Genomic DNA, 456656 nt, shown 5'->3' on the forward strand with positions numbered 1-456656 from the left:
AAGGCTAAATTCGAGCGTAACAAGCCGCACTGCAACATTGGCACGATCGGCCACGTTGACCACGGCAAGACGTCGCTGACGGCGGCGATCACGAAGGTTCTGGCGGAGACGGGCGGTGCGACGTTCACGGCCTATGACCAGATCGACAAGGCGCCGGAGGAGCGCGCGCGCGGGATCACGATCTCGACGGCGCATGTCGAGTACGAGACGACGAACCGGCACTACGCGCATGTGGACTGCCCGGGCCATGCCGACTACGTGAAGAACATGATCACGGGTGCGGCGCAGATGGATGGCGCCATCCTGGTGGTTTCGGCGGCCGACGGCCCGATGCCGCAGACCCGCGAGCACATCCTGCTGGCGCGCCAGGTCGGCGTTCCGGCGCTGGTTGTGTTCATGAACAAGTGCGACATGGTGGACGACGCGGAGCTGCTCGACCTGGTCGAGCTGGAAGTGCGCGAGTTGCTGTCGAAGTACGAATTCCCGGGCGACACCATTCCGATCGTCCGTGGTTCGGCCTTGTGCGCGCTGGAAGACAAGAGCCCGGAACTGGGCAAGGAAGCGATCCTGAAGCTGATGGCGGCGGTTGACGAATACATCCCGCAGCCGGAGCGTCCGAAGGATCGTCCGTTCCTGATGCCGATCGAGGACGTGTTCTCGATCTCGGGCCGCGGCACCGTGGTGACCGGCCGTGTCGAGCGCGGCATCGTGAAGGTGGGCGAGGAAGTCGAGATCGTCGGCCTGCGCCCGACGCAGAAGACCACGGTGACGGGTGTGGAAATGTTCCGCAAGCTGCTGGACAGCGGCGAGGCGGGCGACAATATCGGCGCGCTGCTGCGCGGCACCAAGCGCGAGGAAGTGGAGCGCGGCCAGGTGCTGGCGAAGCCGGGTTCGATCACGCCGCACACCAAGTTCAAGGCCGAGGCCTACATCCTGACCAAGGAAGAGGGCGGCCGCCACACGCCGTTCTTCTCGAACTACCGGCCGCAGTTCTACTTCCGCACGACCGACGTGACGGGCACGGTGGAACTGCCGGAGGGCACCGAGATGGTGATGCCGGGCGACAACATCGCCATGACGGTGAACCTGATCGCGCCCATCGCCATGGATGAGGGCCTGCGCTTCGCCATCCGCGAAGGCGGCCGCACCGTCGGCGCCGGCGTCGTCGCCAAGATCGTCGAGTAAGAGGCGAAAGGCCTAAAGGAATCCAGAAAATGGAAAGCCAGAACATCCGCATCCGCCTCAAGGCGTTCGATCATCGTGTGCTCGACCAGTCGACCAACGAGATCGTCTCCACGGCGAAGCGCACCGGCGCCCAGGTCCGCGGTCCCATTCCGCTGCCGACGCGCATCGAGCGCTTCACCGTCAACCGCTCGCCGCACATCGACAAGAAGAGCCGCGAGCAGTTCGAGATCCGCACCCACAAGCGGTTGCTCGATATCGTCGATCCGACCCCGCAGACGGTGGACGCGCTGATGAAGCTCGACCTCGCCGCCGGCGTGGACGTCGAGATCAAGTTGAAGAACTAAGAGGAGGGGCACCTATGCGAACCGGCCTCATCGCCCAGAAGCTGGGCATGACCCGAGTCTTCGCCGAAGATGGCGCGCACGTGCCCGTGACCTTGCTGAAGGTCGCTGGTTGCCAGGTCATCGCGGTCCGAACCGAGGAAGCCAACGGCTACAACGCCGTGCAGCTTGGTCTCGACAAGGCGAAGGTGAAGAACGTCTCGAAGGCCCAGCGCGGCCACTTCGCGAAGGCGAAGGTCGAGCCGAAGAAGAAGATCGCGGAATTCCGCGTCGCCAAGGACGCGCTGCTCGAAGTGGGGGCCGAACTGACGGCCGACCATTTCGTCGCCGGCCAGTTCGTCGACGTCACCGGCACCACGATCGGCAAGGGCTTCGCGGGTTCCATGAAGCGCTGGAATTTCGGCGGCCTGCGCGCCAGCCACGGCGTCTCGGTCTCGCACCGCAGCCATGGTTCGACCGGTAACCGCCAGGATCCGGGCCGTACCTTCCCGGGCAAGAAGATGGCGGGCCATCTCGGCACCGAGCGGGTGACCACCCAGAACCTGAAGGTCGTCGCCACCGATCCGGCGCTCGGCATCGTCATGGTGAAGGGCGCCGTCCCGGGCCACGAGGGCTCCTATGTCCTCATCAAGGACGCCAAGAAGCGGCCGCTGCCGAAGGAGGCGCCGTTCCCGGCCGCCCTCAAGGCCAAGGCCGAAGCGGCGGAGTGAGCGAGGAAATCATGAAGCTCAAGGTCATCGACATCAACAACAAGCCGCAGGGCGAGATCGAGCTGGACGACACCACGTTCAACGACATCTTCGGCCGACCGGTGCGCAAGGACATCCTGGCCCGCGTGGTCAACTGGCAGCTGGCCAAGCGCCGTGCCGGCACCCACAAGACCAAGGAAATCGGCGACGTCTCCGGCACCACCAAGAAGCCGTATTCCCAGAAGGGAACCGGCCGCGCCCGCCAGGGCTCGCTGCGCTCGCCGCAGTTCCGTGGCGGTGCGACCATTTTCGGCCCCGTCGTGCGCAGCCATGCCCACGACCTGCCGAAGAAGGTCCGCACCCTCGGCCTCAAGACCGCCCTCTCGGCCAAGGCCAAGGAAGGCAAGCTGGTGGTCCTCGACGGCGTCGGCCCGGACGCCAAGACCAAGGACGTGGCGAAGAAGTTCGCCGCCCTCGGCTGGAAGTCGGTCCTGCTGATCGAAGGCAAGGCGGTGACCGAGGGCTTCGCCCGCGCCGCCCGCAACATCCCGCATGTGGATGTGCTGCCGCAGCAGGGCGCCAACGTCTATGACATCCTGCGCCGCGACACCCTGGTCCTGACCCGGGACGCCGTGCAGCACCTGGTGGAGCGCCTGAAATGAGCCGCGCACGTAAGATGGAAAAGCCGGTGGTGACCCTCTCCGACGCTGCCAAGCTGGAGATCATCCGCCGCCCCCATGTGACCGAGAAGGCCACCATGGGGTCCGAGCACAACCAGGTCACCTTCCGCGTGCCGCTCGAGGCCAGCAAGCCGGAGATCAAGGCTGCGGTCGAGAGCGTGTTCAAGGTCAAGGTGACGGCCGTCAACACGATCCGTGTCGAGGGCAAGAGCAAGCTGTGGCGCGGCCGTCCGGGCAAGCGTCCTGATTTCAAGAAAGCGATCGTGACCCTCGCCGAGGGTTCCAAGATCGATGTGACGACGGGGATCTAAGCCATGGCGTTGAAGACATTCAAGCCGACCTCCGCCGGTCGCCGCCAGCTGGTGATCGTCGATCGCGCCGAGCTGCACAAGGGCGATCCGGTGAAGGCCCTGACCGAGGGCCTGAAGAAGTCCGGCGGCCGCAACAATTACGGCCGCATCACCGCGTTCCGCACCGGCGGCGGCCACAAGCGCCGCTACCGCGTGGTGGACTTCAAGCGCCGCAAGTTCGACGTGCCGGCGACGGTCGAGCGCCTCGAATACGACCCGAACCGCACCGCCTTCATCGCCCTCATCCGCTACGAGGACGGCGAACTGGCCTACATCCTGGCACCGCAGCGCCTGAAGGCCGGCGACCAGGTGGTCTCGGGCGAGCGCGTCGACGTGAAGCCCGGCAATGCCATGCCGCTGAAGGCGATCCCGGTCGGCACCATCATCCACAATGTCGAGCTGAAGCCCGGCAAGGGTGGCCAGATGGCGCGTTCCGCCGGCACCTTCCTGCAGCTGGTCGGCCGCGACCAGGGCAACGCCCTGCTGCGCATGCCCTCCGGTGAAGTGCGCATGGTCAAGGCCGAGTGCATGGCGACCATCGGCGCCGTCTCGAACCCGGACCAGCAGAACGTCTCGATCGGCAAGGCCGGTCGTGCCCGCCACATGGGCTACCGCCCGACCACGCGCGGTATCTCGATGAACCCGGTCGACCACCCGCATGGCGGTCGCACCAATGGCGGCCGCGCCTGGGTCACCCCCTGGGGCAAGCCGACCAAGGGCAAGAAGACTCGTCACAACAAGAAGACGGATGGCCTGATCGTGCGCCGCCGTCACGCAGCGAAGAAGTAAGGAGGGCGACGGATAATGGCTCGCTCCGTTTGGAAAGGTCCGTTCATCGACGGTTTTCTGCTGAAGAAGGCAGAGGCCGCCCGGGCGTCCGGCCGCAACGAGGTGATCAAGACCTGGTCGCGTCGTTCGACCATCCTGCCGCAATTCGTCGGCCTCACCTTCGGCGTCTATAACGGCCAGAAGTTCCTGCCGGTCCTCGTCACCGAGAACATGATCGGCCACAAGTTCGGCGAGTTCTCGCCGACCCGGAACTTCCCCGGCCATGCCGCCGACAAGAAGGCGAAGAGGGGCTGACGATGAGCAAGCAGAAGAAAGCCCGCACGCTGGGCGACAACGAGGCGAAGGCGATGCAGTCGGTGGTGCAGACCACCCCGCGCAAGCTGAACCTCGTCGCCCAGATGATCCGCGGCCTCGACGCCCAGCCGGCGCTGGCGGCACTCACCTTCTCGAAGAAGCGCGCCGCCCAGGACGTCAAGAAGGTGCTGCAGGCGGCGATCGCCAATGCCGAGAACAACCATTCGCTCGACGTGGACCGGCTGTTCGTGGCCGAGGCCTTCGTCGGCAACAGCTTCCGCCTGAAGCGCTTCCATGCCCGCGCCCGCGGCCGTGGCGTGCGCGTGGTGAAGCTGTGGAGCAACCTGACCGTAATCGTGCGCGAACGCGCCGAAGCAGCCGAGGAGGCAAAGTAAATGGGTCAGAAAGTCAATCCGATCGGGCTGCGCGTCGGTATCAACCGCACCTGGGATTCGCGCTGGTTCGCGGACAGGGACTATGCCCAGCTCCTCCACGAGGACCTGAAGCTGAAGAAGTACCTGACCGAGCGCCTCAACCAGGCGGGCGTCGCCCGCGTGGTGATCGAGCGCCCGGCCAAGAAGGCGCGCGTCACCATTCACACCGCGCGCCCGGGTGTCGTCATCGGCAAGAAGGGCGCCGATATCGAGAAGCTGCGCGGCGACCTCTCCAAGATGACCGGCTCGGAAGTGAGCCTCAACATCGTCGAGATCCGCAAGCCCGAGATCGATGCCAAGCTGATCGCCGACAACATCGCGCAGCAGCTCGAGCGCCGCGTCGCCTTCCGCCGCGCCATGAAGCGCGCCGTGCAGTCGGCCATGCGCCTTGGCGCGCTCGGTATCCGCATCAACTGCTCGGGCCGCCTCGGCGGCGCCGAAATCGCGCGCATGGAATGGTACCGCGAGGGCCGCGTGCCGCTGCATACGCTGCGCGCCGAGATCGATTTCGGCGAGGGTACCGCGAAGACCACCTATGGCACCTGCGGTGTCAAGGTGTGGGTGTTCAAGGGCGAGATCATGGCCCACGACCCGATGGCCATGGACAAGCGTGCCGTGGAGCATCAGGCCGGCGGCCATCCGGGTGGCGGCGCCGAGCGCCGCGCCTGATTGAGCGATAGGGAACAGTAACATGCTTTCTCCGAAGCGGACAAAGTTCAGGAAGGCCCACAAGGGCCGTGTCAAGGGCGTGGCCAAGGGTGGCTTCACGCTCGATTTCGGCGCCTTCGGCATGAAGGCGATGGAGCCCGGCCGCATCACCGCGCGCCAGATCGAGGCGGCCCGCCGTGCCATCACGCGCCACATGAAGCGCGTCGGCAAGGTGTGGATCCGCGTCTTTCCGGACGTGCCGGTCAGCCGCAAGCCGGCCGAAGTGCGCATGGGCTCGGGCAAGGGCAGCCCGGAATACTGGGTGTGCCGCGTGAAGCCCGGCCGCATCATGTTCGAGATCGACGGCGTGCAGAAGCCGCTGGCCGAAGAGGCGTTCCGCCTGGCCGCAGCCAAGCTGCCGATCAAGACGCGTCTGGTGACGCGTATCGGCGACGAGTAAGGACGAGGAGCCCGCAGTCATGAAGGCGAAGGACATCGCACTGAAGACCGAGGACCAGCTCAAGGCGGACCTCGTCAATTTGAAGAAAGAGGCTTTCAACCTGCGCTTCCAGCGCGCGTCGGGCCAGCTCGAGAACACCGCGCGCGTGCGCACCGTTCGCCGCGACATCGCCCGCATCGAGACTTCCCTGCGCCAGAAGGCGCTGGTGAAGGCCTCGGCGTAACCGGCGGCAAGAGGAGACAAGAGATATGCCGAGGCGCGTCCTGCAAGGCACCGTGGTCAGCGACAAGACCGACAAGACCGTCACCGTCCTGGTTGAGCGTCGCGTCATGCACCCGCTGTACAAGAAGATCATTCGCCGCTCCAAGCGCTATGCTGCGCATGACGAGGCGAACAAGCACAAGGTTGGCGACGTCGTATTCATCCGTGAATGCGCGCCGATCTCCAAGACCAAGCGCTGGGAAGTGGTCGACGCTGCCACTGCCCAGGCGTAACCGACCATAACCAGCGCATTTTGTAACGAGAAGGATCTCGAACCATGATCCAGATGCAGACGAACCTGGATGTCGCCGATAATTCCGGCGCGCGCAGGGTGCAGTGCATCAAGGTGCTGGGCGGCTCGAAGCGCCGCACGGCCGAGGTCGGCGACGTTATCGTCGTGTCGATCAAGGAAGCCATTCCGCGCGGCAAGGTGAAGAAGGGCGACGTCCATCGCGCCGTCATCGTGCGCACCGCCAAGGAAATCCGCCGCGGCGACGGCTCCGCCATCCGCTTCGACCGCAATGCCGCGGTGCTCATCAACAAGCAGGGCGAGCCGATCGGCACCCGCATCTTCGGCCCGGTGACTCGCGAGCTGCGCGGCAAGAAGTTCATGAAGATCATCTCGCTCGCTCCCGAAGTGTTGTGAGCGCGAGAGGCAAGGTGCTGAAAATGGCAACGAAGCTGAAAGTCAAGAAGGGCGACAAGGTGGTTGTGATCACCGGTCGCGACAAGGGCAAGACCGGCGAGATCATCGAGGTCCAGCCGGCGCTCAACCGCGTCAAGGTTCGCGGCGTCAACATGGTCAAGCGTCACCAGAAGCAGACCATGCAGACCCAGGGCGGCATCATCGAGAAGGAGGCGGCGATCCACGTCTCCAACATCGCCCATATCGACCCCAAGACGCAGAAGCCCACCCGCATCGGCTACCGGATGGAAGGCGAGAACAAGGTTCGTTTCGCCCGCGCCTCCGGCGAGAAGATTGATTGAGGGAGCGAGAGACAATGGCACGCACCCGTTTGCATGATCACTACGAGACGGTCGTCCGACCGGCGCTGATGAAGGAGTTCTCCTACAAGAACTCCATGGAAGTGCCGAAGATCGAGAAGATCGTCATCAACATGGGCGTCGGCGAGGCGACCGCGGACAGCAAGAAGATCAATGTCGCGGTTGAGGAACTGACCGCCATCTCCGGCCAGAAGCCGGTGGTGACCAAGGCGAGGAAGTCGATCGCGACCTACAAGCTGCGCGAGGGCATGTCGATCGGCGCCAAGGTGACCCTGCGCCGCGAACGCATGTACGAATTCCTCGACCGCCTGATCACCATCGCCCTGCCGCGCGTCCGCGACTTCCGCGGCGTCAACGGCAAGAGCTTCGACGGCCGCGGCAATTACGCGCTCGGCCTCAAGGAGCAGCTGGTGTTCCCGGAAATCGACTACGACAAGGTCGACAAGGTCCGCGGCATGGACATCATCATCGTTACAACCGCCAAGACCGATGCTGAGGCCAAGGCGCTGCTGAAGGGCTTCCAGATGCCCTTCATCAATTGAGCCGGCCGGAGGATATGACACATGGCTAAGACAAGCTCCGTCGAGAAGAACAAGAAGCGCGAGAAGATGGCGAAGCAGTACGCTGCCCGCCGCGCCCGCCTGAAGGCCGTCGCCGACAACGAGGCGCTGCCGATGGAAGAGCGGTTCGCCGCGCGCCTGAAGCTCGCCGAACTGCCGCGCAACTCGTCGAAGGTGCGCATCCGCAACCGCTGCGAACTCACCGGCCGCCCCCGCGCGACCTATCGCAAATTCAAGCTGTCGCGCATCGCGTTGCGCGAGCTTGCCTCGACCGGCCAGATCCCTGGCATGGTCAAGTCGAGCTGGTAAGGAGCAAGAGATCATGGCAATGAACGATCCCTTGGGCGATCTCCTGACCCGCATCCGCAACGGCCAGAAGGCCCGGATGACCGCGGTCACCAGCCCAGCCTCCAGGCTCCGCGCCAACGTGCTCGAAGTGCTGAAGCGCGAGGGCTACATCCGCAACTACACCGTCGACCAGTCGACCCCGGGCGGCGAGATCACCGTCGAGCTCAAGTATCACGAGGGTCAGCCCGTGATTCAGGAGATCGCGCGCGTCTCGAAGCCGGGCCGCCGGGTCTATTCCAAGATCGCCGACCTGCCGCGCTACTATAACGGCCTCGGTATCTCCATCCTGTCGACGCCCCGCGGCGTCCTCTCGGACAGCGAAGCGCGCACCCAGAACGTGGGTGGCGAAGTGCTGTGCCGGGTATTCTAAGCGAGGAGGACCGAAGTCATGTCTCGCGTTGGTAAGAACCCCGTCGCCCTGCCCCAGGGCGTCAGCATCGACCTCGCCGGCGGCCTGGCCACGGTGAAGGGCAAGCTGGGCGCCCTCAAGCTGCCGATCTCCAAGGAGGTCGAAGTGAAGGTGGACGGCGACAAGGTCTGGGTAAAGCCGCTTTCGGAATCGAAGCAGGCACGCATGAGCTGGGGTGCCACCAGGGCCAACCTCAGGAACATGGTCGAGGGCGTCTCCAAGGGCTTCACCAAGACCCTGGAGATCAACGGCACGGGCTACCGTGCCGCCGTCCAGGGCAAGAACCTGCAGCTCAACCTCGGCTTCAGCCATGATGTCTCCTATCCGATCCCGGAAGGCATTACGGTGAAGTGCGAAAAGCCGACCACGATCGCCATCACCGGCATCGACAAGCAGATCGTCGGCCAGGTCGCCGCCGAGATCCGCGGCTATCGTCCGCCCGAACCCTACAAGGGCAAGGGCATCAAGTACGACACCGAGACCATCCTGCGTAAGGAAGGCAAGAAGAAGTAAGGGCTGGACATGTCGAAAGCGAAAGAACTTTTCGAGCGCCGCAAGGCGCGGGTCCGGACCCAGATCCGGAAAAAGGTTGTCGGACGGCCGCGCCTGTCGGTGTTCCGTTCGAGCCTGCACATCTATGCGCAGATCATCGATGACGTTAACGGCACGACGATCGCAGCCGCCTCGACGGTCGACAAGGACCTCAAGGGCAAGCTGAAGACCGGCGCCAATGTCGACGCCGCCAAGGCGGTCGGCAAGCTGATCGCCGAGCGCGCCGTCTCCAAGGGCGTCAAGGAAGTCGTCTTCGATCGCGGCGGCTACATTTATCACGGTCGGGTCAAGGCCCTGGCCGACGCGGCCCGTGAAGGCGGGCTGTCGTTCTAAGGAAGGGATCTGACAATGGCTAAACCAGCGAAGAGCGAGCGCCGTGACCGCGAGCGCCGTGAGCGTGAGGCCGAGCCGGAGCTGATCGAGAAGCTCGTCGGCATCAACCGCGTCGCCAAGGTGGTGAAGGGCGGCAAGCGCTTCGGTTTCGCGGCGATCGTCGTGGTGGGCGACGGCAAGGGCCGCGTCGGCCACGGCGCCGGCAAGGCGCGCGAGGTCCCGGAAGCGATCCGCAAGGCGACCGAGCATGCCAAGCGCGGCATGATCCGCGTGCCGCTGCGCGAGGGCCGCACGCTGCATCATGACGTCACCGGCCATTTCGGCGCCGGCCGCGTCGTGCTGCGCGCCGCCGATCCCGGTACCGGCATCATCGCCGGCGGTCCGGTCCGTGCCATCTTCGAGGCGCTCGGCGTCAATGACGTCGTCGCCAAGTCGGTCGGCACCTCCAACCCGCACAACATGATCCGCGCCGCGTTCGATGCGCTCAATCACTGCTCCTCGCCCCGCTCCGTGGCCTCGCGCCGCGGCAAGAAGGTGAGCGACGTGATCGGCCGCAAGGACGCCGCCGCCGAAGCCCGCGAATAACGGGCTGGAGGGAGAGAGAACATGGCTGGCAAAGTCAAGATCACCCAGACCGGCAGCCCTATCGGCCGCCCCGCCGAGCAGCGGGCGACGCTGAAGGCGCTGGGTCTCGACAAGATGAACCGTTCGAACGTGGTCGAGGACACGCCGTCGATCCGCGGCATGCTGCGCAAGGTGCAGCACCTCATCGCCATCGAACCGGCGAAGTAAGGATTAGAAACCATGAAGCTGCACCAGCTTTCCGATAATCCGGGTGCGCGCAAGAAGCGCATCCGCGTCGGCCGCGGCATCGGCTCGACCAAGGGCAAGACCGCCGGCGTCGGCGGCAAGGGCCAGCACGGTCGTTCCGGCGTCGCCATCAACGGCTTCGAGGGCGGCCAGATGCCGCTCTACCGCCGCCTGCCGAAGCGCGGTTTCAACAACATCTTCCGTCTCGACTTCTCGGAGGTGAACCTGGGTGCGCTGCAGGCCGCGATCGAGGCCAAGCGCCTCGATGCCTCGAAGCCGATCAACGGCAAGGTGCTGAAGGCCGCCGGCCTGATCGGCCGCGTGCGCGACGGCGTGCGCCTGCTGGGCAAGGGCGAACTGAAGAGCAAGATCGACATCACCGTGGTCGGCGCTACCAAATCGGCGATCGCCGCGGTCGAGAAGGCCGGTGGCAAGGTGACCGTGAAGGCGCCGAAGAAGGTCAAGCCCGAGGGCGAAGCCGCCCAGGCCTGAGCCGGTATCGACAAAATCAGGCCCCGGATGCTCTCCGGGGCCTGAAATGTTGAGAGGCGCTAACCATATTACCGCGTACTGCCGATTTCCCGGCGATCTGGCCCGAAGGGTGAACGATGGCCTCAGCTGCTGAACAACTCGCCGCCAATATCAATTTCGGCGCCTTCGCCAAGGCCGAGGAACTGAAAGCGCGCATCTGGTTCACGCTGGGTGCCCTCATCGTCGCCCGCATCGGCACCTACATCCCGCTGCCCGGCATCGACGCCGCCGCCTTCGCCCAGATCTTCGCCCAGCATTCCGGCGGCGTCCTCGGCATGGTCGACATGTTCAACGGCGGCGCCATCAGCCGCATGACCGTGTTCGCGCTGGGCATCATGCCCTACATCTCGGCCTCGATCATCATGCAGTTGCTGACCTCGGTCTCGCCGCATCTCGAGGCGCTGAAGAAGGAAGGCGACGCGGGCCGCAAGAAGATCAACCAGTACACCCGCTACGGCGCCGTGGTCCTTGCCATGGTCCAGGCCTTCGGCATGGCCAACGGCCTGCAGAGCATGAGCGGCCCCTCGGGCAGCGCCGTGATCGATCCAGGCATCTTCTTCGTCATCACCACCGTGGTGACGCTGACCGGCGGCACCATGTTCCTGATGTGGCTGGGCGAGCAGATCACCGCCCGCGGCATCGGCAACGGCATCTCGCTGATCATCTTTGCCGGCATCGTCGCCCTGCTGCCCTCGGCCTGCGGCCAGCTCCTGGCGCAGCTCTGGGAGGGCACCGTCTCCGGCTTCAAGGTGACGCTCATCGCCGTCCTCGCCGTGGTCGTCATCACCGGCATCGTCTTCTTCGAGCGCGCACAGCGCCGCCTGATCGTGCAATACCCCAAGCGTCAGGTCGGCAACCGCATGTTCGGCGGCGAATCCTCGCACCTGCCGCTGAAGCTGAACGCTTCCGGCGTGATCCCGCCGATCTTCGCCTCGTCGCTGCTGCTCCTGCCGCTCACCGTCGCCGGCTTCTACGGCACAAATGCCGACACGCCTGGCTGGCTCCAGGGCGTCATGGCGCATTTCGGCCATGGCCAGCCGATCTACATCGTCGCCTATATCGGCCTCATCGTCTTTTTCGCCTTCTTCTATACGGCGATCGTCTTCAACCCGGACGATACCGCCGAGAACCTGAAGAAGCATGGCGGCTTCCTGCCCGGCATCCGCCCCGGCAAGAACACCGCTGAATATCTCGACTACGTGCTGACCCGCCTCACCGTGATCGGCGCCGCCTATCTGGCGGTGGTCTGCGCCATGCCGGAAATCCTCATCGCCAATTACGCGCTGCCCTTCTATTTCGGCGGCACCAGCCTGCTGATCGTGGTCTCGGTCACCATGGATACGGTCGCCCAGATCCATTCGCATCTGCTGGCCCACCAGTATGAGGGCCTGCTCAAGAAATCAAAGCTGAAGGGGCGGCGTTGATGAAGCTTATCCTGCTGGGCCCGCCGGGGGCGGGGAAGGGGACCCAGGCCAAGCGCCTGACCGACAATCACGGCCTGGTTCAGCTCTCAACCGGCGACATGCTGCGGGCGGAAGTGGCCTCGGGCTCGGCGCTGGGGCAACAGGCGAAGAAGGTCATGGAGGCCGGCCAGCTGATGCCGGACGACATCATCGTCGGCATGATCGAGAGCCGCATGGCGCAGCCGGATTGCAAGGGCGGCTTCGTGCTGGACGGCTTTCCGCGCACCGAAGGCCAGGCGGCGGCGCTGGACGCCATGCTGCGCCGGCACGGCGCGGCGATCGACGCCGTGATCGAACTGGCGGTGGACGAGGCGGCGCTGGTCGAGCGCATTTCCGGGCGCTATGCCTGCGCCAAATGCGGCGCCGGCTATCACGACACCTTCCAGAAGCCCAAGGTTCCGGGCGTGTGCGATTCCTGCGGTGGCACCGAGTTCACCCGGCGCAAGGATGACAATGCCGAAACGGTCAAGGCACGGCTGGTTGCCTATCGCGAGCAGACTGCCCCGATTCTGCCCTTCTATCGGGGCAAGGGGCTGCTGCACCAGGTGGACGGCATGGCCGATCTTGATGAAGTCACCACGGCGATCGAGCAGGTGTTGCGTGTGGTCAAGGCCAAGGCATTGACCTGAAAGGATAAAACGAATCGCCGCAGAGTCGGAAAAGTGGCGGTTCGGTGGTTGACGGGCGGGCGATTCGCCATATAATGCGCGCCTTCCCGGAACCCGGCGGTTTCCGGCGTTTTTACTTGCGCCAATCCTTGGGCCCTGTGGCCCGCGGCCTGGCAGCGATCGCAAGATTTTAAGGAGAGCCATCGTGGCGCGTATTGCTGGCGTGAACATCCCGACCCAGAAGCGGGTGATCATTGCATTGACCTACATCACCGGCATCGGCCCCAAGAAGGCCTCGGAGATTTGCGAGAAGGTTGGCATCCCGGCCGAGCGCCGCGTGCACCAGCTGACCGACGCCGAAGTGGCGCGGATCCGCGAGACCATCGACCAGGGCTACACGGTCGAGGGCGACCTGCGACGCCAGACCGCCATCAACATCAAGCGTCTGATGGATCTCGGCTGCTATCGCGGCCTGCGCCACCGCAAGGGCCTGCCGGTCCGCGGCCAGCGCACCCACACCAATGCCCGCACCCGCAAGGGCAAGGCGGTTGCGATCGCCGGCAAGAAGCAGGCGACGCGCTAAACCAGGTTTGGCGGCGGGATCCAACCGCCGCCCCATGCTAAGGAACGGACGAAAATGGCGAAAGCTGCTGCTGCTGGCCAACGTGTGCGCAAGCGCGAGCGTAAGAACATCACCTCGGGCATCGCCCATGTGAATGCGAGCTTCAACAACACCATGATCACCATCACGGACGATCAGGGCAACACGGTGGCCTGGGCTTCGTCCGGCGCGCAGGGCTTCAAGGGCTCGCGCAAGTCGACCCCCTATGCCGCGCAGGTCGCCGCCGACGTTGCCGCCAAGAAGGCGATGGAACATGGCGTGAAGACCCTCGAGGTCGAGGTGAAGGGCCCGGGTTCCGGCCGCGAGAGTGCGCTCCGCGCGCTGCAGGCCGCCGGCTTCACCATCACCTCGATCCGCGACGTGACGCCGATTCCGCATAACGGCTGCCGCCCGCCGAAGCGCCGCCGCGTCTGAGAATACGTCCGGCCGGCCAAACGTGCCGGCTCGAAGAGCGACGCGCGCGGGAAGGTCTGCTTCCCGCCGCAGTCGTTTCTGGACCAAGCATTCACTCGGATCACCGGACCGCAACGACAGAATGGTTGCCGGCCGGTTTTGAGAAAGGAACGACCCCTGTGATTCAGAAGAACTGGACCGAGCTGATCAAGCCGAACAAGAAGTTCGACGCCGCCGGCGACGCCAAGCGCGCGGGCACCCTGGTGATGGAGCCGCTCGAGCGCGGCTTCGGCCTCACCCTCGGCAATGCGCTGCGGCGCGTGCTCCTGTCCTCGCTGCAGGGTGCCGCCGTCACCGCGATCCATGTCGATGGCGTGCTGCACGAATTCTCCTCGATCCCGGGCGTGCGCGAGGACGTGACCGACCTCGTCCTCAATGTGAAGCAGATCGCGCTGCGCATGGGTGGCGACGGGCCGAAGCGCATGCGCCTGAAGGCGCAGGGGCCGGGCGAAGTGAAGGCCGGCCAGATCGAGGCGGGCCACGACATCGAGATCCTCAACCCGGATCTGGTGCTGTGCACCCTCGACCAGGGCGCCAACCTCTCCATGGAATTCACCGTCAATGCCGGCAAGGGCTATGTCCCGGCCGCCAACAACCGTCCCGAAGACGCGCCGATCGGTCTCATCCCGGTCGATGCTATCTTCTCACCGGTGAAGAAGGTGGCCTACAAGATCGACAACAGCCGCGTCGGCCAGGTGACCGATTACGACAAGCTGTCGCTCTCGATCGAGACCAACGGCGCCGTCACCCCGGAGGACGCGCTGGCGATCGCCGCTCGCATCCTGCAGGACCAGCTGCAGCTGTTCATCAATTTCGAGGAGCCGACCGCGGCCGTGGCCGAAGTCGCCGCCGCCGAGCCGCCCTTCAACCGCAATCTGCTCAGGAAGGTCGACGAGCTCGAGCTTTCGGTGCGTTCCGCCAACTGCCTCAAGAACGACAACATCGTATATATCGGCGATCTGGTGCAGAAGACCGAGGCGGAGATGCTGCGCACGCCGAATTTCGGCCGCAAGTCGCTCAACGAGATCAAGGAAGTCCTCGCCCAGATGGGTCTCCATCTCGGCATGGAAATCCCCAACTGGCCGCCCGAGAACATCGAGGATCTGGCGCGCCGCCTCGACGAGCCGTATTGAGGTTCTGAATTGGCGCTGCGCCGCTGACGGTGCAGCGTCGGGGTCATGGTGACCCGTCCCGGTCGTGCCTGGAGGAATTTCTCCGCGGCGAGCCGGGGGTGCAATCGGATCTGCCGACGCCGCCGAGCCATGCTCGCCGGCAACCGACGGCAGGCCAGACGTGAAGGAGTGAGATCATGCGACACGGTATGAACGGCCGTAAGCTCAACCGGACCAGCAGCCACCGGAAGGCCCTGTTCAAGAACCTGGCCCAGGCCCTGGTCAAGCACGAGCAGATCAAGACCACCCTGCCCAAGGCGAAGGACCTGCGTCCGATCGTCGAGCGCATGGTCACCACCGGCAAGAAGGGCGGCCTCGCCAATCGCCGCCTGCTGATCGCCCAGCTGGGCGACGAAAAGCTGGTCGAGAAGCTCCTCACCACCCTGGCCGACCGCTACAAGAACCGCGCCGGCGGCTATACCCGCGTGCTCAAGGCCGGCTTCCGTCATGGCGACATGGCGCCGATGGCCGTGATCGAGTTCGTCGATCGCGATGTCAGCGCCAAGGGCCAGGATTCCGGCCCCAAGCAGAACGCCGAGGCCGAGGAAGCCGCCGCCTGAACCGGCTGACGGCACGGATGCTCACGGAAAGGGCGGCCTTGCAGGCCGCCCTTTTTGCTATCATGTGATGGTCTGCACGCCTGCTTCTTCCGTCAGCATGCCCGGGCCCCGCCCAGGCATGACGTGGCAGGTCCGGACCAGCCATCGCCAGGGATTCTAGACCGCGCCATGAACAGCCGCATCGCCACGCTTCTCGCCAGTCTGCTGATCGTCGGAGCACTGCCGCTGGCCGCCACCGCCCAGCAGGCGGTGCCGACCTCGCCGCAGCAGATCGACCTAACTTTCGCACCGCTGGTGAAATCGGCGGCCCCGGCGGTGGTCAACATCTACACCCGGACCAAGGTCAAGGAACGGCGCGTCGCGCCCTTCTTCGACGACCCCTTCTTCCAGCAATTCTTCGGCGACCAGTTCAAGTTCAGCCAGCCCAAGGAGCGGGTGCAGAGTTCGCTGGGCTCGGGCGTCATCGTGCGGGCCGACGGTCTCATCGTTACCAACAACCACGTCATCGAGGGTGCCGACCAGATCCGTGTCGTGCTGGCCGACAAGCGGGAATACGAGGCCAGGATTCTCGCCGCCGAGGAGCGGCTCGACCTCGCCCTCCTCAAGATCGACACGGCCGGCGAGCAATTGCCGGTCCTGCCGCTGCGCGATTCCGACGAGCTGGAGGTGGGTGATCTGGTGCTGGCCATCGGCAATCCCTTCGGCGTCGGTCAGACCGTCACCTCCGGTATCGTTTCCGGCGTCGCCCGCACCAATACCGGCATCGGCGATTACGGCTATTTCATCCAGACCGACGCCGCCATCAATCCCGGCAATTCCGGCGGCGCCCTGATCGGCACCGACGGGCGTCTGGTCGGCATCCCGACCGCGATCTTCTCCAAGACCGGCGGATCGGTCGGCATCGGCTTCGCCATTCCCGCCAACATGGTGGCAGCGGTGATCAAGGCGGAAGGCCAGGGCGGCAAGTTCGTGCGGCCCTGGGTGGGGGCGGCGGGCGAGACCGTGACGGCGGATATCGCCAAGAGCCTGGGCCTCGCGCGGCCCGGCGGTGTGGTCGTGCAGGAGCTCTATCCGGAGGGGCCGGCGGCGCGGGCCGGTATCAGGCCGGGCGACGTCATCCTTGGCGTCAACGGCCGGCCGGTCGAGGATCCGGAGGGGCTGCGTTTTCGCCTCGCCACCCTGCCGGTGGGCGCACAGGCGACCATCAATGCCTTGCGCAAGGGCGAAAAACTCGACCTCGCGGTTGACCTCATACCGCCCCCGGACAAGCCGGCCGCCGACGAGATTCTGCTCGACGGCCGCCAGCCGCTGGCAGGGGCTCTCGTCGTCAATCTGTCGCCCGCCGCCGCGGAAGAGCTCAATATCGGCGCGTGGTCGGGGGTCGCCATCGCCAAGATCCGCCGCGGCAGCATCGCCGACCGCGCCGGTTTCGAGCCGGGCGACGTGATCGTGAAGCTGAACGAGCAGACAGTGGCATCGACCCGCGATCTCGCCGCCGCCCTCGAGGGCACGCGTGCCCCCTGGTCGGTCGCCGTCGACCGCGGCGGCACCGTCCGCACCTTCCGCCTGGATTGAGGCGGCGGGGGTGAGCGGCCTCTTCGAAGCCCAGGCGCCGCGACCGCTGGCCGACCGGCTGCGCCCGCAGAAGATCGCCGACATCGTCGGCCAGGACCATCTGATCGGCGCCAACGGTCCGATCGCCCGCATGCTGGCGGCGGGCCAAGTCTCCTCGATGATCCTCTGGGGCCCGCCCGGCTGCGGCAAGACCACGCTGGCCAAACTGCTGGCCGACGGCGTCGATCTGCATTTCGAACTGCTCTCGGCGGTCTTCTCGGGTGTGGCCGATCTCAGGAAAGTGTTCGAGGCGGCGCGCGAGCGGCGGCGGATGGGCCAGGGCACGCTGCTGTTCATCGACGAGATCCACCGCTTCAACCGCGCCCAGCAGGACGGCTTCCTGCCCTATGTCGAGGATGGCACCATCGTGCTGGTGGGGGCCACCACCGAGAATCCGTCCTTCGAGCTCAATGCCGCCCTCCTGTCCCGCGCCCAGGTCTTCGTGCTTAACCGCCTCGACGAGGCGGCGATGGCGCAGTTGCTCGGCCGCGCCGAGGCGCTGATGGGCTATCGCCTGCCGCTGGATGCGGCGGCACGCGCCGCCCTCTTCGAGATGGCCGATGGCGACGGGCGCTATCTCCTCAACCTCGCCGAGGAACTTTTTCGCCTGCCGCCCGAGGTGACGCTGGACCCGGCCGGCCTTGCCAAGGCGGTGCAGCGCCGCGCCCCGCTCTACGACAAGGCGCAGGAGGGGCATTACAACCTTATCTCGGCGCTGCACAAATCGCTGCGCGGCTCCGACACCGATGCCGCCCTCTACTGGTTCGGCCGCATGCTGGATGGCGGCGAGGACCCGCTCTATGTCGCCCGCCGCCTGGTGCGCTTCGCGGTCGAGGATATCGGCCTCGCCGACCCCAACGCCCTTGTGCAGGCGCTGGCCGGCTGGGATACCTACAAGCGCCTCGGCTCGCCGGAGGGCGAACTGGCGCTCGCCCAGGTGGTGATCTATCTCGGCACCGCGCCCAAATCGAATGCCGCCTACAAGGCCTACAATGCCGCGCGGCGAACGGCGAAACAGCATGGTTCGCTGATGCCGCCCAAGCACATTCTCAATGCGCCGACCAAGTTGATGAAGGAACTCGGCTATGCGGCGGGCTATGCCTATGACCACGATGCCGAGGACGGCTTTTCAGGTCAGAACTATTTCCCCGACGGCATGCGGCGCGAACGATTCTACCATCCGGTCGAACGCGGCTTCGAACGCGACCTCGCGAAGCGGCAGGAATACTGGGACAAGCTGCGCCAGAAGCGCCAGTCGGCAGAACGCCAGGCGGCGCGGCGGGACCAGGATGACAGGGATCAGGACAGCTAGCGCATCACCCAGTATTTCGATGTGAATTTCCCATCCGCGCCGCGCCAGATGTTAACGCGTAAGGCCGCGGCACGATCGCGCAAGGGGCCCGTTTCCGACCCCTGTTTTCCGAAAAATGCAAGCGCCTAGGTTTGCATGGATGGCGGTTTCGCCATGCAAGATGATGGGCTTGCCCGTCTTCCACCGCTTGTTTACCGTCCGACGCCAATGGCAGGGGAAATCCCGGCGCATCGACGATCGGTCCCGGTATAGGTCCAGATCGCCGTCGACACGGGATGCTGTTACGCAGATCCAGGGGTGGACGGCGGCCAATCCGCCGGAGAGAAGGCGAGCTTTCAGAATGCAGGATTACCTGTCGCCGGAGCGCGACCGTTTAGCCCTCGTCACGATCGACGCGCAACGCGATTTCATCTTGCCCGGCAGCCCGGTTGCCGTCGCCGGCGCCGTCGCCACGGTGCCCTACATGCAGCGCCTGACCCAGGCCTTTCGCCAGGCACAGATGCCGATCGTGCATATGGTGCGGCTCTATCGCTGCAACGGCTCCAATGTCGATCTGTGTCATCGCGCCCAGATCGAATCCGGCCAGCGCATCGTCATGCCCGGCACCATGGGTTGCGAGATCATCGACGAACTGAAGCGCGATCCCGCCCAGCGCATCGAGCCGGAACTGCTGCTCGACGGCAAGCTGCAGGAGGTGGGCGAGAGGGAATGGATCTGCTACAAGCCGCGCCTTTCGGCCTTCTTCCAGACCCCGGTCGAGGAACATCTGAAGGCGCTGGGTGTCTCCACCCTGGTCATCTGCGGCACCGATTTCTCGACCTCGCCGCGTTCCTCGGTCTATGCCGCCGCCAATCGCGACTTCCGCATGGTGCTGGCGACCGATGCCATCTCCGGCGCCACCGATGCCGGCCTCAATGAACTGGCCCAGATCGGCGTCTATCTGATGGCGACCGACCGGCTGCTCGACTGGCTGTCGCGCAACCGGCAAGCCGCCTGATGTCGGCCCCCTCCGCCGAGCCGAAACCGGCGCCAAAAGCGGGCGGCGTCCGCCAGGTCACGGTCAAACAGGCCGATGCCGACCAGCGCCTCGACCGCTGGTTCAAGAAGCATTTCCCGCATCTCACCCATGGCCGCCTCGAGAAGCTGCTGCGCACCGGGCAGATCCGCATCGACGGCAAGCGCGCCAAGGCCGCCGACCGGCTGGAAGCCGGCCAGGTCGTGCGCGTCCCGCCGCTGGGCGATGCCGCCCAGCCGCGCCCGGATGAACAGCCGGGTGAACCGAAACCGGTCAGCGCCAGGGACGCCGAGGCGCTGCGAAAGGCGGTGCTCTACAAGGACGACGACGTCATCGTTCTCAACAAGCCGGCGGGGCTTGCCGTACAGGGCGGTAGCGGCCTCGATCGCAATATCGACGCGATGCTGGAGGCCCTGCAATTCGAGGCGCCCGAACGGCCGCGCCTAGTGCATCGCCTCGACCGCGACACTTCCGGCTGTCTCGTCCTCGCCCGCAACCAGGCGGCGGCACGGAAACTGACCGAGGCCTTCCGCGACAAGACCACACGCAAGATCTATTGGGCGGTCACCGTGGGCGCCCCGAAGATGAACGAAGGCAGGATCGACGCGCCGCTGGCCAAGCAGAGTGTCGCCGCCGTCGGCCGGCGCGCGGCCGAGCGCGTGCAGATCGACGAGGAAGAAGGCAAGAACGCCGTCACCTATTACGCGGTGGTGGAGCGGGCCCACAACAAGGCGGCCTGGCTGGCGCTGATGCCGCTGACCGGCCGCACCCACCAGCTGCGCGCGCATTGCGTGGCACTGGGCACGCCGATCCTCGGCGACGGCAAATATGCCGGTGCCAAGGCCTATTTCGCGCGCGAGGCGCTTTCCAACCAGTTGCATCTGCATGCCCGCCAGATTCGCGTGCCGCATCCGACCAGGCGCGGCTTCATCGACGTGACGGCGCCGCTGCCACCGCATATGCAGAAGACCTGGGATTTCTTCGAATTCGCCGACAAGCCCCAGGGTGACCCCTTCGCCGGGCTCGAAATCTGACGCCGTGCAAGTGCTTGCCCCCTATCGCCTCGTGATCTTCGATTGCGACGGTACCCTGGTCGACAGCCAGGCGAACATCGTCGCGGCGATGCGGCGGGCTTTTGCGGCCCATGGCCACGCGGCACCGTCGGCGGCCGATATCCGCCGCCAGGTAGGCCTCACCCTGGAGATTCTGGTCGCGCGCCTTTCCCCCGGCATCGCCCCGGCGACGGCCCACGAGATCGCCGAGACCTATCGCGGCATCATCCGGGGCCAGCGCAGCGACGGCAGCCTGTCGGAGCCGCTTTTCGACGGCATCCATGACCTGATCCGCGATCTTGATCATCCGGCACTGTTCCTCGGCGTCGCCACGGGCAAGAACATGGTGGGGCTGGAGCATACGCTGGCCCATCACGGCCTCAGGAACCGCTTCCACACGCTGCAGACCGCCGACCGCGCCATCAGCAAGCCGCATCCCGACATGGTGCTGAAAGCGATGGCCGCATGCGGCTGCGACCCGCACGAGACGGTGGTCATCGGCGATACCAGTTTCGACATGGAAATGGCCCGCGCTGCCGGTGTCACCGCCATCGGCGTCGCCTGGGGCTATCACCCGCCCGCGGATTTGCTGGCGACCGGGGCGGCCGCCGTGATCGACCATCCCAGGGATTTCATCCCCCGTTTGCAAAGCCTTTCCTCCAGCCGCTAAAATCCGGCTCCAGCTAGGGGAGGAATGAGGCGACATGCGCATCAAGACCATTCTGGCCGGCCTGGCGATGTTGCTGGTGGCACTGTTCGCGACGGTGCTTGCCATCGTCAACTCGACCGATTTCAACGCGTACAGGGACTGGGTCGCGGCCCAGGTGAAGGCGGCGACGGGTCGCGATCTTGTCCTGGCCGGCAATGTCGAGGTCGGGCTGTCGCTCACCCCCCGGGTCACCGTCAGCGACGTCACCTTCCGCAACGCGGATTGGGGCAGCGAACCCGCCATGCTGCGTTTCGGCAAGTTGACCGCCGAGATTGAGCTCTGGCCGCTGCTCTCGGATCAGATCGTCATCCGGCGCCTGGTCCTGAGCGATGCCGACATCCTGCTCGAGACCAATGCCGAGGATGTCGGCAATTGGGTGTTCGGATCGGGCGGTGGATCGACCGCCCCGCTGCCACATGTCGGCGAGGTCGAAATCCAGCGTCTGGCCTTCCGCTTCAGGAACGGCGTCACCGGCCAGGCGGCGCGCCTCGACATCGACCAGTTGACGGCCCAGACCGACGGGCCCGGCGGCGCCATCAGCCTGGCGATGAAGGCGGCAGCGGACGGACAGATACTGCAGATCGACGGCAGCCTTGGCGCGCTGGCGCAATTCACCACCGGTCCGCTGCCGGTCGACCTCAAGGGCAGCCTCGGCGATCTGACCTTTGCCGTAGGCGGCCGCATCGACAACCCGGCGGCGGTGGACGGCATCAATCTCGACCTGACGCTGGCGGCGCCGAAGCCCGTCACCATCGCCGGCTTCAGCCTGCCGGGCCAGGGGCCCTATCGCCTGGCCGGGCAGCTGACCGGGGCGGATGGCGCCTTTACCCTGGGAGCGGCCAGCGGACGCGTCGGTGACAGCGATTTTGCCGGCGAACTGGTCTATCGCATCGGTGCCGAGCGCCCCTATCTCGGTCTGCGCCTCGCCTCGACCAAGCTGAATTCCGGGGATTTCGGGCTTGCGCCGGTGCTCTCCGGCCCGGACAAGGGACCCAGCGATGGCCGCGCCTTCTCGGCCGAGCCCTGGGACGTACCGCAACTCGACTTCCTCGATGCCGACATCGCCTGGACCGCGCAGGAATTCAACCACGGCCCCTATCCGCTGAAGAATGCCAGCATCGCCTTCACCCTGGCGGCGGGCAAGCTGACCCTCAGCTCGGTCACCGGCAATCTGGTCGACGGCCGTTTTTCGGCTGCCGGCTCGCTGGATTCGATGCAATCACCGGCACCGCTCGCGGTTCGGCTGCGGGCCGACGATGTGGCAGCGGGGCCGCTGCTGGAGACCATGGGCCTCGCTTCCGTGCTGAGCAGCCGCCAGGCCAATCTCGAGGTCGAGATCGCCGGCCCGGCGCAATCGCTGCGCAGCCTGATGGCCGGGGCCAACGGCTTCGTCACCTTCGAGGCCGGACGCGGGCAATTGCAGAACCGCTTCGCAAGACTGCTTTTTGCCGACCTGTTCCAGCTGATTTCCTTCGGCGGCAGCGATGACGCCGCGCTGGTCAATTGCCTGGTGACGCGTTTCCGCATCGAGAACGGCATCGCGCGGGCGCGCGGCCTGGTGCTGGATACGCCGGGCGCCACGGTGGTGGGTTCCGGCCAGATCGACCTGCGGGAGGAACGTCTCGGTCTCCATCTCGACACGCAGTCGAAACAGGTCAACCTCGCCAATCTCGCCGTGCCGATGAATGTCGGCGGCACGCTCAGCAGCCCCAGCGTCACGCCGGATGCGCTGGGCGCCGTCGGCAATACTGCGGAATTCGCCACGCGGGCGGCGGATCTGGCGACACTCGGCGTTCTCTCATCCCTGACCGGGCTGGGCGAATCCAAGGATCTCGGCCCCGATCCCTGCCGCACGGCGCTGGATGAAGGGGCAAAGGCCGGGCAGGGATCGACGACCAGCCCCGGCCAGAAGATCCAGCAGGGTGCCGGGCAGGTGATCGAGGGCATCGGCGAGGGTGCCAAGGCGGTCGGCGAGGAAACCGGCAAGGCGCTGGAGTCGATCGGCGAGGGCATTGGCGAAGGCCTCAACAACCTGTTCGGGAACTGAACCTCATGTCGCAACCGGCGCTGCGGCGCTTCTACAAGCAGGCCACTTCCGTCCCCTGCGGCCAGGGCCACCGCATCGAGCTCGACGGCAAGGCGTTGCACTCGCCGGCCAAGCACGAGCTGATCCTGCCGGGCCGGGCACTGGCCGCGGCGATCGCCGAGGAATGGGCGCGGCAGGGCGAGAAACTGGCGCCCCACACCATGTCGCTGATGCAGCTGGCGGCGACCGCAATCGACCGCGTCGCCCCGGAGCGGCCGCGGGTGGTGGACGAGGTGGTCGGCTATGCCGGCACGGATCTGGTCTGCTACCGCGCTGCCGAGCCGCCGGCCCTGGCCGTGCGCCAGGCACAAGCCTGGGACCCGCTGATCGACTGGCTGCGGCGACGCTATGATGTCAGCCTCGTCGCCACCACCGGAATCGTCGCCGTGGCGCAGCCGGAAGCGACGCTGGAGGCGCTCCGGCGCGTTGTTGCCGGCATGGACCATTTCACCCTTGCCGCCCTCGCCAGCATGACCGGTGCGGCTGGATCGCTGGTGATCGCGCTGGCGCTCGCCGGCGGCGAGATCACGCCGGAGGAGGCGGCCCACGCTGCCCAGCTCGACGAATTGTTCCAGGCAGAGCGCTGGGGCGAGGACAAGGAAGCGATCGACCGACGGGTGGCGCAACTGGGCGATCTGGTCGCTGCCAAAAGGTTCCTGGACCTGCTGGCGGCGGGCTGAACCGGGCGCCGGCCCGGCGGGACTTCGCCCCGCGGCTTGAGCGGGTATCGGCCCCGTGCTATCCAGAACCGCCTTCGCACCTGCGGAAAAACCCGGGGCGGCAAACAGGGCGCCTCCGACCGCGACGCTGACGGACGGTCGGAGGAGAACGGCTAGGGTGGGGAACGCGCCAGATGCAGGAAATCCTGAAACAGCTTGAGGAAAAGCGCGCGGCTGCCCGCGCCGGCGGTGGCCAAAGGCGCGTCGATGCGCAGCATTCCAAGGGGCGCCTGACTGCCCGCGAGCGCATCGAATTGCTGCTCGATCCCGGTTCCTTCGAGGAATGGGACATGTTCGTCGAGCATCGCTGCCACGATTTCGGCATGGGTTCGCAACGGGTCCCCGGCGACGGCGTCGTCACCGGCTATGGCACCATCAACGGCCGCCTCGTTTTCGTCTTCAGCCAGGATTTCACCGTCTTCGGCGGCTCGCTCTCCGAAGCCCATGCCGAGAAGATCAGCAAGGTGATGGACCAGGCGATCCGCGTCGGCGCGCCGGTGATTGGCCTCAACGATTCCGGCGGCGCCCGCATCCAGGAGGGTGTCGCGTCATTGGCCGGCTATGCCGAGGTGTTCCAGCGCAACATCATGGCCTCCGGCGTCGTGCCGCAGATCAGTGTCGTCATGGGTCCCTGCGCCGGTGGCGCCGTCTATTCCCCTGCCATGACCGATTTCATCTTCATGGTGAAGGACAGTTCCTACATGTTCGTCACCGGACCTGACGTGGTGAAGACCGTGACCCACGAAACGGTGACCTTCGAGCAATTGGGCGGCGCGCTCACCCATTCCCAGAAATCCGGTGTCGCCGATCTGGCCTTCGAGAACGATGTCGAGGCGCTCCTTGAAGTGCGCCGTTTCGTCGACATGCTGCCGGCGTCCAACCGCGAAAAGGCGCCGGCGCGTCCCTCGCCCGACCCGATCGACCGGGACGAGATGTCGCTGGATACGCTGATCCCGGCCAACCCGAACAAGCCCTACGACATGAAGGAACTCATTCAGAAAGTCGTCGACGAGGGCGAGTTCTTCGAACTGCAGCCGAACCATGCCGGCAACATCCTCACCGGGTTTGCGCGCATGGGCGGCGAGACGGTCGGCATCGTCGCCAACCAGCCGATGGTGCTGGCCGGCTGTCTCGATATCGATTCGTCCCGCAAGGCGGCGCGTTTCGTGCGCTTCTGCGACTGCTTCGAGATTCCGATCGTCACCTTCGTGGATGTGCCAGGTTTTCTTCCTGGCACCAGCCAAGAACACGGCGCCATCATCAAGCACGGCGCCAAGCTGCTCTTCGCCTATGGCGAGGCGACCGTGCCGAAGGTCACGGTGATCACAAGGAAGGCCTATGGCGGCGCCTATGACGTGATGAGTTCGAAGCATCTCCGGGGTGACGTCAATTTCGCCTGGCCCACGGCCGAGATTGCCGTGATGGGCCCGAAGGGAGCGGTCGAGATCATCTTCCGCGCCGATATCGGCGACCCACAGAAGATCGCCGAGCGGACCGAGGAGTACCGCCAGAAATTCGCCACACCTTTTGTGGCCGGGGCGCGCGGCTTCATCGACGACGTGATCATGCCGCATTCCACCCGCAAGCGCATCTGCCGCTCGCTCGCCATGCTCAGGGACAAGAAGGTCGAGAATCCCTGGAAGAAGCACGACAACATTCCGCTTTAAGGCCGCGGCGAGGAAACGCAAGATGTTCAAGAAAATCCTGATTGCCAATCGTGGCGAAATCGCCTGCCGCGTCATCAAGACCGCCAGGGCCATGGGCATCAAGACGGTGGCGGTCTATTCCGAGGCCGATGCCGACGCGCTCCATGTACGCATGGCCGACGAGGCGGTCGCCATCGGCCCGGCTGCGGCGCGCGAATCCTATCTCGTCATCGAGAAGATCGTCGATGCCTGCAAGCAGACCGGCGCCGAGGCGGTGCATCCCGGCTACGGCTTCCTTTCCGAGAACATGAAGTTTGCCGAGGTCCTGAAGGCAGCCGGCATCACCTTCATCGGCCCGGACGTGCATGCGATCTTCGCCATGGGCGACAAGATCGAATCGAAGAAGCTGGCCAAGGAAGCCGGCGTCAACATGGTCCCCGGCTTCCTCGACGTCATCAAGGATGCCGACCACGCCGTGAAGATCGCGCGCGAGATCGGCTATCCGGTCATGATCAAGGCCTCGGCCGGCGGCGGCGGCAAGGGCATGCGCGTCGCCTATAACGATGCCGAGGCAAGGGACGGCTTCCGCTCGGCGACGGCCGAGGCGAAATCCTCCTTTGCGGACGACCGCGTCTTCATCGAGAAGTTCATCGAGGAGCCGCGCCATATCGAGATCCAGGTGCTGGCCGACGGGCATGGCAATTGTCTCTATCTGGGCGAGCGCGAATGTTCGATCCAGCGCCGCCACCAGAAGGTGATCGAGGAAGCGCCATCGCCCTTCCTCGACGAGAAGACCCGCGCCGCCATGGGCGAGCAGGCGGTGGCGCTGGCGAAGGCTGTGCAATACAAATCGGCCGGCACGGTCGAGTTCATCGTCGACGGCAAGCGCAACTTCTATTTCCTCGAGATGAACACGCGCCTCCAGGTCGAGCATCCGGTGACCGAACTGGTGACGGGGCTCGACCTCGTCGAGCAGATGATTCGTGTCGCCGCCGGCGAGAAGCTGAAACTGAAGCAGAGCGACATCAGGCTGAAGGGCTGGGCAATCGAGGCGCGGGTCTATGCCGAGGACCCGTTGCGCAACTTCCTGCCCTCGATCGGCCGCCTGGTGCGCTATCGCGAGCCGAAGGCGGGGCCGCAGGTGAGGGTCGATTCCGGCGTCTATGAAGGTGCCGAAATCAGCATGTTCTACGACCCGATGATCGCCAAGCTGGTTACCTATGGCGCCGACCGGCGCGAGGCGACCCAGGCCATGCGCGAGGCGCTGGATGCGTTCCACATCCGCGGCCTCAACCACAATATCCCCTTCCTGGCGGCACTGGTCGCTCATGAGCGCTTCGTCGCCGGGCGCCTCACCACCGGCTTCATCGCCGAGGAATTCCCCGACGGCTTCCATGGTGTGCAACTGGCCGAAGATGATCTGGCCGACCTCGTCGCGGTCGCGGCCTGCGTCCATCACCAGTACGAATTGCGCGCCCATGGCCGCAGCCCCCGCTTTCACAGCAACGGTTCGGCCGTCAGCGGGGAATGGGTGGTCAAGCTGGGCGAGGCCAAGCACCGGGTGACGCTGGCGGAAACCGCAGCGGGCTTTGCGGTGATCGATGGGCGCAAGAGCCGCGAACTGGTAAGCGACTGGAAGCTGGGAGAGGTGCTGTGGCGCGGTCGCATCGACGGCCGCTCGGTCACATTGCAGGTGGACCGGATCGGCATCGGCTATCGCCTGACCTATGCTGGCGCCCAGGCCAATCTCCTGGTGCTGACCGCCCGCGCGGCGGAACTTGATGCGCATATGCTGGTGAAGCAGCCGCCGGATCTCTCGAAATACCTGCTCTCGCCGATGCCGGGCCTGCTGGTCTCGCTGGCGGTTGCCGAGGCGCAGGAGGTGAAGGCGGGCGAGGAGCTCTGCGTGGTCGAGGCCATGAAGATGATGAACATCCTGCGCGCCGAGCGCGACGGCAAGGTGGCGAAGATCCATGCCAGCATCGGCGACAGCCTGGCGGTCGACCAGGTGATCGTCGAGTTCGCCTGATGGCCGGCATTGCGCGGCGCTGCGTCATCAGCGGCAAGGTTCAGGGGGTCTGGTTCCGCGCCTGGACCGTGCAGGAGGCCACCAAGCTGGGCCTCAGGGGCTGGGTGCGCAACCGGGCCGACGGTTCGGTCGAGGCGCTCCTTGCCGGGCCGGCGGAGAGGGTGGAGGCGATGATCGCGCTCTGCCATGAGGGTCCGCGCGCGGCCCGCGTCAGCAGCGTCACGGCCAGCGATTTCTCCGGCGAGGTGCCGGCCGACTTCCGCCAGATCGACGACGCCTAGGAGGGACGATGAATCTCGGCATCGACGGCAAGCGCGCTTTGGTCCTGGGTGCCTCACAGGGTCTGGGCGCCGCATCGGCGGCGGCCCTGGCGGCGGAGGGCGTCGCGGTGACGTTGCTGGCACGCAACGCAGCGAAAATGCAGGCGCTGGTCGCGACAATGGGCGGCCAGGCCGGCTATATCGTCGCCGATCTCTTCGATCGCGGGGCGCTCGAGCCTGTCCTTGCCGATCCGCGCGGCTACGACATCCTCGTCCTCAATGCGCCGCCGCCGCCGCCGGTGACGGCACAGGCCTTCGACCGCGCCCAGTGGCGCCGGCAATTCGACGCCATGTTCCTCAACCAGATCGAACTCGCCGCCCATCTCGGCGCCGGCATGGCCAGCCGTGGCTGGGGCCGCATCGTCTCGATCGCGTCCACCAGCGTGCAGGAGCCGATCCCCGGCCTGGTCTATTCGAACGCGCTGCGCGCGGCGCTGCAGAACTGGCTGCGCTCGCTGGCGGATGAAGTGGCGGGGCAGGGCGTCACGGTGAATACGGTGGCACCCGGCGCCTTTGCGACCGAGCGCACGGCGAGCCTCGATACCGCCGCCGCGGCGCGCAGCGGCAAATCGCTGGAGGCGATTCAGGCCGAAGGCGCGGCGGAGATCCCGGCCGGCCGCTATGGCGAGGCGGCCGAGTTCGGCGCCATGGTCGCCTTCCTCTGCGGCCAATCCTCTGCCTATACCACCGGCGGCTATTTCCGCCTCGATGGCGGCTCGAGCCGCGGCGCTATCTGAGGCCGGGCTTCGGCTGCAGCGCGGATTGCAGCATATCGGCATTCGGGCAGAAACCCTGCCACGCATCACGCCGCCGCCACCCATCGGCAATCCAGTGGGCGCAGGTGTCATGGGTCGGACAGGCGAGGCAACGCTGCATGGCGGTTTGCAGCCGATCCGTGCCGCATTGCTGCTGAACGGTTTCGGGCCTGAGGTCGAGCAGGATTAGCATGGCGCCGAGCGAGGCGCCGGATTCGGCGCGACCCGGGGCGATTTCTTCCGGATTCATGATACGTCTCCATCCACTGCGTTCCCCTCTTTGCTCGCGGGGGATCGGCGAATTAGGGACCCGGACATCACCCCGCGCCAATGTGGCGAATTGTGCCGCGACCAAGGGTCGCGCCAGGATGGTCGGCAAGTCAGCCGCCGGGTCAACTGCCGGGTCAGCTGCCGAATACCTCGTCGAAGGCACCCCGGAGCGCCATGTCGAGTTCGGGCATCGAGATGAGGATGCCGAGTTTCACCAGCGAGGTGACGCCAAAGGGCGTCGCTTCGCTTTCCGCGATGCCGCAGGGCACGATGCCGGCGAAATGCGCGAGATCGGGTTCGAGGTTGAGCGAGATGCCGTGATAGCTGACGCCATGCCGCACGCGCACGCCGATGGCGGCGATCTTGTCCTCGCGCCTGCCCTCTGCCACCCAGATGCCGACGCGCCCCGCGCGCCGCTCGCCCTTCACGTTGAAGCGGGCGAGGGTGCGGATCAACCATTCCTCGAGATCGTGGACGAAGCCGCGCACGTCGCCGCCGCGGGCGCGCAGGTCCAGCATGACATAACCGATGCGCTGGCCAGGGCCGTGATAGGTGAACTGGCCGCCGCGTCCGGCCTGATAGATGGGGAAGCGGTCGGGCTGCAGCAAATCGGCGGGGCGGGCGCTGGTACCGGCGGTGTAGAGCGGCGGGTGCTCCAGCAGCCAGACGGTTTCCGGCGCCGTCCCGGCCCTGATCGCGGCAACGCGGTTCTCCATGAAAGCGAGGGCTTCCGGGTAGTCGACCAGCCGATCTTCCGCCAGCCACGTCAGATGCTGCAATTCACTCACGGCAACCCCTTTGAAACATTGATGTTTTTGTTTGCTTGATCGGCGCCAGCCGATTTGCTATTCCCCGGCGCGCTGTCTGGCAAGGGTCATGTGACCCTTGGGGGCGCGGTCGTGGCGGAATTGGTAGACGCGCAGCGTTGAGGTCGCTGTGGGGCAACCCGTGGAAGTTCGAGTCTTCTCGACCGCACCAACCTGACAGCCTTCTTTCCGAGCCGCTCCGTTGGCTCGTCTATCTCCCTGAATCGACAGAAAATTCCCGCCAGCGCGCATGTCGCCGCGCTGGCATCCCTTGGCCCTGCCGCTATAATCCGCGCCAATTGCCGGCAGTGGAGGATGGGGCGACATGGCGGACGACAACCTGCGGGAAGGCGCGCTGGAATATCACCGGCGGCCGAAGCCCGGCAAAATCGCCATCACCGCTACCAAGCCGCTCGCCAACCAGCGCGATCTGGCTCTGGCCTATTCGCCGGGTGTTGCCGCCGCGTCCGAGGCGATTGCCGCCGACCCCGCGACCGCTGCCGAATTCACCAGCCGCAGCAACCTCATCGCCGTGGTCAGCAACGGCACCGCCGTGCTGGGCCTCGGCGCCATCGGCCCGCTGGCGGCAAAGCCGGTGATGGAGGGGAAGGCCGTCCTCTTCAAGAAGTTCGCCGATATCGACGTCTTCGACATCGAGGTTGACGCGACCGATCCCGACAAGTTCGTCGAGATCGTGGCGGCCCTCGAGCCCACCTTCGGCGGCATCAATCTCGAGGACATCAAGGCACCGGAATGTTTCGAGATCGAGGCGAAGCTGAAATCGCGCGTCAAGATCCCGGTGATGCATGACGACCAGCACGGCACCGCGATCGTCGTCGCGGCGGCGCTGATGAACGCACTGGAAGTGGTCGGCAAGAACCTTGCCGACGTGAAGCTGGTGACCTCCGGCGCTGGTGCGGCGGCCCTGGCCTGCCTTGATCTTCTCGTCGCGCTGGGCCTGCCGGTTGCCAATGTCACGGTCACCGACATCGTCGGCGTCGCCTTTGCGGGCCGCACCGAGCTGATGGACCCCAGGAAGGCGAAATATGCCCGCCGCACCGATGCGCGCACCCTGGGCGATGCCATCCGCGACGCCGACGTGTTCCTCGGTCTCTCGGCGCCGCGCGTGCTCACCCAGGAGATGGTGGGCCGGATGGGGCAGAGGCCGATCATCTTCGCGCTGGCCAATCCGACCCCGGAGATCCTGCCCGAGGAGGTGAAGGCGGTGCGGCCCGACGCCATCATCGCCACCGGGCGCTCGGACTATCCCAACCAGGTCAACAACGTCCTCTGCTTCCCTTTCATTTTCCGCGGCGCCCTCGATGTCGGTGCGACCGAGATCAACGAGGCGATGAAGGTCGCCTGCGTCCATGCCATCGCCAAGCTGGCGCGGGCCGAATCCTCCGACGTCGTCGCCTCGGCCTATGGCGGACAGGAATTGCAGTTCGGCCCGGAATTCCTGATCCCCAAGCCGTTCGATCCGCGCCTCATCGTCGAGGTGGCGCCGGCGGTGGCGAAGGCCGCGATGGAGAGCGGCGTCGCCACGCGGCCGATCGCCGATTGGGACGCCTACCGGACCGGGCTGGAGCAATTCGTGTTTCGCTCTGGCCTCGTCATGAAGCCGATCTTCGAGCGGGCGCGCGCCGACCAGCGTCGCATCGCCTATGCCGAGGGCGAGGACGAGCGCGTATTGCGCGCCGTGCAGTCGGTGGTCGACGAGCGCCTGGCGCGACCGATCCTGATCGGGCGGCGCGGCGTGGTCGAGCGCCGCATCCAGAAGATCGGCCTGCGCCTGGCCGAGGGGCGCGATTTCGAATTGTGCGATCCCGAGGGTGATCCCCGCTACAACGAATACTGGTCGCTCTATCACAGCTTGACCGAGCGCAAGGGAGTGACACCGGATTCGGCGCGGACCCTGGTGCGCACCCGCAACACGCTGATTGCCGCGCTGATGGTCCGGCGCGGCGAGGCCGATGCCCTGATCTGCGGCACGGTCGGTCGCTTCGAGCGCCATCTCGGTTATGTACACGAGGTGATCGGCCGCAAGCCGGGCCTCAAGGCCTATTCCACGGTCACCGCCGTCCTGCTTTCCTCGGGAACCTTCTTTATCACCGACACCGAGGTGACAGCCGAACCCACCGATGACGAGATCGCGGAAAGCGCGGTGCTGTCGGCGGAATGGCTGCGCCGCTTCGGCATCGCGCCCAAGGTGGCACTGTTGTCGCATTCTAATTTCGGCTCCTCCGACACGGCTTCCGCGCGCCGGATGCGCCGGGCGCTCGGCCTCATCCTGCAGCGCGATCCGGAGCTCGAGGTCGAGGGCGAGATGAAGGGCGATTCGGCGGTATCCGAGGCAATCCGGGAGCGGCTGTTCCCGTCCTCCCGCCTCAGGGGCCGCGCCAATCTGCTGGTGATGCCCAATCTCGACGCCGCCAACATCACGCTCAACCTGCTGCGCCTGCTGGGCGAGGGGCTCTCCATCGGCCCGATCCTGCTCGGCACCAATCTGCCGGCGCATATCGTCTCGCCGGCAATCTCGGTGCGCGGCCTCATCAACATGACGGCGATCGCCGCGGTCGAGGCGCAGGACCGGCAGCCCGAGCGCAGGAAGGCTGCCGATGGCCGGAACGGCTGACGATCCGCGCGAGGAGAAGGAGGAGCGCACCACCCTCGTCGAGACGGTGGACGAGGAGGAGCTCTACGGTCCCTCCGAGGAATTGCTGGAGAACGTCTCCTCCGCCCTCGCCGCGGGCGATGTCGCCCTGGTCGAAAGCCTGATCGAGCCGCTGCACCCGGCCGATGTCGCCGACCTCATCGAGCATCTGGAACCCGAGCAGCTGCAGCTGTTCCTCGACATCACCCGGCACGCATTGGAGCCGGAGACGATCTCGCATCTGGACGAGACCCTGCGCGAGGAAGTGGTCGAGCAGATGGCGCCCGCCGAACTCGCCCGGGTCGTCACCGAGCTCGATTCCGACGATGCCGTCGACCTGCTGGAGGATCTCGACGACGAGACCCAGCGCCAGGTGCTGGAAAACCTGCCGGCGGAAGAACGCGGCTTTATCGAGCAGGGCCTGACCTATCCGGAGGACAGCGCCGGGCGCCTGATGCAGCGCGAGCTGGTGGCGGTGCCGGCGAGCTGGGATGTCGGCCAGACCATCGACCACCTGCGCGGCAGCGCCGACCTGCCGGATGATTTCTACGACCTTTTCGTGGTCGATGCGGCGGGCAAGCCGGTCGGCTCCGTGCCGCTTTCCCGGGTGCTGCGCTCGAAGCGCGGAACCGGCCTCAACCGGATCATGGACGAGGAACTGCGCCTCGTCCCCGCCGATACCGACCAGGAGGCGGTGGCCTATCTCTTCCGGCAATATGCGCTGATGTCCGCCCCCGTGGTGGATGCGGCCGGTCGCCTCATCGGCGTCATCACGGTCGACGACGTCGTGCGCGTGATCGACGAGGAAGCGGAGGAAGACCTCCTCAACATCGTCGGCGTCGGCGATACCGACTTTCACGCGCCCGTTCATGTGACGGCCTTCCAGCGCGTCCGCTGGCTGGTGGTGACGCTGGTCAACACCCTCATCGCCGCCTTCGTCATCTCGCGCTTCGAGGATACGATCGGGCATTACCCGGCCCTCGCCGTGCTCATGCCGATCACGGCCGCGATGGGCGGCAATGCCGGCGTCCAGGTCATCACCGTGACGGTGCGGGCACTTGCCACCCGCGACATCACCCCCAATTCCAATGTCGGACGCATCGTCATGAAGGAACTGGCGGTGGGCTTCATGAATGCCCTGGTCTTCGCCGCGATCCTCGGCACACTGGGCGGGTTCTGGTTCGGCAATCTGGCTCTCGGCTTCGTGCTGGGCGCCGCCATGATCTTCAACATGGTCTGGGCCGGCTTTGCCGGCACCACCATCCCGATCGTCATGGAAAAGCTGGGCTTCGACCCGGCAACCGGTGCAGGCCCCTTCCTCACCACCACCACCGATTGCCTCGGCTTCTTCGCCTTCCTCGGCCTCGCCACCCTCTTCCTCACCTGAGGAGAGCGCATGGCGGATATCCGCTTCGCGGTCTTGTGGGTGGCCGCCGCGGCTGGCAGGATGCCGCCTCGCGTGAAGCATGGAGGGGAATGGCATGGCTCTCGAAATGCGCGGCACCTGCGAGAAATGCGCGCGGATTCTCCCTGAGGATTCGGCCGACGCCCTCATCTGCTCCTATGAATGCACCTGGTGCTCCTCCTGTGCCCAGGCCATGAGCCACATCTGTCCCAATTGCGGCGGCGACCTGCAGCGCCGCCCCGCCCGCCAGAAAAAGGAAAGCCGCGCATCATGACCCGTCGCCTGATCTCCTCCGGTTCCGCCTTCGAAAAGACCGCCGGCTATTCCCGTGCCGTGGTGGATGGCGACTGGATCTTCGTTTCCGGCACCACCGGCTTCGACTATGCCAAGATGAGCATCTCTGACGACGTGGTGGAACAGACCCACCAGACCTTCCGCAATATCCAGGCGGCGCTGGAACAGGCCGGCTCGGGCCTCAAGGACGTGGTGCGAGCCCGCTACATCATCGTCGACCCCGCCGACTGGCCCAGGGTGGCGCCGGTCTTCGGCCAGTATTTCGGCGAGATCCGCCCGGCCTCGACCGCGATCATCTCCGGCCTGGTCGACCCGAAGATGAAGATCGAGATCGAGGTCACCGCCAAGAAACAGGGGTAGCCCATGCCGACCATCCTCATCACCGGCGCCAATCGCGGCATCGGCCTGGAACTCGCCAAACGCTATGCCGCCGCGGGCTGGGTCGTCATCGCCTGCTGCCGCAAGCCGAAGGAGGCGAGGGCGCTTGCCGCCATCAGGGGCGAGGTCGAGATCCGCACCCTCGATGTCGCCAAGCCGGCCTCGATCGCAAGGTTGAAGGCTGCCCTCGGCAAGCGCCCGATCGACCTGCTGCTCAACAATGCTGGAGTCTATGGCCAGCGCGGCGGTTTCGGCAGGACCGATCCCAAGGATTTCCTGGCGACCATTCAGGTGAATTCCCTGGCGCCGCTGCTGCTTGCCGAGGCCTTGCTGCCCAATCTCATGAAGGGCGGCATGAAGAAGATCGCCTCGATCACCAGCAAGATGGGTTCGATCGGCGACGGTCCGGGTGGCGGCGGCTATGCCTATCGCGCCTCCAAGACGGCGCTCAACATGGTGATGGCGAACGCAGCTGCCGAGTTGAAGGGCAAGGGGATCTCGGTCGTCGTGCTGCATCCCGGCTGGGTGCAGACCGACATGGGCGGTCGCAACGCACCGGTGAAGGTGGGTGACAGTGCCGCCGGCATCATGCGCGTGATAGACGGCCTGACGCCGGCACAGAGTGGCCGCTTCTTCAATTACGATGGCAGCACCATCCCGTGGTGAAGGCGCCGGTCGAGTTCTATTTCGACTTTTCCTCGCCCTATGGCTATCTCGCCGCGCACCGGGTCGAGGCGCTGGGCGCGGAACTGGGTCGCGACATTCTCTGGCGGCCGATCCTGCTGGGCGTTGCCTTCAAGGCGACCGGGCAGTCGCCCCTCATCGCCCAGCCCCTGCGCGGACCCTATCACCTCCACGACCTGAAGCGCACGGCAAGGCGCCTCGGCCTGCCGTTCCAACTGCCGGAGGGATTTCCGCTCCCCACCATGGCGGCGGCGCGGGCCTTCTACTGGGCGGAGGCGCAATCGCCGGCCGCGGCGAAGAAACTGGCCCTGGCCCTGTATGACGCCTGCTTCGCCGAGGGCATCAACATCACCAAGGGCGAAACGGTGGCCGAGATCGCCGGCAAGGCCGGATTCGATGCCGATGCCATCCTCGCTGCCATCGCCGATCCCGCCATCAAGGAAAGGCTGCGGGCCGAGACCGATGGCGCCGTCGCCAGGGGCGTCTTTGGCTCGCCCTTCTTCATCGTCGACGGCGAACCCTTCTGGGGCAATGACCGCCTTGCCGATTTGCGGGACTGGATCAAGAGCGGCGGCTGGTGACAGGAAGAAGTGGCCTCTTTAGAGTGGCTGGCAGCATTCCAACTCTCGATCCAGGTGCCGCCCATGCTCGACCAAGCCCTTGCCCGTGACATCATCGCCGCCGTCGATGCCGGTTTCGACGAACAGGTCCGAGAGACCGCGGCGCTGACCGCGATCCCGTCGCTGCGCGGCCAGGAGGCGAGCGCCCAGGATTTCATGGCGGCGCAATACCGTCGGCGCGGCCTCTCGGTCGACCATTGGAAGATCGAGGTGGCGGACATCCAGCACCTGCCCGGCTTTTCGCCGGTCGCGATCTCCTATGACAATGCCTATAACGTGGTCGGCACGCATCGGCCGCGCGAGAAGAAGGGCCGTTCGCTCATCCTCAACGGCCATATCGACGTGGTGCCGACCGGCCCCGCCGATCTCTGGACCCGGCCGCCCTTCGATGTCTACGAGAAGGAGGGCTGGCTCTATGGCCGCGGCGGTGGCGACATGAAGGCCGGGCTCTATGCCAACCTGGCCGCCTTCGATGCGCTGGCGCGCCTCGGCCTGCAGCCGGCGGCGGAGGTCTACCAGCAATCGGTGGTCGAGGAGGAATGCACCGGCAATGGTGCCCTTGCCTGCCTGCAGCGCGGCTATCGCGGCGAGGCGGCGATCATCCCGGAACCGATGGGCGATTGCGTGCTCTCAGGCCAGCTCGGCGTCATGTGGTTCCAGGTCAAGGTGCGCGGCAAGCCAGTCCATGTCGCCTATGCCGGCACCGGGTCGAATGCGATCGAGGCGGCCTGGCCGGTCATCCAGGCACTGCATGAGCTGGAGGAAAGCTGGAACGCCGCCCGCCACGAGATGTGGCAGGAGCACAGGCACCCGATCAATTTCGTGGTTTCCAAGATCGCCGGCGGCGACTGGACGTCAAGCGTTCCCGCCTGGTGCACCTTCGACATGCGCATTTCGTTCTTTCCCGGCATGGAACTGGAGAGGGTGCGCCGCGAAGTGGAGGAGACGGTCAGGAAGGCATCGGCCAAGCACAGCTTCCTCGCCAACAACCCGCCGGAGGTGGTCTATCACGGTTTCCAGGCGGAGCCCTATGTGGTGAAGGATGCCGATGCGGCCTTGGCCTGCCTCGAGGGCGCGCATCGTCTGGCTTTCAATGCCGAATTGTCGCGCGTCGCCACCACCGCGACGACCGATGCGCGCTTCTTCGGCCTCTATGCCGACACGCCGGCCCTGGTCTATGGCCCCTTGGCCGAGGACATCCACGGCTTCGACGAGCGCGTCAATCTCGACTCGCTCAGGAAGATCACCCAGGGCATCGCCCTCTTCATGGCCGATTGGTGCGGGGTCGAGAAGAGGCACTGAAGCCGGTTTTTTCCCGACTGACCGGGCAGTAAAGAGCTTCAGGCGGCTTGCCGAGGCATGCCCTGCTGCCGCGCCCGCGCCACATAATGGCGGACAAAGGCTTCCGTCGCGGCCGAGGCGGTAGCCGGGCCGCCGTCGCGTCCCGGCACATGGATGTGTTGCTCGAACAAGGCGCGCCGGTCCTCGCTGCTGCCGGTCGGCAGCTTCTCGCCGCGGGCAGCTCGGGTCAGCAGGTCGGCGAAAGCCTCCGGCGAATCGGCAAAGGTCACCACGCGCCGGGTCAGCGGGTCGTTGTAGTCCAGCAGCACATCGCGGCGCGGCGGCCGCGTCTCGCCCCAGCAGGGCACCACGACCGGCGCGTCGGTCAGCATCGCCTCGACCAGGGCCAGCGAATTGTAGCCGATGACGATGCGCGAGCGCGGATAGAGTTCGAAGAGGGGCGTGTCGTACTGGAAATCGAGCGGCGAGCCTTCCAGCGCGCCGATCTTCTGCAGCGTCCGCTTGCGGTCGCCGCGCTTCTTGCACTTCACCAGCCAGGTGAGGCCGTCGCGATGTTCGGCCCGCGCCACCTTGTCGAAGATGGCGGCGACATCGAGGAAGGTGTTGGTGGCCATGTAACCTGGATCGCTGAAGGTGATCAGCGAGATGGCGTTCTTGGCGCTTTCCGGCAGTGGCTCCAGATGCATCCAGCGGTCATAGCGCGGGGCGCCGGTGATCCAGATATCGTCCGCATTGTCGAAGCCGGGGGCGAAGGCGTCCTTGGTGGCCTGACTGAAGACGGCGAGGCCCTGGCCCTCGAAGCGGAATCCCGACTTCGCCAGGTGATCGTGCATCCAGGGCACGGTCCAGGGAATCGTGTAGTTCTCGCGGCACAGCACCAGGAAGGGAATGCCGAGGCGCCGGCAGCCGAGTTTCAGCGCTTCGTCCTGCCAATAGTCGATATTGGCGGCAGCGACCGCGTCTACCGGCATGACCTTCTGCGCCTCGCGCAGCAGGCCGATGCCGAAGCGCTCGAGGATGGGGCGCAGATGGGCGCAGCGCTTTTCCTTCAGCCAGACCGAAAAATAGCCCTGCTCGCGGTCGGCCTCGGGGACCCACAATTCCTGGCGCAGCTTGACCCGGGTCGAGCTCAGCGTCACCCAGTTCATGTCGGTCAGGCGGCGCAGTTCCTCGATGTCCTTGATGAACTGGCTCCGCTCCAGACAGAGCACGGTGATTCGCCCGGGCGTGGCGCTTTCCCAATCGATCCGGCGGGCCAGCTTGGCACCGGCCGTCTCGGGGCGTTCCACCCAGCGCATCCAGGCGCGCCTAGCCGCCTCCATCATGATGACTACTTTCTTAACGTGTTGATATAATTCAATTTCACCGCAATCGAGCCAGAGTGTGACGTGGATCAGGGCGGTGATCAAGGGGCGGCACCCGGCGCCCAGTCCGGCGGCAGCTTGACCCTGGGCGGGTGCCGGTATACTCGCCAGAGCCAGCGCGGCCAAGATGCCGTCAATTCCGACTTCCCGAGCGACGGCGAGCAGCGATGACCCAACCCCGAATCCTGACCGAGCGGCTGGCTGCCAATCCCCTGCATTGCATCGATGTGGGCGCACGCGGCGGCATGCAGGATCATTGGCGGCCCTATGCCGGGCTGATGCAGATCGATCTGTTCGAGCCGGACGAGGCGGCCTGCGCGCTGCAGGCGCGCCAGGCACCGGCCAACGAATCCTGGTTTCCGGTGGCCCTCGGCGGCACCACCGGCACCGGCCGGCTCCACGTCCTGCAGAAGCCTTCCGGCTCGTCGCTCTATCCGCCCAATCCGGATTTGATGTTCCGCTTCGGCCCGACCAGCTATGGCACGCTAGCCAAGGTGATCGAGGTGCCCCTGCTGACGCTCTCCGACTTCATCGACCGCCACCAGCGACCGCTGCCGAACCTCGTCAAGCTCGATGTCCAGGGCGCCGAACTCGACATCTTCAAGGGCACGCGCGACGAACATCTGGCCGAGGTTCTCGCCATCCAGACCGAGGTGGAATTCGCCGAGCTCTATCGGGGCCAGCCGCTGTTCACCGATCTCGACGCGCATCTCCAGGCGCGCGGCTTCGTGCTGTTCGACATCCTGCCGGTGCGCAGCTATCGCTTCGTCGGCAACCGCTCGCATGCCTATCTGCGGCGCCACCTCAACATCCTGAAGAACCGGCGCGACATCTCCTGCCGCCTCATCGCCGGCGACGCCCTCTATCTGCGCGATCCCGAGGCCGTGCTGGCCGGCGGCGATGTGACGGCGGCACTCAAGCTCTTCGTCATCCTGCTGCTCTACCGCTTCCTCGACGAGGCGCTGTGGCTGGCCGAGGCCGGGCGCGATCAGGGACGCTGGTCGGCTGCCGAGGCCGATGCCCTCATCGCCCTGGTGAAAGCGGCGGCGCCCCGCCCCGGCCTGCTGCAGCGCGCCGACTGGCTCGGCAAGCTGGCGCGCAAGCTCAGCCGCGTCACCGGCATCGGCCATGGCCGCAAGGCCGATTACTGGCTCGACAGATCCTGGGATTTCTAGCGCGGGCGCTGCCGGCCTCCGCCGCCCGCGCACCGGTTGTCGGTCAATAGCCCCAGAGATGCTGCAGGGCAACGGCCCCGGCAGGGCTGGTGGTGACGATCTGGCAGGCGAGATCGGCATCGCCCGATTGCACCAGCAGGGCGCCGTTGCCGCTGGTGCCGAGATGGTCGGCCAGTCCCGGCAGCAACTCGTCGAGCCAGATCATCTGCGCGGTGAAGGAGGGGATGGTGACGCTGCCGGAAAGGCGCTTGCCGGCATTGTTGACGGCAATGAACTCGGTGCGCGCCCGGTTGCGATAGCCGAGGCGGCCGGAACCGTGCACCGCCATGACGGCGGTGCGCAGGCCGCGATCGCAGCGTACCCGGCCGAAGACATTGGTGCGGCCGACGATGGCCAGCTGGTCCGAGAGCCAGTGCGGGAATCCCGGCACGGCAGCGCCCAGATTGCGCCAGCAGGACTGGAACTCGGTGAAATCGCGGTCGCCGCTGCGCCGGTCGCGCACCACCAGATTGGCCATCGCCTTGAAGCCCTTGTAGCGCAGGCCGGCGCGGGCGAAATCATGGATGATGAAGGCAAGGTGCGCCGCGTCCCGCTTCGGGTCGTCCCAGCCGGCCAGGATGTCGCCGGCGAAGAGCGGCCCCGGCGCGGACTTGACAATTTCCTGGTGGCCGAGATGACTGCCAGCCGCGTCGAAGAAGTCGATGCGCAGATGGCGATGGCTCGGGTTGGCGGCATCCGCCTCGAAGCCAAACTCCAGATTGCCGGGCAGGCGCAGCGGCACGCCATAGGGCTCGACCAGATAGCCCTGCGCCAGCACCTCGGCAAACCGGGCAATCTCCGCCGGGCTGGCGGCGAAATCCGGGCGATCCTCGATCGGGCAGGAGACATGGTGATTGCCGGCGATGCTGTTGCGAAGCCCTGTGCCGTCCTGTGCCAGGGAATCCAGCGCGAACCAGTTCGATCCGCCATAGCCGCGATAGCGCCAGCCCATGAAGCTGCCATCGGCACTGCCGTCGCGCGGCAGATTGGCCTGCTGCAGATAGCTGCCGGTATCGCGCAGCTGCTGGCCGGGCCGGCCGCCCCGGGATGTCTCGATCGGCATTGCCGCATCGGCATTGTGCTCGAAATTGGGGATGGTGAGCGCGACTTCGCCTTGCCGCACCAGCCAGGCCGGGGCGCGGAACTCGACCTTGTGACTCGGGCTGCGGCCGAATTCATGGGCGGAGTGCAGTGTCGTGAAGGAGCCGCGCCAGAACACGTCGGCGCACAGCCTGAGGCGATAGTGCCGCTCGCGCGTCAGGATCGGGTGCTCGACAAAGGCGGCAAGCGAAGTGGGATGTTGCCGCTGCGGGAAATACGCGCCAAGGCGCAGTACCAGTGACTGGTTCGGCTCCAGGATGCGATAGAACCGCTTTACCTCGGGTCCGTGATAGACCTCGATGCGGAACTGCAGCGGATCCTTGACGCCGAAGAATTCCTGGAAGTGGTTGAAGAGCAGCCCCTCGACCTCGTCGGCCTCGAGCGGCGCCGAAAGCGAGCCGCCGCAGAACTCGAATCCCTCGCCGACCCAGAGCACCGGCCGCGTCGCGTCGCCGGCCAGCATCAGGCGCAGGGATTGGCGATAGCGGGCGGCAAGATCGCTGCCGGCGCAGATGGCGGCGTCAAAGCCCGACCAGTCGAGATCCTCCGCCAACTGGGCCCCCGCCCCGACCTCGGCCAGCGCGTGGCTGATCCAGGTGATGTCGCGGCCGGGCAGGCTGGCCCTGGCCGCGGCGAGGGCGGCGGCGTCGCCATGGACGAGGACGCGTCTGGCGCCGATTTCGGCCAGTCGCGATGCTGCCGTTTCCCAGCCGCTTGCGATTTTGATGCTGGCGCTGTCCTTCTTCGGCGCGCCGGGAGCGCGCGTCCGGGCGTCCTTCTGTTTCGGTTTTTTGCGCGCAAAAAGGTTGTCGAGCAGCATCGGCGTCAATTCGATCGGGTTGTCGGCACGGCCCCGCTTTGCCACGGGAAATCGAGCCGATACTAGTGGATGGTTGCGCCCATTGCCAGCTACCCGGAATGTCGCAGCCGGCTGCTGATTGGGCTTGACCGGGCGTCCGTCGCCTTGTTGGGTGGCTGCCGGCGGCAGGGCGCCTTGCCGGCCCGCGCCGGATCATATGGGGAGTGAACATTTCATGGGTGTGCGTCTTGGCCGTTCCGAGCTGATGGTGTCCAGGCTCTGCTTCGGCGGCAATGTCTTCGGCTGGACGGCGGACGAGGCGATGTCGCACCGCCTGCTCGATGGCCTGGTCGATGCCGGCCTCAATTTCATCGACACAGCCGATGTCTATTCCAAATGGGCCCCGGGCAATCAGGGGGGCGAATCCGAGGTGATTATCGGTCGCTGGCTGAAAGCGCGCGGCAACCGCGGCCGGATCGTGATCGCGACCAAGGTCGGTTCCGAGATGGGGCCGGGCATGAAGGGGCTTTCCCGGGCCTATATCGTGCAGGCGGTCGAGAATTCGCTGCGCCGGCTGCAGACGGACTATATTGATCTTTATCAGTCGCATTGGGACGATCCGGAAACGCCGGTCGAGGAAACGCTCGCCGCCTACCAGCAGCTCATCGCGGCCGGCAAGGTGCGCGTCATCGGCTGCTCCAATTTCAGCGTGGCGCGCCTGCAGGCTTCACTCGACGCCCATCGCCGCGACGGCCTGCCGCGCTACGAATGCCTGCAGCCGGAATATAATCTTTGCGAACGTGCGGGCTTCGAGGCAGGCCTCGCCGACCTTTGTCAAAGGGAAGGAATCGGCGTCATTACCTATTTCTCCCTCGCTGGCGGATTCCTGACCGGCAAATATCGCAATGAACAGGATCTTGCGAAGAGTCCGCGCGGCGAGGATGTCGCCAAATATCTCGATGCGCGCGGCCGGCGCATCCTGGCCGCACTTGACGATATCGCTGCCGAGACGGCCTCCACGCCGACCCGCGTGGCATTGGCCTGGCTGATGGCGCAGCCGGCAGTGACGGCGCCGATCGCCAGTGCCACGTCGCCGGCGCAGTTGCAGGAGCTGGTAGCGGCGACCGAGCTGCGCCTCGATCAATCCGCGCTGGCGCGGCTCGACCGGGCCAGCGCATATTCCTGAAAGGGGTGGAGAACGGCGAGGTGGGCATGGAGAACTGGCGCGAGACATGTCATCCCGACGTTCTCGCCGTGTTGCGCTACTGGGAAGAGAAACGCGGCGACCGGGCGATGCCGGCGCGCGGCGATATCGATCCGGCGGAGATCAGGCGCTATCTGCCGCACATCACCCTCGTCGATGTGGTCGACGATCCGCGCCGCTACGTCTATCGGCTGGTCGGCACCCAGGAAGTCGAACTGCGCGGCTATGACCCGACCGGCCGCGCCGTGGGCGATGCCTATTTCGCTTCCTCGGCCGAGGCGGCGCTGGCCAATTACGATGAGGTCTGCCGAATCCGGGCGCCGCTTTATGTCGCCGATCCCTTCCAGGTGGTCGACCGCTATGTCGGCGAGGAGGATCTGTTCCTGCCGCTCTCCAGTGATGGCGAGCGTGTCACCATGATCCTGGTCTTCTCGATCGCAACCGACCTGCACCAGGCCCCGCCCTTCGGCATGTGAGTCGGGCGGCTTCAGCCGGCGGCAAATTCGTGCAACACGCCGGCCAGCAGGTCGAATTCCGCGCTCCTCGGCGTGGTCTTGCGCCAGACCAGCGCGATGCCGCGCGCCGGCGTGGTGTCGGCGAGGTCGCGGGTGATGAGGCCGGTCCCGGCCAGCAGGCCGGCATCCACCGCCATTTTCGGCAGCAGGGTGACGCCCAGCTGGTTCGCCACCATCTGGACCAGGGTAGGGAGGCTGGTGGCGCGGAAATCGTCGCGGTGATGCGAGGGTTCCAGGCGGCAGGCGGCCAGGGCATGTTCGCGCAGGCAATGCCCCTCATCCAGCAGCAGCAGCCGCTCCTCCGGCAGGTGCTCCAGTTCCGGTGCTTTCGCCTTGGCCAGCGGATCGTCGCTGCGGCAGGCCAGCAGGAACGGATCCGCCCCCAGCCGCCGAACTTCCAGCTCATCGGTCGGGAAGGGCAGGGCGATAAGCGCCACGTCAATCTCGCCGTCATGGAGTGCATCAAGCAGGCGCGCCGTCATGTCCTCGCGCAGATAGAGCCGCAAATTGGGATAGCGCTGGCGCAGGGGCGGCAGCACGCGCGGCAGCAGATAGGGGCCGATGGTCGGAATGACGCCAAGGCGCAAGGGTCCCGATAGCGGGTCCTTCGAGGCATGGGCGAGTTCGGCCAGATCCTCGGCCTCGCGCAGCACGATGCGGGCGCGCGCCACCACGGCCTCGCCCAGCGGCGTCAGCATGACGCGCCGCTTGGAGCGCTCGACCAGCTTTACGTCGAGTAGGTTCTCCAGTTCCTGCAGCCCGGCCGACAGGGTGGATTGCGTGGCGAAGCAGGCCTCGGCCGCCCGGCCGAAATGGCGATGGTCGGCGATGGCCACCAGATAGCGCAGCTGGCGAAGGGTAGGCAGCGTCCTCATGAATCGATCCTGTCGATTAATATTTAATAATTAATGCGACGGATCGATTTATCAAGGCGGGATTTATCAGATGGGACCGACTCAGGGGCCGGCGATCATTCCGTCTTCAGGCTGCCGCCCCGCGCGTTCGACCAGCCTTCGGGATCGTCCAGGAACGCCTTGATCTTGGCAGTCTCGCCGGCATCGAGCCGGCCGGTGTCGCGCGCCGCTTCCAGCACGTCCCACCAGGTGGCAAGGCCATGCAGCTTGACGCCGAGATCGCCCAGCGTGGTCAGCGATTGCGGGAAGATGCCGTAATGGAACACGACAAGTGCATGGGCGACCTGGCATTCCGCCTGGCGGATGGCGTTGATGAAATTAACCTTCGAGCCGCCATCGGTGGCGAGATCCTCGACCAGCAGGACGCGGGCGCCCGGCGCCATGTCACCCTCGATCTGGGCGCCGCGGCCGAAGCCTTTCGGCTTCTTGCGGATATAGGCCATGGGCAGGCCGAGGCGGTCGGCCAGCCAGGCGGCATAGGGAATGCCGGCGGTCTCGCCGCCCGCCACCACGTCCAGGCTCTCGAAGCCGATTTCGCGCTCGACCAGCTCGGCGGCCAGCTGGATCACCTTCGTCCGGGCGCGGGGGAAGGCGATGATCTTGCGGCAATCGATATAGACCGGGCTCTTGCGTCCCGAGGTCAGAGTGAAGGGCTCGTCGGGGCGGAAATGCACCGCCGCGATTTCAAGGAGGATGCGCGCGACAATCGGGCCGCTGGAAAGGGTCATGCCAGGGGTCATCAGAGCGGACTCCGCTGCTTCGGGACAAAGTTGAGGCGGTTGTAGCAGAGCGGCGGGGGGGCGCAAGAGGGCGGCCAGGAGGACGACCAGGGCGACGATCAGCGCGACGAGGTGATGATCAGCGCGGGCGGCGGGGGCCGGCGCTCTTCCCCTTGCCGGGGTCCTTGCCGGGGCCCTTGCCACCCGGCCGTTTCCCGGCCTTCTGCCCCGGCCTGCGATCCTGCGGCGCCAAAGCAGGCCGGGGACCGGTGGCCTGGCCCGGTGTCGCACCAACCATCTGGTAGACCTGCACCCCGTCGCCGAGATGGGGGTTGTTGGCCTGGCGGATGGCCGCCGCTGCCTCGTCATAGAGGAACGGCAGATACGCATAACGCTGGCCGCGCGTCACCGGCAGCGCCTCGTGCAGCAGCGAGCAGGAGAAGACCACGGCGCCGCCGGTCGGCGCGCGATAGGCGGCGCGGCCGAATTCCGGGAACATCAGGTCACCCCCGCTATAATCCTCGGCATTCAGGTTGACTGTCACGGCGAAGCGGCGATGCGCCGTGCCTTTGGTGGTGTTGTCGCGATGCGGCCGGAAATAGCCGCCGCTCTCGTCATAGCAGGCGACGATGTGCCGTTCCATCCGCGTCACCTTGAAGGCAAAGGCGCGGGCGATCTCGGGGACCAGCCGCCGGCGGATGCGCTCCTGTGCCGCCTCGATCAGCTCGCGGTCGTTGATGATCCAGTCGCTGCGCCGCTTGTGCCGATGATCGCTCGCGCGCACGGTCTTGCCGTCGCGCTCCACCATGAAGCCGGATTCGCTGCCGCCATGCGTCCGGTAGCCCTCGACCAGGCGGCGGCAGAGATCGCGCTCGAAGACATGCGGCACGACCAGCACCGGCGCCTGCAGCAGCGCCGGGCGCGGCGGGCCCAGGCGCGGCAGGCGCCTCAAAACCTGGAGCACGGAATCGGCCTGCAGCCGGCCGTCATTGGTGGCGAAGATGCCGACGATGCGCATGCCGAGGTCGAGCAGGAAGGTTACCGGCTGCGCGATGGAACCCCCGCCGGCCGGAACGAGGCGAAAGCGGGCCGCAACCTCGCCCGTGGCATCCCAGAAGATGTCCATGCCGGGCGGCAGGTGCTGCAGTTCTTCCGGTGCGATGTCGGGTGATTCGCCACAGACGCCGAAGAAATAGAAATCGGGCTCGGCAAAGGTCTGCGCCGCCTGACGGAATGCCTCGAACAGCGGGCGCCCGACGGTATGCGCGCTCGAACCCAGGAAACTCAGCACGATATAGCGGCCCGCGGCGGTCGAGAAATCGAAGGCCGGGTTGACATTGCTGCGGCAGACGAACATCGGCGCCGGGTCGCCCACCAACAGGCGCTGGTCCGGTGCCTTGGCCGGTGCTGCCGGGGCGAGGCTGAGCGTGGTCTTGGACTGGTTCATGGCGATGGGCCGGATGCCGTTATGCTGCTGCAATCTGTCGTTTCAGGCTGGCGCCAAGATGCGGCAAATGCCGGCCAGCGGCAAGTGCGGCCGGCTGCGGCTGGCACCCGTGCGGTGCTGCTGGCAAACATCGTCCGCTCGGCTAGATTGGCGGCCGGTAACAGACTTGGCATCGGGAAGACGACCATGACCATTTTCGTCGAGAGCCGCCGCGACGGAGCGGTGGCGATCCTTCGGCTCAATCGGCCGGACAAGATGAACGCCCTCAACCTCGCCATGTGGCAGGCGCTTGCCGAGGCGCTGGCGGCGATCGCCGCGGATGACAGTGTCAGATGCGTGGTCCTGGAGGGCAGCGGCGGGAACTTCGCGGCCGGTGCCGATCTGGCGGAATTTGCCGCGATGCGCGCGACGCCCGCGGCGGCCGAGGCCTATGGCGCCAGGATGCTGCAGGCGCTCTGGGCGCTGCGCGACCTGCCGCAGCCGACCATCGCCGCCATCGCCGGCAACTGCCTCGGCGCCGGGCTGGAACTGGCTGCCATGTGCGATCTCCGGATCGCTGCGTCGGACGCCAGGTTCGGCGTCCCGATCCAGCGAGTCGGCATTGCCATGCCCTATCCGGAACTGGCGGCACTGACGCAATTGCTGGGACCGGCGACGATGCTGGAACTCCTGTTGGAGGGGCGCATCAACGACGCCGCCTGGGCGCGCGAACGGGGCCTCATCACCCGAATCGCCCCGCTCGACACTCTGGCTGCCGATGTCGCCGACAGTGCGGCCCGGATCGTCGCCGGGTCGCCGTCCAGCCATCGACATCACAAGAAATTCATCCGCCGCAGCCTCGATCCGCGCCCGGTCTCGCCGGCCGAACTGGCCGAGAGCTATGCCGCCGTCGACAGCGACGACTACCGCGAGGGGATTGCCGCCTTTCTGGCAAAGAGAAAGCCCGCTTTTACCGGCCGCTGACCCCTGTACCGCCACGATGCAACCCGGTGTGCTGCCGGTCGGAACTGGTTTCTCGCTTTGCCGCGGCTCCGGGCAATCCCGGCCACCGGGCGATACCCGGTTTAGGGCGAATCCTGGTTTGGGGGGAATCGACGTTAGACACTTGTCAGAATTCGGCGTTACTATTCCCCTCAAGGGATGATGCGCCTGCAACCGGGGTGACGGGCAGGCGGGTGACGCGGTGCGGTCGCATCGCGTGCGGACGGGAGGGACCGATGGTAAAGGCGGATAATGGCGGCCGGATGGCCGGGGCACGACCCAGATTGACCTTTGCGCAATTCTGGCGGCTCTATCTCGATGCGCATCGGCATCCCGCGACCCGTGGCATGCATTATGGCGCAACCGCGCTGGGGGCCGCCACGGCCGCCCTGTCGATTGCGCTGGAGGAAGCCGCCTTCGTCCTCACCGGTATCCCGCTTGCCGTCATGATGGCGGTCGGGTCGCACTGGTGGATCGAGCGCAACCAGCCACTCATCAAGGTGAATGCCTTCTATGGAGCCCTGGCCGACATGCGCATGTGTTGGCTGGCATCAACCGGCGGCCTTGCGCGGGAATACGAGCGGCTGGGGCTCGGCGTACCGGCACCCCAGATCCATCGCGCGCCTGCCGAATAGGCAGCCCGGCCAAGGCATCGCACCCGGGCGATCGCATTCGGCCGGTCGCCGTCAGGCAATTGCATTGCCGGCCGGCTTCTCCAGGAAGCGATAGGTGGCGTCGCATTTCGCGACCAGCGCACCGGCCTCGTTGAACACCTCGCCGGCGGCGAAGGCGATGGTGCGGCCGCCGCCGACGCGCCGGCCGATGCCGGTCAGCGACTCGCCCAGCCGGGCCTGGCCGATGAATTGCACGTTCATGGAGACGGTCACGGCCCGCAGGACCTTGTCCGGTCCGTCGGCAAAGGCGACGGCGAAGCCGGTGGCGGAATCGAGCAGCGTTGCCAGCACGCCGCCATGCGGCACCTGCATGCGGTTGAGGTGCTGCGGCCCGACCAGCAGCCGCAGCCGCGCAAAATCGCGGGCCTTCTCAACCAGTTCGTAGCCGATCAATTCGGCATATCCGCTATAGGGTCTTTCCATCACCGGGACAGGCTCCCACAGTTTGACATCAAAGTGCCATCTGCGGCCGCTAAAGAGGCGCCCGGCGGCTAGCATGCGTGACACTTGCGCGACACAGTAAATGCCGCGACATTAGCCGCAAGCCTCAATTTGCCGGCGCCCTTCCGCCGGTCGGGATGAATGGCGCTGGGGATGACGCAACACTTTCCGGTCCGGGTGGCGGGATGATCGACCTCTATTCCTGGACGACGCCCAACGGGCACAAGATCCACATCATGCTGGAAGAGACCGGGCTGCCCTATCGGCCGCACAAGGTCGATATCGGCAGTGGCGCCCAGTTCAAGCCCGACTTCGTCGCGATCAATCCCAACAGCAAGATACCGGCCATCGTCGACCGGGACGGTCCGGACGGGCGGCCGATCACGGTTTTCGAATCCGGCGCCATCCTGATCTATCTTGCCGAGAAGAGCGGCATGTTCATGCCGGCGGTGCCGCGCCGGCGCTATGACGTGCTGCAATGGCTGATGTTCCAGATGGCCAGCATCGGCCCGATGTTCGGCCAGGCCTGGCACTTCCGCAGTGCCGCGCCGGAGCGCGTGCCCTATGCCATCGACCGCTACACCAACGAGGTGACGCGCCTTCTCAAGGTGATGGATCTGCGCCTCAGGGACAGCGCCTATCTGGGCGACGCGGAATATTCGATCGCCGACATCGCCGCCTGGCCCTGGGTCAGGAACAGCGAGAAGATCGGCCAGGACATGCGCAGCTTCCCACATGTGCAGCGCTGGATCCACGACATCGCCGCAAGACCAGGCGTAATGCGCGGCCTCGCCGCGCTGGACAAGGCGTGACCGGACAGGAAACCCGCATGGCAGCGATCGAACTCTATACCTGGCCGACCCCCAACGGGCACAAGATCCATATCATGCTGGAGGAACTGGGCCTCGCCTATAACGTCCATGCGGTCGACATCGGCGCCGGCGACCAGTTCAAGCCGGCCTTCCTGAAGATCAGCCCCAACAACAAGATCCCCGCCATGGTCGATCCGGACGGCCCCGACGGCCAGCCGATCGCCCTCATGGAATCCGGGGCGATGCTGGTCTATCTCGCCGAGAAGACCGGCCGCTTCATGCCGGCAGATCGCCGCGGCCGCACCGAGGTGATGAGCTGGCTGATGTTCCAGATGGCCGGGGTGGGGCCGATGCTGGGCCAGGTGCATCACTTCCGCCATTACGCGCCCGAGCCCTTGCCCTATGCCATCGAGCGATACACCAACGAGGCGACCCGGCTCTATCGCGTGCTGGACCAGCGCCTGGCGACCAGCGCCTATCTCGGCGGCGGCGAATACGGCATCGCCGACATTGCCACCTTCCCCTGGATCCGCTCGTGGGAAAAACAGGGCCAGGACCTCGCCGCGCATCCCCATCTGCAGCGCTGGTTCGAGGCGATCGCCGCCCGGCCGGCGGTCGAGCGGGGGCTCCGGGTGCTCTCCGATCGCAGCCGCAGCCAGCCGATCACGGCGCAGGAGCGGGACATCCTGTTCGGCGCCAGGCAACGCGACCGCGGCCGCTGAGGTATCGTTAACCCATTGAAAAACGGCCATACCGCCCGGCAGCACAGCCACCCGTCCGGCTGGTTTGACTTTCCCTTGGTCCGCCGTTAGTAAAGGCCCCGCATACGTCGTGAAAACGCGCCACTCGACAGGTTTCGAAGCGCGGAGGGGTGGCCGAGTGGCTGAAGGCGGCGGTTTGCTAAACCGTTATACGGGTAACACCGTATCGTGGGTTCGAATCCCATCCCCTCCGCCAATTTCCCCGCAGAATCCATTTATCCTGTAACTCAACCGCGGCGCCGTTCGAGCCTGCGCCTGAATGGGCAGCGATAGTCATCCGGCTAGGCGCCGCCGGCTGCGTCCATCCGCTGCGGCAGGCGCACTGGCTTTCCGGCCGCTTGATCCTCCCCCGGGAAGACGAGATGCGCCCGCGTGCCGCTGCCTGGCGCGCTCTCGAGTCTGAATTCCCCGCCATGCAATTCGACCAGGCGGCGGGTGATGGAAAGGCCGATGCCGGTGCCGCCCTTGCTCTTCACATAGATCTCTTGCCCGCTGGCAAAGGGGTCGGTGATGGTGGCAAGCAACTCGGGCCGGATGCCGATGCCGCCGTCGCTGACGGTGATGGTGATCCGCCGGTCGTCGTCGCGTGCGGCCGAAATCCGGATCCAGCGCCCGCTCGGCGTGAACTTGATCGCGTTGGATAGCAGGTTGATCAGCATCTGCTTGAGCGCACGCCGGTCGGCATGAAGGCAAAGGTCACCGTCGATCTCGAGGTCGAGCGACAGCCTGGCCTCTTCCAGCAGCGGCTTCAGCATCGCCCGCACCTCGCCGGCGACTTCCGCCACCACCACGCCCTCCTTGTCCAGGCGATACTGATTGGCATCGAGGCGCGAGAGGTCGAGCACGTCGTTGACGATTTCGAGCAGGTGTCTCCCGCTCTGGCGGATGATGGCGCCGTATTCCTTGTAGCTGGCCTGGGCGTGCGGTCCGTGGATCTCCTCGGCGATCAGATCGGCAAAGCCGATGATGCCGTTGAGCGGGGTCCGCAACTCGTGACTCATGTTGGCGAGAAAGGTCTTCTTCGCCTCGCTCGCGGCATTGGCGGCGGAAAGCGCCTGGCGCATTTCCCGCTCATGCGCCTGCTGGTGCGTGATATCGCGGAAGAATCCGACCAGATGCTGCCGGTTGTCGATGATCACCGGCGCCGCGGTGATCTCCACCGGCACGATGCGGCCGTCGGCGGTCTTGATCAGGCCGTCGGGCACCAGGACCCGGCCTTCCTCGACGTGCTGGCGAAAGGTGTCGCGGAACTTCTCCCTGGTCTCCTCCGGGTGCAGTTCGGTCTGATGAAGGTCGATCAGTTCCCGGCGCGAGCAGCCGAACAGCCTGGCAGCCGCGACATTGGCATCGGTCAGGCGTCCGGTCGCGGCATCGGCAATCAGGATCGCCTCCGGCGAGCACTCCAGAATGGCCCGATACTTTGCCTCCGACGCGCGCAATGCCTGTTCCCGGTTCCGCTGCTCGGTGATGTCGCGGATGATGGCAAAGAATACCGTCGCGCCGCGCAACCGGCCGTGCACGATCGTGGCCTCGGCCGGAAATTCGCTGCCATCCCTGCGTTGCGCCGAGATCGTCGTGCGCTCATGCATGATGAGGGCGTGCGACCCTGAATCCCGGAAGCGCGTGACATGACCGCGATGCGCCGCCCGCAGCGCCGGGGGAATCAGCAGGTCCAGCTTCTGCCCGGCGATTTCACCGAGCGCATAGCCGAAGGCCCGCTCGGCGGCCGGATTGAAATAGACGATCCGCTGGTCGGTATCGATGCCGACCACCGCCTCCGGCATATAGGCAAGCAGGTCATCCGTTGCATGGCTCATCACTCGGGGTATCCGCGCGTCGTTCGGTTGGCGTTGTCACGGCGTCACAAGCTGCGGACGGTCCGCAGGAAGCTCTCCACCTCGTTGCGCAGGCGGGTGCCGTTGCTGGCCAGCTCATCGGCAGCGGACAGTACCTGGCTTGCGCCAGCGCTGGTCTGCTGCGACGCCTGTGTCACGCCGACAATGTTGCTGGTAACCTCGGCCGTGCCGGTCGAGGTCTGCTGGACATTGCGCGAGATCTCCTGGGTGGCGGCGCTCTGTTCCTCGACGGCCGAGGCGATCGTGGTCGAGATCTCGTTGACCCGATTGATGGTCTGGCCGATCTCGACGATTGCCCGCGCCGATCCCTCGGTCGATTCCTGGATGGCGCGGACCTGGGCCGCGATCTCGTCGGTCGCCCGCGAGGTCTGCGACGCCAGGTTCTTTACTTCCGAGGCGACCACCGCGAAGCCCTTGCCCGCCTCGCCGGCACGCGCAGCCTCGATGGTGGCATTGAGGGCAAGCAGGTTGGTCTGGGCGGCGATCTCGTTGATCAGCGTCACCACGTCGCCGATCTTCTGCGCGGCCTCGGCCAGCTGCCCGACCTTGCCGTTGGTGTCGGCCGCCTGTTCGACGGCACCAGACACGATGCGGCTCGATTCGTTGACCTGGGCGCCGATCTCGCCGATCGACGCAGCCAGTTCTTCGGTCGCCGAGGCGACGGTCTGGACGTTCTGCGTCATCTGTTCCGAGGCGGCGGCGACGGCATTGGATTGCTGCGAGGTTTCCTCCGCGGTCGCCGACAGCGATTGCGCGGTCGACTGCAACTGCGTGGCGGCGGAACTGACCGCGCCGATCACTTCGGTGATCATGCGGTCGAAATCGCCAATCGCGGCTTCCATCTTCTGTCCCCGCTCGACCTGGCGCATCTGCTCGGCCTGCTGTTCCCCACGCAGCCGCTCCGCCTCGACCAGGCCGTCCTTGAAGACGCCGACCGCCTTCGCGACGCTGCCTACCTCGTCGCGCCGCTCTTGCCCGGCGACCGCGACGGCGAGATTGCCCTTGGTCAACTCCTCCATGACACCGATGATCCGGCCCAGCGGCCGCGTGATCGAACGGGCGATGACGAATGCCAGGATGGCACCGAAAACCATGGCGACCAGGACGACGCCTACCAGCAGATAGACCTCCGTCTCGAATACCTCGTTGGCGCGCTGATACTCCTCGCCCGCGACCCTGGCCTGCAGTTTGGCAAGCTCGTCAAGGCCGTTGGAAAGGGTGGCAAATGTCTCGGCGCCCCGGCTGAGGGCGAAGTCGCGTGCGCCATCGCGGTTGCCGGCGGTCAATCGGGCGAAGACTTCCGGCCAGACGGCATCGTAGGCCTCGCGCGCGGCGCCGGTGCGCTCGCCAAGCGCCGCCTCCTCCGGGGTCAGGCTGGTCGACATGAAAGCTTGCCAGAGCGCGTCGTGCGTACTCTTTCGGGCTTGAATTTCGGCCAGTTTCTCGGCCACGACCTTGGGGTCGTCACTGTTGAGGCCGGCCAGCACCGCCAGCCTTGTCTCGTAATAGCCGTGCACCAGTTGCTGTGTCTGGCTCAGCGGGATCGTGCGATCTTCATAAACCGTGCGCAGGTTTTCGCGGATCGATGCGGCACCATAGATGCCGAGCGCGCCGAGTATGCCCATCAGCAGGATGTTGCACAGCAACAGCATGCCGAGGCGGTAGATGATTCTGGTATGTGTCAACACGGTGCCGTCTCCCCCTAGCTTCCGATCATGGCTTGCGACCTTGGCGTGGGGCGGATGCGCCGTGACCGATCTCCCAATCGGTCCCGCTGCCGGGATTTCCTGTGGCGCGGCCCGTGCTTCGGGCCGTCTGTCCGGCGCAGCGTCAAGGAGCAAGATGACGGCCGATGCGTCTTGCACCGGCGCGGACGACACTGCGTTTCATTTTCTAAAAAAGACTTAAATTTGAGACGAGTGCGGCAGGTTTCCGCATACATATGTTTGACAACGATCAAATAGGTTGGGTGGTCGGGCCATGACCGTCGGATCGACCGCGGCAACTCCGCCCGCGCCCGCCCGCATGACGTCATGTCATGGCCCGGGCGATTATTGCCGGGATGGCCTTGTCCGCCGACAGCGGCAATGATCGCGTCATGCCGCGAGAATCACTGCAGCGAGGTTGACCGTGACCGGATCGGGGCTTCCCCGCAGCCTATGGGCTGCCACTGCTTGTGCGGCACCTCCCTATGCCGAAATCCGGAACCGGCTGCCGGCTGGTTCGCCGACGAGCGCCGATGTGGTGGTGATCGGCGGCGGCTATACCGGGCTCAGCACGGCATTGCATCTGGCGCTGGCCGGGCGCAGTGTCATCCTGGCAGAGGCAGCGGAGCCCGGCTGGGGCGCCTCGGGGCGCAATGGCGGCCAGGTAATCGCCGGGCTGAAGACACCGCTGCGCGAACTGGCCGCCATTTTCGGCGACGACCGCGCCTGCGCTATCACCGTCAATATGGGGGGCTCGGCCGATCTCGTCTTCGCGCTGATCGAGCGCTACCGCATGGATTGCCAGGCTGGGCGCGGCGGCTGGCTGCAGGCGGCCCATGGTCCGAAGCCCTATCGCGACATCGTCCTCCCCCGCTACGAGCAATGGCGCGGCCTCGGCGTCGCCGCCCGGTTGCTCGACCGCGACCAGATGGCGGCGGCCATCGGCAGTTCGGCGCCGGCCTATCACGGCGCCTGGCACGATCCGCGGGGCGGCGTGCTGCAGCCCTTGAGCTATGCCAGGGAATTGGCGCGCGCGGCCATCGCGGAAGGCGCCGTCATCCATGCGCAGATGCCCGTCCGGGCGCTGCGGCGCCAGGGAGAGACGTGGCAGGTGACGACGGATGCCGGTGTCCTGCGCGCCAATCAGGTGGTGCTGGCGACCAATGCCTATGGTGGCGTAGGCCGGGCCGAGTTGTGGCCGGGTCTGGCCCGCGCCGTCATTCCGGTCACCAGCTTCCAGATGGCGACGCAGCCGCTGCCGGCGGCGTTCGACCACATCCTGCCGGCTGGCATGGGTGTGACGGATTCGCGGCGCCTGCTGCTCTATTTCCGGCGCGATCATACCGGGCGCCTGGTCATGGGCGGTCGCTCGCCGGTCGAGGACGATCCGGCACTTGCCGATGCGCTGCCCCTGCAGCGCGCGATTCGTCGGCTGTTTCCGGAGCTTGGCTTGCCATCCCCGGAATTCGTCTGGAGCGGCAAGGTCGCCATCACCCGCGATCGCCTGCCGCATATCCATATGCCGGCCGAGGGGCTCTGGGTATTTCAGGGTTGCAACGGGCGCGGCGTTGCCATGTGCACCATGATGGGCCGCATGCTGGCTGATCTCGCGGCGGGCATGGCGCCGGGCGAGGTGCCCTTTCCGGTGACGGCGCCCGACGCCTTTCCCCTTCACGGCCTGCGGCGGCTCGGCGTCTTCGCCCTCAGCCAGTATTACCGCCTGCTCGACCGGCTGGAATCCTGGGGCAGCACCTAGAAGGCGGCGCTGCCCTGGAACTCGCGCATCGCGGCCCCGAAAAGTGCCGCCCAGCGCTTGATGCCCGCATCGTCGGCCACCTCGTCCTGGCGGAACTCGACCTGGAGATAAGGGAGATTGCGCGCCAGCGCATGGACCGGCGTGCTGTAATCCTCGGCCGGATCCATGTTGTAGGGCTGGTTGTCGCCGACGGTTATCCCTGCGTTGCGGCGCAGGATCGCCAGCATCCGGTCGGTGGCATCGCGGGCTTCGTTCGACGACAGGGCGATCTGCCAGGGTCGGAAGGTGCCGCCCGCCATCTGCGCCGTCATGGAATGGACCGAGAGAATGAGCGGCCGCTGCCCAGCCTGGAGCCGTGCCCCGATCACCGCCTCGATCGCGTCGTGATAGGGGGTGAAATAGGCATCGACCCGCGCCTGCCGCGCTGCGGCGTCCAGAATTTGGTTGCCGGGAACGATGATGCCGTCGCTCACCGCCGGCATCGCCTTCGGATCATGCGGATGCCGGTTGCAATCGATGACGAGGCGCGACGTGCCGCACAGGACGGCCGGGCTGTCGAGATCGTCCGCCAGGATGCGGGCGATACCGGCAGCGCCGATGTCCCAGGCGATGTGCTGCTGCAATTCGTGGCGGCCGAGTCCCAAGTCATTGAGATGTGGCGGCACCAGGTTGCTGGCGTGGTCGCAGATGATCACGATCGCGGCGGCGCCGGCCTGGTTGAGCAGGGTGAAGGGCGAATGGGCCATGAGAGCCGCCCGTCAGCGCACGGATTCGCGCCGGGGCACGATGCCCTGGGGCAGGAAGAAGAGGACCAGGATGACCAGCGTCAGGCTGATCGCATCGCGATAGGCCAGCATCCCGTCCGGCAGATAGGCGCGCAAGGATACCTCGATGATGCCGAGGATGAAGCCGCCGATGACGGCGCCCGTGAGGCTGCCCAAGCCACCCAGCACCACCGCGATGAAGGCCTTCAAGACCGGCAGGAAGCCCATCATCGGATCGACCGAGCCGCGCTGGAAGAGCCACAGCACGCCGGCAATGCCGGCGAGGATGCCGGAGATGGCAAAGGCGGTCGAGATCACCATGTTGGCATTTACGCCCATCAGCCGTGCCACGTTGAAATCCTCGGCCGCCGCGCGCATGGCGATGCCGAGCAGCGATTTTTTCAGGAACAAGGTCAGGCCGAGCAGCGAAACAGCGGTGATGGCAATCGAGAGCAGCTGGATGATGCCGATCTGCATGCTGCCCACGGAGACGGCGCCAATGATCGCATCCGGCACCGGGATCGCCTTGGGCCGGGCCGAGATCAGGTTCTGGAAGAGGATGTGCAGGATCGTGCTGACGGCGAAACTGGTCAGCAGCATGGTGGTGGGACTGGCGTTGCGCACGGGGCGGAAGGCGATGCGCTCCATCAGCACGGCGGCCAAGGCCGCGATCAGCACGCCTGCCAGCAGCGCCAGGGGATAGGGTACGCCCATCAGCAGGGTGTAGAAAATGCCGTATCCGGTCAGCGTCATCAGTTCGCCATGGGCGAAATTTATGAGGCCGAGGACCGAAAAAACCACGGCGAGGCCGAGGCCCAGCAGGGCGTAGGTGCCGCCGAGGGCAAGCGCGTTGAGGCCCTGCTGCAGGAAATATTCCATGGCTCAGTGGGCCCCCAGATAGACGCGTTCCAGCCCGGAGGCACGCAATTCGCCGGGCGTGCCGGACAGCACGATGCGGCCGCCGGCCAGCACATAGCCGCGATCGGCGATGTCGAGGGCCAGTTCCGCGTTCTGCTCCACCAGCAGGATGGTGACCCCGCGCGCACGCAGGGCGGCGATGATGTCGAAGATCTGGTCGACAATGTTGGGGGCAAGGCCCAGCGACGGCTCGTCCAGCAGCAGCAGCTTCGGATTGGACATCAGCGAGCGGGCGATCGCCAGCATCTGCTGCTCGCCGCCCGAAAGCGTGCCGGCCAGTTGCTTCTGGCGTTCGTGGAGGCGCGGGAAGAGATCGTACATCTCGGTGCGCCTTGCCGCTGTTTCGCGGCGGAGCTGCGGCGAGGCGGCGGCGCCGATGGCGAGGTTGTCGGCGACCGAGAGGCCGGGAAAGACCCGGCGCCCTTCCGGCGTCAGCGTCATCCCGCGCCGCACGACATGCTCGGTGCGGGTGCCGGAGATGCGCTGGCCGTCGAAATGGACCTGGCCCCCGGCGAGGGGGACCAGGCCCATGCAGGCATTGAGCAGCGAGGATTTTCCGGCGCCATTGGCGCCCAGCAATGTCACGATCTCGCCCGCCGCCACCGCCAGCTCGGCATTCTCGACCGCCTGGATGGCGCCATAGCGCACCGCCACCTTCTGGACCGACAACAATGTCACCGGCACAATCCCCTCCGCTGCCGTTTCGTGATCACTGCGCCGGCGGCACGTCGGCGCCGTTCGGCGTCACGTTGGCGACATGCACCTTCTGGCCTCCCTGGACCTTGTTGAGCGCCACCACCCGCAGCGGCACGCGGTTCATGCCCTTGTAGGTGATGCTGCCGGTGGCTACGGCGACGTTTTCCAGGTTGTCGATGGCGTCGCGCAGCGCCGGGCCTTCCAGGTTGCCGCCGGTCGCCTTCACCGCGGCTTCCACCACCTTGATCACGTCATAGCCGGTGGCGGTGAAGATGGCGCTGGGTTCCTCGCCGAAATGCGCCTTGAAATCGGCGTTGAATTTCTCCAGCGCGCTGCCCGGCGTCGGATAGCCGGCATTGGAGAAGACGACGCCTTCCGCCACTTCGCCGAGTTCCAGCGTGGTCGGCGAATCGATGCCGTCGGAGCCCAGCACCGGCGCGGTGATGCCGGCCGAGCGCAGCTGGCGGATGAAGGCCGGGAAATCCGGCTCATAGGCCGCGGTCATGACGACATCGGGTGCCGGCGACAATTCCTTGATCTTGGTTACCTCGGCCGAGAAATCCTGCTGGCCCATCTTGAATTCCAGCGTCGCCGCCACGGTGCCACCCTTCTTCTCGAACACGGTCGCGAAATAGCGCGGCAGCATCTCGGTATAGGGCGTATCGCGGGAGAGCAGGACCAGGGCATTCTTGTAGCCCTGCTCCAGCGCATAATCGGCCAGCGCCGTCGCCTGCAGGTTGTCGGCGGTATAGTTGGCGAACATGTAGTCGCCCACCATGCCAGGCAGGATCGGGGTCGAGGCGCAGGCGGCGATGGTCGGGATCTGGGCCGCCTGCGTGATCTGGCCGGTGGCGACGGCCGGGTCCACGTCGCAGGGGGCGATCATCACCTGCACGCCCTGGTCCACCACTTCCTGCGCCGTCACAGCGGCCTGGGCGGTGTCGGAGCGCATGTCGCGGCTGATCAGCTCGATCTGCTTGCCGTCGATGCCGCCGGCTTTGTTGATCTGCTCGACCGCCAGCTCGATGCCCTGCAGCGTCGGCTGGTCATAGGGGGCGAGATAGCCGGTGAAGCCGCCGACGAAACCGATCTTGATCGCATCCTGCGCCTGCGCGGCACAGAACGGCGCCACTGCCATGATGGTTGCTAGAAGTGCGCCGTACTTTCCGATGTTCTTGGCCATTCCCTGTTTCCTTTCCTCGTTGGTTGGTTCGGTGATGATAGGATCCTCGTCGCCGCTCAGGTGATCACTTCCGCGTGGCGGCGGCCGAGATAGGCCTCGCGCACGGCCCGGCTTGCCTGCACCTCGGCGGCCGAGCCCAGGGCGATCAGCTGGCCCTTGTTGAGCACGGCGATGCGGTCGCACAGGCGCATGATCAGTTGCATGTCATGATCGACCACCAGCAGGCCGAGGCCGCGATCCTTGACCAGCCAGCCCAGGATGCCGAGGAGGTCGGCGGTCTCGCTCTCGTTCATGCCGGCCGCCGGCTCGTCCAGCAGCAGGAAGCGCGGCTCCAGCGCCAGCGCCCGGGCGATCTCCAGCCGGCGCTGCTGGCCATAGGCAAGGGTGCCGGCCTCGCGCTCGGCCAGATCGGCGATCTTCAGTTCGTCGAGCAGGTGACGGCTTCGCCGCACCAGTTCCGCGTGGCCGAGTTGCGGCCAGCGCTGGGTCAGCGCCGCCATCACGTTTTCGGCGGCGGTCATGTGGGCAAACAGGCGGATGTTCTGGAAGGTGCGGCCGATGCCCTGGCGCGCCACTTCATGGGCCGGGTGGCCGGTGATGTCGATGTCATCGATGCGGACCCGGCCGCCGCTCGGCGCATGCGTCCCGGCGATGCAGCCGAGCAGGGTGGTCTTGCCGGAACCATTCGGGCCGATCAGGCCCAGCACCTCGCCGACCCTGAGCTCAAGATCTACCTCGGCCACGGCGAGGAGGCCGCCATAGGCCTTGCTCACCTTCTCGAGGGTGAGCGTACCGGTTGGCCTTGCCTGTGTTGGCGCCGCCGCTTCCGTCGCCAATTCCTCCCGCTTGCGCAGGAAGGGCAGGAAGCGGTCGATCTCGGCAAAGCCCATCAGGCCTTCGCGCCTCGTATAGAGGATGGCGAGGACGATGAGGCAGAGGCCGATCTGGGTCAGGCCGAAAATCTGCGGCACCTGGAACAGGCCGAAATCGATGCCGTTCTCCAGGCGCCGCAGCATTTCGATGGCGGCGGTCACCAGCACGGCGCCGGCCACCGAGCCGGCGACGCTGGAAAGCCCGCCCACCACCTGCATGACGATGATCGCGAAGGCGAGGTCGAAATAGAATTGCTTGGCCGAGAAGACGGTGAGGAAATGTGCCAGCAGCGCGCCGGCGAGCGCCGAAAGCATGGCGGAGGCCACCCAGGCCACCTGGCGCTGCGCCGGAATGTCGATACCGATCGACTGCGCGGCGGCGTGGTTCTCGCGCGCGGCGCGCAGCAGCAGGCCGACGCGGCTGTCGCGATAAAGCCGTGCGATGACAATGGTGCCGATGGCGAAGGCGAGGGCGACCGGCCAGGTGGCCAGCTTCGGGATGCCATAGACCGCCTGGTTGCCGCGGGTGAAGCCCTGGGCTGCCACGATCAGGCTCTCGACGATGATGAGCAGGCCCAACGTCGCGATGGTGGCCGATGAACCATTCAGGCGGCAGATGGCAAGCCCGATCAGATAGGCAATCAGGCCGACGATGAGCACGCTGGCGAGGAGTGCCATCACCAGGCCGAACTGGCTCTGCAGGATGGGATCGGCCAGCAGCGGAAAGGCGGTCTTTTTGAGGGCGGGCGGGATGGTGAGGGTGGCCGAGATCTGCGCCCCCAGCGCCATGAAGGCGCAATGGCCGAAACTTAATATGCCGCTGTTGCCGGAAAAGAGCCCGAGGGCGCTGACCGCGATCAGCATGATCAGGAAATTGGTGACGGTCGTGATCATCGGGTTGCTGCCGAACAGGCCGATGAGCGCACAGGGCACGGCCAGCGCCAGTGCCATCACGATGGCACTGCGTGTCGCCTGCGGCACGATATAGGCGGAAATCGCCACCTGGTGCTCCCAACCTCTCCGGTTCGCCGACCCTGCTTCCTTGCCGGCGTCCGGTTGCCTGCCTCGACCCGCCACCCTTGTGCCGCCATCTGGCCTGCCGGGCAGCTGTTGCCACGAAGCTAAGCGTCGGGTGCCGGGACCGTCAACTCATTTATTACAGATTTTGCCATTCGAACGATTTCTGTAATAAATGGAACTTCCGCCATTGCGGCCGACGTGATAGCAATGACGCCAGGATGCGGGGCTGGCGATCTTGCGGTGGATGCCGCGGAAGAAGAGCCGGCCCGGCCAGAAACTTTCCAGGGAGTTATCCGGGGTGAAGCTTGCCGACATGACCGTGGCCGACCGGATCCGCCAGATTGCCGCCGACATGACGCCGGCCGAGCAGAAGGTCTCGCGCATTCTTTTCGCCAGCGCCATGGTGGCGGGGCTCGACACGGTGGCGAGTCTTGCCGAGCGCGCCGGGGTGAGCGGCCCGACCGTGATCCGCCTCACCGCCAAGCTGGGCTTCGACAGCTATCTCGATTTCCAGCGCGTACTCCGCGACGAGATGGAGGAGCGGCGTAATTCCCCACTTTCGCTCTATCCGCGCAGCCGCGAGGTGCTGAAGGGCGATCTGCTGGCGAAGTCGCGCGACATCTTCGCCGCCGGCATGAAGCAGAGCTTCGAGCGCATTTCGCCCGGGGAATACAATGCCGTGGTGGATGCCGTCTGCGATCTGAAGAAGACCATTCATCTGGCGGGCGGCCGGTTCTCGCAGCTGGTGGCGCAGATGATGTATCTGCACCTCTATCAGATGCGTCCCAATGTCCGCATGATCCAGGCGGGCCTGCAATCGCGCGACGACCAGCTGCTGGATCTCGGGCCGAAAAGCGTCCTGATGATCTTCGATTTCCGCCGCTACCAGTCGGATTCGGTGTCACTGGCAAAGGCCGCACACAGGCTCGGCGCGCAGATCCTGCTGGTGACGGATCCCTGGGAATCGCCCATTGCCGAATTCGCCAACCACGTGCTCTCGGTCGAGGTTGGCTCGCCCTCGCCCTATGATTCCATGGTGCCGGCCTTCGCCCTGGCCGAGGCGCTGATCGCCGGCATGGTGCCGCGCCTCGGCAAGGAGGCGTTGAAGCGGATCGAGAATCTGGAGGCGCTGCGCACCGGTTTCGAGTGGCGCGAGGATGGCAAGTCCGGCCCGCCGGCCGGGCCTAGGCGCGCTGCCAGGAAAACCAAGAAACACAACTAGACGGAAAAGACAGAGAGGGAAGATGCAAGCGGGTGACGTCGCCTATCTGGCCTGGAGCGATTATGTCGGCATGCTGCGCTGTCGCGGCGTGCCGCTTTCGGAAATCAAGAGCCGCATGGCCCACGGTCTCGGCTGGGCGGTGGCCGGCCAGGCGCTGACGCCCTTCGACGATATCGCGCCCAATCCCTGGGGGCCGATGCTGGAGGTGCGCCAGGTGCCGGTGCCGGAGACCGAGACCCGCCTTGCCATCTGGGCCGATACGCCGCCGCTCCATTTCTTCCTGTGCAATTCGCTGCTGGCCGACGGCTCGCCCTGGGATTGCTGCACCCGCAGTTTCATGACCCATGCGCTGGCCGATTTCGAGCAGGAGACCGGCCTGCGCTTCATGGCCGCCTTCGAGCACGAGTTCCTGCTGCGGGGCGAGACTCTCAAGCCGACGACGCCCTTCTCGATGACCGCGATGCGCCTGGTGCCGCAATTCATTGCGGACCTTGCCAATGCACTGACACAGGCAGGTGTGCAGCCGGAAACGATCGAGCCCGAATACGGCATCGGCCAGTATGAAATCTCGACCGCACCCGCGGTCGGCGCCATGGCGGGCGATCGCTGCATCATCACGCGCGAGGTGATCCGCGAGGTGGCGCGCCATCACGGCCTGCAGGCCAGCTTCACCCCGAAACCGGCTCCGGACGCGGTCGGCAATGGCGCCCATGTCCATTTCAGCTTCGTTGACAAGGCTGGCGGCAACGGCTCCTACGACCCGAAGGGAACTGGGGGGGCGGCTGCGGTAGCGCAGAAATTCATCGCCGGTGTGGTTCGCTACATGCCGGCGATATGCGCCCTGGTGGCGCCCAGCCCGGTATCCTATTTCCGCCTTGGCCCGCATCACTGGTCCTGCGGCTATGCCAGTTTCGGCATCCAGAACCGCGAGGCGGCGGTGCGCATCTGCCCCTCGCCGGAACGCGACCCGGCGAAGCAGGGCAAGGCCTTCAACATGGAATTGCGCGCACCTGACGCCACCGCCAGCCCCTATATGGTGATCGGTGCCCTGGTACGCGCGGGCCTCGAAGGCATTCGACAGAACCTGCCGCTGCCGGCGGCCATCGACCGCGATCCGTCGGAACTCAGCGACTCTGAGCGGGCGCAACTCGGCATCAAACCGCTGCCGGGATCTCTTGGCGAGGCGCTCGATCTCCTCGATGCCGAGCCCGCCGTCAAGGGCTGGATGTCGCCGACCTTCTACGATTCCTATGTCGCCGTAAAGCGCAAGGAGATCGAGATGTTCGCTGGCACCGACCCTCGTGATATCTGCCGGAGATACCAGGATGCTTACTGACAAGGACGTCGCCGGCCCGCTGGTCGACCATCACTGCCATGGCGTGTCGCCGGCCGAGCTCGATTTCGCCGGCTTCCAGGCGCTGTTCTCGGAAAGCTATCGCCCGGCACCGAAGGGCACGACCGAATTCCAGAAGCCCCTGGGCCTTGCCATCCGCCGCTGGTGTGCGCCGGTACTCGACCTTGAGCCCTCCTGCGCCCCCGAGGCCTATGTCGAGCGGCGCCTGGTGCTGGGTGCCGCCGAGGTCAACCGCCGCTTCCTGCGCGGGAGCGGCCTTGACGAATTGCTGGTCGATACCGGCCACCGGAGCTCCGCCATCGCCGGCATTGCCGAGATGGCCGAGATCGCCGGCCGGCCGACACGGGAAATTGCCCGCATCGAGGCGATCGCCGAGGAGGCGGCACGCGGCTGCTCGTCCGCGGCCGGCTTCGCGCAGGCCTTTGCCGATCTCCTCGAAGCGCGGGCCAGACAATCGGTCGGCCTCAAGACCATCGTCGCCTATCGCTGCACCTTCAGGATCGACCAGACGGCACCCGACAAGGCTTCGGTCGATGCTGCGGCTGACCGCTGGTTCCGGCACGCCGCCGAAATCGGCAAGTTCCGCCTCGAAGACCCCATTATCGTCCGGCATGGCTTGTGGCTGGGGGCCGAGATCTGCCGCCAGCGCAAATTGCCGATGCAGGTCCATGTCGGTTTCGGCGATCCGGACGTCTACATGCATGCCTGCGATCCCACCCATTTCACCGATTTCATCGCGGCGATGGAGAAGTGGGAGGTGCCGATCACGCTCCTCCACAACTATCCCTTCCAGCGCGAGGCGGCCTGGCTCTCCGAGATCTTCCAGAATGTCTATTACGATGTCGGCGTGATCCTGAACTACGCCGCTCCCATGGCGACCGACATCCTCGGCGAGGCGATGGAAATGGGGAAATATTCGAAGCTGCTCTACAGTTCCGACGCCTTCGGCCTGAGCGAGCTCTATTACCTTGGCGCGCTGCTGTTCCGCCGCTCGCTGATGAAGGTTCTGAACCGCTGGCTCGCCGAGGATGCCTGTTCGGTGGCTGATGCCGAGGAGATCATTCGCATGGTGGCGCAGGAGAACGCGCGGCGGATCTATCCGATCAACTGAGTCCGGCGAAACGGGGAGGGGCGGCATGGCCGAATCCGGTACCAATCAGACGGCAGCCGAAAGGGCACTCGACCGCGAGGCGGCGGCGATCGGCCGGGTCATGAAGATCCGCCTCTATCCCTTCGTGCCGGCTGCGGCCGAAGGCGTCACCATTACCGATGTCGATGGCCGCAGCTATCTCGACTTCATCGCCGCCGCCGCCGTGGTGCAAACCGGCTATCGGCATCCGCGCATCCGCCAGGCGATCCACGACGCCATGGACGGCGTCTGGACGGCCATGCATTGCTGCCATCCCAACACCCATACGATCGATCTTGCCGAGCGTCTGGCGGCGATGCTGCCAGGCGATTTCCCGAAGAAGGTCTGGTTCGGCACCACCGGTTCGGATGCCAATGACTGCCTGTCGCGCCTGCTGCCGCGGGCGACCGGTCGGCGCCGTCTCATCAGCTTCATCGGCGCCTATCACGGCCAGACGACGGGCTCGGCCCTGCTCTCCGGCCACCAGACGCAGGCCGATGTGATCGGCCTCGGCAATGTCACCAAGGTGCCCTATCCGGACCCCTATCGCTGCGCCCACGGCCCCTGCAGCCGCGATGGCTGTTCGCTGAAATGCCTGGAACAGATCAAGTATACGCTTGCGAGCGTTTCGCCGGCGGCGGATACGGCGGCGATCATCCTGGAGGCGGTGCAATCCGATGGCGGCGACATCGTGCCGCCGGAGAATTTCATACCGGCCCTGCGCCGGCTGTGCGACGAGACCGGCATCTGGCTGGTGTTCGACGAGGTGAAGACGGGCCTGGGCCGGACCGGCAGATGGTTCGCCTTCGAACATGCCGGGGTGATCGCCGACGCCATCAGCCTCGGGAAACCCCTGGGCGGCGGCCTGCCGCTTTCCGCCGTGGTGGGACGGCACGAACTCCTTGACGTCGACACCTACAATCTCTTCACGCTCGGCGGCTCGCCGGCGCCGGCGGCGGCGGGCCTCGCCGTGATCGACGTGGTGTCGGACGAGAACCTCAAGGAAAATGCTGCCCGCATGGGCGAGCTGCTGCAGGACGGGTTGCGGCACTTGGCGAGGAAGTATCCCATCATCGGCGATGTACGCGGGCGCGGCCTCATGGTGGGCGTCGAACTGGTGCGGGACCGCGCGACGCGCGAGCCGGCCGGGCGCGAGGCGGCGCGGCTTGCCTATCGCTGCTTCGAACTGGGGCTCCTGGTCATCTATTGCGGCCTCTACGGCAATGTGATCGAGCTGACGCCGCCTTTGACCATCACGGCGCAGGACGTGGAGAAGGCGCTGGCCATCTTCGACGAAGCCCTTTCCGACATCGCGGCCGGGCGCTTCGATGATGCAAAACTCGTCCCCTATAGCGGTTGGTAAGTCCCCATGAGCGAAATTCTGAGCCGGGATGTCCCGGTCATTCCCAAGCAGACGGCACTTCTCTTCATCGACGTGCAGAACTTCGCCGCCAAACGCGACGGTGCCGAGTTCAGGCATCTCGACGAAACCACCTTCCAGGCCAAATATGGCTGGTTCTTCGGCGAGCTTGAATCCAGCGTCGTTCCCAACATGCAGCGCCTGCAGAAGGCCTGCCGGGACAGGCGCATCGAGGTCATGTATACCACCATCGAGAGCCTGACCAGGGACGGGCGCGACCGTTCCCTCGACTACAAGATCACCGGCTTCAACGTGCCCAGGGGCTCGTGGGATGGTCGCGTCATCAACGAGCTGGCGCCCGGCGATGACGAGATCTGGCTGCCGAAATCCTCCAGCAGCGTCTTCGTCTCGACCCATATCGACTACATCCTCCGGAATCTCGGTGTGAAGCAGCTGATCGTCAGCGGCATCATCACCGATCAATGCGTCGAATCGGCGATCCGCGATGCCTGCGATCTCGGCTATCTGGTGACCCAGGTCACCGATGCCTGCGCCACCTATTCGCGCGAGCGGCACGAAAACTCGCTGCGCGCCATCAAGGGCTATTGCCGCCAGGTGACAACGGTGCAACTGCTCGAGGAACTGGCGGCGGCCTGAAGCCGTATGTTCCCCCGAAAGCTACAGGAGGTGTCGCGATGAAAAGCTTTGACGTGATCGTGGTCGGCGCCGGAATTGCCGGCGCATCGGCTGCCTTCTTTCTGGCGGGAGCGGGCCACAAGGTGGCACTGGTCGAGAAGAGTCGCCCGGCCAGCGGCCCCACCGGCCGCTCCTCGGCCGTAACCCACGCCTTCTATTTGCAGCCCGAACTCTCGCAACTCGCCATCCGCGGCGTCGACATCCTGCGCCGCATTCCGGAATTGACCGGCGAGGCGAAGATGCATCACGAGATCGGCATGCTCTGGGCCTGCGGACCCGACGCCGCCGCCGATTGGCGCGCTGCTTCGGCGCGCATTCGTGGCGAAGGGTCAACGATCGAGGATCTCTCGCCTGCGGACATGGCCAAGCTCGCGCCCGGTCTCAATCTCGACGGCATCGCGCTCGGACTGTGGGAGCCCGATTACGGCTACGCTGATGCCCATGGCGCCTGCAACGCCATCGCCAAGGGGGCAAAGGATCGTGGCTGTCACATGTTCCTCGACACCGAAGTCGTGCGGCTGGTGGTCGACAATGGCCGCATCGAGGGTGTCGAGACACACAATCATGGCCGCCTTGCTGCCTCTCGCGTCATTGTCGCCGCCGGTGTGTGGACCAAGCCGCTTCTGGCGGCGATCGGCTGCAATCTTCCGATCCATGTGGAACGCCACGAAATGGCTGTGCTGGAAGGTTCCGGTCGTGCAAAGCAATACCTGCCATTCGCCTGGTGCGACGACACGATGTGTTCCTATGCCAGGCCCGACGGCGACCGGGTGATCCTGGCCGGGACCTGGGCGGGCGGCGGCACCGGCATCCGCAACCAGGCCCTGAAGCGCCCGGAGGCGATCCAGACCCCCGATACCTACAAGGAGGGCGTCGAGGAATCCGAGTCAATCGACATTCTGGGCCACCTTTTCCCGCGCCTGCCGGCCCTCCAGGAACTGGGCCTCAGGCCGGGCTATGCCGGCCTCTACGATATGAGCCCCGACGACAACCCGATCATCGATCAGGTGCCGGGTGTCGAGGGCCTGGTCGTGGTCTGCGGATCCAGTGGCCATGGGTTCAAGATCGGTCCGGCGGTCGGCGAGCAGGCGGCGCGGCTCGCCATGACCGGTGCCGCGCCATTGGTGCAGCCGTTTTCGCTGAATCGTTTCGCAGCCTGAATTCTTGCTTCTGCGCCAAAGCAGACGATAAGCTCAGTGGCCGGCAAACGACCGCGTGACAAGGGCGGGCCGGCAGGGAGAGCGCAAGCGCCATGCTGATCGAGACCAAGCTGCGGCCGCCGCATCTGCGTGCGGGGTTGATTGCCCGACCCCGGCTGATCCGCCAGCTTGACGGGGCACTGTCGGCGCGCCTTGCCGTGGTTTCGGCGCCGCCCGGTTTCGGCAAGAGCACGCTGCTCGGGCAATGGATCGCGGCCCTCAAGGGCCGCGACGCGGCGGTTGGCTGGCTGGCGCTGGACGGCGACGACAACGAGATCGGCCGGTTCCTGACCTATCTGGTGGCGGCAATCCAGCGCGCCGATCCGGCGATTGCCCGGCAGGTGCCGGTGATGATGCAGTCAAGCCCGCTGCTCCCGGTCGATTTCGTCCTGACATCGATCGTCAACGACCTTGCCCAGCGTTCCGGCCCGCTTTTCCTGGTGCTGGACGATTGCCAGTTCCTGGAAGCACCCGAGATCTGCCGCTTCCTCGACGCGCTGCTGACCTATGCGCCGGCCTGCCTGCATCTGGTGGTGGCGACGCGCGGTCCCTTGCCCTTCGGCCTCGCCAACATGCGGGTGAAGGGCCAGCTCATCAATCTCGACGACATGCAGCTGCGCTTCTCGCTGGACGAGACGGAGAGTCTGCTCAACGAGGCCCAGGCCATGGATCTGCCGATGGCTGATCTGGTCACCCTGCAGCATCGCACCGAGGGCTGGGTCGCCGGCCTGCAGCTGGCCTCGCTCTCGCTCGAACAGCGCGCCGCGCGCGCCGATTTCATCCGCCATTTTTCGGGCAGCCAGCGCGAAATCGCCGAATTCCTGGCCGGGGACGTGCTGGATCGCCAGCCGCCGGAGATCTTCGCCTTCCTGGTGGAAAGCGCCATCCTCGATCGCCTCTCGGCGCCGCTCGCCGATGCCGTCCTGGGACGGCGCGACAGTGCCACCCTGCTGCGCGCGATCGAGGCGGCGAACCTGTTCCTGATCCCGCTCGATGCCGAGCGGCACTGGTTCCGCTATCACCATCTGTTCGCCGATTTCCTGCGCTCGCGCCTGGCAGCGACGCGCGATCCGGCGGCGATCGCAGCGCTCCATGCCCGCGCCGCCGACTGGCTCTCGGCCAACGGCTTCACCTCCGAGGCGGTGGCCCATGCCCTGGCGGCGGGGGAGGCCGACCGCGCCGCGGCCCTGGTCGAGGATTGCGCCATGCCGCTCATCATGGCGAGCCATCTCAACACGGTGCGCGCCTGGCTGGCGCGCCTACCGCGCGATCTCATCGCCCGCCGGCCGAAACTGCAGCTGGCCGAGGTCTGGATTCAGTTCCACATGAGCCGCCCGCAAGAGGGTGCGCGCACGCTGCGGGCCGCCAAGCGCAATATCCGCGCCGCCATCGCGCAAGGCAGCCTTGCCGGTGCCGAGGCCGAAGCGATGCTGGCCGAATTGCGCACGCTCACTGCCGGCGTGATCTCGGCGGCAGACCGCTCCCGCTCGGCCCAGGCCTTCATCCGCCAGTGGCAGGACCAGGTGCCGGAAAGCCAGCCCTTCTTCAAGGGCACCATCGGCAATATCCTCGGCTTCTGCTCGCTTTCGCTGGGCGACCTCGACGGCGCGCGTCTGGCCAGTCTCAGGGCGCGCGACACCCATGCGGCGGCGCAGTCGGTCTTCGGCGTGGTCTATTCCGACCTCATCCTGGGCCTCGCCGAAAAGGCGGCCGGCAATCTCCAGGGTGCCGCCGAGCTTTTCGCGCGGGCGACCCAGCAGGCCCGAGCCGAACTCGGCGCCGGCTCCTATGCCGAGGCGATGGTGGCGATCTTCGAGGTCGAGCTGCTCTATGAATGGAACGATCTGGGGGCGGCCGAGCGCCTGCTGCACCAGCATCGGCAGGTGATCGAGGAATGCGGCCTCGTCGTTCATGAAATGGCCTGCAAGCTGCACCTGGCGCGCCTCGCCGCCGCGCGCGGCCGCCATGACGAGGCAATGGCGGTGCTGGAACGGGCCGAGCGCCTCGGCATCGAAAAGCGCTATCACCGCCTCACCGCCGCCGCCCTCAACGAGCGCGTGCGCCTGCTGCTGAAGCGCGGCGATGTGGGGGCCGCACGCTATGCACTGCTGGCCCGCGGCATTGATCCGGAGGCACGCCGGCCAGAGACGCGCCGGCCGGGCGCCGATCTGTCGCCTTCGACCGAGCCTGAATATCTGGCGCTCGCCCGGCTGCAGATCGCCGAAGCCAGGCCGCAGGCGGCACAGCGACTGCTCGATCAGGTTGCCGAAAAGATGCGTGCCGATGGGCGGTTGCGGCGCCTGGCCCAGGTGCGGGCGCTGTCCGCCATCGCCGCCTATCGCGCCGGCGATGCCCTGTCCGCGCTGGCGGCGGCGGTCGATGCGGTCGCGATCTGCGCGCCGCAGCGCGCCATGCGTACGCTCATCGACGAGGGGTCGGCGATGCGCGAGGTGATAGATTTTGCGCGCGGCCGCATGCCGAGCTGGTCCGGCGATACGCCAGCCGGCAGCTATATCGAGGAATTGGGCCAGTTCTGCGAACGCGCCGAGCGCGCGCCGGCGCCGCGCGGCGGCCGCAGGGCGGATCCCGATTTCAGCCAGCGCGAGACCGAGGTCCTCCGCCTGCTCTCGGCCGGCCACAGCAACCGCGACATGGCGCGTGCCCTCGGCATGGCGCCCGACACCGTGAAATGGCACCTCAAGAACATCTTCGGCAAGCTCGGCGTCGCCAACCGCACCCAGGCGGTCTTGCGCCTGCAGCAGATCGGCCTTGGCGGGGAAGCAGCCAGGGGGTGATCGCGGCCACCACCCGTTCGGGTGGGTTCTTTTTGCCACCCGTTACCCGTCCGGGGCGGGACAGTCGGCGCTTCTTCGGCCAGTCTCGTGACAATTCGACCGGCAGCAAGCCGGCGGAGCATCACGGAGGCAAGATCGATGGCGACGGGTTTCGTCTTCCACGAACTTTACATGTGGCACAACACCTGGAACTGGGCGCAGGTCTTTGCCCCCAGCCTCACCATCCAGCCCGGCGAGCATGCCGAGAATCCGGAGACCAAGCGGCGCCTGCGCAACCTCCTCGAGGTCAGCGGCCTGCTCGATCAACTGGTGCCGGTGAAGGCGCGCTACGCCAGCGAGGACGAGATCGCGCGCTTCCATACCCGCCCCTATATCGCGCGCATCAAGAAACTGTCCGCCGAGAACGGTGGCGAGGCCAGCCCGCTCACCCCATTCGGCCGGGGCAGCTTCGAGATCGGCCAGCTTTCGGCCGGCGGCACCATGGCGGCCTTCGACGCCGTGATCGAGGGAAGGGTGAAGAACGCCTATGCCCTGGTGCGCCCGCCCGGACACCATGCCGAAGCCGATCTCGGCATGGGCTTCTGCCTGTTCGGCAATGTCGTCATCGCCATCCTGCATGCGCAGGCAACCCACGGCCTGAAGCGCATCGCCACGGTCGATTGGGACGTACATCACGGCAACGGCACCCAATCGGCCTTCTACGATCGCAAGGACGTGCTCACCATCTCGCTGCACCAGGACAATCTCTACCCCGCCAATTCCGGCGGCATCGAGGAGAACGGCACGGGCGAGGGTGCGGGCTACAACATCAACCTGCCGCTGCCGCCGGGCTGTGGTGACGGCGCCTATATCACCGCCTTCGAGCGCGTGGTGATTCCGGCCCTGCGCAGGTTCAAGCCGGAACTGATCGCGGTGCCTTCCGGCTTCGACGCTTCCGGCGTCGATCCGCTGGGCCGCATGATGGTGACGGCCGAGGGCTACCGCCGCATGACGCGCCTTCTTATGCAGGCTGCCGACGAGCTTTGCGGCGGCCGCCTCGTCATGTCGCATGAGGGCGGCTATTCGCCGATGTATGTGCCCTATTGCGGCCTTGCTGTGCTGGAGGAGCTCTCCGGCATCAGGACCCATGTCGAGGATCCCTGGGCCGGGCCGATGTCGAGCTGGGGCCAGCAGGATCTGCAGCCTCACCAGCTGGCCGCGATCGAGAGATCGGAGCAGCTCCTCGCCAATATCCGCTAGACTGCGTCCATTGCAAGGTTCGCGCCGGATCAGCCGCGCCGGCAGCAGCCCGATCAAGCTTCACCGCGGCTGTCCGAGGGAGATGCCAAGATGTCCGAGACGATCAAGAAGCCCAATATCATCCCCAGCCGCCGCGTGTTCCTCAAGGGTGCAGCCGCCATGGGCACCGGTGCCGCCGTGCTGGCCGGCATCAATGACGGCGCCCGCGCTTCCGGCGACCCCATCCCGGTGGGCCAGGCGGCGCCGCTCACCGATTTCGCGGCGGCCGACGGGGTCGAGTTCAAGAACGGCCTCGAGCTTGCCTGCGAGGAAATCAACGCGCTGGGCGGCATCCTCGGGCGCCCGCTCGAACCCTATTTCGAAGACACCAAGCAGATGGGCGATCCGACCAATGTCCAGGCGGTGCAGCGCCTGATCGACCGCCATGCGGTGCATGCCGTCATCAACGGCTACAATATCGGCTCCGGTGCCGCCGTGCAGGACGTGATCGCCGATGCCGGCATCATCTATGTCCATTACGACACCACGATCGGGCACAACAACCTCATCAAATCCGACCCGGCGCGCTATTTCGGCTCGTTCCAGGGCGATCCGGCCGAATTCTGGTACGGCCCAGGCTTCCTCAAATTCGTGCAGGGCCTGGAGGAGCGCGGCGAATACAAGCGCACCAACAACAAGATGGCGGTGGTACTCTCGGCCGGTGTCTATGCCGCCAACATCGCCAATGCGATCAAGGAAACCGGTGCCGATTACGGCTGGGAGATCAGCCTGTTCGAGACCGTGAACGTGCCCATCTCGGAATGGGGTCCGACGCTCGCCAAGATCCGCCAGGACCCGCCATCGGTCATTGCCATCACCCATTTCCTGCCGGCCGATCTGGCCCAGTTCATGGTGCAGTTCGCCGCCAACCCGACCCCCAGCCTCGTCTACATGCAATACGGCCCGTCGATTCCGGCCTTCCGCGAGATCGCCAAGGAGGCCTCGGTCGGCGTCGTCTATGCCACCCTGGTGGGGGCACTCCAGGACGAGATCGGCACCGCCTTCGAGACCCGCTACAAGGAGAAGTTCGGCGCCAATGCCGGCCACAATTCCGGCGCCCAGCCCTATGACGGCTGTTATGTCTGGGCGACGGCGGCGGCATTGGCCGGCGGCACCGGCGAACCCGGCAATGAGGAGCAGAACCGCAAGGTTGCCGCGCGCATGAACGCGCTCATCTATCGCGGCGTCACCGGCGTCACGCGCTTCGTGCCGAACGAGAATGCGGCCTATTCCTACCCGACCCAGGTCGCCGATTCCTCGCTTGGCATGCCGCACCAGTTCCTGCAGATTCAGGACCAGACCAAGAGCGGTGGCCTGATCGCGCCGCCGCCCTATGCGACGACCAGCTTCCAACTGCCGCCCTGGATCAAGGGCTGACGCGGCCGGACTGACAGCGGGACCTGACACGCATGGAGACTGCCGCCGGGGATGACCAGATGGAGGAGCCGTTGCTGACCTGCCGCAACGTCTCCAAGCATTTCGGTGCCCTGGCGGCGGTCAACAATCTGAGTGTCAAGGTGAAAGCCGGCGAGGTGCTGGGTATCGGCGGGCCCAACGGCGCCGGCAAGACCACCCTCTTCGAGGCCATCAGCGGCCTCAATCCGGCGAGTTCGGGCGAGATCATCTTTCAGGGCCGCGATATCACGCGCCTGCCGCCGGACGCCGTCTGCCATGCCGGCATTGCCCGTACCTATCAGCTCAATGCCGGCTTCGATTCCATGAGTGTGCGCGACAATGTCCGCGTCGCCGCCTATTTCGGCCGGCGCAACCGCCGCATCCCGGGCTTCCGCTTCGGCAGCGATAGCGACGCCCAGGTGCGTGAAGCGCTCGAACTGGTGGGCCTCGCCGACAAGGGAGACGAACTGACCGGCCGGCTGCCGGTGGTCGACCGCAAGCTGCTGATGCTGGCCGGTGCCCTCGCCAGCAACCCGAAGCTGCTGCTGATGGACGAGCCGGTGGGCGGATTGAACCCGAAGGAGATCGACCTCGTCATGGAGGTGACGCGCCGCATCGTCGGGCGCGGCATCACCATCATCCTGATCGAGCATGTGATGCGCTTCCTGGTCCAGCTCTCCGACCGGGTTCTCATCATGCATCACGGCGAGAAGATCTATGAAGGCTCGCCACAGGGTCTGGTGCACGACCGCAATGTGGTCGATGTCTATCTGGGCGAAGGCGCCTCGCAGCGCCTTGGCGCCCTGATGCAGCAGGTATCGGCATGACCGCACTGCTGCAACTTGACGGCATCAGTGCCGGGTATGGCAACCAGACGGTCCTGCGCGAGGTCTCGCTTGCCGTCGCCGATGGCGGCATGACCGCGATCATCGGCCCCAACGGTCATGGCAAGACGACGCTGCTGCGGGCCATTTCCGGCCTCATGCCCTTGAAGGCCGGGCGCATAGTCTTCGACGGTCATGATATCGGCGGCCGCCGTCCCGACGAGATTGTCGCCGCCGGCATCATCCATGTGCCCCAGGGCGACATGCTGTTCCCGGAACTGACCGTGCTCGAGAACCTGCTGATGGGTGCCTATCTGCCGCAGGCCGCCGCCGAAAGCGGCCGGCGTCTCGAGGAGGTCTTTGCGCTGCTGCCCAAATTGCGCGACCGCCGCGCCCAGATCGCCAGCACGCTCTCGGGAGGCGAGCGGCGCATGGTCGGCATCGGGCGCGGTCTGATGGCAGGCGGGCGCCTCCTCATGCTGGACGAGCCGTCGCTGGGTCTTGCCCCCATCGTCATCGATCAGATCTACGAGGTGGTTGATGAGCTCGCCCGCTCGGGCCGCGCTGTCCTGGTGGTCGAGGAAAATGCCGCCCGCGTCGCCGACAAGGCGGTCCTGATGGCCCTGCTCGACAATGGCCGCCTGGTCTGGAGCGGCGCCGGCGCCGAATTGATGGCGCGGCCCGAAATCCTCGCAACCTATCTCGGCGCCTGAGGTCAGCCCATGGATGTCATTGTCCAGATCATCGCCTCCGGCCTCACCATGGGGGCCATGTATGCGATCTCCACCATCGGCCTCGCTTTGGTCTATGGCTCGCTCAACATGCTGAATATGGCGCATGGCGCGCTGCTGGCGCTGGGTGGCTATGTTTGCTATTTCGCCATGGCGCATCTGGGGTTGCATCCGCTGATTGGACTCCTCGGCGCCATGGTCGTCTGCGGCGTGGCCGGCCTCGCCATCTTCCTGGTGGCGGCACGACCGATGCTGCGGGCCGAGAATTTCGAGACGCGCATCTTCATCGCCACCATCGGCATCGGCGCCATCATCGAGAACATCGTGCTGCGCCTGTTCGGTCCGCAGCCGACGCCGCAGCCCTTCAACCTCTCCGGTGCCATCGTGATCGGCCAGGTCCATGTGCCCAACCAGAACCTGCTGATCCTGGGCCTCGCCCTCCTGCTCATGGCGGGACTGGCCTTGCTGCTGCAGCGGACGCGTTTGGGCCGCGCCATCCGCGCCACCGCCCAGAACCGCGAGGCAGCACAGCTGATGGGTGTCCGCGTTTCCTTTGTCTATGCCCAGGTGCTGGCACTCTCCGGCGGCCTCGCCGCGATCTCGGGGGTGATGATTTCGTCGCTCTCCAGCCTGCTGCCCAATATGGGCGGCGATCCGATGCTGAAGGCCTTCATCATCTGCGTGGTGGCCGGTCTCGGCAATGTCTATGGCGCGGTCGCGGCGGCGATCGTGCTCGGCCTCCTCGAGGCGATGGCGCAATATGTGCTGGGGGTCCAGTACAGCTTCGCCATCCTGTTGTTGCTGGTGATCCTGGTACTGATCTGGCGGCCCTTCGGGCTGTTCGGCCGCCGCCAGGTGGTGCGCCTCTGATGCCGACCCGTCGCGACCTTCTCATCCTCGCCGTGCTGGTGGCCCTCGCCGCGCTCATCCCGCTTGTCACCGGCATGCGCTACATCGTCACCCAGGCGACGCTGTTCTTCATCTGGGCGATCGTGGTGACGCAATGGAACCTGGTGCTGGGTGTTGGCGGCATCTTCTCGCTGGCGCAGATGGCGCTCTTCGCCGTCGGCGCCTATTCGACCGCCATGCTCGGCTACTATTTCGAGCTGCCGATGCTGCTCGCCATGCCGATTGCGGCACTCGTCACCGTGCTCGTCTCGACCCTGGTCGGGGCGGCCTGCCTCCGGCTCAAGGGGCCCTATGTGGCGCTGCTGACGCTCGCGGTGGCGCAGATGCTCTATCTGCTCATCACCAACGACACCGCCTGCTTCACCAACCCGCCCTCGGGCTGCATGCCCTTCTTCGGCGGCGTGCGCGGCTTCACCCGTTTCGGTGATCTCGGCTTCCGCGAGCTGCTCGGCGGCAAGTGGTATGTGGCGCATTTTTATGTCGGCCTCTTCCTGCTGGCGCTCGCCGTGCTGTTCTCGCTCGCCATCATCCGGGGGCCGATGGGCCTCGCCTTCCAGGCCTTGCGCGACAATCCCGGCTGCGCCATGTCGCGCGGCGTCTCCAAGTTCAAGTATCAGCTCTGGCTGTTCGCCCTTTCGGCCTTCTTCACCGGCCTCGCCGGCTCGTTCTATGCCATCAATTTCGCGGCGATCGGGCCCACGGTCTTCTCGATCTCGCTGCTGCTCTTCCTCATGTCGATGATCGTCGTGGGCGGCATCGGCACAATCTGGGGGCCGCTTCTGGGCGCCCTCATCCTGATGCTGACCGACGAGGCGATGCGCGAATTCGGCGATTGGCGCGATATCGGCCTCGGGCTGATCCTGGCCGGCTTCGTCATCTTCCTGCCGCGCGGCCTGATGGGCCTCCCTGTCGCCAGGCTGCCCCGATTGTCCGGCCGCCGCCGCGCCGACTAGCCACGCCCGACGAAGGGCATCTGGGTCGCCATCACCGTCATGGTCAGCACGTTGGCATCGAGCGGCAGGCTCGCCATGTAGACGACCGCATCGGCGACATGCTTCGGGTCCATGGTCGCCTCGGCGGCGACGCTGCCATTGGCCTGCAACACGCCGGTCGCCATCTTTGCCGTCATCGGCGTCGCCGCATTGCCGATGTCGATCTGGCCGCAGGCGATGTTGAAGGGCCGCCCGTCAAGGGCGGTCGATTTGGTGAGGCCGGTGATGGCATGCTTGGTGGCGGTATAGGGCGCCGAATGCGGCCTCGGCGTCGTCGCCGAGATCGAGCCGTTGTTGATGATGCGTCCGCCCTGCGGCGATTGCGCCTTCATCATCCGGATGGCCTGCTGGGTGCAGAAGAAGGCGCCGGTGAGGTTCGCCGCGACCACGTCGTTCCACTGCTTCGGCGTCAAGTCCTCCATCGGGATGGCCGGCGCGCCCATGCCGGCATTGTTGACCAGCAGATCGAGCCGGCCCCATTTTTCCTTCACGGCGGCGAACAGCCTGGCGACGGCATCATGGTCGCCGATATCGGCCGGAAGGACCAGCGATCGCGCGGCCCCGGGATCGATCTCCCGCGCGGCGGCTTCCAGCAATTCGCGGCGTCGGCCCACCAGGGCGACCATGAATCCGGCACCGACCAGGCCGCCGGCGATGGCCTTGCCGACGCCGGTGCCGGCGCCGGTGATGATGGCTGTCTTGTCGGTCACGGCAAATCTCCTGATGTCGATCCCTGTTGGGCGAGCTGCGCTTCGATTTCGCGCCAATCCCCGGCCGGCGCGACGCCGGCCGGAAAGTGCACATCGCGCGACCAGCCATAGAGGCAGAGGAAGGGCACCGCCTCGACCCGCGTTGCATGGAGCGCGAAGGGCGGGTTCCAGACCGGCTCGCCGGCCTCGCGCTTCTGCCAGCTGTCCTCCAGGCCGAATCGCCACAGGCTCGGACCGGTCAGCGGCAGATAGAGTTCGGGGGCCTTGTGGCGATGATCGCGATAGAGCGTGAAGGGCGCGATCAGGAACAGGCCGAGGTCGAAATCGAGGGCGTATTCGGGGTCATACAGTGCCGACAGACTGGCAAATGCATGATGCGTCGGAAAACGCGGACCGATCTCTGCCAGCGGATAGGCGCCGTAGGTCACCCAGTTGAGCCATGGCAAAGCGGCGCGGATGGCGGCGGCCAGTTCCGCGCCCGATTGGCGCGCGACCAATTCCAGGATGGCGTCGAGATCGCCGATGGCCGGCCGCGACTGCCGTTCCGGCAGGTCGCGCGGGACGATCCGGCAGCGGAAGGCGGCAAGAGCCGCGCGTATCTCGGCAATGCCCGCTACCTCGCGGGTGCAGGACGAGAGATGGACGTCGATCGTCTCGACCAGATGGTGAAGGGCTGGCTGGCGGGGATGCATCGACCGCCCTCAGTCCGGCAGCATGACGTGGAGCAATGCCGCGCCGTCAGCGGCGGCAAGGTCGCAATCGGTACCGGCCGGAATCACAATGCTGTCGCCGTCCTTGAGGTGGTGGTCGCCATATAGCGGCGCGCGGAAGGTGGCGTCGCCCGCCAGAACGAACAGGAAGCGGAACTCGCCGCCATGGCGCAGCGAAGCGCCGGCCCGGCCGACCGGCCGGATGACCTCGACCCGGGCGAGACCTTGTGTTGCCTTGCCGATGCCGGTATCGCGCGCCTCGAAGCCCGGGGCCAGCCAGCCCTGCCAGGGCGTTTCCGCGGCAACGTGGCGGACGAAGCGCTGCCCGCCGAAATCGCGTTCCGGCAGGAGACGTCCGGTGGGCAGGGTCATGTTGTGGTCGGCGAAGGTCTCGTGCACCGCCGGGCAGCCGATCTCGACCACTTCCAGGTGATCGCGCGATTCGAGGACGCGGTGGCGGATCTCCGGCGGCTGCAATACGCAATCGCCGGCCTCCAGCCAGAACGGGTCGCCCTGGTCCTCATAGACCAGCTTGGCCGCCCCCTGTTTGCAGAAGATCATCTGGAAGCGGATCTTGTGGAAATGCACGTAGTCCGGCACCGGCCCGCTGCCCGGGATGCGGATATGCGAGGCAATGAAGCGCCCGCCGAGGCGCCCGGGGATTAGGTCGCGATACTGCATGCCGGCACGACCCGTGCCCCAGCCGGCAGGATCGTCGTTGCGGCTGAGGATAAAGGCCTGCTCGCCCGGCGGCACCACCATGGCCGGCTGCGCCTCGGCAAACCGGATGCGCGTGCCATCCGGGGCCGTGATCTCGGCTGCCGCCGGCTTACCGTCGCACAGCAAAAGCAGGGTCAGGGTTGAGGCGGGCGCACCTGCATCCTGCTCCAGGCGCAGGATCGTGCCATGCCCGGCAATCACCGCGACTGCCGGGGCGTCCGCCGGCACGATCATGCTGACGCGGAAACCCAGTTTTTCGGTGAAGAAGGCCAGCATCGCACCAAGGTCGCGGCAGGGCAGCACGGTCTGCGCGACGCGGATGGTCTCGGGACGGATTTCTTCCGGGCAGATTTTTTCCGGGCGGAAATTCTCCGAGCGGGCATTCCCCGTCCCAAAATTCTCTGGCGGCATCTGGCTGGATCTCGGACTGCTTGAACTGGTGCGCGAATTGCGCGTCAATATAGCCAAGGATGGCCGTCGACCAACAGCCTTTCGGTGCGCGGCGACCTCTCTGTCCAGGCGTGAGGATTGCTGGCGCCGGCGCCCGGTTTACACTGTCCCGCGCAAACTGTATACAGGTTGGGGATTGCAGCCGGCCCACTTCGCCGGCGGTCCTGGAATACGGAATTCCCAATGGCATCCCGAGAATGCCAGGTTCAATCAGAATCTCACCACGAGCGCATAAGCGCGACGAAGGTCCAAACAGGCAGGAGGGCAATATGTCCACGTTAAAGCTAGACCGGCGTTCGTTCCTGGCAACATCCGGCGCCATCGGTACCGCCGGCTTCTTCGGCCTGCCGCTATTCGCCGGCGAGGCGATGGCGCAGGTGAAGAAGTTGATCGTCCGTGTCGACAGCGACATCAATCTTCTCGACCCGGCCTATATGGTCGGCGGTTCCGAGATCGAGATCCAGAAGGCGGTGCTGCCGGCGCTGGTCGAGTTCGACGATGCCGACGGTTCCTATGGCTGGCGACCCTCGGCCTATGTCGAGAAGTTCGAGCAGCGCGACGACACCCATTTCGACTTCACCCTGAAATCCGGCTTCATGTGGACCGGCGGCAATGGCGAACTCACCGCCGAGGATGTGAAGTATTCCTACGAGCGCATGAAGACCGGCGACTGGAAGGGCAATTTCGAGCAGCTCGACCGGGTCGAGGTGACCGACAAGTACAGCGGCACCCTGGTTCTCTCCCAGCCCTTCGCCCCCTTCGTCATCATCGCGCTGGCCAGCGGCACCGGCGGCATTCTCAGCAAGGCGGCGATGGCCAAGGTCGAGGGCGAGAAATACACCACTGAAATCCCGGCGACCTGCGGCCCCTACCTGTTCGAATGGGTGCCGCAGCAGAAATTCGTGTTCAAGGCCAACCCCGACTGGACCGGGCCGAAGCCGGCCTTCGAGGAGGTCGAATGCCTGATCATCCAGGAAGGCTCCGCCGCGGAACTCGCCTTTGAAGCGGGCGAGGTGATGGCCACCAAGATTTCGGCCGCCACCCATGCGCGCTATCTCGAGACGCCGCCGGCGAACAGCACTGTCACCGTGGCGGGCGCGCTGCAATACATGTGGCTCGGCATGAACACCGAGAACGAGAAGCTGGCCGACATCAAGGTGCGCCAGGCGATCCAGCACGCGGTCGATGCCCAGCAGGTTATCGACGGCGCCTATTCCGGCACCACCGCGAAATCGAACGGCATCATCTGCCCCGGCCTGATCGGCCACCGCACCGCCACCAAGTATTCCTACGATCCGGCCAAGGCCCAGGCGCTCCTGGCCGAAGCCGGGGTCAGCGGGCTCGAGCTGGAACTGAAAACCCTCAATGTGCAGGAGCGCGTGCTGGCGGCGCAGATCATCCAGGCGCAACTCCAGGCGGTCGGCATCACGGTCAAGGTGATCCCGGTCGATGAGGGTCCGTTCTGGGAGATGGGCGACCAGGAGAAGGGCGATTACAAGAATCTGCAGCTCTGGCTGATGCGCTTCGGCACCAACACCGATCCCTACGAGGCCACGCAATGGTTCACCAGCGACCAGGTCGGCGTCTGGAACTGGGAGCGCTGGAAGGACGAGGAATTCGACCGCCTCTACAAGGAAGGTCAGGTCGAATCCGACGAGGCGAAGCGGGCCGAGATCTACCTGCGCATGCAGGAGATCATGGAGGATACCGGCGCCTATGTCTGGATCAACCACGAACCGGAGACCTTCGTGCACCGGGCTGATCTGAAGATCACGGTGATGCCGTCGGGCGAGATGATCTGGCGCGACTTCAAGTCCGCCTGATCGGGCCGGAGGAGAATGGATGTGCGGCGGCCGGCTGGCCGCCGCACTTACCATCTCTCGCACGCCAGCGCCCATGTGGTCCTATTTCGTCAAGCGACTGGGTCTTTCCGCTGTCATCGTGCTCTGCGCACTGCTGACGCTGTTCCTGCTGCTGCACCTTATTCCCGGCGACCCGGCGCGCATCGCGCTCGGGCCCCGTGCCACACCCGAGGTCATCGCTCGCTATGCCGAGAAGATGCGTCTTGGCGAGCCGATCCTCACGCAATTCTGGATCTACGTCACCAATGCCCTTACCGGGGACCTTGGCGCCGATGTTTTCTCCAACCGGCCGGTGCTGACCATCGTGCTGGAGGTCCTCCCCAATACGCTGGTCCTTGCCATCGTCGCGCTGGCCTGGGCGGCGCTGATCGGCATTCCCCTGGGCTGCCTCTCGGCGGTCCGGCCCAATTCCTGGTTCGACCGTGTCACCGGTTTGCTCTCGGTCGCCACCATCGCCATTCCCTCGTTCCTGGTCTCGATCTGGTCGCTGCTGGTTTTTGCCGTGATGCTGAAATGGCTGCCGGTGATCGGGGCCGGCGACCCGGGCGACTATCTCGATCAGGCGGTTCATCTCATCCTGCCGGCCTTCGCGGTCGGCCTCGGCTGGGTCGGCTATCTCGCCCGTATGGTCAGGGCCTCGATGCTGGAGGTGATGAGCGAGAACTATATCCGCGCCGCCCGCGCCTTCGGCCTGCGCGAGCGTACCGTCGTCTTCCGCTACGCCCTCAAGGTCGCCGTGTTGCCGACCATCACGCTTGTCGGCATCGGCTTCAGCGGCCTCCTCTCCGGTGCCGTCTTTGCCGAGATCGTTTTCACCCGCCCCGGTGCGGGCAAGCTGATCTATGACATGGTGGTCAATCGCAACTTCCCGGTCGTGCAGGGCGCCGTGCTGATCATCACCGCCCTCTATGTCCTCATCACGCTTGCGGCCGATCTGCTGGTCGCCTGGCTGGATCCCCGTGTCCGCGATTCCCTCTGACAGCGCGCCGGCGCGGCGCGAGGCCGAGGGCTGGATCAAGCTCCGGCGCCTGCTTGCCAACTGGCAGGGCATGACCGGCCTCGTCCTGGTCCTGCTGTTCTTCGCCAGCGCCATCTTCGCGCCGCTCGTTGCGACACATGATCCCTTCGCGCTCGACATCCCGGCGCGCCTCTCCGGCCCGACGCTGGAGCACTGGGCCGGGACCGACCAGCTGGGTCGCGACACCTATTCCCGCGTCATCTATGGCGGCCGCGTCGCCCTGCAGGTGGCCGCGATCGGCATCTCGGTCTCGCTGGTCTTCGGCCTGCTGCTCGGCATGCTGGCTGGCTTCGGGCCGCGCTGGCTCGACAATTTCTTGCTGCTGCTCTTCGACGTGGTACGGTCCTTCCCGACCATCGTCATGGCGCTGGCTGCCGTGGCACTGCTGGGGCCCAGCCTCAATCTGGTCCTCGCCATCGTTATCGTCACCACGATCCCCGGCTATGCGCGCCTGGTGCGCACCGCCACCCTGGCGCTCAAGAACACCGAGTTCATCCTGGCGGAGCGCGCGCTGGGGGTCGGCACCGCCCGCATCCTCTGGCGCCATGTGACGCCCAATGTCATCGGGCCGATGTTCATCCTGGCCGCCATGGATGTCCCCGTGGTGGTGACGGTGGAGGCCGGGCTTTCCTTCCTCGGCCTCGGCGTCCTGCCGCCGACGGCCAGCTGGGGCAGCATCCTCAACGAGGGCTATCTGCTCATCCGCGAGACGCCCTGGCCGGTGGTGGCCGCCGGCGTGCCCCTGGTCCTCACCACCTTGGGCTTCACCTTCCTCGGCGAGGCCTTGCGCGACATTTTCGACCCCCGCCTCGGGAAAGGCCGCTGATGATGGATGCGCCGCGCCCCGATCATCAGCTTGGCGACAATCTGGTCGAGATTCGCGACTTGAGCGTCACCTTTGAAACCGGGCGCGGGCCGGTCCGGGCCCTGCGCAACGTCAATCTGGATGTTCCGCGCGGCCGCATTCTCGGCATCGTTGGCGAAAGCGGCTCGGGCAAGAGCACCGTCATCTGGGCGATGCTGCGGCTCCTGGCCGAGAACGGCGCCGTCACCGGAGGTCGGATCGATTTCAACGGCCGCGATCTGCTGCAGCTCGATGCCGATGCCCTGCGCGCCTTCCGCGGTGCCCAGGCTGGTGTGGTGTTCCAGGACCCGATGACCTCGCAGATCCCGGTCAAATCCTATCTGCAGCAATTCCTCGACATCGCCTATCGCCAGAAGGCGAGCCGCGCCGAGAAGATCGCCCATGCCATCGCCATGATGCGCCGGGTCGGCATCCCGGACCCGGAGCAGCGCATCGCCCAGTTTCCGCACCAGTTTTCCGGTGGCATGCGCCAGCGCACCGGCATCGCCATGGCGCTCCTCATGCATCCCGATCTCGTCATCGCGGACGAGCCGACCACGGCCCTCGACGTCACCATGGAGGCCCAGGTCATCCACCTGCTGCGGGAATTACAGCGCGAGTTCCAGACCACGATGATGATCGTCTCGCACAATCTGGGGCTGGTGGCCGAGCTTTGCGACGAGATCGTCGTCATGTATGCGGGCGAGGTCGTCGAGCGCGGCGACATCCAGTCGGTCTTCGCCAACCCGTCGCATCCCTATACCAGGGCCCTGATCGATTGCGATCCGGCGCGGGTCCTCGAACGCACGCGCATCCTGCCGACGATTCCCGGGGAACTCCCCAATCTTCGTCACCCGCCGAGGGCCTGTGTCTTCGTTGACCGTTGTCCCCACGCCTTCGCGCGCTGCCGCGAAGAGAAGCCGCGCCTCAACAAGGCGGACGAGGGCCATGTCGCCGCCTGCCACCTGCTGGATGGCGTGCGTCCAGTCATGCATGCGGCAGCACCCGCACCTGCGCAGGACGAGGTGGTGCCGGCGATCGCCGGGGATGTTGCCCCGCTGGTCGCCGTGCGCAACCTCGCCGTCAGCTTTCAAGTGCGCGGTCCGGTGGCCGCCCTGTTGAATCCCGGCCTCAAGACCTCGATCGATATCCTCGTCGATGTCAGCCTGGATCTCAAACCCGGCGAAACACTGGGACTCGTCGGCGAAAGCGGTTCGGGCAAGACGACGCTCGGCCGTGCCATGCTGGGCCTGGTCAAGGCGCAGGCCGGTTCGGTCACCTTCAAGGGGCGCGAATTGATCGGCCTTGGCGAAGGCGAGCTTCGCCCGCTGCGCCAGAACATGGCGATGATGTTCCAGGACCCGATCGGTTCCCTGAGCCCGCGCCAGACGGTCAAGTCGCTGATCCTCGAACCTTTCGACGTGCACCGTCCTGCATCCGGCAACCGCGACGCACTGGCGGTAAGGCTCGCCGACATGGTCAACCTGCCGCGCGACCTGCTCGCGCGCTATCCGCATCAGTTGTCGGGCGGCCAGGCGCGCCGGGTCGGTGTCGCCCGCGCCCTGGCGCTGGAGCCCGACCTTATCATCGCCGACGAACCTACCGCCGGGCTCGATGTCTCGGTCCAGGGCGATGTGCTGAATTTGATGCGGCGGCTGCAGACCGAGCACGGCCTCACCTATCTCATCATCTCGCACAACCTGCCCGTCGTGCGGCATATCAGCGACCGGCTCGCCATCATGTATCTCGGGCGCATCATCGAGATGGGCGACGCCACGGCGATCTTTGCGCGGCCGGCGCATCCCTATACCAGGGCGCTGGTCGACGGCATCCCACGGCCCGATCCGACGCAGCGCCGCCGCCTGGTGTCGATCGAAGGCGAGGTGCCGAGCATCGCCAGGCGCCCGCAGGGCTGCGAGTTCAACGCGCGCTGCCCTCATGCCACCGATCTCTGCCGCGCCGAGATGCCAGCCCAGCAGACACTGGGCGATGGCCGCATGGTCCGCTGCCACTACCCGCTCATCGACTGACCGACCCGAAGCAAGGAGACCAATCGTGATTTACCGGAGCGACTTCCCGCACAAGATCAAGGTGATGCATCATGTCCAGATTCCGCTGAAGGACGGTGTGGTGCTTTCCGCCACGATCTGGCTGCCGGAAGATGCCGAGAAGAATCCGGTGCCGGCGATCCTGGAATATCTGCCCTATCGCAAGCGCGACGGCACGACCGAGCGCGATGCGCTCAACCATCCCTATTTCGCCGGCCACGGCTATGCCGGTGTCCGCGTCGACATCAGGGGGTCGGGCGAATCCGAAGGCGTGCTGAAGGGCGAATACCTGAAGCAGGAACAGGATGACTGCCTCGAGATCCTCGCCTGGCTCGAGCAGCAGAAATGGTGCACCGGCGATGTCGGCATGATCGGCATCTCCTGGGGCGGCTTCAACGGCCTTCAGGTGGCGGCGTGCCGGCCGAAGCAATTGAAGGCGGTCATCTCGCTCTGCTCGACCGACGACCGCTATGCCGATGACATCCATTTCATGGGCGGTTGCCTGCTGGTCGACAAGCTCAACTGGGGCTCGACCATGTTCGCCTATAACGCCGCCCCGCCCGACCCGGCGCTGGTCGGCGACAAATGGCGCGACATGTGGCGCCAGCGCCTGGAAGGCTCCGGTTTCTGGCTCGAGGAATGGCACCGCACCCAGCGCCGCGCCGATCTCTACAAGCACGGTTCGATCGCCGAGGATTACGCGGCGGTGGAATGTCCGGTCTATCTGGTGGGCGGCTGGGCCGACGGCTACACCAACCCGATCTTCCGCATGCTGGAAAACCTCTCCTGCCCGAAAAAGGGCCTGATCGGTCCCTGGGCGCACAAATATCCGAACTTCGCCTATCCGGGCCCGCGCATCGGTTTCCTGCAGGAATGCTTGCGCTGGTGGGACAAATGGCTGAAGGGCAAGGAAACCGGCATCATGGATGAACCCATGCTGCGAGTCTGGATGCAGGACACCGTGCCGCCCCAGCCGAAATATGACGAGCGGCCGGGCCGCTGGGTCGCCGAGGACGTCTGGCCGAGCGCGCGCATCAAGCCGACGCTCTATCCCCTGGCGAAGGGCGAGCTGGCGGCCCCCGGGTCCAAACCTGTGGTGGAACCGCTCGCCATCTGCTCGCCCCAGACGGTGGGGCTTGCCGCCGGGGCCTGGTGCCCCTATGGCCTCGCCCCCGACCAGGCGATCGACCAGCGCATCGAGGCCGGCGGCTCGCTGGTCTTCGATACCGAGGTGCTGAAGGAGCCGCTGGAATTCGTCGGCGCCCCGGTGATCCGCCTGAGGATCGCCGCCGACAAGCCTTCCGCCCTGGTTGCCGTCACCCTCTCCGAGGTGCTGCCCGACGGCCGCGCCACGCGCTTCTCCTACGGCCTCCTCAACCTTACCCACCGCAATGGGCATGAGAAGCTGGAGGCGCTGGAACCGGGCAAGGCCTATGACGTTGCCTTCAAGCTCAATGTCTGCGCGCAGAAGCTGGGGGTGGGCAGCCGCCTCCGTGTCGCCATCTCGTCTTCCTATTGGCCGATCGTCTGGCCCTCGCCGGAGAAGGTGACGCTGACGGTCTTTACCGGCGAAAGCGGTTTGGAACTGCCGATCCGACCGGCGCGGGCGGAGGATGCCAGGCTCCCCGCCTTCCAGCCGTCCGAGAACGGCGCCAAATTCGCCTCGGTCCAGGTGCGGCCCGATAACGAGCATGCCCGCGTCAGCCTCGACCACCATACCGGCATCGTCACGGTGGACGAACTGGATGGCGGCGGTCTCACCCGCATCCCCGATTACGACAACTGGGAATATGGTGCATCCACCCACAAGACCTACCAGATCAAGGCCGACGATCCCCTGTCGGCACGGGCGGATATCGTCTGGGACAAGGAATTCGGCCGCGGCGATTTCCGTGTCACCATCCATGCCGAGACCCATATGCGGGTCGAGAAGGACAACTTCCTTCTGACGGCGACTCTCGACGCCTATAAGGGCGGCGTGCGTGTCTTCTCGCGGGAATGGGATTGCCGGATTCCCCGCGACCACGTCTGATCCCGACAGGGCGGGCAGGGGCTACTTCCCTCCCGCCCTGAATCCCTCTAGTCTGCCGCCCCGCCACAGAGTGGAGAACGCATCCGTGAGCAAGCCGGCCGTCATCCGTTTCGATTCCCACGACACCCATCCCGACGATTTGCAGGCCTGGCCGGAGATTCCGGCTGCCGATCTCGAATCCGGCAGCCCGCGCCAGCGCGGGGTGGAGTATTTCGCCGATGCGAAACTGGGTCTCACCTCGGGCGTCTGGGATTGCACGCCGATGGTGACGCGGATGGGGCCCTATCCGGTCCATGAATTCATGATCGTGCTGGCGGGCGCGGTCACCATCCGCGATGCCAAGGGCCATGAAACCACGATCAAGGCGGGCGAGGCCTTCATCCTGCCCAAGGGTCTGGTCTGTCAGTGGCGGCAGAGCGAATACATGCGCAAGTTCTACGTCATTTTCGACGATCCGAGCGGCGCCCAGGCGCCCGATCCGGCCGCACTCAAGGTGCTGAAGATCGATGTCGATCACGATCTGCGCCCGAGCCCGCCGCCGGCCAAGGACATCCTGCTGAGCGATGTGCCGACGCAATACGGCCACAACTGGTTCGAGGACCCGACCGGGCAATGGACCACCGGAATCTGGGGCTCCACCCCCTATCGCCGCAAGGCGATGCCGTTTCCGCGCCATGAACTGATGCACCTGCTGGAAGGCGAGGTCACCCTGACCGACCCCGATCTCGGTGCGCAGCACTTCAAGGCCGGCGACACCTTCTTCGTGCCCATGGGCGCCAATGTCGAATGGCACAACCCGGTGCCGGTGAAGAAGTATTACAGCATCTTCATTCCGAAAGCCTGAGTGCCAGCGGATCTCGGCGCCATGACAGCCAGGCTGAAATCGCTGATCGAATCCCGCCGCTTCGAGCGGCTGATCACGCTGCTGATACTTGTGAACGCGGTGACGCTCGGCCTTGAAACGGTGCCCGAGGCGATGGCCTCCTTCGGCGACCTGCTCGGTATCGCCGACCGGCTGCTGCTCCTCGCCTTCACGGCGGAACTGGCCGCCCGCTTCGTGGTCTACCGGACGCGTTTTTTCCACGATCCCTGGCGCGTATTCGACCTGCTGGTGGTCGGCATCGCCTGGCTGCCGGCGACCGGCAATCTTTCAGTCCTGCGCGCGCTCCGCATCCTGCGCGTCTTCCGCATGGCCGGCATGATCCCGTCGCTCCGCCGCGTCGTCGGCGGGCTGGTGGCCGCCCTGCCGGGCATGGGCTCGATCATGCTGCTGCTGGTGCTGGTCTTCTACGTCTTCTCGGTCATGGCGACCAAGCTGTTCGGCCAGTCCTTTCCCGACTGGTTCGGCTCGATCCCGGACTCGGCCTACACCCTCTTCCAGGTGATGACGCTGGAAAGCTGGTCCATGGGCATCGTCCGACCGGTGATGGAAGTCTACCCCGTCGCCTGGGCCTTCTTCATTCCCTTCATCCTCTGCACCACCTTTACCGTGCTCAACCTTTTCATCGGTATCATCGTCTCGGCCATGCAGTCCGAGCACGATGCCAGTGCGACGGCCGAGCGCGAGGCGCTGCACAGCGACAATGCCGCCATCATGCAGGAATTGAAGGCGCTCAGGGCGGAACTCGCCGCCTTGCGGGACGCGGCGAAGCGGTAGCGACCCGAATCGGCATAGTTTTCGCCTATGCCGCGCGTCGATAAACGCTCATTTTTCTTGACGCCGTGCTTCGCCATACTCGCGGCCAGGCACCCGGCCGGGCCAATCTCGGCCGTTCCCCCATTCAAGACGAGCGCAACATGGCCCGCGATCCCCGCTACGACATCCTGTTCCAGCCCCTGAAGATCGGCCCGGTCACGGCGAAGAACCGTTTCTACCAGGTGCCGCATTGCAATGGCGGCGGCTATCGCGACCCGTCCGCGGCGGCCGCTATGCGCGGCATCAAATCCGAGGGCGGCTGGGGGGTCATCTTCACCGAGCAATGCGAGATGCACCACACCTCGGAGATCACCCCTTTCATCGAATTGCGCCTGTGGGAGGATGCCGACATTCCGGGCCTCGCCAAGATGGCGGCGGCGATGAAGCGCCATGGCGCGCTGGCCGGCATCCAGCTGGCCTATTCCGGCGTCAACGGCCCCAATCTCTACACCCGCGAGGTGCCGCGGGCCCCCACCGCGCTCCCCATCCGCACCTTCACCAATGATCCCATCCAGGCCCGCGCCATGGACCGCGAGGACATCCGCGACCTGCGGCGCTGGCACCGCAACGCCTTCCGCCGCGCCAAACAGGCGGGCTTCGACCTCGTCTGCCTCTACGGCGCCCATGGCTTCGGCATCATCCAGCATTTCCTCTCCCGCGCCACCAACCAGCGCTCGGACGAATATGGCGGCAGCCTCGAAAACCGCGCCCGCCTGATGCGCGAACTGATCGCGGAAGCGCGCGACGCGGTGGGCGATTCCTGCGGCATCACGCTGCGCCTGTCCTTGGACGAGATAGTGGGCGATCTCGGTTTCTCCAACGCGGAACTCCGCGACCTGATCGCGATGCATGCCGACCTCCCCGACCTCTGGGACCTCGCCCATGGCGCCTGGGAGGATTGCTCCGGCCCCTCCCGCTTCAAGGAGGAGGCAGCACAGGAAGACCTCGTCGCCGGCATCAAGCAGCTGACCCAGAAGCCCGTCGTCGGTGTCGGCCGCTTCACCTCGCCCGACGTGATGGTGCGCCAGATAAAGCAGGGCACGCTCGACTTCATCGGCTGTGCGCGACCCTCCATCGCCGATCCGTTCCTGCCCAGGAAGGTCGAGGAGGGCCGCATCGAGGACATCCGCGAATGCATCGGCTGCAACATCTGCATCACCGGCGACATGACCATGTCGATCTCGCGCTGCACGCAGAACCCGACCTTCATGGAGGAATGGCGCAAAGGCTGGCATCCCGAGAAGATCCAGGGCAAGGGCGACAGCGACAGCGTGCTCGTCGTGGGTGCCGGCCCCGCCGGATTGGAAGCGGCCCTCGCCCTCGGCCGGCGCGGCTATCGGGTGGCGCTGGCGGAATCCGGCACCGAGCTTGGCGGCCGCGTGGCGCGTGAATGCAAGCTGCCAGGCCTCTCGGCCTGGGGGCGCGTGCGCGACTATCGCGCCTTCCAGCTCGGGAAACTCGCCAATGTCGAAATCTATTTCGACAGCCATCTCGCGGCTGAGGACATCCTGGGCTTCGGCTTCCAGCATGTCGCCATCGCGACCGGGGCCGATTGGCGCCGCGACGGCGTCGCCCGCGCCCATGTGGTGCCGATGCCGATCGATGCCGCCATACCGCTGTTCACGCCCGACGACATCATGGCGGGCCGCTTGCCCGACGGCGGCCGTGTCGTGCTGTTCGACGACGACCACTATTACATGGGCGGCGTGACCGCCGAATTGCTGGCAGGCAAGGGCATGAAAGTCACCCTGGTCACCTCCTCGGCCTTTGTCTCGGACTGGAGCAGGAACACGCTGGAACAGGGCGCCATCCATCGCCGCCTTGCCGCCGCCGGAATCGAGATCGTGCTCAATCGTGTCGTGACACGGATCGGCGCCGACCATGTCGAGACTGCCTGCGCCTATACCGGTAATGCGGCGCCGATGGCGGCTGATGCGGTGGTGCTGGTGACGGCACGGATCGGGCGGGATGCCCTCTGGCATGACCTCGTGGCGCGTCGGGGGGATTGGGCCGAGGCCGGCATCCGATCGGTGAAGCGGATCGGCGATGCCGAGGCGCCGGGCCCCATTGCCTGGGCCACCTATGCGGGTCACCGCTATGCCCGGGAACTGGACGAACCGGATATCGGCGATGCCATGCCCTTCCGCCGCGAGGTGACGGCGCTGGCGGCGGATTGAGATCGGGTCGCCAATCGCGCTAGATTGCGCCCCGAATCTTCTGGGGAGACCATCCATGACATTACCGATCGAGCGCGTGCGCGCCGAATTTCCGGCCCTTGCCCTGACCGATCACGGCAGCGCGCGGACCTATCTCGACAACCCGGCGGGGACCCAGGTGCCCCGGCGTGTGGCCGATGCGGTCGCCAAATGCCTCCTCGAGACGAACGCCAATCTTGGCGGGCATTTCGCGACCACGTTGGCAGCGGGCCGGGTGGTCGAGGAGGCACACCAGGCCATGGCCGATTTCCTCGGCGCCCGCTCGGCGCGCGAGATCGTCATCGGGCCCAACATGACGACGCTGACCTTCCATCTCTCCCGCGCCATCGCCCGCGACTGGCAGCCCGGCGACGAGATCATCGTCACGCGCATGGATCACGAGGGCAATGTCTCACCCTGGCTTGCCATCGCCGAGGACAAGGGGCTCAAGGTCAAATTCCTGCCCTTCGACAAGGAGAGCTGGCAGATCGAGGTGCGCGATCTCGAAACCCTGCTCAGCGAGCGGACGCGCCTTGTCGCCCTCAACTATGCCAGCAACCTCACCGGCTCGATCAATGACGTGAAGACGCTGACGGCGCTCGCCCACAAGGCGGGGGCCCTGGTCTATGTCGATGCCGTCCAATTCGCCCCGCACCGCCTGGTCGATGTCCAGGCACTGGGCTGCGATTTCCTGGCCTGCTCGGCCTACAAATTCTTCGGCCCGCATATGGGCATCGTCTGGGGGCGCGAGGAGATCCTTGAGCGGTTGCAGGCCTATAAGTGCCGCTGCTCCGACAATGATCTGCCGCAGCGCTTCGAGACCGGCACGCCGCAGATCGAATTATTGGCCGGCCTTACCGCAACGGTCGATTATTTCGACTGGCTGGGCGGCGAGGTCGGGGCCACCGGTTCACGGCGCCAGCGCATCGCCGCCGCTTACCAGGCCTCGGTGGATCATGAGGAGCCGCTCGCCAATCGCCTGATCGCCGGCCTGCTGGAAATCGACGGCATCAGGATCGCCGGCATCACTAATGCCAACCGCGCCAATCATCGCGTGCCGACGGTGTCCTTCCGTCACGATCGCGTCGCACCCGTGACCATCGCCCGGGCGCTCGCGGCGGCCAATATCTTTGTCTGGGACGGTCACAACTATGCCTACGAGCTGGTGCAGCACTTGGGCATCCCCGTTGATGAGGGCGTGCTGCGCATCGGCATGGCGCATTACAACACGGCGACGGAAGTGGACCAGGTGCTTGCCGCGATCAAGGGGGCGATCGGCACCCGCACTTGAGGCCGGGGCCCGAGAGCGGAGGCCAGAGAGCGGAAGCCCGATAGCGGAAGCCCGAGACCATCCCGCACGCGACCGTCAGGCAGCCTCCTTCTGCCAGCCGCCGCCGAGCGCACGGTAGAGGGTGATCGCCGCCTGCATCTGCTGCAGGCGCAGCTGGCCGAGGCCATCCTGGGCGTCGAACAGCGTACGCTGGGCGTTCAGCAGCTCGATGAGGTCGACGGCGCCGGCTACATAGCGCGCATTGACGATATCGAAGGCAGTCTGCGCCTCGTTCACCTGCACCTGCTGCAGGCGAACCTGGTCGGCGCGCTGGCGCACCTCGCCCAGCGCTGCCTCGACGTCGCTGAAGGCGGCAAGGATCGCGGCGCGGTAGCTGGCGATGAGTTCCTCGCGGCGGGCGATGGCGAGGTCCTCCTCGGCAACCAGGCGGCCGCCATCAAAGATAGTCTGCGAGAGGGCGCCGGCGACGCTATAGGCGGCACCAGCCGGCCCGAACAGCGTCGAAAGCACAGCGGTTTCGAGGCTGAGCACACCGGAAAGATCGAGGCTGGGAAAGAAGGCAGCCCGTGCCGCCACCACATTGGCGTCGGCCGCGGCGAGGTCGGCCTCGGCCTTCGCAATGTCGGGCCGGCGCTGCAGCAGTTCCGAAGGCAGGCCGCCGGTCACCGGCGGCACCACGAGGTCGCCCAGCGAGCGTGCCGCGACCGAAATATCCTGCGGGTTGCGGCCAAGCAGGACGGCGAGCGTTGCCAGGGCCAGGCGCTCCTGTTGCAGGAGCGGGGCCAGCACGGCTTCCTGCGCCGCCACGATGCCGCGCTGCTGTGCAAGGTCGGCCGGCGAGACGGCGCCAAGGCGCGTGCGCGCCTCGACCACGGCCAGCACGTCGCTTGCATTGGCGAGATTGTTGTCGGCGATGGCGATCTGGTCGCGCAGGGAGAGGATGCTCAGATAGGTCGCCGCCACCTCGGTCGTGACCGTCAGGGCAACAGTCTGGCGGTCGAAGGTGCTGGCGCGCAGGCTCTCCAGTGCGGCCAAGCGGTTGGCGCGGTTGCGGCCCCAGAAATCAACCTCGTAGGAGGCCGCAAGCGAGAGGCCGTAGGACTCGGTGTCCAGATCGGTGCCGGCGGGCAGATTGTTCTCGCGGCGATAGGCGCCCTCGTCCAGCGGCCCGCGCCTGCCGGCATCGGCGCCCAGCGACATCTGCGGCCACAGTGCCGAGGAGGCGACGCGCGATTGCGCCTCGACCTGGGCGATGCGGGCGGTTGCGGCGGCGAGGTCGAGATTGTTCGCCTGCGCCTCGGCCATGAAGGCGTCAAGCTCGGCGCTGCCGATACGCTGCCACCAATCGGCACTGGGCCAGGAATCGGCGGCGATGGGTTCGGGGGCAATCCAGGCTTCGGGCGCCTCGATGGCAGGTCGCGTCGGCTCCGCCACCAGGTCGCAGGCAGCCAGCGATACCGGCAGCAGCAGCAAGGTGCGGGAGAAGATCGGAAGAGACCTGTGCTGGGGCATGGCTATTCGCTGGAAAGGGCGATGACGGGGTCGAGATGGGCTGCCTTGATGGCGGGGGCGAGGCCGAAGACCAGCCCGACCGCGGCGGCGCAGCCCAGCGACATCGCCATGACCGGGAGGGAAAGCTGGATCGGCAGGCCGACAGCCTGCACGACATAGGCGGCGGCGATTCCGGTCGCGACACCGATGATTCCGCCAAGGACCGAGACGATCACCGCCTCGACCAGGAATTGCTGCAGGATATTGCGGGTGCGGGCGCCCGTCGCCATGCGGATGCCGATTTCGCGCGTGCGTTCCGAGACGCTGACCAGCATGATGTTCATGACGCCGATGCCGCCCACCACCAGCGAGATGGCGGCGATCGAGCCGAGGAGGATCGTCATGGTGGTGCCGGTGGCCGAGGCCGCCTCGACGATGGAAGCCATGTTGCGGATCTGGAAATCCTCGATTCCATGGCGCTGGATCAGCAATTGCGTGATCGCGTCCTGGGTCTCGTCCATGCGCGTCGTGTCGGCCACCGCCACCGTGATGGCACGGATGTTGCGCTGGCCGAAGATGCGCAGGCTGGCCGTAGTCAGGGGCACGAAGACGTTGTCGTCCATGTCCTGGCCGAAGGCGGCGGCACCCTTTGCCGCCAGCACGCCGATGACGCGGAAGGGGGCGTTGCCGATAAGGACCATCTGGTCGATCGGGTCGCCGCCGTCGGGGAACAGGTTCTTCACCACGGTCTGGCCAAGCACCGCGACCGAGGCATAGGCCCGCACATCCGCGGCGGTGAAGAAGCTGCCGGAGGCCAGCGCCCAGTCGCGGATGATGGGCAGGCCTTCGGTCGTTCCGGTCACCTGGGTCTGGTAGTCGACATTGCCGAAGCGGAGCGTCGCCGAGGTGTTGCGCTCCGAAACCGCCGCCAGGACATTGGGGAGTGCTGCGATGGCGTCGGCATCGGCCGGGACCAGTGACGTAATGCCGGCGGTCGAGGACGGGCCGCGCTGGTTCGGCATGCCGGGCCGGATGACCAGCTGGTTGGTGCCCATGGCGGAGATGCGCGCCATTACGTCCTGCTTGGCGCCTTCGCCGACCGCCAGCATCGCGACGACCGAGCCCACGCCGATCACTATGCCGAGCAGCGTCAGGATGGTGCGGAAGATGTTGCGGTGCAGGGCACGCAGGGCCATTTTCGCTGCCTCTACCGTGTCGCCGAGGAAGCGCAGGCGCCCCGTCGGAACCTGGATCGCCGGTGGCGCAGCCAGTGCGCGCTCGGCCGGCAGATAGGCGCCGCTGTCGCTGGAAATGAGACCATCGGCAATCTGGATCAGGCGGTCGGCATGGGCGGCCACATCGTGGTCATGGGTTACCAGGATGATGGTGTGGCCGGCACACGCCAGCTCGCGCAGCAGCGCCATCACCTCGGCGCCCGCGCGGCTGTCGAGGGCGCCGGTCGGCTCGTCGGCAAGGATGATGCGGCCGCCATTCATCAGGGCGCGGGCGATGGAGACACGCTGCTGTTGGCCGCCCGACAACTGGTTGGGGCGGTGGTCGAGGCGGTCGGCGAGGCCGAGCTGGGCAAGCAGGCCGGCGGCACGATGCTCGCGCGCCTCCCGCGCCATGCCGGCATAAATGCCGGGCATCTCGACATTCTCCAGCGCCGTCGCTCCGGCGATCAGGTTGTAGCTCTGGAACACGAAGCCGAAGGCGTCGCGCCTGAGCTCGGCCAATTCGTCGCGCGAGAAGCCGGCAACGTCCTGGCCAGCGAAGAAATAGTGGCCGGAAGTAGGCCGGTCGAGGCAGCCGAGAATGTTCATCAGCGTCGATTTGCCGGAACCGGAGGCACCCATGATGGCGACGAACTCGCCCTGGTGAATCTCCAGCGAGATGCCGTGGAGCACTTCGACCGACAGGCCGCCGCCGGTCTCATAGGTTTTGCGGACGTCGCGCAGAGCAATCAGCGGCGGAGTCGCGCCCGGATTCCGGATCGGGCGGCGCGGGTCGGTCGTCACATTCATTGCGGGGTGGGTCGCCAGCTAGAAGAAGCCGCGGAGGCGCATGCCGCCGCTCTGGGTATCCCCGCTCTGCACCCCCACCACGACGCGCTCGCCGGCGGCAAGGCCGTAAGCGACCTCGACCTGGCTGCGGTTGCGGATGCCGATCTCGACCTTGCGTGCGGCCAGGTTGCCGAGATCGTCGGCCACCTGGACTTCCCAGCCACCACCGGCCGTCTTGCGCAGGGCGCTCACCGGCACGGTGACGACATCCTGTGCTGCGGCAACGATGAAACTTACCTGGGCGCTCATCTGCGTCATCAGGCGCCGGTCCGTGTTGGCAACGTCGAAGAGGGCATTATAGAGGATGACGCCGTTCACTTCTTCCGGCGTGGGCAGGATCTGGCGGAGCGTTCCGCTCCAACGCCGGTCCGGCTCGCCCAGCGTGGTGAAATGCGCCGCCATGCCGAGACGCAAGGAGGAGATGTCGGCTTCCGATACCTGGGCTTTCACCGTCATGGTGTCGAGATCGGCGATGCGCAGAATGATGGGCGCCGTCTGGTTGGCATTCAGCGTCTGGCCGAGGCGCGCATCCAGCGTCACCACCGTACCGCTCATCGGTGCATAGATCCGGGTATAACCAAGATTGGCGAGGTCGCCGTCGAGATTGGATTGGGTTTGCTCGATCGCGGCCCGGGTCGACGCGATCTGCGCCTCGGCCACGCGCAGATTGGCGGCCGCCGTGTCGAGGGCGCTCTGGCTGGTGGCGTTCAATGCCATCAGCCCCTGCTCGCGGGCATGTTCCTCGCGGGCCAGCTGATGCTGTGCCTGGCGCTCCTTCAGCTGTGCTGCGAGATTGCGCAGCTGTGCCTGATTGGCGGCGACCTGGGATTTGAGGACGCGGGCATCAAGCTCGGCCAGCAGCGCGCCTTTTTCCACCTCGTCGCCCAGCGCCACATGCAGCGCCTCGATCTGGCCGGAAACCTGGGCACCGACATCGACATAGTCGCGCGGTTCGATGAGGCCGACGGCGGCGACATTGTTCTCGATGTCGCCGCGTTGCGCCGTGGCGAAGACGTGGCGTGGCCCGGTCGCGGCGGTTGCCACGCTTCCGTACCAATAGGCCCCGGCCCCGGCCGCCGCGAGGAACAGAACCAGCAATGTCCAGGGCCAGAGCCGGCGGCGCCGACGGTGCGGCGGGGCATAGCCGGCAAGGCTGGCGGGGCGGGGAACTTCCTGTCGGTGGCGGGCGGCTTCCTCGGTCAGGATCATGCTCGGATTCGGTGCTGATGACGAAAACGCACCCCCCAAGGCCTTGATCCGGAACGAAAGAACGGAATCAATCCAAGGGTCCGGCGGCGGCTGGAACCGGGATGCCAGAGTTACACGGGCAGGGCGGCGGAACCCTGCGCCGCGGTGGCGATTAGTCGAGGCAGGACGCGATCCGGGACGCCCAGTTCCCGTCCGCCAGCCGGCGCTCGACCAGAGCGATGTCGGGTGCCAGGAAGCGGTCCGCATCATAGGCCGGGATTTCGGCCCGCAGGGTGCTATAGGCGGCCCGCGTGCCGCGGCCGGGGGCAAGGCCCGGATAGAATTCGAAGGCCTGGGCCGCCAGCAGGTATTCGATCGCCAGGATGCGCCGCGTATTGGCGATGATGTCGCCGCATTTGAGCGCCGACGGCGTGCCGAGGCTGATATGATCCTCCTGCTGGGCGGAGGTGATGAAATTGTCGGTCACCAGCGGCTGGGCGAGAAGCCGGTTCTCGGCGGCAAGCGAGGCTGCCGCGTATTGCGCGATCATCATGCCGGAATTGACCCCGGGCTCGGCCACCAGGAAGGGCGGCAGGGTCGAGGTCGCCGGATTGATCAGGCGGTCGAGGCGCCGTTCGGCGATGCCGCCCAGTTCCGCCATCGCCATGCCGAGGAGGTCCATGGCAAGCGCTAGGCTCTGGCCATGCGGATGGGCGTTGGAGATGACCCGGTAGGCTTCGGGCGAGCCCAGCACCAGCGGGTTGTCGGTGGCCGAGCCAAGTTCAATCTCGATCTGGCGGCGGACATGGTCGATCTGGTCGCGGGCGGCGCCATGGACCTGGGGGATGGCGCGGATCGAGAGCGCGTCCTGGGTGCGACAGCCCTGGTGCCTAGCGACGATCTCGCTGTCCTTCAGCAGCGCCCGCAACCGTGTACCCACACGCAGCAGGCCGGGATGCGGTTTCAGCGCTAGGAGATCCGGATCAAAGGCGGCGATCTGGCCCTTCAGCGCCTCGAAGCTCATGGCGGCGGTGACGTCGGCCCAATCGGCCAGCAACTCGGCCTCGGCCAAGGCGAGGGCGGCCAGCCCGGTCAGGCAGCGCGTGCCGTTGACGAGGCAGAGTCCGTCCTTGGCGCCAAGCGTTACCGGGGCGAGACCGGCGGCGGTGAGCGCGGTCGCCGCCGGCATGGTTTTTCCGTCGACGGCGGCATCGCCGATGCCGATGAGTGCCAGGCCGATATGGGCGCCATGGGTGATGTAGCCGACCGAACCCCGGCGCGGGACAACCGGTGTCACGCCGGTATTGAGCAGCGCCACCAATTGATCGACCACCGCCGGCGACACGCCGGAATGGCCGTGGGCGAGATCATTCACCAGGGACGCCATGATGGCGCGGGTGGCGGCGATGGGTAGGGCCTCGCCCACGCCGCAGGCATGGCTCATCAGCGTGTTGCGGGAAAGCTGCGCCTGCTGTGCGCCCGAGAGCACGATGTCGGAGAGCGCACCCAAACCGGTGCTGATGCCATAGGCGCGCTCGCCCTTGGCGATGATCCGCTCGACAATGGCGCGGCCGTTGCGCAGGCGGGCCTGGCTGGTGGCGTCCAGCGCGAGCTCGGCTTCGCCCCGGGCGATGGCGGCCAATTCGCGATAGGTCAATGCACCCTCACCCCGCGAGATCGTTGCCTTGTCGCCCATCCTTGCCATCCAATCTGATTACCTTTACCTGTATATACAGGTACTGACAGGCGAGCAAGCCGGGCTGGCATGAGCTTTTCGAAAGCCGCCGTGAGCATAGGGGCGGGGGTTTGCGCGGCGGGCACCGATTTGGCAGGGTTGCGGCGAACCTGATCGGAAATCGCCATGCAGATCACGCAACAGCAGATCGATTGCTACCGGGAAGACGGCGCCATCCTCCTCAGGGGCGTCTTTTCGGACTGGGTCGAGCGCCTGCGCGCCGGTGTCGCGCGCAACATGCAGGAGCCCGGCCCCCATGGGGCTGAAAATGTGCGGCCCGGCGATGGCGGCGGCCGGTTCTTCGACGATTACTGCAACTGGCAGCGGATTCCGGAATTCACCGATTTCGTGCTGAATTCCCCCGCCGCCGCGATCGCCGGTCGGCTGATGGCGAGTGATGCTGCGCAGATCTTCCACGACCATGTGCTGGTGAAGGAGCCGGGCACCCCGAAAAGAACGCCCTGGCACCAGGACATGCCCTATTACTGTGTCGACGGCATGCAGACCGGCAGCTACTGGATCCCGCTCGATGCGGTCACATCCGAAAACACCCTGCGCCTCGTCCTCGGTTCGCATCTCTGGCCGCGGCTGGTGCGGCCGAAACGCTGGGCGGGCGGCGAGGATTTCTACGCCGATGCAGCGCAGTTCATGGACATGCCGGATGTCGAGGGCGGCCACTATCGCATCCTGGAGCCGGCGCTGGAGCCCGGCGACGCGATCCTCTTCAACTTTCGCACCGTCCACGGCGCCAACGGCAATGCCGGGCCGGCGCGGCGGCGCGCCTTTTCCTGCCGCTTCCTCGGCGACGACGCGGTCTATGCCGAGCGGCCCGGCCGCACCTCGCCGCCCTATCCCGGCATCAACCAGCGGCGCGGCGAGCGTCTGCGCGAAGATTGGTTCCCGATTGTCTGGACCGCTGCCTGATCATGTGGCCGGCTTGCCATAGCCTGACAAAGCGGGCAGCCTCGCCGGAGGCCTCGGCAGCAATCGGGAGTTGGATTCTGCGCGGATCGATGCATGGCCTGATCCTGGGTCTTATCCTTGCGCTCGGCAGTCCGGCCGCGCTGGCGGAAGAACCCGTCCTGCATCTGGCCTATACCGACCAGGAATCGCCCTTCTTTGTCATGGGCAATGGCCGCGACATTCCTGCCATGCCCGGCATTGCCGTGGAAATCGCCAAATCCGCGGCCAAGACCTGCGGGGTCGCCTTGAGGCCGGAGCGTTTTCCCGGCGGGCGCCTGCTGGCGCTGCTTGAAAGCAATGCTGTGGATTCGGTGCTGATGCTGTCCTTCGCGCCTGAGCGCCAGCGCATCGCCGTCTATCCGATGGCGGGCGATGCGGCCGATCCGGCCTTGCAGCTGGCGACACTCAGCTATGCCTTCTACGTAAGAAAGGGGAGTGCCGTCAGTTGGGACGGCAGCGCGCTGAACGGCGCCTTGCGGCCGGTCGGCGCCAATCTCGGCTGGTCGATCGTGAACGATCTCAGAAATGCCGGCATTGCGGTCGAAACGGCGCAGGACACGCGCAACAATTTCAACAAGCTGTTGGGCGCGCGCATCGACGCCTTCGCCATCCAGAGCTCGATCGGCGACCCCTATCTCGAGCGCAACGGCATCGACGACCGAATCGCCCGCCTGGAGCCGCCGATTTCGTCAAAGCCCTATTTCCAGGTATTCAGTCACGCTTGGCACCAGGCCCATCCCGATGCGGCCGCCTGCCTGTGGCGCGAAGCTGCCGCGCTCCGCGAGCGCGACATGCCCGCCCTGCTGTCGCGCTATCATGATTCGATGTAGGCCCTGCCGGGGATCAATCGTGCAGCCGGTCGAGGTCGTCGTAGAGTGCTTGGGAATGGCGATAGAGCCGATCGAACACCGGCTGCATGCGCTGGTAGGTCTCGGCCCAGCGGGGATCGGGCAGCACCTCGCCGACATGCGTGACAAATGAACCGGCCGCCGCATCGATCCGGCTGAAGCGGCCGGTTGCGGTGGCGGCCATGGCGGCGCAGCCGATGATGCCGCATTCGGCCTCGCGCGGAATCACGATCGGGATGTTGTAGGCGCTGGCCTTGATCTTCAGCCAGAGCGGCGTCTTGGCGCCGCCGCCCGATGCGATGACCCGTTCGAGGCGGTGCCCGCAAGCCTGCTCCATGATGCGGATATGGCGCGTGACCGCCAGGGCCACCCCTTCCATCACCGCGCGGTGGAGATGCGCCAGCCCGTGCTCCGCCGTGATGCCGAAGAACTGGGCACGGGAATTGCGATGCTTGCCGAACCGTTCGCCGGTCAGATAAGGCAGGAAGAAGAGGCGCTCCGATCCGGCCGGTGCGTTTGCCGCCTGCTCGACGATGGCGGCGTAATCGAGGCTGCGTTCGTGAAAGGCGCGCCGCGCCCAGCGCATGGCGTCGCCGCCCGATTCCAGCAGCACGAAACCACCCCAGCCGCCTTCCACCGTGCCGATATTGGAAATCTCGGCATCCAGCAGCGGCCGGTCGGCATTCAAGGTAATGATGGCAGAGGTACCGGTGACATCGGAGCCGAGGCCGGGCCGCGTGACGCCGGAGCCCAGCAGGGCAACCGGGAAATCGCCGGCCCCCACCAGGACGGGCAGGCCCTGGGGCAGGCCGGTTTCGATGGCAGCGGCGGCGGTAACCGACCCCAGGATGTCGAGCGGCCGGCGGATCGGCGCCAGTTTCGCGCGGTCGAGTTGAAGGAGGTCGCACATCTTCTGCGACCACGTGCCGGTCCTGGGGTCCATCAGGAAGGAGCAGGCGGCCTCGGTCCGGTCCATGGCGATCTCGCCGGTCAGGCGGAAATTGATGAAATCCTTGGGCATCACCACGGAAGCTGCCGACCGATAGGCCGGCGCATCGTGATCGCGCAGCCATTGCAGCTTGAAGGCCGGCCAGGCCGGTGTCGGCGGATTGCCGCTGTCGGCAATATAATCGGCAACCCGGTATTGGGTCTCGAAGGCCCTTACCAGTTCGCTCGTGCGCTTGTCGTTCCAGAGCGGAATGTTGGGCCGCGTCAGCCGGCCGGTATCGTCCAGCAATACCGTGCCGTGCATCTGGCCGCAGGCACAAAGGGCGGCGATGCGCCCTTTCGCTTCCGGCGCTGCCGCCAGCACGTCGCGGATCGCCCGGACGACGCCCGTCCACCAATTCTCCGCCCTCTGCTCCGACCAGCCATATTGCGGCACGATCTGGTCGTGCTCATGGGCGGCGAGGTGTTGGATCCGGCCCGCCTCGTCGACCAGGGCGGCGCGAACGCTGCCGGTGCCGACATCGATGGTGAGATACAGATCGCCCGCCACGCCTGCCATTCCTTCGTCATGTTAGAAAAGTAACATAACTACAAAATTCTCCGCGTCAATCTCCGGAATTTTGAGATTCTTCGATGCAGCGCAACAAATGGAAGGTGATTTATTGACTCTCGGTTGCCAAAAATGTAGTAAAACTACAGAAAGTGAGGAAGCATGATCCCCGAACCGCGACTCTGCCAGGTCGATCTCAGCAGCGGCACGATGCAGGGTGCCACCGGGCGCTACCAGAAGAAGCTGAAGGACCTGGCCGGGCTCTATGCCGACGCGGCCGCTTTCGCCGCGCGCGTCGCGGAGGCGGGCGAGGACATCGTCTATGACGTGGCGGATTTCCACCCGGAAGGGAAAACCGGCGATCTCATTTTCGGAGTGACGCGCATGTCGCCGGGTCTTGTCGGCGACGAATTCTTCATGACGCGCGGCCATATCCATGGCCGGGCCGACCGGCCCGAGATCTATTTCGGCCAGAAGGGGCTGGGCCTTATGCTGCTAGAATCGCCCGATGGCGAGACGCGCGTGCTGCAGGTGGCGCCGCTGAGCATCTGCTACGTACCGCCCTTCTGGATCCATCGCTCGATCAATATCGGCACGGAAGACCTGGTCATGCTGTTCACCTATCCCGCCGATGCAGGCCAGGATTACGGCATCATTGAAAAATCCCATGGCATGCGCCACCGCGTGATGCGGGACGGCGCCAATGGTTGGCGCCTGGTGGAGAATCCCGCCTACCGCTCGCGTTCGCCGGAAACGATTGCCGCCCTGCTGCATTCGGCGGCCTGAGAGGAGATAGCCACCATGACCGCCCCCATCGAGATCATCCGCCGGACCGGCATCGTGCCCGTGATCGCCATCGAGCGCGCGCAGGATGCCGTGCCGCTGGCCGACGCGCTGCTCGAAGGCGGGCTGCCAGTGGCGGAGATCACCTTTCGCACGGCGGCGGCGGCCGATGTCATCGCCGCCATGCACGAGAAGCGGCCTGAGCTTTGCGTCGGTGCCGGCACGATCCTCGACCAGGCCTCGCTCGCTGCCGCGATCAAGGCGGGCGCCGCCTATGGCCTTGCCCCGGGCTTCGATGCCGCCATCGTCGCAGCGGCAAAGGCGGCGGGCTTTCCATTCGCGCCCGGCATCATGACGCCGAGCGACCTCACTGCGGCCGCCGCTGCCGGCTGCCGGCTAGTCAAGTTCTTCCCGGCTGGCCCCGCCGGCGGACCCGGCTTTCTGCAGGCGATCTCGGCGCCCTTTGCCCATCTCGGCATCTCGGTCATCCCGACCGGCGGTGTCACGGAGGAGAACCTGGCGGATTGGCTGAAACTGAAAGCGGTGGTTGCAGCGGGCGGCACCTGGGTCGCGCGCACCGAGGATATCACCGCCGGCAATTTCGCCGAGATCACGCGCCGCGCCAGATCGGCGGTCGCCGCAGTCGCGCGGGCGCGCGGAAACTGACATGGCCTACCAGCCGGCGACGCACCCGACCCTCTATTTCATCGGCGTCACCACGACGTCGTCCTCGATCATGAAAGTGTTTCCGGCCTGGGCGGCACATCTTGGCCTCGCCAATGCCGTACTGAATGGGATCGATTTTCCGATCCATGCCGACCCGGCCGCCTATCGAGAAGCGGTCGATTTCATCAAGCGCGATCCCTTGTCGCTGGGGGCCCTGGTCACGACCCACAAGATCGACCTGTTTGCCGCTGCCCGCGATCTCTTCGACGAGATCGACCCCTACGCGCAGTTGATGGGAGAGACCAGCTGCATCTCGAAGCGTGGCGACCGACTGATCGCCCATGCCAAGGACCCAATCTCCTCTGGCCTTGCCATCGAGAGCTTCCTGCCGGCGGATCACTTTGCGCGGATGGGCGCGGAAGTTTTCGCCATCGGGGCCGGCGGCTCCACCATCGCCATAACCTGGTATCTGATGCAGGCCGGGCGCGGTGCCAATCGTCCCCGCCGCATCATCGTCGCCGATCCTGACGCGCATCGGTTGGCGGAGATCCGCCGCATCCATGGCACGATCGGCAGCGACATCGCCGTCGACTACGTGGCCAGCAGCGGTGACGCCAATGACCGCATCCTGGCCGAGCTGAGGCCGGGCAGCCTTGTCATCAACGCAACCGGCCTCGGCAAGGATCGGCCCGGCTCACCGCTTTCCGATGCTGCCGTCTTCCCCGAAGGCGCCATTGCCTGGGACCTCAACTACCGCGGCGACCTGGTTTTTCTGCGGCAAGCGGCGGCACAGCAGGGGCGAGGGGTCACCCCGGTCGATGGCTGGACCTATTTCCTGCATGGCTGGACGCAGGTGATCGGCGAAGTCTTCGCCGTCGAGATACCGACCACCGGCAAGGAATTCGACGCGCTTTCCGATATCGCCATCCAGGCCGCGAAGGGATAGGGGCATGAGCGAGCAGGGCCGCCCGAGGATTCTGGTGACGCCGCGTTCCCTCACCATGGGCGCGCATCCGGATCTTGCCCCTTTGCGCATGGCCGGCTTCGAGATCGTGACCGCGACGCCCGGACAATTGCCGGGCGAGGCGGAACTTATGCGACTGCTGCCGGATTGCGTCGGCTGGCTGGCGGGGATCGAACCGGTTTCCGCGGCCGTGATCGCGGCGGCCAGCCGGTTGCAGGTGGTAAGTCGCAACGGTACGGGCATCGACAATTTGCCGGTGGAGGAAATGCGCCGGCGCGGCATCCGTATCGCCACCGCCGGAGCCGCGAATGCGCCGGGTGTGGCCGAACTGGCCCTGGCACTCATTCTCGCCGGCCTCCGCCATATACCCTTGGGCGATCGCGGCATCCGTGGTGGTGATTGGCCGCGGCGACGCGGGCGCGAATTGCGCGACCGCAGGGTGGCGGTAATCGGCTGCGGGGCCATCGGCGGCGAGGTGGCGCGCCTTCTGGTGGCACTCGGCGCAGAGGTGGTGGGCTTCGACCCGAAGCCGCGCGATCTCGGCCTCGCCCCGGATCACTTTCGCTGGGTGGAACTGGATGCGGCACTGGCGACCGCCGATATCATCACGCTGCATTGTCCGTTGCAGCCGGGCGGTGCGCCCCTGCTGGACGCACGGCGCCTCGCCGCGCTGCGGCCGCAGGCGATCATCGTCAATACGGCACGCGCCGGGCTGATCGACGAGGCAGCCATGCTGGATGCACTCGAACGCGGCGCCGTCGAGGCCTATGCGACCGACGTCTATGCCGAGGAACCGCCGCGCGACCTTGCCCTGGCCACGCACGAACGCGTCATCTCGACCAGCCATATCGGCGGCTTCACCGACGAAAGTGTCGCGCGTGCGACCAGGATCGCGGTCGACAATTTGCTGGCCGTGCTTGCGCCGAAGGTGGCTCATGCCGGCTAGGCTGGCAGCACACCCGCGAACCGCACCGCTCGGGGCCCATCTCGCGGCGGCTCCCGGAATGGATCTCTGCCTGCATTGGCTGGGGCAGGCGGGCTTCGTGATCGAGGGGGCGGGAAAGCGCCTGGTGATCGATCCCTATCTTTCGGATTCGCTCGCCCGGAAATATGCCGGCCGGCTCTATCCGCATCAACGCCTGATGGCCGCCCCGGTGGGTTCGCTGGAACTGGGGTCGGTCGACCTCGTGCTTTCCACCCATCAGCATACCGATCACATGGACCCGGATACGCTGGCCCCTCTGATGGCGCAGCAGCCGCACCTCAAGCTGGTGGCACCGCGCGCCGCGCGAGAGGAAGCGCTGCGCCGGGCACGGGTCGACGACACGCGCCTCCATCTCGTCGAAGCCGGCGAGCGCATTGTTCCCATCCCCGGCATCGCCGTCACCGCGACGCGCGCCGCCCATGAATCACTGGAGCGCGATGCCGACGGCAATCACAGATTCCTCGGTTATGTGATCGAGATCGCGGGCTGCCGCATCTGGCATGCCGGGGACACCGTGCCCTTTGACGGCATGGTCGCGGAAGTGGCGGCACTCAAGCCCGATATCGCGCTGCTGCCGGTCAACGGGCGCAGCGCCACCCTGCTGGCGAACGGCGTGCCGGGCAATCTGGCGCTGGACGAGGCGATTGCCGTCGGCCGCGATGTAGGGGCAGGGGCGATCATCGCCCATCACTTCGGCATGTTCGACTTCAATACCGCCGATCCCACGGCCATCGACCAGGCGGCGACGCAACTGGCGAAGTCGGGGGACGGACCGATGCTCTTTCGCGCCGCGCTTGAAACGGCCTATCGCCGGGAGCCCAACCCATGAGCGAGATCCACCCCAATAGTCAGAATGTGCTGGAGGCCATCCGCCGCCAGCTCGGCCAGCTGCGCAAGTCCGATCGCAAGGTGGCGGATGCAATCCTCGCCGATCCGCAACGCTTTCTCGCCGCGACCGTGGCCGACACCGCTCATACCGCCGGCGTCAGCCAGCCGACTGTTATCCGCTTCGCGACGGCGATCGGCTGCAACGGCTTCCAGGATTTCAAGCTGCGCCTGGCCCAGGCGCTGGCGCTGGGCACACCGGCAACGCATTCCGTCCTGCTGGAGACGGACGGGCCGGAAACCGTGTTCGAGAAAATATTCGACTATACGATCAGCAGCCTGGACTGGACCCGCAAGCGCATCGACACACTGGCGGTGGCGCGGGCGATCGACATCCTGACCACGGCCAGGGCGATCGATTTCTTCGGCTTCGGCGCCTCCGGCATCGTGGCGCAGGACGCGCAGCAGAAATTCCCACTCTTCGGCGTGCCTTGCGGGGCGCCGGCCGATCTCCACCAGCAGGTCATGGTGGCCTCGATGATGCAGCCGGGGCATGTCGCCGTCGTCATATCCAATACCGGCACGACGCCCTCGATGATCGATGTCGCGAGGCTGGCCCGCCAGAACGGGGCCCGCGTCATCGGTCTCATCGGCACCACGCCGGCGCCGCTCATCGCCCATTGCGACGTCGCCATCGTCATCGAAACCCTGGACAACACCAACGACTACACGCCCACCATCTCGCGCCTCGCGGCCCTAGCCGTGATCGACGTGCTGTCGACCGCGGTCGGGTTGCGGCGGGACCCCACCTACCGCAATCGGGTCGCCGTGATGAAGCGGCGCCTCCAGGCCTATCGCGGTTCCACGACGACGTGATGCCGTCACTGGCACAGAGGTGCCGGCAGCGGGACGTCGAATAGGGGCATCCGATTGGGCGAGCCGGACCAATCCCGCTCTGGCCTCAGCAAAAAAACACCCAATCCACTGGACAACCCATTCGCAAATGCGAATAATTCGCATTGCGTGTGCCGGCGCAGCATGGCTTTATGCAGCGCCGTCCGCAATCGCCGTTTGCAATCCCTGGCAGCAGCCAACTGGATGAATTAATGGGAAATTTCTCAATCTACTGGGGATGCGTCAGGGCTGCTCGCGGCGTGCGCTGCCTCCTGATGATACTGGTCGTGGCACTGGCCACCTTGCTCGATCCGGGGTCCAGCCAGGCCCAGCAAGCCGGGGAATCGGCAACCGCCATGGCGCCGGGCATCGATGGGGTGGGCGGTGCCGCCGAACCGGTAGGCGGCTATCTGCCGGGATCCGACGGGCGCCTGCTCCTGGGGCCGGATGGCCAGATGCTGGCAGCGGACGATCGCGGCCTGCCGCATGACCTGTCGCCCTGGGGCATGTTCCTGCAGGCCGATTGGGTGGTGAAGGCAGTGATGATCGGCCTGGCCCTCGCTTCGGTCGTCACCTGGACCGTGTGGCTGGTGACCAGCCTTGAGCTGATGGCCGCGCGCCGCCGCTCGGCCCATGCCCGCGCCACGCTTGCCGAGGCCGGCTCGCTGGCCGAAGCCGTCGCCCTGTTTGCCGGAAGCGATGCGCGCAGTCAGGCGGCGCGCGATCTGCGCGAGGGTGCTGCCCGCGATCTGGTCACTGCCACCGCCCATGAGGTCGGCATTTCCGCGGGCCTGCCGGCCGATGGGGTCAAGGAGCGCGTTGCCTCGCGCCTCGAGCGGATCGAGGCGGCGGCCCAGCGCCACGCCACGCGCGGCACCGGCATCCTCGCCACCATCGGTTCGACCGCTCCCTTCGTCGGCCTGTTCGGCACGGTCTGGGGCATCATGAACAGCTTCATCGGCATATCCCAGGCGCAGACCACCAATCTGGCCGTGGTGGCACCGGGTATCGCCGAGGCGTTGTTGGCGACGGCGCTTGGCCTTGTCGCCGCCATCCCGGCAGTGGTCATCTACAACAGGTTTGCCCGCAGCATCGCCGGCTACCGCGCCATCCTTGCCGATATCTCGGCGGAATTGCTGCGCCTCGTCAGCCGCGACCTCGACCAGCGCCGCGCCACCCTGCGCGAAGCAGCGGAATAGGGCGAGGGCCTAGCATGGCAATTCGCCTCAATCATGGTCCAGCGGGCGAGGATCTTGCCGAAACCCACGAGATCAACGTCACCCCCTTCATCGACGTGATCCTGGTCCTGCTGATCATCTTCATGGTGGCGGCACCCTTGTCGACGGTCGACGTGCCGGTCGATCTGCCGGCGGCCAGTGCGCAGCCACAGCCGCGCCCGGAGGCGCCGCTCTTCGTCACCATCGGGGCTGACCTTGCGCTCAGCCTCGGCAACGAACAAATTCCGCGCGACCTTCTGGGCGACGAGATTGCCGCCGCGACCGGGGAAGACAAGGAAACCCGCATCTTCCTGCGCGCCGACGAGAAGGTCGATTACGGCGAGGTGATGCAGGTCATGAACCTGCTGCGCCAGGCCGGCTATCTCAAGATCGCCCTGGTGGCGCTGGAGCAGACCGGCAGCGCCAGCCCGCAATTGCCGGCCGGCGCGGCGACGCCGCCATCGGCGGCGCAGTGAGGGCCGGACCGTGGCGAGCCTGCGCATGCGCTGCCCAGCCCTCTCGGTCGAACGGCGCCGTCATCGCCTCGGCCGCTGGCTGGGTGCCGCCGTCCTCATCTTCGGCATCCACGTCTCCGGTGCCGCTCTCGGCATGATGCAGTGGCGCGAACCAGCCGGCGTACCGGCGCCGCTTCCGGCAGCGATCATGATCGACCTCGCGCCCGTCGCTGCCACGCCGCCGCCACCACCCCCGACCGCATCACCCGACAGGGCCGCGCTTGTTGAAGAGCCTGACGCCATTCCACCGGAATCGGTCGAACTGCCGCCGCTCGCTGAATTGCTCGAACTGCCGCCGCCGCTCCCCGAAATCGAGCCAGAGGTGGCTGTGCCGGCCAAGACCGAGCATAAGAAGGAGCAGAAAAAGTCGGCCGAGAAGAAGGGCAAGCAGAAAGCCGACAAGCAATCGGCCGACAAGAACAGGACTGAAATAACGAAAATGGATCAGGCCGTCGCCGCGGCGAAGATCGCCGCCGATGAGGCGCAGGAGAAGGCCTTCAAGACCGCCGGCGAGGCCATGTCCGAGACCAGGGCCGAAGTGACCCAACCAGAACAGCAGGCCGGCCTGCCGGCCGGTTCCAGGTCAACTGCCCCGGGTGCTGCTGCCTCCGGTGCTGCTGACTCGGGCGCCGCCGATCTGGCGACAAGCCAGGCCGCGCAGGCATCCTGGGAAGGCCTTGTCCTTTCGCATATCGAGCGGTTCAAGAAATATCCCCGCGTCGCCAAGCGCCGCAACCAGGAAGGGATGCCGGTGGTCGCTTTCGTCATCGATCGCGCCGGCAATATCAAGAACGCCTATCTGGTGCAGAGTTCCGGCCACGATTCTCTTGACGAGGAAGCAATGGCCACCTTGCGCCGCGCCGAGCCGCTGCCCGCACTTCCCCCGGAAATGGCCGGTACCACGGTCACCCGCTCCGTGCCGATCCGCTTCAACCTGAAGGATTGAACTGAGGCCGCCGGCTCATCCGACGCTGATCGCCCGATAGGCGCCGATGCGCGGCGGCGCGGCGCAGAAATGCGCCATCGGGCCGGGTTCGTTCCGCCAATAGGCCGAAAAGATGGTGAAGCCGATGGGGTCGGCGGCGGATTGCCCGTCCCGCATCAGCGGCCGTTCGGCAAGGGCTGCCACGGCGCGGCCTTGCGCCAGCGCCGCATCGATGGCAGCGAGACGGTCGCGCGAAATCGGGCTGCCGCTCTCCGGTACTGCCTTCGGGTGGTTGGTGTGGCCATAGCGGGCGGGGTCGCCCGGTACCTGGCGCATGCCGCTGGCATCGCATTCATAACCAGCCCAGCCGGTTGCATCGGCGATGAGGTAGTGCAGGCCCGAAGCGTGGGTGACGGTGCGCAGGAAATTTTCGGCCTCGGCGCGCGATTTGCGCTCCATAACCCCACGCATGACGAAGAGGCAGGGCAGGCCATCCCGCGTCGGCGGCAATTGCAGCAGGGTGTTGCAGCAGATGGAAAGGCCATGGCTGTTGATCCCGGTCATGCCGATGGTCCCGGCCAGCGTGCCCATGACGGCCGTCCCGCCATCTACCAGCGGATAACGCAGCACCACCTGCAGGCCGTCCATCCAGGCGCTGATATCCAGATTCTGGCCTGACCACACGACACCATCATCGCCGCGAAAGGCGAAACTGGTGCAGGCCTCGGCATGTCGTGCGCTGTTGATCCACCATTGCTCGTCGGTCAGGTTGAGCAGCAGCACATGCGCGATCTCCTGGCCGGCTCCGGCGGCGATGCCCTGAAGCTCGGCCCAGGCGCCCGGCGTCCAGCGTTGCGCCGCCGCTGCGAAACCGGTCCCGGTCAGCATTCTATCCGCGAGGTCGCGCCAGGATCGCGTCGGCGTCGCGCTCGTCTCGCGCCACAATTCGATATGCCGGGCGATCATCCCGCGGCAGGCCTCGCCATGGGTAAGGCCCCGTTGATAGGGGGCACCGGTCAGGTCGAGGACCGGAAAGTCGATCATTTCCCGCCGGCCTTGTGCGCCCTGGCGCGCCGCTCGATATAGCTGGTGAAGGCCAGCAGGATGCCCGAGATGAGGACGAGAACGATGGCGGCCGCCGCGATCGCCGGGCTGATCGATTCGCGGACGCCGCTGAAGATCTGGCGCGGCAGGGTGCGGTGCTCGGTGCTGGTAATGAAGCTGGCGATCACCACCTCGTCGAACGAGACCAGGAAGGCGATCAGCGCACCGGTCAGGATGCCGGGCGCCACCAGCGGCACCAGGATGCGGCGGAAGCTCATGAGCGGCCCCGCGCCAAGCGAGGCGCCGGCCCGCATCAGGTTGCGGTCGAAGCCCTTCAGGCTGGCCAGCACCGTGGTGACGACGACCGGCGCGGCGAGGCCGGCATGGGCCAGGATCAGCGACAGTCGCGAGCCGATCAGCCCGACCGAGGCATAAAAGCTGAAACAGGCGACACCCAGAATGACGATCGGCAGCACCAGCGGCAGCGAGATGATGGCCAGCATGGTCTGCTGCCCCGGAAAGCGCCCCCAGCTGAGCCCGATCGCAGCCAGCGTGCCCAGCGCCGTCGCCAGCGCGGTCGCGGCCACGCCGACGATCAGCGAGTTCACCAGCGCAACGGTCCAGCGCGAATCGGTGAAGATCACCTCGTACCAATGCAGCGACCAGCCCGGCACGGGCAGGGTCAGCATCGTGCCGCTGGTGAGCGAGATCGGCACCATGATGACGAGCGGCGCCAGCAGGAAGGCGAGGATGACGAGCGTGTGCAGGAAGGCGAGGCGCCGCCGGAGATTGGGCCAGAAAAACATCAGCTTCGCCTCCCGAGACGGCGGAAGGCGGCCCAGCCGAGGCCGGCGATCAGCAGCAGTGCCATCAACTGCACGGCAAGTGCGCCGGCGAGGCCCCAATTCAGTGTCTTGTTGGTGAATTGCGCGACATAGGAACTCAGCATCTGGTCGCGCGGGCCACCGATCAGGGTGGGCGTGATGTAATAGCCGAGCGCGAAGACGAAGACGATCGCCGACCCGGTGAGGATGCCGGGCGAGAGCAGGGGCAGCAGCACCCGCCAATAGCCCTGCCACCAATTGGCCCCGAGCGATGTCGCTGCGCGCAACAATTCCTTCGGCAGTTTCAGGAGCACCGACAGGATAGAAAGAATCATGAGGGGGAGCAGCACCTGCACCATGGCGATGTAGAGCGAGCCCCGCGTGTAAACAAGGCGCAGCGGCTCTTCGATCAACCCCAGGAAAAGCAGCGTCGCGTTCACCGGTCCCTCGCCTTGCAGGATGATGATCCAGGACACCGTGCGCACCAGCAGCGAGGTCCACAGCGGGAACAGCACCAGGGCCAGCAGGATGCCGGACCAGGGCGGCCGGGCATTGGCCAGCACATGGGCGACCGGCAGCGACAGCAAGATGCAGATCAGCGTCACGTTGACACTGATGGCGATGGTGCGCCAGATGATATCGCGGAAAATGGCGCGGTCGGCCGGGACATTGACGATGGCACCCGCCTGGTCGCGCTCCAGATCGATCGATTGCAGCAGATAGAAATCGGTCCAGCGCGATTGCGCCGATTTCAGCAGCGACCACAACGGCACCTCGCCCAGGGCCGGGATCACCCGGGTGAGATCCTCCACCGTGACCGCGTCCGGCTCATCCACCAGCATGGCCGCCTTGATGAAGCCGTTGCGTACACCGGTGATCTGCTGGTTGAGCGCCTGCGCCACCTGGCCCAGCGTGCCGGCCTCGCGGGCATTGCGGATGTCGTGGGCCAGTGCCCGGAAGCTGGCCTCGCCCGGCACGCCCTGATCCGGCGACCAGTCAGCCAGGCTGGCGGCGGTGAGCTTCAGGTTCTCCGCCAGCAGGTCATTGTCGACGGCGCGATAGAGGAACTGCCCGACCGGAATCATCACGGTCACGACGACAAAGGCGAGCAATGGCAGGACCAGCAGGAACAGCCTCAAGTCGCGGTTCGCGCCAAGGCGCGAAAAGACCGAGCGCCGGTTGCCCGGCGCTCGGTTGCCCATTTCTCGCGACAAGATGCGGGTGGTCAACGACGCTTGAACCCGCGCAGGCTACTGGGCAAGCCAGGCCTGGAAGCGCTGTTCCAGGGCTTCCTTGTTCTCGGCCCAGTAATCGGTGTCATAGACTGCCGCATAGGGCAGGTTCTTGGCCGAGGTTGGCAGGCGCTCCAGCTGTTCGGCCGTCAGGTGCTTTTCCACATCCTTGTGGCCGACGCCATAGGCATAGAGCTTGGGGAACCCGGCCTGGTTCTCGGGCTTGGCGAAGAACTCGACGAACTTCACCGCGTTATCCCTATTGGGCGCGCCCTTGACGATCGCCCACATGTCGGTGCCATAGAAGAAGCCGGCTTCCCACACGATCACATAATTGGAGCCCTTCTCGTTCTCGGCGGTGACGCGGGCGTTGTAGAGGTCGGTCATCACCACTTCGCCGGCCGACAGATTCTGCAGCGCATTGGTCGAGCTTGTCCACCACACCACATGCGGCTTGATGCGGTCGAGGGCGGCGAAGGCGCGGTCGACGCCGCCTTCCGAGCGCAGCACGTCGTAGACCTCGCCGGGTGCCACGCCATCCGCCATCAGCGCGTTCTCCAGCGTGTACTGCGCCTGGCCCAGCATGCCGCGCTTGCCGGGAATTTTTTCGACGTCCCAGAAATCCGCCCAGCTCTTCGGCCCGTCCTTCAGCTTGGCGCCGTCATAGACCATGACGGTGGCCCAAGTGTCGGACGCCATGCCGCAAGGATGGATCGTGCCCGGGAGATAACTGTCCTTTTCGGCATAGACCGCGTCCGGAAGTTTCTCGAACAGCCCTTCGGCGCAGCCGATCTCGAGCGCCGGCGCCTCGACGCTGACGAAATCATAGACGATGGCGTTGCTTTCGATCTGGGTGCGCAGCTTGGCGATCTCGCCACCCCATTCGTCGAGATTGACCTTGATGCCGCTCTCGGCGGTGAAGGGCTGGAAAACGCCCTTGTCATAGGCCTCGTTCCACGAGCCGCCCCAGCCGACGGCGGTCATCGATTCTTCCGCCTGGGCGCTGGCCGTTGCGGCGATGAGCGCGAGGGCGGCGGCGGTCACGATACGCGATTTCATGCTTGGCCTCCTGTTTGAGAGATCGAGTGCTGTTCTTTTTTGGATTTGATCAAATCCTAGGAGCGTGTATTCTGGCTGTCAACGGGACAATTACTAACGCGGCGCATCGCTTCGCATGACGCCGCGGGATGGCGGGTGAGCGATGGGTGAAGGCGTCACGGCTGGACAGAATCTCGAACTCGATGCGGCGATCGCGGAAACGCGGGCGAAATACCAGCGCGCCAATGCGCAGAGCGCAGAGCGCCATGAAGGCGCCAAGCGCGCCTTGCCCGGCGGCAATACCCGCGCCGTCATGTTCTACGAACCCTTCCCGCTGACCCTCACCGGCGGCAGGGGCTGCACGGTCAGCGATCTCGACGGCCACACCTATGTCGATTTCGTCAGCGAATACACGGCCGGCCTTTACGGGCATTCCAATGCGAAGATCGCCGCCATGATCAAGCAGGTGGCCGATAGCGGCTGGGTCCTGGGCGGTCCCAATCCCTATGAGGGCCGCCTCGCCCAAGCGGTGGTCGACCGCTATCCGGCGATCGAGCGCGTGCGCTTCTGCAATTCGGGGACCGAGGCCAATCTGATGGCGCTCTCGACCGCGCGGGCCGTCACGGGGCGGGCGAAGATCCTGGCCTTCGAGGGCGGCTATCACGGCGGCATCCTGACCTTTGCCCATGGCGGTTCGCCGCTCAACGCGCCCTATCCCTTCATCTTCGGGCATTACAACGACATCGCCGGGGTGACCGCGCTCATCCGCGAACATGCCGGCGAGCTCGCGGCCGTGATCCTGGAGCCGATGATGGGCGGCGGCGGCTGCATTGCGGCGAAACCCGATTTCCTGGCGGCACTGCGCGCCGAAACGGCGAAGGCCGGCATCCTCCTCATCTTCGACGAAGTGATGGCGTCGCGCCTGTCCTATCGGGGCTATCACGGCAAGGTCGGCATCAAGCCGGATTTGGTGACGCTCGGCAAGTATATCGGCGGTGGCTGTTCCTTCGGCGCCTTCGGCGGCCGCGCCGACATCCTCGACCGGTTCGATCCCGCCAGCCCCAACGCCTTCGGCCATGGCGGCACCTTCAACAACAACATCTTTTCGATGGCGGCCGGATTCACCGGCTTCACCGAAGTGCTGACCGAAGAGGCGCTCGACCGCATGAACGGCCTCGGCGACGATCTGCGCAACGGCATGAATGCGCTTCTTGGCACGCGCAATGTCGCGGCCCAGGTGACGGGGGTCGGCTCGATCATGAACCTGCATTTCGTCGGCCATCCGGTGCGCTCGCCCGATGATGTCGAGCATGCCGACCCGCGCTGGCTGCATCTCTGGCAATTGGAGATGCTGCTGCGGGGGCAGTATGTGACGCCGCGCGGGATGATCGCGCTGTCGCTGCCCATGACACGCGCGGAAATCGTTGCATTTCTGGATGTGTTCGCCGATTTTCTCGACGGCTACCGCTCGATCCTGCCGCAGCAAATTTGAGGAAGGGGCCGGCAAGACCGGGCGAGTCCGACAGACCTACAGGATCATGGCGAAGAAAATCCAGGCGGAGAAGCAGCGGAAACCGGTCAAGGCGCAGCCCAGCCTCGCCAAGCGGGTTGGCCGCGCCCGCCGGGTGCCCCATGGCAGCACACATGAAGACGTTTATCTTCGCCTCAAGCACGCCATCATGTCGGCCCGTTTCGTGCCTGGCGAGCGCCTGGTCGTCTCCAAGCTGGCCAAGACCTTCGGCACCAGCCCCATGCCGATCCGCGAGGCACTGCGGCGTCTGGTGGCCGAGCAGGCGCTGGAGAACAGCCCCAATCGAGGGGTCCAGGTGCCGCTGATGACAGCGAACCGGCTTGCCGATCTGCGCCGCGTTCGCTGCCAGATCGAGGGCTTGGCGACGGAATGGGCCGCTGCCCATATCACGGTCGAGGAGCTGGACCAACTGCAGGCCATCCAGGACCGCATCAACAGCCTGGTGGCGGCGCATATCACCCAGGACTATCTCGACCTCAACATGCAGTTCCATTTCGCCATGTATCGCGCCGCACGCTCGCCGCTGCTGATGCCGATCATCGAAAGCCTGTGGCTGCAGGCGGGGCCCAGCCTCAACGCCATGCGCCAGACGCCCTATTTCGGCATCGGCATCGACCATCACGACGAGAATCTGAAGGCCCTGCGCAAGGGCGACGGCAAGGCCGCGCGCGCTGGGCTGGAACGCGAAATCACCGAGGCGGCGGACATCATCCTCGCCTCGCTCGCCGGCAATGACGGCAACGATCAGTAACAAACAGGACCAAGGGGAGGCAGACATGGCGGAAGCGGTGAAACCGGAAAAGAAGGCGGGGCGCCGCAAGGTCATCATCACCTGTGCCGTCACCGGCTCGGTGCATACCCCCACGATGACCCCCTATCTGCCGATCACGCCGGACGAGATCGCGCGAGAATCGATCGCCGCGGCCGAGGCCGGGGCTTCGGTCATCCACCTCCATGCGCGCGACCCGAAGGACGGCCGGCCGACGCCGAACCCCGACGTCTTCATGCAGTTCCTGCCGCGCATCAAGCAGAATTGCGACGCGGTCATCAACATCACCACCGGCGGCTCGCTCGGCATGTCGATGGACGATCGCCTGGCCGCCCCTCTGCGCGCCAAGCCCGAGCTTTGCTCGCTCAACATGGGCTCGATGAATTTCGGCATCTTCCATGCCGGCGAGAAGATCACCGAGTGGAAGCATGACTGGGAAAAGCCCTATGTGGAGAAGACCTATGACAACATCGTCAGCAATACCTTCGCCCAGATCGAGCGGGTGATCCGCGAGCTCGGCCATGGCTGCGGCACGCGCTTCGAATGCGAATGCTACGATGTCGGCCATCTCTACACATTGGCGCATTTCCTCGACCGCAAGCTGCTGGAGCCGCCCTTGTTCGTGCAGACCATCTTCGGCGTGCTGGGCGGCATCGGTCCGCATCCGGAGGATCTCGCCCATATGCGCCGCACCGCCGACCGCCTGTTCGGCGCGGATTACCAGTGGTCGATCCTCGCCGCCGGCCGCCACCAGATGGGCCTTGCCACCATGGGCGCCACCATGGGCGCCAATGTGCGCGTCGGGCTCGAGGACAGCGTCTATCTGGGGCCAGGGCAATTGGCGAAAAGCAATGCCGAGCAGGTCGCCAAGATCCGCCGCATCCTGGAGGAACTGTCGCTCGAGATCGCAAGCCCGGCCGAAGCGCGCGCCATGCTGAAGCTGAAGGGCGGCGACCAGGTCGCCTTCTGACCATGGCGCGGGAAACCCGCCCGATGCCGACCAGGCGGGCGGGTCGTTCGCCCTGGCTGCGCGAGGCGCTCGCGCTGGACGAGACGGATGCGCCCATCCTTGCCGGCGAGGCGCGCTGCGACATCTGCATCGTCGGTGGCGGGCTGGCCGGGCTCTGGACCGCCATCGAGTTGAAACACCGCGCGCCGCAGACCAGCATCGTCATCATCGAGGCCGATATCTGCGGCGGCGGCGCCTCCGGCCGCAATTCCGGCATGGTGCTGTCGCAATGGGCCAAATTCGCGGCCCTGACGAAATTCTGCGGGATGGAGGGCGCCATCCGCCTCGCCCAGGCCTTCGGCCGTTCGCCAGCCGAGATCGCCGCCTTCTGCGCCACCCATGGCATCGATGCCGAATACCACCCCGATGGCTGGATCTGGGGGGCTTCCTGCGCCGCCCATCTCGGTTCCTGGGCCGGTATCCTTGAAACTCTCGCGGCGGCAAACCGGTTTCCCTTCCGCGAGGTGACACGGGACGAGATCGCGGCATTGACCGGCACCGATGCCTTCCTCGCCGGGATCCACGATCCCACCGCCGGCACCATCCATCCCGGCAAGCTGGTGCGGGGCCTGCGCCGCGTGGCGCTCGGCCTCGGCGTCGTGATCCACGAGAACACGCCGATGACGCGGCTCCTCCGCCGGCCGCAGCCCGGCGTCGTGACGCCTCGGGGCATGGTGCGGGCTGAGCGGGTCATCCTCACTCTCAACGCCTGGTCGCTGGCAGTGCCCGAGCTGCGCTCGGCCATCCTGGTGATCGCCAGCGACGATGCGGTGACGGCGCCGGTGCCGGAGCGGCTCGCCCAGGCCGGCTACCGCCGCAAGCCGCTGATCAGCGATTCGCAAACCTTCGTCACAGGTTATCGCACGACCGGCGACGATCGCCTCAATGCCGGCGTCACCGGCGGGCGCCTCGGCTTCGGCAGCTTCCGGAGTCAGCGGTTCGAGGGCAGGTCAGCGCGCGAGGCAGCGATCCGGGCCGCCATTGCTCGCGGCCACCCGCAGCTTGCCGACATTCCGCTCGCCGAGAGCTGGTACGGCCCCATCGACCGTACCCGCAGCGGCCTGCCGCTGTTCGGCCGCCTGCCCGGATGCAGCGACATCTTCTATGGCTACGGCTTTTCGGGTAACGGCATTGCGACGACGCCCATCGGCGGCCGCATCCTGGCTTCACTGGCCCTCGACGTCGTGGACGAATGGTCGGGCTGCGGCCTGGTGCGGCCGCCGGAAGGTTGGCTGCCGCCGGAACCCATCCGCTATTTCGGCGCGCATCTGGTTCGCGCCGCCATCGACCGCGCCGACCGCCTGGCCCATCTCGATCGCCGGCCGGACTTCCTCACCCGCCGCCTCGTCGCCCTGGCGCCGGGTGGCATCACCACCTCGGACGCGACCTGACCCGGGAGGAACAAATGCGTGCTGTCGAACACTTTCCCTATCGCGACCTGCCGCTCATTCGCTGCGAGGTGCCGGGCGGCGCGACGCGCATCGCCCGGGTCGTCAATGCCAGCAACAGCCGGCACATGGGCGGCGGCATCGAGATGGCCGAGAATGTGCGCTACCAGTGGACCACGCTCTATGACGAGATCCTGTTCATCCACAAGGGCAGCATGCTGGTCCGCACGCAGGGCCGCGAACTGGAACTCGGCCCCGGCGACATCCTCTGGCTGCCGGAAGGGGCCGAACTCGATTACGACTTCACCGGCCGGGCTTGCGAATACTTCTATGCCCTCCATCCCTTCGATTGGGCGGCCAAGCATGGGATGAAAGAGCCGTAAGGCGGCACCAGCACCCCAAAAATCTAACAGCTTCCACGAGATTCCTGCCCGTTGTCCGATCCCATCGCCACTTGCTAGGCTGGCGCCGCAGCAGACAAGCCCCGGCGGACATGACCCGAACGACATCGCAGAAGCGCAGCCCAACCCGGGAACGTCGCCTCGCCCTCACCGCCGAATTAGTGGCCCATTGCGAACGCCCGGTGCCCGATCCCGGGCCCTGCGCCGGGACCACCTATTTTTCCGAGGCCGATTACGCCGCCTTTGCCGAGAGGCTTGCTGCCGAAAGCGGCGATGGTCCGGTCTGGGTCTTCGCCTATGGTTCCCTCATCTGGAATCCGGGGTTCACCTGGGAATCCTATCGCCGCGCCACGGTGCATGGCTGGCATCGCTGCTTCTCGATGAAGATGGAACGCTGGCGCGGGACGCCGGAGCAGCCCGGCCTGATGCTGGCCCTGGAGCGCGGCGGTTCCTGCGAGGGCATCGCCTATCGCCTGCCGCAGGGCGACCGGGTCGGCGAACTTGTCAATCTGCTGAAGCGCGAGATCGACGGCGCCGAGAATGCCGCCTACATCCGCTGGGTCCGGGCGCGAACCGATGACGAGCAGTTCCGGGCGCTGGTCTTCTATGCCCTGCCCAAGGGCGCCGATTTCCCGGAGCGTCCCAGCCTGGAGACGGCGGCACATATGCTGGCCCGCGCCTGCGGCCATGCGGGATCGGGTGCCGCCTATCTCCATCGCACGGTCGAAAAGCTGGCCGAGCACGACATCTATGATCGTAACCTGTGGCGGTTGCAGGAGATGGTGGCGGCGGAGATCCGGGCATTGCGGGGCTGAAGGGGCGCGCATTGTCACTCGACCCGGCATTGGCTAAGACTGGCGGAACAGCCGCCGGAGCCTGTCATGACGAGCCTGATGCCGACGCCAATCCAGCCACCTGATTCCTTTCCCTTTGTCGCGGTCAGCGGTGCGCCCCGTGAGCGGGGTCTGCAATACGGAAAGGCGGTGCCGGACCGCATCCGGCGCAGCATAGCGCTTTATGGCGGCACACTGGACGAACTTGGCCTCGATGCCGCGCACAGGCAGCGCCTGATCGGTGCCTTCGCCGACCATATCGCCAGATTCGGCGCGCATTATCTTGAGGAGATGCGGGGCATTGCCGAAGGCGCTGGGGTGCCGCTCGACGACATCATCCTCATCAATGCGCGCACCGAGGTGGTGGCCCAGGCGCGGCGCGAGACCAACCAGCCGGAAGCCGAGGATGATGTGGATGGCTGCACCGGCGCCGTCATCCTGCCCGAACGCAGCGCCAGCGGCCATTTGATCCACGGCCAGAACTGGGATTGGCGCGCCGAATGCGCCGAGACAGCGATCGTGCTGCGTGTCGCCCGCGATGACGGCCCCGATTTCGTGACCTTCGTCGAGGCGGGCGGGCTCGCACGCTGCGGCTTCAACCAGGCCGGCATCGCCATCACCGCCAATTACATCGAATCCGACCGCGACTATCGCGAGATCGGCGTGCCGCTGGTCCTCATCCGCCGCAAGGTGCTTGAGCAGAAGCATTTCGCTCTGGCGCTGCGAGTGGTGGCGGCGACGCCCAAGACCTGCTCCAACAACATGATGGTGAGCTCGGCCGAAGGCTATGCGATCGATTTCGAATGCGCCCCCGAGGAGGTCTTCCCGCTCTATCCGGAGGACGGCCTCCTGGTGCATGCCAATCACTGGGTAAGCCCGGTGGCGCTTGCCAAGCTGAAGGATGCCGGGCTGCTGGGGGATTCCTTCTACCGCGACAAGCGCGTGGCGCGCCTGCTCGACAAGCCCAAGCTGACGACCGAAGATCTGAAGGCCGCCTTCTTCGACGATTTCGCGGCACCCTTCGCGGTGTGCCGGCCGGTGCTGCCCAATTCCGCCGGCGATCTTTCGGCCACCGTTGCCATGATCGTGATGGATGCCAAAGCGGGCTACATGGATGTGGCGCCGCTGCCAGCCCATAACCGCGACTTCACCCGCTATTCCCTGCATGATGCGCCGGTTTCGCTGGCCCGGGCGGCGGAATAGATGGCGCGAAAGCCGGCGCCCTCCGGACCGCGGCTCCGGGTCGTGATCGAGCCCGAGGTGGCGATCGGCCCGGGCAAGGCGGATCTGCTGGAAGCCATCCGCGACACCGGCTCCATCTCGGCTGCCGGCCGCCGCCTCGGCATGAGCTATCGCCGCGCCTGGCTGCTGGTGGACGAACTCAACCGGCATCTCGGCGCCCCCGTGGTCGATGCCCAGACCGGCGGCGCCAAAGGCGGCGGCGCGGCGCTGACCGAAACCGGCGACGAGGTGCTGACCCGCTATCGCCGCATGGAACAGGCCTGCCGCCATGTGACCGAAGAGGACGTTGCCGCCCTCAAACGCCTGATCCAGCGCAACCAGCGTCGGAAATAGCCCGCTTTCGCCGCGCCGCTGCTGCGTCGGAATCGCATAAGTCGCTGCCGGTTATCGGGTTCTGGCGCGCCCGCCAGACATGCTAGTCTGAACGCCATGAATGACCTGCCGCTGATCCTTGAATTGCCTGCGCCAGCGCTCGATGTCGAGCGCTGGGCCAATGCCCTGCGGCCGCAGGGCGGCTTTGTTTTTTTCGACAGCGCGCTGCGGCACCAAAGCCTTGGCCGCTATTCCTTCCTGATGGCCGATCCGTTTCACCGGCTGAGCGCCAGCGGCAACCAGGTCGCGCTGGACGGCGTGGCGCAGGCGGCTGACCCCTTTGCCCTGCTCGATGATCTGCTGCGGCGCTACGCGCTGCCGCGCCTGCCCGGCCTGCCGCCGTTCCAGGGCGGCATCGCCGGCTCCTTCGGCTATGGCCTGCGCCATCACCTGGAGCGGCTGCCGCAGCACCGCCGGGACGGCCAGGCGATTCCCGATCTCCTAGCCGGCGCCTATGACCTTGTCGTCGCCATCGATCATCTGGCCGGGAAGGGCTGGCTGATCTCCAGCGGCTTTCCGGAAAGCGGCGGGGATGCGCGGCGCCGGCGCGCAGCGGCTCGTATTGCCGAGGCAATCGAGCGCTTCGACGCGGCCCCGGCGCAGGCGTTCGCCAGTGCCGATTGGGCCCTGGCGCCCCGTGCCGACCTTGCCGGCGACCAGTACAAGGCAATGATCCGCCGCACCATCGACTATATCGAGGCGGGCGACATCTATCAGGCCAACATCACCCAGCGCTTCCAGGTCAGCCTGCATGAGGGCATCGATCGCTTCGCCCTCTATCGCGCGCTCAGGCTGCGCAACCCCGCCACCTTCGCGGCCTTCCTCGAATTCGACGATGTCGCCATTCTTTCCTCGTCGCCGGAACGCTTTCTGAAACTGGCGGACGGCCGGGTCGAGACGCGGCCGATCAAGGGCACGCGCCCGCGCGGCCGCAATGCGGCCGAAGATGCGACACTGGCCGCCGAGCTTGCCGCCAGCGAGAAGGACCGCGCCGAGAACCTGATGATCGTCGACCTGCTGCGCAACGACCTCAGCCGCGTCTGCCGCATGGGCAGCGTCAAGGTGCCGGTGCTGTGGGGGCTTGAAACCTATGCGACCGTGCATCATCTCGTCTCGGTGGTGACGGGCGAGATGCTGGCGGGGAAGAATGCGGTGGATTTGTTGCGCGCGACCTTTCCCGGCGGCTCGGTGACGGGTGCGCCGAAGATCCGCGCCATGGAGATCATCGCCGAACTGGAACCTTCCCCTCGCGGCCCCTATTGCGGTGCCATCGGTTATCTCGGCTTCGACGGGTCGATGGACAGCAACATCGTCATCCGCACCTATTGCATCACCGGCGACCAGCTCACCTTCCAGGTGGGCGGCGGCATCGTCGCCGACAGCGATCCACAGGCGGAATTGGAGGAGAGTCTCACCAAGGCCAAGGCCCTGATCGAGACGCTGGCGCAAGGGGCGGTGGCCAAACAGCGCGGCGGGTCGGCGGCATGATCTGGCTGAACGGTCGCATTCTGGCGCCGGCGGAGGCGCGCATCGATCCCCGCGACCGCGGCTTCACGCTGGGCGACGGGCTGTTCGAGACCCTGGCGGCCGAGAATGGCCGGCCGCTGCACCTGGCCGCCCATCTCGAGCGCCTGCAGCGCGCCACCAAGGTACTGGAACTGCCGCTGCCGGTGGAGATGAGCGAGTTCCCGGGTGCCATTGCCGAACTGCTGGCGGCCAACGATCTTGTCGGTAGCGCCGCGGCCCTGCGCATCACGCTGTCGCGCGGGGTGGGTTCGCGCGGCCTGCTGATGCCGCTCGATGCGAAGCCCACCCTGGTCATCACTGCCGCCCATCATCCGCCGGTGCCGGATCACCTGGATGCCAGCATCGTCGCCATCCGCCGCAACGAGGGCTCGCCGCTCTCGCGCCTCAAATCGCTCAACTATCTCGACAACGTGTTGGCCCAGCAGGAGGCCGGGGCGCGCGGCGCGGATGAGGGATTGATGCTCAACAATGGCGGCCGTGTTGCCGGTTTCGCGCGCGGCAACGTTTTCCTGCTCAAAGGGCGGCGGCTGCTGACCCCGCCGCTGGCGGATGGCGTGCTCGATGGCATCGTGCGTCACCTCCTGCTGGCAAAGGGGGGCGGAATCGGTCTGGAAATACGCGAACATTCCCTCGGCCGCGCCGATCTGGATGCGGCCGACGGCCTCTTCATCACCAATTCGCTGTTGGGCTGTGTGCCCATCCGACGCCTGGACGGGCGCGACCTGCCGATTGCCGCCGATATAGGCAAGCAATTGATTTCGCTGACAAAAGACCCCGACTAAAATCGCTCCGGCGGATCTCCTGGCGATAATCGATCGACTGGCTCGATCAATGCGATTGGAACTACCCATTGGCATGCCCGGCTCCATCCCTATATTTTGATGTTAAGAATTATTCGCATTTCAAGGAGCGGGCCATGCTGCGTGACCTGATGAAGACCCTGAGCTTTGCCACCCTGCATTTCGGTGTCGGCTTCGGTGTCACCTATGCGCTGACCGGCTCGGTCGCCATTGCCACCGGCGTCGCGCTGATCGAGCCCACCGTCAATACCGTGGTGTTCTTCTTCCATGAGCGCGTCTGGGCGCGGTTTCCGGCCAAGGTCGAAATCCATGGCGGCCATGGCTATCGCCACGGCGTGGACCAGCCGCAGCGCCTCGCCCTGATCGATGACGTTCCCGGTCGTATGGGCCACGACCACCTGGGCCTCCTGCGCCGCTTCCTGCAGCAGGCCTGATCTGTTGCAAATCCTTGCCTGAGTGCCCAGCATGCCGCCCGCATCTCCCTTACGGAAGCGGGCGGTTTTGTCATGGGCGACATCATTGCGGCCTTGCGCCTGGAACTGGGTGCGGATCAGGTGCTGACCGGCGCCGAGATCGGCACGAGATACCGGGGCGACATGAGCGGCACGGGCACCACTCTGCCGCTCGCCCTCATTCGCCCGCGCGCGGTCGCCGAGATCGCGACGGCCCTGCGCCTCGCCAACGAGGCCGGCATCGCCATGGTGCCGCAAGGCGGGCTCACCGGTTTGGCCGGCGGCGCCAATCCCGGGGCGGGCGCGATCGCCCTCTCGCTCGAGCGCTGGAGCGGGGTGGAGGAGGTGGATGCCCAGGCCGGCACCATGACCGTGCGCGCCGGCACGCCGCTGGAAACCGCCCAGGAGGCGGCGGCATCGGCGGGTTTCCTCCTGCCGCTCGATCTGGGCAGCCGCGGCTCCGCCCAGGTGGGTGGCAATGTCGCCACCAATGCCGGCGGCAACCGGGTCATCCGCTATGGCATGGCCCGGGCGCTGGTGCTGGGGCTCGAAGTCGTGCTGGCCGATGGCACCGTTCTCACCAACCTCAACAAGATGCTGAAGAACAATGCCGGCTTCGACCTGAAGCAGCTCTTCATCGGCAGCGAGGGAACGCTTGGCATCATCACGCGCATCGTCTTCCGCCTGCGGCCGCTGCCGCGCTCGACCTCGACAGCCTTCTGCGCGGCGCCGGATTATCCCTCCATCCTGGAATTGCTGCGCCGTGCCGAGGGCGAACTTGGCGGGCCCTCGGCCTTCGAGGTGATGTGGCCGGATTTCTATCGCTTCGTGACAGCGCATCCCACCACCAAGTCGCAACCCTTGCCGCCCGATCACGGCCTCTATGTCCTCATTGAGCACCAGGGCAACGATGCCGCTGCCGATCCGGAGCGCTTCGAGACTTTCCTCGGCGGGGCGCTTGAGGACGGGCTCATCGCCGACGCGGTGATCGCCCGGAACGAGAAGGAGGTGCAGGATTTCTGGCGCGTGCGCGAGGGCCTTGCACTCGACACCCTGCCGCATCTGGTCAATTTCGACGTCTCGCTGCCGATGGGCCGGATCGACGATTTCGCCGCCGCCTGCCGCCAGAAGCTGCTGGCGCGCTGGCCGGCGGGGCCCGAGTCACACGCCGCCTTCTTCGGCCATATCGGCGACAGCAATCTCCATATCTGCGTCTCGGTGCCCTATCGTGCGGGCGAAGGCATGCATGACGTCGACGAACTGGTCTATGCGACGGTGCGCGATTTCGAAGGCTCGGTCTCGGCCGAACATGGCATCGGCACGCTGAAGCGGGACTATCTCGGCCATTCCCGCTCACCGGCCGAAATCGCGGTGATGCGGCGGTTGAAAGCGGCCCTCGATCCCAGGGGCATCCTCAACCCGGGCAAGGTGATCTAGGGTTTCTGACGGCGCTGGCCGAACAGGAATGCGTGATTTCACTTGTACCTATCATCTCCCGCGAAGGCGGGGGATCCACGTGTTTGCCTGCAGGCGGAAATGCACAACGGTGATGCCCCGGCCAAGCCGGGGCATGACATAAGGCGTGGAATCCAACTGATGGCTGAGAATTCTATAGCAGCGCCATGCTGAAGCGCGGCAGCAGGCGGCCGGCATGGCCGGTGGGTGCCGCGCCGATGCGCTGCGCTCCCATGGCGGCGTAGAAGCCGGCGGCCTGAGGGTCGGAATCGATTAGCATTTCGCTGGCGCCGAGGCCCCGCGCAATTTCGCAGGCCTTCTTGAACAGGGCGCGGCCCATACCGGTGCCCATATGCTCTGGCGCCACGAACATGAGGGCGAGGTCGGCCCGGGCGGCATCGAGGCGGTCGATCTGGGCTACGCCGCCGGGCTTGCCATCGGCGCCAAGCGCCACCCAGGCGCGGCCCTCGGCGATCGCGTCCGGCGTGACGCGGATCTGCTTGCGCACCGCCTCCATGAAGGCGCGGTCATAGCCCCAATGCGCCTTGGCGCGAAAGCAGATGTCGTCCAGTACGCCGCATTCGTCGAGGCGGGCGGGGCGCAGCACCGCAATCATGACGACATCCCGCGCCGTGCCATGGCGGCTGCCTTCCGGCATTTCCCGATCCGATCTGTTGCCATCGGCCACAATTCCCCGTCCGTCGTCAGGCCGTGCCGCGCGGCCCGCTGGCCGCTACGACAGTTATAATTCCTAGAATAGATAATTAATCCTAGTTCAGTCGCCTTTCTTTGGATGCCGTGTCCTTGGGTCCTATCAACGCGACTCTCAGTCCTGTCTGCTCGCAAAAATTGGACTGCGTTCCTGTTTTTCCTTTCATTTCTTCTCAACAAATCCAAGTCTCTAATGCAAATAGTGAACCTAGGTTGATTGCTTAATTCCCGGCTGCGGCACTGCAGCGGCCGGGCGCGAAATTAACCAACCAGGAGCCACGGATCATGGCGGGAGCAGGCGTACGGCCGACCGGAATTGAATGTCCATATGACGAGAACGAGCTGATCGTCAGCAAGACCGATCTCAAGGGGCGGATAACGTACGCCAATGACGTGTTCCTTCGCCTGGCAAAATATCCGCGATCCGAGGTCATCGGCGCGCCCCATAGCCTGATCCGGCATCCCGACATGCCGCGTTGCGTTTTCAAGCTGCTGTGGGACACCATCCAAACCAGGAAGGAATTGTTCGCCTATATCGTCAACATGGCTCGGGACGGCGATCATTACTGGGTCTTCGCCCATGTAACGCCGACCCTTGATGCCAATCGCAACATCGTCGGCTTCCATTCCAACCGCCGCAAGCCTGACCCGGCACCGCTGGAGAAAATCAAACCGATCTATGCCGAACTGCTGGCCGAAGAAAACCGCCATGACAGCCGCAAGGACGGGATGCTGCGCGGCTACGACATGCTCATGGGCAAACTCCAGGCGAAGGGGCTCGAATATGACGAATTTGTCTTCTCTCTCTAGGGCAACCATCGCTGTCGTCGGCCTTGTCGTCACGGTCGTGCTGGCATCGGCGCTGCATCTCGTGCTGGATGCGCAGTTCGGCAACTGGATCACGATCGCCGAGTTTGCGCTCGTCATCGCGCTGGCCGGGCTGGCCCTCTGGTGGATGCGCCGGGGCCAGGCCGGCGTGCGCGATGCGGCGCGCGTCTGCGAGAGCGCCTTCGCCGGCAATCTGGAGGCGCGCATCCTCGCGCCACGCGATGGCGGCGAGATCGGTACCTTGCAGGCAAGTACCGACAACATGCTCGATATCGTCGACGCCTTCGTGCGTGAATCGGCGGCTTCCATGGAATATGCAAGCCAGGGCAAGACCTTCCGCAAGGTGCTGACCCGAGGCCTGCCGGGTGCGTTCAGGAACGGCGCCGAGACGATCAATGCCGGCACCGAATCCCTGGACCAGCGGGTAAAGGACCTGGCGAAATTCGCGCAGAGCTTTGGTGCCAAGATGGACGAGGTGGTGCGCAGCCTCAGCAGGGCCGCCAACGAGCTGGGGGCTGACGCCCAGACCCTGTCGAGTGCCGCCGAGGAAACCAGCCAGCAATCGACGGCGGTCGCCGCAGCGTCGGAGCAGGCATCGGTCAATGTGCAGACCGTGGCAAGTGCCGCCGAGGAACTGTCCTCTTCGATCTCGGAGATCAGCCGCCAGGTGACACAATCGATGGCGATCACGAACCAGGGCGTCGAGGAAGCCAAGAGGACGAATCAGCAGATCCAGATGCTGTCCGATGCCGCGCAGCGGATCGGCGACGTGGTCAAGCTGATCAACGACATCGCCAACCAGACCAACCTGCTGGCCCTCAATGCCACCATCGAGGCGGCGCGCGCCGGCGAGGCCGGAAAGGGCTTCGCCGTGGTGGCGTCCGAGGTGAAGAACCTCGCCACGCAGACTGCCAAGGCGACCGAGGAGATCAGTTCGAACATCACCGAGATGCAGCGCGCGACCGACGAATCTGTTCAGGCCGTTCACCATATCGGCCAGACCATCAGCCAGATGAGCGAGATCTCGACCGGTATCGCCTCGGCCATGGAGGAACAGGGGGCGGCGACGCAGGAGATTGCCCGCAATGTCCAGCAGGCCTCGGCCGGCACCGCCGAGGTATCATCCAACATCGTCGGCATCACCGAGGCGGCGCTCGATACCGGCAAATCGGCAACGCGCGTCAAGGATGCGTCCGGCCAGATCAATATCCAGGTCGGGGTATTGCAGACCGAAGTGCAATCCTTCCTGAAGGCCATCAACGGATAGCCGGTGCGCCGCTGTCGACCGGGCGCGCGTTACACCATCTCCAGCGGACGCGATTCTCGGGGTGGCGGGAAGATGGCATCGATCTCGGCAAGATCCTGTTGGGTCAGGTTGAGATCGGCTGCCGCCGCATTCTCCCTGAGGCGGGCCGGGTTGCGGCTCTTCGGCACGGCGAAGACATGGGGCGTGCGGATCACCCAGGCCAGCATCACCTGGGCGACGGTTGCGTTGTGGCGCCGAGCGATGGGGACGAGGGCGTTCATCGCGGCCAAATCGCCCTGCGCTAGCGGACAATAGGACATGACGGGAATCTTGCGCGTGACCTGCAGCGGCAGGAGGTCGAACTCGATGCCGCGCGCCGTTACGTTGTAGAGGACCTGGTTGGTCTGGGTCGCCTCGGCGCCGGCCAGGGCCAGCCATTCCGCCATATCGCCAGGATCGAAATTGCTGACGCCGAAGCTGCCGATCTTTCCCTGGCGCTGCAGATCCAGGAAGGCGGCCAGCGTCTCGGCCAGGGGATGGCTGCCCCGCCAATGCAGCAGATAGAGATCGATCCGCTCGGTCTTGAGGCGCTTCAGGCTCTGCTCGCAGGCGCGGATGGTGCCGGTGCGGCTAGCGTTCTGTGGCAGCACCTTGCTGACCAGATAGACCTCGTCGCGGCGCCCGGCGATGGCGTCGCCGGTGACCGCCTCGGCTCCGCCATCGCCATACATTTCCGCCGTGTCGATAAGGGTGAGGCCCAGATCGAGCCCGGCCCGGAGGGCCGCCACCTCCGCCGCCCGTTCGCCCGCCCGCTCGCCCATCCGCCAGGTCCCCTGGCCGATCACGGGAATATTGCTGCCATCGGGCAGGACCAATCGTCGCATCGCGAAAACCCCTTTGTTTGAAGGCTTGCCGACAGTCTAGCGCCGGCCTTGCCGGCCCGCTATCATCCAGCCCATGGCAAACTTCATTCTCATCCTCCTCATCATCTTCATGGTGCTGGCCCTGGGCTCGCTCCTGGTCGGCGTCTTTGCCATGGGCAAGGGCGGCGATTTCAACAGGAAGAACAGCAACAAGCTGATGCGCTACCGCGTCCTGTTCCAGGGCTTGGCGGTTGCCTGTTTCGTGCTCTATCTGCTGGCGCGCTGACCGGTTCTCATGGTCCAGCTTACCCGCATCTACACCAAGGGCGGCGACAAGGGCTCGACCTCCTTGGGCTCCGGCAAGCGCGTGAAGAAGCACGATCTGCGCGTCGCTGCCTATGGCACGGTGGACGAGGCCAATGCCGCGATCGGCGTCGCCCGGCTGCATGTCCCGGGTGTTGATCCCACTGGCGACATCGACGCCATGCTGAACCGGATCCAGAACGACCTCTTCGACCTCGGCGCCGACCTGTGCCAGCCCGAGGATCCCAAGGACTATCCGCCGCTGCGCGTGGCGGAGGCCCAGGTCGAGCGCCTGGAGCGGGAGATCGACCGGCTCAACGCCGAATTGCAGCCCTTGAAAAGTTTTGTGCTGTCGGGCGGGACGCCGGCGGCCGCCCATCTCCATCTCGCCCGCACCGTCACCCGCCGGGCCGAGCGAGACATCACGCAGTTGATGGAGCAGGAGCCGGTCAACCCGGCGGCCCTGCGCTATATCAACCGCCTCTCCGACCTCCTCTTCGTCATGGCCCGATTCGTCAATGACAAGGGTGCGGCGGACGTGCTGTGGGTGCCGGGGAAGAATCGCTGAAGCCGGTGCCGGCCGGGCCGGGGCGCCTGCCCAGCCGAGAAACACCCGCTGCCCATTCCGGCGGCAATGCAGCGCGCCTGCGTTCGACAGCGCGCCCAGCTCCCGCGAAGTCATTGAAATTGCGCGCTTAAGCGCATGTCTGCCGTTCCTGGGCCAGAACCCTCCCGGCGTTGACACAAAGATGCCATGCCCCTATTTTGCGCATGCGAAATTGCTGCCGCGATAGCGGGGTGTCGCGCCAGGCGCCACCTGTACCTCCGACCGGAACCCGTTCCGACTGCGAGGACAGAATCAGCCAATCTGGCAACGGCCGTTGTAACCTTATGTCTCATCCGGGTTTATCAAGATGAAAGTGCTCGTCGCTGTTAAGCGGGTGATCGATGCCAACGTGAAGGTGCGCGTGAAAGCGGACGGCACGGGCGTCGAGACCCAGAACGTGAAGATGTCCATGAACCCCTTCTGCGAGATCGCGACCGAGGAAGCGGTGCGGTTGAAGGAAGCGGGCAAGGCGACCGAGATCGTCGCGGTATCGCTCGGCAATGCGCAATGCGCCGAGACCATCCGCACGGCACTCGCCATGGGTGCCGATCGCGGCATCCACGTGCAGACCGATGTCGAGTTGCAGCCGCTCGCCGTCGCCAAGCTGCTGAAGGCGGTGGTCGACAAGGAGCAGCCGGGCCTCGTCATCCTGGGCAAGCAGGCGATCGACGACGACGCCAACCAGACCGGCCAGATGCTCTCGGCCCTGCTCGGCTGGCCGCAGGCGACCTATGCGTCGAAGCTGGTCATCAACGACAACGGCACGGCGAACGTGACCCGCGAAGTCGATGGCGGCCTCGAGACGGTCGAGGTGAAGACGCCCTTCGTCATGACCACGGATCTCCGCCTCAACGAGCCGCGCTATGCCAGCCTTCCCAACATCATGAAGGCGAAGAAGAAGCCCATCGACGCGCTGACCCCCGAGCAGCTGGGTGTCGACCCGGCGCCGCGGCTGAAGACCCTCAAGGTAACCGAGCCGCCCAAGCGCCAGGCCGGCATCAAGGTGGGCTCCGTCGCCGAACTGGTCGACAAGCTGAAGAACGAAGCCAAAGTGATCTGATCCCGGGGAAACCGAAAAATGAGCATTCTCGTCCTTGCCGAGCATGACAACGCGTCGCTGAAAGCGGCGACATTGCATGCCGTCACCGCCGCCCAGAAGATCGGCGGCGAGATCCACATCCTCGTTGCCGGTTCCGGTGCCCAGGGCGCCGCCGACGCCGCCGCCAAGGTGGCGGGTGTCGCCAAGGTGCTGCTGGCCGACGACGCGGCCTATGCCCATGCGCTGGCCGAGAACGTGGCCAAGCTGATCGTCGGCCTCGCCGGCAGTTACAGCCATATCCTCAGTGCCGCGACCGTCAACGGCAAGAACATCCTGCCGCGTGCCGCAGCCCTCCTCGACGTGCAGCAGATCTCCGAGATCTCGGCGGTCGACAGTCCGGATACCTTCACCCGCCCGACCTATGCCGGCAACGCGCTGACCACGGTGCAGTCTTCGGACAAGATCAAGGTGATCACCGTCCGCGCGACCGCCTTCGACGCCGCTGCCGCCGAGGGCGGTTCGGCGGCCGTCGACAAGGTGGCGGGTGCCGGCGATGCCGGCCTCTCCAAGTTCCTGGGCCAGGAAGTGCAGAAGACCGAGCGCCCCGAGCTGACCTCGGCCCGGATCGTCGTTTCCGGCGGCCGCGGCATGCAATCGGGCGAGAATTTCAAGATGCTCGAGGAAGTGGCCGACAAGCTGGGTGCCGCGGTGGGCGCGTCGCGCGCCGCCGTCGACGCCGGTTTCGTGCCGAACGACTATCAGGTCGGGCAGACCGGCAAGATCGTGGCGCCCGAGCTTTATGTCGCGGTCGGCATTTCCGGCGCCATCCAGCACCTGGCCGGCATGAAGGACAGCAAGGTCATCGTCGCCATCAACAAGGACGAGGACGCGCCGATCTTCCAGGTGGCCGATTACGGCCTCGTCGCCGATTTGTTCCAGGCGGTGCCGGAGCTCAACAAGGAACTCGGCAAGTAAGTCCGAACAACCGGGGCGGCGATCGACAGGATTGCCGCCCCGCTTGCCAAACAGCAAAGAGGTTACATCGTGGCGATCGAAAAGGTGGGCATCATCGGTGCGGGGCAGATGGGCAACGGCATCGCCCATGTGAGCGCGCTCGCCAAGCTCGACGTCAGGATGGTGGATACCAATCCGGCGCAGCTCAACAAGGCGCTGGAGACGATTCGCAACAACATGAACCGCCAGGTGAAGCGCGGCCTCATCACCCAGGCGGACGAGGATGCGGCGGTCGCCCGCATCGCCGTTTCGCAGAACGTGGCCGACATCAGGGACTGCGACATCGTCATCGAGGCGGCGACCGAGAAGGAAGAGGTCAAGAAGGAGATTATGCGCGCGGTCAGCGCCGTGCTGAAGCCGGAGGCGCTGATCGCCTCCAACACCTCCTCGATCTCCATCACGCGCTTGGCCGCCGCCACCGACCGGCCGCAGAAATTCATCGGCATGCACTTCATGAATCCGGTGCCGCTGATGAAGCTGGTCGAGCTTATCCGCGGCCTCGCCACCGATGACGATACCTTCAACCAGGTGCGCGATCTGGCCGAGAAGCTCGGCAAGACCACCGCGACCTCGGAGGATTTCCCGGCCTTCATCGTCAACCGCATCCTGCTGCCCATGATCAACGAGGCGGTCTATACGCTCTATGAGGGTGTCGGCAATGTGGAAGCCATCGACACGGCGATGCGCCTCGGCGCCAACCACCCGATGGGACCGCTGGAACTGGCCGATTTCATCGGCCTCGATGTCTGCCTCGCCGTCATGCAGGTGCTCTACGAAGGCCTCGCCGACACCAAATACCGCCCCTGTCCGCTGCTGGTGAAGTATGTGGAGGCCGGCTGGTACGGCAAGAAGGCGGGCCGCGGCTTCTACGATTACAGCGGCGAGACGCCGATCCCGACGCGTTAGGCGGAAAAACGCTGGATAAGGAAAGGCGCCCAACGGGCGCCTTTTTTGTTTCACCCGGAAGGTTCCGTCGCCAGGTACCTTCGCAGCCTCGCCTTCACATGCTCGCCGTTCCAGTCAGTCGGGCCGATGAAGCTCTCGACCACGCGCCCGTCGCGGTCGAGGATGAAAGTGGTGGGAAGGACCGAGCCCTTCAGTTCCTGGAACAGCGCGCTGCGCTGGTCGGTATAGAGGGCGAGGTTCTTCACCCCAAGGCGGCGGAAGAAGGGGGCGGCCTTCTTGATGCCGGTGACGTCGATCGAGACGGCGATGACGCGGACGCCCTCCGCCCCCATCTCGCCCTGGAGCGCGTCCAGGGTCGGCATTTCGGCGATACAGGGGGCGCACCAGCTGGCCCAGAAGTTGAGCACTACAACCTCGCCCCGGAAATCGGCGAGGCCCAGCTTCTTGCCCAACTGGTCCTCGAAGCCCGCTTTGGGCGTTGGCAGGGGCGGATCGATCAGGCTAAATTCCCCGGCGGCCAGCGCCGGGCCGGGAAGGGCCGGGCCGAGCACCAGCAGCAGGGCCAGGAAAGCCCCGAAAAAACCGGATTTCTTCAGGATCATGAGCAGCAAATCGACCTCGAGCCAGCAGGATGCGGCGAACCAGATGTGGGGCGGGCGTTTTGCCGCCGGCCCTGCCGCGATCATGCAGCAGATTAATGCCTCCATCGGCGTCGACAAGCGCCTTTATGCCGAGGACATCCAGGGCTCGCTGGCCCATGCCGCCATGCTGGTCGCCCAGGGCATCATTTCCGAGACCGACGGTGCCGCCATCGCCAAGGGCCTCCACCAGGTGAAGGCCGAGATCGAGGCGGGCAACTTCGAGTTCAAGACGGCGCTCGAGGACATCCACATGAATGTGGAGCAGCGCCTCAAGGATCTGATCGGCGAGCCGGCTGGCCGCCTCCATACCGCGCGCTCGCGCAACGACCAGGTGGCGACCGATTTCAAGCTCTGGGTGCGCCGCGCCTGCGACGAGGTGGCGGGCGAGACGCGGGCCCTCGTCGCGGCCCTGATCGACCGGGCCGAGGCGGAAGCCGCGACCGTGATGCCGGGCTATACCCATCTGCAACCGGCGCAGCCCGTAACCTTCGGCCATCACCTCCTCGCCTATGTCGAGATGCTGGGCCGCGATCTCGGCCGCCTTGGCGACGCCCGCAAACGCCTCAACGAAAGCCCGCTCGGCTCGGCCGCACTCGCCGGCACCACCTTTCCGATCGACCGCCAGATGACGGCGCAGGCGCTCGGCTTCGACCGGCCGGCCGCCAATTCGCTGGACGCCGTCTCGGATCGCGATTTTGCGCTCGAATACCTCGCCGCCCTCTCGATCCTCGCGGTGCATCTCTCGCGCCTCGCCGAGGAGATCGTCATCTGGATGAGCGAGGGCTTCCGCTTCATCAGGCTGTCGGATGCCTTCACCACCGGCTCCTCGATCATGCCGCAGAAGAAGAACCCGGATGCCGCCGAGCTGGTCCGCGCCAAGGCGGGCGAGGTGATCGGGCTGATGGTGCAGCTGCTTATCATCCTGAAGGGTCTGGCGCTGACCTATGGCAAGGACATGCAGGACGACAAGGCGCCGACCTTCGCCGCCACCGATACCGTGCTGCTGTCACTGGCGGCCATGACCGGCATGGTGCGGGATCTGACGCCCAACCGCGAGCGTATGCGCGATGCCTGCGAGCGCGGCTTTCTGACTGCGACCGATCTTGCCGACTGGCTGGTGCGCGCGCTCGGCATGCCGTTCCGCGAGGCGCATCATGTCACGGGTTCGCTGGTGAAGCTGGCAGAGGATCAGGGCAAGGGACTGGCCGATCTCGGCCTCGCCCAGATGCAGGCCATCGAGCCGCGCATCACCGACGCGGTCTATGCCGTGCTGTCGATCGAGAATTCCGTGGCGGCGCGCAAATCCGAGGGTGGCACCGCGCCGGAACGCGTGCGCGAAGCCGCCGCCGCCGCCCGAGTGCGCTTTTTGGGAGACCGCTGACCATGCGCCGATCCATCGCTGCTTCGATCTTGCTGGCTGCGGCCGTATCGCTGGCCTTGTCGGTTGCCGCCTGCGGCCGCAAGGGTGACCCCTATCTGCCGAAGGACCAGCAGAACACCTTCCCGGACCAGTATCCGAAATCGACCCAGCCGCAGGGCGGCATCTTCAGCGGTTCGTGACGGATAGCGGCCAGTTCATGAGTCACTTTCATTATCGGGACGGCGCCTATCACGCCGAAGGGGTCGGGCTGGCGGAGATCGCCGCCGCCATCGGTACGCCCTTTTACTGCTACTCGACCGGCCAGCTGAGCGAAAATTTCGGCCGCTTCCAGGATGCGCTGGGTGGCCTCAACGCCAGGCTCTATTATTCCTGCAAGGCGAATTCCAACCAGGCCGTCATCAAGACGCTGGCGCAGTTGGGTGCCGGCGCCGACGTGGTCTCGGTGGGCGAGATGTACCGGGCGCTGGCCGCCGGCATCGCCGCCCATGACATCGTTTTTGCCGGCGTCGGCAAGACCCGGGACGAGATGTGGGCGGCGCTCGAAGCCGGCATCTACCAGTTCAACGTCGAATCAGTGGGCGAACTCAGGGCCCTCAACGAGGTGGCGTTGGCGCTTGGCAAGCGGGCGCCGGTCGCCCTGCGCATCAATCCCGATGTCGATGCCAAGACCCATGCCAAGATCTCGACCGGCAAGGCGGAGAACAAGTTCGGCATCGACATCGATCACGCCCCGGCGATCTATGCCGAGGCCGCGGCGCTGCCCGGCATCGCGGTCAAGGGGCTGGCCTGCCATATCGGCTCGCAGCTGATCGACATCGCCCCCTTCCGCGCCGCCTTCCAGAAGATGGCAGATCTGGTGAAGGCGCTGCGCGGCAAGGGCCTCGCCGTCGAGCGGGTCGATCTCGGTGGCGGCGTCGGCATCACCTATCGCGACGAGCAGACCATCAGCTTTGTCGACTATACCAATGCGGTGGCCGAGAATTTCGGCAATCTCGGCCTCAAGCTGGAGGCGGAGCCGGGCCGCGCCATCGTCGGCAATGCCGGCATCCTGGTCGCCCGCGTCATCAACGTGAAGGAAGGGGTTAGCCGCAATTTCGTCATCGTCGACGCGGCGATGAACGACCTCATCCGGCCGACGCTTTATGACGCCTATCATCAGATCGTGCCGGTCATCCAGCCCGCCGACGATGCCGCCGTTGCCAAGGTCGACGTCGTCGGGCCGATCTGCGAGACCGGCGATCTCTTTGCCGAGCAGCGGGCCCTGCCGCCGCTGGCGGTTGGCGATCTCGTCGTGTTCCGCGAGGCCGGCGCCTATGGCGCGGTCATGTCGTCGACCTACAACACCCGCCCCCTGGTCCCCGAGGTGCTGGTAAAAGGCGATAAGTTTGAAGTGGTTAGGCCGCGCCAAACTTATGACGCAATCATCGGCCAAGACATTCTGCCAAGCTGGCTGTAGCATCGCATCCGGAGGGTCTCCGGACGGCGCCTGTCCAGCCGGGGGCCCCAATCCATGCGGGAGGTCTGATGGCGGAGATCCCAGGTCGCGGGACACAGGCGGCGGAACAAGGCAGGGTGACCCGGCAGGCGCCGAAACAGGATTTCGCCGCCCCCCTGCCCATGCGCGTCACCCTGATGACCGATCTGGCCTGGGGCCTTTTGCTGCTGGAGCGGATCGCGGCCGCCCTGGCGCCGGCCGTTGTCGTCCTCGCCCTGTTTCTGGCCATGGCCTGGATGGGCCTGCCGCGTGCGCTCCCGGTTCCGCTTCATGTCGGCCTGCTGGTGCTTGCCGCGCTCGGCTTCCTCTATGCGCTCTATCGCGGCTGGCGCGGCTTCCGCTGGCCGCAGCGGCGCGACGCGCTGCGGCGCCTGGAACAGGATAGCGGCCTCGCCCACCGGCCGCTTACCCATATCGACGACCGGCCGGTGGGCGATCTCGGCGATCCCGGCACGGCCGGCCTGTGGCAGCGCCATCGCCAGCGCATCCTCGCCAGTATCGGGCGGCTGGAACTGGCCGGGCCGGATACCGGCCTGGTCCGGCGCGATCCGCTGGCGCTTCGCCATGCCGCTCTGCTCCTGGCCCTGGTCGGCCTCGTGGTCGCCGGTCCGTCCTGGCAGCGGCGGCTTGATCTTGCCCTGGTGCCGAATTTCGCCGGCATCGAGGCGGACGACGCCGTCGCCATCGAGGCCTGGATCACGCCGCCCGAATATACCGGCCTGCCGCCGCTGAGCCTCGCCGCCGAGGGTACGGTGGCGGACGGCCGCGTGCTCGATATTCCGATGGGGTCGCGTCTGCTGATCCAGGCCCAGGGCCTGCCGACCGACGGTCTTACCGGCGTGGCCAGCCTGGTCGCCAACGGCGCGGAGACGCCGTTCGAGGCCCTCGATTCGGTCACCCAGCGGGCCATGATCGATTTGACCGAGGGCGACGAAATCAGGGTCGAATCCGGCTTTTCCACGGTGGCTGTCTGGCCCATCCGCGTGGTGCCGGATCAGGCCCCGCAGCCGGCCTTTACCGGCGATCCTACCGTGACCGATCGCGGCGTGCTGCGCTTCACCTATCAGGCGGCGGATGATTATGGCGTCACCGACCTCTCGGTCGTGGTTGCCCGCGGGGCGGATAATTTCGAACTAAAGCTGCCGCTCGGCCGCTCCAGCGATGTGCCCGGCGGCGGCCGTGTCGCCCGCGGCTCCGGCTATCAGGACCTGACCGCGCATCCCTGGGCGGGGCTCGAGGTCGAGTTGCGGCTGGTGGCGCGCGACGCGCTCGGCCAGATCGGGGCATCGGCGCCGCTCGCGCTGACATTGCCGGAGCGCAAGTTCTTCCACCCGGTGGCGCGCGCCATCGCCGAAGCCCGCAAACGCCTTGCCGACGACTGGCAGCAGAACCACGACGTCGCCCGCGAATTGATGATCCTGAAGGCGCAGCCCGAAACCTATGACGGCAACATCGCCGCCTATCTTGGCATGGACATGGCCGCCCGGCGCCTCGGCCGCGAGCCTTTCGTGTCGGCGGATTTGCCGCCGATCCTGCAGTTGATGTGGGACACGGCCCTCGATATCGAGGATGGCGGCACCTCTATCGCGCTGCAGGAGTTCCGTCGTCTGCAACAGGAACTGATGGAGGCGCTGGAACGCGGCGCGCCGGATGAAGAGATCGAGCGGCTGATGAACCAGCTGCAGGAGGCGATGAATCGCTACATGCAGGACATGCTGCAGCAACTGCGCCGGGCCATGGAGCAAGGCGTGCCGCTGCAGCGCCTCTCGCCCAACGGGCTGCAACTTTCGCAGCGCGACCTCAACCAGATGCTGCAGGATGCGCGGCGCATGGCCCAGTCCGGCGCCAAGGATTCCGCCCGCGAGATGCTGGAACAGCTGCAGCGGATGATGGAGAATCTGCAGGCCGGCGTGCCGATGATGAGCCCCCAGGGGCAACAGGGCCAGCAATTGGCCAACGACCTTGCCCGGCTGATGCAGCGCCAGCAGGAACTGCTGCAGCAGAGCTTCGACGCCCAGCGCGGCCAGCAGCCGGGCCAGCAGGACGGATTGGGCGAGGGCGAGATGGGCCGCATGCCGGGCGAGGGAAGCGGCGGCGGCCAAGGCAGCGGAGCTCTGGGCCAGGAGCAGCTGCGCCGCGAACTGGGCGATCTGATGCGCCAGATGGGTCAGGCATTTGGCGATCTGCCGCAGGGAATGGGCGCTGCCGAACAGGCCATGCGGCGCGCCGTCGACGCGCTCAACCAGCCCAATTTCGGCGATGCGGCCGAGGCGCAGAACGAGGCGCTCAACCAGCTGCAGCAAGGCATGCGCTCGATGCAGCAGATGATGGATCAGCAGATGATGACCCGCCAGGGGCCCGGCCGACGCGACCAGATGGACCCGCTCGGCCGCACCGTCAAATCGCCGGAGGAAGGCGGCACCGGCAATGCCGTCGATACCAGCAGCGACGACCGCATCGAAACCTCCGGCGGTGCGCTCGAGCGGGCGCGGGAAATTTTTGATGAATTGCGTGACCGGCGCAATGACCCCAGCCGGCCCAAGCAGGAACGCGACTATCTCGACCGGCTGCTGAAGCAGTTCTGACGCGGTTTGTGAAACGATCCCTCGCGCCTGACCGTTGCGCCTCCTAGAGGGGCGAACCCGCGGAACCGGCCGTCAGGCGACCGTGCTGGAACTGCCCAGGGCGGAATCGACCGCGCTGCAGATCTGTTTCAGGCTGAACGGCTTGGTGATGATGTCGAGCGGCGCCTTGCCGCCGTTCTGGGTGACCCGGTCCCGCGCGGCGGCGAAGCCGGTCATCATCAGAATGGTCATCCTGGGATTGATGCGGCCAGCGGTCTCAGCCAGCGCCAACCCGTCCAGGCCCGGCATGACGATGTCGGTCAGCATCAGGTCGAAGGTCTGCCCCTCGAGCGCGCGGATCGCCGCCTCGCCGTCGCTGACCGCGACAACATGGTGGCCGCGATGCGTCAGCGCCCGGGTCACGAATGCGCGAACCGCCTCGTCGTCTTCCGCCAGAAGGATTGCCGCCACGTTCGCCTCAGCTCCGCCGAATTCGACATTGCGCGCATACGCCACGGACGACATTTCCATTCCGATCCCTTGCTGCCTCGTTCGGACGCATCTGAGCCTTGTACCTCGGTCCGGTGGCCAAACGCGATACCGGACAAATCGGTGCCGCAATCGCCAGCCATTCAACGATGGCCCCGGAAGTCAGTTCCTCCGCTTGAAGGCGGCGGCCGTGCGACCCGGCGGCCTGAGGTGATTCGCCGCCAACGTCCCGACCCAGACTAGGTCCCAAGGGTTAACAATTGGTTGGGCGATCACGCACCATAAGGCGTATTTTTGCCGTACAAAATGGCCAATTTGCGGCAGGAATTTGGTCTAGCCTGGATTTTGGCGACCCGGCTGGTGCCGGGGCTATTGCAGAAAGGTCACCTTCAGGCTTCTGGTACCTTTGGGCAGGTTCTCGAAAAAGGTCCTGAATGTAACGGTTTCACCCGGTTCGATGATCTCCTGCTCGAGCCGGAAAGCGTGCGAGGGCTCCAGCAGGACCTCGTTGCCGGCCTCGTCACGGCGGAGCGGAATGGCGACCAGATGCGGCAACTTCACCGGAAATTGCGACGGATTGAAAATGTCGCCCTGGATCGATATGGCGCTGCGCCCGTCGCTGTTGCGCCGGTCGAAGACCAGATTGCCGATTTCGAGATCCTGCGCCGGGTTGCTGGTCGAAATGCCCATCAGGCCATAGGCCATCTCGAAGGCCGGCACGGCGCGCGCGATCTCGCTGCGGAAGTAATAGGCGGCCGCGGCCAGGCCGATCAGCAGGCCGAGCAGCAGCAGCAGGACGGGGCCGAGGATGCTGCGGCGCTTCGGCATGACCGGCCGCAATTTGGGCGGCACCGTGATGGGGCCGGTCGGCCGCTGGGGCGAGCGCGGCCGTGGCGGGGCTGCGGGAATTTCGACGGCCGGCGGCTCGGCGGCGGCGTCCTGGGCGGCGGTGATGTCGGTTGCCTCGGCTTGGGGCGGGGCGGCTACCGGTTCTGCCGGGGCGCCCGCCGGTTCGGGCGCGATGGGCGTCCCTTCCGGGGCTTCTATCTTGGGCGGCAGCTGGCGCCATTTGTGGCTGCATTTGGCGCAGCGCACATTGCGACCCGCTTCGCCCAGAAGCGCTGCGTCAAGCGAGAACCGGGTGGCACAGGCTGGGCAGGAAACAATCACTGATTCGTCCACGAAATCGCTTTGCCACAATCCTTATAGGTCTACCGCCAGCGACGTACAAGACAGCGGATCAAGGCCGTAGATCGTGCCAGGAAAGGGGCGCCGATCCTTTACGAAGGCAAAGCGGCTATGCGATGGTAGCGGCCACTTTCCGCCCTTGGTCAGGAACGTGTCGGCCAGGAATGGATTGGCCAGGATCGGATTGGGATGATCCCGACCGGCAATGGCGGGATAGCAGCGTGGGTTGGCTCGTGGTTCTATTCGATCAGGTTTCGGTGCAGTATGGCGCCGGGCCGCAAATCTTGCGCGATATCTCCTTTACCCTGGCGCCCGGCTCGTTCCATTTCCTGGTCGGGCGCAGTGGCGCCGGCAAATCCTCGCTGCTCAAACTGATGTATCTGGGCTTGCGGCCAAGTTCCGGTACCGTCAGCCTGTTCGGGCGCGACGTCGCCAGCCTGTCGCGCCGCGATTTTCCGGCGATTCGCCGCCGTGTCGGCGTCGTGTTCCAGGATTTCCGCCTCATTCCGCATCTCTCCGCCCTCGACAATGTGGCGTTGCCGCTGCGCGTCGCCGGCGTGCGCGAGGCCGATATCCGGCGCCATTGCGGCGAGCTGCTGAGCTGGGTCGGTCTTGCCGATCATCTCGGCGCCTTGCCCGAAACCCTGTCCGGCGGCCAGCAGCAGCGCGTCGCCATCGCGCGGGCGGTGATCGCGCGGCCCAATCTGCTGCTGGCGGACGAACCTACCGGCAATGTCGACGACGTGATCGGCCTCCGGCTCATGTACCTGTTCGAGGAGCTTAACAAGCTCGGCACCACCGTGGTGGTGGCGACCCACAATGATTCGCTGGTCAGCCGCTTCACCCACCGCCAGCTGCGGCTTGAGCAGAATTCGCTCAGGGTGTTCGACCCGGCCCAGCCGGGCCGCAGCCGGCCCGCCGCAGCGGCATCGCCGTCGAGTCCGGGGCCGGCCTGATGCTGGGTCTGCGCTCCGACCTGCCGCTCGACCGCGACGCGGCTGCCCGCTTCCTGCCCTGGATCCTCGGATTCATGGTCTATCTCGCGGCGCTGGCCATTGGCGCGGCAATGGTGGTCGACCGCCTCGCTGATCGCTGGCAGGCAGGGCTGACCGGCAATCTGACCATCGAGGTGCCGTTCGATCCGGATCTCGGCGTCACCGAGAAGAGCATCGTCATCGACCGCATCGTCGATGTGCTGAGCGCCACACCCGGCATTGCCGGTACCACCTTGCTGGACGACCGCGAGATCGCGCGCCTGCTGGAGCCGTGGCTCGGCGTCTCGGCGACCGAACTGGACATTCCCTTGCCGGCACTCATTGCCGTCACCCTCAGGCCGGGTGTCGTAATCGACCGGGCGTCGCTGCAGGCCGGGCTGGCGGCAATCCATCCCGGCACCACGATTGACGACCACGGCGCCTGGATCGACGACGCACTGGCTTTCCTGCGCGGGCTCAACCTGCTGGCCGCGCTGCTGACGGGTCTGGTACTGGCGGCAACGACGCTCACCATCGTCTTCGTGACGCGTACCGGCCTCTCGATTCATCGCGGCGTGATCGAGATTGTGCATCTGATCGGCGCCACGGACAGCTATGTGGCACAGCAATTCCAGGCCCAGGCCCTGCGCCATGGCCTGGTCGGCGGTGCCTTCGGTACGCTGCTGGCGGCAGCGACCTTGCTCGGCATCGACCAGTTGCTGAAACAATCGGCCGCCCTCGCCGGTGCCCTGCCGGCGGCGCAACTCGACGGCCTCGACCTGGCGCCGGGAATGGGGCTCGATCTGCGGCTGCTGCCCTGGCAATGGGCGGTCCTCGCCCTGCTTCCCGTTGCCACTGCCTTCATCGCCATGCTGACCGCCAGATGGACCGTGCTGCGCTCGCTGGCGCGGCTGGTCTGAACCTGCTAGGAAGGGCCGGCCATGGGGGTTAATCGCATCAATTTCCGCGATCCGGCGGTGCAACGCGGCGGCCTGGGCCGCTTTGCCCTGCACGTCGCGCTGAGCCTCCTGTTTGCCTGGTTCCTGGGCCTCATGGCCTTCATCGCCGCCATTCCGCTCGTGGTCCGTGACGCGACGACCCGGACCGATGCCATCGTCGTGCTGACCGGCGGCCGCGACCGGCTGGCGGAGGCCTTCCGCCTGCTCGATGCGGGGCTGGCGCCGCGCCTGCTGATTACCGGCGTAGCGCCTGGCGTGACACTTGCCCAGGTGATCGAGGGCCTCGGTGAAAATCGCGATGCGGCACCCAGTGCCGCTCTGCAGGAATGCTGTATCACTCTTGGCTACGAGGCCGGCAATACGGTCGGCAATGCTGCCGAAGGGGCGGCCTGGGTCAGGGCCAATGACGTGCGCTCGGTGCGCCTGGTGACGGCGAATTACCACATCCAGCGCAGCCGGCTCGAGTTCCGCCGCACACTGCCCGACATCGATCTGGTTCTGCATCCGGTCTATCCGCCGGAAGTGCAGGACAATTGGTGGTTCGTGAAGCCGCAGATTCTCGCCCTGCTGATCGGCGAGTATCACAAATTCGTCGGTGCCTGGCTGCGGGCGAGCAGCGAGGGCATTGCCGGCTGGACCATGCATCACGGCGGGGAGGTCGGCGGTCTCTTTACCGGTTGGTCGTTGCCGGATTGGGTCGCTGACTGGAGCGGCTGGTTCGGGACGCAAGACGAATGATTGCCCTGCGCGCGCTGATCTTCAACATCCTCTATCTCGCCTGGACGGCGGCGATGCATATCGTCTGCCTGCCGCTGCTGCTGGCGCCGGCGCATGTCGTGCACGCCGCCGGCAAGGTGTGGATCGCGGGTTCCCTCCGGCTGCTCAAGTTCTGCGTCGGCCTCGGCGTGCGGGAAAATGGGGCAAAACACCTGCCGAAGCAGCCGGTGCTGTTCGCGGTAAAGCATCAATCGGCCTGGGAGACGCTCTATCTCTCCTGGCGCCTCAACCACCCGGCCTTCATCCTCAAGAAGGAATTGCTGCTGATCCCGCTCTTCGGCTGGTTCCTGAAACGCGCCGGCATGATCGCCATCGATCGCAGCGGCAAGGCAGCCGCCCTGAAGAAAATGGTAGCCGACGCGCGGGCGGTATTCGCCGAGGGCCGCCCTGTCATCATCTTTCCCGAAGGAACGCGTGTGGCGCCGGGGGCAAGCCGGCCCTACCAGCCCGGCATCGCCGCCCTTTATGCGCAATTGGGCGTTCCCGTGGTGCCGGTGGCCCTGAATTCCGGCCTCTATTGGGGCCGCAAGGCAATCCTGAAGAAGCCGGGCACCATCACCATCGAATATCTGGAGCCGATCCCGCCCGGCCTTGACCGCAAGACCTTCATGCGCGAGCTGGAAACACGGATCGAGACGGCGTCGACGCGCCTCGCCCATCGTGGGCCGAAAGCCTAGCGGGTCGAATACCTAGCGGGCCGGAGGCCTAGAAGCCGGCCAATGCCCGTTCCAGCGCCCCGAAGGGCAGCAGCACGCAATCTCGCCTTGCCTTCGCCTTGTGCACCGGCGTGAATATGGCAAGGTCCGAAAGGTCAGCGGCAGGTTCGGCGCCTTCCTTCATCAGGGCGCCGATGGCGGCGATCATGCGCCGCGCCTCGGCCGGCGTGGCACCGGCCAGATGCCGGGCGATGGTCGCGGCCGCAGCCTCGCAGAGCAGGCAGCCCTTCACCTCGTGGCCGATCGCCGCGATATGGCCGCCGGCCATCCTGAGATCAAGCGTCACCCGGTCGCCGCAGAGCGGATTGTCGAGCCGCGCGCTGGCATCATGGGGCTCCAGCCTGCCCTTGCCGGTGCCGCTTCGGGCACGCGCCACCAGGGCCTCGTGATAAAGCGCTTCGCTCATGCCGCACCTTCGCCTCGGGCGGCCCTTGCCGCCAGCATCGCCTGATAGGCCTCCGGCGTGTCGACATCGACGAAAATCTGGCCGGGATCGGCCGGTACTTCGGCCACGACCTCGCCATTGGCGGCGATGATATGCCGCGCGCCGATATCGCCCTCAAGGGCCAGCATCTCGGCGAAGAAGCGGCGGTCGAACAGGGCCGGATTGCCGCGCTTGCCGTCGGCCACCGGCAGGACGATGGCGCGGCCCTCCAGCGGGCTGTAGGCCGCGACGATGGCACGGATGAGGCCGGCGGAGACCTGCGGCATGTCGCCGAGCAGGATGAGCACCGCGTCGGCATCAGCCGGCAGCGCCTTCAGTCCGGCCTTCAGCGACGCCGCCATGCCGGTGGCGTAATCCCGCGCTTCGACAATACGCACCCCGGCATCGGCTAGTGCCGCCTTCACCTTGCCCGCCTGGTGGCCGGTGACGACGACAATATCTGCGATGCCGGCCGCCGCGGCCTCGGCCACCACATGGGCGACAATCGGTCGGCCGTCGAGGTCGAGCAGCAGCTTGTTGCTGCCCATGCGGCTGGATCGGCCGGCTGCCAGGACCAGGGCGACGATCCTGGCCCGGCCCGATGGCGCGCGGCCCTCGCGCGGTTGCGGGCGGCTCGGGATCTCGGCCAGCAACCCGCCGATGCCCATCGCCCTTATGTCGCTACCCGTGACCGGCAATCCCGCCAGCAGGCGCTGCATCACCCAGTCGCAGCCATTCAGCTTGGGCGTGCGTACGCAGCCCGGCAGGCCGAGCACCGGCACCCTGCCGATCCGCGCCAGCAGCAGCAGGTTGCCGGGGTCGACCGGCATGCCGAAATGCTCGATCTCGCCGCCCAGTGCCGTGATGGCAGCCGGAATGACATCGCGCCGGTCGCTGATCGCGGATGCGCCGACCAGCAGGATCATCTCCGCATTGCCGGCCAATGCGTCCGCCATGGCCTGCTGTAATGGCGCCACCTGGTGCGGGCAGCGCTGGTGCGCCGCCGCTGCCTGGCCCATGGCGGCGAGGCGCTCGGTCATTACCAGCTCGGTCTTTGTCAGGATGCCGGGCTTCAGGCTGCCGAGCTCGGTCTGGATAAGGGCGATGCGCCTTTGCTGGTAGGGGTGCACGGCAAGCAGCGGCCGGCCGATGCCGGAGACGACGGCAACCGCGCGCGCCAGCACGTCCTGCGGCACGGCGTAGGGAATGATCTTGATCGTCGCCACCATCTGCCCGGCCTTGACCGCGGCGAAACGGGGCAGGGTGGCAATGGTGATCGACTCGTCGACCGCATTCAGGGCGTCAATCGTGCCGGCGTCGAGATCCAGCACGCCGTCGGCGGTCGCCCGCAGATTGACCCGGCCGGTAAAGGGCGGGTCGCTCGCCAGCGCATATTGGGCTGCTTGCAGCAATGCCGCGATCGTCTGCGCCGCCTCGTCCTCGCGCACATCGCCCGCCTCGAGCCGTGCTACGGTGAGCTGCGTGACACCGGCGGCCGCCAGGCGGCGGATGTCGGCGTCATCCAGCACCCGGCCCTTGCGCAGCATGTCGGCGCCGGCGCGCTGGTTATGGGCCAGGATGGCACCCCGGCATTCCGCGAGCGGCCGTTCCGCGAAGATCATGGCTGTTTCTGTTTCGGCGGCAGATCGACGCCGCGCCGCCGCGCGGTCAACTCGGCAAGGACCGACACGGCGATCTCGGCGGGCGTTTTTGCGCCGATGGCGATTCCCGCCGGACCATGGATACGCGCCAGGGCGGCATCGTCGAACCCCTCCCGGCGCAACCGTCCGAGGCGGGCGGCATGGGTTTTTCGGCTGCCCAGCGCGCCGATATAGAAGGCATCCGACCGCAAGGCGGCAATGAGGGCGGGATCGTCCAGCTTGGGGTCGTGAGTGAGGGTGACGATGGCGGTACGGAAATCCGGCTTCAGCACGAGCAGCGCCTCGTCCGGCCAGTCGGTGCGAAGATGGACGTCGGGAAAGCGCTGGTCGGTGGCGAAGGCGCGGCGGGGATCGATCACGGTGACGTCATAACCGGCGAGGGCCGCCATCGGCGCCAGGCCCTGCGTGATGTGGACGGCGCCGACGATGAGGAGGCGCGGCGGCGGGTTGCGTACCAGCACGAAACATTTGCGCCCCTCGATCTCCATCTCGCCGCTGCGGTCGGCCTCGATCGCGGTGCGTATATCGGCCGGCGCATCGGCGCGGGTGAACAGCTGCTGCGCGCCGTCGGCCAGTTCGGTCACCAGCGCAACGCCCTGGCGATCGGCCAGCAGCGCCTGGATATGGTCGATGGTATCGAGTTTCATTCCACGCGCTCGACATAGACCTGCAGTTTGCCGCCGCAGGCGAGGCCCACTTCCCAGGCCTGTTCGTTGGTGATGCCGAAATCGAGCAGGCGCGGCCGGCCGTCGGCCATCACCTCCATCGCCTCGCGGATGACCGCCCCCTCGACGCAGCCGCCCGAGACCGAGCCCAGCATGTGTCCCTCGCCGTCGACGATCAGCTGGCTGCCGGCCTGGCGTGGCGACGAGCCCCAGGTGGCGATAACGGTGGCGATGGCGACATCCTGACCGTCCCGTTTCCAGGCGGCGGCGGTGGCGAGGAGATCGTCCTCGGCAGCTTCCTTCATGCGGCCCTCTTTTCCAGGCGGTGGCGACCGGTTGCCGACAGGGCCTCGGTCAGCGCCTGCATGCTGTCGAGATTATGGATCGCGCGGAAATCGTCAACGTGGCGAATCATCACCCGGGGGCCCTGGCTGATCGGCTGGTAGGCCTCGAAGCGCAGCAGCGGGTTGAGCCAGATCAGGCGCCGGCAGGATTTGTGCAGCCGCTCCATCTCTGCCTCCAGGATGTCGATGGAATCGCGGTCGAGCCCGTCGGTGATGAGAAGGACGACGGCACCCTGGCCGAGCACGCGCCGGCCCCAGCGCCGGTTGAACTCGGCCAGGCTCGGCCCGATCCGGGTGCCACCCGACCAGTCCTCGACGTGGCGCGCGACGCGGTCGAGCGAAACGTCGACATCTCGCTGCCTGAGGTCGCGGGTGATGTTGGTGAGGCGCGTCCCGAACAGGAAGGTGTGGACCCGGTCGCGGTCGCTGGTGACGGCGTGCAGGAAATGCAGGAAGAGGCGCGAATAGCGGCTCATCGAGCCCGAAATGTCGCACAGTACCACCAGCGGCGGATGGCGGCGCCGGCGCGCCTTGAACTTGAGCGGTATGGTGCCAGGGTTGCGCAGACTGGCGCGGAGCGTCGCCCGCAAATCCACCCGGCTGCCGCTGGCGGACGGGCGGTGGCGCCTGGTCGCCACCTCCATCATGTCGAGGCGGAAGCGGCGGATCAGCTGTTTGGCCTCGGCGATCTCGGCAGCACTCATGCGCTCGAAATCCTTGCCCTGCAGCAATTCGCGGTTGGACGTGGTCAGGCTGGCGTCAATGGTCACTTCGTCGGCATCGGGTGTCTCCGGCGCTTGGCGCGGTGTATCGCCCGCCAGCGCATCGGCGACGCGCGGTGCCAGGGCCACGTCGTCCGCCTTTACCTCCTCCTTGAACTGCGGCAGCAGCAGGCCCATGACGCGGTTGAGCAGCTTCGGGTTGCGCCAGAAGACGTGAAAGGCCTGGTCGAAGAGTTCGCGCTGCTCGCGGCGGGTGACGAAGACGGCGTGCAGCGTCCAGTAGAAATCCTCGCGTCCGCTGATCCCGGCGGCCTTCACCGCCGCGACCGCTTCCAGCACCTGGCCCGGGCCCAGCGGCAATCCGGCGCGTCGCAGCACACGGGCGAAGAGCAGGATATTTTCGTGCAGGCGGCTGTCCCGGCTCCCCATATCGTCGGGCCCCGCCATCGCGCCAATCCCCGCCATGGCGTCAGGCCTGCAGCACGGCTTGCAGCTTGGCGGCGTTCATCTCCTGCCGGATCTCTTCCAGGATCTGCGCCGCCTCGGTGCCGCGGATCTTGGCGATGTCGTCCTGGTATTTGAGGAGGGCACCGAGGGAATTGTCGACCATCTCGGGACTGAGGCTGGTCTGGTCGAGCTGGATCAGGGCGTCCGCCCAGTCGATCGTCTCGGCGACACCGGGCAGCTTGAAGAGGTCGCGCTTGCGCAGGCGCTGCACGAAGGCCACCACCTCCTGCGCCAGGTCGAGTGCCGCCGCCGGAACCTTCTTGTGCAGGATCTCCAGTTCGCGAGCGGCACTCGGATAATCGACCCAGTAGTAGTAGCAGCGCCGCTTGATGGCGTCGTGAATCTCGCGCGTGCGGTTGGAGGTAATGATGACGATGGGCGGTTCCGCGGCCTTCACCACGCCAAGTTCCGGGATCGTCGCCTGGAAATCCGACAGCACCTCGAGCAGGAAGGCCTCGAACGGCTCGTCGGTGCGGTCGAGCTCGTCGATCAGCAGCACTGGCGCGCCGCGTGGATTGGGTTCCAGCGCCTGCAGCAGCGGCCGCTTGATCAGGAAGCGTTCGCTGAAGATGTCGGCGGCCAGTTTCTCGCGGTCGGCACCCCGCGTCTCCGACTCGGCAAGGCGGATTTCCAGCATCTGCCGGGGATAGTTCCACTCATAGAGTGCTGCGGCAACGTCCAGGCCCTCATAGCATTGCAGGCGCAACAGGTCGCGGCCCAGCGTCGCGCTCAGCACCTTGGCGATCTCGGTCTTGCCGACGCCCGCTTCGCCTTCCAGAAACAGCGGCCGCTTCAGCTTCAGGGCCAGGAAAACCGCTGTTGCCAGGGCCCGGTCGGCGACATAGCGACCCTCGGCCAGCAGGGCCTGCGTCGCGTCGATCGACGTCGGCAGTTCCCGGTGCGTATTGCCGCTCACTTCTGCTTCCAGGCGCCGCTCGCGTCCATGTAGTACATGCCTGGGCGCAGCTTCTCGTTGATGATCTTTTCGGCGGTCAGGGCACCGATCTGCTCGATCGGCACGCCCTTCTCGGTGGCGATCTTCTGATAGGCCTCGCGGCGCTGGCGGTTGATGCTGTCGACCAGGGATTTGACGCTGGCTGGTGCGGAGGCATCGACGACCGCCACATAACCGTCCGGCCGTTCGCCGATCTGGCCGGCAGCGCGGGCGTCGTCGAGTGCGTCGGCGAAGGCTGCCGGGACTGCGGCGGCGAGGCCGCCGAAGACCAGCATGAGAGCAATCAAAGCGGAGAAAAGGCTGCGCATGGATGGTTCTTTCGCGTTCAGAACAGGGCCGGATTGGATTGCACCAGGTTCTCGACGTCCTTGTCGACCTTGACGCGGACCTCCTGCTCGATCTTGACGTTGAGGTTGATCACGATCGGCTTGTCCGGCGCCTCCACCTTGACCGTCGGGTTGCAGGCGGCGACGAGGCCGGCCAGGGCGGCGGTGGCGGCGATCGAGGCGCCGTGGCGGGTGCTGGCACCGCCTTTTCTCTGTGCTGGTTGGGGCACGTTGCTGCCTTTCATGCTGATATCCCGGCGCGCGGCCGCCGCGGGCGGTCAGGGCGACAGATTCTCCAATTGCTCCCGGATCATATCCGGCACCTGATAGCCGGCCAAGCCCTGGCGTAGCGCCTCGTCCAGGCGACCCTGGACGGTCAGGTTGAATTCCACCGGATAGCCGTCATAGAAGCTGGGATTGCTGCCGGATATATGCAATCCCAGATCGACGTCACCGGTCAATTCCCGGCTGAGACGCAGGATCAATTCTTTGTAATGGAAGTCGGAGAGGGCGAGCAGGGCCATGGCGACGGATTCCCCGGCCGATTGCAGCGCCAGGGGAGCCTGGGCGCGGTCATAGCGCAGCACGCCCGGTGCATCGGCCTTCAGCTCCGCCGCCGGTATGGCGATTCCGCCGGGAAAGAGCGATACCGGCACCGCGCCGGAAAGAGTGCCTTCGCCGGAAAGGCCGGCGATGCCGAGATTGGCGAAAAGCTCGTTCACGGAAATTTGCGTGACGGTCAGTTTCAGATTGTGCACCGGCGAATCGAAATTGATCGTGACCGGATCCATGCGCACTTCGCCGCCGCTCATCGTCAGGCGCGATTCCGCAAGGTCGAGGCGCTTGCCGTCACTGACCTTGAAGCGGAACAGGGCGCCGGTGAGCGGCAGGCCGATATCGGCGCGTTCGACCGCAACCGCCTGGTCGGGCCGGGTCGAGAGCGGCCAGGGGCGGTCGATCGCAATCACGCTGTTGACGTTGACGAGTTGTACCGGACCGACCTTGCCGGAGAATTTCTCGATGCCGAGCCTGAGATCGGAGGTGAGCCTTGTGCCGTCGAAGCGGACCGGCCCGCTGGCCTCGATGCGGCCCGAGATATCGGTGAGGTAGCTGCGCAGCGGTGGGAACAGGTTGTAGGGCTGCAGGCCGCCGATGGCGAAATCGATCGGCGCCAGAGCGAGCGTCACCTCGCCCCGCAAGCGGGCGAGATCGGCGCGACCCTTGAGGGCGAGGTCGATCGGCTGATCGACCCCGCGGAAGCGCAGATCGAAGCGCGCGTCACTGCCGGCAAGGTTCGCCTTCGCCTCGGCGCGGACCGGCACGAAGGCGCCGAGGCCGGTGACCGCGTCGCTGGTCAGCGACAATGTGTTCCGGCCGTCACTATGGCTGGCGGCGATGGCAATTCCCCCCAGCGCGATGCCACGCGTCGGCAGGACCGCCTGGGCACCCTGGGTCTTGAAATCGACGCGCAGGCCGGCCGCGCCCTCGGCCGGGGCAGAATCGTGGGTGAGCGTGAGGTCGGATCGCGGCATGGCGAGGATCAGTCGTTCGGCCGAGATGCCCGGTTCGACCGTCAGGCTCGTCTTGGCGAGCGGGGCCGTGACGGTCGACACAAGGTGGCCGGTTTTGTCGCGGCGCAGATGGAGCAACGGGACGTCGGCCGGCATCACCTGCAAGGTGGTGGCCTGGGGCAGGGTCGACTGGCCGCTACTCGTCAGCTTCCGCAGCGAGACGGTCGCCGGCTCGGCGAGGCGCAGCGTCAGCTCGGCGCCGCTTTCCGCTGTGGTGGCGCCAACCAGATCCACCATCAGTGCAATGGCTGGCTCGGTCAGGGTGATGTCGCCGGCGCCGAGCGGCGCCAGGGGCAGGGTGCCGCCCTGACCCTGGAGAGAGAGCCGGCCGGCGAGCTGCGGCTGGGTCGTCACCTCGCGCAGTTGCAAATCACCGGTGAATACGGTGCGCCAATCCGCGGCGGCGCCGCCGGCAAGGTCGCCGGCCAGGTCCCGGATGGCGAGGCTGTCCGCCTCAAGCCGCGTTCGCGCGGCAATGCTGCCGCTGAGCGGCGCCGGCAGCGCGGCAATCCGAAAATCCGTTGCGGTGGCGCGCCAATCCGCCTCGATTCCGCCGGCATGCTGCCAGTTCTGGTCGGCGCGGATCTGCGCGTCGAGCGCGAGCACGCCTTGTTGCGGCGGATTCAGGCCGACCAGGGGCCAGAGGGCGGAACCAGCCGTCAGCCGCATCCGCAATGTACCGCTGGGTGGCGCGCCGTCCTCGCGCAGGGAAAGCGCGAGGACGCCCTCGATCTCTGCGGCATCATGGGATTCCTGCAGCGACAGGCTGGCGACAACGGCCTGGTTGTCGAGGGTCGCCTCTCCGCTGCCGGTAATCGCGCCGATCGGCGAACGCAGATCGAGCGCCAAGGACTTGATGACGATGCGGGGTAGATCGGGGGGAAACCCGCTGCCGCTGCCCTCGCCCGCGGATGCCATCAACTGATCGATGGCGGGATCGAGATCGCCCAGGCTGAATCTCTCGCCCACCGCCGCGGCGATGGTGACCCGGTCGATCTCGATCGCGTTGAGCCGCATCTGCCAGGGATCGTAGGCGAGGCGGACACCATCCAGCACAACCGCCCGGTCGCCGCCGAGATCGAGCCGCGCGACATAGGTTTCGCGCCAGTCGAGGCCGTCCAGACGGAACGCCACCGGCGCGCCCAGCACGTCGGCGGCCAGGCCCGGGCCATAGCGGTTGACGAGGTCGAGGCGAAAGTGAAGCGCGACCGCAACGGCAAGGAACAGGAAGGCAAGGGCGCCAACCAGTCGCCGCAACGCGCCGCCGCGCCTGCGCGCAGCCGGTTGTTGCAGGGGTGTGGCGTCATTCGATGCCATCTGTGGCGGTTTCCTGACAATTCTGCTGACCGACAATGTAGCGGGCGCCATCCCGCATTTCCATCGGCGGTCTTCGCCGCTGCTATGTCGCACGTCACAAATGCCGTATTGCGCCGCTTCTGTGTGTGGCAGAGGATGTCAATCGCGGGTCCTGCCATGGGGTGGCGTCTGGCCGGCCGCATAGGTGGCAGACGGACAGTTGCACGGAAGCATGGATCAGGATCGGACAGGCGAACCGCCCGGGGCCAGCCGCGCACTGCAGACGGCGATGGCGAGCCTTGTGTCGCGCGCGGAGGTGCGGCCTGTCAACAAGGTCGTCGCCGGCCTCATCCTGCTGATGGCTGTCCTTGCCTGGTACCAGCAGGATGCGCCAATCTCGGGCGCATCCGGGGGCGGGCCGCACCTCGTCGCGACCGATTGCTGGTTCGAGCCGCCCGAGGGTTTTGTCGTCACCTGCCATCGCCTGCCTGTACCGGAAACGCGGCCGCTTTCTCTGCGCATCGCCGGCGCTCCGGCACCGCGCGACTTGCTGTTGCCGGTTGTCAGGGTACATGCCAGCACAGTCGCAGAAGGCGAGCCGAAGCCGGACCCGATCGTCTACCTGGCTGGCGGGCCGGGCGACGGCGCCTGGATCGACCCCGAGCGGATCGGCTGGTGGTGGATGCAGATCGCGGCAAATCCCTGGATGTCGCGCCGCGACCTCATCCTGTTCGACCAGCGGGGATCCGGCCTGGTACAGCCGCGCATGGATTGCCCCGACGCGACCGAATCGGCCTTGGCCCAGCTATCCATCGCCGACAGCGGCGAGGCGCAGCGCGCACAGCTCGACGAGGTCCGGCGCTGCAGCGACTTCGTGCTGGCCAGCGGTCACAACGCTGCTGCCTATACCAGTGTCGACAGTGCTGCCGACCTCCATGACCTGTTCGTGGCGCTCGACGTGCCGCGCTGGAATGTCTACGGCCTTTCCTACGGGACGCGCCTGGCGCTGGAATACATGCGGGCGTATCCGGACGACATCCGCAGCGTCATCCTGGATTCGGTGCTGCCGCCGCAGGCCCAGTTCTACGAGGATGATGCTGCCCATACCGACCGCGCGATCCGCTATCTGGTCGAGCAATGCGCCGCGAGCGCTGATTGCAGCCGGTCCTATCCCGAGCTCGGCCCGCGCCTGGAGAAGCTGGTCGAGCGACTGAACGGCGACCCGATCCTGGTGGCGCGGCCGCATCCCGGCGGCAAGGGCGATGTGATGGTGCGGATGGATGGCGAACGCTTCATCTTCCACCTGCATTCGATGCTCTACAGTCGCGACGATATCGAGTATCTGCCGCGCCTGATCGACGCCTATGAGCGCCGGCACTGGGTCGAGGTGAACGAGGATCTCGACTTCTATGTCCGCAGCGCCGGCGATCGCGCCGATTTCGGCGACGCCATGTTCGCATCCGTGAACTGTTTCGAAGAGGTGCCGTTCAATGACCTGGTGGCGGCTGATGCGGCCTATGCGCGGTATCGGCTTCTGCGCGGGCTGGAACGCGAGCGGGCATGGCAATCCTATGGCGAGAGCTGCGGCATCTGGCGTCGGGCTTTCGGTGTCGAGGAAGTGCGGCCAAGCGATTCAGCGGCGGTGGTGAGCGATCTGCCCAGCCTGATCCTGACCGGTACCTACGACCCGGTGACGCCGCCGGGCTATGGACGCCTTGCCGCCGCGACCCTGTCCAACAGCCATCTATTCGAGTTCGCCCATTACGGCCATGACGTGCTTGGCCATGATTCCTGCGCCAACGAAATCGCGGAAGCCTTCCTCGAGGCGCCGACGGCTGTCCCCGACAGCGCCTGCCTCGCCGATGGGCAGGCGCCGCGCTTTACCGGTCCGGCGCGATAGCGCGCGCCGCTGCCGCTCGGCGGTTGAACGTCCCGTCAGACCAGTTCCGCCCGGCCGCCGTGATTGTCGAGGTAGTTGACCAGGGCGGCGACGACGCGGCGGTCGAACGCCTTGCCGGAGCCCTTCAGCAGGTTTTCGATGGCATCGTCGATGCTGAGCGCCTGGCGGAAGGCGCGGTCGCTGATCATGCCGATGAAGGCATTAGCGACCGCGATGACGCGGGCCGTCACGATGATGGCGTCGCCGGCAAGCCCCGGTGGCTGGCCGGTGCCGTCCCAATTGGCCTGGGCCTGGCGCAATGTCTCGACCACGGGGCCGTCGAACTCGATCCCCTGCAGCAGGTCGGCACTGGTCTGGATCGAATTCTTGATCATGTCGCGTTCGGCCTCGGTCAGCTGCCCGGTCTTCGAGAGGACGTCCTCCGGAATCAGGATCTTGCCGAGATTGAGGAGGTTGCCGGCGATCTCGGCGGTCTCCACCTGGACCTCGGTCAGGGCCATTTCCTTGGCGACGGAGCGCGCCACCTTGGCGACACGCGAGGAATGCTGGGCGGCGAACGGGTCGCGCTTGTCGACCACGTCGACCAGCGTCTTGACCAGCTGGTTCTGGATGCGGGCGCGGCGTTCGCGTTCGGTCACCACATCGGTGATGTCGCGCTCGACGGTCAGAACACCCTCGCCATGGCCGGCCGCATCCTTCAGGGGAATGTGCTCGGATTGCACCACCTTGACCTTGCCGTCCTCTTCGCTGCGGGCGACGTTGGAGACCTCGTGCTTCAGCTCCAGGGCCTCGTGGCTCAGGGTCACATAGCGCTTGGCAGCGGCCGGTCCGAGGACATTGGCGATCGGCTTGCCGATCATCTCGGTGGTGGGGATGCCGGCCGCCTTGGCGGCCTGGCTGTTGGCGAACTGATAGCGGTCCTGCTTGTCGAGAATGAAAATCTGCGTCGGCTGGCTGTCGGTCACCAACTGCAGCAGGTTCTTCTGGTTCTCGAACTTGGTCGCCATCTGGGCGAATTGATGCGCGGCCTGGCTGGCGCGGCGCGAGGACCCGTGACGCCAGACGGCGATGATGATCACGGCCACCAGGGCGACGGCCAGCAGCAGATAGATGGTAAGGTTGCGGAAGCGCGCCTCGGCGGCACCCAGCGCCTCGTCGTAATCGATCGTGTAGACCAGCGACCATGGCACCAGGCTGAAGCTGCGGCCGGTCACCAGGACGCGCGTCCCGGCGGCGTTGCGCCGGTCCGTGGCAAAGGCGCCCGGCCGTTCCGCGGCAAAGGCCGTGTCGAGATTGGGGGTCGAGGAATCGAGTTCCACGGCCATCGGCTTGCCGTCGGCGTCGGGCGACAGATAGGTGATCTTGCCGTCCCTGGCGCGCACCAGGGTGGTCCTGGCGCTGACGCTGGCCTCGCCCGGCTGGCGCAGCAGCGGGAACAATTCGCCGGCCACTTCCTTCACCCCCAGGATGGTGCCGATCTGTGCCGCCTGGCCACCTTCGGATTGTGCCGCCACCAGCGGCACCAGGAAGGCCATGCTGGGATTGCCGCGGGCATTCAGCGACATGTCGCCGATGGCGCGCTGGCCCCTTGTCTGCGCACTGACAAAGGCGGCGAGTTCCCCGGCATAAGGCGGGGCACCGGGCGAGGCTGCGACCACATTGCCGTTGTTGTCGATGATCATCAGGCCGGCGGCACCGGTTTCGGCGACGTTGGCCGGCACAGCCCCGCCACTTTCCGGCAGCGTAAAGCCGGTGCGGTCGGCCGTCACGGTCAGCAGGTTGCGAAGATAGTCGCGCAGCGCGCCGACTTCCTCGGCCATGGTCGGATCGCCGGCCAGTTCGCTGATCTGGTCGGTATAGATCTGGACCGATTCGTTGCGCGCGAGGCCGCCCAGTTCCTCGAGCTGACGGTTGAGCCAGCGATCCACGTCGGAGAAGCGGCTGTCGGCGACGATCCCCATGCGCAGCTGCCATTGCGTCTCCTCGCGCTGGCGCTCCTGGTCGACGAAGAAATAGACGGCGATGATGCCGATGATGGCGATCAGCACCAGAATGATGGCGGGAAACAGGATCCTCAGGTCGAGGGCGCCCTTTTTGTTGTCTTCGGCGAGGACGGCAGGTGTCGGATCGGCCACGTCAAATCTCCTGGTCCCTGAGTCTGGGGGTCTGTCGAGGTTTTCGAATCAATAGGTTGGCAGAAAGTTCGTATTTGGTACATTAGCATGCAGTTGAAGGGCCGCCAATCGGGGCATTTGCCGTCCGCGGCACAGCGATCCGATGCCGTAACGGAACCGGGGGTTGGATGACGTGGACCGAACGAAGAGCGCGATGCCTTGCCGGGCGCCTGGCGATCTGGGCAGCCCTGCCGCTCGCTTGCCTTCTGCTCGTGGCACAGCCGGGAACAGCCGAGGCGCGGAAATACCCGAAGATCTTCGGCTCCGTCGAACTGCCCTCGAAGAACCTCAAGAAGTTTCCGAAATGGCTCGACATGGTGGGCCGCTGGAAGAACGGCCAGCCCTGCGAGTCCGATACCTGCACGGTCAAGGGCTGGCAGGGTCTGGTCGACAAGCTGAAGGGCATGGACCGGCTGTCCCAGATCAAGGAGGTCAACAGCCTGCTCAATTCCAAGAAATACATCATCGACATGAAGAACTGGGGGCTCGAGGATTACTGGGCGACGCCCTACCAATTCCTCAAGAAGAACGGCGATTGCGAAGATTACGCTATTGCCAAGTTCATGGTGCTGAAGGCCATCGGCGTTCCCATCGAGGATATGCGCATCGTGGCGCTGCAGGACCTCAATCTCGGCGTCGGCCATGCCGTGCTGGTGGTCTATGACGGCGACAATCCCCTGCTGCTGGACAACCAGATCAAGTCGGTCGTGCCGGCCAATACGGTGAAACATTACCAGCCGGTCTATTCGATCAACGAAAACGGCTGGTGGCTGCACCGCAAGTGACGCGCGCGCCGGTTTTCCCCGGCCCGTGCCATATCAGCCGCGACAGAATCGCCCAAGCCCGCTATGATTCATAGTTAAGGAAAGGTTTCCCAGCGGCCGTCCCGGCCGTGTTCTGGAAATGCTGGATATGGGTGTCGGGGGATGAGTGAACGGGGGCGCAAGGCCAGCGACGAAGAGATGCTGGTCGATTTCGTCGAGCGTTTGGAAAGACATAAAACCGGTCGCCGCGCCGTGCAGATTCATCTGTCGCAGCTGCGCCCCTATCACCTGCGTCCGCATCACCTGCGCATCGCGCGACAGGTCCTCGAACCCCTGGTGCACCGGTTCGAGGCGGCGATCTTCCAGCTGTGGAACAACGATCTCGTCGTGTTGACCAAGGGGGCAAGCGAGGATGATCTCGATGTCTCGATCAAGGACGTGAAGAACCTGTTCGCCCGGGATCCCCTGTTTTCGGCCCCGCCGGGCAGCAGCCGGTCGGCGCCCTTCTGCGATTGGTATGACGTCGAGGTAGACTGGCAGGCGCTGGTCGACCTGTGCCGCGGCCACAACGAGGCCCGGCGCAAGGCCGCTGCGCAGAGCAACAACAAGGCCGCCACCGAGGCCGCGATCGGCCCGGCCATCCTCGAAAAACTCGAGAACGCCATCGCCAAGGCGGATCTCGCCAACATTCTGCGGCGGCAGCAGGTCTTCGCCATCATCCCCGGCGCCAAGCCGGCCCCCATCCTGACCGAACTGTTCTTCTCGATGCCGTTCTTGGCCCAGACCGTGGCCCCGGGATACAACGTGACCGCCGACAAGGCGCTGTTCCAGCATTTGGCGCGGGTGCTCGATGCGCGCATGCTGGCGCTGATGCCGCGGCAGGATTACCTGCCGATGCTGAAGAACGCCAGCCTCAACCTGTCGCTGGCGACGGTGCTGTCGCAGGAATTCCTCGAATTCGACCGCGCCACCAACAACAAGGATCGGGGTCCGCTCGCCATCGAATTGCCGGCGGTGGATTACTTCAGCGATCCGGACGATTTCGTCTTCGCGCGCAACTTCCTGAAGGAGCGCGGCTACAAGATCATTCTCGACCAGGTGAAGCACGAATTGCTGCCGATGCTTGATCGCAACCGCCTCGACGTCGACCTCATCAAGGTCATCTGGTCGCAGGCCTTGTTCGACGATTGCAGTGGCGACCAGGCCGAGGAAATGCGCAGTGGCATCGACCGCTTTGGCCGCGAGCGCGTGATCCTGTGCCGGGTCGATGCGGAAGAGGGGGTCGAGATCGGCCAAAAGGTGGGGCTGACCCTGTTCCAGGGACGCCTGCTCGATGCGATGAGCCAGGGCAAGAGCTGACCGGCCGACGCCGGCACCGCACATGAAAATGGCCGCTTGCGCGGCCATTTTCGTTGGTCGGGTCCGGAAGCCCGCGGTGCGATTGCACCCGGTCTATTCCATCAGGCGGCGCCACCAGCCACGCTTCTTCGGCTGATCGTCCGCCTGCCCGCCGGCTGCTTCGGTCTGCAGTTCCGGTGTCGCTGGCGGCGCCGAAGATGCAGGCGCGGCGGCCAGCGCCGGTTCCGGTGTCGCCGCCACGGCCTCATCCGCCTCCGGCAGATCGGCTGTTTCTTCGCGCGGTCGGCGCGGCCGGCGGGTCCGGCGCGGCTTCTCGTCGGCGGCGGCAGTCGCCACCGCATCTTCGCCTTGGGTCACTGCCACACTCGGCGCAGTATCCGACGCGGCATCGGCCGCAACGCCATCGGTGGGTGTGCTGCGCCATTGCGGCGGCAGCGCCGCCGCATCCGCGGGCAGGTCGGGTTGTTCGCCATCGCCGGCGACCCGCGACGCAGCCGCCTCGCCATCAGCGCCGGCAGGTGCCTGGCCCTCGGCCGCCATCTCGTCCTGGCCGCGGCGCGACCGGCGCCGGCCGCCGCGGCGGCCGCGGCGGCGGCGGCGGCGGGTCTCTTCACCCTCCGTCGCGGCAGTATCCGCGCCATCGTCGTCGTCCTCGCCATCCTCGCTTTCGACCTCGGACTGGCCTTGCTCCGCTCGCTGGCTTCGGCCGCGGGGCGCTTCGCCCTCGGCCTCGCCCGAACCGGCGCGGGCATCGGCGTCGCTCTCCTCCTCGCCGCCATCCACCTCGCCGGTGGCTCCCGGCTGCTCGGTGAAATCGTCGGCTTGCAATCGCCCGCCGCGGCCGCGCCGCCGGCGCCGCCGCTTTCCGCGACCCTGGCCGCGATCGCTGCCTTCCTCCTCGCCGGACTCGGTCTCGTCCGCCGCTTCGGCCGCTGTGGCGTCGATTTCCTCCGCTTCCTCCAGGATCTCTTCGTCCGCATCGTCGTCGAAATCGACATCGATCACGGCCGGCAGCGGCGCCGGCGGCAGTTCTTCGCCGGGGGCCAGCTGCTTGATGCGCTCGAGGCGGTAATCCGGCGGCGTCAGGCTGTCATCGGCCGTGAGATAGATGCGGACACCGCGCCGGAGTTCCAGCTGCGCCAGGGCCTGGCGCTTCTGGTTCAGGATGAACAGAGCCACCGCCGCCGGCACATGCACCGTGACGCCCGGTGTCGGATGGCGGGTGATGTCTTCCTCGACCATGCGCAGCACATGTAGTGCCGTTGAATCGACCGAACGGACGCGGCCGCTGCCGTGGCAATGCTGGCAGATCTCGGTCGAGGCTTCCTGCAGGCTGGCATGCAGCCGCTGGCGCGACATTTCGAGAAGGCCGAAGGAGGAGATGCGGCCGATCTGGATGCGGGCGCGGTCGTTGCGCAGCGCGTCCTTCATGCGCCGCTCGACCGCCGCATTGTTGCGGCCCTCGTCCATGTCGATGAAGTCGATGACGATGAGGCCGGCAAGATCGCGCAGGCGCAACTGGCGGGCCACTTCGTCGGCAGCCTCCAGATTGGTGCGGAGCGCCGTCTCCTCGATATTGCGCTCGCGCGTGGCGCGGCCGGAATTGACGTCGACAGCGACCAGGGCCTCGGTCTGGTTGATGACGATGTAGCCGCCCGATCGCAGGGTCACGACCGGATGGTGGATCGCAGCGATCTGGCTTTCGATCTGGTAGCGCTGGAACAGCGGCAGCGACGGGTCGCGGTAGAACTGCACGCGCTTGGCATGGGCCGGGGCCAGCATGCGCATGAAGGAGCGCGCCGACTTGTAGGCCTCGACGCCGGCCACCATGATGTCGCCGATGTCCCGGGTATAGAGATCACGGATCGAGCGCTTGATCAGGCTGGCCTCTTCGTAGATGAGCGCCGGTGCGGTCGAACGCAGGGTCGTCTCGCGGATTTCGTCCCACAGGCGCAGCAGGTATTCGAAGTCGCGCTTGATCTCGCTGCGCTGGCGCTCCATGCCGGCCGTGCGGACAATGACCGCCATGCCTTCGGGCGGATCCAGATCGTCGACGATCGACTTCAGGCGCTTGCGGTCGGCCACCGAGGTGATGCGGCGGGAAATGCCGCCGCCGCGGTCGGTATTGGGCATCAGCACGCAATAGCGGCCGGCCAGCGACAGATAGGTGGTGAGGGCAGCGCCCTTGTTGCCGCGCTCCTCCTTGGTCACCTGGACGAGGAGTATCTGCCGGCGCTTGATGACTTCCTGGATCTTGTAGCGGCGCAGGTGACGTTGGCGGCGGCGGCGGGCGGAATCGTCATCTTCCTCGGCGTCGTCATCCTCTTCCTCGGCGGGCGGCGCCTCGCCACCCACGGTATCGATGACTTCCGGCGGCTGCGTCACCTCGACGATGTCGCCGCGCGCGACGGGCGGCAATTCGCCATCGCCGGCAAGGTCGGCCGGCGTTTCCGGCGCTTCTTCGGTATTGGTTTCGGATGCTACCGGCGCGCTCTGCAGGGTGTCGTGATGGACCGCAAGCGGCATCACGCTCGGCCCCTGTGCCGGCGCCCCGGCATCGGCATCCGCATCGGCCGCATCACCCGTGGCGACGGTTGCTTCGCCAGCCGCCGATTGCGTCGGGTAGGCAGCTGGCACCGCCGGATGCGCCGGCCAGGATTCCGCCGGCAGGACGGGCCAGGTTTCGGCGCTTGTCGCCTGGTCGGGTGCCACATCCGGCACCTCGTCGGATCCGGGAGCCGGCGCGGCCTCGGCATCGGTGCCGGGCTCGGAATCAGGATGGGAACCCGGATCGCGGGGCCATGGCTGGCCAGCATCCTCACCGTGATCCTTCCCGTCTTCGGGAACTTCCACATCCGGCGCTTCGGTCTCGACCTCTTCGGCCTCGGCCTCCTCGATCTCCTCGCGCAGGAGGGCTTCCCGGTCGGCGACCGGGATGCGGTAATAATCCGGATGGATTTCGCTGAAGGCGAGGAAGCCGTGCCGGTTGCCGCCATATTCAACGAAGGCGGCCTGCAGCGAGGGTTCGACCCTGGTTACCTTGGCGAGATAGATATTGCCCTTGAGGGGGTGCCGGCTGGCGACTTCAACATCAAATTCTTCGAGCTTGCGCCCGTCGACCACCGCGACTCGGGTTTCCTCCGGGTGGGTGGCGTCGATCAACATGGTTTTGGTCATGGATGAAAAGCTCCGTCACGCGCCCAGCGTCGACGGCAATGGCTGCGGTCGGCGGCGCGTAATTGGTTGGTGAATTGCAGGGTGGCGTCATGTCAACCTGTGGTCCCGGCGACAGCGCAACATTCGGCTCCGGCCCGTCAGGGGTGGGAGCGAGCTTGCTCTGTGCGAATGCGCTGCCCCAGTCCCGGCCGGTTCCCGAGGCATCCATTGCTGGATTGCCCGGCAGCCCGACCGACCCATGGGGGTCACGACCGATCACCGGCTCCGTCTTCAGGGAAGGCCTCCCGGCACATGCCTGAATCGTCGCCCGCGATCTCGGATCGTCACCATAGTGGGGCGGGAACGGCAACACAACTGCAATCGCTTGCCCCCGCCGGCGTGCCCCCGGTCCGGTCGGTTCCGATTGCGCGGTGGGTGCCTGACGGATTCTTGATTCGTGGGGCGTGCAATATCTTGTTGCTGTTCAGTGGGTTATGGGTTTAAATTGCAACAACATCACGCAATATGCCGGCAATATGCGGAAACTCAAGGCTTTTCGGTCGCAAGTGAGTAGACACGCCCGATTCGGTTTCCGAGTCGCCCGGCGCGCCCTTGAACGTGCCCTGGCCCCAAGGCTCGTTCTGGTTCCGAGTTTCGTCCTGATCCTGGCAACCATCCTGCTGCTGCCGGCGGCAGCCGTGGCCAAGCCCGCGGTGACCGATGCACGCCTTGGCATCGAGGCCGAGCGTACCCGCGTCGTCCTCGACCTGACGGCTACAACCGGGTTCCGCGTCTTCGCCCTAGGTGATCCGCATCGCGTGGTGATCGACCTCGACGAGGTCGATTGGCAGATACCGGCTGGCCGCGCCCTACAGGGACGCGGTCTGGTCACGGCCATGCGCTACGGCCTGTTCAAGGCAGGCACGTCGCGGGTGGTGCTCGATCTTGCCGCCCCGGCCGAGGTTGCCAATGTCGCCCTGCTGGCCGGCAATGCCGCCCAGCCGCCGCGCCTTTACATCGACCTCGTCGCGGCGCAGGACACCGCCTTCCGCGGCCAGATCGGTCGCACCCTGTTCGCCGGCGGCGCCGATTCCGTCCTCACGGCGCCGCTGCTGACCACCGTCGCGGCGGCGCCCGAACCGATTGCGATCCCGGCTGGATCGGCGGCGGGGGCCTCGGTCCCGACTGCCGTCATCCTGCCGCCCGTTGTCAATTCCACCCCCGCAACGGCAGCGCCGGTTGAACCGGTCGCTGCCAGGCTGCCCGATGCCGGGGCGCCGGTCGTCAGCGCGCCCGCCACCGGCTCGCTCGACCAGGCGGCGGCCATCCTCCTGCCCCTGCCCAAACCGGGCAGCGGCGAGGCTGCGCCCAAGACCGCGAGGGCCAAGCCACTGATCGTCATCGACCCCGGCCATGGCGGCATCGATCCCGGGGCGATCGGCAACGGCACGATGGAGAAAACCATTACGCTGGCGGTCGCCAATGCGCTCAAGAAGGAGCTGGAAGCGACCGGTCGCTTCCGTGCCATGCTGACCCGCGACAAGGATGTGTTCCTGCCGTTGCGGGACCGCTTCCGCATTGCTCGCGACAATGGCGCCGAACTGTTCATCTCGCTGCACGCCGATTCCCACGCCAATTCCAAGACCCGCGGCGCCTCGGTCTATACCCTTTCGGAAACCGCCTCCGACGCCGAGGCGGCGGCCCTTGCCGCCAAGGAGAACAAGTCCGACGTGATCGCCGGCGTCGACCTGACCCACGAAAGCAAGGTGGTTTCCGGCATCCTCATCGATCTCGCCCAGCGCGAGACGATCAACCTCTCCGCGCGCTTCGCCAAGCTGCTGGTGGGGGCGCTCAAGAAGGATACGCTGATGCTCGGCAACAGCCACAGATTTGCGGGCTTTGCCGTGCTGAAGGCCCCGGACGTGCCTTCGGTACTGCTGGAAATGGGCTACATTTCCTCCGACGAGGATCAGCAATTGTTGACCAGCAAGAAGCACCAGAAGAAGCTCGCCCAGGCGATCACCCGGGCGATTACCAGCTTCTTCGACTGGCACGACACGGTGCGCGGTTCCTGATCGCCGCCTTTCCGCAGCCAACACCTTGAAGAACGTCGCAAAATTGCCTTGATCTTGGGGCAATCCTGCTGCAAGGGAGCGACCGGCCGGAAATCGGCGGCGCGGTTCTGCGATTATCCGTTACCTCGCTCGCGCCCTGTCCTATATTTCGCGGTGATGCGGGTCCGCCCGGGACCAATCGGGCGGCAGCAATGTGAAAAGTTTGGTCATGAAACTCTTGTCGCGCATCCTGTCCTTTTTCGCCGGTCTCGCCGCCGTCTCCGCGGCCATCGGCGCGATCGGCGCCTGGCTGGTCTACGAGCATTACTCGCAAGGGCTGCCCGATTACTATCAGCTCGCGGCCTATGATCCGCCGGTAACCACCCGCATTTATGCCGGCGACGGGCGCCTGCTGGCGGAGTACGCCGTCGAGAACCGGGTTTTCGTGCCGATCTCGGCCATTCCGAAGCGCGTCATCAATGCCTTCCTCGCCGCCGAGGACAAGTCGTTCTACAGTCATTCCGGCATCGACATACCGGGCTTGATCAACGCCGTCTTCGTCAACATCAAGAACTACGGCACCGATCAGCGCATGGTCGGCGCCTCGACCATCACGCAGCAGGTGACCAAGAACTTCCTGCTCACCAACGAGCGCTCGATCGAGCGCAAGATCAAGGAAGCGATCCTGGCGCTGCGCATCGAGAAGGCCTTCTCGAAGAACCGCATCCTGGAACTCTATCTCAACCAGATCTATCTCGGCGCCGGCAATTACGGCGTCGCCGCGGCGGCACTCAATTATTTCAACAAGTCGCTGGACGAACTCAGCATCGCGGAGGCCGCCTATCTCGCCGCCCTGCCGAAGGCGCCCAACAACTATTCCATCACACGCTACCCCGAGGCCGCGAAGATCCGCCGCGACTGGGTCATCAGCCGCATGCTGGAGGATGGCCATATCACGCCGCAGGAGGCCGATGAGGCGCGGGCGACGGCGCTTGAGCAGCGCAAGAGGAGCCGCGAGGAACGCTTCGAAGCGGATTACTTCGCCGAGGAGGTGCGGCGCGAACTGGTGCAGCGCTTCGGCGAGGACGGGCTCTACAAGAAGGGTCTCACCGTAAAATCGACGATCGAGCCGAGGCTGCAGGAGATTGCCGATCGCATCCTGCACAAGCATCTCGTCTCCTATGACCGCACCCAGGGCTGGCGCGGGCCGCTCGCCCGTACCGACAATCTCGACGACTGGAAGAAACAGCTGGAGACGCTGGGTGCCATCCCCTGGCTCGATCAATGGCGCGCGGCCATGGTGCTGGAGGTATCGGCCGGCGAGGCCTTGATTGGTTTTGCCGACGGCAGCGAGGGCCTCATTCAGCTTGAGGACCTGGCCTGGGCGCGCAAGCGCGACAAGGAAGGCCGCCTGGGGCCGCAGGTGAAGAGCGTCGGCGATGTGCTGGAGGTCGGCAACGTCATCGCCGTCGAGGCCAAGGTCTCGGAAGAGGACAAGGCCGACCAGGTCGAGGAACTGACGACTGACGCGGCGATCGCCCCGCAGATGCAGGCGGCCGGTCGGCCGCTTTTCCTGCTGCGCCAGATCCCCGAGATTTCCGGCGCGCTCATCGCTATGGACCCGCATACCGGCCGCGTCCTCGCCATGAGCGGTGGCTGGTCCTACAAGCAGAGCGAATTCAACCGGGCGACCCAGGCGCAGCGCCAGCCGGGTTCCAGCTTCAAGCCGATCGTCTATCTGGCGGCGCTCGAGGCCGGCTACACGCCCTCCACCATCATTCTCGACGCACCCATCTCGATCAACCAGGGCCCCGGCCTGCCGCTGTGGGAGCCGGAGAATTTCGAGAAGAACTTCCTCGGCCCCGCCACCATGCGCCAGGGCCTGCAGAAATCCAGGAATCTGATGACCATCCGCATGGCGCAGACCATCGGCATGGCGAAAGTGGCCGAAGTGGCCGAGCGCCTCGGCGTGGTCGACCGGATGTACCAGACGCTGGCCATGTCGCTTGGCGCCCAGGAGACCACGGCGCTGCGCATGGTCCGCGCCTATGCCGAAATCGTCAACGGCGGCAAGAAGGTAACGCCGACCTTCATCGACCGCGTGCAGGACGCCCAGGGCTGGACCATCTATCGCCATGACGAGCGGCAATGCGACGGCTGCCAGTTGTCGAGCTATGACGGCTCGGCCCCGCCGCAACTGCCCGATACGCGCGAGCAGGTGCTGGATCCCGCCAATGCCTATCAGATGGTCTCGATGCTGGAAGGCGTCGTGCAGCGCGGCACGGCCAGTGCCGTCAAGCAGGTGGGCAAGCCCCTGGCCGGCAAGACCGGCACCACCAATGACGGCCGTGATGTCTGGTTCGTCGGTTTCTCGCCCGACCTCGTGGCCGGCGTCTATCTCGGCTTCGACCAGCCGCGCAGCCTGGGGCCGAAGGCAACGGGCGGCCGTTTGTCGGCGCCGATCTTCCGCGACTTCATGATCGAGGCACTGGCCGAGAAGCCGGCGACACCTTTCCGCGTGCCGCCGGGCGTTCGCCTCGTCAAGGTCAACGAGAAGACCGGCGAGCGCTGGCAGCCGGGCGACGAGGGCATCGCCATCTGGGAGGCATTCAAGCCCGGCACCGAGCCGACCGGCCAGCAGCAGATCATCGAAGGCTATGCCAATTACGGCCAGGACGCCGGCTATGGCAGCGTCATCCCGCTGGGCTACGGCAACAACATCTATGGCGGCTACAGCGATGGCGGGACGACGATCATCGATTCCACCGGCGTCTATCAGGGCGGCCAGCCGCAGCAGCCGGTCTTTGGCCAGCAGCCGCAATATCCGGTCCAGGGCCAGGCGCCGGTCCTGGTTGCACCCGGCCAAGCCGTGCCCGGCCAAGCCGTGCCCGGCCAAACGTTGCCTGGCGAGCAACTGGGCCAGCAACCGGGATTGCAGCCGGGCCAGCAGCAGGTCCCCGGCCAACCGCAACCCTATCCGGTTCAGCAGCAGGCGCCGGTCCTGATCCCGCCGCAGCCCAGTGGCGGGGGCGATTCGGGTCTGTATTAGGGGCGCAGCCTGACCGGCGTTTGGGTTGACGGCGCCAGCCTCAACCGGCATGTTCCGCCGCGAAAATCGCATCACGATACCGAGGTAAGATCATGCGCGCTGAAATCGAGGCGGCGGCGGGGGAGATCCGTTCTTCCCTGGCCCTGCTGAGGAGGCATCTTTGACTGGGACAACGCCCTGCGTCGTCTCGACGAACTGAACGCCCTCTCGGAAGACCCGACCCTCTGGGACAAGCCGGAAAAGGCCCAGAAGGTGATGCGCGAGCGCACCCATCTGCAGAACTCCATCGACGGCTACAAGGCGCTGGAGCGCGAGCTTGACGATGCGCTGACGCTGGCCGAACTGGGCGAGATGGAAGGCGACGAAGCCTCGATCGACGAGGCCGAGCGCAACATCAGGGATTTGAAGGCCAAGGCGGCGCAGCGCGAGCTGGAAAGCCTGCTGTCCGGCGAGGCCGACCAGAACGACTGCTATCTCGAAGTCCATGCCGGTGCCGGCGGCACCGAGGCGCAGGATTGGGCGCAGATCCTGCTGCGCATGTATACCCGCTGGGCCGAGCAGCACGGCTACAAGGTCGAGTGGCTGGAAGAAAGCCCGGGTGAAGAGGCGGGCCTGAAATCCGCCACCATCGAGATCAAGGGCCACAACGCCTATGGCTGGCTGAAATCGGAAAGCGGTGTCCACCGCCTGGTGCGCATCTCGCCCTTCGATTCCAATGCCAGGCGCCATACCTCGTTCAGCTCGGTCTGGGTCTATCCCGTGGTCGACGATAATATCGAGGTCGAGATTCTGGACAAGGATCTGCGCGTCGACACCTTCCGCGCCTCGGGTGCGGGCGGCCAGCACATCAACAAGACCGACAGCGCCATCCGCATCACCCATATCCCGACCGGAGTCGTCGTCTCCTGCCAGGTCGACCGCTCGCAGCACCGCAACCGCGCCATGGCGATGGACATGCTGAAAGCGCGCCTTTACGAGCTGGAACTCCGGAAGCGCGAGGAGGCGGCCCAGGCGGTCGAGGATTCCAAGACCGATATCGGCTGGGGCCACCAGATCCGCTCCTATGTCCTGCAGCCCTATCAGATGATCAAGGATCTGCGCACCGGCGCCGAGACCAGCGACAGCCAGGGTGTCCTCGACGGCGATATCGATCTCTTCCTCTCGGCCTCGCTCGCCGCCAAGATCCATGGCGGCAAGGCGGAAGGGAACTGACGCCATGGCCGCGGTGGTCGCCGTCGCCCGCGATGTCGGTCATCATTTCTCCAAGCAGCCGGCTTTCGAGATCCGGCTGGTCATGGGGAAGGGGGTGGCCGGCGATGCGCATATGGGCGAAACGGTGCAGCACCGCAGCCGGGTGGCCAAGGACCCGACCCAGCCCAATCTCCGCCAGGTGCACCTCATCCAGGCCGAGCTGTTCGACGAACTCCAGGCCAAGGGCTTCCGCGTGCAGCCCGGCGAGATGGGCGAGAACATCACGACGCGGGGCATCGACCTCCTCGCTTTGCCCGAGGCGACGCGAATTGGGATCGGCACCGAGGCGGTGATCGAGATCACCGGCCTGCGCAACCCCTGCGTCCAGATCGACCGATTCCAGCCGGGGCTGATGCAGGCGGTTCTCGACCGCGATCTCGACGGGAATCTCATCCGCAAGGCCGGCGTCATGGCCGTGGTGATCCGGGGCGGCGATGTCCGGCCGGGCGACGAAATCACGGTGACCTTGCCGGCGGGGCCGCACCGGGCGCTGGCGCCGGTCTAGTTCCATGGTCAGCTTGCAGTCGGCCTGAATGGCGGGCGCAAGAAATGCCAAGTCCGGCGATTTCCGTTTGCGGCAGGATGCCGGGCCACCTAACCTCGATGCAGCATGACCGCGACAACCATCTTCGAAACGGCGGATCTCCGGGTCGCCGAATTCCGGTGCCAGGCGGGCCCCGCCGATATTCCCTATACCGAGACGCATGGCAGCTTCTCGATGGCCTTCGTGCGCCAGGGCTCGTTTGGCTATCGCTATCGCGGCCGCCTGTTCGATTTGGTCGCCGGCTCGGTTCTGCTCGGCCAGCCCGGCGACGATTACATCTGCACCCACGAACATCATGAATGCGGCGATGCCTGCCTGATCTTCCGCCTCTCGCCCGCACTGGCCGAAATGGTGGGCGGCAGCGAGGCCGTCTGGCAGGCGGGTGCCCTGGCGCCGCAGAGCGGCATCATGGTGCTGGGCGCGCTGGCCGAGGCGGTGGCCGAGGGGAAGAGTGAACTTGGATTCGACGAGATCGGGCTGATGTTCACGGCCGCTATCGCGCGGCACATTTCGGGGAAGGCGCGGCCCGCCGTCACCGCCCGCGCCCAGGATCGCGCCCGCATCACGGAGGCCGCCGCCTGGATCGAGGCCCACGCGACGGAAGAAGTCGATCTCGCGCGCGTGGCCGAGGTTGCCCGCCTCAGTCCCTTCCATTTCCTGCGCCTGTTCGCGCGCATCGCCGGGGTGACGCCGCACCAATACCTGATCGGGGCGCGTCTGCGCGCTGCGGCCGGCCTGCTGGCGGGCAGCGACCGCGCCATCACCGACATCGCCTATGACGTCGGCTTCGGCGATCTCTCCAACTTCGTGCGCAGTTTCCATCGCGCGGCCAGAATCTCGCCCCGCCGCTTCCGCCAGCAGGCGCAGGGGCGCCTCGGTCGCAATGCGCGCAAGAACCTCCAAGATTCCCTGCCGCCCAGCTTTGTAGGGTGACGACCTCAGCATCCCGGAGGTCACCATGTACGATCATATCGGCATTCACGTGAAGGATCTGGCGGCGAGTGTCGCCTTCTACAGGGCCGTGCTGGCACCATTGGGCCATGTGGTCAATTCGCAGGATGACGACGGCGCCGGATTGGGGCCGCAGGGAGCCTCGTCGCTCTGGCTCTATCGCGGCAAGGGCGCCAAGGGTCCCGGCAGCCATATCGCGTTTGCCGCACCCGACCGCAAGGCGGTCGACCGCTTCCATGCGGCGGGCCTCAAGGCCGGTGGCAGGGACAATGGCGGTGCGGGACTCCGCCTCGATTACAGCCCGAGCTATTACGCCGCCTTCCTGATCGATCCCGACGGCAACAATGTCGAGGCGGTGTTTGCGGGCTGAGGCAATCTCCCGGGGCGTAAGCCGCCGGGCTTGACCCTGGAAACAGCTCCGGCAGGATGGCCCTGGACCATTCCGCCGGAGCGCCCGATGCCGATCACCAAGGGAATCAAGGAACTTCTCGCCGAAGCCGACGCCATGATTGAGACGGTGCCGGCGACGGATGCGGTGCAGCGTCTCGGCGATGCCGCCACGCTTTTCGTCGACCTGCGCGACCCGCGCGAATTGGCGCGGGAGGGCAAGATCCCCGGCGCCTTCCATTGTCCGCGCGGCATGCTGGAATTCTGGCTCGACCCCGAGAGCCCCTATCACAAGCCGGTCCTCGCCGAGGATCGGACCCTGCTTTTTTACTGTGCCAGTGGCTGGCGTTCGGCCTTGGCGGCGAAGACAGCGCGGGAGATGGGGCTCGACCGCGTCGCCCATATCGGCGGCGGCTTTACCGCCTGGCGCGAAGCCGGCGGCGCCGTGGAGGCGGTCGAAAAACCCGCCTGAGCCCCCGTTCAGGCGGCATCGCCGTCGGGCAGGGTATCCAGCAGAAAGTCGATGCTGGCCCGAACCGCCGGCAGCATCAGCCGGCGCGAGGTGAAGACCAGGTGCTTGATGCCGCTTCCGCCATGCCAGTCCGGCAGAACGCGGGTGAGGGTGCCGGCCCGCAGGGCGCCGCCGCAGACCTCGTCCGGCAGCAGGGCGATGCCGCTGCCGGCAATCGCCGCCGACAGGTTGACATGGAAATCCAGGCTGGCGAGGCGCGGCCTGAAATAATGCGTCGCCTCGCTGCCCTCCGGGCCGAACAGGCGCCAGCCCTGATCCCCCGGCTCCTCGCTATGGGCGATGGCCGGAAAGCGCGCGAGGTCGGCGATGATCGCTGGTTCGCCGAGATCGGCGAGGAGGCCGGGTGAGGCCACCAGCATCTGCGTCGAGCGGCCGAAGCTGCGCACGGTCAGGGTCTGGTCGCTGTCGAGGCTGGGGCGCACGCGGATGGCGATATCGATCCGCTCGGCCAGCAGGTCGACGCGCCGGTTGGTGGTGACGATCTGCAACTCGATCTTGGGGTGGCGGGCAAGGAAATCGGGCAGGTGCCGCGCCAGTGCCGCCGACATGCCGAGCGGCATGCTGATCCGAACCCGGCCGCGCGGTTCGCCCCGGCCGCGGGCCGCCACCTCGGACGCGGCCTCCGCCTCGGCCAGCATCGCCTCGCAATGGCCGAGATATTCGCGCCCCAGATCGGTCACCGTGAAACGCCGGGTCGAGCGCTCGATGAGGCGTAGGCCGAGCCGCGCCTCGAGTGCCGCCACATGCCGGCTGAGCTTCGATTTCGGCACCTTGAGGGCGCGGGCGGCGGCGGCGAACCCGCCATGGCGGGCCACGGCCGCGAATGAGGCGAGTTCGTTGAGATCCTGCATGGCCGCTTCCTTATTGTCCTGAAAATAGAACACTAAGTCGAAAAAATCGCAACTTTTCGCCGATTGGCACCGTTCCTACGTTGAAATCACCCGAACCGTTAATAACCGGATTTCAACAAGAGGACGGCTTCATCATGAAAATCCTGCACGTCGATTCCAGCATCCTGGGTGGCCATTCGGTGAGCCGCCGGCTATCGGCCGACATCGTCGCCCGCCTGAAGGCGGCCCATCCCGCTGCCGCCGTGACCTATCGCGACCTCGGCGCCGAGCCGCTGCCGCATCTGTCCGGCGCGGTGCTGGCGGCGGCACAGGGGCCCCAGGCGGTGAGCGACGAAGTGGCGGCGGATCTGAAGGCCGGTGCTGCGGTGCTGGAGGAGATCCTCGGCGCCGACGTCATCGTGCTCGGCGCACCGATGTATAATTTCGGGGTCAGCAGCCAGCTGAAGGCCTGGATCGACCGCATCGCCGTTGCCGGCAAGACCTTCCGTTACACCGCAAACGGCCCGGAAGGCCTGCTCAAGGGCAAGAAGGCCTTCGTCGCCCTGACCCGCGGCGGCTTCTATGGCCCCGATTCCGGCATGAATGCCTTCGAGCACCAGGAAAGCCATCTCCGCGCGGTGTTCACCTTCCTCGGCATCACGGAGGTGAATTTCGTGCTGGCCGAGGGCGTCAATATCAGCCCGGAACAGAAGGCGCAGTCGCTCGCCAAGGCCGCCGGCGAAATCGCCGCCCTCGCGGCGTGACGCCGGCCGCAGGCGCTCACCGCAGATAGAGCCTGACGGCACTTTCCTGATAGGTCGTCGCCTCGGCGAAGCGATAGCCGGTCTTCTCCGCGATGCGGATAGAGGCGGGGTGGTCGGGATCGATGATGCAGAAGGTCTGCGATCCGCCGAAATGCCGGTCGCCCCAGGCGGTGATCGCTTCCACCGCCTCGCTGGCATAGCCCTTGCCCTGGTGATCGGGTGCGATCACCCAGCCCGCCTCCGGCAGGGCGGCATGGGGCGAGGGGATGGCGCGGCGGAAATGGGCAAAGCCGGTTTCGCCGATAAAGGCGCCGTCCGCCTTCCGCGTTATCACCCAATAGCCGAAGCCGATCAGCGCCCAGAGCCCGGCATAGCGCAGCAGCCGCGCCCAGCATTCCTCCGGTGTGAAGGGCCGGCCGCTGATCCGCGCCGTCACGCGCGGGTCGCCCCACATCGCCGCACTCGCCGCAAAATCGTCACGCGTATGGCCGCGCAGGCGCAGCCGCGGCGTTTCCAGAATGGGGATCTCGGTCATCTGTGCATCCGTCTCGTGCCGGTGGCGAAAGGGCGGCAAGATAGCCGGTGCCGCCCTACGGCGACAGCGCCGCTTGACCTGTATACAGCTTCGCGACTAGGCTGTAGTGGCGAGATTTCCCGCCAGCGACGGAGCTTTTCCCATGCCGCACTTCCAGGGCAGCCAGGCCAGCATCTGGTACGAGCAGGTGGGGCAGGGGCCCGACATTGTCTGGGTGGGTGGCGGCGGCACGGCCGGCAAGGATTGGCACCGCTTCCAGACGCCGCATTTCGCAGACCGGTTCCGTAGCACGGTCTTTGACAATCGCGGCATCGGCGCCACCACCTGCACCCTGCCGATGCCCTGGACGATCGAGGATTTCGCGACCGACCTTGCCGATCTCATCCGCCATGCCTGCGGGGGCAGGCCGGTCGCGGTGGTGGGGAGTTCATTGGGCTCCGCCATCATCCAGCAGCTCTGCATCGATCATCCCGAATTGGTTCGCGTTGCCGTCCTCATGGGGACCGGCGCCTGGTCGACCGGCTGGGGCTGGGACTATCAGGAGGCCGAGATCGAGTTCCGCAAGGCGGGCGGCCGCCTCGACGGCATGATGGCCGTCGCCCATTACGCCGCCATGCTCTATCCGGCGCGGGCCCTCGGCGATCGCGAACTCTGGCCGAAGCTGAAAGCGCTGATGCTGGAGTGGATGGAGAGCGATGCCAACGAGGAATCACTCGTGCCGCAATGGGATGCATCCTTGCGCTTCGACCAGCGCGAGGCGCTGAAATCGGTCCGCGTGCCGGTGCATGTGCTGGCCTTCGAGGAGGATGTCGAGGCCCCGCCCCAGGATGGCGAGGAAGTCGCCCGCCTCATCCCCGGCGCCACGCTCCACAACCTCCCCGGCATGGGCCACGGCTCCTGGTACGGCCACAAGCATGTCGAGATCAACGCGCTGATCGAGAGGATTGTGGGGTAGGGGGCTTGGTTCTAGGTGAAACCACCAAATGTCTAAAAAATAGGCTGGTGATTATATTTTGATCATCGCTTCCTTGCCGCCTTAACAAAACCTCTTTTGAATCAATAAATCATACCTTTGGCACACCCCTTGCTCTCCTCACGCTGCTTTGCAGCAAATTGCAGCAGTTACTCAGGAGAGGCGCATGCGTACCACAGGGGGATCGGCCGAAAACGGTCGCGATTTCAAGATTTCCGGGCTTTCCAGCCTGTCGGGTTTCATCGGCTATGCCGGGGCGGGGCGCGCGGGGCTGTCATCCCTGCTGCGCGGGCTTTTCAGCCTGTTGGCCATGGCATTCGTGATGGTGCCGGGTCTCGCCCTGGCGCAGGACGAGGTGCCGACCCTGGATAAGGCCGACAATGTCTGGATGATGCTGGCAACCGCCCTCGTCCTCTTCATGACGGTGCCGGGCCTCGCCCTGTTCTATGGCGGCCTCGTGCGCAAGACCTTCACGCTGACCGTGGTGATGCAATCGGTCGCCTGCGCCTGCTTCATTACCGTGGTGTGGTTCGTGGTGGGCTATTCCATCGCCTTTGGCGAGGGCACGGCCTATTTCGGCGATTTCAGCAAGGTGTTCCTGTCCGGCCTTGAGGTGGGCACGCTGTCGGGCGCCATCCCGGAGAGCATCTTCATGCTGTTCCAGATGACCTTCGCCATCATCACTCCGGCACTCATCACCGGTGCCTTCGCCGACCGGGTCAAGTTCTCGACCGTGCTGGTCTTCGTCATCCTGTGGTCGATCCTGGTCTATTCGCCGCTCTGCCACATGGTCTGGGCCGGCACCGGCTGGATGTTCAATGCCGGCATCCTCGATTTCGCCGGCGGCACCGTGGTGCATATCGCCTCCGGCGTCTCGGGTCTCGTCATCGCCCTCATGATCGGCAAGCGCCGCGGTTATGGCAAGGTCGCCATGCCGCCGCACAACCTGATCTTCTCGGTGATCGGCGTCGGCTTCCTGTGGGTGGGCTGGTTCGGCTTCAACGCCGGCTCGGCGCTGGCCGCCAGCGCCAATGCCGCCATGGCCATGGTGGTGACGCAGATCGCCGCCGCTGCAGCCGGCGTGTCCTGGACCCTGGTCGAATGGATCGTGCACAAGAAGCCGTCGATCCTTGGCATCATCTCCGGCATCGTCGCCGGCCTCGTCGGCATCACGCCGGCCGCCGGTTTCGTCACCCCGGGTGCCGCCCTCATCATCGGCCTTGCCGCCGGTGTGGTCTGCTTCTTCGCCTCGACCACCATCAAGAAGGCGCTGGGCTATGACGATGCGCTCGACGTGTTCGGCATCCACGGTGTCGGCGGTGCGCTGGGTGCCATCCTCACGGGCATCTTCGCCACCAACCTCATCACCGGGGCGGAAGGTCCGGTCGGCGTACTGGACGGCAATGGCGGCCAGTTGATGCTGCAGTTGATGGGCGTCGGCTTCACCATCGTCTTCGTCGGCATCGGCACCGCGATCCTGTTCAAGGTCGCGTCGCTCGTCACCGGCGGCGCCCGTGTCTCGGAAGAGGCCGAGCGCGACGGCACCGATCTGGCCCTCCACGGCGAGGCGGTCCAGTAGCCAGCGCCAACCGACAGGGCCCGGCGGGTATCCAGCCCGCCGGGCCCTGACTATCGGACCCTGACTATCGGGTCCTGCCTATTTCGTCCCGGTTTCCGGGTTCCGCGCCGGACCACCTTTCCGCCGGCCCGGCCTTCCTGCTAAAGCATGCCACCTGTTGCTGGCGGCCGCGATGCCGCCCCCCGATTCCGCTCCGGATCGGGCGCCACCGGTGCAGTCATGCTCGAACGATCCAATCCGCCCTGGTTTCCCCTCTGGCTGCGTCAGGCGGCCGCCATCCGCCTGCGGGGCCCGGGTGCGCGCGGCTTTGCCGTGCTGGCCGGGGTCGAGGCGGTGATCCGCGGCATTCTGGTCACCGTGATGCCGCTTTCGATGTATCACGCCTTTCCCGATACCAGCCTGGTATCCGAGATCTATTTCGGCATCGGAGTCGTTTCGCTGCTGGCCGGGCTGATGGTGCCGGCACTCACCCGCATCGTGCCGCGGCGCTGGGCCTTCACCGCAGGGGCGCTGCTCTTCGTCGCCGGCAATATCCTCGCCATTCTCGGCGGGCCGCTGGTGGCCCTCGGCCTGCTCTGCAACACGGTGGCGACGGTCACCGTCTTCATCTGCCTCAACGCCTATCTGCTCGATTACATCGCCAAGGGCGAGCTGGTGCGGGCGGAATCGCTGCGCATGTTCTACAGCGCCATGGCCTGGACCCTCGGCCCGGTGGCGGGCGTCTGGATCATGGAGATCTGGCGCCCGGCGCCCTTCCTGGTGTCGCTCGTGGCAGCACTCATCCTCCTCGTCATCTTCTGGGTGATGCGCCTTGGCAATGGCAAGCTGATCGCGCCGGCGCGCGGCCCCGCACTCAATCCCTTGGCCTATCTCGGCCGCTTCTTCCGCCAGCCGCGCCTCATCGCTGGCTGGCTGTTCGCGGTGCTGAAATCCTGCGGCTGGTGGGTCTATGTCGTCTATCTGCCGATCTTCGCGGTGGAATCGGGTCTGGGCGACAAGGTGGCCGGCGCCATGCTCTCGCTCTCCAACGCGCTGCTCTTCGCCACCCCGATCATGCTGCGCTGGATGCAGCGCCGCGCCGTGCGCGCCGCGGTGCGCCTCGGCTTCCTGGCGGCAGGCGCTGCCTTCATCCTGGCGACCTTCGCCAGCCTGCTGCCGCCGCTGGCGCTGGTGCTGCTGTTCCTGGGTTCGGTCTTCCTGATCCTGCTCGACATCTCGGCCGGGCTCCCCTTCCTGCTGGCGGTCCGGCCGCTGCAGCGGACCGAGATGTCAGCGGTCTATTCCACCTTCCGCGACGTCTCCGGCATAGTGACGCCGGGTGTGGCCTGGCTGGTGCTGCTGGTCTCGCCGCTGGCCGGCGTCTTCGCGGCGGCGGGTCTCATGCTGCTGGGCGGCTGGGCCATGGCCGGGCAACTGCATCCCCAGCTCGGCATCGCCGCCGCGCGGCGCATCGCACAGCGCCGGTCGCCACTCCCCTGATCTGCCGGAGCATCATGGCGCCACAGCATATTCTCATTCTCGTCTTCTCGCAGATGCTGTGGGGAGCCAATTTCGCCGTCGTCAAATGGGGCCTCGCCGACTGGCCGCCCCTGTTCTTCGTGGCGCTGCGCATGCTGGCGGTGGCGGCGCTGATCGTGCCCTTCGTCGGATTGCCGAAGCGCGCCGACTGGCGCCGCCTGCTGATCCTCGGCCTGGTCCTGGGCGTGCTCCATTTCGCGCCGCTGTTCCACGGCATCCGGCTGGTCGATGCCGCCACCAGTTCGATCATCATCCAGATCCAGGTGCCGCTGGCGGCCCTGGCTGCCGCCCTGCTGTTCGGCGACCGCATCGGCTGGCGTCGCTGGTCGGGCATGGCCCTCGCCTTCGTCGGTATCGTCGTACTGGTCGGTCGGCCGGAATTCACCGGCGGCGGGCTGGGCACGACACTGATCTTTGCTGCCGCCCTCGCCTGGGTCGCCTCGAACCTCCTCATCAAGCAGGCCTCGGCCGATCTCGACGGCTGGCAGCTCAATGCATGGGTGGCGCTCTTTGCCGGGCCGATGATGCTGGCCCTCTCGCTGGCCACCGAGACCGGCCAGGTCGAGGCCATCGCCGGGGCGGGTCTCGCCGGCTGGGGCTCCATGGCCTATCAGGTGTTGATCGTCACCGCCCTGTGCTATGGCATCTGGTACGCGATGATGCGCCGCTACCCGGTAAGCTCGGTCATGCCCTTCACCCTGCTGGAACCCATCTTCGGTGCCACCACCGCCGTCCTTCTCCTCGGCGAGGGCTGGGACTGGCGCATGGTGGCCGGCGCCGCCCTCACCATGGCCGGGCTCGCCATCATCATCCTGCGACGCCCGCAGGCGGTGGCGCAGCCGGCGGGATCAGGCGCATGAAGCCGCAGCATTTCGCGCTGATGCTGCTGGTGCAACTGATCTGGGGGGTCAATTTCGTCGCCGCCAAGATCGGCCTTGCCCATTTCGAATCGCTCTTTTTCCTGGCGCTCCGCTTTTCGCTGGTGGCGCTGCTGCTGCTGCCTTTCGTCGGCCTGCCGCGGCGGAAATTGAAGCAGCTCATACCCCTCTCGATGACCATGGGGGCGATGCATTTCGGCCTCATCTTCCTCGGCATGCGCTATCTCGATGCCGCCACCTCCTCGATCGCGGTGCAGCTCCAGGTGCCGTTCGCCGCGATCCTCGCCGCCTTCTTCTTCGGCGAGACGCTGGGCTGGCGGCGCATCCTCGGCATGATCGTGGCCTTTGCCGGCGTCGTGCTGATCGCCGGCGAGCCGCGCTTCGCCGATGGCAATCTCTGGCCGCTCGTCGCCGTAATCGGTGCTGCCTTGGTCTGGGCCACCGGCAATGTCCAGGTGAAGGCGCTGGGCGAGGAATTCGATGCCGTACAACTCAACGGCTACATCGCCATCCTGGCGGCGCCGCAATTGCTGGCGCTTTCCCTGCTGATCGAGGGTAACCAGTTTCCCCATGTCTTCGACATCGCCTGGGCCGGCTGGGCGGCACTTCTCTTCCAGTCGATCATCGTCGCCATCTTCTCCTACATCATCTGGTACAACCTGATGCGCCGCTATCCGGTCAACCAGGTGATGCCGTTCACCCTGCTCCTCCCGATGATCGGCGTCATCTCCGGCCACCTGATCCTCAATGAGGTGGTCACCTGGCAGATGGTGCTGGGCGGCATCGCCACCATGGCCGGCGTCGCCATCGTCGTCATCCGCCGTCCGGCGGTGGTGGCACCCTCGACCAAGACCGGTATCTGACCATGGATCTGATCGACGCACCCTCGCCAAATCACGACAGCCGCGACGGGCAACAGGTCGACATCCTGCTGCTGCATTATACCGGCATGAAAACGGGCGAGGAGGCGATCCAGCGCCTGCGCGACCCGGCGGCGAAGGTCAGTGCGCACTACGTCGTCGAGGAGGATGGCCGCATCTTCCACCTGGTGGCCGAGGAGCGGCGCGCCTGGCATGCCGGTGTTTCCGCCTGGCGCGGCCACACCAATACCAATGCCCGCTCGATCGGGATCGAGGTCGTCAATCCCGGCCATGAATGGGGCTATCGCCTGTTTCCGCCGGCGCAAATGCAGGCGGTGCTGGCGCTTTCGCGCGCCATCCTCTCGCGCCATCGCATCCCGCCGCGCAACGTGATCGGCCACAGCGACGTGGCGCCCGCGCGCAAGGAGGATCCGGGCGAGTTGTTCGACTGGCGGGGAATGGCAGCGGCAGGTGTTGGACTTTGGCCGGTGCCTCGTGCCGCGACCTGGGAGCGGTCGGAATTCTTCGCGCGTCTCGCCGAATACGGCTATGGTGTCGAGGACGAGGCCGCCGCCGCCCGCGCCTTTTGCCGCCACTTCCGCCCGGGCGAACTGGCAACGGTACCGGATGCGGAGATGGCGGCCTTGCTCAACGGCCTTCTCGCAATGGTTTCCTGACGGTGCAACAACGACCCGAACTATCGATCGGCGATCCGGCAGAGCGCATCGAAACGCCGGCGCTCATTCTCGACCTCGACGTCTTCGAGGCCAATCTCCACGCCATGGCGGAATTTGCCCGAATGCGGGGCATGCGCTTGCGACCCCACGCCAAGACCCACAAATGTGCCGAGATCGCCAAGCGCCAGATGGCGGTGGGTGCCGTCGGGATCTGCTGCCAGAAGGTGGGCGAGGCGGCAGCCCTGGTGGAGGGCGGGGTCGGCGACGTGCTGGTCACCAACGAGGTGCTGGCGCCGGAGCGCCTGGCGCGGCTGGTGCGTCTGACCGACCGCGCCAATATCGGCATCTGCCTCGACAGCGATCTCGGCCTCGACCGCCTCAATGCGGCGGCGCAGAATGCCCAGCGGCGCATCGACACCTATGTCGAGCTGGAAGTGGGTGCCAATCGCTGCGGCCTTGTCGAGATTTCCGATGCGGTGGCGCTGGCCGAGAAGATCCATGGCACGGCCGCGCTGCGCTTTGCCGGGCTCCAGGCCTATCAGGGGGCGGCCCAGCATCTGCGCATGCGGGCCGAGCGCAAGGCGGCTATCGACCATGCCGCCGCGCGCGCCGCGGCCTTCGTCGCCGCCCTCAACGCGCGCGGCATCTCCGTGCCGGTCGTCACCGGCGCCGGCACCGGCACCTTTCCCCTGGAGGCCTCGAGCGGCGTCTATAACGAGATCCAGCCAGGTTCTTATGTCTTCATGGACCGCGATTATGGCGACAACCAGGCGGACCCGGAATCGCCCGCCTTCCGCCACAGCCTCTTCGTCCTCGCCAGCGTCATGAGCCGGCGCGAGGACTTTGCCGTGATCGATGCCGGGTTGAAGGCGCATTCGGTGGATTCCGGCTACCCGGCCATCTCCGGGCGTCCGGACCTCGTCTTCGACACGCCCTCGGACGAACACGGCATCATTCGCGGCCCCCGCCAGGCGCTGCCAGCGCTGGAGCAGCGCCTGCGCCTGGTGCCGGGCCATTGCGATCCGACCGTCAATCTCTATGACTGGATCATCGCCATCCGCGCGGATAAGGTCGCGGCGATCTGGCCCGTGGATGCGCGCGGCGCCCTCAACTGAGAGAACAGGATGACCGATATCGTGATCGATCCGGCGCTGGCCTTGGCCGATGCGACCATTCCGGAACTGCCCAATCATTATCGTGGCAAGGTGCGCGACAATTACGACCTGCCGGATGGACGCCGCATCCTCATCTCCAGCGACCGGCTCTCGGCCTTCGACCGCATCCTGGCTGCCATTCCGCACAAGGGTCAGGTGCTGACGCAGGTGGCGCGCTACTGGTTCGAGGCGACGGCGGATATTTGCCCGAACCATGTGCTGGATTATCCCGACCCCAATGTGGTGATCGGCAAGCGCCTTGCGATTCTGCCGGTCGAGATCGTGGTGCGCGGCTATCTCGCCGGCACCACCGGTACCTCGATCCTGACGCTCTACAAAAAGGGCCAGCGGCGGATGTACGGCCACGACTTTCCCGACGGCCTGCGCGACAACGAAAAGCTGCCGTCGCCCATCATCACGCCGACCTCGAAGGCGGAGCAGGGCGACCACGACGCGCCCATGACGGCAGATGAGATCGTGGCGAAGAAACTGGTGACGCCGGCGCAGTGGGAAACGCTGTCGCGCTATGCCCTGGCGCTCTTTGCGCGCGGACAGGAGATGGCGGCGAGGAACGGCCTCATCCTGGTCGACACGAAATACGAGTTCGGCCTCGATGAAAAAGGCGAGATCGTGCTGGCCGACGAAATCCACACGCCGGACAGCAGCCGCTACTGGCTGGCGGCATCCTATCGCGAACGCTTTGAAGCGGGCGAGAAGCCGGAAAGCTTCGACAAGGATTTCGTCCGCAACTGGGTGGCGGCGCGCTGCGATCCATACAAGGATGACATTCCCGAAATCCCGACGGAACTCATCCGCGACACGTCCCGCGTCTATATCCGCGCCTATGAGACGATCACGGGCCGGGCCTTCCAGCCGGGCGAGCAGCCGCCTTTGCCGCGCATCCGCCGCAATTTGGCACCCTATTTCTGCAAAGGTTGACTCCGGTGCCGGAAGCGCCTACCTCCAGCACCAGCCAGATGGCCGGATGGCCGCTCCCGCTCCGGCGGGGGAGGAAAGTCCGGGCTCCACGGAAAAACGGTGCCGGATAACGTCCGGCGGGTGTCAAGCCCAGGGACAGTGCCACAGAGAGCAGACCGCCCGGCTTTCGAGCCGGGCAAGGGTGAAAGGGTGCGGTAAGAGCGCACCGCGCGACCGGCAACGGAAGCGGCACGGCAAACCCCACCGGGAGCAAGACCAGATAGGAGGGCACGTGCGGCGCAAGCCGTGCAGGCGTTTTCCGCGCCGATCCTCGGGTAGGTCGCGTGAGGCGTTCGGCAACGAACGTCCCAGATGAATGGCCATCCAGGGGCCGGACGCGCGTGAGTGATGGCGGGCAACCGCTATATCGTGCGCGGCAGCGGCCCCGGACAGAACCCGGCTTACAGGCCGTCTGGCGCTTTTCCTTCATTAGATTGACGTGATGGCCTTGGCTCTGTCGCAGGGCCCTGGCGGCAGGAATCGCCCTAAAGAAAGAAATCCCAGGCCAGCCCGGCGCGCGCCTCGAACCAGCCTGCTTCTTCAACTCCCGAGACCGTGTCACGCCGCATTCCCATGCGCATAACAGAACATAAAAAGAACAAAAGGAAACAAAAAGAGAGTATATCCTAGCGCCAATGGCCAATTCGTTAAGTTCTGTTCTCAGCCCCTATCGCCAAGCCTTTGTTAACATTGGGAACGAGTTCTTGGAAAAATAACCAAAATCGGAAAAACCCGATATTTTCCATAGCGTTACAGGCTCTTCCCATTGACGGCCCATGTTATCCCATGATATCCCATTGATGATCGAAGATTTCCCAGGACCGCCCAGGCCGCGGTCCGGCCCATTTCGGCTTGGGCGCTGGGGGTTGGTGGCTGGCCGGCCACGCGCGAGGGGTGCCTGCGTCCGATGGCGTTGTTCATCGACACGTTCATCAACCGGATCGACAAGAAGGGGCGGGTTTCCGTCCCGGCGACGTTCCGTGCTGCCCTCATCGGCCTGCCCTTTGCAGGCATCGTCGGCATGCCGCATTTCCGCTACGACGCCGTGCAATGCGCCGGCATCGACTGGATGGAAGGCCTGGTTTCGCAGCTGGGCAATGTCGATCTTTTCTCGGACGAGCACGACGATCTGAGTGCGGCGATCTTCGCCGATGCCAAGCAACTCGCCTTCGATGGCGAAGGCCGGGTGGTGCTGCCCGACGCGCTCGCCGCCCATGCCCATCTCAGCGACGAGGTGGCCTTCGTCGGTCGCGGCCGCACCTTCGAGCTGTGGGAGCCGAAACGCTTTGCCGAGCACAAGGCCGAGGCCCGCCGCCGCGCGCTGGAAAAGGGCATGACGCTGCGGGCGCAACCCGCCAAGCCGGACGAGCGCGCATGACGGGTCGGGTCGACAAAGCACCGCGCCATCAGCCGGTTCTGCTGGCCGAGGTGGTCGCGGCCCTGGGCGCTGACAATGCCGGGCCCCGCGACGGCGCCATCTATGTCGACGGCACCTTCGGCGCCGGCGGCTATACCCGCGCCATCCTGGATGCCGCCAACTGCACGGTCTTCGCGATCGACCGCGACCCAGATGCGATCGCCGGTGCCGGCGATCTGCTGCAGCGCTATTCCGGCCGCCTGCATGTGATCCAGGGGCGCTTCGGCGACATGCGTCGCCTGCTGGCCGAGCGCGGCGTCCATGCGGTCCAGGGCGTCACCCTCGATCTCGGCGTATCCTCGATGCAACTGGACGAGGCGGCGCGCGGCTTCTCCTTCCGCTTCGACGGCCCACTCGACATGCGCATGGAGCAGGCGGGCGAAAGTGCCGCCGATCTGGTCAACAGCATGGCCGAGCGACCGCTGGCCGATCTCATCTTCACCTTCGGCGAGGAGAAGAAGGCGCGCCGCATCGCCAGGGCGATCGTGGCGGCGCGGGCGCTGGCTCCCATCACTTCGACCGGCCAGCTGGCCGAGATCGTGCGGCGCGCGATCGGTCCCGCTGGCGGTGCCGAGCGGATCGACCCCGCGACCCGTACCTTCCAGGCCCTGCGCATCGCCGTGAACGACGAACTGGGCGAAATCGATCGCGGCCTCGACGCTGCCGCGGCGCTGCTGGCACCGGGCGGGCGCATGGCGATCGTCTCGTTCCACTCGCTGGAGGATCGCCGCGTGAAGCATTTCATGCGCGCGCGCGCCGGCCGTAGCCCGAAGGGGTCGCGCCATCTGCCCGAATTCGACGCGGTCCAGCCGACCCTGCGGCTGGTCAGCCCGCAGGGAATTGCCGCGGGCGATGCCGAGATCGCCGCCAACCCCCGGGCGCGCTCGGCCCGGCTGCGTGTCGCCGAGAAGCTCGAGGTGGCGGCATGATCCGGATCGGCACCATCGTCTGGTTCGTCCTCCTGGCGCTGCTCGGTGTCGGGCTGTTCCAGGTGAAGTATGCCGTGCAGGCGAAGGAGCGTGACCTACGCGCGGTCAATCGCCAGATTACCGCCGATCGGCAGATCCTGCGCGTGCTGGAAGCCGAATGGAGCTATCTCAACGATCCCGTACGGCTTGCCGATCTGACGCGCCGCCACACCGACCTGGTGCCGGCAATGGCGAGCCAGATCGCCGGCTTCGACGCCCTGCGCGAGCGCCCTGCCAACCAGCCGCTGCCCGATGTGACGCTGCCTGATACCCCGGCGCCGCTGCTGGTCGGTACGGCGCCACAGTCAGGCTCAACGCAGGCCGCCCCGGCGCAGCAAGCGGCGCTGCCGCCGACTACTTCGGCTCCCAATGTGGCGCCTGCCGGTGCCGAGGCCGGCTCGGCGACGTTCCAGACCTCCTCGGCCGGTAGCGTCGATGGCACCGAGGCCGACGCAGCTGATGAGGATGCCACGATCCGCGCCATCCTGGCCGATATGGAAGCCAAGCAGAATGCCGCCGAGGCGCCGGCGGCTGACCTTTTGCCGGCGACCGGCGCTGGCGGTGCGCAATGATCGGCCGGCGCAACCGGCACCAGCCGGCGCAGCCTGACTTCCAGGTCCAGCGCGCGCAGCCGGTGATCAACCCGATCGCGCTGCAGCTGGAGCCGGATGGCGTGCAGCGGCGCGCGCTCGAGATCAGCCATCATCGCCTGATCCTGGGCCTCGGCCTCTTTGCCATGGCCTTCCTGGTGATCGCGGTGCGACTTGCCATGGTGACCTTGCTGCCGGCGGAAAACGACGGGCCGAGCATCGCCGCGGCACCGGCCGCCGCGCGTGCCGACATTCTCGACCGCAACGGCGTGGTGCTGGCGACCTCGCTGACGACGGCGTCGCTCTACGCCAATCCGCAGAACATCCGCGACCCGCAGGCGATCGCCCTGGCGCTCAACGAAATCCTGCCGGAACTGTCGGTCGAGACCACCGCCGCCAAGCTGGCCGGCGACAAGACCTTCGTCTGGCTGAAGCGGAACCTGACGCCCAAGCAGCAGATGGCAGTGATCCGCCTGGGCGATCCGGGCCTGCAATTCCTGCACGAGACCAAGAGGGTCTATCCGCAGGGCAATCTGACCGCGCATGTGGTCGGTTTCGCCGATGTCGATGCGCGCGGCCTGGCGGGGGCGGAACGCTCCTTCGACGACGTGCTGGCCGCCGGTCAGCAGCCGCTTTCGCTTTCCATCGATGTCCGCATCCAGCACATCCTGCATGAGGAGATGTCGCGCGCGATCGCCGATTTCACCGCCATCGGTGGCGCCGGCATGGTGATGGATATCGCAACCGGCGAACTGCTCGCCATGGTCTCGCTGCCGGATTTCGATCCGGCACGGCCCGGCACGGCAAGCGATGACGCACGATTCAACCGCGCCACGCTCGGCACGTTCGAAATGGGCTCGACCTTCAAGCTGTTCAACACCGCGATCGGCCTCGATACCGGCGCAGTCACCCTGGCCGGCGGCTTCGACGCCACCAACCCGATCCGCATCGGCGGTTTCACCATAGACGACTACAAGGGCAAGCATCGCTGGCTCAGCATCCCGGAGATCATCGCCTATTCCTCGAATATCGGCTCGGCCAAGCTTGCCGATACGTTCGGCGCCGAGGTGCAGAAGGCCTATCTGCAGCGCTTCGGCCTGCTCGCGAAATCGCCCATCGAGCTGGCTGAGGTGGGGGTGCCGCAATATCCGAAGAACTGGAAGCGCATCAACACGATGACCATTGCCTACGGGCACGGCATCTCGGTCACGGCGACGCAGCTGGTTGCCGGCATCGGTGCGCTGGCCAATGGCGGCCTGCTGCGCCATCCCACCCTGCTGAAGCGGGCGGCCGGCGAGGTGGCGGAAGGGACCCGTGTCGTTTCCGAACAGACCTCGGCCCAGATTCGCCAGCTGATGCGACTTGTGGTGCAGGTGGGCAGCGGCAAGAAGGCGAACGCGCCGGGCTACCTGGTAGGTGGCAAGACCGGCACCGCGGAAAAGATCACCACCCAGGGGGGCTACAACAAGAACTCGCGCATGGCGGTGTTCGCGGCGGCCTTCCCGATGCATGCGCCGCGCTATGCCATCGTCATGATGATCGACGAACCGAAGCCGAACGCGCAAAGCTACGGTTACGCCACGGCCGGCTGGGTGGCGGCGCCGGCGGTGGGTGCGCTGGTGCAGCGCATGGCGCCGTTGCTCGGCATCGCGCCGATCGATGACGACGCGCCGGAAGCGCAGAACCCGCTGGTGGCGATGGTCGAAAACCCGCAGGGCGCACCCGCCAGCGCCGCCCAAATTCAGCCGAAATCGGATGCTAGCAAGGAAAAGCAGGCGAAAGCGCAGGCGCCTTCGCCGGTCGCCACCGCCCCAGCGCCGGTCCAGCCGGCGACAACCGGAGAAATCATCTTCCAGGCCAAACCCTTCGTCGCCACGCCGGTCTCGACCGGCGCTGCGCTGCAACCGGCGCCAGTCGCCGCCAAACCATTTGTTCCCAACGAGGATCCGGCCCTTGCGGTTGAGTGACATCATCGGCGATTGCGTGCGTGTGGCGCAGGCGGGCAGCGGCATCGACAAGATCGTCGTTGCCGGCCTTACGGCCGACTCGCGCGCGGTCGGGCCGGGTTTCCTTTTTGCGGCGCTGGCCGGCGCCAAAGTCGACGGGCTCGCCTTTGTTGCCCAGGCAGTCGGCGCCGGTGCCGCAGTAATCCTGGTCGCCGCCGGGCAGAAGCCGGTGGTGCCGCCGCATGTCGCCGTGCTGGAAGCGGTGCAGCCGCGCCTTGCCCTGGCCAGGATCGCCGCGCGCTTCCATGCGCGCCAGCCCAACATCATCGCCGCCGTCACCGGCACCAGCGGCAAGACCTCGACCGCCGTCTTCACCCGCCAGATCTGGTCGCAGCTCGGCCACCGCGCCGCCAGTCTGGGCACGATCGGCCTGGTCGGCCCAGGCATCGAATATGGCGAATCGCTGACCACGCCGGATCCGGTCAAGCTGCACCAATTGCTGGCCGAACTGGTGGATCACGACATCCATCACCTCGCCATGGAAGCCTCCAGCCACGGCCTCGACCAGTTCCGACTCGACGGCGTGCAGGTCTCGGCTGCGGCCTTCACCAACTTGTCGCGCGATCACCTCGATTATCACGGCGACATGGCAAGCTATCTGAAGGCCAAGCTCCGCCTGTTCGAGGAATTGCTGCCGGCGGGCGGTGCCGCCGTGGTCAATGCCGACATGGCGGAAGCCGCACGTGTCATCGAGATCGCCCGGGCGCGGCATCATCGCCTGATCACTTTCGGGCGCCGGCGCGGCGATATCCGCCTCGTGAAGCAGGTGCCGCTGGCGACCGGGCAGCAATTGCAGCTGGAGGTTTTCGGCCAGCGCTGCGACGCCACCTTCTCGGTGGCCGGGCTGTTCCAGGCCGAGAACCTGCTGGCCGCCCTCGGCCTCGTCATCGGCGCCGGCGAAAAGCCGGAAATGGCGGTTGCCATGATCGACCGCCTGACCGGCGTCCATGGCCGCATCGAGCGGGTGGCGACGACGCCATCGGGTGCCGCCGTCTATGTCGATTACGCGCACAAGCCGGCGGGTCTCGAGGCCGTCCTCGGCACGCTGCGGCCGCACACCACCGGCCGACTCGTCGTCGTTTTCGGCTGCGGCGGCGACCGCGATCGCGGCAAGCGGCCGGAAATGGGCGCGCTTGCGGTGCGTCTTGCCGACCGCGTCATCGTCACCGACGACAATCCACGCAGCGAGGATCCGGCCGCAATTCGGGCCGAAATTCTGGCGGCCGCACCGGGCGCCGTCGAGATCGGCGACCGTGCCCAGGCGATCCGGGCTGCCATGCATGAATTGAAGTCCGGCGACGTGCTGGTAATCGCCGGCAAGGGCCACGAGACCTATCAGCTGGTCGGCGACCAGAAGTTCGATTTCGACGACAGCGAGGTGGCGCGCAACTGTGCTGCGGAACTGGCGCGAGGTGCGGCATGAGCCAGAACCTCTGGACCTCCGCCGAGATCGCGGCCGCCACCGGGGGCAGGGCGGGCGCCGGATTTGCCGCGAGCGGTGTCTCCATCGACAGCCGCAGGATCGCCAGGGGCGATCTGTTCGTGGCGCTGCAGGGTCCCAATTTCGACGGTCACGACTATATTGCCGGCGCGCTTTCGGCGGGTGCCGCCGGAATCCTGGCGCATCGCCTGCCGGCGGGCATCGCGGCGGATGCGCCGGTAGTGCTGGTCGGCGATACGCTCATCGGCCTGCAGGACCTCGGCCGTGTCGCGCGCGACCGGTCGCCGGCGAGATTCATCGCGGTCACCGGCAGCGTCGGCAAGACCAGCACCAAGGAGATGCTGAAACAGGTGCTGGGCGCCCAGGCCGCCACCTTCGCCTCCGAAGGCAATCTCAACAACCATTGGGGCGCGCCGCTTTCGCTGGCGCGCATGCCGCGCGATGCCGCCATCGGCATATTCGAGCTCGGCATGAACCATGCCGGCGAAATCCGGCCGCTGGCGAAAATGGTGCGGCCCCATGCCGCGATCATCACCGCGGTGGAGGCCGTGCATATCGAGTTCTTCAACTCGGTAGACGAGATCGCCGACGCCAAGGCCGAGATCCTGGAAGGGATGGAGCCTGGCGGCACCGCCATCCTGCCGCGCGACAACCCGCATTTCGCGCGCCTCAGGGACCGTGCAAAGGCGCTCGGCATTGCGCATATCGTCACCTTCGGCGCGGCTGCGGAAAGCGATTGTCGCCTGCTCGACTGCGTGGTGGGCGAGGACGGCAACAGGGTCACGGCGTCGATCGGCGGTCGCGAACTTGCCTTCAGCATGGGTCTTGCCGGTCGCCATCAGGCGTTGAATGCGCTGGCAGTTCTGGCCGGTGTCGCGGCCCTGGACGGCGACGTCGCGCGGGCGGCGCGGGATCTCGGCGCGACGCGGGCACTCAAGGGCCGCGGTCAGCGCGAGACGATCGCACTTGCCGGCGGCACCCTGCTGTTGCTCGACGAATCCTACAATGCCAGCCCGGCTGCCATGCGCGCCGCCTTCACGGTCCTCGGCGGCATCCGTCCGGGTGCGGGCGGACGGCGCATCGCCATCATCGGCGACATGCGGGAATTGGGGGCGCAGGGCCCGGCGCTGCACCGGGATCTGTGCGACGCCATCGTCGCGGCCGGCATCGAGCGCGTCTTTTGTGTCGGCGCGCTGATGGGTGATCTGTTCCAGATCCTGCCCGCTTCGCTGCGCGGTCATCACAGTGTCGATTCGCTCGCCATGGTGGCCCCCGCGATCGCAGCACTTCGGGCCGGCGACGTGGTGCTGGTGAAGGGATCACTGGGCACGCGCATGGCGCCGATCGTGGACGCCATCCGGGCAATGGACAGCAACGCAACGCAGCCGCGACAAGCGGCCAACGGGCACTGACGGGGCGGGGGAACAGGGGATCGATGCTCTACAATCTGCTCGCACCGCTGGCCGAGGATCTCAGCATCTTCAATCTATTCCGCTATCTTACCTTCCGCAGCGGCGGTGCGGTGTTGTTCTCGTTCTGCCTGACGCTGCTGATCGGGCCGCCGATGATTCGCTGGCTGAAGAAGGTCCAGCGCGAAGGCCAGCCGATCCGCGACGACGGACCGGAGAGCCATCTGCTGACCAAGAAGGGCACGCCTACCATGGGCGGTCTCATGTTCCTGCTCTCGGCCAGCATCACGACGCTGCTCTGGGCCGATCTCTCCAACGTCTATGTCTGGGTCGTGCTGCTGGTCACCATCGGCTTCGGCATCATCGGCTTCGGCGACGATTTCCTGAAACTGACCAAGCGCAACACCAAGGGGCTCAACGGGCGCCTGAAGCTGGCCGGCCAGGCGACGATCGGCATCATCGCCACGCTGGTCATCGTCTATCATCAGAGCAGCACGCTCGGCCAGACGACACCCGGGCTTGCCACCGGTGTCGCCATACCGTTCTTCAAGGATGTTCTCATCCCGCTCGGCGTCGGCTTCGTCGTGTTCGGTGCGCTGGTCATGATGGGCGCCTCCAACGCGGTCAACCTGACCGACGGCCTCGACGGTCTTGCCACGGTACCGGTGATGATCGCAGCGGCCTGCTTCGCGCTCATCGCCTATCTGGTCGGCAATGCGGTCTTCGCCAACTACCTGCAGCTCCACTTCGTGCCGGGCTCGGGCGAGCTGGCGGTGTTCTGCGGCGCGCTCTGTGGTGCCGGTCTCGGTTTTCTCTGGTTCAATGCGCCGCCCGCCATGGTCTTCATGGGCGACACCGGCTCGCTTTCCATGGGCGGGGCGCTGGGTGCCATCAGCGTCATCACCAAGCATGAGCTGGTGCTGGCCATCATCGGCGGCCTGTTCGTTCTCGAGACCGTCTCGGTGATCGTCCAGGTGATGAGCTTCAAGATGACCGGCAAGCGCGTCTTCCGCATGGCGCCGCTGCATCACCATTACGAAAAGAAGGGCTGGGCCGAGCCCACCATCGTCATCCGTTTTTGGATCATCGCCGCGGTCCTGGCGCTGATCGGCCTTGCCACCCTGAAGCTGCGATAGGCGCCATGACCGGTTCCGGCCTCCATATTCCGAACGTGCAGGGGCGCACCATCGCGGTGCTGGGCCTCGGCCGCACCGGACTGGCCACGGCCGAGCGGCTGCAGGCCTCGGGCGCCCGCGTGCTCGCCTGGGACGATTCGGAAAAGGCGCGTGCCGCCGCGCCGGCCGAGATCCTGCACGACCTCTATCAGGCCGACTGGTCGCGGATCGACGCCCTGGTGATGAGCCCGGGCATCCCGCTGACCCATCCAGCCCCGCATCCGGTGGCGGCTGCGGCAAAGGCGGCGGCAAAGCCGATCGGCAGCGACATCGCCTTGCTGGCGGTCGCCCAGCCGAATGCGCGCTTCGTCGGCATTACCGGCACCAACGGCAAATCGACCACCACGACGCTGATCGCCCATATCCTGAAATCGGCCGGCAAGGCGGTTGAGGTCGGCGGCAATCTCGGCCAGGCGGCGCTTTCGCTGCAGCCGCTTGGGCCGGACGGCATCTATGTACTGGAGCTCTCTTCCTATCAGCTCGACCTGACGCCGTCGCCCATCGCCGACATCGCCATCCTGCTCAACATCTCGCCCGACCATCTCGACCGGCATGGCGGCATGGAAGGCTATGTCGCCTCGAAGGCGTCGATCCTGCGACCCAAGGGCAGGTTCAGCATCGGCATCGTCGGCATGGACGACGCGCATTGCCGCGGCATCTTTGAGGCCGCGCAGGACAAGGGCCGCCGCCTGGTGCCGATCTCCGCCGAGCGCAAGCTCGAGCGGAGCATCTATGTCAACGCCAAGGGCATCCTGGTCGACTCGCTGCAGGGTGTGCCCCAGGGTGTCGCCGATCTCAACACGATTCCGACGCTGCCCGGCCGCCACAACTGGCAGAATGCCGCCGCCGCCTATATCACGGCGCGTGCACTCGGGCTCTCGCTCGACCAGATCCTGGCCGGTTTCGCCAGCTATCCTGGCCTGGCCCACCGCCAGCAGCTGGTCGCGACCATCGGCGGCATCCGCTATGTCAACGACAGCAAGGCGACCAATGCCGATGCGGCGGCGAAGGCGCTCGACTGCTACGACAACATCTACTGGATCATCGGCGGCCGCGCCAAGGAAGGCGGCCTTGCCGGGTTGGAGGGCTTCTATCCGAAGATCCGCCACGGCTTCCTGATCGGCGAGGCAGCGTCCGCCTTCGAGAAGCAGATCGGCCGTGCCTTCCCGCTGACGCAATGCGGCACGCTGGACAAGGCGGTCGCCGCCGCGCATGCCCAGGCACAGCGCGAAAAGCGTCCCGGTGCCGTCGTGCTGCTGGCTCCGGCCTGCGCTTCCTGGGACCAGTTCACCAGTTTCGAAGTGCGCGGCGACCGATTCCGGGAGCTCGTTGCCGCGCTCGCCGCCAAGGCGGGAGGTGCGGCATGAGCTTCTCGCGCGCCGATCGCAGCCTGGTCGGGCAGTGGTGGTGGACGGTCGACCGCTGGATGCTGGCGGCCGTCGTGGCGCTTCTGTTCCTGGGTGCCATCCTGGTGCTGGCGGCGAGCCCGGCCGTCGCCACGCGCATCGGCATGGACAATTTCGCGCTCGCCCAGCGCCACTTCATGATGCTGCCGCTGGCGGCCCTCGCCATCCTTGGCGGCTCGATGCTGTCGCCCCGGCAGGTGCGGCGGGCGGGGGTGGTGCTGTTCCTGATGTTCCTGACGCTCACCTTCCTGACGCTTTTCATAGGCGCCGAGATCAAGGGCGCCACGCGCTGGATCGCTTTGGGTCCGTTCTCGCTGCAGCCCTCGGAATTTTTGAAGCCCTGTTTTGCGATATTTGCCGCCTGGATGTTCGCCCTGCAGAAAACCAATCCGGGCGTGCCCGGCAACCTCATCTCGGTGCTGGTCTTCCTGGTCGTGATCGGCATCCTGCTGAAACAGCCGGATCTCGGCATGACCGCCGTGGTGACGGCGACCTGGGCGGCGCAGTTTTTCATCGCCGGCCTACCCATCTTCTGGGTGCTGCTGCTGGTCGGCCTCGGCATCGCCGGGCTGGTGGGTGCCTATTTCATGCTGCCGCACGTGACCGAGCGCGTCGACCAGTTCTTCAATCCGGAGAGCGGCGATACCTACCAGATCGACCGGGCGCTGGAGGCCTTCCAGAACGGTGGCCTCTACGGCACCGGCCCCGGCGAGGGCAGCGTCAAGCTGGTCCTGCCGGACGCCCATGCCGATTTCGTCTTTGCGGTGGCGGGCGAGGAGTTCGGTCTTGTCGTCTGCCTGCTGCTGGTTGTCCTCTTCGCCTTCATCGTGCTGCGCGCCCTGGCGCGGCTCCTCGGCGAGCACAACCACTTCATCATCCTGGCCGCCACCGGCCTGGTCACCTCGTTCGGCTTGCAGGCGATCATCAACATGGCGTCGTCCCTGCACCTGATGCCGACCAAGGGCATGACGCTGCCCTTCATCTCCTATGGCGGGTCCTCGATCGTGGCGATAGGGCTCGGCATCGGCTTCCTGCTGGCGCTGACGCGTCGCCGCTTCCCGGGGAGTGTCGAGGCATGAGCGGCAACGCAACCGGTCAGGTGCAGATCCTACTGGCCGCCGGCGGCACCGGCGGCCACATGTTCCCGGCCGAAGCCCTGGCCGAGGTGCTGCTGTCGCGCGGCTGCAAGGTCGACCTCGTCACCGACGAGCGCGGTCAGGGATTTGGCGACCGCCTGCCGCAGGTGACGGTGCATCGCGTCGCCGCCGGAGGCGTGGCCGGCAAGGGTATCGCCGCGAAGCTGAAGAATATCGGCCGTCTCGGCCTCGGCTATCTGCAATGCCGCAAGCTGATCCGGCGCCTCGACCCGGCGGTTGCCGTCGGTTTCGGCGGCTATCCCTCGGTGCCGCCGCTGCTTGCCGCGCAACAGCACCAGAATCGCACCCTGCTGCACGAGCAGAACGCGGTGGCCGGGCGCGCCAACCGCTTCCTGATGAAGCATGCCAGCAAGGTGGCACTGAGCTTCGAGCGGGTGAAGTTCTGCGAGAAGCTGCCGGCGGACAAGGTCCTCGTCACCGGCAATCCGGTGCGGCCCGCCATCGCCGCCCTGGCGGACCGGCCCTATCGCCCGCCCGAACCGGGCGGGCCCTTCCACCTGCTGGTTTTCGGCGGCAGCCTCGGCGCGCGCTCTTTTTCGCAGCACGTTCCAGCCAGCCTCGCGCTGATGTCCGAGGACTTGCGCCGCCGGTTGCGCATCGTGCAGCAATGCCGGCCGGAGGATATCGATGCCGTTGCCGCAACCTATCGCGAGGCCGGCATTGAGGTGGAATTGAAACCCTTCTTTGACGACATGGCGGCGCGACTCGACTGGGCGCATCTGGTGCTGTCGCGCGCCGGCGCCTCGACCGTCGCCGAACTGACCGCGGCGGGCCGGCCGGCAATCATGGTGCCGCTGCCGCATGCCATCGACGACCACCAGCTTGCCAATGCGCGCGCGGTCGAGGAGAGGGGCGGGGCCTGGGTGCTGACCGAGGCCGCCTTCTCGCCCTCCTCGGTGGCCGAACGCCTGACCAGTTTCAGCGGTGCGCCGGAGCGCCTCGCGGCGGCGGCGGCGGCGGCGCGCAGCCTCGGCAAGCGCGACGCGGCGGCAAGGCTCGCCGATGCGGTGATCGACCTGGTGCCGGCCTCGCAGCGCGGCCGACTGAATGCGGAGACGAAGTGATGCGCGCCCTGCCACTCGACATCGGTGTGATCCATTTCGTCGGCATCGGCGGGATCGGCATGAGCGGCATTGCCGAGATCCTGCACAATCTTGGCTACAAGGTGCGCGGCTCCGACATCGCCGACAGCTACAACACCAAGCGCCTGCGCGAGCGCGGCATCCCGGTCGAGATCGGCCACAAGGCCGAGAACCTCGCCGACGCGGCGGTGGTGGTGATCTCCTCGGCAGTCAAGCCGGACAATCCGGAAGTCCTCGCCGCCCGCGCCAAGCTGCTGCCCGTGGTACGGCGGGCCGAAATGCTGGGCGAGCTCATGCGGCTCAAATGGTCGGTCGCCATCGGCGGCACCCACGGCAAGACCACCACGACCTCGCTGGTGGCGGCGCTGCTGGAAGCGGCCGGGCTCGATCCGACCGTGATCAATGGCGGCATCATCAATGCCTATGGCACCAATGCGCGTCTGGGTGCCGGCGATTGGATGGTGGTCGAGGCGGATGAGAGCGACGGCTCATTCCTGAAGCTGCCGGCCACCATCGCCGTCGTCACTAATATGGATCCGGAGCATCTCGACCATTACGGCAGTGTCGAGGCGATGAACCGGGCCTATGAGGAATTCGTCAAGAACATCCCGTTTTACGGCTTCGCGGCGCTGTGCATCGACCATCCGGTGGTGCAGGCGATGATCCCGCGCCTCGCCGACCGGCGCATCATCACCTATGGCTTCTCGCCCCAGGCCGATGTGCGCGCGGTCGATCTCGACATGGCGCCTTCGGGCTCGACCTACAGCGTCGTCATAAACGACCGCTACCGCGAAACGAAGCGCGTTATCAAGGGCGTGCATCTGCCCATGGTCGGCCGCCACAACGTGCAGAACAGTCTCGCCGCCATGGCCGTCGCCAACGAAATGGGCGTCGAGGACGAGATCCTGCGTACCGGCCTTGCCAAGTTCGGCGGCGTCAAGCGTCGCTTCACCCGCACCGGCGAGGCCGGCGGCGTCATCGTGATCGACGATTACGGCCATCATCCGGTCGAGATCGCGGCGGTGCTGAAAGCCGCCAGGCAGGCGACGCAGGGTGTCGACAGGCCAGGCCGGGTCATCGCGGTCATGCAGCCGCATCGGTTTTCGCGCCTGCAGGCTCTGTTCGAGGATTTCTGCACCTGCTTCAACGACGCCCATCACGTCATCATCGCCGATGTCTATGCGGCGGGCGAAGCGCCGATCGAGGGGGTCAGCGGACCGGCCCTGGTCCAGGGCATGAAGGAACGCGGCTATCGTCACGTCGACTATCTCGATGATCCGAAGAACCTTGCCGCCATGGTCGCGCCGCTGGTGCAGCCGGGCGATCTGGTCGTCTGCCTCGGCGCCGGCAACATCACGCAATGGGCGCATGCGCTGCCCGGCGAATTGCAGCCCCTGCTGGAGGTGCGCAAATGATGTCTGCCGCACCACGACATAGCGCGCTCATCGACCGGCTTCCGGCGGTCCGCGGCCGCCTGACCGAGGGGGCGAGCCTTGCCAAGGTGACCTGGTTCCGCGTCGGCGGCCCGGCCGAGGTGCTGTTCAAGCCGGCCGATGTCGCCGATTTGCAGCATTTCCTGGCGCATTGCCCGGCGGATGTGAAGCTGACCGTGCTCGGCGTCGGCTCCAACCTGCTGGTACGCGACGGCGGTATACCCGGGGTCGTCATCCGCCTGGGGCGAGCCTTCGCCGAAATCCGCACCGACGGACTGCACGTCCATGCCGGCGCGGCGGCGCTCGACCTCAACGTGGCGCTGGCGGCGCGGGCGGCCGGCGTTGCCGGGCTCGAGTTCCTGTCCGGCATTCCCGGCACCATCGGTGGGGCGCTGCGCATGAATGCCGGCGCCTATGGCAGCGATCTTTCGCAGATCTTCGTCTCGGCCACCGCCCTCGACCGCCAGGGCCGCCTGCATCGCCTCGACCGCGATGCCATGGGCTTCACCTATCGCCACAGCGCCGTTGCCGAGGATTGGATCTTCTGCGGCGCTGACCTCGCCGGCAGGGCCGGCGATCCGTCATTGATCCAGCAGCGCCTCAACGAGATTCAGGCCGCGCGCGAGGACAGCCAGCCGGTGCGCGCGCGCACCGGCGGCAGCACCTTCGTCAACCCGCCGGGCGCCAAGGCCTGGGAACTGATCGACCGGGCCGGGTGCCGTGGCCTCAAGCTGGGCGGCGCGCAGGTCTCGGAGAAGCACTGCAATTTCCTGCTCAACACCGGCACCGCAACCGCCGCCGATCTCGAGGCGCTGGGCGAAACGGTGCGGCGCCGGGTGAAGGAAAGCAGCGGCATTGAACTGGCCTGGGAAATCAAGCGGATCGGCGTGCCGGCGGATTCGCCGCTCGCCATCCTGGCCAGGAGCGAAGCGTGAGTGCGGAAAGCGGAACGATGAAGCGTGTGACGGTATTGATGGGCGGCTGGTCGGCAGAGCGGGAGGTTTCGCTTGCTTCCGGTGCCAATTGCGCGGCGGCCCTGACGCAAGCCGGCTATGCCGTGGCCACGCTCGACGCCAGGCTGGATCTGGCGGCGCTGGTCGAAGAGCTGCGCGGCCAGAAACCCGACGTCGTCTTCAACGCCCTGCACGGGCGTTGCGGCGAGGATGGCAACATCCAGGGCGTCCTCAACCTGCTGAAGATCCCCTATACCCATTCCGGCCTGATGGCGTCGGCCGTCGCCATGGACAAGCCGGTTGCCAAGAAGCTGTTCCAGCAGGCGGGCCTGCGAGTACCAGAAGGCAGGCTGCTGAGCCGCACCGAACTCCTCAAGGGCGATCCACTGCCGCGCCCCTATGTGGTGAAGCCCTTCAACGAAGGCTCCAGCGTTGGTGTCTCGATTGTTCGCGAGGGCGACAATGCGCGGCCTTTCGAGGGAATCGACTGGCCGTTCGGCGATCTGGTGCTGGTCGAGTGCTTCATTCCGGGGCGCGAACTCACCGTCGGCGTCATGGGCGACAAGCCAATGGGGGTGACGGAACTCAGACCGAAATCCGGTTTCTACGACTATGCCAACAAGTATACCGGCGGCCTGACCGAGCATCTGATTCCGGCACCGGTCCCGCCGGCGATCTATGAAGAATGCCAGCGCATGGCGCTGGTTGCACATCAGGTGCTGGGTTGCCGCGGCGTCTCGCGCTCGGATTTCCGCTACGACGATACCGCCGGCGACGATCTGGCCGGCATCTACATTCTGGAGACGAATACCCAGCCCGGGATGACCGAGCTCAGCCTGGTGCCGGAACAGGCGAAGCATCTCGGCATTTCCTACCCGCAGCTCGTGTCCTGGATGGTGGAGCACGCCCGATGCGACGCCTGAAGACAGCGCATGCCATGGGCCATGCCGGCGCAGCGACGGGAGCACTGTCGATGGCGGGACCGCCGCGCCGCCGGGCCATGCCGGCGCAGCGCGTGCCGGTTCGCCGTCGTCCGCGCTCGGCGCTGGAACGCCATGCCATCCGGGCGGCCGCAATCGGCGCCGGGATCCTTGCGCTGGTCGGCCTGCTCTATTGGTTCGTGGCCTCGGGCTGGAGTAGCTATCTGTCGGCAGTGGCGGAGCGCAGCCTGCTGAAGGCCACCGCCGATGTCGGCTATCGCATCGAAACCCTCGACGTCGAGGGTCGCGGCGAGACCGGCAAGCAGGCGATCCTCATCGCCCTCGGGGCGCTCAAGGGCGATCCCATCTTCGCGCTCGATCTCAACGCGGCGCGGCAGCGTCTGCTGGAACTGCCCTGGGTTACCGATGCGGTGGTCGAGCGGCGCCTGCCGGATAAGGTCCACGTTGTTCTGACCGAGGCCGAGCCGCTGGCATTGTGGCAGCGCCGGGGCGTGTTCCACCTCGTCAGCCGTCACGGGCAGGTAGTGGCGGTCTCGGATGTCGGGCGCTTTGCCCATCTTCCGGTCATCGTCGGCGAGGGCGCGCCGCTGGCGGCAGGCGAGTTGTTCGCCCTGCTGGCGACCGAACCCGATCTCAAGGACCGGGTCACCGCGGCCGTGCTGGTGGGCGAGCGGCGCTGGAACCTGCGCCTCGACAACGGCGTCGACGTCAAGCTGCCGGAACTGGATGCCGTCGCCGCCTGGTCGCGCTTCGCCGCACTGGAACGGCAGCATCATCTGCTGGCCAAGGACGTGACCGTGATCGACCTCAGGCAGCCCGACAAGCTGATCCTGCGCCAGCCGCCGCCGGCGGAATCGGCAACCCAGGATGAACCCGCCGCACAGCCCGCGGCCGCACCCGGCGCGGCCAGGCCAGGCGGCAGCAACGAGACCTGACGATGAAGAAGCCACGCATCGCGCCGAAGAACGGATTGATCGCCGCCATCGATGTGGGCAGCAGCAAGATCTGCTGCTTCATCGCGCGCGTCGCCGATGACGGCCGCCCGAACGTGATCGGCATCGGCCATCAGGTCTCGCGCGGCCTGCGCGCCGGCACGGTGGTCGACATGGAGCAGGCCGAAATGGCAGTGCTTTCCACCGTCCATGCGGCCGAGCAGATGGCCGGCGAGACGATCCAGGAGGTTGTGCTCAACCTTTCCGGCGGCTACCCGGCCTCGCAGACTGTCGGTGTCGAGGTGCCGCTGTCGGGCCGCGAGGTCGGCGACCACGATCTCGAGCGGGTCCTCCTGCATGGCAGCCAGATCAACGGCAATGCCGAGCGCCGCCTCATCCATTCGATTCCGGTCGGCTATTCGATCGACGGTTCCAAGGGCATCCGCGATCCCCGCGGCATGTTCGGCGAGCGCCTCGGCGTCGACATGCATGTCATCACCGCGGCGGCCGGGGCGGTGCGCAATCTCACCAATTGCGTGGCGCGATGCCATCTCGACATCAATGCACTGGTCGTTTCGCCCTTTGCCTCGGGCCTTTCCAGCCTGGTCGATGACGAGATGGATCTCGGCGTCACCGTCATCGACATGGGTGCCGGTACCACCTCGCTGGCGGTCTTCTTCGACGGCCATGTCGTCTATACCGATTCCGTGCCGATCGGCGGCGCCCATGTCACCAACGACATCGCCCGCGGCCTCTCGACCCCGCTGACCCATGCCGAGCGCATGAAGACGCTCTATGGCAACTGCCTAGCGACCCCCGCCGACGAGCGCGAGATTATCCAGGTGCCGCAGGTGGGCGAGGAGGAGAGCGGCCTGATGAACGCGATCCCGCGCTCGATCCTGATCGGCATCATCCAGCCGCGCCTCGAGGAGACATTCGAACTGGTGCGCTCGCGCCTCGAGAGTTCTGGCTTCGACAAGGTGGCCGGCCGCCGCGTCGTGCTGACCGGCGGCGCCAGCCAGCTGTCCGGCGTGCGCGAGTTGTCCGCCCTGGTACTCGACAAGCAGGTGCGCATGGGACGGCCCCTGCGCATTCACGGCCTTGCCGACGCCACCAACGGTCCCGCTTTCACCACCGCCGCCGGGTTGCTTGCCTATGCCCTGGAGACGGAATCCGACCAGCACCTTCCTGCCAAAGCGCGGGACCAGGCGCCGAACGGCCTGATCGGCCGCTTCGGTACCTGGTTGCGCGACAATTTCTGACCATGCGTACCGAATAACATCCTGAAAACTGGAGGCACCACAATGACGCTCAATCTGTCACTTCCCCAAGATCCCTTCGATATCCGCCCGAAGATCACCGTGATCGGCGTGGGTGGCGCCGGCGGCAACGCCGTCAACAACATGATCCGCTCGAAGCTGGAAGGCGTCGAGTTCATGGTCGCCAATACCGACGCCCAGGCCCTGCAGCAATCCTTGTGCGAACGCCGCATCCAGCTGGGTTCGACGGTCACCAAGGGCCTCGGCGCCGGCGCGCGTCCGGATATCGGCCGCGCCTCGGCCGAGGAGGCCGTGCGCGAGATCGCCGAACAGCTGGCCGGTTCCAACATGGCCTTTATCACCGCCGGCATGGGTGGTGGCACCGGCACGGGGGCGGCACCCGTGGTGGCGCAGATCGCGCGCGAACAGGGCATCCTGACTGTCGGTGTGGTGACCAAGCCCTTCCATTTCGAGGGTGCCCACCGCATGCGGCTTGCCGATTCCGGCATCCAGGAGTTGCAGCAGTATGTCGACACGCTGATCATCATCCCGAACCAGAATCTGTTCCGCATCGCCAACGAGAAGACCACCTTCGCCGACGCCTTCAAGATGGCCGACGAGGTGCTCTATTCAGGTGTCCGCGGTGTCACCGATCTGATGGTCATGCCCGGCCTCATCAACCTCGATTTCGCGGATATCCGCGCCGTCATGAGCGAGATGGGCAAGGCGATGATGGGCACCGGCGAGGCGACCGGCGACAACCGCGCCATCGCCGCGGCCGAGGCGGCGATCTCGAACCCGCTGCTCGACGAGGTCAGCATGAAGGGTGCGCGCGGCGTCCTCATCAACATCACCGGCGGCATGGACATGACCCTGTTCGAGGTCGACGAGGCGGCCAATCGCATTCGCGACGAGGTCGACCCCGACGCCAACATCATCTTCGGCTCGACCTTCGACCAGTCGCTCGATGGCAAGATCCGCATCTCGGTGGTGGCGACCGGGATCGAATCGGTGGCGCAGATGCAGCCGCGCGGCAATGCGGCCGGCGGCCTTTCCATCGTCGCCCGCAACCCGCACCCGCAGGCTGCTGTTACGGCCGGTGCGGAGGAACGCAGTGCCGGAATCTCGGTACAACCCGTCGCCATGCCCGCCGGTGCGGTGACGGCCCATGCCGCGCCGCGCGCGGCGATGGGCCAGGTCCAGATGCCCCAGCCGCATATGAGCCAGCCGCAAATGGGCCACATGCAGATGGCAACGCCGACCATGGGCGCCAACGCCCTGCAGGCCCAGCCGGCCAGGCCGATCCTGAAGGACGAGATGTCGGCGCTGGAGGCAATCGCCGGTCGCTCGGTGGTTCAGGCGCAGGAACGCGGCGAACCCACCGGCGGCGCCTTCATCGCGCCCCCGGCAATGGAAGCCCGGTCGAGCCAGCCGGCCGTTTCCCAGCCGGTCGTGTCCCCGCCGGTTGTTACGCAGCCCCAGGTCGCACAGCCCGTCGCCCAGCCGCAAGTTACGGCCTCGGGCCGCGCGACTGGCGCTTTGCCGGCGGGTTATGACGGCGTGCCGCCCCAGGCCTTGCAGGCGGGAGCCGATGCCGGCCAGGCGGAAGTCCGCCGTCGGCCGCCGAGCCTGTTCGAGAAGATGACCAGCCGCTTCGCCGGCCAGGGCAAGAATGCCGGCCCGGCTGCGCAGCCGGCCCAGCCCCGCACCGAGCCGCGGGTGCGCAACGAAGCCCAGGCCGGATACCAGCCGTCCTTCAACCTCGACCCCGCCGAGCGGATCGGTACGTCGCGGAGCGAGGAGGAGACGCTGGACATTCCGGCCTTCCTGCGGCGCCAGGCGAATTGATCGCCGGGCGATGAACGACCGGGCCTTCCGGGGCCCGGATTGTGGTGCGTTTCCAACTTGCAGGGCCCGGCAGCCAAGGCTGCCCGGGCCCTATTTTTCTGGTCCGTCCGGAATCCCCAGCCAAAACCGCGCCGGTTGCCTTTTCCCATTGTGCGCAAAAGAGTTAGCGTCGGTCGAAGTGCCTCGGGCCGGGGCTTGAGCGCAACGCCCCGCCCGCCTATAGTCGACCCGCTTTGGCCCGGGAAAACAGGCGTATGTCGATTCGAAATCACCACAATTCAACGCCTTGGCGGCGTACGCGCGGCCAACTGGCTGCTCTTGCCCTGGCTGGTGCCCTGCTCGCCGCCTGTTCGTCGGACCCCGAGCCGCAGATTCCCGATACGCCGGTCGAGGTGCTCTACAATAACGCCAAGGACGCCCTCGAAGGGGGCGAGCCGCGTCGCGCTGCCACCTTGTTCGACGAGGTCGAGCGCCAGCACCCCTATTCCAAATGGGCAACCCAGGCGCAGCTGATGGCGGCCTATTCCTACTATCTGGTCGACGCCTATGACGACGCCATTCCGGCGCTGGAGCGATTTATCGAACTGCATCCGGGCAACCGCAATGCCGCCTATGCCTTCTACCTGCGCGCCCTTTGCTACTACGAGCAGATCGAGGACGTGACGCGCGACCAGGGCAACACCGAACTGGCACAGCGGGCTCTCTCCGACGTGATCGCCCGCTTCCCCAACACACCCTATTCGCGCGATGCCACAGTGAAGCTGGACCTGGTCATGGACCATCTCGCCGGCAAGGAAATGGATGTCGGCCGCTATTATCTGAAGCGCCATCAGTATCTGGGCGGCATCAACCGTTTCAAGAACGTGGTAGACCGCTTCCAGACCACCAGCCATGTGCCGGAGGCGCTGTTGCGCCTTACCGAATCCTATGTCGCCCTCGGTGTCTTTGCCGAGGCGCAGAAGTCCACCGCCGTGCTGGGCTACAACTATCCGGGCTCCAGCTGGTACCAGGATGCCTACAACCTGCTGGTCAATGCCGGCATCTCGCCCGATGGCGGCGAGGCGCCGCCACCGGTGGCCCTGGTGAACCCGGCGGATCTCGGCACCAGCACCGAGCCTGTTGTCGAGCCGGTTGCCGCGCCGGATGTGCAGCCGGCGCCGCCGGCCATGCCGGTCGACCCAGTCGAGGGCAGTCCCACCGGCATGCCGCTGGAAGCCCCGGTGCCGATGGCGCCGGATCCGGCGGCACCCGACGGGCTGATCGGCCAGGATGGTACCCAATTGCAGACCAATACGCCGGACGACATGTTTGGAACGGAAGACGGAAACAACGTGGATCCCTCGGGCGAGCCTTTGCTGATTCCCGGCGAAGAGCCGCAATGGCCGCAATAGGCTGATCGGGCGGACCATGCTGGTCGGCCTCAGCATCCACAACGTGGTCCTGATCGAACGGCTGGAGCTTGCCTTCGCGCCGGGCCTTACCGTGCTCACCGGCGAAACGGGCGCCGGCAAATCGATTCTGCTTGATGCGCTGGGTTTGGCATTGGGCGCGCGCGCCGAAAGCGGCCTCGTGCGCAAGGGGGCAGCGCAGGCGATGGTCGCGGCCGCGTTCCAACTGGCGCAGGATCATGCCGTCCAGCGCCTGCTGGAGGAACAGGGCATAGCCGCCGAGGACAATCTGATCCTGCGCCGGCAGGTCGGCAGTGACGGCCGCAGCCGCGCCTTCGTCAACGACCAGCCGGTCAGCGTCGCCTTCCTGAAGACGCTGGGCGAGCATCTGATCGAGATCGAGGGGCAGTTCGAGACCCACGGACTGCTCGACCCGGCCAATCATCGCGATCTGCTGGACGGCTTCGGCGGGCATCGGGCCTTGCTGGAGGCGACCGCTGCCGCCCACCGGGCCTGGCGCGCGGCCGAGGACGCGCTGGCCGAGGCCGAGGCGGCCCTCGCGCAGGCCCGCAGCGACGAGGAATACCTGCGCCACGCCGTGGCCGAGCTCGAGCTGATCGCCCCGCAGCCCGAGGAGGAGGCGCGCCTCGCCCAGGAGCGCCAGGTGCTGATGGCCGGTGCCCAGGTGATCGAGGCGATCGGCGCCGCGCACCAGGACCTGGCCGGCGATCGCGGTGCCGACCGTACTCTCATCGCCGCCGAACGCAGGCTGCAGCGGGTCGCCGACCGGCTGGGTGACGCTCTGGGCAGCGAACTGGCGGCGATCGCCGGATGTCTCGACCGCGCCGGAGTCGAATTGCGCGAAGCGATCGCCGGCCTGCAATCGCTGCAGCAGGCACTCGATGCCGACCCCGCCCGCCTCGAGCGGGTCGAGGAGCGGCTGCATGCCCTGCGCGATCTTGCCCGCAAGCACCGGATCCGCGCCGACGACTTGCCGGCCCATCTTGCCGAGCTCACCGCCCGGCTGCAGCTGATCGACGGGCGCAGCGGCGACCTCGCCGCCCTGCAGAAGCAGGCAGCGGAGACACGCGGCGCCTATGTCAGGGCTGCCTTGGCCCTCACCGAGGCGCGGGGCAAGGCAGCCCGGGCGCTCGACCAGGCGGTCGCCCGGGAATTGGCGCCGCTGAAGCTCGACAAGGCGCGTTTCGTGACACGCATCCAGCCCTTGCCCGAGATGCAATGGGGCGAGGCAGGGCAGGAGCGCGCCGCCTTCGAGGTGGCGACCAATCCCGGCGCCGAGCCGGGACCGATCCAGCGCATCGCCTCGGGCGGCGAGCTCGCGCGTTTCATGCTGGCGCTCAAGGTCTCGCTGGCGCGAGCCCAGCCGGTGCCGACCCTGGTGTTCGACGAGGTTGATGCGGGCATCGGCGGCGCGACTGCCGCGGCCGTTGGCGAACGCCTGAAGCGTCTTGCCGGACAGGTGCAGGTCCTTGTCATCACCCATTCGCCCCAGGTCGCGGCGCTGGGGGCCCAGCACTGGCGGGTCGAGAAGAAGGTGGCGAAGGGGGCAACCAGCACCAGCGTCGCCACCTTGTCGGCCGAGGCGCGGCGCGAGGAGATTGCGCGGATGCTCTCGGGCGCCACGATCAGCGACGAAGCGCGCGCCGCCGCCGACAAGCTGTTGAAGGGTGCCGCATGAGCAAGGCGCCCAGGCAGAGCACGCCGAAGCAGAAGACATCCGGCAACCCGGCGCCCGGCAAGAGAGCGCAAGTGCAGCAGCCGATTGCCGAGCTGAACAAGATGGAAGCGTCTTTCGAACTGGCACAGCTGGCCAGGGAGATCGCCCACCACCGCAGGCTCTACTACCAGAATGACGCACCCGAGATCACCGATGCGGCGTTCGACGCCCTGGTACAGCGCAACGACGCGATCGAGGCGCGCTTTCCGGAACTGAAGCGCGCCGACAGCCCGAGTGACAAGGTGGGCGCGGAACCGGCCCAGGGTTTTGCCAAGGTCCGCCATCTGCAGCCGATGCTCTCGCTCGACAACGCCTTCAGCCGCGACGACGTTGCCGATTTCCTCGACCGGATCCGGCGTTTCCTCGGCCTTGCCGGCGATGCACCGATCACGCTGGCCGTCGAACCGAAGATCGACGGACTGTCCGCCAACCTGCTCTACGAGGACGGGCGCTTCGTGCAGGGCGCCACGCGCGGCGACGGCGCGGTGGGCGAGGACATCACCGCCAACCTCCGGCATGTCGCCGGGATTCCGCATCGCCTGAAGGACGGCAACCACCCGAAAAGGATCGAGATCCGCGGCGAGGTGTACATGCCGAAATCCGGTTTCCTGCGGCTGAACCAAGCCCAGGCTGCCGCCGGAAGGCAGGTCTTCGCCAATCCCCGGAACGCGGCCGCTGGCTCGCTGCGCCAGCTCGACGCCAGGATTACGGCAGCACGGCCGCTGTTCTTCTTCGCCTATGCCGTGGGTGCGGTCGAGGACATGCCGGCGCATCCCGGTTCGCAGCACGGCCTCGTACGGCAGCTCGAGAATTGGGGCTTCACCGTGACGCCACAGCACCGTATCGCGCAGTCGCTCGACGACGCGCTGCAATTCTACGAGGCGATGCAGGCCGAACGCGCGGCGCTCGATTTCGATATCGACGGTGTCGTCTACAAGGTCGACCGGGTCGACTGGCAGGAACGCCTGGGCTTCGTCGGCCGCGCGCCGCGCTGGGCCATCGCCCACAAGTTCCCGGCCGAGCAGGCACAGACCGTCCTCAACAACATCACCATCCAGGTCGGCCGCACCGGCGTGCTGACGCCGGTGGCCGAACTGGAGCCGGTCAATGTCGGCGGCGTCATCGTCTCGCGCGCAACGCTGCATAACCAGGACGAGATCGCGCGCAAGGACATCCGCATCGGCGACCGGGTCATCGTGCAGCGGGCCGGCGACGTCATTCCGCAGGTGGTGGCGGTAATCGATCCGGAGCGCACCGGTCGCGGCAAGCCGTTCGCCTTTCCCGTGTCCTGCCCGGTCTGCGGCAGCCATGTCGAGCGCGTCGAGGGCGAGGCGGCGACGCGCTGCACCGGCGGCCTGATCTGCGCTGCCCAGGTGGTCGAGCGGCTCCGGCATTTCGTCTCGCGCATGGCCTTCGACATCGACGGCCTCGGCGAGAAGCATATCGACGCCTTCTTTCGCGACGGCCTCGTCAAGTCGCCGGCCGACCTGTTCCGCCTGGCCGATCGCCGGACGGAATTGCTGGGCCGCGAGGGCTGGGGCGAATTGTCGGTCGACAATCTGCTGCGCGCGATTGCGGCGCGGCGCGAGATCCCGCTGGAGCGCTTCATCTTCGCCCTCGGCATCCCGCAGGTCGGCGAGGAGACGGCCAAGCTTTTGGCCCGACACTATCTGACGCTCGACGCCTGGCGCGACGCGATGATCGCGGCGGCGGACGAGGATGGTGCCGCGGCGCAGGACCTCGCCACCATCGCCCGCATCGGCCCCTCGATCCGGGCCGATCTGGTGGGGTTCTTCGCCGAGCAGCACAATCGCGACGCGATCGCCGATTTGCTCCGCTACGTTGAGGTAAAACCCTTCGTTCCGCCGCAGATCGGCCATTCGCCGGTGGCCGGCAAAACGGTTGTCTTCACCGGCAGCCTGGAAATGCTGTCGCGCAACGAGGCCAAGGCGCGGGCCGAGGCGTTGGGCGCAAAGGTTGCCGGCTCGGTTTCCAAGAAGACCGACTATGTTATTGTGGGTGCGGATGCGGGGTCGAAAGCCGCCAAGGCGCAGGAACTCGGCGTCAGGACGTTGTCGGAGCAGGAATGGCTTGACCTGATCGGCGGTTGATCGAACAGGCGGCCGGACCAGCATTCTGGTCGGGGGCATGATCGAGCCGGATGATCTCAAATCCCAGGTGGTCCGCGCCGGCTACCAATACTGGCTGGCGTGCAGCGCGGCATCGCCCGGGAACCTGCCGGCGCGCGGCGATCTCGATCCGCTGACCGAGGTACCCCGGCTCGTTCCCCATATGATGCTGAAGGATGTCCGGCGAGACCCCCTCGATTTCCGCTACCGGTTGCTCGGCACGGCTCTGCGCATTCATATGAGCCAGGACTGGACCGGACAATGGCTGTCGCGAATTCCGTTCCAGAGCGCCGGTTCGACAATCTGGGCCAACAATGTCTGGGTGGTCGAAAATGCGCGGCCGCTGCTGGCCAGACCACCCTATGTCGGCCCGCACAAGGACTTCCTTCATGTCGAAAGCATCATCCTGCCGCTGGCAAGCGACCACGCGCGGGTCGACATGTTGATGTTCTTCGTCGATTTCATCCGGCGCGACGCACCGGTTCGGCCAACGCCCGACCCCCGGCGCGATTGAAGCGTTTCACCTTTTCGCGAAAGCGATCTAGCGCCGGTCGACCCAGCGCCGCAGATAGACATGCACACGGGTGCCCTTGCCGACCTCGCTCTCGATCTTCAGTCGACCGCCCATCGCCTCGGCCAGCGAGCTGCAGATCGACAGGCCGAGGCCGACGCCGCCGGTATCGCGTGCATGCGCATCGGACACCTGTACGAAAGGCTTCAATACGTCGACCAGCCGGTCGGGCGGTATGCCGCGGCCGGTATCCTCGACCACGAGCTCGATCTCGCGGTCGGATGCCGCGGCTGCGCTGATGGAAACCGTGCCGCCTTCCGGCGTGAATTTGATCGCGTTCGAAACGAGGTTCGAGAGGATCTGCATGGTGGCGCGGGTGTCGCCGGCAAAGACGAGCCCCTCGTCCTGGTCGCCGTCCCTCAGGGAAAGGTGAATTCCCTTTGCGGTTGCCGCTACGCCCATCTCGTTGCCGATATGCCGCCAGACCTCGGGTAGCGTGGTGCCCTCGATGCGCATTTCGTGCTTGCCCGCCTCGATGCGCGAGAGATCCAGGATCTGGTTGATGAGGATCAGCAGGTTGCGGCCGCTCTGATTGATGTCCCTGACGTAATCCAGATAGCGCTCGTTGGCCAGCGGGCCGAAGGCCTGGCTGGAAATGACCTCGGAGAAACCGATGATGGCGTTGAGCGGCGTGCGCAATTCATGGCTCATGACGCCAAGGAAACTGGATTTGGCGCGGCTTGCCGCATTGGCCGCTTCCAGCGCCTGGCGCGTGCGGCGCTCGCGCTGCGCCAGCTGGTGTCCGCCATAATGGGCGAGCCACAGCAGGAACAGGATCGTTGCTGCCGTTCCCAGGCCGACGACCAGCGATTGTATGTACCAGTTTCCCATGGTCGTGCTGCTTGGCACCGACAGGACGACGACCAGCGGCGCGTTCGGCAGCCGGCGCGCGGAGACGACGCGTTCGACGCCATCGACCGGGCTCCGGTGCCAGGTCAGGCCGAAATCGCGCCCCACCAGAATGCGGTTGAAGACCGGCGTGTCCGACAGGTCCATGCCCTCGACTTCCGGGTCGGGTGGCGAGCGCATCAACAGTATGCCGTCGTCGCGGATCAGCGTCACCGCCGTCTGCGGCCCCAGATCGATGGCGGCGAAGAAATCCTGCAGGTAATCCATGTCGAGACCGACGCGAACGATCCCGCCGAAGCTGCCGTCCGGGCGGATGATGGCCCGGCTGAAAGCGATGCCGGGCTCGCCGGTCGTGGCGCTGCGCAAAGGCCCGCTGATATAGGTGCCCGTGACCGCGCCGTCGCGCAGCAGGCGGAAATACTCGCGGTCGGCGATGTCGTGCTCCGGTGCAGGATGCTCGCGCGAGATTGCCTGCGCCCGACCGTCGGCGTCGAAAACCGCCAGCGTCCGGACGAAGGCAAGGCTGTCGGCAATGTCGCGAAAGGCAAGATGCAGGCGCAGGCGGTCCGCCGGATCGGCCAGATCTTGGGTCTTGATACGGTCGAGAGACTGGGACAGCACCAGGTCGATCGTCTGCATGGTCCGGTTGACATGTTCGGACAGCGCTACCGACAGATTGGTGAGTTCGCGCTCGATATTGGCCCGGTTGAGTGCATGCAGCCACCAGATGCTGGCAACTGCCACCGCCAGGGTCAGGGCGATGATCGCCAGCGTCACCAGCCGCAGCGGATTGTCGCCGCGCAGCCAAGCGAGCATCCGGCGCACCGAGGCGCGGCCGCTTCCAGGCGCAAACTTGGCTATCGGCATGACTTCCCCGAACACGTCATTGAGAAGCGATTTTAGTTGTTTTGTTGTAAAAACGATATGCGTGACTTGAGCGCCGGTTGCGCCTAATAATAGGACTGGTTCCCCTGATCATCGCGTCTCGCGCCGCCACCTGTACGACGCGATCGCCCAGCGGCGGGAAATACGCCGTTGCAACGCCAGGGCGCCGAACATGGGATGTCGCCATGAACCAGAAACCGATCGCGCCTGTCGCAAGGCCAGTTTCGAGGAAGCAGCATCCGTCATCGCCGGTTTCGGCCCGCGGGCGGTACGGCTGGCAATCCGGGGCCACGGCCATCGAATACGGCCTGATCGCCGCCCTGGTGGCGCTCTCGATCTATGTGGGAGTGCTGGTCGCCGGCAACGGCCTGAGCGAGGTATTCCTGGTGGTGGGCAACCAGCTGCAGGCGGTTCTCGACGCCATCTGACCGCGCCTCCGGAGGAGAAGGCTGGTGCCGCCTCGCGGACTTGAACCGCGGACCTACTGATTACGAATCAGTTGCTCTACCGCTGAGCTAAGGCGGCGCCCTAGGGGTGGAAACCCGGCCGGATCGGCGCGGGCCGGAAGCTAGTTTATCAGCCGCGCGGCGTCAACAGATGCCGCTTGTGGCGCCTCCGGCGGCCTTGGCCCGGCCTTTGAAGCGTCCGTGAGCGGCCCGGCCGGCCGATTCTGGCCGGATTCCGGCAGGTCCCTGCTGCCCTGGGCCGCTGCGGCAAAGGGGGGCTCCGGGCTCAGAATTTCGACCATGTTCGCCCGCGCCGACGGCCCGGCGCCGCTTGCCGCCGCCGCAGGCAGGGCGGCATGAACCGATCTGGCCCGGGCCGGAACCCGCCATTCCAGGCTGTCTACCGCCTGGCAGGCGCGGCAGGTGAACTGCCACTGGCCGCATTCCGGGCCGGCATCGCCCGGCTGGCCGCATTGGCGGCAGATCCAGGCGGCATCGGCCGGGGCGGCGGCGGCGGCATCGAGCCAGGCACGGGCTGCCGTCATGTCGGCCCGTTCGCGCTCCTCAAGCCGCGCAAAGCCGCGGCAGGTGGCCTGGGTCGGGGCGCCGAATGCCGTGCGCTCCAGCGCGGCCAGGCGATCCAGATGGCGCCGCGCCTCGCCCCAGAGATCGGCGGCGAGATCGGCCTCGGCCAGCAGGCGGTGCGTCTCCGGATGATCGGGATTCTGCCGCAGCAGCCGTTCCAGGCGCTGGGTCCGTTCCAGCGACCGCTCGTTTTCGCCAGCCAGCAGATAGGCTTCGCCCAGGATCTCGTGCGGATGGCTGTCCCACACCTGTTCGACCAGGCGCATCGCCTCCTTGCGCTTGCCCTGCCGCGTCAGCAGCCGCGCCAGCATGAAGCGCGCCGGAGCGAAATCGCCGGCCAGCTTTACCGCCTCGCGCGCGGCAGCGACGGCACCGTCTGCCGAAATGTCGTGGCCGTCGGCGATCAGAGCCTGGCGCGCCTTTTCGGTCAGCAGCGCGGCGCGCCGCCGCTGGCCCTCCTTGGTGCCGAGGGCGCCGGCGCGCACCAATGCCTTCAGGCTGTTCTCCGCGGCGTCATAGCGGCCGGCCTTGACCTGCAGGCGCAGTGCCGTGTCGGCCGCCCATTGTGCGTTGGGATTGGCCGCGAGCGCCCGCTCGGCCAGTTGCCGCGCGCCTTCCTCGTCGCCCGATTTCAATGCGTTCATGGCGAGGCCGCGCAGGCCCAGGATTGCGGTTTCCGGCGTTTCCGCCAGCACCTTGAAATGTGCCGTGGCGCCGCGTTCGTCGCCTTCCAACTGGGCCGCCTGGGCTGCCAGCAGGCGCGTGATCGGCGGTGCCTCGCTGCCCTTCGTCAGCAGCTTCTGCGCGGCCTGGGCGAGGCGTCGCGCCTCGCGCGCATCGCCCGCCGCGGCGGCGGCAAAGCCGCGGGTCAGCATCTGGTAGCCCTTGGTCTCGCGGGCATGGCCGCGGATCGCACCGATTTCGCCCGGCACCGAAAGGATGCGGTGGACAACACGACCGACCAGCCACAGCAGGATGATGCCAAGGACGACGCCCAGCATGGCGAGGCCCAAAGGCGGCACGTCGATGCGATAGCCGAACCAGACAAGCGACAGATTGCCCGGACGGTTGGCGAGCCAGACGGCCGCACCCACCAGCACGGCCAGCTTGATGATGAACCACAAGGCGCGGGCAAAGGTCATGACCGGCGCTCCCGTCAGTTCGATTGCTCTGGTGCGCCAGCGGCCTGCGGCGCCAGCGCCTCGGCCGAGAGGACGGCGAGCTGTGCCGCGGCGGTGTCGCCGGCGAGGCGAGCCTTTGCGTCCTGCAGCCAGGTCGCGGCCATGGTTGCCGCCTGGCCGCCCAGATTGTCGAGTTCGGCCACGGCACCGGCCAGATCCCCCTCGGCAAGGCGGCTTTCGCCGCGCGCCAGGATGGCAAGCTCTCCGTCGCCGGCGACATCGCCGACCGGGCGGATGGTGACAAGTTCGGCAAGTCGGTTGAGGGTCTGCTGCAGCCAACCCGGTTCGGCGCCGATCGCGGCCCCGGCTGCATCGGCGGTTGCTGCCTGGGCGATCGATGTGGCCGGGAATTGCGCCTGTAATTGCGCGAGGGTGGGGGTGCCTAGGGCGGCGCGCTCCTGCAGCGGCGACAGGATGGGGCCAAGCCGCGCCGCGATCTCCGCATCCGGCTGTGCCAGATCGGCAAGGGCGGCGAGTTCGGCGGCAAACGGCTTGTTGCCGGCCAGGGCCGCACGCAACTGGCCGATCGAAAGGACTAGCGCCGCCGCGCGCTGCTGCTTCAGCAGCGAATCGCTCTGCTCGCCGGCCACCCGGGCGAGATCGTCGCCAAGGGTGTTGGCGGTTGCTTCCAATTGGTCGAGGCGCGATCCCAGCCCGTCGAGCGCTGCCAACCGAGCCGTCGCAGCCTCGATCCCCGCCCTCTGTTCCGCATTTTCCGATTGCAGCCGGTCGATCTCCCCCAGCCGGCCTTCGAGGCTCGCCAGGCGCGCGGTGAGGTCGTCCATGGCAGCATCGGCCCCGGCGCCAGCGCCAGATTCAGGCAGCGGCATTTCGCTGCCGGAACCGGCTGCGTTCGCGGCCAGTATATCCAGCCGCTCGCCGAGCGAGGCGAGGCGGCCCTCCATTGCTTCCAGCCGGCCTTCCAGCGGGGCGAGGTCCATGGCGGCGCTTGCAGCGCCCTGCACCTGGCCGGTAGCCGCTTCCAGTTCGGATTTCCAATTGGCGATCTCGGATTGCAGCGCGTCGATGCGGCTGCGCGCCTCGCTGTCGATATCCTGGCGGGTGCCGAGTGCCGCCAGCTGCTCCTTCAGGGCGGCGATATCGGCGGCCAGGACGTCAATTTCACTGCCAGTTGCAGCATCGCCCTGTTCCACGGCCGGCGCCAGGTAGGGGCGCCAATAGGGTTCCGCCAGTACGACGCCACCGCCGGAAAGGGCGCCGGCGAGGAGGCCGAGGAGTGCCGCCCCGGCGCGACCGGGCCTGGCCGGCACCGGCGCCGCCGCAATGATCGAGGCACCCCGTGCCGGATCGGCGGCGGCATCGGTGGCGTCGGTTTCGCCCGGTTCCGTCCTTCTGTCTTCGCTCATGACGGGCTCTCCCCCTGTCCGTTCCCGTTCGATCAGCGCCAGCATGCCGGTCCGGTCAGGCTGATCTGCCGTTGCCACCCGTCGCCAGCCCAGATCCCGGATTTCCGCCGCCACCGCCTCGCTGAGGCAGAGCGCAGTTACCCCGCCAAGGCCATCGCCACCCGGCGCCTGCGCCTTCCGCCACAGGGTGGCAAAGGTGCGGGCGGTGCGCGGCGAGAACAGCGCCACCGCGTCGATGCCGCCGAGGCGGAGATTCATCACCGTTGCGGGTGACAATTCCGTGACCGGCTCGGCATCGTAAAGCACGATCCGCTCGACCACAAAACCGGCTGCCTGCAGCTGCCCCTTGAGATCGCCGGCAAGGCTTGCCCCCGCGGCATGCAATAACGCGCCGTCCCTGGGGTGCAGGCGGTCGGTCACCAGTTCGGCCAGGGATGATACATCGCCCGACGCCGAACTGACATCGGCGAAGCCGAGGGACCGCGCCACGGCAGCCGAATTGTCGCCGACAGTAAAGACCTTGAGGTCGCGGCGCGGACTGGCAGCGGCAAAGCAGCGCACGCCGTTGGCGCTGGTGAAGATGACGGCCTGGATGCCATCGAGCGGCATGTCGCCTTGTGCTGCCGGCTTGACTGCCAGCAAGGGCTCGATGGTGCTTTCGATGCCGCGTGCGGCCAGCTCCGCCGCCAGTTCCGCAGCATCGTCCCGGGGGCGGGTGATGAGGATATGCATGGGCGCCAACCTAAGCCAGGAAGTCGGGCCCCGCCAGTGACTTCAGCCGGTCGGCCGCGGCGCGGCCCAATGCCGCGGCCTCGGCCGGTAGGCCGGATCGTTCGTCGCGATGCAGGGCGCTGCCATCGGGCTTGGCGATCAAGGCGACAAGACGCAGCCGTCCATCGGCACCGATCGTCGCATGGGCAGCGATGGGTGTGCGGCATGATCCTTCCAGCCCGGCGAGGCAGGCGCGTTCCGCCGTCACCGCGATCGCGGTCGCGTCGTCATGCAGCGGCTTCAGAAGATCGTTCAGGCGTGTATCGGCGGCACGGATCTCGAGGCCGATGGCGCCCTGCGCCACGGCCGGCAGCATCTCGCCGGTCTCGAGAATGCAGGTCGCGACATCCGCCTTGCCGAGGCGTTTGAGCCCGGCCAGCGCCAGCAGGGTGGCGTCGACTTCGCCCGCCGCCAGCTTGCCGAGGCGCGTCCCGACATTGCCGCGGAAATTGATGACCCTGAGATCGGGGCGGCGGTGGAGGAGCTGCGCCTGGCGCCGCAGCGAGGCCGAGCCAATTACGGCACCCGGCGGCAGGTCGGCCAGGCTGCGTCCGGCGCGCAGGATCAGCGCGTCGCGCGGATCCTCGCGCGGCAGTAGGCAGGTGATGGCAAGCCCATCCGGCAATTGCGTCGGCACATCCTTCATGGAATGGACCGCGACATCGATGGACCCAGCCAGCAGGGCGTCCTCGATCTCCTTGGTAAAAAGGCCCTTGCCGCCGATCTCGGCCAGGGCCCGGTCCTGGATGCGGTCCCCGGTGGTCTTGATGACCACGATCTCCGCCGGCGGCAGAGCCGGGTGCGCGGCAGCGATGGCCGCCTGCACCATCTCGGCCTGGGCCAGCGCCAGGGGCGAGCCGCGTGTGCCGATCCGGACGATCCTCAAATCCCTGTCTTGCCCTTGGTTGATCCCAGCCTGCGAACCCGCCATAACTACCTCGCCTTGCCACCAAGCCCTTCCTAAAGGTCGCGGGCGGCGAATGCAATTGCCGGAAAGGACGCGCCATCGACGCCCGATTCCGGCACCCGCTTTGTGGCCCGCCGGGCGGCCGCGACTCGGTCCACCATGCCCGGCCGCGACGGATCCGATGGTTGTTCTGGGTATCGAATCTTCCTGCGACGAGACCGCCGCCGCGCTGGTGACGGCAGAGCGGCGGATACTTGCCGACACCATTTTCGCCCAGGTGGCCGAACACACGCCCTATGGCGGCGTGGTCCCGGAAATCGCCGCCCGCGCCCATCTCGACCATCTCGATGCGACCATCGCCGCCGCCATGCATCAGGCCGGCCTCGGTTTCGCCGAGCTTGACGCCGTCGCGGTGACCGGCGGCCCCGGCCTCATCGGCGGGGTCATCGTCGGCGTGATGATGGGCAAGGCGATCGCCCTGGCCCATGTCAAGCCGCTCATCGCCGTCAATCACCTGGAAGGACATGCTCTGACGGCGCGCCTCACCGACGATGTTGCCTTCCCCTATCTGCTGCTGCTGGTCTCCGGCGGGCATTGCCAATTGCTGGTGGTCGAGGGGGTCGGGCGCTATCGCCGCCTCGGCGCCACCATCGACGATGCGGCTGGCGAGGCCTTCGACAAGGCGGCAAAGCTGATGGGCCTCGGCTTTCCCGGCGGCCCCGCCATTGCCGCGGCGGCGGAACGGGCGACCGAGCCCTGGCCCGATCTGCCCCGCCCGATGAAAGGTCGGCCGGACTGCAATTTTTCGTTCAGCGGCCTGAAGACCGCCTTGCGCCAGCGGGTCGAGGCGCTGCGCGCGGCCGATGCCTTCGACGACGCGGTACGGGCCAATCTCGCCGCCGGCTTCCAGCAGGCGGTGGTGGAATGCCTGATCGACCGCACGTCACGCGCCCTCGATCGGGCCAGGGCGGATCACCCGACCCTGAATGCCTTGGTGATTGCTGGCGGAGTCGCCGCCAACCGCCATCTGCGCGCCGCCTTGCAACGGCTCGCCGACGGTGCCGGCATCGCTTTGATTGCGCCACCGGCGCGGCTCTGCACCGACAATGCCGCGATGATCGCCTGGGCCGGGATCGAACGTCTGGCGCTCGGCGAGAGCAGCGGCTTCGACTTTGCGCCGCGGCCGCGCTGGCCGCTTGACGAACAAGCCCCGCGCCTTCCCGGCGCGGGGGTGAAAGCATGACTATTCCAACCACGGGAAAGAACCGGAAATGGCCTTCATGATCTACTGCCTCGACAAGCCCGACCATCTGGAAGTCCGGCTGGCCAACCGCCCGGCCCATGTCGAACACCTCATCGCCCATGAAAGCCACCTCATTACCGGCGGCCCGCTGCTCGATGGCGAGAAGATGATCGGCTCCCTGCTGGTGGTGGATTTCGCGACCCGCGAAGAAGTGGATGCTTTCCTGGCCGCCGATCCCTATGCCAAGGCCGACCTCTTCCAGTCGGTGACCGTAAGGCCCTACAAGAACGTCTTCCCGCGCGCACAATAGGGGATCCGAGATGAACTACTGGCTGGTGAAGTCCGAGCCCTTCAAATATTCCTGGGACCAGTTGTTGAAGGACGGCAGGACCTTCTGGAACGGCGTCCGCAATTACCAGGCCGCCAACAATCTGAAGGCGATGAAGAAGGGCGACCCGGTCTTTTTCTATCATTCCAATGAGGGCCTCGAGATCGTCGGCATTGCCGAGGTGGTGAAGGAATACTACCCCGACCACACCGATGAGAGCGGCCGCTTCGGCATGGTCGATCTGAAACCCGCGCGGCCGTTGAAGACGCCGGTCACCCTGGCAACAATCAAGGCCGATCCGGCCTTGGGCGACATCGCGCTCATCCGCCAGTCGCGCCTCTCGGTGATGCCGATCACCCCGGCGCAGTGGAAGCACATCTGCAAGCTGGGTGGGGTCAAGGCCTGACGGGCCGGACCTCTCCCGGCCTGCTTCCCCCTCCAATGGTAGGGGTTTCCCTCTTTAGCGGCCCGCGCTGATATGGCAAGCCAGATCGAGTGGGGCCATGGGCAGCATGTTCGGCAGGGTTGTCACCCCCCGTGCTTCCGTCGATAATCGGCCGCGAGCTGCCGCGCCCGTTGGGTTGCGCGCCAAAAAATTCTGACTTTACCGGGTGTTGGGAGGCCCGAATCCATGAGCGAACAGCAGGTTTTCGACGTTCCGGCGAAGGTCGCCGAGCGTGCCCTGATCAATGCCGCCAAATACGAGCAGCTCTACCGCCAGTCGGTCGAGGACAATGTCGGCTTCTGGCGCGAGCAGGGCCGGCGGATCGACTGGATCAAGCCCTATACCCAGGTCAAGGATGTCGACTATACCGGCGAGGTGCGCATCCGCTGGTATTATGACGGCACCCTCAACGTCGCCGCCAATTGCATCGATCGGCACCTGCCCAAGCGCGCCGGCCAGACCGCGATCATCTGGGAAGGCGACGACCCCAGCATCTCCAAGCACATCACCTATCAGGAACTCAGCGACCATGTCGGGCGCTTCGGCAACATCCTGCGGAGCAAGGGTGTCAAGAAGGGCGATCGCGTCACCATCTACATGCCGATGATCCCGGAAGCCGCCTATGCCATGCTGGCCTGCGCCCGCATCGGCGCCGTGCATTCGATCGTCTTCGGCGGCTTCTCGCCGGACAGCCTCGCCGGCCGCATCGTCGATTGCGATTCCAGATTCATCATCACCGCGGATGAGGGCCTGCGCGGCGGCAAGAAGGTGCCGCTCAAGGCCAATGTCGATGCGGCGCTGAAGCAATGTCCGGGCGTCACCGACGTCCTCGTCGTGCGCCATACCGGCGGTGCCGTCCATATGGAAGCGGGGCGCGACCACTGGCTGCACGAGGAAGCGGCCAAAGTCGGCGTCGATTGCAAGCCGGAGGAAATGAACGCCGAGGACCCGCTGTTCATCCTCTATACCTCCGGCTCGACCGGCAAGCCGAAGGGCGTGCTGCACACCACCGGAGGCTATCTGGTCTATGCCTCCTTCACCCATCAGTACGTCTTCGACTACCACGAGGGCGACATCTACTGGTGCACGGCGGATGTGGGCTGGGTCACCGGCCATTCCTATATCGTCTATGGCCCGCTGGCGAACGGCGCCACCACGCTGATGTTCGAAGGTGTGCCCAATTATCCCGACGCCTCGCGCTTCTGGCAGGTCTGCGACAAGCACAAGGTCAATATCTTTTATACCGCCCCCACCGCGATCCGCGCGCTGATGCGCGAGGGCGAGGCGCCGGTCCAGAAATGCAAGCTCGATTCCCTGCGCCTCCTCGGTTCCGTGGGCGAGCCGATCAACCCGGAGGCCTGGCTCTGGTATCACCGCGTCGTCGGCAGGCACCGCTGCCCCATCGTCGACACCTGGTGGCAGACCGAGACCGGCGGCATCCTCATCTCGCCGCTGCCCGGCGCCACGAAACTGAAGCCGGGCTCGGCGACAAGACCGTTGCCGGGGGTGATGCCCGAGATCGTCGATGCCAATGGCAAGGTGCTGGATGGCCCCTGCGAGGGCAATCTCTGCATCAAGGACAGCTGGCCTGGCCAGATGCGCACGGTCTATGGCGACCACAAGCGCTTCGCCGACACCTACTTCTCGACCTATCCCGGCAAGTACTTCACCGGCGACGGCTGCCGGCGCGACGAGGACGGCTATTACTGGATCACGGGGCGCGTCGATGACGTTATCAACGTCTCCGGCCACCGCATGGGCACGGCCGAGGTGGAAAGCGCGCTGGTCGCCCATCCCAAGGTGGCCGAGGCCGCAGTCGTTGGCTACCCGCACGACATCAAGGGGCAGGGTATCTACGCCTATGTGACGCTGAAATCTGGCGAGCAGCCGACCGAGGAATTGCGCAAGGAACTGGTGCAATGGGTCAGGAAGGAGATCGGCCCGATCGCCTCGCCCGATCTCATCCAATGGGCGCCGGGCCTGCCGAAGACCCGCTCCGGCAAGATCATGCGCCGCATCCTGCGCAAGATCGCCGAGAACGAGTTCGGCAATCTCGGCGACACCTCGACCCTGGCCGACCCCAATGTGGTGAATGACCTGGTCGACAACCGCATGAACAAGTAGGCGTGCGGGAAACTTTTTCTTTCATCCCCCGCGAAGGCGGGGGATGAAAGTCGAATTGGGCCCGGGTCACGCCGCCAGATGCCGGAACGCCGCCACGACCTGATCATAGAGCGGCCGCTTGAAGGCGACGATCAATGACGGCGTCTCGCTGAGCTTCATCCAGGCCCAGGCGCTGAATTCCGGATGTTCGCCATCAATGCGGATCTCGCTGTCATCGCCGGTGAAGCGGAAGGCGAACCATTTCTGCTCCTGCCCGCGATAGCGGCCCTTCCACACCTTCGGCACCAGTTCGCGCGGCAGGTCATAGCGCAGCCAATCCGGCGTCTCGGCGATGAGTTCGGCAGAAGTGACGCCGGTTTCCTCCCGAAGTTCGCGCCGCGCCGCCACCAGCGGGTCCTCGTCCTTGTCGATGCCGCCCTGGGGGAATTGCCAGGCCGGCTCGGTGGTATCGAGCCGCTGCGCGACGAAGACCCGGCCTTGTGCATTGAACAGCACCACGCCGACACCGCGGCGATAGGGCAGCTTCTCGATCTCGCTCTTCCTGCTCATGCGGGGGTTAGCACCTTATTTGGTCAGAAGGGCGCTGGCCGGCACCAGCACGAGGTCGCGATCCCTGGCGATCGCGGCGATATCCGTCAAGGCGGCGATGGAAAGGGGATAGGGCTGCACCGCGATAAGTGAAGCGCGGCTGCTGCGGCTGCGCGCCAATGCCTCCGTCATCCGCTCCTGGATCGCCTGGCGCGACAGATCATGGCCGATCTCGACATCGGCGATGGCATGGCGGGGCGCCTTGTCGATGCCCTGTGCTGCTTCGCCAAGGGATTCACCGAACGTGGCGGCGACAATTAGACCGAGGCCGCGGGCACCCAGATGCCCGAGCACCGGCCGCAGGGCCGCCGCATCGGTGAGGAAGCGGTCGCCGCCCTGGGTGGCGACACCCAGCACGCCATCGGCCCCGGCCAGGAGCCGGTCGAGGCGAGCGGTGTTTTCCTGCTCGTTGAGGGCGGTGAGCAGGCCAAGCGGACCGGGGTCGACTGCCGGATAGGCGCGGCTCTCCAGCGGCATATCGACCAGCACTTCATGGCCGAAGGCCTGGGCCGCCGCGATCCAGGCGGCAAGGTCCGGGGCATAGGGGCTGAAGCTCAGACTCACCTCGGGCGGCGTATCGGCGATGGCGGCTGCGGTCACCGCACTGTTATGGCCGAGATTGACGATGGTGACGGCGAGGCGCGGGCGCTGGCCCATGAACAGGGCCGCCCGCGCATAACGGTCGACCGGTGGCTGGTCGAATCCGCCGGCAGGCAGATGCAGGCTGCGTGGCGGCTGACGGGTGGCCAGCAACTCGGCCGGTGTCATCGGCGTCAGCACCAGCGCCCTTTCGCCGCCCTGTCCAGCAACGCCCGGCGCCGGCACGCCGGAACTGGCGGGTGCCATCGCCGGCGCCAGGCCGGAACCGGGTTCGAACAGTCGCGCCACCTCGCCGTGCCGCGCGGCGTCGACCCAGCGGCCTAGATTGCCGGTGGCTGCGCCATAGATTCCGATGCCGGCCACGATCAGCAGGATCAGGAAAAGGAAGATGATGCCCGGCCCGCCAACAAAACTCCCCCGCTTTTCGGGCGGGGGAGCGATGATGGCATCTTCGAGGCGCTGCGGTTCCTTGTCGGCCATGGCCGCCGGGCGCTCCGGCGCGCCCTAATTGCTGGCCTTGCTCTGCAGCAGGTTGAGGCCGCGCAGCAGGTCGAGGGCCCGCGCCAGCTGGAAATCCTCGTCCGGACGCGCAATCTGCTGGCGTTCCGAGCCGACGAAGGGCTCGTCCGGCTTCTCGGCGGCGCCAGCCTCGCCATTGGCCGCTTCGCCATTCGTTGCGTTGTCGTCCTGGTTCTCCGTCTGCTCGACCGCGTTCTCGTCCGTGCTGCCATCGGGATTGGCGAGCGCACCCTTGAGGTCGGCTTCGTGCGGGCGGTTGTCGCCGCCCAGCTTCTCGATCTTGGCCTGTTCGACCACGATATCGGGCTCGATGCCCTTGGCCTGGATCGAGCGGCCGGAGGGGGTGTAGTAGCGCGCCGTGGTGAGGCGGATGGCGCCATGGCCAGGGATGCCCATGATCGACTGCACCGAGCCCTTGCCGAAGGATTGCGTGCCGAGGATCACCGCGCGACCGTGATCCTGCAGGGCGCCGGCGACGATCTCCGAGGCCGAGGCCGAGCCGCCATTCACCAGCACCACGATCGGCTTGCCCTCGATCAGGTCGCCGCCTTCCGCGTTCCAGCGCTGCGCGTCGTCCGGATTGCGGCCGCGGGTCGAGACGATCTCGCCCTTCTCCATGAAGTCGTCCGATACGGCGATCGCCTGGTCGAGCAGCCCGCCGGGATTGTTGCGCAGATCCAGCACCAGACCGGCCAGTTCGCCCTTGGTCGCCTTTTTCAACTCGTCGATGGCGCCGCGCAGGCCGGAATCGGTCTTCTCCGAGAACGAGGTGATGCGGATATAGCCGATATTGCCGTCTTCCAGCTCCCAGCGGGCCGATTTCAGTTCGATGACGGCGCGCTTCAGCGTGACCTCGAACGCGTCCTGGTCGCCGCGCAGGATGGTCAGGGTGATGCTGGTGCCGACCTCGCCACGCATCTTGTCGACTGCCTCGTTGAGGGTCAGCCCCATCACCGGCTCGCCATTGAGCTGGGCAATCAGATCGCCGGGCTGGATGCCGGCGCGGGCGGCCGGCGTATCGTCCATGGGTGAGACCACCTTGATGAGGCCGTTTTCCATGGTGACCTCGATGCCGAGGCCGCCGAACTCGCCGCGGGTCTGCACCTGCATGTCCTGGTAGGAATCCGCGTTCATGTAGCTGGAATGCGGATCGAGCGATGTCAGCATGCCGTTGATCGCAGCCTCGATCAGCTTGTCGTCTTCCGTTTCCTCGACATAGCCGGCGCGCACCCGTTCGAACACCTCGCCGAACAGATTGAGCTGCTGGTAGGTATTGACCGGCTTCTTCGTCGCGGCGTCCCCGTTCGCCGCGTCGTTCTCGGACTGGGCGGCGACGAAGCCGGGATGGAAGGCGACGGCGCCGATGAACATGCCGGCTGCGAGCGCGGTGGCGGCGAGGAGCGTTTTGCGGATCATCTTACTTACTGACCTTTGTTGTTGTGGCCCTTGCTGCCCTGGCTGCCCGTCCGGTACTGGCGGCGCTCGACCCTGGCGGCGTCATAATTCATGCAATCAATTGTACCGATCAATTGTACCGATCAATTGTTCTGGGCGGCCATCATCGGCGCCGGGTCGACGGGTTCGCCGTCGCGCCGCAATTCGACATACAATTTCGGCCGGCCGCTTTCGGTTCCATCCTCGTTCCTGCCGGAAGCCCCCATTCTGCCAAGGGGTTCTCCAGCCTTAAGCCATTGTCCGACCTGGACAACGACGCGGTCGAGCCCAGCCAGGACGGTATGATACCCACCCGCATGCTCGATGATCAATATTTGCCCATAGCCGCGGAACGGCCCTTCGAACACAATCTGGCCGTCAAATGTGGCAACAATCTGGGCGCCGGGGCGGGTTTCGATCTCGATTCCCTTCAGCGTACCGGCGGGTTCCGTTCGGGCACCGAACCGGCGGACCACCTTGCCGCTGGCCGGACTGGTCAACTGGGACAGATTCTTGGGGAATTTCCGAAGATCGGCCGGTTTCTCGGTACGCGGCTGCGGCAGGGCGGCGATTTGGGCCGCCTCTGCATTCTCCTGTCCTTGCCCCTTGGCCTCCACCGGGGCGGGTGGCGCGGGTGCCGCTGGCGCGGCCAGTTCCGTCTTCTCCAGGCGGGCAATCAGGTCCTGCAGGTTCTTGGCCTGATCGGCGAGGCGCGCCAGGCGCTGCCGGGTGGCCTCGGTCTCGGCTTGGGTCGATTTCTGCTGCCCCGCCTTCTTGGCCACCAGCTTGGACAGACGCTGGTTCTCGTCGGCGAGATCCGCCAGGGCCGCAGTCAGCTGGTCGCGCCGCATCGCCATTTCCTGGCGCAGGCCCTTGATGTCGGTAAGCTCGCTGCGCAACGTCCGGGCGCGGCTGTCGAGGGCCGGAGTCACGATGCCGAGCAGTCGCGCCGAGCGTGCCATGTCGATGGGGGATTCGTCGGCGAACAGCAGTGCCTGGCGCGGCCGGGTGGCGAGCCGCTGCAGGGCGACCAGGGTCGCAGACAATTCGGCGCGCCCCTGTTTGAGGCTGCCCGCCTTCTCGGCCTCGGCCTCCGTCAGCGAGGCCAGCGTATTCTCGATCTCGGATACCTCGCGTTCACGCTTCTGCACGTCTGCCGCCGCCTTGATGAGGGCGGCCTGCAGATCGGCCACCTCCTTTTCCAGGCTGGCCGCCTTCTTGGCCAGCGCTTCGGCGGCCTTGCGGCTCGTCTCGATCTCCTGCTGGACGTTTTCGAGATCGTCCGTGTCCTGCGCGGCGGCAAGCGGCGTCACCACCAGCAGTACGGCCAGCAACGTGGCGAGGCCGGCGCTAGGCCGGTGCCAGGCGGGACCGATCCTGTCGGCACCGCGTTCTACCTGGCGGGGATCAGGCGCGCGCCGAGGCATCTTCCCGCTGCTGCGCGCTGCCGCCCATGATCAGTGATTCACCGGTCATCTCGCGCGGCTGCGTGATGCCGAGCAGGGCAAGAATGGTCGGCGCCACGTCGGCCAGGCGCCCGTCCTTCAGTTTTGCCGCCCATGCCGGCGCATTGACCAGGATGAAGGGCACACGGTTGAGCGTATGGGCGGTGTGCGGTTCGCCGGTCACCGGGTCCTTCATCATCTCGCAATTGCCGTGGTCGGCGGTAATCAGCAGCGCGCCGCCCTTGGCGACGACCGCATCGCGCACGCGGCCAAGGCAGGCGTCGACCACCTCGACCGCCTTTACCGCGGCGGCCAGATTGCCGCTGTGACCCACCATGTCACCATTGGCATAGTTGACGACGATGAGGTCGAACTTCTCCGACTGGATTGCGTCGACCAGCTTGTCGGTCAGCTCATAGGCCGACATTTCCGGCATCAGGTCATAGGTCGCGACCTTGGGACTCGGCACCAGAATGCGCTCCTCCCCCGGAAACAGCCCTTCCTCGCCGCCATTGAAGAAGAAGGTGACGTGGGCGTATTTCTCGGTCTCGGCCATGCGCAGCTGCTTCATCCCATGATCGGCCACGATCTCGCCCAGTGTCCGGGTCAGTTCGACCGGTGGGAACAGGCAGGGCATCAGTTTCGCCAGTTCGGCCGAATATTCGACCATGCCCAGTACGGCGGCGAAACTGGTCACCTTCTTGCGCGGGAACTCCTTGAAACCGGGATCGATCAGCGTGGTAAGCAATTGCCGGGCGCGGTCGGCGCGGAAATTCGCCATCAGCAATCCGTCGCCCTGTCTGAAGCCGGGGAAATTGCCGATCAGCGTGGGCTTGACGAATTCGTCGGTCTCGCCGCGCAGATAGGCCTCGGCGATGGCGGCCTGTGCCGTTGCCACACGCGGCGCCTCGCCATGGAAGGCGTCATAGGCCAGCGTCACGCGCTCCCAGCGCTTGTCGCGGTCCATGGCGTAGTAGCGCCCGCCCAATGTGCCGATTCGGACATTGGGCAGGTTCGCGATCTTGGCCTCGAAATCTGCGACGAAGCCCCTGGCGCTTTGCGGCGGCGTGTCGCGGCCGTCGAGGAAGCCGTGAATGACGACGCCGAGCCCCGCCGCCGACAGGACCCGGGCCAGCGCCACCATGTGATCCTGATGCGAATGCACACCACCCGGCGACAGCAGGCCCATCAACTGCACGTCGCCCTTGCTGGCCCGCATCTTCGCGACAAACTTTTCCAGTTCCGGCAATTTGGCGATGCTGCCATCGGCGATGGCGCGGTCGATGCGTGGCAGATCTTGCATGACGACGCGCCCGGCGCCGAGATTCATGTGGCCGACCTCGGAATTTCCCATCTGCCCCTCGGGCAGGCCGACATAGAGCTCGGAGGCGTCGACCAGGCTCCAGGGATAGGCAGCGGTCATCTGGTCCCAGTTCGGCGTCTCGGCCAGAAGAACGGCATTGTCCTCCTGCTCATGGCGATGGCCCCAGCCATCGAGGATGCACAGAACCACGGGTTTGATCTGAGTCGATTTCATCGGCTTTCCGGACTGTTTGGGCCGGGTCCAGAATTAACCCGATCCGGCTGAATGCGCCAGCAGGATAAAGCGCCCGGGTACTTGCCTCGCCCGCGACCAACCACCCGATTATTACGGCCGATCGGCGTGGCGGATCAGTCGCGGTGATATGGATGGCCGGCCAGAATGGTCTGGGCGCGATAGATCTGCTCCATCAGCAGGACCCGCACCAGCATGTGCGGCCAGGTCATGGCGCCGAATGCCAGCAGCAGGTCGGCGCGATCGCGGATCGCCGGGGCAAGGCCGTCGGCGCCGCCGATGACGAAGACGATCTCGGCATAGCCCTGGTTGGCCAAGGCGCCGAGGCGGCGGGCGAACTCGCGGCTGCCAAAGACCTGGCCCCGCTCGTCCAGGGCGATCACCGCTCGCTGCCCGCCCGTACCCTTCTGCAAAGCCTTGTCGATGAGGGCAGCTTCGGCGGAAACCAGCGCTGCACCTTCGAGGCCCTTTTTCGCCTCGAGCTCGACGATCTCGCAAGGCCAGGTCAGACGCCCGGCATAGGTCTCGACGAGGGACTTCTCCGGGCCGGCCCTGGCCCGGCCAAGAGCGATGATTCGTATTCTCATGGTCCCCGTTCCGGTCGGCGAAGGTTTCATTCTGGACGCGGGTCGCGCTAAGCTCAAGTCATGAGCCACGCGCGACCCCTCCGGAAACTGCCGCTGCTGCTGCTGCTTGTCATGTTGTCAGGCTGTGCTGCCGCCATGCCGCCGCGGCCGCTCGCGCCGCCGGAAACCGTCCGCGCCAGCATCATCCGCCTGGCCGAACAGGAATGGGCCGCCTTCAACGGCCAGACCATCCGCTTCGACGCGCTCGGCCGCGAGATCATCGCGCCCGTCGGCTTCTGGGAGGACGAGCGGCGCGGCGACGCGCTGGTCGCCAAATACTGGCGGGCGGTCGGCTCGGATTGGCGCGGCTTTGATGTCGACAAGCCCTGGTCGGCCGCCTTCATCTCATGGGTGATGGCCGAGGCAGGCGTTCCGGCGGAGGAGATGCCGCCCAGTGCCACCCATGCCGGCTACCTCCGCGCCGCGATCGCCGCCGGGGGCGGGAAATGGCGCGCCCATCCGCCGGAAGATTATGCGCCAAGGCCGGGCGATCTCATCTGTGCCACCCGCGCCGGACAGAAGATCGAGCGCTTCGACGTTATCCCGGTCGGCGCCACGCTTCATTGCGATATCGTCGTCCTCACCGGGGTGGGCAGGCTGTGGTCGATCGGCGGCAATGTGCGCAATTCCGTCAGCCGCACCGAGCGCCAGATCGACGCGGCAGGACGCCTCGCCAGGGATGATGTGCGACCCTGGTTTCTGGTGCTGGAGAACCGCTATCCCCGGTGAGCCACTTGCTGGCGGGAACAGCATTTTTTCAGTGATCGGCCGCGACGGCACCGCGTGGGCGGCGCAGCAGCGGCACCAGGAAGATGCCCGACACGAATAGCAGCCCCATCAGGAATTGCACGTCGGCCATGGTCATCACCTGGGCCTCGCGATGGACCAGATCGCCCAGCATCCTCACCGCGCCAGCGGCGCTCTGGCCACCCATCGCCCCCTGCATGCCATGCTGCGCCTGGTCGAGGAAGGCCTCGACATTGGGATTGCCCGCCGGCAAGCTCTCCACCAGACGTTTCCAGTGCAGAGCGAACCGGTCGTTGAGGACCGAATTGATGGCGGCGAGGCCGACGGCACCGCCCAGATTGCGCATCAGGTTGTAGAGGCCGCTTGCATTCTTGACCCGCTCGGCCGGCAGGGTGCCGAGGGCCGCCGCGTTGATCGGGATGAACAGGAACATGAGGGCGAAGCCGCGGCAGGCCTGGGGCAGGAAAAACTCCCAAAAGCCCCATTCCGCCGTCAGCAGCGATTGCAGATAGGCGCCAAGGCCGAACAGGCCGAGGCCGAAGGCCAGCATTGCCCGCGGGTCGAGGTGATTGGCAAGCCTGCCGGCGACCGGCGCCGACATGAACTGGAACGCGCCGGTCACGATCATGACGACGCCGATATCGAGCGCCGAGTAGTTGCGGATATGCGACAGGTAGAGCGGCAGCAGATAGGTCGAACCGTAGAGGCCGATGCCGATCACGAAGCTGAAACTGCAGCCGATCAGGAAATTGCGGTTGGCAAAGGCGCGGATGTCGACGATCGGCTGCCGATAGGTCAGCACCCGCCAGACGAAAAGGAGTCCACCGATGGCCGAAACCACGGCGAAGATCTGGATGAGGTGGTCCTCGAACCAGTCGTCACGCGGTCCCTCTTCGAGCACGAATTCCAGGCTGCCCAGGAAGACCGCCATGAAAAGCAGGCCGAGATAGTCGAGGCCGGGCAGCAGCGACCAGTCGGGCCGGTCGACATCGACCAGCAGCCAGACCGCGCCGGCGACCAGGATGCCGGGGGCGAGATTGGCCAGGAACAGCCAGTGCCAGCTCGATATCTCGGTGATATAGCCGCCGATGGTCGGGCCCAGGGTCGGCGCCATGGTGGCGATGAGGCCCATCAGGACCGAGAGCATGTTGCGCTTTGACGGGGGAAAGAAGCTATAGGCGGTCGCGAACACGGTCGGGATCATGGCGCCGCCGATGAAACCCTGGAGGGCGCGGAACACGATCATCGAGTTGATATCCCAGGCCATGGCACAGAGAGCGCTGGCGAGCGTGAAGCCCGCGGCCGACAGGCTGAACAGCACGCGTGTCGAAAGCAGGCGCGCCAGCAGGCCCGAAAGCGGTATCGAGATCACCTCGGCGATGAGATAGGAGGTCTGGATCCAGGTCGCTTCGTCGGAACTGGCGGCAAGGCCCGCCTGTATCTCGCTCAGGGAAGACGAGACGATCTGGATGTCGAGGATCGCCATGAACATGCCGACCACCATGACCATGAAGCCGATCCAGTCGCGCATCGTCGGGGCCCGGTCGGGCATGGCCGCAGTCTTTCTGTCGGGATTGATCTGTCTGGGGCGGGCGGCAGGGCGGCTATTCGCCGGCGGCCTGTGCCGCGCCGAACAGCCAGCCGCTGTTGCCGGCGAGCTTTGCCTCGCCCGCCGATTGCGTGTCGACGCTGACCACGACCGACAGGCCGGGGCGCAGCAGGCCGTTCATTGTGTTCTGCGGGTCCAGGGTGATGCGCACCGGCACGCGCTGCACGATCTTGGTGAAATTGCCGGTGGCATTTTCGGCCGGCAGCAGGCTGAACTCGGTGCCGGAGGCGGGCGAGAAGCTTTCTACGACGCCGGTGACCGGGCGGCTCGGGAAGGCATCGACCGAGATGCTCACCTTTTGCCCCGGTTGCATGTGTTCAAGCTGGGTCTCCTTGAAGTTGGCGACGACATGGACCGCGCTCGGCACCAGCGCCAGCAATTGCGAGCCGGGCTGCACGAACTGCCCGACGCGGACGGTGCGATTGCCGATGACGCCGTCGATTGGCGCGCGGATCACGGTCTTCTCGAAATCGTTCCGGGCGAGGCGCAGATTGGCCGCAGCTTCGTCGACCCGTGCCATCGCCTCGATGCGGTTGGCTTCCAGTACGCCCTTCTGCGCGCGCTCGGCCACCAGACCGGCAGCGATGCGCGAGGCCTCGGCTTCCGCTTTGAGCCGGGTCGCGGTGATGGTGTCCATCTCCTGCGTGCCGATGATCTTGCTGGCGACCAGTTTCTGGTTGCGCTCGAAAGCCTGGCGCGCCCGGGTCAGTTCGGCGCCGGCGGATTTTTCCGCCGCCACCATTTCGGCGATGCGCGCATCCTGATAGGTGATCTGACTGCCGATGGTGGCGAGGTTGGCCTCCGCCCCGGCCAGCGCGGCCTCGGCCTGGGCGACGCGGGCGCGGAAATCGGAATCCTCGATCGTCACCAGCACGTCGCCGGCCCGAACCGCCTGGTTGTCGCCGATGGCGACGGACGCGACATACCCTTCGATGCGGGGGCTGATGATCGCGATATCGCCCTCGACATAGGCATTGTCGGTCGATTCCACGAAGCGGACCTGCTGCCACCAGTGATAGCCGCCGGCGGCAGCGGCGAGGAGGATGAGGGTTATGCCGGAACGCAGGATGAGTTTGCGCATGGCGGGACTCCGGAAATTTGGGTGAACTGAACTGTTCAGTTCAATGTTGCTTGAAAATGGCTTGCCGAATTCCCAGAGTCAAGGCTAAACTAAACTGATCAGTTCAGTCATGCCGAAATGACAGAGCAACCGCGAAGGCAGCCGATCCGAATGGCCAATGCATTGAATAAGAAGACGATATTGTCAGAGGAGGCGACCCGACCCCTGACCCATCCGGAAACCGGCGCCGATTTGTCGCCGAAGGCGTTGCAGGTGGTGGAGGCGGCGCGGGCACTCTTTTCCGAGCATGGTTTCGCCGCCGTCAGCATGGATCAGGTGGCAAGAGCGGCCGGCGTTTCCAAGGCCACCGTCTATGCCCATTTCGCCAGCAAGGAACAGTTGTTCGTTGCTATCGTCGGGCAGGCCTGCCGCACCTATGCCGAGACTGTCATGCCGGAGGTGCGCGATGCGCCCGATGCCAGGACCGCCCTGACACGGATCGGCCGAGCCGTGGCCGGTTTCCTGCTGGCGCCGCGCACCATGGCGATCTACCGCACCATCGTGGCCGAGGGGCCGCGCTTTCCGGAGCTTGCCCGCGGCTATTACGATAACGGGCCGCGTTCGTTCAAGCGGCTGCTCGGCAGCTACCTCGCCGAGATGACGGAACGTGGCCAACTCAGGGTCGACAATCCCCGCCTCGCCGCAGATCTCTTCTGCGGCATGGTGCGCGGGCCGCTCTATCTGCAGATCCTGCTGGATTGTCCCGACCCAGAGGCACCGGATGCCGACACCGTGGTGACCGGTGCCGTCGACATGTTCCTGCGCCGCTATGGTGGTGATGCCGGCGCCGCGTAACCGGCGCCGAAAGATTGGTCACGCCGCCGCCGGGGTCACCTCGTGCTGGCGCAAGGTGGCGGGGTCCAGCACCTTGAAAAAGCTGTCCACCCGCTTGCCGTCGCGCGACAGCGGCGCGATCAGGCGCACATATGACCAGATTCCACCCTCGAGAGTGACATATTGCCGCTCGGCCAGGCTCGGCAGGCCGAACTGCGCAACCTGGAGGGCCGCTTCGACCACATGGCGCGCGTCGGTGGGGGCGAAGAAATCGTCGGTGGTCCGGCCTCGCATCTCGCTGCCATATTTGTCGCAGATATAGGTGCCGGCCAGGCGCACCCGCAGGCAATAGGGAAGGTCCGAGGCGGCCGGGTTCTCTTCCAGGTCCAGCAACATGACATAGGGTAACAACTGGCGCGGCAGTGCCAGGGGATCGACGCTGGCCGGCAGGCGATCGCCACCGGAGCCCTGCCAGGCCGCCAGGGCCGTCGCGAGGTCCGGGTACTGCCCGATATCTTCGAGTGCGATGTCCCGGTGCATCCGGACGGATTGGGCAAAACTGATCATGTTCACGGTCGCGGCCTTCTGTCTGGGTCTGGAGCAATTGGTCTTGATCGATACGGCGGGTGCATCCGACCGGACCAGTTCGAAACTTATATAATAGTATGATTTTTAGCGTGTTTCATGAATGGTCGGTTGTCGGGTGGCGTGGCTTCGAAGACGCTGTGAGGCGAGTCCGGCGTCGAATTAGGGCCCATTTTTCGGGATTGTACCGACATCGCAATTCCTTAAGCCTCTGGCGCTAGGCTGGCGCAAATCGCTAAACCACAAGGGAAAATCCGAATGATCGCTGGACTCGCCAATCTGCGCATCAGGACTTTGCTGTTGCTGGGCTTCGGCGCCGTCGCGGCGATCCTCGTCGTGGTGATCGCGGTCAATTTCTGGCAGGCCCGCAATTCCGCAGCGATCACCCAGGCCATGGTCGAAGAACGCCTGCCGATGACAACCGCCGGCAGCGAGCTTGTCGCCAATGTCCAGGGATCGCTCGCCGCCTTGCGCGACTGGATGCTGACCGGGAGCGAAAGCTTCAAACAGGACCGTGCCGATTCATGGCAGCGCATCGACGGAAATGTCGCCGCGATCGATGGCCTTGCCGCCGGCTGGTCCGACGCCACCGACGTCGCTGACTGGCAGGCCGTAAAGGCGGCGCTTGGCAGCTTCCGTGCGGCGCAGGACGCAGCCGAGGCCGTTGCCCACAGTCCGGACGAACAACCGGCCCTCAAGCTGCTCAACCAGGAGGGCGACAAGCAGATCACCACGATCCTCAAGAGCATCGCCGGTATGATGAACGAGGAGCTGGCGCAGCCGGCGACCGAGGAGCGCAAGGAATTGCTGATCGCACTTTCCGATCTGCGCACCGCCTTTTCCCTGGCCCAGGCCAGCCTGCGCGCCTTCGTCATCACCGGCAACGAGGTCTTCCAGAAGGAATTCGACAAGAACTGGAAGGTGACGGCCAGCCGCCTGAAGACGATCGACAAGATGACGGGGCTCTTCACCAGCGGCCAGAAGGGTGCCCACAAGACGCTGCTGAATGCGCATGAGAAGCTGGCCGTGCTGCCCGAGCAGATCGTTACCATCCGCAAATCCGACGACTGGAACCTGGCGCAGAAGCAGCTGAACGGCGCGGTGGCGCCGCTGGCCGAGCAGATCCTGGTGCTGCTCGGCGGTGCGCGCGGCGCGGACGGATCGCGTCATGGCGGGCTGGTGGATCGCCAGGCCATGCTGCTGGCCGCGGACGGCAAGACTGCCATCGTCAGCGCCGGCAACCTGCAGCTGGCGATGATCGGCATGCTGGTCGCCGGCCTGCTGATCGCCCTTGCCATCGCTTTCGTTGCCATCCGCGCCACCACGCGGCCGATCAGCCGCATGACCGGCGTCATGGGCGAACTGGCCCGCGGCAATCTCGACGTCGTTGTACCGGATACCGAGCTTGGCAATGAGGTGGGGGCCATGGCGAAGGCCGTCAACGTGTTCAAGGACAGCATGCAGACGGCGCGCGACCTCGCCGCCCGCGAGGCCGCGGACCAGGCCGCGCGCGCGCGCCGCGCCGAGCGCATTGGCGACCTGACCCAGAATTTCGACCGGGCGGTAAGCGGTGTCCTTGGCGATCTGGCTGAGTCCGCCGGCCGCCTGCAGGGCACGGCCAATTCGATGACCGGCACCGCCGGCGATACCGCGCATCTGGCCGCTACTGTCGCCAATGCCTCGGCCGAGGCCTCGCAGAACGTGCAGACAGTCGCTTCGGCGACCGAGGAATTGAACGCCTCGGTGGCCGAGATCTCGCGCCAGATCGACGAATGCGCCAAGATCGCCGGCGAGGCGACCAGCCAGGCCAATGCGACCAACACCCTGGTCGAGGGTCTCTATGCCGCGGCCGAGAAGATCGGCGCCGTGGTGCAATTGATCAACGACATCGCCGGCCAGACCAACCTGCTGGCCCTCAACGCCACGATCGAGGCGGCGCGCGCCGGCGATGCCGGCAAGGGCTTTGCCGTGGTGGCATCGGAAGTGAAGAACCTCGCCACCCAGACCGGCAATGCGACGGACGAGATCGCTGGCCAGATCAATGCCGTGCAGAGCGCCACATCGGAGGCGGTCGATGCCATTCGCGGCATTGCCGGCACCATCTCCCGCATCAACGAGATCGTCGGCTCAATCGCCTCGGCCATGGTGCAGCAGGGAGCCGCCACACAGGAGATCGCGCGTAACGTGCAGGAGGCGGCCGATGGTACCAATCAGGTCAGCCGCAACATCGCGGCGGTCAACCAGGCAGCCGACCGCACCGGCGACGCGGCCAAGCAGGTGCTGGGTGCTGCGCATGAGGTGAGCCAGAAATCGGATGAATTGCGCGACCACGTGCAATCCTTCCTGGCCGGCGTCAAATCGGCCTGACGGCCCGTCGCTTGCGATACCAGGTGATGAGGGCGAGGACCAGCAGATAGCCGACGAAGACGACGATCAGGCTGGCCGGGAATCCGTGCGGACCGAACAGATCCATGGCGACGCCGCACATGGCGGCACCGACCAGGGCGCCGAAACCCCACATGGTCGAGAAGGCCGCAGTGCCGGCGATGAGGTCGCGGCCCCTGAAGCGGTCGCCCAGCTCGGCCAGCCCCACCGTATAGATGCCGAAGCCGGCGGCGCCCGAGACCAGGGCCAGCGGCCAGATCCAGATCGTGTCGATCGCGGCCGGAAGCATGGCAAGGCAGATCACGGCGGTGATGAAGCAGCCCACCATCGTACCGCGCTTCGAGGTGCGGTCGGCGACCCAGCCGATCGGGATCTGGAAAAAGACGTTGCCGAGGGATAGTGCCGTGATGGTGAGGGCGGCAATGCTTTCGCTCATGCCGAAGCGCACGCCATAGACGGCGAGGAAGCCCAGCATGCCGCCGTCGAAGATGGCATGTACGACGATGGCGAGGAGCAGCATCGGCGCCTTGGGCAGGAAGGAAAGCATCGAGACATGCGGCTCGTCCGCGGCGCGATCGGCGCTGTCCGATACCAGGCTGATCGGCAGGATGGCGAGGAACAGGACCGCGGCACCGACCATGAAGGGCAGATAGCCCTCGATCCCGGTCCAGCTCACCACCGCGGCGCCGACGCCGAAAGTGGCCGAGATGCAGGTGGCATAGATGCCGACCACGCGCCCGCGGATCTCGCCCTTGGCATTGGCGAGGACCCAGGCCTCGCTGAGGGCGAACAATGTCGCCACCGTGACGCCCTGCAGCAGGCGCAGCGGGAACCACGCCCAGAGGTCGGGAAAGGTCGGGTAAAGCAGGAAGATGGTACCCGTCGCCCCGGCCATGAACATGGCGACGCGGCGGCCGCCGAACATGTGGGAGAGGCGCGGGATGATGAGTCCGGCCAGCAGGATGCCGATGGGCGCCATCGCCGTGTTGATGCCGATGACGGCCTCGCTCACCCCCCAGCTTTCCATGTTGAGGGCGAGGAGCGGAAACATCTCGCCGAGCGAAAATGAGAAGACGCAGACCGCGGCGCAGGCGGCAATCAGGGTGCGCCAGTTGATCTGTTCGGCCTTCATGCCGGGGGAAGTGACGCCTGGGGAAGTCAAGCCTGGGCTCCGCAGCATTGGAAATGACGAAAGGCGAAGCCGTTCTGTCGATGGGCGTCACCCTGCCTGAACGGCGGTTCAATTTCCAGTGCGATGGATCGCGCTATGCAGTGGCGGCGCAGCGCGCATGCGCGCCCTGCGTGGCAGCACTAATCGCCGGCCGTCTGCACACGATCGGCCGGCGGCGCATCGGGCTCCAGGCCGGCGATCTCAAGGATCATCTTCTGCCGGAGCGCGCGGGCGAAATCGGCGCGGTCGGTGGCGGTCATGACGAAGGCGGCGAAGCCGCCAATCACGTTGGCCTGGTAGTTCTCCACCAGCCAGGGCTGGCCGCCGGTACCCAGCCCGCCATCATTGAGGATGGCCAGCGCGTTGATCGTGATGCGTGCCGCCACGGCGGCGTCGCGCGCCAGCGGTGCCGGCATTTGGCTGCGGTTGTCCGGATTGTCGCCGGAGACATCAATGACGCGACGGGTCGGGCGGCAGGGGCACTGGGCAATGAGGGCGGTCGACAGCGCGATCGCATCGCCAAGCGCGTTATAGCTCTGCGACGACCTTTCCGCGCCCAGCACGGTGACCGCAAAATCCTCGGCCGTGGCGGTATCGCCCACCAGCATCCAGTCGACCACGATCTGGGCGTTGGCCGGTCCGCCCCATTCGACATAGGCGATGGCGATGCGGCCGTGCCGACCCTCGGTGATCGCGGCCAGCACTTCGTCATTGGTGATGGCGGCGGCGATGCCTTCCTTCTGCAACTGGAACTCGGCAGGCGAAATGCTGCCGGACGCATCCACCGCCAGGACCAGGGCGACATCGACGGCGGTGGCCTCTTGGGCCCGCAGCGGGCTGCCGTGCCCTGACATGACGGCCAGCGCCGCGGCGACAGCGAGCATCAGCATGGGCAATGCATACCGGATCTTCTGGTCGGCGCGGTACCACCCCATGGACCTACCTCCGCATCATTCGATCGCGAGCGGGGTATTGTGGGGCACCTTGCCGGGACTGGCCAGACATAGCTGACCGGGGCTGACCGGGCATCGCCAAACGGTCAGGCGGAGGTCCTGGCGGGAGGGTTCTAGTGGGCGGGGGACGCGTCGCGGCCAAAAAAATTGCCGGGCACGAGGCCCGGCAAGTTAAACAGGGAGGCTTTACGTCTGGGAGACGTAGGGTCCGAAGACCCCATCCGGGCATCGCGCCCGAATTCGATGTGAAGCTTGCGCTTCGAAACTCGCTGGAGCATCTGCTCCGAAACTCGGTGAAGCTTGCGCTTCGAAATCCTTACCCGCGATCACCGCGCCATCATCTCTTTGCCAGGATCACTCTGGCTGGAAATTGTGGCTGCATCGTGACTCGTCAACCGTGCGAACCATTAAAGATTCAAACTGTAACTTCCGTGCAACAGTGTGGCTGTCGGGCACGGCGGCAGGATAGAGCATTCGCGCCCCCTAACCAGAGTCAAATTCACAGACGCGGCATGCGCCACTTGCATATCGTTGATAGTTAAATTTTTCAATTAGTTACATCTATGTGGCGGGACATTGTGCAGTGCGGGCGATTCTGTCGCAGGCCGGCGCGATTGCCAATTTCACCGACCTCTGACAGCCGCGGGACTGTTGCAGCCATGAATTCCCTATCGACTCGGCAGAGTTTTCGAATCACGACTTTTCTGTCGTTCCCGGGCCAGATGAGCCCAATTCATCACATGTTTGGCCGCCGCGGCCGACTTCCCGGATTTGGCTGACATCCCGGAACCGGCTTGCCGGAAAACGGATCGACCCCATCTAACTAGACACCCGCGCGGGAACCCGCCTTCTCGGCTGACCCGCCATGGCGGCCGTCTTCAACCCAGGCATGCGAGGAGCAGCCCGCTACATGATCTACCTGATCGCGCTCATTTTCCCGCCACTGGCTTTGCTGCTCTACGGCAAGATCTTCCAGGCGATCTTCAACCTGCTGATCTATGTGCTGGCCTGGGTCGTCTTCATCTTCAGCCTCTTCCTCGGCGGCTCGCCCGGCTTCGTCATCTGGCTGATCGCAGCGGCCCACGCCATCCTCGTCATCAACAACGAGAAGAAGCAGAGGCAGATGGAGGCGCTGCTGGCCGGACGCCGGGGCTGACCGAGGCCACCGGCGCCACGCACCGCGGGGCGATTGGCGCCGGATATTCACGCGAGGTTCGCGCGGGCGTCAGCCTGCTATCACCTGCAATATGCTCATTGGTCGCCCATAAAGGGCGGCGCGCTATGGCTGCCGCCGGAACAGTCGGAGCCAATTCGTGCCATTTCCCGCCGCAACCCCAGCCGGAGATCAAACCGGTACCGCTAGAAGTGTTTGGGAGCAGGCGCGGCAGTCCGTGTTGCCGGCCTGCCGCCGCACCGTCCTTCGTGTCCTCATTGGCTGCCTGGCGGTCGGCGCACTGACCTGCGCCGCCGCGGCAATCGGCAACGAGTTGGACGAGGCCCACGCCATTGCCAGCCTGCGGCAGGGCGGTTACGTCGTCTATCTGCGCCATGCCGACCGCCATAAGGGACCAAAGGAAAAACTCGATCGATTCTCCTCGCCGGCGGAATTCGCCGATTGCAGCCAGCAGCGCAACCTGAACAACAGGGGCCGGGCGCAGGCCTGGGATATCGGCGTCTATATGCGCCGACTTGGCATCGTGTTCGACCGCGTCATCGCCAATGCGCAATGCCGTACGCGCGACACCGCGTTGCTCGCCTTCGGCCGCGCTGATCTCGAGCCACGCGTCTACGACCCGGCATTCGTCGCGCAGGTCCTGTCGAGCAAGCCGCCTGCAGGCAGCAATACGATCGTCATCGGCAACGACTTCCAGTTCCTGGAATTGACCGGCATCCAGCTGGGACGGGCGGATGCGGCGGTGATCCGTCCCGATGGCGCGGGTGGATTTGCGGTATTGGCCAAGCTCGAACTCGAGGATTGGCGCGAGGCAGCCGATCGACCCTTCCTGTGGTAACCGGCCGCCGGGGGCGTTGCGGCAGGGCTTCAGCCCTGCATGCGCCCTTCGGCGACCTTGCGCAGCAGGAAATCGCGGAAGACCTGGATGCGCTTGGAATTGCGCAGCTCTTCCGGATAGACGAAATAGGCGTCGATGCGCGGCCCCTGCAGTTCCGGGAGGACGCGCACCAGGCTGGTCCCTTCGCTCACCATGAATTCCGGCAGGCTGGCAAGACCCAATCCGCTCTGTACCGCCCGCAGGATGGCATAGACCGAATTCACCTTGAGGATCGGCCGGCGCGGCTTGTCCTTGCGCGTGCCGGCGACCAGCAGCCAGTCCATATCCTCGACCGGCGGGCGCGTGTCATTGCCGTAGACAATGATGCGATGCTGGTCGAGATCCTCCGGCACCTTCGGAATGCCGTGGCGCTTTAGATAGGCGGGCGCCGCATAGATATTGAGATGCACCGTCATCAGGTGGCGCTGGATGAGTTCCGGCTGGCGCGGCGGCGCCATGCGGATGGCGACATCGGCCTCGCGCATGGAGAGATCAAGCTCGCGGTCCTCGAGGACCAGATCGACCTCGACATCCGGATATAGGTCGATGAATTCCAGCAGGCAGGGGGTGAGCCAGGACGAGCCGAACGCCTGGGTCGCCGTCACCTTCAACTGGCCCTTGGGCCGATCCTTGGACTCGGCCAGTTGCGCCTCGGCCATGGCCAGCTTCGAGAACACTTCATGCGCCGTGCGATAGAGCAGTTCGCCCTGTTCGGTGAGGATGAGGCCGCGCGCATGGCGATGGAAGAGGGCCACATTGAGGCTCTCCTCCAGCGAGGAAATCTGGCGCGACACCGCTGACTGGCTGAGATTCAGCACCTCGCCGGCATGGGTGAAGGACCCAGCCTCGGCAACTGCGTGAAAGATCCGGAGTTTGTCCCAGTCCATCTTCATTTCTTCCGGGCATCCGTTGCCGGATGCGCTCCCCTGCCGGCACTGGCCTCATTTCCCCCGGGGCCGGGCCGGCTCTTGTTGCGCGGGCGGGCTATTCCGCCGCCTGGGCCGTTTCGTGTTCATGGGCGGCCAGGAAGCGCTCGGCCTCCAATGCTGCCATGCAACCCATGCCGGCGGCAGTGACTGCCTGGCGATAGACCTTGTCCTTGACATCGCCGGCGGCGAAGACCCCGGGCACGTCCGTCGCGGTGCTGTCCGGCTTGGTCAACAGATAGCCCTCGGCATCAAGCGGCAACTTGCCCTTGAACAACTCGGTCGCCGGCGAATGACCGATCGCCACGAAGAGGCCATCGGCGGGAATGCTGGTGACCTCGCCGTTCTTGACGTTCTTCACCTTGACGGCGCTAACGCCGATCGGGTCGTCGGTGCCGACGACTTCCTCGACTACCGAATCCCAGACCACCTTGATCTTCGGGTTGCGGAACAGGCGCTCCTGCATGATCTTCTCGGCACGGAAGCTGTCGCGGCGATGGACCACTGTTACCTTGCTGGCGTGGTTGGTGAGGTAGATCGCCTCCTCGACCGCCGTGTTGCCGCCACCCACCAGCACCACTTCCTTCTCGCGGAAGAAAAAGCCGTCGCAGGTGGCGCAAGCGGACACGCCGAAGCCGCGGAATTTCTGTTCCGAGGGCAGACCCAGCCATTTCGCCTGGGCGCCGGTCGCGATGATCAGCGTCTCGGCCACATAGACATCGCCGGAATCGCCGGTGGCGCGGAACGGGCGGCGGCTGAGATCGACATCGACGATGGTGTCGAACATCATCCGCGTTCCCACATGCTCGGCCTGTTTCTGCATCTGCTCCATCAGCCAGGGGCCCTGGATGACATCGGCAAAGCCGGGATAATTCTCCACATCGGTGGTGATGGTCATCTGCCCGCCAGGCTGCAGGCCCTGTACCAGCACCGGTTTGAGGTTGGCGCGCGCGGTATAGATCGCCGCCGTATAGCCGGCCGGTCCGGAACCGATGATGAGGGCCTTGGTGTGGATTTCCTGGGTCATGGCGGCGCGCATCCTGGGGCGTTCGGGCTTGGCAATGGGCTGGCTCCGGCGATTCCTGGCGGGGACTCGGGATACTTCCAGCGCGTCTATAGAGAATAGAGATCGCCAAGCCTGATTCCAAGCCATGCGGATCGGGAATAGCTGGAAAAATCTACCCGAAAATCCAAGAAGTTCCGATGGTTTGAGCTATGCATCGGGGACGAAAGGACAATTTCGCCCGCACTGGTGCAGGGGGCAGCGGCCGCTGCTATCCGGAAGCAAAAAGGACCGGCGCCAGGAACAGGACCGTCGCCGTCACCAGCAGGATTGAGAGCACATTCATCGCCAGCCCGGCCCGCAACATCGCCGCGATAGTGACATGGCCGGTCGCGAAGACCAGGGCGTTTGGTGGTGTTGCCACGGGCAGCATGAAGGCGCAGCTGGCTGCCATGGCAACGGCGGCCGAAAGCGCCGCGGCATCTAGCCCGGTCCCGGCGGCGATGGTCGCCACCACCGGCAGGAGTGCTGCCACCGTCGCCGTATTGCTGACCAATTCGGTCAGCACCACCACGCTGGCGGTGAGGATCAGCAGGAAGACCCAGCCGGGCAGCGCACCCAGCCCGGCGAGGCCGTCGCCGATCCAGAATGCAAGGCCGCTCGACTCCATTGCCGTGGCCAGCGACAGGCCGCCGCCGAACAGGATCAGCACCTGCCAGGGGATGTTCTGCGCCTCGGCCCAGGTCAGCAGCCGGCGCGGCGCGGCAGCCTCGCCACTCGGAATGAGGAAAAGCGCGGCGGCGCAAATGAGCGCGATGCCGGGATCGCTCAACCCCTCCAGTCCAGGAATGTTGTTCAACAGCGGTCGAGTCGACCACAGCAACGCGGCGGCGCAGAAGATCGCCGCCACGCGCCGCTCCGAAACCGGCATCGGACCGAGGGCCGCGAGGTCGCGGGTCAGATGCGATTGCCGGATGGCCTGCTCCAGCCGCGGCGACACCGGAAACAGCAGGCGGGTGAGCAGTAGCCAGGCGAGGGGCAGGAAGGCGATCACCAGCGGCATCGCCAGCGCCGACCAGGCGGCAAAGGAAAGGTCGATGCCGTGGGTTTCCCAGAGATAGCCGGCGAGGAGCGCATTTGGCGGCGTACCGATGAGCGTGCCGGTCCCGCCGATCGAGGCGCTGTAGGCGAGACCCAGCAGCAGCGCCAGCGCAAAGCGGCGCATTTCCGCCGGATCGTCATGGCAGGACTCGACCGCGTCGATCACCGAGGTGGCGACCGGCAACAGCAGGAGGACCGCCGCGGTATTGCTGATCCACAGCGAGAGGAAGGCGCAAGCCAGCATGAAGCCCAGCACCAGGCGCCGGGGTTCGCTCCCCATCAGCCGCAGCACGCCGTGCGCAAGACGCCGGTGCAGCTGCCAGCACCTGATGCCGGCCGCCATCAGGAAGCCGCCCAGGAACAGGAAGACCAGAGGGTTGGCATAGGGGGCGGCGACGCTGGCGAAACCGGCAACGCCCAGCAGCGGCAGGACAATCAGCGGCAAGAGCGCGGTGATGCCGATCGGCACGGGCTCTGTAGTCCACCATATTGCCATCATCAGGGCCAAGCCCAGCGTCCACCAGCCCTCGGGCGACAGGCCCGATGGCGCCGGTAGCAACAGCGTCGCCAGCAGCACCGCGAGACCCGCGACGAGGCCGAGCCGCGCGACGACCGGGTTGCGAAGGGTCTCGGGCGCCACCGGGGATGGGCTCATTCCGCGCGACCCGCTGCCGCTGCCTCGTCCTGACCGCCGGCGTTGGCAGACGCTGCCGGCGATTCCGGCGGGGTGGTTTGTGCCGGCCCATTGCCCTGCGGGGCCGGATCCGCTGCGCGCTCCAGCCAGGGCAGAAGGCGCCGCTGCGCCTTGCTCGCCGCATCGGCACAGCGGCGCAGCAACTGGGCTTGGCGCTGGGCGGCCTCCATCGCATCCAGCGACAGGCTGCCGGTCGCCGCCCCGCGCAACAGCTCCGTTTTTGCCTTCTGGTAATGATCCTCGACCGCAGCTGCGAATACGGCGAGTTCGCCACTGGCATCCAGTGCTGGCCCGGTTTCACGCTCGGTCTCAGCGCGACCGGCTGGCCCTGCAAGACTGGCAAGCACGGCCTTGCGCAGGTTGCCCATCTCATGGCTGGGAGAAGGGCCGCTTGGCGCGAGCCCCGCGGCCCGCCGGGTCACTTCCTCGAGATGCTGGGTCGCGCGCAGCAGGTCCGGCAGGGCGGCAACGACATCGTCCGGCAACGGCCCGGCGCTGAGGCCGGCGATGAAGGCGCGGACCGCCTGGCCGAGGGCGGCGACGCCCTCTTCCTGGGCAAGGACATCCGCACTGGCGGCGCTGGCATCGACCACCCGGCGGGTTGCCGCGGCGAAGGCCATGTCGCGCATGCGCAGCAATTCCAGGACCAGGCTGCGCAGGGCCAGCGCCGGCACGGCCGTGATGGTCTGGTCGAGATGCCGGGGGCGGCCGAGGCTCTCGGCAGGCGTCACGAAGCGGCGTGACAGAAAGCGCACCAGCGGCGCCGCCAAGGGCCAGATCAGCAGCACCCCGAGGATATTGAAGATGGTGTGGAAGATGGCGAGCCGCATCGGCATGTCATTGGCCATGCCGAGGGCCGTGGTCAGGAAATCGGTGACATGGGTGAGCGGCGGCAACACCAGCAGTGCCACGATTCCGGTCAGCAGATTGAAGGCAATATGGGCGGATGCCACGCGCTTGGCGGAGGCGGTGGCGCCGAGGGCCGCCAGGAACGCCGTTGTGGTGGTGCCGATATTGGTGCCGATGACGGCCGCGGCGCCAAGGTCGAAGGGCACCGAGCCGCCGGCGCTGGCGGTGAGGATAATGGCGATCGAGGCGCTGGAGGATTGCGTCAACTGGGTAAGGACGAAGCCGAGGCCGAGGAACAGCAGGCGGCCGGTCCAGCCGGGCGGTGCGATGGCCTCGGCGGCCACCAGCGGGGCCAAATCGGCGAAGCCCGCCTGCAGGACATTGATGCCGAGGAAGAAGACCCCGAAACCGGCCAGGGCCTGGCCGAGCCCGGCGCGGCGCAGATTGCGCCCGAAGACGAGGCGCCCCAGCATGCCGATCCCGATCAGGGGCAGGGCGAGAGCGCCGATATCGACCTTCACCCCGATCACCGCCACCAGCCAGCCGGTCATGGTGGTGCCGATATTGGTGCCGAAGATCACCCAGATGGCCTGGCCCAGCGACATCAGCCCAGCATTGACGAAACCGAGGGTCGCCACGGTGACGATGGTGGATGATTGCACAATGGCGGTGATCAGGATGCCGGCGAGGACACCCTGCAGGCCGCTCTTGATCCAGTTCTGCAGGATGACGCGCAGGGCATCGCCCGCCGCCACGCGCAGGCCCTCGGTCATCAGCCACATGCCGAGCAGGAAAAGGCCGATGCCGCCAATCAGGGTCGCCGCGATCATGGTCTGGTGATGGCCGAGCCGGGCTGGCTTGGCAAGGCGCCAAATGTCTCGCCTGGCACCCTTTTCGCCGCTGGCGAAATAAAATGTCCTGTAATATAGTTGCGCCAACGCCGCCGAATCGAAGGAAAGATTGCATGCGCCGCGCGCGACTGGACAAGATCGACCTCAAGATCCTGGCCGATTTGCAGGCTGATGGCCGGATGACCAATGTGGACCTGGCCAAGCGCGCCGGCATCTCGGCGCCGCCTTGCCTCAGGCGCGTACGCGCGCTGGAAAAGGCCGGCTATCTCAAGGGCTATCACGCCGTGGTCAACGCCGAGGCGCTCGGCTTCGGTGTCACTGTCTTCGCCCAGGTCGGCCTCAACAGCCAGGCCGAGGCCGACCTCAAGGCCTTCGAGGCCAGGGTGGCATCCTGGCCGCAGGTGCGCGAATGCCACATGTTGGCGGGCGAGACCGACTTCCTGCTGAAGATCGTCGCCCATGACTGGGACAGCTATCAGCGTTTCCTCACCACCAATCTCACCGCCGCCCCCAATGTCAGCCATGTGAAATCGGCGCTGGCCATCCGAACCGCCAAGCAGGAGCCCGGCGTTCCCATCGATGTCGAGGGCGGCGCCGAGCCGGCGGCCGAGGAATAGGCAGGGCAGGAGGTTCCAGTGACCGAGGAACTGGCCGATCATTGGCGCGCTCTGCTCGACGGCATTGCCGCGCGCATCACGGGCCATGATGCCTTTGCCGCCGACCTCATGCGCTGCCGCGATTTGCCCGGACTGGCGGCAACGGAACCGGCCGGTTCGGCCGGCGTCGCGCGGCACTGGCCGGAGGCCATTCGCCAAAGTCCACTCGGGCGTCCCGCGGTCAAGGTGACATTGGGCCTGCAGAGCCTCGGCCATGGCTGGCGGCAGAATCCGAATTACCGGGAAAAGCCGCCGCATCCCGATTTCCTCGCCAATTACGGTTATCGCGAATGGGCTGGTCCCGATGCCGGCTTCCGCATCGCCGATTTCCGCCTTGGCATCTTGGTGCTGGGGCCGCACACCACCTATCCGGCGCACCAGCATCCGGCCGAGGAGATCTATCTGCCGCTGGGCCCTGCGCGTTGGTGGCGCGAGGGCGGGGACTGGGCCGAGCACGGGGATGGCGATGTCATCCATCACCCGCCGCATCTGCCCCATGCCACTGAGACCGGCAATACACCGCTGGCTGCCATCTATCTCTGGCGCGGTGAGATTGCAAAGGCGGCGGCAATCGCGTGACGCCCTGGCCCGCGCGCGTGATCCAGGTTCTCCTCGTCGTTGCAATCCTTCTCGTCCTATGGGACGCCGTGGATGCGCTTAATGCCCCTGCCTGCAGCGACGGGGCCGCGTTCGATGCGGGCGGCTGCTATCCTTGGGAATTCGAGGGCCCCTTTGCCGAGTTCTGGCACTGGCGCTCGCGCGAAAACTACCTGCTATCGCGCCTGCTCGTTCTGATGCCGATTCTTGCCGCCTTCGCTGTGCCGTTTTTCATTCGCCGCAGCTTGATCGCACTGTCGAGCATGATCGGGATCGCTATCGGTGGCTCGCTCGTCCTCGTTTGGGTGCCGCAGGCGATCGGCTGGTAGACGGACCATTTCACCGTCCCTCGCGGCGCCAGGCGGCGAGGAGCAGGCCGGTGGCAAGGATGAGGGCGATCCAGGGGGGCAGAAGGGGCGCGCGATCGATGCCGGTGACCACGAAATCCTCGTTGCGCACGAAGCCGAACCAACGGTTGCCGGCGCGGTCGTCATCCTTGCCGACGCGGCGCAGATCGGGGCTGCCGAATTCGGGAAAGACGGCATAACCGCCGCCGCTGGCTGCCAGCAGTGGCTGCATCGGCAGGGCGCTGGCGCGCGGGTCCTCGAATTCCTTCGAATTGATCTCGCCCAGCGCAGCGAAGGCATCGCGGGCGGCGTCACTGACCTTGTAGAGGCCCTGATCGGCGGCGGGCAGGCTGCCGGTAAAGCGGCCGCGGCCCGAATCGCTCAGCGCCACTTCCTCGCTGCTGCCGTCGGGACGGATCACGGTGACGCTGCTGGCGGCTGCATCCAGGCTGCGTCGCTCGATCTCGAGCCGGCCGTCGATGGCGGTGGCGCGCAAATCCTCCTCCTCCAGGTCCGGCTCCTGCATCAGCCAATGGGCGGTGCGGCGGATCAGCTCGGCCTGCGGCCCGCCGCCTTCGAAACCCTTGGACCACAGCCAGAGGTGATCGGAAAAGATCTGCGCGACGCGGCCCTTGCCGACCCGCTCCAGGATGAGCAGCGGCAGGCCGCCGGCGCCGTCCATCAGCACATCACCGTCGCGCGTCGTTGCCGCCATCTGGCGGAACCAGCGCCCCCAATTCGGCTCGGCATCGGGATCGGCCAGCAGGTCGGCGGTCACCGGATGCCGCTTGCCGAGCGCGGTGATTCCGGGCTTGTAGCCCTGCTGGATAACCTCGCCGGTCGGCATGGCGGCGAAAATCGCGGCCAATGGCGTGCGATAGAGGCTGAACTGGCTGCCTGAACTCGGACCGGCCGATTCCAGCACCGCGCCGCCCTCGCGCACATAATCGACAATGTGCAGGAAATACTCCTCGGGCAGGATGCCGAGATGCTGGAAGCGGTCGAAGATGATGAGATCGAACTCGCGCAGCTTGATGTCGAACAGTTCGTCGATCGGAAAGGCGATCAGCGCCAGTTCATTGATCGGCGTCGCATCCTGCTTGTTGGGCGGCCGCAGGATGGTGAAGTGGATGAGATCGACCGATGGGTCGGATTTCAGCAGGTTGCGCCAGGTGCGTTCGCCGGGATAGGGCTCGCCGGAGATGAGCAGCACGCGCAGACGGTCGCGCACGCCATTCACCGTGAGGACGGCGCGGTTGTTGGACAGCGTCAGTTCCTGCGCGCCGGCCTCGACCTCGATCTCGAACACCGTCTGCCCGCCATGCTCGAGGTCGAGTGGCAGCGTCATCTCCTCGCCCGTCGTCACCGAGACGGGATCCAGCGGCTCGCCGTCGCGGCGGATGCGCAGGATGGTGCGTGCACCGGGTGCGAGGCCGAGGTCTTCGACCCGCAGCTTGACCTCGATCGGCCGGCCGACCAGGCCGAAACTCGGCGCCTCGACCAGTTCGATGCGCCGGTCACCCTTGCCCGGATCGTCGGTGAGGAGGAGATGGACCGGCGCCGAGATGCCGAGCTCGGAGAATTGCGCCGGAATGTCGTGGATCTGCCCTTCGGAGACGATCACGATGCCGGCGATGCGGGCCGGCGGCAAATCGGCGATGCCGCGGCGCAGAGCCTCGATCAGGCGCGTGCCGTGTTCCGCCGTGTCCGGACCGCCGCCACCCTCGATTATCTTGACGTCGATATCGGCCAGCCCTCCCATCTGCCGTTCGAGTGCCAGGCGCGCGGCACTGGTGTCCGCCTCGCGCGTGCCGATCGATTGCGATGGCGAACGGTCGAGAACGATCACCGCGATGTCGCGCTGGTAGTCGCGCCGTTCCTTGACGATGCTGGGGTCGAGCAGGGCGGCGAGGATGGCAATGCCAGCCAGCAGGCGCAGCGACTTGCCGCGTGCCCGCCGCCAGAGGGAGAGCGCGAAGATAGCGCCGAAGGCCAGCGCCAGCGCCGCCAGGGCATAGACCGGGAGCAGGGGGTTTAGGACGACAGAGAGGCCGTCGAGTCCGAGGCTGGTCATCATTGCCCCAGCCTTTCGAGAATGGCCGGCACATGCACCTGGTCGGATTTGTAGTTGCCGGTGAGCGCATACATGACGAGGTTCACGCCGAAGCGATAGGCGATTTCGCGCTGCCGTTCGCCGCCGGGCGTGACCGGGAACATCGGCTGGCCATAATCGTCGATCGCCCAGGCGGCGGCGAAATCATTGCTGCCGACGATGACCGAGGCGACGCCGTCATTGACCCGGGTTTGCGGCGTCTCGACCCAGAGTGTGCCGCCGACCCAGCGGCCGGGAAAATCCTTGAGAAGATAGAAGGCGCGCGTCAGCACATGATCGCCGCCGACTGGTACCAGCGGCGGGATGTCGAGTCCGCCGGCCAGCTCCTGCAGCCGCATCACGCCGGGGCCCATGCCGCCGCCAATCCCGGTGATATTCTGGTCGGCGGTGTCGAACAGGATCAGGCCGCCGCCGGCGATATAGCGGTTGATGCCGGCGACGGCGTGCTCGTTCAGCGTCTGACCGGTACCGGCAATCGGCCAGTAGAGCACCGGGTAGAAATCCAGCGTGTCGACATTGAGGTCGATGCCGACCGGCTCGCCGACATCGGTCGAGGTGCGTTCGATGAGAATGGTGGTAAGGCCGATAAGCCCGGCGCGGCTGGTGGCGTCCACCGTCGGTACCCCGGTCCGCACATAGGCAAGGCGCGTGGTTTCCGTGGCGGCGATGATTTCTTCATCCGTCATCGGCTGGACGATATTGCGGGTGCCCGACTGCGCCTCGGCCGCGCGCGGCTGGAAGGCGGTGCCGCCCAGCAGCAGGAGCAGAGCGAGGGCGGCGCCGGTGCCGAGGGCCGCGCCCTGGCGGCGGCGGCCGACCAGGCCCCGCAGCAGCAGGGAGACGATGCCGTCGACGATAAGCAGCAATCCGGCCAGCAGCAGCAGCCAGGGTTTCCAGTCGATAGCGCCCGATGCAGACAGCGGTGCGCTGTCGAGGGCGAGCGGCGTAACCGGTGGCAGCCCGGCGCCGAGATTGAGTGCGCGCCGGCCCTTGGCCGGGCCGTAGAGTCCTGGCGGATGCTGCGGCCCCACCGCCTGGTCGCGCAGGGTCGCGGGTGGCAGCGGGGTGAGGCTCGACGGTGCCGGGCCGAGGCGACCATATCCATCGAGGATCTGGCTGGGTGGCAGCGGCGTCGTCTCTTCTGCCGCCGCCTGCGGCATGCCCGCGGCCAGTTGCAGCAGCCGCTCCAGCATCTCGACAAACAGGCCGGAGAGGGCAAGGTCGGACCATTCGGCGTTGGCGCTGACATGGAACAGCACTTTGTAGCCGTCACCGGTCTTGGCGCCGGTGACCAGCGGCGTGCCGTCGCCGAGCCTGGCCCAGGTGCGGGAGCCGAGTTCGATATCCGGCTCCGCCAGGACCTGGCGGTTCACCTTGACCTCTGGCGGAATGGCAAGGCCGGCGAAGGGCGAGTTGGCGGGAAAGGGTGCAAGGCTCGTCGGCTCGCTCCAGGACAGGGCGCCGCCCAGCACGCGGTCGCCCTGGCGCAGGTGCACCGGCAGCAGGCTGTCGCCGTCATTGCCGTTGACTGCCAGGCGTTGGCCGGCGAAGCGGATCAGCATGCCGCCGCCCGCAACCCAGCGCTCGAGCGCCGCGCGATCCGCCTCGCTGAGGGCGGTGGAATCCGGCAGGATCATGACCGCGAGCGACTGGCCCAGCAGCGTCTCGGCATTGCCGACGCGCAATTCATTCGCCGGCTGCAGCGCGCGCTCGACGTAATAGAGTTCGCCCAGCAGCGGCTGGCGTGCTGCCGCCGGGTTGTCGGTGATGACGCCGACCGGGCGGCTGCCGACGGAATCGTCGAGCAGGGTGAGGGCAGCGGCATGGGTGTTGTCGCCCAGCGCGTCGTCGATCGCGATGGCGCCGATGCGGCCGCGCAGTTCGAGCGGCAGGGCGATCTTTGCCTCGGTCGCGTTGGCCGTCGCGGCGAAGCTGGCGCCGGCGGTGCCGATAACGCGGCCTTCCTGGTCGCGCAGGCGCAGCGCCACTTCCTGAGCGGCCCCCACCATGGCGCGTTCCAGCCGCACGCTCATTTCGGCGGCGCCGATTTCCGCCGGCCGCAAGACCATCGGCAGTTCGCGCGGCGCGACGATCTCGAGATGGCCGATGGTGCCGAGGGCGGCGGCGAAGTCGGCATCCTGCGCTCCCGGCAGCGCCACGCCGTCGCTGAGCCAGGTGATGTTGAGATCGCGGGCAATCTCGGGATTGGCGGCACGCCAGGCGATAAGCGCCTGCGTGGCGAGGGCGCGGTCAGCGGGCCAGGCCTGCGGCGCGAGACCCGCCAGGGCCGATTTCGCCTGGGCCGGGGCAAGGCCGTTCGGCGGCGAAAACGCGTTCTGGCCGAGTACCAGGGCAGTCGGCAGGAGATAGATCGTGCGCCCTTCGCGGTCGGCCCGGTCGACGATGTCGCCGGCGGCGTTCATCATGGTCGGCCAATGCGGTGCCGCGGCCCAGCCGTTGTCGATGACGATCAGCACCTGGCCGCCGCGCGCGAAGTCGCGACCGGCATTCCACACCGGGTGCGCCAGCGCCAGGATGATGAAGCCGGCGACGCAGACGCGCAGCAGGATCAGCCACCAGGGCGTCCGATGCGGCGTCTCCTCGCGCGGGCGCAGGCCGAACAGCAGGCGAATGGCCGGAAAACGGATGCGTTTCGGACTGGGCGGCGTCAGGCGCAGCAGCCACCACAGCACCGGCAGCGCCGCCAGCACCGCCAACATCCAGGGCACCAGGAAACTGAGATTGCCAAGCGCCATCAGACCCGCCGCTTCGTCATGCGTCCCGCCTTCATCGGCGCAGCCTCCGGTCCGCCGCCAGCCACTGATAGACCTGCAGCAGGGCGCCGGCGGCGCTGCCATCGGTCACGTGCTCGCTGACGCTCCAGCGCGCGTGGCGCGCGAGGTCGCGAATGCCGGCCTGGTGCTGGGCAAGGCGCGTCACATATTGTTCGCGCACATGTTCGGCGCGGCTCATTAGCAACTCGCCTTCGTTCTCGGCACCGAGGAAGCGGACACGACCCTTGAAAGGCATCGCCATTTCGGCCGGATCGAGCACCTGCAGCAGATGGCCGTGCACGCCGCGATGGGCCAGCCGGCCGATCACCGAGCTGAGGTCCTCGAGCGGGGTCAGGAAGTCGCTGACCAGCACGGCATGGGCGTGGGCCGGAATATCGCCTTGCGGCGGCAGGCTTTCCTGCCTGGCGGCAGGCGACATCAGCAGAAGCCGCTCGGCCAGCTGTTCGACGGCATGGCGCCCGGTCCGCGGCCGCTCGGCATGGCCCAGCAAGCCGACGCGCTCCCCGGCCCTGACCAGGACCGCGGCCAGGGCCAGCGTCAGGACGAGTGCCCGCTCGCCCTTGGCGGGCAGGTCGCCGCGGCTGGCGTAATCCATCGACGGCGAGAGATCGCACCAGAGATAGACGCTCTGCGAAGCTGACCATTCGAGCTGGCGGAGATAGAGCCGGTCGCTTTTCGCCGAAGCGCGCCAGTCGAGGCGCCGCAACTCGTCGCCGGGCGAATAGGAACGGTATTGCCAGAATACCTCGCCTGGGCCGGTACGCCGGCGGCCATGGACGCCCTGCTCGATGGTGGCGGCGATGCGCTCCGCCGCGAGCAGCAGCGCCGGCAGCCGGGCGGCGGTATCGGCCGCCGCCGCCTTGATCCCTTCCGGGGCCAGCGGCGCCCGTTCCCGGGTAAGTTCCTTGAGGATCGATCGAGCCACGCGGCGGCGCTCAGCCCAATTGTCCGATCAGCCGGTCGATGATGCCGTCGAGCGTCGCACCTTCGGCGCGCGCGGCGTAGTTGAGGGCCACGCGATGGCGCAGGACCGGATGCGCCAGCGCGGCCACATCCTCGATCGACGGGCTGAAGCGGCCCTGCATCAGCGCGCGGGCACGACTCGCCAGCATCAGCGCCTGGCCGGCGCGCGGGCCCGGACCCCAGGCGAGGCTGCGCTTCACGTCCTCGATCTCGCTGGTTTCCGGCCTGCCGGCGCGTACCAGCCTCAGAATCGCTTCGACCACCTTGTCGCCGATCGGCACCCGCCGCACCAGTCGCTGCGCCGCCATCAATTCCTGGGCGTTCAAGACGGTGTCGGCGCGCGCGTCATCGGTCCCGGTGGTAACAATCAGCATCTGCCGCTCGGCCTCAAGGGTCGGATAGTCGACATCGATCTGCAGCAGGAAGCGGTCAAGCTGCGCTTCAGGCAGGGGATAGGTGCCCTCCTGCTCTAGCGGGTTTTGCGTTGCCAGCACATGGAAGGGCAGCGGCAGGTCATAGGTATGGCCGGCGACCGAGACCTTGTGCTCCTGCATCGCCTGCAGCAATGCCGATTGGGTACGCGGGCTGGCGCGGTTGATCTCGTCGGCCATCAGCAGCTGGCAGAAGACCGGTCCCTTGATGAAGCGGAAATTGCGCTTGCCCCCCTCGGCCTCTTCCAGCACCTCCGAGCCGATGATGTCGGCGGGCATCAGGTCCGGGGTACATTGCACGCGCCGGGCGTCCAGCCCCAGCACCTTGCCGAGGCATTCGACCAGGCGCGTCTTGGCGAGGCCCGGCACGCCGATCAGCAGCACATGGCCGCCTGCCAGGATGGTGACCAGCGACTGCTCGATGGTCTGCTCCTGGCCGAAAATGACCCTGGCGATGTTCTCCCGCACCCGGGCCAGGCGTTCGGCGAGGTGCTCGATCTCGGCCCCCAAATCGCCGCCCGCGACGGCCGGGCCCTGCGGCAGGGTTTGCGGGCTCGTGGTGCCGGAATAGGGGGCGGTTTCCATGCTTGCCAAATCGGCCTCCTTGCACTCGGATGGGGATCGCTTATCTATGTGATACTTATCTTTAGATTTCAGAAACGTAGCAATCTCGAAGGGTAGCGCCAGGGCCGGGGACATGTCCAACGACGAATTCAATAATCTGCCGTCCTGCGGTGACTTCGACTTCCGGATCGCCCGCGATGGCACCTGGTTCTATCGCGGCTCGCCCATCGGCCGGAAACCGCTGGTGCGGCTATTCTCCACGGTATTGCGGCGAGAAAATGACGGCTCCTATTGGCTGGTGACCCCGGTCGAGCGTGGCCGCATCATTGTGGACGATGCCCCCTTCGTTGCTGTGGAAATGAAAGTGGAAGGCGAGGGGCGTGACCGGCGCCTCATCTTCCGGACCAATGTCGATGACTGGGTTACGGCGGATGCCGAGCATCCGATCACTCTCAAGGAGGACGCGAACGGTACCCCCAGCCCCTATGTCCGGGTTCGGGGAGCGTTGGAGGCGCTGATCGCGCGGCCGGTCTTTTATGACATGGTCGAACTGGCCGAGACACGGCCGCAGGACGGCGCCGACGAGCTTGGTTTGTGGAGCGCCGGCCAGTATTTCGCCCTCGGCCGTGTACCGGCACCGGCGGGGGCGCATTGAGATGATTGAGGCGGCGATCTCCCGCGCGCTGGTGCTCGACCGCCTGCGCGACCATGTGCCCGGCCGCCGCATGGCGCCGGGGGGCGATGGCTTGCCGCGCCAGGCGGGCCTCGGAATGCGCGGTGACGATGATCTCAACCCGGAGATGCGTGCCGAGATGAACGGGCGCACACTCAAGCCGGCTGCCGTGCTGGTGCCGCTGATCGACCGTCCAGAGGGCATGACGGTGCTGCTGACCCGGCGCACCGACCATCTGCACGACCATGCCGGGCAAATCAGTTTCCCCGGTGGGCGCATCGACATGGCCGATGCCGATGCCGCCGCCGCCGCCCTGCGCGAGACGGAAGAGGAGACCGGGCTCGGCCGCGGCTATATCGATCTGGTCGGAACGCTCGACACCTATGTGACGCGGACCGGCTTCGAAGTGACGCCGCTGGTGGGCCTGGTCATGCCGGGCTTCGCGCTGCAGCCGGATTCGTTCGAAGTGGCCGAGATATTCGAGGTGCCGCTTGCCTTTTTCCTGGAGCCCGCCAGCCGCCGCACCGAGAGCCGGGAATGGCAGGGGCGCAAGCGCTATTTCTACGTCTATCCCTATCGCCACTATTACATCTGGGGAGCGACCGCGGGCATGCTCAACAACCTCGCCGAAGTGCTGGGCGCCCCGGCACCGGCCACGACCTGACGGTATTTGCGACCATGCGCGCCTTCCTCACCATCTTCATTCCCCTGCTGCTGCCCAGTGCGATCTACTGGCTGTATCTCAACATCCGCCAGCGTCAGGGCTTGCCCTTTCGCGAGGTGCCCTGGACCTGGCTGGGGGGCGCCGGCATCTTCCTTGCCATGGCGGCCCTCATCGTCACCTGGTATGCCGATGCGGAACCCACCAGCGGTCGCTACGTGCCGCCCCAGGTGATCGACGGCAAGGTCGTGCCGGGCCATTTCGAATAGCCGGCATTTGTGCCGCAAGGCAGGCAATCCGGCCCAATCCCTCAAAAAAACCTGACCGATTGCGAATCGTGCATTTCGGCGGCCGATCCCCTATAGAATCGCCTCGCCAGGGGATGGACGGCCCGGCAAGCGGCGGCAACGGCCGCGGGCGGATGGTGGAGAACAGGGATGGGCGAGGCGATGGGATCGGGGGCGCTGGGGCCGGCAATGGCCGATTCGCGCCCGCTGCTCCTCGGCCTCAAGGGCATCACCAAGGCGTTTCCCGGATGCCTCGCCAATGATGCGGTCGATCTCGACATCCGCGCCGGCGAAATCCATGCGCTGCTGGGCGAGAACGGGGCCGGCAAATCGACCCTGGTCAAGATCGTCTATGGCGTGCTGCAACCGGATGCTGGCGAAATCACCATTGCCGGCGAGATGCGGCGCATATCCAGCCCGGCCGCCGCGCGCGATCTCGGCATCGGCATGGTGTTCCAGCATTTCTCGCTGTTCGAGGCGCTGACCGTCGCCGACAACATCGCGCTCGGCCTCAATACGGCGGCGGCACGGCGGGACCTCAGATCCCGCATCGTCGCAATCTCGGAAAGCTATGGCCTGCCGCTCGATCCCGACCGCGTGGTGCATGACCTCTCGGTCGGCGAGCGGCAGCGGATCGAGATCGTGCGTTGCCTGCTGCAGAAGCCGAAGCTCCTCATCATGGACGAACCCACCTCGGTGCTGACGCCGCAGGAGGCGGACAACCTGTTCGCGACGCTGCGCCGCCTCGCCGCCGAGGGTTGCGCCATCCTCTATATCAGCCACAAGCTGGAGGAGATCCGGGCGCTGTGCGAGCGCGCCACCATCATGCGCCAGGGCCGCGTCGTCGCCAGCTGCGATCCCCGCGCTACCAGCGCCCGCGACCTGGCCGAGATGATGATCGGCGCCGAACTCGCCGCCCCCGCCCACGCGCGCAAGCCCGATGCCGCCGCACCCGTCCGCCTTGCCGTGCAGGATCTGTCGCTCCGCAGCAACCAGCAATTCGGTGTCGATCTCCACGACATCAGTTTTGCCGTGCGGGCCGGCGAGATCCTCGGTATCGGCGGTATTGCCGGCAACGGCCAGGGCGAGTTGATGGCGGCCCTTTCCGGAGAAATCCTGGCCCTGGCGCCCGGTGCGATCGCGCTCGACGGCGTCGCCGTCGGACGCATCGGCCCCGATGGCCGGCGCCGGCAGGGTGCCTGTTTCGTGCCGGAAGAGCGCAACGACCATGGCGCCGTGCGCGACATGACGCTGGCGGAGAACGCCCTGCTTTCGGCCTATCGCCGGCGGCGCCTTTCGCGCATGGGGTTCATTGACCGGCTGCGCACCCTGCTTTTCGCCGGGGAAGTGGTCGAGGATTTCGATGTGCGCACCAGCGGGCCCAGGGCCGAGGCGCGCTCGCTCTCCGGTGGCAATTTGCAGAAGTTCATCATCGGCCGCGAGATCCTGCAGGATCCTGGCATCCTGGTGGTGGCGCAGCCGACCTGGGGAGTCGATGCGGGGGCGGCCGCCGCGATCCACCAGGCGCTGATGGATCTGGCCGATGCCGGCGCGGCCATCGTCATCATTTCGCAGGACCTCGACGAATTGATGATGCTGGCCGACCGGATCGCCGTAATGGCGCATGGCCGCCTGTCGCCGGCGCGACCCGTTGCCGAGCTCAGCGTCGCCGAGATCGGCCTGCTGATGGGCGGCGCGCAGCCGGAAAGGGCGGAGGCCGCGCATGCATCTTGAGATCATTGCGCGCGGCGAAAGATCGAGGACCTGGGCCTATCTGTCGCCGGTTCTCGCAATCGTGCTTACCCTCGTCACCTCCGCCTTCATCTTCGCCTTTCTCGGCAAGGACCCGCTCGCCGCGCTGAAGGTGATGTGGATCGATCCCGTGCTGACCAAGCGCGGCTTTGCCGAGCTGTTCGTCAAGGCCGCGCCCCTTGTCATGATCGCGATCGGCCTGGCGTTGGGTTTCCGCGCCAATGTCTGGAATATCGGCGCCGAAGGGCAGTTCATCATGGGCGCCATCTTCGCGACCGGGGTGGCGCTCTATTTCTACGAGGTGCAGAACTGGCCGGTCTGGCTCGCCATGATCCCGGCCGGCATTCTGGGCGGTGCGCTCTGGGGCGCCATCCCCGCCTTCCTCAAGCTGCGCTTCAACGCCAACGAGATCCTGACCAGCCTGATGCTGACCTATGTCGCCTCGCTGATCCTGCTCTATCTGGTGGCGGGGCCGTGGAAGGATCCGGACGGCTACGGCTTCCCGCAATCGCGCATGTTCTCGGACGCCGCCAATTCGCCGCGCCTCATTTCCGGAACCCGCATCCATGTGGGCGTGTTCGCCAGCCTCGGCATCGTCATCCTCGGCTGGTTCCTGCTGCAGAAATCCATGCTGGGATTCCAGTTGAAGGTACTGGGCCAGGCGCCGCGTGCCGCCGCCTTCGCCGGCTTTTCCACCCGCGGACTGACCTGGCTTTCGCTGCTGGTGGGCGGCGGCCTTGCAGGTCTTGCCGGCATGTTCGAGGTGGCGGGGCCGATCGGACAGCTGACGCCGGCGCTTCCCACCGGTTATGGCTTCACCGCGATCATCGTCGCCTTCCTGGGGCGGCTGCATCCGATTGGTATCCTGTTTGGTGGCCTCGTGCTGGCGCTCTCCTATCTCGGCGGCGAGAAGGCGCAGATCGCCCTCGGCCTGCCTGCGGCCGTGGTCAAGATCAACCAGGGCATCCTGCTGTTCTATCTGTTGGCCTGCGACCTCTTCATCCGCTACCGGGTGAAGATCGCGACCGGGAGGGCGGCGTGATGGAAAGTGCCGTCCTCGTCTCCATCCTGCTCTCGGTGATCGCCGCCTCGACGCCGCTGCTCCTCGCCGGGATCGGCGAATTGGTGGTGGAAAGATCCGGTGTCCTCAATCTCGGCGTCGAGGGGATGATGCTGGTCGGCGCCATCGCCGGTTTCGCCGTCACCTATTCAAGCGGCAGTGCCAGCCTCGGCATTCTCGCCGCGGCCCTTGGCGGCATGGCGATGGCGCTGGTCTTTGCCTTCCTGACCCTGACCCTGCAGGCCAACCAGGTCGCCACCGGTCTTGCCCTCACCATCTTCGGCATCGGCCTTGCCGCGATGATGGGGGCCGGCTTCGTCGGCCATCCGGTGCCCAAGCTGCCGGGCCTCGACCTGCCGTTACTCTCCGCGATTCCGGTGATCGGGCCGCTCGTCTTCGGCCAGGATTTCCTGGTCTATTTTTCCATTGCCGCAGTGATCGGCGCTTCCTGGTTTCTCTATCGCAGCCATGGCGGGCTGGTGCTGCGGGCTATCGGCGATTCGCATGATGCCGCACATGCCATCGGCTATCCGGTCATTCGCATCCGCTATCTCGCCTGCCTGTTCGGCGGTGCCATGAGCGGGCTGGCCGGTGCCTATCTCTCGCTTTCCTATACGCCGATGTGGGCCGAGGACATGTCTGCCGGGCGCGGCTGGATCGCGCTCGCCCTGGTCGTCTTCGCCACCTGGCGCCCGGGGCGGCTGCTCCTGGGCGCCTATCTCTTCGGCGGCATCACCATCCTGCAATTCCATGTCCAGACCATGGGCCTCGGCATCCCGCCGCAATTCGTCTCGATGCTGCCCTACCTCGCTACCATCCTGGTGCTGTGCGCGATTTCCAGCGACGCCACCCGGATCCGATTGAATGCCCCGGCCTGTCTCGGACGTCCGTTCCATGCCGCCGGTTGAACCCATCGACCATCAGAAAAGCCATAGGAGGCCAGAGATGCTGATCAAACGTCGAACCTTTACCAAGGCGCTGGGCGCCGGCCTTGCCGCCGGCGCGCTGCCGGCCTTCGGCCACCAGGCGCGGGCGGCCGATTTCAAGGCGGGCTATGTCTATGTCGGCCCGATCGGCGATCACGGCTGGTCCTACCAGCACGACCAGGGGCGCCTCGCCGCCGACAAGGCGCTGGGTATTACCTCCACCTATGTCGAGAAGGTTCCGGAGGGTGCCGATGCCGAGCGCGTCATCCGCGAACTGGCGGAGACCGGCCACGGCATCATCTTCACCACCTCGTTCGGCTTCATGGATCCGACCCTGAAGGTGGCGCGCGACTACCCCGAGGTGAAGTTCGAGCACGCCACCGGGTACAAGCGCGCTGACAACGTCTCCACCTACAACATCCGCTTCTACGAGGCGCGCTACATCCAGGGCGTCATTGCCGGCAAGATGTCGACTTCGGGTGTGGTCGGCTATATCGGCTCGATTCCGATCCCCGAAGTCATCATGGGCATGAACGCCTTCATCCTCGGCATGCGCTCGGTCAACCCGCAGGGCCGCATCAAGCAGGTCTTCATCAATTCCTGGTACGACCCCGGCAAGGAAGCCGATGCCGCCAAGGCGCTGCTCGACCAGGGCGCCGACATCATCGCCCAGCACACGGATTCGCCAGCACCCCTGCAGGTGGCGCAGGAACGCGGCCTCAAGGGCTTCGGCCAGGCTTCCGACATGATCAAGTTCGCGCCCGACGCGCAGCTCACCTCGGCGGTCGATTTCTGGGACGACTATTACACCGAGCGTACCAAGGCGGCGATGGAAGGGAGCTGGGCAAGCCACGACGTCTGGGGCGGGCTCAAGAGCGGCATGCTGCACATGGCGCCCTATGCCAACATGCCGGATGATGTGAAGCAGATGGCGATGGCGACCGAGGCCGATATCCGCGACGGCAAGCTCACCATCTTCAAGGGACCGATCAACGCCCAGGACGGCAGCGCCAAGGTGGCAGCAGGCGAAGTTCTCGACGATGGAGCCATTGCCGGCATGGACTGGCTGGCGCAAGGGGTCGAGGGCGACCTGCCGAAATAGTCCGGAAAATCCCACGGCCTGGCACCCGGTCGCGGCGACGCGGCCGGGTGTTGCCTATATGCGGGTGAGGAGATCGGCAAGAGCCGATTGCTGCTCGGCACTGGCGTCGGTGCGACCCTGCGGCGCCGAGCTGCCCGGGAGTGTGGCCACATCGCCGCCGCAGCATCGCCTGAGCGCCAGCGAAAGCTTCTCCGGTTCGATCGGCTTCGAGACATAGTCGTTCATGCCGGCGGCTAGATAGCGCTCGCGATCGCCGGTCATAGCATTGGCCGTGAGCGCGATGATCGGCAGGTCAGCATAGGTGCCGCCCAGGCTGCGGATCTGGCGCGTCGCCATGATGCCGTCCATTTTCGGCATCTGCACGTCCATCAGCACGGCGTCGAAGCGGCTGTGCTGGACGGCCGCCACCGCCTCGTTGCCGTCGGCCGCCAGCGCGGTAGTGTGACCGGCCGCCTCCAGCAGGGCGCAGATGACCTTCTGGTTGATCACGTTGTCCTCTGCGACAAGGAGGGAGAGCTTGCGCGTGCCGACCTGCCGCAACAGGCTGCGATCAGCCATGTCGAGTTCGTCGCGGCTTGCCACCAGCTCGTCGGCCACCTGAAGCTCAAGCCGCATCCAGAAGGTCGACCCCTTGCCGGGTTCAGATTGCACGCCGACCTCGCCGCCCATCAATTGCGTCAGCTCGCGGCAGATGGCGAGGCCCAGCCCGGTGCCGCCATAGCGGCGCGTCATCGAGGCATCGGCCTGGGAGAATTTCTGGAACAGGCGCGGCTGCACCTCCGGGGCGATGCCGATGCCGGAATCCAGCACCGCAAAAGTCACCGCGTGGCGGCCACCCGCAAGCGGTGTCGCCGCGACCTTCAGCCGGATCCCGCCCTGATGGGTGAACTTCACGGCATTGCCGAGGAAATTGGCCAGTACCTGGCCGATGCGCGAGGAATCGCCGATCAGGACCGGCGGCACCTGCCGGTCGATCTCGAAATCCAGGCTTAGCTTCTTAGAGAGGGCGGAGGGCCGCCACAGGGCGACTAGGTCGGCGATGAGATCGTGCATCGAGAACGGCGCCAGATTGAGGTCGAGGCGACCGGCCTCGATCTTGGAGATGTCGAGAATGTCGTCGAGCAGCGACAGCAGTCCCTTGGCGGAGCTTTCCAGCGTGCTGAGCTTGTCGTGCTGATCCGGCGTCAGCGGCGAGTTCTTGAGCAGGTGCACCATGCCGATGACGCCGTTCATCGGCGTCCGGATCTCGTGGCTCATCGAAGCGAGGAAGTCGGACTTGGTGCGATTGGCCTTGTCGGCGGCGTCGCGTGCGCGCAGCAGAAGTTCATTGGCCTCGGCAAGTTCCCGGCTGCGGCGCTGCAGGTTCTCCTCGGCAATGCGGCGCTCGACCGCGTTGTCGCGGAAAACCTCGAGCGCCCGCGCCATGCGGCCGATCTCGTCGCTGCGCTCGGTATAGGGCACGTTGCTGTCCAACTCGCCCGTGGAGAAACGCTGCATCAGCAACGTCATGCGATCGAGCGGCCTGGTCGCCAGGTGGAGCGCCAGCAGGGTGAGGCCGAGCAGCGCCGCGGCGATGGCGCCATTGGTCGTAATCAGGGTGCGCAGGTGCTGCGCCTGCGCCGCTGCCAAGGGGGTCAGCGACAGAGCCACCGTAATCTCGCCGATGGCACGGCCGTCGATCAGGATGTCGGCGCTGCTGGTGAGACGTCCCGGGTCCTCGCCGTCTTCGGGCGCGGCGCTCACCGTCACGAACATTTGCCCGTCGGTCTCGCGGATCGTCGCCTCGGCAAAGCCGTTGATGACGCGCATCGCCTGAAGCTGCGCCTCGGCCGCGTCGCGGTCGTATTCCCAGACGGAATTGGCGACAGCACCGGCATAGAGCAGGGCAAGGTTATCCGCCGTCGCCTGGAAGTCGCGGGACAATTGCCCCTCGAAGCGCCGTTCCTCGATCAGGACATAGATTGCCTGAATCGCAAGAATGGCGACCGCGAGAGCCATCACCACGCGGGCCTTCAGGCCAATTCCTTTCCAGCGCTGCTGCATGGCGGCAGCTTGGCCCAGATGCGGTTAACAGAGTGTGTATGACGCAAGATTATGGCTGATTTCCGCGGGGATAGTCGCGCGGCGCGCCGGCAATGGCGCAATCCGACCTTGGGCCGAATCGAAAGCCTTGGCTAGGCTACCGGGAGAACAAGGGGGGCGCCATGCCGGGCCGAACGTTTCCTCGGGGCGGGGTCTTGCAGTCGTCGGCCGCTGCCATGGCAATCTTTGCGGCTGTCCTGGTCGGGTTTTACGATCTTCCCGGGCGTGCCGCCCTGGCTGAGGATCATTCCGGCGTTCCGGCGACCGCGGCAACTTGTCGCGGCGAGCGGCAATCGCCGATCGACCTTGGCGGCGCTCTGCCAGCGCGCGGTGCCGCACTGGCCCTGGATTACACCCCCTTCGACGGCGAACTCCACCATCGCGGCCATACCCTGGAAGTGATGCCGCGGGCCGGATCCGCCGGCGGCACCCTGGTGCTCGGAAACGATCGCTACAATTTCGTCCAGTTCCATTTCCACCATCCGAGCGAACACGCCCTGGCCGGCAAGCGCTGGCCGATGGAGATGCATATCGTGCACCGCGCTGCCGATGGCAGGCTGGTGGTTCTCGGCATCATGTTGCGGCCGGGCCGCGAAAATGGCGGGATCGCCGCTCTGCTCAAGGCTATGCCGCATTCTGGCGGGGCACTGTCATTGCCGCCGATGGAACTCGGCCAGTTCATGCCGGCTGGCAGGGCACATTTCAGCTATGAGGGGTCGCTCACCACGCCGCCCTGCAGCGAGATCGTGCAGTGGATCGTGTTTCGCGACCCGATTGAGGCTGCCCCCGGGCAGATCACGGCGCTGGCGCGAGCCTTTCCGATGAATGCGCGACCGCTGCAGCCGAGCCATGGCCGCCCGGTCGGTCTCGATCTCTTCTGATTGGGAGGTGACGATGACCACTTCATTCTCCGCCACATCCCTTGCACTTGTCTGCCTTGCCGCCGGACTGGCGCTGGCGGGCTGCCAGAAGCGGACTGAGAGCGGCGGTATAGCCGATCTCACGCCCCCCGATCCGGAGCCGCCGGCGACAGCAAGTTCGGCGTCGGATAGCGCGGTCGCTACGGCGGCGGAGTCTGCAGCGATCCCGCCGGAATTCGCCGGCCGCTGGTTTGTCAGCGCGGTCTTTCCGGTGCTGGCGCGCCAAGCCAGCATTGCCGATCCGCATCTCGGCACGACCCTGGTGATCGGCGCGGCGGAAGCCAGCGACGTTAACGGGCAACGCTGTCTGGCGCCGCAGATGCAGATCGCCCGCGGCACCGCCAATCTGCGGCTTGGGCCGGTCTCGCTGGCCGGTCTGGAGCGCCTCGGCATCGAATGCAGGGGGCGGCCGTTCGCTTCCTACCTGCTGCTGCCGGGCGCAGTCCTGGATGCGAGCTATCAGGCGGCAGCGGCAGAAGCGCCCTTTGCCCTCGTCGCCGAGCGCCCCGAGGCCCAATACCTGCTGGAGCGGGCGGAACATGTGCTGTTGCGTGCCGCCACCTTGCCGGCAGCGCTGGCCATCGAGAGCGGAACGGCAACGGTGCTGCCCGCTTCCACCCCGACAGCGCCGGCACCGCCGCCAGGAGCCCCTCAGATACCAGTTCCGACGATGCCAGCCCCGGTCGCGGAAAAGCAGCCAGTCGCGCCAGAGGCCGACGCTGCAGTTCGCCTGGCTCCGGCCGCGCCGCTGGCGCTTACCCCTGCTCTGCCCGAGCCGGTTCCGGAAACCGGCGCCACGCCGGCGGCGGCCTCGCCGGCAACTGCAATTGCCGGCAGCAGCCTGCCGGCGGCCGGCAGCGCCATTCATCTTGCGAGCTACAAGGGGCTGAGCGCCGCCAAGCGCGGCTGGAAGATCCTGCTGGGCGATTTTGATGCGCTCGATCCGCTGTCGCCGCTCTATGTGACGGTTGATGTTCCGGGCAAGGGGGAAATGGTGCGCCTCTATGCGACGGCAAAGGACAGCGCCGATCTCGGCAGGGCCTGCCAGGCACTGCAGGCCAAGGGCGCCTATTGCGCGGTCAGCCGCTAGTCCCCGGTTCCCGCGCGCTGCCGGCCGGCTCAGGTTCAGGCTCAGGCTCAGGCTCAGGCACTTCGGCCGTGGCATCGTAAAGGGCGATCTCGCTGAGATCCTCCATGTCGTTGCCGCCCGCATTTCCGGCTACATCTTCGGCCACATTCCCACCCACGTCCCCGGGTGGAATTTCCGCCGCATCGCCGGTGGTATCAGCACGGTCTGCGGAATCCGGCACCATCGGTTCCGCTTCTGATTCCGGCAACAACTCGATTTCCGTCGCCTCGAAATCCTCTACCAGCGCGTCGGCCATCTCGACCGCGGCAGTCGGCATGGCCGTTTCAGCCGCTGCCTCTGCCATGTCCGCGGCCTCCGCCGCCACGGCGGAATGCGGCGCGGCGGTGGCTGCGACAAGTCCGGCCACGTCTTCTTCCAGCTTCTGCATCACGGCGCCGAGCGGCGATTTCTGTCGCCCCTCGATCACCTCGAGGAGGGTCATCACCATCTGCTTGAGTTCGCCATTCTCGCGGGCGAGGCGCTCGGCGCGGGCAGCTTCGCCGACCGCCTGTTCCGCCCGGGCCAGCGCGCGTTCGAGATCGGCGCCAAGTTCGGCGATGCGCGCCTCGGCCCGGGTCAGTTCGGCGCCTTGGCGCGCCAGCGACCCCTCGACGATCCGGACCAGATCATCGAGGCGCAATTCGACCTTGCGCGCAAAGGCGGCGTCACTGCTCAATCGCTCGCGCGCCGCTGCGACCCGCGCCCGGAGATCCTCGATCTCGTCCGTCATGCCGCCATCTCCGCACCGAAAGCAAAAGGCCCGCGACGATGATCCGCCGCGGGCCGCATTCTGTCGAGTGAAATAGGGGGGCGATTCACCCCGCCGTCAATCCCGGTGAGTCATCAGCCCCATTGGCGGACGCGGCCGGTATCAACATGCACGAATTCCGATTTCGGATAAAAACCGACGCCGCCCCGCTGCAGGGCGATCGCCTCGGCGCGCAGCGTCTTCAGCTTGACGTCGCGCAGTCGGATGTCGATCGCCTTGCCCTGCATGTGCAGGCTCTTCTTTGCAACACCGCCGCTGGCCGCGGCTAGCGTCGCATTGCTTTTCGGACTGCGATAGCCGGAGATGATCTCGAAAGGCTTGCCGCTTTCGAGCTTGCGATGCAGGTCGACCAGAAGATCAAGCAACGGCAGGTCCATCGGGTGTACCTCGCCGGTGCGATGGTCGCGCAGGATCTGGTTGATGTCGCGGATGGCGCCCTTGTCATAGGTGCCGTCGCGCCAGTAGGTCGCCTTCAGAATTTCGGTGGTGTGGGTGTTGAAGAAACCGAGGGCCCTGGTGTTGATCCCACCGGCTGAGGCCATGACGGCCCGGGGCATGAAGGTAAGGGCGGCAGCGCCGACAAGGCCCAGGCCCAGAAAGGCGCGGCGGCTCGGCAAATTCGTTTCAAGACGTCGAGACATTATTCTTCCAATCTCCCTAGGCGCCCGGGAACTCACCCGGCGGCCGATCGTTTTGCTTTGCCTCTCGCCCGCCCGCGGAAAATCCGGCGGCCGATCGGCTTGCGTTGCTAGGCAAGACTGGCGCGGGTCATCCCCATCTCCACGCCAATAGAAACCCCCGGTCTCCGGCCGGGATTCAAGATCAATCGGTTGACGAAACCCCTGTTTGGCTGCCGCCACTTGGGCAGCCCTGCAGCAAAGTTGCCACAGGGTTACCGCAAATGCAAAGCGAAATTTTTGAGGATTGTTAAGCAACCCCCTGGATTCGCACGGAAATTAGGGAATTTTTAAGATCAGTAACCGAGGGCGCAGCCATCCTTGCGCGGGTCGGACCCTGCAATCAGCACCCCGCGCTGCCAATCGATCCGGATTGCCTGGCCGCCGCCCAGGGGGTCGCCGGCTGGTTCCACCCGGTGGCCGCGGGCGCGCAACGCCTCGATCGTTTTCTGCGGGATGCCGCGTTCGACCGAGATGACGCCGTCCTCATAGAAGGCGCGGGGAAGATCCATCGCCTCCTGCGGGTCGAGGCCGCATTCCAGCATCGCGGTGAGGGCATGGACCTGCCCGACCGGCTGGTAGTCGCCGCCCATGACGCCGAACGGCATGATCGCGCGATCGCCTTCGGTCACCATCGCCGGAATGATGGTATGCATCGAGCGCTTGCCGGGGCCGATGCAATTGGGATGCGCAGGGTCGAGCTGGAAGCAGGCCCCGCGATTCTGCAGCAGCACGCCGGATTTGGGTGCCATGATGCCGCTGCCGAAACCGTAATAGATCGAGTTGATGAACGAGACCGCGTTGCGGTCGCGGTCCACCACGGTGAGATAGATCGTGTCCGGGTGTTTTGGGAAACTGCCGACGGCGCCAAGGTCGAGGGACCGGTCCATGCGGATGAGTCCGGCAAGGGCCGCGGCATGGCTGTCCGAGAGCAGGCCGGCGACCGGCACCCGCGCAAAGGCCGGGTCGGCGATATGGGCATTGCGCTCGCGATAGGCGAGCTTCGCCGCCTCGAGCTGGAGGTGGAAACGGTCGGGCCCGAGCGGGTCGGCGCCTGATTTCTCCGGGCCCGCGGCCTTCAGGATGTTGAGCATCAGCAGCGCCGTCAGGCCCTGGCCGGGCGGCGGGCATTCCCACAAGCGGATGCCGCCATAGCTGGTCGAAATCGGCGTCACATAGTCGCCCCGGTGGCGGGCAAGATCGGCGGTGTCGACGAGCCCGCCCAGTGCCTGTATGGCGGTGGCGATGTCCTCGGCGACCCAGCCTTGATAGAAGCCGGCCGCACCCTTGGCCGCGATCTCCGTCAGCGTCCTGGCGAGCAACGGCAGGCGCACCACATCGCCGATCCGCGGCGCCTTGCCGGCGACGAGGTAGGATGCGGCGGCAGCGGGATTGCGCGCCAGCTTCTCCGCATCCTGTTCCCAGTCATGGGCCACGCGCGGTGCCACCGGGAAGCCATGCTCGGCATAATGGATGGCCGGCCGCAGCAACTGGTCGATGCCGAAGCGCCCGTGATCCTGGGCCAGGCGGCACCATGCTTCGATGGCGCCGGGCACCGTAATCGCATGGACGGAATCCGGCGCGATCGCCGTGATCCCGCGTTCCTTGAACCAGCCCGCTTCCGCTTTCATCGCGGCGGCACCGTTGCCGTTATAGGCGATGATCTCGGCACTGCCGCCCTTCGACATCAGGACGAAGCAATCGCCGCCGATGCCGGTCATCGCGGGCTCGACCACGGCCAGCACGGCCGAGGCCGTGATGGCGGCATCAATGGCCGTGCCGCCGGCCTTCAGGCATTCGATTGCCGCCTGGCTGGCGAGCGGATGCGATGTCGCGGCGGCGCCGTCGCTCGCATAGATGGGCGAGCGGCCGGCCAGATGAAGGTCACGCATGATGGCTGGAATTCCTTGGCTGGCTATCTGGTTGGTCTAGGGTACGACAGGGACGGTGCCGCTGCCGGTCGAAGGCGGCGCCGTACCCGGCCCGTCCTCGTCGTAGTTGAACGTGGTCTCGATGCCGCCGGTGCCGATCGTGTAGCTGAAATCGAACACATCGTTGGGAAGCGTCGGGTCCAGCACGAATCCCTTCTCGTTGAGCGAAAGTCCCTGCTGGAAGGGGTCGTGCAACAGCGGAATCGTGGTTTGAAAGCCGTTGTCCTGGTGGTCGACGAAAACGCTGCCGCTGAAGCTGCGACTGGCGAGGTCGAGGTTATAGGTGACGAAATAGTCGCCGTCACCCGAGCCGCCGGAAAAGCCGATGGCGCCGCTTTGATACCTGAGGCGATGCAGCGGCAGATTGGTGGTCATTTCGAACAGGTCGTTGCCGTCGAGCTGATCGGCCCTCTCGAATTCGTGCTGGTTGACGGCGAGGGGGCGGCCCTCCTGCGCCGGCTGGCCCGACTGCTCGAGCAGGCCGCGCCCCTGTGGCACGAAGGCCGCGCGCTGCAGCGCGCCCGGGGCATCAATGCGCGGAAAGAGCGTGGCAAAACGTTCCTCGACCGCCTCCGTCAGGCGCGCGGGTGGCGAAATGTTGCCGTCGGCATCGATCTCGACATAGAAGCCGGCGCGTTTCAGCGTCGCTTCGCCCTTCGGCGTCCGGATGGTCGCGGTGCTCGGTTTCTTGCCGGCCGAATTCGCCTCGCCCGAGCCGGCCAGGGCGACGACGCAACTGGTGGCGCAGGCGCCGATCACGGTCGTGCCGCGGATGGTGAGGACGGCATTCGGCAGGTTCAGCGTGGTGCCGTCCGGGTTCTGGCGGGCGACGCCGCCGGTCACCAGGCGAAAGGCGCCCTTGAGCAGGGTCGCGGCCAGCAGATCCTGGTTGGTATTGGCGGGATCGAACACGAATTCGTCGATTGTCAGCTCGGCATCCGGCCCCAGGGTGATGGCGGACTCATCCAGCAGCATGACCTGCAGGCGCGAGTCCGCGCCGGTGGCGAGATTGTCGCCCATGACAATGCCGTCGCCCGATCGGACGGCGACCGGTGTCACGATCTGCTTTGCCGGCGAGGTTAGCCCGACCGAGCCGCTGACCGCACCCGCGACCCCTGCCGGGGTGCCGATGTCGGCAAGGGCGGGACCGGCCAGGACCAGGGCCAGGGCTGAAACGGCGGTGCCGGAAATGTACCTGTTCATTTCAGAACTCCCATCTCTTGCTCAATGTCGCCCCGGCCCTGACATTGTCATAGTCGTAATTGGTGATATTGGAATCCGCCCGATAATACTCGCCATAGATCGACATTGTCAGCCCGGCCAGGGCGGCCGGCCATTCCTCCGCCATGAACAGGGTCTGGACCGGCACGCCAAGGGTGGTGCGGGCGCGGTAGACCCAGTCATGGCGCGACGCAAGGCCGGTGACCGGATCGGCCATGTCATAGTCCTGATATTCGCCCGAAAGACCGGTCATCAGGAAGGCGCCGTCGCCGAGCAGCCAGGTATGGTTGAGTCCCAGCTGCGGTCCCTGGTAGCTCTCCCACTCCACATCGGCATTGAAGCGGCCGTAGCCGGCACTGACGGTCAGGCGGTGGCTGCTGCCGAAATAGAGATCGGTGCCGATGGTCGCCGCCACGTCACCGCCGGATTGCAGGTCGCCGGTCGGATATTGAGCCGTGTTGCGATAATCGAGATAGGCGATATCGGCGCGGGCCCAGAGATTGACCGGATCGTTGAGGCGGTGATCGGCGCGCAGGCCGGCGACAATGCTGTCGAGGTAGCTCTCATCGCCGAGGATCAGGTGGTCGTAGGAAAGATTGGGTGTCAGGAAGACCTGGCCAAATTCAAAGCGGCCGCCGATCTCGGCGCCGATATCGTAGGTATCGTAATCGTCGAGCTGGAACTGGTCGGCGGCATAGAGGCTGAGCGAACCGAACAGCGAATGCCGCTCCTGCGTCGGCAGGTCATGCTCGATCGTGAAGCGGGTGAAGCCGGTGAGGCTGTGATCGTCCTCCTTGCGCCCGTCCGGCGCAACATCGAACGTGCCGAGAAAGGTGCGCAGCCGGCCTGAATTCGGGGCACCGGAGCGGTTGGTGTCGTATTGATAGCCGAACGAGGTCAGCAGGCTCATCCGGGTCTGCTGGTTGCGGCGGCCGAGCTCGGCCGCGTAGCGCTCGATATTGCTGCGCAGGACGGGGTCGATGTCGAGGGCGAGGATGTCGTCGAACTCTTTCTCCGCCTCGCGCAGGTTGTCGAGGCGGTAGAGCACGATTGCGCGAAGAGCCCGGATATTGGGTTCGCCGGGCGCCAGCAGAATCAGGCGATCGAGCGTGGCCGAGGCACCGAGCAGGTCGTCGCGGCGGATTTGCGTCAGCGCGTAGCGGTAGCCGAGTTCGATATTGTCGGGATCCTCCAGGACCTGGTCATAGCTGACGTTGTCGCCAGCCGGCAGAACATCCCCCTGGGCACTCCCCTGGGCGGCGGCGTGGTCGGCGCCAATGCTGGCCAGCAGCAGGACGATCAGGCTGGCGCCTATGATTGTCATCTGGCCGCCGATCCGCTCTCCCATCCGGCCAGCGGACCGGTCCGAGCCGCGGTGCGGTCGTCGCAAATCCATTTTGTTCCCCTATTTGCCGTTTTGGACCCTTTCCGGGAGTCGTCCCCCGCCCGAATCGGCCCCCGACCGCGCCGCAGCGCCGCCGCTCCGGCATAGTAGCGGCTCTTTGCGCAACCCGCATCCCCCTGATCCGACTGATGAACTGGTCGAGAATCCGGGCGGTGCGCTTTTGGCGGGGGATTGGCCGGAACGCGCCATGGGGCGGCGCAGTCCCGCTTGACCCGCCGGACCTTTCCACGCCATACCGTGGCAAAATTCCCGAGTGCCGTACTCCGTCTTTTGCATCGTCTTTTCCGAGGAAACATCGTGCCCATTATGCTCGGCCTGGATACCGGCGGCACCTATACCGACGCCGTCCTGTTCGATCCGGCCAAAGGCGTTCTCAAGACCGCCAAATCCCTAACCACCAAGCATGACCTCGCGATCGGCCTGGAAGGCGCCATGGATGGCGTGCTGCAGTATCTGCCGGCCGGCGTGCGGGCTGGCGAAATCGCGCTGGTCTCGATGTCGACGACGCTGGCCACCAATGCCATCGTCGAGGCGCATGGAGCGCCCATCTGCCTGATCCTCCTTGGCTATGACGTGAAGGCGCTGGAGCGGGCGGGGCTCAAGCAGGCGCTGGGTACCGATCCGGTGATCTTTGTGGCTGGTGGCCACAAGCCCTCGGGTGACGAGCAGGCGCCCCTTGACCTCGCTGCCGTGCGCAAGGCGATCGAAACCCATGCGCCCAAGGTCGCCGCCTTTGCGGTCTCCGGTTATTTCTCGGTGCGCAATCCGGCGCATGAGATCGCGGTGCGCAAGCTTATCCACGAGATGACCGACCGACCGGTGACCTGCGGGCACGAACTGACTTCGAAGCTGGATGCGCCGCGCCGCGCCCTCACGGTGGCGCTGAACGCGCGCCTGATCCCGCAACTGCAGCAACTGATCCGGGCCGTATCCGGCCTGCTCGAGGCCAAAGGCATCAGGGCGCCGCTGATGGTGGTGAAGGGCGACGGATCGCTGATCGACCAGCAGGTGGCGCTGACCTGCCCGGTCGAGACGATCCTTTCCGGCCCGGCGGCAAGTCTGGTCGGCGCCCGGCATCTGTGCGGCGCCGACAACGTGATGGTCTCCGACATGGGCGGCACGACGACCGATATCGCCATGCTGCGCGACGGAAGGCCGGTGCTCAACAAGGAAGGCGCCGTGGTCGGCGGGTGGCGCACCATGGTGGAAGCGGTGGCGGTCCATACCTACGGCCTCGGCGGTGATTCCGAGGTGCGCGTCGACGAGAGCATCGGTTTCACGGTGGGGCCGCGCCGCGTGGTGCCGCTCAGCCTGCTCTGCCAGCTCTATCCGAAGATGCTGGATGTGCTGAAGGCGCAGCTCGCCAGCGACGAGATGATGGCCTATCGCGGTCAGTTTGCGCTGAGGCAGCGGCCGCTCGACACCGGGGCGGAGGGCCTGTCCGACGGCCAGGCGAAGGTGTGGGAGGCGCTGGCCGACGGGCCGGTGCCGCTCGCCGAACTGGTCTTCAGTCCGGCCACGGGCCGGAACCTCGCGCGCCTGGTCGATCGCGGCCTCGTCATCATCAGCGGCCTCACCCCCTCGGATGCGGCGCATGTGCTGGGGCTGCAGGCGAACTGGAACCGGGAGGCGGCGCAGATCGGCGCCGAGCTGTTCCTGCGCCGTGCCATCTATGGCGGCTGGGTACCGCCCAAGGATGCCGAGGCGCTGGCGCAGGACGTGATCGAGCAGGTGGTCAGGCAATCCGGCCACGTGATCCTGGAAACGGCGCTGGCGGACCAGGCTGGAATCGAGGGCGCGCATTGGGGCGTTCTCGGCCGCTATCTGGTCGAGCAATCCCTGAAGGCGCGGCAGGATCCGCAGGCGCTGATTGACACGGCATTGCGCCTCAAATTCCCGCTGGTCGCGATCGGCGCGCCGGTCGGCGCCTATTACGGTGAAATTGCGAGGCGGTTGCGTACCGAGCTCATCATCCCGCCCCATGCCGATGTGTCGAATGCCGTGGGTGCGGTCGCCGGCGGCATTCTGCAACGCGTGGTCGTCACCATCACCCAGCCGAATGACGGCATCTATCGTACCCATCTGCCGGAAGGCCTCAGGGATTTCACCGATCTCGAGGCCGCCGTGGCCCATGCCCGCGACATCGCCCAGGGCGAGGCCGGCACGCTGGCACGCCGGGCCGGCGCCGCGGATATCGAGTTCAAGCACGAGCGCGACGACAAGGTGTTCGAGCAACCGGGGGGCATGCGCATCTTCATGGAGTCCCAGGTGGCGGTGACCGCCTTCGGCCGCCCCGCCCTCGCTGCCGGCTGACCGCTGTTGCCGGCTGATCCGTGCTGCCGGCTGGCCCTTGCTGCCTGCTGAACGGCGCCCCATATCCAAGAAATGGCCGGGCTGTAGGCGCGCCGGTGTTGTGACACATGTCACATGACGCTGATCACAGGCCGGGACCTCTGGCGGTGACGCCGCTTTCCTGCTTCTATATCCAGCAGGGGACGACGGAGCGCCACCGCGACAGGCGGCGGCGCAGGGCCTTATGGGATGAATCAAGAATGATGCGTTGCACCCGAATGACGAGCCTGATCGCCCTGGTGGTGGTCGGGACCAGTTTTGGCGCCACATTTGCGGCTGCCGAACGCGACAATGACGGTTTTCTCCAGGAACGTTCTGCCGGCGAAGCGACCGAGGTTTTGCCCGGGCCGGACGCCGCGCCAGTGGCCGGGATCGATGAAGCGCTGACCGAACTTGCGCGGGCGCCGATGTTCGACCCGCTGCCGGTCGACTGGCCAGGCCTGCTCAACCACTATGCCGAGAACGGCAATCGCGCCCTTTTTACGACACCGACCGGGTTCACCGATCTCGGTCTCAAGCTGCGTGCGCGCCTTGCCGTTGCCGCCAAGGCCGGCCTCAAACTGTCGGCCGAGATTGCGGCGGCACTCGACCAGATGCCGTCGCCCAGCGACACCGCGAGCCAGGCCAGGGCCGAGGCGCTGCTGGCCGCGATCCTGGTCGGTACGGCGGTCGATGCCACCACGATCCTCGGCGACGACGACCAGCGCGGCGCCAAGGTGCTGGCCGATGCGGCGACCCTTGACGCCAAGACCTATGTCGATCGGCAGCTTCCCGGCTATTACCGCTTCTGGGCGCTGCTCGACCGGATGCCAACCCATGTCGCGCGTTACCAGGCAGGCGGCTGGCCCGAGGTGCCGTCGGTGAAGAAGCTGGAACCGGGCCAGTCCAACCCGGCCGTTGCCGTCCTGCGCCAGCGCCTGACAGTGACCGGCGAGTTGGCGCCGCAGGACGCTCAGGCGCCGGCCGATCCCAACCTCTATGACGCAAAGCTGGTTGCCGCGGTCGAAACCTTCCAGCGCAATCACGGTCTGCTGGATGACGGCATCATCGGCGGCCGCACGCTGGAGGAGCTCAATGTCAGCGCGGAGAAGCGCCTGCGCCAGGTGCTGCTTAACCTCGAGCGCATGCGCGAGGAAGGCCCCGTTTTCGAACCGCGCCATCTCATCGCCAACATTCCCTCGCAGGAAGTCAAGGTGATCGAGGACGGCAAGGTGGCCTTCCATACCAAGGCAATCTTCGGTCGCATCGAGCGCAAGTCGCCGACCCTGTCCTCGGTCATCCACACGGTAAAGCTCAACCCCGACTGGACCGCGCCCTACAAGATCGCCGCGATCGACGAGGTGAAGCGCCAGCGGAAGGATCCCAACTTCCTCGATTCCCACGGCTTCACCATCTATGACAGCAGCGGCAATGTGGTGAGCGCGCAGTCGATCAACTGGTTCGAGGTAGGCCCCGGCAATTTCCCCTATACCCTGCGCCAGGCGCCGGGTCCGGAGAACGCGCTGGGCCCGGTCAAGTTTGATTTCGAGAACGACCATGCGGTGTTCCTGCACGGCACGCCTACGGTCAGCCTGTTCGCCAAGCAGGACCGCTACTTTAGTTCGGGCTGCGTGCGCACCGAGAAGCCGATCGACCTCGCCGAATTCATGCTGCAGCAGACGCCGGACTGGGACCGCGCCCGCATCGATGCCGTGATCAAGACCGGCAAGACCACGCTGGTGAAGGTCGCCAACCCGTTGCCGGTCCACATCACCTATATGACAGCCTGGGTCGACGAGGACGGCGTCATGCAGTTCCGCAAGGATGCTTATGGCTATGACCGCTTGCCGGCGCTGTCGGCCGAGGTGACCGTCTTGCTGGCGATGGGCCAGGGCGAGGCGCCTGCGGCCTTCAACCGGGATTGAGCGAGGGCCAGCATGCACGAGACATTGAAACGCCTGGTCCGCGCCGGTGCGGTTGCTGCCGCCATGACCCTGCCGGCAGCGGCGCTGGCCGATGGCAATGCCGGCCTCAAGGCCTATCAGGCCGGTGATTACGAGACTGCGTTCCGCGAATTCCTGCCGCTGGCGGAAGCCGGCCAGGCCTCGGCCCAGGCCGCGATCGGCCAGATGTATCTGAGCGGCCAGGGTGTGGCGGTGGATCCCGCCCAGGCTGCCCTGTGGCTGGAACGCGCCGCCGAAGGCGGCAATGCCCGGGCCCGCTACCAGATCGGCAACATGTATGCAGCCGGCTATGGCGTCGCCGCGGACGAGATGAAGGCGTCCTATTACCTCCTGCGAGCCGCAAGCCAGAACATGGCGGAAGCGCAGCTTGCCATGGCGCAACGCTTCTATCACGGCCAGGGCGTGCCGAAGGATCTGGTGCAGAGCTTCCTCTATGCGGCTCTCGGTGCCCGCCAGGGCAACCAGGATGCACTCGCCATTGCCAATACGGTGGGGGCGGAACTGACGCCCGAGGAACAGGCGCGCGCCAGCGCGCTTGTCAACGCCTGGCAGCCCAGCCGCAACTAGGCCGCCCCCAACGAGGCCAGCCGCAACCTGGCCGGCTGCTAATTGGCCGGCCAATCCGGCAGGTGTGAACCGGTCACGCACCGCCGGCGACCAACCGGCGCAAGTCTCCCGATGTGAATCACTCTCGCGGCAACGGTCCTGGGCACGACTCGGGAGCGTGCTAGCATGAGCTACGGAAATCCCGGACAGGCAGACCGCAGGCGGATCATGGACGAGTTCTTCGAGGTCATCGGCATACTCATTGCCTTCTTCGCCGGCATCTTCCTGATGCTGGTGATGCCGGTGATGGCGATCATCAACTGGCGGCGTGTCACCGGTCTCAAGGGCGAGGTCCTGGCGCTGCGCCAGCAGATCGCCAATCTGCGCAATGCGCCGGGCCAGGAAGCGGCAACGGCGCCGGCCGATGCTGCCGCGGTCGCCGCCGAACCGGCTGCAACCATGGCTGCCGAAGCGACTGTCCCGGCGTCGGCTGCCGGCGAAACGACTGTCTCCGACGCCGCGCCAGAACGGGAGGCTGTTTCACTGCCAGAACCGGAACCAGTGCCGGAACCGGTGTCGGAAGAAACAGTACCGGAGCCCACGAATGCGGAGCCAGCGATCGGGGCAGTTGCGGCGGCACCATCGGCGCCGGGGCGGGATCTCGAGGGTCGCCTCGGCGGCCGGGTCTATGGCTGGCTGGGCGGCATCGCCCTGGCACTCGCCGGCATCTTCCTGGTCAAGCATTCGATCGAGCAGGGCTGGCTCTCGCCGGGCGTGCGCGTCGGCCTTGGCATCCTGTTCGGCTTCGTCCTGCTGGGTGTGGCGCAATGGATGCGCCGGCAATCCAACAACCTCACCCAGGCACTGTCGGCAGCTTCAGTCGCCGTCTTCTATGCCGCGATCTTCGCCGGTGTTGCCCTCTATGACCTGATTCCGCCGCTGCTGGCCTTTGCTGTGCTGGCGGCGCTCACCTTCGCCGCCCTGGCGCTCGCCCTGCGCGACGGACCCTTCGTCGGCGTGGTCGCCTTTGCTGGCGGCTTTCTGACGCCCTTCATCGTCTCGACCGGCAGCGGCAACTGGCCGATCCTCTTCGTCTATCTGTTCCTGCTGCAATTGGGCGCGCTGGTGCTGTTGAAGCGGCGCGGCTGGTGGTACCAGGCGGCGATCGCCAATGGTGGCGGCCTGCTCTGGGGCCTGCTGGCGATTTTCGACTACAGCTGGGGTGGCAGCGCCTTCGGCACCTGGTCCCTGCCGCTGTTCCTGATCGCGACCTCGGCTGCCGCCATCTGGGCGATGCAGAGTCTGGGTGGCGTCGCGCGCTCCCAGGCGATGATCTGGACCACGCGGACGACCTCGATCGCCGCCATGGCGGTGATGGCGCTCTGGCTCAACGCCGCCGGCTATGCACTCACCGACTGGTTCTTCGCGCTGGCGCTGGCGCTCGGCCATCTGGTCGTGGCGCGGCGCTGGACCGGCGAGGATGTGCCGGCCTATGTCGCCAACGGTATCCTCGTCCTCGCCTATGCGCTGTGGTGGCCCTTTGCCTGGCTGCCGGCAGGTGATTTCATTCCGGATTCGCCCGTGCTCGACCGGACGGGCGAGATGATCGGCGTGGGCCTCATCCATGGCGGCGCGATGCTGATGGGCGGCTGGTACTTCATCTTTGGTGCCGCGCGGCCGACGCGCTGGGCGATGCTCTCCGCGCTTGGCGCTGCCTTCGTCTTCGGTGCCGCCTATTGGCAGCTGCGCGAGACATCCCTTGTCGTTTCCTGGCCGATCGTCGCGGTGTTGCTCGCAGCGATCCATTTCGGCCTGGCGCAGCGTCTCGACGCATTGCGCCGCGCCGAGCCGCGTTATGTCGATGCCTTCGCGGTGCATTGCCTTGCCGTCTCCGGCTTTATCGCCCTTGCCATTCCGATGCAGCTGGAAGCGACCTGGACCGCCATCGCCTGGTCGCTGCAGCTACCGATCATCGCCTGGGTGGCCAACCGGCTCGACATCGCCTGGCTCCGGCGCGCCATCTGGGTCGGTATCGGCCTGATCGTCTGCGGCATCCTGTGGTCCGGGCAGATCTGGTCGATCAGGACGGCCGGCGATACGCTCATCTTCAACTGGCTGCTCTACGGCCTCGGCATACCTCTGCTGGGCTTCGTGGTGACCGCCTGGCAGCTGACTCATACGCCCGAGCAGAAACTGCGCAAGGCCCTGCAGGCCGGCGCTGCCATCCTCGGCTTCCTGCTCATCGCCCTCGAGGTCGAACACTTCTGCTACAATATCGACGTGCGCGATCCGGCCTATCTTGCCCATGGGCTGCAGGCTGTGGTCTGGCTGGTCGCCGCGCATCTTCTGCTTATCATCGGCGACAGGCGGCAGGCGCCGGTGCTGCATCGTGCCGGTATCACGATGGCGGCGATCGCAGCGTTGTGGCTGCTGGTCAATCCGCTCTTCCTCGAGATGCCGCTGTTCGCGCCGATCCATGTCGGCGAGACGCCGCTCCTCAACCGGATCGGCCTCATCTATGGCCTTTCGGCCCTGCTGATGCTGGGACTGGCGCGGGCGCTGCAGCAGCGACCCAATCTTGGCAAGGCGGCATCACTCGGCTATCCGGCGGCGGGCGGCTTCGGCCTTTTTCTCGGCTTCGTCTGCATCTCGCTCTGGGTGCGGCAGATGGCCCATGGCGGCGAGATCTCGCTCATGTTCCGCCCGGTCACCGATGCCGAGCTCTACGGTTATTCGGCGGCCTGGACGCTCTATGGCATCGCGCTTCTCGGTCTTGGCGTGAGGCTGCGCGTCCAGGCGCTGCGCTATGCCTCGGCCGGCATGGTGCTGCTGACTGTGCTCAAGGTGGGGCTGATCGATGCCTCGGACCTGACCGGGCTCTACCGTGTCGCCTCGTTCCTCGGCCTCGGCGTGGCCCTCATCGGTATCGGCCTCTTCTACCAGCGGGTGGTCTTCAGGCGCCGCGACGCGGTGTAAGCAGCGCTCATTCCTCGATAAAGGCGAAGCGCAGGATGTTGGTCGAGCCTGGGGTGCCCAAGGGCACGCCCGCCGTGATGATGATGCGCTCGCCCACCCGGGCGAATTCCTCGCGCAGCGCAATGCGGCAGGCCTTTTCGGCCATCTCCGAGAAACGCTTCAGTTCCGGGGTCACCACGCAATGCGTGCCCCAGACGAGGGCCATGTTGCGTGCCGTCTCGAGCTGCGAGGTGAGGCAGAGGATCGGCACTTCCGGTCGCTCGCGGGCGACGCGCAGCCCGGTCGACCCCGAGGTCGTGTAGCTGACGATCGCGGCGGCGGAAAGGGTGTGGGCGACCTGGGCCGCGGCGGCACTGATCGCATCGGCGCCGGTAGCTTCCGGCTCCAGTCGCTGTGCTTCCAGGATGCGGCGATAGAAGGGGTCCCGCTCCACCCGCTCAATGATGCGGTTCATGATGGTGACGGTTTCCAGCGGATACTTGCCGCTGGCCGTCTCGGCCGACAGCATGACGGCGTCGGCCCCGTCATAGACCGCGGTCGCCACGTCGGATGCCTCGGCGCGGGTCGGCGTCGGCGAACTAACCATCGAATCCAGCATCTGTGTCGCCACGACGACGGGCTTGCCGGCCTGGCGGCAGGCCTGGATGATACGCTTCTGCAGGCTGGGGACGTCCTCGGCCGGCATCTCGACGCCGAGGTCGCCGCGCGCCACCATGACGGCGTCGGAAAGTTCCACGATCTCGTCCAGGCGCTCGATGGCGGCCGGCTTCTCCAGTTTGGCGATGATGCGGGCGCGGCCCTGGATCAGCTTCCTGGCCTCGGCGATGTCTTCGGGCCGCTGTACAAAGGATAGCGCCACCCAGTCGACGCCAAGTTCGAGACCAAAACGCAGGTCCTCGCGATCCTTCTTGGTCAGCGGCGACAAGGGCAGCACCACGTCCGGCACGTTAACGCCCTTGCGATCGGACAGGCGGCCGCCCACCTCGACGTCGCATTCGCAGGCTTCCTTGCTGGCCTTGCGCACGCGCATGCGGAGCTTGCCGTCATCGAGCAGCAGGGCAACGCCGGGGCGCAGGGCACCAAGGATTTCGGGATGGGGCAGGGGCGCGCGCTTGGCATCGCCCGGCGCCTTGTCGAGGTCGAAGCGGAACTTCTGCCCGGCCGTCAGCGTGACATGCCCCTCGGCAAACTGCCCGACGCGGAGCTTCGGTCCCTGCAGGTCCATGAGAACGCCGATCGGGCGCTTGGTATCGGCCTCGATGGCGCGGATCGTTTCATAGCGCGCGGCATGATCGGCATGGCTGCCATGGGAAAAATTGAGGCGGAAAACATCGGCGCCGGCCAGGAACAGTGCCTCGATTTCGGCGCGGGACGAACTGGCCGGACCCAGGGTCGCCAGAATCTTGGCCTTGCGCTGTCGTCTCATGAGCCTGCCTTGTCGATGAGGATGATGCGGATGTCGTTGATATTGGTCCGGGTCGGCCCGGTGACGATGAGATCGCCCAGGCCGGCAAAGAAGCCATAGCCGTCATTGTTCGCCAGCATGGCCTTGGCACTCAAGCCCTTAATGGCGGCACGGGCGATCGAATCGGGTGTCAGCAGGGCGCCGGCATTGTCCTCGGTCCCGTCGATCCCGTCGGTGTCGCCGGCCGCGGCGTGAATGCCGGGATGGCCGTCGAGGGCGACGGCGAGGGCCAGCAGGAATTCTGCATTGCGCCCGCCGCGCCCCTGACCACGCACGGTGACCGTGGTCTCGCCGCCGGAGATGAGGGCCAGCGGCGCTGCGCCCGGCTGGCCGTGGCGTGCCACCTGGCGGGCGATGCCGGCATGGACCAGGGCGACATCGCGCGCCTCGCCCTCGAGGTCGCCCAGTATGAGCGGCGTATAACCGGCAGCATTTGCCGCCGCGGCGGCGGCCTCCAGCGCCTTCTGCGGCGTGCCCAGCATGCGCGTCTCGCTCAGCGCCAGACGGGGATCGCCTGGTTTTGGCGTCTCGCAGGCCGGGTCGTTCAGGCGATCGAGCACCGCCGCCGGTGCCTCGATGCGGTATTTCTTCAGTACGGCGAGGGCATCCTCCCGCGTCGTCGGGTCTGCGACCGTGGGACCCGAGGCGATAACGGAAGGGTCATCCCCCGGCACATCGGAGATCAGCAGGCTGACAACCCGTGCTGGAAAAGCGGCGGCGGCAAGACGTCCGCCCTTGATGGCCGAGAGGTGCTTGCGCACGCAGTTCATCTCGGCAATGTTGGCGCCGGATTTGAGCAGAGCCTTGTTGACCGCCTGCTTGTCGGCAAGGGTGAGACCCGCGCCCGGGATTGTCATGATGGCCGACCCGCCGCCGGAGATGAGGCAAAGGACAAGATCGTCGGCGGTCAGGCCCTGCACCTTGGCGAGGATGCGCTGGGCTGCTTCCTGGCCCTTGGCGTCCGGCACGGGATGCGCCGCCTCGACCACCTCGATGTGGCGGCAGGGCAGGCCATGACCATAGCGGGTGACGACCAGACCGTCATCGATGCGGCCCCGCCAGTTCTCCTCGACCGCCTTGGCCATGGCCGCAGCCGCCTTGCCCGCACCCAGCACGATGGTGCGGCCCTTCGGCGGCTCCGGCAGGTGGTCCTTCAGGACGCGCAGCGGATCGACCGCGGTGATGGCGGCGGTGAAGATCTGCCGCAACAAATCGGTTTGTTTTCCGGACACGGTGGCATTCCCCTGGACACTGCCGGCACAGTAGAAACGGGGGTGCGGCCGGTCAAGCAAGCGGGCGACCACAATGCGCCCATTCGCGGCGGGGTACATGACAGGGGCATGACGAGCCATTATGCTGCGCCGGCCCACGAACCGTCAGTCTTCCGATCATGGCATCCGAGACCCTACTGCTTCCCGGCGACCCGGCACCCTATTCCGTGCTCAACCCAGGCGGGCGGGCGCCGCTGGTTATCATCTGCGACCATGCGGGGCGCGCCATACCGCAGGTCCTCGGCGATCTCGGCCTGCCGCCGGCGGTGCGCGACCAGCACATCGCCTGGGATATCGGCATTGCCAGGACGGCCGCGACCCTGGCGCGGGAACTGGACGCGCCCGCGGTGCTCGCCGGCTATTCGCGCCTGGTGATCGACTGCAACCGCCGCCTCGACGATCCCACCTCGATCGCGCAGGAATCGGACCGGATCCCGATACCCGGCAATCGCGGTCTTGACCCGGCGCAGCGGGCGGCCCGCGCCGACGAGATTTTCCGGCCCTATCACGGGGCGGTCGCTGCCACCCTGGACGCGAAACTGGCGGCGGGGCAGGTGCCCGTGCTGCTCTCGCTGCACAGTTTCACGCCAGTGATGAACGGCTTCCGGCGCCCCTGGCATTTCGGCGTCCTGTGGAACCGGGATCCGCGCCTGCCCGTGCCGTTGATGGCGGCCCTGGCGCAACTGCCTGATGTCTGCGTCGGCGACAACGAGCCCTATTCGGGCCGCGACGAGCATGGTTATTCCGTCGTCGCCCATGGCGAGGTGCGCCGCCTTGCCCATGCCTTGATCGAAATCCGCCAGGACCTCATATCAGATGACGACGGCGTGGCGCTGTGGGCGGGCAAGCTGCTTCAGGTCCTGCCCGCCGTTCTCGCCGATTCCGCCCTCCACCGCCTTCGGGAGTGAGACATCATGGACGACAAGACCCGCACCGAACTGGAAGCTGCCGCCTTTCGCCGGTTGCTGCAGCATCTCGACGAGCGCAAGGATGTGCAGAACATCGACTTGATGAATCTTGCCGGCTTCTGCCGCAACTGCCTTGCCAAATGGTACCGCGCCGCCGCCGAGGAACGAGGCGTCCCGATGAGCGACCCGCAGGCGCGCCAGACCGTCTATGGCATGCCGTATGACGAATGGAAGGCGAAGTACCAGAAGGAAGCGAGCGCCGATCAGAAGGCCGCCTTCGAGCAGGCCAAACCGGCGCATTGAGCGCCGGCCGGCGGCGAACGCCCCGCCAATCAGATCATCAGTCCGTGGGCAGGGAGCGGATGAATTTTTGTACCTCGTCCTGCAGATGCCGTGACTGCGCCAGCAATTGCTGGACCGCGGCCGACATTTCGCCGGCATTGGCGCCGGTTTCGCGCGCCGCATCCTGAACGCCAGCGATCATCTCGCTGGTCGTCCCGGTCCGCTGCGACACATTGTGCGCCGAACCGGCGATCTCGCGCGTCGCCGTGTTCTGCTGTTCCACCGAGGCGTTGATCTCCTGCGAGATGCTGCTGATCTCGCCGATGATCTCGCTGATCGTGCGGATGGCATCGACCGATTTGGTGGTCGCGGACTGGATCGCGGCGATCTGCGTGCTGATCTCGTCGGTGGCCCGCGCCGTCTGGCCGGCCAGCGATTTCACTTCGCCGGCCACTACGGCGAAGCCCTTGCCGGCCTCGCCGGCGCGTGCCGCCTCGATCGTGGCATTGAGCGCCAGCAGGTTGGTCTGACTGGCGATGTCGTTGATGAGATGCACGATGTCGCCGATCTTCTGCGCCGCTTCGGTCAGTTCGGCGACTGATTTCGTGGTTTCACCGGCCTGCTGCACGGCGCGCGACGTGATGTCGCTGGAGCGCTGCGCCTGGCGCTGGATTTCGCCCACCGACGCAGTCAGTTCCTCGGCCGCGGCGGCAATGGCCTGGGCGTCGCCCGAACTGGCCGAGGAGGCTTCGGCCGCGCGTGCGGCCTTGTCGGCGCTGGTGCTGGCGACATGGGTCAATCCGTCGGCGATGGTGGCCGCCTTGCCGGTGCCGGCAGTCACCTGATCGATCACCGACTGGACCGCCCGCTCGAATTCGCTGGCAATGCGGGTCAGCAGGGCACGCTGCGCTTCCTTGGCGTTGCGCTCGGTCTCGCGCTCCTGTGCCGCCGCGGCCTCGGCGGCGCGCTTCGCTTCCTCGGCCTCGTCGAGGGCCTCGCCGCTGCGCGCCAGCGTTACCGCAAGGTAATGCGCGGCCCAGATCAGCACGCCCGCCTCGATCAGCACGATCACCGCATGGAACACGACTCGGCCGAAATCCGCGCCGTCCGGGAAGACGGCGAGCGGCAGTACGAAGTTGAGCACCAGGTGGTGCAGCGCTATGACGACGGTCGCCGCCAGCAATGCCCGCCAATCGCAGAAGGCGATCAGCATGGCCAGCGCGGCGAAGAAATACATATGCATGTCGATCTGCCAGGGATGGCCCTGCAGACCCGCCACCAGCACGCCCACCATCAGTACCAGGGACACCGACAGGAACAGGCGTCGCGCGGGACCGGTGCCGACCCATGTCATCACCGCCGTCAGGACCACCAGGATCGCGCCCAGCGCGGTGACGATGCCGATTGTGCCGCGAACATACCATTCCAGTGCGGCGACTAGGGGCAGGTGGAGGCAGATGTAGAGGCCGAGCAGCCGCGCCGCCCGGTCCTGCAATTGGTGGAGTGCATTCATGAAAGTTCCCCTGACGGCCTTTCCGGCCTGGTTGGCGTCGGGCGGCTGTCGGTGCAGCCGACCGCGGTATCGGCGCGCAGCACGAGGAACGCGCCGGACCGGTAGAGATTGGCGAGAATTTCAGGATCATCGGCAATGGCGATGACCGAGCCCGGCACGCCACCGGGCCGGACGATCCGCCCGCCGGCCGCCACCACGATGCCGATGGCATCCTGGTTCCAGGCGAAGACGGCCAACGGCCGGTTGGCAATGTCGGCGCGATGCGGCCAGAGGCTGGCCACAGCCAGCGCAATCACGCCGGCCAGTGCCAGCAGCATCGCCGGCAGCCAGCATCGCCAGGTCACCTGTTGGGCCATTTTCCGCCTCGCCACCACAGCGCCGCTACGTCTCGCGCCGGCGCCAAGTTTAACGCCGGGTGGCAAAGGGATTGTTAACAATGCCGGCCAAATGCCGAGGAATATTATCCTATTCAGCTGGCGGCGCGTTCATGCCTTCCCGGCGGCGGCCGCGCCACACGACGATGCCGATCCCCGCCAGGATGATGGCGCCACCCAGCAACAGGCTGGGCGGCAGCGCCTCGCCCAATTGCCAGGCGGCGACGGCGACGCCGAAGACCGGCATCAGCAGCAGGAAGGGCAGCAACTCGTCCGCCCGGTGCCGCATCAGCAGCCAGTACCAGATCGAATAGGGCAGGGCGAAGCCGAAGAGGGCGATGCCGAGCACCGCCGCCCAGCCAAGCGGCGGAATGGCGGCGAGGGCCGGGAGGGCAGCCCACTCCACCACCAGTGCCACCAAAATCATCTGCGGCGCGGCATACCGTGCCATGGCGGCATAGAGCGTCATGCCCTGGTCCTTGGCGACCACCGGGATCACCGCCTGGACGATCGCCCAGGAAGTCACGCAGATCAGCATCGCGGCGATGCCCAGATAGTCGGCGGTCGCCTCGGGAATGCCGATGACGATAACGATGCCGGCAAGGCAGATCAGCGAGCCGATGCCGTTCTTCCAGTTCGGCTTGTCACGCCCCATGCACCAGGAGGCGATGACCCCCACCGGCAATTGCAACTGCATCAGCAGAACGGCGGTCGAGGCCGGCAACAGCAGCAGGGCGTAATAGACCATCGTGCTCTGGATGGTGCAGCCGAACAGCGCCAGCAGGAACAGTGTCTTGCGCCCGGTCTGCGCGCGCGGCACCAGTGGCGAGAGCACGAGCGAGACGATGAGATAGATGCAGGTGACCAGGATGACCGGCGAGAACCAGTTTTCGACGGCAGGTTTTGCCAGCGTATAGACCGGCCCCCAGAGGACCTGGATGAACACGGCAAGCGCGATATGGTGGAACGGCATGGTGGTCCCGAAACAGGCCGCCGGCGCAAGAAGCGCGATGCCGGGCGGTGCGCGGCGGCGGCACTCTGCCCGGAATGCGCCTGGCTGGCAATATGGCCACGCTATCCCCGTTATCCACAGGTCGTGTCGCCTTGTCCGGCCCGGCGCCCGCCGCTAGAGTCCGACCTTCGATTCGTCGGCCGCGGCCGACGCCCCTGTACCTGACGGAGACCTCCCATGGCCGATGCCGGCGGCATTGCTGCGGACCACCTCAAATCCTTTATCGAGCGAATCGAACGCCTCGAGGAGGAAAAGGCGGCCATTGCCGGCGACATCAAGGAAGTCTATGCCGAGGCCAAGGGCACCGGATTTGACACCAAGATCATGCGCCAGATCATCCGCCTGCGGAAAATGGAACCAAACGACCGTCAGGAGCAGGAAGAACTGCTCGATATCTATATGCGCGCAGTCGGCATGGTGGCCTAAGCCGGGAAATTCGCGGCGCCGCCGGATTCGGCCAGTGCCTTTTCGGCCGCATAATTGTGGATCGCGACCCCGCCGAGGTCGAAATCGCGCCGGGCGGTGACGGCAAATCCCCGTTTTTCGAAAAAGCGGCGGGCGGCTTCGCTGGCCTCGACATGGAGGCGGCTCAGCCCCCATTGGCGCGCAACCTCCTCCAGCGCGGCATAGAGCCGTGCGGCGGTGCCGGTGCCGGCGCGCTCCGGGGCGCAATAGAAGAAATGGATATGGCCGTCCGGTTCCAGGTCGGCAAAGGCCAGCGGCCGGTCCGACCGGTCGACGGCGACCAGCCGCCGGCGCCCATCCCCGGCGAGTTCGACGAAGCGCGCCGCCGTAGGTGCCAGAGCCGCCCAGGCGGCAATCTGCGCCGGTCCATAGTGACGGCTGGCCAATTCGGTCACCGAGCGCCGGTAGAGTTCGGTCAATAGCGGGGCATCGCCGGCGGCGAAGTCGCGGATGCGCATATCCATCAATGCAAACCCGTCCGAGCGTTCGTGGCGATCACCCGCGGGAGGGCGGGTTATATGTGACAATTATGCCTATCGATAGTCGCTATCGCGCGGAAAAATTGGCATCCGCCTGATACGCGGCCCATTTCCCTCCGTATACGGTGCAATAGCGCGCCGAGAAAATCCAATTTCCCGACAAGGCTGGAACGGGCGTCAGTTGCCCGGCCAGTCTCCGGAGGCATTGCAATGAACCATTGGAACGACTTGCCGCGCCGAACCGGCGCCGACGATACAGCCGATTTTGCCGCCGCCGGCCATGCCGCGCGCGGCTATGGGCCGACCGATCTTCTGGTCGTGGCGGGCTTCGCGGCGCTGGTTCTGGTCGCCTTTGACGATTTCACCGCCGCCGGAATGCCCGCCGCGACGATCGAGACCGCGCCCGCGCCGCGCCTGGAGCAGATCTGCAGCGAGCAGGAACTGCGCCACATGCGAGCCGGGATCGATGCCTGTTTCGACGAAGTGGTCCCGGACGAGGGCCACCCCGGCGCCGCCGACCGGCGCGGGGACGAGGCCCTGTCGCTCTTTGCGGGAAGCTGAGCCCGCCCCCATATCCGCTTTTCTGCCCGCGCCGCCCGGGGTTCGACGCGGAAATCAGGGCCGGTCCGGCATTGCCGCATGGTGGCAGGCGACCATGTGATCCGCGCCGGCCCGCTCCAGCGCCGGCATGCACTCGGCACAGACCTGCGTCGCCCTGGGGCAGCGTGTGCGGAACGGACAGCCGGAGGGCGGATTGAGCGGCGATGGCAGATCGCCTTTCAGTACCACGCGTGGCTTGGCCCGTTCGATATCGGGATCCGGCACAGGCACTGCCGAATTCAGCGCCTGGGTATAGGGGTGCAGTGGATTGGCATAGAGCGAATCCCGGTCGGCGATTTCCATCACCTTGCCGAGGTAGAGCACCATCACCCGGTGGCTGATATGCCGGACGACCGCGAGATTGTGCGAGATGAAGATCAGCGACAGGCCCATCTCGGCCTGCAGATCCATCAGCAGATTGATGATCTGTGCCTGGATGGAGACGTCGAGGGCGGAGACCGGCTCGTCACAGACGATCAGCCTGGGCTCGTTGATGATGGCGCGCGCGATGCCGATGCGCTGGCACTGGCCGCCGGAGAATTCGTGCGGGTAGCGGTTGATCTGGTTGGGCAGCAGACCGACCTTGGCCATCATCGCCTGCACCCGCTGCTTCACCTCGGCCCGTTTCAATTCCGGGCGGAAGGTGACCAGCGGCTCGGCGATGATCTCGCCCGCCGTCATGCGCGGGTTGAGCGAGGCCAGCGGGTCCTGGAAGATGATCTGCATCTCGCGGCGCATCTCGCGCATCTCGCGCGGGGCGAGGCGCGCCAGATCGCGACCGAGCCAGACGGTGCGGCCGCTCTGCAACGGCAGCAGGCGCAGGATGGCGCGACCGAGAGTCGACTTGCCGCAGCCGGATTCGCCCACCAGGCCCAGGGTCTCGCCCGGCCGCAGATCGAAGGAGACGCCATCGACCGCCTTCAGAACATGCCGTGCTCCGCCGAACAGGCCGCGCCGGCCGATCTCGAAATGAACCTTGAGGTCGTTGACCGAAAGCAGCGGCGCCGTCATGCGACCTCTCCCAATTGCGGCAGGTGACAGGCCCTGGCGCGACCCTCGCCGAGGCTGGTCAGATCGGGGCGTTCGGCGGCGCAAAGATCGAAGGCATAGGCACAGCGGTCGCGGAAGGCACAGCCGGACGGCAGGTTCTGCAGATTGGGCGGCTGGCCGCCGATGGTCTGCAGGCGGGTGACGCCATGTTCGTCGAGGCGCGGCATGGATTTCAGCAATCCCTCGGTATAGGGATGCTGCGGCCGCCGGAAGATGTCGCGCACCGGCGCCTGTTCGACGATGCGGCCGCCATACATCACAATCACGCGGTCGGCGAGTCCGGCGATGACGCCGAGGTCGTGCGTGATGAGGGCGATTGCCATGCCCGTGTCGCGCTTCAGCTGCATGAGGAGATCGAGGATCTGCGCCTGCACGGTCACATCGAGGGCCGTCGTCGGCTCGTCGGCGATCAGCAGTTCCGGCCCGCACAGCAGCGCCATGGCGATCATCACACGTTGGCGCATGCCGCCCGAGAATTCGTGCGGATACATGCCGATGCGCCGCCCGGCCTCGGGAATCTGGACGCGCTCCAGCATCTCGATCGAGGCCTGAGCCGCCGCCTCCTCGCCGAGCCCCTTATGCGTCATCAGCACCTCGGTCATCTGCCGGCGCACGGTGAGGTAGGGGTTGAGCGAGGTCATCGGGTCCTGGAAGATCATCGACATGCGTGCGCCGCGCACGCGATTGAGCTCGGCCACCGGCGCATTGAGGATTTCCGTGCCGGTCACCCTGACCGAGCCGCTGGCGCGGCCGTTGCGCGCCAGCAAACCCATGACCGACATGAAGATCTGGCTCTTGCCGGACCCGGATTCGCCGACGATGCCCAGCGTCTCACCGCGGGCGATGGCGAAGGCCACATCGCTGACGGCACGCACATCGCCCTCGGGCGTCGCGAAGAGGGTATTGAGGCCGGCAACCTCGAGCACGGGCTCCATTGCGGAGAATTGCGGTGTTGTCATCGCCCCCTCACCGGTCCTTGGGGTCGAGCGCGTCGCGCAGACCGTCGCCGACGAAATTGAGCGCCAGCAGTGTGACCACCATGACGCCGCTGGGATAGATCACCGCCCATGGCGCGACTTCCATCGCGTTGACGCCTTCGCTGATCAGCGTGCCCCAGGAGGAATCCGGCTCCTGCACGCCCATGCCGAGATAGGAGATGAAGCTCTCGGTCAGGATCACCGCGGGAACGGTCAGGGTCATGTAGACCACGACCGGGCCGAGGCAGTTGGGGATGATGTGGCGCGTGATGATGTGCCAGCTGGAGACGCCGCTGGCATGGGCCGCCTCAATGAACTCCTTCCGGCGGATGCTGACCGTCTGGCCGCGCACGATGCGCGCCATGTCGAGCCAGCTGACAGCACCGATGGCCAGATACATCAGCATCGTGGGGGCGATGAAATTGCGCGGGATGGCAACGGTCAGCAGGATGACGAAGAAGACGAAGGGGATCGAATAGAGGATGTCGACGATGCGCATCATCACGTTGTCGATGCGGCCGCCGAGATAGCCGGCGCTGGCACCCCAGAGCGTGCCGATCACCAGGCTGACCAGGGTGGCGACCAGGCCCACCATCAGCGAAACCTGACCGCCATAGAGCGTGCGCACGAAGAGGTCGCGGCCGTTCTGGTCGGTGCCGAAATAGTAGCCCTGGGCATAATCTGGCGGTGCGCTGATCATGTCCCAGTTGATGTCGTCGGGTGCCCGCAGACCCAGAAAGGGTGCGCCGAAGCTGAGCAGGGTGACGACGGCAAGAACGACAAGCCCGGCCACCGCCGCCCGGTTGCGCAGGAAGCGCCGGCGCGCATCGGCCCAGAGGCTGCGGCCCTTGACCTCGCCGCGCGGGGAAACCATGGCGGCGTCAGTCATAGCGCACCTTCGGGTCGAGCAGGCTGTAGCAGAGATCGGCGATCAGGTTGCACAGGATGATGAGCGCGCCGAACAGGATGGTGACGCCAAGCACCATGGTGTAGTCGCGGTTGATGGCGCCCTGCACGAAATAGCGGCCGATGCCGGGAATGCGGAAGATCTCCTCTATGATCACCGAACCGGTGACGATGTTGGCGACTGCCGGGCCCAGATAGGAGACCACCGGCAGCAGGGCGGCACGGATGGTATGGCGCAGCAGGGTGACCATCTCGGGCAGGCCCTTGGCGCGCGCCGTGCGCACGAAATTGCTGTTCAGCACTTCGAGCATACTGGCCCGCGTCAGGCGCGTGATGGTGGCGACCTGCGGAATGGCCAGCGCCAGGATCGGCAGCACCATATGCCGCGGCTCGCCCCAGCCATTGACCGGCAGCCAGCCGAGCATCAGGCCGAAGACCAGCGTCATCAGCGGCGCAAAGACGTAATTGGGGATAGCGATGCCCAGCATCGCCGTACCGACGCAGAGATAGTCGATCCAGGTATTCTGCCTGAGCGCCGCCCAGATGCCGAGGCCGATGCCGGCGGCGAGCGCCAGGGCGATGGCAGAGAGGCCCAGCGTCAGCGAGACGGGAAAGCCGATGCCGATCAGTTCCGAAACCGAACGGTCCGGATATTTGAACGATGGGCCGAAATCGCCCTGGGCGAGGCCGGCGACATAGCGCGCGAATTGTTGCGGCAGCGGTTCGTCGAGGTGGTACTTCTCGATCAGCTTGGCCTCGACCGTCGCCGGCACCTTGCGTTCCTTGTCGAACGGCCCGCCGGGCGCCAGCCGCACCAATACGAAGGAGACGGCGATGATCAGGAACAGTGTCGGGATGGCGCCCGCCAGGCGCCGGATGAAATAGCTCAGCATTTCTGTCGCCTCCCGCCGGGGCCGCGCCGGCCGCCAGTTGTGGGCGGCCGGTCTGGCGCTGCGGTCATGACATTCGGCCCGGCGACGTCCGTCAAGCGACGTCGGTCACCGGGCCGAACCGGAAGTCCCCGCCTATTCGGCGATCGAGATGTAGCGGGCGAGGTGGAAGTCGAGAATGTTGGCCTCCCAGCCCGACACCTTCGTCGACACCATGTGCTGCGACGTATAGTGGTAGATCGGGATCATGGGGTCGTCGTTGAGGAAGAGCTGCTCGGCCTCCGTGAACAGCTTCATGCGTGCCGCCGGGTCGGTTTCGGTGGCGGTCTTGGCGATCAGCTCGTCATAGTCCTTGTTGTTGTAGCCGGCATCATTGCGTTCGCCGGCATTGCTGAGGAACATGTCGAGGAAGTTGATCGGATCGTCGTAATCGGCGATCCAGGCCGCGCGGGCGACTTCGAAGTTCTTCTTGTCGCGGGTCTCGAGATAGACCTTCCATTCCTCGTTGCGCAGGGTGGCGTTGACGCCGATCGCCTTCCACATGCTCTGCGCCGCAACCGCGATCTTCTTGTGGTTCTCGCTGGTGTTGTAGAGCAGCTCGATGTTGAGCGGGTTGTCGGGACCGTAGCCGTGCTTGGCGAGGAGTTCCTTGGCCAAAGCGACCCGATCGTCCTGGGGCATGTCCTTGAAGCTGACATAGGCCTGGCTGTAACCGGTCATCGGCGGCACCCAGGAATAGGCCGGCGCCTCGCCACCCTGGGTGATCTTCTCGGTCAGGATCTCGCGATTGATGGCGAGCGACAGCGCCTTCCTGAGGTCGGACTGGGCGCCGAGCGGCTCCTTGGTCAGGTTGATGACGTAGTAATAGGTGCCGAGATAGAGCGTGTTCTTGAACTCGTCCGCGTAGTTCGCTTCCAGGTCCTTGATCTGCTCGGAGGGCACGTCATAGGTGGCGTGAAGCTCGCCCGCCTTGTAGCTCTTCAGCTCTTCCGCCAGATCTTCGGTCGGGTACATCACCACCTTGTCGACCTTAACGTTGGCCGCATCCCAGTAATGCGGGTTCTTGACGTAGGTGAGCGAGGCCTGCGGGGTCCATTCGGTCAGCATATAGGCGCCGTTCGAGACCATGTTGCCGGGCTTGGTCCAGTCGTCGCCGAACGTCTCGACCGTCGCCTTGTGCACCGGATAGGCGATCGGATGGCGCAGAAGACCGAGGAAATAGGGGGTCGGTCCGTTGAGGGTGATCTGCAGCGTGTGATCGTCGAGGGCGACGACGCCGAGCTTGGAAAGATCCTTCTCGGTATCCTCGCGGATCGCCTGGGCGTTGACGATGACGTCCAGGATCGGTGCGTAATCGGCGGCGGTGTTCGGGTTGACGGCGTCCTGCAGGCCGAAGACGAAATCGGCGGCGGTCACCGGATCGCCGTTCGACCATTTCGCATTCTGGCGCAGCTTGAACGTGTAGGTCTTGCCGTCGTCGCTGATCTCCCAGCTTTCGGCGACGCCCGGAATCAGCTCGCCGTTCGCGGCATAGGAGGTCAGGCCCTCGAACAGATCGGCTTCGATATTGGCCTCGGTGACGCCGGTTGATTTGTGGGGATTGATCGTCTCGGGCTCGGCGCCGTTGCCGCGGTGGAACACCATTTCGGCCTCGGCGAAGGATACGCTTGCCAGCAAAGCGCACGCGGCAACCGCCGGAAGCAACAGCTTCCGAATGGACAGTTTCATGGATCAGCCTCCTACCTGGATGACGCAAAGGGATCGCGTGGACACGATTGGCCCGTGTTCCGTCCCTTGCTGGTGTCATCTTTCTGCAACCCGTGTCGCGGTTCAACGGATTTTCGTCGGTAACGCGTTGTGACAAATTACTCGGGCAGCAATGCGGCCCGGTTTTGTTCCCGGAGCGGCCGGTGAAAGGTCGGCCAACCCGGCGCTCTGCCGGACTTCCTTGCGTGCTGTCAGGCGGAAGGCTGGCCTGCACCCGCAGGTTCGGCGGACAGATTTATTTGTTGTCGGCCGGGTGGATTTCGGCGGCGATCGCCATTGCCGCATCGTCCAGCAGCGATTCCTTGGCCGATTCATGGCGCCAGCGGGCGAGGATGGCGCGGGCCTGGGGCTGGTCGGTCCGGTCGAAGAAGTCGAGCGCCTGGCCGAGGTCGCCGGCGCCGATTCCGCTCGCCTTGGTGAGCTGCTTGCGGGCATTGAGATAGATCTGCGCGAACTCGTCGCGTCGGAGATCGAGGGCGCGCGCGATCAGGGCGATGGAATGGCCGCCCTGTTCGTCGGTCAGCTTGCGCACCAGCCCGATCCGGAGATTGGCAAGCTGGGCAAGCTGCGCCTGGAACAGGGCGAGATTGCCCTCGCGCAGGCATTGGATGAGGGTCGCGGGCGACAATTCCAGGGTTTCGCCGCTCACCGCCGGCGCTGCGGTTTCCGGCGATCCCTCGCCCGGAACGTCGGGCGCCGGCACCCGGGCGCCATAAAGCGGCTGGCGGGGCGAGGCCGCCATGGCGTCGAACAGGAAGCGCGTATTGAGGCTCTCGCGCACGGCGGGGCTGGCCCATTCCAGCAATTCCTCGGCCAGGCTCTCGGGCAGCTCGCGTCGCTCCGCCAGCAGGTTCTGCAGCTTGAAATCGGTCTTGGCCGCGTCGATGGCGAGCGACAGCGCCGTCAGGGAGAATGGCGCCTCGGGATCCGCCAGCAACTGGGTAAGGATCGCCTTGTCGCCGAGCCCGGCCAGGGCATCGACCAGCGCCACGTTGAGACCCTTGCGCCGAGCCACCACCGCGCCATGTTCGACGCCACGCGCCTGGACGACCGCAACAAGGTCATCGGGGGCAAGGCGGTTCTGGCTGAACAGGACCGGCGAGGCGATGGCGATTTCGTCCTCGGCGAAGACCTTGAGCAGTTCCGGCTCGGCCAGGCTGGAGCCGGCGATCTCATAGGCCAGTTCCAGGCGCTGGTCTGGCAATGCCTTCGGCCGCAGCAGGCGCAGGATCTCGGCCAGCATGACGCGCTCCTTCGGCTTCATGATGGCGCCGCGCCGCCAGAACAGGCGGGTCAGCTGGGCGAACATGGCGCTGCGGCCGGCGGGCGATTTGTCCCGCGCCGCTGCGGCGAATGCTGTGAGATCGAAACCGTCGCTCAACGCCATCACTCCGTTCCCCGCTTCTTGGTAAACCGGGGAGGGGTGGAGGTAAAGCGCCGCCGCAAGCCGGCGATTGGTTATTTCACCGGCGTCAGGTGGCTGCCATCGATGAGTCGCGACGCGGGCAGGGTGACGATGGCGCGGGTGCCTTCGCCGACCCGGCTCTCGAGGCGCAATTCGCCGCCATGCAGCCGGGCGAGACCCTGCGACAGGGTGAGGCCGAGGCCGGTGCCCTCGTATTTTCGGTTGAGGCCGCCATCCACCTGGGCAAAGGGCTGCATCACGCGCTCGATATCGGCGGGCGCGATGCCGATACCGGTATCGCTGACGCTGAGCTCCAGATCACCGCCATCGTTCAGGCCGGCACCGAGGATGATGCGGCCTCCCTGGGGCGTGAACTTCACCGCATTGGCCAGCAGGTTGGCCAGGATCTGCTTCAGCTTGCGCTTGTCGGCATTGACCCGCGGCAGCCGCGCCGGCAGGTCGAGCGAGAGCGACAACCCTTGTGTCTGCAGGCGCTGCTGGATCAGACGAGCCACCGAATCGAACAGGTCCTCGATATGGCAGGCGCTCTCGTTCAACTCGGCATCGCCCGTTTCGATGCGCGAGACGTCGAGGATGTCGGTAATGGTGCCCATCAGGCCGACGGCGCTGGCATGGATGTCGCGGATATAGGCGCGGTACTCGGCATTCTCGACATTGCCGAGAAGCCCCATGCGCATCACGTCGGCAAAGCCGATGATCGCGTTCAGGGGCGTCATCAGCTCGTGGCTCATATTGGCGAGGAACTGGGTCTTGGCGCGAGCCGCGGTCTCGGCCGCCTCCTTGGCGGCGCGCAGGTTTTCCTCGCGCCTTGTAAGTTCGGTGATGTCGCTGGCCGAGCCGCGATAGCCGGAAAGCGCGCCGGTCAGGTGGTCGAAGACCGGTACGGCGCTGATCAGGAACAGCTTGCGCTTGCCGGCGGCATCGGTCGCGTCCACCGGCAGATCGCGGAAGGGCGACATCTTGTCCAGGCGCCGCTGCAGATTCTCGCGCAGGGTCGGGGTCGCCACGAGGTCGAGCAGGTTCATGCCGACCATCTGCTGCGGCACCATGCCAAGCGCACCCACCACGCGGTGCGTCACCAGCCGCAAATTGAGCTTGGCATCCGCTTCCCACATCCAGTCCGAGGAGAGGCGGATGAAGTCGGTCTGCCGCTCCAGCGCATTCTGCGCCTCGTCGGCATCGATCTGGCCGCCGTCGCGCTGCAGGGTCAGCATGCCGCCGAAGCCGGTCCATTGCCCGCCCGGCTCGTGGAGCGGCGCAAAGCGTGCGCGCAGGCGCTGCACGCCGCCGGCAGCGGCAAAATCCCAGTCGCGGAAAACGGTCGTGCGGCGGAAGTCCATCTCCTCGGCCACCTCGCCGAGGCGCAGCCGTTCGGCCACCGTGCCGCCATCGACCCTTGTCTCGGCGATGCGGCGGAAGGCGGCATTCGACCAGCTGATCTGGCCGCGATTGTCGCACATCAGGAGGGCGGGGCCGAATTCCAGCAGTTCCTGGTGGAACAATTCGCGCAGGCGCTCCGGCGAGGGCTTGCCCTCATTGGCCGGTGCCGCCGGCGACAGCTTGGCGGTTGCCGGGTTGACCTTGACCGAGATCTGCGGCGGCGAGAGGGGAGTTACCTTGTTCATGCGCTTTTCTTCTCCTGCCCGTCTTCGATCGAGCGGATGGCGAACAGATAATCGGGGTCTCGCCGCCAGCGGTTGAGCACCGTTTCCGCAGCGGCATGCGAGAGGCGATCAAAAAATTCGAGGGCGCGGCCGAGATCGGCCGGCGCAAAACCGGCGCCGACGACACCGGGCTGGCCGATCCGGGCGCGTCGGGTGAGCAGGAATATGGTGGCGAATTCCTCGCGGTTGAGACCGATGCCGCGGGCCACAACAGCGAGGCCCTGGCCGCCAGACTCATAGGCGATTCGCGAAATGAGGCGCAGGCGCAGGCCGCTCATCTCGGCGAACATCGCCTCGAACAGCGGAATCTCGCCCCGCCGCAGGGTCTGCAGCAACAGGCGCGGGGTCAGTTGCCGGGCGGCGCCGAGGGCGCGCGACAGGACATCGGCCGCGTCCTCTTCCGCCGCCGCCGCGGCGGCACTGTCGGCTTCCTCGCTGAGCAGCGGCTCGAGGCGATCGTCGAGCAGGTCGGGGTCGATGTCGAAACGCTCGACCAGCGCCTGGCGGATGGCGGCGCCGACCCAGAACACCATGCGCCGGGCCAGATCGGCCGGCAGGTCGGTGCGCCGCACCAGCGGCTCCTGGAACTCGTCGACCGCTTTCGACTGCTCGACCAGATAGGCGAGCGTCGCGCGCGAGATGGCGGCGTCCTGGTTCTCGAGCAGGGTGCGGATGACATCCTTATCGCCGGTTTCGACCAGGGCGTCGCTGACCTGGGTGGAAAGATCGCGGCGCATGGCGACGGCCAGGATGTGCTGGCGCGAGCGGTTGCGGATCACCTCGATAAGGTCGATATCCTCGAGCGCGCTGCATTTCATCAGGATCGGCGTCGCGATCTCGATCTCGTCATTGGCCAGCAGCACCGCCAGCTCGCGCGGCACCCCGGGCGCGCCGGCAAGCTTCAAGGCCATGCGATGCCGCACGGCCCGTGCCACCTCAGTCAGCAGCTTTTCCAGGATGTCGAGCATCAGGGCGCGTTCCTGCGCGCTCAGAATCTCGTTCTTGGCGTGGAACAAATCGCCCATGACGGTGAACAGCTCGGCGCGCGACGCATCGGAGCGCGAGCGCGCCAGAGCCAGGATCTCGTCCCTGTAGATGCCGTCCTCAGCCATCGCCCTCAGCCATCGCCCTGAGCCATCGCCCCGGGCCGTCAGTCTCAGCCAATACCCTGACACGGGATGGACGCAGCAACAAATTCTGGGAAGTCCTACACGCACGGCTGGCCTTTTCGGCTGGCCGTTCCCCGTCCCCGCACATCCCCGGTATGCATTCAACCGGCGAACGTTAACCGTGCTTAATGGTTAAAGTCAATCCGACACACGAAGATTGTCTTCTATTTATCTGATTTATCAAAGAATTTTTTTGACTAAAATTGTATTCAATCACAACATCAATGCAAGGTAACTGGTCCCATGACTAAATGCGGTATTTGGGTGGCCAAGCCTAGGTAGCCGGCAAAACATCCCAACAACAGGCGATTCGGAGAAACCGGAGGCCCGCGCCATCGGCGCCGGGCCGGGGATTGGTGGCCCGAGCAGCCGCCCGCTTCGCGCCGGGTCGCCTTTCGAGTTAGAGTAGTTGCATGAAGGGCCAAACAGGACAGCGATCGAGTTTCCGGGATGTGGCGCGGCTTGTCGCCGCCGGCCTCGTGCTCGGTCTCGCTCTGGTGCTGGGTTCGGCACCCGCCGCGGCCGAGAAGCGGATCGCTCTGGTCATCGGCAACGGCAAGTATGACGGCGCGATCGGACCGCTCGCCAACCCGCCGCGCGACGCCGAAGTGATGGGCAAGCAACTGGCCGCCCTTGGCTTCCAGGTGGTGAAACTGGTCAATGGCGACCAGAAGGCGATGAAGCGCGCCATATCCGATTTCGGCGGGCGGCTGCTGGCGGCCGGGCCTGATGCCGTGGGCCTGTTCTTCTATGCCGGCCACGGCGTGCAGATCCGCGGCATCAATTACCTGATCCCGGTGGGTGCCGCCATCGAGCGCGAGGCGGATGCCGAACTGGAAGCGGTCAATGCCGAATGGGTGCTGGACCAGATGAGCTATGCCGGCAACAGCGTCAACATCATGCTGCTGGATGCCTGTCGCAACAACCCGCTGACGCGCAGCTTCCGCAGCGCCGATCGCGGCCTTGCCCGCATGGATGCGCCGACCGGGACCTTCGTCGGCTATTCGACGGCACCGGGCGAAGTGGCGGCGGACGGGACGGGCGAGAACTCGCCCTATGTGGCGGCGCTGGCGAGCGAGATGGGCAAGCCCGGCATCGCCCTTGAGGAGACGTTCCGCAATGTGCGCGTGCGGGTGATGGCGGAGACGGATCAGCGCCAGGTGCCGTGGGATTCCTCATCCCTGACCGGCGCCTTCTATTTCAGGGCGCCGCAGCAGACCGCCGCCATCGCGCCGCAGCCCGCGGCACCGGCGGCACAAGCCGCGACCGCGGCCACTGCCGGCCAGGAAGCGGGCGAATCCGAACGGCTGTTCTGGGAATCGATCAAGGACAGTTCCGACCCGGCCGAGTTCGAGGCCTATCTGGCGCAATACCCCAACGGCCATTACAGCGGCCTCGCCCGGCTGAAAGTGTCGCGGCTGAGCGGAGCCAGCCAGGCCGGAAACAACCAAGCCGCAAACAACCAGGCCGGCCAGCAGCGAACCGCGGAAGCGGCCCAGCCGACCCAACCGGCGGCACCGGTCCAGAGTGCCGCGGTGGAACCGCCCGCACCCGCACCGGCTACACCCGCACCGGCCATTTCTCCCCCCGCGGCGGCGTCCGGTTCCGGGCTGGTGCTCTCCAGCCGGGTGGCGGGCGAGCTTGACCGCTATCTGCGCATCCTGGGGCCGGGCAAGAGCGCCTTTGCGGTCTCGGCCAATGGCGAGGCCTCGGGCTTCTTCGTCTGCGAGATGGCAAACCAATGCGTACCGGGGAAACGAACCCTGCAGGCCAACCGCGACCCCAATTACGCCAGGAAGGAAGCCGTCCGGCTGTGCGAATCGCGCGGCCAGGGTAGCTGCGAAATCCTGATGCTGGGCGACAAGAAGCAGCTGGATTTCAGCCGCCCCTGACATTTTCTCCGCCCCCGACAACTTTCCCGGTGCGGACCGCCGCCGGCAGAGGGCAGCCTGTGCGCCCCGTCACGCCCCGCACCCCCTGCGACGTCATTGGTGATTGCCGTCACTGGCGGGGTGCGGCTATCGAGGCTATCTCCCCAGGCAAGTCGTAACTGCCAACCAAGTCGAAAGTACCAATCAACTCGTCAGTATCGATGCCGGGCCGCCATTTGAACCGGTCCGGCTGTTGCTAAGACCAAATGCCATCGCACCCAGACAGGAAGACAAGAGAGAAGACCATGCGTAGCTATTATGTGTTCGACGAGGTTATCGAACTGACCACCCCGATCCGCCTCAAATCGGGTGCCCGCGGCTACATTGCCGGCCGCTGCTGGAACGTCCGCCGGGGCGTCGAGGAATATGATGCCATGGTCGAGGGCCGCCGGGTGGTGCAGGGCCTGACCGCCAATGATTTCGAGATCACCGGCCAGCCGCGCCAAGATCTGGTTCGCGCCGCCTGATTCTGACGCCTGATTTCTCCGATTATGGTTAACGCCAGGTAAACGGAATCGGCCGGTTCTTTCAGGCTTCGTTAACGGCATCGGGGCTAGATTGGGTGAGAGATCGGCCCAAGGTTTGACCAGAAAAAACCGGGCCCGCGCGAAGGATACGGAAATGGGCATGATTTCAAACCTGTTCGGGAAATTGGGCGGCAAGGCCGGGGCGACTGGCCCGGCAGCGGCCGTTCCCGCCGCGCCAGCCGCCGGCCGCCGCGCCAGCGAGGACCAGATCCGCCAGGCCCTCGCCCAGCGGCGCGAGACCTTGGGCGCCATGGGCATCGACGCGCAGGAGCGCCTGGCCCAGGCCATCCAGGCCCAGGTCGCCCGCCAGCGCGTCGACCGCGAGATCCGCGATGCCGGCGGCAGCCCGCAATTGCAGGACGCCCTCCGTCGGCTGATGGCCGACAAATAGGTCCGTCGGCTCATGGCCGACAAGTAAGGGGCGTCGGCTGGTGGCCGATAAATAGGTACCTCGGCTGATGGCCGACAGATAAGTCCGCAAGCTGGCTCCGACCGGGCCGTTAAATCCGCCCCAAAATCTTAAGCAGAACCTTCAGCTTTCCACCGGCGCCAGCCTGCGTGGCGCGCATCCCAGCCCCTGCTTTGCCGGGCTTTCGATCCCCCTTGCCGCGCGATATAGTCGCCCCACTCCTGCGCCGCCTTGGCATCTGCTGGCGCGCGCGGATACGTATCTTTTTGAGAGGGATCACCATCATGACGTCGAATGCGAACCTGCAGCAGCGCCGTGTCGCGGCCGTGCCGCGCGGTGTCGGCAACGCCTACCAGATCTTTGCCGAAAGCGCGAAGAACGCCGAGATCACGGATGTGGAAGGCCGCCGCCTGATCGATTTCGCGGGCGGCATCGCCGTCATGAATACCGGCCATGGCCACCCGAAGATCGTGGCCGCGGTGAAGGAGCAGCTGGACCGGTTCAGCCACACCTGCTTCCAGGTCACCCCCTATGAGAGCTATATCCGCCTCGCCGAGCGCCTCAACAAGCTGGCGCCGGGCTCAAGCCCGAAGAAGACCATCTTCCTCACCACGGGTGCGGAAGCGGTCGAGAATGCGGTCAAGATCGCCCGCGCCCACACCAAGCGCTCCGGCGTCATCGCCTTCTCCGGCGCCTTCCACGGCCGCACCATGCTGGGCATGGCGCTGACCGGCAAGGTCGTTCCGTACAAAGTGGGTTTCGGTCCCTTCCCGGGCGAGATCTACCACGTGCCGTTCCCCGACCCGGCCCTCAAGGATGACGGCGCGCAGTCCTTGAAGATCCTCGAGACCATGTTCAAGGCCGATATCAGCCCGGACAATGTCGCCGCCATCATCATCGAGCCGGTGCAGGGCGAGGGCGGTTTCAACATCGTCCCCTTCGCCTTCATGAAGTCCTTGCGCGAGCTCTGCACGAAGCACGGCATCTGCCTCATCGTCGACGAAATCCAGACCGGTTTCGCGCGCACCGGCAAGATGTTCGCCCATGAGCATAGCGGCATCGAGGCCGACATGATCACGGTGGCGAAGTCGCTGGCCGGGGGCTTCCCGCTCTCCGGCGTGATCGGCAAGGCCGAGATCATGGACGCCCCCGCGGCCGGCGGCCTGGGGGGCACCTATGGCGGCAGCCCGATCGGCTGTGCCGCCGCCAATGCCGTCCTTGATGTCATGGAAGAAGAAAAGCTGGTCGAGCGCTCGAACCATATCGGCAAGCTGATGCTGGACCGCCTCGCCGACATGAAGAAGAAGAACAGCTTCGGCAACCGCATCGGCGACATCCGGGGTTTGGGCGCCATGGTCGCCTGCGACCTCGTCAAGGCCGACGGCTCGCCGGACGCCGACCTCACCAAGGCGGTGGTGGCCAAGGCCGGCGAGAACGGCCTCATCCTCCTCTCCTGCGGTGTCAACGCCAACGTGCTCCGCTTCCTGATGCCGCTGACGGCCGAGGACAAGCTCATCAACGAAGGCTTCGACGTGCTGGAGAAGACCATCGGCCAGGCCATCGAGGCGAGCGCCAAGGTGGCGTAACCTGCTTCAGCCCGCGACAGGTCGCGGGTTGGTGAAGAAAGAAAAGCCCGCCGGGGAGACCCGGCGGGCTTTTTGATTCTGCAAATTCAACGGAGGTTATTGTACGCCCCCGGGATTGTAGAGCGTGTTTGGATTGAATTCGCTGCCTGGCATGACACTAGGCCGCGACAGCAGTTCCTGAGGTATTTCAATTGCTGTGCCATCGTCATTCATGACTTTGACTTTCCCAGCCGCGTCCGGTGCCAGTTTCGTGAGAACAGCTAAGGCTGCTTCGATCAAATCGGCTCTCCCAAAGGCTGCTTCGAGGGTCACGGCATAGTCGGTGAGCTTGCGCCTCATCGCGGATTCGGTTGCAGTAGACAATTCAGGATCTTTTAGTCCGCGCTTTGCCAAGTAAGCTTTCTCTTTATTGAAAAGGTTTTCCTCCCAGGCAAAGGTGGAGCCATTCCAGCGGTCTCCGATCGCTTTTTGTGCGTTATTGATATGTGCATTGAACTCCGTTGTGGGCCGGATTAGCGCGTAGACACTCATGATTTCAACCTGGCTCGCAAGAGTAGTGCCTTGATGCAATACTCGACCAAATTGTCGAGCTGCGTGGTCAAGAGCATTACGTCTGATGTCTGCTGCCGCCTGATCTGTCAGTTTCTTGTTCAAGAACGAATTACGTGTGGCGATAACGGATTCGGTTAAAAAAGTCTCGATATTAACAGGCAGACATATACGAAAGTAATCCTTGGCTGCAATCTGGACACTGACGTAGTCCCATGTGTTCTTAGTCTCGAACGTTGTCCGCGCATTATTCTGTTGTGCCCTGACCAGCGAACCAATGGTCGCGGCCGGAATGCCGAAAAGAAGCGAGTCGGCAGAAAGTTCTATCGCTTGATTGAAGAAGGTGCTGCCAAGTCCGATCGCAGCACCTACGACGCTACCCCATTTGAGAAAGCCGGATAGAGCGGCAGCTGTCCCGATAGCCAAGTTACCCCACTGATCAACGTCACGCAGATTTCGTTGCTTCTCGTACATGTAGTCGAGAAAGTCATCGCAGGCGAGAGAACTGACAAGAATGGCTTGTTGATAGAGGCGTTTATTAATTTCTGCGCATTCAACTGGTGGTTCAACCGCGAATCCTGGGGCGAGGCCGGTGGTAATCATTTGCGGAGAGAGCGTGCGTGCATCGCAGCTTTCAGCCAACTGTCCGAGTTTCTCTAGATTGACGGCGCGCTCTGCTTGGAAACTCCCTGCGTAGGCATTTACCACTTGCGCAGGCTCCGCTCCCGATAAGGTCGGTCGCGGCGTTTCTGTGAAGAAAGAGCATGCGCATGTTGCCAGATAAATCGCCAAAATGGCTGTAGCTAGAACTCTCCTCATCTTTATCCCCCATAAGATGATAGATGAGTACGTTATTCTACTCACGCGATTGCATGCAATAATAGTGTTTGATAATATTATTTCGCGCCAGCGATATATAACCGGCCGGTTAATGTAGGGAATCCCAGGCAAGCTACTTGGTGTTGCGGGTAAGGAACGCCTTTGCGCCGGTTAACGGGACGGGCGGAACTTCGTCCTGAAATCGGCGGCGATCAGTGGGAATGCCGCGCGCAAGCCCCTTGCGGCCAGTGTCGCATTTCCGAGAAGTGCCGCTTCATCCTTGAAGGTGTAACGATCCTCCGGCACGAAATGCAAATCGTCGTGGAGATAGGGCATTGTGCCGTAGGTGTAGCGCTGGCGGAATAGGAGGCCCTGATCCTGGGCCGTCAGGCGGATTTCGACCATAACCAGCGGCGTGAAGGGGCGGAAGGGCTGCTCGACATAGCCGGCATAGAGGAACTCGATTGCCAGCGTCGCATCGGCCGCTTCGCTACCCGCGGCGAGGGGGATGCCGGCGGCGGCGAGGGTTTCGCCGAGGGCCGCTGCGAGTTCGGCGCCGAGGCGGAGGCCGGCCTGGTCGGCCAAGGCGGCGGTAAAGGCCGCATCCTTGTCGCCCGGCACCGGCGGCCTTGCGATGTCGCGGGCGAGCACGGCGTCATAGGCGCCGATGCGCATGCCCATGCCGGGTGCGGCGAAGACGTTGAGGTCGTAACGGAGCGGCTCGGCGATCGGCGCCAGCCGGATGGTGCGGAGGTCTATCGTGGCGGGCAGCGGCACCGAAGTGCAGGCGGCCAAGATTGCTGTCATGAGAAGGACGGCCGGCAGCAGAAGCGCCATGAGCCGGATCGCGCTCAGTGGCAATGCAGGCAGGCGGATCACGCGCCGCCGGGAATTTCCCGCATCATTCATTTGCATCAGGCATCGGGTGACAGAAGCCACCTTTCCATGGCGCCGGAGGCCGTTTCCGCTCCGGCACTCACCGCAGCGCGGCCAGCGCCAGATTGGCGAGGGCCGCGGCGCCGATCATGATAACGGTAAGGACCATGCCGGCGACGCGGTAGCGGAAATCCTCGTTCGCGCGGGCGACGCCGATGGCGTGAAGAATTCGGGCGAGGAACAGCGCCGCACCCAGGGCATGGAGGAGAAGTGCTGGCACCCCCTGCAATTCCAGCAGCAGGAACAGCAGCAGGGCCAGCGGCACATATTCGGCGAAATTGCCGTGGACGCGGGTGGCGCGCAGGAGCGCCGGGTTGTCGCCGGTGCCCAGCGCCAGGCGGGCCCGCCGCCGCGCCGCGATGGCGCGCATGCTCAAGGCGAGGAAAAGGAGAGCCAGCAGGCCGGCATAGAGGGGTGTTACCGTGATGGTGCTAAGCATCGGGATTCCTCACGCTCCGGGAAGTCGCGGACCTGCCGCCGGCCCGGTGGCCGGTTGCAGCCCGGCTTCCGTTACGCGGCGGCAGGAGCCGTGGATCGGCCGCTGCCGCCGTCGCTCACCGACCCCGTCAGCGGGACGCGTCGTGGCGCCGCACCACCTTGCCATAGGTCACCACCATGTTGACGTGTTTGCCGTCATCGGAGAGCGGCAACAGGATGCATTCCTGGCCGATCAGGAAGCCGTTGGGGTGCGAAATCCGCGACCAGTCGTAGACCGGCAGCTGCTGGTCGATGACGATGGCGTAATTGCCGAGCGGGTCAGATGTATCTTTGCCGAGGGCCGCCTCGGCGACCTCGCGCCCCTTCGGGTTGTAGCCGCGCAACGACACCTCGGCCTCGCCCACGAGGCGATAGACCAGGCGCCGTTTCCTGCCTGCCTCCGCCGGGAAAACGTCGACCAGCTGGATGCCGGGAAGCCAGCGCTTCATCTCGGCCGGGTCAAGATCGGCCCGCGACGGCATCGACCGCGTCCCCGCCTTGGCCAGCCAGTATTGATAGAAGGCCAGCGTATCCGGATAGCAGCGCCGCGCCATCTCCGCCATGTCGGTGGTGCGCGGATAGTCGCCAGGTTGACCGCCGGTGCCTGATTCCGCTGTCGTATCGGCGTTCATCCACGGTCCCTTGCACCCTGCAGCCGCGCTGCGGCGGATCATGACGCGGGGTGGCGCGGTCTGCAAGGAGCTCTGCGGATACCCTATCCGGGCAATTCAAGGGATGTCAGTCGGAAGCGAAGGCGCGCTCAAGCGCCGCAAGGTCAAGCTTGGTCATGCCGAGCAATGCCGCCATGACACGGGCCGACCGCGAATTATCGCGATCGGCCAGCATGCCATAGAGCGCTTCCGGCACGACCTGCCAGGTGACGCCGAAGCGGTCCGTCAGCCAGCCACAGGCAAGTGCCTGGCCGCCGCCCGCCAGCAGCTTCTCCCAATAGTGGTCGATCTCCCCCTGGTCGGCGCATTTCAGGAACAGGGAAATGGCCGGCGACATGCGGTAATGCGGGCCGCCATTGACGGCCATGAATTCCTGCCCGCACAGATCGAACACAATCGACATGACGCTGCCTTCCGGGCCCATCTGGTCCTTGCCGTAAAGGAGCTTTCCCTTGACCCGGGAATCGGGAAGGAGCGCGCAGTAGAAATCAATCGCTTCCTCGGCGTTGCGGTCGAACCAGAGATGGGTCGCGATCTTCTGCCTGCTGCCGGCGGCGAGTTGCATGGTTTCGATCCTTTCAGATCTTCCGGCACAATGCTTCGAGCTGGTCGGTGGCCTTGCCCCAGCCTTCGTGGAAGCCCATCTCGCGATGGGTGTTGCAATCGGCCTCGGTCCAGTGGAGCGCCCGGGCGAGGTAGTGCGTGCCGCCGCCCGCATCGGCGAGGGTGATGATGCCGGTGAAGAACGGCTTTTCCGCGGGCTCCCAATCGCCGATATAGGCGTCGGTAAAGACCAGCCTTTCGTTCTTCACCACCTCGAGATACTGGCCGGCATTGGGAAAGCGCTGGCCCTCCGGTCCTTCCATCACCATGAAGCTGGCACCGCCCGGGCGCACGTCCATCTTCGCCTCGGTCACCCTCCAGGGCAGCGGGCAGAACCATTGCATGAGGAGGTCGGGCTCGGTCCAGCAGCGCCAGATCTTCGCGCGCGGCGCGTTGACGACGCGCTCCAGCACCAGCTGGCGCGGGCCGTCGGTGTGGGTCTGGTTCATGGCGCTTCTCCTGGCAAATCGAGATCGGGGGTGGGGGCCGGGTTGGACAGGTTCCGCAGGGCCTGGAAGGCGATCGCGGCGGCCAGTGCCAGGGCGGCGGCGGAGATGATCGAGATCACCTGGAAGGAATCGACATAGGCGGCGCGGGCGGTTGCAACCAGCGCCTCGCCAAGGCCGTCCGTCAGCTGTGCCGCCGCAGCGAGGGCGCCGCCCAACGTGTCGCGCGCCGCCGCCGCGGCATCCGCCGGCAGGTTCGGCGGCAGGTCGGCACCGACCGTCGGCCGGTAGATCGCCGTCACGACCGAGCCCAGGATGGCGATGCCCAGCGCACCACCGAATTCCGAACTGGTCTCGGCCATGCCGGCGGCAAGACCGGCCCGCTCCGGCGGCGCCGCGCCGATGATGAAATCGGTGGTCAGGGTGAAGACCGACGCCATGCCGAGCGACATCAGGACATAGGCGGTCACCACCAGAGCGAGGTCGCCCCGTCCGCCCGTCACCTGGGCCATGACGACGAAACTGGCTGCCGTCAGGGCGAGGCCGCCGGTTACCACGCTGACGCGCGAGACGTGGCGCACCAGTACCGGCGTCAGGTTCGAGCCGATGATGAAGGTAATGCCGGACGGCGCCGACCAAAGGCCGGCCTCGAGCGGAGACAGGCCGATCACCAGCTGCAGATACTGCGCCACGAAGAGGAACGAGCCAAAGGCGGCGAAGACGGCAACGATGTTGATGCCGAGTGCTGCCGTGAAACTCGGCCGCCGGAAGAGGGCGAGGTCGATGAAGGGCTGGGCGAGGCGCTTCTGCCGCTGCACGAAGACATAGCCGATGGCGATGCCGGCGGCGATCGTCGCCAGGGCAACAGCATCGGGTCCGCTCTCGGCGATGCGCTTGATGCCGTAGATGACGGCAAGTGTCGTTGCCAGCGAGAGACCGGCGCTGACCAGGTCCGGCCGGCCGGCATCCGGATCGCGATATTCCGAGAGCAGGAACGGCCCCACCGCCAGAAGCAGCAGCATGATGGGCACGTTGAGCAGGAAGACCGAGCCCCACCAGAAATACTCCAGCAGCACGCCGCCGAGGACCGGGCCGATGGCGCCGCCGGCCGAGAAGCTGGAAATCCAGATGCCGATGGCGACGGTGCGCTCGCGCTCGTCGAGGAACATGTTGCGGATGAGCGAGAGGGTGGAAGGCGCAAGGGTCGCCGCGGCTAGGCCCAGCACCGCGCGGGCCGCGATCAGCTGCGCGACGCTGCCGGCGAAGGCGGCGAAGATCGAGGCCACCCCGAAGAAGGCGGCGCCGATGAGGAGCAGCTTGCGCCGGCCGATGCGGTCGCCATAGACGCCCATCGGGATGAGGGCGCCCGCCACCACGAAGCCGTAGATGTCGATGATCCAGAGCAGCTCGGTGCTGGTGGGACCGAGATCGGCGCTGAGATGCGGGACCGCCAGGTTGAGCACGGTCAGGTCCATCGCATAAAGGAGGCAGGGTAGTGCCAGCACGGCGAGGCCGATCCATTCGCGCTGCGTTGCCTTGGGTGCGGGGTTGAGGGAAGGGGTGTCGGTCGCGGTCATGCTCCGCTCCTGGCGGCAGAAGGGTGGCGATTGGTGGGCGTACCGCCGGCGGGGCGCCAATTGCCGTCGTGGCAATGGATGCCCCGCCGGGGCGGCAGATGCACGTCGTTTGCGGGCGACGGAGCGGCTAGAGGTCGACGATCACCTGGAAGCCGCCATAGGACATGCGCTTCATGTCGAAGGGCATCAGTTCGGGGCCCATGCTGGCGAGGCGGGGATCCGCCATCACCTTCCTGTTGACCGCGTCGCGATGCCGCTTCGATTTGTAGCCGATCCAGGAGAAGATCACGGTCTCGCCCGGTTTTAGCCTGGCCAGCTTCCCGAAGGGGGTCCCGAACTTGACCGCGATGTCGTCGGCGACACATTCGCGGTAGTCGAGTGCGCCGTATTCCTTCCACACCTTGCCGACCTTGCGCGAGATGCGGCGATAGGCGTCGATCTTCTTCTTCGGGCAGACGACCACAAATCCGTCAATGTAAGCCATATTGCCTCCTAGTCCCGGCCGATGGGCGACACTCACGGATGGTCGACGACGATCATCCAGGGCACGCCGAAGCGATCGGTCGTCATGCCGAACTTCTCCGAGAAGAAGGTCTTGGCCAGCGGCATCATCACCTGGCCGCCTTCCGACAGCGCGGTGAAGAAGCGGTCGGCGTCGGCGGCACTGTCGACCAGCAGCGCCTGCGACGTGCCGGCGAAGCTGGGCTTGCCGCTGTTCATGCCGTCTGTCGCCATCAAGACTGTCTCGCCGATGCGGAATTCGGAATGCATGATCTTTTCCGCTGCACCAGGACCGAGGCAGCCTTCCGGCGGCGCTCCGTTCTGGAAGTCCGGGTTCTCCCGGAAGCGCATGACCGTCGTCACCTCGGCCCCGACCGCCTTCTTGTAGAAATCGAGCGCCTCCTCGCAGCGGCCTTCGAAAGACAGATAGGATTTCACCTGCATGACCATATCTCCCATTTGCGGTTGGTGGTGCGTTGCCGCGGCCTGCGGCGGAGATGTGAAAAGCGACAGAAGGAACATGTTGGCAGACCTGCCTTGCCGCCGATTTCGCCTGATACCTGATTTCGCCTGATACCTGACCGTCCGGTCCAAAAGCCCTGCGACAAAATAGGGCTTTTGTGGACAGCGTCCACAAGCCTATAACAAACAAAATGGACGCTGTCCACATCCGTTCTGTTACATTTTTGTCAGATCGGGCTTGGGCTGCGGGCGGGCCAAACTGGCAGCCGTAAATGGGGCGGTGCCGGTGCCCGGGAAACGGAATGGCGGATGAGTGAAAAGCCGCGGCAGCAGGCCGCCGCATCCGGCGCGGGCACGCCAGGATCGGCGCAGGGGCCAGATCGCAAGCCGGATGATCGCAAGCCGGATGAAAGCAGGCGCGACCGGACAGGCGCAGCGCCGACACGCAGCACCTATCGGCATGGCGATCTGCGTCGCGCGCTGATCGAGGCTGGCATTGACCTGGCGCGCCAGGGCGGGCCGGAGGCAGTGGTGCTGCGCGAAGCGACGCGCCGCGCCGGCGTCGTGCCGAATGCCGCCTATCGCCATTTCGCCGGCCGCCAGGACCTGCTGCAATCGGTGCGCTCGGCCGCCCTCTCGGCCCTGGCCGAGGCGATGGAAGCGGAGATCGACAAGACCGCGGCCATTGCCGATCCCGGCGGGCAGGCGCGCGCCAGGCTGCGCGCGGTGGGCACCGGCTATCTCAGATTCGCCTTTGCCGAGACGGGCCTGTTTCGCATGGCCTTCGCCCCGCTCGAGGGGGTGCGCATCGCCGGCGATGCGCGCGAGCCGGCGGACCCGGCGAATGCCGGCAGAAGCGGCCTCAACCCCTTCCAGCTGCTGGGTGCAGCACTTGATGCGATGGTGGAGGCGGGCGTTTTGCCGCCGGCGCGGCGGCCGGGGGCGGAGTTCCTCGCCTGGTCCAGCGTCCATGGCCTTGCCATGCTGGTGATCGACGGCCCCTTGCGCGGCATGCCCGAGATACAGATCGAGGCCGTGAGCCAGCGCCTCATTGCCATGGTGGAAAAGGGGCTGTAGCCAGGCCGGGTGACGTCCCCTTGGCAAAGGGCCTAAGATCGGACCCTGACCGGCAGATTGGAGGCGGCCCGATGCCGACCGAACTCAGGATCGATTTTGTTTCGGACGTCTCCTGTCCGTGGTGCATCATCGGCCTTCGCGGGCTGGAGATGGCGCTCGCCAATCTCCAGCCGGAGATTACCGCCGAGATTCGCTTTCATCCCTTCGAGCTCAACCCGCAGATGGGGCCGGAGGGGGAGAATATCGTCGAGCATATCGGCCACAAATACGGCGCCTCCCCCCAGCAATCGGCCGAGACGCGGCAGATGATCAAGCTGCGTGCCGCCGATCTCGGCTTCGACATGCGGATGACCGAGAACAGCCGAATCTACAATACCTTCGACGCGCACCGCCTGCTGCACTGGGCGGCGCTGGAGGGCAGGCAGCATGCGCTGAAGCACGCGCTGTTCTCGGCCTATTTCACCGACAACCGCAACATGTCCGACCATGATGTGCTGCTGGTGGCGGCGGCGAAGTCCGGGCTCGATGCCGAGATGGCGCGCAAGGTGCTGGCCGAGGGGCGCTTTGCCGAGGAGGTCCGCGCGGCGCAGCGCTTCTATCGCGACCAGGGGATTCATGCCGTGCCGGCGATCATCATCAACGGGCGCTATCTCATTTCCGGCGGGCAGCCGGTGGAACTGTTCGAGAAAGCGCTGCGCCAGATTGCGGCGGCGGCCTAGTCGAGCACGTCGCCCATGGCGGGATTGCGCTTGCGCCCGGTGACCATGGCGCGGACCAAGTTCTCGCCATGGCGCAAGCTGGCCAGAACGACACCGAGAATGTGAAGCGCTACCAGGGCCAGCATCGCATTGGCGAGGAATTCGTGGAGTTCCTCGACCCATTCCTCGCCCCAATAGGCATCAGTGGTATAGAGCCAGCCGCTGAAGCAGAGCGCGGACATGACCACGAGCAGGGCAATGATCATGGCGCCGCCGGCCGGGTTGTGGCCGAGATAACGCGCCTCGCGGCCGGTCGCGATATCGCGCAGATAGGCGGCGACATGTCCGGGGGAACGGACGAACTGGCTGAAGCGGGCAAAGCGCGTGCCGAGCACGCCCCAGACCAGCCGGAACAGGATCAGGCCAGCGGCCGCATATCCCGTCCATTCGTGCAGCAAGCGCCAGTCGTCAGCGCTTGCCCAGGCGACGCCGAAGCTCGCCACCAGCGACCAGTGGAAGATTCTGACCGCCATATCCCAGATTCGGACCATCGCCGCCTCCCTGCTCGAATCGCCCCAATCAATCCTGCTTCAGCACCTCGAAGGTCTTCGGATTGAAATACGTCTCCATGCGACTGCCCTTGGCATCCGTGCCGTAGACTTCGTAGCAGCCGTCATCGATCTTGATCTTCTTGACGGTCCAGCCCTCGTTCTTGAGCATTTGCTCAAGGGCTTCCTTGGGCTGCCATTCCGCTTCCGGCACCTTGCACAGATCCTCGGCGCGCGCGGCACCGGCGCCGATGACGGAGAGCAGAGCGAGGGAAAGAACCAGCTGTTTCATGATGCATGCCTCTATGGCTTGGGTTTCGGTGCGGGCACACTGCCCGGCAAAGATGAAACCAGACTGACGAATGCCGGCGGCCCGCGCGCCAAGGTGTCGCAGAGGCGCCGGCGAAGCTGACGGCGAAGATGACAAACCAGCTGGCCGATCTTCAGCCTGATGTAAGTTGGTTGCGTAAGGATACGTCCCGAGGAGTGCGATTCATTCTCATGCGAGTCCTGCTGGTCGAAGACGAGGCCATTCTGGGTGCTGCCGTGCGCGACCACATCGCCGCGGCCGGTCATGCCGTCGACTGGATGCAGAACCTGGCCGACGCCGAGCTCTCTCTCCGCTCGGTCGATTACGGCCTGGTGCTGCTGGACCTCGCACTGCCGGACGGTTCGGGCCTCGACCTGCTGCGCAACCTGCGGCGGCGCAACGACCGCCGGCCGGTGATCATCCTGACCGCCAGGGATCGGATCAGCGACCGGATCGACGGGCTCAATGCCGGCGCCGATGACTATCTGGTGAAGCCGTTCGACCTGGACGAATTGACCGCGCGGATCGGTGCTGTCGCCCGGCGCGCGAACGACAACGTAAGTCCGGTCCTCCCGGTTGGGGAACTGGAGATCGCCCAGACCATCCGGCAGGTATCGCGCCGGGGCGAGCGGATCGAGTTGACGCGCCGCGAGTGGGCTATCCTCGACGAATTGCTGCGCCGGCCCGGCGCCATAGTCAGCCGCGAACGCCTGGAAGAGGGGCTCTACGCCTTCGGTTCGGAGATCGAGAGCAATGCCGTCGAGGTCTATGTCAGTCGTCTGCGCAAGAAGCTGGGAAAGGACGTCATCCATACGCAGCGCGGCCTGGGTTACCGACTTGCCCTTGGACAGCGCCCTTGAAACCGGTGGCGCAATCTACCCGGAAGGTCAGCATCGCCCGGCGACTGATGCTGACACTGGGCGCTGCTGTGCTGGTGCTCTGGCTGATGGCGGTCGGCATTTCGACCGCCATCATCGCCGACGAGATCAACGAGGTCTTCGACAGCGCCCTGCAGGAAACGGCGCAGCGCCTGCTGGCGCTGGCGGAGAACGGGTTGGAAGGGCGCGAGACCGAGGCCCGAAGCCTTGCCATCGGCAGGGATCACGAGGACCACGAGGAATACCTGATCTATCACCTGCGCGACCGAAACGGGCAGGTCCTGTTGCGCTCGCATGATGCGCCAGACGAGCCCTATGACATTCCGCTGGTCGAGGGTTTCTTTCACAGCGACGGTCGCTACAGCTATACCGAGGCAAGTTCCGATCGGTCGCTCTACATTCAGGTGCTGGAGCAGCCGGGCCATCGGGTCGAAGCGATCGTCGAATCCGCCCTCGGGCTCGTGCTGCCGCTGGGGTTTCTGCTGCCGCTGGCGGCCATCGCCAGCTATCTCATCATTCGACAAAGCATGCGACCGATCCACCGGCTGCGCAGCGAAATTGCGAGCCGCGGCGGCCACGACTTGTCAGTCGTTCCGGTCGAGAACATGCCCGTCGAACTTATGCCGATCGTCAAGGATATCAACCGCCTGCTGCGGCGTCTCGACCGAACCCTGAAGGCCGAGCGGGATTTTGTCGCCAACAGCGCCCATGAACTGCGCACGCCCGTTGCCGCCGCGATCGCGCAAAGCCAACGGCTGGCGGCGGAACTGGGCGATTCCCCGCAGCGCGTGCGCGTCGATCAGGTAATCCAGGCCTTGCGCCGTCTGGCCGCACTAGCCGAGAAGTTGCTGCAATTGGCACGAGCGGAAAGCGGTAGCGCGGCCAGCGACGAGACTGTCGATCTGTTGCCGGTCATCGACCTGGTGCGCGACGAGTTCGAACGCCAGCCGGACAAGGCAAATCGCATTGTCTGGCGCGACCCGCCCACGCGCCTTGCAGCGCCGATCGACATCGATGCCTTTGCCATCCTGCTGCGCAACCTGATCGAGAATGCCATCAACCACGGCGCGCCCGGGGGACGGATCGAGCTATTCGTCGACGTGGCGGGCGATCTGCATGTGGTGAATGCGGGGCCGGTCGTGCCACCGGCCGAATTGCAGCGACTTACCGATCGATTCGCCCGCGGCCGTCAGGCAGGGGCGGGTTTCGGGCTGGGTCTCGCCATTTCGGCCATGATTCTCCGGCAGGCGGGTGGCGACCTCTTCATGCGGTCTCCGGCGGAGGGCCGCGGCGATGGTTTCGAAGCGATCATTCGACTGCCGGCCGGCCAAGGCTGATCCATCGCGGACCCCAAACGTAGACATTGGTGTGAGAAGTTCTGGCCAATCGGCCAGGAATTGTTCGGAATGATTTTCATTTTAACGTGACATTAATTCTGAAAAACACACAATGATCCGTTCTTCAACCAAAGAGGGTTTATCTAAAATGCAACATATCGCCATATTCAGTGTGGGTGCTGCGGCAATCGCCGGGTCCCTGCTGCTCGGCTGGCTCTGGCAGATGGCATCAGCCGGTGCGGTGCCGGCCTGGCTCAAGCGCATCCATGAGAATGAAGGTCGTGGCCCGGGTGCAGGGGACCATCTCTGACGGCGCTGCTTGTCACTCCGCGGCCGCCAAACAGTGGATCGGGTGGCGGTGAAGACTCGGGCCCTTCGGGGCCCGTTTCTCTTTTTTCAATGTGCTGTCAGGCGCCGAACCGCGCCGGGCCGTAAGGAGTGAGAAGGGGGTGGCGGTCCCCGCGCAGTATTTCGGAAGCTGCCATGGCGCCAATCGCCGGCGCCAGGGTGATGCCGGAATGGGTGACTGCGAGGTAGAGATTGTCATGTGCCTGGGAGAATCCGATGGCCGGAAATTCGTCCCCCGGCAGCGGCCGATAGCCGACGGTGTAATGGTCGAAGGCGAGGCTATCGCCATCTTGCAGCAGGGTGCGCATCGCCGACAGGATCCTCTCTGCCACCGCCTGCGGCTGCGTCCCCGGATCGGCGCCGCCGAAATCCGAACCGGCGATGAGACAGCCATCGACGCGCTGACGTATATGCAGTTCCGGCGCCATGACGAGGCCGTTGAGGAGCGGCGGCGCCGGCTTGGTCACGACGAGGAGGCCGGGCGGCGCCGACATGGGCAGCGCGATCCCGGCGCTCATGGCGAGGCGATCCGTGGCCGCCCCGGCCGCCAGTACGATGAGATCGGCGGCGACGCGGTCATCGCCGCACGATACGCCGGTGATGCGCGCGCCGACCAGGTCGAGGGCGGTTACCTCGCGATGCGGCAGGAATTTGGCGCCTCGGGCGATGGCGGCGTGCAGCAGCGCCTCGGCCGCAGCCAGGGGTTCGACGGCACCTTCCTCGGCGACATGGATGGCGCGGGCCGGTGGATCGGCCAGTTGCGGCTCGATCCTCCGGGCCTCAACGCGATCGACCAGACGGATGCCATAGCCCCAGGAAGCATGTTCGCTGGCATAGGACTCGAGCCTTTCCGGCGGCAGGTCCCAGAGCAGACCGCCGGACCAGTTCACGGAGATCTCGGGGACCTCCTGCGCCAGACGCCGCCATTCCTGCATCGATTGCCGGCGCAGGCGGAAATAGGCTTCCGGATTGCCCCAACTGGCATTGATCCACGCCCAGGAATGGCGCGTGGCAAGCCCGCCGCCGGGACCGGCATCCAGGATCGTGACATGGGCACCATCACGGACGAGGTGCCAGGCGATGCTGGCGCCGATGATTCCGGCGCCGATGACGAGGCAATGCGGTTGGTCAGGCATGATGGCCAAACGCTCGCACATTCCGCAGCCGCGCGCTAGGCTGCTGGCAAGAGATACGAACAGGAGCGATCATGTCCTTGCCGCATGGCCTGCTGGAGCGCGACCAGAGTTGCCTTGTCGTCATCGACGTGCAGCAATATTTCCTGGCCAAGCTGCCGCTGCATGAGCGCGGGCCGCTGGTCGAACGAATCGCCTGGATCATCCGCGTGGCGCGGCTGCTCGACATCCCGGTCATCGCGACCGCCGAGGACATCGCGCGGGATGGGCCGATGGTGCCGGAACTTGCCGGCGAATTGCCGGCAGGCACGGAAATCTATGACAAAATGGTCTTCGGCCTGATGGGCCAGGCAGATATCGCGGCGGCGATCGCCGCGACGGGGCGGTTGCAATGCGTGTTGGTCGGCATGGAGACCGATGTCTGCATCGCGCATTCCGCGATCGGCCTGATGGAGGCTGGCAATCGTGTCGCAGTCATCTCCGACGCGACCGCCACCCCACCGCCGCATCACGAGGCCGGCCTGCAGCGCATGGCACAGGCGGGGGTCACCATCACCAACACCAAGGGTCTTTATTACGAATGGGTGCGGGACCTGGCGACCGACGGCCGCGTCCGGCCGCAGATCAACCGGCCGCTGCCGGCGGGGCTGACATTGTAATGAGAATTTGATCCATGAGAGGATTCATCGGCGCTCTCACCGGCTGTGTGGTTTTGGCAACGGCCTCCTTGGCGCAGGACGTGATCACGAGTGAGAAACTCGATGCGCTCGTCGATCAGATCTTGCCGCATTGGTACTTTGATCCCGGCGCCGCACACCTTTGTCCGCGGCCGTTCGAAGTTCGGGTACTGCTCGGGACAGACGGTGACGTAACAGGAGTGCAACATGCAGGCGACTTTGACGCCCCGCATTGCGAAACACTATTTCAGTCACTTCGACGTGCATTCATGATCAAGCAGCAGCTCGAGATGCCGTCGGGGGTGACTCTGACGGCAATCAAGCTGGTGGTGGATCCGAAGATGTTGGGCGGTATGTGAATGCTGGGACAAGACAAACAGGGCGCGACGATGGTTCGCCGCGCCCTGTTTGCGAACCGGTATATACGCCAGCCTTACAACGACGCGACCTTCTTCTTCAGGATGTCGATCAGCGCCTGCACCTTGCCGCCCTTGGAGGAGATCACCGAGGTGAATTCCTGGCGGTGGGTTTCGGCAAGGCTGAGTCCCTCGACGCGGACATCCGTTATCATCTGCTTGCCGTCCAACACGGCAACGTCCCAATCGACCCGGGGCTTGCCCTCGGCACCTTCGACGATGGTGAAGATGGTGGCGCGCTCGCCATCCTCGCGGACACGCTGGACCGCCAGCGTCTGGCCGGAATATTCCGAGAAGCGCTTGCCGTAGACGGCACTCATATACTGAGTAAAGACCTCGACATATTCCGCCTGCTCTTCCGGCGTGGCACGGCGCCAATAGGCGCCCAGCGTGTGCCGGGCAAGTGCCGGCATGTCGAAGAACTCCTGCAGGATCGGCAGCAGCCTGGCGGCGCGTTCCTTGTCGGTTGTGGCCGCCGACAAATCGGTGATGGCGCGGGTGGAAAGGCCCTTGATGAAGATCTCGAGCGCGGCGGCATCGGCGGCGGCAGGCCGGACCAGGGCGAACGGGGCGAAAACTGAAATGGCGACGGCCGAAGCCGCCGCCATTCCAAACGATCTGCGATTGAGCATAGGAGCGAATGGCCTCCCGGTCAGTTGGCTTCCGACAGCTGATCGGCCTTTTCAGGCACCGGCTGTGCCACGATGATCGGCATTTCGTCGCCATCGGCCGGGATCATGTCGTCATTGGTTAGCTGGCTCAGCACGGCCTCGGGATCCTCGCCATTCTTGATGGCGTCGTTGCGGTGCTGGCGGTAGAGGCTACGGATCGTCGCGTAGAAGTCGACCGAGCCCTTCTGCAGTTCGGCGATGGTCTCGAGGTTGCGAGCGCGCGTGTCGATACCCTCGACCGCGAAGCGCGTCGTGTTGATCCAAGAGACGTTGTAGACGTAGCCGACCCAGGTGAGGGGATCGAGCACGTAATCGACCAGCTTGCCGGAGGCGTCGCGCGGGTTGCTGGGGCCAAGCAGCGGCAGATGCAGGTAGATGCCCTCGTCGGCACCCCAGACTGCCAGCGTCTGGCCGAAATCCTCATCGTGATAGGGCATGCCGAACCACCAATCGGCAACATCGAACAGGCCGCCGATGCCGAGCGTGGTGTTGATGGCAAAACGCGCCGCGGTGTCGCCGGCGCGACCGCCCTCGCCCTGGAACAGGTCGTTGAACAGGATCACCGGCGTCCGCAGGTTGCGCACGAAGCTGCGCACGCTGTCCTTGGCCGGATCCGGCAGGGCGATGTTGTAGTAACCGGCGAAAGGCTTGAACAGAAGTTCGTCGAGCCCGTGATTGACCTCGAAGAAGTAGCGGTTCATCGGCTCCAGCGGGTCGTTGGCCTCGTTGAAGGCCTGCACGGCGACGTCGTCGCTGGGATCCGGCGGCGTCGCACAACCCGCGGCCAGCAGAACCGTCGCGATGGCACTCGCCTTCAGCGTCGACTTGGCAATCGTCATCAACCTAGACATAGAACCCCTAACCCTTTCCGGTAGCCCGGTCTCGAACAGTTGAACCCACTCTTCGTCTCGAACCGCTGCACCGTCCCCCGAGCAGCAAATGCTATAAAATCTTACCACAGACTGTCGTGCCCATCCGCACGCCTCATTTCCGATCCGCCGTTCTTCGCCTCGCCTCGCGGCGCGGCATGGCGCTAAAGCCACAACGCTACGGTCGATTGTGACGTCGAATGATTAACCAAGCGTAAGCCAAAAGGCCAGCATGACTCGACGTGATCAGGCCGTGGCGTTTGATAACACAGGGGTTTTGAGACTTCCAGACGAGTCCGGGCGACAATCCCACACTGGTTGTGAGAGTCTTGCGGCTATGTGACAAATATGCCGCAGAATTGTATCGGAATGCCGGTCGCCGCTCACCGTTTCGAGATTGAGGTCCTAGCCTGGGTCGCGAGTCGGACGCGCCGTTCGGGCGGAACCCGGCCCGCCGATCCGTCCGCATTTGGGGTCGGAGAGTTTTCGTTCTTGCTTTCACTTTGCTTTCAGATTTAATGAAGGCGATCATTCGCCTTCAATGTTGGTGTCCGATGTCCCGCCATCAGGCTAACCGAGCTGTCCGGCGCCAGAACCTGATCGAGGCGGCCAATGCGGTGATGGCCGCCCGCGGTTTCCGGGGTGCCGGCATTGCCGAGATCGCCGCCGCGGCCGGCATCGCGCCCGCCAATCTCTATCGCTACTTCGCCACCAAGGAAGATCTGGTCCTGGCAATCGTCATGGCGCAGCGGGCCGAGATCGGCCGATGCCTTGCCGAGGCAAGGCAGGGTGCGCGCGGTGCCCGAGACGCCCTCAGGCGCTTCATGACGGCCATGACCCGCGCTGCAATCGAGCCTCGCATGCGCGCCATGTGGCTGGAGATCCTGGCGGAGGCGGCGCGCAACCCGCGCATCGCCCAGATGCTCGCTGCCGACGACGCGGTGCTGGCCGCTGCGTTCCGTGAGCTGATCGAGGCAGGGCGCGCAGCCGGCGAGATCGCCGCCGGTGCCGACTCGCCGGTACTGGCGCACCTGCTCATCGCGCTGATGGATGGCGCGATGGCGCGGGCGGGCTATGACGCTGCCTTCGACCTTGACGCGTTCCTGGCCGCCGGCGAGGCCCTGCTTTTCGCGCAAGCCCAAGCGGCGTCATGACGGCAACGGCGATGGCCGTCGGCCGTCGGCGCTGGCTGCTCCTCGGGCTGCTGTCGGCTGCCATGCTGCCGATTGCCATCGATTCCACCATCCTCTATATCGCGGCGCCGTCGCTCGCCGCCGGCCTGCAGCCGAGCGCCCGCGAATTGCTGTGGATACTGGATCTCTATTCGCTGCTGCTGGCGGGGCTGGTGATCGCGACGGGGCCGCTGGGCGATATTGTCGGCCACAGGCGGCTGTTGCTGGCGGGGCTGTTGCTCTTCGGCATGGCTTCGCTGGCGGCGGCCTCGGCGCCCAGCCCGGCATTGCTCATCGCCGCAAGGGGCCTGCTGGCCTGTGGCGGGGCGATGATCGTGCCGGCCACACTGTCGATCATCCGTCAGGTCTTCGTCTCGGACAAGGAGCGGGCAATTGCCATCGGCGTCTGGGGTGGCGTCGCCTCCGGCGGCACGGCGCTGGGACCACTGGTCGGTGGCGTGCTGCTGGAACATTTCTGGTGGGGCTCGGTGTTCCTGATCAACCTGCCGGTGGTTGCCGTGCTGATGCCGCTGCTGGCGCGATATCTCGGCCGCCATGCGCCCCTGGGCCCGGCGCAACGACCACCCCTGTGGCCCGCGATCCTCGGTATCGCCGGCGTCATCGGCCTTGCCTATGCCCTGAAGGTACTGGCGACCGAGCCGGATGCACCGGCGGTCCTTGTCGGAATTGCCGGTCTGGCATTTCTCGGTGTCTTCGCGCGTTCGCAGTGGCGGGATCCGAATCCGCTCCTCGATCTTCGGCTGCTGGCGGCGCGGCCGGTGGTCGCGGGTGCGCTGGCTGCCTTTCTGCCGTTCCTGGTGTTGGCCGGTTTCGAGCTCGCCCTGGCGCAACAACTCCAAAGCGTGATGGGCCTGTCGCCGCTTGCGGCAGCCTGGTTCCTGTTGCCCATGCCGCTCAGCGCCCTCGTGATGGGCCCGCTGGGCGGTCGCCTGATCGGGCAATTCGGTGCGCGCGCCATCCTGGCAGCGGCACTGGTCACGGCGGGTGGCGGCTATCTTGCGCTGGGGGCCTATGACCTCGTCCAGGTGCTCTGGGCGGCGGTGCTGACACTGACCGCAATCGGCGGCGGCCATGGTGTCGCGATGATGGCGGCATCGCATGCCATCATGTCCGGCGCGCCGCCGGCCCGCGCCGGCAGTGCTGCCTCGATCGAATCCGTGGTGTTCGAACTGGGCACCGGCTTCGGCATCGCCATCTTCGGCAGCCTGCTGGGGGCGATGTTCCTGCAGCGCATGGGCGGGGCCGGGGGCGCAACTCTGCCGCCCGGTACCATCGGCGAGGCCCTGGCGGCAGCCGCCTCGATGGAGGAGCCAGCGGCAACGATGCTGCGCGAGGGTGCAAGGCGCGCCTTCGCCGCGGCCTTCGATGTCAGCGCGATGACAGCCGGTGCGACGATGCTGGCCGGTGCCGCGCTGCTGTTCCGGCTGACGCCGAAGCGTACCTAGGCGGCTCGCCTGGCAAGGCGGGCCTTGATGCTGGCTACATCGGCACGCGGTGTCGCCGCGAACAGCGTTCGGGTGTATTCGTGCTGCGGGTTCGAGAACACCGCATCGCGGCTGCCGTATTCCACCGCCTCGCCGAAATACATCACCATCACCTCGTCGGCGATGTAGCGCACGACCGAAAGGTCGTGACTGATGAAGACATAGGTCAGGTTGAATTCGTCCTGCAGATCGGCCAGCAGGTTGAGCACCTGGGCCTGTACCGAGAGGTCGAGCGCCGAGACCGGTTCGTCCAATACCAGCAGCTTAGGCCGCAGCATGAGCGCCCGCGCGATGGCGATGCGCTGGCGTTGCCCGCCCGAGAACATGTGCGGATAGCGGTTGAAATGCTCCGGCTGCAGGCCGACCTTCTTCAGCATCTCCATGGCACGGTCGTCGCGTTCCGATTTCGGGGTCTTGCTGTTGATCAGCAGCGGCTCGCCCAGCACGTCGCCGATCTTCTGCCGGGGGTTGAGCGAGCCATAGGGGTTCTGGAAAACGATCTGGACCTTGCGCCGCAGCTCCGGCGTCATGCCCTTCCTGACGATATCGATTTCCTCGCCGTCGATGGCCAACTCGCCGGCGGTTGGCGCCTCGATCATGGTGATCATGCGGGCAAGGGTCGACTTGCCGCAGCCGCTTTCGCCCACGACAGCCAGCGTCTTGCCGCGGGCGACGTCGAAGCTGACGCCCTTGACGGCGTGGATGGTGCGACCCTTCGCGAACAGGCCGCCGCCCAGGTGATAGTCGCGCTTCAGGTTGCGCGCGGAAAGGACGGTGTCGTTCATGGCCGCGCCCCCTCTCCGGCGGACGGTGCCGGCGTGAAATCCTCCATCAGCCCGGCGATGGTCGGCAGACGGTCGCCGGTCGCATTCTCCGGCAGGGCCGAGAGCAGCGCCCGGGTATAGTTGCTCTGCGGGTTCTCGAACAGGGAGAGCACGTCGGCCTCCTCCATCTTGCGGCCCTTGTACTGGACGATGACGCGGTCGGCGGTTTCGGCCACGACGCCCATGTTGTGGGTGATCATGATGAGTGCCATGCCGTGCTCGGCCTGGAGCTGCATGAGGAGGTCGAGAATCTGCTTCTGGATAGTGACGTCGAGCGCCGTGGTGGGTTCGTCGGCGATCAGCAGTTTCGGGTTGCAGGCCAGCGCCATGGCGATCATCACGCGCTGGCACTGGCCGCCCGACATCTGGTGCGGAAAGGCGTTGAGGCGCGCCGCCGGATCGGGGATGCCCACCTGGGTTAGGAGCTCGACGGCGCGGTCACGGCGCGATTTCTTGTCGAGGCCGAGATGGAAGCGCAGCACTTCCTCGATCTGGAAGCCAACGGTGAAGCAGGGATTGAGGCTGGCGATCGGCTCCTGGAAGATCATGGCGATTTCCTTGCCGATGATCCGGCGCCGTTCGCCGGCACTCATCGCCATCATGTCGCGCCCGTCGAAGACCATGCGCTCGGCACTGACCTTGGCAGTCCAGGGCAGCAGACCCATGACCGCCAGCATGGAGACCGATTTGCCCGAGCCGCTCTCGCCGACGATCGCCAGCACCTCGCGGGGATCGACCTGAAGAGATACGCCGTCCACCGCCCGGAAGGGACCGGCCGCCGTATCGAATTCGACCACCAGATTGCGGATGTCGAGAAGTGCCATGGTCACGACCTCTTCAGTTTGGGGTCGAGGGCGTCGCGTAGGCCATCGCCCATCAGGTTGATGGCGAGTACGGTAATGAGGATGGCGAGGCCCGGCATGGTGACCACCCACCAGGCACGGAGGATGAATTCGCGCGCTTCAGCCAGCATGGTGCCCCATTCCGGGGTCGGCGGCTGCGCGCCCATACCGAGGAAGCCCAAGGCCGCTGCGTCGAGGATGGCAGAGGAAAAGGAAAGCGCCGCCTGGACGATGAGTGGTGCCAGGCAGTTCGGCAGGATGGTGTTGAACATCAGGCGCGGTGCCCGGGCACCGGCGACCTTAGCGGCAATGACATAGTCGCGGTTGCGCTCCGAAAGCACGGCCGCGCGCGTCAACCGCACGTAATGCGGCTGCTGCACGATGGCAATCGCGATCATGGCATTGGTCAGGCTGGGATCGAGGATCGCCACCAGGACCAGGGCCAGCAGCAGGCTGGGGAAGGCCAGGATGATATCCATCACGCGCATGATGAGCGAATCCAGCCAGCCGCCGACGTAACCCGCGATCAGGCCGAGGATGACGCCGACAACGAGGGCGCCCGACACGACGATGCAGCCGACGAACAGCGAATAGCGACTGCCGTGAATGAGGCGCGAGAGGATGTCGCGTCCGACCGCATCGGTGCCGAGCAGGAAGCGCGGATCGGCCCCCTCCATCCAGAAGGGCGGCTTCAGAAGGGCGTCGCGATACTGCTCGATCGGACCATGGGGGGCAATGACATCGGCGAGGACAGCGACGGCGCAGACAAAGAGAAATATCCAGAGACCGATGACGGCGCCGCGGTTCTCCGAGAAATAGAACCAGAATTCGCGCAGGAGTGCCGCACGGTCGCCTTCGAGGCGCGGTGCGCCGGATGCCGGTGAAGCAGATTGTGCCATGGTTCCTTACCTCACATGCCGGATCTTGGGGTTGATCAGGCCATAGAGCAGATCAACGACGAGATTGACGAACATCACCACCAGCGCGATCAGCAGCAGGCCACCCTGTACCGAGGGATAGTCGCGCCGGAAGATGGCATCTACCATCCATTTGCCGATACCGGGCCAGGAGAAGATCGTCTCGGTGAGGATGGCGCCGCCCAGCAGCACGCCAACCTGCAGGCCGATCGTGGTGATGACCGGGATGAGGGCGTTCCTGAGCGCATGCAGGCCGATCACGCGGAAGGGTGTCAGGCCCTTGGCGCGCGCGGTGCGCACGTAATCCTCGCCCAGGACCTCGAGCATGGCGGAGCGCGTCTGCCGCGCGATCACGGCCAGGGGAATGGTGCCCAGCACGATGGTAGGCAGGATCAGATGCTGGACCGCCGAGGCGAAGGCGCCCTTCTGCCCGGAGAGCAGCGAATCCACCAGCATCAGACCGGTAACCGGGGGGAAAAAGAACATCAGCGAAATGCGGCCGGAGACCGGGGTCAACTGCAACATGCCGGAGAAGAAGATGATGAGCAGCAGCCCCCACCAGAAGATCGGCATGGAATAGCCGATGAGGGCGGTTCCCATGATCGACTGGTCGAGCCATGAGCCGCGCCTGGTGGCGGCAATGATGCCCGCGGGAATGCCGAGGATTGCCGCGAAGATGATGGCACAGAGCGAGAGTTCCAGCGTTGCCGGGAAGAGCGCCATGAACTCGACCAGCACGGGCTTCTTGGTGACGAGCGAGGTGCCGAGATCGCCGCTCATGACATTGCGCAGAAAATCGAGATATTGCAGCCATATCGGCTGGTCGAAACCGAACTGCTGCATCAGCTCCGCATGCCGCTCCTCTGATACGCCGCGCTCACCGGCCATCAGCACGACGGGGTCACCCGGCAGGACGCGAATGAAGCCAAAGGCGGCAATGGTGATCCCGATGAAGGTCGGCACCAGCAGGCCAAGTCGGATCAGGATGAAACGCAGCATGAATCTCGATTTCCATTAGACAGAACCCCCTTCCGCGGGTCGCGCGGAAGGGGGTTTGGGATCAATTCCTCTGATCGGGAATTATTCCTCGATGTCAACGCCATCGAAGCGGTGGATGCCGAGCGGGCTCATCTTGTAGCCCTTCACCTTCTTCGACATCGGCATGAACACCACCGAATGCGCGATGGTGGCCCAGGGCGCTTCGCGCTTGAAGACGACCTGCGCCTCTTCATAGAGCTTGGTCCGCTCGGCGATGTCGTTGGTCACCTTCGCCTTCTGCACGAGGTTGTTGAATTCCTCGTTGCACCATTGTGCCCGGTTGGCGCCGCCGACCGCATCGCAGCCCAGCAGGACGGCGAGGAAGTTGTCCGGATCGCCATTGTCGCCGGTCCAGCCCAGCAGCACGGCACCGTCGCGGTCCTTGGCCTTGGAGAGGTCGAGATACTCGGCCCATTCATAGGACACGATCTCGGCCTCGACGCCGACCGCCTTGAAATCCGCCTGGATCAGTTCGGCCATGCGGCGGGCGTTCGGGTTATAGGGACGCGAGACCGGCATCGCCCAGATCTTCATGCTGAGATTCTTGACGCCTGCCTCGTCCAGCATGTTCTTGGCCGCGCCCGGATTATAGGGGTCGTCCATGATGCCGTTGTTGTAGGACCACATGGTCGGCGGGATCGGGTTCTTGGCCGGCTGGCCGGCGCCCTGGAACACGGCGTCGAGGATCGCCTGCTTGTTGATCGCCATGTTGAGCGCCTTGCGCACCTTCGGGTTGTCGAATGGCGCCTGGGTCGTGTTGTAGGCGAGATAGCCGACGTTGAGGCCTTCCTGCTCCATCACGTTAAGGTTCGGATCGGCCTTCAGGCTGGCGAGGTCGGCCGGATTCGGATAGGGCATGATGTGGCATTCGCCGGCCGCCAGCTTCTGCTGGCGCACCGAGGCGTCGGTGGTGATGGCGAAGATCAGATCGTCGATCTTTTCCTTGCCCTTGTAGAAGCTGGGGTTCGCCTTGTAGCGGATGACAGCATCCTTCTGATAGGCGACGAACTGGAACGGGCCGGTACCGACCGGCTGCTGGTTGAGCATTTCCTTGGTGCCGGCGGCTTCCAACTGGTCGGCATATTCCTTTGAGACGATCGAGGCGAAATCCATGGCAAGATTCGCGATCATCGGCGCTTCGGGGCGGTTGAGCACGAACTTCACGGTATAGTCGTCGACCTTGACGATGTCCTTGAGGAGATCCGGCATCGACATGCCGTTGAAGTATTCCCAGGAAATGCCCGGCGTGTATTCGTGCCAGGCATGATCCTTCTTCCACTGCCTCTCGAAGGAGAACAGCACGTCGTCGGCGTTGAAGTCGCGGGTCGGCGTGAAATATTCGGTGGTGTGGAACTTGACGCCCTTGCGCAGGTTGAAGGTGTATTCGAGGCCGTCATCCGACACATCCCAGCTCTCGGCCAGGCCGGGAATGGTCTTGGTAGTGCCGTTCTCGAACTCAACCAGCCGGCTGTAGATGGCCTGGCCGGCGGCGTCGAAGGTGGTTCCGGCGGTATAGGGTGCAGAATCGAACCCTTCCGGCGAACCTTCCGAACAGAAAACCAGGGTCTTGGCTTCGGCGGTGGCTGCGAAACCAAAGGCAATTGCCGCGGCCGCGACGGCCCCGAGCAGGCGATGTTTCATATGGATGTCTCCCAATTGGACGTCATGTGACGATCTTGAAGCCGACCGGCATCGCGCATGGGCGCGGGCGGCCGGTGCAGTTCTTGACCTGGATGCGGGCAGGCTCTTGTTATCAATGCGTGTGGCCCTGCCTTGAAAAAACCGTATTCCCCTTCAAAGGCTTGAGTCAACGCCGGCTTGACCGTTTGGTTACAAAACCGGCGCTCGGCCGGGCCGAGACTTCGATCCGCCGGGATGCTCAGCCGGAATGCCGGTCCGTTAACCATTTGCTTGACCGGCAATGGCGCCTTCGGCATCGTCCAGCGGCGCCAAGGCTGCCTTGAGTCTCCGTGACCCTCAGTCTCACCGGCGGCAATTCCAACGCTTACCGTTTCCAAAAGGATGCCCGGCATGTTCGACGGCCCCGTTCCAGCCCCCTTCGTCAATACCGGCCAGAAGGTGTTGCCGGAATGGATCGACGGCAACGACCACATGAACGTCGCCTGGTATCTGCGGGCCTTCGACGATGGTTTCGACAGCACCTATGAGGCGCTCGGCCTTGGCTATGCCGAAATCAAGAAGACCGGCTTCTCCACCATGTCGGTGGACGTCCACATCTCCTATCACCGCGAGTTGCTGCTGGGCGCACCCTTGCGCATTACCACGCAACTGGTCGATCACGACAGCAAGCGCGCCCATTGGATGCAGGCGATGTATCACGCCGATGAGGGCTATCTCGCCGCCACCTGCGAGTGGCTGATCCTGTCGATCGACATGAAAGAGCGCCGGGTGGCGCCGATGCCGGCGCAAATTCTTGATCGCCTGGCGGCGGTGAAAACGGCCCATGCCGGGCTTCCGCTGCCCGCGCCGCTTGGCCGGACCATCTCGATTCACAACCGGAAGAAGTAGTTTTAAGGAATAGACCCAAGAAACACCGCGTGGCAGCCGACAAGCGGTATGAGCAGACGCATTTGTCATTATAAATCAAATGACTAGGCGGTGCCGCCCTGATGCACAAGGATGCCTTGCCCTTGTTGGCTTCATTCAATATATCTAGCGCCCGCCGAGCGGGCCGGTAACACACCGGCGCCCGCAACCCGGATTGGGGCGTAGCCAAGCGGTAAGGCAGCGGTTTTTGGTACCGCCATTCCCAGGTTCGATCCCTGGCGCCCCAGCCACACGCAGAAAACGCGCAGCCGATTGCCATCATGGCAACGGTCACAGCCCCAGCGCCCCGCGGCAACTGCCATTTGGCGCCTGCGAGGACGCCAGCACCGCAGCCCCCTTTCGCGGCGAAGAAGAGCGCGGCATAACCTTTGCACAAGAAGAGCCATTCGCGGAGGAATCTGCGTCTGTCGGGCTAGGATACCGGGTTGGCGATTTCCGTCGCCGCCGCCCTTGGGCAAACGAGGTGGCCCGCGTCCACCGAGCGGCCAGGTTGCGGGGGAAGCCTGAAATGTCGCGATCGACTTGTAACGAACTGCCGTTTGGTACGTAGCAATCCAACAGCCCGCTCGGCTGCGGCGGGCGAGCCAGTGCAGGATCGGCATGCATTTGAGACCTCGGAACAGCGATGACAAAGCAGCGCACTGGACGCGACCATCCAAATTCGACCGCAACCTGATCGTGATCGGCGCCGGCGCCGCCGGTCTGGTCTCGTCCTATATCGCAGCCGCGACGCGGGCAAAGGTCACGCTGGTCGAGGCAAACAGGATGGGGGGGGATTGCCTGAATTTCGGCTGTGTCCCGTCGAAGGCCCTGATCAGGAGCGCAAAACTCGCGCATCAGATGCGCCAGGCCAGTTCGTACGGATTGGCTCCGACCACGCCCGAAATCCGCTTTGCCGATGTCATGGAACGAGTGCACCGGATCATCGAGGAGATTGCCCCCCATGACAGCATCGAGCGCTATACCGCGCTCGGTGTCGAGGTCGTCAGGGGTTTTGCCAAACTGGTCGACCCCTGGACGGTCGAGATCGATCAAGGCGGCGATGGAATCAGGCGGCTGACGACCCGTGCCGTGATCATCGCCACCGGTGCCGAGCCCTTTATACCACCCCTGCCCGGGCTCGCCGATATCGGCTACCTCACCTCCGATACAATGTGGGATGTACTGCGCCAGCGTCCGGCGCCACCGCGTCGACTGGTGGTGTTGGGTGGCGGGCCAATCGGCTGCGAACTCGCCCAGAGCTTCGCGCGGCTTGGCTCCGCCGTCACCCAGATCGAAATGGCCCCCCGTCTCCTGCTGCGCGAGGACGCGGAGGTATCCGAAATCGTGCGCTCTGCATTGGCAAGGGATGGGATCGACGTGCTGACTGGCCACCGGGCGCTGGTTTGCGGTACCGGCACCGATGGAAAGTGGATCGAGACGGAACATGCAGGCGAGCGGCGGCGCCTCGCTTTCGACGACCTGATTGTCGCGGTCGGGCGCAGCGCGCGCCTCACCGGGTTCGGCCTCGAGGACCTTGGCATTCCGGTTGACCGCGTGGTTGAAACGAATGCCTATCTGCAGACGCGCCATCCGAACATCCTCGCTGCCGGCGACGTGGCGGGCCCTTATCAATTCACCCACACCGCCGGCCATCAGGCCTGGTTTGCGACGGTCAACGGGCTGTTCGGAGACATAAAGCGCTTCAAGGTGGATTACAGCGCCATCCCCTGGGCCACCTTTACCGATCCCGAGGTTGCCAGGGTCGGCCTCTCCGAAGCCGAGGCCCGGGAGAAGAACATCCCGTATGAAGTGACGCGATTCGACCTCAACGACCTAGACCGGGCCATCGCGGACAGCGCGACCCATGGCTTCGTCAAGGTGCTGACGGTTCCAGGCAAGGATCGCATCCTGGGTGCCACCATCGTCGGCGTCCATGCAGGCGATCTCGTCGCCGAATTCGTGCTGGCGATGAAGCACGGCCTCGGCCTCAACAAGATACTCGGGACGATCCATATCTATCCGACGTTCGTAGAAGCGAACAGGCAAGCCGCCGGAATCTGGCGACGGGCTCACGTCAATCCGCGCCTGCTGGCGATGCTGGAATGGTTCCACCGATGGAGGCGTGGATGATCGATGCACGACTCCAGCCGCTGCAGCGCACCCTGCTGCGCCCGGCCGCCATGATCATGGCGCGCCTCGGCATCCATGCAGATGCGCTAACCCTGTTCGGTTTTCTGGTCGGCCTGATTGCGTTCGCGGCGCTGGCCGCCGGGCAGTGGATGGCGGCTCTGATGCTGATCCTTGCCAACCGGATTCTGGACGGACTGGACGGTGCAGTTGCCCGGATCAATGGTCCGACCGATCGCGGCGCCTTTCTCGACATAGCGCTCGATATCGTATTTTATGCCCTGGTTCCGCTCGGCTTCGCTGTTCACGACCCGTCGGCCAACGCGCTTCCCGCCGCCATCCTGATCGTGTCCTTTGTCGGTACCGGATCTTCATTTCTCGCCTTCTCGATCATAGCGACGAAACAGGGGCGCCAGGCGGACGCCTTTCCCGCAAAGGGGATTTTTTACATTGGTGGCCTGGCGGAGGGTTTCGAAACGATCGTCGTTTTCGTCGCATTTTGCCTGGTGCCGGCATATTTCGCGGAGATAGCGTATGGCTTTGCAGCACTTTGCGCCGTCACGACGGTCGTTCGCTGGTATCAGGGCTGGGTGGTGTTCGCTGAACGCCGCGACCAGGAATGAACGCAGGCCCGACAGATGCAAGTGCGACACCAGATAGAACACCAAATCATTTCCCGCCGAGGAATTCTCGGCGGTGTCTTGGCTGCAGCTGCAGCCGTGGTACAGCCCAGGGCAGTGCCCGCGTCGGAACTTGACGCGTTCCTTCCCAGGGGCCAAGGCAAGATCGACCACCACGCATTTGACGTGCTTCTGCAGCGCTTCGTCAAACCGGATCACGCGCGCTACAACCGCGTGGACTACCGTGCCTTCGGGGAAAACGACCGCAAGGAGCTGAAGGGCTACATTGATGCGCTGGCGGCAATCGACCCAGCCGGCCTGTCGCGCAACGAGGCATATGCCTACTGGATCAATCTCTACAATGCCAAGACCCTGGACATTGTCCTCGAACACTATCCGGTTGCGTCGATCAGGGAGATTGATCTCGGCGGCGGCTTTTTTGCCGATGGTCCCTGGTCCAAGAACGTCCTCAGGATAAACGGGATCGATCTCTCGCTGGATGATATCGAGCATCGCATCGTGCGGGCGCAATTCAAGGACCCGATGAGTCACTACGGCCTCAACTGCGCCTCCTATTCCTGCCCCAATCTGGCGCAAGCGGCTTATACCGGCATTTCAATAGATACGGCGCTCGCCCGCACCGCAACCGACTATATCAACCACCGCCGGGCCATCGACATTCGCGGCCGCGACATCGTCGCATCGAAGCTCTATTCCTGGTATGCGGAGGATTTCGGCGGCGAGGCGGAGCTCAAGACGCACTGGCAATCCTACGCATCACCGTCACGCGCAGCGGCGCTCGAAGACGCCGACATCCGAAGTTACCGATATGACTGGGCACTCAATGATGTCTGATGACGGTGAAAAAGGTGCTCCAACCGCGAGTACCGGGAATTCCGGACGGAACCCGTGGCGCTTCCTGCCGGTGGCGTTTGTCGGACTCGGCCTTGGCCTCGGCTACGCGTTCGGATTCCAGGACTATCTCAGTCTTGGTTTTCTCGCCGAACAACGCGATGCCCTGAAGGCTTTTGTCGAGAGTAACCTCGTTCTGTCCGCCGTCTCGTTCCTGGTCATCTACACGCTGGCGGTCGCCTTCTCCTTTCCCGCAGCATCGATCCTCACCATCTTCGGCGGGTTCCTGTTCGGGTGGGTGCTGGGAAGCGTCCTAGTGGCCATCGCCGCCACAATCGGGGCAACCCTCGTATTCCTCGCGACCCGTTCGGCTTTCGGCGGCTTCCTGAGAGCGCGCGTGAGCGGCGTCGTCAAGCGGTTGGCGGACGGGTTCCGCGACAATGCCTTCGGCTATCTTTTCGTCATCAGGCTGGCGCCGATCTTCCCGTTCTTCGTCGTGAACATCGCTGCAGCACTTTTCGACATTAGCCTGGCCCGTTTTTTTGCCGCGACGTTCCTGGGCATTCTGCCTGGCACCGTGGCCTATGCCTATCTCGGCCAGGGCGTCGACAGCGTGCTTGTGGCGGCCCGTGAAGCAGGGCGGGAGGCGGAAATTTCCGACCTCGTCACGCCGGAGATAACATTTGCCTTTCTACTGCTTGCCGGCGTTGCCGCAATTCCGACAATTGTTTCGCAACTGCGGCGGCGAGGTTGACAGGCGCAAGGGCAGGTGCCGCAGGCGGAGTCGACAGCAGGCGCAAACCGGATCACAGATTGGGAGACAAGCATGAGATCGACCATCACCAGAATTCTTGCCGCGGCAACCCTCTCTGCCTGTGTCAGTTCCACGGCAACGGGTGCGGAATTCGACCTCGCCGATTGGCCGCAGATTGAGCAGGCTGCACGGGGCCAGACCGTCTATTTCAATGCCTGGGGCGGTTCGGAGAGCATCAACGCCTATATCGAATGGGTCGGTACGGAGTTGCGCCGGCGATATGGCGTCGACGTCGTGCATGTCAAGCTCGATGACACGGCCCATGCCGTCAGCAAGGTCGTTGCCGAGAAGGCGACCGGCAAGGATCAGGGAGGCGCTGTCGATCTGATCTGGATCAACGGCGAGAATTTCGTCTCGATGAAGCGGCAGGACCTGCTTTTGACGCCGGGTTGGGCGACGCAGCTTCCCAACTGGACCTATGTCGACGTCGAGAACCAGTCGAGCATTCTTGCGGATTTCACGGAACCGACGGAAGGTCTGGAAAGTCCCTGGGGTGGCGCCAAGCTGGTATTTTTCTACGATAGTGCGCGAACCGACAAGGAAGGCCTGCCCGACAGCGCCCGTGAACTTCTCGACTGGGCGAAGAAGAATCCCGGGCGGTTCTCGTATCCGGCGCCGCCGGACTTCATCGGTTCCTCCTTCCTCAAGCAGGTGCTGAGCGAATTGATCGACGAGCCTGGCAAGCTGGCCAAGCGAGTTGATGACGAAACCTTTGCCAGAGACGTTGCGCCGCTCTTTGCCTATCTGGACGAACTGCATCCGGTGGCGTGGCGATCCGGCCGGACGTTCCCCAAGAACTATCCGGACATGAAACAGAAGCTGGCGGACAGCGAACTGGATATCATCTTTGCCTTCAACCCCGCCGAGGCGTCCGCCGCCATTGCCGCCGGTGAGCTGCCGGATACCGTTCGCAGCTTCACCTTCTCCGGGGGTACCCTGGGCAACACCCATTTTGTTGCCATCCCCTATAACGCCAATGCGAAGGAAGGGGCGCTTCTGACGGCGAATTTCCTGATCTCGGCCGAGGCGCAATTGCGCAAGCAGGACCCGCAATACTGGGGCGATCCAACGGTGCTGTCATTGACCAAACTGCCGGAATCGGCGCGCGACGCCTTCATGGCCCTTGATCTCGGGGTCGCCACATTACGACCGAACGAACTCGGGCCAGTCATCTCCGAACCGCATGCGAGCTGGATGGATCGCATCGAGGGCGAGTGGCAACGGCGGTATGTTGAAAGCAACTGAACCGGCATCGACGGGGCGTGCGGCTGCAACGAGGTTGCTGACCGACACGCTACCGCCACGGCTCGCCCTTATGGCGATGATAGCGGTCCTCACTCTGCCGCTGCTGTTCGGCATGCTGGGAGTGATCCTGCCTGCCTTCGGTTATTTTCCGGCACTGGGCGGCCATGAAGTCGGCCTGGCGCATTTCTCCGATCTGGCGGCCGTGCCGGGCCTGGCGAGATCGGCGCTGCTCAGTCTCTTCAGTGGCCTTGGCGCCACATCGCTGTCGGTCCTGACCGTGGTGCTTTTCCTGGCCGCCTTCGCCGGCACACCGGTCTTGCGCCGGGTGCAGCATTTCCTGTCTCCGCTCCTTGCCATTCCGCATGCAGCTGCCGCGTTCGGAATAGCGTTCCTCTTCGCGCCGTCGGGTTTTCTCATTCGGCTAGTGGCGCCTGTCCTCGGCATTGACCGGCCTCCGGACCTCTTGATTCCACATGACCCGCTGGGCCTAGCCCTGGTCGCCGGGCTGGTGATCAAGGAGATACCGTTCCTGTTTCTGGTCGCGCTGGCGGCTCTTCCTCAAGTCAACTTGTCTGCCACCAGGCAGTTGGCGGCGTCGCTCGGGTATGGCCGCATAGCCGGCTTCCTTTTCCTGCTTTGGCCCGGCATCTATCGGCAGATCCGCTTTGCCGTCTATGCGGTCGTCGCCTATTCCAGTTCGGTGGTCGACGTGGCTGTGATCCTTGGCCCGACGATGCCGGGAACTTTGGCAACCCGACTGCTGGAATGGATGAGCGATCCTGACCTTGCCGCGAGATTTCGCGCCTCTGCCGGGGCTCTGCTGCAGTTTGGCGTTACCATTGTCGCGCTGTTGCTGTGGCATGCCACCGAACGGGTTGGCAGGGTCGCGCTGATTGCCGCCCGTGATCGGGGTGCCCGATGCCGGCGGGACCGGGGGCTACGCTGGTTCGCGGCCGGGACGGTTCTGTGCGCGTCGGCCATCGTGTTCGGGGGAATCGCCGTCCTGGCACTCTGGTCCGTTGCCGGGCTGTGGCAGTATCCGGAAGTGACGCCGTCCAGCTACACTCTGAAGACATGGATCGACGTTCTGCCACGCACCGTAGGGCCGTTGTGGACCACGGTGACGGTGGGTTTGGCGGCAGCCCTGATTGCCCTGCTGCTGACTGTCGGCTGCCTCGAACGCGAAACGCAAGGCGGCAAGAAAGCCGGGGGCTGGGCTCCGTTCTTGTTGTATCTGCCCTTGATCGTGCCGCAGATCACCTTTGTCTTTGGACTGCAGTTGCTGTTTCTGGCGTCCGGCACCACATACCGCCTGTCGGCCCTGGTTCTGGTGCATCTGGTATTTGCCCTTCCCTATGTTTTCCTGTCGCTCTCGGATCCGTGGCGGGCGCTCGATACCAGATATGACTCGATTGCGACTGCGCTCGGCCGTTCGCGTTTGGCAAGCCTGCTGGTCGTTCGGTTGCCGATGTTGACACGAGCCATATTGACGGCCGCCGCCGTAGGGTTTGCCGTATCGGTCGGCCAATATCTGCCGACCGTTCTGATCGGCGAGGGACGCCTCGCTACAATCACGACGGAGGCCGTGGCCCTGGCTTCGGGCGGCAACCGGCGCCTCATCGGAATCTATGCCCTGCTGCAGGCGACGTTGCCGTTCGTTGCCTTTCTGCTGGCTTCGCTGGTCCCGGCGCTGCTCTTCCGCAACCGACGCGCCATGAGGGTGTGAATGCCAATGGCTGGTGAAGAAGGCAGCAATCTGATGCTGGTCGGGATTGATATCCGGCTCAAGGGTCGATGCTTGATCACGCTTTCTGCCGAGATAGCGGCCGGCGAGGTGCTGACGGTCATGGGACCATCGGGCTCCGGCAAGTCAACCCTGCTTGCTTATATTGGCGGGTTCATCGATCCCGTTTTCACGGCAATGGGAGAGGTCCGTATTGCCGGGCGCAACCTCGCCGAACTGCCGCCCGAGGATCGGCATGCCGGAATCCTGTTCCAGGACCCGCTTCTCTTTCCGCATATGTCCGTCGGCGCCAATGTCGCCTTCGCCGTACCCGCTGCGATCTCGCGGCGGGCGGAGCGGCGCCGCATCGCGACGCAGGCACTGGGTGACGTCGGTCTTGCCGACTTCTTCGACCGCGACCCTGACACGCTCTCGGGAGGGCAGAAGGCGCGAGTCGCCCTGGCGCGGGTGCTTGTCTCGCAGCCGCGATTGCTGCTGCTTGACGAGCCCTTTTCGAAACTTGACGCTCCTCTTCGCAGTCAGATGCGCCAGCTGGTCTTTGCCCGGGCGAGAGAGGCGGCGCTGCCCGTAATTCTCGTCACGCATGACGAGGCAGACGCCGCGGCTGCCGGCGGAATCCTGCACCGGCTGGGTGACGGTGGCGACAACGATCCGGCAGCAACCGGCTATCGAATTTGGCAGTCGGCCGTATGATGCCGCGCGCCGGCAAGCACGTCCTGCTCCTGGGGGGTGGACACGCCCATGTCGAGGTCGTCCGTCAGGCCAGGTCACTCGGGCCCGCAGCGACCGTCACCCTGGTTTCGCCGTCCCGCTGGGCGCCTTATTCGGGCATGCTGCCCGGCCATATTGCAGGCCGCTATCGCTTCGAAGATTTTCATATCGATCTCGAGTCTCTCTGCCGGCGAGCGGGCGTCGAGTTCCGTCCGGGAAGGGCTGTCGCAATCGACGCCGACACCCGGCGCGTGACACTGTCGAACGGATCGGCACTGGAATACGATCTGCTGTCCCTCGACATCGGCTCGACGCCCAACCTGGCGCAAGGGGTCAATGGCGGCATTGCGGTCAAGCCGATCGCCAGTTTTACAGCGCGGTTGGGCGCTCTCGACACGCTGCTGCGTGAGAAGGGCGGACCATTGCACCTGGCCGTCATCGGACAGGGCGTGGCCGGTGTTGAAATTTCTCTGGCCCTGCACAGCCGCCTTGCGCGGCTGGCGTGCGCGACCGGCGGACTCAAGATCACGCTTGTCGGTCGTGGCAAGGATGTGATTCCTGAGCGCAGCGCCATGTGCCGCTGGCTGACCCGAAAGGCACTCGCAAGATCGGGCGTTCGCATTCTGTCGGACTTTGACGTGATTGCCTTGAAGGAGGGGCAACTCTTCTCGCGCGACGGCCGGCACCTGGCCGTTGACGAAGTGGTTTGGACGACGTCCAGTGGGGCCGCCCCGTGGCTTCGGCTTTCCGGCCTCGCGCTCGATCGGCATGGCTTCGTGCGCGTCGACCGGTACCTGCGCTCGATCTCGCATCCCACCATCTTCGCCGCCGGGGATATTGCCGCGCTTGATGATCCGCGTCCAAAGGCGGGCGTGTTTGCGGTACGGGCCGGCCCTGTCCTCGCAGAGAACCTTGGCCGCATGCTGGCCGGCTTGGAACTGCGACCCTTCGTGCCGCAAAGATCCTGGCTGGTTCTGCTGTCCCTCGGCAATGATCGAGCGATCGCCGACAAATGGGGCCTGGCCGTCTCTGGCCGGTGGGTTGCCGCCTGGAAGCATTGGATCGATGCCAGATTCGTCCGGCGCTACATCGATCGCGAGGGATGACGGAGCAGATTTTTGCTCTGATCCCGGCTGCAGGCTTTCCCTGGTCTTACGGAGCGTAACAATGGTCGAAAGCATGCGTATTCGATGAGCAGCGGGGGATGATCCGGCCGTTGGGTTGATCCCAATGGGAAGGAAATCAACCCCGAACGCCACTCCTGAACCGCACTTCCACAGCCACAATCCCGAACCCATGTCATGGTATCCATTTGGCAGATAGCCGCGAAGTCGATCGGTGTCTCCGACCAGCCGATTGCATTGCCGGCACGCGTACGCACGGCGCTCGAGACCGAACGGCAAAAGGCCGAACTGCTGATCTCATGGGTCCAGGCGATCATTCTCGCCATATGGACGGGTCTCTATCTTGCGGCCCCAAGGGCGTTCCCCGAGGATGTCATGTTCGAGCCCGTACCCTGGACGCTCGGACTCTATGCGGTCATTCTGGGTGTGCGCCTGTGGCTTTCCCTGATGAACCGGCTTTCGGACCTGTTGGTGGGCCTGTTTATCCTGTTCGACGTTTCTGCGTTGATGGTGCTGATCTGGTCGTTTCATCTCCAGTATCAGCAACCGGCTGCCTTCTATCTGAAAGCGCCGACCATCCTTTACATCTTCATTTTCATTACGGTGCGGGCGCTGCGCTTCGAACCCAGGTGGATTATCTTCACGGGTGCCGCCGGCGCCGCAGGCTGGTCGGTCTTGCTTGTCCTGGCAATTCTCGCCGATGACAGCGGAAGTGGCATAACACGCGACTACATCACCTACATGACGTCAGCCACGATTCTGCTTGGCGCAGAGTTCGACAAAATCATCACGATCGCGATCGTTTCCTTGATCCTGGCGATTGCACTCATGCGCGCCCGCCGAACAATGGAGCGCGCCGTCCATGATCACCTGACAGTGACCGAACTCTCTCGCTTCGTGTCGTCGGATGTGGCAACCACAATCAGTTCCGCGCACAACGAGATCAGGCCGGGTCAGGCGGAAACAAGGCTGGCCGCGGCTCTGTTTGTCGACCTGCGTGGGTTCACGGATCTCGCCCGCCAGTTGAGTCCAGCCGATCTGATGGCCATGCTGGGCGATTATCAGAAGCGCGTCATTTCGATCGTCGCCCGACACAACGGGCAGATCGACAAATTCCTGGGCGACGGCATCTTTGCAAGTTTCGGCGCAGCGCGGGATTCCGGGACCTGTGCCGCCGATGCCCTGGTATCACTCGAGGAAATTCTGCTTGAATTGGAGGACTGGCGGCGCGGTCGCCTGGAGATGGGCCTCGCAGCGCCGTCGATCAGCGCAGCGGCAGCAAGCGGCGAGGTACTTTTCGGGGCGGTCGGCGACAACTCGCGGCTGGAATACACCGTTCTCGGCGACCCGGTGAATATTGCGTCAAAACTGGAGAAGCATACGCGCATCGAGCATGCAAACGGGCTTACCGATGCAGGAACCCTGGAACTTGCCGAGCAACAGGGCTTCAAACCGAGATTGAAATTCGAGACGCGATCCGGCCGGATGGTGAATGGGGTAAACCACCCGATGGATATCGTCGCGATCGTCCTTTGAAAGGACGGCGGAACATGCGCATCGTTCTTCCAATGGCCAATGGATGGCCTGATGCTGTCTGTCTCCCGCGCGACCCGGCCGAAAACGTTAAAGCACCCTATTTGTTTTTGCGACGGCAGACCACTCAGTGCGATCGCGCGGGGAACCAATGCTGCGTGCGGTTGGCGAAAGCGACCAGGGAGAGCATTACGGGTACCTCGACCAGCACCCCGACCACGGTGGCGAGTGCCGCACCCGAATGCAGGCCAAAGAGGCTGATGGCGACAGCGACGGCAAGCTCGAAAAAGTTCGACGTGCCGATGAGGGCGCAAGGTGCCGCAATGTCGAAGGGAATTCGCCAGGCCCGCGCCGCGAGATAGGCGAGGGCGAAGATGCCGTAGGACTGGATGATGAGCGGTACGGCAATGAGGCCGATCACGATCGGCTGGGCAAGCACGACTTGCCCCTGGAAGCCGAACAGCAGGACGACGGTCGCCAGCAGCCCCAGCACCGAGAACGGCTTGATGCGCGCGGTCACGCGGGCAACGGCGGCTTCCGCGTCGCCGCCGCTTCCGGCACGTTGCACGATCAGTCGGCGGGTCCAGGCGCCGGCAGCCAGCGGGATCACGACATAGAGAAGGACCGAGAGCAGCAATGTCTCCCACGGCACGGAAATGTCGGTGACGCCCAGCAGGAAAGCGACGATCGGCGCGAAGGCAAAGATCATGATGATGTCGTTGACCGAGACCTGGACCAGGGTATAGGCCGGGTTGCCGCGGGTGAGCTGGCTCCACACGAAGACCATGGCGGTACAGGGGGCGGCGCCCAGCAGGATGAGACCGGCGATATATTGCTGGGCATCGGCAGGCGCGATCCAGTCGGCAAACACGATCTCGAAGAACAGGACGCCGAGTCCGGCCATGGTGAAGGGCTTGATCACCCAGTTGACCACGATGGTCACGACCAACCCCTTAGGCCGGTCGGCGATGTGGCCGAGGCTGGCGAAATCGACATTCACCATCATCGGATAAACCATGGCCCAGATCAGCGCGGCCACGACCAGATTGACCGAGGCGTATTCCAGGGCCGCCAGCATGGCGAAGAGTCCGGGCAGGAAATGGCCGAGGGCAAGTCCCGCCGCGATGCAGAGCGCAACCCAAAGGGACAGCCATTTCTCGAAGAAGCCGATGCCGCCGGGGGTGGCGTCGTTCCGGGCCAAGTCTCTATCGGTCATTTGGTCGGTTTCCAGGAAATCGGGGACGATGCGAGCAGGAGCGCTGTAACGAAGCCCGGACAGTGGCGCCGGCAGCCAGCGCTTGCAAGCCCTCACGCGCCGGCAGGGCGACGCCGCACCAGTATTTCGAAATAATCCGAAATATCGCTTGACGCGAAGGGCAGATCAAGCCAAATTATTTCCATGAAACTCGAAACAGCAGCACAGCAACTGGCCTCTCTCGGCAATCCTATCCGCCTCAAGCTATATCGGGCTTTGGTGCGGGCGGGGCATGTGGGGTGCGCCTGCGGCGTCCTGCAGGACAAGCTTGGCATCCCGGCCTCGACGCTCTCTCATCATATCAAGCAATTGATGGAGACGGGGCTGGTCTATCAGGAACGGCAGGGCACCACGCTGGTTTGCCATGCGCACTACCCGGCCATGGAAAAGCTGGTGGGCTATCTGGCCGACGAATGCTGCGCGGAATCTGGCTGCGAAGTATCGAAGGAAAAAGCGGCCTAGGTGGGCCCCTTTTTTTGGCTAACTATTTCGATAAAAATGGAAATAAAGGAGTGCCTGGATGACAACCCTGAATGACCTGCCGGTCGCCGTCATTGGCGCCGGACCGATCGGCCTTGCCGCCGCGGCGCATCTTGCCGAGCGCAATGTTCCCGTAAAGGTGTTTGAAGCGGGAGCGAGTGTCGGCGCCAACATCCGCGACTGGGCGCATGTGCGGGTCTTCACCACCTGGGAGCAGAATGTCGACACGGCCTCGCGCCGCCTTCTGGAACGTAATGGCTGGTCGCTGCCTGCGGCTGACGCGCTGCCGACTGGCGGCGAGCTTTATCGCGACTACCTCGCGCCGCTGGCGGAGGTGCCCGAACTGACAGGGTCCATCGAAACCGGTGCCCGGGTGGTCGCCATTGCCCGTCAGGGCCTCGACAAGGTCACCAGTCGTGGTCGGGACGGACGACCCTTCGAGTTGCGCATCGTCGACAGCATGGGTGACGAGCGCACCTTCCTGGCACGGGCCGTCGTGGATGCGTCGGGGACATGGCAGAACCCGAATCCGCTGGGCGCCTCCGGCCTGCCGGCTGCTGGCGAGCATGCCCATGCTGCTCGCATCGCCTACGGTATGCCGGACGTGCTGGGTGCTGCGCGCGCCGACTATGCCGGCAAGCGCATTGCCGTGGTCGGCGGCGGCTATTCGGCGATCAACGTGCTCCTCGATCTGGTTCGCCTGATGGAGGTCGCCCCGGCGACAGAGGCGGTCTGGGTCGTACGCGGCACCGATATGAACCGGGTCTATGGCGGTGGCTCGGCTGACCAGTTGGAGGCGCGCGGTGCGCTGGGCACGAAACTGCGGCAACTGGTCGATAGCGGCCACATCAGCCTGGTGACGGGTTTTGCCACCCGTGGGGTGCGCGCCAACGGCAAGGGTGTTGAACTCCTCGGCACGCTCCGCGGTGCCGACGCGGTACTTCAACCGGTCGATCGAATTGTGGTGGCGACCGGCCAGCGGCCGGATCTCCTGATGACGCGGGAGTTACGGTTGGAGCTCGATCCCTGGCTGGAGGGTGTCAAGGCACTGGGGCCATTGATCGATCCCAATCTGCATTCCTGTGGCTCGGTTCCGCCCCATGGTCACCGCGAGGTCTCGCATCCAGAGCCCGGCTTTTACACGATCGGGGTCAAGAGCTATGGCCGGGCGCCCACCTTCCTGCTGCTCACCGGCTATGAGCAGGCGCGCTCGGTGGCGGCGGCGATCGCCGGCGACTGGCAAGCGGCGGACAATGTGCATCTGGTGCTGCCCGAGACCGGCATCTGTTCGACCGATACTGCGGTCGGCGCCGCGGGCTGCTGCGGTGGCCCGGCACCCGCCGAAGTCGACGCTTGCTGCGTCGCCGATGCCGTGGCCAAGGATGCCGGCAAGAAGGGTTGCGGCTGCGGGGTCGCCGCTTGACGTCAACCGGCGCCAGGGCGTGGCATCCGACTTCGCCCTGGCGTGTCGTACCTGCCCTGGGAATCGCCCAGATTCTGGCCTGGGGCTCGTCCTACTACCTGCCGGCCGTACTGGCACAGCCGATTGCGCTGGATACCGGTTGGGCGCTGAGCTGGGTCGTCGGTGGCCTCTCGCTCGGCCTGCTGGTGGCGGGGCTTGCATCGCCACTGGTCGGTCGCCGCATCCGCCGCCATGGCGGCCGCCCGATTCTGGCGATGAGTTCCCTCCTGCTGTCGGGCGGTCTTGCGGGTCTCGCTCTCGCGCCAAATCTCCCGGCCTTCATTGCGGCATGGGTGGTCATGGGTCTCGGCATGGGGGCCGGGCTCTATGATCCGGCGTTCTCGACTCTGGGCCATCTCTATGGCCATGGCGCGCGCCAGCACATCACCACGCTGACCCTGTTCGGTGGCTTCGCCAGCACCGCGTGCTGGCCGCTCTCGGCCTTGCTGGTCTCCGAACTGGGCTGGCGCGGCGCTTGCTTCAGCTATGCCGTCCTGCATCTTTTGGTCTGTCTGCCGCTCTATTGGAAGGGGCTGCCGACCGCGCCGGCGGAGCCGGTACCGGACCCGGTCGCGCCCGAATCGCGCCCGGGCATCACGCCGGCAACAGGCCGGCTCTTCATTCTGCTCGCGGCCACGCTGATGATCGGAGCGGTCCTTTCCACCCTCATGTCGGTGCATCTGCTGACAATCCTGCAGGCGCGCGACATATCACTTGCGGCGGCGGTGGCCCTGGGGGCACTGGTGGGCCCATCGCAGGTCAGCGCCCGCTTCATCGAGATGCTGGTCGGCCGCTACCATCATCCGATCTGGACCAAGATCGCCTCGGTGAGCTTCGTGGCTCTGGGTCTTGGCCTGCTCTGGTTCGAGATACCGCTGATCGCCTGCGCCATGATCTTCTATGGCGCCGGGATCGGGCTCGAATCCATCGCCCGTGCCACGCTGCCGCTCACCTTGTTTGGTCCCGATGATTACGCACCGATCATGGGACGCCTCGCTCGCCCGAGCCTCATTGCGCAGGCTGCGGCGCCGGCTCTGGGCGCCCTGCTGATTCAGTTTATGGGGCCAGTTGGCGGGCTTGGTATCGTGGTTCTCCTGGCCTGCGGGAACGTGGTTCTGGTCGGATTCCTTTACGCCGCCTGCCAGAAGGCGCGATCGGCCGGCTGAATGCCGATCCAACAGGAATTGTCACAATAGTTTCATGCCATTGGGTCTTTGTTTCTATTATCGTTGAACAATGGAAACAATTGACGCGGCAGAACTGTTCACGGCCCTTGGCCAGACGACCAGGCTGGATCTGATCCGGGCGCTGCTGGCGGCCGGGCCGACCGGTCTGCCTGCGGGCGACATTGCCGCGCAGCTGGGCGTGGCGGCCTCGACCCTCTCCTTTCACCTGCGCGCGCTGGAGCAGGCGGAACTCATTGTCGTCACGCGTTACGGCCGATCGCTGGTCTATGCCGCCAATCTCGAGCGGTTGCGCGACCTGCTCGCCTATCTCGCCGGTGCCTGCTGTGGTTTCTCGCCCGTCCACCAGGCGGCACTCGGCACCTTCCTCGACACCCTCACCGCGGAGTCCCGGCCGATGGCGACCGATCCCTTCAACGTCCTCTTTCTCTGCACCCGCAATTCCGCCCGCTCGATCATGGCCGAAGCGATCCTCAACAAGATCGGCGGCCAGCGTTTCCGAGCTATCTCGGCAGGATCGGCGCCCGCCGAGGATGGGCCACTGCCGGAAGTGCTCGCGCAATTGAAGGCGATGGGGCATGACGTTTCGACGCTGCGCTCCAAGTCGTGGGACGAATTCATCCAGCCGGGCGCACCGCAGATCGATTTCGTGATCGCGCTTTGCGACACGCTCTCGGGCCAGGTCTGCCCGGATTTCGGGACCAGCGTGGTGACGGCTTCCTGGCCCTTGCCGGATCCGGCCAAATTCGCTGGAAGTGCCGCCGAGCGTGCAACCTTGCTCAACGAACTCTATGCAAGTCTGCGGCGGCGGCTCGAGATCTTCATCAACCTGCCGATCGTCTCGCTCAACAAGCTGTCGCTGCAGGCGAAGCTGGACGAACTCGCAGATCCGCATGCACTGGCACGATAGGAGCAGGGCTATGAGAATTGGCATCAGCGGCATGGGCCGCGTCGGGCGGCTTGCACTGCGCGCCGGGCTCGGTGCTGCCTTGCGCCCGAAGGACGATCCCCGGCGGGGAAACCGGCTCGACATCATCCATGTGAACGAGATCAAGGGCGGAGCCGCAGCGACCGCGCATCTCATCGAATTCGACAGCGTTCAGGGGCGCTGGCGCGATGCCGACATCGCGGCGGAGGGCGACGAAGCGATCCGCATCGGCGATCGCCGCATCGGCTTCTCATCTCATTCCGCGCCGGGCGATATTCCCTGGGGCGATCTCGGCGTCGACATCTTGCTGGAATGCACGGGAAAGTTCCTGACGCCGGAGGCCCTGCAGGGACATCTCGACCGGGGGGCAAAGCGTGTGATCGTCGCCGCCCCGGTCAAGTTCGACAGCGTGCTCAATGTCGTCGTCGGCGTGAACCATCACCTCTACGACCCAGCCAGGCACCCGATCCTGACCGCGGCCTCCTGCACCACCAATTGCCTGGCGCCGGTGATCAAGGTCGTGCACGAGGCAATCGGTATCCGCCACGGCCAGATCACCACCATCCATGATCCAACCAACACCAATGTCGTGACCGACGCACCGCACAAGGATCTGCGGCGCGCGCGCAGCGCGCTACTCTCGCTGCAACCGACGACGACGGGCAGCGCCACGGCGATTGCCCTCATTTATCCCGAACTCAAGGGCAAGCTGAATGGCCACGCCGTCCGCGCGCCTATCCTCAACGCCAGCCTGACGGATTGCGTTCTTGAACTGGCACGATCGACCAGTTCCGAAGAAGTGAACGACCTGTTCCGGATTGCCGCCGGGGGTGAGCTTGCCGGAATCCTGGGTGTCGAGGAGAAACCGCTGGTTTCGGCGGATTTCGTCGGAGACACCAGGAGCAGCATCGTCGATGCGCTCTCGACCATGGTGACCGATGGCACGTTGCTCAAAATCTATGCGTGGTACGACAACGAAATGGGTTATGCCTGTCGCATGGTCGATCTGGCCAATCACGTCGCGGCGACCGGAATCTGAGCCATCGTGACCGCCGCCTTGCGCAATTATGCCATCGTCACCGCCGCCTATTGGGGCTTCACCCTCACCGACGGCGCCTTGCGCATGCTGGTCCTGCTGCATTTCTTCCGCCTCGGCTATTCGCCGCTGACGCTGAGCCTGCTTTTCCTGCTCTACGAAGCCGCCGGCATCATCGCCAATCTAATCGGCGGCTGGCTCGCCGTGCGCTTCGGCATCGCGCGCATGCTTGCCAGCGGCCTTGCAACGCAGATCATCGGCTTTCTCTTCATGTCGGCGCTGCAGCCGGAATGGAGCGCCCTTCTGTCAGTGGCCTGGGTGATGGTGGCCCAGGGTATCTGCGGCATCGCCAAGGATGTCACCAAGACCGCCAGCAAATCGGCAATCAAGCTGACCTCGGACCAGGCGCCGTCCGCCGGAGCCGAACGCCGCTTGTTCCGCTGGGTCGCCTGGTTCACCGGCAGCAAGAATGCGATGAAAGGGTTAGGCTTTTTCCTGGGCGGTGTTCTGCTTGAACTGCTTGGTTTCCGTTTGGCGCTCTGGGTGATGGCAGCGGCGCTCGCCCTCATTCTAGCCGGCGTCATGCTTTCTTTGCCGCCCCTGATGGGCAAGGCGCAGGCATCGCGGAACGCGCGCGAATTTCTGGCGAAGAGCCGGGGCGTCAATTTGCTGGCGGCCGCCCGCGTGCTGCTGTTCGGTGCGCGCGATGTCTGGTTCGTCGTCGGCCTGCCCGTCTTTCTCTATGCCTCGGGCTGGACCTTTGCCATGGTCGGAGGATTCCTGGCCGCCTGGACCATCGGCTATGGCATTGTCCAGGCGGCTGCTCCGGCGCTGGTTCGCCGCGAAAATGGCGATGGCCGGGCCGGCATCGCGGCGGCACGCCTGTGGTCGCTGCTGCTGACCCTTGTACCGGCCGCCATGGCTGTCTGGCTTGTCGCCGGGGAGATGGGCACTGGCGAGCCAAATGGCGAAACGATCGTGATCGGTGGCTTGCTTCTCTTCGGCGTCGCTTTCGCCATCAATTCCTCGGTCCATTCCTATCTGATCCTGGCCTATGCCGGATCGGAGAAGGCGGCCGAGGATGTCGGCTTCTATTACGCCGCCAATGCAGCCGGCCGCCTTGCCGGCACGCTGCTATCCGGCGTGCTCTTCGGGGTTGGCGGAATCGTCGCCTGCCTTGTTGGATCGGCCGCCATGGTCGCGGGCTGCTGGTTGCTGACCCTGGCGCTGCCGGTTCCTGTGGGATCACCGAAGGCCCGGCCGGACGTTTGAACCCGGGATTTTGGGACGGACTAGCGCGACGGATCGTTCTTTCGATCGGATCCACGCGCGATCGAGGAACGGCACATCAGCCTGCCGGGCCGAGCGGGTCGGCTGGCTCAGTCCGCCTGCTGCCTCTCGGTCGGCAGGTGTCCGCCCGGAAAGACCGGCGATGATTTGACGGTGCCATAAACCAGGCTGGTATTGATGGAATTGATGCCCATGATCGCGTGCAAGCGATTGCGGACAAAGGCCTCGTAGGCCTCCAGATCCGGCACCATCACGCGCAAAAGATAGTCGGCCTCGCCCGTCATCAAGTGACAGTCCAGCACCTCATCCATCTTCCGCACGCTTTCCTCGAAACGGTCGACAGCATCGCGATCGTGCCGCTGCAGCGTGATGCGGATGAAGGCGGTGACGCGCAACCCGACACCCTTGGGATCGACGTCGGCCGAATAGCCGCGGATGATCCCTGCCTCTTCCAGCAATCTGACACGTCGCAGGCAGGGCGAGGGGGACAGGTTCACCTGCGTCGCCAAGTCAACATTCGACAACCGGCCATCGCGCTGGAGGGCGCGGACAATCTGCAAATCCTTGGCATCAATTTGTCGATTAATGGTCAATTTAAACTCCAAAATGCCAAAATCAGGGTAATTATTGGCATAAAATGGCAGCACTTGCCATGGGCTTCGTGAAATCATGACGCCACAATCCTCAGGGAGACGGTCATGAACCAGCACCGCCCGAACGGCTTCGCCACCCGCGCCATCCATCTTGGTTATGATCCGACGGAACATGCCGGCGCGCTGACGCCGCCCCTGCACCTGACCTCCACCTTTGCCTTTGATAGCGTCGAACAGGGTGCCGCGCTGTTTGCAGGCGAGAGGGCGGGGCACATCTATTCGCGCATCTCCAACCCGACTCTCGATCTTCTGGAACGCCGCGTGGCCGATCTCGAGGGCGCCGAGGCGGGGCTGGCACTGGCCTCGGGGATGGGGGCTATCACCTCGGTCATGTGGAGTTTCCTGTCGCCCGGTGACGAACTCGTCACCGACCGGACACTCTACGGCTGCACTTTCGCGTTCATGCGGCACGGCCTTGCGAAATGGGGGGTGAAAATCACGCATGCCGACCTGACGGATCTCGACGCCGTGCGGGCTGCGATGGGGCCGAGGACCCGCATGGTCTATTTCGAAACGCCCGCCAACCCGAACATGCGGCTGGTAGACATTGCCGCCGTCTCCGCGGTGGCGCATCGCGCGGGCGCCATGGTCGTAGTCGACAACACATATGCGACGCCGGTGCTGACGCGCCCGATCGGGCTCGGCGCGGACATCGTGGTGCATTCCGCCACCAAATACATGGGTGGCCATGGCGATCTCGTCGGCGGGATCGCGGTGGGCCGGGCCGAGGACATGATGCAGGTGCGCGTTGTCGGCATGAAGGACATGACAGGTGCGGTGATGTCTCCCTTCAATGCGATGCTGGTCCTGCGCGGATTGAAGACGCTGAAGCTGCGGATGGAACGGCACTGCCAGAGCGCCGCAATTGTCGCCGAAATGCTGGCGACGCACCCAGGCATTGCGGCGGTCTACTATCCGGGACTGGCGGCTTTTGCCCAGCATGCGCTGGCAAAGCGACAGATGCCCGGATTTGGTGCCATGATTGCGTTCGAACTCAAGGGCGGGCTCGAAGCCGGGATGGCGATGATGAACCGGCTCAAATTGATTCGTCGCGCGGTAAGCCTCGGTGATGCCGAGAGCCTGATCCAGCATCCCGCCAGCATGACCCATTCCACCTACACGGCCGAAGAGCGGCAGGCGCACGGCATCTCCGAGGGATTGGTCCGGCTGTCGGTAGGCCTGGAGGAAATCGAGGATATCCTCGATGATCTCTTGCAGGCGCTGAATGCCTCCCAGGTCCGGCTTTCGGCCTGACGAGATCAGCGCTGCAACAAGCACCACCCCCATCATTGGAATTGCCTGCATGAGCATCGAGATCGCCATCGGTTCGAACATCCGCAAATCGCCCTATTTCGCGGCAACGCTGCGTGCCGGGGTCAAGTGCTTCTCGGTCTACAACCACACCTATATCCCGGCTCATTTCGGCGACCCGGAGGCGGAGTACCGACGCTTGACCACGGGTGTTGCGATCTGGGACGTGGCGGCGCAGCGCCAGGTCGAACTGGTCGGCCCCGATGCGGCGCGCCTCGCTCAATATCTGACCCCGCGCAATCTGGACGGTACCCGGGTCGGGCAGGGGCGCTATGTTCCGCTGTGCGATCACGACGGCTATCTGATCAACGATCCGGTTCTGCTGAAACTGTCTGAGGATCGCTTCTGGCTGTCGGTCGCCGACAGCGACATCCATCTCTGGGCAGAGGCTGTGGCGCGGGAGAGGGGCTGGCAGGTCCGGGTATTCGAGCCCGACGTCTCGCCATTGGCGTTGCAGGGGCCGAAGGCGGTCGAGGTCACGACAGCCCTGTTCGGCGACTGGGTGCGGGATCTGCGGTATTTCTGGTTCCGCGAGACGTCACTGGACGGCATTCCGCTGGTCCTCGCACGCTCCGGCTGGTCGAAGCAAGGTGGATACGAGCTTTACCTGACTGATGGGTCGCGCGGGAACGAATTGTGGGAAAAGGTCATGGCGGCCGGACGGGTGCACGGCATCGGTCCCGGGGCGCCGAATGACCTCGAGCGGCTGGAAAGCGGGCTGATCTCCTACGGGTCGGACATGCGTCGGCAGGTGGTTCCGGCGGATCCCTTCGAAATGGGCCTGGGCGGTCTGGTCGATCTCGCGGGCAGCCACGATTTCATCGGCCGCGAGGCGCTGGCAAGGGTCGCCGCGCGAGGTCCGGCGCGGCGGCGCGTAGGATTTCTGCTGGAGGGCGCGCCAGCCGCCGCCGGCCATCCGGTAGCCGTAACGCGTGATGGTGCCGAATTAGGCGTGCTCAGCGACATGGCCTACTCGCGGCGCTTCGAGCGGACGATCGGCGTCGGGCTCGTCCGGTCCGAACTGGCTGATGATGCTCTTGGTCTCACTGCCGAACTGCCGTCCGGGCCGCATCCCGTGCGCGTGACCGCGCTGCCGTTCCGACTCTGACCGCTATCGGTTTGCGAAAGGAAAGATCATGGCTGCCGATCTCGTGCATCTGGAAACCCTGCACCGCCGATTGCTGTGGCTGGCATGCTGGACGATCCACAACGCCAACCACCTGCGCGAAAAGGATGACGGCGACGTGAAGGTCGGCGGCCACCAGGCGTCTTCCGCCTCGATGGCCGCCATCATGACGGCACTCTACTTTCACGCCCTGCGCCCGGAAGACAGGGTTGCGGTGAAGCCCCATGCCGGACCCGTCTTCCATGCTATCCAGTATCTGATGGGAAACCTGCCGCTGGAGAAGCTGCAGAACTTCCGCGGTTATGGCGGTGTCCAAAGCTACCCCTCGCGCACGAAGGATGTCGACGACGTCGATTTCTCGACCGGCTCGGTCGGGCTTGGCGCGGCAATGCCGATTTTCGCGAGCCTGGTTCAGGATTACCTCCAGGGGCATGGCTATTCGGCGGCGCTGGGCCGCATGGTGGCGCTGATCGGCGATGCGGAACTGGACGAGGGCAATATCTACGAAGCGCTGCAGGAAGGCTGGAAGCATGACCTGCGCAATGTCTGGTGGGTGATCGACTACAATCGCCAGAGCCTGGACGGTGTCGTGCGCGAAGGCTTGTTTCATCGGATCGAGGCGATCTTTGCCGGCTTCGGCTGGCGCGTGGTCCGTCTGAAATACGGGGTCCGGCAGCGCGCCGCCTTTGCCGAACCGGGGGGTGATGCCCTTCGGGACTGGATCGACGCCTGCCCGAATTCGCTTTATTCGGCGCTCACCTTCCAGGGCGGGGCGGCCTGGCGGAAGCGGCTGCAGGTGGATATCGGCGAAGCGGGCGCGGTCGCGGATCTCCTCGCGCGACGGTCGGATGCCGAACTGGCGAGCCTCATGGAAAACCTCGGCGGCCATTGCCTGCAGACCCTGTGCGACACGTTTGACGGCATCGCCGACGACCGCCCCACCGTCTTCCTGGCCTATACCGTCAAGGGCTGGGGAACGCCGCTCGCCGGGCACAAGGACAATCATGCGGGCCTGATGACGCCGGCGCAGATGACCGCCTTCCAGACCGCCATGGCGGTACCTGTCGGTGAGGAATGGAACCCGATGGCGTCGGTGCCGGATGTGGCTGCGCTGCAAGGTTTCCTCGCCCGGGTGCCGTTCTTTGCCAGGGGTCGCCGTCGTCTTGCGGCACCGGCCCTGCCGTGCCCGACGCCGGTAACCCTTACGGAGCGTGTGCTGTCGACCCAGGCGGCCTTCGGCAGGATCATGGATGAAATCGCCCGCAATGGCGGCCCTCTCGCCGACCGCGTGGTGACGATGTCGCCCGATGTGACCGTCTCGACCAATCTCGGCGGCTGGGTCAATCGGCGCGCCCTGTTCGCGCGCGCCGAGCTGGGCGACACCTTTCGGGACGAGCGCATTCCTTCGACGCAGAAATGGGCCTTTTCCCCGCAAGGCCAGCACATCGAACTGGGCATTGCCGAGATGAATCTGATGCTGCTCCTAGGCGCGGCGGGGCTGGCGCATGCTTTGTTCGGTCAAAGACTGATACCGGTGGGGACGGTCTATGATCCCTTCGTGGTTCGCGGCCTGGATGCCCTCAACTACGCCTGCTATCAGGATGCCAGGTTCCTCCTGGTCGGTACGCCGTCCGGTGTTAGCCTGGCGCCCGAGGGCGGCGCACATCAATCCATCGGCACGCCCCTAATCGGCATGGCACAGGATGGCCTCGCCGCCTTCGAACCGGCATTCCACGACGAGTTGTCGATCATCCTGGACTGGTGCTTCGACTACCTGCAGCGGGACGGCGAGGGAAAACTAGACGAACGCACCTGGCTGCGTGACGAAACGGGTGGCTCGGTCTATTTGCGCCTCTCCACCCGGCCACTCGAACAGCCGCTGCGCCGGGCCGATCCGGAATTCGCACGCGGGGTCATCGACGGCGCCTATTGGCTGCGCGAGCCCGGACCGAATGCGGACGTGGTGATCGCCTATCAGGGGGCGATTGCGCCCGAGGCGATTGCCGCCGCCGGCCGGATCGCCGAAGGCCGGCGCGATGTGGGTGTTCTGGCCGTCACCTCGGCCGACCGCCTCAATGCCGGCTGGAGCGCGGCACGACGCGCAAGGGCACGCGGCCTGGCGACGGCGGCAAGCCAGGTGGAACGACTGATGGATCGATTGCCGCGGCATTGCACCCTGATCACGGTGATCGACGGACACCCGGCCACGTTGTCCTGGCTGGGCGCCGTGGCCGGCCATCGCACCGTGCCGCTTGGTGTGGAGCATTTCGGGCAGACCGGGACGATTGCCGACCTCTATGCCCATTTCGGGATCGATACCGCAGCCATCGTCGCCGCTGCCAGCCGCATCAGTCCCGGCCGGCCCTTGCGACTGTCGGCCTGAGCCAGTTTGCATCACCAGGCGCTGCAGGAATGCAGCGGCCCCTTGGCCGCCGCAACTCCCCGCTTGCTTCGGGCAGGGTCCAACTCTCCGAAATAAAACAGAAAATGCTGCTGTCCTCCGGCTTGTTTCCGGCTGGCACGTCGCTTGCTGTACCTCCCGGAAAATTCGGCCGAGGGAGGGGGTGCATGAGCGCTGCAGAGACGATCGATGTTCCATACCTGAAATTGTCGGATCCGAGTTTTTCGATCCGCTCGCAGGAGGTGCGCGAGGCGCGGGCCAGGAACTGGTATGCGCGCACGCCTTATGGCATTGCCGTGCTGCGCTATGAGGATGTCGGCAAGCTGCTGCGCGATCCCCGGTTTCGCCAGGGCAGCCATGCCTGGCCGGCCCACAACCAGGCCACCGGCAAGTTCGCCGACTGGTGGCTCAGGATGCTGCTCAATCGCGTCGGCGAGGATCATGCGCGGCTCCGGCGCCTCGCCAACCCAGCCTTCTCGCCCAAGCTGATCGCCTCGCTGCAGCCGGTCTTCGCCGAGCTTGCCAACGACATCATCGACAAGTTCGCCAGGCGCGGCACCTGCGAGTTCATGGCGGAATTCTCCGAGCCTTATGCCACCCGCGTGATCTGCGCATTGCTGGGCCTCGATCAGAGCGAATGGCGGAATTTGGCCGATATCGCCGCCGATATGGGCTTGGCACTTGGTGTCACCTTCAAGCGCGACCTCGAGAAGATCAACGCGGCGACGGAACGCCTCTTCGACTACGCCCATCGTGTGATCGAGGAGCGGCGAACCCGTCCGCCGGGCGAGGACTTCATCTCGCTGCTGCTGCAGGCCAACGAGAACAAGGACAAGCTCTCCGACCAGGAACTCTACGACATGGTCGTGCTGGCGGTGTTTGGCGGCATCGACACCACCCGCAACCAGCTGGGCCTTGCCATGAGCATGTTCGTCGAGGCGCCCGACCAATGGAAGCTGCTGGCAGAGCGGCCGGATCTTGCCAAGAACGCCGTCGAAGAAGTCATGCGCCTGCGCCCGACCACGACTTGGGTCACGCGCGAGGCGCTCGAGGACATGACTTACAAGGATCTTCTCATCAAACAGGGAACGACGCTGCATCTCTTCGCGGAATCGGCCGGCACCGATCCCGAGGTGTTCGCGCCGGGCCTCGACATCACGGCGCAGCGCAAGCCGCATTTCGGCTTCGGCGGCGGCGCGCATCACTGCCTCGGCCACTTCATCGCCCGCGGCGACATGACCGAGGCCCTGAAGCTTCTGGCGCAGCGTCTGCGCAATCCGCGCTATGAGGGCGAACCGCTGTTCCTGCCGGACAGCGGCAATACCGGCCCGATCACCCTCAACATCCGCTTTGATCCCGAAGCCTGATTTTCGCAGCGAGCCGGATGATGAAAATCTGTGTCGACCTCGAGAAATGCCAGTCGCACGGCCAGTGCGCCATCGCCGCGCCGGAACTCTTCAGCTTTGATGCCGAGGGCAAGCTGCGCTGGGTGAAGGAACCGCCGGTCGAGCAACAGGCCACGGCGGAGGCCGCCGCCGATGCCTGCCCGGAACAGGCGATCACGATCGGGACCTGACAGCCGGATGCCACGGGTCCTCATCGTCGGCGCCTCGCTGGGCGGCCTGCGCGCGGCCGAAGCGCTGCGTGATGCGGGCTTTCACGGGGCCATATCCAGCGTCGGCGCCGAGGCGCACCCGCCCTACAACCGGCCACCCCTCTCCAAGGATGTCCTGCTGGGAAATGCGACCAGCGATGGCGTGCTGGCGGAACTCGCGTTTCCAAGGAAGGCAAGACTGGGCGAGATCGACTGGCGCCTCGGCATGTCGGTGGCAGCGGTGGATCTCGCGCAAGGTGAAGCACGACTTGCCGACGGCAGTCGCATTCACTTCGACGCGCTGATTGTCGCCACCGGCCTGCGACCGCGCCGGCTGCAATTGACGGGGGCGACGGCTGACCGTTTCGTCCTCCGGACGCTGCCGGATGCGCTGGCATTGCGGGCCCGCCTCGTTCCGGGCGCGCGTATCGCCATCATCGGCGGCGGCTTCATCGGCTGTGAGGTGGCGGCATCTGCGCGGAGGCGGGGGTGTGCCACGACCGTGATCGAGCCTTTGATCGTGCCGATGCAGCGCGCCCTGGGGCAGGAATTCGGCGCGGCCATGCAGGCGCTGCATGAGGCGGCGGGCATCCGGTTCCGGACCGGCCGCCAGGTGACAGGTTTTGAAGTGGACGTGAGCGACCGGCTGCACGCCGTCCGACTCGACGACGACTCGCTGGTCGAGGCCGACCTCGCCGTCGAGGCGGTGGGATCGCAGCCCAATACCGAATGGCTGGCCGGCAACGGCTTTGATCTTGATGACGGGATCCTATGCGACCATCGTATGGCCGCCATTGGCCACGATCGCGTGGCGGCAGTGGGCGACGTGGCGCGGTTTCCCTGCCTGCTGTTCGACGACGTGCCGCGCCGGGTCGAGCATTGGTCGATCCCCGGTCTTACCGCGCGCCGGGCGGCCGGGCATGTCGCGCGCCAGCTCGGCGTCGCCGTGCCGGACGCCCCGTTCGCGCCGCTGCCGACTTTCTGGAGCGATCAGCTCGGCCTGCGGATCCAATGCGCTGGCCTGCCGGGCCTTGCCGATCGGGTGGGCCTCCTGTCCGGCTCGCTTGGGCCGGACAGCATGCGCCGGGACGGCGCCGTCATGGGCTATTGGCGCAAGGACCGGCAGGTCGGTGTTGCGGCCATCGGGGTTGCGCCCCAGCGCTTCATCAACTTCCAGGCGGACCTTGTCAGGGCGCTGCAAAATTGCAGCCTATGATGAAAAATTGCATCACTCGAACACCGGCAGCGCGGGGCACAGCCCGGCAACCGGGATGAATTTCCACTGATAAACAGATGGATAGCGCCTAGCCGGCCACGTCGAAAAATTTGGCATGGTGTTTGCTGGAACTGAGGCAAAGCGCCGCAGATGCGCTGCAAAATGCCACTGAACAGGGGTTTGTCGTGACGGGAGAAAAAGGGACGGCGGCTGCGATTGCGCAGGCGCTGGATAGATTGAAGGCCGAGATCGTGCATGTCGGCCTGTTTGACTTTGCCACCATGTTCCGCGAGCGGCGGCTGCGCCGGGCCGAGCTGCTGGCCGGTGCCGAGCACGCGGTCTTTGCCAATGTGCTGCCGAAATGGGACAGCGCCGAAAGCATCCTGGCGCCCGGGCCGTATCGCAGCGAGACCGTGGCCTATGACCCGGCCTCGATCCGGCCCTATCCGTTCGAAGCAAGCGCTGCGGTGATGGTAGCGGACTACACCGGGCCGCAGGCCGAGATCATGCCGCGCCGCGTGCTGCAGCGGCAGATCGAGCGCGCCGCTACTGCCGGCTATGCCATCGAGGCGGCCTTCGAATTCGAGTTCATCGTTCTCAACGAGACGGCGGAGAGCCTGCGCGATAAGAAGTTCCGCGATCTCGCGGAATTCGCGCCGGACAACCGGTGCTGGTCCGGCCAGACGGCTGCCACTTATGCGCCGTTCGTGAGCGATCTCGATGCCCTGCTGAAGAGCGCCGATATCGACCTGTTCTCGTTGAGCGTCGAGCTTGGGCCGGGCTGCTTCGAGGCGACTTTGAGGCACCGGCCGGCGATGCGCGCGGCCGACGACGCCGCCTTCTTCCGCATGTTCACCAAGGCCTTCTGCCGCCAGCGCAACCTGACGGCCAGTTTCATGCCGCTGCTGGGCGCCGGATTTCCCGGGATCGGTGGCCATATCTGTCTCTCGCTGCGCGATGCCAAGACCGGCCGCAACCTGTTTGCCGACAAGGCGGACGAGAACGGGCTTTCGCCGCTTGCCAAATCCTTCCTGGCCGGGATCATCGACCTTGTGCCGGACGGCTTCCCGATGGTCGGCCACACGGTCAACGCCTATCGCCGGTTGGGCCCGGGCAGCTGGGCGCCGAAGACGGTCAGCTGGGCGCCTTACAACTATGCTGCTGCCGTCCGCACCGCCGCCGAGACCGAGGAGATGACGCGCCTGGAGCTGCGCCTGCCGGGCAGCGACGTGAACGTCTATCTGGGTCTTGCGCTCATGCTGGGCGCCGGTCTCGACGGCATCGAGCGCAAGCTCTCCCTGAAGGACGAGCCCATCGCCAGTGGCGGACCGAACGAAGTCCCACCCAACGCGCCGCGCCTGCCGGCCGACCTTCTCGAGGCGACGCGCCGCTTTCGTGGCAGTGCCGCCGTGAAACGCATCTTCGGCCAGGCCTTCGTCGACCATTTCGCCATGATCTGCGAAGCCGAGGACACGGCCCTGCGCCGGGTGGTGAGTCCCACCGAGGTGCAACGCTATCTCGAAGCCGGCTGATCGCGCTGTCCCGGAAAGCCCGGTTCTTCCGTCATCCATTCAAGGCAACGATCATGAACCAGACCACGACCCTGCAGAAGCCGCATATCGCCCAAGGCCCCGATTCCGATTTCCGTCGCATCCGGGCCGATCCAGCGCGGGCCGAGCTGGTCCGCCAGGTGCGGGCCAAGATCGATCTGCTCAAGGTCGATTACATCTATTTCCAGTATGTCTCGATCACCGGCCGCGTCATGGGCAAGGCCTGTCCGGCGAGGCATTGGGAGCAGATCGCGCAGAAGGGGGTACAGACCTTCATGGGCGGCGTCACCAATGTCTTCCCCGACCGCCAGGGCAGGCTAATCGGCTTTCCCGCCAACGCTCACGAGGTCATCGCCCTGCCCGACCCGGAGACCTTCTGCCAGCTGCCCTGGAACAAGCGGATGGCGCGCGTCTTCTGTACGCTGTTCTACATGGAGGAGGACCCGGTCAATCCAGGCGCCTTCTTCGATGTCGACTGTCGCGGCAACCTGAAGCGCATCGACGCCCAGTTCCGCGCCGATCACGACGGCCTGCATATGCGCGTGGGCTGCGAGCCGGAGATGCTGTGGCTGAAGAAGGGGACGACGCCGGATACGCCCTATGAAGGCACCACCAAGCCCTATGCCTATCATATCGAGCAATTCGAGCAACTGGCCGAGGTCTGGCTGCGCGTCTACGAATATGCGATCGCCATGGGCCTCGACATCATCCAGGGTGATCACGAGGATGCGCCGGGTCAGGTTGAGCTCAATTTCACCTTCGACGATGCATTGCGCACGTCCGACCGCCTTACAACCTATCGCCAGATCTGCGCCCAGGTCGCGCGCGAGTTCGGGCTCATCGCCTGCTTCATGACCAAGCCCTATATGGGCATGTCGGCCAATGGCTGTCACCACAACCTCTCGCTCTGGCGTGGCGGCAAGGGCGAGGTCGCCGATCTGGTGCCTAGTCCGCTGCCGGGCATGGACCAGGTATTTACCTATTCCCGCGGCGGCAAGAACGAGTTCCGCGACGAGCGCGAGGTCTGGAAGCCGGCCGAGATCGGCCGCCATGCCCTCGGCGGCATGCTCGAGCACCTCTCCGGCATGACGGCGATCGCCTGTTCGACGGTCAACTCCTATCGTCGCCTCAACGATACTGGCCTCTGGGCGCCATTGGCCATCAATTGGGGCCTGCAGAACCGCTCCTGCGCCGTGCGCGTCTCCAGCCCGGACCGTTTCGAATACCGGCCCTGTGATTCCATGGTGAACCCCTATCTGATGCAGGCGGCACTCTACAAGGCCATGGATGACGGCCTGAAGAATCGTATCGATCCCGGCGAGCCGGAGGAGCGCAACCTCGTCGAGGTAATGCGTTCCGGTGAGGCGGTACGGCGCATCCCGATGAATCTTGCCGATGCGCTCGACGCCCTGGCAGCCGACCAAGTGGTACGCTCGGCCATGCCAGGGCGCATGTATGAGGTCTACGAGTGGTACAAGCGCGACGAGTGGGACCGCTTCATCTGGGAAGCATCGGATTGGGATGTGAAGACCTATCTCGATTGCCTGCCCTGACCCCGGGGTCAAGCCCAGCTAGCACAAGAAACCGACCAAGCATGAAAAACAGGAGAGGCAAAATGAAACGGAAGACGATATTCAGCGGCGGTACGGCCATCACCCTGGCCTTGAGCGTTGTGGCGACGCCGGCGCTGGCCGAAGGCGAGGTCAACATCCTCACCTGGGAAGGCTATGCGGACCAGAGCTTCGTCGCGCAGTTCGAGCAGGAATCGGGCTGCAAGGTGACAGCGACCTATGTCGGGTCGAATGACGACTTCGCGCCGAAGCTGGCGGCAGGTGGTGGCGTCTACGACCTCATCACACCCTCGATTGACACCACCAAGACCATGATCGAGGCGGGCTTTGTCGAACCCCTCGACACCTCGAAGATCTCGGAGTGGAACAACATCTACGAAAAGTTCCGCAACGCCGAGGGCATCAATCACGATGGCGCCGTCTATGGCATGCCCTATTCCTGGGGCGCCATCGCCTTCATGTACCGAGTCGACAAGTTCCCGACACCACCCACCTCGATCGCCGATTTGTGGTCGGAGGCGGTGAAGGGCAGGGTTTCGCTGTGGGACGACAAGAGCGCCATCTATGTGGCCGCGCGCCTCAACGGCGACAACGACATCTACAACCTCACCGACGAGCAGATCGAAAAGGCCAAGGCGAAACTGATCGAGCAGAAGCCGCTGGTCCGCAAGTACTGGGCGACGGCCGGCGAACTGGTTGATCTCTATGCCGCCGGCGAAGTCTGGATCTCCAACACCTGGGCCGGCTACCAGTCGAGTCTCATCAAGGAGAAGGGAATTGAGGTCGCAGAGTTCATCCCCAAGGAGAATGCCGAGGGCTGGATGGATTCCTGGATGGTCGTGAAGGACACGCCCAACCTCGACTGCGCCTACAAGTTTCTCAACATGCAGAGCTCGGAGCTTGGCCAGTGCGGCGTCGCCAATGTCAACGGCTATTCGGCCGCAAACCCGGTTGCTGCCAAGAAATGCATGTCGCCGGAGCAGTATGAGGCGCTGCACCAGGACGATCCGGACTACCTCAACAGCCTGTTGCTGTGGGAAAATCTGGGCGAGCGGATCGAGGCTTACACCAATGCCTGGAACGCGGTAAAGTCGGCCAACTGAGCATGCTGCCGCTGCGCGAAGGGAGAGAGCCGGCAACGGCTCTCTCCAACTCTTCTTTGCTTTCGTCCTATCAGGCGCCGGGCCATACCGATATGAGCAAGATCGTCGAGATCGACGGCGTTTCCAAGATCTATGGCGGCTCGGTCGTCGCCGTGGACGACCTCACGCTTGCCATCAAGGAGGGCGAATTCGTCACCCTGTTGGGGCCGTCGGGCTGTGGCAAGACCACGCTCCTGCGCATGCTGGCCGGGTTCGAATCACCGGACCGGGGTATCATTCGCCTGGCAGGAGAGGACGTTACCAGTCGGCCACCCTACCGGCGCGACGTCAACATGGTGTTCCAGGATTACGCGCTGTTTCCGCATCTGAGCGTCGCAAAAAACGTCGCCTTCGGTCTCGAGCGGCAACGTCTGGATCGCACCGAAATCGGCAGGCGGGTCGCCGACGCACTGTCTCTGGTCGGGCTGGCCGACAAGGCCGAGCGGCGCCCGCACGAGCTTTCCGGTGGCCAAAGGCAGCGCGTGGCGCTGGCGCGCGCCATCGTAAGGCGGCCCAAGGTCCTGCTGCTGGATGAACCCCTGTCCGCCCTCGATGCCAACCTGCGCGAGGCCATGCAGGTCGAACTCAAGCACCTTCACGAGAAGCTCGGCCTGACCTTCGTGATGGTGACCCATGACCAAACCGAAGCACTGGTGATGAGCGACCGCATCGTGCTGATGAAGGATGGCCGCATCGCCCAAATGGGTGAGCCGGCGGAGCTCTACAACCGGCCGGCAAGTCCCTATGTGGCGAGTTTCATCGGGACCACCAACCTGCTTCCGGTAGAGGTAAGATCGGTTGCGGATGGTCGCGCTGTGGTGGCACTGGGCGGACGCAATCTTGAGCTGCCGGCGCCGGCAGGTCTCGTTGCCGGCCATGCCGCTCTGCTCGGAATTCGTCCCGAAAAGCTGCGCCTTGAGACCGATGGAACCGTCGGCGCGTGCCAGATCTCGGTCGCCGTCGAGGAAGGCCTGTTCCATGGCAACGCCGTGCGCCTGCGCTGCCTCGGTGAAGACGGCAGCGTCCTGCTCGTCGATCTGCAACTCAGCCAATCCAGTATCGCGGTTCCGGCGCGCGGGTCGCGCCTGCAGCTCAGCTGCGACCCGACGGATCTCTACCTCTTTGCCGGAGACGACCGGTAATGTTCGCGGGGCAGGCAAGCCCGGTTCTTCCGGTTGGACGCCGGTGGTCGCGCGACCGGCTGCTTCGCAACCTGGTGCTGGGGACGCCGCTGGTCTGGGCGGTCGTCTTCATGTTCATTCCCTATCTCATCATCTTTACCTACAGTTTCTGGCTCAAGAAGTATCCGACTTTCGTGCCGGCCTTCCAGTTCGGCAATTATGCGCAGCTCTTCGCCGATCCGCAGTACTACCAGGTCCTGCTGCGGACCGCGAAGATCGCCCTGGCCGTTTCGTTGAGCTCGCTGCTGCTCGCCTACCCCTTCGCGTATTACCTGGTATTCATCCTCAAATCGCCGCGGCTGCGCCTGATGCTCTATATGGCGGTGATCGCGCCGCTCTGGGTTTCCTATCTGCTTCGCGCCTATATCTGGAAGACGATCCTCGGCAACGAAGGCGTCATCAATTCGTTCCTGGTCTATGTCGGTATCCTCGACCGGCCGACCGACATTTTCCTCTATAACCAGTTCTCCATGGTGCTGACGCTCACCTATATCTTCATTCCGTTTATGGTGATGCCGATCTACACGGCGCTTGAGAAGATTCCCCGCAACCTGATCGAGGCATCGAAGGATCTCGGCGTGGGACCACTGGGCACGCTCTTCAAGGTAATCGTGCCGCTGTCGTTGCCAGGAATATTCGCCGGCATGACCTTCGCCTTCTGCCTCACTTTCGGCGATTTCGTCGCGCCCTTCCTGGTGGGCGGTCCGGACGGCGTCATGGTGGCGAACGTGATCACCTCGCAATACGGTGCGGCCCTCAACTGGCCGCTGGGATCGGCTCTTGCCATCGTCATGCTGATCATCGTGCTCGGCATCATCGAATTGTCGGACCGCGTCGAGCGCGCCGGCCGCATCAACCTGGCGTGAGGTGAAGACCATGTCCTTCGCCCGCACCAGCGCCCTGGACCGCATCGGCACCGGCACCTTTACGCTGGTGATCCTCTGCGTCCTGTCCTTCCTCTACGTGCCGATTGTCATCCTTGTGGTGTTCAGCTTCAACGATTCCAGTTCGCTCACCTGGCCGCTCGGCGGCTTTACCTGGGGCTGGTACGAAAAACTGTTCTCCAACCGGGATCTTTTACGGGCAATCGGCAACAGCTTCTATGTCGCGACCTTCGCCACAATTCTGACCCTGCTGGTCGGTGTACCGGCGGCCTTCGCGCTGGATCGGCTGGATTTCGTCGGCAAGCGCGTGTTCCGTCGCCTAGTCCTGCTGCCGCTGGTGCTGCCGGGGATCATCACCGGCATCTCGATGCTGAACCTCTTCAAGCTGATGGGGATCGGTCTCAGCCTGGAGACGGTCGTACTGGGTCACGCGACTGCTCTCATTTCGATCGTCGTTACCCAGGTCTATGCCCGCCTGCAGCGGCTCAACCGGCGCCTGGAAGAGGCGGCGGCGGATCTTGGCGCGAAGCCCTGGGAAACCATGTTCCTGGTGGTCCTGCCCAATATCAAGTCGGCGCTCATCGGCAGCGCACTGCTCTCGTTTACCCTATCCTTCGATGAAATCCCGGTAACCTTCTTTCTGACTGGCCGCGACAACACGCTACCCATGTACATCTGGTCCACCATGCGGCGCGGCATAACGCCGGAGATCAACGCCGTGGGTACGCTGATCGTGCTGGCGTCGTTGCTGCTGATCGTGGTGTCCGTTATCCTGCTGCGGGACGAGCAGGAAAGGTAGGATTGCAGATGCGGTGCGCGTCACCAGCACGTCGGAACTTGCTGCAGGAGAGCGCTCGATGAACCGCGCCCGATCCCTGGCTCAGGCTGCCGGCGCCGATCTTCTTGATACGGCACCGGTCATGTTCGACCTTGTTTCCGTCGATGGTATCCTCGTCTATGCCAATGCCTGGGAGGAGCGGTCGCTCGGCTTTCCGGTCGGGGCGCTGGCCGGAAAGAGGTTTGATCTCATCTACCCGCGGGAGGCCCGCGACGTCCTGCTGCGGCTCTTTGACGACGGAGCGGGTGCTGTGGCCGAGAACCGGCGGCTGGTCGTGCGCCGCCAGGACCGCCGCGTTCTCGACGTCAATGCCAGCATCAACGGCTATACGGATCCGGCCCATGGACCGTGCCTGCGCGTCGTCAAGTTTCCCCTCGATGAGACATTGCAGAAGCTGCGACGGCTGGAGCAGGAAAACGAGGTGCTGGGCAGCATCGTTACCACGGCACGCGACGCCACCTATTGCATCGAATTCCTCGAGCCGGTCGACCTGACGGCGCCTGAACACGAGGTCGTGCGGCAGGTCTTTGCCAACAAATGCGTCTGGCGTTACTGCAATGAGGCGATGTCGCGGCTCTACCGGCTGCCGCTGGGCGATGATCTCAACCAGCATGATGTGCGCGAAGTCTTTATGCGCAATCCGGAAAACGAGGCATTCGTGCGCCAGTTGCTGGCGAACGGATTCCAGGTCGATGGCGCCCTGTCGCGCGACCACCGCTATGACGGTGTCGACGTGATGATCGAGAACGATGTCCGCGCCAGAATCGAGGATGGCTATCTGATCCAGTTCTGGGGTGTGGTGCGCGATCTTGCCGAGCGGCAGAAGCGCGAGCGCGAGCTGGAGATGCGGGCCAGCGCGGCACTTGACCTGCTGGGTGCCATCCCCAACCCTCTCCTGGTGGTGGACGTCAACGGCCGTATCGAAGGTGGCAATGCGGCGATCGAAGGCGCATTCGGCCGGTCCCTGGATGAAGTTCTCGGCGCCGACGTCGAGCGCATCGTGCACTTTGCGACCCCCGTCGCAGAGCTGTTGCGGTCGCTGCACGAAGGCCACGGTACCCGCACGCTGGAGGGCAGCGTCAGGCAGCCCGGCGGGCAAAGACAGCTCTGCCAGGTGACAATGGCGACGGTGGACGACGACGCGACGACATCGCGGACCGTCTTCACCTTTCACCTGCCGCGTCGGTCCGAACCGCGCCCCGCCGAGCAGCGCAACCGGCCGGAGGCCGATGCATGAGCCGGACGCCGCTGCATGGCGCAAGTGATGTGGCGGTGTTCGATGCGCTGGCCGATGGCATCATCCTGCTGGATGCGGAATTGAACCTGCGCTTCCTCAACGCATCGGCGGCCGAGATGCTGGGTGTGGTGCGCGAGGCGGCGCTCGGTCTTTCCTTTGTCCAGTTGACGGCACGGAGCACGGCGGATCTCGCCGAACTGCTGGAACTGGTGGAGGGTGGCCGCAAGGCAGAGGCCATCGTGCGCGCCGGCGACGGCCGCGTGTTGATGACTTCGCTGCGCCAGGTGGAAGCCATTGGCAAGGCGACGGCCGGCATGCTGCTGCAGATGCGGGACATTGCCGTGCTCGACCACGAGCGCGACCGGGCCGGAGCCAAGGAATCGCGCCGCGCCTTCCGCTTCCTGTCGCAGCAGAAGCTGCGACCCGACCTTTCGCATCAGCGCCGCCTGTCGTCGCAGCTCGACCGGCTGCTGACGCTGGGCGAGCGCAGCATGGCGCAAAATGCCCGCGTTCTGCTGACCGGTGAATCGGGCGTCGGCAAGACCGAGATCGCGCGGCATCTTCACGTCTCGGCGAGCGGGGCCAACGCGCCCTTTATTCACGTCAATTGCGGCTCGATTCCGGATTCGCTGTTCGAATCGGAGATGTTCGGCTACGAGCGCGGCTCCTTTACCGGGGCGTTGCAGACCGGGCGCAAGGGTCTCATTGAATCGGCTGATGGCGGGACCCTGTTCCTGGACGAGGTCGGCGAAATTCCGTTGCCAATGCAGGCGAAGCTATTGAAGTTCCTTGAATCCTCGACCATCCAGCGGATCGGCGGCAGTGCCGAGCACGCGGTCAAGGTGCGCGTCATCTCGGCCACCAACCGCGATCTCGAGACCATGGTGAAGAAGGGCGAGTTCCGGCGCGATCTGTTCTATCGGCTTGCTGTCGTGCCGCTTACCGTGCGACCGCTGCGGCAGACGCCGGAATTGTTCGACGATCTGGTCGACTATCTGGTCGCCGTCGTGAACCAGCGACGCCTGGCGCCGATGACCCTCACCAGGGAATGCCGCGACCGGCTGCGTGGCTATCACTTCCCGGGCAATATCCGCGAGTTGCACAATATCATCCAGCAATTGTCGGTACTGGCCGACAAGGTGGCGGAGGTCAAGCACCTGCCCGAGACGGTGATGGCGGCCGGCATGGCGGTGAATGCCGGGCCGATCGCGACCGATGCGCCACGTGCCGACCTCAAGGAGATCGTGCGCGCCTATGAGCGCCAGGTGATCGCCCGCGCCATCGCCCAGCATGGCAGCAAGCGGAAGGCCGCCGAGGCGCTCGGCGTCGACATCGGCACCATTGTCCGCAAGACGCAGATGGAACAATGAAATGGGCGGTCGGACTCGTAGGGCTGTAGTATTCCGGGCGCATTGACGGATGCGGCAGGATCGATTAAAAGCACGCCGAAACGCCGTCGAAAACGGATCGGGAACGCAATCCTCGATAACCCGCTTCGGCCGACAACAAAGCGATTTCAAGCGCTTGCGCTTGGGGGATCGTCTAACGGTAGGACAGCGGACTCTGACTCCGCCAGTCTAGGTTCGAATCCTAGTCCCCCAGCCATCTGATTTATAAGCGAAAATCAGAATTTCTTGTCTGACGCGGCCGGGCCGTTTTGCAGGCCGTTCTGCGATTTCGTTCGCGTTTCGAGCTTGGTGATTGCGGCTCCGGACAAGCGGCGGATCTAGCCAGGATACCAGACCTTGCGGGGATCGTCGGATGCCCGGCGATAGGCGTAGGCCGTATCGATCAATTTGACGGTGTCGTAGACCGGGCGCCAGCCGAGTTCGAATTTCGCCCGCGTGTTGTCGAGCCAGTTGGAATGGTAGTCGCTCGCAATGTCGATCGAGGGGAGGCCGCGCGATATCCGGAGATGTTCGGCAACTAGGCCGTAATCGACCGGCTCGTCCATGGAAATATTGTAGAGTCGCCCCCGTGCGACCGGGTTGTCGAGTGCCAGCAGTATGGCGCGGGTCAAGTCCTCGACATGGACAAAATTGCGTTTCAGTGGCCGGCCATGGGCGTCGCGCAGCAATGGCACGGTCCCTTCGGCCCGGCATCTCGCCGCGGTCTCCGGCGAGACCAGCGTTTTCCAATCCGGACCACCGAAGACATCGTCGCCGAAGGAGAGCGTGAAGCGGAAGTCGTCCTTCTCCATGATCCAGGGCGCGCGCAGGCAACAGGCGTTGATGCCGTACTGGATGCCAAATTGCGTCAGCATGACCTCTTCCAGCACCTTCGAGAGCGCATAGCAGCCTGGATAGGCCATGTGCGGCTGCGATTCAGTGACGGGACCGTCATGTTCGTAGAAGAAGTGACCGATACCGGCATCGCCTCCGATCAGGATGAACTGCCGCGCGACGGGTGACTGGCGAAAGGCTTCCAGCAGCCAGAACAGGCCCTTCACCGTCACATCCATGACCGTCTCTGGCACTTCCTTGCAGGTCGCCAGGTGCACGACATGGGTGACGCCGGCCATGGCGTTCTCGACCGCGGCGCGATCGGCAATGTCGCCTCGGGAGATTTCGACCCGATCGTGCTTCGGTGGGACGCGGTTGTGACAGAGCGCGCGGATACGGGCCTTATTCCATTGCGAATCCTGCAACATGTTGGCGATCAGATTGGCCCCGACCTTGCCGGTTGCGCCGGTTACCAGAATCAGCATGGCATCTCCTCCCTGACAGCGAGCTAGCTCCGGTCGACGCCGGAGAGGACATGGCGGCCGACCGATGCCCGGTCGACGAGCGGACAATCGACCTTGCTCTGCCGTGGCCGCCTTTGCGGCCGCCGCGCATGCTCGATGAGCTGCTCCGCGGCCAGTACACCCATGTCGAAATGCGGCAGCAGGATGGTGGTCAGCGCCGGGCGCAGGAACTGGGCGATTTCGCGGTCGTCATAGCCGATCACGGCAATGTCTTCCGGAATCCGCTTGCCCATCTCCTTGAGGGCATCGAAGCAGCCCAGCGCCATCAGGTCATTGGCGCAGAAAATCGCAGTCGGCGGGTCGGCAAGCTGCATCAGGGCGAGGCATTGCGCATAGCCGGCCGAAGGTTCCCAGTTTCCCGGCCGCACCAGTGCCGCATCAAAGGGAATGTTGTGGCTGGCCAGCGCCTGGCGATAGCCCTTGAGGCGGTCGACCATGGCATCCATCCATGTTTCGCCGGTGATGAGGCCGATCCGCCTGTGGCCGGCACGGATCAAATGGTCTGTCGCGGTCCGCCCGCCAGCCACTTCTCGCGGCGTAACCGATGGCAGGTTCCGATCCGCGGCATAGCAGTTGAGCAGAACCATGGGAACCTGCCGCAGCGTGGACGGCGGGCGCACCTGGCGCGTCTGGATCGTGCCGTAGATCAGTCCGAGCAACGGCATGCTGCGAAAATGCGCAAGCACGGCCTGCTCGAACTCGGCGTCGCCCTGGGTGACGGCGACACTGACAATCAATCCGTTTTCGCCGGCCTTCTCGCGAATGCCGTCAAGGGCAATGGCGCACCAGGGATCGGTCGACAATTCATCGACCATAACGCCGATTACCCTGGCGTCGCTTCCGGCGGTGCGGGTTGCGCTCCGCCGCGTCTGGCGGCGATATCCAAGTTCGCGCGCCGCCTCAAGGACGAGCAGTCGGGTCTGGTCCGTGAGCCTTGCGCCGAGAACGTCATTGAGGACCAGGGAGACGGTCGTCTGCGACACGCCAGCCCGCGCGGCGATGTCGGTCATCGTCACGCCACGGCGTTTGGTGCGTTGCGAAGAGCGCGCCGTCGAGCGGGTGCGCGCGGACAATTTTTGGGCAGCCATGCTTTCCCTGCCAGTCAATATCTGGCGCCGTAACTCGGTTCAGCCACTAGCTATGTAACTAGTCAATTATGCGCATATTAGCAAGTGCAACACATTGTTTTTCAATATTTATTAAATATGATAAATTAATGTTGACGCAATCGGCAGTGGGATGGAAACTCGATCCCAGCAGCGCGAACAAGAACGCTCGCCCCGGCCCGGGAACGGGTCAGTAAAATCAACATTTGAAGTGGGAGGACCGACGTGAAGATTGCAATCTCCATCGCTGTTTCCACCGCCATCGCCCTTGCGACAATGCAGGCCATGGCACAGGAGAAGCAACAACTCGCCTTCGTTGTGAACGCCGCCTCGGATTTCTGGAAGCTGGCGGAAGCGGGTGTAAAGAAGGCACAGGCCGAATTGCCGAACTATGAATTGCAGTTCAAGTATCCGGCACAGGGCACCGCTGCCCTGCAGAACGCCTTGATGGATGACCTGGTTGCCGCCGGTACAGACGCCATCATGATTTCGTCGGTGGATCCGAAAACCTCGATCGAGGCCTTCAATCGGATCGCCGCTCAGGTGCCGCTTTTCACCACCGACAGTGATGCGCCCGACAGCAACCGAATCGCCTATCTGGGCTCTTCCAATACTGCGGCCGGTGTGCAGGCGGGCGAGATTGCCGTCAAGGCCCTGCCCGATGGCGCCAAGTGTATGGGTTTTGTGGGTTTCCTGGGTGCCGACAATGCCAAGGAGCGCATCGCCGGATTCAGGCAGGCGGTCGAAGGCAAGGGCATCGAACTGGTCGACGTCCGCGGCGACGATGTCGATTTCGCCCGCGCGCGCAGCAATGTCGACGATGTTCTAGCTGCAAATCCGGAGATCAACTGCATGGTCGGGTTCTACTCCTATAACCCGCCGAAGATCTACGAGGCGTTGCAGGCGGCCGGCAAGCTCGGCCAGATCACCGTGATCGCCTTTGACGAGGACCCGATCACCCTGGGTGCAGTGCGAGATGGCAGCTTTGCCGGCACGGTCGTGCAGCAGCCGTTCGAATGGGGTTATCAGGGCATGAAGCTGATGGCGGCATATCTTGAAGGCGACAAATCGCAGATTCCGGCCGACAAGCTGATCATCGTGCCGACCAAGGTGATCGACAAGGGCAATGTCGATGAGTTCGAGGCCAATCTCAAGGCGACCCTCGGCAAATAGCCTGCAGAGACTTCCCTGGCGAACTTGATGCTGGCGCGGCGGCACCTGCCACGCCAGCATCGTCTTGCCGCCACTGCCAGGGTCCGCCACACTGAACTCACGAAATAGCCGGGGAGGCGAAGGCGCGATGGGCGACGCGTTTCTGCAGCTGACACAGATATCGAAATCCTATCCCGGAGTCCGGGCGCTCGAGGATGTTTCGCTGGACGTTCGGCCGGGCGAGGTGATTGGTCTCGTGGGAGAAAACGGCGCCGGAAAGTCGACCCTGATGAAGATCCTGGGGGGCGTGGTGGCGCCGAGCGGCGGCACGATCCGTGTCGATGGCGAAAGGTTGCCGGCGCTTAGCGTGCAACAGGCCACAGATGCCGGGATTGCCTTCGTGCATCAAGAACTGAACCTGTTCGACAACCTCGATGCAGCCGCCAATGTCTTCATCGGCCGCGAACCGCGCTCCGCCGGGCCGCTGCAGCTGGTCGATCGCAAGGCACTCTACGCGCAGGCGCGCCGCCATCTCGACCAGCTCGGGGTCGATTTTGCCCCGAACACGCCGGTTGCCGACCTCTCCATCGGGCAACGGCAATTGTTGGAGATCGCGAAGGCGCTGTCTCTCAACGCGCGCCTCATCATCATGGACGAACCGACATCCAGCCTCACGCTGGCGGAAACCGAGCGCCTGCTGGCGATCATTGCTGCACTCCGCGAGCAGGGCGTTGCAGTCATCTTCATCACCCACCGCTTGACCGAGCTCACTGCCTCCGCCGACCGCGTCGTGGTGCTTCGCGACGGACGCCTTGTCGGCCATCTCCCGAAGGAGCGGATTTCGCACAACGAGATGATCCGACTGATGATCGGCCGCGATCTTGCATCGCTTTATCAGCCACCCGCAACGGCACCCGGAGAGACGGTATTGGAGATGCGCGAAGTGCGCACGGGCGCCTATCCCGATCGGCCGGTGTCGCTTGCAATCCGCCGTGGCGAGATTCTGGGAATGGCCGGCCTGATCGGCGCCGGCCGGACCGAACTGGCGCGAGTCATCTTCGGCATCGACCCCATGATCGGCGGCTTCATCCTGCTGGACGGGAAGCCGATCACATTGGCCACACCCAGGGCGGCCATCGATGCCGGCATATATCTGGTGCCGGAGGATCGCAAGAAGTCGGGACTGCTGCTGGATTTGTCCATTGCCGAGAATATCGGCCTGCCGACGTTGCAGGCGAAATCGCGGCACGGCATCGTTCAGGCGGCGCGCTTGTTCGAGGATGCCAGGCGGCAGATGCAACGCCTCGATATCCGGGCGCCGGGTTGCGAGCTCCCAGCCGCAGCGCTTTCCGGCGGCAATCAGCAAAAGGTCGTGCTGGCGAAATGGCTCGCCATGCGGCCGCGCCTCCTGATCTGCGACGAACCGACCCGCGGGATCGATGTCGGGGCCAAGAGCGATATTTATCGCATGCTGCGCGATCTGGCGGATGCCGGCGTTGCCATCCTGATGATTTCAAGTGACATGGAAGAGGTGATCGGCGTCAGCGATCGCATTGCCGTGATGCATGAAGGACATGTCACCGGTATCCTTGATCGCGCGTCGTTCAGCGAAAGCAACGTCCTTCACCTCGCCGTCGGCGCCGGTATGGCCGGGTGCAAGGCGGATTTCCCGGAGGCTCGCAGCGCATGATGAAGAAGGATATCGGCCTGTTTGTGCTGATACTGCTTGTCGGCACGGTGGTTGCCGTCATCAATCCCCTGTTCCTCTCGCCGATCAATCTGGGCAACACGGCAAATCTGGTCGGTCTGTTCGGGCTTTTTGCCATTGGCCAGGCCTTCGTGATCATTACCGGCGGCATCGAACTGTCGGTCGGTTCGATCATAGCCCTGCTCGGTGTTCTCTTCGTCGACTTGATCGTAAACGTCGGCTTGGCATGGCCGCTCGCTCTGCTGTTGATGCTGGCGCTCGGCATGATCATGGGATTGATGCACGGGCTACTAATCACGCGCCTGCACCTCCAGGCGTTCATCGTGACCCTGTGCGGTTTGCTGATCTACCGAGGCATTGCGCGCTTTTATACCGCCGATGCAACCGCGGGATTTGCCTTCGGCGATAGTTTTCCGGTTCTGGAATGGCTGACGACGGGGCGCTTTTATGGCGTACCCCATTCCTTCATTGCGATGCTCGTCATCGCTGCGATCATGTGGGTCGTGCTGCATCGGTCGGTGTTCGGGCGGCATCTCTATGCGGTTGGCAAGAATGAAGAAGCCGCCCGCTATTCCGGCATAAATACCGGCAGGGTGATCGTCGCCGCCTATGTCATCTGCGGCTTGCTGACCGGAATCGCCGCCATCTTCCTTGCAATGTACACCCGCTCCATCTCGCCATCCTCGCACGGCAATTTCTACGAACTCTATGCCATTGCTGCCGCGGTGCTGGGCGGTTTCTCCCTGAGGGGCGGCGAAGGATCGATCATTGGAGTTGTCCTCGGCGTCGTCCTGCTGCAGATTCTGCAGAACCTCGTCAACCTGCTAGGAATTCCCAGTTCGTTGAACTTCGCGGTCATGGGATCGGTCATTCTGGTTGGCGTACTCGCTGACAGCCAGTTTTCCGAATTCCGGAAGAGGCGCCTTGCGCTCCGCCGGTGACCGATCAGCGGTCGCCGGCGACGATGAGGGAAACGCTGGCGCGCGCCAGCGCCTCGCGCAGGCCTTCGGGTGGCGCGGTGTCGGTGACCAGCGTGTCAATCTCCTCCAACGTGCCGACGCGGGCCATCGAAAGGCGGCCGAACTTCGATGAATCGCACAGAGCTACTATCTGCGCGGCGCGCTCGATATAGACCCGCTTGATTTCGGTGTCCTCCAGCGAATAGTCGAACATTCCCTGGTCGGTGAGACCGGAGAAGCCGATGAAGGCGAGATCGAACCAATAGTGGCGCAGTTGAGCGACAGCTATGGAGCCATAGACGGATAGCTCGGTCGCGCGCAACTGCCCGCCCGGCAGATAGACCGGGGCAGGGCCATCGGCCAGCAGCGTCGCCGCACGGACGCTGTTGGTGAATATCTTGATGTCGCCCCGGGTCGCCATCTGGCGCGCGAGTTCCAGGGCGGTCGATCCCACGTCGATGGCAATGGTGGCGCCGGGACGCACCAGGGCCGCCGCTGCCTCGCCGATCCGCGCCTTTGCCTCGGCGTGGCGCCGCCGCCTGGCTTCGAACGCGGGCTCGTCGCTGTCGAACGTCTCCGGAGTTCCGGTCTTGCCGGCCAGCGCCCCGCCATGGGTGCGCATCAGGACGCCCTGGCTTTCGAGGCGGGTGAGGTCGCGCCGGACGGTGATTTCCGAGACCCCCAGTTCCGCCGCGATCTCGCTTACCGCGGCAAAGCCGCGCCGCTCCACGAAATCGCGCAGCAAGCCGTCCCGGACGGTCAGGGGGATTCGGGCGGCCGGCGAAATTGCAGGGGGACGGTCGGTCATCGCGCTGTGCAACAGTGATCGAATTCGATCATTTTACCGCGGACGGGGCGAAAATCCAGCGATTGATGCTTGCGTTTGTCGAAAAAATCCGCCTAGATGATCGAAATCGATCTTGAGCGATCGAAATCGAAAGAATGCAGGGCAGGCTTGGATGCTGGAGGAATTGCGCGGCAGGCGCGCCATTGTGACCGGTGGTGCGGCGGGGATCGGCCTCGCCATCGCACGCCAGTTTCACGCGGCAGGGATGCGCGTGGCCATCGCCGACCTCGACGCGGCGGCGGCCGGGAAGGCGGCGGCGGAACTCGGCCCCGAGCATATGGGAATTGCCATCGACGTGCGCGAGCGTGCCAGCGTGGTCCAGGCTTTCGAATCCGTCGTGCAGCGCTTCGGCGGCTATGATGTCCTCGCCGCCAATGCCGGCGTTTCCTCGATGAAGCTGGTGGTCGATCTCGCGGACGCCGATTGGGACTTCAACATGGATGTCAATGCCAAGGGCATCTTTCTGACCAACCAGGCGGCGGTGCGGCATTTTCTGGCCGAGAATCGCAAGGGCGTCATCGTCAACACGGCGTCGCTCGCCGGGAAATGGGGCGCCCCGTGGCTCGCCCACTATTCCGCCAGCAAGTTCGCGGTCGTCGGATTCACCCAGGCGCTCGCCCGTGAAGTCGCCGAGCATGGCATCCGCGTAAATTGCGTTTGCCCCGGCTTCGTCCGCACCGGCATGCAATCGCGCGAAGTGGAATGGGAGGCGAGCCTGCGTCAAATGACGCCGGAGGCGGTCGTGCAGGACTATATCAACCAGACGCCGATGGGGCGCCTGGAAGAGCCGGAGGACGTTGCCAAGACCGTGCTCTTTCTGGCCAGCGACCTTGCCGGTTTTGTCACCGGCGAGGCGCTCAACGTCACCGGCGGCGTCAGGATGGATTGACGGTCATGCGGGTGCGTTGGGGCAGTTTCATACCGCACCTCATTCTCTCGGCCTTTTCGCTCGCCATCTTGCTGCCGCTGGTCTGGATCGTCCGCGTCAGCCTCACCGACAAGCTCACTGCCTACAAGATTCCGCCGGAAATCGGCCATGTCGGGATCGAGAACTATATCGAGATATTCTCGGCCTATCCGTTCGAGCGCTGGTTCCTCAACAGCCTGTTCGTGGCGCTCGCCTCGACCGCGATCTCGCTGCCGCTGGCGACCGCCATGGCCTATGCCTTTGCCCGCTTCAATACCGGCGGCATCTTCCTGCGCCTCGGCGTGCTGGCCAGCCAGATGCTGCCGCCGATCATCCTGGTGCTGCCGCTCTTCACGCTGTTCTTCACCACCGGGTTGATGCAGACCCATCTGGGTCTCATCCTGGCGCATCTCACCATCAGCCTGCCGTTCCTTGCCTGGATGCTGGTCTCGTTTTTCGAGGGCGATTCGGCCAGCCTCGAAGAGGCGGCCCGCATCGATGGCGCGACACGATGGCAGGCTTTCATCCTGATCGCCGTGCCGGTGGCGGCGCCTGGCATTCTTGCCGCCGGCCTTCTTGGTTTCATCCTCAGCTGGAACGAATTTCTCTTTGCACTGGTTCTCTCCGGCGCCGATACGCAAACGCTGCCTGTCGGCCTCGCCAGCATGGAGACCCATGCCGGCGTCGAGATCGCACCGCTGGCCGCGGCCACGGTGTTGTCATTGCTGCCGGTTTTCGTGCTGCTGCCGTTCCTGCGCAAATACCTGATCAAGGGCCTGTCGCTTGGCGCCCTCAAGTGACCGGTAAAGAACATTGTCGAGGGCCGATTGGAGGGAGGTTTCACATGTTCAAGAAATTGCTGCTGGGCTCGGTCTTAGCCCTCGGTTTCGCCGGAAATGCCTCCGCCGAAACCATCAACATCCTCATGGAGGGTGTTCCCGACACCGAATTCGTCAAGCAGCTGGTCCCCGAATTCACCAAGGAGACCGGTATCGAGGTCAATCTCGAAGTCGTCAACTATGCCGAGATGCATACCAAGCTGGTACCGCAGCTGGTGGCACCCAAGGGCAGCTATTCGGCCATCGTGGTTGATTTCTACTGGGTCGGCGAGTTCGTAAAGGCCGGCTGGATGCAGCCCCTGGACGACCGCATCAAGGCCGATAACATCGACACGTCGGTCTATATCCCGGCGCTGATGGATCTGGTCGGGCAAGTCGACGGCACCACCTATATGCTGCCGTTCTACAACTATGCGATGGGCCTCACCTATCGCACAGATCTCCTGGCGGATCCGCAGAACCAGGCCGATTTCAAGGCGAAATACGGCATGGACCTCAAGGTGCCGGCGACCTGGGACGAATATCTGAAGCAGGTCGAATTCTTCACCAGGGACGGCATGCACGGCGTCGTCAATCAGGGCCTCCGCCCCGATCCCATCGCCATGGAATGGTCCAACTATCTCTTCGCCAATGGCGGCGAGTATCATGACGCCAACTGGAACCCGACGCTCAACAACGAGGCGGGCGTGAAGGCGGTCGAGCAGTACAAGACCATGATCGACAAATACGGTCCGGTCGGCTCGGCCAGCTTCAGCTTCGACGAGGCATTCAACGTGATGGCGCAGGGCAAGGCCTACAGCTACATCACCTACAACTTCTTCCGCACCGCCTATGACGATCCCAGCAAATCGGCCGTGGTCGGCAAGGTCGAGATCATGCCGGTGCCCGGGCCGACCCCGGAGCAGGGCGGCAGCCTCAACGGTGCATGGGGCTGGGCGATTCCGAAATCGAGCCCGAATCCGGATGCGGCCTGGACCTTCCTGAAGTGGGTGGAATCGAAGGAGATCGCCAAGAAGCGCGCCCTGGCCGGCGGTTCGCCGACCCGCACCGACGTCTTCGACGACCCGGATCTCAATGCCAAATATGCCTACTATCCGGCGTTGAAGCAGATGCTGCTCACCAGCCACAACTTCCCAGTCTTCACCTATACGCCGCAACTGGTCGAGGTGCTGGGACGTGAGTTGAGTCTGGCGGTGGCGGGCGAAAAGACTGCGTCCGACGCGCTGGCGGCGATCGAGGCCGAGATGGCCGAACTCGCCCGCAAGGACGGCAAGCTGAAATAAGCCGTGAGAAAGACGGGGTAGGGATCATGATCGGGATCGGTGGCATCGGCAATGCCAATGCGGCGGACCGGCGCGACGCGCGCTTCGGCTACGCCCTGTCGGCGCCTGCCCTCACCATGCTGTTCCTGGTCATTCTCTTCCCCGTCGTCTCGGCGCTCTATACGTCGCTGCACGAATACACGCTGATCGCGCCCAATTACGACACGTTCAGCGGCTTCGAAAATTTCATGCTGGCACTCGGGGACCAGGAGTTCCGGCACTCCGCCTGGCTTACGGCAAAATTCGTCGTGGGCGTGGTCCTGCTCGAATTCGTCATCGGCTTTGCCGTGGCGCTGATGCTGAACAAGGTCGAGCGCTTCAAGCCGGTCTATTACGCGATCCTGCTCTGCCCGCTGCTGATGAACCCGGTCATCGTGGGACTCATCTGGCGCATGTTCCTGCATCCCAACCTCGGCATCGTCAACTACCTGCTCTCGACCGTAGGCTTCGGCCCGGTCAACTGGCTGGGTGACACCAAGATCGCCATCTGGACCATCATCCTGGTCGACATCTGGCACCAGGTCTCGTTCATGATCGTGCTGCTGCTGGCGGGACTCGCCTCGCTGCCGAAGGAACCCTATGAGGCGGCGCGGGTCGACGGCGCCAATTCCTTCCAATGCTTCATCCACATCACACTCCCCATGATGCGGACCGTGATCGTGGTGACGCTGCTGATCCGGCTCATCTTCGCCGTCAAGACCTATGACCTCATCTACATCATGACCCGGGGTGGGCCCGGCATCTCGACCGATTTGCTGTCCTACTTCATCTACCGGACCGCTTTCGTCAGCCTTAATATCGGCGAGGCATCGGCAATGTCGATCATCCTGCTGGCGGCCATCCTGGCCTTAACCGTCTACCTTTATCGTTATATGCGCGCTATTCGCTGAGGAACATTCATGGCCGGCATTGATCTCAAGAACGTCACCAAGATCTATGGCAATGCAGTGGTTGCCGTGGACGATGTCAGCCTCGAGATCAAGGATGGCGAGTTCATGATCTTCCTTGGCCCATCGGGCTGCGGGAAGTCGACAACGCTCCGCATGATCGGTGGGCTGGAATCAATCTCGAAGGGCGACCTGCTGATCGACGGACGCCGGATGAACGATGTCGACCCGGCGCAGCGCGACATCGCCATCGTCTTCCAGAACTACGCGCTCTATCCGCACATGACGGTGGCGGGCAATCTCGGCTTCGGGTTGAAGCTGCGAGGCGTCGACCGGGGCGAGATCGACCGGCGCATCCGGGCTATTTCCGAGATGCTCGACATCGGGCCGCTGCTGGAACGCAAGCCGGCCCAGCTTTCCGGCGGCCAGCGCCAGCGCGTGGCGCTGGGCCGCGCGCTGGTGCGCGAACCGAAGGCCTTCCTGCTGGACGAGCCGCTCTCCAATCTCGATGCCAAGCTGCGCGCCGCCATGCGCACCGAACTCATCAAACTGCACCAGAAGGTCGGTACCACCATCATCCATGTGACCCATGACCAGATCGAGGCCATGACCATGGGCCAGCGGATCTGCATCATGAAGGACGGTCGCATCGTCCAGGTCGGCGCACCGCTCGATGTCTACCGCAACCCGGTCAACACCTTCGTCGCGGGCTTCCTGGCCAGCCCGCCGATGAATCTGGTGCCCGGACGATTGGACGGCCAGATCGGGCTCGATGCCGTGACCGGCCTTGCCGCCCTGCCGATTCCGGAGGCGCTGCGGCCCGGCTATGCCAGCCATGCGGAAAAGTCGGTAACTGTGGGGTTGCGGCCGGAGGATTTCCATCTGCTGCCGCTCGCCGGTCGCTCGGCCCCGGTTTCAGTCACCGCCGTCGCAATTGAACTGCTGGGGCCGGAAGTAATTCTGGTCGCGGAACTGGGCGGCACTGGCGGACCGGAGATTCAGGCGCGGATGCCGCGCGATTTCCTGGCACGGCCGGGCGAAACGCTCACGCTCCATTACGACCTTACCCAGATCCATCTCTTTGATCCGGCCACCGGCAACGTCCTGGTCCGTCCCCGGATCGCCTGATTTTCCCTAGGAAGAAGCAGAGACTCAATCATGATCGAGACAACATTCGGCAGCCGCAAGCCCATTATTGCCATGATCCATCTGGCGCCTTTGCCGGGTTCGCCGCTCTATGACAAGGACGGCGGCATGCAGAAGATCGTCGATCTCGCCGCCGCCGACATCGAGGCGTTGCAGGCGGGTGGTGTCGATGCCGTCATGTTCGGCAATGAGGGTGATCGTCCGTATCTGCTCAAGGCCTCGCCGCAGTCGCTCGCCGCCATGTCCTTTGCCGTGGGCGAGTTGAAGCGGCTCATCAAAATTCCGTTCGGCGTCAATTATCTTTGGGACCCGGTTGCCAGCGTCAGCCTCGGCATCGCCAGCGGTGCGCGTTTCGTGCGCGAAATCTTTACCGGCGTCTATGATTCCGACATGGGCATCTGGGCGCCCGACGCGGCGACGGCCCTCCGCCTCCGCGCCGATTGCAACCGCACCGACATGAAGCTGATGTTCAACATCAATGCCGAGTTCGCCTCGCCCATGGGCGACCGGTCGATAGCCGCGCGCGCCAAGAGTGCCGTGTTCTCGTCGCTCGCCGACGTCGTTCTGGTCTCCGGTCCCATGACGGGCCAGGCGGTCGAGACCGCCAATCTTAAGCTCGCCAAGGATGCGCTGCCCGATACCCCGGTCTTTGCCAATACCGGCGTCAACATCGACAACGTCGCGGATATTCTCAAAATTGGCGACGGCGCGGTCGTGGGCACCCATTTCAAGATCGGCGGCGATACCTGGAAACCGGTCGATGGCGAGCGCGTCAAGCGCTTCATGGACAAGGTCGGCAAGATCCGCTGATATTGCCGTCATCATGGCGTATTTCCTCGGCCTCGATATCGGCACCACATCGACCATCGGCATCGTTATCGATGATGCCGGCCATTCGCTCGGGGTCGAAAGCCGTCCGGTGACGCTTTACTCGGATCATGCCAACTGGTCCGAGGAGGAGCCGGACGAATGGTGGGGAAATTGTGGCGATATCTGTCGTGCCCTGCTGGCGAAGACCGGCATCGGGCCGGGCGACATCGCGGCTGTCGGCGTCACCGGCATGTTGCCCGCCGTCATCCTGCTCGACGAGATGGGGCGGCACATCCGCCGCTCGATCCAGCAGAACGACGCCCGCGCCACGGCGCAGCTGGAACGCTTCCGCGCGGGCATGAGCCAGGCGCATTTCCTCGCCCGCGCCGGTACCGGCTACAGCCAGCAACTGGTCGGTCCGAAGCTGATGTGGCTGCGCGAGCATGAGCCGGATAACTTCGCCCGCGCGCGCCATGTCGTCGGCGCCTCCGACTATATCACCGGCCGACTTACCGGCAGCATCCATGTCGAGCACAACTGGGCGCTGGAATCGGGCTTCGTCAATCTGGCAACCGGCACCTATGACGATCACCTCATGGCGCTTGCCGACATCAGTCCTTCATTGCTGGCGCCCATTCGCAAGAGTCACGACGTCGTTGGTGCCATTACGGCCGCGGCGGCGACGCATACCGGGCTGAAGTCGGGAACGCCGGTGGTCGCGGGCTGCGCCGACCATGTCGCTTCGGCCTTTCTCTGCGGCGCCTCGCGGAATGGCGACCTGGTGCTGAAATTCGGCGGTGCCGGCGATATACTGCTGTCCTCCGACAAGCCGGTGACGGACACGCGCCTCTTCCTCGACTATCACATCGTGCCGGGCCTCTATTTCCCGAATGGCTGTATGGCCTCGAGCGGCAGCTTCCTCAATTGGGTCGTGGCGAATTGGGGCGGCCATGCCAGGGCGCAGGCCGAGGCGGCGGGGCTCTCCGTGCATCGCTGGCTGGATCGCGAAACCGCCGGTATTGGCGCCGACAGCCAGGTGCTGTTCCTGCCCTATTTCCTGGGCGAGAAGACGCCGCTCAACGATCCCAACGCACGCGGCACGCTGGTCGGCCTAGGTCTCAATCACGACATGCGCCATGTCTGGCGCGCAGCCCTTGAAGGCGTCGTTTTCGGCTTTCGCCATCATGTCGAAACCTTCCATGAATTGGGGCTGGAGACGAAGCGCGTCTTCGCGGCGGATGGCGGGGCGGCGAGCGACCTCTGGCTGCAGATCGCAGCCGACAGTCTCGGCAAGCCGGTGACACGGATCGACCGGCATCCCGGCTCCTGTCTCGGTGCCGCCTTCGTTGCCGGCATCGGCGTGGGTGCCATCAAGGATTGGTCCGCCATCGCGGACTATGTCGCGGCGGGGCGCACCTTCACGCCCGATTCCGGGGCGCAGGCAATCCTCGACCACAAATACCGGTTGTGGCGCGATCTCTACCGGCGCCTCCGGGACTTCTATCCCGAGTTGGTCGGGCTCGGCGGCTGATCAGTCGACCGGCGCCAGCACGATGGCGCCCTCGACCACCGGCTGGTTGCGGCGGAAGCGGTCGACGGCGAAGGGGGCCATACGACTATCGACCTCGCCGGTGACGATGGCCCTCGCCAGCAGGTCGCCCGCTGCCGGGGCACCGGCAAAGCCATAGGACCAGCCGGCCGACACCCAGAGATTGCCGACATCCGGATGCTGCCCCAGCAGCGGCCCCCAATCCGCCGTCGCGTGCAGCATGCCGGCCCAGTGCCGCAGGATGCGAAGGGCACCCAGGGCCGGAAACACTTCGGCATAGGCAGCGGCGGTGGCTGCCAGGGCGCAGATATCGGTGTTGAGCGTCACTTGCGGCTTTTCCGGCACCTCGGCGCCGCCGACGATCTCGCCACGCGCCGTCTGATGCATGTAGCAGAGCCGGTCGGGGAGCGCGATCGCCGAGCGAATGACCGGACGCACCGGCTCCAATGCCATCGCCTCGATGCGGATTGGAAAACCAGGGATCTCCGCCCCGACCAACTTGCCGATGGCGGGGCTGTAGGCGCCCCCGGCAATGACCACCTTTTCGCAGGCAATTCGTTCGTCGCCCGCGATCACTGTCGTGATCCGGTCGCCGCTGCGCTCGACCGCCGTTACCGGCCGCTGATAGTCAATTCGCGCACCGAGGCGCCGGCTGGCAGCGAGATAGCCTTTCATGGCCGCGTGATGCGGCGCGGCGCCACCGCCTTTCAAGTAGATTGCACCCAGCACGGCGTGTTCATCGATGGCGGGCTCCAGTTCCTTGATTCTTCGCACGGCAAGGAGATCCGATTGCAACCCGTGCTCGCGGTGCAGGTCGCGCATGCCGTCGAGCCGCGCCAGCGTTTCCGCTTTCTGCGCGATAACCAGATAGCCCCTGGGCGTGAACATCACATTCTCGCCCAAAGTCGCCGAAAGTTCGGCCCAAAGCCGGTTCGAGTGGGCGAAAAACCCGGTCCATTCCGGCGATCCGAACCCGCCGCGGATGAGGGTGCCGTTGCGGCCTGACGCACCGCCCTGGAAATAGCCGGCATCCAGCACGCGAACATCGCGCACGCCGAGTCTGGCGAGGTTGAAGGCGATTGAAAGGCCCTGGATGCCGCCGCCGATGATGACGATGGAATGGTTCGACTGCATCGTGGTCTCACTTCAACGGATCGACGAGACCCGAAAGCCCCGCGGCCTGTGCGACCGTGATGGCGCGGCGGGGGCCGCGATGCGACGGCCTGTCGGCGAGAGGCGCGCCCGCCGCATTCTCGATCACGGCGGCCATCAACTCCCAGCAGGGGAAACCCTGGCATGGTCCCATGCCGGCCGAGGTCTGCCGCTTGATCTCCTCGACATGGGTGACGCCGGCGCGAAGCAAGTCGGCGATTTCTCTCGCCGACACATCCATGCAGGGGCAGACATCGGCATCCAGGGCATGTTTGCCGGGCCAGTGGATACGCTCATCCGGCGCGGCGGCGCTGCCGACCATGCGGACATGCGCCGGCAGGGCGTCGGCGGAAAGGCGCAGCAATCCGTCGCCACTTGCCTGGAAGGAGAGATTGGGGTCGCTGCGCCACGGGCCGGCATGGACGACGGTCTGGCAGGGGACCGCGTGTTCGAAAACGGCTCCCGTCACCCGGTTCCAGCCCTTGATCGCCTTCAGTTCCGCCACCGCGCGTATTTCTGCAACCGCGGCGCCGAGGCTGTGGAGTCGTGCCGCGATCGCCTCGCGTGTCTCCGTGCCCACGACCACGACGCGGCCGAGGCAGGCCGCACCGCCGGCGGCAAGGGCGAGGGCCGTCGCTGCATCCATGACGCCGGGCAGGGTGTTGCCCCGCACCAGCGGCGGCAGCGAGTGCTTGCCTGTGGCAAGAACGATCTCGTTGCTGCCGATTGCAACTGCCGGTCCGCCGTCGCCGGGCGCCGCAAGGACGAGGTGGCCCTGCCGGTAGATGGCGCAGGCCTCGTGGGCTGTGAGCAGAGTCACCCGTGAATCCAGGGCAGTTTCCGTGATGCCCATCAGGCGGGCGAAACGGGCCGGTGCGCTGCCGCGCGTTACCAGGACGACATCGCGACCGGCATGCGCGGCGGCGTTCGCCGTACCGATACCCTCTGGACCGCCACCAATCACCAGCAGGTCGCAATCAATGCGCCGGCCTGCAACAACGGCCGGAGCCGCCGGCACCGGTGACAGGGTACCCTCGCCCGCGAGGAAAGCCAGCAACCGCTCCCAAACGAGATAGCGGCGGGTTCCGCTCGGCATCAGCCTGGTATGCTCGAAGCCACCCCGCACGAGCCGCGCGGGAACCAGGCGAAGGAGTTTCAGCAGGTCGAAGTGGGATGACGGCCAAGTGTTCTGCCGCGCGACGTGCATTCCGTCGCGAACCGTGACCTGGTCAAGTCGGGCATTGGGTATTCCGTCGACGTCGCCCAGCACGCCCTGGATGAAGCTTCCGGACAGACCCAATGGCCGGTGCCGTTTGCGCGTGGCGGCAAGCTGCAGGTGGCCAGCGCGGAACAGGGCTGCGGCAACGCTCTCACCGGCCGAAACCTGAAGGGGCTCTCCGTTCCAGTTGATGACGCAGCCCGGCCCTGCCGCTCTCATTTCGGTTCCGGCCGCTTGCTGGTCTTCTGCTCCGCCTGGCCAAGGCGAACCGACATGGCGATCGCGATCCGGTCAGCGAATGCCCGCAGCAGTTCCGAATAGGTCGCCTGCTGGCGTTCGATCAACGCCTCGATCGTGCCGGTGATGGCGATGCTGTATTTGACGTCGAAACCGGGAATGATGATCGGCGATGCAATGCCGGCGAAGCCCGGCACATCCTCGCCGACACAGAGGGCGATGCGCGTTTCCCGAATCTCGGCATGTTCGGCCTGCAGATCCTTGAGCCTGGTCTTGGTTCGCTCGGTCATGACCGGCAGCGGTCCCGAGAGGATCGCCCGCACCACCGTCTCGCTCTGGAAGGCGAGAATCGCCTTGGCGGAGGCGGCGGCATGAGCCGGCAGGATGCGGCCCGGCACCACATAGCTGCGGACGTCGTTTTCCGGCGTCACCATCGCTACGGAATGCACCTGCAGATCACTGAGGCGGGTGAGGAAGCAGGTCTCACCGGTGCGATCGGCCAGTTCCTGCAGCAGGGGGCGCACCAGCCATTCGACCCAATCGTCCGACATGCCGCCATAGAGCAGGTTGAGCAGGCGGCCACCCAGTACATAGGGGCCGTAACGCGGCGCCCGTGCGGTCAGCAGGCCGGCCGCCACCAGGCTGCGCAGCAGGCGATGCACGGTCGATTTCGGCAACGCCAGGACTTCCACCAACTGGCTCAGCGTGATGCCGCCGGGGAAACCAGCTGCCATTTCCAGGATGCGGAAATAGCGGTCGAGCGGCGTGTCGACGGCGGCATCGCGTATTTCATCGAGATGAGGGCGCAGGGTTCGGGCAGTCAGATCGGCTTGCATGGGTGGGACTTTGCGAGAGTTGAACCAGGGTTGAAACGGGGGGCGGCAGCGGTCGGCTTGACGTCACCGATCGCAAATCCTAGTATGCCGAATAATAATACTATGTTCCGAAAATCGGGACAAGCAGAATTACTGCGAAGGATGGCATTGGGTCTGCCAACAACGCGGTTCCCTGGCGGGGAGGAGCAGATTCGCGATTCGCGCTACGACGTTCTGTTCGAGCCTGTCCGGATCGGTCGGTTCACCACCCGCAATCGCTTCTATCAACCGCCGCATTGCAACGGCATGGGCAATCTCCGTCCCCAGGCCCATGCCGCCATGCGTGGCATCAAGGCCGAGGGTGGCTGGGCGGTGGTGAACACCGAGCACTGCTCGATCCATCCAACTTCGGATCTGATGCCCGAAGTACTGCAATCGCTCTGGGACGAAGACGACATTCCGCCGCTCGCCCTGATGTGCGACGCCGTGCATGCGCATGGATCTCTGGCCGGCGTGCAACTGGCCTATGCGGCCTATTACAATGCCAACAAGCTCTCGCGCGAAATCCCGATGGGGCCGATGGGGAGGCCGGTGGACGGGACTTTCCCGCTGCACGCGCGGGCGATGGATCTTGCCGATATCCGCAACCTCAGACGCTGGTGGCGCGAGGCTGCCGAGCGCGCCCGCAGATGCGGCTTCGACATCGTCAACGTCGATGCGAATTTCTCCACCATCGCCTTCCAGTTCCTCTCGCCGCGCAACCAGCGCGCGGACGAGTATGGCGGCAGTCTGCGGAACCGCGCCCGCCTGCTGCGCGAACTTATCGAGGAAACGCGCGCGGGCGTGCAGGATGCCTGCGCCGTCTCGGTGCGCCTTATCGTCGACGAACTGTGCGGCGATGTCGGCCTTCGGGCGGAAGAGGAGGGGATCGAGGCGATCTCGCTGCTGGCCGAACTGCCCGACCTCTGGGACATCGTCATTGGCACCTGGGCAGGCGATTCACCCACTGCGCGCTTTGCGCCGGAGAACGATCACGAGCGCTTTCTTGCCGGCATCAAGCAGGTGACGACCAGGCCCGTGGTCGGCGTCGGCCGCTTCACCTCGCCGGATACCATGGTCTCGCTCGTCCGCCGCGGCATCCTCGACATGATCGGGGCAACCCGCCCCTCCATCGCTGATCCCTTCCTGCCCAGCAAGATCGAGGAGGGCCGGCTCGAGGACATCCGCGAATGCATCGGCTGCAATATCTGCGTCTCCAGCCATTTCATGATGACCAATCTCAGATGCACGCAGAACCCCACCATCGGCGAGGAATGGCGCCGCGACTGGCATCCGGAAATCCTTCGCCCACGTGATCGGGAAGAAACCGTCCTCGTGGTCGGTGCCGGCCCTGCCGGACTGGAATGCGCCCGCGTGCTGGCTGAGCGCGGTTATGATGTCATGCTGGCGGAAAGATCGCGTGAACTCGGCGGCCGGCTGCTCCACGAGAGCCGCTTGCCCGGCATGACCACTTATCTCCGTGTACGCGACTGGCGCGCCGGACAGATCGCGAGGCTACCGAACGTCGCGGTCTTCCGCGAAAGCATCATGGACCGTGCAACGATCCTTGAAACAGGTGCGGCCCATGTCATTCTGGCAACCGGATCCGTCTGGCGGCGGGACGGCGTGAGCCGCCTCAACGGCAGGCCGCTGTCCCTTGGTGCGATCCCGGTCCTGACGCCGGACGACATTTTCGCCGGCGCAAAGATCTCTGGCCGGGTCATGATCTATGACGAAGACCACTACTACATGGGTGGATTGCTGGCCGAGCAATTGGCGCGGGCCGGTGCCGATGTCATCCTGGTGACGCCGGAAGCGGAACTGTCCGCCTTCACGGCGAACACCCTGGAACTGCAGCGCATCGCGCTGCGCCTCGACGAGGCGGGAGTGACCGGCCTGACGCATCACGTGCTGGTGGGGGCGGATTCCGGAGGGGTGGAACTGCGCCACCGTCACACCTCCCGCCCACGCACGGTCGCGGTCGACATGCTGGTTCTGGTGACGGCGCGCCAGCCGGTCGATGAACTCTATCGCGACCTTGCCGGTGCGGTGATCGATGTCGTCCGCATCGGCGATTGCCTGGCGCCGGGCGCCGTGTTCCATGCCGTCCATGGCGGCCACCGGGCCGGGCGTGAATTCGGCGCGGCGGAGCAGGAAATACCATTCAGGCGCGAACGGATCGATCTAGCGCGCGTCTGAGAGCGAGGAAACCGCATGTCAAAGACAATCATCTGCTGTGCCGTCACCGGCGGCGGCGATACCGTCGGCAAGAATCCCGCCGTCCCGGTGACGCCGCGCCAGATCGCCGATTCTGCCATCGATGCGGCCCGGGCGGGAGCCGCCATCGTTCATATCCATGTGCGGGATCCAGATACGGCTAGGCCAAGCATGGAACTGGCGCATTACCGCGAGGTAGTTGAGCGCATTCGCGACAGCGGAACCGACGTGGTGATCAACCTGACCACGGGGGCGGGCGGGCGCTTCATGCCGGGCGATAACGAGCCCCTGGCCGCAAAACCCGGATCGAACCTTGCGACGCCCGCTGACAGGATCGGTCATGTGCTGGCACTCAAGCCCGCCATCTGCAGTCTCGATATGGGCTCGATGAACATGGGCGACTATGTCTTCGTGAATACCAAAGGCCATCTCGAGGAAATGGCTGCCGGTATCGTCGGTGCTGGCGTCAAGCCGGAACTGGAGGTGTTCGAAGCCGGGCATGTTCGCCTTGCCGTCAACCTGATCGAGCGCGGCATCCTGCCCTCGCCATCGCTGTTCCAGATTTGCCTTGGCGTTCCATGGGCGCAGCCGGCAACGCCGGAGGCGATGACCTATATGCGCAACCTTCTGCCGCCGGACGCCGTCTGGTTCGCCTTCGGCATCGGCGCGCAGCAGTTTCCCATGGTGGCGCAGGCCCATCTGCTGGGTGGCCATGTCCGCGTCGGCCTCGAGGACAACCTCTATCTTGCCAGGGGTCGGCTGGCGCCCAGCAACGCCGCCCTGGTCGATAAGGCGGTTGAGATCGTCGAAATTCTGGGCGGCGAGATTGCCGACGCCGCCGCGGCGCGCCGCATACTTGGCCTTGCCCCGTCCGCCTGATCAGCCCAGGCAGCACAGGCTCTGGCAAGCTCCGCTCGGGCGCAATCCGCTCAGGCGATCATACTGAGCGGGTTGTCGGCCGTGAAGACGGCGTCGCCGTTGACAAAAGTGGCCACCAGCCGCGGCAGCCTTCCCTCCTGCCAATCCACCAGCAGCAGATCGGCGCGCTGTCCGACCGCGATGCGGCCGCGATCGGTCAGGCCGACGGCATCCGCCGCATTGGTGGAGACGAGGCGCCAGGCGCTGCCGAGATCGGCGACACCCAGATTGACTAGCGTGAAGGCGGCATTCATCAGGGCCGGATAGTAGTAATCCGACGTCAGTACGCTGCAGAGCCCCTCGGCCACCGCCTCGCGACCGCCGAGGCGCGCTGCGTGGCTGCCACCGCGCACAACGTTGGGTGCGCCGAGGATCGTGATGCCGCCGGTTTCCAGCGCGGCTCGGGCCGTCTCGCGGTCGAGCGGAAACTCGCAGATGCGGCAGCCCAGATCCATATAGGCTGCGCGCATCGCCGGGTTCATGTCGTCATGGGACGCCATGGGCAGGGAGCGGGCCCGTGCTGCCGCCGCCAGCCGCCGTACCGCAGCGGGTACCTCGGCCGCGCGCGCCTTGGTCTGCTGCAGCATGTTTGAGATCTCGTCGCCGCTCAGTCCGGTGCGGGCGGCATAGGCAGCTAGTTTCTGCCGGTCGTTGATCTTGGCGGCGATATCGTCGGTATGGTCGTTGAAGGCCAGCAAATCGACCAGGCCGGCCTCGATCCAGCCGATCACCTCATCCACGGCGTCCAGATTGAAGGTCTCGAAGCGCAGATGCAGCCGGGTGTCGCAGGCCAGCCGCGGCCGCATGTCCTTGAGGCCCCCCACGAAGCGCCGGGCCGTCTCGGCGTCGCGCAGGCCCGGCTCCCAGCTATAAGTCAGGCCGTGATAGGCGGTCGTGATGCCATTCGCCAGCAACTGGCGGTCGGTTTCCAGCAGCGCGAGCTCGTCGGAAAAGCGAACGCCGGGACGCGGCATCAATTGCCGTTCGAAGGCATCGCCGTGCAGATCGATCATGCCGGGCATGATGAGGAGGTCGGTCGCCTGCCAGCGACGGCCGGTCACCATCGTGCTGCCATCAATGTCGGCAATGCGACCATCGGCAATCGCGATGTCTGCGTCGACCAAGGAGCCGTCCGCAATCAGGGCGCGGCCTCCGGCAATAACATACTGCATGCTGGGTAACCTCGATTTACTGTGCATCGCTTGGCGTGATGATCGGGACTTTCCGGTCGCCGATCCAGCAAAACGATGGGGCCCTCCCTGTCGCCGGGGCGATTTTCTCGACCGGGCGGCTGCTTGTCTACCGGGCGTCACAAGCTTGAAATATTGCGGTCAGAAATGCGTCACGGCTTGCGCCCATGCTCCCCGAGGCACCCCAACAATCGCCTTTCGAGAGGGAGACATCATGACCGCCTCAACCGGCTTTGCCATCGCCCGCCGTACCCTTCTTGCCGCGGCGGCCAGTCTGCCGCTGGTGTTTCAGGCCAATCTGGCCGCCGCCGCAGAGAAAATTCGGTTTGCCGTCACCGATATTGCCGGCTTGGAGGACCTGCAGCGGGAATATGGCGCTCTGGTCGAGGCGCTGGAGAAGGCGACCGGCTACGAAATCAAGTTCACCCCGGTCAACAGCCGTACTGCCGCGGTGGAGGCAATGCGCGCCAAGCAGGTGGATTTTGTCCTGACCGGTCCCGCGGAATATGTGGTCTTCAAGCGTCGCACGGAAGCCAATGTGGTGATCGGCTTCCAGCGGCCCGACTATTTCGCCATGATCGTGACCCTGGCGGAGAGCCCGATCGAAGGCCCGGCCGACCTCAAGGGCAAGAAGGTGGCCTTCGGCGATGTCGGCTCGACGTCCGCCCATCTTGGCCCGATGCAAGTCCTTGCCGATTTCGGCATCGACCCGATCAAGGACATCGAACCGCTGCATGTCAGTCGCAATGTCGCGGTCGAAAGCCTGATCAAGGGCGATATTGCCGCCATCGGCATGAACGCGACGCATCTGGTCAGCGTACGCAACAAGTTCCCGGATACCGCCTTCAAGGTGGTGGCGCGCGGTCGCGACCTGCCCAACGATCCGCTCCTCGCCGGCGCCCATGTCGACCAGACGGTTATCGACAAGATGCGGACGGCCTTCATCGACAATCAGCAGGTGCTGATCGAGGCCCTGCTGAAGGGCGAGGATACCCAGAAATACAAGGGGATGCACTTCCTGGCTGGCATCGACGACAAGAACTACGACTATGTCCGCCGGATGTACGCCACCATCGGCTATCCCGAGTATTCCGAATTCGTCGGTCAATAGGGAAATCCGCGATGACCGCCGTCACGCTCGCCCGGGCCACGGATGCCAAGCAGCTGCCGCAGGGCGAACCGCTCCCCCCGCCAATTCTGGCGGGGGGGAGGGCGGCGCCTGATGCCGCCCTGGTCGAACTGGACGTGACGGGCCTTTGCAAGGCCTATCACGGCGGGCCGGCGGTACTGGACGGCGTGTCGCTGCAGGTTCCGCGCGGTCAGTCGGTCGCACTTATCGGCAGCAACGGAGCCGGAAAATCCACCCTCCTGCGCTGTTGCCTGCGCCTGATCGAACCCAGCGGCGGCGAGGTAACGCTGCTGGGCGAGAAGGTCCGGGCGCTTGATAAGGCTCGCTTGCGTCGTCTGCGTGCCGAGATCGGCTTCGTCTTCCAGAGGCACAACCTGGTGGGCCAGTTGTCGGTCCTCAGCAACGTGATTCACGGCGCCCAATCGCGCCAGGCCGGCCCCGGCGCCTGGTTCCATTTCCTGGCCTCGCGCGCGGCGCGGGAGGAGGCGATGCATTGCCTGGAGCGGGTCGGACTGGCCGAGTTTGCGCTGCGCCGGGCCGACCAGTTGTCCGGCGGGCAGTCGCAGCGTGTCGCAATCGCCCGAACGCTGATGCAAAGGCCGCGCATGATGTTTGCGGACGAGCCCGTCGCCAGCCTAGATCCCAATGCCGGCGAGGAGGTGATGAACCTGTTTGCCGAACTGATCCGGGAGAAGGGCCTTACCCTGGTCTTCACATCGCACCACATCAATCATGCCCTGCGCTATGCCGACCGCGTTGTCGCGCTGCGCAACGGCCGCATCGAACTCGACGTCGCCACGGCCGGAGTTGATGCCGCGGCCCTCAGGGGAATCTATGACTGAAACCGCCTTTTCCGGTGCCTCCGCCGGTCTGCCGACGCGACCGGCGCCGGCGCGCTTCCGCCGCCCCGGCAACGGGATGTCGCTGCTCTATCTGGGTGCCGCCGCCTTCTTCGTCTATTCGCTCCATGGCAGCGAAATCTCGGTCGAATCCCTTGTCAACGGCCTGCCGAACATGGCGCGCCTGATCGGCGAAATGTTCCCGCCCAGTATCGCGCGCCTGCAATCAGTGGGCAGTGCCATGCTGCAGACCTTCCAGATGGCCTTCGCGGGCACGGTCATCGGTGTCCTGCTGAGTGTGCCGCTCGCCATCTGCGCTGCACGCAGTCTCTCGCCGCATCCGGTACTCTATCACATCTCGCGCGCACTGATTGCATTGTTCCGCACCGTTCCCGACCTCGTCTGGGCGCTGTTCTTCGTGGTTACCGTCGGCCTCGGGCCGTTTGCCGGCATGCTGACCCTGGTCGTCGATGCCATCGGCTTCTGCGGCCGCTTCTTCGCGGAGGCGATGGAAGAAACCGACAAGGGCCCGCAGGAGGCGCTGACCGCCCTTGGTGCGCGGCGATCTGGGGTTGTCTTCTCGGCCGTCCTGCCGGCTGCGATGCCCTCGATGATCAATTCCTCGCTCTTCACCCTGGAGAAGGCGACGCGGGCCTCCGTAGTGCTGGGGCTGGTCGGCGCCGGCGGCATTGGCATCGAACTCAAGGTGGCGATGGACCTTTTTCAGTATGACCAGGCTGCTACCATCATACTGGGCGTGTTTCTTCTGGTCCTTGTGGTCGAGCGGCTGAGCTCGATGCTGCGCCAGCGCATCCTGAGGCAATCGGTATGAGTGCCGCATCGCATCCTCTGGCGTCGGCGGTTGGCGCCTGGGACCGGCGCTGGTCGCTGGCCGAGGGCCGCGAAGGCTGGCTGGAGCCGGAACGGACGGTGGTCGAGACCGTGGCTGCCCGCCGGGACCTGGGTCAAGTTGTGGCCCTCGACATCGGCTGCGGGGTCGGCCGCCATGCACTGGCGCTGGCACAGCTGGGCTGCCGGGTAACGGCGATCGACGGCAGTGCCGCCGGTCTCGATTTCGCCCGCAATGCCTCTGCCACTGCCGGCCTCGACATCGACTTCCGCGAAGGCTCCATGCTGGAGTTGCCGGTAGCCGATGGCACCCAGGATTACGTTCTCGCCTGGAACGTCATCTATCATGGCGATGCCGACGTGGTGCAGCACTGCATTGCCGAGATCCGGCGGGTTCTGAAACCGGGGGGCATCTACCAGGGCACTATGCTGTCGAAACGCAACCAGCGTTTCGGGCGCGGGCAGGAGGTGGCGCACGATACCTTCGTCATTCCGGAGGAGAGCGATAAGGCGCACCCGCACTACTACTGCAATGCGGCCGAACTGGTGGCGCTGTTCGACGGTTTCGAATTGCTTTCGCTGGTCGACCAAGAGCACGGCCAGCCCGGCAACTGGCATTGGCATCTCGTTGCGACCAGGCTATGAACGCTTTGCTACGGTTCGACCAGGATCTGCACCCAGTCACTGCAAAAACGCGAGATGCTGAACTCGATGCGGGCGCCTTGGGCGTCGACATTGATGCCCTCGGTCACCAGCATGGGCCGGTTTCGCGGCATCTCAAGCTGGCGGGCATCCTCCGCGGTCGGCATGCGGGCCAGGATCCTTGTCTGGGCGCGGGTGAACTCTTCCACCCCCATCTTCTTCAGGGCGGTGCTGATCGACCGAGTCTCCGCGACCAGCACCGCCATGCCGTCAAAGCGCGGCTTCGGGAAGTAGTGAGCCGAGACGCTGATGCGACGTCCATCTGCTTCTCCGGTGGTCAGCAGATAGACGACCGGGGCACCCCGTCGCAGCCTGAGCGCCCGCGCCACCTCGGTGCTGGCCGGCATGTCGCTTGCCGCCAGCAGGGTGCGGTTGGGCGCGCGGTGCTGCTGTGCCAGGTTCTCGGAGAAGCGGGTGCGGCGCGCGACCTTGTAGTCGATCACCGCCTCCTGCACGAATGTCCCGCGACCCTGTTCGGTGCGCAACAGGCCGCGCTCTTCGAGGCGCGAGAGCGCACGCCGCACCGTGTGGCGGTTCACCTGGAAGCGACGAGCGAACTCGGCCTCGGTCGGCAGGCGCTTGCCCGGCTGGTAGAGCTTGCCGCGAATTTCGCTCTCGATGATCTGCTGGATTTGCCGCCAGACGGTGAGGCCGGCTTCACGCGTGATCTCCATGACCGCACCTCCGTCTTCGCGCCCGGCGCCCGCTGTCACGCAAGTGTCAACACTAGCGCTTTGACTTCCTAGGCAGCCGGATTGTAACTTTATAGATATAGATGTCTAGACAAATTCTCATGTTGTCGAGTGACGTTTCGGCGATGCCCGGCAACAGGGTGAGATCCGCCAGGATGAGGTTTGTTGGATGAAGCAGATTACCGAACCGCCGGAACATGCGCCGCGCCGCCGCTGGCTTGGTGTGCTTGCGCGCGCATCCCGTGCCGAGCTCGAGGCGGCGAAGGGCCTCATCGAGCAGCGCCTCGGCCCGGTCGACATGCCCCGTTTCCTGCGCCGGCCCGAGATCGGCATGGCGATGGTGCGCGGTCGTGCCGGCGGTGACGGTGCAGCCTTCAATCTGGGCGAGATGACGGTGACCCGATGCACGCTGCAATTTTCGGATGGTCGCCTTGGCTGTGCTTACCTTGCCGGTCGCCGGCTGGAAGAATCCGTCCTGGTGGCCCTGATCGACGGCCTGCTGCAGGACAGGCGTCATGGGGCGGCCCTGGCTGACGATGTGATCGAGCCGTTGGCCGAGGCCCTGGCAGCACGCCGGAACCAGCGCCTCGCCAAGTCGCAGCCGACCAAGGTCGAGTTCTTCACCATGGTGCGCGGGGATGGCCGCCCATGACCCAACCCGACGGCATGATCCTCGGCGGTCTCGGCGATCCAGTGCACGACTCGCAACGCTGCTTCCGCGGAATCCTGGACGCCATGTCGCGTCCCGCCCGGCCGGTGACATTGGCGTCCCCGCCGGATGCGCCGCCAGGTGTCGCGCCAGCAACCATGGCGGTTCTGCACTGCCTGCTGGACCAGGATACGCCGCTCTGGCTCGATCCGGGATTGCAGGCGCGCGCTGCCCGGCACATCTCCTTCCACACCCAGGCGCCCCTGGTGGCGGAAATGTCCGCCGCCTCGTTCATTCTGGTGGGCGATGGCTTGCAGTTGCCGGACCTCTCGTGCCTGCCGCTGGGCGATCCGGCATATCCGGAGCGCGGCGCCACACTGCTGGTACAGGTCGGGGACTTGGCCAGCGGCGGCGCCCTTCGCTTCCGCGGCCCGGGCATCGACGGGACCGCGGATCTGCAGATTGACGGGCTGGCGCCAGAGTTCTGGCCGGCATTCGCCGTGAACACGGAACTCTTTCCCCTTGGTTTTGACACCATCCTGTTTGCCGGCACGCGGATCGTCGGCTTGCCGCGCACAACGCTGCTGGAAGAGGCTTAATCATGTATGTCGCAGTCAAGGGAGGCGAGAAGGCGATCGCCGGCGCCCACCGGCTCCTCGCCGAGGAACGGCGCGGCGACCCCGCGGTTCCGGAGATCTCGCTCGACCAGATCGAACAGCAGCTGTCATTCGCGGTCGACCGCGTCATGAGCGAAGGCAGCCTATATGACCCCGAACTGGCGGCACTTGCCATCAAGCAGGCGCGGGGCGACCTGGTCGAGGCCGTCTTCCTGCTGCGCGCCTATCGCACGACTTTGCCGCGCTTTGCCGACTCACTTCCCATCGATACCGCCGACATGGCCGTACGGCGGCGCGTATCGGCCATCTTCAAGGATCTTCCGGGCGGGCAAATGCTGGGGCCAACCTTCGACTATACCCTGCGCCTGCTCGACTTCTCGCTGATGGCCGAGGGGAAGCCAGCGGATATTGAAGTACCCATGTCGGCATCTGATCCCATGCCGGCAGACGCGCCGGCGCAGATGCCGCGGGTGACCGATCTCCTGGTCGCCGACGGCATCCTCGCAGCTGAAACGGATGATGGCGAGCGACCGGCTGACATCACCCGCATCCCGCTTTCCTTTCCCGCCGACCGCGCAACGCGGTTGCAGGCGCTTGCTCGTGGCGACGAGGGTTTCCTCCTCGGCCTCGGTTATTCCACCCAGCGCGGCTATGGCCGCAGCCATCCCTTCGCCGGCGAGATTCGCATGGGCGACGTGGCGGTCGAGCTCCAGCCGGAGGAACTGCCCTTCCCGATCGAAATCGGTGACATCGAGCTGACCGAATGCCAGATGGTCAACCAGTACAAGGGCGATGCCGAGAATCCGCCGCAATTCACCCGCGGCTATGGCCTCGCCTTCGGGCAGGGCGAGCGCAAGGCGATGGCCATGGCTCTGGTCGATCGCGCGCTCCGGGCCGAGGAACTGGGCGAGGTAGCGACAAGCCCGGCACAGGATGCGGAATTCGTCCTTTCCCATTGCGACAATCTGGAAGCATCCGGCTTCGTACAGCATCTCAAGCTGCCGCATTATGTCGATTTCCAGGCCGAGCTTTCGACACTTCGGGCCCTGCGTGCGGCCCATGCGAAACGGGCGGAGGCGGCCGAATGACCACACCGGATTCCCGTGGCGGCAGCTATAACTTCGCCTATCTTGACGAGCAGTCCAAGCGCATGATCCGCCGCGCCATCCTGAAGGCCGTCGCCTTACCCGGCTACCAGGTGCCGTTCGGCGGCCGCGAGATGCCGATGCCACATGGCTGGGGCACCGGTGGCATCCAGGTAACTGCCAGCATCATCGGCCGCGACGACGTACTGAAGGTGATCGACCAGGGTGCCGACGACACCACCAATGCCGTCTCGATCCGCAATTTTTTCTTGCGCACGACGGGCGTCGCGACGACAGAACGAACAGCCGACGCCAGCATCATCCAGACCCGACATCGCATGCCCGAGCGCAAGCTGCAGGAAGGGCAGATCATGGTCTTCCAGGTGCCAATCCCGGAACCTTTGCGCTGGCTGGAGCCGCGCGAAAGCGAAACCCGCACCATGCATGCCCTGGCAGAATACGGCATCATGCATGTGCGTCTCTACGAGGATATCGCGCGGCTCGGCCGCATCGCCACGGCCTATGACTATCCGGTGCAGGTCAATGGCCGCTACCTGATGCGTCCGTCGCCGATTCCGAAATTCGACAATCCGAAACTGGACCGCAATCCGGCCCTGCTGCTGTTCGGGGCCGGGCGCGAGAAGCGCATCTATGCCGTGCCGCCATATACCGACGTGAAAAGTCTCGATTTCGAGGATCATCCGTTCGAGGTGCAGAGCTGGGACCATACCTGTGCGCTTTGCGGCGCCGACGATTCCTTCCTCGACGAGATTGTCACGGACGACAAAGGCGGTCGCATGTTTGTCTGTTCCGATACCGATTACTGCGCGGAACGGCGAACTGCCGATGGCGCAAATGCCGAGGCCGCCGAATGAGCGCGGATCTGCCCCTGCTGAGGGTCAGCCAGGTCAGCCATTTCTACGGCGATCGTGCGGGCTGTCGCGATGTCTCGTTCGATCTCTGGCCGGGCGAAATCATCGGCATTGTCGGCGAATCCGGCTCAGGGAAGACGACGCTGCTCAATTGCCTGTCCGCCCGCCTGCAGCCATCCCACGGCAGGGTGATCTACCGCGATCGCAGCGAGGTGATGCGCGACATCTATGCCCTCGGCGAGGCGGAGCGCCGCTTCCTGACGCGCACCGATTGGGGTTTCGTGCACCAGAATCCGCGCGACGGCCTGCGCCTCGGCGTCACGGCCGGCGCCAATATCGGCGAACGACTGATGGCGGTCGGGACCAGGCATTACGGCAATATCCGCGACACCGCACGGGACTGGCTGGGCAGGGTCGAGATCGACGCAGCGCGGATCGATGATCTGCCGCCGGCCTTCTCCGGCGGCATGCAGCAGCGCCTGCAGATCGCGCGCAATCTGGTGACGGCGCCACGCCTGGTCTTCATGGACGAGCCCACGGGCGGGCTCGACGTCTCGGTCCAGGCGCGCCTCCTCGACCTGCTGCGCGACCTTGTCACCAGGCTCAAGCTGTCGGTCGTTCTGGTGACCCACGACCTCGCCGTCGTGCGGCTGCTGGCGCATCGCCTGATGGTGATGCAGCGGGGCCGCGTGGTGGAGGAGGGGCTGACCGACCAGGTGCTGGACGACCCGCATCATCCCTATACCCAATTGCTCGTTTCATCGGTTCTCCAGGCATGAGCGAGACGATGCAGAACCCCGCCATTGCCGTCACCGGCATCAGCAAGACGTTCCGCCTCCATACCCAGGGCGGCACCGAGATCGCGGTCTTCCGCAATCTCAGCCTTGGCGTCGATTTCGGCACCAGCCTTGCTCTGCACGGACCCTCCGGCAGCGGCAAGTCGACCCTGCTGCGCACCCTCTACGGCAATTACCGGGTCGATGCCGGCAGCATCTGCATCCGCCACGACGCCGGATATCTCGATCTGGCACGGGCGGCACCCCGCCAGATCCTTGCGGCACGGTGCCGGTCGATCGGTTATGTCAGCCAGTTCCTGCGGGTGATCCCGCGGGTCGCCACCCTCGACATCGTTGCCGACCCGCTGCGCCAGCGCGGCGTCGACGCTGCGGACGCAAGGGCCCGCGCCGGCGCGATGCTGGAGCGGCTCAACGTGCCGGCGCGGCTCTGGCCGCTGGCACCGGCGACCTTTTCCGGCGGCGAGCAACAGCGGATCAACATCGCCAGGGGATTTGTCGCCGACTTCCCGATCCTGCTGCTCGACGAACCCACGGCCTCGCTCGATGCCGCGAACAGGGACGTGGTGGTGGACATGATCAGCGAAGCACGCGCCAAGGGCTGCGCCATTGTCGGTATCTTCCACGATGCCGATGTGCGGGCGGCGGCCTGCGACCGGGTATTCGAATTGGCGCCGTTCCGGGACGCGGCATGACCGCGCGTTACGCCATCTATTACTATCCGCGCGTTACCGATCCCCTGCAGGTGGTCGGCAATCGCTGGCTGGGCCGCGATCCTGAGTCCGGGGTTGAACTGCCGCCACCGGAGGAACCGGTGCCGGATTGGCGCATACTGACAGCGACGCCGAGACACTATGGGCTACATGCCACCCTGAAACCGCCCTTCCGCTTGAGACCAGGGGCTGTTGAGGCCGATCTGCGCGACGCCCTTGGCGCCTTTGCCGCGCGCGCGCGGGCTGGCCGCATCGACGGGCTCCAGCTCGGCGAGATCGGTGGTTTTCTGGCGCTGCTTCCGGCCAGCCTGTCCGCCGGCGTGCAGACTCTGGCGGCACAATGTGTACGTCATTTCGACCGCTTTCGCGCCCCGCCTACAAGCGAAGAGACGGCGAAGCGCCTGGCACGTCCGTTGACGCCTCGCCAGCAGGTCCTGACCGCCGAATGGGGTTATCCCTATGTCCTCGACGAATACCGGTTTCACATTACGCTGACCGAACCGATCGAGGATCCGGTTCAGCGCGAGCGCGTGCGACGGGTACTGGTCGAACATTTTCAGCCCGTGCTCGCGCAGCCGGTGGAGATCGCCGATCTCTGCCTCTTCGCCCAGGTCGACAGGCAGGCGGCCTTTGGCCTGGTCGAGCGTTTCCGGCTGCAGCCATGATGGCCTCTGACGGCCAAGGCGGTCGGCTGGTCTATGTCATGGGACCGTCCGGTGCCGGCAAGGACAGCATCCTCCACTATGCCGCCCTGAGGCTGGCCGCTGATGTGCGCTTTTCCTTTCCACGGCGCTGGATCACGCGACCCGCGGATTCCGGCGGCGAGAACCACATCTCCCTTTCTGTCGCGGCGTTCGCGGCGCGCGCCGCTGCCGGCGATTTCGCCCTCGCCTGGGAGGCCAATGGTCACCACTATGGAATCGACACTGGTATCGATGCCGCGCTGGAGGCCGGTCGCCATGTCGTCGTCAACGGCTCGCGCGGCTACCTGCCGCTGGCGCGGCGGCGCTATCCGGACCTGTTGCCGGTTGCCATAGCGGTCAGCGCCGACACTCTCGATGCCCGGCTGCGCGCCCGCGGACGCGAAACGGTTGACCAAATTGCGGCCAGACTTGCACGGGCCACGGCGCTTGATGGCGCCGAGCCGGGGATATGCAGAATTTCGAATGATGGCGGACTCGCGGAAGCCGGGGAGGCATTTTTGGCTCTGCTCCGCCGCCTGCCGGGCAAAACGGCAGCAGTTTCCAGCCCCGGCTGAAGGCATGGCGGTGTCGGTCCCGCCCGGCGCAGGTCCGTCAGGCGAAAAATTCCGGTTCTCAGGGCGCCGGTAATCGATTATGTGCCATCTGGATATCAGCGCGCGCAGCCGCGCAATGTTCCAACCCTGGCGGACGACGTGACCTTTTTCAGCAGCCGCGTTTTGTGTGGCTTCCATCGCGCGCTGGCCTCGGCCAGCAACGGGTATGCGCGTGCCGGACGGCACCTTGCCCGGCAGATCGACTGGGACCTGTCGCATGACGGCGCGCCTACCGTGCTCAGCCTGACCCGCGCCCTGTTCGCCAAGGATCTGGCCGAACTCAAGCAACGCACGTCGATCAACTGGCCGACCATTCATGTGAAGGCGGTGAAGGCGCCACAGGAAGATTGGGTGCCGGTGGAATTGCGCCGGCAGTCCTTCTTCAATCACGACCTCAGGACTTCGGCGCGCCATCTGCGCGAGCCACTCGGCATCTTCGGTCGCGCGTTCCTGACGGCAGCGCGGCAGCGGCATCGGATCGACGCCGTCATGGCGGCCAATACCGATTACTGGCAGGACGAGGCACTGCGTATCGCCTGTGCCGATCTCGGTATCCCGTTCATCGTACTCTCGCGCGAGAGTTACGGAATCGGGCGTGGCCGGCGCTACGTTGCCGAGAATTACGGCAAGGGCAACTTCCATTTCGACGGTATCGCCTGCGCCGTCGCGTCGCGGACCTGCGAGGAATTCATGGCATCATTGCCGGCCATGCGCGACAGCCTTGTGCGCGCGACCGGCTGGCCCCGCTACGATCCGTGGCGCGAACTCAACGCGGCACCGCTCCAGCAGCGGCGAACGGTCACGCTGATGGCCTATGGCGATCCGCGCCAGCTGCAATATGCCGCCGGCAATTTCCGCGACGTACTCGGGATCTTCGTCGAAAGCGCGCGCCGTCAGGCGAACCGCCCGGAGGCGGATCGCCTGCGTCATGTGATCAAGATCAAGAAGTCGAATGAAGACGGTTACATCCGCGACCTGGTGCCCGACCTCGACGCCGCTGACGTGCTGGTCACCGCCGACATGCCGCTGCCGCAGCTCATTTCCCAGTCGCGTGCCGTCATCGGCTACAATACCCTTGCCGTGCTCGAGGCCCTGCTCGGCGATTGTGCCGTGATCGTGCCGTTCTGGGGGGATGCCGACCGTGCGCCGACGGATACCCTGCTGCACCCCGACAAGGCGGCGGATTCCGCCGTCTGCTATTTTCCACGCTCGGTCGCCGACTATGCCGCGCTGAGTGCGGCGATCGAGGCCGGCACGCTTCCGGCACTGGGGACACGGGCGGCGCGTCTCGGCCGGTTTAGCCAGCATTCCGAGATGAGCCCGGATCTCACCGCCTCGGCGCGGGTCGAGCAATTCGTGCGCGACGTCATTGCGCTGGCCGCAACGGGCAAGCCGGGGCGCGCTTGACGATCCAGCAACGATGCCGCTAGATCGACCGGGACGTTCCGGGCAAGGCGTTCGAAAAATTCATACGGAGTGGCAATGAGGGCGAGGCCAGGCGCGTGTTGAGGTTGGGGATCTTGGGCCTCAGTCCGGGTAACGGCCATCCTTATTCCTGGGCGGCGATCTGCAACGGTTATGACGCCGTCGCGATGAAACATTGCCCGTTTCCGGCGATCCCTGCCTATCTTGCCGAACGGCGCTTTCCGGATGACCGCATTCCCGACGTGGAGGTGACGCATATCTGGACGCAGGACAATTCGGCCTCGCGCGGGATTGCCGCAGCCAGTCTCATTCCTCATGTTGTCGCGGACCCTGCCGAGATGATCGGTGCCGTCGATGCGATCCTGCTGGCCCGAGACGATGCGCCAAACCACTATCAGCTGGCGGCGCCGTTCCTCGAGGCCGGACTCCCGGTCTATATCGACAAGCCCCTGGCACTGACCCGGACGGCGGCCCACCGCCTGCTCGATCTCGAGAAATATCCGGGGCAGATATTCACCGGCACGCCGCTCACCTATTGCGCCGAGTTCCAGCTTGATCAGCGGAGACGCGAGCAGATCGGCGAGATCGGCCATATTTCGGCTGTGACGCCGAAATACTGGGGAACCTATGCGGTCCATGTGATCGAGCCGGCTTTGGCTCTCCTTGGCACCTTCGAGGCTCCGGTCCAACACAAGCTGGCCGTGGCTGGCAGCCGCCACATGCTGAGCGTTGCCTGGGCATCCGGCCAATCAGCCCAGTTCCTGGCGACTGGCTCGCTTGCTGCACCGCTCGCCCTTCACGTCTTCGGCGCGAGGGGTCATGCGGTTCTCGAATTTCGCGATTCCTTCTCCGCCTTCAAGACGGCGATCATGCGCTTTCTGGAGGGCATACGCAGTCGCCGGCGGATGTTCGATCGCGACCTTTGCCTCGCCGGGGCGCGGCTCATTGAATTGGGCAACGCCAAGGATTGATGGCGATCACCACCGGCTGTTTCCGGTGTGGTGCGGATTGCCGATCAATTGATTCGTGGTTGGGTCCGGCCTCAGACGGCAACTGCGGCGCCGGCAGCGCTTGCCTGCTGTTCCAGCTGGTTCAGCAACTCTGGCGGCAGGCGCAGCTTGGCAGCGAGGGCGGACATATAGGCCTTCTCGCGCACGTCGTCGGGGTCGATGGCAAGGCGCGAGGCCAGCCAGATCTCGGCGGCCTGTTCCGGCCCGCTCGGCAGGGCAGCGATGGCGTCAAGATTGGTGGGCCGGCCGAGCTCGTCGAAGATGAAGGCCTTGGCGTCGCCGTCAAGCTGCAATTCCTCGATACGCGCGAAAAGCTGGCTCTGTTCGCGGGCGTCAATATGGCCATCGGCCTTGGCTGCCGCGATCATTGCCCGCACTAGGGCAAGGGCAAAGGGCTTGCCGTCGGCCGCCATACCGACGCCGGGATCGAACGGCGTGTCGTCGGGCTGCGGCAGGGCAAGCGGTGCGCCGGCAAGCGGCGCCGGCGCGGTCGTGGATTGCGGCGCATAGCCGACATTGGGCACGCTGCCCTGGCGCTGCGCGGGCTGCTGATAGCCGCTTTGCTGCTGCTTCGCCTGGTAGTTCTGCCAAGCCTTGTAGGCAAGGCCGCCCAGCACGGCGGCACCGCCATAGCCCAGCAGCTTGCCGCCGACCTTCTTCGCCTTTTTCGACCCCAGCAGCAGGCCGACCAGGCCGCCGGTGGCGGCGCCGGCGGCAAAGGTGCCGGCCTTGCCGAAACCCTGGCCACCACCCTGGGCATTGCCCGATCCCGCGCCTTGGCCACCGCCAAGGAAGTCTTCGAGCATGCGCTTGGGATCGAACATCCGGAATCTCCATTAAATCGGGCGGGATCGCTCAAGAGATAGGGGAAGCCGGCCCAGGTTCAAGCCCAAGGCGGAAATCCGGGTCAGCAGGTTGTCAGTTTCCGGCTTTGCCAAAGCGACGCCTTTGACGCATCCTGGCGGTTCATTTCATCCGACCAATCCAGATCCGGCCAATTCCCGAGTCCAGCACCATGACCGATCCTGTTGCCCAGCCGGTGCCAGCCGGCTATCTCGGCGACTTTTCCGTTCCAGCCTTCGCCGCCGGCTGGCTTGCCGCCTTCGTCGGTTTTGCCAGCTCCTTCGCCGTCATCATCCAGGGGCTGACGGCTATGGGGGCGAGCCAGGCCGAGGCGGCATCCGGCCTGATGGCGCTTTCCATCGCCATGGGGCTTTGCGCCATCATCCTCAGCCTGCGCACGCGCCAGCCGATCAGCATCGCCTGGTCGACGCCGGGTGCGGCCCTGCTGGCCGCGACCGCGATGCCGGCGGGCGGCTTTCCGGTGGCGGTCGGCGCCTTTCTGGTCAGCAGCACCCTCATCGTCGTGGCCGGTTTCTGGAAGCCGCTCGGTCGCGCTGTTGCCGCCATTCCGGCGCCGCTCGCCAATGCCATGCTGGCTGGCGTGCTGCTGGGCCTCTGTCTGGCGCCGGTCAAGGCGGTGGCGGAGGCACCGGCCCAGGGCCTCCTAATCATTGCCACCTGGGCGCTGGTGGCGCGCTTCCGCCGGTTGCTTGCGGTGCCGGCGGCCGTTGTCGTCACCATCGCCATCATCGCGCTAACGGTCGATGTCGGCAGCATCGCGCCAGGTGCGCTGTGGCCGAACCCGATTCTGGTCATGCCGGACTTCACCATCGCCGGTCTTGTCGGAATCGCGCTGCCGCTCTTCATCGTCACCATGGCGTCGCAGAACATCCCCGGCATCGCTGTCCTCAACGTCAACAATTATCGCCCGGCGCCAGGTCCGCTCTTCAGCGCGACCGGGCTGTTCAGCCTGCTGTCGGCCCCCTTCGGCGGCCATGCGGTCAACCTCGCCGCCATTACCGCGGCACTCTGCGCCGGCGCCGACGCCCATCCCGACCCCGCGCGCCGCTACTGGGCGGCGGTCGTGGCCGGCATCTTCTATGTTCTTTTTGGTCTGGCCGCCGGCGCCGCCACCGCCTTCATCAGCGCTGCGCCGCCGATCCTCATCCAGGCGGTGGCCGGATTGGCGCTCCTCGGGGCACTGGGCGGCGCGCTGATGGGAGCGATGGCCGGGGCCGAGGACCGCGAGGCGGCCATCGTCACCTTTGTCGTGACGGCGTCCGGCCTCAGCTTCTTCGGCGTCAGCGGCGCTTTCTGGGGACTCGTCGCCGGCGGCGCCATTTATGGGCTCTCCCGCTGGCGCAGGAACGGCGCCTGAGCAGGCTAGGTCCGGCTAGGTCCGGCGCGGCCGCAGATAGGCGATCCAGTAGACCAGTGCCACGAGGCAGGCGCCACCGGCGAGATTGCCAGCGATGACCGGTACCTGGCCGGCTAGCAGAAAGAGCGGATTGCCGATCCGGCCGGCATCGAGCAGCCAGCCGATGCCAAGGAAATAGAAATTCGCGATCGAATGCTCGAACCCGGCTGCGACAAAGGCAGTCACCGGCGGCACCACGACAAGGATCCGGTCCGTAACGCTGCGTGCAGCAAGCGCGCCCCAAACGGCTAGGCAGACCAGCACGTTGCACATCACGCCGCGCCAGAAGGCTTCCATGGCGCCGAGACCGGCCTTGTGCTCGGCAATGGCGAGGGCGGTCGCGGCAGCCGCACCATGATGCAAGTCGAGATGACCGGAAAGGAATACCAGCAGCGCCGTGCCGACGCCGCCCACGAAATTGCCGGCGAGCACGATCGCCCAGACGCGCAGCAAGGCCGCGGCGCCAAGGCGGCGTGATGCCCAGGCGATGGTCATCAGTACGTCGCCGGTGAACAACTCGGCGCCGCAGATCACCACCAGGATCAGGCCCAGGGAAAAGGTGGCGCCGATGGCAAGCCGCGCCAGTCCGAACGGCAGCGCATCGCCGATTCCGATTGCGGTCAGGGTCGACAGCATGGCGCCGAGCGCGATGAAGGCGCCGGCAAGGACGGCCAGCGTGAACAGCGTCAATGCATCACGGCCGGCCTTGGCGATGCCGACATCCTCCGCCTTGCGGGCAATTTCCTCCGGCAACAATGCATCCAGACCCGTCATATTCCCTGCCTCTCCTGTTCCAATTGCCACCTAGGGTGCCTAGCGGGCGCAGATTCTGCTGCATTGCAGCGTCGGTTGCCGGTTCCGCCCGGCACCATTTCGTGCTTTGCTGGCCCCGTCAGCCGATTTCTCGCCATCCATAGCATCGACCGGGTGCGGAGACCAATTCATGCAGGCCCCTTCCATGCCGGCCCGCGCCAATCTTGCCGCCAGTTGGGTTCTGTTTTATGGCGCCATTCTGGCCGCCTGGAGCGGGCTCGTCCTGATGGCTGCAGAGGTGGTGCCGACGCCTGGGCTGGCGATCGACGGCGGGATAATCGGCGCGGATGCTGCCGCCTTCCTCGCTCGCTGCCTCGAATCGGTTGCTGCCTTCGAACTCCCGCACCTCTTCGGCATGTGGGGCCTGATGACGCTCGCCATGATGCTGCCGACGGCGCTACCGGCCATGCAGCGCCTTGCCGACATGCTGATTGGTCGAGCCGGGGCGCAGCAAATCTTCCTTTCTTTCGGCGTGGGCTATCTCGTCATCTGGTCCGGCTTTTCGTTTGTCGCCGCCGGGGCGCAATGGCTGCTGGCACGGGCCGAACTGATTGACGCGGCCGGCCGTGTCCACAGCACCTTTTTCGCCGCAATCCTTTTCGGTTTTGCCGGCGGCTATCAGTTCACGCGCCTGAAGCATGCCTGTCTCACGCGGTGCCGCCATCCCATGACGTTCTTCCTGGCGCATTGGCAGCCGGGTCAGACCGGCGCCTTGCGCATGGGATTGCGGCATGGCCTCGACTGCCTCGGCTGCTGTTGGCCGCTGATGCTGCTGGCCTTTGTCGGCGGCACCATGAACCTGGCCTGGATGGGCCTTGCCATGGTGTTGATGCTGGTGGAAAAGCTTGCGGGTGCCGGGCGCTATGTCACGGTTCCCTTGGGTATCCTGCTGATTCTCGCCGCCGGATTTTCATTGGGCGAGTCGTTGCAGGCGTTGTGAGTCTGCGTGAACGGGGAAGTGCATGGAAAAGTGGTCGATCAAGGGTGAACTGATCCTCAATTGCAGCTGCACCGTCTTTTGTCCCTGCGTCGTATCGCTCGGCAAGCATCCACCGACCGAGGGGCGCTGCCAGGGCTGGGCCGGGGTGCGGATCGATCAGGGCCAGAGCGGCGAGACCGATCTCTCCGGTCTCAATGTCGCCCTGCTGCTCGACATCCCCGGCAACATGGCGCGCGGCAATTGGGCCGCCGCCGCCTATATCGACGAGCGCGCCAGCGACGACGCCTATGACAAGCTGGTGCGCATCTTCAGCGGCGAGGCGCGGGGCACGACCGGCCTGTTCTCGATCCTGGTCAGCCAGTTCCTGGGCGCCGAGCGGGCGCCGGTCAGCTTCGAGCGCGAGGGCGGCAAGCGGCGCCTGGTGGTACCGAAGCGGATCATCGGCGAGGTCGAACCGATCGGCGGCAAGGAACCCGGCAAGGAAGTCGTCATCACCAACACGGAATACTGGATCGCGCCGGATGTGGTCGTCGCCAAGGCCAACCAGGGACGGGTGCGCGCCTTCGGCCGGGTCTGGGATTTCGACGGGCGCAGCGCCGAGATCTGCGAGATCGACTGGCGCGGGCCGTGAGGGGCAGGGCGCGATGCAGGATCCCGTCGACTTCCCGCGCAATGCGGCCAACTTCGTCCCGCTCTCGCCGCTGTCCTTCCTGACCCGCGCGGCCGAGGTTTTTCCCGGCCGGGTCGCGGTAATCTACGGGAAGCGGCGCCATTCCTGGCTCGCAATCCGCAACCGCGCGGCAGCACTGGCGTCCGCGCTGAGGCGGGCTGGTATCCGCCAGGGCGACGTGGTTGCGATGATGGCCGCCAACACGCCGGAACTGTTCGAGGCGCATTTCGGCGTGCCGCTGTCCGGCGCCGTCCTCAACACACTCAACACGCGGCTCGACGCCGAGACCATCGCCTATATCCTGGATCACGGCGGTGCCCGGCTGCTCTTCACCGACAGCGAATTCGCCCCCGTAATGAAGAAGGCCCTCGGCATGATGCAGGGGCCCCGGCCGCGCATCATCGACATCGTCGATCCATTGGCACGCGGCGGTCAGGAGGCGGCCGATCGTCTGGGCGACCTCACCTATGACGATTTCCTGGCAACCGGCGATGCGGAAGATCCCTGGGAAGGCCCGGCGGACGAGTGGCAGTCGCTCTCGCTCAATTACACTTCTGGCACCAGCGGCCGGCCGAAAGGCGTCCTCTATCACCATCGCGGCGCCTATCTCATGAGCCTCGGTACGGTGGTCGGCTGGGGCCTGCCGCTGCATCCCCGCTATCTCTACACCGTACCGATGTTCCATTGTAACGGCTGGGGCCATGCCTGGACCCTGGCGCTGGTGGCTGGTACCGCCGTGCTGCAGCGCTATGTCGCCGCGAAATCCATCTTCGCCGCGATCGAGGAGCACCGGATCACGCATCTGGGGGGCGCGCCCGTGGTGCTCGGCATGCTGGCCAACGCGCCGGACGAGGAACGGCGGCCCCTGGCGCATGGCGTCAAGGTGATGACGGCGGGTGCCCCGCCACCCAGCGCGATCCTGGCCCGCATGGCCGAGCTTGGCTTCGAAGTGATGCAGGTCTACGGCCTGACCGAGACCTTCGGCCATGTGGTGCATTGCGCCTGGCACGAGGAATGGAACGGCCTGCCCTTCGCCGACCAGGCCGAGATAAAGGCCCGCCAGGGAGTGCGCTTTCCGATCACCGAGGAAATCCGCGTCGTCGATCCGGAGACCGGCGCAGAACTGCCCTCTGACGGCCGGTCGATGGGCGAGGTGGTGATCCGCGGCAATACCGTGATGAAGGGCTATCACCGTGACCCGGCGGCCACGGAAAAGTCCTTCTTCGGCGGCTACTTCCATTCCGGGGATCTCGCCGTGCGCCATTCCGACGGTTACATCGAAGTGAAGGACCGCCTGAAGGATGTCATCATCTCGGGCGGCGAAAACGTCTCTTCGATCGAGATCGAGAGCCGGCTCTACAAGCACCCCGCCGTGGCGGTCGCCGCCGTTGTCGCCAAGCCGGATCCGAAATGGGGCGAAGTGCCCTGCGCCTTCGTCGAGTTGAAGCCGGGACAGGCGGCGAGCGAGGCTGATCTCATCGCCTTCTGCCGGGAATCACTGGCCGGCTTCAAAACGCCCAAGCGCATCGTCTTCGGTGATGTGCCGAAGACATCGACCGGCAAGATCCAGAAATTCGAACTGCGGGATCGGGCGAAGACGCTGTGAGGCGTCGATCAGTCGACGTAATCCGGCTGCTTCTGGTCCAGTATGGCGCGGATTTCCTTGAAGTGGGCGTCGATCATGTCGGAGGGATATTCCTCCCACTGACGCGCCGTCTTCTCGGCCACTTCGTGGCTGGCAATACTGAGTTCGCGGCCGGTCATGTAGGCGGTGATCAGCGTTTCCGCCGCCCGCTCGAAGTAATAGAGGGTGTCGAAGGCCTCGGCCACCGTCGCGCCGACCGTCAGCACGCCGTGATTGCCCATCACCATCACCTTCTTGCCGTCGGTGAGCGAATGCGACAGGCGTTCGCCTTCTTCGCCCAATCCCATGCCGTCGAAGCCGAGGTCGAAGGCGATGCGGTTGTAGAAGCGCATGGTGTTCTGGTCGATCGGCGGCATGCTGGGGTCCTTCAGCGTGGCGAGGACCAGGGCATATTTGGAATGGACATGCAGCACGCAGCGCGCTGCGGGTACGTTGCGGTGGATGGCGCCATGGATGTACCAGGCGGTCGGGTCGGGCGCGTTCGGCTGGTCCATCGTGGTCGGGTCATTGGCATCCAGCAGCAACAGGTCGCTAGCCCGGATGCGCGAGAAATGCTTGCCGCAGGGATTGACCAGGAACTGGCTCCCGTCATCGGAAACCGCAAGGCTGAAGTGATTGGCAACCGCCTCGTGCATGTTTAGTTCAGCCGTCCAGCGGAAGGCGGCGGCCAGGTCGCAGCGCGCCTCATAATGGGAGTTGTCAAGGCGGCCCCGGGCTGAATCCAGTGTGCTGGCCGGGATGCGGGCGATGGACGAAGTCATTTCTGTCTCCTGGGCGGGCTGGGCATCATCTCTGCAAGTATGCGACAGGGCCCCGCCGCCGGTCAATTCGACGGCTGGCTCGCCATGTCGCCGGGAAATCCGGTCATGACAAATACGTATCGCCGGCCGGGCGGCTGCCGGGCTAGATTCCCGAAAACCGAAATGGGCCTTTCTTGGCAGGAGAGCAGGGCATGTCGATGGATGGTGCAATGGATGCGCAGGTGTTCAAGGACGAACGCAAGCGCGCCTATCTCAACCCGGAGGGCGCCGATCGTCCGCTCAAAAGCCCGCTTCCGAAATCGACCCTGGTGAAGGCCCGCGGCTACCGCAAGCAGCGCCTGGTCGACCAGGTGGCGGCCCATGACTGCGTCGCCATTCTGCTCTACGACCCGATCAACATCCGCTATGCCCTCGACATCTCCAACATGCAGCTCTGGGCGACGCACAACCCGTTCCACTACGCGCTGGTCTTCGCCGACGGCTATGCCGTCGAATTCGCCTATCGCGGCGCCGAGCACCTGGCTGCCGGACTGGAAACGATCGACGAGGTCAGGCCAGGCAATGCCTGGTTCTACATGTACACGGCCGACCGGCTGCAGGAGCGGGTCGAAGCCTGGGCTGACGAGATCGTTTCGATCCTGCGCGAACGCGGCGGCAAGTCGCTGCGCCTTGCCATCGACAAGCTGGACCCGCCGGGGGCCGAGGCCCTGACGCGCCGCGGCGTCACCATCGTCGAGGGGCAGGCTTTGACCGAGATCGCCCGTTCGGTGAAGAGTGCCGAAGAACTGGACCTCATGCGCTGGACGGTCCGCGTCTGCGAGGCCGGCATGGCGCGGATGTACGAACACTCCCTGCCGGGCAGGACCGAGCAGGAGATCTGGGCAGAGCTGCATTACGAAAACATCCGTTCCGGCGGCGAATGGCTGGAGACGCGCCTGCTTACTGTCGGCGAGCGCACCAATCCCTGGTTCCAGGAATGCTCCGATCACGTTGCCAGGGATGGCGACATGCTGGCCTTCGATACCGACATGATCGGGCCCTACGGCTATTGCGCCGATCTGTCGCGCTCCTGGACCATCGGCCATCGGCGCATGAGCAACGCGCAGCGCGAACTCTATGCCGTGGCATTGGAGCAGATCGAGCACAATCTGGGCCTGCTCAGGGCCGGGCTCAGCTTCGACGAGTTCAACGAGAAATCCTGGCGCATTCCGGAGAAGTACCTCGCCTGCCGCTATTCCGTGGCACTGCATGGCGTCGGCATGGCAGACGAATACCCCACCATTCTCCTGCATCCCGACTGGCGTGCCGCCTACAGAGGCGTTTTCCCGGAGAACATGACGCTCTGCGTCGAAAGCCTGATCGGCCTCGAGGGCCAAGGGGAATGCGTCAAGCTGGAAACCCAGGTCGTCATTACCCGCGACGGCGCCCAGCGTCTCGATAGTTTTCCCTGGGAGTCGGTCTAGAGGCTTTTCCCGGCATCCGGCGCCGCGCCAATGCCAAGGGAATCCTGGTCGGATCCTGTCCCTAGCCGTTCCACCAGGATCTTGTCGATGCGCCGTCCGTCGAGATCGACCACTTCGAGGCGGAAGCCGTTGAAATCAAGGCGTTCGCCCACGCGCGGGAGGTGGCCGAGGCGATGCAGCACCAGGCCGGCGAGGGTGCTGTAATCGGGGTGAATAAAGCCGCTGGCACCCAGCTTGCGCTCGACATCGATGAGGCGTGTGCGGCCGTCGATCAGCCATGAGCTTTCGTCCCGGACGGCGATCGACAGCTCGTCCTGGTCTGGCTCCGCCATCTCGCCGGCGATGACGGCAAAGATGTCGGCCAGCGTCACGATCCCTTCAACGCTGCCATATTCGTCCAGCACGATTGCGAAGCGCATCGGCGCCTGCCGAAACAGCTCCAGCAAGCGCAGGATCGGCGTCGTCTCGTGGAGCGTCAATGCCGGTTTGAGATTGGCGCGGATATCGAGCGGATGACCGGCCGCGATTTGCTGCAGCAATTCTCTGGCCGGTGCGACGCCCAGCACCTCGTCGACGCTGCCCTGGCAAACCACCAGCCGCGAATGGCGGCTGGTCAGGATCTGACTGGTGACGGCATTGAGAGGCGCGTTGATGTCGATCCAGTCGATTTCCGGACGCGGCGTCATGATGCTGCGGATCGGGTAATCGGCGAGATGCAGTACCCCTTCGATCATGTGCCTTTCGGCCTGGGCGAAGACGCCGGTTTCGGTGCCCTCTGCAAGCATCGACTTCACGTCTTCTTCCGTCACCCCGCTTTCCCGTTCGCCACCCTGGCCCAGTAGGGCCAGCACCGCCCTGGTCGATACCCGCAGCAGATAAACCAGCGGCGCGCCGATCTTGGCGATCGCCGCCATCGGCAGGCTGACCCGCATGGCAATCGCTTCGGCGTGACGCAGGGCCAGGCGCTTCGGCACCAGTTCGCCGACGATGAGCGACAGATAGGTGATACCGGCGACGACAAGGCCGAGGGCCACCGGATAGGCGTAGGGCGCCAGCGGCGGCCAGGCTTCAAGCAGCCTGGCGAGCGGCGCCGAAAAAGTGGCACCGGAATAGGCGCCGGCGACGATGCCGACCAGGGTGATGCCGATCTGCACCGTGGCAAGAAACAGCGTCGGATCCTCGGCCAGTTCGATCGCTGTCCTGGCGCCCCTGTTGCCGTGATCGGCGCTGGCCTTCAGGCGGACGCGCCGGGCGGAAACGATGGCCAGTTCCGACATCGCGAAGAAGCCGTTGAGCAGGATCAGCAGCAGGACGACGACGATCTCAAACCAGAGCGAGGTGTCTTCTATCGGGCCCTCGGGCATCTCGCTTAATCACTTTCTTCCTTGGGCCTGCCGCGGGCGGCCAGGGCGCCGCTGTCGCGCACGACGATGCGGCTGCCGCGGGTGGCGATCAGGCCTTCACTGGTGAACTGCTTCAATTGCTTGTTGATGGCCTCGCGGGTAACGCCGAGCAGTTGAGCCAGGGCAGATTGATTGAGCTTCGCGGTGATGACGATACCTTCCGGCGTCGCCTCGCCGTGGCCCATGGCGAGGGCTTCCAGGGTCTTGGCCAGGCGAGTCCCCAGATCGAGGAAGGCGGCGTCCCGTATGCGGTCGGTGTTGTGGCGCAGGCGTTCGCACAGCAGCTCGATGATATGGAGCGCCAGCTTGGCCTCCTGCGCCATCAGATCGAGGAAGGCGGCGCGCGGCACGCTGACCAGTTCCGTGTCCGCCAACGCCGTGGCGCTGGCCGTGCGCGGCAAACCGTCGAGCAAGGCGATCTCGCCAAAGAAGTCGCCAGACTCCATGAGGTTGAGGGTCAGCTCGCGCCCGTCAGGGCCATGCACCCAGATGCGCATCAAACCCTTGGCCATGCCATAGAGCGCGTCCGCCGGCTCGTCCTCCCAGAACAGGGTTTCGCCGACGCCGAGACGACGCGGCTGGGAGAGCCGCGCTATGCGTTCCAGCAGCACGGGGTCGAGGCCCCGAAAGAGAAAGCTCCTTGCCAGCAGCTGCGTTCGGGCCGGCAAGGATGTCACGGCAGCGGCGGATGCGCGCCCATCGGCGGTAGCCAAGGCCCCCTCCTGTGAATGGGTTCACAAGCTAGACGAATTGGCACCCCAGGTTAAGGGCATTCCCGATATCGGGGCCGGCTGGGGCCGGCGCATCGTCTCGGGCCTTGGAGGAGACAATCATGTACAAGTCGATCAACGCATTGAAATGTTTCGTATGTGTTGCCCTGATCGGCATGTCGCTGGGGGCTTGCACCAGCAGCGATCTTGGCGCGCTCGGCAGGGTGCAGAAACTGCAGCAGGTGGCGTGCCACGATGGCGAACGGCCGGGCCGCGGCTGAGCGAGGGTGCCGGGCGGGGTCTCAGGCGGCTGCGGCTTCGCCCATCCTGGAGATGGCGTCATGCAGTGCCAGCAATCGCTCTGCTTCCTCGACATGCAGCTTCTCGACCAGCTTGCCGTTGAGGACGCAGATTCCCTTGCCGGCCGCCCTGGCCTCGGCCCAGGCAGCAACAATGGCGCGTGATTGCTCGACCTCGCTTGCGGTCGGCGCAAAGGCGATATTGGCTGCCTCGATCTGCTTCGGGTGGATGAGGGTCTTGCCGTCGAAGCCGAGATCGCGGCCCTGCTCGCAGGCGGCCAGGAAGCCGGCCTCGTCATTGAGGTCAAGATGCACGCCGTCGAGGGCGTCGAGGCCATAGGCCCGGGCCGCGATGACGATGATGGACAGGGCCGAAATTACGCCGATCCGCCCTGGCGCCGGTCGCGCCCTGAGGTCGCGGCTGAGGTCGGAGGTACCGGCCACCAGACAGGCAAGGCGCGGGCTGGCCCCGGCGATGGCATCCATTCCCATGATGCAGCGCGGCGTCTCTGCCATGATCCAGACGGGCAGGTCCCTTGGCGCCCCGGCGGCATCGAGTGCCGCCACGCAGTCAAGGACCTCTTCCGGCGTCTGGATCTTCGGGAAAAGTATGGCATCAGGGCCAAGTCTCGCCAGGGCGGCAACGTCGTCATGACCCCAGGGCGTATCCAGGCCGTTGACCCTGACGACGATTTCCCGCCGCCCGAAGCCGCCGGTCTTCAGCGCGGCAGCCAGCTGCGTCCTGGCCGTCTCCTTGGCTTCCGGCGCCACCGCATCCTCGAGATCCAGGATCAGGCCATCGACCGGCAGCGTCCGCGCCTTTTCGAGCGCGCGGGCGTTGCTGGCGGGGAGGTAAAGCACGGATCGACGGGGCCGGATCTGCATCGGAATCGCTCTAAATCACTTGGTTAAACTGTGCTGGAAACGACTTTTTATATGAGGGGAATGTCGCCCGCGGACAACCTATACATTCGTCATACCCGGCTGTCGTGTGCAAATTGGCAACCAAATGTTAATCTGCTTTTTTTATGGTATGGATAGGGCAGAAAAGCGGCCCGGATTTCGGCCGTCCGCTGCTGAGGGAGGATCGCGTGGAAATATCGACGCCAAGCGCCATCAACACCGCGGTGGAGGGCCTGCGCAAGGCCCAGAACCAGGTTGAACAGGCGGCCCAGAACATTGCCGAGGGGCCGGTGCAGGCCGAGGATGTCGTTTCCCTGAGCCTGGCTGCGACCAGCTTCAAGGCCAATGCGGCAGTGATTCGCACGGAAAATGAGACCCTGCAGACCCTGCTCGACGTCACCGTCTGAGCCAACCGACCAGATACCCGTACAGGATTTCCGCTCATGGATGTTGCCGCCGCCGGTTTCGCCGCATCACAGATTGCCAGTATCCAGCGGGGCCAGCAGGCCGCCGTCAGCGGCATCAAGGCCCAGCAACAGCAGCAGCAATCCGTGGCCAATCTGCTGACCCAGGCGGTTTCCGCTGCGCGGGAGGCCGCCGGCAGCGCCAGCGTGCAGCAGGCGCCGCAGGCTGCCCCGCAAGCGGCCCCGGCTTCGGGCGGCACCGCAGGGGCCCAGCCCTTGCCGTCAGGCGCCGCGACCGCTCCGCGCGGATCCCTCGTCAATATCATCGCCTGATACCCCATCTCGGCCTGATACCCGGCAAATCCGCCGGCCCGCCGGCAAGATGGGCCGAGACGCCTCGGCGGCATGGCCAGCGGCCCGGCTCATACTTTTCTCGAACCTTACTTGCTCTCCAGGCCTTGCTCTCGGGGCACGATAGGCTGACAGTCAACTAAGCCGGCGCGGTCGATTCGGCCGCAGCCTGGTTCCGTGATCGGTTGCATCGGCAATTTTCGGGGGCATTGTGGCGCCAGAGGAAACCTTCGACTCAGACGGCCGGGGCGACACCCCGGTGGATCCGCATGCGGCCAACCTCGTTGCTGCCGGTGCGGCCCTGGAAGCGGGGCGCGTGGAAGAGGCGAGCCGCATCTGTTCCGCCATCATTGCCGAAGATCCCGCCCACGCGCCCGCCATCCATCTGCTCGGCATTATCACCTATCAGAGCGGTGCCGGCGTGGCGGCCGCGCTGGAACTGGTCGAGCGTGCCATCGCCCTCGACCCGAACCAGTCGAAATTCTACGTCAGCCGCGGCGCCCTACGTTATGCCGAGGACCTGGACCAGGAGGCCGCGGCCGACTTCCATCGGGCGACGCAGCTCAGTCCCGACGACAGCATGGCGTGGAACAATCTCGGCAACGCGCTGCTGCGCCTCAACCAGGTGGAGGATGCCGAACTGGCCTTTCGCCGCGCCCTCGGCCGCCAGCCGGCGCCGGTTTCCGCCATCAACAATCTGGGGGTGGCGCTGAAACGGCGCGGCCAGTTCGACAAGGCGCTGATCTGCTTCCGCGAGGCGATCATCCACGACCCGACCTATGTCGATGCCCATGTCAATCTGGGCGAACTGCTTTACCAGATGGACGACGTGGCGGCCGCCGAGGAATATTTCCGTCGTGCGGTCGAACTCGATCCCGATTGCGCCCCGGCCTATGCCTCTCTCTCCCAGGTGCTGCACGACCAGCACAAGCCGGAAGAGGCGCTCGACATCCTGCGCCAGGGGCTGGGACGCTTTCCCGACGATCCGGACCTGCAATTCGCCCAGCGCCTGCAACTCTCCAGCGTGATCCCGGCCTGGCACCTGCCGATGATCAATGATTCAGAGCGCAACGAGGCCTATTCCGCCGCGCTCCGGCGCAATGTGAGGCCGGACGATCTGGTGCTCGAGATCGGGACCGGCTCCGGTATCGTCGCCATGATGGCGGCGCGTGCGGGTGCCAGGCGTGTCGTCACCTGCGAGGTGCTGCCGGCCATTGCCGAGCTCGCCAAGTCGGTCATCGCCAGGAACGGCTATGACGACCGCATCTCCGTAATCGTCAAGAAGTCAACGCAGCTCAAGCTGGGCGAGGACCTGCCGGAACGCGCCGACCTCTTCGTCTCGGAATTGATCAATGTCGGCCTGCTGGCGCCCGGCATGATCTCGGTCATCCGCCATGCGCGCGAGAATCTGTTGAAGCCGGATGCGCGCATCATTCCGCAGGCTGCGCGGGTTTCCGGCTGCCTGCTGCGCTGCGATCATCTGGCGCGCATCAATCCGGTGCGCGAGATTGCGGGCTTCGACATGTCGCCGATGGATGCGATGCGCTCGCCGGGTTACGCCCAGATCGATCTTGGCGTCGATCCGCACCAACGCCTGTCTGACGAGGTCGAGATTTTCGGTTTTGACTTCCGCACCGACCTTGCCGAGAAGGCAAGCCACCGGGTCGCCTTCCGGGTCACTGACGGCGGCATCTGCCATGGCGTCGCCTTCTGGTTCGACCTGCACATGGATGATGAGATTGTCTATCACTCGGCCAGCAAGACGCGCACCAATCACTGGAAACAGGCGATGCATTTCTTCACGCAACCGGTCGAGGTTGTTGCCGGCCAGGTGCTGACCGTAACGGCCGGCTATGACAACACGCGCATATTCTTCAATCCGGCCTGAGAGTTTCGACCTGAGAGTTTCGGCCTGAGAAATCCCGCCTGAGAAATCCCGCCTGAGAACTCCGACTTGATAAAATCCGGCCCGAATGACCCGGCATGTTTGGGCGAATTCGGGCAATTGCATGACCGCCATGCGCGGCGCGGTGATTGCGCTTGCCGCTGACCTCATTGCAGATTGACCTGCGCCAACCAGCCAGGAAAACGTCGATGACCGCCGCCAGCTTTGCCATCCGCCCCGCCATTGCCGAACTCCAGGATTCGCAGATCGTCGACGTATGGAAAATGGGCTTCAAGGTGCCCAACGTGGTCGGTCTCTGGGTGGGCGAGGGCGACCTGCCGACCGAGAAATTCATCTGCGACGCAGCCGCCGAGGCGCTGGCCGCAGGGCGCACCTTCTATACCTACAAGCGCGGCATCCCGGAACTGCGCCAGGCCCTGGTCGACCAGTATCGCGACCTCTATGGCATCACGGTCGACCCGGAGCGCTTGGCCGTCACCTCGGGCGGCATGAATGCAATGATGCTGATCGTGCAGACCCTGATCGGCGCCGGCGACAACATGGTCTGCGTCTCGCCGGTCTGGCCCAACATCTATCGTGCCGTCGAGATCATGGGCGGGGAAGCGCGCCAGGTGCCGATGCAGGGGCGCGGTGACGGCTGGCATCTCGATCTCGACCGCCTGTTCGAAGCCTGCGACCCGCGCACCCGCGCCATCTATGTCGCCAGCCCGGGCAACCCGACCGGCTGGATCATGCCGGAAGAGCAGCGCCTGGCCGTGCTGAATTTCTGCCGCCGCAGGAATCTGGCGCTGGTCGCCGACGAGGTCTACAACCGCCTTGTCTACAACCGGCCCGTGGCGCCGACCTTCCTCGAGATCGCGGGGCCGGATGACCCCCTCTTCGTGGTCAACAGTTTTTCCAAGACCTGGGCGATGACCGGTTGGCGGATCGGCTGGATGGTCATGCCGCAACCCGCCGTTCCGGTGCTCGACCGGCTGATCGAGTTCAACACCTCCGGCGGGCAACCTTTCCTGCAGGCGGCAGCCGTAAAGGCGGTACGCGAGGGCGAGGAATGGGTGAAATGGATGGTGGCGCGCTGCAAGAGCGGCCGCGATCTCGTGCTAGATCGTCTTGCCGGCATGAACCGCGTCAACGTAATTCCAGCCGACGCCTCGTTCTATCTGATGCTGCAGGTCGCCGATATGGGCGACCCGCTGGAATTCTGCAAGCGCCTGGTGGTGGACGGCCGCGTCGGCCTTGCCCCCGGCACGGCCTTCGGCGCGGGGGGCGAGGGGTATCTCAGGCTCTGCTATGCCCAATCGAATGATCGCCTGGCCGAGGCCATGGACCGGTTCGAGGCCTTCCTGCGGAAAAGTTAACCGGCTTCACGGCGATTTGTCGGAAACCCAGCCAGAGGCCGCTACCCAAGCGTAAAATTCCTGTGCTAGGCTCGCCGCAGCCGATCGAACCGGCGCAAGAACGGTCGACGGGCTCAGCGCAACTTTTGACCCGAATAACCAAACCAGGGAAAGATCATGAAGAAAACGATTCTGGGAAGTATCGTCGCCGGCACCGTCATGGCCGTGACGGCCTTCACCGTGCAGGCACAGGACACCGTCCGCATGGGCTTCGCTGCCGAGCCCTATCCGCCCTTCGCCTCGCCGGATTCCGCCGGTAACTGGGTGGGCTGGGAAGTCGAGCTGATGGAGGCCGTTTGCGCCGAAATGAAGGCCAATTGCGAACTTGTGCCGGTGGCCTGGGACGGCATCATTCCGGCCCTGCTCGAGAAGAAGATCGACGTGATCTGGGCCTCGATGTCGATCACCGACGAGCGCAAGCAGCAGATATCCTTCACCGACAAGTACTACAACACGCCGGCCCATTTCATTGGCCCGAAGAGCAGCGACATCAAGCCGGATCCGGCCAATCCCGACAGTGTTGCCGGCAAGATCATCGGTGTGCAGACCTCGACGATCCACGCCAACTATGCCGAAAAGGCGTTCGGCGGCGCCGCCGAGATCAAGCTCTATGACACCCAGGACAACGCCAATGCCGACCTCGTCGCCGGCGGTGTCGATCTGGTGCTGGCCGATTCGATCGCGCTCGACGCGTTCATGAAGTCGGATCAGGGCAAGGACATGGAAGTGAAGCTGGTCGCACCGGATGATCCCATCTTCGGTGAAGGTGTCGGCGGCGGCCTGCGCAAGGAGGACAACGAATTGCGCGAGCGCATCAATGCCGCCATCAAGGCGGTGCGCGAGAACGGCAAGTATGACGAGATCTCGAAGAAGTATTTCGACTTCGATATCTATGGCGGCTGATCCAGTCGGTTGATCAAGCCGTGACGGGTTGAACGGATGCTGCCCGGGCTTGCGCCCGGGCAGCATTTGCCATTTCATGGGCATAGAACAAGGCGGGCGCCAAGCCCCGGAAACAGGAAGAGGGCCGCTGGGGCATGGGGGCTGACCAATCCTACGCCGTATTGATGAGTTGGGGCGATCGGGGCTGGCTGGACGAGTTCGTTTGGGGGCTGCTCTTTACCCTTGAACTTGCAATCGGCGGCTATCTGGTCGGATTTGCGCTTGGTCTGCTGGGCGCCGGTGCCAAGCTCAGCGGGCGCAAATGGCTGGTCCGGGTGGGCGATTCCTACACGACCATCGTGCGCGCGGTGCCTGAACTCATCCTGCTGCTGCTCATCTACTACACCGGCACCAGCACGCTCAAAGCCGTGCTCGTCGGGCTCGGCCTCGCCGGCGAGGATCTGGAAATCAGCGCCCCGGCGGCGGCCATCGCGGCCCTTGGCTTTATTGCCGGTGCCTACATCACCGAGGTTCTGCGCGGTGCCATCCTGGCGGTGCCGAAGGGACAGCTCGAGGCGGCACGGGCCTATGGCATGCCATTCCTGCTTCGTTTCCGCCGCATCCTGTTCCCGCAGATGCTGCGCTACGCGACGGCTGGCCTCGGCAATATCTGGCTGAACGTCACCAAGGAGAGCGCATTGGTCGCGGTGCTGGGTGCCGCGCCCGAATTGTTGACCGCCGGCAAGACTGCGGCCGGCGCCACCAAGATGTTCTTCTTTTTCTACTCGGTCACGGCGGGCTTCTTCCTGCTGCTGACGGTGACCTCGATGATCGGGCTCTATTTCCTCGAGCGACGGCTCAACCGTGGCGTCCGGAGGGCTGTCTGAGATGCAGTTCGATCCGATCTACATGCTGACCGAGGTCATCCCGCAATTGCTCTGGGGCAAGACCTTCTGGTCGACGCCGATCGTCATCACGCTGACGCTCACCATTCTCTCCTGCGTCATCGGCAATCTGCTGGCGCTGCCGGTGGCGGTGGCGCGCGTCTCGCCCAACCCGCTGCTCTGGATGCCGGCCTATCTCTATATCCTGGTGATGCGCGGGACGCCGCTGCTGGTTCAGTTCTTCCTGATCTATTACGGCGTGCGGGCCGCCATCATGGGCCTCCCCGGCATGCGCGAGACCTGGTTGTTTCCCTATTTGCGCGATGCCTATTGGTGGGCAGTCTTCGCCCTCAGCATCAATACCGCGGGCTACACGGCCGAGATCCTGCGCGGCGCCATCCAGGCTGTCCCCTATGGCGAGATCGAGGCCGGCAAGGCCTTCGGCATGAACAAGATGCAAATCTTCTGGCGCATCACCCTGCCGCGCGCCATCCGCATCTGCCTCCCCACCATGACCGGCGAAACGATCCTGCTGCTGAAGGCGACGGTGCTCGCCTCCACCATCACCGTCTACGAGATTCTCGGCTGGGCCAACTACATCAAGCAGCAGACCTTCCGCGTCTACGACACGCTGATCGCGGCAGCGCTGCTCTATGTCATCCTGGTCTTCATCCTGACCCGCATCCTCTATTGGCTCGAGCGGCGCCTCAACCGGGACCGCCTGCAACCGCCACCGGGTGCGGGGAGGCCCGACCCGGCACTGGCCGGGGCCACCGGCCCGGCCTGATTGCCGTCGTGAAGCGCCGCCGCAAGCTCCTGGTCGCTGCCCTTGTCCTCCTGGTTCTGCTCGCTGGTGGCTATGTCGCCTATTGGCGTTACATGGCCGGGGTACTGGAACAAGGCATTGCCGACTGGGCGGAAAACGAGCGTGCCACGGGCCGCGACGTCGTGTTCGATGACGCGGCCATAGCCGGATTTCCCTTCGCCTTCCGCCGCGATTTCGCCAATGTCTTGTTGCGCCAACCGGTGGCCGACGGAATCTGGTCGGTATCGACAGCCACTGTCACCGCCACCATGCGCCCGTGGCAGTGGCGGGTAATCGAATTCCAGGCGACGGCGCCCGTGACGGCGACCTTGTCGGTGCCGGGCAAACCCCCTGAAACCGTCAGCCTCGCCGAGGCCAAGGGTCAGGTGATGCTGTTGGCCGATGGTCGCCTGGAGCGCATCGCCATTCAGGCCGGCGGTGTTTCACTGGTCAGCGATGCACAGATCTACACCGCGCAACGGGCGAATCTCGCAGCGACGTTCCCGCCACTCATGGCGCGCGCCCATACTGACCCGCTGCTGGGCGTCGAGATGGACCTTGCCGGCATAACCTTGCCGGAGGGGATGCGGGCGCTGACTGCAGAGCCGATCGCTTCCCTGGGACTGGCAGCGACGATCCTCGGGCCGGTACCGCTGGACCTGCCGCCGCGTCAGGCGATCGCGCGCTGGGCGGAGAATGGCGGCACGCTGGAATTGACGCGTTTTGCTTTCGTCCAGGCACCGCTCGATCTCGCCGGCGAGGGCACGCTGGCGCTGGATCGCAACCTGCAGGTGCTGGGCGCACTTACCATCCGCGCCGCGGGCCTGCCGGAAACCATCGACCTCCTCGCGGCTGAGGGCCTCATTTCAGGTCCAGCCGTCGCTACCGGGCGCATGATGGCCGAGAATCTGGCCAAACCTGACGACAAGGGCCGCCGCGTCGCCAGTGCGGCCCTGAGCCTGCAGCAGGGCTTCATCTGGCTGGGGCCCATTCGCCTCGCCCCCTTGCCGGTCTTCACCTGGCAATAATGGAAAGGGCCCGCGCTTTCACGCGGGCCCATTCGTCTCGTGCAATCTAAGTCGCCTAGCGGCGGACGCGGAAGTTCTCGAACTGCCAGGGATCCGACATGTCGAGATTGGGCTCGGGGAAGAGGACGTTGCGGTCCTTCAGCGGATTCCAGTCCGAGAAACAGCCGACCACCGGGCCGAGATAGGGCCGGCAGATGTCGAGGATGTAGTCGTGGTCAATATCCTCCGGCTCGACGACACCCCTGTTGGGGTTCTCGATCAGCCACATGGCGCCGGCCAGCACGGGCGCCGCGATCTGCGGCGAGGTGGCGTTGTAATCCGGCCCCATGACGCGGCGCGCCTCGTGGATCGACAGCTGCGAGCCAAACCAATAGGCGCCGAAATCGCCCATCAGCAGCGCACCCAGCTCGTCGATGCCGTCGACGATCTCCTCGTTGAGCGGGCGGATGTCCTTCTGCAGGACAAAGCCCCGCTCCTGGAACTCACGCACCGAGAGCACGGCGTCGTCGCAGGGGTGATAGGCGTAGTGCACGGTCGGCCGGAAGGTCACCTTGCCCTTTTCGGTCACGGTGAAGTAATCCGCGGTGGTAATCGATTCACCATGGGTGATGAGATAGGCGATCATCGGCCCGCCATGCGGCGTCCAGGAACGCACCTCGGTGGTGCAGCCCGGCTGACGCAGGTAGATGGCGGCCTTGCTGCCGACCTTGTGCTCGGCGGCATTCTCGGGAAGTCTTTTCTCATGCGTGCCCCAGCCGAGTTCGGCCGGCTGGCAGCCTTCGCCGACGAAGCCATGGATCGACCAGGTGTTGCAGAACTCGTTCGGCCGCTTCGGCACATCCGTGATCTGCAGGTCATGTTCGGCCACGTGGATGACCTTGACGCCGCAATCGCGCATCAGCTTGGCCCAGGCCTCGCGGGTCTTGGGCTTGGTTGCATCCAGGCCGCGCATGCGCGCGATGTCGAGGACGCCCTGCTTGATGAAATGGGTAATGAGGCCCGGATTGGCGCCATGGGTCAGCAGAGCCGAGGGACCGTTTTTGGGGAATTTCTTGGCCGCTTCCAGGGCCCGGTGGCGCAGATAGTAGTTGGTGCGCTGCTCTTCCGGGATGGACGCGTTGTCGTAATAGCCGGCCCAGGGCTCGATGCAGGTGTCGATATAGAGGACGCCCTGCTTCTGGCACCAGGCGATGAGGGCCAGAGAATCGACCTCGACCGACAGATTGATCAGGAGGTCGCCCTTCTTCAGGTGCTGGCCGAGGAGCTTGCCGTAGTTCTTTTCATCCACCGGCTGGACGATGTATTTGACGCCCTTTTCGATGAAGCGCGCGGCATCATCGCTGTGGTCGTGGCCGTCGATGACCGTGACATTAGACAAGGGCATGTCGAAGTGACGCTCGATCAGCGGCATCGTGCACCGGCCGACCGAGCCATATCCAATCATTACGATACGACCCTTGTAGGGAAATTTTGCCATTTCTACCTCATGTTCAGAAAATGCGGTCGGTATGCTGCAACAAACCGGCAGCAGGCTTGCGCCAGAAGCTCGCGGGTGGCGCGGAAACGCGGGATTGTCGACCAGATAGCCCCGAGAATTCGGCGATTAAGGGATATTGCCCGGCCGTGCAAGTGAATTTTGCGGGGCGGCCTGTCCCAAGCGTCGGTCAGGATTTGTGCAGGCGGTCGAAGACGCCGAACTCGTGCTGGATCGAACGTTCGATCAGGTCGCGATAGAGCGGTTCAACGAAGTCGGGATCGATCCCCGCGGCCAGGGCCGTGGCGCGCACCTTGGCGATGACGTCCTCGACCCGCGCCTCGTCGCGCACCGCCGCGCGATCCGCCTTCAGGCGCCCCGCCTCGTTGATGAAGTGCATCCGGTCCGCCAGCAACGCCACGATCGCGCGGTCGAGGGCGTCGATCTCCTCGCGGACCTCGTCCATGTCACGACATGGCTTTCGGCGGGTAGCGGTCATGCCTTCTCGCCCACCCCGTCACGCCTGCTTCGCGTCGATAATGCCGCGGCGCACCTCGCGGGTGCGGGTGAAGGTCTCGAACAGCTTGTCGCCTTCGCCCCAGCGGATGGCCCGCTGAAGCGCCGTCAGATCCTCGGTGAAGCGGCCGAGGATTTCCAGCACCGCCTCGCGGTTGTTGAGGAAGATGTCGCGCCACATGGTGGGATCCGAGGCGGCAATGCGGGTGAAATCGCGGAAGCCGGAGGCCGAGAACTTGATCACCTCGGATTGGGTCGAGGTCTCCAGCTGTGTCGCCGTATCGACGATGGTATAGGCGATGAGATGCGGCAGATGCGAGGTGATGGCCAGCACCTGGTCGTGATGGCTGGGCTCCATGATCTCGACCATCGACCCCATGCGCTCCCACAGTGCCTTCAGGCGCTCGGTGGCTGCGGAATCGGTGCCGGGCACGGGGGTCAGGATCGCCCAGCGGCCCTTGAACAGTTCGGCAAAACCAGCGCGCGGTCCCGAATGTTCGGTGCCGGCGATGGGGTGGCCGGGAATGAAGTGGACACCTTCCGGCACATGGGGGCCGAGATCCCGCACCACCGCCTGTTTGACCGAGCCGACATCGCTGAGGATGGCCCCGGGCTTCAACCCCCTGGCAAGCTGCGGTCCGAGCGCTGCATAGGCGCCGATCGGCACGGCGACGATGACGAGGTCGGCATCGGCGATGGCATCGCCGAGGCGATCATGGACCTGGCCGAGATCGAGTTCCTGTGCGGCTGCCCGGGCCTCGGCGCTGGCGTCGAAGATGGTGATCTCGCCGGCCAGCCGGCCGAGCTGCATCGCCCGCGCCAGCGACGAGCCGATGAGGCCGATGCCGATGATGCCGACGCGCGGAAAGATCGGCGTCTCCGTCATTGTGTCGCCGCCCCTTGCACGAATTCGCCGAGCGCCGCGGCGCAGGCCCGGACGGCCGCTTCCTCGGCGATGGTGATGCGCAGGCAGTCAGGCAGGCCATAGGCGCCCATCTTGCGCACCAGCACGCGGCGCGACTTCAGGAATTTCTCCGCCGCATCGGCATTCAACTTGGGATCGCTCGGGAAGCGCACCAGCACGAAATTGGTGACCGAGGGATAGGGGTGAAGGCCGATCGCCTTCAGCTGATCCACGAACCAGGGTAGCCAGTAGTCGTTATGCGCCTTCGAGCGCTTGACATGCGCGTGGTCGGCCAAGGCGGCGATACCGGCGATCTGGGCCGGGGCCGCCACGTTGAAGACACCGCGGATGCGATGCAGCACGCCGACGATGCTGGCTTGCCCATAGGCCCAGCCGAGGCGCAGCGCCGCGAGGCCATGGATCTTGGAGAAGGTGCGCGACACGATGACATTGTCGTATTCCTTCACCAGTTCGGAGCCGTCAGTATAGTCCGGCCGGTCGACATACTCGGCATAGGCGGCGTCCACCACCAACAGGACGTTACCGGGCAGGCCCTCGCGCAGGCGGCGCATCTCGCTGGCCGGGATATAGCTGCCGGTCGGGTTGTTCGGGTTGGCCACGAAGCAGATCTTTGTCCGCGGCGTCACCGTGGCGAGCAGCGCATCGACATCCGTGGTGAGGTCCTTTTCCGGCGCCGTCACCGGTACGGCACCGACCGATTGCGCGGCGATGGGATAGATCAGGAAGCCGTGGCGCGAATAGAGCACTTCGTCGCCCGGCCCGGCATAGGCGCGGGCGATGAGGACCAGGATGTCATCCGAGCCGGTGCCGCAGATGATCTCGTCCTCGCGGCCGCCCACTTCCCGCGCCAGGGCTGCGCGCAGGGCATGGCTGGCGCCGTCGGGATAGCGGTGCAGCTCCGTAGCACCCTTGGCATAGGCCGCCATGGCATCCGCACTGGCGCCCAAGGCGCTTTCGTTGGACGACATCTTGTGGATCGGACCCGAACCCGGCAGCTCATGTTCGCCCGGCACATAGGCGGCGATTTCCATGATTCCCGGACGGACGGCGAGTGTCATCTTGCGCAACTCCTAGAAAATGGACCGCGGGCTCAATGCACGCCGCCGGCCGGTTCGTCCGCTAGCTCGGCCTTGGTCAGCGGTTCGGCATAGGCACCAATCGCGTGCAGGCGCGCGTCGCGGCCCAGTGTATCCTTGCCGAGGGCATTCATCACCAGCGTGAGGCGCGGGTCCTGGGCGGCGACATAGCCGGCCACCTCGACCAAATTGAGATCCGGTCCCCGGCGGTCACGGCCGCCATGGATGAAGCTGGTTTCCAGCCCGACATTGGCCAGGGCCTGGCGCAGCGCCGAGCGGCTGATCGGCTCGGGCGCCTCCAGCACCAGCAGGGAGTGATCCCGGTCCGTGGGTTCGGTCGGTGTCCGGCCGACCACCAGCGCCTGCAGGTCGGGATTGCGCTGGTTGCCGGGGTCGCCGAAGGGCAGCCGGGCGATGATATGGGGAAGCTGGGGCGAGCCGATCAGGCGTCGCCACCAGGAATCCGTCTCGTCCTCGCGCGGGAAGGGCAGGACGGCGACAGTCGCCGACCCGTCCATCACGGCCGAGAGGGCGCGGTCGACGCGGCTGAAGGTCAGGATCTTGACGCGGCTGCCATAATGGTCGCGGGCCAGGTCCCAATAGCCGGGCTGGCCCTGGGGGGCGTAGACGGCCACCGCAAACGGCCCCTCGACCTGAAGGAGGGCCGAGATCATCTCGCGCCACATCCGCACCACGACCGCCTTGGGCAGCTTGCCCCGGTGGCGCGCGATCAGGCGGCGCAGGATCTTGGCTTCACGGGCCGGGCGGATGAACTTGGCGCCCTCGGCCGGGGAATTGCCGGAGACGGGCTGCTTCGCTGCCTTGGCAGCGCCGACCGCGACAGCGAGCTCGGTCCGTCGCATCAGCAGATCGTGCAACTGGTCATCGATGGCGTCGATCTGACGCCGCAATCGATTGAGCTCGTCCATAGTGCTGTCAGAGCCTTGCATGTTCCCCCGACCCGCTTTTCCGATCAGCGCTGTTTGTTGCGTCCTCATTATCGGCAATCCGGCCTGGCCCCGCCCAGCCCGGATCGCGGCCCTTTGATAGCGGCCAAGCGGCGGAAAAGCAAAGAAAACCTTGAAAGAAGCCAGAGGCTGCGCCGGTCTGCCAAAGGTGCCGGCGACCGCCTTGCCGCGGTGGAAATGACCGCATGGTGCCCCTGACACCGGTCGGTCCGGGGGAGCCCGGGAAGGGGAGCGCGGCCGCGAGTGTCCGGCCGCGGTGCCGGCATCCCCTGCTGGCCGCAGGATGCCGGATCATCCTGGGGCGCCGGTATGCGCCCCGCTAACTCAACAGGCTCCGCAGCGCCCGGTTGGCCACGGCCAGCATGGCCAGTTCCAGCTTGGTGGTCTGGCGCAATTCGGTGAACAGCGCGTCGGAACGGGCGAGGGCGGCCCCCCGCGTCGCCTTCCAGCCCTCGATCGCCTCGGGCCCGGTCAGGCCAAGATCGTTGCCGAGGACGGCCAGGGTCAGGTCGCGCTGGTGCGTGTTGAGGTCGTCGACGATGGCGAAGACCGCCAGGCGCTGCCAGTGACTGTCGCCGATCAGCCCCTTGGCGCCGCTCCGCAGCCAATCCAGGTTGAACTGGTCGCCGATCGCGAAGAAGGTCCGGGCCACGTCCTCGACCTTGATCCTGGTCTGGGCCGAGATGCGCACCACATCCAGCGTCGCGGCGAGGCTGCCGAGCTGCGCGATGCGGCGCGCCAGCGCTTCCGGCACACCGGCCGACATGAGGTTGCCGGCCCGCTTCAGATTGGCCGCCTGGTCGCCCGGCGAAAGCAGGTTCGGAAGCGCGGCTTCGACCGCGCTGATGCCCGGCTCGGTCGCGGCGATATTGGCAGCGACATCGAGCGGCTGCTCGCCATTGCGCAGGAACCAGAGGGTCGCCTGCTCGGCAAGACGGTTGATCTCCAGCAGCATCGAGGTCTGGACGCTGGCAGAAACCTTGTTGTCGAGCCCCTGGATGGTGTTCCACATGTCACGCAGCTTGAAGGCCGCGCGGGTGACAGCATAGGCGCGGGCGATCGCCGAGGCGCTCTGGCCGGTCTTTTCACGAGTCACGTGGACGAAGGTGGCGCCCATCCGATTGACCATGCTGTTGGTCACCACGGTGGCGATGATCTCGCGCCGCAGTCGGTGCTTCAGGATGAGGGCGTGATAGCTCTGCCTCAGCTTGGTCGGGAAATAGTTGATGAGGTCGTCGACCAGCTGCGGGTCGTCCGGCAGGTCCGAAGGCAGCAATTCGTCATAGAGCACGTTCTTGGCATAGGCCAGCAGCACGGCACCCTCGGGGCGGGTGAGGCCGATGCGCTGGGTGACGCGGCCGCGCATGATTTCGTCGTCGGGCAGGAATTCGATCCCCCGGTCCAGCCGCCCGATTCGTTCGAGTCCGCGCATGAAGCGGCCCTGCTGGTCGACCAGCGTATAGCTCTGCGCCTCGGCGACGGAAAGCGCCTGGGATTGCAGGTAATTGTCCCGCAACACCAGATGCCCGACCTCCTCGGTCATCTCGGCCAGCAACTGGTCGCGCTGTTTCACTGTAAGGTCGCCATTGGCGACCGCTTCGTTGAGCAGGATCTTGATGTTGACTTCGTGGTCAGATGTGTCGACGCCGGCGGAGTTGTCGACCGCATCCGTGTTGATGCGCTTGCCGGACAATGCCGCCTCGATACGGCCCCGCTGCGTGCAGCCGAGATTGGCACCCTCGCCGATCACGCGGCAGCGCAGCATCTCGCCATCGACGCGGATCGCGTCATTGGCGCGGTCGCCGACATCGGCATGGGATTCGTCGGACGACTTCACATAGGTGCCGATGCCGCCGAACCACAGCAGGTCGACTTCGGCCTTGAGCAGGATCTGGATCAGTTCGTTCGGCGTCACCTGGTCCTTGGCGATGCCGAAGCGCTGCTTGACCTCGGCGCTGAGGCGGATCGATTTGGCCTTGCGCTCGAATATGCCGCCGCCGGCCGAGATCAGTTTTGGGTCATAGTCGCTCCAGGTCGAGCGCGGCAGGTCGAAAAGACGGCGGCGCTCGGCAAAGCTGGATGCCGGATCCGGGTTCGGATCCAGGAAGATGTGCATGTGGTTGAAGGCAGCCACCAGCCTGGTGTGCTCGGACAGCAGCATGCCGTTGCCGAAGACGTCGCCGGACATGTCGCCGACGCCGACGCAGGTAAAGTCGACGTTCTGGATGTCGTGATCCAGTTCGCGGAAATGCCGCTTCACGCATTCCCAGGCGCCGCGGGCGGTGATGCCCATCTTCTTGTGGTCATAGCCCGCCGAGCCGCCAGAGGCGAAGGCGTCGTCAAGCCAGAAACCGTATTCGCGCGAAACCGAGTTGGCGATGTCGGAGAAGGTAGCCGTGCCCTTGTCCGCGGCAACGACCAGATAGGGATCGTCCTCGTCATGGCGCACGACATTGGCTGGCGGAACCACCTTGCCGCCAGCCAGGTTGTCGGTGATGTCGAGCAGGCCGCGCATCAGCGTCTTGTAGCAATGCACCACCTCGGCCATCATGGCGTCGCGATCGCCACCTTGCGGCGGCCGCTTGACGACAAAGCCGCCCTTCGATCCCACCGGCACGATAACGGCGTTCTTCACCATCTGCGCCTTCATCAGGCCGAGGACCTCGGTGCGGAAATCCTCGCGCCGGTCTGACCAGCGGATGCCGCCGCGCGCGACCTTGCCGCCACGTAGGTGAATGGCTTCCGCGCGGGGGGAATAGACGAAAACTTCGACCAGCGGCCGCGGCAGGGGTAGTTCCTCGATGCGCGCTGAATCCAGCTTGAAGGAGACGTATTCCTTGCGTCCGCCACCTGCAGCCGGCTGGTAGAAATTGGTTCTCAGGGTGCACTGCACGAAGTTGAGATAGCGCCGCAGGATGCGGTCCTCGTCCAGATTGACCACGGCGTCCAGGGCCGTCGCGATCTCGGCCTCGATCTTCTGCGCCGCTGCCGGGCGCTCGTCCTGGAACGCAGGATCGTTGCGCACATGGAACAGCTTGGCGATCTTGCGCGTGATCTGCGGGTTGGCGTTCAGCGTCGCTTCCATATAGGCTTGGCTGAACGGAATCGCGGCCTGGCGCAGATACTTGCACATGGCGCGCATCAGGGTGATGTCGCGCCAGCCGAGGCGCGCCGTCATCACCAGCCGGTTGAAGCCGTCATCCTCCATCTGCCCGCTCCAGATCTTGGCATAGGCCTGATGGAACTTGGCGCGGATGTCGGCGATGTTGATATCGGCACCGTCCGCCGTCACCATGACGAAGGCGTGGATCCAGACCGGCTGCTCGGTGCCTTCGGGATGCACCTCGAACGGCATTTCGCTGATCACCTTGAGGCCGAAATTCTCCAGCGACGGCAACACGGTGGACAGGGCGATCTTCTCGCCCATCTTGTAGAGCTTGAGATGCAGTTCGTTTTCCGGCGCCTCGATCGGCCGATAGAGGTTGATCGAGGTCCAGTTTTCCCGAATCGCCTCCTCGATACGGTCGATGTCGCCGACCGCGGCATGGGCGTTGAAGGATTCCTCGAAGCCGGCGGGGAAGGCATTGCGATAGCGGCGCAGCTGGACAAGGCCGTCGGCCTCCCCCTTGGCCTCGATCAGCGCCTCGCGCAGCTGGTCCTGCCATGAACGGCAGGCATCGGCGACCAGCTGCTCCAGTTCCTTGGAATCATAGCCCGGGATCTCGCCCGGCATGGTGGAGATGATGAGATGCACGCGCGCCAGCGGACTTTCGGTCAGATGGACGTAGAAATTGGAGAGGCGTCCGTTGAACGCCTTGCACAGCAGATTGGTGATGCGCAGGCGCAGTTCCGTCGTCATCCAGTCGCGCGGCAGATAGACGAAGCAGGACAGGAACCGCTCGTAGGGATCGCGCCGTACGAACAGGGCGACGCGCTGGCGTTCCTGCAGATTGAGGATGCCAAGCGCCGTTTCCAGCAATTCCTCAGTGTCGATCTGGAACAGTTCGTCGCGCGGATAGGTTTCCAGGATATTGGTGAGCGCCTTGCCGTCATGACTGTTGGCTGAGAAGCCGGCGCGGTCGAATACGGTCTGCACCTTGTGCCGCAGCAGCGGAATTTCCCAGGGCGACCGGTTGTAGGCGACCGAGGTGAAGAGACCGGCGAACAGCCGCTCGCCCACCACCTTGCCCTTCTTGTCGAAGATCTTGATGCCGAAGGTGTCGAGATGAACGTTGCGATGGACGGTCGAGCGCAGATTCGCCTTGGTGACCAGGATCAACTTCGGCTGGGTCAGGAAGTTGCGCACGTCCGGCGGCAGCGCATCGAGGTTCCGCATGCCTTCGAACACGCGCACATTGGCATCGCGCAGCACGCCGAGGCCGGCGTCATCCCGGATGTGATAGGTGATGGCGTCACCGTCTTCGGCAAAGCTGTACTCACGGTATCCGAGGAAAGTGAAATGGTCGTCGTTGATCCAGTTGAGGAAGGCGGCAACCTCGCTCACCTCCTCGGCCGGCAACGGCAGCTTGCCCTTGGTAATTTCGGCAATCACGGTATCGAGCCGGGCGCGCATCGGCTGCCAGTCCTCGACGGCGAGCCGCACGTCGCGAAGCACCGCCTCCAGGCGATTGCGGATGATGTCGAGCTGTTCCTGGGTCGCCACCTGGTTGACCCGCAGCTGCATGATCGATTCCGACTTCGCCTCCGGCCCGGCAATGCCGGTCATCTCCCCTTTCGCGCCGCGGGTGACCGGCATGATCGGATGGATTACCAGATGCACGCCCAGTTCCTGGCGGTTCAGCTCGGCTGTGACTGAATCCACCAGGAAGGGCATGTCGTCATTGACGATCTCGACCACGGTGTGGGGCGAGCGCCAGCCATGCTCGTCGACCCGCGGGTTGAATACCCGCACCTTGGTCTGCTTCTCCTGTCGCTGGCCGGAGAAATTGGCGAGGGAAAGGGCGGCGCAGAACAGATCCTCGGGCGATTCCCCGGCGATATCCGCCAGTGGCACCAGGGCGTAGAAGTGCCGGATGAAAGCCTCGATCAGCGGCGCCCTCTTGCGCTCGATCCGGTCGCCGACGAAACGCACGATCTCGTCGATCAACTGCTGCTTCAGCTTGTCCGCTCGCATGATATGGAAACCCCGTGACAGTGGATTGATCTGTTAATTGTCTGATTTTGGACAGATTCTAGCCGATGCAATGCAAAAGAGCCATGCGCGGGACGCTGGAGCGGACCGGCGGAACGATGGCCGGCAGGCCGAAGCGGCGGGCATTTCGTGCGTTTCCACGTCGATAGCCGATCTTGGTAAAGAAAAATTAAACATTGCCGGTCAAGCTGCATCCAGGTTGCGCCAGCGGGCGGCCCGGTCTGATCGCCCGGCGCTGGCTGGGTATTTCAACTTTCAAGGGGGCAGCCATGCTGATGGACGAGGTCCGCGGCGAGGCATTCTTGCGCAAACTTCCGGCGGAGATCCGCCAGTCGCTGACGCCCCCCCAGGCCGAGGCAATCAGCCGCGTGGCGCAGGGCTCGATCCAGCGCCGCCATCCGATCGACTTGCGCCTGTCGATTCCCCTGCCTGGCAGCCGCGCCTACCTCGTCGTGCTGATGGGCAGGGAGAAGCGCAGCGCCGCCCGGCGCGACATGGACCGGCAATTGCGCCCCAACGACCGGATCAGCCAGATGGTTGTGTTCGGCCTTGCGGTCGCGGCCTTTTCGCTGGCGGCCTTCATCGGACTTTTGTTTCACAACGCCATCCTGGCCCCCTGAGTGTCGTACTGCGCATGTCGTTAACTGGTTTGGGCTTGCGGGCAGCCATTCGGCCGGGAGTTCGGCCGGGCATTCGGCCGGGCCGGCTTTGCGTGGCGATCGCGGCGGCCTGCCTTTCCTTCTTCGCTGGCGCTGCCGGCGCAGACTCGCTGCCGCCGCTCCCCAAGATCGGCGTCACCGGCAGTGACGACCGGGTTCGGGTCGATTCCACGAGCTGGCCCTGGATCGCCATCGGCCGCATCAATCTCGAGGGGCGCGGTCATTGCACCGGCACGCTGGTCGCGCCCGATCTGGTGCTGACGGCCGCGCATTGCCTGTGGAACGCGCCGGACGGGCGCTGGGGCATCCCGCTGGAGACGCATTTTGTGGCCGGCTATGACCGCGGCAGCTATGCCGCGCATTCCCGCGGCCGCGCTTTCATTTTTGATCCGGAATACGATCCGGCGCGGCGCCTCCAAGTGTTCGGCATGGCCCGCGACTGGGTCCTGGTGGAACTGGAGAAGAAGCTGGATATCCGGCCGGTCCCGCTGGCTCAGCTGGACTGGCCGGCGCTCTATCGACTGGGCCAGGCGGGCGAAATGACCAATGCCGGCTACAGCAGCGACTGGCCCGAAATCGCCATGCGCGATGCCGGCTGCCAGGCCGAGAAAATCTTCGCCGAGCAGCCGCTGGTGCTGCACAACTGCGATGCCACCTTTGGCGCATCCGGCGGACCGTTGCTGCGCATGCAGGGGGACCGGGTCGAGGTCGTCGGCGTGCAGAGCGGGGCGATCCAGCTGAAGGCCACCGCGACGCAGCCCGCGGGCGAGGAACTGAGCGCTGCCGTGCCGGTCTGGCGGTTCTTCGGGGCCGCGCGGCGCTGAGCCAGGTGCTGGCGCGCGATCAGCTGCCAGCCATCCCCGGTCGCGGCAGGCAGCGCAGGATACCATAGCCGAACAGCGCCGAGGCGAGCGAGCCGGTGAGCACGCCGAGGCGCATTTCCGCACCCAGATGGGCGTCCGGGAAGGCCAGGGTGCCGATGAAGAGGGACATCGTGAAACCGATCCCGGTGAGTACGCAGACGCCATAGATCTGCGGCCAGGTGGCGCCGGTCGGCCGCCGGAACAGGCCGAGTGCCGAGCCGCCGGCGACCGCCAGCATGACGCCGATCTGCTTGCCGAAGAACAGGCCGAGGGCAACGCCCAGCGTCAGCGTATGGGTGAAGGATTCCAGCGACAACTCGGCCAGATTGATGCCGGCATTGGCAAAGGCGAAGAGCGGCATGATGCCGTAGGAGACATAGGGGTGGAGCGCGTTCTCGACGCGCCGCAGCGGCGATTGCTCGCGCGGCCCGTCGACCCGATAGGGCAGGCACATGGCGGTCACCACGCCGGCCACCGTGGCATGCACGCCTGATTTCAGCACGCAGGCCCAGACGAAGACGCCGATCACCAGATAGGGTAAGGCCCGGTACACGCCGCTGCGGTTCAGGATCACCATGGCCAGGATTCCAGCGCCGGCGAGGGCAAGGGCGGTGGTGGACAGGTCGCTGGTATAGAACACGGCGATGATCAGGATGGCGCCGAGGTCGTCGAGGATGGCAAGCGCCAGCAGGAAGACCTTGAGGCTGTGCGGCACGCGCGGGCCCAGCAGCGTCAGCACCGCGACCGCAAAGGCAATGTCAGTGGCGGATGGGATTGCCCAACCGACCGCAAGCTGCGGCGCGCCGCTGTTGATGGCGAGATAGATGATGGCCGGTACCGCCATGCCGCCGAGGGCCGCGACGCCCGGCAGGGCGGCTTGCGCCGGCGACGACAATTCGCCCGCCACCAACTCGCGCTTGATCTCGGCCCCCACCACCAGGAAAAAGACCGCCATCAGGCCGTCATTGATCCAAAGCAATAGCGGTTTCTCGATCCCGGCCCCGCCCAGGCTGATGCCGAAGGGCAAATCGAGGAAACCCTGATAGAGCGGGGCGAGGGCGGAATTCTCGCAGACGAAGGCCAGAATGGCGGCCAGCAACAGGATGATCCCGCCGGCGGATTCGAGTTGCAGGAAACGGCGGATCGGCGACATCGGCTATGTGGAACCCTGGCTGCTTGCCCCTGACAGATTGCCGCCCGGCGGGGCCGCTTCGGCCACCGATCCCGGGTGCGGATTCTGTATTCTCAGGCGCAACCTAGCGGGTTCACGACGCGATCGAAAGTCCGGATTGCCAGAGGTCGGCCGGCGGGCCCCTGGTCGGGAACCCGCCGCCGGAATCGGCCTCAGGCGAGCGTGGGGAGCGAGATGATCAGCATGATGAGGGCGGAGAAGGCGATGGCTTCCAGGGCATGGCGAGCGGTCGAGAGCATGGCGGCCTCCATTTGTGTGTGCAATATATTCACTTTATGTTCTATTTTAGTTCTATTGTCAAGCCAATTGATATCGTTGGCTTTTGTGCCGGCAGATCGGGTTCAGTTGGCGCGACCGGCCTTCAGGCGGTAGGCGCCGTGCTCGGGGCCGTCGAACAAATCCCGGATCATCGGGTGCCGGCACGGCCTGCCGCTCGCGTCGGGCAGCAGATTCTGCTCCGAAACATAGGCGACATAGGTCGTTTCCGTGTTCTCGGCGAGCAGGTGATAAAAGGGCTGGTCGCGATGCGGTCGGATATCGGCCGGGATCGATTGCAGCCATTCCTCGGTATTGGCAAAAGCCGGATCGACGTCAAAAACGACGCCCCGGAACGGATAGATGCGATGGCGGACGATGTCGCCGATCTTGAAGCGGGCATTGCGCTGGGTCATGACGGCAAAGATTGGGTGGCCGGCCGGGAAGGTCAAGCTTGTGGCGCATGGGGAATTCGTCGAGGATCGCCGCGCTCGCACAACCCTGGAAATGGACGATGACCCGACAGACGACCAGTGACGCCCCCCGATTTGCCGGCACCGGCAGCTACATCACCACACGCGACCTCGAGGTGGCGGTCAATGCCGCCATGAGCCTGGAGCGGCCCCTGCTGGTGAAGGGCGAGCCCGGCACGGGGAAGACCGTACTGGCGCGCGAGGTGGCGCAGGCCCTCGGGCTGCCACTCATTGAATGGCATGTGAAATCGACCACCAAGGCGGCTCAGGGCCTCTATGAATACGACGCCGTGGCGCGGCTCCGCGATGGCCAGCTGGGCGATGCCCGCGTCCACGACATCTCCAACTACATCGTCCGGGGCAAGTTGTGGGAGGCGTTTGCCTCCGACACCCGCGCCGTGCTGCTGATCGACGAGATCGACAAGGCCGATATCGAGTTCCCCAACGATCTGCTGCAGGAACTCGACCGCATGGAATTCTTCGTCTACGAAACCAAGGAAACGGTGAAGGCAAGGCACCGGCCGCTGGTCATCATCACCTCCAACAACGAGAAGGAACTGCCGGACGCCTTCCTGCGCCGCTGCTTCTTCCATTTCATCCGCTTTCCGGACCGAGAGACGATGGAACGAATCGTCGCGGCGCACTACCCCGACATCAAGCACGACCTGGTGCGCGAGGCGCTCAATCTGTTCTTCGACATCCGCGAGGTGCCGGGGCTGAAGAAGAAGCCTGCGACCTCGGAACTCCTGGATTGGCTGAAGCTCCTCATGATCGACGACATTCCGCCAGAGGTCCTGAAGTCGAACGACCCGAAGCTGGTGGTGCCGCCCCTCTATGGCGCGCTGCTCAAGAACGAACAGGACGTGCATCTTTTCGAGCGCGTCGCCTTCCTGGCCCGGCGCGGCCAATAGGCGGGCGATGTTCGCCGGCTTCATCACATCCTTGCGCAACGAAGGTGTCGCGGTCAGCCTCACCGAATACCTCACCCTGCTCAAGGCGATGAAGCAGCAGGTCGTGCTGCTGGATATCGAGGATTTCTACTACCTGGCGCGCGCAACCCTGGTGAAGGACGAGCGCTTGGTCGACCGCTTCGACCGCGTTTTCGCACTTTATTTCCAGGGAATCGCCAATGTCGGCGAGGATCTGCTGGCAGAAATTCCGGATGAATGGCTGAAGAGGCTGGCCGAGAAATACCTCAGCCCAGAGGAGATGGCGCAAATCGAGGCCCTGGGCGGTTTCGAAAAACTGATGGAGACGCTGCGTCAGCGCCTGGCGGAACAAAAGGAACGCCACCAGGGCGGCTCCAAATGGATCGGCACTGCTGGTACCTCGCCCTTCGGCGCCTACGGCTACAACCCGGAAGGCGTGCGCATCGGCCAGAAGGAATCGCGCCATCGGCGCGCCGTCAAGGTCTGGGACAAGCGCGAGTTCAAGGATCTCGATGGCGAGGTGGAACTGGGCACACGCGGCATCAAGCTGGCGCTGCGCCGCTTGCGCCGCTGGGGTCGCGAGGGCGAGGCCAACGAACTGGACCTCAACGGTACCATCCGGGCGACGGCCGCAAATGGCGGCGTGCTTGACCTTCATCTGCGCCCGGAGCGGCGCAACAAGGTGAAGGTGCTGCTGCTCCTCGATATCGGCGGCTCCATGGACGACCATATCGAGGAATCGGCCCAGTTGTTCTCGGCCGCCAAATCCGAGTTCAAGCATCTGGAGACGTTTTACTTCCACAACTGCCCATATGAGCGACTGTGGCGCACCAACCGGCGCCGTTTCGATGATTTTACGCCGACCACGCAGGTCATGAACACCTATGGCCCCGATTGGTCGCTGGTCATCGTCGGCGACGCCACCATGGGTCCCTACGAGATCACCCATGCCGGCGGCTCGGTCGAGCACTGGAACGAGGAATCGGGCGCCACCTGGATGGAACGGCTGCTGCGGCATTATCCCAAGGCCGCCTGGATCAATCCGCGCGACACCCACTACTGGGGCTTCATCCACTCGCTCAAACTCATGAAGCAGATCATGGGCGAACGCATGTTTCCGCTGACCCTCGATGGTCTCGATGATGCCCTGAAGGCATTGCGGCGCCCGAACTGAAAGGTGCCGAGCCGCCGCGCGGGCCGGGCGGCGGCTCGGTTCCTGCCTAGTGGTTGACGACCAGATCGCCGCCAAGGGCCCAGCCGAGGTCGTACATCGACGTGACCTGCGGCCCGGTCCAGCCGGTGATCGTAATCGCCGCCTGGTCGCCCGACACGCTGGTATAGATCGAAAGGGTACTGCCGCTGCTTGATGCATGATAGCCGGCATCGATCAGATCCTGCAGGTCGCTGCCGGCGCCGTTGAATATGTCATCGAAGCGCAGCTTGTCCTCGCCCAGCTTGAAGTCCGAGATGGTGTTCCGGTCGCTGACCAGGGCAAAGGCTTCGTTATAGACAAAGGTGTCGACGCCGGTACCGCCGGTCAGCTTGTTGATGCCGCTGCCGCCATAGATGATGTCATTGCCGGCTTCGCCCGACAGCGTGTCGTTGCCGTCGCCGCCTGCAAGAAGATCGTCGTCGGCGCCGCCAAGCAGGACGTCATTACCCTCGCCGCCAAATAGCTCGTCCTTGCCTTTGCCGCCATTCAGCGAGTCGTTGCCGGTCCAGCCCTCAATCGTGTCATCGCCATCGCCGCCATTGAGGATGTCGTTGCCATCGAAGCCCTCGACATAGTCGTTGCCGGTGCCGCCATCGAGTTTGTCATTTCCCAGCCCGCCGAACATCTGGTCATTTCCGTCGCCGCCGTTCAACGTGTCGTTGCCGTTGCCACCTTCGATGTGGTCGTTGCCAAGGCCACCCAGGACGATATCGTCATTGTCCTCGCCAAACAGAAAGTCATCGCCGCTGCCACCGTCGAGCTTGTCATTGCCGGAGCCACCATGGAGCCAGTCGATCCCGTCGCCGCCTTCGAGGGCATCGTTGTCCGAAAAGCCGTACAGCTTGTCGGAGCCGAGCCCGCCCTTGAGCGTGTCGTTGCCATCCTCGCCATAAAGGAAGTCGTCGCCTTCGCGACCGTCCAGAAGATCGGCGCCCTTGCCGCCAAAGAAATAGTCAACCCCGCCGCTGCCATAGAATTTGTCGGCAAAGTTCGATCCGACGAAGTTCTTGATATTGAGGTAAGTGTCGCCGGCGGCAAAACCGGTACTCGCTGCTGCATTGTCCAGATCCAGCGTCAGACCTGTGGTTGACAGGACAAAGGTAACCGTGTCCCCTTCATTGCTGCCGTTTCCGACACCACCGCCGTCGATGGCGTCCTTGCCCGCATCGGCATAGACCGTGTCGACGCCGAGGCCGCCAGTGATGGTATCATTGCCGGCACCGCCAAAGATTTGGTCGGACTCCTTGCCGCCGGTGATGATATCATTTCCGGCATCGCCATAGAGCTGGTTCTCGCCATCATTGCCGATGATGGTGTCGTTGCCGTCGCCGCCCTTGAGTACGTCGTTGCCGTTGCCACCGGTCAGCTTGTCATTACCCTTGCCGCCGGACAGGCCCCATACACCGGAAACGCCGCTATTGACCATGATGTCATCGCCCTGCGTTCCCTCGATGTATTCGATGTCGGTATAGGTGTCGTCTTTTGCGTCGCCGGTGCTGAGAGCCGTGTTGCCGACGACAATCGCGATTCCGCCAAGCAGATTTGCGTAGCTGGCCGTATCGATGCCGTCATTGCCGACCAGTTTGTCGGCGCCGGCACCACCGATGAGCACATCGTTGCCCAGGCCGCCATAGAGCTCGTCGTCGCCTTCACCGCCATCCAGCGTATCGTCCTCCTCGTAACCAAAGAGACTGTCGGCACCCTTGCCGCCGGAGATCTTGTCGTTGCCGCGTCCGCCGATGAGAATGTTTGCGTCATCGTTGCCGACAAGCGTGTCGTTGAAATTGCTGCCCTTGATGGCCTCGATGTCGATATAGGTATCGCCCTTCGCTTCGCCTGTGCTGAGTGCCTGGTTCGCCAGATTGACGGTCACCGCCGCTGTCGCGTCTTCATAGCTGACGATATCATCGTCCGCCCCGCCATCGAGTTTGTCGGCGCCGGCGCCGCCAACCAGAATATCGCTTCCGCCATTGCCTACCAGCCAGTCGTTGCCGCCACCGCCGTAAAGAAAGTTGATGTTGTTGTCGCCGACAAGCTTGTCGTTGTACTTGCTGCCGACCAGAGACTCTATGCCGTCATAGCTGTCGCCCAGTGCCTCGCCGGCATTGTTGGCGCTGTTCATCAGGTCGGCGATCACTGCTGCCGCCGCATTCCGATAGGTGGCGGTGTCGAAACCGGAACTGCCGATCAGGACGTCGGCGCCGAGGCCGCCCTCCAGAAGATCGTTGTTTGCGCCGCCGTTTAGAACGTCATCGCCCTTGCCGCCGACCAGGATGTCGTCGTGATTGTTGCCCAGCAGCGTATCATTGCCGTCGCCGCCTTCCAGTGTGTCGTTGCCGTCGCCACCGGAGAACGTGTCATCGCCGGCACCGCCCGCGATCTTGTCATTGCCGATGCCGCCGTCACCCTTGTCATTGCCGACGCCGCCGTCGAGGGTATCATCGCCGTCGCCGCCGAAGAGCTGGTCGTCACCGATGCCGCCGGTCAGCTTGTCATTGCCTTCGCTGCCGCTCAGTTTGTCGTTGCCGGTGCCGCCATCAAGGAGGTCGTCATCCTTGCCGCCGTCGAGAATGTCGTCCCCGACATTGCCAAGGAGCGTATCCTTGCCGTCCTCGCCGTGCAGTTCGTCGTCGCCAGTGCCGCCGTCGAGAATATCGTTGCCGGTGAAGCCGTACAGCTTGTCGTTGCCGGCTCCGCCAAGGAGCTTGTCATTATCCAGGCCGCCACCCAACCAGTCATTTCCGTCGCCGCCATCAAGCGTGTCGTCGCCTGCCTCGCCATAGAGACTGTCATCTTCGGTGCCGCCATAGATCTTGTCGATGCCGGTGCCGGCATAGATCGTGTCCTTGCCGGCATCGCCCCAGATCTGGTCGTTGTCGGAGCCGCCTTCGATATAGTCGTCGTCATTGCCGCCGTAGAGCAGATCGTTGCCGGAATCGCCCCATATCAGGTCCTTGCCGTCGGCGCCCTTGATCGTGTCGCTATCGGCGCCGCCGTAGAGAAAGTCCTGGCCCTTGCCGCCGGTGATCGTGTCGTTGCCGCCGTTGCCGTAGAAGATATTGCCATCGTCACTGGCGATGAACTTGTCGGCGAATTTCGATCCGCTCCAGTATTCGATCGAGATGTAGACGTCGCCCTTGGCATCGCCGGTGTTGAGGGCGGTATTGAGCAGATTGATCGTGACGCCAGCGCCGGCACTCTGGTAGCTCGCGGTATCACCCTCGTCGCCGCCGTCGAGAATATCCGCACCGGCACCGCCATCAAGCGTGTCTTCGCCGATACCGCCGATGAGCTTGTCATTGCCGACGCCGCCGAAAAGCAGGTCCGAGCCGGCACTGCCCGAAATCTGGTCGTCGCCGCCCTCGCCATAAATCAAGTCTGTGCCGCCGCCGCCCGAGATCTGGTCGTTGCCATCGCCACCATAGATAAAGTCGGTACCGGCGCCACCATAAAGGAAGTCGCCGAATTTCGAGCCGATCAGCCCTTCGATATTGGCATAGGTGTCGCCCTTGGCATCGCCGGCATTGAGTGCCGGCGCCGTCAGCCAAGCGGTGACGGCTGCGGTGGCGTTGCGGTAGCTGGCAAGATCAATGTCGTCGCCACCGTCCAGTTCGTCGGCGCCGGCACCGCCTTCCAACTCGTCATTGCCGGAGCCGCCGAACAGCTTGTCGTCGCCTTCGCCGCCCTTCAGCATGTCGTTCGAACTGCCGCCGTTGAGGGTGTCGTTGCCGGCACCGCCATGCAGGATGTCGTCACCGCTGTTGCCGATCAATTCGTCGTCGCCGGCGCCGCCGTCGATCGTGTCGTTGCCGCTGCCGCCGTCGAGATTGTCCTGGCCGTCACCGCCGGTCAGCTTGTCGTTGCCGCCGCCGCCGAACAGGATGCTGCCGGTTGCTGCCGCGATCATGGTATCGTTGAAATTTGTGCCGTGGACGCCCTCGATCTGGACGTAGATGTCGCCCTTGGCATCGCCGGTACTCTTGGCGGAATCGGCGAGGTTGATGGTCAGGCCGACCTTCGAATCGTCGTAATAGGCGAAGTCGGTGCCATCGCCGCCGATCATGGTGTCGGCGCCGGCGCCCCCCCGGAACTGGTCCGAGCCGTTGCCGCCATTCAGGTTGTCGTTGCCGGCACCGCCATAGAGCTTGTTGTTGCCGGAATCACCGATCAGGATGTCGTTGAAGGCGCTGCCGACGATGCCCTCGATATTGCTGAGGATGTCGCCGCTTGCACCGCCTGCGTTGTTGCTGGAATTGCCGAGGTCGACCGTCACGGCAGTTTTTGATTTTGCGTAGCTGACCAGGTCATTGCCGGCACCGCCGTCGATCTTGTCTGCGCCGTCGCCACCGTCCAGCGTGTCGTCCTTGGCGCCGCCGATCAGCCAGTCATTGCCTGCGCCGCCGCAAAGGAAGTTGGCAATCGCGTTGCCGCCTAGGATCTTGTCCTGGCCGTCGCCGCCGTCGAAGGCAAACTGGCCGTCGGCATTCTTCGCGATGCTGTTATAGGCGTTGACGTCAATGAAGTCGTCGTAGGCCGATCCGATATGGTTACCCTTGGCGTCGGTCGTCACGGCGGCCTTGGGGAACAATTCGATGGTCAACTGGGCGCTCGACATGGCGCCCGTCTTGTCGGTCACGGTATAGCTGAAGACATCCAGGGCACCGGCGGTCGGCGCACCGGCGTCATAGATGTTCGCGGTATTGCGGGTATAGGTATAGCTGCCATCCGGCTTGATATGCAGTGTGCCATGGAGCCCGGCGATGGTGACGCCGCCGCTTGTGACGGCCATGTTGTTGCCGGCATATGAGATCGCCGTCACCGTATTCGGGGCAATACCGAGGCTGTCCTTCCCGGTATTGCCGCTCAGCGTATTGGCCCCGGTGATGACGTTGCCGGTGGCAATGCCGTGGGCCGTGCGATCCAGATCCTTCAGCGCGTTCAGGCTCATGATCAATCCTCTGCAATGTCTTGTCCGGCCCGCCCGCTGCGGCCGGAGAAGCGTGATCAGGTGATGCAACTGGGGTTGTAATGGGGCCAATCGCCAACATTGGGCGCTTGCGGGCGGCATTTGGTTCGGCGAATCCGGCGCTGAAAAGGGCTGTCCGGGGGAAATCCGACAGTTGGGGGCTGTTTGCCGTCATGTTTCCGGCGGCATGTGCGGAACAGCGCGAAGAGCCGGAAAAATACCGGCCCAATTCAACACCGGTACCTGGGGAAATGCCGGGTTGCGGGTGACGAAGCCGTTACCTTGCGGTCAGACTGCGGATGCGGCGGGTTGTGCTGGTACGGCTTGGTGGGACGGCCGGCGCCCCGCTATATTCGCCGGCAAAACGTGGAACCGGAAATGGGGGCAGGGGTGCCGAACGCGGATCAGAGGCTTGATGCTAGGGATCTTGCCATCCTGGAACTGGTACAGCGCAATGCCGATTGGTCGCATGGCGAGATAGGCCGACAAATCGGTCTGTCGGTATCAGCGGTCAACGACCGCATTCGTCGCATGGTGGCGGCCAAGGTCATCCGCGGCTGGACCGCCGACCTCGACCCGGGGGCTCTCGGTTTGCACCTGCTTGCCTTTGTCAATGTTCTCATCGACCGCGCGGAACTCATTCCCGCCTTCGCCGAGAGGATCGCCGCCTATCCGGAGGTGCAGGAGTGCCATCACCTCGCCGGTGACTGGAACTACATCCTCAAGGTGCGCGTGCCGACCACCGCGGCGCTTGAAAATTTTATCTCGTGCGAGCTGAAGGAAAAACTCAAGGTGTCGCGCACGGCGACAACGATCGTGCTCCGCTCGCTGAAGGATTCCCCGGCGCTGCCGATCATGAATGGTGGGGCAGCACGCTGACGGGGCGTCCTGTCATTTTGGCTCAATCCTCTGCCTTGCCGCGGAGCTTCTTGATCCTGGCATAGGCCTCGTTGGCCTGGGCCGCCTTGCGTGTCGCCAGCTCGACAAAATCCGGGGGCAGATTGAGGGACTGGATGTTGTCCGGGTGCGTTGCGGCAATCGCCTTGCGGTAGGCCGCCTTCACTTCCTCGTCGCTGGCGCTCTCATCGATGCCGAGCACGTCATAGGGCCCACGTCCCGCCTGCGCCTGTCCCTCCATCGGGACAATGCGGCGGATATGATGCTTGTTGATGATCTCGGTCTCGCCATGCGCGTTCTCGAAGGGCAGGAATTCGCGAGTGTCGTTGATGGTGTCGCTGACCCTTGTGTTGGGCGCCACGAACATGAACATCAGCCGTTCGCTGCCGTCATCCAGTTCGATCCGCATCATGATCTTGATGCGTTGTTTCTTGACCTGCGACGATTCGAACATGCGGCTACCCCCACCTTGTTTTCAGGTTCGAGTGTAGTTGAATCGGCGCCGCAGCGCCATTTCCCGATCGGTCAGGTTGCCGGACGGCGGGCAAAGGCAAGGGCGACGCCAAGTGCGATCAGCAGGCCGGCCGATGCCCGTTGCAGGCGCCGCAGCCAGTGCGATCCCGCAACCAGGCGACGACGCAACCTTGCCGCAAACACGGCAATCACGATGTCCGCCGCCGTATTGAGGGCGACGGAGATCGCGCCGAGGAGAATGAACTGCGCGGCAACATTGCCCCTGGCCGGGTCGACGAATTGCGTGACGAAGGCCAGGAAGAAGGCCGCCGTCTTGGGGTTGAGCGCCTCGACCACGACGCCTTCCAGGAAGGCGCGGCGGCTGCTGCTGCGCGGCACCTCGATCCGGCCGAGATCAAGAGCGGCCGCGCGCCAGGTGCGCAAGCCGAGCCAGACCAGGTAGACCGCACCCAGCAGCTTCACGAAGGTGAACACCTCGGCGCTGGCCATCAGGATGGCCGAGACGCCGACGGCGCCCGCGACCACATGGACCATGCCGCCCAGCGCCGTACCGAAGCTGGAGGCCAGCCCCTCGCTGCGACCGCCCGACAGTGTCCGCGCCGCGACATAGAGCATGCCGGGGCCGGGCGAGGCGGCGAGGGCAATGGCTGCCAGCAGGAAAAGGCCGAGTTGAATGGGGTCGAGCATGAACCGGGCTCCTCGGCGTCAATAGGCGAACTCGGAAAAGACTGGATCCACCGAGCCGTTCCATGTGCCGTGATAGAGATCGAGCTTCCGCTCGGCCGGCGTCTTTCCGCTATCGGCGATGAGCTGCAGGGGATTGAGGAAGCCTGACTCGTCCATGCCGCCGAGGTCGGTGGCGCCGCGGCGCTGCAAGCCGGCGCGGGCGATGGCTAGGGCCTCGAGCGCCAGATCGCGCACCGTTCGGTTCTTGAAGGGCGTCTTGAGCGCTGCTTTGGGCACCTCGCGGCGCAACTGCTCGTGATCGCCGATCGACCAACCCTTGACCAGATCCCAGGCGGCATCGAGCGCGACATCGTCATAGAGCAGGCCCACCCAGAAGGCGGGGAGGGCGCAAAGCCGTTCCCACGGGCCTCCATCGGCGCCACGCATTTCCAGGAAGCGCTTCAGGCGCACTTCGGGAAATGCGGTGGTCAGGTGGTCCGCCCAGTCGCCGGTGGTCGGGATCTCGCCCGGAAGTGCCGGCAGCTTGCCGTCCAGGAAGGCGCGGAAGGATTGCCCCGAGGCATCGACATAGGTGCCGTCGCGGTAGACGAAATACATCGGCACGTCGAGCATGTAATCGACATAGCGCTCGAACCCCATGCCATCCTCGAAGACGAAGGGCAGGATGCCGCAGCGATCGGGATCGGTGTCGGTCCAGATATGGCTTCTGTAGGAGAGATAGCCGTTGGGTTTCCCCTCGGTGAAGGGCGAATCGGCGAAGAGCGCCGTGGCAATCGGTTGCAGCGCCAGGCTGACGCGGAACTTCTTCACCATGTCGGCTTCGCTGGAAAAATCGAGATTGGTCTGCACCGTGCAGGTGCGGATCATCATGTCGATGCCAAGCTTGCCGCGCTTGGGCATATAGTCGCGCATGATCTGGTAGCGGCCCTTGGGCATCCAGGGCGTCTCGGCGCGCGACCATTTCGGGTTGAAGCCCATGCCGAGCACGCCGATGCCGAGTTCGTCCGAGACCTGCTTCACCTGCCTGAGATGCGTCCCCACCTCGCGGCAGGTCTCGTGGATGTTGCGCAAGGGCGCGCCGGACAGTTCGAACTGCCCACCGGGCTCCAGCGTGATGCTTTCGCCGTTCATGGCAAGGGCGATGATGTTGCCGTTCTCCTCGATCGCCTCCCAGCCGAAGCGGGTCAGCCCCTTCAGGAGGGCGCCGATGCCGTTGGGCGCCTCATAGCTGACCGGGCGCAAAGTCTGGCGGTCGAACACGAATTTCTCGTGCTCGGTGCCGATGCGCCAATCCGCCTTGGGCTTGTTGCCGGCTTCCAGATAGTCGACCAGTTGGCGCTTTGCCGTCACCGGTTCGCCGCGCGATTTCGGCGGTGCTGACACGCTTCGTCTCCATACTCAATCAGGCGCCGCGGGATCGGCCGGTTGACCGATTGGCACCAGCGGTGCTGGTGGCCTTTGGGCGCCGTCGCCCAGGATGCTTTGAAAGACGGCGAGTGCAGTCAGCGCTGCCGTGTCTGCGCGCAGGATTCGAGGTCCCAGGCCGACCGGGGTAACAAAGGGTAGATTTGAGATTTGGTCAAGCTCAGAGCGCGCAAACCCCCCTTCTGGTCCACATAGAATGGCCCACTGATCATAGGGGCTGTTAGAAAATGTTACAGAAGTCTTGAAGGCCGATAACGCTTCGGCGATCGGCAGGGCCGGCCCCGCTTCGGCGCAGAGAATGAGACGCCTTTGCGGCGACCAGCGTTGCAACAGCTCGGCGAGGGATTGCGGCGGGTGAATCGCCGGGAGGGTCAGGCGCTCCGTCTGTTCCGCCGCCTCGATCGCATTGGCGGCAAGCCGGTCCAGATTGAGCCGCGTGCTGGTCGTGTGCCTGGTGATGACCGGCTGGAAGGCGGCGACGCCCAGTTCGGTCGCCTTCTCGATCAGGAAATCGGTGGCGTCCTTCTTGAGCGGGGCAAAACATAGCCAGATATCGGGCACGCCAGCCTGCGGACGGCGCAGCGCCTTGACCCGCAGGGCAGCGCCGCGCTTGCCGATCTTGGCGATCTCGGCCGTGAATTCGCCGTCGCGGCCGTTGAAGAGGACGACGGGGTCGCCCGGCTGGCGCCGCATGACATTGCGCAGGTAGTGCACGGCACGGTCGTCGGCCGGGACGTCGTTTCCGATGGCAAGGTCGACAGGTAGATAAAGGCGCGGGATCATGTTCTTGTCGGACGTTGTGGCTCTGACTATGGTCGCGGCCAGGAGAGTAGCGGCAGAACGCGGAATTGATAAGGCCGGGCAAAGAGGCGGTATGACGGGTGCCAGCGACATCGCAACTGGGGATTGGGTCGACCGCCGGGTGCCGGCGGCCCTGCGCCCCTATCTGCGCCTTGCCCGGGTCGACCGGCCGATCGGCACCTGGCTGCTGCTCTTTCCCGGCTGGTGGTCGATCGCCCTAGCCGCCCCGCCGGGGGTATGGCCCGACATCGAGGCACTCATCCTGTTCGCGATCGGCGCCCTGGTGATGCGCGGGGCCGGCTGCACGGTCAACGACATCGCCGATCGAGATTTCGACGCGCGCGTGGCGCGCACGGCCAACCGTCCGCTCGCTTCCGGCGCTCTCTCGGTCAGGCAGGCGCTCGTCTTTCTGGTTCTGCAGCTTCTGGCGGGGCTTGCCATCCTTTTGCAATTTCCGCCATTCGCCATCGGCCTCGGCACCGCCTCGCTCGTCCTGGTCGCTGCCTATCCGTTCATGAAGCGGATCACCTGGTGGCCCCAGGCGTTTCTCGGCCTCACCTTTAACTGGGGCGCCCTGCTGGGCTGGGCGGCGGTGACCGGCGAGCTCGCCTGGGCGGCGGTCCTGCTTTATGTCGGCGGCATCTTCTGGACATTGTTCTACGACACGATCTATGCCCATCAGGACAAGACCGATGACATGCTGGTCGGCGTCAAATCGACGGCCCTGCGCCTGGGAGCCCAGACCAAGCCCTGGCTGGTCGGCTTCGCGGCGGCCGCGCTCGCCTTCTGGGCTTGCGCCCTCATTGCGGCAAGCAGCGGAATCATTGCCTTGGCGGGCCTCTTCGGGTGCGCTGCGCACCTCGCGTGGCAATGGCGCGATGTTGATCTCGACAACACCCAGGACTGCCTGCGCAAGTTCCGCAGCAACCGATTCATCGGCTGGATCCTGTTCGCGGGGATCGTGCTGGATCGCCTGCTCGCGTGACGGATCCCGTCGCCTTCGTCCGTCGCCAGACGCGCATCTCGCGGCCGGCCCTCGTACCGGAGATCCGCCTGTATCTCGCCGACGAGATGACGCCGATCTGGCTGGCGACGCAGGGCGAGCTTGACGACCTCGGCGTACCGCCGCCCTTCTGGGCCTTCTGCTGGCCAGGAGGGCAGGCGCTCACCCGTTTCATCCTCGATCACCCGGAATGGGTCAGGGGCAAGCGCGTGCTGGATTTCGCGGCGGGCAGTGGCATCACGGCGATAGCTGCCGCCAGGGCCGGCGCCGCCACCGTAACGGCCGCCGAGATCGACGCTCATGCCATCGCCGCCATTGCCCTCAATGCAGAGCTTAACGGCGCGACCGTGCAGATCGAGCCGGGGAATATCGTCGGCAGCCATCAACTCGCGGTCGATGTCGTGCTGGCGGGCGATATCTGCTACGAACAACCCATGGCGAACCGCGTCACCGCCTGGCTGGCCGGACTGGCGCGGGATGGCGTCACAGTGTTGATGGGCGATCCCGGGCGCAGCTATCTGCCGCAATCGGGCCTCAAGGAGCTGGCGCGCTATGTGGTGCCGACCTCGACCGATCTCGAGGACAGCGACCGGCGCGAAACCACGATCTGGCAACTGGGAGTTCGGCAATGACATTGGGTGTTGTGGCAAAGGTCGCCGGCATCTTCCGCTATCCGGTGCAAAGCGTCGGGGGCGAGGAGGTGGCCGCCGCCTCCTTCGCCGCTCATGGCATGCCGGGCGACCGCGCCTATGCCATTGCCGATCTCGAACAGAACTGTGTCGCCCATGCCAGCAGCGCCAAGAAAAAATATCGGCCACTGATCGCGTGGCGCGCGCGCTATCTGGTCGAGCCGCGTGACGGGACGGCGCCGGCGCCGATCGAGGTCGATTTTGGCGACGGCATCCTGCGCGGCGATGACAGCCGCATCGACCAGGCGATCTCCGATCGCCTCGGCATGCAGGCGGCCCTTGTGGTCAATGACGGTACGCGTGTGCCGAAGCTCTACGAATCCAGCCCCTGTCACCTGATCACCTCGGCAACGCTCAGGCGCCTCCAACAGGAGCACCCAGCCGGCATGTTCGCACCTTCCCGATTCCGGCCGAATCTCTATTTCGATTGCGGCGACGAAGTGGGCTTTGTCGAGCAGGGCTGGATGGGCTGCAAGGTGACGGTGGGCGATGTGGTCTTCGAAGTCAACGAACCCTGCCTGCGCTGTGCCCTTACCACCAGGGCCCAGGGCGACCTGCCGGATGATCCCGGCATCCTGCAGACGACGGCTCGCATCAACAAGGCAGTCGCCGGCATGTATGGCATCGTGAAGCAGGCCGGTTTTCTGCGCCGCGGTGATGCGGTTCTGCTGGCGCCATAGATAAACCGCCGCCGGTGACCCGGCGGCGGTTGCTCAGCCTTTGGCGAAGAATCACTTGTTGGGCTGCGGGGTCACGCGCAGATAGGGTTTGATCTTCTTGTAGCCCTTCGGGAACAGCTTGTCGGCGTCGCTGTCCGGAATGCTGGGCGGGATGATGCAATCCTGGCCGTCGCGCCAATTGACCGGTGTCGCCACCTTGAAATTCGCCGTCAGCTGCAGCGAATCCAGCACGCGCAGGATCTCGTCGAAATTGCGCCCCGTGCTCATCGGATAGGTGATCTGCAGCTTCACCTTCTTGTCCGGCCCGATGATGAAGACCGAGCGCACGGTAAAGGTCTCGTCGGTGTTGGGGTGGATCATGTCATAGAGCTGCGACACCTTGCGGTCGGCGTCGGCCAGCAGCGGGAAGTTGAGGGCATGGCCCTGCGTTTCCTTGATGTCGGCGGCCCAGCCCTGATGGTCCTTCAGCGGATCGACGCTGAGGCCGATCACCTTGGTGTTGCGCTTGTCGAATTCCGGCTTCAGGCGCGCCACCTCGCCAAGCTCGGTGGTGCAGACCGGCGTGAAATCGCGGGGATGCGAGAACAGGATCGCCCAGGAATTGCCGATCCAGTCGTGAAACTTGATGCGACCCTCGGTGGAATCCTGCTCGAAATCGGGCGCAGTGTCGCCAAGTCGAAGGGACATGTCTTCCTCCTTGCAGTGATTGCTTGGTGTCATTCGCCCGCAGCGCTGAGGGGCGCCGCCGGCCGGGTAAAGCTGCGGTCGTGGGTCAGCGCCGGCACGGCATGGCGCGCCTTCTTGACCAGGGACGTGTCGATCTCGGCCGTGACCACGCCGATACCGGTGCCGGCATCCGCCAGCACCTTGCCCCAGGGGTCGATGATCAGCGAATGGCCATAGGTGGCACGACCTTCGGCATGCGTGCCCACTTGCGCGGCAGCGAACATGAAGCAGCCGGTCTCGATGGCGCGGGCGCGCAGCAGCACATGCCAATGCGCCTCGCCGGTCGGCACGGTGAAAGCAGCAGGCCCGGTCAGCATGATTGCACCTGCCTGTGCCAGGGCGCGGTGCAGGTAGGCAAAGCGCACATCGTAGCAGATGGTGAGGCCGAGCCCGCCCCAGGGTGTCGCCGCGATGACGGCTTCGTGGCCGGGCCGCACCTGGGCGGATTCACGGTGACTCTCGCCGGTGGCGAGGTCGACATCGAACATGTGGATCTTGTCATAGCGCGCGGCAATGCGGCCCGCGGGATCGAACACGAATTGACGGTTGGCGATGCGCGTTTCCTCGGCGCGCACCGGCATCGAGCCGATCACCAGCCAGATGCCGAGGTCGCGGGCAAGATCGCCGAAGGCGGCGAGTCCCGGATGCTCCGCTTCATAGGGCGTCTTGGCCAGCGAGGCTTTTTTGTCCGGCTCGATCAGGGTGGTGTTTTCTGGCGTCACTACCAGTTGCGCTCCCTTGGCATGGGCGGCGCGGATGAGGTCGCCGGCCGCCGCGATGTTGGGCGCCACATCGCGGCCGGAATTCATCTGTACGCAAGCCGCGATGAAGCTCGCCGCCTTCTGCTCGGTCATTCCTCTGCTCCCAACCTGATGTCGGTACCCATCCGGGCCCCGCCGCGGATGCCGTTGCACGCAAGCTCAGCTGCTGGCCGTCAACAGTGGCATCAGCTTGCCGGCGCGGTCCAGCGCATAGAGATCGTCGCAGCCGCCGATATGCCGGTCGTCGATGAAGATCTGCGGTACTGTCGAGCGACCGCCGGCCCGGGCGCGCATTTCCTCGCGCAGCTTGCCGTCGGTCATCACGTCGATTTCGCGATAGCTGACGCCTCGCTCCTCCAGCAGTTTCTTGGCGCGGTAGCAATAGCCGCACAGCATGGTGGTATAGATTTCGACTTTCGCCATTTATGCACCGGTTCGGCCACGTTCTGCAGCGCCGGCTTCCGGCGCCACGAGTCACCCCTAATGTCAGGCTTCGACCATGCCTTGACAAGGGGGCTCTGGTCCGCGGATTGGGCCGCTTCGCCCATCAGGCCGGAATGACCCTGGCGACGGCGAGGACATCGACGCCTGAGGCGCCGGCGCGGCGCAGGACCCTGGCGCAGCCGGAAATCGTGGCGCCGGTCGTGATCACATCGTCGACCAGCAGGATGCGCCGCCCGGCGACCTCGCCGGCCCGCCGCGGATTGACGGCAAAGGCGCCTGCGACGTTGCGCTGCCGGGCAAGGCGACCGAGATGCCCCTGCTTGGCGGTGGCGCGTAGCCGCACCAGCAGGTCCGGTTGGGTCGGCCGGCCGCTCACCCGGCTGAGAGCCAGGGCCAGCAGGGCGGCCTGGTTGTAGCGCCGCGCAAAGAGCCGCGACCAATGCAGCGGGACCGGCACGATTAGATCCGCCTCGACCAGCAATTCGGCCCCGACCCGGGCCATCCAGGCGGCGAGTGCCGGGGCCGAGGCGGTTCGGTCGGCATGCTTGAAGGCCAGGACCAGGTCGCGGCTGGCCTCGTCATAGCGCAATACCGCGCGGGCCCGGTCGAAAGGCGGCGGCGCGGCGACGCAGGCGGCGCAGAGGGCGCCCGGCCCCTGGTCGAATTCGAAGGGGAGGAAACAACACGCGCAAGCCGGCGTGCCGAGGAAGCGCAGGCCCTGCCAGCAATCGGGGCAAATCCCGCCCTGCCTGTCCACCAACGCGCCGCATTTCAGGCAGCGGGGCGGCAGGACGGCATCAAGGCATCGCCCGAACATGCTGCGCATATGGCCGATGATCGGCGCTGGGGTGGCGGCTGGGATCATGCGCATCATCTGAGGCCGATCCGGCCGGCCCCGTCAACTGCCCCATCAATTACCCGGCAACCATCCGGCATTTACCCGCTTGCCGAATGTCGGCAGGGGGGATACTCAGCCCTGATGGAGCAGGAACCCGTCAAGCCGTCGGACAGCCAGATGCTGGTCTTCGATCGTCGCCAGCTTGGCCGGCAGCGTCGTCGCGCACTGACCCGTTTCGACCGGCACGATTTCCTGCTGCGGGAACTCGGCGACCGCCTGATCGACCGCCTTTCGGATGTCCGCCGTCGCTTTCCACTGGCGGTCGATCTGTCGCCTTTTCCCGGCCGGCTGCTGGAGGGCAATTCCCTGCCGGGCGGGATCGAAACCGTAATCGCCGCCGTCGGCGACCCGGCGCTGTGCGGGGTGCGCCCCGCCGTCATTTGCGATCTGGAGGCGCTACCCTTTCACCCGGGCAGCCTCGATCTGGCGCTCTCCTGCATGGGATTGCACTGGGTGAACGATTTGCCAGGCGCGCTGCTGCAGATCCGCCAGGCATTGCGGCCGGACGGGCTCTTTCTCGGCGTCATGCTGGGTGGCGAAACGCTGACCGAGTTGCGCCAATGTCTGATGGAGGCGGAACTGGCCGAAACGGGCGGCGCCAGCCCGCGCGTCGCGCCGATGGCCGGCCTGCGTGACATGGCGGGTCTGTTGCAGCGGGCCGGCTTCACCCTGCCGGTCGCCGATTGTGAAACAATCACCCTGACCTATTCCGATGCCTTCGCGCTGATGCGTGATTTGCGGGGGATGGGCGAGGGGAATGCCCTGGCGGCGCGGCGCCGCAACCCGACGGGCCGCCGTGTCCTGGCGCATGCGGCAGCACTTTATCAACAGCGCCATGCGGCCGCAGATGGCAGGATCGGCGCCACCATCCAGGCGATTTTTCTGACCGGCTGGGCGCCTGACATCAGTCAGCAACAACCGGCGCGCCGCGGCTCGGGCCGGATCAGTCTTGGCAGCGCGATCGGTGCCAGCGATCAGTAGTCGTTGCTGTTGTTGCCGCTGCCGCTGCCACCGCTTCCGCTGCTATCCCGGCCGCGACCACGGCGGCCGGTACTGAAATCCTCCGCCCGCGACCAGCCGTCGTCGACGATGGCATCCGCCACCGACAGGACCTGGTCCACGACCTCGACTCCGTCGCGCGTCACCAGGGCCGTCTGTCCGGGGTTGAGGTCGGCCGACTGGCCGCTGTTGATCGAGCGGACATTCACCAGGCCGCGCAGCAGGGCGATGATGGAATCGCCATTGGGCTTGACACCGATCTTGAGCAAGGTGCCGCGAATGGCAATCGATGCCGTGGGCGTTTCGATGACGACATTCTGCGGCGGCATGACGCCGGTGGCCCAGCGCACCGCACCCTTGCCGATTCCAATTACCGCATTGCCGCTGCCGGATGCGGAATCGAAGACGAATTCGTCGATCAGCACGCTGGCATCGGCGCCCAGCGTCAGGCTGGAACCGTCGATGAAGCCGATCTCGATGGCGCTTCTCGGTACCGTCTCGATCAATTCGTTGAATTCGACGCCGTCGGTGGGCTGCTTCGGCATTCTCGCCGCTTGCGGCGGCGTGCCGTAGGCGGTGTTTTGCAGCTTCTGGACCAGCCCGACGGGGTCGGCTGCCGACGGTGAAGCGAGGCCGATCAGAACCGCGGCAACCAATAGCGACGATGGAATACGCATCCTGGGTTCCCCTATGTCGGGTTCACGACCGTGGATTTCACAACAAATCGCACAGTGTGGCAATGAGCGGCTTGTCAGCCGGCGGCATCGGATAGTCGGCAAGGCGGGTCGGGCGCACCCAGGCCAGATTCTGCCCCTCCCGTGGCGTGACCGTTCCTTCCCAGCGGCGGCATACATAAAGCGGCATCAGCAGGTGGAAGGCCTCGTAACCGTGCGAGGCGAAGGTCAGCGGGGCAAGGCAGCTTTCCTTGACGTCGATCCCCAGTTCCTCGTGCAATTCGCGGATCAGGGCCGCTTCCGGGGTTTCGCCCGCTTGCACCTTGCCGCCCGGAAATTCCCAGAGGCCGGCCAGGCTCTTGCCTAGCGGTCGTTGCGCCAGCAGGACGCGGCCGTCGGCATCGACCAGCGCCACGGCAACCACCAGCAGCAGACTGCACCCTTTCATCGCCCCCGCCTCATTGCGCTGCCTGGCTGTCGGCGGCGGCGGATCGCCGCTGCCAGTCCTCCAGGTCGAGGCGCCGGTGCACCACCGGCAATGCGCTGTTCTGCGCGCGGGAATGAATCTCGCCGGTGCCCGTGACGGCAAAGCCGACCTTCTCCAGCACGCGGTGCGAGGCATCGTTGATGGTCACCGCCGAGGCGATCAGGAAGGGCAGCCGGTAGGTCTCGAAGGCGAGGCGGGTGATGCGCACCGCCGCCTCGGTGGTATAGCCCATGCCCCAGTATTGCCGGCCGATCCAATAGCCGAGTTCGGTTCCCTCAGGCGTTTTCTGCAGGCCGATGCAGCCCAGCAGGCGTCCGTCCTCGCGCAGGGCGATGGCCAGCACGACCGCACCTTCGGGATCGTCCGGAAAGCGTTCGCCGGCATCGGCCGCGGTCTCCGGCGCGGCGATGAACTCGCGCGCCATGTCGATGTCATAGGGGTGCGGAATGGTCGCTGTATAGCGGGCGACCTCGAAATCGTTCACCAGGCGCACGACGTCGACCGCATCGCGCGGCGTCAGCGGCCGCAGATCGAGGCGCGTCGTCGTCAGGTCAGGAACGGTAATCGGCATTGATCTCGATATAACGATGGGTGAGGTCGCAGGTCCATACCCGGGCGCTGCCCCTGCCCACGCCGACATCGACGGCAATCCGGATGTCGCGCGTCTTGATATGGTCGGCGACGGGGGCCTCGTCGTAATCGGCGCGGCGCTGCCCGTTGCGCGTGATCTCGACCCCGCCGATGCTGATGGAAAGCCGGTCGCGATCGGCCTTTTCGCCCGATTTGCCGACCGCCATGACGATGCGGCCCCAATTGGCGTCCTCGCCGGCGATCGCCGTCTTGACCAGCGGCGAATTGGCAATGGCAAGTCCGATCCTGCGCGCCGCGTTGGCGCTGGCGGCGCCGCTGACATCGATCGTGATCAGTTTCTCGGCGCCTTCGCCGTCCTGCACTACCTGGACGGCAAGGTCCGTGAGCAGCGAGTCAAGTGCCGCGCGGAATTCCTTCAGGATCGGATCGGCTGCCGAGGCCGGTTTCTTGTGCTTCGGCCCCTGGCCGGTCGCGGCCAGGAGCAGCGTGTCGCTGGTCGAGGTGTCGCTGTCGACCGTAATGCAGTTGAAGGATTTGTCGGCACCCTTCCTGAGCAGCGCCTGCAGGATCGGTGCCGGGATTTTCGCATCCGTCACCACGAAGGCCAGCATGGTCGCCATGTCGGGCGCGATCATGCCCGAGCCCTTGGCGATGCCGTTGATGGTGACTTCCGTCCCGCCGATCCGGGCAGAGCGCGTCGCCATCTTCGGGAAGGTATCCGTGGTCATGATGGCGCGGGCGCCGTCATCCCAGGCATCGGCCTTGAGCTCGCGGATGAGGGCCGGCAGGTTGTCGGTGATCTTCTTGTCGTTGAGCGGTTCGCCGATGACGCCGGTCGAGGCGACATAGATCTCGCTGGTCTTGCATTTCAGTGCCGCCGCCGCCGCCTTGACGCAGCGTTGTGCCGCGTCCACGCCCAGCTTGCCGGTAAAGGCGTTGGCATTGCCGGCATTGACCAGGATGGCGCGGGCCTTGCCGCCCTTCAGGTGCCTGCGGCAGAGATCGACCGGTGCCGAAGCGGTCAGCGAGCGCGTCAGCACGCCGGCGATCGTGCTGCCGGGCGCCAGTTCCAGCAGCATGACGTCGGTGCGACCCTGGTAGCGGACGCCGCAGGCGCGCGCTGCCAGTCGCGCCCCTGGGAGGGCCGGCGGCTGGTGGAACACATTCGGTGCGAGCGGGGAAACCTTGGCGCCCATCTTGGCTGCTGCCTCTGCGCGTTCCGGCCGGGTCGGGATTATTGCGCCGCCTTGGCGCCGCCGCTGGGGTCGATGATCTCGAGCTGGGCCTTGTCCTTGAGATCCTTCGCCACCTGCTGGCGCAGTTCCTCGGTCAGCTGCACGCGGATATCGTCGCGGCGCTGCTCGAAGCTGGGCGGCGCTTTCATGCGCTCGTCGTCCAGTTTGATGATGTGAAAGCCGAATTGCGACTTGACCGGTGACTGCGAGACCTCGCCCTTCTTCATGGCGAAGGCCGCGTCGGCGAATTCCGGCACCATGATCTCCTTGGTGAACCAGTTGAGGTCGCCGCCATTCTTGCCGCTGGCCGTATCGGTCGACTTCTCCTTGGCGATCGCGGCGAAGTCGCCGCCGCCCTTCAGCTGCTCGATGATCGCCTGCGCTTCTTCCTCGGTCTTGACCAGGATATGGCTGGCGCGGACCTCGCGCTCCTCGGGGAAGTTCTTCACTTCCTCGTCATAGCGCGCCTTGATGGCCTCGTCGGTCACCTTGGCCATGATGGCCCGCTGGAAGAAGATCTCGCGGATGGCGTTGTCCTCGTACTGGCGCATCAGCTCCTTGACTTCCGGGTCCTCGGCCAGGCCGTCGGCGCGGCCCTGGCCGGCCACCAGCTTCAGGAAGACAAGGCGGTCGAGCAGCTGCGGAAACAGCTGGTCGAGATTGGCCTGGATCTCGGGCGGCAGGTTCTGGGCGGAATCGACCACGTCCTGGCGGGTGATGTCCTCGCCGTTGAGCTTGGCGACAACGAGGTTGGGGTCGGGCTGGGCAGTCTCCTGCGCCCGGGCGGAAAGGGCGAGCGAACCGACCCCCGCCATCAGGCCGAGAGCGAGGGCAAGGCTGCAAAAACGACGCTGGTTCATGGTCTGGGTGGGTCCTTGGAGAGCCGAAGGTGACCTGCCGCCGGCCGGATTCGTCCCGGGCCGGGCCGCAAATTGCCGGCGACTATGCCCAAGCGCGGGGCCCCTTACAAGGGGAAAGGTCAAGGATTTCCGATACTTCACCCCAAGTTGACAGGGAAGCGCCCGCAACCTATCTGTTGCCCCATCTATTGCCGGATCCTTTGCCTGGCAATATTCCCGAATTTTGAAGGTTTCTAAGCATGTTCGCGGCGTTGGCGAGGCGGGTCTTCGGGTCCGCGAATGACCGATTCATCAAGAGCCTGGACAGGACGGTCGCCCAGGTCAACGCCCTCGAGCAGCAGGTGGCGCCGCTCACCGATGCGGAGCTGCGCGGGCGCACCGACTGGCTGCGCGAGCGGCTCAAGAAGGGCGAAAGCCTGACCGACATCCTGCCCGACGCCTTCGCCACCGTGCGCGAGGCGGCCAAGCGCGCCCTCGGCCAGCGCCATTTCGATGTCCAGGTCAAGGGCGGCATCGTCCTCCACCAGGGCAAGATCGCCGAGATGAAGACCGGCGAAGGCAAGACCCTGGTGGCGACGCTCGCCACCTATCTCAATGCGCTCGAGGGCAAGGGCGTCCATGTCATCACGGTGAACGACTACCTCGCCAGGCGCGATTCCACCTGGATGGGCCAGGTCTACCGCTTCCTCGGCCTTTCGGTCGGCGCAATCGTGCACGGCCTCAACGATGTCGAGCGCCGCGCCGCCTATGCCTGCGACGTGACCTACGGCACTAACAACGAGTTCGGCTTCGACTATCTGCGCGACAACATGAAGCACCGCGTCGAGGACATGGTGCAGCGGCCGTTCAACTTCGCCATCGTCGACGAGGTCGACAGCATCCTGATCGACGAGGCGCGCACGCCGCTCATCATCTCCGGCCCGACCGAGGACAATTCCGACCTCTATGCCCGCGTCGACACGCTGATCCCGCACCTGGTCGAGGCGGATTTCGAGAAGGACGAGAAATCCCGCCATGTCACGCTGACCGACGCCGGCAACGAGCATATCGAGCAGTTGCTGAAGGGCGCCGGGATGCTGAAGGGCGGCTCGCTCTACGACGCCGCCAATATCAGCCTGGTGCATCACGTCAACCAGGCGCTGCGCGCGCACAAGCTCTTCACCCGCGACGTCGACTATATCGTCAAGGACGACAAGGTCGTCATCATCGACGAGTTCACCGGCCGCATGATGGAGGGCCGCCGCTATTCCGAAGGCCTGCACCAGGCGCTGGAGGCAAAGGAAAAGGTCAAGATCCAGAACGAAAACCAGACCCTGGCCTCGATCACCTTCCAGAACTATTTCCGCATGTACCCGAAGCTGGCCGGCATGACCGGAACGGCGATGACCGAGGCGCCGGAATTCTCCGACATCTACGGCCTCGACGTGATCGAGATCCCGACCAATGTACCGGTCAAGCGCATCGACCACCATGACGAGGTCTATCGCTCGGCCAAGGAAAAGTACCAGGCGATCGTCGAACTGGTTGAGGAATGCCGCAACCGCCAGCAACCGGTCCTGGTGGGCACCGTCTCGATCGAGAAATCGGAACTGCTCTCCGGTGTCCTCAAGCAGAAGAACATCCCGCATCAGGTGCTCAACGCGCGCTTCCACGAACAGGAGGCCTTCATCATCGCCGATGCCGGCGTGCCCGGCGCCGTCACCATCGCCACCAACATGGCCGGCCGCGGCACCGACATCCAACTCGGCGGCAACATCAAGATGCGCATCGAGCGCGAGCTCGGCGACATGGCCGAGGGGCCCGAGCGCGAGCGGCGCATCGCCGAGATCACCGCCGATGTCGAGGCCAAGAAGAAGGTGGCGCTCGAAGCCGGCGGCCTCTTCGTCATCGCCACCGAGCGCCATGAGAGCCGCCGCATCGACAACCAGCTGCGCGGCCGCTCCGGCCGCCAGGGCGACCCCGGCGCCTCGCGCTTCTTCCTCTCGCTCGAGGACGACCTCATGCGCATTTTCGGCTCCGAGCGCATGGACACCATGCTGAAGCGCCTCGGCCTCAAGGAAGGCGAGGCCATCGTCCATCCCTGGATCAACAAGGCGCTGGAAAAGGCGCAGCAGAAGGTCGAGGCGCGCAATTTCGAGATCCGCAAGAACCTGCTGAAGTTCGACAACGTGATGAACGACCAGCGCAAGGTGATCTACGAGCAGCGCAAGGAACTGATGGCGGCGACCGATCTCAAGGAAGAGGTCATCGGCATGCGCCACCAGGTCATCGCCGACCTGATCGCCCGCTACATCCCGGAAAAGGCCTTCGCCGAGCAGTGGGACGTGAAGGGGCTGCACGAGGAGGTGTTGCGCATCTTCGGCCTCGACCTGCCGTTCGCCGACTGGGCCAAGGAAGAGGGCATCGCCGACGAGGCGATCAGCGAGCGCCTGACCGAGGCGGTCGACCGCAAGATGGCGGAGAAGGCGGCCAATGCCGGACCGGAGCTGATGCGTGCGATCGAGAAGTCGCTGGTCCTCCAGATCCTCGACCAGAACTGGAAGGAACACCTCCTCAACATGGATCACCTGCGCCAGGCGGTCAGCTTGCGCGCCTATGCCCAGCGCGATCCGCTGAACGAATACAAGCGCGAAGCCTTCGAGATGTTCGAGACCATGCTGGACCGCCTGCGCGAGCAGACCACCACCATGCTCTCCTATATCGAGATCCGCCAGCAATCCGAGATTCCGGCCCCGCCGCCGGCCCCTGCGGCTCCGCCCGTCGGCTCGGCCGACAACGCGCCCGCCGCCTGGGCCAGCACGCCGCGCAACGCCGACTGCCCCTGCGGCTCCGGCAAGAAATACAAGCACTGCCACGGCCGGCTGACGGCGTAGAACTCGCCGTGTTTCGCCCCCTCAAGCGCAACCCCTCTCCGGCCCGGAGGCTGATGCCGAACTCTGTCGGCGGGGGAGAGGGGCTATGCGGGCGAGGTGCGATAGTTTTCAGCTTTGAGGATTAATGCCACCGGCACCTCATTCCCGCTCCCCTCGCGGGAGAGGGGTTGGGGTGAGGGGGCGGAAACAGGCTCGCTCTCCGAAGAAACGACTACCCCGCGAATCCGTCCGTCGCTTCGATGAGCGCGTTGAGGATGCCCGGCTCGTCGAAGGCGTGGCCAGCGTCGTCGATGATGGTGAATTTTGCCTCCGGCCAGGCCTTGTGCAGTTCCCAGGCGGTGACGGCCGGGGTGCAGACGTCGTAGCGGCCCTGGATGATGATTCCCGGAATGTCCTTCAGCTTATGGGCATCGCGGATGATCTGGCCGTCCTCCATCCAGCCGCCATGGCTGAAATAATGGTTCTCGATCCGGGCGAAGGCGAGGGCGAACTGGTCCTGGCCGTAGGAGGTCGCGTTCTGCCGGCTCGGCAGCAGCTTGATGGTGCTTCCCTCCCAGACGCTCCAGGCCCGCGCCGCTTCAAGCTGCGCCGCGCGGTCGTCGCCGGTCAGGCGCTTCCGGTAGGCCTCGACCAGATTGCCGCGCTCGGCCGCGGGGATCGGTGCCAGGAAACTCTCCCAGAGGTCGGGGAAGAGGTTGGAGGCGCCGTTCTGGTAATACCAGTCGATCTCGCGCTTCTTCAGGGTGAAGATGCCGCGCACCACCAATTCGCTGACGCAGGCCGGATGCGTCTCGGCATAAGCGAGGGCCAGGGTCGAGCCCCAGGAGCCGCCGAAGACCAGCCATTTCTCGACGCCCATGATGGCGCGCAAGGATTCGATATCCTTGACCAGATGCCAGGTGGTGTTGTTCTCCAGGCTGGCATGGGGCCTCGAGCGGCCGCAGCCGCGCTGGTCGAACAGCAGCACGCGGTATTTCTTGGGATCGAACAGGCGGCGATGCGCCGGCGAGCAGCCGGCCCCCGGCCCGCCATGCAGGAAGACCGCCGGCTTGCCTTGCGGGTTGCCGCAGATCTCCCAATAGACCTGGTGGCCGTCGCCGGTATCGAGATAGCCAGTCTGATAGGGTTCGATCGCCGGATAGAGTGTCCGCATGTCGGGTCTTGTCCTGTCGGTCAGTAGGGCGGGGCCGACAGGATTAGGCGATCACGGCAGCAAGGGCAAGGTGGGGTGCCCTTACTCAGTGCAGGTTCCTCAGGGATACTCGCTCTTCACCCCATCGAGCGGCAGGTCGCCGCGCTCGATCGCTTCCCGCAGCGCATTGAGCCCGCGCTCGACCTCTTCGGCCATCTCGCGCGCGCGGCGCAATTCGCCGATATCGAGTTCGCCGATCGAGGCCCGCTTGAGACTGCCCAGATCGACCACCTGGGCGAGGTAGCGGCCCTTCAGCTTGGCCAGCAGCCGGGCGACGCGCTGCACCTCGACCGGGGTGCATTTCACCACCGCACTCTCGGTCTCGGCCCGGGTGAAGCTGCGGATATCGCTGGCGAGGTGATAGAGATACTGCCCGGAATTGGGCGCGTTCTCGAACATCTTGAGGCGCTCGACCTCGGGCCGCGCCATGGCCCGGGCACCGTCGCCCTCCACCTTCGGCGGCATTTTGAGCGGGGTCACGTTGTCATTCCGCCCGCGCGTCGATTTCGGCTCTATCCGGTTGTTCGGGCCCGGTTTTTCCGGCGCTTGCCGTTTCGAGAACATGGACAGCATGGGCAGAATCTTCCCCGTTGGTGAAGGTGTCGGGGTTGACGATGCAAGGCCTGTGCCGGGTGCCCTTACCCGAACGCGAAACGGTTCCGTCCCCGCTCCCGGGCCTGGAGCATGGCGTCGGTGGCGCGGGCCAGCATGTCCTCGGCGCTGTCGGCGCTGGTCGGGAAGAGGGCGATGCCGATGGCCAGATCAAGCGCGCTGTCGCCGGGCGCCTCGACCTCCTCGATGATCTTCTCGGCGACGATCTGCACGTCCTCGACCCGCGGCATCGATTCCACCAGGATGACGAGCTGCTGCGATTCCAGGCGCGCGATCGTGTCGCTGCCGCGCAAGGTTGGCTGGATGCGCGCGACGAGATCGCGCAGGGCGACGTCGCGATAGGGACCCTCGGCACTTTCGCCATCCGGCAAATTGTCGAAATCGAGCAGCAGCAAGGCGAAGAAATCCTTGTTGCGCCGGGCGCGCCGCACCGCCAGCGACAGGATCTCCCAGAACAGGGCCTGGGCCGGGATGCCGATGACGGGCTCGTTGAGCCGCGTCTTCTTCTGCCGTTCCTCGCCGGCCCGCACCAGCAGGGCAAGGCGGATCAGGTGCCGCAGCAAGGCCGGTGACAGATCCGCCGCCGCCAGCGCGGCGACGGCGCCGGCTTCCAGTGCCGCGGCGGCGGCGGGGCTTGCCTCGTCATCGACCAGGGCCAGCACCACCCCCTGGCGGCCCAGCACCGGGATGGCGCTCCTGAGGCTGGCGCGCGGGCCACGCAAATCATGCAGCACGATGGCGCGCGCACCGTGCGCGGTGAGTGCCGCGCGCGCCGCCTCGGGATCGGCCGCCGCCGCCAGGTCGAAACGGCCGTCGGCGCTGCAGGCGCGCAAACGCGCGATCAGATCGGTGTCGCCGGTGAGGGCCACCAGCGTGGCGTCGCTTGTCTTTCCCTGCATGAAGTTGGTCGCCCTCTGCTGTCCGCTGGCGGCACGGTGACAGAGCGGCGGAGTGCTGACAAGGGGGCGATGCCCCTGCCAGAGCGGGCGATACCCTTGCCAAGATGTCTTGCCAAATGGGCCCGCTCTCGGCTAAGCGCGCTCGCATGAGGTTGGAGCCTGAGATCGAAGCCCTGTTCCTGAGCGAGCCGCTGCTGGCGCGGCACCCCCGCGCGCGCTGGTTAGTAACGCCGCTGGGCGGCATCACCAACCGTTCCTATCGGCTGCAGGCGCCGGGTGCCGATCTCGTGCTGCGCTGGCCGGGTGAGAGTGCCTCGCGCTATCTCGACCGCAGCGCCGAGGGGCGGAACGCGGCGGCGGTGGCGGCCCTCGGCCTCGCGCCGCCGGTATTGGCCCTCGACCCTGCCCGCGGCTGGTTCATCGCCGCCTATCTTGCCGAGGCGCGGCCGCTTGGCCCCGCCGATCTCGCCGATTCTTCCCTCGTCGCCGACATGCTCGGCCATCTCGGCCGGCTGCACCGCGCCGACATCGTCTTTCCGCAGCAGCAGAGCCTCTTCGGCGCGATCGATCTCTATCTCGCCCTGGCGCCGACACCCCTGATGACCGAACTCCGCCAGGCACTGGAACCGATCCGGCTGACACTCGCCCGTCACCCGGGCCGGCGCGTTCCCTGCCATATCGATCCCAACCCGGCCAATTTCCTGCGCCGCGCCGATGGCCGGCTGTTTCTCATCGACTGGGAATTCGCGGCGATGGAGGAACCGCTCTGGGATCTGGCCGCGGTGACACTGGAATCGCCCCTGCCTGCGGCTGAGCAGCGCGATCTGCTGACCCCGTTTATCGGCCCGGCGTTATGGCCGCGCTTCGAACTCTATCGGCTGGCCCTCATGCTGGTGGCGGCGAGCTGGTGCGAGATGGAACTCGTTTCCGGCAATGCCGCGCCGGAGCTCGCCGCCTTGCGCGATGCCCGGGTCGCCAGCCTGCGCCGCGGCCTTGCCGATCCCGCTCTGCCGGCCTGGCTCGCCGCCGCCTGATCGCCGCCGCCTGATCGCCGCCGCCTGATCGCCGCCGCCTGATCGCTGCCGCCTGATCGCTGCCGCGACTTGACAAGTCGCATCCGCTTCGTGACATTGACCGCACTCAACGGGGTGCCCCAGATGGGGCTGAGAGAGGCGGCATTCGCTTCAACCCGCGGAACCTGATCCGGGTCATGCCGGCGGAGGGATGTGAGTGAGCGCATGAAGCCTTTCCCGACTTTCCTGCACCGCTACTTCCGCCGCCTGACCCATAGCGGAGGAAGCTCGACCATGCGGAAAACATCGATTATCGGCCTCTTTTCGGGTAGCACCCTGCCGTTCGCGGTGGCGCTCGCCGTGGCGCTTGCCTCCGTGCCGGCAATGGCCCAGGAAAAGCCCGTCCTCACCGTCTACACCTACAATTCCTTCACCAGCGAATGGGGCCCGGGGCCGCAACTCGAACAGGCCTTCGAGGCCAGCTGCGCCTGCGATCTCAATTGGGTGGCGCTGGAGGACGGCGCAGCGCTGCTGGCGCGGCTGAAGATGGAAGGGGCCAATACCAAGGCCGACCTGGTGCTGGGCCTCGACACCAACCTCGTCGCCGAGGCCAGGGCGACCGGCCTCATTGCGCCGCATGGCGTCGATCTTGCCGGGCTCGCCTTGCCGATCGCCTGGGCGGATGTCGATTTCGTGCCTTATGACTGGGGCTATTTCGCCTTCGTCTATGACAGCGAAAAGCTGCCGGCGCCGCCATCCTCGTTGGCCGATCTTGCCGATGGCAAGGCGGAGCCGAAGATCCTGATCCAGGACCCACGCACCTCGACGCCGGGACTCGGCCTCGTCATGTGGCTGCGCTCGCTCTATGGCGATCGGGCGCCGGAGATCTGGGTCGGCATCAGGCCGAAGATCCTCACCGTGACCCAGGGCTGGAGCGAGTCCTACGGCCTCTTCACTGCCGGCGAGGCGCCGCTGGTGCTCTCCTACACGACCTCGCCCGCCTATCACCAGATCGTCGAGGAAACCGACCGCTACAAGGCGGCGATCTTCCCGGAAGGACATTATATGCAGATCGAGGTGGCAGCGCGCCTCGTGAGCTCCGCGCAGCCCGAACTCGCGCAAGCC

The 456656-nt window shown here is 65.4% G+C and carries 426 protein-coding genes, 5 tRNA genes, 1 other RNA gene and 1 riboswitch (1 of these 433 running past the window's edge); of the genes, 283 read left to right on the plus strand and 149 right to left on the minus strand.

Annotated features, from left to right (window positions below; all coding sequences use genetic code 11):
• The 39 genes from tuf to A8950_RS01730 all read left to right on the plus strand — a co-directional run.
• Positions 1–1185 (plus strand): elongation factor Tu (gene tuf / locus A8950_RS01540; protein WP_133611772.1); only part of this gene is annotated, 1185 nt, incomplete at its 5' end.
• 29 nt (positions 1186–1214) lie between these two features.
• Complete coding sequence (gene rpsJ, locus A8950_RS01545; protein ID WP_133611773.1) at positions 1215–1529, plus strand: 30S ribosomal protein S10; 315 nt, start codon at positions 1215–1217, stop codon at positions 1527–1529.
• 14 nt (positions 1530–1543) lie between these two features.
• Complete coding sequence (gene rplC, locus A8950_RS01550; protein WP_133611775.1) at positions 1544–2236, plus strand: 50S ribosomal protein L3; 693 nt, start codon at positions 1544–1546, stop codon at positions 2234–2236.
• A gap of 11 nt (positions 2237–2247) precedes the next feature.
• Complete coding sequence (gene rplD, locus A8950_RS01555) at positions 2248–2877, plus strand: 50S ribosomal protein L4 (RefSeq protein ID WP_133612637.1); 630 nt, start codon at positions 2248–2250, stop codon at positions 2875–2877.
• A gap of 14 nt (positions 2878–2891) precedes the next feature.
• Complete coding sequence (locus A8950_RS01560) at positions 2892–3206, plus strand: 50S ribosomal protein L23 (RefSeq protein WP_208109741.1); 315 nt, start codon at positions 2892–2894, stop codon at positions 3204–3206.
• A gap of 3 nt (positions 3207–3209) precedes the next feature.
• Complete coding sequence (rplB, locus tag A8950_RS01565; protein ID WP_133611778.1) at positions 3210–4034, plus strand: 50S ribosomal protein L2; 825 nt, start codon at positions 3210–3212, stop codon at positions 4032–4034.
• 15 nt (positions 4035–4049) lie between these two features.
• A complete protein-coding gene (gene rpsS / locus A8950_RS01570) occupies positions 4050–4328 on the plus strand; it encodes a 30S ribosomal protein S19 (protein WP_133611780.1) in 279 nt (92 codons plus the stop codon).
• A gap of 2 nt (positions 4329–4330) precedes the next feature.
• Positions 4331–4723 carry a 50S ribosomal protein L22 gene (rplV, locus tag A8950_RS01575; RefSeq protein WP_133611782.1) on the plus strand — a complete coding sequence of 131 codons (393 nt, stop codon included), beginning with the start codon at positions 4331–4333 and terminating at the stop codon, positions 4721–4723.
• Complete coding sequence (rpsC, locus tag A8950_RS01580; protein WP_133611783.1) at positions 4724–5431, plus strand: 30S ribosomal protein S3; 708 nt, start codon at positions 4724–4726, stop codon at positions 5429–5431.
• A gap of 22 nt (positions 5432–5453) precedes the next feature.
• Positions 5454–5870, plus strand: coding sequence for a 50S ribosomal protein L16 (rplP, locus tag A8950_RS01585; protein WP_133611785.1), 417 nt, complete (start codon positions 5454–5456; stop codon positions 5868–5870).
• Between the two features lie 19 nt (positions 5871–5889).
• Positions 5890–6093: a 50S ribosomal protein L29 gene (rpmC, locus tag A8950_RS01590; protein WP_133611786.1), complete on the plus strand. Its 204-nt coding sequence runs from the start codon at positions 5890–5892 to the stop codon at positions 6091–6093.
• Positions 6094–6118: 25 nt separating this feature from the next.
• A complete protein-coding gene (gene rpsQ, locus A8950_RS01595) occupies positions 6119–6364 on the plus strand; it encodes a 30S ribosomal protein S17 (protein ID WP_133611788.1) in 246 nt (81 codons plus the stop codon).
• Positions 6365–6408: 44 nt separating this feature from the next.
• Positions 6409–6777, plus strand: coding sequence for a 50S ribosomal protein L14 (rplN, locus tag A8950_RS01600; RefSeq protein ID WP_133611790.1), 369 nt, complete (start codon positions 6409–6411; stop codon positions 6775–6777).
• 23 nt (positions 6778–6800) lie between these two features.
• Positions 6801–7118: a 50S ribosomal protein L24 gene (rplX, locus tag A8950_RS01605; protein ID WP_166644942.1), complete on the plus strand. Its 318-nt coding sequence runs from the start codon at positions 6801–6803 to the stop codon at positions 7116–7118.
• Between the two features lie 14 nt (positions 7119–7132).
• Positions 7133–7678: a 50S ribosomal protein L5 gene (rplE, locus tag A8950_RS01610; protein ID WP_133611792.1), complete on the plus strand. Its 546-nt coding sequence runs from the start codon at positions 7133–7135 to the stop codon at positions 7676–7678.
• Between the two features lie 21 nt (positions 7679–7699).
• Complete coding sequence (gene rpsN / locus A8950_RS01615) at positions 7700–8005, plus strand: 30S ribosomal protein S14 (protein WP_133611794.1); 306 nt, start codon at positions 7700–7702, stop codon at positions 8003–8005.
• A 13-nt stretch (positions 8006–8018) separates the two neighbouring features.
• On the plus strand, positions 8019–8414 hold the full coding sequence (gene rpsH, locus A8950_RS01620) for a 30S ribosomal protein S8 (protein ID WP_133611795.1): 396 nt from the start codon (positions 8019–8021) through the stop codon (positions 8412–8414).
• An 18-nt stretch (positions 8415–8432) separates the two neighbouring features.
• Entirely contained in the window at positions 8433–8966 is a 534-nt protein-coding gene (rplF, locus tag A8950_RS01625; RefSeq protein WP_133611797.1) for a 50S ribosomal protein L6, read from the plus strand.
• Between the two features lie 9 nt (positions 8967–8975).
• On the plus strand, positions 8976–9338 hold the full coding sequence (gene rplR / locus A8950_RS01630) for a 50S ribosomal protein L18 (protein WP_133611799.1): 363 nt from the start codon (positions 8976–8978) through the stop codon (positions 9336–9338).
• A gap of 15 nt (positions 9339–9353) precedes the next feature.
• A complete protein-coding gene (gene rpsE, locus A8950_RS01635) occupies positions 9354–9923 on the plus strand; it encodes a 30S ribosomal protein S5 (RefSeq protein ID WP_133611801.1) in 570 nt (189 codons plus the stop codon).
• Positions 9924–9944: 21 nt separating this feature from the next.
• Positions 9945–10130: a 50S ribosomal protein L30 gene (gene rpmD, locus A8950_RS01640; RefSeq protein WP_133611802.1), complete on the plus strand. Its 186-nt coding sequence runs from the start codon at positions 9945–9947 to the stop codon at positions 10128–10130.
• Between the two features lie 12 nt (positions 10131–10142).
• Entirely contained in the window at positions 10143–10640 is a 498-nt protein-coding gene (rplO, locus tag A8950_RS01645) for a 50S ribosomal protein L15 (RefSeq protein ID WP_133611804.1), read from the plus strand.
• Between the two features lie 116 nt (positions 10641–10756).
• Complete coding sequence (gene secY / locus A8950_RS01650; RefSeq protein WP_133611806.1) at positions 10757–12103, plus strand: preprotein translocase subunit SecY; 1347 nt, start codon at positions 10757–10759, stop codon at positions 12101–12103.
• A complete protein-coding gene (locus A8950_RS01655; RefSeq protein ID WP_133611808.1) occupies positions 12103–12771 on the plus strand; it encodes an adenylate kinase in 669 nt (222 codons plus the stop codon). The genes secY and A8950_RS01655 overlap by 1 nt, the downstream gene beginning before the upstream one ends.
• Before the next feature lie 184 nt (positions 12772–12955).
• The gene (gene rpsM, locus A8950_RS01660) at positions 12956–13333 is read left to right on the plus strand and encodes a 30S ribosomal protein S13 (protein WP_133611810.1); all 378 of its coding nucleotides are present in this window, start codon (positions 12956–12958) and stop codon (positions 13331–13333) included.
• A gap of 54 nt (positions 13334–13387) precedes the next feature.
• Positions 13388–13786: a 30S ribosomal protein S11 gene (gene rpsK / locus A8950_RS01665; RefSeq protein WP_133611812.1), complete on the plus strand. Its 399-nt coding sequence runs from the start codon at positions 13388–13390 to the stop codon at positions 13784–13786.
• A 158-nt stretch (positions 13787–13944) separates the two neighbouring features.
• Positions 13945–14958, plus strand: a complete 1014-nt coding sequence (locus A8950_RS01670) for a DNA-directed RNA polymerase subunit alpha (RefSeq protein ID WP_133611813.1) — start codon at positions 13945–13947, stop codon at positions 14956–14958.
• A gap of 176 nt (positions 14959–15134) precedes the next feature.
• Positions 15135–15557 (plus strand): 50S ribosomal protein L17, encoded by a 423-nt coding sequence (rplQ, locus tag A8950_RS01675; RefSeq protein WP_133611815.1) that lies wholly within the window; start codon positions 15135–15137, stop codon positions 15555–15557.
• Between the two features lie 168 nt (positions 15558–15725).
• The gene (locus A8950_RS01680; RefSeq protein WP_133611817.1) at positions 15726–17132 is read left to right on the plus strand and encodes a Do family serine endopeptidase; all 1407 of its coding nucleotides are present in this window, start codon (positions 15726–15728) and stop codon (positions 17130–17132) included.
• A 10-nt stretch (positions 17133–17142) separates the two neighbouring features.
• A complete protein-coding gene (locus tag A8950_RS01685) occupies positions 17143–18483 on the plus strand; it encodes a replication-associated recombination protein A (protein WP_133611819.1) in 1341 nt (446 codons plus the stop codon).
• 340 nt (positions 18484–18823) lie between these two features.
• Positions 18824–19480, plus strand: a complete 657-nt coding sequence (locus A8950_RS01690) for a cysteine hydrolase family protein (RefSeq protein WP_133611820.1) — start codon at positions 18824–18826, stop codon at positions 19478–19480.
• Positions 19480–20532, plus strand: coding sequence for an RluA family pseudouridine synthase (locus A8950_RS01695; protein WP_133611822.1), 1053 nt, complete (start codon positions 19480–19482; stop codon positions 20530–20532). The genes A8950_RS01690 and A8950_RS01695 overlap by 1 nt, the downstream gene beginning before the upstream one ends.
• 4 nt (positions 20533–20536) lie before the next feature.
• Positions 20537–21220, plus strand: coding sequence for an HAD-IA family hydrolase (locus A8950_RS01700; protein WP_208109705.1), 684 nt, complete (start codon positions 20537–20539; stop codon positions 21218–21220).
• Between the two features lie 34 nt (positions 21221–21254).
• Positions 21255–23306 (plus strand): AsmA family protein, encoded by a 2052-nt coding sequence (locus A8950_RS01705; RefSeq protein ID WP_133611824.1) that lies wholly within the window; start codon positions 21255–21257, stop codon positions 23304–23306.
• A 5-nt stretch (positions 23307–23311) separates the two neighbouring features.
• On the plus strand, positions 23312–24025 hold the full coding sequence (locus A8950_RS01710; RefSeq protein ID WP_133611825.1) for an ATP12 family chaperone protein: 714 nt from the start codon (positions 23312–23314) through the stop codon (positions 24023–24025).
• Between the two features lie 173 nt (positions 24026–24198).
• Positions 24199–25731: an acyl-CoA carboxylase subunit beta gene (locus tag A8950_RS01715; protein ID WP_133611827.1), complete on the plus strand. Its 1533-nt coding sequence runs from the start codon at positions 24199–24201 to the stop codon at positions 25729–25731.
• Between the two features lie 22 nt (positions 25732–25753).
• The gene (locus A8950_RS01720; protein WP_133611829.1) at positions 25754–27739 is read left to right on the plus strand and encodes an acetyl-CoA carboxylase biotin carboxylase subunit; all 1986 of its coding nucleotides are present in this window, start codon (positions 25754–25756) and stop codon (positions 27737–27739) included.
• Positions 27739–28020 (plus strand): acylphosphatase, encoded by a 282-nt coding sequence (locus A8950_RS01725; protein ID WP_133611830.1) that lies wholly within the window; start codon positions 27739–27741, stop codon positions 28018–28020. Before A8950_RS01720 ends, A8950_RS01725 begins: the two co-directional genes overlap by 1 nt.
• Positions 28021–28028: 8 nt before the next feature.
• Positions 28029–28796, plus strand: a complete 768-nt coding sequence (locus A8950_RS01730; RefSeq protein ID WP_133611832.1) for an SDR family oxidoreductase — start codon at positions 28029–28031, stop codon at positions 28794–28796.
• Here A8950_RS01730 and A8950_RS01735 read toward each other — a convergent pair.
• Positions 28789–29064 carry a DUF6455 family protein gene (locus A8950_RS01735; RefSeq protein WP_133611834.1) on the minus strand — a complete coding sequence of 92 codons (276 nt, stop codon included), beginning with the start codon at positions 29062–29064 and terminating at the stop codon, positions 28789–28791. The two genes, A8950_RS01730 and A8950_RS01735, sit on opposite strands and share 8 nt — an antisense overlap.
• A 154-nt stretch (positions 29065–29218) precedes the next feature.
• Positions 29219–29863 carry a lipoyl(octanoyl) transferase LipB gene (gene lipB, locus A8950_RS01740; RefSeq protein ID WP_279513024.1) on the minus strand — a complete coding sequence of 215 codons (645 nt, stop codon included), beginning with the start codon at positions 29861–29863 and terminating at the stop codon, positions 29219–29221.
• Between the two features lie 114 nt (positions 29864–29977).
• Between lipB and A8950_RS01745 the strand changes: the two genes are divergently transcribed.
• From A8950_RS01745 to A8950_RS01780, 8 genes are all read left to right on the plus strand, one after another.
• A tRNA-Leu gene (locus A8950_RS01745) sits at positions 29978–30062 on the plus strand.
• A 153-nt stretch (positions 30063–30215) separates the two neighbouring features.
• Positions 30216–32525 (plus strand): NADP-dependent malic enzyme, encoded by a 2310-nt coding sequence (locus A8950_RS01750; RefSeq protein ID WP_133611836.1) that lies wholly within the window; start codon positions 30216–30218, stop codon positions 32523–32525.
• On the plus strand, positions 32509–33930 hold the full coding sequence (gene mgtE / locus A8950_RS01755; protein WP_133611838.1) for a magnesium transporter: 1422 nt from the start codon (positions 32509–32511) through the stop codon (positions 33928–33930). Before A8950_RS01750 ends, mgtE begins: the two co-directional genes overlap by 17 nt.
• Positions 33931–34024: 94 nt before the next feature.
• Positions 34025–34222, plus strand: a complete 198-nt coding sequence (locus tag A8950_RS01760) for a DUF1272 domain-containing protein (RefSeq protein ID WP_133611840.1) — start codon at positions 34025–34027, stop codon at positions 34220–34222.
• A complete protein-coding gene (locus A8950_RS01765) occupies positions 34219–34602 on the plus strand; it encodes a RidA family protein (protein ID WP_133611842.1) in 384 nt (127 codons plus the stop codon). Before A8950_RS01760 ends, A8950_RS01765 begins: the two co-directional genes overlap by 4 nt.
• Before the next feature lie 3 nt (positions 34603–34605).
• Complete coding sequence (locus tag A8950_RS01770) at positions 34606–35286, plus strand: SDR family oxidoreductase (protein WP_133611844.1); 681 nt, start codon at positions 34606–34608, stop codon at positions 35284–35286.
• A complete protein-coding gene (locus tag A8950_RS01775) occupies positions 35280–35885 on the plus strand; it encodes a 2-hydroxychromene-2-carboxylate isomerase (protein ID WP_322090922.1) in 606 nt (201 codons plus the stop codon). The genes A8950_RS01770 and A8950_RS01775 overlap by 7 nt, the downstream gene beginning before the upstream one ends.
• A 63-nt stretch (positions 35886–35948) precedes the next feature.
• Positions 35949–37226, plus strand: coding sequence for an ArgE/DapE family deacylase (locus A8950_RS01780; protein WP_133611846.1), 1278 nt, complete (start codon positions 35949–35951; stop codon positions 37224–37226).
• 38 nt (positions 37227–37264) lie between these two features.
• Here the strand turns inward: A8950_RS01780 and A8950_RS01785 are convergent, their stop codons facing one another.
• Positions 37265–38551: a hypothetical protein gene (locus tag A8950_RS01785; RefSeq protein ID WP_133611848.1), complete on the minus strand. Its 1287-nt coding sequence runs from the start codon at positions 38549–38551 to the stop codon at positions 37265–37267.
• A 206-nt stretch (positions 38552–38757) separates the two neighbouring features.
• On the opposite strand from A8950_RS01785, the gene A8950_RS01790 reads away from it, so the two are divergent.
• The gene (locus tag A8950_RS01790) at positions 38758–39765 is read left to right on the plus strand and encodes an FkbM family methyltransferase (RefSeq protein WP_133611850.1); all 1008 of its coding nucleotides are present in this window, start codon (positions 38758–38760) and stop codon (positions 39763–39765) included.
• 43 nt (positions 39766–39808) lie between these two features.
• Here A8950_RS01790 and A8950_RS01795 read toward each other — a convergent pair whose 3' ends face one another.
• Positions 39809–41770, minus strand: coding sequence for a hypothetical protein (locus A8950_RS01795; protein WP_133611852.1), 1962 nt, complete (start codon positions 41768–41770; stop codon positions 39809–39811).
• A gap of 169 nt (positions 41771–41939) precedes the next feature.
• On the opposite strand from A8950_RS01795, the gene A8950_RS01800 reads away from it, so the two are divergent.
• A complete protein-coding gene (locus A8950_RS01800; RefSeq protein ID WP_133611854.1) occupies positions 41940–42890 on the plus strand; it encodes an aldo/keto reductase in 951 nt (316 codons plus the stop codon).
• Between the two features lie 26 nt (positions 42891–42916).
• The gene (locus tag A8950_RS01805) at positions 42917–43384 is read left to right on the plus strand and encodes a PAS domain-containing protein (protein ID WP_166644943.1); all 468 of its coding nucleotides are present in this window, start codon (positions 42917–42919) and stop codon (positions 43382–43384) included.
• A gap of 11 nt (positions 43385–43395) precedes the next feature.
• Here A8950_RS01805 and A8950_RS01810 read toward each other — a convergent pair whose 3' ends face one another.
• From A8950_RS01810 to A8950_RS01820, 3 genes are all read right to left on the minus strand, one after another.
• A complete protein-coding gene (locus A8950_RS01810) occupies positions 43396–44298 on the minus strand; it encodes a hydrogen peroxide-inducible genes activator (RefSeq protein ID WP_133611858.1) in 903 nt (300 codons plus the stop codon).
• A 95-nt stretch (positions 44299–44393) separates the two neighbouring features.
• Positions 44394–45077 (minus strand): orotate phosphoribosyltransferase, encoded by a 684-nt coding sequence (locus tag A8950_RS01815; protein ID WP_133611860.1) that lies wholly within the window; start codon positions 45075–45077, stop codon positions 44394–44396.
• 118 nt (positions 45078–45195) lie between these two features.
• Positions 45196–46536 carry a 2OG-Fe(II) oxygenase gene (locus A8950_RS01820; RefSeq protein ID WP_208109706.1) on the minus strand — a complete coding sequence of 447 codons (1341 nt, stop codon included), beginning with the start codon at positions 46534–46536 and terminating at the stop codon, positions 45196–45198.
• Positions 46537–46689: 153 nt separating this feature from the next.
• On the opposite strand from A8950_RS01820, the gene A8950_RS01825 reads away from it, so the two are divergent.
• Both A8950_RS01825 and A8950_RS01830 read left to right on the plus strand, forming a co-directional pair.
• A complete protein-coding gene (locus tag A8950_RS01825) occupies positions 46690–47466 on the plus strand; it encodes an enoyl-CoA hydratase/isomerase family protein (protein WP_133611862.1) in 777 nt (258 codons plus the stop codon).
• 254 nt (positions 47467–47720) lie between these two features.
• Positions 47721–48119, plus strand: a complete 399-nt coding sequence (locus A8950_RS01830) for an Mpo1-like protein (protein WP_133611864.1) — start codon at positions 47721–47723, stop codon at positions 48117–48119.
• A 51-nt stretch (positions 48120–48170) separates the two neighbouring features.
• Here the strand turns inward: A8950_RS01830 and A8950_RS01835 are convergent, their stop codons facing one another.
• Entirely contained in the window at positions 48171–48581 is a 411-nt protein-coding gene (locus A8950_RS01835; protein WP_166644944.1) for a PaaI family thioesterase, read from the minus strand.
• Positions 48582–48784: 203 nt separating this feature from the next.
• Between A8950_RS01835 and A8950_RS01840 the strand changes: the two genes are divergently transcribed.
• From A8950_RS01840 to A8950_RS01850, 3 genes are all read left to right on the plus strand, one after another.
• Positions 48785–49411 (plus strand): glutathione S-transferase N-terminal domain-containing protein, encoded by a 627-nt coding sequence (locus tag A8950_RS01840; protein ID WP_133612643.1) that lies wholly within the window; start codon positions 48785–48787, stop codon positions 49409–49411.
• A 17-nt stretch (positions 49412–49428) separates the two neighbouring features.
• On the plus strand, positions 49429–50133 hold the full coding sequence (locus A8950_RS01845; protein WP_133611867.1) for a glutathione S-transferase N-terminal domain-containing protein: 705 nt from the start codon (positions 49429–49431) through the stop codon (positions 50131–50133).
• 143 nt (positions 50134–50276) lie between these two features.
• Positions 50277–50368 (plus strand) — tRNA-Ser (locus A8950_RS01850).
• Positions 50369–50453: 85 nt separating this feature from the next.
• Here A8950_RS01850 and A8950_RS01855 read toward each other — a convergent pair.
• Together A8950_RS01855 and A8950_RS01860 are read right to left on the minus strand one after the other, a co-directional pair.
• Complete coding sequence (locus tag A8950_RS01855; protein ID WP_133611869.1) at positions 50454–51989, minus strand: sensor histidine kinase; 1536 nt, start codon at positions 51987–51989, stop codon at positions 50454–50456.
• Positions 51990–52033: 44 nt separating this feature from the next.
• Positions 52034–53713, minus strand: a complete 1680-nt coding sequence (locus tag A8950_RS01860) for a methyl-accepting chemotaxis protein (protein WP_133611871.1) — start codon at positions 53711–53713, stop codon at positions 52034–52036.
• Between the two features lie 445 nt (positions 53714–54158).
• Here A8950_RS01860 and A8950_RS01865 point away from each other — a divergent pair, with 445 nt between their 5' ends.
• Complete coding sequence (locus A8950_RS01865) at positions 54159–55490, plus strand: NAD(P)/FAD-dependent oxidoreductase (protein ID WP_208109707.1); 1332 nt, start codon at positions 54159–54161, stop codon at positions 55488–55490.
• Here A8950_RS01865 and A8950_RS01870 read toward each other — a convergent pair.
• The 5 genes from A8950_RS01870 to A8950_RS01890 are packed head-to-tail and all read right to left on the minus strand — an operon-like array spanning position 55487 to position 60925.
• Positions 55487–56236: an N-formylglutamate amidohydrolase gene (locus A8950_RS01870; protein ID WP_133611874.1), complete on the minus strand. Its 750-nt coding sequence runs from the start codon at positions 56234–56236 to the stop codon at positions 55487–55489. The genes A8950_RS01865 and A8950_RS01870 overlap by 4 nt on opposite strands.
• Before the next feature lie 12 nt (positions 56237–56248).
• Positions 56249–57133 carry a branched-chain amino acid ABC transporter permease gene (locus tag A8950_RS01875; RefSeq protein WP_133611876.1) on the minus strand — a complete coding sequence of 295 codons (885 nt, stop codon included), beginning with the start codon at positions 57131–57133 and terminating at the stop codon, positions 56249–56251.
• A gap of 3 nt (positions 57134–57136) precedes the next feature.
• On the minus strand, positions 57137–57850 hold the full coding sequence (locus A8950_RS01880) for an ABC transporter ATP-binding protein (RefSeq protein WP_456073072.1): 714 nt from the start codon (positions 57848–57850) through the stop codon (positions 57137–57139).
• A gap of 31 nt (positions 57851–57881) precedes the next feature.
• On the minus strand, positions 57882–59051 hold the full coding sequence (locus tag A8950_RS01885) for an ABC transporter substrate-binding protein (protein WP_208109708.1): 1170 nt from the start codon (positions 59049–59051) through the stop codon (positions 57882–57884).
• A 56-nt stretch (positions 59052–59107) separates the two neighbouring features.
• Entirely contained in the window at positions 59108–60925 is a 1818-nt protein-coding gene (locus A8950_RS01890) for a branched-chain amino acid ABC transporter ATP-binding protein/permease (RefSeq protein ID WP_133611878.1), read from the minus strand.
• A 316-nt stretch (positions 60926–61241) separates the two neighbouring features.
• On the opposite strand from A8950_RS01890, the gene A8950_RS01895 reads away from it, so the two are divergent.
• The 13 genes from A8950_RS01895 (at position 61242) to A8950_RS01955 (ending at position 76788) form a co-directional block, all read left to right on the plus strand.
• Complete coding sequence (locus A8950_RS01895; protein WP_166644945.1) at positions 61242–62165, plus strand: MurR/RpiR family transcriptional regulator; 924 nt, start codon at positions 61242–61244, stop codon at positions 62163–62165.
• A 22-nt stretch (positions 62166–62187) separates the two neighbouring features.
• Positions 62188–63501 carry a glutamine synthetase family protein gene (locus tag A8950_RS01900; protein ID WP_166644946.1) on the plus strand — a complete coding sequence of 438 codons (1314 nt, stop codon included), beginning with the start codon at positions 62188–62190 and terminating at the stop codon, positions 63499–63501.
• Positions 63491–64630: an amidohydrolase family protein gene (locus A8950_RS01905; RefSeq protein ID WP_133611883.1), complete on the plus strand. Its 1140-nt coding sequence runs from the start codon at positions 63491–63493 to the stop codon at positions 64628–64630. The genes A8950_RS01900 and A8950_RS01905 overlap by 11 nt, the downstream gene beginning before the upstream one ends.
• A gap of 25 nt (positions 64631–64655) precedes the next feature.
• The gene (locus tag A8950_RS01910; protein WP_166644947.1) at positions 64656–66011 is read left to right on the plus strand and encodes an aspartate aminotransferase family protein; all 1356 of its coding nucleotides are present in this window, start codon (positions 64656–64658) and stop codon (positions 66009–66011) included.
• Positions 66012–66017: 6 nt separating this feature from the next.
• Positions 66018–66665 carry an isochorismatase family cysteine hydrolase gene (locus tag A8950_RS01915; protein ID WP_133611886.1) on the plus strand — a complete coding sequence of 216 codons (648 nt, stop codon included), beginning with the start codon at positions 66018–66020 and terminating at the stop codon, positions 66663–66665.
• A gap of 38 nt (positions 66666–66703) precedes the next feature.
• Complete coding sequence (locus tag A8950_RS01920; RefSeq protein WP_133611888.1) at positions 66704–67864, plus strand: NAD(P)/FAD-dependent oxidoreductase; 1161 nt, start codon at positions 66704–66706, stop codon at positions 67862–67864.
• A 92-nt stretch (positions 67865–67956) separates the two neighbouring features.
• The gene (locus A8950_RS01925) at positions 67957–70698 is read left to right on the plus strand and encodes a LuxR C-terminal-related transcriptional regulator (RefSeq protein WP_133611890.1); all 2742 of its coding nucleotides are present in this window, start codon (positions 67957–67959) and stop codon (positions 70696–70698) included.
• Between the two features lie 138 nt (positions 70699–70836).
• Positions 70837–71937, plus strand: coding sequence for a class II histone deacetylase (locus A8950_RS01930; RefSeq protein ID WP_133611892.1), 1101 nt, complete (start codon positions 70837–70839; stop codon positions 71935–71937).
• 90 nt (positions 71938–72027) lie between these two features.
• Entirely contained in the window at positions 72028–73353 is a 1326-nt protein-coding gene (locus tag A8950_RS01935; RefSeq protein ID WP_133611894.1) for an ABC transporter substrate-binding protein, read from the plus strand.
• 32 nt (positions 73354–73385) lie between these two features.
• Positions 73386–74198, plus strand: coding sequence for an ABC transporter ATP-binding protein (locus A8950_RS01940; RefSeq protein WP_208109709.1), 813 nt, complete (start codon positions 73386–73388; stop codon positions 74196–74198).
• Positions 74195–74908 (plus strand): ABC transporter ATP-binding protein, encoded by a 714-nt coding sequence (locus A8950_RS01945; protein ID WP_133611896.1) that lies wholly within the window; start codon positions 74195–74197, stop codon positions 74906–74908. The genes A8950_RS01940 and A8950_RS01945 overlap by 4 nt, the downstream gene beginning before the upstream one ends.
• Positions 74909–74917: 9 nt before the next feature.
• Positions 74918–75796: a branched-chain amino acid ABC transporter permease gene (locus A8950_RS01950; protein ID WP_133611898.1), complete on the plus strand. Its 879-nt coding sequence runs from the start codon at positions 74918–74920 to the stop codon at positions 75794–75796.
• Entirely contained in the window at positions 75796–76788 is a 993-nt protein-coding gene (locus A8950_RS01955; protein WP_208109710.1) for a branched-chain amino acid ABC transporter permease, read from the plus strand. Before A8950_RS01950 ends, A8950_RS01955 begins: the two co-directional genes overlap by 1 nt.
• On the opposite strand, the gene A8950_RS01960 is transcribed toward A8950_RS01955, so the two are convergent.
• From A8950_RS01960 to A8950_RS01970, 3 genes are read right to left on the minus strand one after another with little or no spacing between them, the layout of a single operon-like run.
• A complete protein-coding gene (locus tag A8950_RS01960; RefSeq protein WP_208109711.1) occupies positions 76785–77537 on the minus strand; it encodes an SDR family oxidoreductase in 753 nt (250 codons plus the stop codon). The two genes, A8950_RS01955 and A8950_RS01960, sit on opposite strands and share 4 nt — an antisense overlap.
• Entirely contained in the window at positions 77534–78229 is a 696-nt protein-coding gene (locus tag A8950_RS01965) for a dimethylsulfonioproprionate lyase family protein (RefSeq protein ID WP_133611900.1), read from the minus strand. The genes A8950_RS01960 and A8950_RS01965 overlap by 4 nt, the downstream gene beginning before the upstream one ends.
• Positions 78230–78238: 9 nt before the next feature.
• On the minus strand, positions 78239–79378 hold the full coding sequence (locus A8950_RS01970; RefSeq protein ID WP_133611902.1) for a cupin domain-containing protein: 1140 nt from the start codon (positions 79376–79378) through the stop codon (positions 78239–78241).
• 308 nt (positions 79379–79686) lie between these two features.
• On the opposite strand from A8950_RS01970, the gene A8950_RS01975 reads away from it, so the two are divergent.
• The 9 genes from A8950_RS01975 to A8950_RS02015 all read left to right on the plus strand — a co-directional run bounded on the left by A8950_RS01975 (position 79687) and on the right by A8950_RS02015 (position 92403).
• Positions 79687–81240, plus strand: a complete 1554-nt coding sequence (locus tag A8950_RS01975; protein ID WP_166644948.1) for an ABC transporter substrate-binding protein — start codon at positions 79687–79689, stop codon at positions 81238–81240.
• Between the two features lie 19 nt (positions 81241–81259).
• Positions 81260–82258: an ABC transporter permease gene (locus tag A8950_RS01980; RefSeq protein ID WP_243735497.1), complete on the plus strand. Its 999-nt coding sequence runs from the start codon at positions 81260–81262 to the stop codon at positions 82256–82258.
• The gene (locus A8950_RS01985; RefSeq protein WP_243735498.1) at positions 82239–83123 is read left to right on the plus strand and encodes an ABC transporter permease; all 885 of its coding nucleotides are present in this window, start codon (positions 82239–82241) and stop codon (positions 83121–83123) included. Before A8950_RS01980 ends, A8950_RS01985 begins: the two co-directional genes overlap by 20 nt.
• Positions 83123–85171, plus strand: coding sequence for a dipeptide ABC transporter ATP-binding protein (locus A8950_RS01990; protein ID WP_133611908.1), 2049 nt, complete (start codon positions 83123–83125; stop codon positions 85169–85171). Before A8950_RS01985 ends, A8950_RS01990 begins: the two co-directional genes overlap by 1 nt.
• Positions 85172–85196: 25 nt before the next feature.
• Positions 85197–87221: a CocE/NonD family hydrolase gene (locus A8950_RS01995; protein ID WP_243735499.1), complete on the plus strand. Its 2025-nt coding sequence runs from the start codon at positions 85197–85199 to the stop codon at positions 87219–87221.
• 85 nt (positions 87222–87306) lie between these two features.
• Positions 87307–88065: a cupin domain-containing protein gene (locus A8950_RS02000; protein WP_133611912.1), complete on the plus strand. Its 759-nt coding sequence runs from the start codon at positions 87307–87309 to the stop codon at positions 88063–88065.
• A gap of 21 nt (positions 88066–88086) precedes the next feature.
• Positions 88087–88878 (plus strand): ion transporter, encoded by a 792-nt coding sequence (locus A8950_RS02005; RefSeq protein WP_133611914.1) that lies wholly within the window; start codon positions 88087–88089, stop codon positions 88876–88878.
• A 140-nt stretch (positions 88879–89018) separates the two neighbouring features.
• Positions 89019–91094, plus strand: a complete 2076-nt coding sequence (locus A8950_RS02010; RefSeq protein WP_133611916.1) for an oxidoreductase — start codon at positions 89019–89021, stop codon at positions 91092–91094.
• A gap of 55 nt (positions 91095–91149) precedes the next feature.
• On the plus strand, positions 91150–92403 hold the full coding sequence (locus A8950_RS02015) for a cysteine desulfurase-like protein (protein WP_133611917.1): 1254 nt from the start codon (positions 91150–91152) through the stop codon (positions 92401–92403).
• A gap of 75 nt (positions 92404–92478) precedes the next feature.
• On the opposite strand, the gene A8950_RS02020 is transcribed toward A8950_RS02015, so the two are convergent.
• From A8950_RS02020 to A8950_RS02035, 4 genes are all read right to left on the minus strand, one after another.
• Positions 92479–93915 (minus strand): efflux transporter outer membrane subunit, encoded by a 1437-nt coding sequence (locus A8950_RS02020; protein WP_133611920.1) that lies wholly within the window; start codon positions 93913–93915, stop codon positions 92479–92481.
• Positions 93916–93917: 2 nt separating this feature from the next.
• Positions 93918–95918 carry a MacB family efflux pump subunit gene (locus A8950_RS02025; RefSeq protein ID WP_133611921.1) on the minus strand — a complete coding sequence of 667 codons (2001 nt, stop codon included), beginning with the start codon at positions 95916–95918 and terminating at the stop codon, positions 93918–93920.
• A gap of 18 nt (positions 95919–95936) precedes the next feature.
• Positions 95937–97166: an efflux RND transporter periplasmic adaptor subunit gene (locus A8950_RS02030; protein ID WP_166644949.1), complete on the minus strand. Its 1230-nt coding sequence runs from the start codon at positions 97164–97166 to the stop codon at positions 95937–95939.
• 151 nt (positions 97167–97317) lie between these two features.
• Positions 97318–98841 (minus strand): HAL/PAL/TAL family ammonia-lyase, encoded by a 1524-nt coding sequence (locus A8950_RS02035; RefSeq protein ID WP_133611925.1) that lies wholly within the window; start codon positions 98839–98841, stop codon positions 97318–97320.
• A 165-nt stretch (positions 98842–99006) separates the two neighbouring features.
• Between A8950_RS02035 and A8950_RS02040 the strand changes: the two genes are divergently transcribed.
• Positions 99007–99804, plus strand: coding sequence for a phytanoyl-CoA dioxygenase family protein (locus A8950_RS02040; protein ID WP_133611927.1), 798 nt, complete (start codon positions 99007–99009; stop codon positions 99802–99804).
• Positions 99805–99893: 89 nt separating this feature from the next.
• A complete protein-coding gene (locus A8950_RS02045; RefSeq protein ID WP_166644950.1) occupies positions 99894–100673 on the plus strand; it encodes a substrate-binding periplasmic protein in 780 nt (259 codons plus the stop codon).
• 13 nt (positions 100674–100686) lie between these two features.
• On the opposite strand, the gene A8950_RS02050 is transcribed toward A8950_RS02045, so the two are convergent.
• Positions 100687–102189 carry a xylulokinase gene (locus A8950_RS02050; protein ID WP_133611930.1) on the minus strand — a complete coding sequence of 501 codons (1503 nt, stop codon included), beginning with the start codon at positions 102187–102189 and terminating at the stop codon, positions 100687–100689.
• Between the two features lie 162 nt (positions 102190–102351).
• Between A8950_RS02050 and A8950_RS02055 the strand changes: the two genes are divergently transcribed.
• The 9 genes from A8950_RS02055 (at position 102352) to A8950_RS02095 (ending at position 109984) form a co-directional block, all read left to right on the plus strand.
• Positions 102352–102975, plus strand: coding sequence for a glucose-6-phosphate isomerase (locus A8950_RS02055; RefSeq protein ID WP_208109712.1), 624 nt, complete (start codon positions 102352–102354; stop codon positions 102973–102975).
• Positions 102976–102990: 15 nt separating this feature from the next.
• Complete coding sequence (gene eda, locus A8950_RS02060) at positions 102991–103638, plus strand: bifunctional 4-hydroxy-2-oxoglutarate aldolase/2-dehydro-3-deoxy-phosphogluconate aldolase (RefSeq protein WP_133611932.1); 648 nt, start codon at positions 102991–102993, stop codon at positions 103636–103638.
• A gap of 1 nt (position 103639) precedes the next feature.
• Positions 103640–104584: a shikimate dehydrogenase family protein gene (locus A8950_RS02065; protein ID WP_133611933.1), complete on the plus strand. Its 945-nt coding sequence runs from the start codon at positions 103640–103642 to the stop codon at positions 104582–104584.
• Positions 104585–104588: 4 nt separating this feature from the next.
• Positions 104589–105548 carry an NAD(P)-dependent oxidoreductase gene (locus A8950_RS02070; RefSeq protein ID WP_133611935.1) on the plus strand — a complete coding sequence of 320 codons (960 nt, stop codon included), beginning with the start codon at positions 104589–104591 and terminating at the stop codon, positions 105546–105548.
• Positions 105549–105606: 58 nt separating this feature from the next.
• Positions 105607–106416, plus strand: a complete 810-nt coding sequence (locus A8950_RS02075) for an MBL fold metallo-hydrolase (RefSeq protein ID WP_133611937.1) — start codon at positions 105607–105609, stop codon at positions 106414–106416.
• The gene (locus tag A8950_RS02080) at positions 106413–107288 is read left to right on the plus strand and encodes an SIS domain-containing protein (protein ID WP_133611939.1); all 876 of its coding nucleotides are present in this window, start codon (positions 106413–106415) and stop codon (positions 107286–107288) included. The genes A8950_RS02075 and A8950_RS02080 overlap by 4 nt, the downstream gene beginning before the upstream one ends.
• 305 nt (positions 107289–107593) lie before the next feature.
• The gene (exbB, locus tag A8950_RS02085; RefSeq protein WP_243735500.1) at positions 107594–108505 is read left to right on the plus strand and encodes a tonB-system energizer ExbB; all 912 of its coding nucleotides are present in this window, start codon (positions 107594–107596) and stop codon (positions 108503–108505) included.
• Between the two features lie 14 nt (positions 108506–108519).
• The gene (exbD, locus tag A8950_RS02090; RefSeq protein WP_133611943.1) at positions 108520–108999 is read left to right on the plus strand and encodes a TonB system transport protein ExbD; all 480 of its coding nucleotides are present in this window, start codon (positions 108520–108522) and stop codon (positions 108997–108999) included.
• 10 nt (positions 109000–109009) lie between these two features.
• Positions 109010–109984 carry an energy transducer TonB gene (locus A8950_RS02095; protein ID WP_133611944.1) on the plus strand — a complete coding sequence of 325 codons (975 nt, stop codon included), beginning with the start codon at positions 109010–109012 and terminating at the stop codon, positions 109982–109984.
• Positions 109985–109999: 15 nt separating this feature from the next.
• Here A8950_RS02095 and A8950_RS02100 read toward each other — a convergent pair whose 3' ends face one another.
• Genes A8950_RS02100 through A8950_RS02115 form a run of 4 tightly spaced genes read right to left on the minus strand, consistent with a single transcriptional unit; the run spans position 110000 to position 114122 of the window.
• Positions 110000–111007: a C45 family autoproteolytic acyltransferase/hydolase gene (locus A8950_RS02100; protein ID WP_133611946.1), complete on the minus strand. Its 1008-nt coding sequence runs from the start codon at positions 111005–111007 to the stop codon at positions 110000–110002.
• On the minus strand, positions 111004–111813 hold the full coding sequence (locus A8950_RS02105; protein WP_133611948.1) for an ABC transporter permease: 810 nt from the start codon (positions 111811–111813) through the stop codon (positions 111004–111006). The genes A8950_RS02100 and A8950_RS02105 overlap by 4 nt, the downstream gene beginning before the upstream one ends.
• On the minus strand, positions 111813–113060 hold the full coding sequence (locus A8950_RS02110; RefSeq protein ID WP_166644951.1) for an ABC transporter permease: 1248 nt from the start codon (positions 113058–113060) through the stop codon (positions 111813–111815). The genes A8950_RS02105 and A8950_RS02110 overlap by 1 nt, the downstream gene beginning before the upstream one ends.
• Positions 113061–113081: 21 nt before the next feature.
• Complete coding sequence (locus tag A8950_RS02115) at positions 113082–114122, minus strand: ABC transporter substrate-binding protein (RefSeq protein WP_133611952.1); 1041 nt, start codon at positions 114120–114122, stop codon at positions 113082–113084.
• 142 nt (positions 114123–114264) lie between these two features.
• On the opposite strand from A8950_RS02115, the gene A8950_RS02120 reads away from it, so the two are divergent.
• The 12 genes from A8950_RS02120 (at position 114265) to A8950_RS02175 (ending at position 125862) form a co-directional block, all read left to right on the plus strand.
• A complete protein-coding gene (locus A8950_RS02120; RefSeq protein ID WP_133611954.1) occupies positions 114265–115593 on the plus strand; it encodes an aspartate aminotransferase family protein in 1329 nt (442 codons plus the stop codon).
• A gap of 46 nt (positions 115594–115639) precedes the next feature.
• Positions 115640–116383, plus strand: coding sequence for a GntR family transcriptional regulator (locus A8950_RS02125; RefSeq protein ID WP_166644952.1), 744 nt, complete (start codon positions 115640–115642; stop codon positions 116381–116383).
• Between the two features lie 25 nt (positions 116384–116408).
• Positions 116409–117371: a BKACE family enzyme gene (locus A8950_RS02130; protein WP_133611958.1), complete on the plus strand. Its 963-nt coding sequence runs from the start codon at positions 116409–116411 to the stop codon at positions 117369–117371.
• 23 nt (positions 117372–117394) lie between these two features.
• Positions 117395–118801 carry an NAD(P)/FAD-dependent oxidoreductase gene (locus tag A8950_RS02135; RefSeq protein ID WP_166644953.1) on the plus strand — a complete coding sequence of 469 codons (1407 nt, stop codon included), beginning with the start codon at positions 117395–117397 and terminating at the stop codon, positions 118799–118801.
• A 14-nt stretch (positions 118802–118815) separates the two neighbouring features.
• Positions 118816–119181 (plus strand): AraC family ligand binding domain-containing protein, encoded by a 366-nt coding sequence (locus tag A8950_RS19345; protein WP_166644954.1) that lies wholly within the window; start codon positions 118816–118818, stop codon positions 119179–119181.
• Positions 119182–119291: 110 nt separating this feature from the next.
• Entirely contained in the window at positions 119292–120014 is a 723-nt protein-coding gene (locus A8950_RS02145) for a gamma-glutamylcyclotransferase (RefSeq protein WP_133611964.1), read from the plus strand.
• 66 nt (positions 120015–120080) lie between these two features.
• Complete coding sequence (locus A8950_RS02150; RefSeq protein WP_243735501.1) at positions 120081–121235, plus strand: C45 family autoproteolytic acyltransferase/hydolase; 1155 nt, start codon at positions 120081–120083, stop codon at positions 121233–121235.
• A complete protein-coding gene (locus tag A8950_RS02155; protein WP_133611966.1) occupies positions 121236–121607 on the plus strand; it encodes a winged helix-turn-helix domain-containing protein in 372 nt (123 codons plus the stop codon). It begins immediately after the preceding gene.
• 96 nt (positions 121608–121703) lie between these two features.
• Complete coding sequence (gene pabB, locus A8950_RS02160) at positions 121704–123134, plus strand: aminodeoxychorismate synthase component I (RefSeq protein WP_133611968.1); 1431 nt, start codon at positions 121704–121706, stop codon at positions 123132–123134.
• Complete coding sequence (locus A8950_RS02165) at positions 123131–123955, plus strand: aminotransferase class IV (RefSeq protein ID WP_133611970.1); 825 nt, start codon at positions 123131–123133, stop codon at positions 123953–123955. Before pabB ends, A8950_RS02165 begins: the two co-directional genes overlap by 4 nt.
• A gap of 134 nt (positions 123956–124089) precedes the next feature.
• A complete protein-coding gene (locus A8950_RS02170; protein ID WP_243735502.1) occupies positions 124090–124407 on the plus strand; it encodes a DUF2061 domain-containing protein in 318 nt (105 codons plus the stop codon).
• Positions 124408–124479: 72 nt separating this feature from the next.
• The gene (locus A8950_RS02175; RefSeq protein ID WP_133611972.1) at positions 124480–125862 is read left to right on the plus strand and encodes an FAD-binding oxidoreductase; all 1383 of its coding nucleotides are present in this window, start codon (positions 124480–124482) and stop codon (positions 125860–125862) included.
• Between the two features lie 172 nt (positions 125863–126034).
• Here A8950_RS02175 and A8950_RS02180 read toward each other — a convergent pair whose 3' ends face one another.
• The gene (locus A8950_RS02180; RefSeq protein WP_133611974.1) at positions 126035–126538 is read right to left on the minus strand and encodes a GNAT family N-acetyltransferase; all 504 of its coding nucleotides are present in this window, start codon (positions 126536–126538) and stop codon (positions 126035–126037) included.
• 338 nt (positions 126539–126876) lie between these two features.
• Between A8950_RS02180 and A8950_RS02185 the strand changes: the two genes are divergently transcribed.
• A complete protein-coding gene (locus tag A8950_RS02185) occupies positions 126877–127401 on the plus strand; it encodes a PAS domain-containing protein (protein ID WP_133611976.1) in 525 nt (174 codons plus the stop codon).
• Entirely contained in the window at positions 127376–128686 is a 1311-nt protein-coding gene (locus tag A8950_RS02190; protein ID WP_133611978.1) for a methyl-accepting chemotaxis protein, read from the plus strand. The genes A8950_RS02185 and A8950_RS02190 overlap by 26 nt, the downstream gene beginning before the upstream one ends.
• 29 nt (positions 128687–128715) lie before the next feature.
• Here A8950_RS02190 and A8950_RS02195 read toward each other — a convergent pair whose 3' ends face one another.
• Complete coding sequence (locus tag A8950_RS02195) at positions 128716–129549, minus strand: aldo/keto reductase (RefSeq protein ID WP_133611980.1); 834 nt, start codon at positions 129547–129549, stop codon at positions 128716–128718.
• A gap of 73 nt (positions 129550–129622) precedes the next feature.
• Here A8950_RS02195 and A8950_RS02200 point away from each other — a divergent pair, with 73 nt between their 5' ends.
• From A8950_RS02200 to A8950_RS02220, 5 genes are all read left to right on the plus strand, one after another.
• Positions 129623–129814 (plus strand): twin transmembrane helix small protein, encoded by a 192-nt coding sequence (locus A8950_RS02200; RefSeq protein WP_133611982.1) that lies wholly within the window; start codon positions 129623–129625, stop codon positions 129812–129814.
• 9 nt (positions 129815–129823) lie between these two features.
• Entirely contained in the window at positions 129824–130399 is a 576-nt protein-coding gene (locus A8950_RS02205; RefSeq protein ID WP_133611984.1) for a cob(I)yrinic acid a,c-diamide adenosyltransferase, read from the plus strand.
• 346 nt (positions 130400–130745) lie between these two features.
• Positions 130746–131498, plus strand: a complete 753-nt coding sequence (locus tag A8950_RS02210; protein ID WP_133611986.1) for an electron transfer flavoprotein subunit beta/FixA family protein — start codon at positions 130746–130748, stop codon at positions 131496–131498.
• A gap of 18 nt (positions 131499–131516) precedes the next feature.
• Entirely contained in the window at positions 131517–132452 is a 936-nt protein-coding gene (locus A8950_RS02215) for an FAD-binding protein (RefSeq protein WP_133611987.1), read from the plus strand.
• Positions 132453–132518: 66 nt separating this feature from the next.
• On the plus strand, positions 132519–133397 hold the full coding sequence (locus A8950_RS02220; RefSeq protein WP_133611988.1) for a 3-hydroxybutyryl-CoA dehydrogenase: 879 nt from the start codon (positions 132519–132521) through the stop codon (positions 133395–133397).
• Positions 133398–133447: 50 nt separating this feature from the next.
• Here A8950_RS02220 and A8950_RS02225 read toward each other — a convergent pair whose 3' ends face one another.
• On the minus strand, positions 133448–133999 hold the full coding sequence (locus A8950_RS02225; protein WP_166644955.1) for a TlpA family protein disulfide reductase: 552 nt from the start codon (positions 133997–133999) through the stop codon (positions 133448–133450).
• On the opposite strand from A8950_RS02225, the gene argH reads away from it, so the two are divergent.
• The 4 genes from argH (at position 133998) to A8950_RS02245 (ending at position 139499) form a co-directional block, all read left to right on the plus strand.
• Positions 133998–135419, plus strand: coding sequence for an argininosuccinate lyase (gene argH, locus A8950_RS02230; RefSeq protein WP_133611990.1), 1422 nt, complete (start codon positions 133998–134000; stop codon positions 135417–135419). The genes A8950_RS02225 and argH overlap by 2 nt on opposite strands.
• 2 nt (positions 135420–135421) lie before the next feature.
• Positions 135422–135598, plus strand: coding sequence for an LPS translocon maturation chaperone LptM (gene lptM / locus A8950_RS02235; RefSeq protein ID WP_133611991.1), 177 nt, complete (start codon positions 135422–135424; stop codon positions 135596–135598).
• A 17-nt stretch (positions 135599–135615) separates the two neighbouring features.
• Entirely contained in the window at positions 135616–136875 is a 1260-nt protein-coding gene (lysA, locus tag A8950_RS02240; protein WP_133611992.1) for a diaminopimelate decarboxylase, read from the plus strand.
• A gap of 68 nt (positions 136876–136943) precedes the next feature.
• Positions 136944–139499, plus strand: coding sequence for a TIGR02302 family protein (locus tag A8950_RS02245; protein WP_133611993.1), 2556 nt, complete (start codon positions 136944–136946; stop codon positions 139497–139499).
• Between the two features lie 72 nt (positions 139500–139571).
• Here the strand turns inward: A8950_RS02245 and A8950_RS02250 are convergent, their stop codons facing one another.
• Both A8950_RS02250 and A8950_RS02255 read right to left on the minus strand, forming a co-directional pair.
• Positions 139572–140003: a response regulator gene (locus A8950_RS02250; RefSeq protein WP_208109713.1), complete on the minus strand. Its 432-nt coding sequence runs from the start codon at positions 140001–140003 to the stop codon at positions 139572–139574.
• Positions 140004–140336: 333 nt separating this feature from the next.
• Complete coding sequence (locus A8950_RS02255) at positions 140337–141149, minus strand: zinc-ribbon domain-containing protein (protein ID WP_166644956.1); 813 nt, start codon at positions 141147–141149, stop codon at positions 140337–140339.
• Positions 141150–141388: 239 nt separating this feature from the next.
• Between A8950_RS02255 and ftsE the strand changes: the two genes are divergently transcribed.
• The 4 genes from ftsE to A8950_RS02275 are packed head-to-tail and all read left to right on the plus strand — an operon-like array spanning position 141389 to position 144542.
• Entirely contained in the window at positions 141389–142111 is a 723-nt protein-coding gene (gene ftsE / locus A8950_RS02260) for a cell division ATP-binding protein FtsE (RefSeq protein WP_407644224.1), read from the plus strand.
• On the plus strand, positions 142111–143049 hold the full coding sequence (locus tag A8950_RS02265) for a cell division protein FtsX (RefSeq protein ID WP_133611996.1): 939 nt from the start codon (positions 142111–142113) through the stop codon (positions 143047–143049). Before ftsE ends, A8950_RS02265 begins: the two co-directional genes overlap by 1 nt.
• Before the next feature lie 21 nt (positions 143050–143070).
• Positions 143071–143826 (plus strand): YdcF family protein, encoded by a 756-nt coding sequence (locus tag A8950_RS02270; protein WP_133611997.1) that lies wholly within the window; start codon positions 143071–143073, stop codon positions 143824–143826.
• Entirely contained in the window at positions 143823–144542 is a 720-nt protein-coding gene (locus A8950_RS02275; RefSeq protein ID WP_133611998.1) for a lysophospholipid acyltransferase family protein, read from the plus strand. Before A8950_RS02270 ends, A8950_RS02275 begins: the two co-directional genes overlap by 4 nt.
• Before the next feature lie 28 nt (positions 144543–144570).
• Here the strand turns inward: A8950_RS02275 and A8950_RS02280 are convergent, their stop codons facing one another.
• Genes A8950_RS02280 through A8950_RS02320 form a run of 9 tightly spaced genes read right to left on the minus strand, consistent with a single transcriptional unit; the run spans position 144571 to position 153073 of the window.
• Positions 144571–144987: an iron-sulfur cluster assembly scaffold protein gene (locus tag A8950_RS02280; protein ID WP_133611999.1), complete on the minus strand. Its 417-nt coding sequence runs from the start codon at positions 144985–144987 to the stop codon at positions 144571–144573.
• A complete protein-coding gene (locus A8950_RS02285) occupies positions 144984–146627 on the minus strand; it encodes an NTP transferase domain-containing protein (RefSeq protein ID WP_133612000.1) in 1644 nt (547 codons plus the stop codon). The genes A8950_RS02280 and A8950_RS02285 overlap by 4 nt, the downstream gene beginning before the upstream one ends.
• On the minus strand, positions 146624–147313 hold the full coding sequence (locus A8950_RS02290; protein WP_133612001.1) for an XdhC family protein: 690 nt from the start codon (positions 147311–147313) through the stop codon (positions 146624–146626). Before A8950_RS02290 ends, A8950_RS02285 begins: the two co-directional genes overlap by 4 nt.
• Positions 147310–147636 (minus strand): XdhC family protein, encoded by a 327-nt coding sequence (locus A8950_RS02295; RefSeq protein WP_133612002.1) that lies wholly within the window; start codon positions 147634–147636, stop codon positions 147310–147312. Before A8950_RS02295 ends, A8950_RS02290 begins: the two co-directional genes overlap by 4 nt.
• On the minus strand, positions 147633–148844 hold the full coding sequence (locus A8950_RS02300) for a vWA domain-containing protein (protein ID WP_133612654.1): 1212 nt from the start codon (positions 148842–148844) through the stop codon (positions 147633–147635). The genes A8950_RS02295 and A8950_RS02300 overlap by 4 nt, the downstream gene beginning before the upstream one ends.
• 22 nt (positions 148845–148866) lie before the next feature.
• Entirely contained in the window at positions 148867–149820 is a 954-nt protein-coding gene (locus A8950_RS02305) for an AAA family ATPase (RefSeq protein WP_133612003.1), read from the minus strand.
• Positions 149817–150167 carry a YdbL family protein gene (locus A8950_RS02310; protein ID WP_133612004.1) on the minus strand — a complete coding sequence of 117 codons (351 nt, stop codon included), beginning with the start codon at positions 150165–150167 and terminating at the stop codon, positions 149817–149819. The genes A8950_RS02305 and A8950_RS02310 overlap by 4 nt, the downstream gene beginning before the upstream one ends.
• A gap of 17 nt (positions 150168–150184) precedes the next feature.
• The gene (locus A8950_RS02315) at positions 150185–150430 is read right to left on the minus strand and encodes a YnbE family lipoprotein (protein ID WP_133612005.1); all 246 of its coding nucleotides are present in this window, start codon (positions 150428–150430) and stop codon (positions 150185–150187) included.
• A 33-nt stretch (positions 150431–150463) separates the two neighbouring features.
• Positions 150464–153073, minus strand: a complete 2610-nt coding sequence (locus tag A8950_RS02320; protein ID WP_166644957.1) for an intermembrane phospholipid transport protein YdbH family protein — start codon at positions 153071–153073, stop codon at positions 150464–150466.
• Positions 153074–153341: 268 nt separating this feature from the next.
• On the opposite strand from A8950_RS02320, the gene A8950_RS02325 reads away from it, so the two are divergent.
• Positions 153342–154952 (plus strand): alpha/beta hydrolase, encoded by a 1611-nt coding sequence (locus A8950_RS02325; protein WP_166644958.1) that lies wholly within the window; start codon positions 153342–153344, stop codon positions 154950–154952.
• Positions 154953–154987: 35 nt separating this feature from the next.
• Here the strand turns inward: A8950_RS02325 and A8950_RS02330 are convergent, their stop codons facing one another.
• Complete coding sequence (locus tag A8950_RS02330) at positions 154988–157087, minus strand: HD domain-containing phosphohydrolase (RefSeq protein WP_133612008.1); 2100 nt, start codon at positions 157085–157087, stop codon at positions 154988–154990.
• 167 nt (positions 157088–157254) lie between these two features.
• Between A8950_RS02330 and A8950_RS02335 the strand changes: the two genes are divergently transcribed.
• Positions 157255–157911 carry a transglutaminase-like cysteine peptidase gene (locus A8950_RS02335; protein ID WP_133612009.1) on the plus strand — a complete coding sequence of 219 codons (657 nt, stop codon included), beginning with the start codon at positions 157255–157257 and terminating at the stop codon, positions 157909–157911.
• Between the two features lie 141 nt (positions 157912–158052).
• Complete coding sequence (locus A8950_RS02340; protein ID WP_133612010.1) at positions 158053–159249, plus strand: EAL domain-containing protein; 1197 nt, start codon at positions 158053–158055, stop codon at positions 159247–159249.
• Positions 159250–159342: 93 nt separating this feature from the next.
• Here the strand turns inward: A8950_RS02340 and A8950_RS02345 are convergent, their stop codons facing one another.
• Positions 159343–162426 (minus strand): Rne/Rng family ribonuclease, encoded by a 3084-nt coding sequence (locus tag A8950_RS02345; protein ID WP_133612011.1) that lies wholly within the window; start codon positions 162424–162426, stop codon positions 159343–159345.
• Positions 162427–162971: 545 nt separating this feature from the next.
• On the opposite strand from A8950_RS02345, the gene A8950_RS02350 reads away from it, so the two are divergent.
• The 7 genes from A8950_RS02350 (at position 162972) to A8950_RS02380 (ending at position 171113) form a co-directional block, all read left to right on the plus strand.
• The gene (locus A8950_RS02350) at positions 162972–164480 is read left to right on the plus strand and encodes an N-acetylmuramoyl-L-alanine amidase (protein WP_166644959.1); all 1509 of its coding nucleotides are present in this window, start codon (positions 162972–162974) and stop codon (positions 164478–164480) included.
• A gap of 208 nt (positions 164481–164688) precedes the next feature.
• Positions 164689–167508, plus strand: a complete 2820-nt coding sequence (locus A8950_RS02355; RefSeq protein WP_133612013.1) for a penicillin-binding protein 1A — start codon at positions 164689–164691, stop codon at positions 167506–167508.
• A 92-nt stretch (positions 167509–167600) separates the two neighbouring features.
• A protein-coding gene (prfB, locus tag A8950_RS02360; RefSeq protein WP_133612014.1) for a peptide chain release factor 2 occupies positions 167601–168720 on the plus strand; the annotation gives its coding sequence in 2 pieces (ribosomal slippage) (positions 167601–167669 and positions 167671–168720; 1119 coding nt in all).
• Positions 168721–168724: 4 nt separating this feature from the next.
• Positions 168725–169264, plus strand: a complete 540-nt coding sequence (locus tag A8950_RS02365; RefSeq protein WP_133612015.1) for an MOSC domain-containing protein — start codon at positions 168725–168727, stop codon at positions 169262–169264.
• Between the two features lie 105 nt (positions 169265–169369).
• Positions 169370–170236 (plus strand): AraC family transcriptional regulator, encoded by an 867-nt coding sequence (locus tag A8950_RS02370; protein WP_133612016.1) that lies wholly within the window; start codon positions 169370–169372, stop codon positions 170234–170236.
• Positions 170237–170261: 25 nt separating this feature from the next.
• On the plus strand, positions 170262–170624 hold the full coding sequence (locus A8950_RS02375; RefSeq protein ID WP_133612017.1) for a VOC family protein: 363 nt from the start codon (positions 170262–170264) through the stop codon (positions 170622–170624).
• A gap of 87 nt (positions 170625–170711) precedes the next feature.
• On the plus strand, positions 170712–171113 hold the full coding sequence (locus tag A8950_RS02380) for a rhodanese-like domain-containing protein (protein ID WP_133612018.1): 402 nt from the start codon (positions 170712–170714) through the stop codon (positions 171111–171113).
• Positions 171114–171121: 8 nt separating this feature from the next.
• Here A8950_RS02380 and A8950_RS02385 read toward each other — a convergent pair whose 3' ends face one another.
• A complete protein-coding gene (locus A8950_RS02385) occupies positions 171122–172024 on the minus strand; it encodes a LysR family transcriptional regulator (RefSeq protein ID WP_133612019.1) in 903 nt (300 codons plus the stop codon).
• A gap of 134 nt (positions 172025–172158) precedes the next feature.
• On the opposite strand from A8950_RS02385, the gene A8950_RS02390 reads away from it, so the two are divergent.
• Positions 172159–172767 carry an FMN-dependent NADH-azoreductase gene (locus A8950_RS02390; RefSeq protein WP_133612020.1) on the plus strand — a complete coding sequence of 203 codons (609 nt, stop codon included), beginning with the start codon at positions 172159–172161 and terminating at the stop codon, positions 172765–172767.
• Between the two features lie 16 nt (positions 172768–172783).
• Here A8950_RS02390 and A8950_RS02395 read toward each other — a convergent pair whose 3' ends face one another.
• Positions 172784–173302: a GNAT family N-acetyltransferase gene (locus A8950_RS02395; protein ID WP_133612021.1), complete on the minus strand. Its 519-nt coding sequence runs from the start codon at positions 173300–173302 to the stop codon at positions 172784–172786.
• Between the two features lie 142 nt (positions 173303–173444).
• On the opposite strand from A8950_RS02395, the gene A8950_RS02400 reads away from it, so the two are divergent.
• The 29 genes from A8950_RS02400 (at position 173445) to A8950_RS02540 (ending at position 207705) form a co-directional block, all read left to right on the plus strand.
• Positions 173445–174257 carry an alpha/beta fold hydrolase gene (locus A8950_RS02400; RefSeq protein WP_133612022.1) on the plus strand — a complete coding sequence of 271 codons (813 nt, stop codon included), beginning with the start codon at positions 173445–173447 and terminating at the stop codon, positions 174255–174257.
• Between the two features lie 184 nt (positions 174258–174441).
• Positions 174442–175854: an ammonium transporter gene (locus tag A8950_RS02405; protein WP_133612023.1), complete on the plus strand. Its 1413-nt coding sequence runs from the start codon at positions 174442–174444 to the stop codon at positions 175852–175854.
• A 219-nt stretch (positions 175855–176073) separates the two neighbouring features.
• The gene (locus tag A8950_RS02410) at positions 176074–177333 is read left to right on the plus strand and encodes an MFS transporter (RefSeq protein WP_133612024.1); all 1260 of its coding nucleotides are present in this window, start codon (positions 176074–176076) and stop codon (positions 177331–177333) included.
• Positions 177334–177347: 14 nt separating this feature from the next.
• The gene (locus A8950_RS02415) at positions 177348–178232 is read left to right on the plus strand and encodes a DMT family transporter (protein WP_133612025.1); all 885 of its coding nucleotides are present in this window, start codon (positions 177348–177350) and stop codon (positions 178230–178232) included.
• Positions 178229–179113: a DMT family transporter gene (locus A8950_RS02420; RefSeq protein ID WP_133612026.1), complete on the plus strand. Its 885-nt coding sequence runs from the start codon at positions 178229–178231 to the stop codon at positions 179111–179113. The genes A8950_RS02415 and A8950_RS02420 overlap by 4 nt, the downstream gene beginning before the upstream one ends.
• A 2-nt stretch (positions 179114–179115) precedes the next feature.
• Positions 179116–179787: an N-acetylmuramoyl-L-alanine amidase gene (locus A8950_RS02425; protein WP_133612027.1), complete on the plus strand. Its 672-nt coding sequence runs from the start codon at positions 179116–179118 to the stop codon at positions 179785–179787.
• A gap of 2 nt (positions 179788–179789) precedes the next feature.
• Positions 179790–180902, plus strand: a complete 1113-nt coding sequence (locus tag A8950_RS02430; RefSeq protein WP_243735504.1) for a DSD1 family PLP-dependent enzyme — start codon at positions 179790–179792, stop codon at positions 180900–180902.
• 9 nt (positions 180903–180911) lie between these two features.
• A complete protein-coding gene (locus tag A8950_RS02435; protein WP_133612028.1) occupies positions 180912–181880 on the plus strand; it encodes a phosphoribosylaminoimidazolesuccinocarboxamide synthase in 969 nt (322 codons plus the stop codon).
• 34 nt (positions 181881–181914) lie between these two features.
• Positions 181915–182339, plus strand: an RNA gene (rnpB, locus tag A8950_RS02440) — RNase P RNA component class A.
• Between the two features lie 487 nt (positions 182340–182826).
• Complete coding sequence (locus tag A8950_RS02445; protein ID WP_133612029.1) at positions 182827–183297, plus strand: division/cell wall cluster transcriptional repressor MraZ; 471 nt, start codon at positions 182827–182829, stop codon at positions 183295–183297.
• Positions 183294–184265: a 16S rRNA (cytosine(1402)-N(4))-methyltransferase RsmH gene (gene rsmH / locus A8950_RS02450; RefSeq protein WP_133612030.1), complete on the plus strand. Its 972-nt coding sequence runs from the start codon at positions 183294–183296 to the stop codon at positions 184263–184265. Before A8950_RS02445 ends, rsmH begins: the two co-directional genes overlap by 4 nt.
• A complete protein-coding gene (ftsL, locus tag A8950_RS02455) occupies positions 184262–184876 on the plus strand; it encodes a cell division protein FtsL (protein ID WP_133612031.1) in 615 nt (204 codons plus the stop codon). Before rsmH ends, ftsL begins: the two co-directional genes overlap by 4 nt.
• Positions 184873–186861 carry a peptidoglycan D,D-transpeptidase FtsI family protein gene (locus A8950_RS02460; RefSeq protein ID WP_133612032.1) on the plus strand — a complete coding sequence of 663 codons (1989 nt, stop codon included), beginning with the start codon at positions 184873–184875 and terminating at the stop codon, positions 186859–186861. Before ftsL ends, A8950_RS02460 begins: the two co-directional genes overlap by 4 nt.
• The gene (locus tag A8950_RS02465; RefSeq protein WP_166644941.1) at positions 186854–188323 is read left to right on the plus strand and encodes a UDP-N-acetylmuramoyl-L-alanyl-D-glutamate--2,6-diaminopimelate ligase; all 1470 of its coding nucleotides are present in this window, start codon (positions 186854–186856) and stop codon (positions 188321–188323) included. The genes A8950_RS02460 and A8950_RS02465 overlap by 8 nt, the downstream gene beginning before the upstream one ends.
• Positions 188320–189753, plus strand: coding sequence for a UDP-N-acetylmuramoylalanyl-D-glutamyl-2,6-diaminopimelate--D-alanyl-D-alanine ligase (locus A8950_RS02470; protein WP_133612034.1), 1434 nt, complete (start codon positions 188320–188322; stop codon positions 189751–189753). Before A8950_RS02465 ends, A8950_RS02470 begins: the two co-directional genes overlap by 4 nt.
• Before the next feature lie 23 nt (positions 189754–189776).
• Entirely contained in the window at positions 189777–190886 is a 1110-nt protein-coding gene (gene mraY, locus A8950_RS02475) for a phospho-N-acetylmuramoyl-pentapeptide-transferase (RefSeq protein WP_133612035.1), read from the plus strand.
• Positions 190887–190891: 5 nt separating this feature from the next.
• The gene (murD, locus tag A8950_RS02480) at positions 190892–192292 is read left to right on the plus strand and encodes a UDP-N-acetylmuramoyl-L-alanine--D-glutamate ligase (RefSeq protein WP_133612036.1); all 1401 of its coding nucleotides are present in this window, start codon (positions 190892–190894) and stop codon (positions 192290–192292) included.
• On the plus strand, positions 192289–193410 hold the full coding sequence (locus tag A8950_RS02485; protein WP_133612037.1) for an FtsW/RodA/SpoVE family cell cycle protein: 1122 nt from the start codon (positions 192289–192291) through the stop codon (positions 193408–193410). The genes murD and A8950_RS02485 overlap by 4 nt, the downstream gene beginning before the upstream one ends.
• On the plus strand, positions 193407–194552 hold the full coding sequence (gene murG, locus A8950_RS02490; RefSeq protein ID WP_133612038.1) for an undecaprenyldiphospho-muramoylpentapeptide beta-N-acetylglucosaminyltransferase: 1146 nt from the start codon (positions 193407–193409) through the stop codon (positions 194550–194552). Before A8950_RS02485 ends, murG begins: the two co-directional genes overlap by 4 nt.
• Positions 194552–195985: a UDP-N-acetylmuramate--L-alanine ligase gene (gene murC / locus A8950_RS02495; RefSeq protein WP_133612039.1), complete on the plus strand. Its 1434-nt coding sequence runs from the start codon at positions 194552–194554 to the stop codon at positions 195983–195985. The genes murG and murC overlap by 1 nt, the downstream gene beginning before the upstream one ends.
• Positions 195985–196938, plus strand: coding sequence for a UDP-N-acetylmuramate dehydrogenase (gene murB / locus A8950_RS02500; protein ID WP_133612656.1), 954 nt, complete (start codon positions 195985–195987; stop codon positions 196936–196938). Before murC ends, murB begins: the two co-directional genes overlap by 1 nt.
• Positions 196939–196955: 17 nt before the next feature.
• Positions 196956–197879: a D-alanine--D-alanine ligase gene (locus A8950_RS02505; protein ID WP_133612657.1), complete on the plus strand. Its 924-nt coding sequence runs from the start codon at positions 196956–196958 to the stop codon at positions 197877–197879.
• A complete protein-coding gene (locus A8950_RS02510) occupies positions 197867–198832 on the plus strand; it encodes a cell division protein FtsQ/DivIB (RefSeq protein ID WP_133612040.1) in 966 nt (321 codons plus the stop codon). Before A8950_RS02505 ends, A8950_RS02510 begins: the two co-directional genes overlap by 13 nt.
• Before the next feature lie 2 nt (positions 198833–198834).
• Positions 198835–200091, plus strand: a complete 1257-nt coding sequence (gene ftsA, locus A8950_RS02515) for a cell division protein FtsA (RefSeq protein ID WP_133612041.1) — start codon at positions 198835–198837, stop codon at positions 200089–200091.
• A 42-nt stretch (positions 200092–200133) separates the two neighbouring features.
• Complete coding sequence (gene ftsZ / locus A8950_RS02520; RefSeq protein WP_133612042.1) at positions 200134–201936, plus strand: cell division protein FtsZ; 1803 nt, start codon at positions 200134–200136, stop codon at positions 201934–201936.
• A gap of 254 nt (positions 201937–202190) precedes the next feature.
• Entirely contained in the window at positions 202191–203327 is a 1137-nt protein-coding gene (bamD, locus tag A8950_RS02525) for an outer membrane protein assembly factor BamD (protein WP_208109714.1), read from the plus strand.
• Between the two features lie 16 nt (positions 203328–203343).
• Complete coding sequence (gene recN / locus A8950_RS02530) at positions 203344–205023, plus strand: DNA repair protein RecN (protein WP_133612043.1); 1680 nt, start codon at positions 203344–203346, stop codon at positions 205021–205023.
• Between the two features lie 101 nt (positions 205024–205124).
• A complete protein-coding gene (gene ligA / locus A8950_RS02535; RefSeq protein WP_243735536.1) occupies positions 205125–207173 on the plus strand; it encodes an NAD-dependent DNA ligase LigA in 2049 nt (682 codons plus the stop codon).
• A gap of 37 nt (positions 207174–207210) precedes the next feature.
• Positions 207211–207705, plus strand: coding sequence for a PAS domain-containing protein (locus A8950_RS02540; RefSeq protein WP_133612045.1), 495 nt, complete (start codon positions 207211–207213; stop codon positions 207703–207705).
• 27 nt (positions 207706–207732) lie between these two features.
• On the opposite strand, the gene A8950_RS02545 is transcribed toward A8950_RS02540, so the two are convergent.
• The gene (locus A8950_RS02545; RefSeq protein ID WP_133612046.1) at positions 207733–209478 is read right to left on the minus strand and encodes a sensor histidine kinase; all 1746 of its coding nucleotides are present in this window, start codon (positions 209476–209478) and stop codon (positions 207733–207735) included.
• A 203-nt stretch (positions 209479–209681) separates the two neighbouring features.
• Here A8950_RS02545 and A8950_RS02550 point away from each other — a divergent pair, with 203 nt between their 5' ends.
• Positions 209682–209924, plus strand: coding sequence for a Flp family type IVb pilin (locus A8950_RS02550; RefSeq protein WP_133612047.1), 243 nt, complete (start codon positions 209682–209684; stop codon positions 209922–209924).
• 22 nt (positions 209925–209946) lie between these two features.
• Here A8950_RS02550 and A8950_RS02555 read toward each other — a convergent pair.
• The 4 genes from A8950_RS02555 to hemC all read right to left on the minus strand — a co-directional run bounded on the left by A8950_RS02555 (position 209947) and on the right by hemC (position 214777).
• Positions 209947–210021, minus strand: a tRNA-Thr gene (locus A8950_RS02555).
• Between the two features lie 43 nt (positions 210022–210064).
• Positions 210065–211669 carry a heme biosynthesis protein HemY gene (locus A8950_RS02560; protein WP_133612048.1) on the minus strand — a complete coding sequence of 535 codons (1605 nt, stop codon included), beginning with the start codon at positions 211667–211669 and terminating at the stop codon, positions 210065–210067.
• 14 nt (positions 211670–211683) lie between these two features.
• Complete coding sequence (locus A8950_RS02565) at positions 211684–213807, minus strand: uroporphyrinogen-III synthase (RefSeq protein WP_133612049.1); 2124 nt, start codon at positions 213805–213807, stop codon at positions 211684–211686.
• A 10-nt stretch (positions 213808–213817) separates the two neighbouring features.
• Entirely contained in the window at positions 213818–214777 is a 960-nt protein-coding gene (gene hemC / locus A8950_RS02570; RefSeq protein ID WP_133612050.1) for a hydroxymethylbilane synthase, read from the minus strand.
• 157 nt (positions 214778–214934) lie between these two features.
• On the opposite strand from hemC, the gene tsaD reads away from it, so the two are divergent.
• The 4 genes from tsaD to acs all read left to right on the plus strand — a co-directional run bounded on the left by tsaD (position 214935) and on the right by acs (position 218893).
• Positions 214935–215996 (plus strand): tRNA (adenosine(37)-N6)-threonylcarbamoyltransferase complex transferase subunit TsaD, encoded by a 1062-nt coding sequence (gene tsaD, locus A8950_RS02575; RefSeq protein ID WP_133612051.1) that lies wholly within the window; start codon positions 214935–214937, stop codon positions 215994–215996.
• Between the two features lie 28 nt (positions 215997–216024).
• A complete protein-coding gene (locus A8950_RS02580) occupies positions 216025–216306 on the plus strand; it encodes a YciI family protein (RefSeq protein ID WP_133612052.1) in 282 nt (93 codons plus the stop codon).
• A 10-nt stretch (positions 216307–216316) separates the two neighbouring features.
• Entirely contained in the window at positions 216317–216730 is a 414-nt protein-coding gene (locus A8950_RS02585) for an EVE domain-containing protein (protein ID WP_133612053.1), read from the plus strand.
• Positions 216731–216955: 225 nt separating this feature from the next.
• Positions 216956–218893: an acetate--CoA ligase gene (gene acs / locus A8950_RS02590; RefSeq protein ID WP_133612054.1), complete on the plus strand. Its 1938-nt coding sequence runs from the start codon at positions 216956–216958 to the stop codon at positions 218891–218893.
• A gap of 66 nt (positions 218894–218959) precedes the next feature.
• On the opposite strand, the gene A8950_RS02595 is transcribed toward acs, so the two are convergent.
• The 6 genes from A8950_RS02595 to rlmH all read right to left on the minus strand — a co-directional run bounded on the left by A8950_RS02595 (position 218960) and on the right by rlmH (position 225621).
• Positions 218960–219442, minus strand: a complete 483-nt coding sequence (locus A8950_RS02595) for an RNA pyrophosphohydrolase (protein ID WP_133612055.1) — start codon at positions 219440–219442, stop codon at positions 218960–218962.
• Between the two features lie 15 nt (positions 219443–219457).
• Entirely contained in the window at positions 219458–220561 is a 1104-nt protein-coding gene (locus tag A8950_RS02600; protein WP_133612056.1) for a divergent polysaccharide deacetylase family protein, read from the minus strand.
• A gap of 24 nt (positions 220562–220585) precedes the next feature.
• Positions 220586–222016, minus strand: a complete 1431-nt coding sequence (locus A8950_RS02605; RefSeq protein ID WP_133612057.1) for a S41 family peptidase — start codon at positions 222014–222016, stop codon at positions 220586–220588.
• 122 nt (positions 222017–222138) lie between these two features.
• A complete protein-coding gene (locus A8950_RS02610) occupies positions 222139–223461 on the minus strand; it encodes a murein hydrolase activator EnvC family protein (protein WP_133612058.1) in 1323 nt (440 codons plus the stop codon).
• Complete coding sequence (gpmI, locus tag A8950_RS02615; protein WP_133612059.1) at positions 223442–225016, minus strand: 2,3-bisphosphoglycerate-independent phosphoglycerate mutase; 1575 nt, start codon at positions 225014–225016, stop codon at positions 223442–223444. The genes A8950_RS02610 and gpmI overlap by 20 nt, the downstream gene beginning before the upstream one ends.
• A 134-nt stretch (positions 225017–225150) precedes the next feature.
• Entirely contained in the window at positions 225151–225621 is a 471-nt protein-coding gene (gene rlmH / locus A8950_RS02620; RefSeq protein ID WP_133612060.1) for a 23S rRNA (pseudouridine(1915)-N(3))-methyltransferase RlmH, read from the minus strand.
• A gap of 60 nt (positions 225622–225681) precedes the next feature.
• On the opposite strand from rlmH, the gene A8950_RS02625 reads away from it, so the two are divergent.
• Positions 225682–226389 carry a DUF2272 domain-containing protein gene (locus A8950_RS02625; protein WP_133612061.1) on the plus strand — a complete coding sequence of 236 codons (708 nt, stop codon included), beginning with the start codon at positions 225682–225684 and terminating at the stop codon, positions 226387–226389.
• Between the two features lie 28 nt (positions 226390–226417).
• Here A8950_RS02625 and A8950_RS02630 read toward each other — a convergent pair whose 3' ends face one another.
• Both A8950_RS02630 and A8950_RS02635 read right to left on the minus strand, forming a co-directional pair.
• The gene (locus A8950_RS02630) at positions 226418–227959 is read right to left on the minus strand and encodes a DHA2 family efflux MFS transporter permease subunit (RefSeq protein ID WP_133612062.1); all 1542 of its coding nucleotides are present in this window, start codon (positions 227957–227959) and stop codon (positions 226418–226420) included.
• Between the two features lie 52 nt (positions 227960–228011).
• The gene (locus tag A8950_RS02635) at positions 228012–229097 is read right to left on the minus strand and encodes an HlyD family secretion protein (RefSeq protein WP_133612063.1); all 1086 of its coding nucleotides are present in this window, start codon (positions 229095–229097) and stop codon (positions 228012–228014) included.
• A gap of 150 nt (positions 229098–229247) precedes the next feature.
• On the opposite strand from A8950_RS02635, the gene A8950_RS02640 reads away from it, so the two are divergent.
• On the plus strand, positions 229248–229931 hold the full coding sequence (locus A8950_RS02640; protein ID WP_166644960.1) for a TetR/AcrR family transcriptional regulator: 684 nt from the start codon (positions 229248–229250) through the stop codon (positions 229929–229931).
• Positions 229932–229949: 18 nt separating this feature from the next.
• Here the strand turns inward: A8950_RS02640 and A8950_RS02645 are convergent, their stop codons facing one another.
• Positions 229950–230477 (minus strand): PAS domain-containing protein, encoded by a 528-nt coding sequence (locus A8950_RS02645; RefSeq protein ID WP_243735537.1) that lies wholly within the window; start codon positions 230475–230477, stop codon positions 229950–229952.
• 276 nt (positions 230478–230753) lie between these two features.
• Between A8950_RS02645 and A8950_RS02650 the strand changes: the two genes are divergently transcribed.
• Complete coding sequence (locus tag A8950_RS02650; protein ID WP_133612066.1) at positions 230754–232862, plus strand: HAMP domain-containing methyl-accepting chemotaxis protein; 2109 nt, start codon at positions 230754–230756, stop codon at positions 232860–232862.
• On the opposite strand, the gene A8950_RS02655 is transcribed toward A8950_RS02650, so the two are convergent.
• Together A8950_RS02655 and A8950_RS02660 are read right to left on the minus strand one after the other, a co-directional pair.
• Positions 232849–234012 carry an MFS transporter gene (locus A8950_RS02655; protein ID WP_166644961.1) on the minus strand — a complete coding sequence of 388 codons (1164 nt, stop codon included), beginning with the start codon at positions 234010–234012 and terminating at the stop codon, positions 232849–232851. The two genes, A8950_RS02650 and A8950_RS02655, sit on opposite strands and share 14 nt — an antisense overlap.
• Positions 234013–234191: 179 nt before the next feature.
• The gene (locus A8950_RS02660) at positions 234192–234986 is read right to left on the minus strand and encodes a DUF1194 domain-containing protein (RefSeq protein ID WP_243735505.1); all 795 of its coding nucleotides are present in this window, start codon (positions 234984–234986) and stop codon (positions 234192–234194) included.
• A gap of 928 nt (positions 234987–235914) precedes the next feature.
• Here A8950_RS02660 and A8950_RS02665 point away from each other — a divergent pair.
• Complete coding sequence (locus A8950_RS02665; protein WP_133612068.1) at positions 235915–236160, plus strand: YqaE/Pmp3 family membrane protein; 246 nt, start codon at positions 235915–235917, stop codon at positions 236158–236160.
• Between the two features lie 235 nt (positions 236161–236395).
• Positions 236396–237016 (plus strand): histidine phosphatase family protein, encoded by a 621-nt coding sequence (locus tag A8950_RS02670; protein ID WP_133612069.1) that lies wholly within the window; start codon positions 236396–236398, stop codon positions 237014–237016.
• A 29-nt stretch (positions 237017–237045) separates the two neighbouring features.
• On the opposite strand, the gene A8950_RS02675 is transcribed toward A8950_RS02670, so the two are convergent.
• The 4 genes from A8950_RS02675 to A8950_RS02690 all read right to left on the minus strand — a co-directional run bounded on the left by A8950_RS02675 (position 237046) and on the right by A8950_RS02690 (position 242566).
• On the minus strand, positions 237046–237942 hold the full coding sequence (locus A8950_RS02675) for a LysR family transcriptional regulator (protein WP_133612070.1): 897 nt from the start codon (positions 237940–237942) through the stop codon (positions 237046–237048).
• A 97-nt stretch (positions 237943–238039) separates the two neighbouring features.
• Positions 238040–239008 carry a thioredoxin-disulfide reductase gene (gene trxB / locus A8950_RS02680; protein ID WP_133612071.1) on the minus strand — a complete coding sequence of 323 codons (969 nt, stop codon included), beginning with the start codon at positions 239006–239008 and terminating at the stop codon, positions 238040–238042.
• 247 nt (positions 239009–239255) lie between these two features.
• Complete coding sequence (locus tag A8950_RS02685) at positions 239256–240740, minus strand: SLC13 family permease (protein ID WP_133612072.1); 1485 nt, start codon at positions 240738–240740, stop codon at positions 239256–239258.
• A complete protein-coding gene (locus A8950_RS02690; RefSeq protein WP_133612073.1) occupies positions 240737–242566 on the minus strand; it encodes a Na/Pi cotransporter family protein in 1830 nt (609 codons plus the stop codon). The genes A8950_RS02685 and A8950_RS02690 overlap by 4 nt, the downstream gene beginning before the upstream one ends.
• Positions 242567–242592: 26 nt before the next feature.
• On the opposite strand from A8950_RS02690, the gene A8950_RS02695 reads away from it, so the two are divergent.
• Genes A8950_RS02695 through A8950_RS02705 form a run of 3 tightly spaced genes read left to right on the plus strand, consistent with a single transcriptional unit; the run spans position 242593 to position 244061 of the window.
• Complete coding sequence (locus A8950_RS02695) at positions 242593–243096, plus strand: Lrp/AsnC family transcriptional regulator (RefSeq protein WP_133612074.1); 504 nt, start codon at positions 242593–242595, stop codon at positions 243094–243096.
• 18 nt (positions 243097–243114) lie between these two features.
• Positions 243115–243714, plus strand: a complete 600-nt coding sequence (locus tag A8950_RS02700; protein WP_133612075.1) for a dimethylsulfonioproprionate lyase family protein — start codon at positions 243115–243117, stop codon at positions 243712–243714.
• Between the two features lie 17 nt (positions 243715–243731).
• Positions 243732–244061: a hypothetical protein gene (locus A8950_RS02705; protein ID WP_133612076.1), complete on the plus strand. Its 330-nt coding sequence runs from the start codon at positions 243732–243734 to the stop codon at positions 244059–244061.
• A gap of 10 nt (positions 244062–244071) precedes the next feature.
• On the opposite strand, the gene A8950_RS02710 is transcribed toward A8950_RS02705, so the two are convergent.
• From A8950_RS02710 to A8950_RS02725, 4 genes are read right to left on the minus strand one after another with little or no spacing between them, the layout of a single operon-like run.
• Positions 244072–246156 carry a hypothetical protein gene (locus A8950_RS02710; protein ID WP_133612077.1) on the minus strand — a complete coding sequence of 695 codons (2085 nt, stop codon included), beginning with the start codon at positions 246154–246156 and terminating at the stop codon, positions 244072–244074.
• Positions 246153–248948, minus strand: coding sequence for a DUF4159 domain-containing protein (locus tag A8950_RS02715; RefSeq protein ID WP_243735506.1), 2796 nt, complete (start codon positions 248946–248948; stop codon positions 246153–246155). Before A8950_RS02715 ends, A8950_RS02710 begins: the two co-directional genes overlap by 4 nt.
• 31 nt (positions 248949–248979) lie before the next feature.
• The gene (locus tag A8950_RS02720) at positions 248980–249912 is read right to left on the minus strand and encodes a DUF58 domain-containing protein (protein ID WP_243735507.1); all 933 of its coding nucleotides are present in this window, start codon (positions 249910–249912) and stop codon (positions 248980–248982) included.
• Between the two features lie 10 nt (positions 249913–249922).
• A complete protein-coding gene (locus A8950_RS02725) occupies positions 249923–250966 on the minus strand; it encodes an AAA family ATPase (protein ID WP_133612661.1) in 1044 nt (347 codons plus the stop codon).
• 112 nt (positions 250967–251078) lie between these two features.
• Here A8950_RS02725 and A8950_RS02730 point away from each other — a divergent pair, with 112 nt between their 5' ends.
• From A8950_RS02730 to A8950_RS02760, 7 genes are all read left to right on the plus strand, one after another.
• The gene (locus A8950_RS02730) at positions 251079–251600 is read left to right on the plus strand and encodes a DUF1285 domain-containing protein (RefSeq protein ID WP_133612078.1); all 522 of its coding nucleotides are present in this window, start codon (positions 251079–251081) and stop codon (positions 251598–251600) included.
• Between the two features lies 1 nt (position 251601).
• Positions 251602–252282 (plus strand): CoA pyrophosphatase, encoded by a 681-nt coding sequence (locus A8950_RS02735; protein WP_166644962.1) that lies wholly within the window; start codon positions 251602–251604, stop codon positions 252280–252282.
• Positions 252283–252296: 14 nt separating this feature from the next.
• Positions 252297–252548 (plus strand): DUF6111 family protein, encoded by a 252-nt coding sequence (locus A8950_RS02740; protein WP_133612079.1) that lies wholly within the window; start codon positions 252297–252299, stop codon positions 252546–252548.
• 168 nt (positions 252549–252716) lie between these two features.
• Positions 252717–254300 (plus strand): ABC transporter ATP-binding protein, encoded by a 1584-nt coding sequence (locus tag A8950_RS02745; protein WP_407644221.1) that lies wholly within the window; start codon positions 252717–252719, stop codon positions 254298–254300.
• Positions 254290–255360, plus strand: coding sequence for an ABC transporter permease (locus A8950_RS02750; RefSeq protein ID WP_133612080.1), 1071 nt, complete (start codon positions 254290–254292; stop codon positions 255358–255360). The genes A8950_RS02745 and A8950_RS02750 overlap by 11 nt, the downstream gene beginning before the upstream one ends.
• Positions 255360–256286 (plus strand): ABC transporter permease, encoded by a 927-nt coding sequence (locus A8950_RS02755; protein WP_133612081.1) that lies wholly within the window; start codon positions 255360–255362, stop codon positions 256284–256286. The genes A8950_RS02750 and A8950_RS02755 overlap by 1 nt, the downstream gene beginning before the upstream one ends.
• Positions 256287–256323: 37 nt before the next feature.
• Positions 256324–257406 carry a BMP family ABC transporter substrate-binding protein gene (locus tag A8950_RS02760; RefSeq protein ID WP_133612082.1) on the plus strand — a complete coding sequence of 361 codons (1083 nt, stop codon included), beginning with the start codon at positions 256324–256326 and terminating at the stop codon, positions 257404–257406.
• Positions 257407–257460: 54 nt separating this feature from the next.
• Here the strand turns inward: A8950_RS02760 and A8950_RS02765 are convergent, their stop codons facing one another.
• Positions 257461–259449: an ATP-binding protein gene (locus A8950_RS02765; protein ID WP_133612083.1), complete on the minus strand. Its 1989-nt coding sequence runs from the start codon at positions 259447–259449 to the stop codon at positions 257461–257463.
• Between the two features lie 215 nt (positions 259450–259664).
• Here A8950_RS02765 and A8950_RS02770 point away from each other — a divergent pair, with 215 nt between their 5' ends.
• Positions 259665–260369: a carbonic anhydrase gene (locus A8950_RS02770; RefSeq protein WP_166644963.1), complete on the plus strand. Its 705-nt coding sequence runs from the start codon at positions 259665–259667 to the stop codon at positions 260367–260369.
• Between the two features lie 13 nt (positions 260370–260382).
• Positions 260383–261498, plus strand: a complete 1116-nt coding sequence (locus tag A8950_RS02775; protein WP_133612085.1) for a hypothetical protein — start codon at positions 260383–260385, stop codon at positions 261496–261498.
• Here the strand turns inward: A8950_RS02775 and A8950_RS02780 are convergent.
• From A8950_RS02780 to A8950_RS02800, 5 genes are all read right to left on the minus strand, one after another.
• A complete protein-coding gene (locus tag A8950_RS02780; RefSeq protein ID WP_133612086.1) occupies positions 261488–262267 on the minus strand; it encodes a hypothetical protein in 780 nt (259 codons plus the stop codon). The two genes, A8950_RS02775 and A8950_RS02780, sit on opposite strands and share 11 nt — an antisense overlap.
• Before the next feature lie 113 nt (positions 262268–262380).
• On the minus strand, positions 262381–262947 hold the full coding sequence (locus A8950_RS02785; RefSeq protein WP_133612087.1) for a DUF882 domain-containing protein: 567 nt from the start codon (positions 262945–262947) through the stop codon (positions 262381–262383).
• Positions 262948–263279: 332 nt separating this feature from the next.
• Positions 263280–264875 (minus strand): gamma-glutamyltransferase family protein, encoded by a 1596-nt coding sequence (locus A8950_RS02790; RefSeq protein ID WP_133612088.1) that lies wholly within the window; start codon positions 264873–264875, stop codon positions 263280–263282.
• A gap of 36 nt (positions 264876–264911) precedes the next feature.
• Positions 264912–266117, minus strand: coding sequence for a FecR family protein (locus tag A8950_RS02795; RefSeq protein WP_133612089.1), 1206 nt, complete (start codon positions 266115–266117; stop codon positions 264912–264914).
• Position 266118: 1 nt separating this feature from the next.
• Entirely contained in the window at positions 266119–267459 is a 1341-nt protein-coding gene (locus A8950_RS02800) for a hypothetical protein (protein WP_133612090.1), read from the minus strand.
• Positions 267460–267846: 387 nt separating this feature from the next.
• Between A8950_RS02800 and A8950_RS02805 the strand changes: the two genes are divergently transcribed.
• The 4 genes from A8950_RS02805 (at position 267847) to A8950_RS02820 (ending at position 275357) form a co-directional block, all read left to right on the plus strand.
• Positions 267847–269853, plus strand: coding sequence for a hydantoinase/oxoprolinase family protein (locus tag A8950_RS02805; RefSeq protein ID WP_243735538.1), 2007 nt, complete (start codon positions 267847–267849; stop codon positions 269851–269853).
• Positions 269854–270110: 257 nt separating this feature from the next.
• The gene (locus A8950_RS02810) at positions 270111–271796 is read left to right on the plus strand and encodes a L,D-transpeptidase family protein (protein ID WP_166644964.1); all 1686 of its coding nucleotides are present in this window, start codon (positions 270111–270113) and stop codon (positions 271794–271796) included.
• 12 nt (positions 271797–271808) lie between these two features.
• Positions 271809–272402, plus strand: coding sequence for a tetratricopeptide repeat protein (locus A8950_RS02815; protein ID WP_133612093.1), 594 nt, complete (start codon positions 271809–271811; stop codon positions 272400–272402).
• A gap of 165 nt (positions 272403–272567) precedes the next feature.
• Entirely contained in the window at positions 272568–275357 is a 2790-nt protein-coding gene (locus A8950_RS02820) for a DUF2339 domain-containing protein (protein WP_133612094.1), read from the plus strand.
• A 7-nt stretch (positions 275358–275364) separates the two neighbouring features.
• On the opposite strand, the gene pyk is transcribed toward A8950_RS02820, so the two are convergent.
• Together pyk and A8950_RS02830 are read right to left on the minus strand one after the other, a co-directional pair.
• Complete coding sequence (gene pyk, locus A8950_RS02825; protein WP_133612095.1) at positions 275365–276783, minus strand: pyruvate kinase; 1419 nt, start codon at positions 276781–276783, stop codon at positions 275365–275367.
• A complete protein-coding gene (locus tag A8950_RS02830) occupies positions 276780–278054 on the minus strand; it encodes a glycerate kinase type-2 family protein (protein WP_243735509.1) in 1275 nt (424 codons plus the stop codon). The genes pyk and A8950_RS02830 overlap by 4 nt, the downstream gene beginning before the upstream one ends.
• A 158-nt stretch (positions 278055–278212) precedes the next feature.
• Here A8950_RS02830 and A8950_RS02835 point away from each other — a divergent pair, with 158 nt between their 5' ends.
• Entirely contained in the window at positions 278213–279001 is a 789-nt protein-coding gene (locus tag A8950_RS02835; protein ID WP_133612097.1) for an N-formylglutamate amidohydrolase, read from the plus strand.
• A 6-nt stretch (positions 279002–279007) separates the two neighbouring features.
• Entirely contained in the window at positions 279008–279304 is a 297-nt protein-coding gene (locus tag A8950_RS02840; protein WP_133612098.1) for a DUF1244 domain-containing protein, read from the plus strand.
• A 37-nt stretch (positions 279305–279341) separates the two neighbouring features.
• Here the strand turns inward: A8950_RS02840 and A8950_RS02845 are convergent, their stop codons facing one another.
• From A8950_RS02845 to A8950_RS02855, 3 genes are all read right to left on the minus strand, one after another.
• Positions 279342–280796, minus strand: a complete 1455-nt coding sequence (locus A8950_RS02845) for a methyl-accepting chemotaxis protein (RefSeq protein WP_133612099.1) — start codon at positions 280794–280796, stop codon at positions 279342–279344.
• A complete protein-coding gene (locus A8950_RS02850) occupies positions 280793–281152 on the minus strand; it encodes a hypothetical protein (RefSeq protein WP_133612100.1) in 360 nt (119 codons plus the stop codon). Before A8950_RS02850 ends, A8950_RS02845 begins: the two co-directional genes overlap by 4 nt.
• Before the next feature lie 109 nt (positions 281153–281261).
• The gene (locus tag A8950_RS02855; protein WP_133612101.1) at positions 281262–282143 is read right to left on the minus strand and encodes a DMT family transporter; all 882 of its coding nucleotides are present in this window, start codon (positions 282141–282143) and stop codon (positions 281262–281264) included.
• A gap of 216 nt (positions 282144–282359) precedes the next feature.
• Here A8950_RS02855 and A8950_RS02860 point away from each other — a divergent pair, with 216 nt between their 5' ends.
• Entirely contained in the window at positions 282360–282608 is a 249-nt protein-coding gene (locus tag A8950_RS02860) for a DUF2312 domain-containing protein (protein ID WP_133612102.1), read from the plus strand.
• Here the strand turns inward: A8950_RS02860 and A8950_RS02865 are convergent.
• Entirely contained in the window at positions 282605–283111 is a 507-nt protein-coding gene (locus tag A8950_RS02865; protein WP_243735510.1) for a GNAT family N-acetyltransferase, read from the minus strand. The genes A8950_RS02860 and A8950_RS02865 overlap by 4 nt on opposite strands.
• Before the next feature lie 225 nt (positions 283112–283336).
• Here A8950_RS02865 and A8950_RS02870 point away from each other — a divergent pair, with 225 nt between their 5' ends.
• A complete protein-coding gene (locus A8950_RS02870; RefSeq protein ID WP_133612103.1) occupies positions 283337–283687 on the plus strand; it encodes a hypothetical protein in 351 nt (116 codons plus the stop codon).
• Between the two features lie 54 nt (positions 283688–283741).
• On the opposite strand, the gene A8950_RS02875 is transcribed toward A8950_RS02870, so the two are convergent.
• From A8950_RS02875 to A8950_RS02910, 8 genes are all read right to left on the minus strand, one after another.
• Complete coding sequence (locus tag A8950_RS02875) at positions 283742–284737, minus strand: ABC transporter ATP-binding protein (protein WP_133612104.1); 996 nt, start codon at positions 284735–284737, stop codon at positions 283742–283744.
• On the minus strand, positions 284734–285735 hold the full coding sequence (locus A8950_RS02880; protein WP_279513014.1) for an ABC transporter ATP-binding protein: 1002 nt from the start codon (positions 285733–285735) through the stop codon (positions 284734–284736). Before A8950_RS02880 ends, A8950_RS02875 begins: the two co-directional genes overlap by 4 nt.
• Positions 285736–285742: 7 nt before the next feature.
• Positions 285743–286642, minus strand: coding sequence for an ABC transporter permease subunit (locus A8950_RS02885; RefSeq protein WP_133612105.1), 900 nt, complete (start codon positions 286640–286642; stop codon positions 285743–285745).
• On the minus strand, positions 286635–287552 hold the full coding sequence (oppB, locus tag A8950_RS02890) for an oligopeptide ABC transporter permease OppB (protein ID WP_133612106.1): 918 nt from the start codon (positions 287550–287552) through the stop codon (positions 286635–286637). Before oppB ends, A8950_RS02885 begins: the two co-directional genes overlap by 8 nt.
• A 132-nt stretch (positions 287553–287684) precedes the next feature.
• Positions 287685–289277 (minus strand): peptide ABC transporter substrate-binding protein, encoded by a 1593-nt coding sequence (locus tag A8950_RS02895; RefSeq protein ID WP_133612107.1) that lies wholly within the window; start codon positions 289275–289277, stop codon positions 287685–287687.
• Positions 289278–289551: 274 nt separating this feature from the next.
• Positions 289552–290703: a DUF2336 domain-containing protein gene (locus A8950_RS02900; protein ID WP_133612108.1), complete on the minus strand. Its 1152-nt coding sequence runs from the start codon at positions 290701–290703 to the stop codon at positions 289552–289554.
• A 71-nt stretch (positions 290704–290774) separates the two neighbouring features.
• On the minus strand, positions 290775–292367 hold the full coding sequence (locus tag A8950_RS02905) for a sensor histidine kinase (RefSeq protein ID WP_133612109.1): 1593 nt from the start codon (positions 292365–292367) through the stop codon (positions 290775–290777).
• Complete coding sequence (locus A8950_RS02910) at positions 292364–293518, minus strand: DUF2336 domain-containing protein (protein ID WP_133612110.1); 1155 nt, start codon at positions 293516–293518, stop codon at positions 292364–292366. The genes A8950_RS02905 and A8950_RS02910 overlap by 4 nt, the downstream gene beginning before the upstream one ends.
• Before the next feature lie 470 nt (positions 293519–293988).
• Between A8950_RS02910 and A8950_RS02915 the strand changes: the two genes are divergently transcribed.
• From A8950_RS02915 to gabT, 4 genes are all read left to right on the plus strand, one after another.
• The gene (locus tag A8950_RS02915; RefSeq protein ID WP_133612111.1) at positions 293989–295467 is read left to right on the plus strand and encodes a caspase family protein; all 1479 of its coding nucleotides are present in this window, start codon (positions 293989–293991) and stop codon (positions 295465–295467) included.
• A 284-nt stretch (positions 295468–295751) separates the two neighbouring features.
• Complete coding sequence (locus A8950_RS02920; protein ID WP_133612112.1) at positions 295752–295973, plus strand: hypothetical protein; 222 nt, start codon at positions 295752–295754, stop codon at positions 295971–295973.
• A 154-nt stretch (positions 295974–296127) separates the two neighbouring features.
• The gene (locus A8950_RS02925) at positions 296128–296424 is read left to right on the plus strand and encodes a hypothetical protein (RefSeq protein WP_133612113.1); all 297 of its coding nucleotides are present in this window, start codon (positions 296128–296130) and stop codon (positions 296422–296424) included.
• 302 nt (positions 296425–296726) lie between these two features.
• Positions 296727–298028: a 4-aminobutyrate--2-oxoglutarate transaminase gene (gene gabT / locus A8950_RS02930; protein WP_133612114.1), complete on the plus strand. Its 1302-nt coding sequence runs from the start codon at positions 296727–296729 to the stop codon at positions 298026–298028.
• A gap of 96 nt (positions 298029–298124) precedes the next feature.
• Here gabT and A8950_RS02935 read toward each other — a convergent pair whose 3' ends face one another.
• The 9 genes from A8950_RS02935 to A8950_RS02975 form a co-directional block, all read right to left on the minus strand.
• Entirely contained in the window at positions 298125–299285 is a 1161-nt protein-coding gene (locus tag A8950_RS02935) for a hypothetical protein (protein ID WP_133612115.1), read from the minus strand.
• A 282-nt stretch (positions 299286–299567) separates the two neighbouring features.
• A complete protein-coding gene (locus tag A8950_RS02940; RefSeq protein ID WP_133612116.1) occupies positions 299568–300203 on the minus strand; it encodes a hypothetical protein in 636 nt (211 codons plus the stop codon).
• A 169-nt stretch (positions 300204–300372) separates the two neighbouring features.
• Positions 300373–300771, minus strand: coding sequence for an MAPEG family protein (locus tag A8950_RS02945; RefSeq protein WP_208109715.1), 399 nt, complete (start codon positions 300769–300771; stop codon positions 300373–300375).
• A 127-nt stretch (positions 300772–300898) separates the two neighbouring features.
• The gene (locus A8950_RS02950) at positions 300899–301441 is read right to left on the minus strand and encodes a PAS domain-containing protein (protein WP_166644965.1); all 543 of its coding nucleotides are present in this window, start codon (positions 301439–301441) and stop codon (positions 300899–300901) included.
• Positions 301442–301547: 106 nt separating this feature from the next.
• Positions 301548–302045, minus strand: coding sequence for a VOC family protein (locus A8950_RS02955; RefSeq protein WP_133612118.1), 498 nt, complete (start codon positions 302043–302045; stop codon positions 301548–301550).
• A 13-nt stretch (positions 302046–302058) separates the two neighbouring features.
• The gene (locus tag A8950_RS02960; RefSeq protein ID WP_133612119.1) at positions 302059–302532 is read right to left on the minus strand and encodes an SRPBCC family protein; all 474 of its coding nucleotides are present in this window, start codon (positions 302530–302532) and stop codon (positions 302059–302061) included.
• Positions 302529–304106, minus strand: coding sequence for an MFS transporter (locus tag A8950_RS02965; protein ID WP_133612120.1), 1578 nt, complete (start codon positions 304104–304106; stop codon positions 302529–302531). The genes A8950_RS02960 and A8950_RS02965 overlap by 4 nt, the downstream gene beginning before the upstream one ends.
• A gap of 127 nt (positions 304107–304233) precedes the next feature.
• Entirely contained in the window at positions 304234–304590 is a 357-nt protein-coding gene (locus A8950_RS02970; RefSeq protein WP_133612121.1) for a DUF1428 domain-containing protein, read from the minus strand.
• A gap of 32 nt (positions 304591–304622) precedes the next feature.
• On the minus strand, positions 304623–305051 hold the full coding sequence (locus A8950_RS02975; RefSeq protein WP_133612122.1) for a VOC family protein: 429 nt from the start codon (positions 305049–305051) through the stop codon (positions 304623–304625).
• A 327-nt stretch (positions 305052–305378) separates the two neighbouring features.
• Between A8950_RS02975 and A8950_RS02980 the strand changes: the two genes are divergently transcribed.
• On the plus strand, positions 305379–306146 hold the full coding sequence (locus A8950_RS02980) for a TetR/AcrR family transcriptional regulator (RefSeq protein ID WP_133612123.1): 768 nt from the start codon (positions 305379–305381) through the stop codon (positions 306144–306146).
• Positions 306147–306217: 71 nt separating this feature from the next.
• The gene (locus A8950_RS02985) at positions 306218–306865 is read left to right on the plus strand and encodes a DsbA family oxidoreductase (protein ID WP_133612124.1); all 648 of its coding nucleotides are present in this window, start codon (positions 306218–306220) and stop codon (positions 306863–306865) included.
• Here the strand turns inward: A8950_RS02985 and A8950_RS02990 are convergent.
• Together A8950_RS02990 and A8950_RS02995 are read right to left on the minus strand one after the other, a co-directional pair.
• The gene (locus A8950_RS02990; RefSeq protein ID WP_133612125.1) at positions 306862–307395 is read right to left on the minus strand and encodes a cytochrome b/b6 domain-containing protein; all 534 of its coding nucleotides are present in this window, start codon (positions 307393–307395) and stop codon (positions 306862–306864) included. The two genes, A8950_RS02985 and A8950_RS02990, sit on opposite strands and share 4 nt — an antisense overlap.
• A gap of 28 nt (positions 307396–307423) precedes the next feature.
• Complete coding sequence (locus A8950_RS02995; protein ID WP_133612126.1) at positions 307424–307684, minus strand: PepSY domain-containing protein; 261 nt, start codon at positions 307682–307684, stop codon at positions 307424–307426.
• Between the two features lie 209 nt (positions 307685–307893).
• On the opposite strand from A8950_RS02995, the gene A8950_RS03000 reads away from it, so the two are divergent.
• The 3 genes from A8950_RS03000 (at position 307894) to A8950_RS03010 (ending at position 310227) form a co-directional block, all read left to right on the plus strand.
• Positions 307894–308562: a response regulator gene (locus A8950_RS03000; protein WP_133612127.1), complete on the plus strand. Its 669-nt coding sequence runs from the start codon at positions 307894–307896 to the stop codon at positions 308560–308562.
• A 5-nt stretch (positions 308563–308567) separates the two neighbouring features.
• Positions 308568–309917 carry a sensor histidine kinase gene (locus A8950_RS03005; RefSeq protein WP_133612128.1) on the plus strand — a complete coding sequence of 450 codons (1350 nt, stop codon included), beginning with the start codon at positions 308568–308570 and terminating at the stop codon, positions 309915–309917.
• A gap of 112 nt (positions 309918–310029) precedes the next feature.
• Complete coding sequence (locus tag A8950_RS03010; RefSeq protein ID WP_133612129.1) at positions 310030–310227, plus strand: hypothetical protein; 198 nt, start codon at positions 310030–310032, stop codon at positions 310225–310227.
• Between the two features lie 97 nt (positions 310228–310324).
• Here the strand turns inward: A8950_RS03010 and A8950_RS03015 are convergent, their stop codons facing one another.
• Positions 310325–311401 carry an NAD(P)/FAD-dependent oxidoreductase gene (locus tag A8950_RS03015; RefSeq protein WP_133612130.1) on the minus strand — a complete coding sequence of 359 codons (1077 nt, stop codon included), beginning with the start codon at positions 311399–311401 and terminating at the stop codon, positions 310325–310327.
• A gap of 71 nt (positions 311402–311472) precedes the next feature.
• Between A8950_RS03015 and A8950_RS03020 the strand changes: the two genes are divergently transcribed.
• Together A8950_RS03020 and A8950_RS03025 are read left to right on the plus strand one after the other, a co-directional pair.
• Complete coding sequence (locus A8950_RS03020) at positions 311473–312057, plus strand: isochorismatase family protein (protein WP_133612131.1); 585 nt, start codon at positions 311473–311475, stop codon at positions 312055–312057.
• A 14-nt stretch (positions 312058–312071) separates the two neighbouring features.
• Positions 312072–312434, plus strand: coding sequence for a hypothetical protein (locus A8950_RS03025; RefSeq protein WP_133612132.1), 363 nt, complete (start codon positions 312072–312074; stop codon positions 312432–312434).
• A 74-nt stretch (positions 312435–312508) separates the two neighbouring features.
• Here the strand turns inward: A8950_RS03025 and A8950_RS03030 are convergent, their stop codons facing one another.
• Together A8950_RS03030 and A8950_RS03035 are read right to left on the minus strand one after the other, a co-directional pair.
• Entirely contained in the window at positions 312509–313099 is a 591-nt protein-coding gene (locus A8950_RS03030) for an MlaC/ttg2D family ABC transporter substrate-binding protein (protein ID WP_166644966.1), read from the minus strand.
• Between the two features lie 44 nt (positions 313100–313143).
• Complete coding sequence (locus tag A8950_RS03035; protein WP_166644967.1) at positions 313144–314001, minus strand: MlaA family lipoprotein; 858 nt, start codon at positions 313999–314001, stop codon at positions 313144–313146.
• 584 nt (positions 314002–314585) lie between these two features.
• Here A8950_RS03035 and A8950_RS03040 point away from each other — a divergent pair.
• Positions 314586–315185 (plus strand): TetR/AcrR family transcriptional regulator, encoded by a 600-nt coding sequence (locus A8950_RS03040; RefSeq protein ID WP_166644968.1) that lies wholly within the window; start codon positions 314586–314588, stop codon positions 315183–315185.
• A gap of 11 nt (positions 315186–315196) precedes the next feature.
• A complete protein-coding gene (locus A8950_RS03045) occupies positions 315197–316669 on the plus strand; it encodes an MFS transporter (protein WP_166644969.1) in 1473 nt (490 codons plus the stop codon).
• On the opposite strand, the gene A8950_RS03050 is transcribed toward A8950_RS03045, so the two are convergent.
• The 5 genes from A8950_RS03050 to A8950_RS03070 all read right to left on the minus strand — a co-directional run bounded on the left by A8950_RS03050 (position 316666) and on the right by A8950_RS03070 (position 321970).
• On the minus strand, positions 316666–317493 hold the full coding sequence (locus A8950_RS03050) for an ABC transporter ATP-binding protein (RefSeq protein WP_133612137.1): 828 nt from the start codon (positions 317491–317493) through the stop codon (positions 316666–316668). The two genes, A8950_RS03045 and A8950_RS03050, sit on opposite strands and share 4 nt — an antisense overlap.
• Entirely contained in the window at positions 317490–318356 is an 867-nt protein-coding gene (locus tag A8950_RS03055; RefSeq protein WP_133612138.1) for an ABC transporter ATP-binding protein, read from the minus strand. The genes A8950_RS03050 and A8950_RS03055 overlap by 4 nt, the downstream gene beginning before the upstream one ends.
• A 2-nt stretch (positions 318357–318358) precedes the next feature.
• A complete protein-coding gene (locus tag A8950_RS03060) occupies positions 318359–319273 on the minus strand; it encodes an ABC transporter permease subunit (RefSeq protein WP_133612139.1) in 915 nt (304 codons plus the stop codon).
• 6 nt (positions 319274–319279) lie between these two features.
• Complete coding sequence (locus A8950_RS03065) at positions 319280–320290, minus strand: ABC transporter permease subunit (RefSeq protein ID WP_133612140.1); 1011 nt, start codon at positions 320288–320290, stop codon at positions 319280–319282.
• A gap of 81 nt (positions 320291–320371) precedes the next feature.
• Complete coding sequence (locus A8950_RS03070) at positions 320372–321970, minus strand: ABC transporter substrate-binding protein (RefSeq protein WP_133612141.1); 1599 nt, start codon at positions 321968–321970, stop codon at positions 320372–320374.
• 390 nt (positions 321971–322360) lie between these two features.
• Here A8950_RS03070 and A8950_RS03075 point away from each other — a divergent pair, with 390 nt between their 5' ends.
• The 11 genes from A8950_RS03075 (at position 322361) to A8950_RS03125 (ending at position 333652) form a co-directional block, all read left to right on the plus strand.
• The gene (locus tag A8950_RS03075; protein ID WP_166644970.1) at positions 322361–322858 is read left to right on the plus strand and encodes a thioesterase family protein; all 498 of its coding nucleotides are present in this window, start codon (positions 322361–322363) and stop codon (positions 322856–322858) included.
• Between the two features lie 194 nt (positions 322859–323052).
• Positions 323053–323127: transfer RNA gene (locus tag A8950_RS03080), tRNA-Gln, on the plus strand.
• A 370-nt stretch (positions 323128–323497) separates the two neighbouring features.
• On the plus strand, positions 323498–325009 hold the full coding sequence (locus A8950_RS03085; RefSeq protein ID WP_133612143.1) for a dihydrolipoyl dehydrogenase family protein: 1512 nt from the start codon (positions 323498–323500) through the stop codon (positions 325007–325009).
• Complete coding sequence (locus A8950_RS03090; RefSeq protein WP_133612144.1) at positions 325006–325629, plus strand: CDP-alcohol phosphatidyltransferase family protein; 624 nt, start codon at positions 325006–325008, stop codon at positions 325627–325629. Before A8950_RS03085 ends, A8950_RS03090 begins: the two co-directional genes overlap by 4 nt.
• Before the next feature lie 15 nt (positions 325630–325644).
• Complete coding sequence (locus tag A8950_RS03095; RefSeq protein ID WP_133612145.1) at positions 325645–326481, plus strand: DUF547 domain-containing protein; 837 nt, start codon at positions 325645–325647, stop codon at positions 326479–326481.
• Positions 326471–327232: a TVP38/TMEM64 family protein gene (locus tag A8950_RS03100; protein ID WP_208109716.1), complete on the plus strand. Its 762-nt coding sequence runs from the start codon at positions 326471–326473 to the stop codon at positions 327230–327232. Before A8950_RS03095 ends, A8950_RS03100 begins: the two co-directional genes overlap by 11 nt.
• A 72-nt stretch (positions 327233–327304) precedes the next feature.
• The gene (locus A8950_RS03105) at positions 327305–328537 is read left to right on the plus strand and encodes an ABC transporter substrate-binding protein (protein ID WP_133612146.1); all 1233 of its coding nucleotides are present in this window, start codon (positions 327305–327307) and stop codon (positions 328535–328537) included.
• Entirely contained in the window at positions 328521–330263 is a 1743-nt protein-coding gene (locus A8950_RS03110) for an ABC transporter permease (protein ID WP_243735511.1), read from the plus strand. Before A8950_RS03105 ends, A8950_RS03110 begins: the two co-directional genes overlap by 17 nt.
• A 6-nt stretch (positions 330264–330269) precedes the next feature.
• The gene (locus A8950_RS03115) at positions 330270–330974 is read left to right on the plus strand and encodes an ATP-binding cassette domain-containing protein (protein WP_133612147.1); all 705 of its coding nucleotides are present in this window, start codon (positions 330270–330272) and stop codon (positions 330972–330974) included.
• Complete coding sequence (locus A8950_RS03120) at positions 330971–332098, plus strand: FAD-dependent oxidoreductase (RefSeq protein WP_133612148.1); 1128 nt, start codon at positions 330971–330973, stop codon at positions 332096–332098. Before A8950_RS03115 ends, A8950_RS03120 begins: the two co-directional genes overlap by 4 nt.
• Positions 332099–332293: 195 nt before the next feature.
• Positions 332294–333652 carry an adenylate/guanylate cyclase domain-containing protein gene (locus tag A8950_RS03125; RefSeq protein WP_133612149.1) on the plus strand — a complete coding sequence of 453 codons (1359 nt, stop codon included), beginning with the start codon at positions 332294–332296 and terminating at the stop codon, positions 333650–333652.
• A gap of 124 nt (positions 333653–333776) precedes the next feature.
• Here A8950_RS03125 and arsB read toward each other — a convergent pair whose 3' ends face one another.
• On the minus strand, positions 333777–334865 hold the full coding sequence (gene arsB, locus A8950_RS03130) for an ACR3 family arsenite efflux transporter (protein WP_133612150.1): 1089 nt from the start codon (positions 334863–334865) through the stop codon (positions 333777–333779).
• Between the two features lie 183 nt (positions 334866–335048).
• Here arsB and A8950_RS03135 point away from each other — a divergent pair, with 183 nt between their 5' ends.
• The 6 genes from A8950_RS03135 (at position 335049) to arsJ (ending at position 341266) form a co-directional block, all read left to right on the plus strand.
• A complete protein-coding gene (locus A8950_RS03135; RefSeq protein ID WP_133612151.1) occupies positions 335049–335366 on the plus strand; it encodes an ArsR/SmtB family transcription factor in 318 nt (105 codons plus the stop codon).
• A gap of 58 nt (positions 335367–335424) precedes the next feature.
• The gene (locus A8950_RS03140) at positions 335425–336807 is read left to right on the plus strand and encodes an FAD-dependent oxidoreductase (protein ID WP_133612152.1); all 1383 of its coding nucleotides are present in this window, start codon (positions 335425–335427) and stop codon (positions 336805–336807) included.
• Entirely contained in the window at positions 336804–338012 is a 1209-nt protein-coding gene (locus A8950_RS03145; RefSeq protein ID WP_208109718.1) for an MFS transporter, read from the plus strand. The genes A8950_RS03140 and A8950_RS03145 overlap by 4 nt, the downstream gene beginning before the upstream one ends.
• A 70-nt stretch (positions 338013–338082) precedes the next feature.
• Entirely contained in the window at positions 338083–338940 is an 858-nt protein-coding gene (locus tag A8950_RS03150) for a metalloregulator ArsR/SmtB family transcription factor (protein ID WP_133612153.1), read from the plus strand.
• A 10-nt stretch (positions 338941–338950) separates the two neighbouring features.
• The gene (locus A8950_RS03155; protein ID WP_133612154.1) at positions 338951–339997 is read left to right on the plus strand and encodes an ArsJ-associated glyceraldehyde-3-phosphate dehydrogenase; all 1047 of its coding nucleotides are present in this window, start codon (positions 338951–338953) and stop codon (positions 339995–339997) included.
• Positions 339998–340003: 6 nt separating this feature from the next.
• A complete protein-coding gene (gene arsJ, locus A8950_RS03160; protein WP_133612155.1) occupies positions 340004–341266 on the plus strand; it encodes an organoarsenical effux MFS transporter ArsJ in 1263 nt (420 codons plus the stop codon).
• Positions 341267–341373: 107 nt separating this feature from the next.
• On the opposite strand, the gene A8950_RS03165 is transcribed toward arsJ, so the two are convergent.
• The gene (locus A8950_RS03165; protein WP_208109719.1) at positions 341374–341955 is read right to left on the minus strand and encodes an Lrp/AsnC family transcriptional regulator; all 582 of its coding nucleotides are present in this window, start codon (positions 341953–341955) and stop codon (positions 341374–341376) included.
• 27 nt (positions 341956–341982) lie between these two features.
• Here A8950_RS03165 and A8950_RS03170 point away from each other — a divergent pair, with 27 nt between their 5' ends.
• From A8950_RS03170 to A8950_RS03240, 15 genes are all read left to right on the plus strand, one after another.
• A complete protein-coding gene (locus A8950_RS03170) occupies positions 341983–343191 on the plus strand; it encodes a methionine gamma-lyase (RefSeq protein WP_133612156.1) in 1209 nt (402 codons plus the stop codon).
• A 49-nt stretch (positions 343192–343240) separates the two neighbouring features.
• Positions 343241–344356 carry a glycine cleavage T C-terminal barrel domain-containing protein gene (locus A8950_RS03175; protein WP_133612157.1) on the plus strand — a complete coding sequence of 372 codons (1116 nt, stop codon included), beginning with the start codon at positions 343241–343243 and terminating at the stop codon, positions 344354–344356.
• A 28-nt stretch (positions 344357–344384) separates the two neighbouring features.
• Positions 344385–346757 (plus strand): transketolase-like TK C-terminal-containing protein, encoded by a 2373-nt coding sequence (locus A8950_RS03180; RefSeq protein ID WP_133612158.1) that lies wholly within the window; start codon positions 344385–344387, stop codon positions 346755–346757.
• A 185-nt stretch (positions 346758–346942) separates the two neighbouring features.
• Positions 346943–348142 (plus strand): cytochrome P450, encoded by a 1200-nt coding sequence (locus tag A8950_RS03185; RefSeq protein ID WP_133612159.1) that lies wholly within the window; start codon positions 346943–346945, stop codon positions 348140–348142.
• Positions 348143–348159: 17 nt separating this feature from the next.
• A complete protein-coding gene (locus A8950_RS03190) occupies positions 348160–348351 on the plus strand; it encodes a ferredoxin (protein ID WP_208109720.1) in 192 nt (63 codons plus the stop codon).
• A gap of 7 nt (positions 348352–348358) precedes the next feature.
• On the plus strand, positions 348359–349585 hold the full coding sequence (locus A8950_RS03195) for an NAD(P)/FAD-dependent oxidoreductase (RefSeq protein WP_133612160.1): 1227 nt from the start codon (positions 348359–348361) through the stop codon (positions 349583–349585).
• A gap of 185 nt (positions 349586–349770) precedes the next feature.
• A complete protein-coding gene (locus tag A8950_RS03200; protein ID WP_133612161.1) occupies positions 349771–351117 on the plus strand; it encodes a type I glutamate--ammonia ligase in 1347 nt (448 codons plus the stop codon).
• Positions 351118–351170: 53 nt separating this feature from the next.
• Positions 351171–352688, plus strand: coding sequence for a glutamine synthetase family protein (locus tag A8950_RS03205; protein WP_133612162.1), 1518 nt, complete (start codon positions 351171–351173; stop codon positions 352686–352688).
• Positions 352689–352750: 62 nt separating this feature from the next.
• Entirely contained in the window at positions 352751–353809 is a 1059-nt protein-coding gene (locus A8950_RS03210; RefSeq protein WP_133612163.1) for an ABC transporter substrate-binding protein, read from the plus strand.
• 2 nt (positions 353810–353811) lie between these two features.
• The gene (locus A8950_RS03215) at positions 353812–354990 is read left to right on the plus strand and encodes an ABC transporter ATP-binding protein (RefSeq protein WP_208109721.1); all 1179 of its coding nucleotides are present in this window, start codon (positions 353812–353814) and stop codon (positions 354988–354990) included.
• Positions 354990–355895: an ABC transporter permease gene (locus A8950_RS03220; protein ID WP_133612164.1), complete on the plus strand. Its 906-nt coding sequence runs from the start codon at positions 354990–354992 to the stop codon at positions 355893–355895. The genes A8950_RS03215 and A8950_RS03220 overlap by 1 nt, the downstream gene beginning before the upstream one ends.
• A gap of 10 nt (positions 355896–355905) precedes the next feature.
• Positions 355906–356712 (plus strand): ABC transporter permease, encoded by an 807-nt coding sequence (locus A8950_RS03225; RefSeq protein ID WP_133612165.1) that lies wholly within the window; start codon positions 355906–355908, stop codon positions 356710–356712.
• Positions 356713–356770: 58 nt separating this feature from the next.
• The gene (locus A8950_RS03230; RefSeq protein ID WP_133612166.1) at positions 356771–357988 is read left to right on the plus strand and encodes a PAS domain-containing protein; all 1218 of its coding nucleotides are present in this window, start codon (positions 356771–356773) and stop codon (positions 357986–357988) included.
• Positions 357985–359358 carry a sigma-54 interaction domain-containing protein gene (locus A8950_RS03235; RefSeq protein WP_133612167.1) on the plus strand — a complete coding sequence of 458 codons (1374 nt, stop codon included), beginning with the start codon at positions 357985–357987 and terminating at the stop codon, positions 359356–359358. The genes A8950_RS03230 and A8950_RS03235 overlap by 4 nt, the downstream gene beginning before the upstream one ends.
• 161 nt (positions 359359–359519) lie before the next feature.
• Positions 359520–359593, plus strand: a tRNA-Gln gene (locus tag A8950_RS03240).
• A 121-nt stretch (positions 359594–359714) separates the two neighbouring features.
• On the opposite strand, the gene A8950_RS03245 is transcribed toward A8950_RS03240, so the two are convergent.
• Both A8950_RS03245 and A8950_RS03250 read right to left on the minus strand, forming a co-directional pair.
• Positions 359715–360695, minus strand: coding sequence for an NAD-dependent epimerase/dehydratase family protein (locus tag A8950_RS03245; protein ID WP_133612168.1), 981 nt, complete (start codon positions 360693–360695; stop codon positions 359715–359717).
• Between the two features lie 23 nt (positions 360696–360718).
• Positions 360719–361744 carry a LacI family DNA-binding transcriptional regulator gene (locus A8950_RS03250; RefSeq protein WP_133612169.1) on the minus strand — a complete coding sequence of 342 codons (1026 nt, stop codon included), beginning with the start codon at positions 361742–361744 and terminating at the stop codon, positions 360719–360721.
• A gap of 321 nt (positions 361745–362065) precedes the next feature.
• Here A8950_RS03250 and A8950_RS03255 point away from each other — a divergent pair, with 321 nt between their 5' ends.
• From A8950_RS03255 to A8950_RS03265, 3 genes are all read left to right on the plus strand, one after another.
• Positions 362066–363013, plus strand: a complete 948-nt coding sequence (locus tag A8950_RS03255) for a sugar-binding protein (RefSeq protein ID WP_208109722.1) — start codon at positions 362066–362068, stop codon at positions 363011–363013.
• A gap of 127 nt (positions 363014–363140) precedes the next feature.
• Entirely contained in the window at positions 363141–364682 is a 1542-nt protein-coding gene (locus tag A8950_RS03260; protein ID WP_133612170.1) for a sugar ABC transporter ATP-binding protein, read from the plus strand.
• The gene (locus A8950_RS03265) at positions 364679–365641 is read left to right on the plus strand and encodes an ABC transporter permease (RefSeq protein WP_133612171.1); all 963 of its coding nucleotides are present in this window, start codon (positions 364679–364681) and stop codon (positions 365639–365641) included. Before A8950_RS03260 ends, A8950_RS03265 begins: the two co-directional genes overlap by 4 nt.
• Before the next feature lie 4 nt (positions 365642–365645).
• On the opposite strand, the gene A8950_RS03270 is transcribed toward A8950_RS03265, so the two are convergent.
• On the minus strand, positions 365646–366467 hold the full coding sequence (locus A8950_RS03270) for a DeoR/GlpR family DNA-binding transcription regulator (RefSeq protein WP_133612172.1): 822 nt from the start codon (positions 366465–366467) through the stop codon (positions 365646–365648).
• 151 nt (positions 366468–366618) lie between these two features.
• Here A8950_RS03270 and A8950_RS03275 point away from each other — a divergent pair, with 151 nt between their 5' ends.
• The 7 genes from A8950_RS03275 to A8950_RS03305 are packed head-to-tail and all read left to right on the plus strand — an operon-like array spanning position 366619 to position 373948.
• Positions 366619–367395 carry an SDR family NAD(P)-dependent oxidoreductase gene (locus A8950_RS03275; protein WP_133612173.1) on the plus strand — a complete coding sequence of 259 codons (777 nt, stop codon included), beginning with the start codon at positions 366619–366621 and terminating at the stop codon, positions 367393–367395.
• A gap of 5 nt (positions 367396–367400) precedes the next feature.
• On the plus strand, positions 367401–368213 hold the full coding sequence (locus A8950_RS03280) for a carbohydrate ABC transporter permease (RefSeq protein WP_133612174.1): 813 nt from the start codon (positions 367401–367403) through the stop codon (positions 368211–368213).
• Positions 368214–368257: 44 nt separating this feature from the next.
• Entirely contained in the window at positions 368258–369535 is a 1278-nt protein-coding gene (locus tag A8950_RS03285; RefSeq protein WP_243735512.1) for an ABC transporter substrate-binding protein, read from the plus strand.
• Positions 369536–369561: 26 nt separating this feature from the next.
• Complete coding sequence (locus tag A8950_RS03290; RefSeq protein WP_133612175.1) at positions 369562–370464, plus strand: carbohydrate ABC transporter permease; 903 nt, start codon at positions 369562–369564, stop codon at positions 370462–370464.
• A gap of 9 nt (positions 370465–370473) precedes the next feature.
• Positions 370474–371589 carry an ABC transporter ATP-binding protein gene (locus A8950_RS03295; protein WP_133612176.1) on the plus strand — a complete coding sequence of 372 codons (1116 nt, stop codon included), beginning with the start codon at positions 370474–370476 and terminating at the stop codon, positions 371587–371589.
• A gap of 30 nt (positions 371590–371619) precedes the next feature.
• Positions 371620–372417 carry a BtpA/SgcQ family protein gene (locus tag A8950_RS03300; protein ID WP_133612177.1) on the plus strand — a complete coding sequence of 266 codons (798 nt, stop codon included), beginning with the start codon at positions 371620–371622 and terminating at the stop codon, positions 372415–372417.
• Positions 372418–372430: 13 nt separating this feature from the next.
• Positions 372431–373948, plus strand: coding sequence for an FGGY-family carbohydrate kinase (locus tag A8950_RS03305; protein WP_133612178.1), 1518 nt, complete (start codon positions 372431–372433; stop codon positions 373946–373948).
• On the opposite strand, the gene A8950_RS03310 is transcribed toward A8950_RS03305, so the two are convergent.
• From A8950_RS03310 to A8950_RS03320, 3 genes are read right to left on the minus strand one after another with little or no spacing between them, the layout of a single operon-like run.
• Positions 373949–375100 (minus strand): NAD(P)/FAD-dependent oxidoreductase, encoded by a 1152-nt coding sequence (locus A8950_RS03310; protein ID WP_133612179.1) that lies wholly within the window; start codon positions 375098–375100, stop codon positions 373949–373951.
• Positions 375101–375107: 7 nt separating this feature from the next.
• Complete coding sequence (locus A8950_RS03315; RefSeq protein WP_133612180.1) at positions 375108–376556, minus strand: (2Fe-2S)-binding protein; 1449 nt, start codon at positions 376554–376556, stop codon at positions 375108–375110.
• Positions 376553–377410 (minus strand): IclR family transcriptional regulator, encoded by an 858-nt coding sequence (locus A8950_RS03320; protein ID WP_133612181.1) that lies wholly within the window; start codon positions 377408–377410, stop codon positions 376553–376555. The genes A8950_RS03315 and A8950_RS03320 overlap by 4 nt, the downstream gene beginning before the upstream one ends.
• A gap of 141 nt (positions 377411–377551) precedes the next feature.
• On the opposite strand from A8950_RS03320, the gene A8950_RS03325 reads away from it, so the two are divergent.
• Both A8950_RS03325 and A8950_RS03330 read left to right on the plus strand, forming a co-directional pair.
• Positions 377552–379627 carry an oxidoreductase gene (locus tag A8950_RS03325; protein ID WP_243735513.1) on the plus strand — a complete coding sequence of 692 codons (2076 nt, stop codon included), beginning with the start codon at positions 377552–377554 and terminating at the stop codon, positions 379625–379627.
• Between the two features lie 15 nt (positions 379628–379642).
• Positions 379643–380524: a BKACE family enzyme gene (locus A8950_RS03330; protein WP_133612182.1), complete on the plus strand. Its 882-nt coding sequence runs from the start codon at positions 379643–379645 to the stop codon at positions 380522–380524.
• A 50-nt stretch (positions 380525–380574) separates the two neighbouring features.
• Here the strand turns inward: A8950_RS03330 and A8950_RS03335 are convergent, their stop codons facing one another.
• Entirely contained in the window at positions 380575–381762 is a 1188-nt protein-coding gene (locus tag A8950_RS03335) for an alpha-D-ribose 1-methylphosphonate 5-triphosphate diphosphatase (protein ID WP_133612183.1), read from the minus strand.
• A gap of 205 nt (positions 381763–381967) precedes the next feature.
• Here A8950_RS03335 and phnD point away from each other — a divergent pair, with 205 nt between their 5' ends.
• Genes phnD through A8950_RS03355 form a run of 4 tightly spaced genes read left to right on the plus strand, consistent with a single transcriptional unit; the run spans position 381968 to position 385215 of the window.
• Positions 381968–382864, plus strand: a complete 897-nt coding sequence (phnD, locus tag A8950_RS03340; RefSeq protein ID WP_133612184.1) for a phosphate/phosphite/phosphonate ABC transporter substrate-binding protein — start codon at positions 381968–381970, stop codon at positions 382862–382864.
• Positions 382865–382875: 11 nt separating this feature from the next.
• On the plus strand, positions 382876–383724 hold the full coding sequence (locus tag A8950_RS03345) for a phosphonate ABC transporter ATP-binding protein (RefSeq protein WP_133612185.1): 849 nt from the start codon (positions 382876–382878) through the stop codon (positions 383722–383724).
• On the plus strand, positions 383717–384553 hold the full coding sequence (phnE, locus tag A8950_RS03350; protein WP_208109724.1) for a phosphonate ABC transporter, permease protein PhnE: 837 nt from the start codon (positions 383717–383719) through the stop codon (positions 384551–384553). The genes A8950_RS03345 and phnE overlap by 8 nt, the downstream gene beginning before the upstream one ends.
• A complete protein-coding gene (locus A8950_RS03355; RefSeq protein ID WP_133612186.1) occupies positions 384550–385215 on the plus strand; it encodes a class I SAM-dependent methyltransferase in 666 nt (221 codons plus the stop codon). The genes phnE and A8950_RS03355 overlap by 4 nt, the downstream gene beginning before the upstream one ends.
• An 8-nt stretch (positions 385216–385223) precedes the next feature.
• Here the strand turns inward: A8950_RS03355 and phnF are convergent, their stop codons facing one another.
• A complete protein-coding gene (gene phnF, locus A8950_RS03360) occupies positions 385224–385946 on the minus strand; it encodes a phosphonate metabolism transcriptional regulator PhnF (RefSeq protein ID WP_133612187.1) in 723 nt (240 codons plus the stop codon).
• Positions 385947–386133: 187 nt separating this feature from the next.
• On the opposite strand from phnF, the gene phnG reads away from it, so the two are divergent.
• The 10 genes from phnG to A8950_RS03410 all read left to right on the plus strand — a co-directional run bounded on the left by phnG (position 386134) and on the right by A8950_RS03410 (position 394387).
• Complete coding sequence (gene phnG / locus A8950_RS03365; RefSeq protein WP_133612188.1) at positions 386134–386616, plus strand: phosphonate C-P lyase system protein PhnG; 483 nt, start codon at positions 386134–386136, stop codon at positions 386614–386616.
• Positions 386613–387212, plus strand: coding sequence for a phosphonate C-P lyase system protein PhnH (phnH, locus tag A8950_RS03370; protein ID WP_133612189.1), 600 nt, complete (start codon positions 386613–386615; stop codon positions 387210–387212). The genes phnG and phnH overlap by 4 nt, the downstream gene beginning before the upstream one ends.
• A gap of 2 nt (positions 387213–387214) precedes the next feature.
• Positions 387215–388318 carry a carbon-phosphorus lyase complex subunit PhnI gene (locus A8950_RS03375; RefSeq protein WP_133612190.1) on the plus strand — a complete coding sequence of 368 codons (1104 nt, stop codon included), beginning with the start codon at positions 387215–387217 and terminating at the stop codon, positions 388316–388318.
• On the plus strand, positions 388315–389190 hold the full coding sequence (locus A8950_RS03380) for an alpha-D-ribose 1-methylphosphonate 5-phosphate C-P-lyase PhnJ (RefSeq protein WP_133612191.1): 876 nt from the start codon (positions 388315–388317) through the stop codon (positions 389188–389190). The genes A8950_RS03375 and A8950_RS03380 overlap by 4 nt, the downstream gene beginning before the upstream one ends.
• On the plus strand, positions 389187–389966 hold the full coding sequence (gene phnK, locus A8950_RS03385; RefSeq protein WP_133612192.1) for a phosphonate C-P lyase system protein PhnK: 780 nt from the start codon (positions 389187–389189) through the stop codon (positions 389964–389966). The genes A8950_RS03380 and phnK overlap by 4 nt, the downstream gene beginning before the upstream one ends.
• A complete protein-coding gene (phnL, locus tag A8950_RS03390) occupies positions 389963–390676 on the plus strand; it encodes a phosphonate C-P lyase system protein PhnL (protein ID WP_243735515.1) in 714 nt (237 codons plus the stop codon). Before phnK ends, phnL begins: the two co-directional genes overlap by 4 nt.
• The gene (locus A8950_RS03395) at positions 390673–391359 is read left to right on the plus strand and encodes a DUF1045 domain-containing protein (RefSeq protein WP_133612193.1); all 687 of its coding nucleotides are present in this window, start codon (positions 390673–390675) and stop codon (positions 391357–391359) included. Before phnL ends, A8950_RS03395 begins: the two co-directional genes overlap by 4 nt.
• Entirely contained in the window at positions 391356–391952 is a 597-nt protein-coding gene (gene phnN / locus A8950_RS03400) for a phosphonate metabolism protein/1,5-bisphosphokinase (PRPP-forming) PhnN (RefSeq protein WP_243735516.1), read from the plus strand. Before A8950_RS03395 ends, phnN begins: the two co-directional genes overlap by 4 nt.
• A 138-nt stretch (positions 391953–392090) precedes the next feature.
• Positions 392091–393398: a hypothetical protein gene (locus tag A8950_RS03405; RefSeq protein ID WP_133612194.1), complete on the plus strand. Its 1308-nt coding sequence runs from the start codon at positions 392091–392093 to the stop codon at positions 393396–393398.
• 113 nt (positions 393399–393511) lie between these two features.
• Entirely contained in the window at positions 393512–394387 is an 876-nt protein-coding gene (locus A8950_RS03410) for a Gfo/Idh/MocA family oxidoreductase (RefSeq protein ID WP_133612195.1), read from the plus strand.
• 71 nt (positions 394388–394458) lie between these two features.
• Here A8950_RS03410 and A8950_RS03415 read toward each other — a convergent pair whose 3' ends face one another.
• Complete coding sequence (locus A8950_RS03415) at positions 394459–395250, minus strand: tellurite resistance TerB family protein (protein ID WP_133612196.1); 792 nt, start codon at positions 395248–395250, stop codon at positions 394459–394461.
• 191 nt (positions 395251–395441) lie between these two features.
• Here A8950_RS03415 and A8950_RS03420 point away from each other — a divergent pair, with 191 nt between their 5' ends.
• Complete coding sequence (locus A8950_RS03420) at positions 395442–396647, plus strand: benzoate/H(+) symporter BenE family transporter (RefSeq protein WP_133612197.1); 1206 nt, start codon at positions 395442–395444, stop codon at positions 396645–396647.
• 15 nt (positions 396648–396662) lie between these two features.
• Here A8950_RS03420 and A8950_RS03425 read toward each other — a convergent pair whose 3' ends face one another.
• Positions 396663–397460, minus strand: coding sequence for a formate/nitrite transporter family protein (locus A8950_RS03425; protein WP_133612198.1), 798 nt, complete (start codon positions 397458–397460; stop codon positions 396663–396665).
• A gap of 169 nt (positions 397461–397629) precedes the next feature.
• Between A8950_RS03425 and A8950_RS03430 the strand changes: the two genes are divergently transcribed.
• The 3 genes from A8950_RS03430 to A8950_RS03440 are packed head-to-tail and all read left to right on the plus strand — an operon-like array spanning position 397630 to position 400715.
• Positions 397630–398439, plus strand: a complete 810-nt coding sequence (locus tag A8950_RS03430; RefSeq protein ID WP_208109725.1) for a DUF2182 domain-containing protein — start codon at positions 397630–397632, stop codon at positions 398437–398439.
• Between the two features lie 22 nt (positions 398440–398461).
• On the plus strand, positions 398462–399070 hold the full coding sequence (locus tag A8950_RS03435) for a DUF1326 domain-containing protein (RefSeq protein ID WP_133612199.1): 609 nt from the start codon (positions 398462–398464) through the stop codon (positions 399068–399070).
• A 13-nt stretch (positions 399071–399083) separates the two neighbouring features.
• Positions 399084–400715 carry an AMP-binding protein gene (locus tag A8950_RS03440; protein WP_133612200.1) on the plus strand — a complete coding sequence of 544 codons (1632 nt, stop codon included), beginning with the start codon at positions 399084–399086 and terminating at the stop codon, positions 400713–400715.
• Between the two features lie 8 nt (positions 400716–400723).
• On the opposite strand, the gene A8950_RS03445 is transcribed toward A8950_RS03440, so the two are convergent.
• Positions 400724–401515, minus strand: a complete 792-nt coding sequence (locus tag A8950_RS03445; protein ID WP_133612201.1) for a class II aldolase and adducin N-terminal domain-containing protein — start codon at positions 401513–401515, stop codon at positions 400724–400726.
• 191 nt (positions 401516–401706) lie between these two features.
• Between A8950_RS03445 and A8950_RS03450 the strand changes: the two genes are divergently transcribed.
• A complete protein-coding gene (locus tag A8950_RS03450; protein WP_133612202.1) occupies positions 401707–402978 on the plus strand; it encodes a M24 family metallopeptidase in 1272 nt (423 codons plus the stop codon).
• Here the strand turns inward: A8950_RS03450 and A8950_RS03455 are convergent.
• Positions 402975–404342, minus strand: a complete 1368-nt coding sequence (locus A8950_RS03455) for a hemolysin family protein (RefSeq protein WP_133612203.1) — start codon at positions 404340–404342, stop codon at positions 402975–402977. The two genes, A8950_RS03450 and A8950_RS03455, sit on opposite strands and share 4 nt — an antisense overlap.
• Positions 404343–404347: 5 nt before the next feature.
• A complete protein-coding gene (locus tag A8950_RS03460; RefSeq protein WP_133612204.1) occupies positions 404348–405094 on the minus strand; it encodes a Crp/Fnr family transcriptional regulator in 747 nt (248 codons plus the stop codon).
• Positions 405095–405213: 119 nt separating this feature from the next.
• Here A8950_RS03460 and A8950_RS19350 point away from each other — a divergent pair, with 119 nt between their 5' ends.
• Positions 405214–405372 (plus strand): hypothetical protein, encoded by a 159-nt coding sequence (locus A8950_RS19350; protein ID WP_166644972.1) that lies wholly within the window; start codon positions 405214–405216, stop codon positions 405370–405372.
• Between the two features lie 21 nt (positions 405373–405393).
• Here A8950_RS19350 and A8950_RS03465 read toward each other — a convergent pair whose 3' ends face one another.
• Complete coding sequence (locus A8950_RS03465; protein ID WP_208109726.1) at positions 405394–406275, minus strand: HpcH/HpaI aldolase/citrate lyase family protein; 882 nt, start codon at positions 406273–406275, stop codon at positions 405394–405396.
• A 206-nt stretch (positions 406276–406481) separates the two neighbouring features.
• Here A8950_RS03465 and A8950_RS03470 point away from each other — a divergent pair, with 206 nt between their 5' ends.
• The 8 genes from A8950_RS03470 (at position 406482) to A8950_RS03505 (ending at position 413950) form a co-directional block, all read left to right on the plus strand.
• The gene (locus A8950_RS03470) at positions 406482–406700 is read left to right on the plus strand and encodes a flagellar hook protein FlgE (RefSeq protein WP_133612206.1); all 219 of its coding nucleotides are present in this window, start codon (positions 406482–406484) and stop codon (positions 406698–406700) included.
• Positions 406701–406736: 36 nt separating this feature from the next.
• Positions 406737–407030, plus strand: a complete 294-nt coding sequence (locus A8950_RS03475; protein ID WP_133612207.1) for a hypothetical protein — start codon at positions 406737–406739, stop codon at positions 407028–407030.
• A gap of 277 nt (positions 407031–407307) precedes the next feature.
• Positions 407308–408936 carry a tetratricopeptide repeat protein gene (locus tag A8950_RS03480; protein WP_133612208.1) on the plus strand — a complete coding sequence of 543 codons (1629 nt, stop codon included), beginning with the start codon at positions 407308–407310 and terminating at the stop codon, positions 408934–408936.
• A gap of 206 nt (positions 408937–409142) precedes the next feature.
• Positions 409143–410312 carry a pyridoxal phosphate-dependent aminotransferase gene (locus tag A8950_RS03485; protein ID WP_133612209.1) on the plus strand — a complete coding sequence of 390 codons (1170 nt, stop codon included), beginning with the start codon at positions 409143–409145 and terminating at the stop codon, positions 410310–410312.
• Positions 410313–410468: 156 nt separating this feature from the next.
• Positions 410469–411254, plus strand: coding sequence for a transporter substrate-binding domain-containing protein (locus A8950_RS03490; RefSeq protein WP_208109727.1), 786 nt, complete (start codon positions 410469–410471; stop codon positions 411252–411254).
• 134 nt (positions 411255–411388) lie between these two features.
• Positions 411389–412120, plus strand: coding sequence for an ABC transporter permease (locus A8950_RS03495; protein WP_133612210.1), 732 nt, complete (start codon positions 411389–411391; stop codon positions 412118–412120).
• 1 nt (position 412121) lies between these two features.
• Positions 412122–412904: an ABC transporter permease gene (locus A8950_RS03500; protein WP_133612211.1), complete on the plus strand. Its 783-nt coding sequence runs from the start codon at positions 412122–412124 to the stop codon at positions 412902–412904.
• Positions 412905–412912: 8 nt separating this feature from the next.
• Positions 412913–413950 (plus strand): DUF2125 domain-containing protein, encoded by a 1038-nt coding sequence (locus tag A8950_RS03505; protein WP_133612212.1) that lies wholly within the window; start codon positions 412913–412915, stop codon positions 413948–413950.
• Positions 413951–414005: 55 nt separating this feature from the next.
• Here A8950_RS03505 and A8950_RS03510 read toward each other — a convergent pair whose 3' ends face one another.
• The 6 genes from A8950_RS03510 to A8950_RS03535 form a co-directional block, all read right to left on the minus strand.
• Positions 414006–415427 (minus strand): homospermidine synthase, encoded by a 1422-nt coding sequence (locus A8950_RS03510; RefSeq protein WP_133612213.1) that lies wholly within the window; start codon positions 415425–415427, stop codon positions 414006–414008.
• A 187-nt stretch (positions 415428–415614) separates the two neighbouring features.
• On the minus strand, positions 415615–415890 hold the full coding sequence (locus A8950_RS03515; protein WP_243735517.1) for a chorismate mutase: 276 nt from the start codon (positions 415888–415890) through the stop codon (positions 415615–415617).
• Between the two features lie 51 nt (positions 415891–415941).
• Positions 415942–416826, minus strand: coding sequence for a prephenate/arogenate dehydrogenase family protein (locus A8950_RS03520; RefSeq protein WP_133612215.1), 885 nt, complete (start codon positions 416824–416826; stop codon positions 415942–415944).
• The gene (hisC, locus tag A8950_RS03525; RefSeq protein WP_133612216.1) at positions 416823–417923 is read right to left on the minus strand and encodes a histidinol-phosphate transaminase; all 1101 of its coding nucleotides are present in this window, start codon (positions 417921–417923) and stop codon (positions 416823–416825) included. The genes A8950_RS03520 and hisC overlap by 4 nt, the downstream gene beginning before the upstream one ends.
• Before the next feature lie 32 nt (positions 417924–417955).
• Positions 417956–418870, minus strand: a complete 915-nt coding sequence (gene pheA, locus A8950_RS03530) for a chorismate mutase (RefSeq protein ID WP_166644973.1) — start codon at positions 418868–418870, stop codon at positions 417956–417958.
• A gap of 358 nt (positions 418871–419228) precedes the next feature.
• Positions 419229–424043 (minus strand): NAD-glutamate dehydrogenase, encoded by a 4815-nt coding sequence (locus A8950_RS03535; protein WP_133612218.1) that lies wholly within the window; start codon positions 424041–424043, stop codon positions 419229–419231.
• A gap of 287 nt (positions 424044–424330) precedes the next feature.
• Here A8950_RS03535 and A8950_RS19355 point away from each other — a divergent pair, with 287 nt between their 5' ends.
• Both A8950_RS19355 and A8950_RS19360 read left to right on the plus strand, forming a co-directional pair.
• Complete coding sequence (locus tag A8950_RS19355) at positions 424331–424681, plus strand: hypothetical protein (protein WP_166644974.1); 351 nt, start codon at positions 424331–424333, stop codon at positions 424679–424681.
• A gap of 92 nt (positions 424682–424773) precedes the next feature.
• The gene (locus tag A8950_RS19360) at positions 424774–425544 is read left to right on the plus strand and encodes a trypsin-like serine peptidase (protein WP_166644975.1); all 771 of its coding nucleotides are present in this window, start codon (positions 424774–424776) and stop codon (positions 425542–425544) included.
• Positions 425545–425563: 19 nt separating this feature from the next.
• Here the strand turns inward: A8950_RS19360 and nhaA are convergent, their stop codons facing one another.
• Both nhaA and hspQ read right to left on the minus strand, forming a co-directional pair.
• Positions 425564–426736 (minus strand): Na+/H+ antiporter NhaA, encoded by a 1173-nt coding sequence (nhaA, locus tag A8950_RS03545; RefSeq protein ID WP_133612220.1) that lies wholly within the window; start codon positions 426734–426736, stop codon positions 425564–425566.
• Between the two features lie 380 nt (positions 426737–427116).
• Complete coding sequence (hspQ, locus tag A8950_RS03550) at positions 427117–427446, minus strand: heat shock protein HspQ (protein WP_133612221.1); 330 nt, start codon at positions 427444–427446, stop codon at positions 427117–427119.
• 98 nt (positions 427447–427544) lie between these two features.
• Between hspQ and A8950_RS03555 the strand changes: the two genes are divergently transcribed.
• Both A8950_RS03555 and A8950_RS03560 read left to right on the plus strand, forming a co-directional pair.
• Positions 427545–428414 (plus strand): AAA family ATPase, encoded by an 870-nt coding sequence (locus A8950_RS03555; RefSeq protein ID WP_133612222.1) that lies wholly within the window; start codon positions 427545–427547, stop codon positions 428412–428414.
• Positions 428415–428421: 7 nt separating this feature from the next.
• Positions 428422–429606 (plus strand): vWA domain-containing protein, encoded by a 1185-nt coding sequence (locus A8950_RS03560; RefSeq protein WP_133612223.1) that lies wholly within the window; start codon positions 428422–428424, stop codon positions 429604–429606.
• 46 nt (positions 429607–429652) lie between these two features.
• Here the strand turns inward: A8950_RS03560 and A8950_RS19925 are convergent, their stop codons facing one another.
• A complete protein-coding gene (locus tag A8950_RS19925; protein ID WP_279513017.1) occupies positions 429653–434593 on the minus strand; it encodes a beta strand repeat-containing protein in 4941 nt (1646 codons plus the stop codon).
• A gap of 408 nt (positions 434594–435001) precedes the next feature.
• Between A8950_RS19925 and A8950_RS03570 the strand changes: the two genes are divergently transcribed.
• Positions 435002–435490, plus strand: a complete 489-nt coding sequence (locus A8950_RS03570; RefSeq protein WP_166644976.1) for an Lrp/AsnC family transcriptional regulator — start codon at positions 435002–435004, stop codon at positions 435488–435490.
• 22 nt (positions 435491–435512) lie between these two features.
• Here the strand turns inward: A8950_RS03570 and A8950_RS03575 are convergent, their stop codons facing one another.
• The 4 genes from A8950_RS03575 to A8950_RS03590 all read right to left on the minus strand — a co-directional run bounded on the left by A8950_RS03575 (position 435513) and on the right by A8950_RS03590 (position 438988).
• A complete protein-coding gene (locus A8950_RS03575; protein WP_133612226.1) occupies positions 435513–435962 on the minus strand; it encodes a J domain-containing protein in 450 nt (149 codons plus the stop codon).
• Positions 435963–436033: 71 nt separating this feature from the next.
• A complete protein-coding gene (locus A8950_RS03580; RefSeq protein WP_133612227.1) occupies positions 436034–436669 on the minus strand; it encodes a LysE family translocator in 636 nt (211 codons plus the stop codon).
• An 18-nt stretch (positions 436670–436687) separates the two neighbouring features.
• Positions 436688–438052, minus strand: a complete 1365-nt coding sequence (locus tag A8950_RS03585) for a glutamate--cysteine ligase (RefSeq protein WP_133612228.1) — start codon at positions 438050–438052, stop codon at positions 436688–436690.
• A gap of 15 nt (positions 438053–438067) precedes the next feature.
• Positions 438068–438988, minus strand: a complete 921-nt coding sequence (locus A8950_RS03590; protein ID WP_243735518.1) for a 16S rRNA (uracil(1498)-N(3))-methyltransferase — start codon at positions 438986–438988, stop codon at positions 438068–438070.
• Here A8950_RS03590 and ubiA point away from each other — a divergent pair.
• From ubiA to A8950_RS03605, 3 genes are read left to right on the plus strand one after another with little or no spacing between them, the layout of a single operon-like run.
• Positions 438969–439880, plus strand: a complete 912-nt coding sequence (ubiA, locus tag A8950_RS03595; RefSeq protein ID WP_133612230.1) for a 4-hydroxybenzoate octaprenyltransferase — start codon at positions 438969–438971, stop codon at positions 439878–439880. The genes A8950_RS03590 and ubiA overlap by 20 nt on opposite strands.
• Positions 439877–440530: a class I SAM-dependent methyltransferase gene (locus A8950_RS03600; protein ID WP_243735519.1), complete on the plus strand. Its 654-nt coding sequence runs from the start codon at positions 439877–439879 to the stop codon at positions 440528–440530. The genes ubiA and A8950_RS03600 overlap by 4 nt, the downstream gene beginning before the upstream one ends.
• Positions 440527–441267 carry an MOSC domain-containing protein gene (locus tag A8950_RS03605; RefSeq protein ID WP_133612231.1) on the plus strand — a complete coding sequence of 247 codons (741 nt, stop codon included), beginning with the start codon at positions 440527–440529 and terminating at the stop codon, positions 441265–441267. The genes A8950_RS03600 and A8950_RS03605 overlap by 4 nt, the downstream gene beginning before the upstream one ends.
• 51 nt (positions 441268–441318) lie before the next feature.
• On the opposite strand, the gene A8950_RS03610 is transcribed toward A8950_RS03605, so the two are convergent.
• The 4 genes from A8950_RS03610 to A8950_RS03625 form a co-directional block, all read right to left on the minus strand.
• Positions 441319–441954, minus strand: a complete 636-nt coding sequence (locus A8950_RS03610; protein ID WP_133612232.1) for a peroxiredoxin — start codon at positions 441952–441954, stop codon at positions 441319–441321.
• Between the two features lie 29 nt (positions 441955–441983).
• The gene (locus A8950_RS03615) at positions 441984–442847 is read right to left on the minus strand and encodes a carbon-nitrogen hydrolase family protein (protein ID WP_133612233.1); all 864 of its coding nucleotides are present in this window, start codon (positions 442845–442847) and stop codon (positions 441984–441986) included.
• A 66-nt stretch (positions 442848–442913) separates the two neighbouring features.
• Positions 442914–443177: a glutaredoxin 3 gene (gene grxC / locus A8950_RS03620; RefSeq protein WP_133612234.1), complete on the minus strand. Its 264-nt coding sequence runs from the start codon at positions 443175–443177 to the stop codon at positions 442914–442916.
• A gap of 124 nt (positions 443178–443301) precedes the next feature.
• Positions 443302–444072: a ComF family protein gene (locus A8950_RS03625; protein WP_322090923.1), complete on the minus strand. Its 771-nt coding sequence runs from the start codon at positions 444070–444072 to the stop codon at positions 443302–443304.
• A gap of 105 nt (positions 444073–444177) precedes the next feature.
• Here A8950_RS03625 and A8950_RS03630 point away from each other — a divergent pair, with 105 nt between their 5' ends.
• Entirely contained in the window at positions 444178–445077 is a 900-nt protein-coding gene (locus A8950_RS03630) for a methyltransferase domain-containing protein (protein ID WP_243735520.1), read from the plus strand.
• Here A8950_RS03630 and A8950_RS03635 read toward each other — a convergent pair.
• From A8950_RS03635 to A8950_RS03655, 5 genes are read right to left on the minus strand one after another with little or no spacing between them, the layout of a single operon-like run.
• On the minus strand, positions 445071–445772 hold the full coding sequence (locus A8950_RS03635; RefSeq protein WP_133612235.1) for a FecR family protein: 702 nt from the start codon (positions 445770–445772) through the stop codon (positions 445071–445073). The two genes, A8950_RS03630 and A8950_RS03635, sit on opposite strands and share 7 nt — an antisense overlap.
• Positions 445773–445809: 37 nt before the next feature.
• Entirely contained in the window at positions 445810–446217 is a 408-nt protein-coding gene (locus tag A8950_RS03640) for a (deoxy)nucleoside triphosphate pyrophosphohydrolase (protein WP_133612236.1), read from the minus strand.
• 10 nt (positions 446218–446227) lie between these two features.
• Positions 446228–446827, minus strand: a complete 600-nt coding sequence (locus tag A8950_RS03645) for a GNAT family N-acetyltransferase (protein ID WP_166644977.1) — start codon at positions 446825–446827, stop codon at positions 446228–446230.
• Entirely contained in the window at positions 446808–448043 is a 1236-nt protein-coding gene (argJ, locus tag A8950_RS03650; protein ID WP_133612238.1) for a bifunctional glutamate N-acetyltransferase/amino-acid acetyltransferase ArgJ, read from the minus strand. The genes A8950_RS03645 and argJ overlap by 20 nt, the downstream gene beginning before the upstream one ends.
• Before the next feature lie 38 nt (positions 448044–448081).
• A complete protein-coding gene (locus tag A8950_RS03655) occupies positions 448082–448942 on the minus strand; it encodes a peptidylprolyl isomerase (RefSeq protein WP_133612239.1) in 861 nt (286 codons plus the stop codon).
• 239 nt (positions 448943–449181) lie between these two features.
• Here A8950_RS03655 and secA point away from each other — a divergent pair, with 239 nt between their 5' ends.
• The gene (gene secA, locus A8950_RS03660) at positions 449182–451815 is read left to right on the plus strand and encodes a preprotein translocase subunit SecA (protein ID WP_133612240.1); all 2634 of its coding nucleotides are present in this window, start codon (positions 449182–449184) and stop codon (positions 451813–451815) included.
• Between the two features lie 211 nt (positions 451816–452026).
• Here secA and pip read toward each other — a convergent pair whose 3' ends face one another.
• The 3 genes from pip to A8950_RS03675 all read right to left on the minus strand — a co-directional run bounded on the left by pip (position 452027) and on the right by A8950_RS03675 (position 454518).
• Positions 452027–452968 carry a prolyl aminopeptidase gene (gene pip / locus A8950_RS03665; protein ID WP_133612241.1) on the minus strand — a complete coding sequence of 314 codons (942 nt, stop codon included), beginning with the start codon at positions 452966–452968 and terminating at the stop codon, positions 452027–452029.
• Positions 452969–453067: 99 nt separating this feature from the next.
• On the minus strand, positions 453068–453487 hold the full coding sequence (locus A8950_RS03670; RefSeq protein WP_133612242.1) for a hypothetical protein: 420 nt from the start codon (positions 453485–453487) through the stop codon (positions 453068–453070).
• 158 nt (positions 453488–453645) lie between these two features.
• Positions 453646–454518, minus strand: a complete 873-nt coding sequence (locus A8950_RS03675) for a GGDEF domain-containing protein (protein WP_133612243.1) — start codon at positions 454516–454518, stop codon at positions 453646–453648.
• Positions 454519–454664: 146 nt separating this feature from the next.
• On the opposite strand from A8950_RS03675, the gene A8950_RS03680 reads away from it, so the two are divergent.
• Together A8950_RS03680 and thiB are read left to right on the plus strand one after the other, a co-directional pair.
• On the plus strand, positions 454665–455552 hold the full coding sequence (locus A8950_RS03680) for a choline/ethanolamine kinase family protein (RefSeq protein ID WP_166644978.1): 888 nt from the start codon (positions 454665–454667) through the stop codon (positions 455550–455552).
• Positions 455553–455652: 100 nt separating this feature from the next.
• A riboswitch (TPP riboswitch) is annotated at positions 455653–455761 on the plus strand.
• A 64-nt stretch (positions 455762–455825) separates the two neighbouring features.
• A protein-coding gene (gene thiB / locus A8950_RS03685; protein WP_133612245.1) for a thiamine ABC transporter substrate binding subunit crosses the window boundary here: on the plus strand, positions 455826–456656 show its 5' portion. The gene runs 207 nt beyond the window's last position; the window shows 831 of its 1038 coding nt (coding positions 1–831); it begins with the start codon at positions 455826–455828; its stop codon lies beyond the right edge, outside the window.

The sequence above is a fragment of the Dongia mobilis genome (assembly GCF_004363235.1).
GTDB classification, from domain to species: Bacteria; Pseudomonadota; Alphaproteobacteria; order Dongiales; family Dongiaceae; genus Dongia; species Dongia mobilis.

Excerpts from the sequence above, each read along its gene's own strand:
- rpsJ (WP_133611773.1), top strand. The coding sequence starts at position 1,215 with ATGGAAAGCCAGAACATCCGCATCCGCCTCAAGGCGTTCGATCATCGT.
- rplC (WP_133611775.1), top strand. The coding sequence starts at position 1,544 with ATGCGAACCGGCCTCATCGCCCAGAAGCTGGGCATGACCCGAGTCTTC.
- rplD (WP_133612637.1), top strand. The coding sequence starts at position 2,248 with ATGAAGCTCAAGGTCATCGACATCAACAACAAGCCGCAGGGCGAGATC.
- A8950_RS01560 (WP_208109741.1), top strand. The coding sequence starts at position 2,892 with ATGGAAAAGCCGGTGGTGACCCTCTCCGACGCTGCCAAGCTGGAGATC.
- rplB (WP_133611778.1), top strand. The coding sequence starts at position 3,210 with ATGGCGTTGAAGACATTCAAGCCGACCTCCGCCGGTCGCCGCCAGCTG.
- rpsS (WP_133611780.1), top strand. The coding sequence starts at position 4,050 with ATGGCTCGCTCCGTTTGGAAAGGTCCGTTCATCGACGGTTTTCTGCTG.
- rplV (WP_133611782.1), top strand. The coding sequence starts at position 4,331 with ATGAGCAAGCAGAAGAAAGCCCGCACGCTGGGCGACAACGAGGCGAAG.
- rpsC (WP_133611783.1), top strand. The coding sequence starts at position 4,724 with ATGGGTCAGAAAGTCAATCCGATCGGGCTGCGCGTCGGTATCAACCGC.
- rplP (WP_133611785.1), top strand. The coding sequence starts at position 5,454 with ATGCTTTCTCCGAAGCGGACAAAGTTCAGGAAGGCCCACAAGGGCCGT.
- rpmC (WP_133611786.1), top strand. The coding sequence starts at position 5,890 with ATGAAGGCGAAGGACATCGCACTGAAGACCGAGGACCAGCTCAAGGCG.
- rpsQ (WP_133611788.1), top strand. The coding sequence starts at position 6,119 with ATGCCGAGGCGCGTCCTGCAAGGCACCGTGGTCAGCGACAAGACCGAC.
- rplN (WP_133611790.1), top strand. The coding sequence starts at position 6,409 with ATGATCCAGATGCAGACGAACCTGGATGTCGCCGATAATTCCGGCGCG.
- rplX (WP_166644942.1), top strand. The coding sequence starts at position 6,801 with ATGGCAACGAAGCTGAAAGTCAAGAAGGGCGACAAGGTGGTTGTGATC.
- rplE (WP_133611792.1), top strand. The coding sequence starts at position 7,133 with ATGGCACGCACCCGTTTGCATGATCACTACGAGACGGTCGTCCGACCG.
- rpsN (WP_133611794.1), top strand. The coding sequence starts at position 7,700 with ATGGCTAAGACAAGCTCCGTCGAGAAGAACAAGAAGCGCGAGAAGATG.
- rpsH (WP_133611795.1), top strand. The coding sequence starts at position 8,019 with ATGGCAATGAACGATCCCTTGGGCGATCTCCTGACCCGCATCCGCAAC.
- rplF (WP_133611797.1), top strand. The coding sequence starts at position 8,433 with ATGTCTCGCGTTGGTAAGAACCCCGTCGCCCTGCCCCAGGGCGTCAGC.
- rplR (WP_133611799.1), top strand. The coding sequence starts at position 8,976 with ATGTCGAAAGCGAAAGAACTTTTCGAGCGCCGCAAGGCGCGGGTCCGG.
- rpsE (WP_133611801.1), top strand. The coding sequence starts at position 9,354 with ATGGCTAAACCAGCGAAGAGCGAGCGCCGTGACCGCGAGCGCCGTGAG.
- rpmD (WP_133611802.1), top strand. The coding sequence starts at position 9,945 with ATGGCTGGCAAAGTCAAGATCACCCAGACCGGCAGCCCTATCGGCCGC.
- rplO (WP_133611804.1), top strand. The coding sequence starts at position 10,143 with ATGAAGCTGCACCAGCTTTCCGATAATCCGGGTGCGCGCAAGAAGCGC.
- secY (WP_133611806.1), top strand. The coding sequence starts at position 10,757 with ATGGCCTCAGCTGCTGAACAACTCGCCGCCAATATCAATTTCGGCGCC.
- A8950_RS01655 (WP_133611808.1), top strand. The coding sequence starts at position 12,103 with ATGAAGCTTATCCTGCTGGGCCCGCCGGGGGCGGGGAAGGGGACCCAG.
- rpsK (WP_133611812.1), top strand. The coding sequence starts at position 13,388 with ATGGCGAAAGCTGCTGCTGCTGGCCAACGTGTGCGCAAGCGCGAGCGT.
- rplQ (WP_133611815.1), top strand. The coding sequence starts at position 15,135 with ATGCGACACGGTATGAACGGCCGTAAGCTCAACCGGACCAGCAGCCAC.
- A8950_RS01680 (WP_133611817.1), top strand. The coding sequence starts at position 15,726 with ATGAACAGCCGCATCGCCACGCTTCTCGCCAGTCTGCTGATCGTCGGA.
- A8950_RS01690 (WP_133611820.1), top strand. The coding sequence starts at position 18,824 with ATGCAGGATTACCTGTCGCCGGAGCGCGACCGTTTAGCCCTCGTCACG.
- A8950_RS01695 (WP_133611822.1), top strand. The coding sequence starts at position 19,480 with ATGTCGGCCCCCTCCGCCGAGCCGAAACCGGCGCCAAAAGCGGGCGGC.
- A8950_RS01705 (WP_133611824.1), top strand. The coding sequence starts at position 21,255 with ATGCGCATCAAGACCATTCTGGCCGGCCTGGCGATGTTGCTGGTGGCA.
- A8950_RS01710 (WP_133611825.1), top strand. The coding sequence starts at position 23,312 with ATGTCGCAACCGGCGCTGCGGCGCTTCTACAAGCAGGCCACTTCCGTC.
- A8950_RS01715 (WP_133611827.1), top strand. The coding sequence starts at position 24,199 with ATGCAGGAAATCCTGAAACAGCTTGAGGAAAAGCGCGCGGCTGCCCGC.
- A8950_RS01720 (WP_133611829.1), top strand. The coding sequence starts at position 25,754 with ATGTTCAAGAAAATCCTGATTGCCAATCGTGGCGAAATCGCCTGCCGC.
- A8950_RS01725 (WP_133611830.1), top strand. The coding sequence starts at position 27,739 with ATGGCCGGCATTGCGCGGCGCTGCGTCATCAGCGGCAAGGTTCAGGGG.
- A8950_RS01730 (WP_133611832.1), top strand. The coding sequence starts at position 28,029 with ATGAATCTCGGCATCGACGGCAAGCGCGCTTTGGTCCTGGGTGCCTCA.
- A8950_RS01735 (WP_133611834.1), bottom strand. The coding sequence starts at position 29,064 with ATGAATCCGGAAGAAATCGCCCCGGGTCGCGCCGAATCCGGCGCCTCG.
- A8950_RS01750 (WP_133611836.1), top strand. The coding sequence starts at position 30,216 with ATGGCGGACGACAACCTGCGGGAAGGCGCGCTGGAATATCACCGGCGG.
- mgtE (WP_133611838.1), top strand. The coding sequence starts at position 32,509 with ATGGCCGGAACGGCTGACGATCCGCGCGAGGAGAAGGAGGAGCGCACC.
- A8950_RS01760 (WP_133611840.1), top strand. The coding sequence starts at position 34,025 with ATGGCTCTCGAAATGCGCGGCACCTGCGAGAAATGCGCGCGGATTCTC.
- A8950_RS01765 (WP_133611842.1), top strand. The coding sequence starts at position 34,219 with ATGACCCGTCGCCTGATCTCCTCCGGTTCCGCCTTCGAAAAGACCGCC.
- A8950_RS01770 (WP_133611844.1), top strand. The coding sequence starts at position 34,606 with ATGCCGACCATCCTCATCACCGGCGCCAATCGCGGCATCGGCCTGGAA.
- A8950_RS01780 (WP_133611846.1), top strand. The coding sequence starts at position 35,949 with ATGCTCGACCAAGCCCTTGCCCGTGACATCATCGCCGCCGTCGATGCC.
- A8950_RS01785 (WP_133611848.1), bottom strand. The coding sequence starts at position 38,551 with ATGATGGAGGCGGCTAGGCGCGCCTGGATGCGCTGGGTGGAACGCCCC.
- A8950_RS01790 (WP_133611850.1), top strand. The coding sequence starts at position 38,758 with ATGACCCAACCCCGAATCCTGACCGAGCGGCTGGCTGCCAATCCCCTG.
- A8950_RS01800 (WP_133611854.1), top strand. The coding sequence starts at position 41,940 with ATGGGTGTGCGTCTTGGCCGTTCCGAGCTGATGGTGTCCAGGCTCTGC.
- A8950_RS01805 (WP_166644943.1), top strand. The coding sequence starts at position 42,917 with ATGGAGAACTGGCGCGAGACATGTCATCCCGACGTTCTCGCCGTGTTG.
- A8950_RS01810 (WP_133611858.1), bottom strand. The coding sequence starts at position 44,298 with ATGAGGACGCTGCCTACCCTTCGCCAGCTGCGCTATCTGGTGGCCATC.
- A8950_RS01815 (WP_133611860.1), bottom strand. The coding sequence starts at position 45,077 with ATGACCCCTGGCATGACCCTTTCCAGCGGCCCGATTGTCGCGCGCATC.
- A8950_RS01825 (WP_133611862.1), top strand. The coding sequence starts at position 46,690 with ATGACCATTTTCGTCGAGAGCCGCCGCGACGGAGCGGTGGCGATCCTT.
- A8950_RS01830 (WP_133611864.1), top strand. The coding sequence starts at position 47,721 with ATGGTAAAGGCGGATAATGGCGGCCGGATGGCCGGGGCACGACCCAGA.
- A8950_RS01835 (WP_166644944.1), bottom strand. The coding sequence starts at position 48,581 with ATGGAAAGACCCTATAGCGGATATGCCGAATTGATCGGCTACGAACTG.
- A8950_RS01840 (WP_133612643.1), top strand. The coding sequence starts at position 48,785 with ATGATCGACCTCTATTCCTGGACGACGCCCAACGGGCACAAGATCCAC.
- A8950_RS01845 (WP_133611867.1), top strand. The coding sequence starts at position 49,429 with ATGGCAGCGATCGAACTCTATACCTGGCCGACCCCCAACGGGCACAAG.
- A8950_RS01855 (WP_133611869.1), bottom strand. The coding sequence starts at position 51,989 with ATGAGCCATGCAACGGATGACCTGCTTGCCTATATGCCGGAGGCGGTG.
- A8950_RS01870 (WP_133611874.1), bottom strand. The coding sequence starts at position 56,236 with ATGGCCCATTCGCCCTTCACCCTGCTCAACCAGGCCGGCGCCGCCGCG.
- A8950_RS01875 (WP_133611876.1), bottom strand. The coding sequence starts at position 57,133 with ATGGAATATTTCCTGCAGCAGGGCCTCAACGCGCTTGCCCTCGGCGGC.
- A8950_RS01885 (WP_208109708.1), bottom strand. The coding sequence starts at position 59,051 with ATGGCCAAGAACATCGGAAAGTACGGCGCACTTCTAGCAACCATCATG.
- A8950_RS01900 (WP_166644946.1), top strand. The coding sequence starts at position 62,188 with ATGCAAGCGGGTGACGTCGCCTATCTGGCCTGGAGCGATTATGTCGGC.
- A8950_RS01905 (WP_133611883.1), top strand. The coding sequence starts at position 63,491 with ATGCTTACTGACAAGGACGTCGCCGGCCCGCTGGTCGACCATCACTGC.
- A8950_RS01910 (WP_166644947.1), top strand. The coding sequence starts at position 64,656 with ATGGCCGAATCCGGTACCAATCAGACGGCAGCCGAAAGGGCACTCGAC.
- A8950_RS01915 (WP_133611886.1), top strand. The coding sequence starts at position 66,018 with ATGAGCGAAATTCTGAGCCGGGATGTCCCGGTCATTCCCAAGCAGACG.
- A8950_RS01920 (WP_133611888.1), top strand. The coding sequence starts at position 66,704 with ATGAAAAGCTTTGACGTGATCGTGGTCGGCGCCGGAATTGCCGGCGCA.
- A8950_RS01925 (WP_133611890.1), top strand. The coding sequence starts at position 67,957 with ATGCTGATCGAGACCAAGCTGCGGCCGCCGCATCTGCGTGCGGGGTTG.
- A8950_RS01930 (WP_133611892.1), top strand. The coding sequence starts at position 70,837 with ATGGCGACGGGTTTCGTCTTCCACGAACTTTACATGTGGCACAACACC.
- A8950_RS01935 (WP_133611894.1), top strand. The coding sequence starts at position 72,028 with ATGTCCGAGACGATCAAGAAGCCCAATATCATCCCCAGCCGCCGCGTG.
- A8950_RS01940 (WP_208109709.1), top strand. The coding sequence starts at position 73,386 with ATGGAGACTGCCGCCGGGGATGACCAGATGGAGGAGCCGTTGCTGACC.
- A8950_RS01945 (WP_133611896.1), top strand. The coding sequence starts at position 74,195 with ATGACCGCACTGCTGCAACTTGACGGCATCAGTGCCGGGTATGGCAAC.
- A8950_RS01950 (WP_133611898.1), top strand. The coding sequence starts at position 74,918 with ATGGATGTCATTGTCCAGATCATCGCCTCCGGCCTCACCATGGGGGCC.
- A8950_RS01955 (WP_208109710.1), top strand. The coding sequence starts at position 75,796 with ATGCCGACCCGTCGCGACCTTCTCATCCTCGCCGTGCTGGTGGCCCTC.
- A8950_RS01965 (WP_133611900.1), bottom strand. The coding sequence starts at position 78,229 with ATGCATCCCCGCCAGCCAGCCCTTCACCATCTGGTCGAGACGATCGAC.
- A8950_RS01970 (WP_133611902.1), bottom strand. The coding sequence starts at position 79,378 with ATGCCGCCAGAGAATTTTGGGACGGGGAATGCCCGCTCGGAGAATTTC.
- A8950_RS01975 (WP_166644948.1), top strand. The coding sequence starts at position 79,687 with ATGTCCACGTTAAAGCTAGACCGGCGTTCGTTCCTGGCAACATCCGGC.
- A8950_RS01980 (WP_243735497.1), top strand. The coding sequence starts at position 81,260 with ATGTGCGGCGGCCGGCTGGCCGCCGCACTTACCATCTCTCGCACGCCA.
- A8950_RS01990 (WP_133611908.1), top strand. The coding sequence starts at position 83,123 with ATGATGGATGCGCCGCGCCCCGATCATCAGCTTGGCGACAATCTGGTC.
- A8950_RS02005 (WP_133611914.1), top strand. The coding sequence starts at position 88,087 with ATGACAGCCAGGCTGAAATCGCTGATCGAATCCCGCCGCTTCGAGCGG.
- A8950_RS02010 (WP_133611916.1), top strand. The coding sequence starts at position 89,019 with ATGGCCCGCGATCCCCGCTACGACATCCTGTTCCAGCCCCTGAAGATC.
- A8950_RS02015 (WP_133611917.1), top strand. The coding sequence starts at position 91,150 with ATGACATTACCGATCGAGCGCGTGCGCGCCGAATTTCCGGCCCTTGCC.
- A8950_RS02020 (WP_133611920.1), bottom strand. The coding sequence starts at position 93,915 with ATGCCCCAGCACAGGTCTCTTCCGATCTTCTCCCGCACCTTGCTGCTG.
- A8950_RS02025 (WP_133611921.1), bottom strand. The coding sequence starts at position 95,918 with ATGAATGTGACGACCGACCCGCGCCGCCCGATCCGGAATCCGGGCGCG.
- A8950_RS02030 (WP_166644949.1), bottom strand. The coding sequence starts at position 97,166 with ATGATCCTGACCGAGGAAGCCGCCCGCCACCGACAGGAAGTTCCCCGC.
- A8950_RS02035 (WP_133611925.1), bottom strand. The coding sequence starts at position 98,841 with ATGGGCGACAAGGCAACGATCTCGCGGGGTGAGGGTGCATTGACCTAT.
- A8950_RS02040 (WP_133611927.1), top strand. The coding sequence starts at position 99,007 with ATGCAGATCACGCAACAGCAGATCGATTGCTACCGGGAAGACGGCGCC.
- A8950_RS02045 (WP_166644950.1), top strand. The coding sequence starts at position 99,894 with ATGCATGGCCTGATCCTGGGTCTTATCCTTGCGCTCGGCAGTCCGGCC.
- A8950_RS02055 (WP_208109712.1), top strand. The coding sequence starts at position 102,352 with ATGATCCCCGAACCGCGACTCTGCCAGGTCGATCTCAGCAGCGGCACG.
- eda (WP_133611932.1), top strand. The coding sequence starts at position 102,991 with ATGACCGCCCCCATCGAGATCATCCGCCGGACCGGCATCGTGCCCGTG.
- A8950_RS02065 (WP_133611933.1), top strand. The coding sequence starts at position 103,640 with ATGGCCTACCAGCCGGCGACGCACCCGACCCTCTATTTCATCGGCGTC.
- A8950_RS02070 (WP_133611935.1), top strand. The coding sequence starts at position 104,589 with ATGAGCGAGCAGGGCCGCCCGAGGATTCTGGTGACGCCGCGTTCCCTC.
- A8950_RS02075 (WP_133611937.1), top strand. The coding sequence starts at position 105,607 with ATGGATCTCTGCCTGCATTGGCTGGGGCAGGCGGGCTTCGTGATCGAG.
- A8950_RS02080 (WP_133611939.1), top strand. The coding sequence starts at position 106,413 with ATGAGCGAGATCCACCCCAATAGTCAGAATGTGCTGGAGGCCATCCGC.
- exbD (WP_133611943.1), top strand. The coding sequence starts at position 108,520 with ATGGCAATTCGCCTCAATCATGGTCCAGCGGGCGAGGATCTTGCCGAA.
- A8950_RS02100 (WP_133611946.1), bottom strand. The coding sequence starts at position 111,007 with ATGATCGACTTTCCGGTCCTCGACCTGACCGGTGCCCCCTATCAACGG.
- A8950_RS02105 (WP_133611948.1), bottom strand. The coding sequence starts at position 111,813 with ATGTTTTTCTGGCCCAATCTCCGGCGGCGCCTCGCCTTCCTGCACACG.
- A8950_RS02115 (WP_133611952.1), bottom strand. The coding sequence starts at position 114,122 with ATGAAATCGCGTATCGTGACCGCCGCCGCCCTCGCGCTCATCGCCGCA.
- A8950_RS02120 (WP_133611954.1), top strand. The coding sequence starts at position 114,265 with ATGGGTGAAGGCGTCACGGCTGGACAGAATCTCGAACTCGATGCGGCG.
- A8950_RS02125 (WP_166644952.1), top strand. The coding sequence starts at position 115,640 with ATGGCGAAGAAAATCCAGGCGGAGAAGCAGCGGAAACCGGTCAAGGCG.
- A8950_RS02130 (WP_133611958.1), top strand. The coding sequence starts at position 116,409 with ATGGCGGAAGCGGTGAAACCGGAAAAGAAGGCGGGGCGCCGCAAGGTC.
- A8950_RS02135 (WP_166644953.1), top strand. The coding sequence starts at position 117,395 with ATGCCGACCAGGCGGGCGGGTCGTTCGCCCTGGCTGCGCGAGGCGCTC.
- A8950_RS19345 (WP_166644954.1), top strand. The coding sequence starts at position 118,816 with ATGCGTGCTGTCGAACACTTTCCCTATCGCGACCTGCCGCTCATTCGC.
- A8950_RS02145 (WP_133611964.1), top strand. The coding sequence starts at position 119,292 with ATGACCCGAACGACATCGCAGAAGCGCAGCCCAACCCGGGAACGTCGC.
- A8950_RS02150 (WP_243735501.1), top strand. The coding sequence starts at position 120,081 with ATGACGAGCCTGATGCCGACGCCAATCCAGCCACCTGATTCCTTTCCC.
- A8950_RS02155 (WP_133611966.1), top strand. The coding sequence starts at position 121,236 with ATGGCGCGAAAGCCGGCGCCCTCCGGACCGCGGCTCCGGGTCGTGATC.
- pabB (WP_133611968.1), top strand. The coding sequence starts at position 121,704 with ATGAATGACCTGCCGCTGATCCTTGAATTGCCTGCGCCAGCGCTCGAT.
- A8950_RS02165 (WP_133611970.1), top strand. The coding sequence starts at position 123,131 with ATGATCTGGCTGAACGGTCGCATTCTGGCGCCGGCGGAGGCGCGCATC.
- A8950_RS02170 (WP_243735502.1), top strand. The coding sequence starts at position 124,090 with ATGCTGCGTGACCTGATGAAGACCCTGAGCTTTGCCACCCTGCATTTC.
- A8950_RS02175 (WP_133611972.1), top strand. The coding sequence starts at position 124,480 with ATGGGCGACATCATTGCGGCCTTGCGCCTGGAACTGGGTGCGGATCAG.
- A8950_RS02180 (WP_133611974.1), bottom strand. The coding sequence starts at position 126,538 with ATGCCGGAAGGCAGCCGCCATGGCACGGCGCGGGATGTCGTCATGATT.
- A8950_RS02185 (WP_133611976.1), top strand. The coding sequence starts at position 126,877 with ATGGCGGGAGCAGGCGTACGGCCGACCGGAATTGAATGTCCATATGAC.
- A8950_RS02190 (WP_133611978.1), top strand. The coding sequence starts at position 127,376 with ATGACGAATTTGTCTTCTCTCTCTAGGGCAACCATCGCTGTCGTCGGC.
- A8950_RS02195 (WP_133611980.1), bottom strand. The coding sequence starts at position 129,549 with ATGCGACGATTGGTCCTGCCCGATGGCAGCAATATTCCCGTGATCGGC.
- A8950_RS02200 (WP_133611982.1), top strand. The coding sequence starts at position 129,623 with ATGGCAAACTTCATTCTCATCCTCCTCATCATCTTCATGGTGCTGGCC.
- A8950_RS02205 (WP_133611984.1), top strand. The coding sequence starts at position 129,824 with ATGGTCCAGCTTACCCGCATCTACACCAAGGGCGGCGACAAGGGCTCG.
- A8950_RS02210 (WP_133611986.1), top strand. The coding sequence starts at position 130,746 with ATGAAAGTGCTCGTCGCTGTTAAGCGGGTGATCGATGCCAACGTGAAG.
- A8950_RS02215 (WP_133611987.1), top strand. The coding sequence starts at position 131,517 with ATGAGCATTCTCGTCCTTGCCGAGCATGACAACGCGTCGCTGAAAGCG.
- argH (WP_133611990.1), top strand. The coding sequence starts at position 133,998 with ATGAGCAGCAAATCGACCTCGAGCCAGCAGGATGCGGCGAACCAGATG.
- A8950_RS02225 (WP_166644955.1), bottom strand. The coding sequence starts at position 133,999 with ATGATCCTGAAGAAATCCGGTTTTTTCGGGGCTTTCCTGGCCCTGCTG.
- lptM (WP_133611991.1), top strand. The coding sequence starts at position 135,422 with ATGCGCCGATCCATCGCTGCTTCGATCTTGCTGGCTGCGGCCGTATCG.
- lysA (WP_133611992.1), top strand. The coding sequence starts at position 135,616 with ATGAGTCACTTTCATTATCGGGACGGCGCCTATCACGCCGAAGGGGTC.
- A8950_RS02245 (WP_133611993.1), top strand. The coding sequence starts at position 136,944 with ATGGCGGAGATCCCAGGTCGCGGGACACAGGCGGCGGAACAAGGCAGG.
- A8950_RS02250 (WP_208109713.1), bottom strand. The coding sequence starts at position 140,003 with ATGTCGTCCGTGGCGTATGCGCGCAATGTCGAATTCGGCGGAGCTGAG.
- A8950_RS02265 (WP_133611996.1), top strand. The coding sequence starts at position 142,111 with ATGCTGGGTCTGCGCTCCGACCTGCCGCTCGACCGCGACGCGGCTGCC.
- A8950_RS02270 (WP_133611997.1), top strand. The coding sequence starts at position 143,071 with ATGGGGGTTAATCGCATCAATTTCCGCGATCCGGCGGTGCAACGCGGC.
- A8950_RS02275 (WP_133611998.1), top strand. The coding sequence starts at position 143,823 with ATGATTGCCCTGCGCGCGCTGATCTTCAACATCCTCTATCTCGCCTGG.
- A8950_RS02280 (WP_133611999.1), bottom strand. The coding sequence starts at position 144,987 with ATGAGCGAAGCGCTTTATCACGAGGCCCTGGTGGCGCGTGCCCGAAGC.
- A8950_RS02285 (WP_133612000.1), bottom strand. The coding sequence starts at position 146,627 with ATGATCTTCGCGGAACGGCCGCTCGCGGAATGCCGGGGTGCCATCCTG.
- A8950_RS02290 (WP_133612001.1), bottom strand. The coding sequence starts at position 147,313 with ATGAAACTCGATACCATCGACCATATCCAGGCGCTGCTGGCCGATCGC.
- A8950_RS02295 (WP_133612002.1), bottom strand. The coding sequence starts at position 147,636 with ATGAAGGAAGCTGCCGAGGACGATCTCCTCGCCACCGCCGCCGCCTGG.
- A8950_RS02300 (WP_133612654.1), bottom strand. The coding sequence starts at position 148,844 with ATGGCGGGGCCCGACGATATGGGGAGCCGGGACAGCCGCCTGCACGAA.
- A8950_RS02310 (WP_133612004.1), bottom strand. The coding sequence starts at position 150,167 with ATGCGCAGCCTTTTCTCCGCTTTGATTGCTCTCATGCTGGTCTTCGGC.
- A8950_RS02315 (WP_133612005.1), bottom strand. The coding sequence starts at position 150,430 with ATGAAAGGCAGCAACGTGCCCCAACCAGCACAGAGAAAAGGCGGTGCC.
- A8950_RS02320 (WP_166644957.1), bottom strand. The coding sequence starts at position 153,073 with ATGGCATCGAATGACGCCACACCCCTGCAACAACCGGCTGCGCGCAGG.
- A8950_RS02325 (WP_166644958.1), top strand. The coding sequence starts at position 153,342 with ATGGCGAGCCTTGTGTCGCGCGCGGAGGTGCGGCCTGTCAACAAGGTC.
- A8950_RS02335 (WP_133612009.1), top strand. The coding sequence starts at position 157,255 with ATGACGTGGACCGAACGAAGAGCGCGATGCCTTGCCGGGCGCCTGGCG.
- A8950_RS02340 (WP_133612010.1), top strand. The coding sequence starts at position 158,053 with ATGAGTGAACGGGGGCGCAAGGCCAGCGACGAAGAGATGCTGGTCGAT.
- A8950_RS02345 (WP_133612011.1), bottom strand. The coding sequence starts at position 162,426 with ATGACCAAAACCATGTTGATCGACGCCACCCACCCGGAGGAAACCCGA.
- A8950_RS02355 (WP_133612013.1), top strand. The coding sequence starts at position 164,689 with ATGAAACTCTTGTCGCGCATCCTGTCCTTTTTCGCCGGTCTCGCCGCC.
- A8950_RS02365 (WP_133612015.1), top strand. The coding sequence starts at position 168,725 with ATGGCCGCGGTGGTCGCCGTCGCCCGCGATGTCGGTCATCATTTCTCC.
- A8950_RS02370 (WP_133612016.1), top strand. The coding sequence starts at position 169,370 with ATGACCGCGACAACCATCTTCGAAACGGCGGATCTCCGGGTCGCCGAA.
- A8950_RS02375 (WP_133612017.1), top strand. The coding sequence starts at position 170,262 with ATGTACGATCATATCGGCATTCACGTGAAGGATCTGGCGGCGAGTGTC.
- A8950_RS02380 (WP_133612018.1), top strand. The coding sequence starts at position 170,712 with ATGCCGATCACCAAGGGAATCAAGGAACTTCTCGCCGAAGCCGACGCC.
- A8950_RS02385 (WP_133612019.1), bottom strand. The coding sequence starts at position 172,024 with ATGCAGGATCTCAACGAACTCGCCTCATTCGCGGCCGTGGCCCGCCAT.
- A8950_RS02390 (WP_133612020.1), top strand. The coding sequence starts at position 172,159 with ATGAAAATCCTGCACGTCGATTCCAGCATCCTGGGTGGCCATTCGGTG.
- A8950_RS02395 (WP_133612021.1), bottom strand. The coding sequence starts at position 173,302 with ATGACCGAGATCCCCATTCTGGAAACGCCGCGGCTGCGCCTGCGCGGC.
- A8950_RS02400 (WP_133612022.1), top strand. The coding sequence starts at position 173,445 with ATGCCGCACTTCCAGGGCAGCCAGGCCAGCATCTGGTACGAGCAGGTG.
- A8950_RS02405 (WP_133612023.1), top strand. The coding sequence starts at position 174,442 with ATGCGTACCACAGGGGGATCGGCCGAAAACGGTCGCGATTTCAAGATT.
- A8950_RS02410 (WP_133612024.1), top strand. The coding sequence starts at position 176,074 with ATGCTCGAACGATCCAATCCGCCCTGGTTTCCCCTCTGGCTGCGTCAG.
- A8950_RS02415 (WP_133612025.1), top strand. The coding sequence starts at position 177,348 with ATGGCGCCACAGCATATTCTCATTCTCGTCTTCTCGCAGATGCTGTGG.
- A8950_RS02420 (WP_133612026.1), top strand. The coding sequence starts at position 178,229 with ATGAAGCCGCAGCATTTCGCGCTGATGCTGCTGGTGCAACTGATCTGG.
- A8950_RS02425 (WP_133612027.1), top strand. The coding sequence starts at position 179,116 with ATGGATCTGATCGACGCACCCTCGCCAAATCACGACAGCCGCGACGGG.
- A8950_RS02435 (WP_133612028.1), top strand. The coding sequence starts at position 180,912 with ATGACCGATATCGTGATCGATCCGGCGCTGGCCTTGGCCGATGCGACC.
- A8950_RS02445 (WP_133612029.1), top strand. The coding sequence starts at position 182,827 with ATGGCGTTGTTCATCGACACGTTCATCAACCGGATCGACAAGAAGGGG.
- rsmH (WP_133612030.1), top strand. The coding sequence starts at position 183,294 with ATGACGGGTCGGGTCGACAAAGCACCGCGCCATCAGCCGGTTCTGCTG.
- ftsL (WP_133612031.1), top strand. The coding sequence starts at position 184,262 with ATGATCCGGATCGGCACCATCGTCTGGTTCGTCCTCCTGGCGCTGCTC.
- A8950_RS02460 (WP_133612032.1), top strand. The coding sequence starts at position 184,873 with ATGATCGGCCGGCGCAACCGGCACCAGCCGGCGCAGCCTGACTTCCAG.
- A8950_RS02470 (WP_133612034.1), top strand. The coding sequence starts at position 188,320 with ATGAGCCAGAACCTCTGGACCTCCGCCGAGATCGCGGCCGCCACCGGG.
- mraY (WP_133612035.1), top strand. The coding sequence starts at position 189,777 with ATGCTCTACAATCTGCTCGCACCGCTGGCCGAGGATCTCAGCATCTTC.
- murD (WP_133612036.1), top strand. The coding sequence starts at position 190,892 with ATGACCGGTTCCGGCCTCCATATTCCGAACGTGCAGGGGCGCACCATC.
- A8950_RS02485 (WP_133612037.1), top strand. The coding sequence starts at position 192,289 with ATGAGCTTCTCGCGCGCCGATCGCAGCCTGGTCGGGCAGTGGTGGTGG.
- murG (WP_133612038.1), top strand. The coding sequence starts at position 193,407 with ATGAGCGGCAACGCAACCGGTCAGGTGCAGATCCTACTGGCCGCCGGC.
- murC (WP_133612039.1), top strand. The coding sequence starts at position 194,552 with ATGCGCGCCCTGCCACTCGACATCGGTGTGATCCATTTCGTCGGCATC.
- murB (WP_133612656.1), top strand. The coding sequence starts at position 195,985 with ATGTCTGCCGCACCACGACATAGCGCGCTCATCGACCGGCTTCCGGCG.
- A8950_RS02505 (WP_133612657.1), top strand. The coding sequence starts at position 196,956 with ATGAAGCGTGTGACGGTATTGATGGGCGGCTGGTCGGCAGAGCGGGAG.
- A8950_RS02510 (WP_133612040.1), top strand. The coding sequence starts at position 197,867 with ATGCGACGCCTGAAGACAGCGCATGCCATGGGCCATGCCGGCGCAGCG.
- ftsA (WP_133612041.1), top strand. The coding sequence starts at position 198,835 with ATGAAGAAGCCACGCATCGCGCCGAAGAACGGATTGATCGCCGCCATC.
- ftsZ (WP_133612042.1), top strand. The coding sequence starts at position 200,134 with ATGACGCTCAATCTGTCACTTCCCCAAGATCCCTTCGATATCCGCCCG.
- bamD (WP_208109714.1), top strand. The coding sequence starts at position 202,191 with ATGTCGATTCGAAATCACCACAATTCAACGCCTTGGCGGCGTACGCGC.
- recN (WP_133612043.1), top strand. The coding sequence starts at position 203,344 with ATGCTGGTCGGCCTCAGCATCCACAACGTGGTCCTGATCGAACGGCTG.
- ligA (WP_243735536.1), top strand. The coding sequence starts at position 205,125 with ATGGAAGCGTCTTTCGAACTGGCACAGCTGGCCAGGGAGATCGCCCAC.
- A8950_RS02540 (WP_133612045.1), top strand. The coding sequence starts at position 207,211 with ATGATCGAGCCGGATGATCTCAAATCCCAGGTGGTCCGCGCCGGCTAC.
- A8950_RS02545 (WP_133612046.1), bottom strand. The coding sequence starts at position 209,478 with ATGCCGATAGCCAAGTTTGCGCCTGGAAGCGGCCGCGCCTCGGTGCGC.
- A8950_RS02550 (WP_133612047.1), top strand. The coding sequence starts at position 209,682 with ATGAACCAGAAACCGATCGCGCCTGTCGCAAGGCCAGTTTCGAGGAAG.
- A8950_RS02560 (WP_133612048.1), bottom strand. The coding sequence starts at position 211,669 with ATGACCTTTGCCCGCGCCTTGTGGTTCATCATCAAGCTGGCCGTGCTG.
- A8950_RS02565 (WP_133612049.1), bottom strand. The coding sequence starts at position 213,807 with ATGCATATCCTCATCACCCGCCCCCGGGACGATGCTGCGGAACTGGCG.
- hemC (WP_133612050.1), bottom strand. The coding sequence starts at position 214,777 with ATGGCGGGTTCGCAGGCTGGGATCAACCAAGGGCAAGACAGGGATTTG.
- tsaD (WP_133612051.1), top strand. The coding sequence starts at position 214,935 with ATGGTTGTTCTGGGTATCGAATCTTCCTGCGACGAGACCGCCGCCGCG.
- A8950_RS02580 (WP_133612052.1), top strand. The coding sequence starts at position 216,025 with ATGGCCTTCATGATCTACTGCCTCGACAAGCCCGACCATCTGGAAGTC.
- A8950_RS02585 (WP_133612053.1), top strand. The coding sequence starts at position 216,317 with ATGAACTACTGGCTGGTGAAGTCCGAGCCCTTCAAATATTCCTGGGAC.
- acs (WP_133612054.1), top strand. The coding sequence starts at position 216,956 with ATGAGCGAACAGCAGGTTTTCGACGTTCCGGCGAAGGTCGCCGAGCGT.
- A8950_RS02595 (WP_133612055.1), bottom strand. The coding sequence starts at position 219,442 with ATGAGCAGGAAGAGCGAGATCGAGAAGCTGCCCTATCGCCGCGGTGTC.
- A8950_RS02600 (WP_133612056.1), bottom strand. The coding sequence starts at position 220,561 with ATGGCCGACAAGGAACCGCAGCGCCTCGAAGATGCCATCATCGCTCCC.
- A8950_RS02605 (WP_133612057.1), bottom strand. The coding sequence starts at position 222,016 with ATGATCCGCAAAACGCTCCTCGCCGCCACCGCGCTCGCAGCCGGCATG.
- A8950_RS02610 (WP_133612058.1), bottom strand. The coding sequence starts at position 223,461 with ATGCCTCGGCGCGCGCCTGATCCCCGCCAGGTAGAACGCGGTGCCGAC.
- gpmI (WP_133612059.1), bottom strand. The coding sequence starts at position 225,016 with ATGAAATCGACTCAGATCAAACCCGTGGTTCTGTGCATCCTCGATGGC.
- rlmH (WP_133612060.1), bottom strand. The coding sequence starts at position 225,621 with ATGAGAATACGAATCATCGCTCTTGGCCGGGCCAGGGCCGGCCCGGAG.
- A8950_RS02625 (WP_133612061.1), top strand. The coding sequence starts at position 225,682 with ATGAGCCACGCGCGACCCCTCCGGAAACTGCCGCTGCTGCTGCTGCTT.
- A8950_RS02630 (WP_133612062.1), bottom strand. The coding sequence starts at position 227,959 with ATGCCCGACCGGGCCCCGACGATGCGCGACTGGATCGGCTTCATGGTC.
- A8950_RS02635 (WP_133612063.1), bottom strand. The coding sequence starts at position 229,097 with ATGCGCAAACTCATCCTGCGTTCCGGCATAACCCTCATCCTCCTCGCC.
- A8950_RS02640 (WP_166644960.1), top strand. The coding sequence starts at position 229,248 with ATGGCCAATGCATTGAATAAGAAGACGATATTGTCAGAGGAGGCGACC.
- A8950_RS02645 (WP_243735537.1), bottom strand. The coding sequence starts at position 230,477 with ATGATCAGTTTTGCCCAATCCGTCCGGATGCACCGGGACATCGCACTC.
- A8950_RS02650 (WP_133612066.1), top strand. The coding sequence starts at position 230,754 with ATGATCGCTGGACTCGCCAATCTGCGCATCAGGACTTTGCTGTTGCTG.
- A8950_RS02655 (WP_166644961.1), bottom strand. The coding sequence starts at position 234,012 with ATGAAGGCCGAACAGATCAACTGGCGCACCCTGATTGCCGCCTGCGCC.
- A8950_RS02660 (WP_243735505.1), bottom strand. The coding sequence starts at position 234,986 with ATGGGGTGGTACCGCGCCGACCAGAAGATCCGGTATGCATTGCCCATG.
- A8950_RS02665 (WP_133612068.1), top strand. The coding sequence starts at position 235,915 with ATGATCTACCTGATCGCGCTCATTTTCCCGCCACTGGCTTTGCTGCTC.
- A8950_RS02675 (WP_133612070.1), bottom strand. The coding sequence starts at position 237,942 with ATGGACTGGGACAAACTCCGGATCTTTCACGCAGTTGCCGAGGCTGGG.
- trxB (WP_133612071.1), bottom strand. The coding sequence starts at position 239,008 with ATGACCCAGGAAATCCACACCAAGGCCCTCATCATCGGTTCCGGACCG.
- A8950_RS02685 (WP_133612072.1), bottom strand. The coding sequence starts at position 240,740 with ATGAGCCCATCCCCGGTGGCGCCCGAGACCCTTCGCAACCCGGTCGTC.
- A8950_RS02695 (WP_133612074.1), top strand. The coding sequence starts at position 242,593 with ATGCGCCGCGCGCGACTGGACAAGATCGACCTCAAGATCCTGGCCGAT.
- A8950_RS02710 (WP_133612077.1), bottom strand. The coding sequence starts at position 246,156 with ATGATGACCAGCCTCGGACTCGACGGCCTCTCTGTCGTCCTAAACCCC.
- A8950_RS02715 (WP_243735506.1), bottom strand. The coding sequence starts at position 248,948 with ATGGCGCTTGGCAATCTCAGTTTCCTGGTGCCCTGGATGTTGGCGGTG.
- A8950_RS02725 (WP_133612661.1), bottom strand. The coding sequence starts at position 250,966 with ATGGAAACCGCCCCCTATTCCGGCACCACGAGCCCGCAAACCCTGCCG.
- A8950_RS02730 (WP_133612078.1), top strand. The coding sequence starts at position 251,079 with ATGTCCAACGACGAATTCAATAATCTGCCGTCCTGCGGTGACTTCGAC.
- A8950_RS02735 (WP_166644962.1), top strand. The coding sequence starts at position 251,602 with ATGATTGAGGCGGCGATCTCCCGCGCGCTGGTGCTCGACCGCCTGCGC.
- A8950_RS02740 (WP_133612079.1), top strand. The coding sequence starts at position 252,297 with ATGCGCGCCTTCCTCACCATCTTCATTCCCCTGCTGCTGCCCAGTGCG.
- A8950_RS02745 (WP_407644221.1), top strand. The coding sequence starts at position 252,717 with ATGGGCGAGGCGATGGGATCGGGGGCGCTGGGGCCGGCAATGGCCGAT.
- A8950_RS02750 (WP_133612080.1), top strand. The coding sequence starts at position 254,290 with ATGCATCTTGAGATCATTGCGCGCGGCGAAAGATCGAGGACCTGGGCC.
- A8950_RS02755 (WP_133612081.1), top strand. The coding sequence starts at position 255,360 with ATGGAAAGTGCCGTCCTCGTCTCCATCCTGCTCTCGGTGATCGCCGCC.
- A8950_RS02760 (WP_133612082.1), top strand. The coding sequence starts at position 256,324 with ATGCTGATCAAACGTCGAACCTTTACCAAGGCGCTGGGCGCCGGCCTT.
- A8950_RS02765 (WP_133612083.1), bottom strand. The coding sequence starts at position 259,449 with ATGCAGCAGCGCTGGAAAGGAATTGGCCTGAAGGCCCGCGTGGTGATG.
- A8950_RS02770 (WP_166644963.1), top strand. The coding sequence starts at position 259,665 with ATGGCAATCTTTGCGGCTGTCCTGGTCGGGTTTTACGATCTTCCCGGG.
- A8950_RS02775 (WP_133612085.1), top strand. The coding sequence starts at position 260,383 with ATGACCACTTCATTCTCCGCCACATCCCTTGCACTTGTCTGCCTTGCC.
- A8950_RS02780 (WP_133612086.1), bottom strand. The coding sequence starts at position 262,267 with ATGACGGACGAGATCGAGGATCTCCGGGCGCGGGTCGCAGCGGCGCGC.
- A8950_RS02785 (WP_133612087.1), bottom strand. The coding sequence starts at position 262,947 with ATGTCTCGACGTCTTGAAACGAATTTGCCGAGCCGCCGCGCCTTTCTG.
- A8950_RS02790 (WP_133612088.1), bottom strand. The coding sequence starts at position 264,875 with ATGCGTGACCTTCATCTGGCCGGCCGCTCGCCCATCTATGCGAGCGAC.
- A8950_RS02795 (WP_133612089.1), bottom strand. The coding sequence starts at position 266,117 with ATGAACAGGTACATTTCCGGCACCGCCGTTTCAGCCCTGGCCCTGGTC.
- A8950_RS02800 (WP_133612090.1), bottom strand. The coding sequence starts at position 267,459 with ATGACAATCATAGGCGCCAGCCTGATCGTCCTGCTGCTGGCCAGCATT.
- A8950_RS02805 (WP_243735538.1), top strand. The coding sequence starts at position 267,847 with ATGCTCGGCCTGGATACCGGCGGCACCTATACCGACGCCGTCCTGTTC.
- A8950_RS02810 (WP_166644964.1), top strand. The coding sequence starts at position 270,111 with ATGACGAGCCTGATCGCCCTGGTGGTGGTCGGGACCAGTTTTGGCGCC.
- A8950_RS02815 (WP_133612093.1), top strand. The coding sequence starts at position 271,809 with ATGCACGAGACATTGAAACGCCTGGTCCGCGCCGGTGCGGTTGCTGCC.
- A8950_RS02820 (WP_133612094.1), top strand. The coding sequence starts at position 272,568 with ATGAGCTACGGAAATCCCGGACAGGCAGACCGCAGGCGGATCATGGAC.
- pyk (WP_133612095.1), bottom strand. The coding sequence starts at position 276,783 with ATGAGACGACAGCGCAAGGCCAAGATTCTGGCGACCCTGGGTCCGGCC.
- A8950_RS02835 (WP_133612097.1), top strand. The coding sequence starts at position 278,213 with ATGGCATCCGAGACCCTACTGCTTCCCGGCGACCCGGCACCCTATTCC.
- A8950_RS02840 (WP_133612098.1), top strand. The coding sequence starts at position 279,008 with ATGGACGACAAGACCCGCACCGAACTGGAAGCTGCCGCCTTTCGCCGG.
- A8950_RS02845 (WP_133612099.1), bottom strand. The coding sequence starts at position 280,796 with ATGAATGCACTCCACCAATTGCAGGACCGGGCGGCGCGGCTGCTCGGC.
- A8950_RS02850 (WP_133612100.1), bottom strand. The coding sequence starts at position 281,152 with ATGGCCCAACAGGTGACCTGGCGATGCTGGCTGCCGGCGATGCTGCTG.
- A8950_RS02855 (WP_133612101.1), bottom strand. The coding sequence starts at position 282,143 with ATGCCGTTCCACCATATCGCGCTTGCCGTGTTCATCCAGGTCCTCTGG.
- A8950_RS02860 (WP_133612102.1), top strand. The coding sequence starts at position 282,360 with ATGGCCGATGCCGGCGGCATTGCTGCGGACCACCTCAAATCCTTTATC.
- A8950_RS02865 (WP_243735510.1), bottom strand. The coding sequence starts at position 283,111 with ATGGATATGCGCATCCGCGACTTCGCCGCCGGCGATGCCCCGCTATTG.
- A8950_RS02870 (WP_133612103.1), top strand. The coding sequence starts at position 283,337 with ATGAACCATTGGAACGACTTGCCGCGCCGAACCGGCGCCGACGATACA.
- A8950_RS02875 (WP_133612104.1), bottom strand. The coding sequence starts at position 284,737 with ATGACGGCGCCGCTGCTTTCGGTCAACGACCTCAAGGTTCATTTCGAG.
- A8950_RS02880 (WP_279513014.1), bottom strand. The coding sequence starts at position 285,735 with ATGACAACACCGCAATTCTCCGCAATGGAGCCCGTGCTCGAGGTTGCC.
- A8950_RS02885 (WP_133612105.1), bottom strand. The coding sequence starts at position 286,642 with ATGACTGACGCCGCCATGGTTTCCCCGCGCGGCGAGGTCAAGGGCCGC.
- oppB (WP_133612106.1), bottom strand. The coding sequence starts at position 287,552 with ATGCTGAGCTATTTCATCCGGCGCCTGGCGGGCGCCATCCCGACACTG.
- A8950_RS02895 (WP_133612107.1), bottom strand. The coding sequence starts at position 289,277 with ATGAAACTGTCCATTCGGAAGCTGTTGCTTCCGGCGGTTGCCGCGTGC.
- A8950_RS02900 (WP_133612108.1), bottom strand. The coding sequence starts at position 290,703 with ATGGCGTTGAGCGACGGTTTCGATCTCACAGCATTCGCCGCAGCGGCG.
- A8950_RS02905 (WP_133612109.1), bottom strand. The coding sequence starts at position 292,367 with ATGAACAAGGTAACTCCCCTCTCGCCGCCGCAGATCTCGGTCAAGGTC.
- A8950_RS02910 (WP_133612110.1), bottom strand. The coding sequence starts at position 293,518 with ATGGCTGAGGACGGCATCTACAGGGACGAGATCCTGGCTCTGGCGCGC.
- A8950_RS02915 (WP_133612111.1), top strand. The coding sequence starts at position 293,989 with ATGAAGGGCCAAACAGGACAGCGATCGAGTTTCCGGGATGTGGCGCGG.
- A8950_RS02920 (WP_133612112.1), top strand. The coding sequence starts at position 295,752 with ATGCGTAGCTATTATGTGTTCGACGAGGTTATCGAACTGACCACCCCG.
- A8950_RS02925 (WP_133612113.1), top strand. The coding sequence starts at position 296,128 with ATGGGCATGATTTCAAACCTGTTCGGGAAATTGGGCGGCAAGGCCGGG.
- gabT (WP_133612114.1), top strand. The coding sequence starts at position 296,727 with ATGACGTCGAATGCGAACCTGCAGCAGCGCCGTGTCGCGGCCGTGCCG.
- A8950_RS02940 (WP_133612116.1), bottom strand. The coding sequence starts at position 300,203 with ATGACAGCAATCTTGGCCGCCTGCACTTCGGTGCCGCTGCCCGCCACG.
- A8950_RS02945 (WP_208109715.1), bottom strand. The coding sequence starts at position 300,771 with ATGCTTAGCACCATCACGGTAACACCCCTCTATGCCGGCCTGCTGGCT.
- A8950_RS02950 (WP_166644965.1), bottom strand. The coding sequence starts at position 301,441 with ATGAACGCCGATACGACAGCGGAATCAGGCACCGGCGGTCAACCTGGC.
- A8950_RS02955 (WP_133612118.1), bottom strand. The coding sequence starts at position 302,045 with ATGCAACTCGCCGCCGGCAGCAGGCAGAAGATCGCGACCCATCTCTGG.
- A8950_RS02960 (WP_133612119.1), bottom strand. The coding sequence starts at position 302,532 with ATGAACCAGACCCACACCGACGGCCCGCGCCAGCTGGTGCTGGAGCGC.
- A8950_RS02965 (WP_133612120.1), bottom strand. The coding sequence starts at position 304,106 with ATGACCGCGACCGACACCCCTTCCCTCAACCCCGCACCCAAGGCAACG.
- A8950_RS02970 (WP_133612121.1), bottom strand. The coding sequence starts at position 304,590 with ATGGCTTACATTGACGGATTTGTGGTCGTCTGCCCGAAGAAGAAGATC.
- A8950_RS02975 (WP_133612122.1), bottom strand. The coding sequence starts at position 305,051 with ATGCAGGTGAAATCCTATCTGTCTTTCGAAGGCCGCTGCGAGGAGGCG.
- A8950_RS02980 (WP_133612123.1), top strand. The coding sequence starts at position 305,379 with ATGAGTGAAAAGCCGCGGCAGCAGGCCGCCGCATCCGGCGCGGGCACG.
- A8950_RS02985 (WP_133612124.1), top strand. The coding sequence starts at position 306,218 with ATGCCGACCGAACTCAGGATCGATTTTGTTTCGGACGTCTCCTGTCCG.
- A8950_RS02990 (WP_133612125.1), bottom strand. The coding sequence starts at position 307,395 with ATGGTCCGAATCTGGGATATGGCGGTCAGAATCTTCCACTGGTCGCTG.
- A8950_RS02995 (WP_133612126.1), bottom strand. The coding sequence starts at position 307,684 with ATGAAACAGCTGGTTCTTTCCCTCGCTCTGCTCTCCGTCATCGGCGCC.
- A8950_RS03000 (WP_133612127.1), top strand. The coding sequence starts at position 307,894 with ATGCGAGTCCTGCTGGTCGAAGACGAGGCCATTCTGGGTGCTGCCGTG.
- A8950_RS03010 (WP_133612129.1), top strand. The coding sequence starts at position 310,030 with ATGATCCGTTCTTCAACCAAAGAGGGTTTATCTAAAATGCAACATATC.
- A8950_RS03015 (WP_133612130.1), bottom strand. The coding sequence starts at position 311,401 with ATGCCTGACCAACCGCATTGCCTCGTCATCGGCGCCGGAATCATCGGC.
- A8950_RS03020 (WP_133612131.1), top strand. The coding sequence starts at position 311,473 with ATGTCCTTGCCGCATGGCCTGCTGGAGCGCGACCAGAGTTGCCTTGTC.
- A8950_RS03025 (WP_133612132.1), top strand. The coding sequence starts at position 312,072 with ATGAGAGGATTCATCGGCGCTCTCACCGGCTGTGTGGTTTTGGCAACG.
- A8950_RS03030 (WP_166644966.1), bottom strand. The coding sequence starts at position 313,099 with ATGGCGGCGGCTTCGGCCGTCGCCATTTCAGTTTTCGCCCCGTTCGCC.
- A8950_RS03035 (WP_166644967.1), bottom strand. The coding sequence starts at position 314,001 with ATGACGATTGCCAAGTCGACGCTGAAGGCGAGTGCCATCGCGACGGTT.
- A8950_RS03040 (WP_166644968.1), top strand. The coding sequence starts at position 314,586 with ATGTCCCGCCATCAGGCTAACCGAGCTGTCCGGCGCCAGAACCTGATC.
- A8950_RS03045 (WP_166644969.1), top strand. The coding sequence starts at position 315,197 with ATGGCCGTCGGCCGTCGGCGCTGGCTGCTCCTCGGGCTGCTGTCGGCT.
- A8950_RS03050 (WP_133612137.1), bottom strand. The coding sequence starts at position 317,493 with ATGAACGACACCGTCCTTTCCGCGCGCAACCTGAAGCGCGACTATCAC.
- A8950_RS03055 (WP_133612138.1), bottom strand. The coding sequence starts at position 318,356 with ATGGCACTTCTCGACATCCGCAATCTGGTGGTCGAATTCGATACGGCG.
- A8950_RS03060 (WP_133612139.1), bottom strand. The coding sequence starts at position 319,273 with ATGGCACAATCTGCTTCACCGGCATCCGGCGCACCGCGCCTCGAAGGC.
- A8950_RS03065 (WP_133612140.1), bottom strand. The coding sequence starts at position 320,290 with ATGCTGCGTTTCATCCTGATCCGACTTGGCCTGCTGGTGCCGACCTTC.
- A8950_RS03070 (WP_133612141.1), bottom strand. The coding sequence starts at position 321,970 with ATGAAACATCGCCTGCTCGGGGCCGTCGCGGCCGCGGCAATTGCCTTT.
- A8950_RS03075 (WP_166644970.1), top strand. The coding sequence starts at position 322,361 with ATGTTCGACGGCCCCGTTCCAGCCCCCTTCGTCAATACCGGCCAGAAG.
- A8950_RS03085 (WP_133612143.1), top strand. The coding sequence starts at position 323,498 with ATGCATTTGAGACCTCGGAACAGCGATGACAAAGCAGCGCACTGGACG.
- A8950_RS03090 (WP_133612144.1), top strand. The coding sequence starts at position 325,006 with ATGATCGATGCACGACTCCAGCCGCTGCAGCGCACCCTGCTGCGCCCG.
- A8950_RS03095 (WP_133612145.1), top strand. The coding sequence starts at position 325,645 with ATGCAAGTGCGACACCAGATAGAACACCAAATCATTTCCCGCCGAGGA.
- A8950_RS03100 (WP_208109716.1), top strand. The coding sequence starts at position 326,471 with ATGATGTCTGATGACGGTGAAAAAGGTGCTCCAACCGCGAGTACCGGG.
- A8950_RS03105 (WP_133612146.1), top strand. The coding sequence starts at position 327,305 with ATGAGATCGACCATCACCAGAATTCTTGCCGCGGCAACCCTCTCTGCC.
- A8950_RS03110 (WP_243735511.1), top strand. The coding sequence starts at position 328,521 with ATGTTGAAAGCAACTGAACCGGCATCGACGGGGCGTGCGGCTGCAACG.
- A8950_RS03115 (WP_133612147.1), top strand. The coding sequence starts at position 330,270 with ATGGCTGGTGAAGAAGGCAGCAATCTGATGCTGGTCGGGATTGATATC.
- A8950_RS03120 (WP_133612148.1), top strand. The coding sequence starts at position 330,971 with ATGATGCCGCGCGCCGGCAAGCACGTCCTGCTCCTGGGGGGTGGACAC.
- A8950_RS03125 (WP_133612149.1), top strand. The coding sequence starts at position 332,294 with ATGGTATCCATTTGGCAGATAGCCGCGAAGTCGATCGGTGTCTCCGAC.
- arsB (WP_133612150.1), bottom strand. The coding sequence starts at position 334,865 with ATGACCGATAGAGACTTGGCCCGGAACGACGCCACCCCCGGCGGCATC.
- A8950_RS03135 (WP_133612151.1), top strand. The coding sequence starts at position 335,049 with ATGAAACTCGAAACAGCAGCACAGCAACTGGCCTCTCTCGGCAATCCT.
- A8950_RS03140 (WP_133612152.1), top strand. The coding sequence starts at position 335,425 with ATGACAACCCTGAATGACCTGCCGGTCGCCGTCATTGGCGCCGGACCG.
- A8950_RS03150 (WP_133612153.1), top strand. The coding sequence starts at position 338,083 with ATGGAAACAATTGACGCGGCAGAACTGTTCACGGCCCTTGGCCAGACG.
- A8950_RS03155 (WP_133612154.1), top strand. The coding sequence starts at position 338,951 with ATGAGAATTGGCATCAGCGGCATGGGCCGCGTCGGGCGGCTTGCACTG.
- A8950_RS03165 (WP_208109719.1), bottom strand. The coding sequence starts at position 341,955 with ATGATTTCACGAAGCCCATGGCAAGTGCTGCCATTTTATGCCAATAAT.
- A8950_RS03170 (WP_133612156.1), top strand. The coding sequence starts at position 341,983 with ATGAACCAGCACCGCCCGAACGGCTTCGCCACCCGCGCCATCCATCTT.
- A8950_RS03175 (WP_133612157.1), top strand. The coding sequence starts at position 343,241 with ATGAGCATCGAGATCGCCATCGGTTCGAACATCCGCAAATCGCCCTAT.
- A8950_RS03180 (WP_133612158.1), top strand. The coding sequence starts at position 344,385 with ATGGCTGCCGATCTCGTGCATCTGGAAACCCTGCACCGCCGATTGCTG.
- A8950_RS03185 (WP_133612159.1), top strand. The coding sequence starts at position 346,943 with ATGAGCGCTGCAGAGACGATCGATGTTCCATACCTGAAATTGTCGGAT.
- A8950_RS03190 (WP_208109720.1), top strand. The coding sequence starts at position 348,160 with ATGATGAAAATCTGTGTCGACCTCGAGAAATGCCAGTCGCACGGCCAG.
- A8950_RS03195 (WP_133612160.1), top strand. The coding sequence starts at position 348,359 with ATGCCACGGGTCCTCATCGTCGGCGCCTCGCTGGGCGGCCTGCGCGCG.
- A8950_RS03205 (WP_133612162.1), top strand. The coding sequence starts at position 351,171 with ATGAACCAGACCACGACCCTGCAGAAGCCGCATATCGCCCAAGGCCCC.
- A8950_RS03210 (WP_133612163.1), top strand. The coding sequence starts at position 352,751 with ATGAAACGGAAGACGATATTCAGCGGCGGTACGGCCATCACCCTGGCC.
- A8950_RS03215 (WP_208109721.1), top strand. The coding sequence starts at position 353,812 with ATGCTGCCGCTGCGCGAAGGGAGAGAGCCGGCAACGGCTCTCTCCAAC.
- A8950_RS03220 (WP_133612164.1), top strand. The coding sequence starts at position 354,990 with ATGTTCGCGGGGCAGGCAAGCCCGGTTCTTCCGGTTGGACGCCGGTGG.
- A8950_RS03225 (WP_133612165.1), top strand. The coding sequence starts at position 355,906 with ATGTCCTTCGCCCGCACCAGCGCCCTGGACCGCATCGGCACCGGCACC.
- A8950_RS03230 (WP_133612166.1), top strand. The coding sequence starts at position 356,771 with ATGAACCGCGCCCGATCCCTGGCTCAGGCTGCCGGCGCCGATCTTCTT.
- A8950_RS03235 (WP_133612167.1), top strand. The coding sequence starts at position 357,985 with ATGAGCCGGACGCCGCTGCATGGCGCAAGTGATGTGGCGGTGTTCGAT.
- A8950_RS03245 (WP_133612168.1), bottom strand. The coding sequence starts at position 360,695 with ATGCTGATTCTGGTAACCGGCGCAACCGGCAAGGTCGGGGCCAATCTG.
- A8950_RS03250 (WP_133612169.1), bottom strand. The coding sequence starts at position 361,744 with ATGACCGACATCGCCGCGCGGGCTGGCGTGTCGCAGACGACCGTCTCC.
- A8950_RS03260 (WP_133612170.1), top strand. The coding sequence starts at position 363,141 with ATGGGCGACGCGTTTCTGCAGCTGACACAGATATCGAAATCCTATCCC.
- A8950_RS03265 (WP_133612171.1), top strand. The coding sequence starts at position 364,679 with ATGATGAAGAAGGATATCGGCCTGTTTGTGCTGATACTGCTTGTCGGC.
- A8950_RS03270 (WP_133612172.1), bottom strand. The coding sequence starts at position 366,467 with ATGACCGACCGTCCCCCTGCAATTTCGCCGGCCGCCCGAATCCCCCTG.
- A8950_RS03275 (WP_133612173.1), top strand. The coding sequence starts at position 366,619 with ATGCTGGAGGAATTGCGCGGCAGGCGCGCCATTGTGACCGGTGGTGCG.
- A8950_RS03280 (WP_133612174.1), top strand. The coding sequence starts at position 367,401 with ATGCGGGTGCGTTGGGGCAGTTTCATACCGCACCTCATTCTCTCGGCC.
- A8950_RS03285 (WP_243735512.1), top strand. The coding sequence starts at position 368,258 with ATGTTCAAGAAATTGCTGCTGGGCTCGGTCTTAGCCCTCGGTTTCGCC.
- A8950_RS03290 (WP_133612175.1), top strand. The coding sequence starts at position 369,562 with ATGATCGGGATCGGTGGCATCGGCAATGCCAATGCGGCGGACCGGCGC.
- A8950_RS03295 (WP_133612176.1), top strand. The coding sequence starts at position 370,474 with ATGGCCGGCATTGATCTCAAGAACGTCACCAAGATCTATGGCAATGCA.
- A8950_RS03300 (WP_133612177.1), top strand. The coding sequence starts at position 371,620 with ATGATCGAGACAACATTCGGCAGCCGCAAGCCCATTATTGCCATGATC.
- A8950_RS03305 (WP_133612178.1), top strand. The coding sequence starts at position 372,431 with ATGGCGTATTTCCTCGGCCTCGATATCGGCACCACATCGACCATCGGC.
- A8950_RS03310 (WP_133612179.1), bottom strand. The coding sequence starts at position 375,100 with ATGCAGTCGAACCATTCCATCGTCATCATCGGCGGCGGCATCCAGGGC.
- A8950_RS03315 (WP_133612180.1), bottom strand. The coding sequence starts at position 376,556 with ATGAGAGCGGCAGGGCCGGGCTGCGTCATCAACTGGAACGGAGAGCCC.
- A8950_RS03320 (WP_133612181.1), bottom strand. The coding sequence starts at position 377,410 with ATGCAAGCCGATCTGACTGCCCGAACCCTGCGCCCTCATCTCGATGAA.
- A8950_RS03325 (WP_243735513.1), top strand. The coding sequence starts at position 377,552 with ATGGCATTGGGTCTGCCAACAACGCGGTTCCCTGGCGGGGAGGAGCAG.
- A8950_RS03330 (WP_133612182.1), top strand. The coding sequence starts at position 379,643 with ATGTCAAAGACAATCATCTGCTGTGCCGTCACCGGCGGCGGCGATACC.
- A8950_RS03335 (WP_133612183.1), bottom strand. The coding sequence starts at position 381,762 with ATGCACAGTAAATCGAGGTTACCCAGCATGCAGTATGTTATTGCCGGA.
- phnD (WP_133612184.1), top strand. The coding sequence starts at position 381,968 with ATGACCGCCTCAACCGGCTTTGCCATCGCCCGCCGTACCCTTCTTGCC.
- A8950_RS03345 (WP_133612185.1), top strand. The coding sequence starts at position 382,876 with ATGACCGCCGTCACGCTCGCCCGGGCCACGGATGCCAAGCAGCTGCCG.
- phnE (WP_208109724.1), top strand. The coding sequence starts at position 383,717 with ATGACTGAAACCGCCTTTTCCGGTGCCTCCGCCGGTCTGCCGACGCGA.
- A8950_RS03355 (WP_133612186.1), top strand. The coding sequence starts at position 384,550 with ATGAGTGCCGCATCGCATCCTCTGGCGTCGGCGGTTGGCGCCTGGGAC.
- phnF (WP_133612187.1), bottom strand. The coding sequence starts at position 385,946 with ATGGAGATCACGCGTGAAGCCGGCCTCACCGTCTGGCGGCAAATCCAG.
- phnG (WP_133612188.1), top strand. The coding sequence starts at position 386,134 with ATGAAGCAGATTACCGAACCGCCGGAACATGCGCCGCGCCGCCGCTGG.
- phnH (WP_133612189.1), top strand. The coding sequence starts at position 386,613 with ATGACCCAACCCGACGGCATGATCCTCGGCGGTCTCGGCGATCCAGTG.
- A8950_RS03375 (WP_133612190.1), top strand. The coding sequence starts at position 387,215 with ATGTATGTCGCAGTCAAGGGAGGCGAGAAGGCGATCGCCGGCGCCCAC.
- A8950_RS03380 (WP_133612191.1), top strand. The coding sequence starts at position 388,315 with ATGACCACACCGGATTCCCGTGGCGGCAGCTATAACTTCGCCTATCTT.
- phnK (WP_133612192.1), top strand. The coding sequence starts at position 389,187 with ATGAGCGCGGATCTGCCCCTGCTGAGGGTCAGCCAGGTCAGCCATTTC.
- phnL (WP_243735515.1), top strand. The coding sequence starts at position 389,963 with ATGAGCGAGACGATGCAGAACCCCGCCATTGCCGTCACCGGCATCAGC.
- A8950_RS03395 (WP_133612193.1), top strand. The coding sequence starts at position 390,673 with ATGACCGCGCGTTACGCCATCTATTACTATCCGCGCGTTACCGATCCC.
- phnN (WP_243735516.1), top strand. The coding sequence starts at position 391,356 with ATGATGGCCTCTGACGGCCAAGGCGGTCGGCTGGTCTATGTCATGGGA.
- A8950_RS03415 (WP_133612196.1), bottom strand. The coding sequence starts at position 395,250 with ATGTTCGATCCCAAGCGCATGCTCGAAGACTTCCTTGGCGGTGGCCAA.
- A8950_RS03420 (WP_133612197.1), top strand. The coding sequence starts at position 395,442 with ATGACCGATCCTGTTGCCCAGCCGGTGCCAGCCGGCTATCTCGGCGAC.
- A8950_RS03425 (WP_133612198.1), bottom strand. The coding sequence starts at position 397,460 with ATGACGGGTCTGGATGCATTGTTGCCGGAGGAAATTGCCCGCAAGGCG.
- A8950_RS03430 (WP_208109725.1), top strand. The coding sequence starts at position 397,630 with ATGCAGGCCCCTTCCATGCCGGCCCGCGCCAATCTTGCCGCCAGTTGG.
- A8950_RS03435 (WP_133612199.1), top strand. The coding sequence starts at position 398,462 with ATGGAAAAGTGGTCGATCAAGGGTGAACTGATCCTCAATTGCAGCTGC.
- A8950_RS03440 (WP_133612200.1), top strand. The coding sequence starts at position 399,084 with ATGCAGGATCCCGTCGACTTCCCGCGCAATGCGGCCAACTTCGTCCCG.
- A8950_RS03445 (WP_133612201.1), bottom strand. The coding sequence starts at position 401,515 with ATGACTTCGTCCATCGCCCGCATCCCGGCCAGCACACTGGATTCAGCC.
- A8950_RS03450 (WP_133612202.1), top strand. The coding sequence starts at position 401,707 with ATGTCGATGGATGGTGCAATGGATGCGCAGGTGTTCAAGGACGAACGC.
- A8950_RS03455 (WP_133612203.1), bottom strand. The coding sequence starts at position 404,342 with ATGCCCGAGGGCCCGATAGAAGACACCTCGCTCTGGTTTGAGATCGTC.
- A8950_RS19350 (WP_166644972.1), top strand. The coding sequence starts at position 405,214 with ATGTACAAGTCGATCAACGCATTGAAATGTTTCGTATGTGTTGCCCTG.
- A8950_RS03465 (WP_208109726.1), bottom strand. The coding sequence starts at position 406,275 with ATGCAGATCCGGCCCCGTCGATCCGTGCTTTACCTCCCCGCCAGCAAC.
- A8950_RS03475 (WP_133612207.1), top strand. The coding sequence starts at position 406,737 with ATGGATGTTGCCGCCGCCGGTTTCGCCGCATCACAGATTGCCAGTATC.
- A8950_RS03485 (WP_133612209.1), top strand. The coding sequence starts at position 409,143 with ATGACCGCCGCCAGCTTTGCCATCCGCCCCGCCATTGCCGAACTCCAG.
- A8950_RS03490 (WP_208109727.1), top strand. The coding sequence starts at position 410,469 with ATGAAGAAAACGATTCTGGGAAGTATCGTCGCCGGCACCGTCATGGCC.
- A8950_RS03495 (WP_133612210.1), top strand. The coding sequence starts at position 411,389 with ATGGGGGCTGACCAATCCTACGCCGTATTGATGAGTTGGGGCGATCGG.
- A8950_RS03500 (WP_133612211.1), top strand. The coding sequence starts at position 412,122 with ATGCAGTTCGATCCGATCTACATGCTGACCGAGGTCATCCCGCAATTG.
- A8950_RS03510 (WP_133612213.1), bottom strand. The coding sequence starts at position 415,427 with ATGGCAAAATTTCCCTACAAGGGTCGTATCGTAATGATTGGATATGGC.
- A8950_RS03515 (WP_243735517.1), bottom strand. The coding sequence starts at position 415,890 with ATGGACGAGGTCCGCGAGGAGATCGACGCCCTCGACCGCGCGATCGTG.
- A8950_RS03520 (WP_133612215.1), bottom strand. The coding sequence starts at position 416,826 with ATGACGGAGACGCCGATCTTTCCGCGCGTCGGCATCATCGGCATCGGC.
- hisC (WP_133612216.1), bottom strand. The coding sequence starts at position 417,923 with ATGACACTCGCCGTCCGTCCGGGAATCATGGAAATCGCCGCCTATGTG.
- pheA (WP_166644973.1), bottom strand. The coding sequence starts at position 418,870 with ATGGACGAGCTCAATCGATTGCGGCGTCAGATCGACGCCATCGATGAC.
- A8950_RS03535 (WP_133612218.1), bottom strand. The coding sequence starts at position 424,043 with ATGCGAGCGGACAAGCTGAAGCAGCAGTTGATCGACGAGATCGTGCGT.
- A8950_RS19355 (WP_166644974.1), top strand. The coding sequence starts at position 424,331 with ATGCTGATGGACGAGGTCCGCGGCGAGGCATTCTTGCGCAAACTTCCG.
- nhaA (WP_133612220.1), bottom strand. The coding sequence starts at position 426,736 with ATGTCGCCGATCCGCCGTTTCCTGCAACTCGAATCCGCCGGCGGGATC.
- hspQ (WP_133612221.1), bottom strand. The coding sequence starts at position 427,446 with ATGACCCAGCGCAATGCCCGCTTCAAGATCGGCGACATCGTCCGCCAT.
- A8950_RS03555 (WP_133612222.1), top strand. The coding sequence starts at position 427,545 with ATGACCCGACAGACGACCAGTGACGCCCCCCGATTTGCCGGCACCGGC.
- A8950_RS03560 (WP_133612223.1), top strand. The coding sequence starts at position 428,422 with ATGTTCGCCGGCTTCATCACATCCTTGCGCAACGAAGGTGTCGCGGTC.
- A8950_RS19925 (WP_279513017.1), bottom strand. The coding sequence starts at position 434,593 with ATGAGCCTGAACGCGCTGAAGGATCTGGATCGCACGGCCCACGGCATT.
- A8950_RS03575 (WP_133612226.1), bottom strand. The coding sequence starts at position 435,962 with ATGTTCGAATCGTCGCAGGTCAAGAAACAACGCATCAAGATCATGATG.
- A8950_RS03580 (WP_133612227.1), bottom strand. The coding sequence starts at position 436,669 with ATGCTCGACCCCATTCAACTCGGCCTTTTCCTGCTGGCAGCCATTGCC.
- ubiA (WP_133612230.1), top strand. The coding sequence starts at position 438,969 with ATGACGGGTGCCAGCGACATCGCAACTGGGGATTGGGTCGACCGCCGG.
- A8950_RS03590 (WP_243735518.1), bottom strand. The coding sequence starts at position 438,988 with ATGTCGCTGGCACCCGTCATACCGCCTCTTTGCCCGGCCTTATCAATT.
- A8950_RS03605 (WP_133612231.1), top strand. The coding sequence starts at position 440,527 with ATGACATTGGGTGTTGTGGCAAAGGTCGCCGGCATCTTCCGCTATCCG.
- A8950_RS03610 (WP_133612232.1), bottom strand. The coding sequence starts at position 441,954 with ATGTCCCTTCGACTTGGCGACACTGCGCCCGATTTCGAGCAGGATTCC.
- A8950_RS03615 (WP_133612233.1), bottom strand. The coding sequence starts at position 442,847 with ATGACCGAGCAGAAGGCGGCGAGCTTCATCGCGGCTTGCGTACAGATG.
- grxC (WP_133612234.1), bottom strand. The coding sequence starts at position 443,177 with ATGGCGAAAGTCGAAATCTATACCACCATGCTGTGCGGCTATTGCTAC.
- A8950_RS03625 (WP_322090923.1), bottom strand. The coding sequence starts at position 444,072 with ATGATGCGCATGATCCCAGCCGCCACCCCAGCGCCGATCATCGGCCAT.
- A8950_RS03630 (WP_243735520.1), top strand. The coding sequence starts at position 444,178 with ATGGAGCAGGAACCCGTCAAGCCGTCGGACAGCCAGATGCTGGTCTTC.
- A8950_RS03635 (WP_133612235.1), bottom strand. The coding sequence starts at position 445,772 with ATGCGTATTCCATCGTCGCTATTGGTTGCCGCGGTTCTGATCGGCCTC.
- A8950_RS03640 (WP_133612236.1), bottom strand. The coding sequence starts at position 446,217 with ATGAAAGGGTGCAGTCTGCTGCTGGTGGTTGCCGTGGCGCTGGTCGAT.
- A8950_RS03645 (WP_166644977.1), bottom strand. The coding sequence starts at position 446,827 with ATGCCGATTACCGTTCCTGACCTGACGACGACGCGCCTCGATCTGCGG.
- argJ (WP_133612238.1), bottom strand. The coding sequence starts at position 448,043 with ATGGGCGCCAAGGTTTCCCCGCTCGCACCGAATGTGTTCCACCAGCCG.
- A8950_RS03655 (WP_133612239.1), bottom strand. The coding sequence starts at position 448,942 with ATGAACCAGCGTCGTTTTTGCAGCCTTGCCCTCGCTCTCGGCCTGATG.
- secA (WP_133612240.1), top strand. The coding sequence starts at position 449,182 with ATGTTCGCGGCGTTGGCGAGGCGGGTCTTCGGGTCCGCGAATGACCGA.
- pip (WP_133612241.1), bottom strand. The coding sequence starts at position 452,968 with ATGCGGACACTCTATCCGGCGATCGAACCCTATCAGACTGGCTATCTC.
- A8950_RS03675 (WP_133612243.1), bottom strand. The coding sequence starts at position 454,518 with ATGCAGGGAAAGACAAGCGACGCCACGCTGGTGGCCCTCACCGGCGAC.
- A8950_RS03680 (WP_166644978.1), top strand. The coding sequence starts at position 454,665 with ATGAGGTTGGAGCCTGAGATCGAAGCCCTGTTCCTGAGCGAGCCGCTG.